The 446,351-nt window shown below is 69.8% G+C and carries 423 protein-coding genes, 3 tRNA genes, 6 pseudogenes and 1 riboswitch (2 of these 433 only partly in view); of the genes and pseudogenes, 153 read left to right on the forward strand and 279 right to left on the reverse strand.

Going from position 1 to position 446,351, the window contains the following annotated elements:
* The 7 genes from PE066_RS06875 to PE066_RS06905 form a co-directional block, all read left to right on the forward strand.
* On the forward strand, positions 1-947 hold the final stretch of the coding sequence (locus PE066_RS06875; protein WP_271235813.1) for an ATP-binding protein. It extends 1,696 nt beyond the left edge of the window; 947 of the gene's 2,643 nt are visible here — the last part of the coding sequence; its start codon lies beyond the left edge, outside the window; its stop codon occupies positions 945-947.
* Between the two features lie 115 nt (positions 948-1,062).
* Entirely contained in the window at positions 1,063-2,475 is a 1,413-nt protein-coding gene (locus tag PE066_RS06880; protein ID WP_271235814.1) for a sigma-54-dependent transcriptional regulator, read from the forward strand.
* A gap of 64 nt (positions 2,476-2,539) precedes the next feature.
* Positions 2,540-2,773: a KGG domain-containing protein gene (locus PE066_RS06885; protein WP_271235815.1), complete on the forward strand. Its 234-nt coding sequence runs from the start codon at positions 2,540-2,542 to the stop codon at positions 2,771-2,773.
* Between the two features lie 118 nt (positions 2,774-2,891).
* Entirely contained in the window at positions 2,892-3,191 is a 300-nt protein-coding gene (locus PE066_RS06890; protein WP_271235816.1) for a hypothetical protein, read from the forward strand.
* Positions 3,192-3,275: 84 nt separating this feature from the next.
* On the forward strand, positions 3,276-4,313 hold the full coding sequence (gene ku, locus PE066_RS06895; RefSeq protein WP_271235817.1) for a non-homologous end joining protein Ku: 1,038 nt from the start codon (positions 3,276-3,278) through the stop codon (positions 4,311-4,313).
* Positions 4,314-4,317: 4 nt separating this feature from the next.
* Positions 4,318-4,803 (forward strand): hypothetical protein, encoded by a 486-nt coding sequence (locus PE066_RS06900; protein WP_271235818.1) that lies wholly within the window; start codon positions 4,318-4,320, stop codon positions 4,801-4,803.
* Between the two features lie 59 nt (positions 4,804-4,862).
* Positions 4,863-5,639, forward strand: coding sequence for a hypothetical protein (locus PE066_RS06905; RefSeq protein ID WP_271235819.1), 777 nt, complete (start codon positions 4,863-4,865; stop codon positions 5,637-5,639).
* 186 nt (positions 5,640-5,825) lie between these two features.
* Here the strand turns inward: PE066_RS06905 and PE066_RS06910 are convergent, their stop codons facing one another.
* From PE066_RS06910 to arsC, 3 genes are all read right to left on the reverse strand, one after another.
* A complete protein-coding gene (locus PE066_RS06910; protein WP_271235820.1) occupies positions 5,826-6,053 on the reverse strand; it encodes a hypothetical protein in 228 nt (75 codons plus the stop codon).
* 113 nt (positions 6,054-6,166) lie between these two features.
* On the reverse strand, positions 6,167-6,565 hold the full coding sequence (locus tag PE066_RS06915; RefSeq protein ID WP_271235821.1) for a TraR/DksA family transcriptional regulator: 399 nt from the start codon (positions 6,563-6,565) through the stop codon (positions 6,167-6,169).
* A 53-nt stretch (positions 6,566-6,618) separates the two neighbouring features.
* On the reverse strand, positions 6,619-6,993 hold the full coding sequence (gene arsC / locus PE066_RS06920; protein WP_271235822.1) for an arsenate reductase (glutaredoxin): 375 nt from the start codon (positions 6,991-6,993) through the stop codon (positions 6,619-6,621).
* A gap of 182 nt (positions 6,994-7,175) precedes the next feature.
* On the opposite strand from arsC, the gene PE066_RS06925 reads away from it, so the two are divergent.
* Positions 7,176-7,334 (forward strand): hypothetical protein, encoded by a 159-nt coding sequence (locus tag PE066_RS06925; protein ID WP_271235823.1) that lies wholly within the window; start codon positions 7,176-7,178, stop codon positions 7,332-7,334.
* Positions 7,335-7,564: 230 nt separating this feature from the next.
* On the opposite strand, the gene PE066_RS06930 is transcribed toward PE066_RS06925, so the two are convergent.
* Positions 7,565-8,236: a transglutaminase-like domain-containing protein gene (locus PE066_RS06930; protein WP_271235824.1), complete on the reverse strand. Its 672-nt coding sequence runs from the start codon at positions 8,234-8,236 to the stop codon at positions 7,565-7,567.
* A 94-nt stretch (positions 8,237-8,330) separates the two neighbouring features.
* Positions 8,331-8,924, reverse strand: a complete 594-nt coding sequence (locus PE066_RS06935; protein WP_271235825.1) for a thioredoxin fold domain-containing protein — start codon at positions 8,922-8,924, stop codon at positions 8,331-8,333.
* 292 nt (positions 8,925-9,216) lie between these two features.
* Here PE066_RS06935 and minC point away from each other — a divergent pair, with 292 nt between their 5' ends.
* Genes minC through PE066_RS06955 form a run of 4 tightly spaced genes read left to right on the forward strand, consistent with a single transcriptional unit; the run spans position 9,217 to position 12,050 of the window.
* On the forward strand, positions 9,217-10,038 hold the full coding sequence (gene minC / locus PE066_RS06940) for a septum site-determining protein MinC (RefSeq protein ID WP_271235826.1): 822 nt from the start codon (positions 9,217-9,219) through the stop codon (positions 10,036-10,038).
* Between the two features lie 16 nt (positions 10,039-10,054).
* Positions 10,055-10,870 carry a septum site-determining protein MinD gene (minD, locus tag PE066_RS06945; RefSeq protein WP_271235827.1) on the forward strand — a complete coding sequence of 272 codons (816 nt, stop codon included), beginning with the start codon at positions 10,055-10,057 and terminating at the stop codon, positions 10,868-10,870.
* Between the two features lie 3 nt (positions 10,871-10,873).
* On the forward strand, positions 10,874-11,137 hold the full coding sequence (minE, locus tag PE066_RS06950; protein ID WP_271235828.1) for a cell division topological specificity factor MinE: 264 nt from the start codon (positions 10,874-10,876) through the stop codon (positions 11,135-11,137).
* A 1-nt stretch (position 11,138) separates the two neighbouring features.
* The gene (locus PE066_RS06955; protein WP_271235829.1) at positions 11,139-12,050 is read left to right on the forward strand and encodes a recombination-associated protein RdgC; all 912 of its coding nucleotides are present in this window, start codon (positions 11,139-11,141) and stop codon (positions 12,048-12,050) included.
* Positions 12,051-12,065: 15 nt separating this feature from the next.
* Here the strand turns inward: PE066_RS06955 and PE066_RS06960 are convergent, their stop codons facing one another.
* A complete protein-coding gene (locus PE066_RS06960; protein WP_271235830.1) occupies positions 12,066-12,395 on the reverse strand; it encodes a hypothetical protein in 330 nt (109 codons plus the stop codon).
* A 60-nt stretch (positions 12,396-12,455) separates the two neighbouring features.
* Positions 12,456-13,391, reverse strand: a complete 936-nt coding sequence (locus PE066_RS06965; protein WP_271235831.1) for a LysR family transcriptional regulator — start codon at positions 13,389-13,391, stop codon at positions 12,456-12,458.
* A 93-nt stretch (positions 13,392-13,484) separates the two neighbouring features.
* On the opposite strand from PE066_RS06965, the gene PE066_RS06970 reads away from it, so the two are divergent.
* Both PE066_RS06970 and PE066_RS06975 read left to right on the forward strand, forming a co-directional pair.
* The gene (locus PE066_RS06970; RefSeq protein ID WP_271235832.1) at positions 13,485-14,558 is read left to right on the forward strand and encodes a tartrate dehydrogenase; all 1,074 of its coding nucleotides are present in this window, start codon (positions 13,485-13,487) and stop codon (positions 14,556-14,558) included.
* 49 nt (positions 14,559-14,607) lie between these two features.
* A complete protein-coding gene (locus tag PE066_RS06975; protein ID WP_271235833.1) occupies positions 14,608-15,564 on the forward strand; it encodes a tripartite tricarboxylate transporter substrate binding protein in 957 nt (318 codons plus the stop codon).
* Between the two features lie 85 nt (positions 15,565-15,649).
* Here PE066_RS06975 and PE066_RS06980 read toward each other — a convergent pair whose 3' ends face one another.
* The 3 genes from PE066_RS06980 to PE066_RS06990 all read right to left on the reverse strand — a co-directional run bounded on the left by PE066_RS06980 (position 15,650) and on the right by PE066_RS06990 (position 17,501).
* On the reverse strand, positions 15,650-15,847 hold the full coding sequence (locus tag PE066_RS06980; protein WP_271235834.1) for a hypothetical protein: 198 nt from the start codon (positions 15,845-15,847) through the stop codon (positions 15,650-15,652).
* A 110-nt stretch (positions 15,848-15,957) separates the two neighbouring features.
* Positions 15,958-17,199 (reverse strand): MFS transporter, encoded by a 1,242-nt coding sequence (locus PE066_RS06985; protein ID WP_271235835.1) that lies wholly within the window; start codon positions 17,197-17,199, stop codon positions 15,958-15,960.
* A 2-nt stretch (positions 17,200-17,201) separates the two neighbouring features.
* Positions 17,202-17,501, reverse strand: a complete 300-nt coding sequence (locus PE066_RS06990) for an antibiotic biosynthesis monooxygenase family protein (RefSeq protein ID WP_271235836.1) — start codon at positions 17,499-17,501, stop codon at positions 17,202-17,204.
* 108 nt (positions 17,502-17,609) lie between these two features.
* Here PE066_RS06990 and PE066_RS06995 point away from each other — a divergent pair, with 108 nt between their 5' ends.
* Together PE066_RS06995 and PE066_RS07000 are read left to right on the forward strand one after the other, a co-directional pair.
* Positions 17,610-18,746, forward strand: a complete 1,137-nt coding sequence (locus PE066_RS06995) for a 3-deoxy-7-phosphoheptulonate synthase (protein WP_271235837.1) — start codon at positions 17,610-17,612, stop codon at positions 18,744-18,746.
* Between the two features lie 64 nt (positions 18,747-18,810).
* Complete coding sequence (locus PE066_RS07000) at positions 18,811-19,092, forward strand: DUF4148 domain-containing protein (protein ID WP_271235838.1); 282 nt, start codon at positions 18,811-18,813, stop codon at positions 19,090-19,092.
* 91 nt (positions 19,093-19,183) lie between these two features.
* Here the strand turns inward: PE066_RS07000 and PE066_RS07005 are convergent, their stop codons facing one another.
* The 3 genes from PE066_RS07005 to PE066_RS07015 form a co-directional block, all read right to left on the reverse strand.
* Positions 19,184-20,350, reverse strand: coding sequence for an SGNH/GDSL hydrolase family protein (locus PE066_RS07005; protein WP_271235839.1), 1,167 nt, complete (start codon positions 20,348-20,350; stop codon positions 19,184-19,186).
* A gap of 124 nt (positions 20,351-20,474) precedes the next feature.
* The gene (gene fghA / locus PE066_RS07010; protein WP_271235840.1) at positions 20,475-21,320 is read right to left on the reverse strand and encodes an S-formylglutathione hydrolase; all 846 of its coding nucleotides are present in this window, start codon (positions 21,318-21,320) and stop codon (positions 20,475-20,477) included.
* Positions 21,321-21,322: 2 nt separating this feature from the next.
* Complete coding sequence (locus PE066_RS07015; protein ID WP_271235841.1) at positions 21,323-22,429, reverse strand: S-(hydroxymethyl)glutathione dehydrogenase/class III alcohol dehydrogenase; 1,107 nt, start codon at positions 22,427-22,429, stop codon at positions 21,323-21,325.
* A gap of 189 nt (positions 22,430-22,618) precedes the next feature.
* Here PE066_RS07015 and PE066_RS07020 point away from each other — a divergent pair, with 189 nt between their 5' ends.
* Positions 22,619-26,470 (forward strand): hypothetical protein, encoded by a 3,852-nt coding sequence (locus tag PE066_RS07020; protein WP_271235842.1) that lies wholly within the window; start codon positions 22,619-22,621, stop codon positions 26,468-26,470.
* Between the two features lie 40 nt (positions 26,471-26,510).
* On the opposite strand, the gene PE066_RS07025 is transcribed toward PE066_RS07020, so the two are convergent.
* The 3 genes from PE066_RS07025 to PE066_RS07035 all read right to left on the reverse strand — a co-directional run bounded on the left by PE066_RS07025 (position 26,511) and on the right by PE066_RS07035 (position 32,645).
* Positions 26,511-28,088 (reverse strand): glycoside hydrolase domain-containing protein, encoded by a 1,578-nt coding sequence (locus PE066_RS07025; RefSeq protein WP_271235843.1) that lies wholly within the window; start codon positions 28,086-28,088, stop codon positions 26,511-26,513.
* 248 nt (positions 28,089-28,336) lie between these two features.
* On the reverse strand, positions 28,337-31,537 hold the full coding sequence (locus tag PE066_RS07030) for a PAS domain-containing hybrid sensor histidine kinase/response regulator (protein WP_271235844.1): 3,201 nt from the start codon (positions 31,535-31,537) through the stop codon (positions 28,337-28,339).
* Positions 31,538-31,691: 154 nt separating this feature from the next.
* Entirely contained in the window at positions 31,692-32,645 is a 954-nt protein-coding gene (locus PE066_RS07035; protein WP_271235845.1) for a LysR substrate-binding domain-containing protein, read from the reverse strand.
* Positions 32,646-32,759: 114 nt separating this feature from the next.
* On the opposite strand from PE066_RS07035, the gene PE066_RS07040 reads away from it, so the two are divergent.
* From PE066_RS07040 to PE066_RS07080, 9 genes are read left to right on the forward strand one after another with little or no spacing between them, the layout of a single operon-like run.
* Positions 32,760-33,647: a dioxygenase family protein gene (locus PE066_RS07040; protein WP_271235846.1), complete on the forward strand. Its 888-nt coding sequence runs from the start codon at positions 32,760-32,762 to the stop codon at positions 33,645-33,647.
* A gap of 3 nt (positions 33,648-33,650) precedes the next feature.
* Positions 33,651-34,463 (forward strand): citryl-CoA lyase, encoded by an 813-nt coding sequence (locus PE066_RS07045; protein ID WP_271235847.1) that lies wholly within the window; start codon positions 33,651-33,653, stop codon positions 34,461-34,463.
* The gene (locus PE066_RS07050; RefSeq protein WP_271235848.1) at positions 34,460-35,605 is read left to right on the forward strand and encodes a CaiB/BaiF CoA transferase family protein; all 1,146 of its coding nucleotides are present in this window, start codon (positions 34,460-34,462) and stop codon (positions 35,603-35,605) included. Before PE066_RS07045 ends, PE066_RS07050 begins: the two co-directional genes overlap by 4 nt.
* Complete coding sequence (locus PE066_RS07055; protein ID WP_271235849.1) at positions 35,602-36,165, forward strand: NADPH-dependent FMN reductase; 564 nt, start codon at positions 35,602-35,604, stop codon at positions 36,163-36,165. Before PE066_RS07050 ends, PE066_RS07055 begins: the two co-directional genes overlap by 4 nt.
* Before the next feature lie 21 nt (positions 36,166-36,186).
* The gene (locus tag PE066_RS07060; RefSeq protein ID WP_271235850.1) at positions 36,187-37,392 is read left to right on the forward strand and encodes an amino acid ABC transporter substrate-binding protein; all 1,206 of its coding nucleotides are present in this window, start codon (positions 36,187-36,189) and stop codon (positions 37,390-37,392) included.
* Positions 37,393-37,396: 4 nt separating this feature from the next.
* Positions 37,397-38,257 (forward strand): branched-chain amino acid ABC transporter permease, encoded by an 861-nt coding sequence (locus PE066_RS07065; RefSeq protein WP_271235851.1) that lies wholly within the window; start codon positions 37,397-37,399, stop codon positions 38,255-38,257.
* The gene (locus tag PE066_RS07070; protein ID WP_271235852.1) at positions 38,254-40,020 is read left to right on the forward strand and encodes a branched-chain amino acid ABC transporter ATP-binding protein/permease; all 1,767 of its coding nucleotides are present in this window, start codon (positions 38,254-38,256) and stop codon (positions 40,018-40,020) included. The genes PE066_RS07065 and PE066_RS07070 overlap by 4 nt, the downstream gene beginning before the upstream one ends.
* The gene (locus PE066_RS07075; RefSeq protein ID WP_271235853.1) at positions 40,013-40,717 is read left to right on the forward strand and encodes an ABC transporter ATP-binding protein; all 705 of its coding nucleotides are present in this window, start codon (positions 40,013-40,015) and stop codon (positions 40,715-40,717) included. Before PE066_RS07070 ends, PE066_RS07075 begins: the two co-directional genes overlap by 8 nt.
* Positions 40,718-40,733: 16 nt before the next feature.
* Complete coding sequence (locus tag PE066_RS07080) at positions 40,734-41,768, forward strand: uroporphyrinogen decarboxylase family protein (RefSeq protein ID WP_271235854.1); 1,035 nt, start codon at positions 40,734-40,736, stop codon at positions 41,766-41,768.
* Positions 41,769-42,175: 407 nt separating this feature from the next.
* On the opposite strand, the gene PE066_RS07085 is transcribed toward PE066_RS07080, so the two are convergent.
* Genes PE066_RS07085 through PE066_RS07095 form a run of 3 tightly spaced genes read right to left on the reverse strand, consistent with a single transcriptional unit; the run spans position 42,176 to position 44,278 of the window.
* Positions 42,176-42,775 (reverse strand): 7-cyano-7-deazaguanine synthase, encoded by a 600-nt coding sequence (locus PE066_RS07085; RefSeq protein WP_271235855.1) that lies wholly within the window; start codon positions 42,773-42,775, stop codon positions 42,176-42,178.
* Complete coding sequence (locus PE066_RS07090; protein WP_271235856.1) at positions 42,772-43,992, reverse strand: PfkB family carbohydrate kinase; 1,221 nt, start codon at positions 43,990-43,992, stop codon at positions 42,772-42,774. The genes PE066_RS07085 and PE066_RS07090 overlap by 4 nt, the downstream gene beginning before the upstream one ends.
* A gap of 1 nt (position 43,993) precedes the next feature.
* Positions 43,994-44,278, reverse strand: coding sequence for a hypothetical protein (locus PE066_RS07095; protein WP_271235857.1), 285 nt, complete (start codon positions 44,276-44,278; stop codon positions 43,994-43,996).
* Positions 44,279-44,624: 346 nt separating this feature from the next.
* On the opposite strand from PE066_RS07095, the pseudogene PE066_RS07100 reads away from it, so the two are divergent.
* Positions 44,625-44,747, forward strand: a pseudogene (locus PE066_RS07100) (helix-turn-helix domain-containing protein); the annotation flags it as partial.
* A 132-nt stretch (positions 44,748-44,879) separates the two neighbouring features.
* On the opposite strand, the gene PE066_RS07105 reads toward PE066_RS07100, so the two are convergent.
* From PE066_RS07105 to PE066_RS07125, 5 genes are all read right to left on the reverse strand, one after another.
* Positions 44,880-45,455 (reverse strand): hypothetical protein, encoded by a 576-nt coding sequence (locus PE066_RS07105; protein WP_271236651.1) that lies wholly within the window; start codon positions 45,453-45,455, stop codon positions 44,880-44,882.
* 31 nt (positions 45,456-45,486) lie between these two features.
* Positions 45,487-46,638 carry a DUF262 domain-containing protein gene (locus PE066_RS07110; protein ID WP_271235858.1) on the reverse strand — a complete coding sequence of 384 codons (1,152 nt, stop codon included), beginning with the start codon at positions 46,636-46,638 and terminating at the stop codon, positions 45,487-45,489.
* A gap of 146 nt (positions 46,639-46,784) precedes the next feature.
* A tRNA-Ser gene (locus PE066_RS07115) sits at positions 46,785-46,875 on the reverse strand.
* Between the two features lie 57 nt (positions 46,876-46,932).
* A complete protein-coding gene (serS, locus tag PE066_RS07120; protein ID WP_271235859.1) occupies positions 46,933-48,249 on the reverse strand; it encodes a serine--tRNA ligase in 1,317 nt (438 codons plus the stop codon).
* 140 nt (positions 48,250-48,389) lie between these two features.
* A complete protein-coding gene (locus PE066_RS07125) occupies positions 48,390-50,294 on the reverse strand; it encodes an ABCB family ABC transporter ATP-binding protein/permease (protein WP_271235860.1) in 1,905 nt (634 codons plus the stop codon).
* 65 nt (positions 50,295-50,359) lie between these two features.
* On the opposite strand from PE066_RS07125, the gene PE066_RS07130 reads away from it, so the two are divergent.
* Complete coding sequence (locus PE066_RS07130) at positions 50,360-50,773, forward strand: acyl-CoA thioesterase (protein WP_271235861.1); 414 nt, start codon at positions 50,360-50,362, stop codon at positions 50,771-50,773.
* Positions 50,770-51,954 carry an AI-2E family transporter gene (locus PE066_RS07135; protein ID WP_271235862.1) on the forward strand — a complete coding sequence of 395 codons (1,185 nt, stop codon included), beginning with the start codon at positions 50,770-50,772 and terminating at the stop codon, positions 51,952-51,954. The genes PE066_RS07130 and PE066_RS07135 overlap by 4 nt, the downstream gene beginning before the upstream one ends.
* Here the strand turns inward: PE066_RS07135 and aroD are convergent.
* Together aroD and PE066_RS07145 are read right to left on the reverse strand one after the other, a co-directional pair.
* Positions 51,907-52,677, reverse strand: coding sequence for a type I 3-dehydroquinate dehydratase (aroD, locus tag PE066_RS07140; RefSeq protein ID WP_271235863.1), 771 nt, complete (start codon positions 52,675-52,677; stop codon positions 51,907-51,909). The two genes, PE066_RS07135 and aroD, sit on opposite strands and share 48 nt — an antisense overlap.
* Positions 52,678-52,682: 5 nt before the next feature.
* On the reverse strand, positions 52,683-53,168 hold the full coding sequence (locus tag PE066_RS07145) for a thioesterase family protein (RefSeq protein ID WP_271235864.1): 486 nt from the start codon (positions 53,166-53,168) through the stop codon (positions 52,683-52,685).
* 122 nt (positions 53,169-53,290) lie between these two features.
* Here PE066_RS07145 and PE066_RS07150 point away from each other — a divergent pair, with 122 nt between their 5' ends.
* Positions 53,291-53,551 (forward strand): H-NS family nucleoid-associated regulatory protein, encoded by a 261-nt coding sequence (locus PE066_RS07150; RefSeq protein WP_271235865.1) that lies wholly within the window; start codon positions 53,291-53,293, stop codon positions 53,549-53,551.
* A 49-nt stretch (positions 53,552-53,600) separates the two neighbouring features.
* Here the strand turns inward: PE066_RS07150 and PE066_RS07155 are convergent, their stop codons facing one another.
* The 6 genes from PE066_RS07155 to PE066_RS07180 all read right to left on the reverse strand — a co-directional run bounded on the left by PE066_RS07155 (position 53,601) and on the right by PE066_RS07180 (position 57,375).
* Entirely contained in the window at positions 53,601-54,872 is a 1,272-nt protein-coding gene (locus PE066_RS07155; protein WP_271235866.1) for an RNA polymerase sigma factor, read from the reverse strand.
* A 21-nt stretch (positions 54,873-54,893) separates the two neighbouring features.
* The gene (locus PE066_RS07160) at positions 54,894-55,307 is read right to left on the reverse strand and encodes a VOC family protein (RefSeq protein WP_271235867.1); all 414 of its coding nucleotides are present in this window, start codon (positions 55,305-55,307) and stop codon (positions 54,894-54,896) included.
* An 11-nt stretch (positions 55,308-55,318) separates the two neighbouring features.
* Positions 55,319-55,741, reverse strand: a complete 423-nt coding sequence (locus PE066_RS07165; protein WP_271235868.1) for a YciI family protein — start codon at positions 55,739-55,741, stop codon at positions 55,319-55,321.
* 17 nt (positions 55,742-55,758) lie between these two features.
* Entirely contained in the window at positions 55,759-56,154 is a 396-nt protein-coding gene (locus tag PE066_RS07170; RefSeq protein ID WP_271235869.1) for a VOC family protein, read from the reverse strand.
* Between the two features lie 122 nt (positions 56,155-56,276).
* Positions 56,277-56,633: a YciI family protein gene (locus PE066_RS07175; protein WP_271235870.1), complete on the reverse strand. Its 357-nt coding sequence runs from the start codon at positions 56,631-56,633 to the stop codon at positions 56,277-56,279.
* Positions 56,634-56,694: 61 nt separating this feature from the next.
* Positions 56,695-57,375, reverse strand: coding sequence for a dienelactone hydrolase family protein (locus PE066_RS07180; RefSeq protein WP_271235871.1), 681 nt, complete (start codon positions 57,373-57,375; stop codon positions 56,695-56,697).
* A 158-nt stretch (positions 57,376-57,533) separates the two neighbouring features.
* Here PE066_RS07180 and PE066_RS07185 point away from each other — a divergent pair, with 158 nt between their 5' ends.
* On the forward strand, positions 57,534-58,517 hold the full coding sequence (locus PE066_RS07185; protein ID WP_271235872.1) for an LLM class flavin-dependent oxidoreductase: 984 nt from the start codon (positions 57,534-57,536) through the stop codon (positions 58,515-58,517).
* 19 nt (positions 58,518-58,536) lie between these two features.
* Entirely contained in the window at positions 58,537-59,475 is a 939-nt protein-coding gene (locus tag PE066_RS07190) for a glutathione S-transferase family protein (RefSeq protein WP_271235873.1), read from the forward strand.
* A 57-nt stretch (positions 59,476-59,532) separates the two neighbouring features.
* On the opposite strand, the gene PE066_RS07195 is transcribed toward PE066_RS07190, so the two are convergent.
* Together PE066_RS07195 and PE066_RS07200 are read right to left on the reverse strand one after the other, a co-directional pair.
* On the reverse strand, positions 59,533-59,871 hold the full coding sequence (locus PE066_RS07195) for a DUF4148 domain-containing protein (protein WP_271235874.1): 339 nt from the start codon (positions 59,869-59,871) through the stop codon (positions 59,533-59,535).
* A 5-nt stretch (positions 59,872-59,876) separates the two neighbouring features.
* The gene (locus tag PE066_RS07200) at positions 59,877-60,104 is read right to left on the reverse strand and encodes a hypothetical protein (protein WP_271235875.1); all 228 of its coding nucleotides are present in this window, start codon (positions 60,102-60,104) and stop codon (positions 59,877-59,879) included.
* On the opposite strand from PE066_RS07200, the gene PE066_RS07205 reads away from it, so the two are divergent.
* Positions 60,085-61,032: a LysR family transcriptional regulator gene (locus PE066_RS07205; RefSeq protein ID WP_271235876.1), complete on the forward strand. Its 948-nt coding sequence runs from the start codon at positions 60,085-60,087 to the stop codon at positions 61,030-61,032. The genes PE066_RS07200 and PE066_RS07205 overlap by 20 nt on opposite strands.
* Positions 61,029-62,873 (forward strand): AMP-binding protein, encoded by a 1,845-nt coding sequence (locus PE066_RS07210; RefSeq protein ID WP_271235877.1) that lies wholly within the window; start codon positions 61,029-61,031, stop codon positions 62,871-62,873. The genes PE066_RS07205 and PE066_RS07210 overlap by 4 nt, the downstream gene beginning before the upstream one ends.
* Positions 62,874-62,924: 51 nt before the next feature.
* Here the strand turns inward: PE066_RS07210 and PE066_RS07215 are convergent, their stop codons facing one another.
* Positions 62,925-63,278 (reverse strand): winged helix-turn-helix domain-containing protein, encoded by a 354-nt coding sequence (locus tag PE066_RS07215; RefSeq protein ID WP_271235878.1) that lies wholly within the window; start codon positions 63,276-63,278, stop codon positions 62,925-62,927.
* Between the two features lie 81 nt (positions 63,279-63,359).
* Here PE066_RS07215 and PE066_RS07220 point away from each other — a divergent pair, with 81 nt between their 5' ends.
* Together PE066_RS07220 and PE066_RS07225 are read left to right on the forward strand one after the other, a co-directional pair.
* Entirely contained in the window at positions 63,360-63,908 is a 549-nt protein-coding gene (locus PE066_RS07220) for a hypothetical protein (protein ID WP_271235879.1), read from the forward strand.
* Positions 63,909-64,033: 125 nt separating this feature from the next.
* Positions 64,034-64,318, forward strand: a complete 285-nt coding sequence (locus PE066_RS07225) for a hypothetical protein (protein WP_271235880.1) — start codon at positions 64,034-64,036, stop codon at positions 64,316-64,318.
* Between the two features lie 3 nt (positions 64,319-64,321).
* On the opposite strand, the gene PE066_RS07230 is transcribed toward PE066_RS07225, so the two are convergent.
* The 19 genes from PE066_RS07230 to PE066_RS07320 form a co-directional block, all read right to left on the reverse strand.
* Positions 64,322-65,149 carry an SDR family oxidoreductase gene (locus PE066_RS07230; protein WP_271235881.1) on the reverse strand — a complete coding sequence of 276 codons (828 nt, stop codon included), beginning with the start codon at positions 65,147-65,149 and terminating at the stop codon, positions 64,322-64,324.
* Positions 65,150-65,180: 31 nt separating this feature from the next.
* Positions 65,181-66,080 (reverse strand): c-type cytochrome, encoded by a 900-nt coding sequence (locus tag PE066_RS07235; RefSeq protein ID WP_271235882.1) that lies wholly within the window; start codon positions 66,078-66,080, stop codon positions 65,181-65,183.
* A gap of 247 nt (positions 66,081-66,327) precedes the next feature.
* Positions 66,328-67,092 carry an enoyl-CoA hydratase gene (locus PE066_RS07240; protein WP_271235883.1) on the reverse strand — a complete coding sequence of 255 codons (765 nt, stop codon included), beginning with the start codon at positions 67,090-67,092 and terminating at the stop codon, positions 66,328-66,330.
* Positions 67,089-67,679, reverse strand: coding sequence for a 2-hydroxychromene-2-carboxylate isomerase (locus tag PE066_RS07245; RefSeq protein WP_271235884.1), 591 nt, complete (start codon positions 67,677-67,679; stop codon positions 67,089-67,091). Before PE066_RS07245 ends, PE066_RS07240 begins: the two co-directional genes overlap by 4 nt.
* Positions 67,679-68,479, reverse strand: a complete 801-nt coding sequence (locus tag PE066_RS07250) for an SDR family oxidoreductase (protein WP_271235885.1) — start codon at positions 68,477-68,479, stop codon at positions 67,679-67,681. Before PE066_RS07250 ends, PE066_RS07245 begins: the two co-directional genes overlap by 1 nt.
* A gap of 2 nt (positions 68,480-68,481) precedes the next feature.
* Entirely contained in the window at positions 68,482-69,291 is an 810-nt protein-coding gene (locus PE066_RS07255; RefSeq protein ID WP_271235886.1) for an acyl-CoA thioesterase, read from the reverse strand.
* A complete protein-coding gene (locus PE066_RS07260; protein ID WP_271235887.1) occupies positions 69,288-70,163 on the reverse strand; it encodes an alpha/beta hydrolase family protein in 876 nt (291 codons plus the stop codon). Before PE066_RS07260 ends, PE066_RS07255 begins: the two co-directional genes overlap by 4 nt.
* A gap of 198 nt (positions 70,164-70,361) precedes the next feature.
* A complete protein-coding gene (locus PE066_RS07265; protein ID WP_271235888.1) occupies positions 70,362-71,567 on the reverse strand; it encodes an acetyl-CoA C-acyltransferase in 1,206 nt (401 codons plus the stop codon).
* Between the two features lie 8 nt (positions 71,568-71,575).
* The gene (locus PE066_RS07270; RefSeq protein WP_271236522.1) at positions 71,576-73,975 is read right to left on the reverse strand and encodes a 3-hydroxyacyl-CoA dehydrogenase/enoyl-CoA hydratase family protein; all 2,400 of its coding nucleotides are present in this window, start codon (positions 73,973-73,975) and stop codon (positions 71,576-71,578) included.
* A gap of 100 nt (positions 73,976-74,075) precedes the next feature.
* Positions 74,076-74,510 (reverse strand): DUF2147 domain-containing protein, encoded by a 435-nt coding sequence (locus PE066_RS07275; protein WP_271235889.1) that lies wholly within the window; start codon positions 74,508-74,510, stop codon positions 74,076-74,078.
* Positions 74,507-76,303 carry an acyl-CoA dehydrogenase C-terminal domain-containing protein gene (locus tag PE066_RS07280; protein WP_271235890.1) on the reverse strand — a complete coding sequence of 599 codons (1,797 nt, stop codon included), beginning with the start codon at positions 76,301-76,303 and terminating at the stop codon, positions 74,507-74,509. Before PE066_RS07280 ends, PE066_RS07275 begins: the two co-directional genes overlap by 4 nt.
* A gap of 4 nt (positions 76,304-76,307) precedes the next feature.
* Entirely contained in the window at positions 76,308-77,012 is a 705-nt protein-coding gene (locus PE066_RS07285; RefSeq protein WP_271235891.1) for a TetR/AcrR family transcriptional regulator, read from the reverse strand.
* 105 nt (positions 77,013-77,117) lie between these two features.
* A complete protein-coding gene (locus PE066_RS07290) occupies positions 77,118-77,438 on the reverse strand; it encodes a chaperone modulator CbpM (RefSeq protein WP_271235892.1) in 321 nt (106 codons plus the stop codon).
* Entirely contained in the window at positions 77,435-78,397 is a 963-nt protein-coding gene (locus PE066_RS07295) for a DnaJ C-terminal domain-containing protein (protein ID WP_271235893.1), read from the reverse strand. The genes PE066_RS07290 and PE066_RS07295 overlap by 4 nt, the downstream gene beginning before the upstream one ends.
* A gap of 171 nt (positions 78,398-78,568) precedes the next feature.
* On the reverse strand, positions 78,569-79,216 hold the full coding sequence (gene slmA / locus PE066_RS07300; protein ID WP_271235894.1) for a nucleoid occlusion factor SlmA: 648 nt from the start codon (positions 79,214-79,216) through the stop codon (positions 78,569-78,571).
* A gap of 101 nt (positions 79,217-79,317) precedes the next feature.
* On the reverse strand, positions 79,318-80,694 hold the full coding sequence (locus PE066_RS07305) for a sensor histidine kinase (protein WP_271236523.1): 1,377 nt from the start codon (positions 80,692-80,694) through the stop codon (positions 79,318-79,320).
* Positions 80,695-80,741: 47 nt separating this feature from the next.
* Positions 80,742-81,443 carry a response regulator transcription factor gene (locus PE066_RS07310; protein WP_271235895.1) on the reverse strand — a complete coding sequence of 234 codons (702 nt, stop codon included), beginning with the start codon at positions 81,441-81,443 and terminating at the stop codon, positions 80,742-80,744.
* 33 nt (positions 81,444-81,476) lie between these two features.
* A complete protein-coding gene (gene argB, locus PE066_RS07315) occupies positions 81,477-82,367 on the reverse strand; it encodes an acetylglutamate kinase (RefSeq protein WP_271235896.1) in 891 nt (296 codons plus the stop codon).
* A gap of 41 nt (positions 82,368-82,408) precedes the next feature.
* Positions 82,409-83,326, reverse strand: a complete 918-nt coding sequence (locus PE066_RS07320; RefSeq protein ID WP_271235897.1) for an NAD-dependent epimerase/dehydratase family protein — start codon at positions 83,324-83,326, stop codon at positions 82,409-82,411.
* A 46-nt stretch (positions 83,327-83,372) separates the two neighbouring features.
* Here PE066_RS07320 and PE066_RS07325 point away from each other — a divergent pair, with 46 nt between their 5' ends.
* Positions 83,373-84,434 (forward strand): CDP-6-deoxy-delta-3,4-glucoseen reductase, encoded by a 1,062-nt coding sequence (locus PE066_RS07325; protein WP_271235898.1) that lies wholly within the window; start codon positions 83,373-83,375, stop codon positions 84,432-84,434.
* Between the two features lie 26 nt (positions 84,435-84,460).
* Here the strand turns inward: PE066_RS07325 and PE066_RS07330 are convergent, their stop codons facing one another.
* Positions 84,461-85,429 (reverse strand): NAD(P)-dependent oxidoreductase, encoded by a 969-nt coding sequence (locus PE066_RS07330; protein WP_271235899.1) that lies wholly within the window; start codon positions 85,427-85,429, stop codon positions 84,461-84,463.
* A 108-nt stretch (positions 85,430-85,537) separates the two neighbouring features.
* Between PE066_RS07330 and galU the strand changes: the two genes are divergently transcribed.
* Positions 85,538-86,425 carry a UTP--glucose-1-phosphate uridylyltransferase GalU gene (gene galU / locus PE066_RS07335; protein ID WP_271235900.1) on the forward strand — a complete coding sequence of 296 codons (888 nt, stop codon included), beginning with the start codon at positions 85,538-85,540 and terminating at the stop codon, positions 86,423-86,425.
* Positions 86,426-86,503: 78 nt separating this feature from the next.
* Here galU and PE066_RS07340 read toward each other — a convergent pair whose 3' ends face one another.
* Positions 86,504-86,731, reverse strand: coding sequence for a sulfurtransferase TusA family protein (locus tag PE066_RS07340; protein ID WP_271235901.1), 228 nt, complete (start codon positions 86,729-86,731; stop codon positions 86,504-86,506).
* 104 nt (positions 86,732-86,835) lie between these two features.
* Here PE066_RS07340 and rfbB point away from each other — a divergent pair, with 104 nt between their 5' ends.
* From rfbB to rfbC, 4 genes are read left to right on the forward strand one after another with little or no spacing between them, the layout of a single operon-like run.
* Positions 86,836-87,897 carry a dTDP-glucose 4,6-dehydratase gene (gene rfbB, locus PE066_RS07345; protein ID WP_271235902.1) on the forward strand — a complete coding sequence of 354 codons (1,062 nt, stop codon included), beginning with the start codon at positions 86,836-86,838 and terminating at the stop codon, positions 87,895-87,897.
* Complete coding sequence (gene rfbD, locus PE066_RS07350; RefSeq protein ID WP_271235903.1) at positions 87,894-88,808, forward strand: dTDP-4-dehydrorhamnose reductase; 915 nt, start codon at positions 87,894-87,896, stop codon at positions 88,806-88,808. Before rfbB ends, rfbD begins: the two co-directional genes overlap by 4 nt.
* 6 nt (positions 88,809-88,814) lie before the next feature.
* Positions 88,815-89,699, forward strand: a complete 885-nt coding sequence (gene rfbA, locus PE066_RS07355) for a glucose-1-phosphate thymidylyltransferase RfbA (RefSeq protein ID WP_271235904.1) — start codon at positions 88,815-88,817, stop codon at positions 89,697-89,699.
* A gap of 5 nt (positions 89,700-89,704) precedes the next feature.
* Complete coding sequence (gene rfbC, locus PE066_RS07360; protein ID WP_271235905.1) at positions 89,705-90,262, forward strand: dTDP-4-dehydrorhamnose 3,5-epimerase; 558 nt, start codon at positions 89,705-89,707, stop codon at positions 90,260-90,262.
* Between the two features lie 49 nt (positions 90,263-90,311).
* Here the strand turns inward: rfbC and PE066_RS07365 are convergent, their stop codons facing one another.
* Positions 90,312-90,842: an NUDIX hydrolase gene (locus PE066_RS07365; protein WP_271235906.1), complete on the reverse strand. Its 531-nt coding sequence runs from the start codon at positions 90,840-90,842 to the stop codon at positions 90,312-90,314.
* Positions 90,843-90,863: 21 nt separating this feature from the next.
* Complete coding sequence (cysM, locus tag PE066_RS07370; protein ID WP_271235907.1) at positions 90,864-91,775, reverse strand: cysteine synthase CysM; 912 nt, start codon at positions 91,773-91,775, stop codon at positions 90,864-90,866.
* Between the two features lie 42 nt (positions 91,776-91,817).
* On the opposite strand from cysM, the gene PE066_RS07375 reads away from it, so the two are divergent.
* Positions 91,818-91,904: transfer RNA gene (locus tag PE066_RS07375), tRNA-Leu, on the forward strand.
* Between the two features lie 235 nt (positions 91,905-92,139).
* Here the strand turns inward: PE066_RS07375 and PE066_RS07380 are convergent.
* The 7 genes and pseudogenes from PE066_RS07380 to PE066_RS07400 all read right to left on the reverse strand — a co-directional run bounded on the left by PE066_RS07380 (position 92,140) and on the right by PE066_RS07400 (position 108,059).
* Entirely contained in the window at positions 92,140-93,672 is a 1,533-nt protein-coding gene (locus tag PE066_RS07380; RefSeq protein ID WP_271235908.1) for a class I SAM-dependent methyltransferase, read from the reverse strand.
* Between the two features lie 62 nt (positions 93,673-93,734).
* Positions 93,735-96,254: an ABC transporter permease gene (locus PE066_RS07385; RefSeq protein WP_271235909.1), complete on the reverse strand. Its 2,520-nt coding sequence runs from the start codon at positions 96,252-96,254 to the stop codon at positions 93,735-93,737.
* A gap of 43 nt (positions 96,255-96,297) precedes the next feature.
* Positions 96,298-97,278 carry a thioesterase domain-containing protein gene (locus tag PE066_RS21455; RefSeq protein ID WP_440480599.1) on the reverse strand — a complete coding sequence of 327 codons (981 nt, stop codon included), beginning with the start codon at positions 97,276-97,278 and terminating at the stop codon, positions 96,298-96,300.
* 57 nt (positions 97,279-97,335) lie between these two features.
* Positions 97,336-97,452, reverse strand: a pseudogene (locus tag PE066_RS21460) (phosphopantetheine-binding protein); the annotation flags it as partial.
* 285 nt (positions 97,453-97,737) lie between these two features.
* Positions 97,738-102,693: pseudogene (locus PE066_RS07390) on the reverse strand (type I polyketide synthase); the annotation flags it as partial.
* A gap of 28 nt (positions 102,694-102,721) precedes the next feature.
* Entirely contained in the window at positions 102,722-107,281 is a 4,560-nt protein-coding gene (locus tag PE066_RS07395; protein ID WP_271235911.1) for a MupA/Atu3671 family FMN-dependent luciferase-like monooxygenase, read from the reverse strand.
* A 16-nt stretch (positions 107,282-107,297) separates the two neighbouring features.
* Positions 107,298-108,059, reverse strand: a complete 762-nt coding sequence (locus PE066_RS07400) for a 4'-phosphopantetheinyl transferase family protein (RefSeq protein WP_271235912.1) — start codon at positions 108,057-108,059, stop codon at positions 107,298-107,300.
* A 158-nt stretch (positions 108,060-108,217) separates the two neighbouring features.
* Between PE066_RS07400 and PE066_RS07405 the strand changes: the two genes are divergently transcribed.
* The gene (locus tag PE066_RS07405; RefSeq protein ID WP_271235913.1) at positions 108,218-109,129 is read left to right on the forward strand and encodes a polysaccharide deacetylase family protein; all 912 of its coding nucleotides are present in this window, start codon (positions 108,218-108,220) and stop codon (positions 109,127-109,129) included.
* Between the two features lie 2 nt (positions 109,130-109,131).
* Here PE066_RS07405 and PE066_RS07410 read toward each other — a convergent pair whose 3' ends face one another.
* The 12 genes from PE066_RS07410 to apbC form a co-directional block, all read right to left on the reverse strand.
* Entirely contained in the window at positions 109,132-109,962 is an 831-nt protein-coding gene (locus PE066_RS07410) for a formate dehydrogenase accessory sulfurtransferase FdhD (protein ID WP_271235914.1), read from the reverse strand.
* An 86-nt stretch (positions 109,963-110,048) separates the two neighbouring features.
* Positions 110,049-110,513, reverse strand: coding sequence for a hypothetical protein (locus PE066_RS07415; RefSeq protein WP_271235915.1), 465 nt, complete (start codon positions 110,511-110,513; stop codon positions 110,049-110,051).
* A 9-nt stretch (positions 110,514-110,522) separates the two neighbouring features.
* Entirely contained in the window at positions 110,523-111,776 is a 1,254-nt protein-coding gene (locus PE066_RS07420) for a formate dehydrogenase subunit gamma (RefSeq protein ID WP_271235916.1), read from the reverse strand.
* Positions 111,760-111,984 carry a hypothetical protein gene (locus tag PE066_RS07425; protein WP_271235917.1) on the reverse strand — a complete coding sequence of 75 codons (225 nt, stop codon included), beginning with the start codon at positions 111,982-111,984 and terminating at the stop codon, positions 111,760-111,762. Before PE066_RS07425 ends, PE066_RS07420 begins: the two co-directional genes overlap by 17 nt.
* On the reverse strand, positions 111,981-112,598 hold the full coding sequence (gene fdh3B, locus PE066_RS07430) for a formate dehydrogenase FDH3 subunit beta (RefSeq protein WP_271235918.1): 618 nt from the start codon (positions 112,596-112,598) through the stop codon (positions 111,981-111,983). The genes PE066_RS07425 and fdh3B overlap by 4 nt, the downstream gene beginning before the upstream one ends.
* 24 nt (positions 112,599-112,622) lie before the next feature.
* A complete protein-coding gene (locus PE066_RS07435; protein ID WP_271235919.1) occupies positions 112,623-115,604 on the reverse strand; it encodes a formate dehydrogenase subunit alpha in 2,982 nt (993 codons plus the stop codon).
* A gap of 22 nt (positions 115,605-115,626) precedes the next feature.
* On the reverse strand, positions 115,627-115,833 hold the full coding sequence (locus tag PE066_RS07440; protein ID WP_271235920.1) for a formate dehydrogenase: 207 nt from the start codon (positions 115,831-115,833) through the stop codon (positions 115,627-115,629).
* Between the two features lie 183 nt (positions 115,834-116,016).
* A complete protein-coding gene (locus PE066_RS07445) occupies positions 116,017-116,634 on the reverse strand; it encodes a TorD/DmsD family molecular chaperone (protein WP_271235921.1) in 618 nt (205 codons plus the stop codon).
* Positions 116,627-118,717: a 4Fe-4S binding protein gene (locus tag PE066_RS07450; protein ID WP_271235922.1), complete on the reverse strand. Its 2,091-nt coding sequence runs from the start codon at positions 118,715-118,717 to the stop codon at positions 116,627-116,629. The genes PE066_RS07445 and PE066_RS07450 overlap by 8 nt, the downstream gene beginning before the upstream one ends.
* Positions 118,644-119,333, reverse strand: coding sequence for a DUF3306 domain-containing protein (locus PE066_RS07455; RefSeq protein WP_336298452.1), 690 nt, complete (start codon positions 119,331-119,333; stop codon positions 118,644-118,646). The genes PE066_RS07450 and PE066_RS07455 overlap by 74 nt, the downstream gene beginning before the upstream one ends.
* Positions 119,320-119,868: a DUF3305 domain-containing protein gene (locus tag PE066_RS07460; RefSeq protein WP_271235923.1), complete on the reverse strand. Its 549-nt coding sequence runs from the start codon at positions 119,866-119,868 to the stop codon at positions 119,320-119,322. Before PE066_RS07460 ends, PE066_RS07455 begins: the two co-directional genes overlap by 14 nt.
* Positions 119,869-119,931: 63 nt before the next feature.
* Positions 119,932-121,020: an iron-sulfur cluster carrier protein ApbC gene (gene apbC, locus PE066_RS07465; protein ID WP_271235924.1), complete on the reverse strand. Its 1,089-nt coding sequence runs from the start codon at positions 121,018-121,020 to the stop codon at positions 119,932-119,934.
* A gap of 140 nt (positions 121,021-121,160) precedes the next feature.
* Here apbC and metG point away from each other — a divergent pair, with 140 nt between their 5' ends.
* A complete protein-coding gene (gene metG, locus PE066_RS07470; protein WP_271235925.1) occupies positions 121,161-123,272 on the forward strand; it encodes a methionine--tRNA ligase in 2,112 nt (703 codons plus the stop codon).
* 243 nt (positions 123,273-123,515) lie between these two features.
* Here metG and PE066_RS07475 read toward each other — a convergent pair whose 3' ends face one another.
* Positions 123,516-124,415, reverse strand: coding sequence for a LysR substrate-binding domain-containing protein (locus PE066_RS07475; RefSeq protein ID WP_271235926.1), 900 nt, complete (start codon positions 124,413-124,415; stop codon positions 123,516-123,518).
* 103 nt (positions 124,416-124,518) lie between these two features.
* Between PE066_RS07475 and PE066_RS07480 the strand changes: the two genes are divergently transcribed.
* The 3 genes from PE066_RS07480 (at position 124,519) to PE066_RS07490 (ending at position 128,132) form a co-directional block, all read left to right on the forward strand.
* Positions 124,519-125,499: a tripartite tricarboxylate transporter substrate binding protein BugE gene (locus PE066_RS07480; protein ID WP_271235927.1), complete on the forward strand. Its 981-nt coding sequence runs from the start codon at positions 124,519-124,521 to the stop codon at positions 125,497-125,499.
* 7 nt (positions 125,500-125,506) lie between these two features.
* Positions 125,507-126,355: an N-formylglutamate amidohydrolase gene (locus PE066_RS07485; protein WP_271235928.1), complete on the forward strand. Its 849-nt coding sequence runs from the start codon at positions 125,507-125,509 to the stop codon at positions 126,353-126,355.
* Positions 126,356-126,503: 148 nt separating this feature from the next.
* Positions 126,504-128,132, forward strand: a complete 1,629-nt coding sequence (locus tag PE066_RS07490) for a SulP family inorganic anion transporter (RefSeq protein WP_271235929.1) — start codon at positions 126,504-126,506, stop codon at positions 128,130-128,132.
* On the opposite strand, the gene bamE is transcribed toward PE066_RS07490, so the two are convergent.
* Positions 128,129-128,635: an outer membrane protein assembly factor BamE domain-containing protein gene (gene bamE, locus PE066_RS07495; RefSeq protein ID WP_271236525.1), complete on the reverse strand. Its 507-nt coding sequence runs from the start codon at positions 128,633-128,635 to the stop codon at positions 128,129-128,131. The two genes, PE066_RS07490 and bamE, sit on opposite strands and share 4 nt — an antisense overlap.
* A 42-nt stretch (positions 128,636-128,677) precedes the next feature.
* Between bamE and PE066_RS07500 the strand changes: the two genes are divergently transcribed.
* Genes PE066_RS07500 through nadB form a run of 3 tightly spaced genes read left to right on the forward strand, consistent with a single transcriptional unit; the run spans position 128,678 to position 131,330 of the window.
* Positions 128,678-128,908 (forward strand): DUF3460 family protein, encoded by a 231-nt coding sequence (locus PE066_RS07500; RefSeq protein WP_271235930.1) that lies wholly within the window; start codon positions 128,678-128,680, stop codon positions 128,906-128,908.
* A 59-nt stretch (positions 128,909-128,967) separates the two neighbouring features.
* On the forward strand, positions 128,968-129,765 hold the full coding sequence (locus tag PE066_RS07505; protein ID WP_271236526.1) for a segregation and condensation protein A: 798 nt from the start codon (positions 128,968-128,970) through the stop codon (positions 129,763-129,765).
* Positions 129,762-131,330: an L-aspartate oxidase gene (nadB, locus tag PE066_RS07510; RefSeq protein WP_271235931.1), complete on the forward strand. Its 1,569-nt coding sequence runs from the start codon at positions 129,762-129,764 to the stop codon at positions 131,328-131,330. The genes PE066_RS07505 and nadB overlap by 4 nt, the downstream gene beginning before the upstream one ends.
* 129 nt (positions 131,331-131,459) lie before the next feature.
* On the opposite strand, the gene nadA is transcribed toward nadB, so the two are convergent.
* A complete protein-coding gene (nadA, locus tag PE066_RS07515) occupies positions 131,460-132,578 on the reverse strand; it encodes a quinolinate synthase NadA (RefSeq protein WP_271235932.1) in 1,119 nt (372 codons plus the stop codon).
* Positions 132,578-133,438 carry a carboxylating nicotinate-nucleotide diphosphorylase gene (gene nadC, locus PE066_RS07520; RefSeq protein WP_271235933.1) on the reverse strand — a complete coding sequence of 287 codons (861 nt, stop codon included), beginning with the start codon at positions 133,436-133,438 and terminating at the stop codon, positions 132,578-132,580. The genes nadA and nadC overlap by 1 nt, the downstream gene beginning before the upstream one ends.
* Positions 133,439-133,521: 83 nt before the next feature.
* Between nadC and PE066_RS07525 the strand changes: the two genes are divergently transcribed.
* Positions 133,522-133,839: a thioredoxin family protein gene (locus tag PE066_RS07525; RefSeq protein WP_271235934.1), complete on the forward strand. Its 318-nt coding sequence runs from the start codon at positions 133,522-133,524 to the stop codon at positions 133,837-133,839.
* A gap of 7 nt (positions 133,840-133,846) precedes the next feature.
* Here the strand turns inward: PE066_RS07525 and PE066_RS07530 are convergent, their stop codons facing one another.
* From PE066_RS07530 to PE066_RS07550, 5 genes are all read right to left on the reverse strand, one after another.
* Entirely contained in the window at positions 133,847-134,536 is a 690-nt protein-coding gene (locus tag PE066_RS07530) for a hypothetical protein (protein WP_271235935.1), read from the reverse strand.
* Positions 134,537-134,629: 93 nt separating this feature from the next.
* Positions 134,630-135,622 (reverse strand): NAD(P)H-dependent glycerol-3-phosphate dehydrogenase, encoded by a 993-nt coding sequence (locus PE066_RS07535; RefSeq protein WP_271235936.1) that lies wholly within the window; start codon positions 135,620-135,622, stop codon positions 134,630-134,632.
* A gap of 19 nt (positions 135,623-135,641) precedes the next feature.
* Positions 135,642-136,106, reverse strand: coding sequence for a protein-export chaperone SecB (gene secB / locus PE066_RS07540; protein WP_271235937.1), 465 nt, complete (start codon positions 136,104-136,106; stop codon positions 135,642-135,644).
* 84 nt (positions 136,107-136,190) lie between these two features.
* Complete coding sequence (gene grxC, locus PE066_RS07545) at positions 136,191-136,454, reverse strand: glutaredoxin 3 (protein WP_271235938.1); 264 nt, start codon at positions 136,452-136,454, stop codon at positions 136,191-136,193.
* Positions 136,455-136,481: 27 nt separating this feature from the next.
* The gene (locus PE066_RS07550) at positions 136,482-136,889 is read right to left on the reverse strand and encodes a rhodanese-like domain-containing protein (protein WP_271235939.1); all 408 of its coding nucleotides are present in this window, start codon (positions 136,887-136,889) and stop codon (positions 136,482-136,484) included.
* 81 nt (positions 136,890-136,970) lie between these two features.
* On the opposite strand from PE066_RS07550, the gene gpmA reads away from it, so the two are divergent.
* The 3 genes from gpmA to PE066_RS07565 all read left to right on the forward strand — a co-directional run bounded on the left by gpmA (position 136,971) and on the right by PE066_RS07565 (position 140,149).
* Positions 136,971-137,714, forward strand: coding sequence for a 2,3-diphosphoglycerate-dependent phosphoglycerate mutase (gene gpmA / locus PE066_RS07555; protein ID WP_271235940.1), 744 nt, complete (start codon positions 136,971-136,973; stop codon positions 137,712-137,714).
* 160 nt (positions 137,715-137,874) lie between these two features.
* Positions 137,875-139,317: a S41 family peptidase gene (locus PE066_RS07560; protein ID WP_271235941.1), complete on the forward strand. Its 1,443-nt coding sequence runs from the start codon at positions 137,875-137,877 to the stop codon at positions 139,315-139,317.
* Between the two features lie 67 nt (positions 139,318-139,384).
* Positions 139,385-140,149 (forward strand): HesA/MoeB/ThiF family protein, encoded by a 765-nt coding sequence (locus tag PE066_RS07565; RefSeq protein ID WP_271235942.1) that lies wholly within the window; start codon positions 139,385-139,387, stop codon positions 140,147-140,149.
* On the opposite strand, the gene PE066_RS07570 is transcribed toward PE066_RS07565, so the two are convergent.
* The gene (locus PE066_RS07570; protein WP_271235943.1) at positions 140,146-142,392 is read right to left on the reverse strand and encodes an AsmA family protein; all 2,247 of its coding nucleotides are present in this window, start codon (positions 142,390-142,392) and stop codon (positions 140,146-140,148) included. The two genes, PE066_RS07565 and PE066_RS07570, sit on opposite strands and share 4 nt — an antisense overlap.
* A gap of 16 nt (positions 142,393-142,408) precedes the next feature.
* Positions 142,409-142,549, reverse strand: coding sequence for a hypothetical protein (locus tag PE066_RS07575; RefSeq protein WP_271235944.1), 141 nt, complete (start codon positions 142,547-142,549; stop codon positions 142,409-142,411).
* A 219-nt stretch (positions 142,550-142,768) separates the two neighbouring features.
* Here PE066_RS07575 and PE066_RS07580 point away from each other — a divergent pair, with 219 nt between their 5' ends.
* A complete protein-coding gene (locus PE066_RS07580; protein ID WP_271235945.1) occupies positions 142,769-143,149 on the forward strand; it encodes a response regulator in 381 nt (126 codons plus the stop codon).
* A gap of 78 nt (positions 143,150-143,227) precedes the next feature.
* Here the strand turns inward: PE066_RS07580 and PE066_RS07585 are convergent, their stop codons facing one another.
* Complete coding sequence (locus PE066_RS07585) at positions 143,228-143,860, reverse strand: response regulator (RefSeq protein ID WP_013902425.1); 633 nt, start codon at positions 143,858-143,860, stop codon at positions 143,228-143,230.
* Between the two features lie 122 nt (positions 143,861-143,982).
* On the opposite strand from PE066_RS07585, the gene PE066_RS07590 reads away from it, so the two are divergent.
* The 5 genes from PE066_RS07590 (at position 143,983) to PE066_RS07610 (ending at position 147,079) form a co-directional block, all read left to right on the forward strand.
* Positions 143,983-145,335, forward strand: coding sequence for a CHASE3 domain-containing protein (locus PE066_RS07590; protein WP_271236527.1), 1,353 nt, complete (start codon positions 143,983-143,985; stop codon positions 145,333-145,335).
* A 189-nt stretch (positions 145,336-145,524) separates the two neighbouring features.
* Complete coding sequence (locus PE066_RS07595) at positions 145,525-145,827, forward strand: hypothetical protein (RefSeq protein ID WP_271235946.1); 303 nt, start codon at positions 145,525-145,527, stop codon at positions 145,825-145,827.
* Between the two features lie 21 nt (positions 145,828-145,848).
* Positions 145,849-146,220 (forward strand): hypothetical protein, encoded by a 372-nt coding sequence (locus tag PE066_RS07600; protein WP_440480585.1) that lies wholly within the window; start codon positions 145,849-145,851, stop codon positions 146,218-146,220.
* A complete protein-coding gene (locus PE066_RS07605; protein WP_271235948.1) occupies positions 146,217-146,672 on the forward strand; it encodes a hypothetical protein in 456 nt (151 codons plus the stop codon). Before PE066_RS07600 ends, PE066_RS07605 begins: the two co-directional genes overlap by 4 nt.
* Before the next feature lie 83 nt (positions 146,673-146,755).
* Entirely contained in the window at positions 146,756-147,079 is a 324-nt protein-coding gene (locus PE066_RS07610; RefSeq protein ID WP_271235949.1) for a BON domain-containing protein, read from the forward strand.
* A gap of 55 nt (positions 147,080-147,134) precedes the next feature.
* Here the strand turns inward: PE066_RS07610 and PE066_RS07615 are convergent, their stop codons facing one another.
* Entirely contained in the window at positions 147,135-147,629 is a 495-nt protein-coding gene (locus PE066_RS07615) for a BON domain-containing protein (RefSeq protein ID WP_271235950.1), read from the reverse strand.
* Between the two features lie 129 nt (positions 147,630-147,758).
* Positions 147,759-148,277, reverse strand: coding sequence for a MarR family winged helix-turn-helix transcriptional regulator (locus PE066_RS07620; protein ID WP_271235951.1), 519 nt, complete (start codon positions 148,275-148,277; stop codon positions 147,759-147,761).
* Between the two features lie 90 nt (positions 148,278-148,367).
* Here PE066_RS07620 and PE066_RS07625 point away from each other — a divergent pair, with 90 nt between their 5' ends.
* The 5 genes from PE066_RS07625 (at position 148,368) to PE066_RS07645 (ending at position 154,419) form a co-directional block, all read left to right on the forward strand.
* Positions 148,368-149,330, forward strand: a complete 963-nt coding sequence (locus PE066_RS07625; RefSeq protein ID WP_271235952.1) for a Bug family tripartite tricarboxylate transporter substrate binding protein — start codon at positions 148,368-148,370, stop codon at positions 149,328-149,330.
* A 39-nt stretch (positions 149,331-149,369) separates the two neighbouring features.
* Positions 149,370-150,359 (forward strand): Bug family tripartite tricarboxylate transporter substrate binding protein, encoded by a 990-nt coding sequence (locus PE066_RS07630; protein WP_271235953.1) that lies wholly within the window; start codon positions 149,370-149,372, stop codon positions 150,357-150,359.
* A gap of 73 nt (positions 150,360-150,432) precedes the next feature.
* Positions 150,433-151,398, forward strand: a complete 966-nt coding sequence (locus tag PE066_RS07635; protein WP_271235954.1) for a Bug family tripartite tricarboxylate transporter substrate binding protein — start codon at positions 150,433-150,435, stop codon at positions 151,396-151,398.
* Entirely contained in the window at positions 151,395-152,735 is a 1,341-nt protein-coding gene (locus PE066_RS07640) for a sulfatase family protein (protein ID WP_271235955.1), read from the forward strand. The genes PE066_RS07635 and PE066_RS07640 overlap by 4 nt, the downstream gene beginning before the upstream one ends.
* 31 nt (positions 152,736-152,766) lie before the next feature.
* Positions 152,767-154,419: a SulP family inorganic anion transporter gene (locus PE066_RS07645; RefSeq protein ID WP_271235956.1), complete on the forward strand. Its 1,653-nt coding sequence runs from the start codon at positions 152,767-152,769 to the stop codon at positions 154,417-154,419.
* Here PE066_RS07645 and PE066_RS07650 read toward each other — a convergent pair.
* The 24 genes from PE066_RS07650 to PE066_RS07765 form a co-directional block, all read right to left on the reverse strand.
* Positions 154,409-154,816: a GtrA family protein gene (locus PE066_RS07650; protein ID WP_271235957.1), complete on the reverse strand. Its 408-nt coding sequence runs from the start codon at positions 154,814-154,816 to the stop codon at positions 154,409-154,411. The genes PE066_RS07645 and PE066_RS07650 overlap by 11 nt on opposite strands.
* Positions 154,813-156,288, reverse strand: coding sequence for a hypothetical protein (locus PE066_RS07655; protein WP_271235958.1), 1,476 nt, complete (start codon positions 156,286-156,288; stop codon positions 154,813-154,815). The genes PE066_RS07650 and PE066_RS07655 overlap by 4 nt, the downstream gene beginning before the upstream one ends.
* Positions 156,289-156,298: 10 nt before the next feature.
* Positions 156,299-157,354, reverse strand: a complete 1,056-nt coding sequence (locus PE066_RS07660; RefSeq protein WP_271235959.1) for a glycosyltransferase family 2 protein — start codon at positions 157,352-157,354, stop codon at positions 156,299-156,301.
* 146 nt (positions 157,355-157,500) lie between these two features.
* Positions 157,501-158,331: a DUF429 domain-containing protein gene (locus PE066_RS07665; RefSeq protein ID WP_271235960.1), complete on the reverse strand. Its 831-nt coding sequence runs from the start codon at positions 158,329-158,331 to the stop codon at positions 157,501-157,503.
* Positions 158,328-158,759, reverse strand: a complete 432-nt coding sequence (locus PE066_RS07670; RefSeq protein WP_271235961.1) for an acyl-CoA thioesterase — start codon at positions 158,757-158,759, stop codon at positions 158,328-158,330. Before PE066_RS07670 ends, PE066_RS07665 begins: the two co-directional genes overlap by 4 nt.
* A gap of 14 nt (positions 158,760-158,773) precedes the next feature.
* Positions 158,774-159,196: a BLUF domain-containing protein gene (locus tag PE066_RS07675; RefSeq protein ID WP_271235962.1), complete on the reverse strand. Its 423-nt coding sequence runs from the start codon at positions 159,194-159,196 to the stop codon at positions 158,774-158,776.
* Positions 159,197-159,198: 2 nt separating this feature from the next.
* Positions 159,199-159,933: a GTP cyclohydrolase I gene (gene folE, locus PE066_RS07680; RefSeq protein ID WP_440480586.1), complete on the reverse strand. Its 735-nt coding sequence runs from the start codon at positions 159,931-159,933 to the stop codon at positions 159,199-159,201.
* Positions 159,934-159,999: 66 nt separating this feature from the next.
* Positions 160,000-161,718, reverse strand: coding sequence for an ATP-dependent DNA ligase (locus PE066_RS07685; protein WP_271235964.1), 1,719 nt, complete (start codon positions 161,716-161,718; stop codon positions 160,000-160,002).
* The gene (locus PE066_RS07690) at positions 161,715-162,743 is read right to left on the reverse strand and encodes a ligase-associated DNA damage response exonuclease (RefSeq protein WP_271235965.1); all 1,029 of its coding nucleotides are present in this window, start codon (positions 162,741-162,743) and stop codon (positions 161,715-161,717) included. The genes PE066_RS07685 and PE066_RS07690 overlap by 4 nt, the downstream gene beginning before the upstream one ends.
* A 3-nt stretch (positions 162,744-162,746) precedes the next feature.
* The gene (gene clsB, locus PE066_RS07695; RefSeq protein WP_271235966.1) at positions 162,747-163,961 is read right to left on the reverse strand and encodes a cardiolipin synthase ClsB; all 1,215 of its coding nucleotides are present in this window, start codon (positions 163,959-163,961) and stop codon (positions 162,747-162,749) included.
* Between the two features lie 5 nt (positions 163,962-163,966).
* A complete protein-coding gene (locus tag PE066_RS07700; protein ID WP_271235967.1) occupies positions 163,967-164,695 on the reverse strand; it encodes an endonuclease/exonuclease/phosphatase family protein in 729 nt (242 codons plus the stop codon).
* Positions 164,692-165,141, reverse strand: a complete 450-nt coding sequence (gene nudB / locus PE066_RS07705; protein ID WP_271235968.1) for a dihydroneopterin triphosphate diphosphatase — start codon at positions 165,139-165,141, stop codon at positions 164,692-164,694. Before nudB ends, PE066_RS07700 begins: the two co-directional genes overlap by 4 nt.
* A 156-nt stretch (positions 165,142-165,297) precedes the next feature.
* Positions 165,298-167,100, reverse strand: coding sequence for an aspartate--tRNA ligase (gene aspS, locus PE066_RS07710; protein WP_271235969.1), 1,803 nt, complete (start codon positions 167,098-167,100; stop codon positions 165,298-165,300).
* Positions 167,101-167,148: 48 nt separating this feature from the next.
* The gene (locus PE066_RS07715) at positions 167,149-167,802 is read right to left on the reverse strand and encodes a DUF502 domain-containing protein (RefSeq protein WP_271235970.1); all 654 of its coding nucleotides are present in this window, start codon (positions 167,800-167,802) and stop codon (positions 167,149-167,151) included.
* A gap of 23 nt (positions 167,803-167,825) precedes the next feature.
* Positions 167,826-168,179 (reverse strand): FmdB family zinc ribbon protein, encoded by a 354-nt coding sequence (locus PE066_RS07720; protein ID WP_271235971.1) that lies wholly within the window; start codon positions 168,177-168,179, stop codon positions 167,826-167,828.
* A 92-nt stretch (positions 168,180-168,271) separates the two neighbouring features.
* A complete protein-coding gene (locus tag PE066_RS07725; protein WP_271235972.1) occupies positions 168,272-169,729 on the reverse strand; it encodes a sodium:solute symporter family protein in 1,458 nt (485 codons plus the stop codon).
* Between the two features lie 121 nt (positions 169,730-169,850).
* Positions 169,851-171,416 (reverse strand): ubiquinone biosynthesis regulatory protein kinase UbiB, encoded by a 1,566-nt coding sequence (gene ubiB, locus PE066_RS07730; RefSeq protein ID WP_271235973.1) that lies wholly within the window; start codon positions 171,414-171,416, stop codon positions 169,851-169,853.
* Between the two features lie 5 nt (positions 171,417-171,421).
* Positions 171,422-172,036 carry a hypothetical protein gene (locus PE066_RS07735; RefSeq protein ID WP_271235974.1) on the reverse strand — a complete coding sequence of 205 codons (615 nt, stop codon included), beginning with the start codon at positions 172,034-172,036 and terminating at the stop codon, positions 171,422-171,424.
* A gap of 48 nt (positions 172,037-172,084) precedes the next feature.
* Positions 172,085-173,086, reverse strand: coding sequence for a Tim44 domain-containing protein (locus tag PE066_RS07740; protein ID WP_440480587.1), 1,002 nt, complete (start codon positions 173,084-173,086; stop codon positions 172,085-172,087).
* 46 nt (positions 173,087-173,132) lie between these two features.
* Complete coding sequence (gene ubiE / locus PE066_RS07745; RefSeq protein ID WP_271235975.1) at positions 173,133-173,864, reverse strand: bifunctional demethylmenaquinone methyltransferase/2-methoxy-6-polyprenyl-1,4-benzoquinol methylase UbiE; 732 nt, start codon at positions 173,862-173,864, stop codon at positions 173,133-173,135.
* 44 nt (positions 173,865-173,908) lie between these two features.
* The gene (locus PE066_RS07750) at positions 173,909-174,322 is read right to left on the reverse strand and encodes a DUF971 domain-containing protein (RefSeq protein ID WP_271235976.1); all 414 of its coding nucleotides are present in this window, start codon (positions 174,320-174,322) and stop codon (positions 173,909-173,911) included.
* Positions 174,323-174,333: 11 nt separating this feature from the next.
* Positions 174,334-175,965 (reverse strand): ShlB/FhaC/HecB family hemolysin secretion/activation protein, encoded by a 1,632-nt coding sequence (locus PE066_RS07755; protein ID WP_271235977.1) that lies wholly within the window; start codon positions 175,963-175,965, stop codon positions 174,334-174,336.
* 67 nt (positions 175,966-176,032) lie between these two features.
* Positions 176,033-177,412: a FecR family protein gene (locus PE066_RS07760; RefSeq protein ID WP_271235978.1), complete on the reverse strand. Its 1,380-nt coding sequence runs from the start codon at positions 177,410-177,412 to the stop codon at positions 176,033-176,035.
* A gap of 145 nt (positions 177,413-177,557) precedes the next feature.
* Positions 177,558-181,433 (reverse strand): FAD/FMN-binding oxidoreductase, encoded by a 3,876-nt coding sequence (locus PE066_RS07765; protein WP_271235979.1) that lies wholly within the window; start codon positions 181,431-181,433, stop codon positions 177,558-177,560.
* A gap of 233 nt (positions 181,434-181,666) precedes the next feature.
* On the opposite strand from PE066_RS07765, the gene ugpB reads away from it, so the two are divergent.
* The 5 genes from ugpB (at position 181,667) to ugpQ (ending at position 186,800) form a co-directional block, all read left to right on the forward strand.
* A complete protein-coding gene (ugpB, locus tag PE066_RS07770; protein WP_271235980.1) occupies positions 181,667-182,974 on the forward strand; it encodes a sn-glycerol-3-phosphate ABC transporter substrate-binding protein UgpB in 1,308 nt (435 codons plus the stop codon).
* Positions 182,975-183,219: 245 nt separating this feature from the next.
* Complete coding sequence (gene ugpA, locus PE066_RS07775) at positions 183,220-184,101, forward strand: sn-glycerol-3-phosphate ABC transporter permease UgpA (protein ID WP_271235981.1); 882 nt, start codon at positions 183,220-183,222, stop codon at positions 184,099-184,101.
* Between the two features lies 1 nt (position 184,102).
* Positions 184,103-184,957 (forward strand): sn-glycerol-3-phosphate ABC transporter permease UgpE, encoded by an 855-nt coding sequence (gene ugpE, locus PE066_RS07780; RefSeq protein WP_271235982.1) that lies wholly within the window; start codon positions 184,103-184,105, stop codon positions 184,955-184,957.
* Between the two features lie 98 nt (positions 184,958-185,055).
* Complete coding sequence (locus tag PE066_RS07785) at positions 185,056-186,066, forward strand: sn-glycerol-3-phosphate import ATP-binding protein UgpC (protein ID WP_271235983.1); 1,011 nt, start codon at positions 185,056-185,058, stop codon at positions 186,064-186,066.
* Positions 186,063-186,800, forward strand: coding sequence for a glycerophosphodiester phosphodiesterase (gene ugpQ, locus PE066_RS07790; protein WP_271235984.1), 738 nt, complete (start codon positions 186,063-186,065; stop codon positions 186,798-186,800). The genes PE066_RS07785 and ugpQ overlap by 4 nt, the downstream gene beginning before the upstream one ends.
* A gap of 47 nt (positions 186,801-186,847) precedes the next feature.
* Here ugpQ and PE066_RS07795 read toward each other — a convergent pair whose 3' ends face one another.
* The 3 genes from PE066_RS07795 to PE066_RS07805 all read right to left on the reverse strand — a co-directional run bounded on the left by PE066_RS07795 (position 186,848) and on the right by PE066_RS07805 (position 189,309).
* Positions 186,848-187,438: a DUF3501 family protein gene (locus PE066_RS07795; RefSeq protein WP_271235985.1), complete on the reverse strand. Its 591-nt coding sequence runs from the start codon at positions 187,436-187,438 to the stop codon at positions 186,848-186,850.
* Positions 187,439-187,443: 5 nt separating this feature from the next.
* Positions 187,444-188,790 carry a (Fe-S)-binding protein gene (locus PE066_RS07800; RefSeq protein WP_271235986.1) on the reverse strand — a complete coding sequence of 449 codons (1,347 nt, stop codon included), beginning with the start codon at positions 188,788-188,790 and terminating at the stop codon, positions 187,444-187,446.
* A 96-nt stretch (positions 188,791-188,886) separates the two neighbouring features.
* Positions 188,887-189,309, reverse strand: coding sequence for a rubrerythrin family protein (locus PE066_RS07805; RefSeq protein ID WP_271235987.1), 423 nt, complete (start codon positions 189,307-189,309; stop codon positions 188,887-188,889).
* Between the two features lie 235 nt (positions 189,310-189,544).
* On the opposite strand from PE066_RS07805, the gene PE066_RS07810 reads away from it, so the two are divergent.
* The 8 genes from PE066_RS07810 (at position 189,545) to PE066_RS07845 (ending at position 199,192) form a co-directional block, all read left to right on the forward strand.
* Positions 189,545-190,159 carry a VOC family protein gene (locus tag PE066_RS07810; protein ID WP_271235988.1) on the forward strand — a complete coding sequence of 205 codons (615 nt, stop codon included), beginning with the start codon at positions 189,545-189,547 and terminating at the stop codon, positions 190,157-190,159.
* Between the two features lie 140 nt (positions 190,160-190,299).
* A complete protein-coding gene (locus PE066_RS07815) occupies positions 190,300-192,024 on the forward strand; it encodes an FAD-dependent monooxygenase (RefSeq protein ID WP_271235989.1) in 1,725 nt (574 codons plus the stop codon).
* Positions 192,021-192,257 carry a DUF2783 domain-containing protein gene (locus PE066_RS07820; protein ID WP_440480588.1) on the forward strand — a complete coding sequence of 79 codons (237 nt, stop codon included), beginning with the start codon at positions 192,021-192,023 and terminating at the stop codon, positions 192,255-192,257. The genes PE066_RS07815 and PE066_RS07820 overlap by 4 nt, the downstream gene beginning before the upstream one ends.
* Before the next feature lie 79 nt (positions 192,258-192,336).
* Complete coding sequence (locus PE066_RS07825) at positions 192,337-195,204, forward strand: valine--tRNA ligase (protein ID WP_271235990.1); 2,868 nt, start codon at positions 192,337-192,339, stop codon at positions 195,202-195,204.
* A gap of 178 nt (positions 195,205-195,382) precedes the next feature.
* Positions 195,383-196,444: a GDP-mannose 4,6-dehydratase gene (gene gmd / locus PE066_RS07830; protein ID WP_271235991.1), complete on the forward strand. Its 1,062-nt coding sequence runs from the start codon at positions 195,383-195,385 to the stop codon at positions 196,442-196,444.
* Positions 196,445-196,449: 5 nt separating this feature from the next.
* Positions 196,450-197,346, forward strand: a complete 897-nt coding sequence (locus tag PE066_RS07835) for an NAD-dependent epimerase/dehydratase family protein (RefSeq protein ID WP_271235992.1) — start codon at positions 196,450-196,452, stop codon at positions 197,344-197,346.
* Positions 197,347-197,399: 53 nt separating this feature from the next.
* Entirely contained in the window at positions 197,400-198,365 is a 966-nt protein-coding gene (locus tag PE066_RS07840; protein WP_271235993.1) for a Bug family tripartite tricarboxylate transporter substrate binding protein, read from the forward strand.
* Between the two features lie 230 nt (positions 198,366-198,595).
* Complete coding sequence (locus tag PE066_RS07845) at positions 198,596-199,192, forward strand: outer membrane beta-barrel protein (RefSeq protein ID WP_271235994.1); 597 nt, start codon at positions 198,596-198,598, stop codon at positions 199,190-199,192.
* Between the two features lie 82 nt (positions 199,193-199,274).
* Here the strand turns inward: PE066_RS07845 and PE066_RS07850 are convergent, their stop codons facing one another.
* From PE066_RS07850 to PE066_RS07885, 8 genes are all read right to left on the reverse strand, one after another.
* Positions 199,275-199,994, reverse strand: a complete 720-nt coding sequence (locus PE066_RS07850) for an ABC transporter ATP-binding protein (RefSeq protein ID WP_271235995.1) — start codon at positions 199,992-199,994, stop codon at positions 199,275-199,277.
* 1 nt (position 199,995) lies between these two features.
* Positions 199,996-200,766: an ABC transporter ATP-binding protein gene (locus PE066_RS07855; protein WP_271235996.1), complete on the reverse strand. Its 771-nt coding sequence runs from the start codon at positions 200,764-200,766 to the stop codon at positions 199,996-199,998.
* 9 nt (positions 200,767-200,775) lie between these two features.
* Complete coding sequence (locus PE066_RS07860; RefSeq protein WP_271235997.1) at positions 200,776-201,891, reverse strand: branched-chain amino acid ABC transporter permease; 1,116 nt, start codon at positions 201,889-201,891, stop codon at positions 200,776-200,778.
* A 10-nt stretch (positions 201,892-201,901) separates the two neighbouring features.
* Positions 201,902-202,831, reverse strand: coding sequence for a branched-chain amino acid ABC transporter permease (locus PE066_RS07865; RefSeq protein ID WP_271235998.1), 930 nt, complete (start codon positions 202,829-202,831; stop codon positions 201,902-201,904).
* A 235-nt stretch (positions 202,832-203,066) separates the two neighbouring features.
* Positions 203,067-204,365: a replication-associated recombination protein A gene (locus tag PE066_RS07870; protein WP_271235999.1), complete on the reverse strand. Its 1,299-nt coding sequence runs from the start codon at positions 204,363-204,365 to the stop codon at positions 203,067-203,069.
* 59 nt (positions 204,366-204,424) lie between these two features.
* On the reverse strand, positions 204,425-205,057 hold the full coding sequence (lolA, locus tag PE066_RS07875) for an outer membrane lipoprotein chaperone LolA (RefSeq protein ID WP_271236000.1): 633 nt from the start codon (positions 205,055-205,057) through the stop codon (positions 204,425-204,427).
* Between the two features lie 75 nt (positions 205,058-205,132).
* Complete coding sequence (locus tag PE066_RS07880; RefSeq protein WP_271236001.1) at positions 205,133-207,451, reverse strand: DNA translocase FtsK; 2,319 nt, start codon at positions 207,449-207,451, stop codon at positions 205,133-205,135.
* An 85-nt stretch (positions 207,452-207,536) separates the two neighbouring features.
* Positions 207,537-208,211, reverse strand: coding sequence for a Crp/Fnr family transcriptional regulator (locus PE066_RS07885; RefSeq protein ID WP_271236002.1), 675 nt, complete (start codon positions 208,209-208,211; stop codon positions 207,537-207,539).
* A 155-nt stretch (positions 208,212-208,366) separates the two neighbouring features.
* Here PE066_RS07885 and trxB point away from each other — a divergent pair, with 155 nt between their 5' ends.
* The 3 genes from trxB to rpmG all read left to right on the forward strand — a co-directional run bounded on the left by trxB (position 208,367) and on the right by rpmG (position 209,998).
* Entirely contained in the window at positions 208,367-209,311 is a 945-nt protein-coding gene (trxB, locus tag PE066_RS07890; protein ID WP_271236003.1) for a thioredoxin-disulfide reductase, read from the forward strand.
* Positions 209,312-209,575: 264 nt separating this feature from the next.
* A complete protein-coding gene (gene rpmB, locus PE066_RS07895) occupies positions 209,576-209,809 on the forward strand; it encodes a 50S ribosomal protein L28 (protein WP_135250611.1) in 234 nt (77 codons plus the stop codon).
* An 18-nt stretch (positions 209,810-209,827) separates the two neighbouring features.
* Positions 209,828-209,998, forward strand: a complete 171-nt coding sequence (gene rpmG, locus PE066_RS07900) for a 50S ribosomal protein L33 (RefSeq protein ID WP_193778797.1) — start codon at positions 209,828-209,830, stop codon at positions 209,996-209,998.
* 206 nt (positions 209,999-210,204) lie between these two features.
* Here the strand turns inward: rpmG and PE066_RS07905 are convergent, their stop codons facing one another.
* The 3 genes from PE066_RS07905 to purN all read right to left on the reverse strand — a co-directional run bounded on the left by PE066_RS07905 (position 210,205) and on the right by purN (position 213,459).
* A complete protein-coding gene (locus tag PE066_RS07905) occupies positions 210,205-211,419 on the reverse strand; it encodes a DesA family fatty acid desaturase (RefSeq protein WP_271236004.1) in 1,215 nt (404 codons plus the stop codon).
* A gap of 183 nt (positions 211,420-211,602) precedes the next feature.
* On the reverse strand, positions 211,603-212,871 hold the full coding sequence (locus tag PE066_RS07910; RefSeq protein WP_271236005.1) for an RsmB/NOP family class I SAM-dependent RNA methyltransferase: 1,269 nt from the start codon (positions 212,869-212,871) through the stop codon (positions 211,603-211,605).
* A 3-nt stretch (positions 212,872-212,874) separates the two neighbouring features.
* A complete protein-coding gene (purN, locus tag PE066_RS07915) occupies positions 212,875-213,459 on the reverse strand; it encodes a phosphoribosylglycinamide formyltransferase (protein WP_271236006.1) in 585 nt (194 codons plus the stop codon).
* Between the two features lie 165 nt (positions 213,460-213,624).
* On the opposite strand from purN, the gene PE066_RS07920 reads away from it, so the two are divergent.
* Positions 213,625-214,806 carry an acyl-CoA dehydrogenase family protein gene (locus tag PE066_RS07920; RefSeq protein WP_271236007.1) on the forward strand — a complete coding sequence of 394 codons (1,182 nt, stop codon included), beginning with the start codon at positions 213,625-213,627 and terminating at the stop codon, positions 214,804-214,806.
* A gap of 10 nt (positions 214,807-214,816) precedes the next feature.
* The gene (locus PE066_RS07925) at positions 214,817-215,932 is read left to right on the forward strand and encodes an acyl-CoA dehydrogenase family protein (protein ID WP_271236008.1); all 1,116 of its coding nucleotides are present in this window, start codon (positions 214,817-214,819) and stop codon (positions 215,930-215,932) included.
* Positions 215,933-216,045: 113 nt separating this feature from the next.
* Here PE066_RS07925 and PE066_RS07930 read toward each other — a convergent pair whose 3' ends face one another.
* Entirely contained in the window at positions 216,046-216,603 is a 558-nt protein-coding gene (locus PE066_RS07930) for an HNH endonuclease (protein ID WP_271236009.1), read from the reverse strand.
* Positions 216,604-216,734: 131 nt separating this feature from the next.
* Between PE066_RS07930 and PE066_RS07935 the strand changes: the two genes are divergently transcribed.
* From PE066_RS07935 to PE066_RS07950, 4 genes are all read left to right on the forward strand, one after another.
* Positions 216,735-217,745, forward strand: a complete 1,011-nt coding sequence (locus tag PE066_RS07935) for a bifunctional riboflavin kinase/FAD synthetase (RefSeq protein WP_271236010.1) — start codon at positions 216,735-216,737, stop codon at positions 217,743-217,745.
* A gap of 132 nt (positions 217,746-217,877) precedes the next feature.
* Positions 217,878-220,724, forward strand: a complete 2,847-nt coding sequence (gene ileS, locus PE066_RS07940) for an isoleucine--tRNA ligase (RefSeq protein WP_271236011.1) — start codon at positions 217,878-217,880, stop codon at positions 220,722-220,724.
* The gene (lspA, locus tag PE066_RS07945) at positions 220,724-221,227 is read left to right on the forward strand and encodes a signal peptidase II (RefSeq protein ID WP_271236012.1); all 504 of its coding nucleotides are present in this window, start codon (positions 220,724-220,726) and stop codon (positions 221,225-221,227) included. The genes ileS and lspA overlap by 1 nt, the downstream gene beginning before the upstream one ends.
* A 49-nt stretch (positions 221,228-221,276) precedes the next feature.
* Entirely contained in the window at positions 221,277-222,947 is a 1,671-nt protein-coding gene (locus PE066_RS07950; RefSeq protein WP_271236013.1) for a Na/Pi cotransporter family protein, read from the forward strand.
* A 12-nt stretch (positions 222,948-222,959) separates the two neighbouring features.
* Here PE066_RS07950 and PE066_RS07955 read toward each other — a convergent pair whose 3' ends face one another.
* On the reverse strand, positions 222,960-223,817 hold the full coding sequence (locus PE066_RS07955) for an EamA family transporter (protein WP_271236014.1): 858 nt from the start codon (positions 223,815-223,817) through the stop codon (positions 222,960-222,962).
* Between the two features lie 133 nt (positions 223,818-223,950).
* On the opposite strand from PE066_RS07955, the gene PE066_RS07960 reads away from it, so the two are divergent.
* From PE066_RS07960 to PE066_RS07970, 3 genes are read left to right on the forward strand one after another with little or no spacing between them, the layout of a single operon-like run.
* Positions 223,951-225,312, forward strand: coding sequence for a glutamine synthetase family protein (locus PE066_RS07960; RefSeq protein WP_271236015.1), 1,362 nt, complete (start codon positions 223,951-223,953; stop codon positions 225,310-225,312).
* A 7-nt stretch (positions 225,313-225,319) separates the two neighbouring features.
* Complete coding sequence (locus PE066_RS07965) at positions 225,320-226,453, forward strand: iron-containing alcohol dehydrogenase (protein ID WP_271236016.1); 1,134 nt, start codon at positions 225,320-225,322, stop codon at positions 226,451-226,453.
* Positions 226,450-227,226 (forward strand): gamma-glutamyl-gamma-aminobutyrate hydrolase family protein, encoded by a 777-nt coding sequence (locus PE066_RS07970; RefSeq protein ID WP_271236017.1) that lies wholly within the window; start codon positions 226,450-226,452, stop codon positions 227,224-227,226. Before PE066_RS07965 ends, PE066_RS07970 begins: the two co-directional genes overlap by 4 nt.
* A gap of 21 nt (positions 227,227-227,247) precedes the next feature.
* On the opposite strand, the gene PE066_RS07975 is transcribed toward PE066_RS07970, so the two are convergent.
* The gene (locus PE066_RS07975) at positions 227,248-227,634 is read right to left on the reverse strand and encodes a response regulator (RefSeq protein WP_271236018.1); all 387 of its coding nucleotides are present in this window, start codon (positions 227,632-227,634) and stop codon (positions 227,248-227,250) included.
* Between the two features lie 202 nt (positions 227,635-227,836).
* Entirely contained in the window at positions 227,837-228,820 is a 984-nt protein-coding gene (locus tag PE066_RS07980; RefSeq protein ID WP_271236019.1) for a quinone oxidoreductase family protein, read from the reverse strand.
* Between the two features lie 94 nt (positions 228,821-228,914).
* On the opposite strand from PE066_RS07980, the gene PE066_RS07985 reads away from it, so the two are divergent.
* A complete protein-coding gene (locus PE066_RS07985; protein WP_271236020.1) occupies positions 228,915-229,814 on the forward strand; it encodes a DMT family transporter in 900 nt (299 codons plus the stop codon).
* Between the two features lie 10 nt (positions 229,815-229,824).
* On the opposite strand, the gene PE066_RS07990 is transcribed toward PE066_RS07985, so the two are convergent.
* From PE066_RS07990 to PE066_RS08020, 7 genes are all read right to left on the reverse strand, one after another.
* Positions 229,825-230,622 carry an SDR family oxidoreductase gene (locus PE066_RS07990; RefSeq protein ID WP_271236021.1) on the reverse strand — a complete coding sequence of 266 codons (798 nt, stop codon included), beginning with the start codon at positions 230,620-230,622 and terminating at the stop codon, positions 229,825-229,827.
* 54 nt (positions 230,623-230,676) lie between these two features.
* Positions 230,677-231,603: a DMT family transporter gene (locus PE066_RS07995; protein WP_271236022.1), complete on the reverse strand. Its 927-nt coding sequence runs from the start codon at positions 231,601-231,603 to the stop codon at positions 230,677-230,679.
* A 73-nt stretch (positions 231,604-231,676) separates the two neighbouring features.
* A complete protein-coding gene (locus tag PE066_RS08000) occupies positions 231,677-233,191 on the reverse strand; it encodes a tripartite tricarboxylate transporter permease (RefSeq protein WP_271236023.1) in 1,515 nt (504 codons plus the stop codon).
* Between the two features lie 16 nt (positions 233,192-233,207).
* Positions 233,208-233,696 carry a tripartite tricarboxylate transporter TctB family protein gene (locus PE066_RS08005; RefSeq protein ID WP_271236024.1) on the reverse strand — a complete coding sequence of 163 codons (489 nt, stop codon included), beginning with the start codon at positions 233,694-233,696 and terminating at the stop codon, positions 233,208-233,210.
* Positions 233,697-233,823: 127 nt separating this feature from the next.
* The gene (locus tag PE066_RS08010; RefSeq protein ID WP_271236025.1) at positions 233,824-235,614 is read right to left on the reverse strand and encodes a GspE/PulE family protein; all 1,791 of its coding nucleotides are present in this window, start codon (positions 235,612-235,614) and stop codon (positions 233,824-233,826) included.
* 7 nt (positions 235,615-235,621) lie between these two features.
* Positions 235,622-236,374, reverse strand: coding sequence for a spermidine synthase (locus tag PE066_RS08015; RefSeq protein ID WP_271236026.1), 753 nt, complete (start codon positions 236,372-236,374; stop codon positions 235,622-235,624).
* Between the two features lie 9 nt (positions 236,375-236,383).
* Positions 236,384-237,220, reverse strand: a complete 837-nt coding sequence (locus PE066_RS08020; protein WP_271236027.1) for a TatD family hydrolase — start codon at positions 237,218-237,220, stop codon at positions 236,384-236,386.
* Between the two features lie 125 nt (positions 237,221-237,345).
* Here PE066_RS08020 and PE066_RS08025 point away from each other — a divergent pair, with 125 nt between their 5' ends.
* From PE066_RS08025 to PE066_RS08040, 4 genes are all read left to right on the forward strand, one after another.
* On the forward strand, positions 237,346-238,338 hold the full coding sequence (locus tag PE066_RS08025) for a S1C family serine protease (protein WP_271236028.1): 993 nt from the start codon (positions 237,346-237,348) through the stop codon (positions 238,336-238,338).
* Between the two features lie 78 nt (positions 238,339-238,416).
* Complete coding sequence (locus tag PE066_RS08030) at positions 238,417-239,427, forward strand: AAA family ATPase (protein WP_271236029.1); 1,011 nt, start codon at positions 238,417-238,419, stop codon at positions 239,425-239,427.
* Positions 239,408-240,409, forward strand: a complete 1,002-nt coding sequence (locus tag PE066_RS08035) for a DUF58 domain-containing protein (RefSeq protein WP_271236030.1) — start codon at positions 239,408-239,410, stop codon at positions 240,407-240,409. The genes PE066_RS08030 and PE066_RS08035 overlap by 20 nt, the downstream gene beginning before the upstream one ends.
* 13 nt (positions 240,410-240,422) lie before the next feature.
* On the forward strand, positions 240,423-241,466 hold the full coding sequence (locus PE066_RS08040; protein ID WP_271236031.1) for a VWA domain-containing protein: 1,044 nt from the start codon (positions 240,423-240,425) through the stop codon (positions 241,464-241,466).
* Between the two features lie 4 nt (positions 241,467-241,470).
* Here the strand turns inward: PE066_RS08040 and lolD are convergent, their stop codons facing one another.
* Positions 241,471-242,145, reverse strand: coding sequence for a lipoprotein-releasing ABC transporter ATP-binding protein LolD (gene lolD / locus PE066_RS08045; protein WP_271236032.1), 675 nt, complete (start codon positions 242,143-242,145; stop codon positions 241,471-241,473).
* Complete coding sequence (locus tag PE066_RS08050) at positions 242,138-243,394, reverse strand: lipoprotein-releasing ABC transporter permease subunit (RefSeq protein WP_271236033.1); 1,257 nt, start codon at positions 243,392-243,394, stop codon at positions 242,138-242,140. Before PE066_RS08050 ends, lolD begins: the two co-directional genes overlap by 8 nt.
* A 50-nt stretch (positions 243,395-243,444) precedes the next feature.
* On the opposite strand from PE066_RS08050, the gene PE066_RS08055 reads away from it, so the two are divergent.
* Positions 243,445-244,398, forward strand: a complete 954-nt coding sequence (locus PE066_RS08055) for a phosphoglycerate mutase (RefSeq protein ID WP_271236034.1) — start codon at positions 243,445-243,447, stop codon at positions 244,396-244,398.
* On the forward strand, positions 244,395-246,191 hold the full coding sequence (gene recJ, locus PE066_RS08060; protein WP_271236035.1) for a single-stranded-DNA-specific exonuclease RecJ: 1,797 nt from the start codon (positions 244,395-244,397) through the stop codon (positions 246,189-246,191). Before PE066_RS08055 ends, recJ begins: the two co-directional genes overlap by 4 nt.
* Here the strand turns inward: recJ and PE066_RS08065 are convergent.
* Together PE066_RS08065 and PE066_RS08070 are read right to left on the reverse strand one after the other, a co-directional pair.
* Positions 246,188-246,484: a hypothetical protein gene (locus PE066_RS08065; RefSeq protein ID WP_271236036.1), complete on the reverse strand. Its 297-nt coding sequence runs from the start codon at positions 246,482-246,484 to the stop codon at positions 246,188-246,190. The genes recJ and PE066_RS08065 overlap by 4 nt on opposite strands.
* Before the next feature lie 16 nt (positions 246,485-246,500).
* The gene (locus PE066_RS08070; protein WP_271236037.1) at positions 246,501-246,767 is read right to left on the reverse strand and encodes a hypothetical protein; all 267 of its coding nucleotides are present in this window, start codon (positions 246,765-246,767) and stop codon (positions 246,501-246,503) included.
* A 100-nt stretch (positions 246,768-246,867) separates the two neighbouring features.
* Between PE066_RS08070 and PE066_RS08075 the strand changes: the two genes are divergently transcribed.
* On the forward strand, positions 246,868-247,770 hold the full coding sequence (locus PE066_RS08075) for a delta(1)-pyrroline-2-carboxylate reductase family protein (RefSeq protein ID WP_271236038.1): 903 nt from the start codon (positions 246,868-246,870) through the stop codon (positions 247,768-247,770).
* Between the two features lie 15 nt (positions 247,771-247,785).
* Here PE066_RS08075 and dcd read toward each other — a convergent pair whose 3' ends face one another.
* The 6 genes from dcd to PE066_RS08105 form a co-directional block, all read right to left on the reverse strand.
* Positions 247,786-248,352 carry a dCTP deaminase gene (gene dcd / locus PE066_RS08080; RefSeq protein WP_271236039.1) on the reverse strand — a complete coding sequence of 189 codons (567 nt, stop codon included), beginning with the start codon at positions 248,350-248,352 and terminating at the stop codon, positions 247,786-247,788.
* Positions 248,353-248,413: 61 nt separating this feature from the next.
* On the reverse strand, positions 248,414-249,703 hold the full coding sequence (guaD, locus tag PE066_RS08085; RefSeq protein ID WP_271236040.1) for a guanine deaminase: 1,290 nt from the start codon (positions 249,701-249,703) through the stop codon (positions 248,414-248,416).
* Positions 249,700-250,770, reverse strand: a complete 1,071-nt coding sequence (locus PE066_RS08090) for a BMP family ABC transporter substrate-binding protein (RefSeq protein ID WP_271236041.1) — start codon at positions 250,768-250,770, stop codon at positions 249,700-249,702. The genes guaD and PE066_RS08090 overlap by 4 nt, the downstream gene beginning before the upstream one ends.
* A gap of 207 nt (positions 250,771-250,977) precedes the next feature.
* The gene (locus PE066_RS08095; RefSeq protein WP_271236042.1) at positions 250,978-251,751 is read right to left on the reverse strand and encodes a type III pantothenate kinase; all 774 of its coding nucleotides are present in this window, start codon (positions 251,749-251,751) and stop codon (positions 250,978-250,980) included.
* A 10-nt stretch (positions 251,752-251,761) separates the two neighbouring features.
* The gene (locus PE066_RS08100; RefSeq protein ID WP_271236043.1) at positions 251,762-252,697 is read right to left on the reverse strand and encodes a hypothetical protein; all 936 of its coding nucleotides are present in this window, start codon (positions 252,695-252,697) and stop codon (positions 251,762-251,764) included.
* Between the two features lie 87 nt (positions 252,698-252,784).
* A complete protein-coding gene (locus PE066_RS08105) occupies positions 252,785-253,426 on the reverse strand; it encodes a helix-turn-helix transcriptional regulator (protein WP_336298453.1) in 642 nt (213 codons plus the stop codon).
* Positions 253,427-253,533: 107 nt separating this feature from the next.
* Here PE066_RS08105 and PE066_RS08110 point away from each other — a divergent pair, with 107 nt between their 5' ends.
* Positions 253,534-254,499 carry a response regulator gene (locus PE066_RS08110; RefSeq protein WP_271236045.1) on the forward strand — a complete coding sequence of 322 codons (966 nt, stop codon included), beginning with the start codon at positions 253,534-253,536 and terminating at the stop codon, positions 254,497-254,499.
* Positions 254,500-254,634: 135 nt separating this feature from the next.
* On the opposite strand, the gene secA is transcribed toward PE066_RS08110, so the two are convergent.
* Together secA and PE066_RS08120 are read right to left on the reverse strand one after the other, a co-directional pair.
* On the reverse strand, positions 254,635-257,433 hold the full coding sequence (secA, locus tag PE066_RS08115; RefSeq protein ID WP_271236046.1) for a preprotein translocase subunit SecA: 2,799 nt from the start codon (positions 257,431-257,433) through the stop codon (positions 254,635-254,637).
* 125 nt (positions 257,434-257,558) lie between these two features.
* Positions 257,559-258,521 carry a M23 family metallopeptidase gene (locus tag PE066_RS08120; protein WP_271236047.1) on the reverse strand — a complete coding sequence of 321 codons (963 nt, stop codon included), beginning with the start codon at positions 258,519-258,521 and terminating at the stop codon, positions 257,559-257,561.
* Between the two features lie 27 nt (positions 258,522-258,548).
* On the opposite strand from PE066_RS08120, the gene PE066_RS08125 reads away from it, so the two are divergent.
* Positions 258,549-258,857 (forward strand): hypothetical protein, encoded by a 309-nt coding sequence (locus tag PE066_RS08125; protein ID WP_271236048.1) that lies wholly within the window; start codon positions 258,549-258,551, stop codon positions 258,855-258,857.
* A 30-nt stretch (positions 258,858-258,887) separates the two neighbouring features.
* Here PE066_RS08125 and PE066_RS08130 read toward each other — a convergent pair.
* The 6 genes from PE066_RS08130 to petA all read right to left on the reverse strand — a co-directional run bounded on the left by PE066_RS08130 (position 258,888) and on the right by petA (position 263,078).
* Positions 258,888-258,962: transfer RNA gene (locus tag PE066_RS08130), tRNA-Thr, on the reverse strand.
* A gap of 41 nt (positions 258,963-259,003) precedes the next feature.
* Entirely contained in the window at positions 259,004-259,516 is a 513-nt protein-coding gene (locus tag PE066_RS08135) for a ClpXP protease specificity-enhancing factor (protein ID WP_271236049.1), read from the reverse strand.
* A 23-nt stretch (positions 259,517-259,539) separates the two neighbouring features.
* Complete coding sequence (locus PE066_RS08140; RefSeq protein WP_271236050.1) at positions 259,540-260,151, reverse strand: glutathione S-transferase N-terminal domain-containing protein; 612 nt, start codon at positions 260,149-260,151, stop codon at positions 259,540-259,542.
* A 131-nt stretch (positions 260,152-260,282) separates the two neighbouring features.
* The gene (locus PE066_RS08145; RefSeq protein WP_271236051.1) at positions 260,283-261,038 is read right to left on the reverse strand and encodes a cytochrome c1; all 756 of its coding nucleotides are present in this window, start codon (positions 261,036-261,038) and stop codon (positions 260,283-260,285) included.
* A gap of 17 nt (positions 261,039-261,055) precedes the next feature.
* Complete coding sequence (locus tag PE066_RS08150; protein WP_271236052.1) at positions 261,056-262,468, reverse strand: cytochrome b; 1,413 nt, start codon at positions 262,466-262,468, stop codon at positions 261,056-261,058.
* Between the two features lie 13 nt (positions 262,469-262,481).
* Positions 262,482-263,078 carry a ubiquinol-cytochrome c reductase iron-sulfur subunit gene (gene petA / locus PE066_RS08155; protein ID WP_271236053.1) on the reverse strand — a complete coding sequence of 199 codons (597 nt, stop codon included), beginning with the start codon at positions 263,076-263,078 and terminating at the stop codon, positions 262,482-262,484.
* A gap of 143 nt (positions 263,079-263,221) precedes the next feature.
* Between petA and mscL the strand changes: the two genes are divergently transcribed.
* A complete protein-coding gene (gene mscL / locus PE066_RS08160) occupies positions 263,222-263,653 on the forward strand; it encodes a large conductance mechanosensitive channel protein MscL (RefSeq protein WP_271236054.1) in 432 nt (143 codons plus the stop codon).
* On the opposite strand, the gene pdxA is transcribed toward mscL, so the two are convergent.
* Both pdxA and PE066_RS08170 read right to left on the reverse strand, forming a co-directional pair.
* Positions 263,654-264,709 carry a 4-hydroxythreonine-4-phosphate dehydrogenase PdxA gene (gene pdxA / locus PE066_RS08165; RefSeq protein WP_271236055.1) on the reverse strand — a complete coding sequence of 352 codons (1,056 nt, stop codon included), beginning with the start codon at positions 264,707-264,709 and terminating at the stop codon, positions 263,654-263,656.
* Positions 264,706-265,464 (reverse strand): Nif3-like dinuclear metal center hexameric protein, encoded by a 759-nt coding sequence (locus PE066_RS08170; protein ID WP_271236056.1) that lies wholly within the window; start codon positions 265,462-265,464, stop codon positions 264,706-264,708. The genes pdxA and PE066_RS08170 overlap by 4 nt, the downstream gene beginning before the upstream one ends.
* Before the next feature lie 131 nt (positions 265,465-265,595).
* Between PE066_RS08170 and PE066_RS08175 the strand changes: the two genes are divergently transcribed.
* Complete coding sequence (locus tag PE066_RS08175) at positions 265,596-266,738, forward strand: S1C family serine protease (RefSeq protein WP_271236057.1); 1,143 nt, start codon at positions 265,596-265,598, stop codon at positions 266,736-266,738.
* Positions 266,739-266,766: 28 nt separating this feature from the next.
* Here PE066_RS08175 and tatC read toward each other — a convergent pair whose 3' ends face one another.
* The 27 genes from tatC to PE066_RS08310 form a co-directional block, all read right to left on the reverse strand.
* On the reverse strand, positions 266,767-267,558 hold the full coding sequence (gene tatC, locus PE066_RS08180; RefSeq protein ID WP_271236058.1) for a twin-arginine translocase subunit TatC: 792 nt from the start codon (positions 267,556-267,558) through the stop codon (positions 266,767-266,769).
* Complete coding sequence (gene tatB / locus PE066_RS08185) at positions 267,558-268,013, reverse strand: Sec-independent protein translocase protein TatB (RefSeq protein WP_271236059.1); 456 nt, start codon at positions 268,011-268,013, stop codon at positions 267,558-267,560. Before tatB ends, tatC begins: the two co-directional genes overlap by 1 nt.
* A gap of 28 nt (positions 268,014-268,041) precedes the next feature.
* On the reverse strand, positions 268,042-268,287 hold the full coding sequence (gene tatA / locus PE066_RS08190) for a Sec-independent protein translocase subunit TatA (protein WP_271236060.1): 246 nt from the start codon (positions 268,285-268,287) through the stop codon (positions 268,042-268,044).
* 81 nt (positions 268,288-268,368) lie between these two features.
* Entirely contained in the window at positions 268,369-268,731 is a 363-nt protein-coding gene (locus tag PE066_RS08195; RefSeq protein WP_271236061.1) for a histidine triad nucleotide-binding protein, read from the reverse strand.
* Positions 268,732-268,735: 4 nt separating this feature from the next.
* Complete coding sequence (locus PE066_RS08200) at positions 268,736-269,092, reverse strand: DUF4870 family protein (RefSeq protein WP_271236062.1); 357 nt, start codon at positions 269,090-269,092, stop codon at positions 268,736-268,738.
* Positions 269,089-269,457 (reverse strand): phosphoribosyl-ATP diphosphatase, encoded by a 369-nt coding sequence (locus tag PE066_RS08205; RefSeq protein ID WP_271236063.1) that lies wholly within the window; start codon positions 269,455-269,457, stop codon positions 269,089-269,091. The genes PE066_RS08200 and PE066_RS08205 overlap by 4 nt, the downstream gene beginning before the upstream one ends.
* 4 nt (positions 269,458-269,461) lie before the next feature.
* Positions 269,462-269,851 carry a phosphoribosyl-AMP cyclohydrolase gene (hisI, locus tag PE066_RS08210; protein WP_271236064.1) on the reverse strand — a complete coding sequence of 130 codons (390 nt, stop codon included), beginning with the start codon at positions 269,849-269,851 and terminating at the stop codon, positions 269,462-269,464.
* Between the two features lie 32 nt (positions 269,852-269,883).
* The gene (gene hisF, locus PE066_RS08215; RefSeq protein ID WP_271236530.1) at positions 269,884-270,663 is read right to left on the reverse strand and encodes an imidazole glycerol phosphate synthase subunit HisF; all 780 of its coding nucleotides are present in this window, start codon (positions 270,661-270,663) and stop codon (positions 269,884-269,886) included.
* Between the two features lie 8 nt (positions 270,664-270,671).
* Positions 270,672-271,412 (reverse strand): 1-(5-phosphoribosyl)-5-[(5-phosphoribosylamino)methylideneamino]imidazole-4-carboxamide isomerase, encoded by a 741-nt coding sequence (hisA, locus tag PE066_RS08220; RefSeq protein WP_271236065.1) that lies wholly within the window; start codon positions 271,410-271,412, stop codon positions 270,672-270,674.
* A 55-nt stretch (positions 271,413-271,467) separates the two neighbouring features.
* Positions 271,468-272,112: an imidazole glycerol phosphate synthase subunit HisH gene (gene hisH, locus PE066_RS08225; protein ID WP_271236066.1), complete on the reverse strand. Its 645-nt coding sequence runs from the start codon at positions 272,110-272,112 to the stop codon at positions 271,468-271,470.
* A gap of 37 nt (positions 272,113-272,149) precedes the next feature.
* Entirely contained in the window at positions 272,150-272,746 is a 597-nt protein-coding gene (gene hisB / locus PE066_RS08230; RefSeq protein WP_271236067.1) for an imidazoleglycerol-phosphate dehydratase HisB, read from the reverse strand.
* On the reverse strand, positions 272,743-273,822 hold the full coding sequence (gene hisC, locus PE066_RS08235; protein ID WP_271236068.1) for a histidinol-phosphate transaminase: 1,080 nt from the start codon (positions 273,820-273,822) through the stop codon (positions 272,743-272,745). Before hisC ends, hisB begins: the two co-directional genes overlap by 4 nt.
* Positions 273,819-275,144 carry a histidinol dehydrogenase gene (gene hisD, locus PE066_RS08240; protein WP_271236069.1) on the reverse strand — a complete coding sequence of 442 codons (1,326 nt, stop codon included), beginning with the start codon at positions 275,142-275,144 and terminating at the stop codon, positions 273,819-273,821. Before hisD ends, hisC begins: the two co-directional genes overlap by 4 nt.
* A complete protein-coding gene (gene hisG, locus PE066_RS08245; RefSeq protein ID WP_271236070.1) occupies positions 275,141-275,788 on the reverse strand; it encodes an ATP phosphoribosyltransferase in 648 nt (215 codons plus the stop codon). The genes hisD and hisG overlap by 4 nt, the downstream gene beginning before the upstream one ends.
* A complete protein-coding gene (gene murA / locus PE066_RS08250) occupies positions 275,785-277,053 on the reverse strand; it encodes a UDP-N-acetylglucosamine 1-carboxyvinyltransferase (protein ID WP_271236071.1) in 1,269 nt (422 codons plus the stop codon). The genes hisG and murA overlap by 4 nt, the downstream gene beginning before the upstream one ends.
* Positions 277,054-277,080: 27 nt before the next feature.
* On the reverse strand, positions 277,081-277,326 hold the full coding sequence (locus PE066_RS08255) for a BolA family protein (RefSeq protein ID WP_271236072.1): 246 nt from the start codon (positions 277,324-277,326) through the stop codon (positions 277,081-277,083).
* A gap of 5 nt (positions 277,327-277,331) precedes the next feature.
* Complete coding sequence (locus tag PE066_RS08260; protein ID WP_271236531.1) at positions 277,332-278,087, reverse strand: ABC transporter permease; 756 nt, start codon at positions 278,085-278,087, stop codon at positions 277,332-277,334.
* Positions 278,088-278,146: 59 nt separating this feature from the next.
* The gene (locus PE066_RS08265; RefSeq protein WP_271236073.1) at positions 278,147-279,067 is read right to left on the reverse strand and encodes an ABC transporter ATP-binding protein; all 921 of its coding nucleotides are present in this window, start codon (positions 279,065-279,067) and stop codon (positions 278,147-278,149) included.
* A gap of 61 nt (positions 279,068-279,128) precedes the next feature.
* A complete protein-coding gene (locus PE066_RS08270; protein ID WP_271236074.1) occupies positions 279,129-279,422 on the reverse strand; it encodes an STAS domain-containing protein in 294 nt (97 codons plus the stop codon).
* A 15-nt stretch (positions 279,423-279,437) separates the two neighbouring features.
* Complete coding sequence (locus PE066_RS08275; protein ID WP_271236075.1) at positions 279,438-280,091, reverse strand: MlaC/ttg2D family ABC transporter substrate-binding protein; 654 nt, start codon at positions 280,089-280,091, stop codon at positions 279,438-279,440.
* Between the two features lie 115 nt (positions 280,092-280,206).
* On the reverse strand, positions 280,207-280,995 hold the full coding sequence (locus PE066_RS08280; protein ID WP_271236076.1) for an MlaA family lipoprotein: 789 nt from the start codon (positions 280,993-280,995) through the stop codon (positions 280,207-280,209).
* Between the two features lie 5 nt (positions 280,996-281,000).
* Positions 281,001-281,486 (reverse strand): outer membrane lipid asymmetry maintenance protein MlaD, encoded by a 486-nt coding sequence (mlaD, locus tag PE066_RS08285; RefSeq protein WP_271236077.1) that lies wholly within the window; start codon positions 281,484-281,486, stop codon positions 281,001-281,003.
* Positions 281,487-281,495: 9 nt separating this feature from the next.
* A complete protein-coding gene (gene mlaE / locus PE066_RS08290; RefSeq protein WP_271236078.1) occupies positions 281,496-282,278 on the reverse strand; it encodes a lipid asymmetry maintenance ABC transporter permease subunit MlaE in 783 nt (260 codons plus the stop codon).
* The gene (locus tag PE066_RS08295) at positions 282,275-283,093 is read right to left on the reverse strand and encodes an ABC transporter ATP-binding protein (RefSeq protein ID WP_271236079.1); all 819 of its coding nucleotides are present in this window, start codon (positions 283,091-283,093) and stop codon (positions 282,275-282,277) included. The genes mlaE and PE066_RS08295 overlap by 4 nt, the downstream gene beginning before the upstream one ends.
* A 96-nt stretch (positions 283,094-283,189) precedes the next feature.
* Entirely contained in the window at positions 283,190-284,656 is a 1,467-nt protein-coding gene (locus tag PE066_RS08300; RefSeq protein ID WP_271236080.1) for a glutamate synthase subunit beta, read from the reverse strand.
* Between the two features lie 112 nt (positions 284,657-284,768).
* A complete protein-coding gene (locus PE066_RS08305) occupies positions 284,769-289,496 on the reverse strand; it encodes a glutamate synthase-related protein (RefSeq protein ID WP_271236081.1) in 4,728 nt (1,575 codons plus the stop codon).
* Between the two features lie 86 nt (positions 289,497-289,582).
* Positions 289,583-290,323 carry a transposase gene (locus PE066_RS08310; protein WP_271236082.1) on the reverse strand — a complete coding sequence of 247 codons (741 nt, stop codon included), beginning with the start codon at positions 290,321-290,323 and terminating at the stop codon, positions 289,583-289,585.
* A 159-nt stretch (positions 290,324-290,482) separates the two neighbouring features.
* Between PE066_RS08310 and PE066_RS08315 the strand changes: the two genes are divergently transcribed.
* Positions 290,483-290,665 (forward strand): hypothetical protein, encoded by a 183-nt coding sequence (locus PE066_RS08315; protein ID WP_271236083.1) that lies wholly within the window; start codon positions 290,483-290,485, stop codon positions 290,663-290,665.
* Here PE066_RS08315 and PE066_RS08320 read toward each other — a convergent pair.
* From PE066_RS08320 to PE066_RS08370, 11 genes are read right to left on the reverse strand one after another with little or no spacing between them, the layout of a single operon-like run.
* Positions 290,662-291,507 (reverse strand): class I SAM-dependent methyltransferase, encoded by an 846-nt coding sequence (locus tag PE066_RS08320; RefSeq protein ID WP_271236084.1) that lies wholly within the window; start codon positions 291,505-291,507, stop codon positions 290,662-290,664. The two genes, PE066_RS08315 and PE066_RS08320, sit on opposite strands and share 4 nt — an antisense overlap.
* Positions 291,504-292,061, reverse strand: a complete 558-nt coding sequence (locus tag PE066_RS08325; RefSeq protein ID WP_271236085.1) for a DUF1415 domain-containing protein — start codon at positions 292,059-292,061, stop codon at positions 291,504-291,506. Before PE066_RS08325 ends, PE066_RS08320 begins: the two co-directional genes overlap by 4 nt.
* A 35-nt stretch (positions 292,062-292,096) precedes the next feature.
* Positions 292,097-293,296, reverse strand: a complete 1,200-nt coding sequence (locus tag PE066_RS08330) for an MFS transporter (protein ID WP_271236086.1) — start codon at positions 293,294-293,296, stop codon at positions 292,097-292,099.
* Complete coding sequence (locus tag PE066_RS08335) at positions 293,293-294,420, reverse strand: deoxyguanosinetriphosphate triphosphohydrolase (RefSeq protein WP_271236087.1); 1,128 nt, start codon at positions 294,418-294,420, stop codon at positions 293,293-293,295. Before PE066_RS08335 ends, PE066_RS08330 begins: the two co-directional genes overlap by 4 nt.
* Before the next feature lie 34 nt (positions 294,421-294,454).
* Entirely contained in the window at positions 294,455-295,564 is a 1,110-nt protein-coding gene (gene aroB / locus PE066_RS08340; RefSeq protein WP_271236088.1) for a 3-dehydroquinate synthase, read from the reverse strand.
* A 30-nt stretch (positions 295,565-295,594) separates the two neighbouring features.
* Positions 295,595-296,098, reverse strand: coding sequence for a shikimate kinase (locus PE066_RS08345; RefSeq protein ID WP_271236532.1), 504 nt, complete (start codon positions 296,096-296,098; stop codon positions 295,595-295,597).
* 36 nt (positions 296,099-296,134) lie between these two features.
* Positions 296,135-298,234 carry a type IV pilus secretin PilQ gene (gene pilQ, locus PE066_RS08350; RefSeq protein ID WP_271236089.1) on the reverse strand — a complete coding sequence of 700 codons (2,100 nt, stop codon included), beginning with the start codon at positions 298,232-298,234 and terminating at the stop codon, positions 296,135-296,137.
* Entirely contained in the window at positions 298,231-298,773 is a 543-nt protein-coding gene (locus PE066_RS08355; RefSeq protein WP_271236090.1) for a pilus assembly protein PilP, read from the reverse strand. The genes pilQ and PE066_RS08355 overlap by 4 nt, the downstream gene beginning before the upstream one ends.
* Positions 298,770-299,441, reverse strand: coding sequence for a type 4a pilus biogenesis protein PilO (locus PE066_RS08360; protein ID WP_271236091.1), 672 nt, complete (start codon positions 299,439-299,441; stop codon positions 298,770-298,772). Before PE066_RS08360 ends, PE066_RS08355 begins: the two co-directional genes overlap by 4 nt.
* A 5-nt stretch (positions 299,442-299,446) precedes the next feature.
* Complete coding sequence (locus tag PE066_RS08365; protein ID WP_271236092.1) at positions 299,447-300,067, reverse strand: PilN domain-containing protein; 621 nt, start codon at positions 300,065-300,067, stop codon at positions 299,447-299,449.
* The gene (locus PE066_RS08370) at positions 300,064-301,143 is read right to left on the reverse strand and encodes a pilus assembly protein PilM (protein ID WP_271236093.1); all 1,080 of its coding nucleotides are present in this window, start codon (positions 301,141-301,143) and stop codon (positions 300,064-300,066) included. The genes PE066_RS08365 and PE066_RS08370 overlap by 4 nt, the downstream gene beginning before the upstream one ends.
* A gap of 269 nt (positions 301,144-301,412) precedes the next feature.
* Between PE066_RS08370 and PE066_RS08375 the strand changes: the two genes are divergently transcribed.
* Positions 301,413-303,893 (forward strand): penicillin-binding protein 1A, encoded by a 2,481-nt coding sequence (locus PE066_RS08375; RefSeq protein ID WP_271236094.1) that lies wholly within the window; start codon positions 301,413-301,415, stop codon positions 303,891-303,893.
* Positions 303,894-303,903: 10 nt separating this feature from the next.
* Here the strand turns inward: PE066_RS08375 and cyaY are convergent, their stop codons facing one another.
* Positions 303,904-304,233, reverse strand: coding sequence for an iron donor protein CyaY (gene cyaY / locus PE066_RS08380; protein ID WP_271236095.1), 330 nt, complete (start codon positions 304,231-304,233; stop codon positions 303,904-303,906).
* Between the two features lie 12 nt (positions 304,234-304,245).
* Between cyaY and lptM the strand changes: the two genes are divergently transcribed.
* Positions 304,246-304,515 carry an LPS translocon maturation chaperone LptM gene (gene lptM / locus PE066_RS08385; protein ID WP_271236096.1) on the forward strand — a complete coding sequence of 90 codons (270 nt, stop codon included), beginning with the start codon at positions 304,246-304,248 and terminating at the stop codon, positions 304,513-304,515.
* Complete coding sequence (gene lysA, locus PE066_RS08390; protein WP_271236097.1) at positions 304,512-305,789, forward strand: diaminopimelate decarboxylase; 1,278 nt, start codon at positions 304,512-304,514, stop codon at positions 305,787-305,789. The genes lptM and lysA overlap by 4 nt, the downstream gene beginning before the upstream one ends.
* A gap of 3 nt (positions 305,790-305,792) precedes the next feature.
* Here lysA and PE066_RS08395 read toward each other — a convergent pair whose 3' ends face one another.
* From PE066_RS08395 to PE066_RS08415, 5 genes are all read right to left on the reverse strand, one after another.
* Positions 305,793-306,428, reverse strand: coding sequence for a sulfite oxidase heme-binding subunit YedZ (locus PE066_RS08395; protein WP_271236098.1), 636 nt, complete (start codon positions 306,426-306,428; stop codon positions 305,793-305,795).
* The gene (gene msrP / locus PE066_RS08400; RefSeq protein ID WP_271236099.1) at positions 306,428-307,423 is read right to left on the reverse strand and encodes a protein-methionine-sulfoxide reductase catalytic subunit MsrP; all 996 of its coding nucleotides are present in this window, start codon (positions 307,421-307,423) and stop codon (positions 306,428-306,430) included. Before msrP ends, PE066_RS08395 begins: the two co-directional genes overlap by 1 nt.
* Before the next feature lie 61 nt (positions 307,424-307,484).
* Positions 307,485-308,804, reverse strand: coding sequence for a c-type cytochrome biogenesis protein CcsB (gene ccsB / locus PE066_RS08405; RefSeq protein ID WP_271236100.1), 1,320 nt, complete (start codon positions 308,802-308,804; stop codon positions 307,485-307,487).
* Entirely contained in the window at positions 308,801-310,924 is a 2,124-nt protein-coding gene (locus PE066_RS08410) for a cytochrome c biogenesis protein ResB (protein ID WP_440480589.1), read from the reverse strand. The genes ccsB and PE066_RS08410 overlap by 4 nt, the downstream gene beginning before the upstream one ends.
* Before the next feature lie 102 nt (positions 310,925-311,026).
* Positions 311,027-311,695 carry a c-type cytochrome gene (locus tag PE066_RS08415; protein WP_271236101.1) on the reverse strand — a complete coding sequence of 223 codons (669 nt, stop codon included), beginning with the start codon at positions 311,693-311,695 and terminating at the stop codon, positions 311,027-311,029.
* An 86-nt stretch (positions 311,696-311,781) separates the two neighbouring features.
* Here PE066_RS08415 and yihA point away from each other — a divergent pair, with 86 nt between their 5' ends.
* Positions 311,782-312,465 carry a ribosome biogenesis GTP-binding protein YihA/YsxC gene (gene yihA, locus PE066_RS08420; RefSeq protein WP_271236102.1) on the forward strand — a complete coding sequence of 228 codons (684 nt, stop codon included), beginning with the start codon at positions 311,782-311,784 and terminating at the stop codon, positions 312,463-312,465.
* Positions 312,462-313,385, forward strand: coding sequence for an alpha/beta fold hydrolase (locus PE066_RS08425; protein ID WP_271236103.1), 924 nt, complete (start codon positions 312,462-312,464; stop codon positions 313,383-313,385). Before yihA ends, PE066_RS08425 begins: the two co-directional genes overlap by 4 nt.
* On the opposite strand, the gene PE066_RS08430 is transcribed toward PE066_RS08425, so the two are convergent.
* Positions 313,379-314,245 carry an LpxL/LpxP family acyltransferase gene (locus PE066_RS08430; RefSeq protein WP_271236104.1) on the reverse strand — a complete coding sequence of 289 codons (867 nt, stop codon included), beginning with the start codon at positions 314,243-314,245 and terminating at the stop codon, positions 313,379-313,381. The two genes, PE066_RS08425 and PE066_RS08430, sit on opposite strands and share 7 nt — an antisense overlap.
* A complete protein-coding gene (locus tag PE066_RS08435) occupies positions 314,245-315,063 on the reverse strand; it encodes a lysophospholipid acyltransferase family protein (RefSeq protein WP_271236105.1) in 819 nt (272 codons plus the stop codon). Before PE066_RS08435 ends, PE066_RS08430 begins: the two co-directional genes overlap by 1 nt.
* Positions 315,064-315,203: 140 nt before the next feature.
* Between PE066_RS08435 and metK the strand changes: the two genes are divergently transcribed.
* Positions 315,204-316,388: a methionine adenosyltransferase gene (gene metK, locus PE066_RS08440; RefSeq protein WP_271236106.1), complete on the forward strand. Its 1,185-nt coding sequence runs from the start codon at positions 315,204-315,206 to the stop codon at positions 316,386-316,388.
* 40 nt (positions 316,389-316,428) lie between these two features.
* Here the strand turns inward: metK and PE066_RS08445 are convergent, their stop codons facing one another.
* The 3 genes from PE066_RS08445 to PE066_RS08455 all read right to left on the reverse strand — a co-directional run bounded on the left by PE066_RS08445 (position 316,429) and on the right by PE066_RS08455 (position 319,523).
* Positions 316,429-317,031: a class I SAM-dependent methyltransferase gene (locus PE066_RS08445; protein WP_271236107.1), complete on the reverse strand. Its 603-nt coding sequence runs from the start codon at positions 317,029-317,031 to the stop codon at positions 316,429-316,431.
* Between the two features lie 32 nt (positions 317,032-317,063).
* The gene (locus PE066_RS08450; RefSeq protein ID WP_271236108.1) at positions 317,064-318,506 is read right to left on the reverse strand and encodes an APC family permease; all 1,443 of its coding nucleotides are present in this window, start codon (positions 318,504-318,506) and stop codon (positions 317,064-317,066) included.
* Positions 318,507-318,626: 120 nt separating this feature from the next.
* Complete coding sequence (locus tag PE066_RS08455; RefSeq protein WP_271236109.1) at positions 318,627-319,523, reverse strand: hypothetical protein; 897 nt, start codon at positions 319,521-319,523, stop codon at positions 318,627-318,629.
* 248 nt (positions 319,524-319,771) lie between these two features.
* Here PE066_RS08455 and PE066_RS08460 point away from each other — a divergent pair, with 248 nt between their 5' ends.
* The 6 genes from PE066_RS08460 to PE066_RS08485 all read left to right on the forward strand — a co-directional run bounded on the left by PE066_RS08460 (position 319,772) and on the right by PE066_RS08485 (position 326,076).
* The gene (locus PE066_RS08460) at positions 319,772-320,914 is read left to right on the forward strand and encodes a ferritin-like domain-containing protein (protein WP_271236110.1); all 1,143 of its coding nucleotides are present in this window, start codon (positions 319,772-319,774) and stop codon (positions 320,912-320,914) included.
* Between the two features lie 64 nt (positions 320,915-320,978).
* Positions 320,979-323,561 carry a DNA ligase D gene (gene ligD / locus PE066_RS08465; RefSeq protein ID WP_271236111.1) on the forward strand — a complete coding sequence of 861 codons (2,583 nt, stop codon included), beginning with the start codon at positions 320,979-320,981 and terminating at the stop codon, positions 323,559-323,561.
* A gap of 15 nt (positions 323,562-323,576) precedes the next feature.
* Positions 323,577-324,335, forward strand: coding sequence for a histidine phosphatase family protein (locus PE066_RS08470; RefSeq protein ID WP_271236112.1), 759 nt, complete (start codon positions 323,577-323,579; stop codon positions 324,333-324,335).
* Positions 324,336-324,363: 28 nt separating this feature from the next.
* Complete coding sequence (locus PE066_RS08475) at positions 324,364-325,272, forward strand: NAD(P)H-hydrate dehydratase (RefSeq protein ID WP_271236113.1); 909 nt, start codon at positions 324,364-324,366, stop codon at positions 325,270-325,272.
* 16 nt (positions 325,273-325,288) lie between these two features.
* Entirely contained in the window at positions 325,289-325,768 is a 480-nt protein-coding gene (locus PE066_RS08480; RefSeq protein WP_271236114.1) for a TlpA disulfide reductase family protein, read from the forward strand.
* A gap of 2 nt (positions 325,769-325,770) precedes the next feature.
* Entirely contained in the window at positions 325,771-326,076 is a 306-nt protein-coding gene (locus PE066_RS08485) for an acylphosphatase (RefSeq protein ID WP_271236115.1), read from the forward strand.
* A 19-nt stretch (positions 326,077-326,095) separates the two neighbouring features.
* Here PE066_RS08485 and PE066_RS08490 read toward each other — a convergent pair whose 3' ends face one another.
* From PE066_RS08490 to PE066_RS08530, 9 genes are read right to left on the reverse strand one after another with little or no spacing between them, the layout of a single operon-like run.
* Positions 326,096-326,467 (reverse strand): RidA family protein, encoded by a 372-nt coding sequence (locus PE066_RS08490; protein WP_271236116.1) that lies wholly within the window; start codon positions 326,465-326,467, stop codon positions 326,096-326,098.
* Complete coding sequence (locus PE066_RS08495) at positions 326,464-327,915, reverse strand: N-acyl-D-amino-acid deacylase family protein (RefSeq protein WP_271236117.1); 1,452 nt, start codon at positions 327,913-327,915, stop codon at positions 326,464-326,466. The genes PE066_RS08490 and PE066_RS08495 overlap by 4 nt, the downstream gene beginning before the upstream one ends.
* 16 nt (positions 327,916-327,931) lie before the next feature.
* The gene (locus PE066_RS08500) at positions 327,932-328,906 is read right to left on the reverse strand and encodes an ABC transporter ATP-binding protein (protein ID WP_271236118.1); all 975 of its coding nucleotides are present in this window, start codon (positions 328,904-328,906) and stop codon (positions 327,932-327,934) included.
* Positions 328,903-329,931, reverse strand: coding sequence for an ABC transporter ATP-binding protein (locus tag PE066_RS08505; protein ID WP_271236119.1), 1,029 nt, complete (start codon positions 329,929-329,931; stop codon positions 328,903-328,905). Before PE066_RS08505 ends, PE066_RS08500 begins: the two co-directional genes overlap by 4 nt.
* The gene (locus PE066_RS08510) at positions 329,928-330,812 is read right to left on the reverse strand and encodes an ABC transporter permease (RefSeq protein ID WP_271236120.1); all 885 of its coding nucleotides are present in this window, start codon (positions 330,810-330,812) and stop codon (positions 329,928-329,930) included. Before PE066_RS08510 ends, PE066_RS08505 begins: the two co-directional genes overlap by 4 nt.
* The gene (locus tag PE066_RS08515) at positions 330,813-331,748 is read right to left on the reverse strand and encodes an ABC transporter permease (RefSeq protein WP_271236121.1); all 936 of its coding nucleotides are present in this window, start codon (positions 331,746-331,748) and stop codon (positions 330,813-330,815) included.
* Positions 331,749-331,757: 9 nt separating this feature from the next.
* Positions 331,758-333,344 carry an ABC transporter substrate-binding protein gene (locus PE066_RS08520; RefSeq protein WP_271236122.1) on the reverse strand — a complete coding sequence of 529 codons (1,587 nt, stop codon included), beginning with the start codon at positions 333,342-333,344 and terminating at the stop codon, positions 331,758-331,760.
* Between the two features lie 35 nt (positions 333,345-333,379).
* The gene (locus PE066_RS08525) at positions 333,380-334,825 is read right to left on the reverse strand and encodes a M81 family metallopeptidase (RefSeq protein ID WP_271236123.1); all 1,446 of its coding nucleotides are present in this window, start codon (positions 334,823-334,825) and stop codon (positions 333,380-333,382) included.
* A 16-nt stretch (positions 334,826-334,841) separates the two neighbouring features.
* Complete coding sequence (locus PE066_RS08530) at positions 334,842-335,984, reverse strand: NAD(P)/FAD-dependent oxidoreductase (RefSeq protein ID WP_271236124.1); 1,143 nt, start codon at positions 335,982-335,984, stop codon at positions 334,842-334,844.
* Between the two features lie 119 nt (positions 335,985-336,103).
* On the opposite strand from PE066_RS08530, the gene PE066_RS08535 reads away from it, so the two are divergent.
* Together PE066_RS08535 and PE066_RS08540 are read left to right on the forward strand one after the other, a co-directional pair.
* A complete protein-coding gene (locus PE066_RS08535; protein WP_271236125.1) occupies positions 336,104-336,805 on the forward strand; it encodes a helix-turn-helix domain-containing protein in 702 nt (233 codons plus the stop codon).
* Between the two features lie 11 nt (positions 336,806-336,816).
* Complete coding sequence (locus PE066_RS08540) at positions 336,817-337,572, forward strand: enoyl-CoA hydratase/isomerase family protein (protein ID WP_271236126.1); 756 nt, start codon at positions 336,817-336,819, stop codon at positions 337,570-337,572.
* 99 nt (positions 337,573-337,671) lie between these two features.
* Here the strand turns inward: PE066_RS08540 and PE066_RS08545 are convergent, their stop codons facing one another.
* From PE066_RS08545 to PE066_RS08555, 3 genes are all read right to left on the reverse strand, one after another.
* Positions 337,672-338,532, reverse strand: a complete 861-nt coding sequence (locus tag PE066_RS08545) for a fumarylacetoacetate hydrolase family protein (protein ID WP_271236534.1) — start codon at positions 338,530-338,532, stop codon at positions 337,672-337,674.
* A gap of 160 nt (positions 338,533-338,692) precedes the next feature.
* On the reverse strand, positions 338,693-339,652 hold the full coding sequence (locus PE066_RS08550) for a Bug family tripartite tricarboxylate transporter substrate binding protein (RefSeq protein WP_271236127.1): 960 nt from the start codon (positions 339,650-339,652) through the stop codon (positions 338,693-338,695).
* Positions 339,653-339,678: 26 nt separating this feature from the next.
* Entirely contained in the window at positions 339,679-340,083 is a 405-nt protein-coding gene (locus tag PE066_RS08555; RefSeq protein ID WP_271236128.1) for a RidA family protein, read from the reverse strand.
* 93 nt (positions 340,084-340,176) lie between these two features.
* Here PE066_RS08555 and PE066_RS08560 point away from each other — a divergent pair, with 93 nt between their 5' ends.
* Positions 340,177-340,941, forward strand: a complete 765-nt coding sequence (locus PE066_RS08560) for a GntR family transcriptional regulator (protein ID WP_271236129.1) — start codon at positions 340,177-340,179, stop codon at positions 340,939-340,941.
* A 439-nt stretch (positions 340,942-341,380) separates the two neighbouring features.
* Here PE066_RS08560 and PE066_RS08565 read toward each other — a convergent pair.
* The 8 genes and pseudogenes from PE066_RS08565 to PE066_RS08600 all read right to left on the reverse strand — a co-directional run.
* Positions 341,381-341,584, reverse strand: a pseudogene (locus PE066_RS08565) (IS5/IS1182 family transposase); the annotation flags it as partial.
* A 206-nt stretch (positions 341,585-341,790) separates the two neighbouring features.
* Positions 341,791-341,967 carry a hypothetical protein gene (locus PE066_RS08570; RefSeq protein ID WP_271236130.1) on the reverse strand — a complete coding sequence of 59 codons (177 nt, stop codon included), beginning with the start codon at positions 341,965-341,967 and terminating at the stop codon, positions 341,791-341,793.
* Positions 341,964-342,746, reverse strand: coding sequence for a 2-ketocyclohexanecarboxyl-CoA hydrolase (gene badI, locus PE066_RS08575; protein ID WP_271236131.1), 783 nt, complete (start codon positions 342,744-342,746; stop codon positions 341,964-341,966). The genes PE066_RS08570 and badI overlap by 4 nt, the downstream gene beginning before the upstream one ends.
* 25 nt (positions 342,747-342,771) lie before the next feature.
* Entirely contained in the window at positions 342,772-344,535 is a 1,764-nt protein-coding gene (locus PE066_RS08580) for an FAD-dependent oxidoreductase (protein ID WP_271236132.1), read from the reverse strand.
* 10 nt (positions 344,536-344,545) lie between these two features.
* Positions 344,546-345,889, reverse strand: coding sequence for a TRAP transporter large permease (locus tag PE066_RS08585; RefSeq protein WP_271236133.1), 1,344 nt, complete (start codon positions 345,887-345,889; stop codon positions 344,546-344,548).
* Positions 345,889-346,320 carry a TRAP transporter small permease subunit gene (locus tag PE066_RS08590; protein WP_271236134.1) on the reverse strand — a complete coding sequence of 144 codons (432 nt, stop codon included), beginning with the start codon at positions 346,318-346,320 and terminating at the stop codon, positions 345,889-345,891. The genes PE066_RS08585 and PE066_RS08590 overlap by 1 nt, the downstream gene beginning before the upstream one ends.
* A 183-nt stretch (positions 346,321-346,503) precedes the next feature.
* Positions 346,504-347,562 carry a TRAP transporter substrate-binding protein gene (locus PE066_RS08595; protein WP_271236135.1) on the reverse strand — a complete coding sequence of 353 codons (1,059 nt, stop codon included), beginning with the start codon at positions 347,560-347,562 and terminating at the stop codon, positions 346,504-346,506.
* A 121-nt stretch (positions 347,563-347,683) separates the two neighbouring features.
* Positions 347,684-348,451 (reverse strand): enoyl-CoA hydratase/isomerase family protein, encoded by a 768-nt coding sequence (locus PE066_RS08600; protein WP_271236136.1) that lies wholly within the window; start codon positions 348,449-348,451, stop codon positions 347,684-347,686.
* 123 nt (positions 348,452-348,574) lie between these two features.
* Between PE066_RS08600 and PE066_RS08605 the strand changes: the two genes are divergently transcribed.
* The 5 genes from PE066_RS08605 to PE066_RS08625 are packed head-to-tail and all read left to right on the forward strand — an operon-like array spanning position 348,575 to position 356,027.
* On the forward strand, positions 348,575-349,927 hold the full coding sequence (locus PE066_RS08605) for a phenylacetate--CoA ligase family protein (RefSeq protein WP_271236137.1): 1,353 nt from the start codon (positions 348,575-348,577) through the stop codon (positions 349,925-349,927).
* Positions 349,924-351,507 (forward strand): acyl-CoA carboxylase subunit beta, encoded by a 1,584-nt coding sequence (locus PE066_RS08610; RefSeq protein WP_271236138.1) that lies wholly within the window; start codon positions 349,924-349,926, stop codon positions 351,505-351,507. The genes PE066_RS08605 and PE066_RS08610 overlap by 4 nt, the downstream gene beginning before the upstream one ends.
* Before the next feature lie 11 nt (positions 351,508-351,518).
* Positions 351,519-353,510 (forward strand): ATP-binding protein, encoded by a 1,992-nt coding sequence (locus PE066_RS08615; RefSeq protein WP_271236139.1) that lies wholly within the window; start codon positions 351,519-351,521, stop codon positions 353,508-353,510.
* A gap of 16 nt (positions 353,511-353,526) precedes the next feature.
* Positions 353,527-354,513, forward strand: coding sequence for a hydroxymethylglutaryl-CoA lyase (locus tag PE066_RS08620; protein WP_271236140.1), 987 nt, complete (start codon positions 353,527-353,529; stop codon positions 354,511-354,513).
* The gene (locus tag PE066_RS08625) at positions 354,510-356,027 is read left to right on the forward strand and encodes a class I adenylate-forming enzyme family protein (RefSeq protein WP_271236141.1); all 1,518 of its coding nucleotides are present in this window, start codon (positions 354,510-354,512) and stop codon (positions 356,025-356,027) included. Before PE066_RS08620 ends, PE066_RS08625 begins: the two co-directional genes overlap by 4 nt.
* Position 356,028: 1 nt before the next feature.
* Here PE066_RS08625 and PE066_RS08630 read toward each other — a convergent pair whose 3' ends face one another.
* From PE066_RS08630 to PE066_RS08655, 5 genes and pseudogenes are all read right to left on the reverse strand, one after another.
* A complete protein-coding gene (locus tag PE066_RS08630; protein WP_271236142.1) occupies positions 356,029-356,625 on the reverse strand; it encodes a TetR/AcrR family transcriptional regulator in 597 nt (198 codons plus the stop codon).
* A gap of 4 nt (positions 356,626-356,629) precedes the next feature.
* Positions 356,630-357,445, reverse strand: a complete 816-nt coding sequence (locus PE066_RS08635; RefSeq protein WP_271236143.1) for an enoyl-CoA hydratase-related protein — start codon at positions 357,443-357,445, stop codon at positions 356,630-356,632.
* 539 nt (positions 357,446-357,984) lie between these two features.
* Complete coding sequence (locus PE066_RS08645) at positions 357,985-358,338, reverse strand: hypothetical protein (protein ID WP_271236144.1); 354 nt, start codon at positions 358,336-358,338, stop codon at positions 357,985-357,987.
* Between the two features lie 114 nt (positions 358,339-358,452).
* Positions 358,453-358,833 carry a hypothetical protein gene (locus tag PE066_RS08650; protein ID WP_271236145.1) on the reverse strand — a complete coding sequence of 127 codons (381 nt, stop codon included), beginning with the start codon at positions 358,831-358,833 and terminating at the stop codon, positions 358,453-358,455.
* A gap of 253 nt (positions 358,834-359,086) precedes the next feature.
* Positions 359,087-360,198, reverse strand: a pseudogene (locus PE066_RS08655) (IS30 family transposase).
* A 721-nt stretch (positions 360,199-360,919) separates the two neighbouring features.
* Here PE066_RS08655 and PE066_RS08660 point away from each other — a divergent pair.
* Both PE066_RS08660 and PE066_RS08665 read left to right on the forward strand, forming a co-directional pair.
* Positions 360,920-362,977, forward strand: coding sequence for an ATP-dependent nuclease (locus tag PE066_RS08660; protein WP_271236146.1), 2,058 nt, complete (start codon positions 360,920-360,922; stop codon positions 362,975-362,977).
* A gap of 2 nt (positions 362,978-362,979) precedes the next feature.
* Entirely contained in the window at positions 362,980-364,998 is a 2,019-nt protein-coding gene (locus tag PE066_RS08665) for a UvrD-helicase domain-containing protein (protein WP_271236535.1), read from the forward strand.
* 232 nt (positions 364,999-365,230) lie between these two features.
* On the opposite strand, the gene PE066_RS08670 is transcribed toward PE066_RS08665, so the two are convergent.
* Genes PE066_RS08670 through PE066_RS08685 form a run of 4 tightly spaced genes read right to left on the reverse strand, consistent with a single transcriptional unit; the run spans position 365,231 to position 371,495 of the window.
* Complete coding sequence (locus tag PE066_RS08670; protein WP_271236147.1) at positions 365,231-367,537, reverse strand: hypothetical protein; 2,307 nt, start codon at positions 367,535-367,537, stop codon at positions 365,231-365,233.
* Positions 367,530-368,339 carry a hypothetical protein gene (locus PE066_RS08675; RefSeq protein ID WP_271236148.1) on the reverse strand — a complete coding sequence of 270 codons (810 nt, stop codon included), beginning with the start codon at positions 368,337-368,339 and terminating at the stop codon, positions 367,530-367,532. Before PE066_RS08675 ends, PE066_RS08670 begins: the two co-directional genes overlap by 8 nt.
* Entirely contained in the window at positions 368,336-369,928 is a 1,593-nt protein-coding gene (locus tag PE066_RS08680; RefSeq protein ID WP_271236149.1) for a TniQ family protein, read from the reverse strand. Before PE066_RS08680 ends, PE066_RS08675 begins: the two co-directional genes overlap by 4 nt.
* Positions 369,918-371,495 carry a TnsD family Tn7-like transposition protein gene (locus PE066_RS08685; protein ID WP_271236150.1) on the reverse strand — a complete coding sequence of 526 codons (1,578 nt, stop codon included), beginning with the start codon at positions 371,493-371,495 and terminating at the stop codon, positions 369,918-369,920. Before PE066_RS08685 ends, PE066_RS08680 begins: the two co-directional genes overlap by 11 nt.
* 167 nt (positions 371,496-371,662) lie before the next feature.
* On the opposite strand from PE066_RS08685, the gene PE066_RS08690 reads away from it, so the two are divergent.
* The 4 genes and pseudogenes from PE066_RS08690 to PE066_RS08705 all read left to right on the forward strand — a co-directional run bounded on the left by PE066_RS08690 (position 371,663) and on the right by PE066_RS08705 (position 376,394).
* A complete protein-coding gene (locus tag PE066_RS08690) occupies positions 371,663-372,082 on the forward strand; it encodes a hypothetical protein (RefSeq protein ID WP_271236151.1) in 420 nt (139 codons plus the stop codon).
* Between the two features lie 133 nt (positions 372,083-372,215).
* Positions 372,216-373,328: a site-specific integrase gene (locus PE066_RS08695; protein WP_271236152.1), complete on the forward strand. Its 1,113-nt coding sequence runs from the start codon at positions 372,216-372,218 to the stop codon at positions 373,326-373,328.
* A 959-nt stretch (positions 373,329-374,287) separates the two neighbouring features.
* Positions 374,288-375,478, forward strand: a pseudogene (locus tag PE066_RS21465) (SEC-C metal-binding domain-containing protein); the annotation flags it as partial.
* 331 nt (positions 375,479-375,809) lie between these two features.
* Entirely contained in the window at positions 375,810-376,394 is a 585-nt protein-coding gene (locus tag PE066_RS08705) for a hypothetical protein (protein WP_271236154.1), read from the forward strand.
* A gap of 831 nt (positions 376,395-377,225) precedes the next feature.
* Here the strand turns inward: PE066_RS08705 and PE066_RS08710 are convergent.
* From PE066_RS08710 to glmS, 9 genes are all read right to left on the reverse strand, one after another.
* Positions 377,226-378,227: a Wadjet anti-phage system protein JetD domain-containing protein gene (locus tag PE066_RS08710; RefSeq protein WP_271236155.1), complete on the reverse strand. Its 1,002-nt coding sequence runs from the start codon at positions 378,225-378,227 to the stop codon at positions 377,226-377,228.
* Positions 378,224-382,612: a hypothetical protein gene (locus PE066_RS08715; protein WP_271236156.1), complete on the reverse strand. Its 4,389-nt coding sequence runs from the start codon at positions 382,610-382,612 to the stop codon at positions 378,224-378,226. Before PE066_RS08715 ends, PE066_RS08710 begins: the two co-directional genes overlap by 4 nt.
* A gap of 9 nt (positions 382,613-382,621) precedes the next feature.
* A complete protein-coding gene (locus PE066_RS08720) occupies positions 382,622-383,350 on the reverse strand; it encodes a hypothetical protein (protein ID WP_271236157.1) in 729 nt (242 codons plus the stop codon).
* Positions 383,347-384,810: a hypothetical protein gene (locus PE066_RS08725; protein ID WP_271236158.1), complete on the reverse strand. Its 1,464-nt coding sequence runs from the start codon at positions 384,808-384,810 to the stop codon at positions 383,347-383,349. Before PE066_RS08725 ends, PE066_RS08720 begins: the two co-directional genes overlap by 4 nt.
* A 121-nt stretch (positions 384,811-384,931) precedes the next feature.
* Complete coding sequence (locus tag PE066_RS08730; RefSeq protein ID WP_271236159.1) at positions 384,932-386,188, reverse strand: hypothetical protein; 1,257 nt, start codon at positions 386,186-386,188, stop codon at positions 384,932-384,934.
* A 359-nt stretch (positions 386,189-386,547) separates the two neighbouring features.
* Positions 386,548-387,027 (reverse strand): hypothetical protein, encoded by a 480-nt coding sequence (locus tag PE066_RS08735; RefSeq protein WP_271236160.1) that lies wholly within the window; start codon positions 387,025-387,027, stop codon positions 386,548-386,550.
* A gap of 364 nt (positions 387,028-387,391) precedes the next feature.
* Positions 387,392-388,837: a hypothetical protein gene (locus PE066_RS08740; RefSeq protein ID WP_271236161.1), complete on the reverse strand. Its 1,446-nt coding sequence runs from the start codon at positions 388,835-388,837 to the stop codon at positions 387,392-387,394.
* Positions 388,834-393,225 (reverse strand): NACHT domain-containing protein, encoded by a 4,392-nt coding sequence (locus tag PE066_RS08745; RefSeq protein WP_271236162.1) that lies wholly within the window; start codon positions 393,223-393,225, stop codon positions 388,834-388,836. Before PE066_RS08745 ends, PE066_RS08740 begins: the two co-directional genes overlap by 4 nt.
* 735 nt (positions 393,226-393,960) lie before the next feature.
* Positions 393,961-395,811, reverse strand: coding sequence for a glutamine--fructose-6-phosphate transaminase (isomerizing) (glmS, locus tag PE066_RS08750; RefSeq protein WP_271236163.1), 1,851 nt, complete (start codon positions 395,809-395,811; stop codon positions 393,961-393,963).
* A 164-nt stretch (positions 395,812-395,975) separates the two neighbouring features.
* On the opposite strand from glmS, the gene PE066_RS08755 reads away from it, so the two are divergent.
* Positions 395,976-396,443, forward strand: a complete 468-nt coding sequence (locus PE066_RS08755; protein WP_271236164.1) for an Lrp/AsnC family transcriptional regulator — start codon at positions 395,976-395,978, stop codon at positions 396,441-396,443.
* Between the two features lie 4 nt (positions 396,444-396,447).
* Here PE066_RS08755 and glmU read toward each other — a convergent pair whose 3' ends face one another.
* Positions 396,448-397,833, reverse strand: coding sequence for a bifunctional UDP-N-acetylglucosamine diphosphorylase/glucosamine-1-phosphate N-acetyltransferase GlmU (glmU, locus tag PE066_RS08760; protein WP_271236165.1), 1,386 nt, complete (start codon positions 397,831-397,833; stop codon positions 396,448-396,450).
* A gap of 58 nt (positions 397,834-397,891) precedes the next feature.
* Between glmU and PE066_RS08765 the strand changes: the two genes are divergently transcribed.
* The gene (locus PE066_RS08765; RefSeq protein ID WP_271236166.1) at positions 397,892-398,722 is read left to right on the forward strand and encodes a DUF6279 family lipoprotein; all 831 of its coding nucleotides are present in this window, start codon (positions 397,892-397,894) and stop codon (positions 398,720-398,722) included.
* Positions 398,719-399,861 carry an MFS transporter gene (locus tag PE066_RS08770; protein ID WP_271236167.1) on the forward strand — a complete coding sequence of 381 codons (1,143 nt, stop codon included), beginning with the start codon at positions 398,719-398,721 and terminating at the stop codon, positions 399,859-399,861. Before PE066_RS08765 ends, PE066_RS08770 begins: the two co-directional genes overlap by 4 nt.
* A gap of 67 nt (positions 399,862-399,928) precedes the next feature.
* Here the strand turns inward: PE066_RS08770 and PE066_RS08775 are convergent, their stop codons facing one another.
* The 3 genes from PE066_RS08775 to PE066_RS08785 form a co-directional block, all read right to left on the reverse strand.
* Complete coding sequence (locus PE066_RS08775) at positions 399,929-400,372, reverse strand: hypothetical protein (protein ID WP_271236168.1); 444 nt, start codon at positions 400,370-400,372, stop codon at positions 399,929-399,931.
* A gap of 134 nt (positions 400,373-400,506) precedes the next feature.
* Positions 400,507-401,496 (reverse strand): MBL fold metallo-hydrolase, encoded by a 990-nt coding sequence (locus PE066_RS08780; protein WP_271236169.1) that lies wholly within the window; start codon positions 401,494-401,496, stop codon positions 400,507-400,509.
* 127 nt (positions 401,497-401,623) lie between these two features.
* Positions 401,624-402,094: a DUF2917 domain-containing protein gene (locus tag PE066_RS08785; protein ID WP_271236170.1), complete on the reverse strand. Its 471-nt coding sequence runs from the start codon at positions 402,092-402,094 to the stop codon at positions 401,624-401,626.
* 131 nt (positions 402,095-402,225) lie between these two features.
* Between PE066_RS08785 and PE066_RS08790 the strand changes: the two genes are divergently transcribed.
* On the forward strand, positions 402,226-403,206 hold the full coding sequence (locus PE066_RS08790; RefSeq protein WP_271236171.1) for a LysR substrate-binding domain-containing protein: 981 nt from the start codon (positions 402,226-402,228) through the stop codon (positions 403,204-403,206).
* A gap of 10 nt (positions 403,207-403,216) precedes the next feature.
* Here the strand turns inward: PE066_RS08790 and PE066_RS08795 are convergent, their stop codons facing one another.
* Both PE066_RS08795 and PE066_RS08800 read right to left on the reverse strand, forming a co-directional pair.
* Positions 403,217-404,383, reverse strand: coding sequence for a serine hydrolase domain-containing protein (locus PE066_RS08795; protein WP_271236172.1), 1,167 nt, complete (start codon positions 404,381-404,383; stop codon positions 403,217-403,219).
* A 19-nt stretch (positions 404,384-404,402) separates the two neighbouring features.
* Positions 404,403-404,987 (reverse strand): 5-formyltetrahydrofolate cyclo-ligase, encoded by a 585-nt coding sequence (locus tag PE066_RS08800; RefSeq protein ID WP_271236173.1) that lies wholly within the window; start codon positions 404,985-404,987, stop codon positions 404,403-404,405.
* 9 nt (positions 404,988-404,996) lie between these two features.
* Here PE066_RS08800 and PE066_RS08805 point away from each other — a divergent pair, with 9 nt between their 5' ends.
* The 4 genes from PE066_RS08805 (at position 404,997) to PE066_RS08820 (ending at position 409,736) form a co-directional block, all read left to right on the forward strand.
* Positions 404,997-406,988, forward strand: a complete 1,992-nt coding sequence (locus tag PE066_RS08805; protein ID WP_271236174.1) for a lytic transglycosylase domain-containing protein — start codon at positions 404,997-404,999, stop codon at positions 406,986-406,988.
* Positions 406,989-407,138: 150 nt separating this feature from the next.
* Entirely contained in the window at positions 407,139-407,666 is a 528-nt protein-coding gene (locus PE066_RS08810) for an MgtC/SapB family protein (protein WP_271236175.1), read from the forward strand.
* 92 nt (positions 407,667-407,758) lie between these two features.
* Positions 407,759-408,442: a glutathione S-transferase family protein gene (locus tag PE066_RS08815; protein ID WP_271236176.1), complete on the forward strand. Its 684-nt coding sequence runs from the start codon at positions 407,759-407,761 to the stop codon at positions 408,440-408,442.
* Positions 408,443-408,509: 67 nt separating this feature from the next.
* Positions 408,510-409,736, forward strand: coding sequence for a multifunctional CCA addition/repair protein (locus PE066_RS08820; protein ID WP_271236177.1), 1,227 nt, complete (start codon positions 408,510-408,512; stop codon positions 409,734-409,736).
* Between the two features lie 272 nt (positions 409,737-410,008).
* On the opposite strand, the gene PE066_RS08825 is transcribed toward PE066_RS08820, so the two are convergent.
* From PE066_RS08825 to PE066_RS08835, 3 genes are read right to left on the reverse strand one after another with little or no spacing between them, the layout of a single operon-like run.
* Positions 410,009-410,932: an ROK family protein gene (locus PE066_RS08825; protein WP_271236178.1), complete on the reverse strand. Its 924-nt coding sequence runs from the start codon at positions 410,930-410,932 to the stop codon at positions 410,009-410,011.
* A gap of 4 nt (positions 410,933-410,936) precedes the next feature.
* Positions 410,937-411,131 carry a DUF2905 domain-containing protein gene (locus tag PE066_RS08830; protein ID WP_271236179.1) on the reverse strand — a complete coding sequence of 65 codons (195 nt, stop codon included), beginning with the start codon at positions 411,129-411,131 and terminating at the stop codon, positions 410,937-410,939.
* A 40-nt stretch (positions 411,132-411,171) separates the two neighbouring features.
* Positions 411,172-412,275 (reverse strand): class I SAM-dependent methyltransferase, encoded by a 1,104-nt coding sequence (locus PE066_RS08835; protein ID WP_271236180.1) that lies wholly within the window; start codon positions 412,273-412,275, stop codon positions 411,172-411,174.
* 61 nt (positions 412,276-412,336) lie between these two features.
* Between PE066_RS08835 and PE066_RS08840 the strand changes: the two genes are divergently transcribed.
* Genes PE066_RS08840 through PE066_RS08855 form a run of 4 tightly spaced genes read left to right on the forward strand, consistent with a single transcriptional unit; the run spans position 412,337 to position 414,601 of the window.
* Complete coding sequence (locus PE066_RS08840) at positions 412,337-413,062, forward strand: hypothetical protein (RefSeq protein ID WP_271236181.1); 726 nt, start codon at positions 412,337-412,339, stop codon at positions 413,060-413,062.
* Positions 413,059-413,850: an SDR family oxidoreductase gene (locus PE066_RS08845; RefSeq protein ID WP_271236182.1), complete on the forward strand. Its 792-nt coding sequence runs from the start codon at positions 413,059-413,061 to the stop codon at positions 413,848-413,850. The genes PE066_RS08840 and PE066_RS08845 overlap by 4 nt, the downstream gene beginning before the upstream one ends.
* Complete coding sequence (locus PE066_RS08850; RefSeq protein WP_271236183.1) at positions 413,847-414,233, forward strand: dihydroneopterin aldolase; 387 nt, start codon at positions 413,847-413,849, stop codon at positions 414,231-414,233. The genes PE066_RS08845 and PE066_RS08850 overlap by 4 nt, the downstream gene beginning before the upstream one ends.
* Positions 414,230-414,601: a dihydroneopterin aldolase gene (locus tag PE066_RS08855; RefSeq protein ID WP_271236184.1), complete on the forward strand. Its 372-nt coding sequence runs from the start codon at positions 414,230-414,232 to the stop codon at positions 414,599-414,601. Before PE066_RS08850 ends, PE066_RS08855 begins: the two co-directional genes overlap by 4 nt.
* Before the next feature lie 32 nt (positions 414,602-414,633).
* On the opposite strand, the gene PE066_RS08860 is transcribed toward PE066_RS08855, so the two are convergent.
* Both PE066_RS08860 and PE066_RS08865 read right to left on the reverse strand, forming a co-directional pair.
* Positions 414,634-415,032: a hypothetical protein gene (locus PE066_RS08860; protein WP_271236185.1), complete on the reverse strand. Its 399-nt coding sequence runs from the start codon at positions 415,030-415,032 to the stop codon at positions 414,634-414,636.
* Positions 415,032-416,651: a multicopper oxidase domain-containing protein gene (locus PE066_RS08865; protein WP_271236186.1), complete on the reverse strand. Its 1,620-nt coding sequence runs from the start codon at positions 416,649-416,651 to the stop codon at positions 415,032-415,034. Before PE066_RS08865 ends, PE066_RS08860 begins: the two co-directional genes overlap by 1 nt.
* Positions 416,652-416,819: 168 nt before the next feature.
* On the opposite strand from PE066_RS08865, the gene ttcA reads away from it, so the two are divergent.
* The 5 genes from ttcA to PE066_RS08890 are packed head-to-tail and all read left to right on the forward strand — an operon-like array spanning position 416,820 to position 422,160.
* Entirely contained in the window at positions 416,820-417,740 is a 921-nt protein-coding gene (gene ttcA / locus PE066_RS08870; protein ID WP_271236187.1) for a tRNA 2-thiocytidine(32) synthetase TtcA, read from the forward strand.
* A gap of 25 nt (positions 417,741-417,765) precedes the next feature.
* A complete protein-coding gene (locus PE066_RS08875; RefSeq protein WP_271236188.1) occupies positions 417,766-418,467 on the forward strand; it encodes a DUF4136 domain-containing protein in 702 nt (233 codons plus the stop codon).
* Between the two features lie 55 nt (positions 418,468-418,522).
* Positions 418,523-419,179, forward strand: a complete 657-nt coding sequence (locus PE066_RS08880; protein ID WP_271236189.1) for a histidine phosphatase family protein — start codon at positions 418,523-418,525, stop codon at positions 419,177-419,179.
* Positions 419,151-420,344: a DSD1 family PLP-dependent enzyme gene (locus tag PE066_RS08885; protein ID WP_271236190.1), complete on the forward strand. Its 1,194-nt coding sequence runs from the start codon at positions 419,151-419,153 to the stop codon at positions 420,342-420,344. The genes PE066_RS08880 and PE066_RS08885 overlap by 29 nt, the downstream gene beginning before the upstream one ends.
* A 58-nt stretch (positions 420,345-420,402) precedes the next feature.
* Complete coding sequence (locus tag PE066_RS08890) at positions 420,403-422,160, forward strand: lysoplasmalogenase family protein (protein WP_271236191.1); 1,758 nt, start codon at positions 420,403-420,405, stop codon at positions 422,158-422,160.
* On the opposite strand, the gene PE066_RS08895 is transcribed toward PE066_RS08890, so the two are convergent.
* The 7 genes from PE066_RS08895 to PE066_RS08925 are packed head-to-tail and all read right to left on the reverse strand — an operon-like array spanning position 422,131 to position 429,571.
* On the reverse strand, positions 422,131-422,859 hold the full coding sequence (locus PE066_RS08895; RefSeq protein ID WP_271236192.1) for an ABC transporter ATP-binding protein: 729 nt from the start codon (positions 422,857-422,859) through the stop codon (positions 422,131-422,133). The genes PE066_RS08890 and PE066_RS08895 overlap by 30 nt on opposite strands.
* A 1-nt stretch (position 422,860) precedes the next feature.
* The gene (locus tag PE066_RS08900; RefSeq protein WP_271236193.1) at positions 422,861-424,093 is read right to left on the reverse strand and encodes an ABC transporter permease; all 1,233 of its coding nucleotides are present in this window, start codon (positions 424,091-424,093) and stop codon (positions 422,861-422,863) included.
* Complete coding sequence (locus tag PE066_RS08905) at positions 424,093-425,361, reverse strand: efflux RND transporter periplasmic adaptor subunit (RefSeq protein ID WP_271236194.1); 1,269 nt, start codon at positions 425,359-425,361, stop codon at positions 424,093-424,095. Before PE066_RS08905 ends, PE066_RS08900 begins: the two co-directional genes overlap by 1 nt.
* Before the next feature lie 50 nt (positions 425,362-425,411).
* Positions 425,412-426,476, reverse strand: a complete 1,065-nt coding sequence (gene ruvB / locus PE066_RS08910) for a Holliday junction branch migration DNA helicase RuvB (RefSeq protein WP_271236195.1) — start codon at positions 426,474-426,476, stop codon at positions 425,412-425,414.
* Positions 426,477-426,483: 7 nt separating this feature from the next.
* The gene (gene ruvA / locus PE066_RS08915) at positions 426,484-427,062 is read right to left on the reverse strand and encodes a Holliday junction branch migration protein RuvA (RefSeq protein WP_271236196.1); all 579 of its coding nucleotides are present in this window, start codon (positions 427,060-427,062) and stop codon (positions 426,484-426,486) included.
* A complete protein-coding gene (locus PE066_RS08920) occupies positions 427,059-427,718 on the reverse strand; it encodes a response regulator (RefSeq protein WP_271236197.1) in 660 nt (219 codons plus the stop codon). Before PE066_RS08920 ends, ruvA begins: the two co-directional genes overlap by 4 nt.
* Positions 427,715-429,571 (reverse strand): sensor histidine kinase, encoded by a 1,857-nt coding sequence (locus tag PE066_RS08925; RefSeq protein ID WP_271236198.1) that lies wholly within the window; start codon positions 429,569-429,571, stop codon positions 427,715-427,717. The genes PE066_RS08920 and PE066_RS08925 overlap by 4 nt, the downstream gene beginning before the upstream one ends.
* A gap of 3 nt (positions 429,572-429,574) precedes the next feature.
* Between PE066_RS08925 and PE066_RS08930 the strand changes: the two genes are divergently transcribed.
* Together PE066_RS08930 and ybeY are read left to right on the forward strand one after the other, a co-directional pair.
* Entirely contained in the window at positions 429,575-430,519 is a 945-nt protein-coding gene (locus PE066_RS08930; protein ID WP_271236199.1) for a PhoH family protein, read from the forward strand.
* Positions 430,509-430,958 (forward strand): rRNA maturation RNase YbeY, encoded by a 450-nt coding sequence (gene ybeY / locus PE066_RS08935; protein WP_271236200.1) that lies wholly within the window; start codon positions 430,509-430,511, stop codon positions 430,956-430,958. Before PE066_RS08930 ends, ybeY begins: the two co-directional genes overlap by 11 nt.
* 65 nt (positions 430,959-431,023) lie before the next feature.
* Here ybeY and PE066_RS08940 read toward each other — a convergent pair whose 3' ends face one another.
* The 4 genes from PE066_RS08940 to tyrS form a co-directional block, all read right to left on the reverse strand.
* Positions 431,024-431,479 carry a hypothetical protein gene (locus PE066_RS08940; protein ID WP_271236201.1) on the reverse strand — a complete coding sequence of 152 codons (456 nt, stop codon included), beginning with the start codon at positions 431,477-431,479 and terminating at the stop codon, positions 431,024-431,026.
* Between the two features lie 159 nt (positions 431,480-431,638).
* Complete coding sequence (dtd, locus tag PE066_RS08945; protein ID WP_271236202.1) at positions 431,639-432,103, reverse strand: D-aminoacyl-tRNA deacylase; 465 nt, start codon at positions 432,101-432,103, stop codon at positions 431,639-431,641.
* Positions 432,100-433,017 carry a cation diffusion facilitator family transporter gene (locus tag PE066_RS08950; RefSeq protein ID WP_271236203.1) on the reverse strand — a complete coding sequence of 306 codons (918 nt, stop codon included), beginning with the start codon at positions 433,015-433,017 and terminating at the stop codon, positions 432,100-432,102. The genes dtd and PE066_RS08950 overlap by 4 nt, the downstream gene beginning before the upstream one ends.
* A gap of 19 nt (positions 433,018-433,036) precedes the next feature.
* Positions 433,037-434,272 (reverse strand): tyrosine--tRNA ligase, encoded by a 1,236-nt coding sequence (gene tyrS, locus PE066_RS08955; RefSeq protein WP_271236204.1) that lies wholly within the window; start codon positions 434,270-434,272, stop codon positions 433,037-433,039.
* Between the two features lie 219 nt (positions 434,273-434,491).
* On the opposite strand from tyrS, the gene PE066_RS08960 reads away from it, so the two are divergent.
* Positions 434,492-435,793: a M23 family metallopeptidase gene (locus PE066_RS08960; protein WP_271236536.1), complete on the forward strand. Its 1,302-nt coding sequence runs from the start codon at positions 434,492-434,494 to the stop codon at positions 435,791-435,793.
* Between the two features lie 27 nt (positions 435,794-435,820).
* Positions 435,821-436,930, forward strand: a complete 1,110-nt coding sequence (locus PE066_RS08965) for an anhydro-N-acetylmuramic acid kinase (protein ID WP_271236205.1) — start codon at positions 435,821-435,823, stop codon at positions 436,928-436,930.
* Positions 436,931-436,943: 13 nt separating this feature from the next.
* On the opposite strand, the gene erpA is transcribed toward PE066_RS08965, so the two are convergent.
* The 5 genes from erpA to rplM all read right to left on the reverse strand — a co-directional run bounded on the left by erpA (position 436,944) and on the right by rplM (position 439,436).
* On the reverse strand, positions 436,944-437,306 hold the full coding sequence (gene erpA / locus PE066_RS08970) for an iron-sulfur cluster insertion protein ErpA (RefSeq protein ID WP_271236206.1): 363 nt from the start codon (positions 437,304-437,306) through the stop codon (positions 436,944-436,946).
* A 59-nt stretch (positions 437,307-437,365) separates the two neighbouring features.
* Positions 437,366-437,761 (reverse strand): bactofilin family protein, encoded by a 396-nt coding sequence (locus PE066_RS08975; RefSeq protein ID WP_271236207.1) that lies wholly within the window; start codon positions 437,759-437,761, stop codon positions 437,366-437,368.
* A gap of 51 nt (positions 437,762-437,812) precedes the next feature.
* Positions 437,813-438,523 carry a DUF6776 family protein gene (locus tag PE066_RS08980; protein WP_271236208.1) on the reverse strand — a complete coding sequence of 237 codons (711 nt, stop codon included), beginning with the start codon at positions 438,521-438,523 and terminating at the stop codon, positions 437,813-437,815.
* Between the two features lie 81 nt (positions 438,524-438,604).
* Entirely contained in the window at positions 438,605-438,997 is a 393-nt protein-coding gene (gene rpsI, locus PE066_RS08985) for a 30S ribosomal protein S9 (RefSeq protein WP_271236209.1), read from the reverse strand.
* Between the two features lie 10 nt (positions 438,998-439,007).
* Positions 439,008-439,436, reverse strand: coding sequence for a 50S ribosomal protein L13 (gene rplM, locus PE066_RS08990; protein WP_271236210.1), 429 nt, complete (start codon positions 439,434-439,436; stop codon positions 439,008-439,010).
* 207 nt (positions 439,437-439,643) lie between these two features.
* On the opposite strand from rplM, the gene PE066_RS08995 reads away from it, so the two are divergent.
* A complete protein-coding gene (locus tag PE066_RS08995) occupies positions 439,644-440,558 on the forward strand; it encodes a 23S rRNA (adenine(2030)-N(6))-methyltransferase RlmJ (RefSeq protein WP_271236211.1) in 915 nt (304 codons plus the stop codon).
* A gap of 42 nt (positions 440,559-440,600) precedes the next feature.
* Here PE066_RS08995 and PE066_RS09000 read toward each other — a convergent pair whose 3' ends face one another.
* The 5 genes from PE066_RS09000 to PE066_RS09020 all read right to left on the reverse strand — a co-directional run bounded on the left by PE066_RS09000 (position 440,601) and on the right by PE066_RS09020 (position 445,408).
* Positions 440,601-441,047: a septal ring lytic transglycosylase RlpA family protein gene (locus PE066_RS09000; RefSeq protein WP_440480590.1), complete on the reverse strand. Its 447-nt coding sequence runs from the start codon at positions 441,045-441,047 to the stop codon at positions 440,601-440,603.
* Positions 441,044-441,871: a methylenetetrahydrofolate reductase [NAD(P)H] gene (gene metF / locus PE066_RS09005; protein ID WP_271236212.1), complete on the reverse strand. Its 828-nt coding sequence runs from the start codon at positions 441,869-441,871 to the stop codon at positions 441,044-441,046. Before metF ends, PE066_RS09000 begins: the two co-directional genes overlap by 4 nt.
* Positions 441,868-442,626, reverse strand: coding sequence for a TlyA family RNA methyltransferase (locus tag PE066_RS09010; protein ID WP_271236213.1), 759 nt, complete (start codon positions 442,624-442,626; stop codon positions 441,868-441,870). The genes metF and PE066_RS09010 overlap by 4 nt, the downstream gene beginning before the upstream one ends.
* Positions 442,627-442,775: 149 nt before the next feature.
* Positions 442,776-444,212, reverse strand: a complete 1,437-nt coding sequence (gene ahcY, locus PE066_RS09015; protein WP_271236214.1) for an adenosylhomocysteinase — start codon at positions 444,210-444,212, stop codon at positions 442,776-442,778.
* 62 nt (positions 444,213-444,274) lie between these two features.
* Positions 444,275-444,345, reverse strand: a riboswitch (S-adenosyl-L-homocysteine riboswitch).
* Between the two features lie 82 nt (positions 444,346-444,427).
* Complete coding sequence (locus PE066_RS09020; RefSeq protein ID WP_271236215.1) at positions 444,428-445,408, reverse strand: bile acid:sodium symporter family protein; 981 nt, start codon at positions 445,406-445,408, stop codon at positions 444,428-444,430.
* 294 nt (positions 445,409-445,702) lie between these two features.
* On the opposite strand from PE066_RS09020, the gene PE066_RS09025 reads away from it, so the two are divergent.
* A protein-coding gene (locus PE066_RS09025) for an ATP-dependent DNA ligase (RefSeq protein WP_271236216.1) crosses the window boundary here: on the forward strand, positions 445,703-446,351 show its 5' portion. It continues 431 nt past the right edge of the window; the window shows 649 of its 1,080 coding nt (coding positions 1-649); the start codon lies at positions 445,703-445,705; the stop codon falls past the right edge of the window.

The following is a 446,351-nucleotide window of genomic DNA, read 5'->3' on the forward strand; positions in this document are numbered from 1 at the left end:
CGGCCGATGCGCGCTCGATCATCTCGCGCCAGACGCGCAACCTTGCGCACCTGATGAACGACCTGCTGGACGTCGGGCGGGTGGTGGCCGGCAAGATCCTGCTGGCGCGCCAGCCGGTGAACCTGGCGGCGCTGGGCGATCGCGTGCGGCGCACGCTGGCCCTGACCGGCGAGGCGGCGCGCCACGACCTGCGCATGCGGCTCGAGCCGGCCTGGGTCGATGGCGACAGCGTGCGGCTGGAACAGGTGATGACCAACCTGCTGACCAATGCCGTCAAGTACACCCCCGCCGGCGGCCGCATCGAGGTCACCACCGGGCTGCGCGACGACTGCGCGGTGTTCGAGGTGACCGACGCCGGCATCGGCATCGCGCCGGCGCTGCTGCCGCACGTGTTCGAGCTGTTCGTGCAGGGCGAGCGCTCGCTGGACCGCCGCGCCGGCGGGCTGGGCATCGGCCTGACGCTGGTGCGGCGGCTGGTGGAGCTGCACGGCGGGCGCATCGACGCGCACAGCTCGGAGGCGGGCAGCCGCTTCACCGTGCTGCTGCCCGCGATCGAGCCGCCCGCGCTGCCGCCCCCCGACGCGCTGCCGCCCTCGCGCCGCCGCCGGGTGCTGGTAATAGAGGACAACCGCGACGTGCTGGCGGCGCTGCGCGCCAAGCTCGAGCTCGAGGGCCACAGCGTCAGCACCGCGGCCGACGGCATCGAGGGGCTCAACCGCCTGCTGCGCCAGCAGCCCGAGGTGTCGATCGTCGACATCGGCCTGCCCGGCCTGACCGGCTACGAACTGGCGCGGCACGCGCGCGCAGCCGGTTACGCGGGCCGCATGATCGCGCTGTCGGGCTATGGGCTGGCGCGCGACGTCGACAGCGCCATGGTGGCCGGTTTCGACGGCTACCTGGTCAAGCCGGTCGACCGCGGGCAATTGCGCGCCAGCCTGGAGGACTAGGCCTGCCGGGCAGCGCAACCTTGCGATGCGTTACACCACGGCCGAACTTCGGCGGCCGAATAATCAGCCCGGCATTTGCGCAAACCGCGCGCGGTGCCAGGACAGCAGGGGACCGATGGGGCATGCACTGATCGTCGAGGACGACGCCGACGCCGCGCGCATGATGGCGCAGCTGGTGGCGGGCGAAGGCTTTTCGGCCGCCACGGCCCGGTCCCTGAACGAGGCGCGGCGGCAGATGGCGCTGCAGCAGCCGGACGTGGTGCTGCTCGACCTGCGCCTGCCCGACGGCAACGGCATGGCGCTGCTGGACGACCGCGACCTGATCGGCAACTGCGAGGTGGTGCTGATGACCGGCCACGCCAGCCTGGAGACCTCGATCCAGGCGCTGCGCGCCGGCGCCGCCGACTACCTCATCAAGCCGGTCAGCGCGCGCCAGCTGCAGAGCATCCTGTCGCGCGTGATGAAACCCTCGGTGCTGCAGGACGAGGTGCGCAGCCTGCACGCCGACCTGCGGCGCAGCGGCCGCTTCGGCCTGCTGGTGGGCACCTCGGCGCCGATGGCGCAGGTCTACGAGCAGATCGCGCGGGTGGCCGGCACCTCGGTGACGGTGTTCGTCACCGGCGAAAGCGGCACCGGCAAGGAACTGGTGGCGCGCACGGTGCACGACCTCAGCCGGCGCCGCGCCAAGCCGTTCCTGGCGGTGAACTGCGGGGCGATCTCGCCGCAGCTGATCGAGAGCGAGATCTTCGGCCACGAGAAGGGCAGCTTCACCGGCGCCGAGCGCCAGCACCCCGGCTTCTTCGAGCGCGCCCACGGCGGCACGCTGTTCCTCGACGAGATCACCGAGATGCCGCTGGAACTGCAGGTCAAGCTGCTGCGCGTGCTGGAGACCGGCACCTTCCTGCGCGTGGGCTCCACCACCCCGCTGGAGACCGACGTGCGGGTGGTCGCCGCCTCCAACCGCGACCCGGCCGAAGCGGTGGCCCAGGGGCGCTTTCGCGAGGACCTGCACTACCGGCTCAACGTCTTCCCGATCGAGTTGCCGCCGCTGCGCGACCGGCTGGACGACCTGCCGCTGCTGGTGGAGCGCTTCCTGCAGGAGATCGGCCGCAAGGAAGGCAGCGCCAAGCGCATCACGCCGGCGGCCCTGCAGCGGCTGGCGCAGTACCGCTGGCCGGGCAACGTGCGCGAACTGCGCAACGTGCTGCAGCGGGCCTGGGTCATGGCGCCGGGCGCGGAGATCACGCAGCAATGGCTGCCCCGCAACCCGGCCCAGGTGGCGGCGCTGGCGCTGGATGCCGACGAGGGTGACGCGGCGCCCGCGGCCGCCGCGCCCGCCGCTCCCGCGGCTGCCGGTCATCCCGCACCGACGCTGCAGATTGCGGTCGGCACGCCACTGGCCGCGGCCGAAAAGCAGCTGATCCTGGCCACCCTGGCGCACTTCGGCCAGCACAAGGAACGCACCGCCGCCGCCCTGGGCGTGAGCCTGAAGACGCTTTACAACCGCTTGAAGGAGTACGGGGCCTAGGGCCGGGCACGCCCGTTGCCCAGCATTCGGTCCCAACCCCTTCGAACGGAAAGGCAAGACACCCATGGCAACACAAGACACCGCTCCCCAGAAGATCGACGGCGCCAGCGCCGGCCCGCGGCGCAGCCTGCGCGGATTCGCCGCGATGGATCCGCAGCGCCAGCGCGAGATCGCCAGCCTCGGCGGCCGGGCCGCGCACCAGAGCGGCCACGCGCACGAATTCAACACCGAGGAAGCGCGCGCCGCCGGCAAGAAGCGGCACGCCGTGCGCGGCGGCGGCGAACCGTCCTCCCGCTGAGTGTCGGCGCCGGCCTGCGCGCCGACGCGGCTTCGGCGGTGCAGGCCTGCGCCCCCGCGCCGACAGCCCGGTGCGGTGCGCCTGCCTAGCATGGACCGAAGCTCGCGAGAACCATGCAATGACCGGCGCCTCACCTGCCCCGCCCTCGCTGCACGCAGCCAGCCGCGCCCTCTGGCTGGCGACGCTGTCGCTGATGGCGGCCTTCATGCAGACGCAGGCGCCGGCGCACCGGCTGCTGATGGCGCGCCGCATCGCCCGCAACTTCGACACGCTGCGCGAGCAGGACTGCTTCGATGCCGGCAGCCGCCGCAGCTTCGAGCGGCTGGGCGCGCGCTGGCACGCCCAGGCCGATCGGCTGCAGGGCAAGCCGCCGGCCTCGCCGCTGCGGCGCATGCTGCAGAGGTTGCGGCCGCAATAAGGCGCCGGCTGTACGCCCGCGCCTACACCAGCGCGTGCGCGGTGCCGACAGCGCCGCGCCGCGCGCGTTTGCAGACTGAAACACATGGCCGCCGCACACGACACCCCGCCCACCGAGGGCATGGCCCCGTCCTCCACCCGCACGCTGTGGAAGGGCGCCATCACCTTCGGCCTGGTGCACATCCCGATCGGGCTGTACTCGGCCACGGCCGAGAGCGGCATCGACTTCGACTGGCTCGACAAGCGCAGCATGGACCCGGTCGGCTACAAGCGCATCAACAAGAAGACCGGCGAGGACATCGACAAGGAGAACATCGTCAAGGGCGTCAAGTGGCACAGCGGCGAGTACGTCGTGCTCAGCCCCGACGAGATCGCCAAGGCCTATCCGCGCACCACGCAGACGATCGAGATCGAGGCCTTCGTCGATGCCGACGAGGTGCCGTTCGTCTACCTGGAGCGGCCCTACTACGTCGCGCCCATCAACAAGGGCGACAAGGTCTACGCGCTGCTGCGCGAGGCCCTGCGCCAGACCGGCAAGGTCGGCATCGCCAAGGTGGTGATCCAGACCAAGCAGCACCTGGCGGTGCTAATCCCCAGCGGGCCGGCGCTGGTCCTCAACCTGCTGCGCTGGGGCGACGAGATCCGCACCTGGGAGGACCTGAAGCTGCCGCCGGCCGAGGCCAAGGCGGCGGGCGTCAAGGAAACCGAGCTGAACATGGCCAGGCAGCTGATCGAGGGCATGAGCGGCCACTGGAGCGCCGCCCAGTACCGCGATTCGTTCAGCGAGGAAATCATGAAGCTGGTCGAGGCCAAGGCCCAGGCCGGCCAGCTCGAGGCCGTCACGCCGGTCGAGCCGGCGCCCAGCGGCAGTGCCGAGGTGATCGACCTGACCGAGCTGCTGCGCCGCAGCCTGCGCGGCAAGGCGGCCGAGCCGGCGCCCGCGCCGGCTCCGGCCCGCAGCCCCAGCCGCGCCAAGGCGCCGGCACCGGCGCGGGAACGAAAGGAAGCGGCCGAGGACAAGGCGGTGGCGCGCGATGGCGGGGACGAGGCCGAGTCGGCGCCGGCCAAGCGCAAGGGGGCGGCCAAGTCGGCCGCCAAGACCCGTCCGCGCCGTGCCGCCTGAGCGCATGTCCACCCTGCAATACCACGCGGTCTGGCTGGCGCTGGCGCTGGCCGGCAGCGCCGTGGCCAGCGGGGTGATCGCCCGGCGGGTCTCCCGCGACGACCGGCGCCGCCGGCAGGCCGAGCAGGCGCTGGAGGCGCTGGCGCGCTATTGCGAATGGCTGGCGGCGCAGCGCCGCACCGCCCGCTTCGCCGGCGACGGCTCGGCGCTGGTGCAGCTGCGCCAGGTGCAGCAGGCCGCCTTTCCCGAACTCGCGCTGGCCATGGTGGAGCTGCTGGCGGTCCATGCGCGCATGCTCGACTTCCTGTGGGCCCAGCAGCAGTTGCGCGCGGCCGACCCCGAGGCCTGGCTGGAATCGGACCACGACAGCGGCTTCCTGGCGCTGTGGGGCGAGCACCGGCTGGCGGTGCACCGGCTGGCGGAACAGTTGCGCGCGAGCGCCGGCGAACTGGCGGTGGATGCCGAGCCGGAGTCCGTCTTCCCGGTTTGAGCCCTCGGCCCCGAAGGCTGGCCACGGGGGCACGCAACGGGAGAACGGTGGAGAAACCGATGAGCATCCGGACCCTCCCCATCGAATCGCTCATGGACCTGTCGCAGGCCCTCGCGCAGCAGGAGCCCTGCAACCTGCAACTGCAGACGTCCGTGCTCAGCCCCTATGCCCTCACGCTGCCGCGCGGGTTTGCGCTCTCGGGCAAGGACAGGCGCAGCTGCATCCTGAGCTTCTGCAACGGGGACGGCGTCGGGTTGACCGCCGACAACCGCATCGAGAACCTGACGCTGATGGCGACGCCGGCGGCGCGCGCCATCTACACCCAGACGGGCCTGGAGGACATGGGGAGCATCACCCTGCGCGACCTGGCCGTCACCGGGCAGGTGTCCCTCATCGTGCGCAGCGGCACGCGCAGGCTGGATCTCGTCGTCGACAAGCTCCACATCGCGGCCTGCGATTGCCGCCGCTACAGCGAGCAGCCGCAGAAATACGGCGTGAACGTCTACCAGGGCGCCCTGACGGTCTACAACTTCAACGGCGATCCGGGCTCGGTGGTCCGGGCTTCGCTGACCGATGTCACGGCCGGAGAACGCCAGGCGCCGGTGATCGGTTCGGGCGTGTTCGTGAGCGGCTTCGGCGACAACGGCGGCTGGGTCGAGCTGGAGCAGCTCACCACCTCGAGGTCGGCGGCGACCTGGTCACCCATGGTGCGGATGTCACCACCTTTGCCATCGAAGGCGGCAAGGTCAACGCGATCGACATCCGGGGGCAGGTGCTGGCGCACGGCGAGCGTTCCGACGCGATCCTGGTCAGCCAGAATGGCTCCACACCCTTGACCCACGTGCGGGCGGTCGCGGCGGCCGGCAAGAACCTGGTGGTTGCGGGTGGCGCGGTCACGGACCACCGGGGCCTGTCGGCCTAGGGCGAGGGGCCGGCCCCGGTCGGCACGCCGCAGGCACTACGGCGTGCCAACGAAAAAGCCCCGGCGCGGAGGCCGGGGCTGGTCAGCGCAGGGGCGCGGATCAGGCGGCGGGGCCGTCATTGCCTGCGGCCGGCCGCGACTCGGCCGCACGCCGGGTGCGGACCTCGACGCTGCGGCGCGCTGCCGCACGGGCCTCCTCGCGGGAGAACTGGTGGGCCCGGCCGGCGGCATGGGCCGTGCGGCCGCCGAGCGCGGCCACCTGGCGCATCTTTTCCGGGTCGAGAAGGGCGAATCCGCGCTTGCGAGGGGTATCCGTGGGCTGGGTCATGTCGGCTCCTGGTGAAAAGGATGCCCATCCTTGGCCAAGCTCAGCGGCCGTGGTGTAGGACAGCGCCTCGCGTCCCCGTCGGCTCGCATCCAAACCCGTCGGGAAGGGGCCGTTCAGGGCCGCGCCGGCGCCCCGGCCGGGTGCGCCTTTTCCCGGGCCTGCTCGTGCTCGATGCACAGGCGCGCCTGCGGCAGCGCCTTGAGGCGGTCGTACGGGATCGGCCGGTCGCATTCCTCGCAGCGGCCGTACTCGCCGCGGTGCATGCGCTCGCGCGAGTGGCCGATGTCGAGCAACTCGTCCTCGTGACGGCGCAATTGCTCCAGGTCGACGCTGGCCATCATGCGGGCATCGCCCTCTTCCACCGAATCGAGCACGGCCGCGCCGCTGCCGGCATCCGGCCGGGCCAGCGACTGGCGCAGCGCGGCGACGATGTCCTGCAGCTCGCGCTCGCGGCGGTCCAGCAGGTCCTTCAGTTCGGCCCGCTGCGCATCGGTCAGCTCGTGTGCCCGCATGGTGCCCATTCTGCGGAGCTCCGCGACGCAGCGGGGCCCGGCGAACAGGGCTGTTACGTCCGTTGCCCTTGCGTGCCGGGCAGGATTTCCAGCACGGCTTCCGGCGGCCGGCCCAGGCGCGCCCCCAGCGGCGTGGCGACGATGGGTCGCTGGATCAGGATCGGGTGCTGCAGCATGAAGTCGAGCAGTTGCTCGTCGGTCCAGGCCGGATCGTCCAGCCCGAGTTCCTCGTAGGGCGTGCCCTTGCGGCGCAGCACGTCGCGCACCGCCAGGCCCATCTGCGCGATCAGGCGCTTGAGCTCGTCGCGGCTGGGCGGCGACTTGAGGTACTCGACCACGCGCGGCTCGGCGCCCCGTTCGCGCAGCAGCGCGAGCGTGTTGCGGGAGGTGCTGCAGGCGGGGTTGTGGTAGATCGTGACGTCGTTCATGGCAGTGGCTTGGCTCGGCATGGCCCGATCATGCCCCCGGCCGGCCCGGGCCGGGCAAGCGGGCGGGTTGCCACTTTCCGGCGCGAGGCTGCGCCTGCCACAGCCGCTCTGGCAAACCGCTGACCTTGCCCACCGGGCGAGTCCTACAGGCCGGGCGCACTGGCGTGGCGAGCATGGGCGCCATGACCACTCCCGTCCACGCACATTTCAGCGACAGCTGGTGGGCCGACACCGGCGTCGTCGAAGAGCAGCGCCGCGGCGGCCTCGGCCTGTGGCTGCTGATCGCGCTGCTGAGCACGGCGCCGGGCGTCGGCGTGCTGCTGACCGTGGTGCTGGATTGACGTGCGCGTCACCCGCGCGCAGGGGCTGATCAGCCAGATCGGGGCCGGCGATGCAAGCAGGCTGATGTGACCATTCGTTACTGAGTGCCGCCTGCCTCTTTATTGAGCAGTCCGTCCAAAGCGCGCAGCCACGCCGCTTCGGCATGGGTGCACAACGCTTTCCCACAGAGTTGTCCACCGCGGCTGTGGGTTGCGTCCTACGCCCCGCTGGCCGGCTGCCGGCGCGGCGGTCAGCGCGTCTCGCGCTCCACGTCCTTCTGGAACAGGTCCTCGCCGCCACCGGCGCCTTCGATCCAGTCCGGGTAGGTCCTGGCGAAGTCCTCCGCGATGCGCCGGCGCGGCACGTCGTCGAAGGTGCCGCGCTGGTTGACGTACTCCATGTGCTGTCGCCCGGCCCGGTCGAACGGGTGGTAGATCGAGTCGGCCGTGCCGTCCCATTCCAGCGGCAGCAGGCCGAAGCGCTCGCACAGCTCGATGTTGAAGGCCGGGGTGGACTTGAGCCAGCGGCCGTCGATCCACAGCTCGGTGTAGCCGTGCCAGATGTACAGGTCTGTCTTGAGCAGGTCGCGCAGGCGCTGGGTGGACAGGTGGTTGCGCACGTCCGCATAGCCGACCCGCGCCGGGATGCCGGCCGCACGCGCCACCGCGGCCAGCAGCGCCGCCTTGGGCACGCACCAGCCGTAGCCGTTCTCGATCACCGTGCTGGCTCGCATGCCGCGTTCGCTCAGGTCGATGCGGTACGGGTCGTAGCGGTAGCCGTCGCGCACCAGGTGGTACAGCGACACGGCGCGCTCGCGGTCGCTGCCGCCCTGTGCGCGCGCGGCCAGTTCCACTACGGCCGGGTGGGTGCTGTCGATGTGGACGGCCGCCGCGAGCGTGGCGGGCGAAGGGGTCGTATCCATGGCTTGCACTATAGCGAGCAGGTGGATGGCGTCCCTGTCGCGGCCGGCACGGCCCGACTGGAGCCGGCGCGATCTCGCGATCGCCGCCGCGGCCCTAGCCCGCGCCGAGCCCGAAGCGCTGCGCCACCACCTCGGTCGGCGCCGAACCTTCCAGGGTGACCAGTTCGCCGGTGACGCCGTGCTTGCCGACGGCGGTGGGCACGCTGCCGAACCCGAAGCTGTTCATCAACTGGGTGTTGCGCTGGATCACCGCCTTCTGCTCGTCGGTCACGCCCATCGCCGCGATGCCGCCCTGCTGCGAGCGCAACGAGGTTTCGTGCCGGTCCATGGCCGCGACCGGATCGGCGGCGTTGAGGATGGTCGCGCCCTGCGGGCCGCTCCTGTCGTTGAGCAGCGCCACGGGAATCCAGACGAAGCGGGCGCGGCCCCGCAGCGGGCGCACCGCTTCCCACAGGGCGGCGCAGTGCGGGCACTGCGGGTCGAAGAAGACGTAGATCACCCGCGCCGCCATCGCCGAGCCGAGGCTGAAGCCCTTGGCCTGCTGCTCGATCGCCTCGACCGAGACCGGGATGGGAGCGGCCTTGCCGCCGGCCGTGCCGGACGATTCACGGCCGCAGCCGGCCAGGGTGAGGGCGACGAGGGCGGGGATGGCGGCGAGCGTGCGCCGGCGGATGAGGCTGTGGTTCATGGGGCTGCCGGTTGGTTGCAGCCGCCATTGTGAGCGCGGCGCCCCCCGGACTGCCGGGCCAGGCCGCGATCAGGCCCGGCGCCGCCGCGGCACCACGCTCAGCCGCACCGTCGCCTGCAGGGGCCGCGCCCACTGTCACCTGCTGCGCCGGGCAGCTCGATGATCGGGTCGGCCTGCCAGACACGCAGCTTCACGCTGGCGAGCGGTGCGCGCCAAGGTTCGCGCAACACAATGTCATGCATCGACTGCTGAGCCACTGCTAAGATGCGCGCGCTGTTGCAGTACCCCCTCGATGACCGTTGCACTCGCAGGCCGCGCCCCTGCCACCTTCGAGATCAAGAGCGCGAACCTCCCGCTGGTCGCCCTGTTGCTGAAGTCGGCCGACTTGCAGGCCCTCGCGGCTGAGTTGCAGGCGCGCTTCGGCGACATCCCCGATTTCTTCGACAACGACCTGCTGGTGATCGACCTGGCGCCGCTGCCGGCCGATGCCACGGTCGATTTCGCCGCGCTGGTGCAATTGCTGCGCAGCCTGCGCGTGGTGCCGGTGGCGGTGCGCGGGGGCAGCGATGCGCAGCAGCAGGCGGCCCGCGCGGCCGGCCTGGCCAAGGCCGACGAGGCGCTGGTGGCAGCGCCCCGGAAAGCCGTGCGCGATCCGCAAGAGGACTCCGCGAGCACCTCCGCAACCGCTCCAAGCCGGCCCGCGCCGCGTCGCGGCGAGACCGCCGAGATGCCGCCCGAGCCGGTCGGCGCCCTCCTCATCGACAAGCCCCTGCGCTCCGGCCAGCAGGCCTATGCCCGCGGCCGCGACCTGGTGGTGATGGCGATGGTCAACCCCGGCGCCGAGGTCATCGCCGACGGCAACATCCACGTCTACGCGCCGCTGCGCGGCAAGGCGATCGCCGGGGCCCGCGGCAACACCGAGGCGCGCATCGTGACGCTGTGCCTCGAGCCGGAGCTGGTCTCCATCGCCGGCGTCTACCGCACCAGCGACCTCCCCCTGCCCGCCGAGGTGCTCGGCAAGCCGACGCAGGTGCGGCTGGACGGCGGCGTCGAGGGCCGGCTGGTGCTGGAGCCGCTGGCATTCAGTTCCTCCCCTGCGAAGGGGAGGCGTTAAGAACATCGGGGAAACCATGGCAAGAATCATCGTCGTCACTTCCGGCAAGGGCGGGGTCGGCAAGACCACCACCAGCGCCAGCTTCGCTTCCGGCCTGGCCCTGGCCGGCCACAAGACCGCCGTCATCGACTTCGACGTCGGCCTGCGCAACCTGGACCTGATCATGGGTTGCGAGCGGCGCGTGGTCTACGACTTCGTCAACGTGATCCAGGGCGAGGCCACGCTGAACCAGGCCCTGATCAAGGACAAGAACTGCGACAACCTGTCGGTGCTGGCCGCCTCGCAGACGCGCGACAAGGAAGCGCTGACCGCGGAGAAGGTCGAGCGCGTGCTCGACGAGCTGGCCGGCATGGGCTTCGAGTACATCGTGTGCGACTCGCCGGCCGGCATCGAGACCGGCGCGCTGATGGCCATGCACTTCGCCGACGAGGCGCTGGTGGTCACCAACCCCGAGGTGTCCTCGGTGCGCGACTCCGACCGCATCCTGGGCATGCTGTCGTCCAAGACCCGGCGCGCCGTCGAGGGCAAGGAGCCGGTCAAGGAACACCTGCTGATCACCCGCTACAACCCCAACCGGGTCGACCAGGGCCAGATGCTGTCGCTGGAGGACATCCAGGACATCCTGCGCATCCCGCTGATCGGCGTGATCCCGGAAAGCGAGACGGTGCTGCAGGCCAGCAACCAGGGCCTGCCCGCGGTGCACCTCAAGGGCAGCGACGCGAGCGAGGCCTACAAGGACGTGGTGGACCGCTTCCTCGGCCAGGACAGGCCGATGCGCTTCGTCGATGCGCAGAAGCAGGGCTTCCTCAAGCGCCTGTTCGGGGGCCGCTGAGCCATGGCGTCGTTCCTGTCCTTCCTGCTCGGCGAGAAGAAGAAGACGGCCACGGTCGCCAAGGAGCGGCTGCAGATCATCCTGGCCCACGAGCGCTCCGGCCGCGGCGGCGCCGAGCCCGACTACCTGCCGGCCCTGCAGCGCGACCTGGTGGCGGTGATCGGCAAGTACATCAAGATCAATCCCGACGACATCAAGGTCCAGCTGGAGCGCCAGGACAACCTGGAGGTGCTGGAAGTGAAGATCGAACTGCCGGAGGCCCGCTAGCGTGCCGCTGTTCAAGAACATCGTCGTCTACCGCATCGGCCCGGAGTGGACGCCCCCGCCGCTGGAGCAGCTCGAGGCCGACCTGCAGCGGCTGGCCTTCCAGCCCTGCGAGCCCACGCAGGAGCGCTCCGCCGGCTGGGTGCCGCCGCGCGGCGCCGAGCACGGCGCCATGGTGGAGAGCGTGGCCGGCCAGTGGATCCTCAAGCTGGCGGTCGAACGCAAGGCGGTGCCGGCCGGCGCCGTGCGCACCGAACTCGAGGCGCGCTGCAAGGCGATCGAGGCCGAGCGCGGCCGCAAGCCCGGGCGCAAGGAAAAGACCGAGCTGAAGGCCGAGATCGTCCACACCTTCCTGCCGCGCGCGTTCAGCAAGCGCTCGTCGCACATCCTCTGGCTGGACCTGGAGCGGCGTGCGCTGGTGATCGCCGCGGGCAGCGTGAAGGCGGCCGAACCGGTGGTCAAGCCCCTGGTCGACCTGATGGCCGAGCTGCGCCACGTGATGCCGCTGGTGCCCCTGTCCACCGCGCTGGCGCCGGCCACGGCCATGGCCGACTGGCTGGCCAGCAAGCAGGCGCCGGCGGGCTTCACGATCGATCGCGACCTGGAACTGAAGAACCCCGGCGAGGAGAAGTCGGTGGTGCGCTACTCGCGCCACAACCTGGAACTGGACGAGATCGGCCAGCACATCCAGGAGGGCAAGCTGCCGGCGCAGCTGGCGCTGACCTGGAACGACAAGGTGTCGTTCGTGCTGACCGACCAGCTCGCGATCCGCAAGATCGACATCCGCGGCGTCGAGGACGCGCCCAAGGGCGAGGACGGCTTCGACGCCGACGCGGCGATCGCGACGGCGGAGCTGTCGGGACTGCTGCCGGATTTGCTGGCGGCGCTCGGCGGCGAGCTGCTGCCGCAGGCCTGAGCGCCGCGCCGCCGGCTACTTGCGGCGGCGGATGTTGGGCAGCCGCTGCCGCTCGGGGAAGGTGCCCACCGACGGCGGCGCGAACGACAGCGTGCTCGATTCCGGCCCGTGAAACAGCTCGGGCCGGGCGCCGCGCTCGGCGCGCGTCGTGCGCACCACGCCCAGTGCCAGCAACAGCAGGCCGGCCACGACCGCCATGCCGGACAGCAGCAGGGCATCATCGTGGAACGGCTGGCGGGGGGATGCAGCCAGGGCTGCGACGGTCAGGGCTCCTGCGCCGATTCCCAGCAGGCACAGGGCCATGCCGAGGCGCACCAGAATGGAGCGGGTACTTCTAGGGTCCATTTGCTGCCGAGTCTAGTTCAGACGGCGCCCACCTGCCGCCCAGGGGCTGTGGCGCAAAAACTACCGCGCCGCGCCCGCCGGACCCGATGCCAGCTCCGCCGCGGAAAAGTGCGCCGCCAGGTGGTCCACGAACGCGCGCACGCGGGCCGACTGCTGGTGCCGCTCCGGGTACACGGCGTGGATGTCCGCGGGCGGCGCCTGCCAGCCCTCCAGCACCTCGCGCAGCCGGCCGCTGCGCAGGTAGCGCGCCACGTCCCATTCGGCGCGCAGCACGATGCCATGGCCGGCCAGCGCCCAGCTCACCGCGATCTCGCCGTCGTTGGTGCTCAGGCTGCCGCGCACCTTCACCGTCTCCAGCCGCTTGCCCGAACGCAGGCGCCACACGCCGTAGGCCTCGTTGCCCTGGCGGATGCCGATGATGCTGTGCTGCGCCAGTTCGTGCGGCTGGCGCGGCACGCCGCAGCGCGCCAGGTAGCCCGGCGACGCGCACAGCAGCCGCCGGTTGGGTGCCAGCCGGCGCGCCACCACCCGCGCATCGGGCGGCTCGCCGAAGCGCACGCAGACGTCGAACGCGTCCTCGGCCAGCGGCGGCGGGTTGACCGACAGCTGCAGTTGCGCCTCGACGCCCGGGTAGCGCTGCACGAAGGCGGCGATCAGCGGCGCCACGTGGCTGCGGCCGAAGCCCAGCGTGGCATTGACCCGCAGCAGGCCCTTGGGCTCGGCCCGCGTGCCGCGCACCTCGCCTTCGGCCGCCTCGATCTCCGCCAGGATGCGGCGCGCATGCTGCAGCCAGGTCTCGCCTTCGGCCGTCAGCGCGATCCGGCGCGTCGTCCGGTGCATCAGCGGCGCGCCCAGCCGCGCCTCCAGTTGCGCCAGCCGCTTGCTCACCGCCGGCGTGCTGACCTGCAGCTCGCGCGCGGCCGCCGACAGGCTGCCGGCACGCACCAGCGCCTGGAAGAACTGCATGTCGGCCGAGGTGGTGGCAGCGCCGGTCATTGTTGAAGCCGGGGTTAACAATGGCTTGAATTCTGCCGGATTCGGAAGGCGCCTGCCGGTCCTACATTGCACCGCAAAGGAGTCGTTTCGAACATGAGCAAGAGCTACCGCATCGCCTGCATCCCCGGCGACGGCATCGGCAAGGAAGTGATCCCCGCGGGCCAGCAGGTGCTGCAGGCGCTGGCGGCGGGCCAGGACGCTTTCCGTTTCGAATTCAGCAGCTTCGGCTGGGGCGGCGACTGGTACCGCGCACACGGCGAGATGATGCCGGCCGACGGGCTGGAGGCGCTGCGCGGCATGGACGCCATCCTGTTCGGCTCGGCCGGCGACCCGGACATCCCCGACCACGTCACGCTGTGGGGCCTGCGCCTGAAGATCTGCCAGGGCTTCGACCAGTACGCCAACGTGCGGCCGACGCGCATCCTGCCGGGCATCGACGCGCCGCTCAAGCGCTGCGCGCCCACCGACCTGGACTGGGTGATCGTGCGCGAGAACTCCGAGGGCGAGTACGCCGGTGTCGGCGGCCGCGCCCACCAGGGCCACCCGATCGAGGTGGCGACCGACGTCAGCATGATGACCCGCGCCGGCGTCGAGCGGATCATGCGCTTCGCCTTCCGGCTGGCGCAGTCGCGCCCGCGCAAGCTGCTGACGGTGGTGACCAAGTCCAACGCCCAGCGCCATGCGATGGTGATGTGGGACGAGATCGCGCTGCAGGTCAGCCGCGAGTTCCCCGACGTGAAGTGGGACAAGGAGCTGGTGGACGCCTGCACCGCGCGCATGGTCAACCGGCCGGCCTCGCTCGACACGCTGGTGGCGACCAACCTGCACGCCGACATCCTGAGCGACCTGGCGGCGGCGCTGGCCGGCAGCCTGGGCATCGCGCCGACCGGCAACATCGATCCCGAGCGCCGCTACCCCAGCATGTTCGAGCCGATCCACGGCTCGGCCTTCGACATCATGGGCCAGGGCCTGGCCAACCCGGTCGGCACCTTCTGGAGCTGCGTCATGTTGCTGGAGCACCTGGGCGAGCGCCAGGCCGCGGCGCGCCTGATGCGCGCCGTCGAGACCGTCACCGCCGATCCGTGCCTGCACACCCGCGACCTGGGCGGCACGGCCCGCACCGAGGACGTGACGGCCGCGGTCTGCCAGCGGCTGCGGCAGGCCTGAGAGCGCGACCCGAGACCCCATTCACGACGACCCTGAAGGAGACAAAGCCATGAACCGTTTGATTGCCGCGCTGCTGCTGGGGCTGGCGGCACCCCTTGCCTCGGCCCAGGGCGCCCTGCCCTGTCCCGACCGCAACGTGCAGTACTGGCAGGCCTTCCCGCCGGGCGGCGAGTCGGACCTGTCCGCGCGCCACCAGCAGCTGGTGCTGAAGAAGAAGTGCCCTGCCATCGAGACCATCGTCCAGTACAAGGCGGGCGCCGGCGGCGCGCTGATGTGGACGCAGATGAACCAGTTGCCGGCCGACGGCGTCAACGTGGTCGGCGTGAACCTGCCGCACATCGTGTTCCAGCCGCTGGAAGGCCAGGTGCAGTACAAGACCCAGGACGTCACCCCGGTGTTCTGGTTCCACTACACGCCCGACATCCTGGTGGTCAGCGACAAGAGCCCGATCAAGACCTTCGACGACTTCCTGAAGGCCGCCAAGGCCGAGCCCGGCAAGCTGAGCCTGGGCGGCTCGGGCTCCAACTCGGCCAACCATGCGGCGCACGAGCGCATGAACGCCGCCTTCGGCGTCAAGACCATCTACGTGCCGTTCAAGGGCACCGGCGACATGGCGACCTCGGTGCTGGGCGGCCAGGTCGACGGCGCGATGACCTACGTGCCGTTCGCCATCGCCAACAAGGCCCGGGTGCGCCCGCTGGCGGTGGCCATGGACAAGCGCCACCCGCTGATGCCCGACGTGCCCACCTTCAAGGAGCTGGGCGTGGACTGGGTGGACGGCGCCTACCGCGGCATCGGCGTGCCCAAGTCCACCCCGCCGGAGCAGCGCAAGCGCCTGTCCGACCTGTGGCGCGCGCTGAACAACGACCCCGAGATGAAGGAGCTCGCGGCCAAGAGCGGCTTCGAGCTGGTGAACGTGGGCGTGGAGGAGATGGACGCCTTCATGCAGTCCAAGGTCAAGCTCTACACCGAAGGCGCAGGCCGCCTGGGACTGGGCAAGAAGTAACGGGAAAGGCCGGCCGCGGCCCGGCCGGTCCACAGATCGCTTGCGGCTCCCCGGATCAGGTCCGGCGGAGCCGCAATGACGTTGGTCAGCGCCGCGACAGCGGGGCCGGGATCGTGGGCTCGAAGTGGGGCGACAGCGGCATCGGCTCGGTCGGGTCCCAGGCCGTGGTCAGCGGCATGGGTTCGGTCGGGGCATAGGCATGGCTGTCGGCGTGGGACGCGCACGGGCGGGCGCCCTGGCGCTCCGCGAACGCCGGGTAATGGTCGTCGTGCTTGGCAGACATCGGTGCACTCCTGCTATCGATGGGCCGAGCCTAGGGCTGCATCGCCACGGTCCAGTAGGGCGATTGACTAAGGTCGCAGAGGGAGATGGCGCAACGGCGCCGCCGGTCGCTCAGGACGCGGCTGCGGCCGGCGGCCCGCCGGTGCGCGTGCCGCGCCACAGCCGCCACGCGCAAGCGGCCACCGCGACGGCCAGCATCGCGAAGCCGGCCCGCTCGCTGTCGAACAGGGCCGACACCGCGCTGAACAGCAGGGGCCCGAGCACCACGCCGAAGAAGGTGATGGCCAGCGAGCCGCCGGTGGCGGTGCCGGCCATGCCGGGCGGCGCGCGCCGCGCCACTTCGGCCAGGTAGACCCCGTTCCAGCCGGTGGCCGAGGCGCCGAACGCCGCCAGCAGCACCAGCACCAGCGGCCGCGGCACCCCGGCCTGCAGCGCCGCCGTCGCCGCAGCGCACACCGCCATCAGCGCGGCCAGGGCGGCCAGCATGCGGCCGGTGCCCAGCCAGCGGTCGGCCACGTAGCCCCACGCCACCCGCCCGACGACGCCGCCGGCCTGGGCCACCGACAGGGCCGCACCGGCGGCCACCAGGCTGTAGCCCAGGTGCGCGTGCAGGTAGGTGACGAGGAAGGCCGCCAGGCACATCTGCATCGCCGAGAACGCAAACGAGTAGGCCGCCAGCGGCGCCAGCTGCGGATGGCCGAGCACCAGCCGGACCGGCCGCCACAGGCTGCCCGGGCTGACGGCGCGCGTCGGGTCGCGGTCGGCATCGAGCGCCGCGCGCGGCGGCTGCGCCAGCAACGCGCACACGATGCAGCCGGCCGCCACGCTCCACAGCGCCAGGTCCACGCCGCCGGCCAGCACCAGCGGCGGCACGATCGCGCCGGCCATCACGCCACCCAGCGGAACGCCGGTCTGCTTGATCGAGAACACCAGCGCGGCCCGCTCCGGCGGCGTCGTCCGGGCCAGCAGGTGCGAGCTGGCCGGCGTGATCGGCCCGTAGCCCAGGCCGACCAGCAGCGCGCCGGTGCAGATGCCGGCCAGCGTCGGCCACAGCGCCGACAGCGCCATGCCGGCCGCGCACGCCAGCAGGCCGAACTGGCTGACGCGCAGCGCGCCGTACCGCAGCACCAGCGGCCCGCCGATCGAACTGGCCACGGTGGCGCCCACGTACACCAGCCCGACGTAGGCGCCGACCAGCGAAGGCGAGACCTGCAGGGCCTGGGCCACCGCCGGGGCCATGGCCGGGATGGTGATGACGGTCATCGACATCAGCGCCTGGATGGCCAGCGTCACCGCCAGCACGCCCCACGGACTGGACAACGCGGCTGCGATGCCGCCGCGCGCGCCGAGCATCCTCAAAACGGCTGCAGCACCGTCTCGACGTGGGAGACCTGGGGTGGCGAAGCGAAGAAGGGCCCGGCCAGCGCGCGCCAGCGAGTGAAGGCGTCGGATCCGCGGAAGGCCACCGTGTGGTCCTCCAGCGTCTCCCAGGCCACGTACAGCCGGTAGACGTTGGGGCGCTCGACCTCACGTTGCAGCGCCATGCCCTTGCAGCCCTTGGCTGACTGGAACAGTCCGGCCGCCTGGCGCACGGCGGCCTCGAATCCGGCTTCCTGCCCCGGTGTGACTTCGATGACTGCGATCTCGTGGACCATGGAATGTTGCGCCTTTCGTTCGGATGATGGGACGGCAAGGGTTGCCGACGAGCAAGCTTAATTCAGGCCGGCGCCGGTACCGACAGCCAGCGCACGACAATACCGTCCATGGACATCCTGGACGATCCCCGGCACGACCGCGAGGCGGGCAGCCGCCGCAGCACCCGCGACACCACGCGCATCGACGACACCCGCATCGAGGCGGTGCGGCCGCTGATCACGCCGGCGCTGCTGCAGGAGCAGCTGCCCGTGTCGGACGCCACGCTGGCGCTGGTGGAGCACAGCCGCGCCCGCATCGCCGACGTGCTGCACGGGCGCGACGACCGGCTGCTGGCGGTGGTCGGCCCCTGCTCCATCCACGACCACGGCCAGGCCATCGAGTACGCGCAGCGGCTCGCGGCGCTGGCCCGTGAAGTCGCCGGCGAGCTGCTGGTGGTGATGCGCGTGTATTTCGAGAAGCCGCGCACCACCGTCGGCTGGAAGGGCTACATCAACGATCCGCACCTGGACGGCAGCTTCGCCATCAACGAGGGGCTGGAGCGCGCGCGCCGGCTGCTGCTGGAGATCATCGAGCTGGGGCTGCCGGCCGGCACCGAATTCCTGGACCTGCTGTCGCCGCAGTACATCGCCGAGCTGATCGCCTGGGGCGCGATCGGCGCGCGCACGACCGAAAGCCAGAGCCACCGGCAACTGGCCTCGGGGCTGTCGTGCCCGGTCGGCTTCAAGAACGGCACCGAAGGCAGCGTCAAGGTCGCGGCCGACGCCATCCTGGCCGCCCGTGCACCGCACGCCTTCATCGGCATGACCAAGATGGGCGTGGCGGCGGTGTTCGAGACACGCGGCAACGGCGACTGCCACATGATCCTGCGCGGCGGCAAGGGCCCGAACTACTCGGCGGCGGATGTCGATGCGGCCTGCCAGGCCTTGCGCACCGCGGGCTTGCCCGAAGCCGTGATGATCGACTGCTCGCATGCGAACAGCAGCAAGCAGCATCGCAGGCAGATCGAGGTGGCGGCCGACATCGGTTCGCGCATCGCGGCCGGCGAGCGGCGGATCGTCGGCGTGATGATCGAAAGCCACCTGGAGGAAGGACGGCAGGACCTGAAGCCGGGCGTGCCGCCGGCGCACGGCGTATCGATCACCGATGCGTGCATCGGTTGGGGACAGACGGAGGAAGTGCTGCGGCGGCTGGCGCGCGACGTTCGCAGCCGGCGGGCGGAACGGACCAGCAGCCAGGCCCGGTAACGCGCGTCACTTTCACTGCGCTCGCCTGTCTAACGGGCATCCCAACCCAGAAAGCGAGTGCATCATGACCAAGGCTCTTGTCACCCTCCTCCTGCTGACCTCCAGCATGGCCTTCGCGAACGAGGCCGCCGACGAGCTGGCCAATCGCGACACGTTCACCGGCGAGCGAACGCGCGCCGAAGTGCAGGCCGAGATGGCGCATGCGCGCGCCGCCGGCACCCTGAACGCCAACCTGTACGACGCCAACAAGAACAGCCAATCGGTCGAGAGCCATCGCAGCCGCAGCGAAGTGCAGGCGGAGGCGGTCAAGGCGAGCCACCAGCGGGTTGTCCACCAACTGATGTGAGCCACACGGCGCGCAGGAGCCGGTTGGCCGACCGCCCCGCCCCGGCAAGGTGGCGTGCGGTGGCATCGCCGGGCATCGTGACGCGCCGGCGTCAGCGCCAGCCCGCCCGCTCCAGCGCGCGCAGCACCGTGGCCGCGATCAGCTCGTGGCCGCGCGGCGAGGGATGGAACTCGTCGGAGAAGTACCAGGTCTTCCACCAGCCCACCGCCAGGCCCGCCGGGGGCGCTGCATCGAGGGCCGCGTCGGTGCAGGCCGGAAAGTCGCCGGCCGGCGGGCAGGACGCGTCGGTGGCGTTGGTCAGCCCGAAGGCCGCGGGGTCCGCCACGTTGGCCGTGAAGTCCTCGAAGTACGGCACCAGCGCCACCCGCGGCTCGCCGGCCGCCAGCCGGGCCAGCTCGGCGTTGAAGCCGGCGATCCATTGGCGCAGTGCGCCCTGGAAGGCGCTGGCCGCGGCGCTGCCCTCGGCACTCGCGAGGCCGGCCACGATGCCGCGAAAGCGCGGCGTCAGCGTGATGTCCGGCAGGTTGAGCAAGGCGACGCGCGTGGCGCCCCGGTCCAGCGTGTTCGCCTTGACGGTGCTCCACCAGGTCTGCGCCAGCCGCTGCAGGTAGAGGCCGGCAGCGACGGCGCGACCGTCCGGTTGCGCCAGCGCTTGCGTGATCGTGGATGCATCGAGCTGCTGGCCCAGCAGCGCCAGGTAGATCGCCTCCTCGGCGGTGCCGCCGGCACGGGCGTCCAGGTAGGCATCGGCCAGCGCCGCGGCATCGTTGCCGCCGGCGTCCAGCAGGATGAGGTCGCCCGCGCGCCAGGCGCCGCCGTTGGCCGCCAGCGCGGATTCGAGCTGGAACGCCAGCGACAGCGGCAGCGCGGACCCGCCGTGGGTGATGGGGTTGAGGATCTGCGCGCCGCCGACGGCGAAGTCGGTGCAGCCGGCGCGGGTCGAGTACACCAGGCGGTCGCTGCTGGAGAAGTGGTTGCACAGCGTGCCGGCACCGAGCTGCGTGGCGACCCGCTCCGGGTAGACCGGGTAACCGGCGGCCGGGTTGCTCGCGTTCTGCACGGTCGCCTTCAGCCCGAAGGTGCCGACGTCGGCCAGGCTGTCGCCGGCGACGACCAGGCGCACGGCCCCGCCTGCAGCGGCCGCCGGCGGGCCCGCCGGCGTTTCATCGCCACCGCCGCCGCCACAGGCCGCGGCCAGCGCCAGCGCAGTCGCGGCCAGCGCGGCCGCCAGGGCGCGGCGCGAGAACGGCGATGCCATCGAAGCGGTTCCTGGGCAGGTGGGACGCGGCCGCCACGCAGGGACGGCCGGACGAGCCGCCAGCTTGACGGCTCAGCGGACGCCCGCGCAATGGCTCCAATGGGCCGGCGGCCGTGCCACTCGCTCAGGCGCCGAGCCCTGCCGCGTGGTGGGCCAGGTGGTCGGCCACGAAGCTGCTGATGAAGAAGTAGCCGTGGTCGTAGCCCTCGTGGCGGCGCAGCTGCAGGGGCTGGCCCGCCGCCGCACAGGCCTGCTCCAGCCGCTCGGGCCGCAGCTGGCTGGCCAGGAACTGGTCTTCCAGCCCCTGGTCCACCAGCAGCGCGGGGACGCGGGCGCCGGCTTCGATCAGCCGCACGGCGTCGTGCCGGTCCCAGGCGCTGCGGTCCTCGCCCAGGTAGCCGGCAAAGGCCTTCTGCCCCCAGGGCACTTCGGTCGGCGCGCAGATCGGCGCGAACGCCGACACGCTCTGGAACCGCCCCGGATGCCGCAACGCCAGCGTGAGCGCGCCATGGCCGCCCATCGAGTGGCCCAGCACGCCCGTGCGGTCGCCGCGCACCGGGAAATGCCGCTGCAGCAGGTCCGGCAGCTCCTGCATCAGCCAGCTCTCCATGCGCCAGTGGCGCGCGTAGGGCTCGCGGGTCGCATCCAGGTAGAAGCCGGCAGCCGTGCCGAAGTCCCAGTCGGCGTCGGCGCCGGGAATGCCGCTGGTGCGCGGACTGGTGTCGGGCGTGACCAGCACCAGGCCGTGGCGGGCGGCGTGCTGCTGCGCGCCGGCCTTGATGGCGAAGGTCTGTTCGTTGCAGGTCAGCCCGGCCAGGCAGTACAGCACCGGCCGCGGCCCCTGCCGCGCCTGCGGCGGCACGTAGACGCCGAAGCGCATCGGCAGGCCGACGGCCTGCGACGCGTGCTCGTAGAAGCCCTGGGTGCCGTCGAAGCAGCGGTGCTGCTCCAGCGTGGTGATCGCGTCCATGGTCAGTACACCACCACCGAGCGGATCGACTCGCCGGACTTCATCAGGTCGAACCCCTTGTTGATGTCCTCCAGCTCGAGCGTGTGGGTGATCAGGTCGTCGATGTTGAGCTTGCCGTCCATGTACCAGTCGACGATCTTCGGCACGTCGGTGCGGCCGCGCGCGCCGCCGAAGGCCGAGCCCTTCCACTCGCGCCCGGTCACCAGCTGGAACGGCCGGGTGCTGATCTCGGCACCGGCCTCGGCCACGCCGATGATGATGCTCTGGCCCCAGCCCTTGTGGCAGCACTCCAGCGCCTGGCGCATGGTGGTGGTGTTGCCGATGCACTCGAAGCTGTAGTCGGCGCCGCCGTCGGTGAGCTGCACGATCGCATCGACGATGTTGGGGTGCTCCTTCGGGTTCAGGAAGTGCGTCATGCCGAACTGGCGCGCCAGCGCTTCGCGCTTCGGGTTGAGGTCGATGCCGACGATCTTGTCGGCGCCCACCATCTTGGCGCCCTGGATCACGTTCAGGCCGATGCCGCCCAGGCCGAACACCACCACGTTGGCACCCGCTTCCACCTTGGCCGTGAAGAGCACCGCGCCGACCCCGGTGGTGACGCCGCAGCCGATGTAGCAGACCTTGTCGAACGGCGCATCGGGCCGGATCTTCGCCATCGCGATCTCGGGCGCGACGATGTAGTTGCTGAAGGTCGAGGTGCCCATGTAGTGCAGGATGGGCTTGCCGTCCAGCGAGAAGCGCGAGGTGCCGTCGGGCATCAGGCCCTGGCCCTGGGTGCCGCGGATCAGCTGGCACAGGTTGGTCTTGCGCGACAGGCAGAACTTGCACTGGCGGCATTCGGGCGTGTAGAGCGGGATCACGTGGTCGCCGACCTTGAGCGAGGTGACGCCCGGGCCCACGTCCACCACCACGCCGGCGCCTTCGTGGCCCAGCACGGCCGGGAACAGCCCTTCGGGATCGGCGCCCGAGAGCGTGTAGTAGTCGGTGTGGCAGATGCCGGTCGCCTTGACCTCCACCAGCACCTCGCCGGCGCGCGGACCGTCGAGGTCCAGTTCTTCGATGGTGAGCGGCTGGCCGGCTTGCCAGGCCACGGCGGCGCGTGTCTTCATGAATTCGTCCTTTTCCTGATGGGCAGAGTGCTGGTGCAAGTGCACGACTTCCCATCGACCCGCATGAAGCGGTTGAGTTCCCCTGCGATGCGCAGCACGGCCATCGGCCCCTCACCAGGAGATAGGTTTTGCAACGGCCGAGCTTGCTGTCCATACTCCGGCGCGCAACGCAGCCCCAGGGAGGCAGGCATGACGGTCGAAACGAATCCAGGCCCCGTCGGCAACGATCCGCTGATCGACGCGTGGGTCGAGCAGCGGCGGCGATGTCTGGGCCCGGATCGCCCTGCCGAGGGCAGCCCGGCCTGGGGCCTCGCCCTCTCGGGCGGCGGCATCCGCAGCGCGACCTTCGCACTCGGCCTGGCCAGCGGCCTGGCCCAGCAGGGCCTGCTGCGCCGGTTCGACCTGCTGTCCACGGTCTCGGGCGGCGGCTACATCGGCTCGGCGCTCGGCCGGCTGTTCCGCAAGGGCGAGGACCCGCTGGCCGTCGAGAAGCGGCTGGCGCAGGCCGACGGCACCTGGTTCGTCTGGTGGCTGCGGGCGACCAGCCGCTACCTCACCCCGCGTGGCGCCAGCGACCTGCTGAACGCGGCCGCGGCCTACGCCCGCAACATGATCGCCGTGCACGTCGAACTGGCGCTCGCGGGCATCGTGCTCGGGGCCTTGCTGGCCTACTTCAACCTGTTCGTCTGGGGGGGCCTGTTCCATGCCTTCGCCGGACGCGAGGCCTTGCAGGACACGCTAGGTCCGCTGCTGCAGCCCTGGCTGTCCACGGTCTGGCTGCTGATCGCGCTGCCGGTCCTGGCCAGCATCCCGATCGCCGCCGCCTACTGGTCCATCGCCGCCCGGCGCGGCAAGCGGCTGGTGCTGACCGAGATCGTCTTCGCGCTGCTGCTGGCCGTTGTCGGTGCGCTGCTCGCCTGGATCACCTGGCAAGGGGTGTCGTTCTGGCGCGTGCTGGACGACGCGGCGCTGCGGATCTTCTGCGGAACGCTCGCCGCCATCTGCCTGCTGGCGGCGTGGGGCCCGCTGGTCGCACGGCTGGCGCGGCCGCGACACGAGCGGCCCTCGCGGGACGCGCGACCGTCGGCGGTACCGGCGCCGCCCGCCACCCACGAGGCGCCGCCCGGCCGCGAAGGCGCCGCGGCGGCACCAATGCAGCCGCCCATGTCCGACAGGCCCCTGCGCGAAAAGGCCATGAACATGGCCCGTCGCGTGCTCGGCACGACCGTGGACAGCGGCTCCTCGGCCATCCAGCGCAACCGGCTGACGCACTGGATGGCGGTCTGCCTGATGGCCGCCGTCGCGCTGTTCGTCGTCGGCGCGATCGAGCGCGCGGCCTGGTTCGTCGCCTTCGAGCGCCGGCACTACGCCTGGCTGCTGCCGCTGTTCATCGCCCTGGGCGTTGCCGTCGCACGCGCGCTCGCCACGCAGTTGCCGGCGCGCGACCCCTCCGTTCCCGTCAGCGGCCGGCTGCTGGCCCGCGTGGTGGAACTGGCGGGCTTGCTCCTGTTCGCGCTGCTGGCCGTGTTCTGGGTGGCGGTGGTCTACCGCGTCGGCCTGCGCAACCTCTTCGAATCCACACCGAACGGCGGCCTGCTGTTCGAGGAGGTCAAGCTGGTGCTGCTGCCGATCCTGCTGCTGCCTGCGCTCTACATCCTGCTGACCAGCAAGAAGGCGGACTTCAGCAACCTGTCGTCGCTGCACATGTTCTACCGCGCGCGGCTGACGCGCAGCTACCTGGGCGCCGCCAATGGCGGCCGCTTCGCCACCGGCCCGCAGGCACGGGTCTCCCCGCTGGAAGACGCCGCGCCCGATGCCATGGCCGTTCCGTCGGAACGCCGGGACGTCTTCCATGTGCATCCCGACGACAGCGTGGCAATGGCGGACTACGCGCCGCACGAAGCGGGCGGCCCGGTGCACATCCTCAACGCCACCATCAACCAGACGCGCAACGAGCTGGGCGGCCTGTTCAACCAGGACCGCAAGGGCCAGTACCTGTGCGTGACCTCCGGCGGGCACTACCGCGTCGGGCTGGAGGCCTGGACCGACGACGACGCGCTGGCCAAGTCGCAGCTGCCGGCCTGGATGGCGATCTCCGGCGCCGCCGTGGCGCCCGGCGTCGGCGGCCAGACCTCCACCGGCTTGTCGCTGCTGCTGTTCCTGTCGGGCGTGCGCCTGGGCTTCTGGTGGGAGATGGGCGAGCCGCCGGGCGCCGGCTGGCGGCAGCAGCTGCGCGAGTGGCTGTCGCCGCACAAGTACCGCCTCATGTACGGCGAGGCGCTCGCCCGGTTCGGCGGGCGCGAGGGGCGCTTCTGGTACCTGAGCGACGGCGGCCACTTCGAGAACACCGGGGCCTACACCCTGCTGCGCCAGCGGGCCAAGGTGATCGTGCTGTCCGACGCGGCAGCCGATCCGCGATACGAGTTCGGCGACCTCGAGAACCTGGTGCGCAAGGCCCGCATCGACCTGCGCGCCGAGATCACCTTTGTCGATCCGGCCAGCGGCGACGCGCCCGAGTTGCAGGGCTTCGGCACCCTCGACCAGTTGTCCGATCCCGCCAGCAATGCCTGCCTGGCGCTTGCACGCATCGACTACCACGATGGCGGGCCACCCGGCTGGCTGGTGTACGTCAAGCCCAACGTCTTTTCCGGTTTGCCGCTCGATGTGCTGAAGTACCGGCACGAGAACCTCGCGTTCCCGCAAGAGCCGACCGCCGACCAGTTCTTCAGCGAATCGCAATGGGAAAGCTATTTCCGGCTCGGCCGGGCGATCGGCGCGCAACTGACGCCCGGGCTGTTGCAGGCCCTGGCCGAGGACGCAGCCTGGACCGGCCGCCTGGAGGCCGCGCCGCGCGGTCAAACGCCCAGGGGCGATACCGCGGTGGCGCCCGACGGACTCAAGCGGCTTCCTTTCAGCGTCCGCTTTCCGCGGGTTGTGCCGCTGGCCAAGTCCGGCTTGGGCCTGACGGCGGTGGCCGGCGTGCTGGCCGCCGCCGGCCAGGCCTGGACGTCCTGGTCGGATGCACGCGAGGAGCGCGAGCAGGCCTACTGGTCGGAGCTGTACGGAGCCAGCGCGCTGCATGACCGGGTGCAGGCCGGCGATGCATCACTGCTGCCGGATCTGAAGGCCAGGCTGGCCACCTTGGCCCAGCGCTATTGCACCGGCCCCATCCATCAGGTTCCGAATGGCGACAAGGCCGCGGCGATCATCGATTACGTCGCTGCCCAATGCAAGGCCGAACAAGACGCCGGCGGCGACTCCCACGTGGCAACTCCCGCTTGCGCCGCGCTCGTCGACACGAACGCACGCAATTGCCTCGGCGGCAACGATCGCCTGGGACAACCTGCTTACTGGGGAGTGTCTTACTCCGATCCCGCCTGGGCGCGTGGCCGGGTGGCCCATGGCTGGGAGAGCCGAAACAAAGGGACACCCGGCGCGCTCGCCCACGGCATGACCGAGCTGTGGAGTCAATTCACCGCCAGCTGGGTGCCCTCCTGGCTGGTCGATGAGGTGGTCCCGACCAAGGTGGCGATGCCGACCCAGAGTTGGCAGACCCAGGTTGCCGGCATGTCCACGACGACAGCGGCAGCGCCACCGGCCCACGACCGGATGCCGGCTTCGACCGGCGCGCCTGCCTCAGCGCCAGCTGACCTGACCACCACGTCCGTCCCGGCCGCCTCACCCGCGCAGGCTGCGGCCTCGACCCCGGCCGCATCGCTTGACTGCCGGGGGAAGCTGGTCTACCTGCAAATCTATCGCCCGCAGGATCGCGCCGAGGCCATGCAACTGGCGCGGGCTCTTTCCGCCACGGGTGCACGAGCGCCTGGCGTGGAGGACGTGACGGCAACTGCCCAGCGGGCCCAGCGCCAGGCGCCCGCGCCGGTCCGGGTGCCCACGGTGATCTATCACACGGAAGGCGAACGAGACTGCGCAATGCAGGTACTAAAGCTGCTGCCGGCCGACAGCGAGACCCGCAAGCTCGGGCTCGGACTGAGGCCCACGCCGGGCGTTCTCGAGGTGTGGCTGCCGCCCGCGGCATAGGGCGAATGACCGATCCGCCGAGGCGCGGGCCTGACGCCTTCTACTCGTGCACGAAGAACCCGTCCGCGGCCGCGAACTTCGGGTCGTTCCACCAGGCCTTGCCGATCGTGCTGCGTGCCAGGTTGGTCTCGCCGGCCTGGCTCTGGAGCGGGTAGATGACGTTGCCGTCCGGGTCCCGGCGCGCCTGCTGCGCGCCGGTTTCGGGAACGACGACCGAGATGTGGCCCGAGCGGCCCGGCTGCAGCCGGTCGGCGACGATGACGCCGATGCCGCCCGCATCCGCTGCAGCCTGCAGGGCGGTGGTATCGAACACCCTGCGCCAGCCGAAGGCAGGACCGAAGCGGGCCAGCCAGTCGTACAGGTCGTCGGCCTGCATCTCGCGGACCGTGCCGTCGTAGATCACCGGCGGCGTCTCGCCGCGCCCGATGGCCACCAGCGCAGGGCCGGTCCACCAGGTGCGCGGCAGGTAGGCGCCGGCCAGGTAGCAGTAGTCGGCTGCGTACACGTTGCAGTAGGTGGCGCCGGAGGCCTCCTTGCGATAGCGCAGGCTGTTCTGCACGTCCAGCCAGTCGATGACCTGCTGCAGCTGCTGCGCCTTCTCCGGCGCCGAGGTGGCGGTGCAGCGCGGCATCTGGGGCTCGCCCAGCGGCTTCGCGCGTTGCCCGGCCGAATTGCGTCTCGACGCCGGGTCGCCGGGCCGGTAGTGGACCGGCGGGAGGCTCCCCGGTGCGGGAACCGCAGCCGCCAGGGCCGGGGCTGCGGCCGGCTCGGCCAGGTGGCTGCCGTGCACGTAGCCGATCACCTCCCCGCCGGCCACAGTGGCGCGCACCCGCACCCACGCGCCGCCGGCCGGACCGAGCAGCCGCACGACCTGGCCCTCGGGCAAGCGCGTGATCACCTCGCCGGCCGTGGTGGGCGCCCGCCGCAGGTTCAGTTGCGAGGCGGTGACGCTGCGGCGCACGCCCTCCTGCGCCGTCACCGCGAAGCCGATCGGCTGGAACTCGCCGAACGGGCCGGCCGACTCGCAGCTCTCCCAGCCGGTTGCGCCCAGGCCGCACAGGTCGCCCGCGGGATGGGACTGGCGCACGTCCCAGCCGGCGTACGTGCGGCTCTCGCGCCAGCCGGCGGCGACGGCGAGCCAGGCGAAGCGCGCGAGCGCCGCTTCGTCGCGCACGAGGCGGCAGGCCAGCCCGGACCCGTACACGCCCACGCCGTAGGGCGACGCGCCGCCGGCCGCCGCGGCCAATCCCCGGCGAACGCCCTCGAAGTAGGGCAGCACGAAGGAGCGGATCTGCGGTTCGCTGAAATCGGCGTCCACCGCGAAATAGATGGCGCTGTCGGGCGGCTGCCCGATGGCGGCTGCAGCGGCGTACGCGGAGCGGCCATCGAGCTCGCCCCGGTCCGCCCCGAAATCGGCGGGCAACCGGGCGTTGTCCTGGTAGACGGTGGCGATGGAAAGGCCGGCGCGGGCCAGCAGGGCCGCTTCCCGCGGCGAGATGCGCTTGCCGGGGTTGCGGGTCGTGCGCGAGTGATAGCGGATGACGAACTGCCGCCCCGCCAGCGCGAGACAGTCCGCGACCGGGTCGCAAGGCCTGTTGGTGGAGAGTCCCTGTGCCATGGTCGTCCTCCTCTGATGCCTCGCGGCGGCGGCCATCTTCGTGGCGGCCCTCGCCTGCCGGCTCGGTGTTTGTACCGAGCGGCCCGCTTCATCGCCCGGCGCGCCGGAGCGAACTCCTCTGAGAAGACGAGGCGCCGGGCAGTAGCTTTCTCCCATGTTCAGGGAGCGGGAAAGGGGTATCACCGCGCCAGGCCGCGGGCCTTGAACCGCATGCTGCATCGCGTGACGATCACCCGATAAGCCTGGCTTCAGGCCGGCTGCGCCGCGCCCTCTTCATGCAGTCTTTCGGCGACGGCCGCCACGAGCCGGGCCAGCACGCGCTCGAGCACCCGCAGGCGCTCCTGCACCACCGAGGGCGGCTCGTAGGTCCGCAGGGCGTCCTCCAGGCTGGCGGCCAGTTGCCGCACTTCCTCCGCGCCGATGTTGGCGCACACCCCCTTGAGCGTATGCGCCAGACGCTCGGCCACCGGCAGGTCGCCGGTGGCCAGGGCCTCGTGGATCCGGGCCGGCACATTGGACTGGCCTTTGACGAAGCGCGCCAGGATGGTTCGATAGAGCTTGTGGTTGCCGCTGGCGATCGCCAGGCCGCGCACGGCATCCAGGCCTGCGATGCCTCCGAAGGGCTCGCCTTGGCCATCTGGCAGCAGCGGCGCAGGGGGCTCGCTTCGGGCGGACTCCAGCGGCGGAATCCAGCGCAGCAGCGCCGCCCACATCGCCGCCGGTGCCACGGGCTTGGTCAGCGTGTCGTTCATGCCCGCGTCCAGGCAACGGCGGCGGTCCTGCTCCATCGCATTGGCCGTCATGGCCACGATCGGCAGACCGGCCAGGCGGCTGATCTCGCGGATCTCGCGGGTCGCCGTGAGGCCGTCCATCACCGGCATCTGCATGTCCATGAAGACCATGTCGTAGTAGCCGGCCTGAACCTTCTCGAGGGCCACCTGGCCGTTCTCGGCGATCTCGACCTGCATGCCGGCCTGGTGGAGCATCTCCTCGGCCACCATCTGGTTGATCTCGTTGTCCTCCACCACCAGCACCCGCGAGCCCCGGATGGCCCCCAGCAGCGCGGGCGGCGAATCGGCCTGCAGCGGCCGGCTGCGCGGCTCGGAAAGGCGGCCGGCCCGCGAGGACAGCAGCTGTACGGTCGCATCGAACAGGGCCGATGCGTGCACCGGCTTGGCCAGCACGGACTCGATCCCGGCGGACTCGGCCTGCTTCATCATCTCCTCGCGGCAATAGGCCGACACCATCATCAGCGTCGGCGGCAGCTCCAGCCCGAGTTCGCGGATGCGCCGCGCGGTCTCCAGCCCGTCCATCCCGGGCATGCGCCAGTCCAGGTACACCACCTGGAACGGCCGCCCCTGCACGGCGGCCTCGCGCACGGCGTCGATCGCCTGCGCGCCCGAGGAGGCTTCGGCGACCTCGAAGGTCATGTCCTGGAGCATGTCCACGATCGCCGCGCGGGCGTAGAAGCTGTCGTCCACGACCAGCGCCCGGCAGCCCTGCAGCTGCGGCAACAGCACCGGATCCGGCGGCGCCTGCAGGCCGATGCCCAACGGAACGCGGAACCAGAAGCGGCTGCCGCGGCCCGGGTCGCTGTCCAGGCCGAGCTCGCCGCCCATCAACTCCACCAGCTTCTTGCAGATGGCCAGCCCCAGCCCGGTGCCGCCGAAGCGCCGGGTGACCGACGTATCCGCCTGGGAGAAGCTCTGGAAGAGCCGCCCGATCTGCCCGGGGTTCAGCCCGACGCCGGTGTCGCGCACGGCGAACTCCACCTCCACCTGCTCGTCGTCCTTGTGCAGCGCCTTCACGCTGATGGCCACTTCGCCGCGCTCGGTGAACTTCACGGCGTTGTTGGTCAGGTTCAGCAGGATCTGGCCGAGCCGCAGCGAGTCGCCGATGAGTTGCCGGGGGACGCCCTGGTCGATGTCGAGCACGAGCTCGAGGTCCTTGGATTCGGCGGCGGTCGACACCAGGCTGCAGGTGCTCTCCAGGATGTGGTTCAGGTCGAACTGGGCCGTCTCCAGTTCCAGCTTGCCGGCCTCCACCTTGGAGAAGTCCAGGATGTCGTTGATCACCCGCAGCAGGTGCTGCCCGGCCCCCTGCACCTTCTCGATGTAGTCCCGCTGCTTGGGGGTCAGCTCGGTCTTCAGGGCCAGGTGCGACAGCCCGATGATGGCGTTCATCGGGGTGCGGATCTCGTGGCTCGTGTTCGCCAGGAACTCCGACTTGGCCCGCGTCGCCGCCTCGGCCGCCTCCTTGGCGGCGCGCAGGTCGTCTTCGGCCTGCTTGCGGCCGGTGACGTCGCGGCCGATCCCCAGCACCCCCATCGGGTGGCCGCCCTCGTCCCACAGCGGCGACACCACGCTCTCGAACAGCACGCGCCTGCCATCGGGATAGGTGACCCAGTGCTCGGCAAAATGAGGCTTGAGGGTCGCCAGCACCTTCCGATGGCGCGCCCCCACCCGCTCCACTTCTTCGGCCGGGAACACATGCGCCGGCGCCTTGCCTTTCATGTCCTCGACGCTCTTGCCCACGAGCTCGGCGTAAGCCTGGTTGCACCCGAGCAGCTGCCCCTCCAGGTCCTGGAAGAACAGGGGATCGGTCGTGGAGTCCATCACCGCCTTGAGCAGGCTCTCCTGCCGCTGCCACGCCCGTTGCACGGCCTTGTTCTCCGTCATGTCCCTGACGTTGACGACGAACACGGCCTTGCCCGCATGCTCGGTCAGGAAGATCGAGGCGGTCACGTCCCTGACCGTGCCGTCCTTGCGGGTGTGCTGCGAGTCGAAGGTGGCCGTGCGCCCCTTGGCCAGCTCGTCGAGGACGTACAGGCGCTGTTCCAGGGTGAAGCCGGGGTTGAAGTGGCTCACCCGCAGCCGGTGCATCTCCTGGCGCGAGTACCCCACGTGCTCGCAGAAGGCCGGGTTCGCGTAGACGATCGCGCCGGTATCCCGCTCGATCCAGAACATGGGCGCCGAGTTGTCCAGCACGCGGGCATTGAACGCCATCTCCCGCTCGCTCCTGACCTGCTCGGTCACGTCCCGGAAGGCGATCACGAAGCCCAGCTGCTTGCCATTGACGTACTGGGGGCGGGCCCGCCGTTCGATGAAGCGGCCGTCCTTGCAGGCCAGCACGCTCGACCACTCCTGGTGGAAAGGTTGGTCCAGCGCATCGACGAGATGCCAGAAGGCTTCCGGATCGCGCAGCTGGCTGGCGATCAGCGAGCGAAACGCCGCCCCGTCGACATTGCTGATCTGCTCCTCGGGCACCGACCAGATCTCGGCGGCGCGCACGTTCATGAAGATGCTGCCGTCCGGACGCATGGCGACGATGCCATCGCTCGTGCTGTCCAGGGTGGCATGCAGGGCCGCCAGGGCGTTCCTGCACGCTGCGAGCTCCAACTTCAGGCGCTCGACCTCGGCGCCCCTGCCCGCGACTTCTTCGGTGACCACAGCAACCCTCCGCCAACGTAACAAGATGTGTTTTTCACACACTTTAGTGGGCAGCTTCGCAACCGTTCTTAGGGAGTTTGCTTAAACCGGTTCGCGGGCCGCTGACGGCGCCAGCCACCGCCCACGATTCGGCGCGGACCCTGCGCGTGAATGCCTACGAGGCTCGCCTGCTACGCGGTTTCATCCTGGCGGTCGCGCCCGGCTCCGGAGGGTGCCAGCCCGCCAGGCTTCGCCCCAGCGCCAGCTTGCGGATGCACGCCGCGAACGAGCGCACCGCGGGCGGCTGCTTGGCGTCGCGCTTCCACAGCATGCCGGGCGTGCGCATCGGGGTCGGGCTCTCCAGCGGCAGGATGCGCACGTCCTCGCGCGGCGTGACCGCATGGCTCGAGACGATCGTGGCCAGCTGGGTGCGCGCCACGGTGCCGATCATCGGCGCGATGGCGTTCATCTCCGCGGCCACGACCGGTTCCGCGCCGCTGGCGCGGAAGCACTCCTCCAGCATCGTGCGGGTGGTGAAGTCCCTGGGCAGCAGGACCAGGCGCTGCCGGTGCAGCTCGACCATGCGCACCCGGCGGCGCTGGGCCAGCGGGTGGGTGGACGACACCACCAGCACCATCTCCTCGGTGTACAGCGGCTCGAACCACAGGTGCGTCGGGTCGGCCGGCTGGTAGGCGATGCCGACGTCGAGCGTGGCGTCGATCAGGCGCTGGCCGATGGCGTCGGCGGCGAGTTCCTCCACCGTCACCTTCACCGTCGGATTGCGCTGCAGGAACACGGCCAGGCACTCGGGCACGAAGCTGATGTTGAAGGTGCCGGTGGCGCCGATGCGCACCTCGCCCGACAGCTCGTCGCCCGCGCGCATCAGGTGCGACAGCCCGGCGTCCACTTCGCGCAGCGCCTTGGACGCGTAGCCCAGGAAGCTCTCGCCGGCCTCGGTCAGGACGACGCGCTTGCCGATCCGGTCGAACAGCGGCTGGCCGATCTCGTCCTCGAGCTGCCGGATCTGGTGCGACAGCGTCGACTGCGTCACGTGCACGCGCTCGGCCGCGCGGGTGAATGACAGGCATTCGGCCAGGGTGACGAAGTAACGCAGGTGCCGCAGCTCCATAGGGTTTACCAGGGCAAATGATCGACGGTGTCGATTCAAACCATCGAAATTCTTCACTACGTCAATGTGTTGTCAATCGATAGAGTCCCGGCCAAGCCCAACGGAGAGTTACGCATGGCTCAACTGGAATACGACACCCTCAGCATCACGGACGCAGTGATCGGCCGGCTCGCCGACTGCCAGGACCCGCGCTTCAAGGCCGTGATGACCTCCCTCATCCGCCACCTGCACGCCTTCGCCCGCGAGGTCGACTTGAAGGGCGACGAGTGGTTCAGGGCGATCGAGTTCCTCACCGCCTGCGGCAAGACCTGCGACGACAAGCGGCAGGAGTTCATCCTGCTGTCCGACACGCTCGGCCTGTCGATGCTGGTGGTCGCCCTGGAGCATGCGCGCGCGCTGCAGGGCCGCAGCGGCGCGACGCCGCCCACCGATGCCACGGTGCAGGGGCCGTTCTACTGGGAGGGCGCCCCGGAGCTGCCGCTGGGGGCCGACATCGCCGAAGGCGTGTCCGGCGAGCCGGCCCTGTACAGCGGCCGCGTGACCGACCTCGAAGGCCGGCCGCTGCAGGGCGCGCTGCTGGACATCTGGTCCGGCGACGGCGACGGCGTCTACGACATGCAGCGCGACGGCTCGCCGATGCGGGCGCGGGCCCGCATCCGCACCGACGGCCAGGGCCGCTACTGGTTCTGGTCGATCCGCCCGACCTACTACCCGGTGCCCGACGACGGCCCGGTGGGCGACATGCTGCGCAAGATGGGGCGGCATCCGAACCGCCCGGGCCACATCCACATGAAGGTCTCGGCTCCGGGGCACAAGGAAGTGACGACCCACCTGTTCGTCAAGGGCAGCCCCTACCTCGACTCCGACGCGGTGTTCGGCGTGCGCGAGAGCCTGGTCATCGACTTCGAGCCGAAGGAGCCGGGCACGGCCATGGACGGCCGCCGGATGACCCGGCCCTACCACGTGGCGCACTACGACTTCCGCCTGATTCCGCAGGCCTGAAGCATGAGCTCCTCGATCAACCGGATCGGCAAGTCCACCGTGCCGCGCACGGCGATCAGCACCTCGGACGAACACAGCATCACCGTGCGCGGCGAGGACCTGTGCCGCGACCTGATCGGACGCATCTCCTTCGGCGAGTACTTCAGCCTGCTGGTCACCGGGCAGCGCCCGTCCAAGGGTGACGCCCGGGTGCTGGAGGCGACGCTGGTCGCCATCGCCGAGCACGGCATGGTGCCCAGCGTGCAGGCCAGCCGCATGACCTACGCGGCGGCGCCGGACGCGCTGCAGGGGGCGGTGGCCGCCGGTGTCCTCGGCTGCGGCAGCGTGATCCTGGGCGCCTCCGAGACCGCGGGCCAGCTGTTCGCCGAGGTGGACGAGGCGGCGAAGGACGGCAAGCTGGCCGATGCCGCCCGGACCGTCGTGCACCGCTGGCGCGAAGCCGGCCGCGCCGTGCCGGGCTACGGCCATCCGCTGCACAAGGAGCGCGATCCGCGCGTGGCGCGCCTGTTCGAAGTGGCGCGGGAGGCGGGCACCCGCCTGCGCTTCGTCGAGATTGCCGAGGCGGTCGAGCAAGCGATCCCCGAGATCGTCGGCAAGGACCTGCGCCTGAACGTGTCGGCGGCGATCCCCGCCGTGCTGCTCGGCACCAACTTCCCGCTGCGCGCGCTGCGCGGCGTGCCCATCCTGGCGCGCACCGCCAGCCTGATCGCCCACCTGACCGAGGAGGCCGTCAACCCGAGCGGCTTCGCGCTGTCCTACCAGGCCACGCGCGAACTGGTCTTCGAGGGTCCGGCGGGCAACGGAGCCGCGACATGACCGGCGTGCTGAACGACGTGCGGGTGCTCGAGCAGGGCACCTTCATCACCGGCCCGGCCTGCGGCATGCTGCTGGGCGACCTGGGCGCGGACGTGATCAAGATCGAGCAGCCGGTCACGGGCGACCCGTTCCGCGCCTTCAAGGGCGGCCTGTACAGCCCGCACTTCCAGACCTACAACCGCAACAAGCGCAGCATCACCGTCGACACCCGGCAGCCGGCCGAGCGCGAGCGGCTGTACGAGCTGGTGAAGACGGCCGATGTCTACATCCAGAATTTCCGACCGGGCGTGGCGCAGGAGCTGGGCGTCGGCGAGCAGCAGCTGCGCGAGCTCAACCCGCGCCTGATCTACTGCTCGATCAGCGGCTTCGGGCCGGACGGCCCCTCGGCCAAGCGCCCCAGCTACGACACGGTGGCGCAGGCCGCCAGCGGCTACCTCAAGCTGCTGGTCAACCCCGCCAACCCGCGCGTGGTCGGCCCCGCCATCGCCGATGCGGTCACCGGGTTCTACGCGGCCTACGGCGTGCTCGGGGCCTTGCACGAGCGCGCCCGCACCGGCCGCGGCCGCACGGTCGAGGTCTCCATGCTGGAGGCGATGGCGCACTGGAACCTGGATGCGTTCACCCACTACTACTCGGCCGGCGAGGTGATGGGGCCGTTCAGCCGGCCGCGCGTGTCGCAGTCCTACGTGATGGAGTGCAGCGACCACAAGTGGGTCGCGCTGCACATGTCGTCGCCGGAGAAGTTCTGGCAGGGGCTGGCCCGGGCGATCGAGCGCCCCGGGATGCTGCAGGACCCGCGCTTCGCCACGCGCGCGGCGCGCATCGAGAACCAGGAAGCGATCATCGGCGTGCTGTCCGCAGTCTTCGCCACCCGCACCCGCACCGAATGGTGCAACCGCCTGCTGGCGCAGGACGTGCCCCACGCGCCGATGTACGACACCGACGAGGCCCTGCAGGATCCGCAGGCGCGCCACCTGCAGCTGCTGGTGCAGGCGACGCACCCGACCATGGGCGAGTTCCGGACGGTGCGCCCGCCGGTGAGCTTCGACGGCGAGCGGTCGCTGTCGGTGCGCCCGCCGCCCACGCTGGGCGAACACAACGGGCAGATCGAGGCCATGCTGCGCGAGCGGAGCGCCCCATGAGCCTGCAAGTCGGCCTGGTCGTGGGCAGCCTGCGGCGGGACTCGGTGAGTCGCCGGCTGGCGCAGGCGCTGCAGCCGCTCGCGCCCGCGGGCCTGGCGTTCCACGAACTCGAGATCGGGGCGCTGCCGCTCTACAACGGCGACCTGGAAGACGCGGCGCCGCCGGCCTGGGTGCGCCTGCGCGGCGCGGTACGGGAAAGCGATGCGTTGCTGTTCGTCGTTCCGGAATACAACCGGTCCATCCCCGGCGCGGTGAAGAACGCGATCGACGTCGCGTCCAAGCCGACCGGCCGCAACTGCTGGGTCGGCAAGCCGGCCTTCGTGATGTCCCAGAGCACCGGGCCGCTGGGCGGGCTGGCCGGCTCGTTCGCGCTGAAGCAGGCGCTGGCCGGCGCCGGGGCCGTCACCCTGCCGCACCCGGAGGTGTACCTCGGGCGCGTCGCCACCCTGTTCGACGGCGACGGGCGGCTGGTGCCGGACACGCAGGACTTCCTGCGCGGCGCGCTCGCGAGCTTCGAGACCTGGATCCACCGCTTCGCCCCGCGCGCCAGCGCCTCATAACGACCCACGAAGGAGACAGCCATGACCCACCCGCGTTCCGTGTCGCGCCGCACCCTCCTGGCTGCAGCCGCGCTCTCCGCCGCTGCGCCGATGGCGCTGGCGCAGCAGCAACCACCGATCCGCATCGGCAGCACCCTGGCCCTGACCGGGCCGCTGTCGGCCACGGCGCAGGTGCACAGGCTGGTCGGCGAGATCTACGTGGAGGACCTGAACCGCCGCGGCGGCCTGCTGGGCCGGCGCGTCGAGTGGGTGCTCAAGGACGACCAGTCCAAGGCGGACCTGGCGCGCACGCTGTACGAGCAGCTCATCACCTCCGACAAGGTGGACCTGCTGATGGGCCCCTACGCCACCGGCGGCATCCTGTCCGCGATGGGCGTGGCCCAGCGCTACAACAAGGTGCTGGTGCACCACACGCTGGGCGTGCCGTCGCTGGCCAAGTACGACATGCAGTTCCCGGCCTGGTCCCTCGGGTCGGACCCGGCCAACACGACGACCAACACCGTGTTCGAGGCACTGGCCAAGGGCCCGAAGCCGCCGAAGACGGTCGCCGTGGTGACGAGCAAGTTCCCGTCCATCCATTTCATGTCCCAGGGCGCGCGCGAGACGATCAAGAAGCGCGGCCTGCAGGAGGTGCTGTTCCTCGAGTGGGAGTTCGGCAACCGCGACTTCGGCCCGATCGCCAGCCGCGTGAAGGACGCCAAGCCCGACTTCGTCTGGGTGGGCGCGATCGGCCTGGACGGCAACCTGCTGCTCGACGCGATGAAGAAGATCGACTACGTGCCGCCCCAGCACTTCTACCTGTATCCCGCGCCCGGGCCGCTGGTCACGCTGCCCGAGGCGCAGGGCGCGCTGTCGGTCACCATCTTCGAGGAGCACCCGCCCTTCAGCACCCGCCCGAAGGCCGCGGAATTCATCAAGACCTACCACGAGCGCGCCGCCAAGGCCAACTTCCCGGACACCTCGGTGGAGGTGCAGGCCGCGGCTTCGTTCACGGCCTGGCAGATCCTGGAGGCCGCGGTCACGGCCACCAAGAGCCTGGACGACCGGCAGATCGCCGACTGGCTGAAGAAGAACCGGGTGGACACCATCCAGGGCAGCCTGCGCTTCGACGGGCCGTCCAACTACGGCGACGACCTGATGCGCATCAAGCAGGTGCAGAACGGCAAGTGGCTGGTGGTGTATCCGCCCGAGTACGCCGCGCCGGGCGCGAAGATGATCGCCCGCTGACCGCATGCAACTCCCCAGCTGGACGCTGCTCGCGCAGTCGGTGCTGTCGGGCGTGTTCGCGGGTGCCCTCTACGGACTGCTCGGCTTGGGCCTGGGCCTGTCGTGGGGGCTGCTGCGAACCATCAACCTCGCGCACTTCGCCTTCGCCTTCCTGTCGGCCTATATCTGCTACCAGCTGACGGTGGCGGCGCAGATGGACCCGCTGCTCACGCTGGCCGCCATCGTGCCGCTGATGTTCGCGCTGGGCGCCGGGCTGCACTGGCTGACCGACCGCTTCCGGCTGACGCCGTTCAGCTCGCTGCTGCTCACCTTCGGCTGCATGGGCATCGTCGAGTCGATCATGCAGCTCCTCTGGACGGCCGACCCGCGCAAGCTCGAGTCGCACTATGCGCAGGCGAAGCTGCGGCTCGGGCCGCTGTTCCTGCCAATCCCCGAGCTGCTGACGCTGATCCTCGCGGTCGGCATCTCGCTCGGGGTGTGGGCGCTGCTGCGCTACACGGATCTCGGCAAGGCCCTGCGCGCCTCGGCGGAGGATGCGCCGGTGGCGGCGGCCTTCGGCATCAACCAGCGCCGCAACGGCTTCCTGCTGGCCGGCGCCTGCGCGGCGCTGGCGGGGGTGGCGGGCGTGTGCATCGCGCTGTCCAGCAGCATCAGCCCGTCTCAGATGTACGCGTGGGTGGGCGTGGTGTTCGCGGCGGTGATGCTCGGCGGGCTGGGCAGCGCGCTCGGGCCGCTGGTGGCCGGCATCGTCATCGGCGTGAGCGAGGCGGTGACGATGGCCGTCACCTCGCCGTCGTGGGCGCCGCTGGTGTCGTTCACGCTGCTGATCCTCATCCTGCTGCTGCGGCCGGGACGGGTGCGATGAGGGTGCGCCCCGCTCCTGCGGCCGTGCTCGGTGCCGGCCTGCTGCTGGCTGCGCTGCCATTCCTGCGGCTGCCGGCCTTCTACGAGTCGTTCCTCTACCTGGCGCTGTTCTGGATCGTGCTGGCCACCTCCTGGAACATCCTGTCGGGCTACGCGGGCTACTTCTCGTTCGGGCATGGCGCCTTCTTCGGCGCCGGGGTGTACACCAGCGCCACGCTCGCGGCCAAGTTCGAGTGGCCGTTCCTGTGGACGCTGCCGGTGGCCGCGCTGGTCGCGGCGGCGATCGGCGTCGGCATCGGCGCCGTCGCCTTCCGCGTGCGCGGCGTCCGCGGCGAACTGTTCGCCCTGCTCACGCTGGCCGTCACCTTCGTGATCGCCACCATCATCGGCAACACGCCGATCGACGGCGGCCCCGGGGTCTACCTCAACGCGGTGCCGGTGCCCCGGATCGGCCCGACGCCGACTTCCAGCCTGTACCTGATGATGCTCGCCGCGGCGGTGGCGACCCTGCTGATCGCCTGGGCCATCCGCCACTCGCGCTTCGGCGCCGGGCTGTTCGCCATCCACGACGACGAGGAAGCAGCAGAGGTGATGGGCGTGCCGACCTACCGCTGGAAGCTGGTGGCGCTGGCGGTTTCGTGCGCGCTCGCCGGCTGGGCCGGCGGCATCCACGCGCTGTTCGTGTCCTACATCACGACGGCGGAGACCTTCAACCTGACGGTGCCGCTCACGGTGGTGCTCATGAGCATCCTGGGCGGCACGCGCCACTGGGCCGGTCCGGCGATCGGCGCGATCGCCATCACCTGCCTGCTGTTCGCCTTCACCGGCGGCGAGTACGCGGTGCTGGGCAAGGGGGTGATCGGCCTGATCCTGGTGATCGGCATCCTGTTCATGCCCGAAGGGGTGATGGGCCGGTTGCGGCGGTCGCGCCCAGCCCGCGAAGGCGGGAATCCGGCGCCTGCGCTTGCGCCGGCTCCCGTGAGAGCGCTGGACGCGCGCCCACGCGAGGGTGAAGGGGATGGCAACCGCCCGCCCCCGCCGCTGCTGACCGTCAGGAACCTCAGCAAGTCCTTCCGCGGCCTCAAGGCCTTGTCCAGCGTGAACCTGGAGGTGCGCCAGGGCGAGATCCTGGGCCTGCTGGGGCCGAACGGCTCGGGCAAGTCGACCTTCATCAATGTCGTCAGCGGCCACTTCCTGCCCGATGCCGGCCAGGTGCTGCTCGATGGGCGCGACATCGCCGGCCGGCCGGCGCACCGGATCGCCCGCGCCGGCATCGCGCGCACCTACCAGATCCCGCGTCCGTTCTCGCAGCTGAGCGTGCTGGACAACGTCGCCATCGCCGCCATGTACGCCGGCCAGGGGCTGGGCACGATCGAAGAGGGCCGGCGCGAGGCGCTGCAGTGGCTGGCGTTCACCCACCTGGACGGCAAGGCGCACATGCTGCCGGGCGAGCTGAACCTGCACCAGCGCAAGTTCCTGGAGCTGGCCCGCGCGCTGGCTTCGCGGCCCCGGCTGGTGCTGCTGGACGAAGTGCTGTGCGGGCTGACGCCGACCGAGATCCAGTCGGCGGTGACGCTGATCCGCCGCATCCGCGACCAGGGCACCACCATCGTCTTCGTCGAGCACGTGATGGACGCGGTCATGGCGCTGACCGACCGCATCGTCGTGTTCGACCAAGGCGCCATGCTGGCCGAAGGCGCGCCGCGCGAGGTGATGCAGAGCCCGGCGGTCATGAGCGCCTACCTGGGGGTCTCGCATGCTTGAGCTGGAGCAGGTCACCGTCGCCTATGGCGAGGCCCGGGCGTTGTGGGACATCTCGCTTCAGGTCAGGCCGGGCGAGCTGCTGTGCGTGGTGGGCCCCAACGGCGCCGGCAAGACCACCCTGGTCAACACGCTGGCCGGCATCCTGCGCCCGCTGTCGGGCCGCATCACCATGGCCGGCCGCGACATCACGCGCCTGCCGCCCCACCGCTTCTGCGAGGCCGGCATCGCGCTGGTGCCCGAAGGCCGGCGCCTCTTCGCCGGCATGACCGTCGCGGAGAACCTCGACATCGGCAGCTTCCTGCCGGCGGCCAAGGCGCAACGCCGCCAGACGCTGGACGAAGTGCTGCAGCTGTTCCCGGCCCTGAAGCCCAGGCTGTCGGCGTTGGCGGGCGAACTATCGGGCGGCCAGCAGCAGATGGTGGCGATCGGCCGCGCGCTGATGGCGCGTCCGCGCCTGCTGCTGCTGGACGAGCCGTCGCTCGGCCTGTCCCCGCTGGTGGTGGCCGACATGTTCAATGCGATCCGCAAGGTCAGCGCGGGCGGCATCACCATCGTGCTGGTCGAGCAGAACGTCTCGATGGCCATGCGGGTGTCGCACCGCGCCTGCGTCCTGGAGCTGGGCCGGATCGTGGCCGAGGGCGAACCCGACGAACTGATGAAGCGGCCGGAGATCCGCCAGGCCTACCTCGGTGTCTGACGCAAAGGAGAGATCCATGCTGTTTCCCACCACCATCGTTGGCAGCTACCCGCAGCCCGAGTGGCTGATCGATCGCGCCAAGCTGGCCGGGCGCTTCCCGCCGCGCGTGCGGGCCCGCGAGCTGTGGCGCCTGCCCGAGCCCTACCTGGCCCAGGCGCAGGACGACGCGACGCTGCTGGCCATCCGTTTCCAGGAAGAGGCCGGGCTGGACATCGTCTCGGACGGCGAGATCCGCCGCGAGAGCTACTCCAACCGCTTCGCCACGGCGCTCGAGGGCGTGGACCTGGACAACCCGGGCTCCGCGCTAGACCGCTCCGGGCACCCCAACCCGGTGCCGCGCATCGTCGGCAAGATCCGGCGCAAGCACGCCGTGGAGGTGGACGACCTCCGGTTCCTCAAGCGCCACACGACGCGCCGCACCAAGATCACCGTGCCCGGTCCGTTCACCATGCTGCAGCAGGCGCAGAACGACTTCTACAAGACCGAGGAGGAGGCCGCGGCCGACTACGCGGACGCCGTGAATGCCGAGATCAAGGACCTGTTCGCGGCCGGCGCCGACATCGTGCAGATCGACGAACCCTACATGCAGGCCCGGCCGGAGAAGGCGCGCCAGTACGGCCTGGCAGCGCTGAACCGCGCGCTGGACGGCGTGCAGGGAACGACCTGCGTGCACATCTGCTTCGGCTACGCAGCCATCATCCACGAGCGGCCGAGCGGCTACTCGTTCCTGCCCGAGCTGGCCGGCTGCCGCTGCCAGCAGGTGTCGATCGAGACCGCCCAATCGAAGCTCGACACCCGCGTGCTCGAACAACTGGGCGGCAAGCAGATCCTCGTGGGCTGCATCGACCTGTCGGACATGAACGTCGAGACGCCCGAGGTCATCGCCGCCCGCGTGCGCAAGGCGCTGCAGCACATCGCCCCCGAACAGGTGATCCTGGCGCCCGACTGCGGCATGAAGTACCTGCCGCGGGAGGTGGCGCAGGGGAAGCTGCGGGCGATGGTGGAGGCGGCGCGGATGCTGCGGCGGGAGTACGAGGGGGTGGACGCATGAATCGGGCCTGGAGTGGGCCCGAGCTCGCTCCCCAGTTGAAGCAGGTGGTCGTAGATTCAGGGAGGACAAACCTCGCTATCGACGTGGCGGGGGCCAAACAGTCTTGATCTGGCTGAGTGGTCAGCAGCAGGACTGGCTGCGCGCCCTACCGACGACAGTGTTCCGGCGATAGACGCACTTCAGTACCGCTGTCCCGAAGACTGATCTGGCCGAATCGGACCTCCGCCGTCGATGAGGTACATCTCACGCTCCTGCGTAGCCGCGCTTGACGGTAAGAGGCGTCTGTAGCGGACGGCCGCAACTGGCTCGATCGGTAGCTCCTTGAGCCAACTTAAGGCAAGGGCACTGATCGCCCGCCCCTTACCCGCGCTGAGTAGGCGATGAGGGTTGAGGGCACGCGCGCGGCGTCACGGCACGCACGCGTAGCCAAGCTCAAACATGCTCGCCTCGTACTTGTTGCAACCCCGACAATTCCCGCACGGTAAGTTGGCCTTGTGGCAGCTGTGCGCCCAGGCAATCAGCTCAGGTGGCACCGATACCGTGCGCGCGAGCTCCCACGTGCTCATCGCAATCGCGGGGGCCTCCACCTGCAGCCCGCCCTCCTGATACTGCAGCAGCTCGTTAATCAGCTCTACGAACCGCACCGTGCCGTCCCTGTGCAATTCGTCAGACCGCACGGTACCGATGTACAGTTTGACCGCACTCAGCGAGATCACCTTCATTGCCGCCAGCGTCACCAGCAGCTGATTGCGATATGGCCACCAGTCGCTCGCCGGCGCAGCGGCATCGGCCTCGCGCCCCGCCATGTCCCCTGAGCCGAGCTCGCGGCAGTCAACCCGAATGAGGTGATGCTCGATGCCGAGCTGCGCGCAGACCGCCCGCGCCGCCATTACCTCCGCCTGCGCCGCCGCTTGCCCATAGTCGATGGTGACCGCCAATTCCGGGCGCTTCCACCAGGCGACGCAGATTGAGTCCATGCCGCCGGACAAAAGAAGAGAGGTCTTCACGGCTGCACCGCAGTCCAAAGCGCTTCGTACAGCGACGTCGTGTAGTCGCTGCAAATCCTGCAGTCGCTGCCCTCCGCCATCTTCATGCTCTCCGGCGCCTCGCGCTCGCTGTAGATCACGACCGGCTTCCCCTGGGCCCGCGCATATCCGACCTCGAAGATCGTTCCAGGATCCGCCCCGCCCGCAATCGCGTACACCATGTCGGCCTCGTCCAGCGCCTTTAAGTCCTGCTCCACGACGTCCCCCGAGTGCCCGAAGCCGACATCGTGAAACGGAGAAAAGACGTCAAGCCCAAAGTCCTGAAGGTTGCGCTGGGCTTCATCGACTTGCCAGATCTGCGACAGGTCGAAGAACGGCCCCGCGAGGTACACCTTCGGAACGGCACCACCTTGATAGCGTGCGCTGACCTTCACAGGCGCCGGCTGAAATGCTTGCAGCTGAGTAGCAGCGGGGAGGGAACGGTATTGGCAGTAATACGCGACGGCGCGTGACGCTGTTGCCGCAGCCTCCAACGCGCTCGTTCCCTGCTCCATCCAGCACAGCGCAAAGTGCGCCACAAAGCAGTCTCCGGACCCGATCTTCCACACCGACTCCGTTCGGAACGCGGGCACTGAGCCGACCTGCCCCTTGTCCCACACAAGCGCCCCGCGCGGGCCCTGCTTGATTACCACGACCTCGGCACCTTCTTGCGCAGCGAGCCCACGCGCGCATTCCTCCGCGGTTCTGACCCCCGCGCCAAGCAATGCTTGCGCTTCTGCCAGATTCAGGACCAGTGCCAGCCGCTTCGCCGAAGAGCCATTGCGGCCGAACGAAACTGGCGAACCCGGGCTCTGAGGATCGTAAACAGCTAGGTCCGCGTCCACGACGGCGTCACCCTCCATCATGCCGAACCGCACAACCTTCGCCTCCTTCAGAGGGATGGGAGGCAGATTGGGCAGGATGGCAGGCGTGATGGTCGGTTCAGCGGAGTCGTGCACGTACTTGAAGCGTACAGCCCGCTCCGTTGGCGATGCATCGACGACAAGTCTGGTCCCATAGAGCGCGAAAGCGCCTCGAAACCGAGCAAGATCCTGCGCACCGAGGTACGTGTGGAGTTGGACCGAGCTCCCCATCTCGGCCAGCGCAACCGCTGCACGGCCGCCCGATCCGTAAAGCTCGTTCCACTCGGGATGCACGCAGTACTCGGAGTACGTACCACCCACAACATGAATGCTCATGTCAAATGGGCTCGACCTGCACCCGTACCTGCGGACCGTTGGACGCGAGAACGGTCGCCTTGAAGGTGTTCCCCTGCAGCAGGCACTCCCGCAGCCGATCGACCTTGCCGCCGACGAGTCCGCCGACAACCTGCCCGTTCTTCAGCACCGTGACGGCCTGAATCCCGTTAAGCGGCTGGATCGCAACGTCCAACACGTCACCAGGATTGACACTCAGAATCGCGGGATGCTGCGGTGACGAGATCTGCGTGATGAACTTGAGCTGATCGCAAGGGATATAGCTCACGTCATTTGGCCAACTGCCTCCACCACCACTTCCGGACATATCGCTGCTCCACATCGTTGTTTCTTGAATGATTACTGAAGAGCTCAAAAACGTCCAGCCTGTAAGTTTTGACAGGAGGCAGAAGATTGCCTAAAGGCCGGAAGAGCGAGCGCCCTTCGCTACGAGTCCAACTCCCGCTTCGGCGGCCAAGGGAACAGCTTCTGCAACTTGGAGTGCCATCGATCACGCAGACACCTCAGTGACCTCGGCCGTTATGGTATGTCACGATTAGTGCGACAACAATCAGTGCGTGGCCTATTGATGCACAAAGCCTCAGATTCGCCTCGTGCGAAAACAGACGCTACGTGTGCGCTTTGGGCTACGCCTCAGGGAACTTTGCGAGCAGGCTGGCCTGTCGCAGGAAGCCTTTGCAGATGCCTGCGGATATGCACGCTCTTATATGAGCCGCGTCGAACGCGGTATGGGCAACCCTTCACTCGATGCGATCGAGGTATTTGCGGGCGCGCTGCGGGTGGCCGAACAAGAACTGTTCGCGGAGCCAGACGGTCTGTCCGCTAAGTTGGGGCGGGCAGAAGACCTAACGTTCCGGCAGCGAAGTCAGCTAGGGCCCGTAGAAGAAGGCTTTGAGACCTTCGAGCACGCTCTTGACCTCGGCAGATTCGGCGGACGGGGCAAGGATCGTCGAGACCCGCGCCACGCTCTTGTGCGCAACGTCCCCCCGCGTCTTTCCGTAGCTCGTCAGAGATACAGAAAGAGACGGGAACTGGTCGATGGCCTTGCCTGCAAATCCCGCAAGCATGAAGAACGACTCCGACTTGATCCCGTTGTTCTTTGAAACCTCGTCCAGCGCCGCACCTATGCAAGCGTCCATGTTTGCCAGCAATTTCGCGCGATCGAAGGGGCTTCCAATCGTCAGCGAACGGCCCAGGATTACAGCGACAACGAAGATCTCTTGCAGTTCCCACAGGTTGCACCCGGGTGTCGCGATCTTCGCCCGGGCCGCATTGAGACTCTCCTTTGCCTTCAACTCCAAGAAGTCTTCGATCTCCGCGTGAACAAGCAGCCGAAACGCGGCGAGCTGGTCAAGATCTGGAACGAACGTTAGCGGTGCTGCCGTCTCGGCAGCGATTTGAGCGGCGAGAAACTTCGCGTCTAGCGCTTGCACGCGCTGTTCCATCGCGAGAAACAGCGGACACGGGGCAGCCATGTCACGCTATGCGGCGGATGGTTGAGTCGTACTTCAGCCGGAGGACATCTGCGAGCACCAAGCCCCAAATATCAATCCGCGTCTTCGTCGCTTCAAGGCTCTTGGTGGTCTTCTCGATCGCGTCCTTGAACTCAGTAGACAGGCACACCTTGTGGAATGCCTGGACGACTTGCGTCCTCTTTTGCACTGCTGCCTTGGCTACAGCAGGCTCCGCAAAGAATCTAACGACGCAATCAAACACCGCGCGGTTGATGACCCGCTCGTACTTGCCGCCTACCCACTTCTTGAAAGCATCTCTACCGAAAACCGCGTGAGCTGCGGTGAGCGCTCCGTCGAGACGCTTCATGGCCTCATCGGCGGCAGGTTTGCGCTGATTCCAATCAGCCTCAAAGAAACGCGTCGTTTGGTCGAGGAATTCTTTGAAGTCACCTCGATACTCTTCGAGCGCCCGATCGTAGGCGATGAAGCGCAGCACCAACTCAGAATCGCGCATGCGCTTGTCCAAGCCGTTGCCGAAAATGGATTGGAACGGCTTGCTAGCTTGCAGATATGCCTCGATCGCATCGAGAAGATTTCCGCCAATCAAGGCCTTCCGAAGCTCCTGGGGCGACAACGGGAGACTTCCACTGTTCAGACGAAAAAAGATCGCAAACAGGAAGTTGTCGTCCGCCCAATTCTTGATAAGAGACGAGCGGAGGGTACTGTTCTCGAGGAATTCGCGATCCTCACTTGGCAGCTGCGCGAAGGTTCGCTCATTCAGATCATCTCGAATGTCGAGACCGCGGAGCGAGAATTTTCCATTGAGAAAATCGTTGATCGCGAGTAGCCGTTGCTTCCCATCAATGACGATGAATCGGCCGCGATGCTTCTTGTTTTCGGCAAGCACGATGTTGGGAATCGGCATGCCGACAATGATCGATTCAACCAGCCGGCTCTTACGAGTGTCATCCCAAGCCGCTCGTCGCTGAAATCCCGGCTGCAGATCGATGTTGCCTTTGTTGATCTGCCCGTTAAGCGTCTCGATTGTCCAGTCCGCGTTCATCACGACCGCGTCTTTGGACGTTATCTCGCCGTGAATATCGTCCTCGTCCTCTTGCTGATCATCCGGGATCAGGGCGAAGTCTTCGGCCTCGGGTGTTAGTTTCGTCGCCATGCCAGCTGTGCTCATCACCAAGTTAGTCGGATGTTACAGGGTCCAGCGTGTGACGCTACCGCACCCGGCGCACGCGTCCGTACGATGGGTGGCGCGATGGGTCGAAATGGAAAAGGGCCCGAAGGCCCTTGTCTTGCATGAAGCGTTGGCGGAGCAGGAGGGATTCGAACCCTCGATACGGTGAAACCGTATACCGGATTTCGAGTCCGGCGCATTCGACCACTCTGCCACCGCTCCTGAATTCGGTTCGCGTGGTGCGAAGCCGCGCATTCTAGCGCAGCCCGCGGGAGTCGCTCAGGCGGCGGGTGACAACACCGCTTCTCCGCCCAGGTAGGGCCGCAGCACTTCGGGCACCTCGACCGTGCCATCCGCCCGCTGGTAGTTCTCCAGGACGGCCACCAGGGTGCGCCCTACGGCCAGCCCGGAGCCGTTGAGCGTATGCACGAGCTCGTTCTTGCCCTGCGCCGTCTTGAACCGCGCCTGCAGCCGGCGCGCCTGGAAGGCCTCGCAGTTGGAGACCGAGCTGATCTCGCGGTAGGTGTTCTGCGCGGGCAGCCAGACCTCGAGGTCGTAGGTCTTGGCGGCGCCGAAGCCCATGTCGCCGGTGCACAGCAGCATCACGCGGTACGGCAGGCCGAGCTTGCGCAGGATGGCCTCGGCATGGCCGGTCATCTGCTCCAGCGCCTCGTAGCTCTTCTCGGGGTGGACGACCTGGACCATCTCGACCTTGTCGAACTGGTGCTGGCGGATCATGCCGCGCGTGTCGCGGCCGGCGCTGCCGGCCTCGGAGCGGAAGCAGGGGGTGTGCGCGGTCAGCTTGATCGGCAGCTGCGCTTCGGCCAGCACCTCGTCGCGCACGAAGTTGGTCAGCGACACCTCGCTGGTCGGGATCAGGTACAGCGACTGCTGCTCGTCCGAGGCCAGCCCCTCCTGGCCGCCCTTGCTGACGGCGAACAGGTCGGCCTCGAACTTGGGCAGCTGGCCGGTGCCGCGCAGCGTGGCCTCGTTGACGATGTAGGGCGTGTAGCACTCCGTGTAGCCGTGCTCGCGCGTCTGCACGTCCAGCATGAACTGGGCCAGGGCGCGGTGCAGCCGGGCGATCGGGCCCTTCATCACCGAGAAGCGGGCGCCGCTGAGCTTGATGGCGGTGTCGAAATCCAGGCCCAGCCGCTCGCCGACGTCGACGTGATCCTTGGGCGCGAAGTCGAAGGTGCGCGGGGTGCCCCAGGCGCGCACCTGCACGTTGCCGTCCTCGCCCTCGCCCACCGGCACGCTCTCGTGCGGCAGGTTGGGGATGGCCAGCAGCAGCGCCTGCATTTCGGGCTGGATCTGGTCCAGCCGCTGTGCGGAGCGCTCGAGTTCGGTCTTGATGTCGGCGACCTCGGCCATCACGGCGTCGGCCGATTCACCCTTGGCCTTGAGCTGGCCGATCTGCTTGGACAGCTGGTTGCGCCGGGCCTGCAGCTCTTCGGTGCGGCTCTGGATGGTCTTGCGCTCGGCTTCGAGCGCCTTGAACGCGGGCACGTCCAGGAAGGTCTGGGGCTTCTTGCGCGCCTCCAGTCGGGCGACCACGGCATCCAGGTCTTTGCGCAGCAGGGTGATGTCGAGCATCGCGGGATTTTATGCGGGGGGCTCGGGGCGCCGACGGTGTGCGCCAGTGAGGGAGCGGGCGCCCGGTGGGGACGGCGAGGTCGGTTCGGCGGGCGGGGGCGCGTTGCGCTGGATCCCCCGCCTTCGCGGGGGATGACGGACTACTTCGCCATCTCCCGCACCGCCGTCTCCGGGTCCGGGATCTCGCCGCTTTGCTGCTGCAGCGACCACATCTGCGCATAGCGGCCGTTGCGCGCCAGCAGTTCGGCGTGGGTGCCGCGCTCGACGATGCGGCCAGTGTCCATCACCAGGATCTGGTGGGCGTCGATCACGGTGGACAGCCGGTGCGCGATCAGCAGCGTGGTCTTGTTGCGGGCGGCGCTGCGCAGTTCGGCCTGGATGGCGCGCTCGTTGGCGGAATCCAGCGCCGAGGTCGCCTCGTCGAAGATCAGGATCGGCGGGTCCTTCAGCAGGGTGCGGGCGATCGCCACGCGCTGCTTCTCGCCGCCGGAGAGCTTCAGGCCGCGCTCGCCCACCATGGTCTGGTAGCCGCGCGGCGTGCTGTCGATGAAGGCGTGGATGCGGGCGGCCCTCGCGGCGGCCTCCACCTCGGCCCGGCTGGCGCCGGGGCGGCCGTAGGCGATGTTGTATTCGACGGTGTCGTTGAAGAGCACGGTGTCCTGCGGCACGATGCCGATCGCCTGGCGCACGCTGGCCTGCGTGACGTCGCGGATGTCGTGGCCGGCAATGGTGATGCGGCCCTGCTGCACGTCGTAGAAGCGGTACAGCAGGCGGGCCAGGGTCGACTTGCCGGAGCCGGACGGGCCGACCACGGCGACGGTCTTGCCGGCGGGGATCTCGAAGCTGACGTCGTGCAGGATGATGCGCGCCGGTTCGTAGGCGAACCTGACATTCTCGAAGCGGATGGTGGAGTCGACGGCCGTCCCCTCGTCGCGGGCCGCCCCCGCGCGCGGCAGCGGCAGCAGGCTGGGTGCGCCGGGCTGGTCGGCGACCTCGCGCTCGCGGTCCATCAGGGTGAACATCTTGTCCAGGTCCGTCAGGCTCTGCTTGATCTCGCGGTACAGCACGCCCAGGAAGTTGAGCGGGATGTAGAGCTGGATCATGAAGGCGTTGATCATCACCAGGTCGCCCAGCGTCATGCGGCCGGCGACCACGCCCTCGGTGGCCAGCCACAGCATGGCGATCAGGCCGGTGGCGATCACCAGCTGCTGGCCGGTGTTGAGCAGCGACAGCGTGCTCTGCGCCTTCAGCCGCACCCGGCGCAGGCTCTCCAGGCTCTGGTCGTAGCGCCGCGCCTCGAAGTCCTCGTTGTTGAAGTACTTGACGGTCTCGTAGTTGAGCAGCGAGTCCACCGCCTTGGTGTGGGCGGCCGAATCGAACTCGTTGGCCTGGCGGCGGAACTTGGTGCGCCACTCGGTCACCACCACCGTCCAGCCGATGTAGACCACCAGCGCGCCCAGCGTGATCCAGGCGAACCAGGCGTCGAAGCGCACCGCCAGGATGCCCAGCACCAGCGCCATCTCGAACAGCGTGGGCACGATGCTGTAGAGCGAGAACGAGATCAGCGATTCGATGCCGCGCACGCCGCGCTCGATGTCGCGCGTCATGCCACCGGTCTGGCGCTCCAGGTGGAAGCGCAGCGACAGCGAATGCAGGTGCTCGAAGGTTTGCAGCGCGATGCTGCGCGCCGCGCCCTGGGTGGCCTTGGCGAACACCAGTTCGCGCAGCTCGGTGAACAGGGTGGTGGACAGCCGCAACGCGCCGTAGCCGATCAGCAGCCCGATCGGCACCACCAGCACGGCCGCGGCGTCGCCCGGCTTCAGGCTCAGCGAGTCGACCAGGTGCTTGAGCACGATTGGCACGCTGACGTTGGCCAGCTTGGCCCCCACCATGAAGGCGAGCGCGATCGCCACCCGCCACTTGTATTCCCACAGGTAGGGCAGCAGGCGCTTGAGCGTGGCCCAGTCGGCGCTCTTCGGCGGTGGGGAACCGGGGGCGGCGGCGGGCGGGATGTGGCGGAAGGAGGCGTCGCCGTACCGGCGCATTCGGGGACAATCCAGTTCAGGTGACTCTTGGAGAGATTGTGCCCGCCTCCCCGAATTCAAGCGCAGTGTCCGGTTCATCGCCGCTGGGCCCGGCCACGCCGCCGAGCGACAAGGAGCTGGTGCTCAAGGTCATCCCGCTGCCGGCCGACACCAACGGCAACGGCGACATCTTCGGCGGCTGGGTGATGGCGCAGGTCGACCTGGCCGGCTCGGTGATCCCGGCGCGCCACGTCAACGGGCGCATGGCCACGGTGGCGGTCAAGGAGTTCATCTTCAAGCAGCCGGTGCGGGTGGGCGACATCCTGTCGTTCTATGCCTGCGTCACGCACATCGGCCGCACCTCGATCACGGTGCAGGTGGAGGTGTTCGCCGAGCGCCACCGCGCGCAGGGCCAGTTCGTCAAGGTGACCGAAGCGACGGTGACCTACGTGGCGATCGACGACAACGGCCGGCCGCGTCCGATCGAGAAGCGCGCATGAGCGATTCCCGCGAACCACCCGACCCCCTGCTCTCCCCGGCGCTGGAGCACAAGACGCTGCTCTGGCTGGTGGCGGGCTTCACCTTCGCCTTCCTGGGGGTGCTGTGGCCGCTGGCGGGGGCGGTGCTGTGGGCGCTGTTCCTGGCCATCGTGTTCTTCCCCATGCACCAGTACGTCCGGCGGCTGGTAAAGCGGCGCTCGACACTGGCGGCTTCCCTGACACTGCTGTCGATCGTGCTGATGGTGATCCTGCCCTTGTCGCTGGTCAGCGCGTCGGTGGTGGAGCAGGCTTCGATGCTGTACCAGGGCGTCAAGTCCGGCCAGATCCAGCCCGGGCAGTTCCTGCAGCAAATGATGGATGCGCTGCCGGCCTGGGCCCAGTCGGTGCTGGCGCGCTTCGGGCTGTTCGACCTGCCGGCGGTGCTGCAGCGCGCCGGCGAACTGCTGTCGCGCAGCAGCCAGGCCATCACCAGCGGCCTGGTGGGCATCGGCCAGGTCACGCTGGAGTTCGTGGTGTCCTTCTTCATCATGCTGTACGTGCTGTTCTTCCTGCTGCGCGACGGCGGCGCCCTGGTCGGGCGCATCGAGCGGGCGGTGCCGCTGCGGCCGGAGCAGACCCGCAAGCTGCTGTCGCAGTTCGTCACCGTGGTGCGCGCCACCGTCAAGGGCAACGTGGTGGTCGCCGTGGTCCAGGGCGCGCTGGGTGCGCTGGCCTTCTGGTTCCTGGGCATCCCCGGCCCGGCGCTGTGGGGTTCGCTGATGGCGCTGCTGTCGCTGCTGCCCGCCGTCGGCGCGGCGATGGTGTGGGGGCCGGTGGCGATCTACCAGCTCTTCACCGGGATGGTGCTGGAAGGCCTCGGGTTGATCGCCTGGGGCGTGCTGGTGATCGGGCTGGTCGACAACGTGCTGCGCCCCATGCTGGTGGGGCGCGACACCCGCATGCCCGACTACCTGGTGCTGGTGGCCACCGTCGGCGGCATCAGCCTGTTCGGGCTCAACGGCTTCGTGATCGGGCCGGTGATTGCGGCCATGTTCCTGGTGTGCTGGAGCTTGCTGACCGACGTGCGCGAGGAGAACGCGGAATCGGCGCCCCTGGCCCCCGCGCCCGCTCCGAACGCCGGGACCGCTGCCGCCTCAGCTCCCGCTTCGGCTCCCGCGCAGGACAGAGAGCCCGCGGCGTAGGTCGGCCAGCGGCAGCTGGCCCGGCGCCGAGGCCTGCCGGCCCACGGCAAAGGTCAGCGCCGAGCCGAATTCGCCGCCGCACAGGCGGCTGACCGCGCCCAGGGCGCCCATCGCCATGCCGGCCACCGGAATGGGCAGCTCCTCGCTGGCCTGCAGCGTGGCCTGCAGCAGCGCCAGCACGTCGCTGCGCCGGCGCGGCATCACGGCCAGCTTGGCGATGTCGGCGCCGAGCTGCCCGGCCTGGCGGAAGCGCTGCAGCAGCTCGGCGACGGGCGGCGTCCGGTCGAAATCGTGGAACGACAGCAGCAGCGCGATGCCGTTCGCGCGCGCCGCTTCGCGCACGGCTGCGATGTGGTCGGGATCCGCCGCCATCTCGACATCGACGATGTCGGCGGCGCCCTGCATGCAGACGGCGCGGTACAGCTCGAGGACCTGCGGTTCGTTTAGCGCGATCGGCTGGCCGCCCTCGCGCTGCGAGCGGCGCGTGAACAGCAGCGGCACCCCGGCGGCCTGGCGGATGCGCACGGCGGTGTCAACGACGTGGGCGATGTCGCCGAGCGCGGCGAAGAAGTCGACCCGCCACTCCAGCAGGTCGGGCGGCTCGGCGGCGACCGCCGCCACCTCGGCCAGCAACGCCTCGGCGTCGCGGCCCACCAGCGGCACGCACACGGCGGGCAGCGCGCCGCCGGCCAGGGGTTTTCCGCGCAGCGTGATCGGCTTCATGGCGGTCAGGAAACGATGTAGGCGCCGGCGCCGGTGCACAGCAGCTTGCCGTCCGGGTCCAGGAATTCCATGCGCGTGGAACCGACGCGCGAGCCCAGGCGCAGCACCTCGGCGCGCAGCTCGAAGTGGCTGCCGATGGCGGGGCGCAGGTAGTCGACGCGCAGGTCGATGGTGCCAAGCTTGGCGAAGCGCTGCAGGCGCGTCGCCGGCGGCTCGGCCATGTGGCGCGCACCCATGGCGGCCAGGCAGGCCAGCCCGCCCATGGCGTCGAGCCCGGCCGACACCACGCCGCCGTGCAGGCGGTTGTAGGCGGGGTGGCCGACCAGTTCCTTGCGCATCTCGATGCGGCCGACGGCGCGGTCGGGCTTGAGGCTGGTGATCTTCAGGCCCAGCACCTGGTTGAACACGATGCTGTCCTCGAAGATGGCTTTCAGGCCGGCGATGAACTCCGGCTCGAACTCGGTGACGGCGGGCTGCGGGTTCCTGGTCATGGTCCCCCATTGTCCCGCAGCCGGCGACCGGCTCGGCAGTGGAAACCGTCCGACGGGCCGCCACCGTTGACAGCGCGATACTGGCCGGCGTGGGCCGCGGCGCCCCGGCGGAAAGGACGGACGTGAACAGGAAGACGTACAGCCAGATGCTGGAAGAGATCGAGCTGCTCAAGAAGCAGGCCGAGGAAGTGCGCCGGCGCGAGGTGGAGGTGGTGATCGCCCGCATCAAGGACGCGATCGCCTTCTACGGCCTGACGGAAGAGGACCTGGGCTTCCGCAAACCCGAGAAGGCGGCGCCCGCGCCTGCGCCGGAGCCAACCACGAAGAAGAAGCGCAAGTCGCGCTACACCGAGCGGCCACTGGCGGGGCCGGTGAAGGGGTGACCGGAAGCCAAGGCAAGGATTGCGCAGCGAGCCTTGCTGGCTCCGGGAATCAGCCCGACCCTTTCGCCCGCTCCAGCAGCAGGGCCTTCTCGCGCGCATTGCCGGCCAGCGCGGCGGCGCGTTCGAAGGCGGCCCGCGCCTCCTGCTTGCGTCCGAGCTTGTCCAGCAGGTCGCCCTGCACGCTGGGCAGCCAGGGGTACTGCCGCAGCGCCTTGTCCTCCAGCAGCCGCTCGACGATCGCCAGGCCGGCGGCCGGGCCCTGCGCCATGCCGACCGCAACCGCCCGGTTGAGTTCGACCACCGGCGACGCCGCCACGCGCGCCAGCTCGGCATACAGCGCCGCGATGGCCTGCCAGTCGGTTGCGCCCGCGGTGGCGGCGCGGGCGTGGCAGGCCGCGATCGCCGCCTGCAAGGTATAGGGCCCGCGCTGCTGCGCCGACAGCGCTTCGGCCCGGGCCAGCGCCGCCAGCCCGCGGCGGATCAGCAGCCGGTCCCAGCGCGAGCGGTCCTGGTCGGCCAGCAGGATCGGCCGGCCTTGCGCGTCGGTGCGCGCGTTCAGGCGCGAGGCCTGCAGTTCCAGCAAGGCCGCCAGCCCGTGCGCTTCGGCCGCACCGGGCGCCAACTCGGCCAGCATGCGCGCCAGCCGCAGGGCCTCTTGCGCCAGCGCCGGGCGCATCCAGTCGTCGCCCGCGGTGGCCGTGTAGCCCTCGTTGAACACCAGGTAGACCACCTCCAGCACCGAGTCCAGCCGGGATTGGAGTTGCTCGCCGCGCGGCGCCTCGAACGGCACCTTGGCGTCGCGCAGCTTCTGCTTGGCGCGCACGATGCGCTGGGCGACCGTCGGCTCGGGCACCAGGAAGGCGCGCGCGATCTCGTGCGTGGTCAGCCCGCCCAGCAGCTTGAGCGTGAGCGCGACCCGCGCCTCGGTCGGCAGCACCGGGTGGCAGGCCGTGAACATCAGCCGCAGCAGGTCGTCGCCGATCTCGTCCTGCCGCGCGGCATCCAGCGCATCGGTGAAGTCCGGCACGATCAGCGCCTCCCGCGCTTCCAGGTCATGCCCCAGCTCCTCGTGCTTGCGCTCCTGCATCTGCCGGTGCCGCAGGTGGTCGAGCGCGCGGTTCTTGGCGGTGGCCATGAGCCAGGCGCCGGGCTTGTCCGGCAGGCCGTCGCGCGGCCAGCGCTCCAGCGCCGCCACCAGCGCCTCCTGGGCCAGCTCCTCGGCGATGGCCACGTCGCGCACCATGCGCGCGACGGTGGCCACCACCTTGGCCGACTCGATGCGCCAGGCCGCGGCGATGGCGTCATGGGTGGACGAGTGCATGGCGCGCTGCGGCCCGGGCGGTCAGGCCTGCGGCGGCGCGGCCTTGGCGTCCATCCAGAACACCTCCCAGACATGGCCGTCGAGGTCCTCGAAGCCATGCTGGTACATGAAGCCGTGGTCCTGCGGCGCGTTGGGCGCGGTGCCGCCGGCGGCCAGCGCCTTGCGCACCATGTCGTCGACTTCCTCGCGGCTGTCGCACGACAGCGCGATGAGCACCTCGGTGGACTTGCGTGCGTCCGCGACCGGCTTCTTGGTGAAACCCTGGAAGAAGGGCTCGACCAGCAGCATGGCGTAGCTGCTGCCGTCGGCGATCACCATGCAGGCGCCCTGCTCGTTGGTGAACTGCAGGTTGAAGCCGAAGCCGAGCGCGTCGAAGAACGTTCTGGAGCGCGCCATGTCGCGGATCGGCAGGTTGACGAAGATCTGGCGGGCCATAGTGGTTCCTTTCATTCCAGGGTGCCGAGCTGACGGAAGCGCTCGGCACCCGGAATGCCCTTGCGCTCGAAGTCCTCCATCGCGTACAGCGGCCGCACCTCGATCTCGCCCACCCGGCCTTCGCCCATCGGGTTGGGAAAGCGCCGTGCCCAGGCCAGCGCTTCCTCGCGGTCGCGCACCTGGATCAGCGTGTAGCCGGCCACCAGCTCCTTGCTCTCGGCAAAGGGGCCGTCGATCACCCGCACGCGGCCGCCCTCGTGGCGGATGCGAAAACCCTGGCTGGACGGCTGCAGGCCGTTGGCGTCGAGCAGCACGCCGGCCTGCGCCATCTCCTCGTGGAAGGCGGCCATGTCGGCCATCAGCTGCTCGGTGTCGGGCGGGAATTCGCCCCGCTCGGTCATGTCGGTGGCGCGGACCAGGATCATGAATCGCATGGCGACTCTCCTCGTGTTCAGCCGGCCGTCCGCAGCGGCTGCAGCATGCTGGAGCGGTTGCCTTCGGTGTCGAGGAAGGCCACGTAGGGTCCCACGCCGGGGATGTCCATCGGCTCGCCCAGCACCTGGCCGCCGGCTTCGCCGACCTTGCGCATCGATGCGCGGATGTCCGCCACGCCGATCACGATGCCCGGCAGTTGCGCCGGCATCGAGGGGTCGATCGTGAAGAAGCCGCCGTTGATGGCGCCGCGCGGCGCGTCCGGGCGAGCGTCCGCCTCGGCCGTGGTGACGACCACGTAGTGGCCCATCTCGGGGCCCAGCATCTGGCATTTCCAGCCGAAGGCTTGCTCGAAGAAGCGGGCGATGCGCTCGCGGTCCTTGCAGGGCAACTCGAAGTGAACGACGGGGTCCATGGCGGCTCCTTGGGTGAGAGGGTGACATCTGCACGACGAACCAGCCCCGCCCCGATCGACAACAAGATCGGGGTCAGATACGAATTTCCGGCGAATGCCCGGGAATTCGTATCTGACCCCGATTACGAGTAGCAGGGGCCGAGCTTGCGGACCTCGACGGTGGCCCACTGGGCGGCAGGGCATTCCTGGGCGATCGCGAGGGCCTGCTCGCGCGTGTCGCAATCGAGCAGGAAGAAGCCGCCGACCATTTCCTTGGCTTCGGCGAAGGGACCGTCCAGCAGGCGGGCCTGGCCGTCGCGCACCTGCAGGCGGGCGGGCGAGCCGTCACGCCAGGCGAGCGACTCGCCGTCGCGCAGCACGCCCCGCTCGCGCAGGCCCGCGGCGAAGCGGGTCATCTGTTCGTAGACCTCCCGCCCTTGCGCGTCGGTACGGGTCGCGCGCTGGTCGGGCGGCTCGATGATCAGCAGCATGTAGGCCATGGCGCGCCATGCTAGCGCCTTCGACTGCCGCTCGCAGCTCATGGGAAGCTGGCGCCCGGCATCAGGCGTGCTGCGCGTGGTCGATCAGGTGCCCGGCAAACCATTGCGCGGCGGCGTCGCCGACCTGCTCCAGCGCGCCCGGCTCCTCGAACAGGTGGGTGGCGCCGGGCACCAGCCGCAGCTCATGCTCCACGCGCAGGTGCTGGCAGGCGTGCCGATTGAGTTGCAGGACCACCGGGTCGGCCGCGCCGACGATCAGCAGCGTCGGCGATTGCACCTCGCCCAGCACCACCGGTCCGGCCAGGTCCGGCCGCCCGCCGCGCAGGACCAGCGCGCCGATCCGGCGCCCCAGCCGGGCCGCCGCGATCAAGGCGGCGGCGGCGCCGGTGCTGGCGCCGAAATAGCCGATCGGCAAGCTGCGCAGGTCGGGTTCGGCCGCGGCCCACGCGGTCGCATCCTGCAGCCGCTGGGTCAGCAGGGGGATGTCGAAGCGGTGCTGGCGGGTGTGCAGGTCCACCTGCTCCTCCTCCGGCGTGAGCAGGTCGAACAGCAAGGTGGCGATGCCCGCATCCTGCAGCCGCCGCGCGACCTGGCGGTTGCGTGCGCTGTGGCGGCCGCTGCCGCTGCCGTGCGCGAACAGCACCAACCCGGTTGCCGCACCCGGCAAAACCAGGTCGCCGACCAGATGGTGCGGACCGGCCGGCATGCGCACCTCGCGCCAGGGTTCGGTTCGTGCTTGCATGGGCCGCAAGTTGCCCCTCGCGCCCGATGCCGTCGGTCAGCAGCAGCCACGAGTGCGCGTAGGAGCACAAGCGACACGCCTGCATCCGCGGCCGGTGTTGCAGGCTGCAATGGCCCCGCGCCGTGCCGGCCGCCAGCGGCGTGGCATGCTTGCCGGCCATGCAGTTCCCGCTTTCCGTCCTGGATTTGTCGCCCATCGTCGAGGGGGGCGATGCCGCGCAATCGTTCCGCCACTCGCTCTCGCTGGCCCAGCATGCCGAGCGGCTGGGCTATCGCCGCTTCTGGCTGGCCGAGCACCATGGCATGCCCGGCATCGCCAGTGCGGCGACCTCGATCCTGATCGCGCACGTGGCCGGCGGCACCGAGCGCATCCGGGTCGGCGCCGGCGGCATCATGCTGCCCAACCATTCGCCGCTGGTGATCGCCGAGCAGTTCGGCACGCTGGAGGCGCTGTTCCCGCGCCGCATCGACCTGGGCCTGGGCCGCGCGCCGGGGTCCGACCCGGCCACCGCGCGCGCCCTGCGCCGCAACCTGGACAGCGACCCCGACCAGTTCCCGCGCGACGTGGTGGAGCTGATGGATTTCATGGCCGACGAGCCGCAGCAGCGGGTGCGCGCCGTGCCCGGGCAGGGCGCCAAGGTGCCGGTGTGGATCCTCGGGTCCAGCCTGTACGGCGCCCAGGTCGCGGCCATGCTGGGGCTGCCCTACGCGTTCGCGTCGCACTTCGCGCCGCAGCAGATGATGCAGGCGGTGGAGCTGTACCGCTCGACCTTCCGGCCTTCGGCGCAACTGGCCAAGCCCTACGTCATGCTGGGCTTCAACGTGATCGCCGCCGATTCCGACGAGCAGGCCGCGGTGCTGGCCACCTCGCAGCAGCAGGCCTTCGTCAACCTGCGCAGCGGCCGGCCGACGCGGCTGCCGCCGCCGCGGCCGGGCTACCTGGATTCACTCGGCCCGGCCGAGCGCCGCCTGCTGGAAAGCATCCTGAGCTGCTCGGCCATCGGCTCGCCGCACACGGTGCGGCGGCAGGTGCGCGCCTTCCTCGATCGCACCGGCGCCGACGAGCTGATGGTGGCGTCGCAGATCCACGACCACGCGGCGCGCCTGCGCTCCTACGAGCTGCTCGCCGGCGACGACGACTGACGACACCCGGGCAGGCAGCATGAGCGGTTACCTCGAGAACGGCCAGTGGCACGACGGCTGGTACGACACGCGGGCCACCCAGGGCGAGTTCGTGCGCACCACGTCCGCGTACCGCCACCGGATCACGGCCGACGGCAGCAGCGGGTTCCCGGCCGAGCCCGGCCGCTACCACCTGTACGTGTCGCTGGCCTGCCCGTGGGCGCACCGCACGCTGATCGCCCGCGTGCTCAAGCGCCTGCAGGACGTGGTGTCGGTCTCGGTGGTCGAGCCCGTCATGACCCAGGGCTGGAGCTTCAGCCAGGCCCTGCCCGACCACCTGTACGGCGCGTCGCACCTGCACCAGCTCTACACCATGGCCGATCCGCAGTACACCGGCCGCGTGCTGGTGCCGGTGCTGTGGGACAAGCAGCGGCGCACCATCGTGAACAACGAGTCGAGCGAGATCCTGCGCATGTTCAACGACGCGTTCGCCGGCCAGGTGCCGGACGGCGCCGACCTGTACCCGCAGCCCTGGCGCGCCGAGATCGACCGGCTGAACGCGTTCGTGTACGGCGACATCAACAACGGGGTCTACCGCTGCGGCTTCGCCACCGAGCAGCGGGCCTACGAGCGCGCCTTCGGGCGGCTGTTCGGCGCGCTCGACCAGGTCGAGGCGCTGCTGCAGCAGCGCCAATGGCTGGCCGGCTCGCCCCAGCCGACCGAGGCCGACTGGCGCCTGTTCACCACGCTGGCGCGCTTCGACGCGGTGTACTTCGGGCACTTCAAGTGCAACCGCAACCGGATCGAGGACTTCGCGCGCCTGTCGGGCTACCTGCGCGAGCTGTACCGGGTGCCGGGCATCGCCGCCACGGTGGACATCGACCACATCAAGCGGCACTACTACATGAGCCACCCGCACATCAACCCGAGCCGCATCGTGCCGGCCGGGCCGCGCCTGAAGTTCTGCGAGCCCGTCTGACGCGCACGAAAAAGGGCTCCGTTGCCGGAGCCCTTGACGCATGCAGGCGGGGGTGAATCAGCGTGCAGCGATGCGGGTGGCCGCCGGCTGCCCGCCGTGGCGCGCCAGGTAGGCCGAGCCGCTGTCCTCGCGGGTCATGGCGGCCACGCGGTCGCGCGCCTGGATGTACTCGCCCACCACTTCGGCACGCGACTTGGTGCTGACGAAGCTGCGCAGCGGCGAGTAGGTGGTCGACCAGGGGTTCACGCCGGCCTTCTTGTAGGCCGCCAGTTCGGCCTGCACCTGCGCACGGGTGGCCGTGGACTGGAACGGCGTCGGATCGATGGTGATGTCGTCGGCGAAGGCGCTGCCGGCGGCAACGAAGGTGGCGAGAGCGAGGGCGATTTTGCGGTTCATGTTGTTCACTCCTGGTTGAAGACCGACAGATGGGTTCGGAAGCCGGCTTTTCCTTGCTGCCGGTGCATCGGATCGCGATCGCCGGCGGCATGGGAAGAATTGTGGGATCCGCAGCGCGAATGAAAAACCGCCTGGGCGTCCATGCGGCATTGCCAGAACGGCAACAATCGCCCCATGGCCGGCCCCGCCGGCGCTTCGCGATCGAAGGTGAAGATGGATCGGCTCCAGTCCATGCGCGTGTTCCAGCAGGTCGCCCTGGAAGGCGGTTTCGCCGCGGCCGCGCGCAAGCTCGACCTCTCCCCGGCGGTGGTCACGCGCCTGGTCAGCGACCTCGAGAAGCACCTGGGCGTGCGCCTGCTGCAAAGGACCACGCGCCGGCTGTCGCTCACGCAGGCCGGCGACGCCTACCTGGACCGGCTCAGGGGCATCCTGGCCGAGATCGACGAGGCCGATGCCATGGTGCAGGCGCACACGCGCGAGATGACCGGCACCGTGCGGGTGCTGGCGCCACCGGTGGCCGCCACCCACATGGTGGCTCCCGCGGTCGTCGCATTCCAGAAGCTGCATCCCGCGGTGCGGGTGGAACTGCACGTGGAGGATTCGCCCGACCCGGCGGTGCACGACTACGACCTCGCCGTGCTCAGCAGCGTGGCCGCGCTCGATTCGAGCGTGATCGCGCGGCCCATCATCGACAGCCAGACGGTGTTCTGCGCCTCGCCCGACTACCTGGCGCGCCATGGCGAGCCGCGCGTGCCCGAGGACCTGCTGCGGCACCGCTGCCTGCGCCTGCGGCTGACTGGTGCGCGGCTGGGCCCGCTGCGGCTGATCGATCCCACCGACGACGACCGGCAGCTCGAACTGGATCTGCCCGGCGCGCTGACGGCCAACCACACCGACACCCTGGTGCGCGCCACGCTGGATGGCGGCGGCATCAGCAGCCAGCCGATCGACCTGCTGGCGCCGCTGATCCAGGCCGGCCGGCTGCGCCGCGTGCTGGCGCCCTGGATCACGGCGCGGGTCTCGCTGGTGGCGGTGCTGCCCAGCCGCCAGTACATGCCGGCGCGCACCCGGGCCTTCGTCGATTGCCTGGTCGAGCACACCCGCCGACTCGTCGCCGGGTTGACACTGGAACCGCCGCAACTGCGGGGAGGCCGCCGATGACCCTGGCACCGCTCACGTCCCTCGCCGACATCCGGGCCCTGGAGCAGCGCCCGCTGCCGGAGTCGATGCCGGCGCGCTCGCCTTATGGCCTGATCGCCGCCGCGGCCCAACGCTTTCCCGGGCGCGACGCCTTCGTGTTCCTGACTTCGGGCGAGCCGGACGCGCCGCCGCAGCGCACCTCCTACGCCGGCTTGCTGGACCACATCCACCGGGCCGCCAACCTCTTTCGCAGCCTCGGCGTGGGCGCCGGCGATGCCGTGGCCCTCCTCGCCCCCAACCTGCCGCTGACGCACGCGGCCCTGTGGGGCGCGCAACTGGCGGGCCGCGCCTGCCCGATCAACTACCTGCTGCAGCCGGAGCACATCGCGGCCTTGCTGCAGGCGAGCGGCGCCCGTGTGATCGTGGCGCTCGCGCCGCATCCCGAGCTGGACATCGGCGCGACGGTGCGCCAGGTGCAGGCGCTGTCGGGGCTGCCGGTGCTGGCGATCCATGCACCGGGCTCGCCGCCGGACGACATGCCCGACTTCGAGGCCGCGCTGCGCGGGCAAGCCGCGCAGCTGCAGTTCGAGCCGGTGCTGCACCCCGACCAGGTGGCGGCCTGCTTCCACACCGGCGGCACCACCGGCGCGCCCAAGCTGGCGCTGCACACCCAGGGCAACGAAGCCCACACCGGCTGGTTCGCCCACGCCTTCTACGGCTTCGACGAGCACACCGTCGAGATCAACGGTTTCCCGCTGTTCCACGTGGCAGGCGCCTTCGTCTACGGCCTGGCGCTGCTGGCGATCGGCGCGACCCAGCTGCTGCCGACCGTGGCCGGCCTGCGCAACCCCGGCTTCATGCGCCACTACTGGCAGTTCTGCGAGCGCTACGGCGTCACCGCGCTGGCCTGCGTGCCCACCGTGCTGGCCACGCTGTCCAACCTGCCGGTGGATGCCGACATCTCCACCGTGCGCGTGGCCTACACCGGCGGCTCGCCGCTGCCGACCGAGCTGGCGCAGCAGTTCGAGCAGCGCACCGGCATCGCCGTGCGCAACATCCTGGGCATGACCGAATCGGCCGGCCTGATCTCGATCGAGCCGGCCGCGGGTCCGCGCGTGCCGGGCTCGGCCGGCCTGCCGCTGCCGTACACGCAGGTGCGGGTGCTGCCCTGGCGCGACGGCCGGGCGGTGCTGGACGAAGCGTGCCCGGCTGGCGCCACCGGGGTGATCGCCGTGCGCGGCCCCCACGTCAGCCCCGGCTACAGCGACCCGGCGCGCAACGGCGGCATGTTCGAGGGCGGCTGGCTGGTCTCGGGCGACCTCGGCCACGTGGACGCCGCCGGCTACCTGCACGTGACCGGCCGCGCCAAGGACGTGGTCATCCGCGGCAGCCACAACATCGACCCGGGGCTGGTCGAGGAAGCCTTCATGGCGCACCCGGCGGTGAGCCTGTGCGCGGTGGTCGGCGAGCCCGACGCCTACGCCGGCGAGCTGCCGGTGGCGTTCGTGGTGCTGCGCCCCGGCCACGAGGTCGACGCGGCCGGCTTGCTGCAGGCGGTGGCGCCCACGGTCTACGAGCGCCCGGCGGTGCCCAAGCGCGTGACCCTGGTCGAGGCGATGCCGATGACGGCCATCGGCAAGGTCTACAAGCCGGCCTTGCGGCTCATGGCGCTGCAGGACAAGCTGGGCGAGGTGCTGGCCGGCCTGGGCGCGGCGGCGCAGGTGCGGGCCGAAGACCGCGGCGGATCGCCGGTCGCCGTCGTGCAGGTGGCCGGCCCGCCCGACCCCGGCCTGAAGCAGCGCGTGCACGACGCGCTGGGTGCGATGGCGGTGACGCTGGAATTCCGCTTCGACGAATCCTGAGCCGGCACCCCCGGCTGCGGGAGTGGCCAGGCCCTCGCCGGACGGCAGCCCCTAGCCGCGCGCGGCCTTCACCATCACGCGCGACAGGCGGGCGAAATGGTCCATCGCCAGGTCGGTCAGCTCGATCTGCTTGCGGCGCGCGTCCTCGGTGTCGGCCAGGGTGATCCAGCCCTTGACGCGCATGGACTTCAGGCGCGAATGGATGGTGGCCGGCGCACCGAACTCGTCCCTGGACAGCATGTCGCGCACCGACAGCCGCGCGCCCTCCTGCGCGGTGCGCGCGATCCATGACAGGATGCGCTCTTCCAGCGGATCGAGCGGAGGCAGCGTGGGCAAGCCGCGGATCGCCTGCGACAGTTGCAGGAATCGCAGGTACACCTCGGCTCCCCTGTTGGCTCTGTTCAATCCGATCTCCGTGTCCGGTGGCTGTGCTAGAACGCGGCGGTGACCGCCATGCAGTCCCGCGATGCTAACGCGAAAGAAACGATGCCATCGACGACCCTCCGTCTGCAGTTCGTACAGGTGCTCGCCACCATGGCGCTGTTCCTGGTCATGCTGTGGATCAACGACTGGCTGTTCCGGCACCTCGAGTTCGCGCCCGGCATCAACTGGATCTACCTGCCCGCCGGCGTGCGCCTGCTGTGCACCCTGCTGTTCGCCGAAGCGGGCGCGATCGGGCTGCTGCTGGTGTCCTGGCTGGTCAGCTTCCTGTTCCTCTTTCCCCACGACCCCGAGCGCGCCTTCGCCGGCGGCATCCTGGCGGCGCTGGCCCCCTGGCTGGTGTGGCGCGGCGCCTCGCGCGCCTGGGGATTGCAGGCTTCGCTGGTCAACCTCACGCCGTTGCGACTGCTGGTACTGGCGCTGGTGTACTCGGTTGCCAGCCCGCTGCTGCACCACCTGTGGTTCGCCTGGCGCGGGCAGGACGACCTGCTGAGCGGCTTCTTCGCGATGTTCGTGGGCGACCTGGCCGGCACGCTGATCGTGCTCTACGGCATCAAGGGCCTGCTGGCCGTGCTGCACCGGCCATCGCGCTGATGGGCACCTCGATACCCCATTTGGGCGATTGAGCCGCCCGGTGCGATCCGTTAAGCTCCGATCGTTCTTGTTTTTGTCACAACACGACGGCGATCAGGGAGTCCATGCGGGCGAAGGAGGGGGCCATGACCGGCTGCGAGGCCTGTTCGGCGCTGGTCAACCAAGGCGATACGCACTGCGCCATCTGCGGCGCCGAGCTGCAGGGCGGCGCCGCCGGCGGGTCCCGCAAGCCGGCCCCGCCCCCCCGGGTTCACATCCCCGTGCGGCGCTACGGCAAGGCCCCGCCGCCGCCGCGCACCTGGCGCGTGGAACAGGCGGCTTGCGCCGGCAGGCCGGGCCCGGTCATCGCCGCGGCACTGGGGGTGGCCATCCTGGCGGGCTGCCTGGCCGCCTGGTGGCCCTTCGGGTGAACCTCAGTCCACGAAGAAGTCCGGGATGAACTGCTTCGTCCCCGGCGTCACCGAGTAGCGGTCGAGGTCACTGACGCCGTGGCCGGCCAGCACCTCGTCGTCGAGGTGGAAGTTGCCGGTGGCGTCCGCCGGCCCGGTGAGGATGAACCAGGCCGCATCGGCCAGGATCTCCGGCTTGCGGCACAGCTTCACGTCCACGCCCGGGATCATCTGCAACGCCGCGGTGGCGATGGCGGTGCGCGGCCACAGGCTGTTGACCGCGATGCCGTACTGGCGGAACTCACCGGCGTGGCCCAGCGTGCACATGCTCATGCCGTACTTGGCCATGGTGTAGGCGGTGTGCGGGGCGAACCAGTGCTCCTTCATCGACAGCGGCGGCGACATGTTCAGCACGTGCGGGTTGCGCCCGGCGGCCGCCGACTTCTTCAGCTCCGGCAGGCAGGCCTGGGTGCACAGGTAGGTGCCGCGCGCGTTGACTCCGTTCATCAGGTCGTAGCGCTTCATCGGCGTGTGCTCGGTGTCGGTGAGGCTGATCGCGCTGGCGTTGTTGACCAGGATGTCGATGCCGCCGAAGGCCTGCACGGCCTGCGCCACCGCATCGAGCACGGCCGCTTCGTCGCGGATGTCCACCGACAGAGGCAGCGCCTGGCCGCCTGCGGCGCGGATCTCGTCGGCCGCCGTGTAGATGGTGCCCGGCAGCCGGGGATCGGGCTCGGTGGTCTTGGCCGCGATCACCACGTTGGCGCCGTCGGCCGCGGCCCGCTTGCCGATGGCCAGCCCGATGCCGCGCGAGGCGCCGGTGATGAAGAGGGTCTTGCCCTGGAGGGTCATCGCGAAGTCTCCTTGCCGCGCCATTGTGCGCTCAGCCCCTGGCCGGCGCCGACAGGCTGCGCAGGTACAGGTGCAGCGCCCGCATGTCGGTGTCGTTGATCTCGCGCAGGGAGTCGAACGGCATCACCTTGACCGCCGAGCCATCGGCGCGCCGGCCGGTGCGGAACAGCCGGATCAGCGACTCGGCATCCGGGTAGCGGTCCATCACCGAGCCGTTGCCCGGGGCCAGCCGGGACGCCGGCGGCCAGTCGGGCGGCGAGCCGGGGATGCGGCCGCCGGCCAGCTGCGCGCCGTGGCAGCCCAGGCACATGTTGGCCACATAGGCGCCGTGCTGCACGGTGACGCCTTCGGCCACCGCTGTCGCCGGCGGCCGGGCATGGTCGATCTTGGCGGCGGCATCCTCGATGGCGCCGAACCCGTACAGCACGCGGGCCGGCAGCGGCAGCTCGACGATCGCGGCCCCGCCTGCGGCGGGCGGCAGCGAGCGGACGTAGGCCACCAGGGCGGCCAGGTCCGCATCCGTGAAACGGTTGTAGTCCTCGCTGGGCATGATCATCAGCGGCCGCCCCCCGGGCGCGACGCCGTGGCGAATCGCGCGCACCCAGTCTTCGGGCTGGTAGCGCGCGACCAGGCTGCCCGGGCCGGGGCTGATGTTCGGCCCCTTGATGCGCACCCCCGCTGCCGCGTCGTCGACGAAGGTGCGGCCGGCGCCGTTGGCTCCGTGGCAGTCCACGCAGCCGCGCGAGGCAAACAGGTAGCGTCCGCGCTCGAGGGCCTGCGGGTCGCTCACGTACGCGACTGGCAGTGCCTTCACCTCGACTTGCCGATGCATCCGCCGCTCGGCCAGTTGCAGGCCCGCCAGCACGCCACCGCCCGCGACCAGCAGCAGCGCCGCCGTGGCCCAGGCCGTCACCCTCACCCACTTGCGCATGCTCTTCTCCTCGAAGAATCCCGCCCGCAGGATGAGTTGAACCGGGTCGCTTGCAGGCGAGGATCGGATGGTCGGTCAAGAGGTTGACCGATGTCAACGCTCCCCGCCCCCCGCCCGCAAGGCGTGCCGCGGCGCCGTCGGCGGCACACCGACGGCTGCGTTCAGAGCTTCGAGAAATCCGGCTTGCGCTTTTGGCGAAAGCTGCCGCGCACCGGCTGCGCCGGCCCACGCTCGCGCGTGGCGGATTTCAGCACTTGCTGAAATCCGGCTTGCGCTTTTCCATGAACGCCGTGAAGGCCTCGCGCGCGGCCGGCTCGCGCAGCATGCGGCTGAAGCTGGCGCCTTCGTCCTGCATGCGCTGCAGCACCGCCTCCTGCTGGCCCTGCTTCATCAGGCGCTTGGTCTCGACCAGGCTGGCCAGCGGCTTGGCGGCGAGCTTGCGCGCCTGCGCCTGGGCATAGGCGTTGGCCTCGGTCGGCGGCAGCACGCGGTTGACCAGGCCCACCTCCAGCGCCGCCTCGGCGAAGAAGGGCTCGCCCAGCAGCAGCGCCTCGGCGGCGCGGTGGTGGCCGAACATGCGCGGCACCAGCAGGCTGGACGCCGCTTCCGGGCACAGGCCGAGGTTGACGAAGGGCAGCGAGAAGGCGGCGTTGTCGCCGGCGTACACCAGGTCGCAGTGCAGCAGCAGCGTCGTGCCCACGCCGACCGCCGGCCCGCAGACGGACGCCAGCAGCGGCTTGGGGAACTGGGCAATGCCGCGCAGGAAGCGGAACACCGGCGAGTCCTGGCCGGCCGGCGGCTGGTTCAGGAAGTCGCCGATGTCGTTGCCGGCGCAGAACACCGTCTCGTGGCCCTGGATCAGCGCGACGCGGACGGCCGGGTCGGCGCTGGCCGCCTCCAGCGCATCGGCCAGGGCCGCGTACATGGCCGTGGTGATCGAGTTCTTGCGGTCCAGCCGGTTGAAGGTGATGGTCATGACGCCGGCTTCGGCGTGGCTGAGGATGTCGGTCATTGCAGGTTCTCTTTCACGAAATCGAGTCGGTCCTGGCCCCAGAACATCTGGTCGCCGATGAAGAAGGTGGGCGCGCCGAACACGCCGCGGTCGATGGCCTCCTGCGTGGCGGCCTTGAGGCGCTCCTTGGTTTCCGGGGCCTGCGCCAGCGCCAGCAGCGCGGCCGGCTCGAAACCGGCCTGTTGCAGTACCGCGGCGACCTCGGCCGGCTCGTTCAGGTTGCGGCCATCGACCCAGATCGCGCGCATCACCGCGTCGACGTAGGGCCGGAACCGATCCGGCTGGCGCACCTGCAGCCCGAGCGCACCGCGCATCAGCGTCAGCGTGTGGATCGGGAAATGCGGGTTCAGCCGGAACGGCACGCCGTAGCGGGCGGCGTGCCGGTCCAGGTCCTGCTCCAGCCAGCGGCTCTTGGCCGGCACCTCCATCGGCGAGCGGTTGCCGGTGGCCTGGAACACGCCGCCCAGCAGCATGGGCTTGTGGTGCACGGTGGCGCCGGTCTCGGCGGCGATGCGCGGCATCTGGGTCCAGGCCAGGTAGGCCGCCGGACTGCCGACGTCGAAATAGAAATCCACGCTCTTGCTCATCAGAAGGTCTCCATCCAGGGACGCAGGTCCAGCTCGTGGGTCCAGGCATCGCGCGGCTGGCGGTGCAGCATCCAGTACTGGTCGGCGATGTGCTCGGGGTCCAGGATGCCGCCCTGGTCCTTGCGCGCATAGCGCTCGGGGAAATTCTCGCGGATGAAGGCGGTGTCGATGGCGCCGTCGATCACGGCGTGGGCCACGTGGATGCCGCGCGGGCCCAGCTCGCGCGCCATGCTCTGGGCCAGCGCGCGCAGCGCGTGCTTGGCGCCGGCGAAGGCGGCGAAGCCGGCGCTGCCGCGCATCGAGGCGGTGGCGCCGGTGAACAGGATGGTGCCGCGGCCGCGCGCCACCATCCGGCGCGCCACTTCACGGCCGTTGAGGAAGCCGGCGAAGCAGGCCATCTCCCAGACCTTGAAATAGCGCCGCGCGGTTTCGTCCAGGATGCTGGCGCGCACGTTGGCGCCGATGTTGAACGCCAGCACCTCGATCGGGCCGATCTGCGACTCGATGCGCTCGACCAGCGCCGCCACGTCCTCTTCCTTGCGCGCGTCGCTGCCGAAGCCGTGCGCCTGGCCGCCCTCGGCGCGGATGCGATCGACCAGCGGCTGCACCGCTTCGGCGCTGCGGCGCGTGACGCAGGCGATGTAGCCCTCGCGCGCGAAGCGCCGGGCAATCGCGCCGCCGGTTGCATCGCCGGCGCCGATGACGAGCGCGACCTTGTTCCCGGCCAGGTCGCCGCCCGGCCGCGTGGAGGGGCTTTCAGCAGGGACGGGCTGCGCGTCGGCGCCGGGCGTGGAGGCCATGGTCATTCCTTGTAGTAGACCACCTGGTGCGTGGTGGCCAGCAGGTCGCCGGCCTCGCTCCACAGCTGCGCGGTCTGGTCGAAGTAGCCGTCGCGGAAGGCCTGGGCCTGCGCCTGGCCGAGCAGGTAGCCCTCGCCCACCTGCGCCAGCTGGGCGGCGCCGGCATGGAAATAGACGGTCATGGTGACGGTGCCGATCGGCACGAACACCGGCCGGCGGCGCCAGATGCGCGGGAAGAACACGTCGGCCATCGCCGTGAGCGAAGCGAAGTCCAGCGGGCGCGGCGGGTGGTCGCGGATCCACAGGCGCGAAAGGCTCGTACCCGAGTCCTGCCCGTGCCAGTCGTCCGGCAGGGCCCCTTCGACGAAGCGCATTTCATAGCGCTTGACCCACTCGACGCGCTTGGGACCCTGGGCCAGAGGCACATCGGCCGGCCGCGCGACCGGCGGCACGGCGTGCTCGACCGCGCCCCAGGTGTCGCGCCGAAGCGCGGTGAACACGGTGCCGGTCAGCACGGGCTGGCCGTCCTGCAGCATCTGCACCGTCCAGTGCTGGGTGGAGCGGTTGGTGCGGGCCGGCGTGGCAACAAGCTCGAAGGGTCCGTCGGCGACGGCGGACGCGAAGTTCACCGTCATGGCTACCGGCTCACCCAGCAGTGCCGGATGGCGCAGCACCGCGCCCAGCGCCTGGGCCGCGGTGACGCCGCCGAAGGGACCGACCATGTTGGCGTAGGCGGAGCTGGTCTGCCCCTGCCAGCGGCCCTCGCCGGCTTCGGCCAGGGCGATCGCCGAATCGAACGGGTGTGGGCTCATGCGGCGCTCCCGGGCGATGGCGCCAGCCCGCGGAGCCACTGCGCCATGCGGGGCCACAACACCGTTTCCTGGCCCGCGCGGAAGGCGCCGAAATGGCCGATGCGCCGCAGCGACAGGTCGGCCGGCGCGATGCGCCAGACCCGGCTGGGCGCGTTCTCGTACAGGCCGACCAGGCTGTGCGTGCCGCGCAGGGTCATCAGCTCGTCGTCGTCCATCGACAGCGCCAGCACCGGGAAGCGCGCGTTGGCGTACCGGCGGCGCACCGGCTCGCCCTCGGCGCCGACGCTGTAGCGCGGGTTCAGGCACCACTTGCGCCACTGCAGGATCACGCCCTTGGGCAGGTCCCCGATCTTGCGCAGCCGGCGGCCGGGGAAGTAGCCGAACAGGCGCGTGGCCAGCGGCACCAGCACCCACCAGAAATACCAGACCGTGCGCTTCAGGCGCGGCGCGTTCTCGCGCCAGTAGCCGCTGCCGGCCGCCACGCTGAGCAGGCCGCTGACCTTGTCCTGGTTGCCCAGCAGGCCCGGCAGTTGCGCGCCGAGGCTGTGGCCGAGCAGGTAGAGCGGCGCGGCGGGCAGCGCCGCATGCGCGTGTTCGACCACGGCTTCGTAGTCCCGTGCCCAGTCGAACAGGTCGGCCCTGACCTCGCGCAGGCTCTGGCCCGGCGGCCGCGAGGCGCCGCTGCCGCGGTAGTCGAAGGTGGTGACGCGCCAGCCCTGGCCGGCCAGCCACTGCGCAAACGGCGCGTAGTAGTCCTGCCACACGCCCATCGCGCCGCCGATCACCACGTTGCCGTGCGGCGGTCCGGGCGGCTCCCAGGTGCGCAGCACGATGCTGGCGCCGTCGGGGGTGGTGAGTGTCTCCTGTCGCATGTTCTTCTCCCGTCTTCACATGCCGGCCGCTGGGCCAGTTCCAGTGCCACCGCGGAACCGGCTCGGCCGGGCCGCTGGTAGCGCCCCCTCGAGGGGCCGAGGGCCGCGGCTCCAGACCTGCCTGCGCCGGCCTGGACGGCCCGAAGAGCCGCTGCCGCAGGCAGCGGCACCGAGTACGGGCAGGCGCTTCGAGGGGGGTCAGACCCTCTCGAAGATCCCCGCCGCGCCCTGCCCCATGCCGACGCACATGGTGACCATGCCGTACTTCAGGTTCCTGCGGCGCAGCGCGTGCACGACGGTGGCGGCGCGGATCGCGCCGGTGGCGCCCAGCGGGTGGCCCAGCGCGATGGCGCCACCCATCGGGTTGACCTTGGCCGGGTCCAGACCGAGGGTGTTGATCACCGCCAGCGACTGCGCCGCGAAGGCCTCGTTCAGCTCGATCCAGCCCATGTCGTCCTGCTTCAGGCCGGCGGCCTTGAGCGCCGCCGGAATCGCCTCGACCGGACCGATCCCCATGATGTGCGGCGGCACGCCGCGGCTGGCGTAGCCGACGAAGCGCGCCAGCGGCGTGAGGTTGAAGCGCTTCAGGGCGGCTTCGCTCACCACGACCAGCGCACCGGCGCCGTCGGAGGTCTGCGAGCTGTTGCCGGCCGTCACGCTGCCGCGCGCGGCGAACACCGTCTTGAGCTTGGCCAGGCCTTCCAGGGTGGTGTCCGGCCGTGCGCCTTCGTCCAGGCTCACGGTGCGGGTCTTGACCTCGACTTCGGCCGATTCCAGGTCGACCGAGCGATCGGCCACTTCCACCGGCGCGATCTCGTCGGCGAACTCGCCCGCCTTCATCGCGGCCAGCGCCTTCATGTGCGAGTCGTAGGCGAACCGGTCCTGCGCCTCGCGCCCGACCTTCCACTGCTGCGCCACCTTCTCGGCGGTCAGCCCCATGCCGTAGGCGATGCCGTAGCTCTCGATGTCGTCCGGGTTGGAGAAGATGGCCGGCGACAGCGAGGGCGTGTTGCCCATCATCGGCACCATGCTCATGCTCTCGGTGCCGGCGGCGATCATCACGTCGGCCTCGCCGACGCGGATGCGGTCGGCCGCGATCTGCACCGCCGACAGGCCGGAGGCGCAGAAGCGGTTGACGGTCATGCCGCCCACCCCCTTGGGCAGGCCGGCCAGCACGGCGCCGATGCGCGCCACGTTCAGGCCCTGCTGGGCCTCCGGAATCGCGCAGCCGCAAACCACGTCCTCGATCGCCTGGGGATCGAGGCCGGGCACCTGCGCCAACGCCGCCCGCAACGCCGTCGCCAGCAGGTCGTCGGGCCGCGTGTTCCGGAAATAGCCGCGGTGCGAGCGCCCGATGGGCGTGCGGGTGGCGGCGACGATGTAGGCGTCTTGCACTTGCTTCATGTCTGTCCTCAGTTCCGCACCGGCTTGCCGGTGTTGAGCATGCCCAGGATGCGCTCCTGGGTCTTGGGGTGCTGGACCAGTTCGCAGAAGGCCTGGCGCTCCAGCGTCATGAGGTATTCCTCGCTGACCAGCGTGCCGGCATCGACGTCGCCGCCGGTGACCACATGGGCGATCAGCGAGGCGATGTGGAAGTCGTGCTGGCTGATGAAGCCGCCGTCGCGCATGTTCACCAGCTGCCCCTGGATGGTCGCCTTGCCGCTGCGGCCGGCCACCGGGAACAGGCGCTTGAGCGGCGCGCGCCAGCCCGCATTGAACATCGCCTTGGCCTCCTGGGTGGCCACGTACAGCAGCTCGTCCTTGTTCGGCACGATGATGTCGCTGTCCAGCAGGTAGCCGATCTTGCGCGACTCGATCGCGCTGGTGCCCACCTTGGCCATCGCGGCGGCGGTGAAGCCCTCGGTCAGGAACGGCAGCAGGTCCTTGAGCGTGGACTGGGCCTGCGCCTCGGCCGCGCGCCGCGCGATGTAGGCCAGCCCGCCGGCGCCGGGCACCAGGCCCACGCCCACTTCCACCAGGCCGATGTAGCTTTCCATGGCCGCGACCCGGCGCGCCGAGTACAGGCCCAGCTCGCAGCCGCCGCCCAGCGCCAGCCCGCGGATGGCCGACACCACCGGCACGCCGGCATAGCGCAGCCGCAGCATGGTCTGCTGCATGAAGCCTTCGGCATCCTCGATCGCGCCGATGCCCACCGCCAGGAAGGCCGGCAGCGTCGACTCCAGGTCGGCGCCGGCGCTGAACGGCTCGTCGCCCGACCAGATCACCAGGCCCTGGTAGTCCTTCTCGGCGGTCTCGATCGCCTGCTGCAGGCCCTCGCACACCTCGGGGCTGATGGTGTGCATCTTGGTCTTGAGGCTGGCGATCAGCACCTCGCCGTCCAGCGTCCAGAGGCGGATGTTCTTGTCCTCGTGCACCGTGGTACCGGCGGTCTCGAACTTCGCGCCGCCACCGCCCCGCACGGTCTCGGGGAAGTACTGGCGCTGGTACACCGGCAGCAAGCGGCGCGGCTCGAAGCGGCCGCGGGTCGGATTCCACGAGCCCTCGGGCGTGTGCACGCCGCCGGCGTCGGCGACCGGACCCTGGAACACCCACGCGGGCAGCGGCGCCTTGGACAGCGCCTTGCCGGCGTCGATGTCTTCCTGGATCCACTGCGCCACCTGCAGCCAGCCGGCCTCCTGCCACAGCTCGAACGGGCCCTGCTTCATGCCGAAGCCCCAGCGCATGGCGAAGTCCACGTCGCGCGCGGTGTCGGCGATCGAGGCCAGGTGGACCGCAGCGTAGTGGAAGCTGTTGCGCAGGATGGCCCACAGGAACTGGCCCTGCGGGCCTTCGCTGTGGCGCAGCAGCTTCAGCCGTTCGGCGGCCGGCTTCTTCAGCATGCGGCCGTAGACGTCGTCGGCCTTCTGGCCGCCCGGCACGTAGTCCCTCGACTCCAGCTCGAAGCGCAGCACGTCGCGGCCGACCTTCTTGTAGAAGCCGGCCTTGGTCTTCTGCCCCAGGTGGCCCATCTCCAGCAGCGCCTTGAGCACTTCCGGCGTGCCAAAGCTGTCGTAGAACGGGTCGGTGTCGGCGCTCAGGGTGTCCTGCAACGTCTTGATCACGTGGGCCATGGTGTCCAGGCCCACCACGTCGGCGGTGCGGAAGGTGCCGCTGGAAGCGCGGCCGAGCTTCTTGCCGGTGAGGTCGTCGACCACGTCGTAGGTCAGGCCGAACTTCTCCACCTCGCGCATGGTCGCCAGCATGCCGGCGATGCCGACCCGGTTGGCGATGAAGTTGGGCGTGTCCTTGGCCCGCACCACGCCCTTGCCGAGGCCGCTGGTGACGAAGGTCTCCAGGTCGTCCAGGATCTGCGGCTGCGTGGTCGGCGTGGCGATCAGCTCGACCAGGTACATGTACCGCGGCGGGTTGAAGAAGTGGATGCCGCAAAAGCGCGGCCGGATCGCATCGGGCAGCGCTTCCGACAGCTTGGTGATCGACAGGCCCGAGGTGTTGGACGCGACGATCGCGTGCGGAGCGACGTGGGGCGCGATCTTCTTGTAGAGATCGAGCTTCCAGTCCATGCGCTCGGCGATGGCCTCGATCACCAGGTCGCACTCGCCCAGCAGGGCCATGTGCTCCTCGTAGTTGGCCTGCTGGATCAGCACGGCGTCGTCGGCCACGCCCAGCGGCGAGGGCTTGAGCTTCTTCAGGCCCTCCACCGCTTTCGTGACGATGCCGTTCTTCGGGCCCTCCTTGGCCGGCAGGTCGAACAGCACCACCGGCACCTTCACGTTCACGAGGTGGGCGGCGATCTGCGCGCCCATCACGCCGGCGCCGAGCACGGCGACCTTTCTCACCTGGAAGCGGCTCATCGTCGCGGCCCTTTCGCTGCCTGCCGCGGCGGCGGCGTCCTGTTCCTTGTACATCTCACTCTCCGGTTCCCTCCCCGGTGCGGGAAGGGGAAAGACATTCCTACTCGACCCTGACCCAGGTCTGCGTGCGGCCGAACGGCCCGAACGAGCCGCGCACGTCCAGCCGCTTGCCGCCGTCCTGCGGCGTCAGGCGCAGCGCGTAGTCGCGGCCGTTCTCGGGGTCGAGGATCTTGCCGCCTTCCCACACGTCCTTGCCGTCGGCCTTGCGGGCGCCGCGGATGATCTCCAGCCCGTCCAGCCGCTGGCCCTTGCGGTCGTCGCTGCACTCGTCGCACACCGCATCGGGCTTGGCGCTCTTGGCCAGGCGCCGCACGATGCGGCCGTTGACCACGCCGTTGGCCTCGGCGATGCGGATCTCGGCCTTGACCTCGCCCGTCTTGTCGTCGATGTTGCGCCACAGGCCGACAGGCGACATCTGGGCCAAGGCGGTGCCGGCGGCCAGCAGGCCGCCCAGGAGGAGGACAACCGCCCTCATGCCAGGGCCTCGTCGGTGTCGAGCAGCACCTTGGCGCCCGAGCGCGCAGTGCGCATCAGCGTCGCGGTTTCCGGGAACAGCCGGGCGAAGTAGAAACGTGCCGTCTGCAGCTTGGCCTTGTAGAACGGGTCGGTGTTGCCGGCCGCGATCTCGCGCAGCGCGACCTGGGCCATGCGTGCCCACAGGTAGCCGAACACCAGGTGGCCGGCCACGCGCAGGTAGTCCACGGCCGCGGCGCCGACTTCGTCCGGGTTCTGGAAGCCCTTGAAGCCGATCTCGGTGGTGAACTTGGTCATCTGCTCGCCCAGCAACGCGATCGGGTTGATGAACTCGGCCATCTTCTCGTTCACGCCCTCTTCCTCGACCAGCTGGGCGACCAGCTTGCCGAACTTCTTGAGCGTGGCGCCCTGGTTGCCCAGCACCTTGCGGCCCAGCAGGTCGAGCGACTGGATCGTGTTGGTGCCCTCGTAGATCATGTTGATGCGGGCATCGCGCACGAACTGCTCCATGCCCCATTCCTTGATGTAGCCATGGCCGCCGAACACCTGCAGGCAGGCCGAGGTCGCGGTCCAGCCGTTGTCGGTGATGAAGGCCTTCACGATCGGGGTGAGCAGCGCCACGATCTCGGCGGCGTCCTTGCGCACCTTCTCGTCCGGGTGGTTCAGCTCGCGGTCGATCAGCTGCGCGCTCCACAGCGCCAGCGCGCGGCCGCCCTCGGCATAGGCCTTGGCCGTCAGCAGCATCTTGCGCACGTCGGGGTGCACGATGATCGGATCGGCCGGCTTGTCCTTGGCCTTGGGGCCGGACAGCGAGCGCATCTGCACGCGGTCCTTGGCATAGGCCAGCGCGTTCTGGTAGGCGACCTCGGTCAGCCCGAGCGACTGCATGCCCACGCCCACGCGCGCCGCGTTCATCATCACGAACATGGCCTGCAGGCCCTTGTTGGGCTCGCCGACCAGGGTGCCGACAGCGCCGTCCAGCACCATCTGCGCGGTGGCGTTGCCGTGGATGCCCATCTTGTGCTCCAGGCCGCCGCAGTAGATGCCGTTGCGCGCGCCGAGCGAGCCGTCCGGATTGACGTTGTACTTGGGCACGATGAACAGGCTGATGCCCTTGCTGCCCTTGGGCGCGTCGGGCAGGCGGGCCAGCACCAGGTGCACGATGTTGGGCACCAGGTCGTGCTCGCCGGCGGAGATGAAGATCTTGTTGCCGGTCAGCCGGTAGGTGCCGTCGCCCTGCGGCTCGGCCTTGGTGCGCAGCAGGCCCAGGTCGGTGCCGCAGTGCGGCTCGGTCAGGCACATGGTGCCGGTCCATTCGCCGCTCACCAGCTTGGGCAGGTAGGTCTTCTTCTGCTCGGGCGTGCCGTGCGCGCGCAGCGCGGCGTAGGCGCCGCTGGTCAGGCCGGGGTACATGGTCCAGGCCTGGTTGGCGGCATTGAGCATCTCGTAGAAGGCCTGGCTCACCACCACCGGCAGGCCCTGGCCGCCGAAGTCGGGGTCGCACGACAGCGCCGGCCAGCCGCCCTCGATGTACTTGGCGTAGGCCTGCTTGAAGCCCTGGGGCGTGGCGACCTCGTGCGTGTCCTGGTCGAGCCGGCAGCCTTCCTCGTCGCCGCTGATGTTGAGCGGGAAGATCACCTCGCTGGCGAACTTGCCGCCCTCCTCCAGCACGGCATTGATGGTGTCGGCGTCGACCTCCGCGTAGGTCGGCATGGCCTTGTAGTCGTCGGCCACCTTGAGCACCTCGTGCATGACGAACTGCATGTCGCGCAGGGGCGGGGTATAGCTGGGCATCGGGTCACTCCTTGGTTTCGGTCTTGTGGTGGCGTTGCAGCCGGGCGGGGCGGCCCTCGGCGTCACCTGCGCCGTAGCGGCGCAGGATGTTGTCGAAGCCGGCGTTGGCGCGCGCGATGGAGCCGGGGCTCTTCAGGAAGCGCGCCTCGTGATGCAGGGCCAGGATCAGGCCGTGGGTTTCGAACAGCATCTGCTCGATGTCGGTGTCGGCGCGCAGGTGGCCTGCGTCGCGGGCGCCGGCGATGGCCCGCTTCATGGCGGCGTGCCAGGTCATGACCGAGCTGGCCAGGGCGTCGCGCACCGGGCCCGGCCGGTCATCGAATTCGACGGCGCCGCTGATGTAGAGGCAGCCGGAATCCAGCTCCACCGAGGTGCGCTGCATCCAGTTGGCGAACAGCGCGCGCAGCCGCGGCAGGCCGCGCGGCTCCTTCATCGCCGGATAGAACACCTCGTCCTCGAAGCGCGCGTGGTACTCGCGGATCACCGAGATCTGCAGTTCCTCGCGCGAGCCGAAATGGGCGAACACGCCGGACTTGCTCATCTGCGTGACTTCCGCCAGCGCGCCGATCGACAGTCCTTCCAGACCGATCTGCGTGGCCAGCCCGAGGGCCGCGTCCACGATGGCGGCCTTGGTCTGCTGGCCCTTCTGCAGGGCGTGACGGTCGCGCGGAAAGCGCGAGCGCTTCAGGTGCAGCTCGGTGACGGGCATGGGGGATTCGATTCGAATAAAACGAACGGTCGTTCTATTTTGCAGGAAAACGGCGGACGCACCAAACCGGCCGGGACCTCTAGGGCCGCGGACCTAGAAAGCGGCTCAGTGACCGGCTTCGCCGTCCTCGAGCATCAGCAGGCGGCGGCGCAGCCGGGCCACCTCCTCCATGAGGTCTGCGGCCAGGGCGGCCAACTGCGGATCGGCCGCGAAGTCCGACTCCAGCCGCGCCACCCGGCGGGCCCTCACCAGCGTCGCGCTGTCGAAGCGCCACTCGCCGCCCTGGCCGGCGGTGCGCAGCACGCCGGCCAGGACGTGCTCGTGCACCCAGGCGACCTGCACGCCGCACAGGCGCGCGACGTCTTCCATGGACAAGGCGGCCTCGCCCAGCACTTCGCCCTCGTGGATCGTTTCGCGCATGGTCATGCTCCGCTGCCAGCCCGGCGCACGTCGAAACCGGGGTAACTGTCGCGCAGCGCCTCGTACGCGGCACGCTGCGCATCGGTGATCGGCGGCGGCACCACGACCTCCAGCTCCAGGTAGAGGTCGCCCGGCGGCGAGGACGGGATGCCGCGGCCCTTGAGCCGCAGCTTGCGGCCGGCGCCCGAGCGCGCCGGCACCTGCACCTCCACCGTGCCGGCCGGCGTGGCGACTTCCGCCGGACCGCCCAGGGCCGCTTCCCAGGCCGCCAGCGGCATGCGCTGGTACACGTCGCGCCCCTCGGCACGCCAGCGCGGGTCGGGCCGGAACACCACCTCCAGCAGCAGGTCGCCCGCCGGCCCGCCGTTCAGGCCCGGGTTGCCCTGCCCCGCCAGCCGGATGTGCTGGCCTTCGCGCACGCCCTTGGGGATGCGCACCTGCAGGTGCCGCTCCTCGCGCCGCAGATGGCCCTGCTCGTCGAGCCGGCCGCTCTGCAGGGCGATGGTGCGCTCGGCGCCGCGGTAGGCGTCGAGCAGGTCCAGCTCGACGCGAGCGTAGTGGTCCTCGCCCCGCAGCGGTCCGGCGCGTCCCTGCGCAGCGCGGGCGCCACCGGCACGATGGCGCGCGGCGCGGCCGAACAACTGCTCGAAGAAGTCGCTGTAGGCCTCCTCGGAGACACCCTCGCCGCTGAACTCCCAGCCGGCGTCCCAGTTGGGCGGCGGCTGGAAGCCGCCACCGGCGTGCGCCTGCGGCTGGCTGGCGAGCTGGTCATAGGCGGCGCGCTTCTCGGGATCGGACAGGACGGTGTTGGCCTCGTTCACTTCGGCCATGCGGGCCGCGGCGCCCGGCTCCTTGCTGACGTCGGGGTGGTACTTGCGGGCGAGCTGGCGGTACGCCTTGCGGATGTCGTCCTCGGTCGCGTCGGGGGCCACGCCGAGCACCTGGTAGTAGTCCTTGAAGTCCATGCAGCTGCCCTTCGCCGGCCATTGTGGGCAGGGCCGTGCTGCCGCGCTGGCGGCGGCAGCAAGTGCAAAAGCGTCTTGCCAAGTGTTTCGGCATCCCGGCGCGCAGGGGTCGCGCCGCCGGGCGTGTGCGCGCGGCGGCCGGGTGGCTGGCGGCAGGCGGAGGGCGGGAACTCAGCCCAGCATCAGGGCCAGGCTGGCGTCCAGGTGCTCCGACGGGCTGCGCCGAAAGCCCGAGCGGGCAAAGCGCTGCAGGCGGCCGACCACGAAGGCGGTGAGCATGGAGGCGCGCACCTGCGCGTCCACCGTGGGCGTGGCCGAGGCGTCGGCGCCGGCCTCGCGCAGGCACTGCTTGAGGGTCGACTCGATCTTGTCGAAGAACTGGTTCATGCGCTGCTGCAGGCGCTCGTTCTCGAACACCAGGGCATCGCCCACCATCACGCGCGTCATGCCCGGGTTCTTCTCGGCGAACTGCACCAGCATGGCGACGATGCGCGCCGCCTGGCGGCTGCCGGCTTCGGTGCCGGCGTCGCGCTCCTGGATCTGGTTGACCAGGGTGAACACGCTTTGCTCGATGAACTCGATCAGGCCCTCGAACATCTGGGCCTTGCTGGCGAAGTGCCGGTACAGGGCGGCTTCGCTGACCTCCAGCCGCGCCGCCAGCGCCGCGGTGGTGACGCGCTCGGCGCCGGGCTGCTCCAGCATCATGGCCAGCGCCTGCAGGATCTGCACCCGCCGCTCGCCCGGCTTGGGGCGCTTGCGGGCGGGCGCCGCGGCCTCGGCGGCAGGAAGGGCGGACGGGCTGAGCTCGGCTTCGGACATGGCGTTCCAATGGATCAGTTGGGGCCATTCTCGCATACCGATGGGGCGCCGCGGCCGATCGCCCGGCGTGCGGCAATGCGGCTGCGCGGCCAAGTGCGCGCTTACAACGAGAGCAGCAGGCAGGCGCGCAGGCCGCGCCCGCCGGCCCCCGGACCCAGCTCGAGCTGGCTGTGGTGCACCCGGGCGATCTCCTGGGCGATGGCCAGCCCGAGCCCGTTGCCTTCGCCCGCCGTGCCCTGCACCCGGTAGAAGCGCTCCAGCACCCGGCCGCGCTCGGCGTGCGGCACGCCCGGCCCGTCGTCCTCCACTTCCAGGAACGCCTGGCCGTCGCGCCGGCCGCAGCGCAGCGTGACGGTGCCGCCCTCGGGCGTGTACTTGACGGCGTTGTCGACCAGGTTGGACAGCAGCTCGCGCAGCAGCCAGTCGTGGCCCATCACCTGCACCGGCGCGGCCTCCAGGCCGAGGTCGATGCGGCGGGCGCTGGCGGCGTCCAGGTGGGCGCCCAGGATGTCCTCGCACAGCGACTTAAGATCCACCCGCTGCAGGGGCTGGGCGTGCATCGCCCGGGCATCGGCGCGCGACAGCGCGAGCAGCTGGTTGGCCAGCTGCGAGGTGCGGCGCGTCGCGCCGCGCAGCTTGTGCACCTGCTCGGCCGGCAGCTCGACCCGGCCCCCCGGTCCGGCGTGGGCCGCCGCCTGCGCCCAGGCCTCCACCTGCGCCTGCAGTGCCGCCAGCGGGGTGCGCAACTGGTGCGCGGCATCGGCGATGAAGCGGCGCTGGCTCTCGGCCTGCGCATCGAACAGGCCGAACAGCCGGTTCAGAGACCGCACCAGCGGCCGCACCTCCTCCGGCGACTTGCTCTCGTCCAGCGCGCTCAGGTCGCGCGGCGAGCGCCGCTCGACCGCGTCCCTCAGGGCCAGCAGCGGGCGCAACGCCCGCTCCACCGCCAGTCCCACCGCCACGGCCGCGGCCGCGATCAGCACCAGGTTGGGCAGCAGCACCTTCAGCAGGATGGAGCGGGCCCATTGCCGGTGCGGATCGGACCCGTCGGCCAGGGCCACCACCAGCTCGCCCACCACGGTCTGCTGGCGCTGGCGCACGATGCGCCAGGTGACGCCCTCGTACGCCTCGTTGTGGAACTCGAGCTGGGTGTCGGCCGGCGGCAGCGCCGCCAGCCAGGCGTCGCCGGCCAGCAGCATGCCGTCGACATCGGTGATGGCGAAGGTGGCGGGGCCGGGCCGCTCCTTCAGGAACTCCTGCACGCCGGGCGCCATCATCAGCACCAGCGACTCCTCGGCGCCGCTGCCCTGCCCGATCACGGAGTTGGCCAGCAGCGGCAGCAGTGCCTCCAGCCGGCGATCCTGCTGCAGCGCGACGTCGTCGGCCGAGCGCCAGGCGAACCAGGCATTGCCCACCGCCAGCAGCGCCAGCGGCACCAGCAGCATCACCGTCAGGCGCCGCTGCAGGCCGGAGAGCATGCGCTCGCCCGTGGCGCGCGGCGCCGGAGCGGGCGCGCGCCACTGCATCATCGCGCGGCCGGCTCCTGCAGCTCCAGCCGGTAGCCGAAGCCGCGGATGGAGCGCAGCGCCACCCCGTGCGGCTCGAGCTTGCCGCGCAGGCGCGAGATGTAGACCTCCACCGCGTTGGGCGTGATCTCCTTGTCCCAGCCGGTCAGCGCCTGCAGCAGCTTTTCCTTGCTGGCCGGCTTGGGCGCGTGCATCAGCAAGTACTCCAGCACGGTCCACTCGCGCGGGCCCAGCTCGATGGTGCTGCGCCGGCCCTCCTGCAGTGCGCTGGCGCGCCGGTTGGCGGTATCCAGTTCGACCGGGCCGAAGCTCAGGACGGCGCTGGTGGCCGCCTGCGAGCGGCGCAGCAGGGCGCGCAGGCGCGCCAGCAGCTCGGGCAGCTCGAACGGCTTGACCATGTAGTCGTCGGCGCCCAGGTCCAGCCCCTGCACCCGGTCCTGCAAGGCGTCGCGCGCGGTCAGGATCAGCACCGGCATCTGGCGGCTGGCCATCTCGGGCTTGCGCAGGCGTCGGGTCAGCTCCAGCCCGTCCATGTGGGGCAGGCCGATGTCGATCACCGCGACGTCGAACACCTCGGTGCGCAGCACCTCCTCGGCGCGCTCGCCGCTGCCGACCCAGTCGACCGCATAGCCCGCATCGGCCAGTCCCAGCTTGATGCCGCTGGCGACCATCACGTCGTCTTCCACGAGCAGCAGGCGCATGTCAGACTCGCAATCCGCCCTTCGCCCGCGCGTTCATTGCGATCGGATCATCGTGCCGTAGGCTTGCTCGGTCAGGATCTCCAGCAGCATCGAGTGCGGTACCCGGCCGTCGATGATGTGGACCGAATTCACGCCGTTGCGGGCGGCCTCGAGCGCGCCGCTGATCTTGGGCAGCATGCCGCCCGACAGCGTGCCGTCGGCGAACAGGCCGTCGATCTCGCGCGCGCTCAGGTCGGTCAGCAGCTGGCCGTTCTTGTCCAGCACGCCGGGGGTGTTGGTCAGCAGCACCAGCTTCTCGGCCTTGAGCACCGTGGCCAGCTTGCCGGCCACCACGTCGGCGTTGATGTTGTAGCTCTCGTTCTGCTCGCCGAAGCCGATCGGGCTGATCACCGGGATGAACTGGTCGTCCTGCAGCGCCTTCACCACCGAGGGGTCGATCGAGATGATGTCGCCGACCTGGCCGACGTCGTGCTCCTTGCTCGGGTCCTGGTTGTCGACCATCTTGAGCTTGCGCGCGCGGATCAGGCCGCCGTCGCGGCCGGTCAGGCCGACCGCCTTGCCGCCGGCCTGGTGGATCAGGCCGACGATGTCCTGCTGCACCTCGCCGGCCAGCACCCACTCGACCACCTCCATGGTCTCGGCGTCGGTCACGCGCATGCCCTGGATGAATTCGCCCTTCTTGCCCAGGCGCTTCAAAGCCTGCTCGATCTGCGGGCCGCCGCCGTGCACCACCACCGGGTTCATGCCCACCAGCTTGAGCAGCACCACGTCCTCGGCGAAGTCGGCCTGCAGCTCGGGGTCGGTCATCGCATTGCCGCCGTACTTGATCACCATGGTCTTGCCATGGAACTTGCGGATGTACGGCAGCGCCTGGGCCAGGATCTCGGCCTTGTCGCGGGGGGTGATCGAGGAGAGGTCGCTCATGGCCCGAAATTGTAGGGTCCGGCTCCCCGCCGTCTCCCGGGCTACAGCCCCTCGCGCACCGAGGGGTAGCGCAGGCGCAGCCGCAACTCGCGCTTGAGGCGCTGGTTGTCCAGCCGGCGCGACTCGCCCATGAAGCTCAGGAGCACCGGCGGCAGCTGCTCCTGCGCCTGCGCGCGCGCGATGCGCGGCGGCCGCGGCAGGCCGTAGCGGTCTGCGGCCAGGTCGAACCAGTCGCCCATCTTCAGCTCGGTGTCGTCAGCGACGTTGACCGCCCGCTGCGGCCGCCCGCGCCACAGCGCCGCCGCCAGCGCGCGCGCCAGGTCGTCGGCGTGGATGTGGCTGGTGAAGACATCGTCCTCGGCGCGCAGCACCGGGGTGCCCTTGAGCAGGCGCTCGCGCGGCGTGCCGCCTTCGCGGTCGGGCGCATAGATGCCGGGCACGCGCAGGATGGCGGCGCGCGCGCCGGTGGCGCGGCCGAAGTGGCGCACGGCGGCCTCGGCGTCGGCCCGGCGCTGCGCCCGCGGCGTGCCCGGCGCCAGGGGCCGCCACTCGGCAACCTTGTCGCCGCCGCAGTCGCCGTAGACCCCGGTGGTCGATGCGTACACCAGCATCGCCGGCGGCGTGCGCCGGCGCAGCGCCTGCAGCAGCGCGGACGTGCGCGGATCGCGCCAGGCCGGCTCGCGGCCGGACGGCGGCGGTGCCAGGTGCACCACGCGCGTGGCCAGGCCGGCCAGGCGCGCCAGGCTGCCGCGCCGATCGAGGTCACCGGCCAGCGGCGTGAGGCCCTGCCCGCGCAACGCCGCGATGCGATGCGGCGACGACGTCAGCGCCAGCAGCCGCACCCGCCCCTGCAACTGCCGCGCAAGCCGCAGGCCGATGTCGCCGCAGCCGACGATGAGGATGCGCTCGCGCCGGAAGCGCGCGGGAAGCGCCCCGAGGGGGCTCTGGTTCGAGGGCAAAATACCGGTTCCGTCGAGTGAAAACCAGCCACGAGGATAACCAGACATGACCAGCGCCGAGGCCGCCGCAGGCCCCTTCCAGGTGACCGTGCAGCCGAGTGGCCGGACTTTCAGCGCCGATGCCGGCGAGCCCCTGCTGACCGCCGCCATCCGCCAGGGCATCGGCATGCCGTACGGCTGCAAGGACGGCGCCTGCGGCTCGTGCAAGTGCAGGAAGCTGGAGGGCGAGGTGACGCACCGCGCGCACCAGAGCAAGGCCCTGAGCGCCGAGGAAGAGGCGGCCGGCTACGTGCTGACCTGCAGCGCCTTCGCGCTGACCGACGTGGTGCTGGAGTCGCGCCAGGTCACCGACGAAAGCGCGTTCCCGATCCGGAAGATGCCCTCGCGCGTGATCTCGCTGGAAAAGCGCTCGCACGACGTGATGGTCGTCAAGCTGCAGTTGCCGGCCAACGACGCCCTGCGCTACCACGCCGGCCAGTATGTCGAATTCATCCTGCGCGACGGCTCGCGCCGCAGCTACTCCATGGCCAACGCGCCGCACACCGGCCCGGGGGTGGAACTGCACATCCGCCACATGCCGGGCGGCAAGTTCACCGACCACGTGTTCGGCGCCATGAAGGAAAAGGAGATCCTGCGGGTGGAAGGCCCGTACGGCAGCTTCTTCCTGCGCGAGGACTCCGCCAAGCCCATGATCCTGCTGGCCTCGGGCACCGGCTTCGCGCCGATCAAGGCGGTGATCGAGCACATGCAGCACAAGGGCATCACGCGCCCGGCCACGCTGTACTGGGGCGGGCGCCGGCCGGACGACCTGTACCTGGACGACTGGGTGAAGGCGCGTTGCGCCGAAATGCCCAACCTGGCCTACGTGCCGGTGGTCTCCAACGCGCTGCCCGAGGACAACTGGACCGGCCGCACCGGCTTCGTGCACAAGGCGGTGATGGAGGACTTCCCCGACCTGTCGGGACACCAGGTCTACGCCTGCGGCGCGCCCATCGTGGTGGATTCGGCCCGCGCCGAATACAGCGCCGACTGCAGGCTGCCGCCGGAGGAGTTCTTCGCCGACGCCTTCACCACCGAGGCCGACAAGCACAAGGACGCCGGGAGCTGATCCGGCCGGTCTGAGCCGCCGCCGGCTCAGACCCCCAGGTCCATCATGCCGGTCGGCGTGGGTTCGAACACGCCGTCCCGGGGCATCGACAGCGTTTCATGGATGCGGTGCGCCACGTACCAGCTGGCGCGCTGGCGCGCTTCGCGGGTGTGCGAGCCCAGGCGCGGCGTCAGGAACAGGTTGCTGCACTCGTGCAGCGGCGAGCCGCGCGAGGCGAACCCCGACTCGGCCCCGTCCAGCAGCGCCGCTTCGATGCGGCCGTCGTTCAGCGCCCGGGCCAGCGCCTGCGCGTCGTACAGCTGCGAGCGGCTGATGCCCACCCACATCTGGCCCGGCTTGCAGTGGGCCAGCAGCTTGTCGTTGATGAAGCCCTGGTAACGCGAGGCGTACATCACCTGCACCGTGATCGAATCGGCGTTGGCGACCAGATCCTGCAGGCCGACCGGCTGGATCTTGAGCCGGCCCCAGATCGGCGCCGTGTGGTGGATGGCCGGGTCGTAGCCGATCAGGCGGGCACCCAGCGAATGCAGCATCAGCGCCAGCGTGTGGGCGGTCGGCGCCAGCCCGAGGATGCCGACCGTGCTGCCATTGAGTTCGCGGCCCAGGCGGATCTCGGCATGGCGGTCGCCGTTGAGGGCGGCCCCGATGCCGCGCCGGTAGAGCATCAGCAGCGCGGCGAGCAGGTACTCGGCGTTGGAGCGCACGTTGGCGGTGCTGGCCTGGATGACGCGGACCTTGCGGGCGCGGCAGGCCTCCAGGTCGGTGTTGTCGGTGCCCACGTGCATGCGCGCGACCGCCTTGAGCATGGGGGCGAAGTCGAGGAATTCCTGGGTCACCACCACCTTGCGCGGCAGCACCACGGCCCGCGCCTTGTACACGGCCTTGCGCAGCGCACTCGGGTCGGTGGCGAGGTCGCCGCGCGTCTCGACACCGTGGCGTTCCTGCAGCCAGCTCAGCGCCTCCGGAACCAGGCGTTCGACCAGTAAGATGTCCAAGGTGGGATTGCGTCGTTGTCCGACACGGATATCAGCCGCAAGCAATGGCTGAGACGGCCGGCGCGTGAAAAACTGCGCGGACTTTAACCAAGATCACCTTTCCAGGCTATGAAAAATGTCACAAGGATCGACAAGGCTGTCTTCCCGGTAGCGGGCCTGGGCACGCGCTTCCTGCCGGCCACCAAGGCCATGCCCAAGGAGATGCTGCCGGTGGTGGACAAGCCGCTGGTCCAGTACGCGGTGGAGGAGGCCTACGAGGCCGGCTTGCGCCACATGGTCTTCGTCACCGGCCGCAGCAAGCGCGCCATTGAGGACCACTTCGACACCTCGCCCGAGCTGGAGGCGGAGCTGGAAGCCGCCGGCAAGACCGAGCTGCTGGAGTTGGTGCGCTCGATCGCACCGGCGGACATGGCCTGCTCGTTCGTGCGCCAGCCGCGCGCGCTGGGGCTGGGCCATGCGGTGCTGTGCGCCGCCCCGATCGTCGGCCAGGAACCGTTCGCCGTGCTGCTGCCGGACGACCTGATGTCCGGGCCCCAGGGCGGCGCCGGCGTGCTGGCCCAGATGGTGCGGCAGTTCGAGCGCACGCCCACCTGCATCCTGGCGGTGCAGGAGGTCCCGCGCGAGCACGTGCGCCGTTACGGCATCGTCGCCGGCGAGCCGGCCGGCGAGCGCCTGACGCGCGTCAGCCGGATGGTGGAAAAGCCCGAGCCCGATGCCGCACCCTCGCGCATGGGCGTGGCCGGCCGCTATGTGCTGACGCCCGCGGTGTTCGAGATGATCCGCACCAACCCGCGCGGCGCGGGCGGCGAGATCCAGCTGACCGACGGCATCGCCCGCCTGATCGAGGCCGAGGGCGTGCATGCGTACCGGTATGAAGGCCGCCGCTACGACTGCGGCAGCAAGGAAGGCTTCCTGCAGGCCACGGTCGATTTCGCGCTGAAGGACCCGCAACTGGGCCCGGGCTTCCGCGACTACCTCAAGAACCTGGCTCTCTGAGGGTTGCCCGCCGGACGGCAGCGCAGCGGTCCTGGGTGGACTGTGCGGCTGCCACCTGCAGCGCCGGCCTCGCGTCCCTCAGCGGCGCTTGAGGACGTGGATGAATTCCTCGCCCTGCTGCTGCTGCTCGACCAGCTCGTTGCCCGTCTGGCGCGCAAACGCCTGGAAGTCGCGCAGCGACCCCGGATCGGTGGCCACCACCTTGAGCAACTGGCCCGACTGCATGTCCGTGAGCGCCTTCTTGGCGCGCAGGATGGGCAGCGGGCAGTTCAGGCCGCGCGTGTCGATTTCCTTGTCGATGTTCATCGGGCCACTCGTTGCAGGCAGGCTGTCGATTCTAGGCTCGGCGCGAGCGGCGGCCCGACGGGCAGGGCATTTGCTATCGTCGCAGATTCTCAGCCAGGGCTTGCATGATCCTCGTCACCGGCGGCTGCGGATTCATCGGATCCGCCTTCATCCTCGATTGGCTGGCCCAGGATCGTGAGCCGGTCCTCAACCTCGACCTGCTCACCTACGCCGGCCATCCCGGCAACCTGCAGGCCCTGCAGTCGCACTCCGGCTACCGCTTCGTGCGCGGCGACATCGGCGACCAGGCGCTGCTGGCGGCGCTGCTGCGCGAGCACCGGCCGCGCGCCATCGTCCACCTGGCCGCCGAAAGCCACGTGGACCGCTCCATCGCCGGCCCGGACCCCTTCATCCAGACCAACGTGGTGGGCACCACGCGCCTGCTGCAGGCGGCGCACGGGCACTGGAGCCGGCTGCCGCCGGCCGAGGCAGCGGCGTTCCGCTTCCTCAACGTGTCCACCGACGAGGTGTTCGGCTCGCTGGGCGCCGACGACCCGGCCTTCAGCGAGACGCATCCGTACCGGCCGAACAGCCCCTACTCGGCCTCCAAGGCCTCGGCCGACCACTTCGCCCGCGCCTGGTGCCACACCTTCGGGCTGCCCGTCATCACCACCAACTGCTCCAACAACTACGGCCCGCGCCAGTTCCCGGAAAAGCTGATCCCGCTGGTGATCCACCACGCGCTGGCGGGCCGGCCGCTGCCGGTCTATGGCGACGGGCTGCAGGTGCGCGACTGGCTGCACGTGAACGACCACTGCTCGGCGCTGCGCACGGTGCTGGACCAGGGGCGCCCCGGCGAGACCTACAACATCGGCGGACGTTCCGAGCGCACCAACCTGGAGGTGGTGCATGCCATCTGCCGCGTGCTCGACGAAGCGCGGCCGGGCCGCCGCCACGCCGAACTGATCCGCCACGTGGACGACCGCTGCGGCCACGACCGCCGCTATGCCATCGACGACCGCAAGATCGCCAGCCAGCTCGGCTGGAAGCCGGCCGTGGCCTTCGAGCAGGGCATCCGCGACACCGTGCAGTGGTACCTGGCGAACAGCGACTGGGTGGCATCCATCCACAGCGGCGCCTACCGGCAGGGGGCGCCGCAGTCGAATCCGGCGCGGCACTCGGCATGAAGATCCTGCTGTTCGGCGCGGCCGGGCAGGTCGGCTGGCAACTGCAGCGCAGCCTGGCGGTGCTGGGCGAGGTGGTCGCGCTGGAGCGGCGCAGCCAGCCCCTGTGCGGCGATCTTGGCAACCCCGCAGGCATCGCGGCCGCGGTCGAGGCGGTCGCGCCCCAGGTCGTCGTCAATGCCGCCGCCTACACCGCGGTGGACCGGGCCGAGGATGAGCCGGAGCGGGCCTTCGCCATCAACGCCCAGGCTTGCGAGACGCTGGCCCGCGCCGCGGCCCGCGTCGGGGCTTGGGTGGTCCATTACTCCAGCGACTATGTGTACGACGGCAGCGGCGACCGGCCCTGGCGCGAAGGCGATCCGACCGGCCCGCTGGGCACCTACGGCCGCAGCAAGCTGGCGGGCGACGAGGCGCTGGCGCGCGAGAACCCACGCCACCTCATCCTGCGCACCAGCTGGGTGTTCGACAGCTGGGGGCAGAACTTCGCCCGCAGCATCCTCCAGGCGGCCGCGGCCCGCGACGAGCTCTCGATCGTGGCCGACCAGTGGGGCGCGCCGACCCGCGCCGCCCTCATCGCCGACGTCACTGCGCATGTGCTGCGCACCCTGGCGGCACGGGCGGATGCGGCTGCGCTGGCCGGCGTCTATCACCTGGCCGCCGCCGGCTTCACCAACTGGCACGGGTATGCCCTGCTGCTGATCGAGGAAGCCCGGCGCCACGGCCTGCCGCTGCGGACCACGCCCGAGCGGGTGCGACCCATTCCCGCCGCGGACTACCCGGTGCGGGCCGCGCGGCCGAAGAATTCGCGGCTCGACACCGCCCGCCTGCGCCAGACCTTCGGCCTGTCCCTGCCGGCCTGGCAGGACGGCGTGCGTGCCGTCGTGGCCGAACTCGCGCAACAGCGCCCCGCCTGAAGAACCATGCAGAAGCCTCCCGCCCGCAAGGGCCTCCTCCTGGCCGGCGGCGCCGGCACCCGGCTGCACCCGGCCACGCTGGCCATCTCCAAGCAGCTGCTGCCGGTGTTCGACAAGCCGATGGTCTATTACCCGCTGGCCACGCTGATGCTGGCCGGCATCCGCGAGGTGCTGGTGATCAGCACGCCGCAGGACAGGCCGCACTTCGAACTGCTGCTGGGCGACGGCCGCCGCTGGGGCATGGCGATCTCGCATGCCGTGCAGCCGCAGCCCGAAGGGCTGGCACAGGCTTTCCTCATCGGCCGCGGGTTCCTGGCCGGCGGGCCCAGCGCCCTGGTGCTGGGCGACAACATCTTCTACGGCCACGACCTGGTCAAGCTGCTGCAGCAGGCCAACGGCACGACCGAGGGCGCCACCGTGTTCGCCTACCACGTGCGCGACCCGCAGCGCTACGGCGTGGTCGGGTTCGACGAGCAGGGCAATGCCACCTCGATCGAGGAGAAGCCCGCCCAGCCCAGGAGCAACTTCGCCGTCACCGGGCTGTACTTCTACGACGCCGAGGTGTGCGACATCGCCGCCGGCGTGCGGCCCTCGGCGCGCGGCGAGCTGGAGATCACCGACGTCAACCAGCACTACCTGGCGCGCGGCCGCCTGCGGGTGCAGACCATGGGCCGCGGCTTTGCCTGGCTCGACACCGGCACCCACGAAAGCCTGCTGGAGGCCGGCCAGTTCATCCACACGCTGGAGCAGCGCCAGGGCCTGAAGGTGGCGTGCCCGGAGGAGATCGCCTGGCGCAACGGCTGGATCGACGATGCCGCCCTCCTGGCGCTGGCCGAGCCGTTCGGCACGAGCAGCTATGGCGCCTACCTGCAGGCGCTGCTGAAGGACTGAAGACGATGCAGGTCACGCCCACCCGGCTGCCCGAAGTGCTGCTGATCGAGCCGCGCGTGTTCGGCGATGCCCGGGGCTTCTTCCTGGAAAGCTGGAACCAGCGCACGTTCGACCAGGCCGTCGGCCAGCCGGTGGCCTTCGTGCAGGACAACCATTCGCGCTCGGCCCAGGGCGTGCTGCGCGGCATCCATTACCAGCTCGGGCAGCCGCAGGGCAAGCTGGTGCGGGTGGCCAGCGGCCGGGTGTTCGACGTGGCCGTGGACCTGCGACGCCACTCGCCGCGCTGCGGCCAGTGGGTCGGCGTCGAGCTCAGCGCCGACAACCACCGCCAGCTCTGGATCCCGCCCGGTTTCGGCCACGGCTTCCTGGTGCTGTCGCAGGAGGCCGACGTTCTCTACAAGACGAGCGACTACCACGCGCCGCAGGACGATCGGGCGCTGGCCTGGAACGATCCGCACCTGGGCATCGAGTGGCCGCTGGCGCAGGCCGGCGGCAAACCCCTACTTTCGGCACGCGACCAGGCAGCGCCTGGTTGGGGCGAAGCCCAGCTGTATCCCTGGTGATCGGCTCCCGCCGTGGGCGCGTGCGCCGGCCACGGTGGAGCCGGTTGCGCTAGTCGGCGCGACGCTGCCACTCCACGAACTGCGGCTCGTAGCCCTTGCCGCGCAGCCAGTCGGCCAGCGCGTAGCCGGTGCCGGCCGGCCAGCACTTGACCTGGTCGTATGCGTAGAGCCGGTAGTCGACCAGCTCGGGCGACAGCCGCACTTCGCCTTGCGCCTGCACGTGGTAGGCGATGATGACCTGGTTCATGCGCTGGAAGTCGTAGACGCCGATCAGCTGCACGGCGCCGGCATCGAGGTTGGTCTCTTCCTTCAGCTCACGCCGGATGCCGTCCTGCGGTGTCTCGCCGGCTTCCATGAAGCCGGTGATCAGCGCGTACATCTTGCCCGGCCAGGCGGCGTTGCGCGCCAGCAGGATGCGGTCCTGGTACTCCACCACGGCGGCCAGCACCGGCGTCGGGTTGTTCCAGTGGGTCCAGCTGCAGGCCGGGCAACGCAAGCGCTCCCGGGGGCCGCCGTCCTCGTCCTGCACGATGGGCTGCAGGGCGGTGGCGCATTGGGGGCAGAACCGGTAGGCGCTCATGCTCCCTCCGTCCGCCCGCGCTTACGCCGGGAACACGCCGGTGGACAGGTAGCGGTCGCCGCGGTCGCAGACCACGAACACGATGGTCGCGTTCTCCACCCGCTCGGCGATCTGCTGCGCCACCCAGCAGGCGCCCGCCGCCGAGATGCCGCCGAAGATGCCTTCCTCGCGCGCCAGCCGGCGGCACATCTCCTCGGCATCGTCCTGGCTGACCAGCACCGTCTCATCGACGTGGGTCGGGTCGTAGATGCGCGGCATGTAGGCCTCGGGCCACTTGCGGATGCCGGGGATGCGCGAGCCCTCGGCCGGCTGCGCGCCGATCACGCGCACCTTCGGGTTCTTCTCCTTGAGGTAGCGCGAGACGCCGGTGATGGTGCCGGTGGTGCCCATGGCGCTGACGAAGTGGGTGATGCGCCCGCCGGTCTGCTGCCACAGCTCGGGCCCGGTGGCCTCGTAGTGGATGCGTGGGTTGTCGGGGTTGCCGAACTGGTCGAGCACCCGGCCCTTGCCCTCGCGCGCCATGTTGCCGGCCAGGTCGCGCGCGTACTCCATGCCGCCGCTCTTGGGCGTGAGCACCAGCTCGGCGCCGAAGGCCTTCATGGTCTGGGCCCGCTCGATCGACAGGTCCTCCGGCATGATCAGCACCATGCGGTAGCCGCGGATCGCCGCGGCCATGGCCAGCGCGATGCCGGTGTTGCCGGAGGTCGCCTCGATCAGCGTGTCGCCCGGCCGGATCTCGCCGCGCTCCTCGGCCCGGCGGATCATCGACAACGCCGGGCGGTCCTTCACCGAACCGGCCGGGTTGTTGCCCTCCAGCTTGCCCAGCACGACGTTGCCGCGCTGCCGGTTGCCGGGTTCGCCGATACGCTGCAGGGCGACGAGGGGGGTGTTTCCGATCGCGTCTTCGATGGTGGGATAGCTGCGCGGGTCCATCGCCTCACTGTGCCATAATTTTTTGCTGCGCTCTTCAACGCTGCCGGAGTGGCGAAATCGGTAGACGCAGCAGACTCAAAATCTGCCGGTGGCAACACCGTCCCGGTTCGATTCCGGGCTCCGGCACCAAGGCTCCCCGCACCCGAAAAAACGCCCGGCGCGCGGCCGGGCGAAGAACCTCCATGGCTGGGACCGTAACCAAGGACCGGCCCCACGGTCAGCATGGTCGAACCGCCGAGCCAGCGCCGTCAGGCTGAGCCTCGACTTGTGGCTCGGCCGCTTCCGACCGGCGTGTAGGCCGAAGCGCCGAGCCAGCCGCCGGGAACTCTTCGGCATGCCGGCACAGGGGCAGGTCGCGTGACCTTCAGGCGATGCCGAGCGCGCGCAGCACCGGCAGTTGCGACTCGACGAAGGTGCGGGCCTGGCTTTCCAGCTCGGCCACGTTGGCCGTTTCGCTCTCCAGCGCCTGGCCGTCCTTGACGATGCGCTGGTTCTGCGCGGCCAGCGTTCGCCAGACCTGCCGCGCGAGCTCGGCGGGAGCGGGGTTGCCGTCGCGCGCGGCCGCCAGGAACAGCTGCGAGAACCGCGGCACGTGCACGCCGCCGCCGGTGACCGGGCTGGCCAGGTACTGCACCTCGGCCGCGTTGCGGGCCCGGGAGCACAGCCAGGCATTGATGCGCTGCGCGGCCGGTCGCGCACGGGCGATGCCCGCTTCGTCCTGCGCCGGAAACAGCGACCCGTTGCCGACCAGCAGGATGACGGCTTCGGTGAGCTGGGCCAGCGTGATGCCGCCGCTGCCGAGCCGGTCGTGGATGTCGCCGAGCGTGTGCGGTGCCTGGTCGCCGAAGGCATCGAGGACCGGCGCGTACACGCTCTCCTGCATGGCGGCGGCTCCCAGGCTGCCTTGCACCTTGAGCGGCACGTCGGCGCGCGGCTGCGCCAGCACGAAGGACAGGGCCCGCAGCGCCTCGGCCTGCTCGCCGGGGCTCAGCCGGCGCGCGCCGCGGACCCAGTAGTCCTTGCGGAACTGCTGGTTCACGCAGAAATCGCGCACCGTCTGGCGGAAGGCCGGATCGGGGATGCCGCGCAGCAGCTCGCGCTGCTGCGCCGTCAGGTTGATCTGCTCGACGTGGTCCAGCAGGTTGGCGGAACAGGCAAAGCCCAGCTTGGCCGATTCCAGCCAGCCGGCCATCTGCTCGAACGACATCGGCGCCCAGTCGCGGTTGAAGTACTCGTGCGCCAGGTAGTTGCGGTTCTGCGCCTTGAGCTGCTTGAGGCGCTCGGCCACGCCGGGGTTGGCGAGCGCGTAGCCCGGCTTGGCCGCCAGCAGCCGGTCGGCGAATTCGAGCGCAGCCTCGATGCGCTGCACCCGGCCCATGCCCGGGGCGCCCATCTGCTCGCTGTGCGCGGTCAGCAGGCCGCGCAAGGGCGCCATGGCCGACCAGCCCGGCATGGTGTTGTAGCTGACGTAGACGACGCCGCCGACCTTGAGCTTGCGGCGGATGAAGTCGGCGATCACGCGCCGGTTGTCATCCGACACCCAGCTCCAGATCCCATGCAGGCCGATGTAGTCGAACTCGGGCAGGTCGGTGCGCGCGCAGAACTCGTCGAAGGCATGGTCGAACAGCGCCGGGTTGCCGCCATGGCTGCCCAGCTCGCGCGCGAACGCCGCCTGCGAAGGGTTGAAGTCGGTGCCCCACCACTGCGCGCCGCCCGCCGCGGCATGCAGGTTGATGCTCAGTCCCTGGCCGAACCCGAGCTCGCAGGCGTTGCGCAGGGCCGGCACGGCGAGCCCCGCGTTGAGGAAAGCCAGTGCCACCCGCTGCGGGTTCAGCTCCGAGTAGTAGCCGTGGGTGTACTCCAGGTCGGCCACGTAGCCGTCGGTCCAGTCATCCATGTCGCCCCCGTCGTTGGCGGGCGATTCTACGGATGGGCCTGGCGATGCGACCGCGGCAGCGGCTACTCCGCGGCGCTGCGCAGCGTCTCCACCACCGGCCGGCGCAGCACTTCGCGCAGGCCCCACCAGCCGGCGGCCAGCGCCAGCACGGCGCCCGCCAGCGCGCCGCCCAGCAGCACCAGCGGCGATGCGGTCCACTGGAACTCGAACACCCAGCGCGCCAGCCCCCAGCCCACCACGCCCGCCACGGCGCTGGCCAGCAGGCCGGCGAGCAGGCCGACGCCGGCCAGCTCGGCCCGCTGCACCTGCCGCAGCAGCGCGCCGCTGGCGCCGACCGCCCGCATGATGGCGAACTCGCGCGCCCGCTCCTCGCGGGTGGCGGTGACGGCGGCGAACAGCACCACCAGGCCGGCGGCCAGGGTGAAGCCGAACAGGAACTCGACCGCCCGCACCACCTTGTCCAGCACGCCCTGCACCTGGTCGATGGTGCTGCTCATGTCGACGTTGGTGATGTTGGGAAACTGGCGCACCAGCGCGCTGTCGAAGCCCTTGCGCTCGGGCGCGCGGAAGGCGGCCATGTAGGTGGACGGCACGTCGGCCATGCGGCTGACCGGGAACATGACGAAGAAGTTGGCGCGCATCGAGCCCCAGTCGACCTTGCGCAGCGAGGTGATGCGGGCCTGCACCGGCAGCCCGCCGATGTCGAAGCGCAGCTCGTCGCCCAGCTTCAGGCCCAGCGTATCGGCGATGCCCTGTTCCACGCTCGCCGCCCCGGCCTCCTCCGGCTGCCAGCGGCCGGCGACGATCTGGTTGTGCGGCGGCGCGGCGGCCGCGTGCGAGAGGTTGAATTCCCGGTCGACCAGGCGCTTGGCGCGGTCCTCGGTGTAGTCGCCCGGGCCCACCTCGCGGCCGTTCACCGCCACCAGCCGGCCGCGGATCATCGGGTACCAGTCGAAACGCTGGACGCCGGCGTGCTGCAGCGCCTGCAGGAAATCGTCGCCCTGCTCCGGCATCACGTTGATGACGAAGCGGTTGGGCGCATCCGGCGGCGTGGCCTGGCGCCAGCTCGACACCAGGTCGGTACGCAGCAGCACCAGCAGCACCAGCGCCAGCAGACCCACCGCCAGCGAGCTGACCTGCACCACGGCGTAGGCCGGCCGCGCCGACAGCTGGCGCGTCGCCAGCACCAGCCAGCGCGGCGCCGTGGCCTCGTTGACCGACAGCCGCAGCAGCTTCACCGCCGCCCAGCTCAGCACCGCGAACAGCAGCACCGCGCCGGCGAATCCGCCCACCGCGATGGCGCCCAGCCGCAGGTCGCTGCTGGCGGCCAGCAGCAGCGTGGCGAAGCCCAGCACGCCCAGGCCCAGCACCGCCAGCGAGGCCGGCTTGAGGGTGCCGACGTCGCGCCGGATCACGCGCAGCGGCGGCACCTGCGCCAGCTGCAGCACCGGCGGCAGGCCGAACGCGAACAGCAGCGTCAATCCCATGCCGAGCCCGAAGGCGACCGGCCAGCCGCCGGCCGCCGGTAGCGCGGTCTCCACCAGCCCCGACAGCAGCAGCACGAACACGAAGTGCACGGCATAGCCCAGCGCCACGCCCAGCACGCTGGCCGCCAGCCCGACCAGGCCGAACTCCACCGCGTAGCCCAGGGCGATGGTGCGCTGCGGCTGCCCCAGCACGCGCAGCATCGCGCAATCGTCCAGGTGGCGGGCCGCGAAGCCGCGCGCGGCCAGCGCCACCGCCACCGCGCTGAGCAGCGCCGACAGCAGCGCGACCAGGTTCAGGAATTTCTCGGCCCGGTCCAGCGTCTGCCGCATCTCGGGCCGGCCGCTGTCCAGCGACTCGACCCGCACGCCGCGCACGCCGGGCTGCTTCACCTGTTCGTCGGCGAACGCGGTGAAAGCCTTGACCGCCCGGTCCGGTCCGGCCACGGCATAGCGCCAGGTGATGCGGCTGGCCGGCTGCACCAGCCGGGTGGCGGCGAGGTCGGCCTGCCGGATCATCACGCGCGGCGCGAAGCTCGAGAAGCCGGTGCCGCGATCGGGCTCGAGCAGCAGCACGCGACCGATGCGCAGGCTGGCATCGCCCAGCAGCAGCGTGTCGCCCGGCGCCAGCGCCAGCGCCTCCAGCAGGGCGCGGTCGACCCAGGCTTCACCCGGCCCCGGCAGCTCGCGCGTCGGCGCGCCCGGCCGGTCGGCGCCGGCGGCCACCGTGAGCTGGCCGCGCAGCGGATAACCCGGCTCCACTGCCTTGAGCGCGACCAGCCGCGCCGCGCCGCCGCGCTCGTCTGGCGCGCGCGCCATGGTCGGGAACAGCACGCTGGTGGCCGCCTGCAGGCCGAGCGAACGGGCCCGGTCGAGGAAGGCCTGCGGGGTCGGGTTGTCGCTGGCGACGACGGCGTCGCCGCCCAGCAGCTGGCGCGCGTCGCGGGCCAGCCCGCCCTTGAGGCGGTCGGCGAAGAAGCCCACCGCGGTCAGCGCCGCCACGGCCAGCGTGACGGCCACGATCAGCAGCCGCAGTTCGCCGGCGCGCAGGTCGCGCCACAGGGTGCGCCAGCCCAGGCGCCAAAAGGAACTCCGCATGGCACGCACCTTAGCAAACCAGGCGCCGCGGCGTCGGCGCCGCTCAGGCCACCGGGCTCAGGCCGTGCGGCGACACCTCGCGTGGCCCGGTCCGCCCGGAACCCCTGGAGTGCCCGGTCGGCTCGTCGCCGTCGAGCCGCGCCAATTCACGCCGGAACGCCTCGATCACCTCCGAGATGCCGGGCTCGGACATCATGCTGAAGTGCGAGCCGGCGATCTCGGTCAGGCGGATCTCGCCGGTCACGTGCTCGTCCCAACCCAGCCGGGGGCCGGCGTACAGGTACAGGGTCTCGGCCTGCGCCGCCCGGAACAGCACCACCTCGCCGGCGTAGGGCTGGGGCCGGTACTGCGCCTGCGCATCGGTGAAGTTGCGGAACAGGTGGAAGTCGACCAGCTCCGGCGGTAGTGGCTCGCCGCGCGCCAGCTTCTCCAGCGCCAGCTGGTAGGAGCGCTGCATCACGCGCGCGCGCCGGCGCCGGCTGGGCCAGTCGAGCGCGAAGGCCAGCGTCCAGTGCCGCTTGAGCCAGAGCTTCTGCAGCAGCGGCACCTTGCGCAGGGCCGCGGTCGGCGCCAGCGTGTCGATCATCAGGATGGTCTCGACGCCCGCGCCGGCCTGCACCAGCTGCTGCGCCATCTCGTAGGCGATCACGCCGCCGCCCGAGTAGCCCGCCAGCCGGTACGGGCCCACCGGATCGACGCTGCGGATCGCCTCCACGTACTGGGCCGCCATCGCCTCCACGCTGGACAGGGGCGGCAGCCGCCCATCGACCCCCTGCGCCTGCAGCCCGTAGAAGGGCTGCTGCGGACCGAGCCGATCGGAGATGACCTTGAAGTTCAGCACGTTGCCGCCGGCGCCGTGCACGCAGAACAGCGGCCGGCGCGCGGCCGCGCCGCGGCAGATGGCCACCAGCGGCGACCAGCCGCGCGGCAGCTGGATCACGTTGGAGGCGGGTGCGGGCGCCGGCGACGGCGACGGCGCCGGCGCGCTGGGCAGGCGGGTGTCCAGGTCGCCGGCCTGCGCCACCAGCGCCGCCAGCCCGGCCAGCGTCGAGCCCTGGAACAGCGTGGCCAGCGGCAGGTCGACGTTCCACTGCTTGCGGATGCGCGCGAACAGCCGCACCGCCGCCAGCGAGTGGCCGCCGAGCGCGAAGAAGTCGTCGTCGCGGCCGACCTCCTCCACGCCCAGCAGCTCGCGCCAGGCGTCGGCAATCACCGACTCGACCGGGTTGAGCTGCGCCGCCGAGGCGGCCGGGGGGCGCGACGCAGCCACCGGCGGTAGCGGCCGCGGCGCGGCCTCGCTCATGGCCCGCTGGACGGCCGACAGCGGGATGGACGACACCACCAGCTCGCGGGCATCGGCGGCCAGCACGCGCTCGAACAGTTGCGGCGCCTCTTCGGTACGCAGGCCGCAGGCCAGCATGGCCTCGGCCAGGCTGGGTTCGCGTTGCGCGTGGCCGCTGGCCTGGCGCGACATCGCCTGCGGGTCGACCCCGCGCAGGCTGAAGCCCTCGAACGTGGCGACCGGCGCGCCCTCGGGCGTGTGCAGGCTGACGTCGAAGGCGGCAAAGCGCTCCTTGCCCGGCTGCTTCAGGCGCACCCGGCTGACGCTGCGCAGCGGCAGCGGCGCGACGATGCGGATGCGGTCCACCGACAGCGGCACGTACAGGTCGTCCGGGCGACGACCGGCATCGAGCAGGTGCAGGCCGAAGGTGGCGGCGACGTCGGTCAGTGCCGGGTGCAGCGCGAAGACCTTCAGGTCGTCGGCAAAGCGCCCGGGCAGCGCCATCTCGGCCGTGCCGGCGTCGCCCGCCAGCTGCATGCGCTCGATGTTCTGCCAGCGCGGGCCGAACGCCACGCCCTGCTGCGGCAGTTCGCCAGGGCGCCACTCGCCGCCCGGCGGCACCTGCGGGGCCGCGGGCAGCCTGCCCTGGAAGCGCGCCAGCCGCGCGCGCGCGTGCTCCTGCCAGCGGTCGCGCGCATCGGCGCGGCTGCGCACCACGAACTCGTAGCCGTCGGCGTTGCGGTGCAACTCGATGCGCACGTCGCGCCGGCCGGCGCCGTCGAACACCATGGCTTCCTCGAACGACAGCGAGCGGATCTCGACGCCGCAGCCGGGGTGCAGTTGCGCCATGGCGGCGCGGGCGATCTCGATGTAGGCGGTGCCGGGCAGCACCGGCCGCCCCGCCACGCCGTGCTCGCGCAGCACCCACAGGTCCTGGGCGTCGTACGTGGCCTCGAAGGCCGGACCATCCTCGCCCTCGGCGCGCAGGCCAAGCAGGGGATGGCCGGCGTGCGGTACCCCAGGCGGCGCCGTGCGGCCGTAGGCGCGCGCCGCCATCCCCTTGTCGGCCCAGATGCCCCAGTGGACCGACAGGCCGTCCGGCCGCGAGGCGGCGAGCGCGTCGAGGAAGGCGTTGGCGGCGACGTAATCGACCTGGCCGGGCGGACCCAGCCAGACGCTGGTGGACGAGAACACCGCGAACAGGTCGAGCGCGCCGGCCGGCAGCAGCTCGTGCAGCACCTGCGCCCCGCCGGCCTTGGGTGCCAGCACCTGGCGCAGGGCTTCCGGCGTCTTGGCGGCGATCGGCGCATCGTGCAGCGTGCCGGCCGCATGGAACACCCCGTGCACGGCGCCCCAGCGCCGCCGCACCTGCGCGACCACCTCGGCCATGGCGGCGCGGTCGCTCGCGTCGGCGCTGTAGCAGGCGACTTCGGCGCCGGCCGCCTCGAGCGCCAGCAGCTGGCGCAGCAGCCGCGCCGTCTCGCCCTGCTCGGCGCCCGCCGCCAGTGCCGGCCAGGCACTGCGCGCCGGCAGCTTGCGGCGGCTCACCAGCGCCAGCCGGGCGTGGCAGCGCCGCGCCAGGAAGGCGGCGAGCTCCAAGGCGATGTCGCCCAGGCCGCCGGTGACGAGATAGACGCCGCGCTCGCGCAGGCGGGGCTGGGACCGGCCAGGGTCCTGCCTCCGCGCGCCGGCACCGACGGGCTCCGCGGTGGCGCCCTGTGGCGCGCCCTCGCGCGCGACGGACGGAGCGGGAGGAAGCTTGACCAGTTGCGCCACCCAGCGCGCGCCGCCGCGCCAGGCCACCAGGTCGGGGCCGCCTTCGGCCCGGCTCTCGGCCAGTACGGCGCGACAGGCCGCGGCCGACGCGAGATCCTGCGGGTCCAGGTCGATCAGCACGGTGGAGAGATTCGGCACCTCGCGCGGGATCACGCGCACCGGGCCCAGCGCCAGGTTCCGCACCGGGTGCTCGACCGGACCGCCGTTGACGCGCTGGCTGCCGGAAGTCACGACGGCGAGCCGCACCGGCTGGCGCAGGTCCAGCGCCTGCACCGCCTTGGCGATGTTCACCAGGCTGTCGAAGGCCAGCGCCTGGTCCCTCGGCGCATCGCTGCCGTCCGCCTGCAGGCCCCACAGGTGCACGATGTGGTCCGGCAGCCGGGCGCTGCCTTCGAGCGCGCCGAACAGGCGCTCGACCTGCGCCGGGTCGCCGGGTTCGAGCGTGAAGCCGTCCGCCGCTTCGGCGAAGGCCGTGCCGGCGCGCACGCGCACGCAGCGCCCGACCTCGTCGGCGATCCGGCGCAGCACGCCCTGCGTGCAGGCGTCGTCGGCACCCATCACCAGCCATTGGCGGCCGGGCTCCGGCGCCGGCTGCTGCGGCAGCGGTGCGGGGCTCCACTGCGGCACGCCGAACCAGTCGTCCATCTGGGGCAGGCGGTGCACCCGCTGCGACGGCGGCTCGCCCGCGCCGGCGCGCGTGCCCGGCAGCGCATCGCCCGGCTCGATCCAGTGGCGCTGGTGGTCGAAGGCGTAGGTGGGCAGCGAGATGCGGCGCGGCGCGCCGCCGCCGCGCACCACCGGCCAGTCGGGCGTGATGCCGCGGGCCCACAGCGCACCGAGCGAGGCGAGCATCAGCGGCAGGTCGTCGCCCGCCTCCTGCGCCTTGGCGGTGGACGGCAGCACCGCGCGCGGCTGCCCCTGCAGGTTCTGCCGCGCCAGCGCGCACAGGCCCTGGCCCGGCCCGACTTCCAGCAGCACCGCATCGCCCATCGCCAGCACCGCGGCCAGCCCGTCGGCAAAGCGCACCGGCTCGCGCAGGTGGCGCACCCAGTAGTCGGCGCCGGACAGCAGCGCGGCATCGGCCCAGCCGCCGCTGAGGTTGGAGATGAAGGGAATGGCCGGCTCGGACAGCCGGATGCGCGCGACACCCTCGGCAAATCGCGCCAGGATGCCGTCGAGCCGCCGCGAGTGCGCGGCCACCTTGATGTGCAGGCGCCGCCCTTCGCGGCCCTGCCCGGCCAGCCGGCGGCCCAGTTCGTCGATCGAGGCCTGCGCGCCCGAGGCGATGCACAGGTCCGGCGCATTGACCACGGCCACGTCCAGTTCGAGGTCGGCCATCAGCTCACGCAGCTCGTCCTCGGCCAGGTCCACCGACAGCATGGCGCCGGCCGGTGCCTGCTCGAACAGCAGCCCGCGCAGCACCACGACGGCCAGCGCATCGGCCAGCCCCATGACGCCGGCGACCACCGCCGCGGCGTATTCGCCGGCGCTGTGGCCGATCACCGCCGCCGCGCGCACGCCCCAGCTTTCCCACAGGCGGGCCAGCGCGTACTCCAGCACGAACAGCGCGGGAATGTTGTAGCGCGGCTGCTCCAGCTGCCGCGCCGCCTCGGCATCGCCCGGCACGCGCTCGAACATGAGCGCGCGCAGGTCGGACGGTGCGTCGGGCGGCATCAGGCGGAAGCACTCGTCGATCGCCGCGCGGAACGCCGGCTGCACGAGCAGCCCGCGGCCGGCGCCGGGGTAGCTGGCGCCGCCGCCGGGGAACATCATCACCACCGCCGGCGCGACGCTGCCGGCCTTGCCGCTGGCCACCTGGGGCGACTGGCGCGCCTCCAGCGCGGCTGCCAGCTGTGGCAGGTCGCGCGCGACGATGGCGCAGCGGTGCGCGAACCCGCGCCGGCCTTCCTGGGTGGTGAAGGCGGCATCGTGCAGCTCGAAGCCGGCCGGCGGCCGCGCCAGGAAATCGCTCCAGCGCGCCTTCAGCCGCTCCAGCGAGGACGGCGTGCGCGCCGACAGCGTGATCACCTGCCAGGGCTGCTGCGGCGGCGCCTGCGAGACGATGGCGGGCGCCTCCTCCACGATCACGTGGGCGTTGGTGCCGCCCACCCCCAGCGAGTTGACGGCGGCCCGGCGCGGCTGTGCGCCGCGCGGCCAGGGGCGCGCGCGATCGACCACGCGGAACGGCGTGCGTTCCATCTCGAAGCGGCTGTTGGGCCGGCTGAAGTTCAGCGAGGGCGGGATCAGCCCATGGCGCAGCGCCAGCGCCACCTTGATCAGCGAGGCGGCGCCGGCCGCGGTATCCAGGTGGCCGATGTTGGTCTTGATCGACCCCAGGCCGCAGAAGCCCTGGCCGCCGGCGCCGTACGCCTGGGTCAGCGCGGCCACCTCGATCGGGTCGCCCACTGGCGTGCCGGTGCCGTGCGCCTCGATGTACTGCACGCTGCCGGGCTCGACGTTGGCCACCGCCAGCGCCTCCACCGCGCAGCGGGCCTGCCCGTCGACGCTGGGCGCCAGGTAGCCGGCCTTCTGCGAGCCGTCGTTGTTGACGGCCGAGCCACGGATCACGGCGTAGATGTTGTCGCGGTCCCGCACCGCGTCTTCCAGCCGGCGCAGGACCAGCACGGCGGCGCCGCTGCCGAACAGGGTGCCGCCGGCGTTCTCGTCGAACGCCCGGCAGTGACCGTCGGGCGACAGGATCTCGCCTTCGGCGAAGCGGTAGCCCTGGCGGTGCGGCAGCTCGATGCTGCTGGCCCCGGCCAGCGCCATGTCGCACTCGCCCGCCAGCAGGCTCTGGGCGGCCATGTGCACCGCCACCAGCGAGGTCGAGCAGGCGGTCTGGATGCCGATGCTGGGGCCCTTGAGGTCCAGCAGGTAGGACACGCGGGTGGACAGGAAGTCCTTGTCGTTGCCCGTGTGGCGCAGCAGGAACAGGCCGACCGACTGCTTCAGCTGCGCATTGGTCAGCAGGTTGCAGGCCATGTAGGCCTGCATGCCACAGCCGGCGAACACGCCGATGGCGCCGTCGAACGTCTCCGGCGGGTGGCCGGCGTCCTCGAGCGCCTCCCAGGCGCATTCGGTGAAGTGGCGGTGCTGCGGATCGAGGATGGCGGCGTCGCGCCTGGAAAAGCCGAAGAACTCGGCGTCGAACATCTCCAGGTCCGGCAGCACCAGGCTGGCGCGCACGTAGTTCGGGTCGGCCAGCTCGGCGTCGGCGACCCCGGCCGCGCGCAGTTCCTCGTCGGTCAGCCACTGCGTGGCTTCGCGGCCGGCGGCCAGCAACTGCCACAGCTCGCCGGGGGTGCGCGCCGCCGGGAAACGGCCGGCCATGCCGACGATGGCGATGCTGCCGGGTTCAATGGAAGACAGGGGTTCACTCATGGGCGAGGTCTGTCCCGGGTGGGTCCGTTCACTGGGTCTGGAGGTTGCGGTTGCGCAGCATCCGCCGCGCCTGGGCCCGGCTCTGGCCCTGCGCCACGGCGGTCGAGGCGGCCCCGCCGGCCAGGTGCGCCGCCAGCGCCTGGATGGTCGGCAGCCGGAACATGTCGGTGATCGCCACCTCCTGGCCGGTGGCCTCGCGCAGGCGACGCTGCACCTGCACCACCAGCAGCGAATGGCCGCCCAGGTCGAAGAAGTTCTCGGTGCTGCCCACCGAAGCCAGTCCCAGCACGTCCTGCCAGATGGCGGCGATGGTCTTCTCCATCGGGTTGCCCGGCGCCAGCGGCGCGGCGGCCGCGGGTGCGCCGCGCGAAGCGCCACCGCCGCGCGGGTCGGGCAGCAGCTTGCGATCGACCTTGCCGTTGGGTGTCATCGGCAGGGCCGGCAGCACCAGCACGGCCTGCGGCACCATGATCTCGGGCAGGGCCTGGGCCACCGCCTCGCGCAGCGCGCCCGCCTGCAGCACGGCGTCGGGGCGGGCCGAGACGTAGCCGGCCAGGAAGGGCTGGCCGGCGCTGTTGGTGCGCGCCACCACCACCGCCTGCTTCACCCCGTCCTGCCGCAGCAACACGCTTTCGATCTCGCCCAGCTCGATGCGATGGCCGCGGATCTTCACCTGGTGGTCCATCCGGCCGAGGAACTCGATCGTGCCGCCCGGCAGCCGCCGCACCAGGTCACCCGTGCGGTACCAGCGCCGATGCGGCTGCGCGGCATCCGGCACGAAGCGCTCGGCGGTCAGCTCGGGGCGGTGCAGGTAGCCGTCGGTCACGCCGTCGCCGCCGATGCACAGCTCGCCCGCCACCAGCGCCGGGCATTCGGCGCCGCCCGGCGTGCGGATCGACAGCTGCGTGTTGGCGATCGGCCGGCCCAGCGGCACCAGGCCTTCGACGCGATCGAGCTGGCAGGTGGTGGACCAGACCGTGGTCTCGGTCGGCCCGTACATGTTGACCAGCGCGCCGGGCACCTGGGCGCGCAGTTGCGCGGCCATCTCCAGCGGCAGCGCCTCGCCGCCGACCAGCAGCGCCTCCAGCCGGGCCAGCGCCGCGCGGCCGCCGGAATCGGCCAGCAACATGGCCGCCATCGAGGGCGTGCACTGCAGGTGGGTGATGCCGTGCTGCAACACCTGCTCGGCCACGGTGGCGCGGCGCGGCGCGGCGCGCGAGGCCTGCGCCGCCTCCATCACCGCCTTCAGGTGCGGCAGGCTGGCCAGCACCTCGTCCGGCGCGATGCCGAAGTCGATCAGGCAGGCAATCTCGTCCACCTCGGCGGCTTGCACCCGGGCGACCAGTTCCAGGCAGCGCTCGGGCGAGCCGATCAGCGAGCTGGTGCCGTAATAGCGCTCGAAGGCGTGGTCCAGCAGCGCATCCATCTCGGCCTCGGACAGCGGCGCCGATTCCATGATCTCCAGCGGGCTCTTGCCGCTGGCGGAGGCGCGCTCGACGAAGGTCGGGAACGACCAGGCGGCCAGCCGCACCAGGTCCACCGCGCTGCGCAGGTACTGCTTCATCGGGCCGCGGGCGATCTCGCGCGTGCGGGCCTCGTCGGGGCCGACGAAGGTGTGCAGCATCAGGGTGACGTGGCCGTCGCCGGGGTGGCCGGCCTTGCGCCAGGCGGCACGGTAGATCTGCAGCTTCTCGGCCACGTCCTCGACCTTCTGGCCGAGCAGGTGGGTCAGCAGGCGGCAGCCCAGGGTGCCGGCCTGCTCGAAGGTCCGCGGGTTGCCGGCGGCGGTGAGCCACACCGGCAGCTCCTTCTGGATCGGCCGCGGCAGGGTGCGGATCGACACCGGTGTCCCCTTGGGCCCCGGAAACTCCACGGCTTCGCCGCGCCACAGCCGGCGCACCACGTCGAGCCGCTCGACCATGACGTCCTGGCGCTTGTCGAAGGCCTGCGGCATCAGCACGAAGTCGTTCGGCTGCCAGCCGGAGGCGAACGACACGCCGATGCGTCCCTGCGAGATGTTGTCGACGAAGGCCCAGTCCTCGGCGATGCGGATCGGGTGGTGCAGCGGCGCGACGCAGCTGCCGGCACGGATCTGCACGCGCGAGGTGATGGCGGCGATGGCCGCGCTCGCCAGCGCCGCGTTGGGGAACAGCCCGCCGAAGGCATGGAAGTGGCGCTCGGGCGTCCAGACGGCGGCGAAGCCCTCGCGGTCGGCGAAGCGCGCCCCTTCCATCAGCAGCCGGTAGCGCTCGCCCGGGGCATTGGCCTCGTCGCTGGCGAAGTAGTACAGGCTGAACTCGATCGGCTTGGCAGATGCGGCGCTGTCGTCGCCGTGCAGCACCACGGTGACGCCGCGCGCCAGCGTCCAGCACAGCTCCAGCACCGAGATGTCGAACGACAGGCTCGTCACGGCCAGCCAGCGGGCTCCCTCGCGCAGCGGCACCCGCTGGTCCATGCCGGCGAAGAAGTTGACCACGTTGCGGTGCGTCACCACCACGCCCTTGGGCTTGCCGGTGGAGCCGGAGGTGTAGATCACGTAGGCGGCGCGGCGCGGGTCGGCGGCCGGCAGTTCGCGCAGCGCGGGCCCGGCATCCGTCTCCTGGTCGATGTGCAGCAGGCGGCGTGCGTCCAACGCCAGCGCGCCGGCGGTGGCGGCGCTCACCAGCACCAGCGGTGCGCGCGAGTCCTCGACCATGAACTGCAGGCGCTCGCGCGGGTACTCCGGATCCAGCGGCAGCCAGGCCGCACCGGCCTTGAGCACGCCCAGCACGGCCACCAGCAGTTGCGGCGTGCGTGGCAGGCACAGGCCGACGATGTCGCCCGGCTGCACGCCGCGCGCCAGCAGGCGCTGCGCCAGCGCGCTGGACTGCTCGTCGAGCTGGCCGCCGGTGAGGCTTTGGCCGGCGCCCTCGACCGCCACCTGGCCGGGCGCGCGTGCCAGTTGCGCGGCAATGGCGTGGTGCACCGTGGCGCCGGCATCGAAGTCCACCGCCGTGGCATTGAGTGAGTCCAGCTCGCGCTGCTCGTCCGGGCCGAACAGCGGCAACCGGGCCAGCGGGCCGGACGACGCGGCGAAGGCCGCGAGCCAGGCACCGAGCTGGCTGGCGATCGCCAGGCCGGTGTCCGCATCGAAGGCTGCGCCGTCGAGCACGAGTTCGAGCGAGGCGCCGCCGGCCGCCGGTCGCACCAGCAGCTCGCAGCCGGCAGGGGGGTCGCAGTGGCGCAGCGCGATCGCGACCCGGGCGATCGCGGGCAGCGGCGACTGCCGCTCGCCCAGGCGCCGCGGCAGGTCGCGGGTCATCGGTCCGGCGGCCCGAGCGCGGGCCACGGCGGCTTCGGCGGCGCCCACAGCCTGCAGCGTGGTCGCGCCGGGATCGGTGCGCAGGGCCAGCGGCACCCAGGCGCTCAGCCATGGCTGCAGCTCCCGCACCTGGTCGGCCAGCACGCCGTCGGTGTAGAGCAGCGTGCCTTCGGGGTGGCCGGTCAGCGTCGCCAGCCAGGCCTGGCAGGCGGCCACCGTGGTGGCGCCATGCGGCGCCACCCCCAGGTCGAGGCATCGCGCCGACGCATCGGCCTCGGCACCGCTGCGGCGCGGGTACGGCAGTTCCGTCGGCTTGGCCGCGTGCAGGACCTCGGTCCAGTGCTGCTCGCCGCGCGCGATGGCCTCGCTGCGTTCGGCCAGCTGCGCGGCGGCGCCAGCCGGCAGGCCCAGCACGTTGCCCGGCTTCAACCCGCAGGCCTCGCCTTCCAGCCCGGCGACGCCGGTGAGTAGCAGTTCGCCATCGACGGCAGCGATGCGAACCGCATCGCCTTGCACCGACAGCACGGTGCCCGGCGCGGCGGCGCCGGCGGCGCCGGTCGCCTCGGCACCGCGCACCAGCAGCAGCCGATCGCCCGCCAGCAGCTTGGCGCGGGCCAGCGGATTCGGGTAGCTGCCGAAATCCAGGGCGCGCACCAGCGCAGCGAGTTCGGCGGCGGGGCGGCCGAAGTCGAGCGTGCCGAGCGCGGCCGGGCGGCGGTGCCGGCCGAAGTACTGCCGCTCGCCCTGCTGGGCGGCCAGCCGCAGTTCGCCGCACCCGATGTCCTGCGCCAGCGCCGTGAAGCTGGCCAGCCCGGCCTCGTAGCACTTGGCGTTCAAACTGAGCGCGGTTTCCCGCGGCGAGACCTCGAACGAGGCCTGCCGCACGATGCGGCCGGCGTCGGCACGGGCCGTCATCTCGTGCCAGCTGACGCCGTGCAGGCGCTCCTGCGCCATCAGGGCCCAGCACGTCGCGTTGAGCCCGGCATAGCGCGGCAGCAGTGCATCGTGGAAGTTGATCGCCAGCCGGCCCGCGCGCGCCAGCACCGCGGCCGGCAGCATGCGCAGGTTGGCGATGCTGAAGAGGTAGTCGAAGGCGATGCCGTCGAGCGCGGCCTCCCAGCCCGCTTCCATCCGCACGGCTTCGATGCCCTGGCCGGCGGCCCACTCCAGGTTGGCCGCGCTGGCCGACACCACGGCCAGCGCCTGGTGACCGGCATCCCGCCAGGCCTGCACGCAGGGGACCAGCAGGCTGCCGTCTCCCACGAACACTGCGTTGATTTGATCCATCCCTGTCCCTCTTGATTCACGATGACGAAATGAGGATGCGGGGCGTCGCATCGACACCGCAGTCAGGACCCTCGCAGCCCGGCGGGGCCTGCTCCTGCTCCCGTTGCAGCGTCGGCGCGGGTGCGAGCGAGTCGAGCTCCACCATGCGCACCTGCGCCGCCGGCCGGCAAGCCAGGCTGAGCACGTGGGTAGCTGGCGCCGGCAGCCGCATCACCACCAGCCCGGTGGCGCTGCGCGCCTCGCCAAGCAGCACGTCGAAGCAGCCGTCGCCGGCGGGCTGCAGCGCGATGCGCGGCTGGCCGGCCGCGAGCCCGAGGCCGCGCGCCTTCCAGAATGCTTCCAGCGCCGTCCAGTGCTCGTGCAAGGCCTCGGCGTCCTGCGGCGGCTGGGCCCCGCTGTCCATGTAGGGGGCCAGCAGGCCCGCGTCCAGGCCTTCGCCCAAAGGCTCGGCATCGATGCCGACCGGCGCTCGCGGGTCCAGCGCGAAGGCCACCAGCGCGCGGCTGCGCGTCAGGCTGAAATGCAGGTCCTCGCCGCCGGGCGACAGCAGCAGCGGCTGGCCGTGCGGCCCGCTGCCGAAGCGCAGCTCCTGCGGATCGACCGCCAGTGCAAGGCCCAGCGCCATGCGCCGCATGGCGTGCGCGACCACGAAGGCGCGCCGGTCGCGGTCGAACTTGAACCGCGCGGCCCGCTCGCGCTCCTGCGGGTCCAGCAGGCGCACGAACGCCTGGCATGCCCCGCAGCCGAGCCCGTCCGGGCTCGCCGTCCAAACTTCCACCCCACCCAGCATGCGTTCTTCCCATCGGACTGCCGTTGCGCCCTGTTGCAGGGATGTTTGCATGGCCCCTTCACCTCGTGGGCGGTGATGCATGGCCCGTACGGACTACCCGAGGTGACGCCTACGCAGCGGCGGGGCGGCGTCCTACAGAGAACCTCGTGCATTGGTTGAACATTTGTCACACCAAACCCGAGCTGACGCACGCCATGCAGCACGACACCCGACCGCCCGCATCGGGCTCGCGCACGGCCCGGCGGCCGATCGCGATCCTGTCGTACCACCAGACTGCCCGGCCGCCGCGACGAGGTACGCCCGTGCGCTCGCTGGTGCTGCCGCCGAGCCGGTTTGCCCGGCAGTTGCGGGCGCTGCGTCTGCTGGGCTGGCGGGGCATGTCGATGCGCGACCTCGGGCCTTACCTGCAGGGCGAGAAGACCGGCAAGGTGTTCGGCATCACGCTGGACGACGGCTACCTGAACAACTACGAAGAGGCGCTGCCGGTGCTGCGGGCGCTCGGTTTCACTGCCACCGCCTTCATCGTCAGCGGCCAGGTCGGCGGCTCGAACGTGTGGGACCACCCCAAGGGCGCGCCGGCCGTGCCGCTGATGGGCCTGTTGCACCTGCGCGAATGGTTGGCCGCCGGCATGGAAATCGGCGGCCACACGCGCAACCACGTGAACCTGTGCGAGTGCGACGACGACACCGCGCGCGAGGAGATCGCCGGCTGCAAGCGCGACCTGGAGCAGTCGCTGGGCGTCGAGGTGCGCAGCTTCAGCTACCCGTACGGCGCGCACCGCGGCGAACATGCGCAGATGGTGCGCGAGGCGGGGTACGCGACGGCCACCACGATCGTCAGTTCGCGCGTGCGGCCGGAAGACGACGCACTGCGCCTGCCGCGCATCTCGGTCCACCTGCAGGACAAGCTGCCCCGCCTGCTGGCCCAGGTGACCACCGACTACGAGGACTGGCGCATGCGGCGTCCCAAGAACCGCCTGCAGCCGACTTCGCGCTGGTACCAGGCGGCGGCCGCTGCCGTGCAGCAGATGGGCTCTTCAGGTACGGCCAACCCCTGAGCTCAGCCGGGTTGCGGCTGCCAGCGCAGGCGGTCGGCGCCCGTGTAGCACAGGAAGCGCCGGTTGAGCGCACGGCCGACCGTGCACAGACCCAATTGCTGCGCCACTTCGTGCCCCATCTGGGTCATGCCGCTGCGCGACACGACGATGGCCACGCCCATCTGGGCCGACTTGATCACCATTTCACTGGTCAGCCGGCCCGTGGTGTAGAACACCAGCGGCTCGTCGGGGGCGGCGTCCTGCGAGACCAGCCCCTGCATCCACATCCATCCCGCGATGGTGTCGATCGCGTTGTGCCGGCCCACGTCCTCGACGAACAGCAGCATTTCGCTGCCGCGAAACAGCGCGCAGCCATGCACCGACCCGGCCGACTTGTAGGTGCTCTCCTGGTGGCGGATCGCCTCCAGGATGCCGTACAGGGCCTGCTGCCCGAGCACGGCCGGCGGCAGGCGCAGTGCGGTCACTTCGTCCATCAGCGCGCCGAACACGCTACCCTGGCCGCAGCCGGTGGTGACGATGCGCCGGGCCGTTCGCTCCTCGATGCGGTCGATGCCGGCGCGGGTCTTCACCGCGGCACTCGACACCTCCCAATCGACGGTGACCGATTCGACCTCGTCGACCGATCGCACCAGCCGCTGGTTGCGCAGGTAACCTAGCACCAGCCATTCGGGGTGCGCGCCCAGCGTCATCAGCGTGACGAGTTCGCGCTTGTCCACGTAAAGGGTGAGGTCGCGCTCGGCCGGGATGGCCACGCGCTGCGGCTGGCCGTGCTCGTCGAGCACGTCCACTTCCTGTGTCAGGGGCGCGCTCGCCCGGGTCAGTCGCGGCAACATCACCGCCAGTCTAAGGAACCCGGCCGGCCGCGCAGCCGGTGTTGGTGCCCGCGCTGGCTGTTGTGCGGGCCAGGCGCCGACCGGCTTCAGGGCTTCTGGGCCGGTGCCGCCTGGGGCTTGGCCGGCGCCATTTGGGCTGCCTCCGGCCGCCCGCTGGGCGGGCTGGAGGCGGTGCCGGGCGGGGAATGCGCACCGGAGGCCTCCAGCGGCTTCTGCTCCGCCGGGGTATAGGCGAAGGGTCCCGGGTCCGCGCACGGCTGCGGCGGCACCGAGGCGACCGGGGTGCCGGACGCGGCGGCGGCCGGGGCTGGGGCCTGCGCAGCCGCTGTCGCCACCGGCTTGACCGCACCGCCGGACTTGCCGCCGAACTTGGCCGCGACCCGGTCCTGTACTTTGCACAACTGCCAGGCGTCGACCTTGGCCTGCCAGGCCGCCTTGGCCTTGGCCTCGGCGGCCTTGGCCTGGGCCGCCTGGTCGGGCGGCGGCAGCTTGGCCAGCGATACGGTCGCGACGACCGGCAACAGCAGTGCAAGGGTGTGGTGCAGCTTCATCGATGCCCCTTAGACGGTGCGGACCTGCTCGGGCGGTTGGGCCGCAGCGCCGCCTTCGGGCTCACTGCGAACGGCCGGGATGCGGCCTTCCTGGATGGCATCGTGCCAGTACGCGTGGTGCTCCCTGGCCCAGGCCTCGTCGACCCAGCCGTGGCGCATGGCGTCGTACGCGCCGCGCATGCCGATGGTGCCCAGGTAGATGTGCAGCAACATCATGCACATCATCAGGATGGTGGCGGTGGCATGGATCATGTGCGCCTGCTGCATGGTGCCGCGCACGTAGTCGATGCCGGGGATCAGGTGATCCAGCACCAGGCCGGAGCCGACCGCGATCAGGCCCAGCAGCAGCACCGCGATCCAGAACAGCACCTTTTCGCCGGCATTGAAGCGGTGCGAGGGTGGCTCCTCGCCCTTCCTGCTGAAGGCGCCGCCGGCGCGGGCCAGCCAGCGCAGGTCGCCGCGCTGGGGGAACTCGTCCCGGATGAAGGTGATGATGATCACCACCAGCGAGACGGCAAACAGCGGGCCGGCGAAGTTGTGAACGTTCTTGAGCACGTAGGTCAGTCCGCCGAATAGCGTCTGGCCGATCAGCGGCAGCAGGAATTCCCGTCCGAACGCCATCACGATGCCCGACACCGCCAGCAGCACGAAGGCGATGGCATTGGCCCAGTGCGCCGCGCGCTCGAAGGGCGTGAAGCGCTCGATGCGCCGGCCGCCGCCGCCCACCGCCGGGCTGTGCCCCATCTGCCCCATCGTGAACCAGTAGATCGCCAGCGCCGCCACCGAGATCAGCAGCAGCGCGCCGCCGTAGGGGACCAGCCAGTTGTTGCGCACCTGCCGCCACGCCTCGCCGGCCGTGGTGTAGAGCGAGCCGGGGTACTTCACCTGTGCCTGGATCAGCACGCCGGCCTCGGGCGCCTCGTGCCGCGGCAGGCTGCTGTAGCCCGCAACCCCGTCCTTGACGCCGCGCCACATCGGCGAGTTGTTGCCCGGCTGCACGGCATTGCGCTGCGCATTGTTCTGCTGCATGTAGCCGTCGTCGCTCGAGGCATCGCGCTTGACCTCGGGCTTGACGTCGAAGATGTTCTGGCCCTGGATGCCGCCGGTGCCGGGCACGGCGTCGTCCATGGGCCGCGCCGGTGCCGGCTGGGTGGCTGCTGCGCCCTGCCCCTGCTGGGCCGGCGCCTGCGCCCAGGCCGGCACGGCAAGCGCGAAGCCCAGGGCCAGCAGCCAGCCGGCCAGGCGATCAGTTGACCTTGGCATAGTCGTTCTGCCCGCGCTGGGTGCGCGTCTTCAGTTGCTGCTCCCAGCTGGCCTGGTCGCCGGGCTTCCAGCCCGGGGCGACGAACGGCTTGCCGGTGCCCTGGAACAGCGCGGCGTCCCGCTTGCTGCCGCTGGCGGTCTGCGGTTTCTCGCCGCAGGCGGCCAGGCCGAACGCGGCCGCCGCGAGGATCAGGGTACGGACCATCATGACTTCTGCCCTCCCGGCTGGCCGGCCTGGCGCGAACCGTAGGCCGTGCCCCAGCCCCAGACTTCGGCACCCTTGCCGCGCTTGACCACCCGGTTGCGGAAGATGTCGGCGACCACGTCGCCGTCGCCGCCCAGCAGGGCCTTGGTGGAGCACATCTCGGCGCAGGCCGGCAGCTTGCCTTCGGCCAGCCGGTTGCGCCCGTACTTCTCGAACTCGGCCTGCGAGCCATGCTCTTCAGGGCCGCCGGCGCAGAAGGTGCACTTGTCCATCTTGCCGCGCACGCCGAAGCTGCCCGAGGCCGGGAACTGCGGCGCGCCGAACGGGCAGGCATAGCTGCAGTAGCCGCAGCCGATGCAGGTGTCCTTGTCGTGCAGGACCACGCCTTCCTCGGTGCGGTAGAAGCAGTTGACCGGGCACACCGCCATGCAGGGCGCGTCGGAGCAGTGCATGCAGGCCACCGAGATCGAGCGCTCGCCCGGCACGCCGTCGTTGAGCGTGACCACCCGGCGGCGGTTGACGCCCCAGGGAATCTCGTGCTCGTTCTTGCAGGCGGTCACGCAGCTGTTGCATTCGATGCAACGCTCCGAGTCGCAGATGAATTTCATTCGAGCCATGTCTGCCTCCAGTCAGCGCCTGCCTCAGGCCTTCTCCACGTTGCACAGCGTCGTCTTGCTTTCCTGCATCATGGTCACGCTGTCGTAGCCGTAGGTGGTGGCGGTGTTGACCGCCTCGCCGCGCACCACCGGGGCCGCGCCCTTGGGGTAGTACGCCAGCAGGTCCGCCCCCATCCAGCGCCCGGCGAAGTGGAACGGCATCCAGCAGGTGTCGGGGCCGACGCGCTCGGTCACCAGCGCCTGCACGTTGAGCTGGGCGCCGGTCGGCGTCTTGAGCCAGACCCGGTCGCCGTTGCGGATGTTCCGCGACGCCGCCGCCTTCGGGTTGATCTCGACGAAGGCCTCCTGCTGCAGCTCCGCCAGCCAGGGGTTGGAGCGGGTCTCGTCGCCGCCGCCTTCGTACTCGGTCAGCCGGCCGGAGCTGAGGATCAGCGGGTACTTCTCGTGCACCTTGTCGGCCAGGTTCTTCTGCTGCAGCGTCTTGTACAGCGTGGGCAGCCGCCAGAACGCCTTCTTGTCGTCGTGCGTCGGGTACTTGGCCACCAGGTCCGGCCGCGGGCTGTAGATCGGCTCGCGATGCTGCGGGATCGGATCGGGGAAGTTCCAGACGACGGCGCGCGCCTTGGCGTTGCCGAACGGGTGCACCCCGTGGTTCTTCATCGCCACCCGGATCAGCCCGCCGGACGGGTCGGTCTTCCAGTTCTTGCCTTCGGCCGCCGACTGCTCGGCCGGGGTGAGCTCGTTCCACCAGCCCAGCTTCTTCATGAAGACGTGGTCGACCTCCGGATAGCCGGTGGTGATCTCGCAGCCCTTGGGGAAGGAGCCGTCCTCGGCCAGCAGGTTGACGCCGTCGCGCTCGACGCCGAAGTTGGCGCGGAAGCAGCCGCCGCCGTCCATCACGTGCTTGCTGGTGTCGTACAGGTTCGACGATCCCGGGTGCTTGAGCTCCGGATTTCCGAAGCAGGGCCAGGGCAGTCCGAAGTAGTCGCCCTCGATGTCGTAACCGGTCTCGGGATCCTTGACGCTGCCCTTGGCCTTGAGCGTCTTGACGTCGAAGTGCGCCATCAGCCGCATGTGCGCCTTCAGCCGCTCGGGGCTCTGGCCGGTGTAGCCGATGGTCCAGACCGACTTGTTGACCTCGCGCAGGATCTCCTCCGGCATGGGTTCGTCCATGCCCTTGACCTTCTGCATCTTCATGTTCTTGACCAGCTCCTTGCCGAAGCCGAGCTTCTCGGCCAGCTGGTACATGATCATGTGGTCGCTGCGGCTCTCCCAGATCGGGTCGATCACCTTCTCGCGCCACTGCAGCGTGCGGTTGGAGGCCGTCGCCGAGCCGCTGGTCTCCAGTTGCGTGGCAGCCGGCAGCAGGTACACCGCGCGATTGGGGTTCAGGTCCTCCGGGCGCCCCGGCATGGCGGCCATGGCGGCCGTGGCGGACGGATACGGGTCGATTACCACCAGCAGGTCCAGCTTGTCCATGGCCCGCTTCATCTCGGCGCCCCGCGTCTGCGAGTTGGGGGCGTGGCCCCAGTAGATGACACCGCGCAGGTTGGGCCCCTGGTCGATCAGCTCGTTCTTCTCGAGCACGCCGTCGATCCAGCGCGACACCGTGATGCCCGGCTTGGTCATCATGGACGGATCGGCGAAGCGGCCCTTGATCCACTCGTAGTCGACACCCCAGACCTTGGCGAAGTGCCGCCAGGAGCCTTCCGCGATGCCGTAGTAGCCGGGCAGCGAATCCGGGTTGGGGCCGATGTCGGTGGCACCCTGCACGTTGTCGTGGCCGCGGAAGATGTTCGCGCCGCCGCCGGACACGCCCACGTTGCCGAGCGCAAGTTGCACGAGGCAGGAAGCGCGCACCATCGCATTGCCGATCGAGTGCTGGGTCTGGCCCATGCACCACACCAGCGTCGAGGGGCGGTTCTTGGCCATCATCTCGGCGGCCTTGTAGAGGTCGGCTTCGGGCACGCCGGAGGCCTCGAACACCTTGTCGGGCGTCCACTTGGCCAGCACGTCCTCGCGCACCTTGTCCATGCCGTAGACACGGTCGTTGATGTACTTCTTGTCTTCCCAGCCGTTCTTGAAGATGTGGTACAGCAGGCCGAACAGCACCGGGATGTCGGTGCCCGAGCGAAAGCGGATGTATTGGTCCGCCTTGGCCGCAGTGCGCGTGAAGCGCGGGTCGGCCACGATCATCTTGCAGCCGTTCTCCTTGGCATGCAGCATGTGCAGCATGGAGACGGGGTGCGCCTCGGCGGCGTTGGAGCCGATGTAGAACGCGCACTTGCTGTTCTGCATGTCGTTGTACGAGTTCGTCATCGCCCCATAGCCCCAGGTGTTGGCAACGCCGGACACCGTGGTGGAGTGGCAGATGCGGGCCTGGTGGTCGCAGTTGTTGCTGCCGAACAGGCTGACGAACTTGCGCAGCAGGTAGGACTGCTCGTTGCTGTGCTTGGACGATCCGATCCAGTACACCGAATCGGGGCCGCTGGCCTTGCGCAGCTCCAGGATCTTCGCGCTGACCTCGTTGAGCGCCTGGTCCCAGGAGATGCGCTGGTACTTGCCGTCCACCAGTTTCATCGGGTAGCGCAGGCGGAACTCGCCGTGGCCGTGCTCGCGGATGGCCGCGCCCTTGGCGCAGTGTGCGCCCAGGTTGATCGGCGAATCGAACACTGGCTCCTGCCGGACCCACACGCCGTTCTCGACCACCGCATCGATGGCGCAGCCCACCGAGCAGTGGGTGCACACGGTGCGCTTGACCTCGATGCGGCCGTTGCCCACGGCGGTCTCACGCCCGCCTTCGGCTGCGCGCGCCTTCTTCACCAGCGCCAGGCTGCCGGCGGCAACGCCGACGCCCACGCCCAGGCCCGATCGCCGCAGGAAGGCTCGCCGGTCCATGGTGGGCAGGGCATGCGACAGGCCGCGCTGCAGGCTGTGGACGAAAGGCGAGCGCTCATCGGAGCGCGCAGCCGCATGGCCGGCGCCCGTTCTCTTGGTCAGCAACATGGGAAGTCCCCTGGATGAAGGGTTAGAGACGGGTGGTCTCGTAATAGCGCTTGACGTGCTCGGTGAGCTGGTAGCCGCCGCCCCGCTCGGGCGCCTTCGGCTGGGCGGCCGTCGCTTCCAACTCCCGGCGGGCCCCGGGCAACAGGCTGCCTGCCACTGCCAGCGCACCAGTGGTGGCGGCACCTGCGAAAAGCGTTCTCCGGGAGAGCTTGCTCGAGGTCTTGCTCATGCTTTCTCCTTTGCACCGCGGCGGCCAGCGAAGCAGGCCTATGCAGTTGGCAGCATAGCCCTTTACGCTGGCTTTGACACAGGGTAATGCCTGATACCAGAGCCTTGCCGCCCTCCGTGCGGCGTTCGCGCGAAGAGTGACGCCTTCCCGTCTTGCAGGCTTGAGCTCGGGTAAACCCCGACTTCAGGCGAGCAGGTCGAAGCCTTGCTGTTCCACCTGGAAGAAAGCCTGGGAGAAGCCGGCCAGCGCGGCATAGAGCCTCGCTGACGGATGGGTTGCCACCGCATTGCACATCTCGCCGACCCAGGGCTGCAGGTGGGCGGCGAAGAACTCGCGCTGGCGCGTGAGGTTGGCGACCTCCACGTCCTCGCCAGCGATCAGATAGCGCATGACCTCGCACAGGTAGGCGACGTGGTCCTCGGTCTCGGGCATGGTGTCGTCGCGCGTGAGCCCCAGTGCCCGCAGGTCGTCGCGCAGGCGGGCCAGGGGACGCTCGTTGAGGAAGCCGGCCAGGTAATGCGAGCCGAACAGGTACACCTCGGGCTTGCCCACCCCGCCGAACAGCGCGTCGTATTCCGCGTGCGCCTGGTCGGTTGTGATGTCGCGCGCCACGCCCACGAAACCGCGCCAGGGCTCCTCCAGGAAAGCGCCGGCAGCGGGTGCTTCCGTCACGGCGACCTGCAGGCGCCCCAGCAGTTCGTCACCCGGGGGGGCGTACCAGAGTTGCGCAAGCAGGCCGTAGACCTCGGCACGTGCGGTCTCCTCGTCCAGGGCCGAGGACACGGGAATGGCATCAGACATCGGTGATCTTCAACTCGTCGCTGGCGGAGTACAGGTCAACCACACGGCAGTCGGCGCACATCTTCAGGCGCTCCAGTGCTGCACCCTGGAACATCGAATGCCCCGCCAGCCTGGCCAGCATCGATTCGATCGCCTTGCCGGTGCCGAACGGCTTGCCGCAACGCACGCAGGCATAGGGCTGCGCTTCATTCAGCACGCGCGGGTGCTTGCGTTCGGGCATGGGCAACAGCCTTGGCTGCAGGCTGATGGCCTGCTCGGGGCAGGTGCCTTCGCACAGCCCGCACTGCACGCAGTTCTTCTCGATGAAGCTCAGCTGCGGCTGCTGCGGGTTGTCCAGCAGCGCGCCCGCCGGACAGGCGCCCACGCAGCTCATGCACAGCGTGCACTTGTCGGCGTCGACGGACACCGCGCCGAGGGGCGAACCGGGCGGCAGGACGATGCTGTCCGGCCGCGCCGGCGACTGCTCGATCAGGTGGTCGAGCGCGAGATCCAGCGTCACGCGCTTGTCGGCGGCTGCGGCAAACCGCGCCCGCTCCTGCGGTACCGCCCCGCCCCGCCGGGTGAGCAGCTGCAGGTCCTGGTCCAGGTCGGTCGGACCGCGGCTTTGCAGCAGGCTGAAGTGGCTGCCGGCATAGCCCAGGCCTTCCAGGACCGTTTGCGCCACCTGCATCTGCAATTGCAGTGCCTCGAGGTACTGCGGCGCTTCCTCGCCGGCGGCCAGCACCGCGACGTGCGTCGCGCCTTGCGCGACCGCCGCCAGCCACAGTTCGATACCGGTGCTGGCGGCATGCCACAGCGCAAGCGGAATCACGCGGGCCGGGACGCCTTCGGCAGCGCCGACGCGCGCGGCACGCCCGAGTTCCTCCACCAGCGTGCGGCCTCGCTCCTGCGAGTGCAACAGCAGGATGGGGGCACGCCCGCCCGCCTTCTCGTAGGCGGACAGCAGCGTGCGGATCCTGGCTCCCTGGTCGCCGGGCTTCGGGTAGGCATATGTGAGCGCCCCGGTCGGGCACACCGTGGTGCAGGCGCCGCAACCCACGCACAGGTGGAAATTGACCTTGACCTGCTGGCGCGCCTTGTCGCCCGTGATCGCCTCGGCCGAACAGACGTCCACGCAGGCGTTGCAGCCGAGCCTGCCGTTGCGGCTGTGGGCGCAGAGCTTCTGCTTGTAGGCGACGAACCGCGGCTTGTCGAACTCGCCCACCAGCTCGCGCAAGCGCAGCACGGTCTCCAGGGCGGCAGCGCCCTGGGCCTTCGCCGGCGGGAGATGGAAATAACCCTGGGGAAGCGCGTGCTGCAGGAAGCCGGGCGGCTCGCGCAGGTCCAGCACCAGGTCGAAGCGGTCGGTATGCGCCACCGGCTCGCGCCCGAAGTCGATCGCACCGGCGGCCTCGCACACCTTCACGCAGGCGCGATGGCTCTTGCAGGCCTGCAGGTCGATCTGGTAGTCCAGCCCGATCGCGCTTTCCGGGCAGGCCGCGATGCAGGCATTGCAGCGCGTGCACAGGTCCAGGTCGATCGGGTTGTCCTGGGTCCACGCCAGCTCGAAGGCGCCGAGCCAGCCGCGCAGGCTGTCGACACGGCCGGCCAGCACCGGCCAGCGGCGCTCCTGCGAACTGCTGCCGCCGGTGGACAGGAGGGTCGCCTGGAAGCCCTCGCCGGCCAGGGCGGCGAAGCGCTCGGCCTCATCCAGCGGACCGATCACCAGCAGCCGCGCGGCACTGCTGTCGTAACCGACCGTGGGCACCGGTTCGGGCTCCGGCAGCCGCGCGACGGCCAGCAGGGCGGCGATCTTGGGACCTGCGGCCTTGGCATCGCGGCTCCAGCCGCCGGTCTCGCGGATGTTGACGAAGCGGACCGGCGAAACAGCCCCCTCGGTCTGGCGGCCGATCTCGCCGAACAGACGCTTTTCCTGCGTACAGGCGACCACCACTTCCTCGCCGCCGCGGATGGCCTGCTGGAAGGCAGCAGCCTCGCGCCGGCACAGGGTGGAATGAAGCGTCAGTTTCTCATCCAGGGTCCGGCCGAGGGCCTGGGGATCCAGGGGCATCGTCCGGTTGCAATCGCAGATCAGCGTGGCCATGGTCGGGTCCTGCTGGCGGCGGCGGCTCCCGGGACTCCTCGGCCGCCTCGCCATCGGCGCACTGTGCCACGGATGCTGCCGGCGGGTCCTCCGCAACATCCCTTGCTTCGGCGCGCAACTCGTCCTCGCGCTTTTTCTTCTCCTCCGCCTCCTCCTCGCGGAAAAGGCCGAGGAACTGCGCGCTGGCCAGCTGGCGGATGGCCGATTCGGGCAGCGGGTCGGGCTTGCCGTAGTCGTCGATGTAGACGTCCAGCCCGTCCATCACATTGAAATGGGGATCGGCGAAGAGCTTCTTCAGCGCCGCGTTCTTCACTTCGGCGGACACGTCCCTGCGCACGAAGCGGGTGAAGTCGGATTGCGGAGTGAGGGCATGAGTGTCCTCCAGGGTTGGAGGGGCTTCGTGCTCTTGATGCATTTGTGCCTCCGGCCCGCTGGCAGCCACCGGAGCGCCCTCACGCTGGCCTTCTTCCGGAAGGGAAGGAAAAGACTCAGCGTTCGATACGGGCCGGAACGGCGGCAGGTCCTCGATCGCAGGCTCTGCCTCGGGAGCCCGCCCCTCCTTGACATCCAGCTTCCGCCGCGACCAGCGGCCCAGGAATCCCTCAGCCACCTTCACCTCCGCCGAACTTCTTGACCGTGGTGACCGAAGCCGGGTTGCCAAAGCGGTCCTGCAGCGGTCGGAAGCTCTCGGGCCGCTTGCGGCGGCGCGGCTCGGGCACGTAGTGGGCATCGGCAAACGCGCGCATCCACTCGACCACTTCGGCCGGTGCCGGCACCTGTTCCACCGTTTCCTGCGCGTCCAGCCAACGGCCCGCATCGTGGTAGCTCAGGCTCACGACCACCGGCCGGGCAATCGGCTCCTCGGCGACGCTGGGTGTCTCTTCCATGCGCCACATCACGAACCAGCCCGGCGCCTCGGTGGTCGCATTCAGGTAATAGCCTTCGGCGTCGTCGCGGAACAACTCGACGGTGAAGCCGGGGTGCAGCCAGTACTCGCTGCGCTCGTCCGCATGAATGCGTCGAGCCTCGCTGCCGAACGCAACCTGCTGTGGCACCACCTCGTCCAGCACCCAACGCCAGGGCTGCCAGCGGTTGTCGAGCCGGTCGCGCCGCATGACGACGGCGACGTCGATGTAAGGCCTGCTGCTCATGATGGTTCCGTCACCTCGGGGGAGGTCCGGGCCATCTTAGCCCCGCGGGCCGCGCGCCGCTTCTCAGGTGCTCTTGGACACCGTGATGGTCGGGAACTTGGCCGAGAAGTCCTTGCTGCGGGCCGCGATCTTCACCGCCGCCCGGCGTGCCACGTCCTTGTAGATGCCGGCCAGTTGGCCATCGGGATCCGACACCACCGTGGGGCGGCCGCCGTCGGCCTGCTGGCGGATGCCGATGTCCAGCGGCAGCGCGCCCAGGAAGTCGATGCCGCGCTCGGCCGCGTAGCGCTGGCCGCCGCCCTCGCCGAAGATGTGCTCGACGTGGCCGCAGTTGCTGCACACGTGCATCGCCATGTTTTCCACCAGACCCAGGATGGGCACGCCCACCTTCTCGAACATGGTCACGGCCTTCTTGGCGTCGAGCAGCGCGATGTCCTGCGGGGTGGTGACGATCACGGCGCCGGTCATGGGCACCCGCTGCGACAGCGTGAGCTGGATGTCGCCGGTGCCGGGCGGCAGGTCCACCACCAGGTAGTCGAGTTCGCGCCAGTTGGTCTGGCGCAGCAGCTGCTCCAGCGCCTGGGTGGCCATCGGGCCGCGCCAGATCATGGCCTCGTCGGGGTTGACCAGGAAGCCGATCGACATGACCTGCACGCCGTAGTTCTCCAGCGGCTCCATGGTCTTGCCGTCCTCGCTGGACGGGCGCCCCTCGATGCCCATCATCATGGGCTGGCTGGGGCCGTAGATGTCGGCGTCCAGCAGGCCGACCGCGGCGCCCTCGGCGGCCAGCGCCAGCGCCAGATTGACTGCCGTGGTGCTCTTGCCGACACCGCCCTTGCCGGACGCCACCGCCACGATGTTCTTCACGCCCGGCAGCAACTGAACGCCGCGCTGCACCGCATGCGCCACGACCTTGGTGGCGATGTTGACCGACACGTTCGACACCCCGGGCACCGCCCGCGCCGCCGCGACCAGGGCCTGCCGCAGCGCCGGCACCTGGCTCTTGGCCGGGTAACCGAGCTCGACATCGAAAGCCACGTCGCCGCCTTCGACCTGCAGGTTCTTCACCGCCTTGGTCGAGACGAAATCGGAGCCCGTGTTCGGGTCCTTCACGGCCGCGAGCGCGGCCAGCACTTGATCGGGTGTCGCCATGGCCGCATTGTTACAGGCCGCGAAAACATCCGCCCGGCAGCCCTTTGGGGCGAGGGGACTAGGCAGCAGACGCCGGTCTCCCCCAAGCCCGCGCGGGGTGCGCCGCCTAGAATGCCCGGTTCCCCCTGTTCGACTTCCCCATGCGCCAGCGCAAGCTTTTCGTCACCACCGCCCTGCCCTACGCCAACGGCAAGTTCCACATCGGCCACATCATGGAGTACATCCAGGCCGACATCTGGGTGCGCCACCAGCGCATGGGCGGCCACATGGTGCAGTTCGTGGGTGCCGACGATGCGCACGGCGCGCCGATCATGATCGCGGCCGAGAAGGCCGGCCAGACGCCGCAGCAATTCGTCGCCGGCATCGCCGCCGGCCGCCAGGAATACCTGGACGGGTTCCACGTCCGCTTCGACAACTGGCACTCCACCGACAGCCCGGAGAACACCGAGCTGGCCCAGGGCATCTACCGCGCGCTCAAGGCCAACGGGATGGTGACCACGCGCACCATCGAGCAGTTCTACGACCCGGTCAAGGGCATGTTCCTGCCCGATCGCTACATCAAGGGCGAGTGCCCGACCTGCCACGCCAAGGACCAGTACGGCGACAGCTGCGAGGTCTGCAGCAGCGTCTATTCGCCCACCGACCTGATCGAGCCCTACTCCACCTTGAGCGGCGTGCGGCCCGAACTGCGCAGCTCGGAGCACTACTTCTTCCGGCTGTCCGACCCGCAGGTGGTCGACTTCCTCAAGGCCTGGACGCAGGACGGCAAGCTGCAGCCGGAAGTGGCGAAGAAGGCCAGCGAGTGGTTCGAGGCCGGCCTGGCCGACTGGGACATCAGCCGCGACGCGCCCTACTTCGGCATCGAGATCCCGGACGCGCCGGGCAAGTACTTCTATGTCTGGCTGGACGCGCCGATCGGCTATCTGGCCAGCCTGAAGAACCATTTCGACAAGGGCCAGGCGAAGAACCACTGGCATGCGCCGTCGCGCACCGAGGCCAGCTTCGAGCAGTACGTGGCCGACCCGGCGGTCGAGCAGGTGCACTTCATCGGCAAGGACATCGTGTACTTCCACACCCTGTTCTGGCCGGCCATGCTGCAGTTCTCCGGCCGCAAGACGCCCAGCCAGATCAACGTGCACGGCTTCATCACCGTCAGCGGCGAGAAGATGAGCAAGAGCCGCGGCACCGGCATCGATCCGCTGCGCTACCTGGGCATCGGCATGAACCCGGAGTGGCTGCGCTACTACATCGCCGCCAAGCTCAACGGCAAGGTCGAGGACGTCGACTTCAACCCCGACGACTTCATCGCCCGCGTCAACGCCGACCTGATCGGCAAGTACGTCAACATCGCCAGCCGGGCGGCCAAGTTCGTGCCCGGCGGCACGCTGGTGGGCTCCTTCGGCGGCGAGGAGACGCGGGCCACGCGGCTGGTCGACGAGGTGCGCAACCTCTACGAGGGGCGCGAGTACGGCAAGGCGGTGCGCGAGATCATGGCGTTCGCCGACGAAGTGAACCTGCGCTTCGACGCGGCGGCCCCGTGGAAGCTGGTGAAGGAAGGCAAGGCGGACGAAGCCGCGCTGGTGTGCTCGGAATGCCTGGAGTCGTTCAAGGTCATGACCGCGTGCCTGAAGCCGATCCTGCCGGCATTGGCGCAGCAGGCCGAAGCCTTCCTGCAGTGCGCGCCGCTCGATTGGTCGAATGCCGCCACGCCGCTGGGGGCCGGCCACAAGGTGGGCACCTACCAGCACCTGATGCAGCGGGTGGAGGGCAAGCAGGTGGATGCGCTGTTCGAGTTGCCCCAGGAGGCCAAGGCTGCCGCGCCGGCAGCGCAGCCCGCCGCCAAGGAGGCCAACCCCGCGAAGACCCCTGCCGTGGGCGGAGCGGCTGAACCGGGCGGCGAGGCACTCGCCGCCGAAATCACGATCGACGACTTCGCCAGGGTGGACCTGCGCATCGCGAAGATCGTCGACTGCCAGCCGGTGTCGGGCTCGACCAAGCTGCTGCAGCTGACGCTGGACGCGGGCGAAGGGCGCCTGCGCAACGTGTTCTCGGGCATTGCCTCGGCCTACAAGCCCGAGCAACTGGCCGGCAAGCTCACGGTGGTGGTGGCCAACCTGGCGCCGCGCAAGATGAAGTTCGGCGTCAGCGAGGGCATGGTGCTGGCCGCCAGCCATGCGGACGAGAAGGCCAACCCCGGCATCTTCGTGCTGGAGCCCTGGGCAGGCGCCCAGCCGGGCATGCGGGTGAGATAGACCCACCCCCGAAGCGCCTTCGGCGCCTCCCCCTCAAGGGGGCCGAGACCTGCGGCTCCACACCGACCTGCGTCGGTGTGGACAGGTCGAGGAAGGGCCGCGTCTCGCGGCCCTGCGGCCTGCAAGGCCCACCAGCGGCCCGGCGAAGCCGGTTCCGCGGTGGCACTGGACTGGCCCCGCGCGGATTCACGCGCAGAGCCGCCAACGATGCTTGAGATGGCGAGTCCGACACCGCCCTGGCGACTAGTTCTCGCTGCCCGCGGCCTGCTGCATCACCCATTCGGAGAACCGCTCCGCGGCCGGGTGCGCGCCCAGCGCGCGGCGCCGGCACAGGAAATAGCCGCGTCCGGTCGACGCGGTGCCGGCCACCGGCATCGCCAGCCGCCCGGCCGCCAGGTCTCCTTCCACCATGCACTTCTGCACCACCGCCACCCCCATGCCGCCGCGCGCCGCATCGATCAGGTTCATCACCAAGTCGAAGCCGGTGCCACGCCAGTCGAGCGGCAGTTGCACGCCCACGGCCTGGGCCCACAGCGCCCAGTTGTCGGGGTAGTTGGAGTGGTACAGCAGGGGCTGGCGCACCAGGTCGCCCGCCGAGCGGATGCGCTCGCCGATCGCCGGCGCGCAGACGGCCACGATCTCGCGTCCGACCAGGTACTGCGCCGCCACCTGCCGCGGCCAGGCCCGGCCGCGCCGGGGCTTGAGCGCGATCCACAGGTCCACGTCCTCGCGCTGGAAGTCCTCGTCGTGGTGGTACTGGCGGAACTCCAGCCCCACCTCGGGATGGCGGGCCCGGAAGTCCTCCAGCCGCGGCAGCAGCCACAGGTTGCCCAGGCTGGTCACCACCGACAGCCGCAGCCGCAGCCGGTCAGGCCGGCGCTGCAGTTCGGCCGCAGCCTGCTCCAGCGCAGCCAGCGGCTTCTCCACCCGCCGCAGCAGCTGGGCGCCGGCGTCGGTCAGGCGCACGCCGGCCCCCGAGCGGGTGAGCACGTCCACCCCCAGTTGCTCCTCCAACCGGAGCACCGCCCGGCTGACCGCCGCCTGGGTGACGTGCAGGCTGTCGGCCGCCTTGCGGAAGCTGCCGCTGCGCGCCACCGCGACGAAGGCGTGCAGTTCGACCAGCGAAGGGCTGCGGAGGGTCATGCGGCGATTACAACATGTCATCACCGAGGGCGCAAAAGTCGTTTGCCGCGGTGGGCCGTCGCGCCTACCCTGCCGCGCAGCTTCAACCCAGCCGGAACCGACCATGAAGACTCGCCACTTCCTCAAGACCCTGGCCTGTGCGGCCGCCCTCGTTGCCGCCGGTGGCGCGCACGCCCAGGCCAGCTATCCCAGCCAGACGATCAAGCTGATCGTGCCCTTCGCGCCGGGCGGCTCCACCGACCTGGCCGCGCGCCTGATCGCCGAGTTCGGCGGCCGCGAACTGGGCCAGAGCATCATCGTGGAGAACAAGGCCGGCGCCGGCGGCTCGGTGGGCATGGAATTCGTCGCCAAGGCCAAGGCCGACGGCTACACCCTGGGCATGGCCACGGTCAGCACCCACGGCAGCAACCCGGCGGTGTACGGCAGCAAGCTCAAGTACGACCCGGTGAAGGACTTCGCGCCCATCACCAACGTGGCCACCACGCCCAGCGTGTTCGCGGTCAACCCGAAGGTGCCGGCGCAGGACATGAAGCAGTTCATCGCCGCCGCCAAGGGCGAGCCGAACAAGTTCAGCTTCGCCTCGCCGGGCACCGGCTCGCTGGGCCACGCCAACATCGAGCACTTCATGGCGCTGGCGCAGATCAAGCTGCTGCACGTGCCGTACAAGGGCGCCGGCCTGGCGATGAACGACGCGCTCGGCGGCCAGGTCGACGCGATCACCGACAACCTGCCTTCGGCGCTGCCGCACATCAAGGGTGGCAAGCTGCGCGCGCTGGCCGTGCTGTCCGAGAAGCGCTCGCCCGCGCTGCCGGACGTGCCCACTTACGGCGAGCTGGGCTTCCCGCAGATGGGCGGCGGCGGCTGGTTCGGCGTGGTGGCGCCGGACGGCACCCCGCCGGAGGTCGTGGCCAAGCTGAACCAGGCCTTCCACAAGGCCATGAAGAACCCCGAATTCATCCGCAAGATGGACGAATCCGGCGCCACGCTGATCCCGAACACGCCCGAGCAGTTCGGCCAGCAGATCCGCCAGGCGCTGGAGCGCTACCAGCGCGTGGCACAGATGGCCAAGATCAGCGTCGATTGAGCCTGCCTTGACCCCTTTCACGCTGCTGCGGCCCACGGCCGCGGCGGTGCCGCTGGTGTGCGATTCGCCGCACAGCGGCACCTGGTACCCCGACGACTACCGCCCCGCGGTGCCGCTGCCCGTGCTGCGCGGCGGCGAGGACACGCACGTGGAGGCGCTGTGGGAGGCGGTGCCCGCGGTCGGCGGCACCCTGCTGCACGCCCACTTCCCGCGCACCTACATCGACCCCAACCGCAGCGAGGACGACCTCGACCCCGAGCTGCTGGACGCGCCCTGGCCCACTCCGCTGGCGCCCACCGAGAAGACCCGCCTCGGCTTCGGCCTGGTCTGGCGCAACGTGCGCGCCGGCGTGCCGATCTACGACCGCAAGCTCACGGTGGCCGAGGTGCAGGCGCGCATCGAGCGCTGCTGGCGGCCCTACCACCAGGCGCTGGCCGGCTGCATCGAGCAGGCCCGGCGCGACTTCGGCGCGGTCTGGCACCTGAACCTGCACTCGATGCCCAACGACGCCTACCAGCGCCTGCGCATCGACAGCCCGCGCCCGCTGGCCGACTTCGTGCTGGGCGACCGCGACGGCCGCACCTGCGAGCCGGCGTTCGTCGACCTGGTCGAGCGCGAGTTGCGCGCCTGCGGCTACTCGGTGGCGCGCAACGACCCCTACAAGGGCGTGCAGCTGATCGAGCGCATCGGCCAGCCGCAACACAACCGGCACAGCCTGCAGGTCGAGATCCGCCGGCCGCTGTACATGGACGAGGGCACGCGCGAGCGCAACGACGGCTTCGCGGCGATGCAGGCGGACCTCACGCGCCTGCTGCACACGCTGGCCGGCTACGTGCGCGGGCAGCTCGCCGGTTGAATGCCGTGGGCCGCCCCTAGAATGCGGCCATGGCGCTCCCGCCGCTCCTGCCCCTGACGCGCCGCAGGCGCTTCATCACCCGGCTGCGCCACTGCGGCCCTCCGGCAGCGAACTGAACCGCCCGTTCGTTCGACTTCCGGAGCCTGCCTTGCCCTTCACCTTCACTTTCCGGCCGCGCATCGCGGCCGCGCTGCGCGGCTACGACCGCGACCGTTTCGTGCGCGATCTCGGCGCCGGCGCCACCGTTGGCATCGTCGCCCTGCCGCTGGCCATGGCGTTCGCCATCGCCTCCGGCCTGAAGCCCGAGGCCGGGCTGTGGACGGCCATCCTCGCCGGCCTGCTGATCTCGCTGCTGGGCGGCTCGAACGTGCAGATCGGCGGCCCGGCCGGGGCCTTCATCGTGGTCGTCTACGGCATCGTCGAGCGCTACGGCGTGGCCAACCTGCTGATCGTCACCGCCGGCGCCGGCGTGCTGCTGTTCGCCATGGGCCTGCTGCGCCTGGGGCGGCTGGTGCGCTACGTGCCGGTCAGCATCGTGATCGGCTTCACCAACGGCATCGCGCTGCTGATCGCGGCCTCGCAGATCAAGGACTGGCTGGGGCTGGACATCGACAAGATGCCGGCCGACTTCTTCGCCCAGCTCAGGACCATCGCCGCGCACATCGGCAGCTTCAACCCCTACGCCTTCGGGCTGGGCACGGCCTGTTTCATCGGGTTGCTGATCTGGCCACGGCTGTGGTCCGCCCGCTCGCCCATGCAGCGGGCGCTGGACCTGCCGGGGCTCAAGCGCGCCAGCGAGGTCGGCGCGCGCATCCCGGGCCCGGTCGTGGCGCTGGTCACGCTGACGGCGCTGGCCTCGCTGCTGCAGCTGCCGGTGGAGACCATCGGCAGCCGCTTCGGCAGCATCCCGGGTGGGCTGCCGCCGTTCCAGTTGCCGGAGTTCAGCTGGGAGACGGTCAAGCTGCTGTTCTCGCCCATGCTGACCATCGCCGCGCTGGGCGCGATCGAGTCGCTGCTGTGTGCGCGCGTGGCCGACCAGGTGTCCAACCTGCCGCGGCACGACCCCAACCAGGAACTGATGGCGCAGGGCGTGGCCAACTTCGTCGTGCCCTTCTTCGGCGGCATGCCGGCCACCGGCACCATCGCCCGCACGGTCACCAACGTCCGTGCCGGCGGCACCACGCCGGTGGCGGGCATCGCGCACGCCGTCACGCTGGCGCTGATCGTGCTGCTGGCGGCGCCGCTGGCGCTGCAGGTGCCGCTGTCGGTGCTGGCCGGCATCCTGTTCTTCGTGGCCTGGAACATGGGCGAGTGGCGCGAGTTCGCCCACCTGCGCCGCTACGCCAACGACTACCGGCTCAAGTTGCTGGGCACCTTCGCGCTCACCGTGGTGTTCGACCTCACGGTGGCGGTGCAGGTGGGTCTGCTGGCGGCCTGCCTGCTGTTCATCCAGAAGATGGGTGCGCTGTTCAGCGTGGAGCGCACGGGGGACGGCACCGGCGAGCTGCGCTACAGCCTGTACGGCTCGCTGTTCTTCGGCGCCACCGCCAAGATCGATCCGATCCTGGACGCGGTGGAGAACGGCCCCGACCAGCCGCAGGTGGTGCTGGACGCCTTGCACCTGGTGCACCTGGACACCTCCGGCCTGGACACGCTGCGCCAGTTGCACAAGGCGGTGGTGCAGCGCGGCGGCACGCTGCGGCTGGAGAACCTGCACGAGCAGCCGCGCGAACTGATCGAGCAGGCGGGCTTCTCGCAGGAACTGGGCGTGGCCTAGCGGCTCGGCCCGCCGCGGTTCTCCGGCGCTTCCGGGTCGGGTTCCGTGGTGGTCCGCACCACGTGCCAATCCTTGTCGAACCACACGGTGAACACCATCGAGGTGCCGGGCGACTGCATCCAGCGCCAGTCCCAGGCTTCCTCGCCCTTGAGCGCATAGGGCGTCTTCTTCGCCGGCTTGCCCAGCAGGCGGCGCACCTGCTCCATGGCCATGCCGGGCTGCACCCGGGCGAAGGTCGTCGGGTTGAGCACCTGCCGCAGGGCGCTCATCCGGCCGTCCGGGCCGATGGTGATCATGTAGTTCTGGTGGCCGGCCGGGTTGCGGTTGTATTCCAGGGTACGGGCACCACCCGGCTCGTCCCAGACGTTCTCCGGGGCGCCGAACTGGGCGCGCACGTCGGCCTCGGTCGACACGCCTTCTTCCAGCTTCTCGATGCGGCGCTGGTCGCAACCGGCCAGCGGCAGCAGGGCGAGCAGGGCGAGCAGGGCAGCGAAGAATCCCATGAAGGCGCGCAGGTAAAATCGGGCGTTCACCGCGCACAGTCTATGTCCAAGTTGCTTCGCTTCTTCCGCCGGCCGGACTACCAGTCCGACGTCACCCAGTTCATCGAAGGGCTCAAGGAGCAGCGCCCCGACATCGAGGCCCAGCAGCGCGCCGGCCGCGCCTTGCTGTGGGACAAGCACATCGACCGCGAGGCCCTGGCCGAGTGGAAGCAGGCGCGCGTGCGGCCCAGCGCCTACGTCTATTACGGCATGGGCTCGGACAAGCGGTCCTAACCGTGGACGAGGGCAACGAGGCCACCCTGCCGCAGCCCGCGGCGCCGGAGGTGCCTGGCATGCCCGAAGTGGTGGACCAGGTCGCGCTGGCGCGCCTGTACGGCGAGCCGCTGTTCGCCCTGCCCACCGACCTGTACATCCCGCCCGATGCGCTGGAGGTCTTCCTCGAGGCCTTCGAGGGTCCGCTGGACCTGCTGCTGTACCTGATCCGCAAGCAGAACTTCAACATCCTCGACATCCCGATGGCGGGCGTCACCCGCCAGTACCTGCAGTACGTCGAGGAGATCCGCTCGCGCAACCTGGAGCTGGCCGCCGAGTACCTGCTGATGGCGGCCATGCTGATCGAGATCAAGTCGCGCATGCTGCTGCCGCCGCGCAAGACCGCGGAAGGCCAGGAACCGGAGGACCCGCGCGCCGAGCTGGTGCGACGCCTGCTGGAGTACGAGCAGATGAAGCTGGCCGCGGCCCGCCTGAACGAGGCGCCGCAGCTCGGCCGCGACGTGCTGCGCGCCCAGGTGTTCATCGAGCAGTCGCTGCAGCCGCGCTTTCCGGACGTGCACGTGGCCGACCTGCAGGAGGCCTGGCGCGACATCCTCAAGCGCGCCAGGCTGGTGCAGCACCACCGGATCACGCGCGAGGAGCTGTCGGTGCGCGAGCACATGAGCATCGTGCTGCGCAAGCTGCAGGGCCGCAAGTTCGTCGAATTCGAGCAGCTGTTCGACACCCGCCGCGGCGTGCCGGTGCTGGTGGTCACCTTCATCGCGATGCTGGAGCTGGCCAAGGAGACACTGATCGAAGTGACCCAGGCCGAGGCCTTTGCCCCGATCTACGTGCGACTCGCCTACCAGCCGGCATGAACTCGCTCGACTTCGACGTCGTCATCGTAGGCAGCGGGCTGGCCGGCCTGTCGGCTGCCCTGCACCTGGCGCCGACCCACCGGGTGGCGGTGCTCACCAAGCGGGCGCTGGGCGACGGCTCCAGCGGCTGGGCCCAGGGCGGCATCGCCGCGGTGCTGGCCGAGGGCGACAGCTTCGACTCGCACGTGGACGACACGCTGGTGGCCGGCGCCGGCCTGTCCGACCCGGACGCCACCCGCTTCGTGGTCGAGCACGCTCCCGACAGCATCGCCTGGCTGCGCCAGCTGGGGGTGCCGTTCTCGCAGGAGAACGGCCAGCTGCACCTGACGCGCGAGGGCGGCCACAGCGCCCGCCGCATCGTGCACGTGACCGATGCCACCGGCGCCGCCGTGCAGCAGACGTTGATCGAGCACGTGCGCCGCACGCCCAACATCGAGCTGTTCGAGCACCACACGCTGGTGGACCTGATCACCAGCCGCCGGATCGGCCAGGCGCCGCCGCGCTGCCTGGGCGCGTACGTGCTGGACGAGCGGGCCGACCGGGTGCTGACCTTCCGCGCGCCGCACACCGTCCTGGCCACCGGCGGCGCCGGCAAGGTCTACCTGTTCACCACCAACCCCGACACCGCCACCGGCGACGGCATCGCCGCCGCCTGGCGGGCCGGCTGCCGGGTGACGAACATGGAGTTCATCCAGTTCCACCCGACCTGCCTGTACCACCCGCTGGTCAAGAGCTTCCTGATCACCGAGGCGGTGCGCGGCGAGGGCGGCCGGCTGCTGCTGCCCGACGGCACCCGCTTCATGCCGCAGCACGACCCGCGCGCCGAACTGGCGCCGCGCGACATCGTGGCCCGTGCCATCGACTTCGAGATGAAGAAGCACGGCCTGGACTGCGTCTACCTGGACATCTCGCACCAGCCGCCGGAGTTCGTGCGCGAGCATTTCCCGAACATCCACGCGCGCTGCCTGGAGCTGGGCATCGACATCACGCGCGAGCCGATCCCGGTGGTGCCGGCCGCGCACTACACCTGCGGCGGCGTGCACACCGACCTGTGGGGCCGCACCGACCTGCCCGGCCTGCATGCCATCGGCGAGACCGCCTACACCGGCCTGCACGGCGCCAACCGGCTGGCCAGCAACTCGCTGGTCGAGTGCATGGTGTTCGCCCGCTCCGCCGCCGACGACGTGAAGGCCACGCCGCTGCCGCCGGTGCCCGCGCTGCCGGCCTGGGACGCGAGCCAGGTCACCGACCCCGACGAGTCGGTGGTGATCTCGCACAACTGGGACGAGCTGCGCCGATTCATGTGGGACTACGTCGGCATCGTGCGCACCAACAAGCGGCTGGAGCGCGCCGCCCACCGCATCCGGCTGCTGCAGGAAGAGATCCAGGAGTTCTACGCCAACTTCCACGTCAGCCGCGACCTGCTGGAGCTGCGCAACCTGGTCACCGTGGCCGACCTGATCGTGCGCTCGGCGCGTTCGCGCCATGAAAGCCGCGGCCTGCACTACAGCCGCGACTACCCGCAGCTGGCGCCGGTCGCAAAGCCGACGACGCTGGTGCCCTGAAGCCTGGTGCCGGCGGCCGCCGCGATCGCGCTGCGCTGGGGTGTGGACGCGGAGCGCAAGCCGCTGGAGGAAGTGGCGCCGCCGCTGGGGCTGGATCGGCGCCGGCCTCGGCCGTAGCGCGGGCGACCCTCAGGCTGCGCCGATCTCCGGCATTAGCGCCCCGGCCGGCTGGCCGTTCTTGAGCGCCGCGGTGAAGGTCAGCATCCGGTCGATCGGCAGCCGCGCCCGCACGCCGATCGCGGGGTCGACGAAGACCTCGTTGGCGCCGGTCTCCAGCACCTGCGCCAGCCCGGCCAGGCCGTTCATCGCCATCCAAGGGCAATGCGCGCAGCTCTTGCAGGTGGCGCTGTTGCCGGCGGTGGGCGCCTCCAGGAACACCTTGCCCGGGTTGAGCGTGCGCAGCTTGTGCATCATGCCCTTGTCGGTGGCGACGATGAACTCCCTGGCGTCCATCTCGCGCGCCGCCTTGAGGATGGCGGAGGTGGAGCCCACCGCGTCGGCCAGCGCCACCACGTCGGCCGGCGCCTCGGGGTGCACCAGCACCTTGGCGCCCGGGTGCTGCTTCATCAGGTCCTGCAGCTCGAAGGCCTTGAACTCGTCGTGCACGATGCACGAGCCGTTCCAGAACACCATGTCGGCGCCGGTCTGGCGCTGGATGTAGCCGCCCAGGTGGCGATCCGGCGCCCACAGGATCCTGTGGCCCTTGTCCTTGAGCGCCGAGACGATGTCCAGCGCGCAGCTCGAAGTGACCAGCCAGTCCGAGCGCGCCTTCACCGCCGCGCTGGTGTTGGCGTACACGACCACGGTGCGGTCCGGGTGCTGGTCGCAGAAGGCGCTGAACTCGTCGATCGGGCAGCCCAGGTCGAGCGAGCAGGTGGCGTCCAGGTCGGGCATCAGCACCCGCTTGTCGGGCGACAGGATCTTGGCCGTCTCGCCCATGAAGCGCACGCCCGACACCACCAGGGTCTGGGCCGGGTGGTCGCGGCCGAAACGCGCCATCTCCAGCGAGTCGCTGACGATGCCGCCGGTTTCCTCGGCCAGGTCCTGCAGGTCCGGGTGCACGTAGTAGTGCGACACCATCACCGCATTGCGCTCCTTCAGCAGCCGCTTGATGCGCGCCTTGAGCTCGGCGCGCTCGGCCGGGCTGGGCTCCGGCGGCACGCGCGCCCAGGCGTGGCGGGTGTCGCAGGTGTCGCCGACCGGCTGCTCGTACTCGACGTCCTTGATGGGAATCACGACCGCGTTCATCACAGTTCCTGCAGGCGCATCGAGTAGTCCGTGGCCTTCACATCCTTGGTCAGCGCCCCGATGGAGATGCGGTCGACGCCGGTTTCTGCAAGCTCGCGCACCCGGTCCAATGTCACGCCACCGGAGATTTCCAGCACCGCACGGCCGGCGTTCAGGCGCACGGCCTGGTGCAAGGTCGGCAGGTCCATGTTGTCCAGCAGGACCATCTTCGCGCCGGCAGCCAGCGCCTCTTCCAGCTGGGCCAGGGTCTCGACCTCGATCTCGATGAAGGCCGCGCTCGCGGCCACCTCCGCGGCCGCTTTCAGCACGGCGGTGACGCCCCCGGCCGCGGCAATGTGGTTTTCCTTGACCAGCACGGCGTCGAACAGGCCGATGCGGTGGTTGGTGCCGCCGCCGGTGCGCACGGCGTACTTCTGCGCCAGCCGCAGACCCGGCAGGGTCTTGCGGGTATCGACGATCCGCGCGCGGGTGCCGCGTACCGCCTCGGCGTACGTGGCCGTCCGGGTGGCGACGGCGCTGAGCAGTTGCAGGAAGTTCAGCGCCGTGCGCTCGGCCGTGAGCAGCGCCCGGGCACTGCCCTCGATCTCGGCCACGACCTGGTCGGCGCCGCAGCGCTGGCCTTCGCCGACGTGCCAGCGGATCGTGGCGCCGCCATCGAGTTGCCGCACGGCGGCGTCGGCCCAGGGGGCGCCGCAGACCACGGCCGCTTCGCGCGCCAGGATGCGGGCCCGGGCCTGGCGCGAAGCCGGCACCAGAGCGGCCGTCAAATCACCGGCGCCCACGTCCTCGGCGAGCGCGCGTGCCGCGTCAATCCGCGCCAGCTCGGCCACGGCGGCGGGACTGAAATCGAATCCAAGCATCCGTTGAGCATAGCCGCATCCCCATGGCCGCATCGGCGCCAAGGCTGACGGCGGCCGACGCCACTGCCGGGGAGAATCGGCGCATGGAAACGGCTTATCTCGACAAGGAACCGACGCGCGCCGAAGTGGACGCCTGGCCGGGCGCGACGCTGCTGGAATTCGGCACCGGCTGGTGCGGCTGGTGCCGGGGCGCGCAGCCGAAGATCGCGCAGGCGCTGCAGGCGCACCCCGGGATGCGCCACGTCAAGGTGGAAGACGGCAGCGGCCGGCCGCTCGGCCGTTCGTTCGGCGTCAAGCTCTGGCCCACGCTGGTGTTTCTGCGCGACGGGCAGGAGGTCACCCGGCTGGTGCGGCCGCAGGACGCCCAGCCGATCGCCGAGGCCCTGGGCCGCATCGCCTGAGCAGGGCTCAGTCGGCTGCGAAGCAGTACAGCAGCCCGCCACCGCCCGTGCTGTTCAGGGCGGGCAGGCTGCAACCCGGCGTGGCGTGCGAGGAGTTCCAGGACGCGTTCGCCACCGGATCGGGGTTGGTGCCCTTGCGATCGTGGTGGCCGACGATGGCCGAGCCGGCGTCGCCGCTGGTCCAGTTGCGGCAGGTGGTGTCGTTGGCCGCCGTCGAGGCGCGGCCGTCCGGCGTCGAGCCGGTCAGGATGTCATGGGTGTTGGGCCTGTCGCCGCTGCCGTTGACCACGGCGCCCTTCTCGGTCAGCGAGGTGTCCTTGCCCAGCCGGTTGTTGGCGCTGTGCAGGTCCTCCACGCTGCTGGCCACCTGCACCCCCTTGGCGTTGAACCAGGGACCACGGCCGATGCGATCGCGCGCATTCACCACCGCCCCGCCGCCGGCGGCGGTGGTGCTCAGGTAGGCGCGCCAGGTCCGCTGACCCGCCCCCGCCGCGGTCGCCAGCGCCTGGCAGTGCCGGTCGGCTCCGGCCAGTCCGCCGAAGTTCGCCCCCTGCCCGGGGTTGGCGCTGGTGATGAAGAAGCTCACCGGCGACGTCGCCGCGCGCGCGGGCGCGGCTTGGCCGGCAGGCATCGCGCAGGCCGACAGCAGGACGGCCGAAGCAGCGGCAAGCCCCAGGGTGGGAAGGAGGCGGGTCATGGGCGGTTCTCCTTGTTGGTGGAGCCCGCACGCTAGCTCCGGAGTTCCCGCCGCAGCAAGCGCGACCGCAGCCGGCGCGACTCCGTGCTTTCCCTAGAACCCCGGCATCTCGACGGCCGGGTCGCGCCCCATCAGCCGGGCCACAACTTGCGGCGGCGCCAGCCGGCCGTCGAGCAGTTCCAGCACGCCTTCGGCGATCGGCATCTCGACCTGCAAGCCGCGCGCGCGGGCCACCACCGTGCGCGCGCTGTAGACGCCTTCGGCCACATGGCCGAGCGAGTCCAGCGCCTGCTGCAGGCTGCGGCCGCGGGCCAGCAGCAGGCCGACCTGCCGGTTGCGGCTGAGGTCACCCGTGGCCGTGAGCACCAGGTCACCCAGCCCCGACAGTCCCATGAAGGTCTGCGCGCGCGCACCCAGCGCGATACCGAGGCGGGTCATCTCGGCCAGTCCGCGCGTGATCAGCGCCGCGCGCGCATTCTGGCCGAGGGACAGGCCATCGCACAGCCCGGTGGCGATCGCCAGCACGTTCTTGACGGCGCCGCCGACCTCGGCGCCCACGATGTCGTCGTTGCCATAGACCCGCAGCGCGGGGCCATGGAAAGCCTGTACCAGGGCGTCCCGCACTTGCGCATGCTGGCTGGCCGCCACCAGCGCGGTCGGCTGCCCGCGGGCGACTTCCAGTGCGAAGCTGGGGCCGGTCAGCACGCCGGCCGCAAGGCCCGGGGCGACCTCGGCCTGGATCTCGTGGGCGAGCTGGCCGCGGGCCGCTTCGAACCCCTTGCAGAGCCAGGCGACCGGCACCCGGCAGCCGGCGAGCGCCTGCAGCATCTCGCGCAGCCCGGCCATGGGCGTGGCCACGATCACCAGGTCCTGGTGGTCGGCCAGGCCGCCGAAGCCGGGGCCGCCCGCCAGCGCCAGGCTGGCCGGCAGCGGCACGCCCGGCAGGTAGCGCCGGTTCTCGCGCTGCTGGCGCAATGCCGCGGCCTGCGCGGCATCGCGCGCCCACAGGGTGACCTCGTGCCGCGCGCCGGCGCTCGCGGCCAGCGCCGTGCCCCAGGCGCCGGCGCCGAGCACGAGCAGCTTCATGGCGGGGCCCGCCGTGCGGTCAGGCGGAGGTGATGATGGACGGGCCCTGTTCCTGCTGCAGCTGGGCCTGCTGCTGCTCGTACATGGCCTGGAAGTTGATCTCGGCCAGGTGCACCGGCGGGAAGCCGGCGCGGTTGACGATGTCGGCCACGTTGCCGCGCAGGTAGGGGTACACGATCTGCGGGCAGGCGATGCCCAGGATGGCGCTCATCTGCTCGCCCGGCACGTTGCGGATCTCGAAGATGCCGCCCTGCTTGATCTCCACCAGGAACACCGTCTTGTCCTTGATCTTGGTGGTCACCGTGGCCGTCACGCACACCTCGTAGATGCCCTCCACCACCTGCGCAGCCTCCACCCCGAGCTGGATGTCCACCCCCGGCTGCTCCTGCTCCAGCAGGATGGCGGGCGAGTTGGGCTGCTCGAGCGAGGCCTCCTTCAAATAGACGCGCTGGATCTGGAAGACGGGGTCCTGGGAATCGGCCATGGTGTGTGCTTTCGTTTCGTGCAAAGGAAAGGCCCGCCGGGTGCAACCGAAGCGGGCCGATGCGGGTGACGTGCGCGGATTATCTCAGGTGGCACCGTTGAGCAGCGCGACGAGGCCGCCGCGGCTGTCGAGTGCCATCAGGTCGTCGCAGCCACCCACGTGGGTGTCGCCGATGAAGATCTGCGGCACCGTGCGCCGGCCCGTGATCTCCATCATCCGCAGCCGCTCGTGCGGCTGGGCATCGACCCGGATCTCGTTGATGCTCTCCACGCCGCGCGCCGTGAGGATCTGCTTGGCGCGGATGCAGTACGGGCAGACGGCGGTGGTGTACATGGTGACGGCTTGCATGCGGTATTCGGGCGCTTCGGCTTCGGCTCAGGCTTTCTCCAGCGGCAGGTTAGCGTCTTTCCACGACTTCAGCCCGCCGGCCAGCACTTGGGCCTTTTCGTAGCCGAGTTTTTTCGCCACCGCCAGCGCGCGGTTGGCGCGCGCGCCGCTGGCGCACACCAGCAGCACCGGCAGCGCCTTGTTCTTCACGACCTCGGGCAGGCGCTGCTCGAGCTGGTTCAGCGGGACGTTGCGGGCCCCGCCGATGTGGCCCTGGGCGAACTCCTCGGCCTCGCACACGTCCACCACCACCGCCTTCTCGCGGTTGATGAGCTGCACCGCCTGGGGCGCCGACAGCCCGCCGGCCACGCCGCCCTGCACCATCGGCCACAGCAACAGCGCGCCGGAGCCGATCGCCACCGCGAACAGCATCCAGTTGTTGATCACGAAATCCATGTCTTCCTTGCCAGCACGCCCCACGGGCGCAAACCCGTGATTCTAGAATCCCGCCTTTTGCCCGGCCTGCCGGATCCTGTCATGTACAAGCTCGTGCTGGTTCGCCACGGCGAATCGACCTGGAATCTCGAAAACCGCTTCACCGGCTGGACCGACGTCGATCTCACGCCCACCGGCGTCGAGCAGGCGAAGACCGCCGGCCGGCTGCTGCGCGCCGACGGCTACGAGTTCGACATCTGCCACACCAGCGTGCTCAAGCGCGCCATCCACACGCTGTGGCACTGCCTGGACGAGATGGACCGCCAGTGGCTGCCCACCGTCAAGTCCTGGCGCCTGAACGAGCGCCACTACGGCGCGCTGCAGGGCCTGAACAAGGCCGAGACGGCCAGGAAGTTCGGCGACGAGCAGGTGCTGGTCTGGCGCCGCAGCTACGACATCCCGCCGCCGGCGCTGGAGCCGGGCGACCCGCGCTGCGAGCGCAGCGACCCGCGCTACGCTCGCCTGGCGGCCGGCGAGGTGCCCCTGACCGAGTGCCTGAAGGACACGGTGGTCCGCGTGCTGCCGTTCTGGAACGAGTCGATGGCGCCGGCCATCCGCTCGGGCAAGCGGCTGCTGGTGTCGGCGCACGGCAACTCGATCCGGGCCCTGGTCAAGTACCTGGACGGCATCTCCGACGCCGACATCGTGGGCCTGAACATCCCCAACGGCATTCCGCTGGTGTACGAGCTCGACGCCGACCTGCGGCCGATCCGGCACTACTACCTGGGCGATGCCGAAGCCGCTGCCAAGGCCGCGGCGGCGGTCGCCAGCCAGGGCAAGGCCTGATCGGCGGGCCTCCGCCGGCAACTGGCGGAGGTGAGCGCTGGCTCAGCCGTCGGGGCTTTTTACACGCCGTGCCGCGCTCTTCCGGAACCCCCGGGTAACGGTAGCGTCATAGTGTCGTCTCAGGTGTATATTGAAAAATCGAGAGGACTACAGGTTTCGCATGGGCCACAAACTCAAGATTGCCGGCTGGGTTTCCGTCGGGGCGTTGGCCGGTGCCCTGACCACCGTCTCGCTGCAGACCGTCGCACGCGCTTCGTTGGCTCCGCTGCCGCTGGAAGAACTGCAGCAGCTGGCCGCCGTCTTCGGCATGGTCAAGAGCGACTACGTCGAGCCGGTCGACGACAAGAAGCTGATCACCGACGCCATCTCCGGCATGGTGGCCAGCCTCGACCCGCATTCGCAGTACTTCGACAAGAAGTCGTTCAAGGAATTCCGCGAGGGCACCTCCGGCCGCTTCGTCGGCGTCGGCATCGAGATCACCCAGGAAGACGGGCTGGTCAAGGTGGTGTCGCCGATCGAGGGTTCGCCCGCCTTCCGCGCCGGCCTCAAGACCAATGACCTGATCACCAAGGTCGACGACAGCATGGTCAAGGGGCTGACGCTGTCCGAGGCCGTCAAGAAGATGCGGGGCGAGCCCGGCACCAAGGTGACGCTGACCATCTTCCGCAAGGACGAGAACCGCAGCTTCCCCGTCACCATCACGCGCGAGGAGATCAAGACCGTCTCGGTCAAGGGCAAGGTGCTCGAGCCGGGCTACGGCTGGATCCGCCTGTCGCAGTTCCAGGAACGCACGGTCGAGGACTTCGTGCGCAAGGTCGACGAGATCTACAAGGCCGAGCCCAACCTCAAGGGGCTGGTGCTGGACCTGCGCAACGACCCGGGCGGCCTGCTCGACGCGGCGGTGGCGATCTCGGCGGCGTTCCTGCCCGAGAACGTGACCGTGGTGTCCACCAACGGCCAGCTGGCCGAGAGCAAGTTCGTCTACAAGGCCTCGCCCGAGTTCTACCAGCGCCGCGCCGGCCCCGACCCGCTGCGCCGGTTGCCGGCGGCGCTGAAGAACGTGCCGCTGGTGGTGCTGGTCAACGAAGGCTCGGCCTCGGCCAGCGAGATCGTCGCCGGCGCCCTGCAGGATCACAAGCGCGCCGCCATCCTGGGCAGCCAGACCTTCGGCAAGGGCTCGGTGCAGACCGTGCGTCCGCTCGGCCCCGACACCGGGCTGAAGCTGACCACGGCGCGCTACTACACGCCCAGCGGCAAGTCGATCCAGGCGCGCGGCATCGTGCCCGACGTGCTGATCGACGAAAGCGAGGAAGGCAACCTGTTCTCGCTGCTGCGCACGCGCGAGGCCGACCTCGAGAAGCACCTGGGCAATGGCCAGGGCCCGGAGGCGAAGGATCCCGCGCTGGAAAAGCGCCGCGAGGAAGCCCGCAAGCGGGCCGAGGAGGAAGCCCGCAAGCCGGCATCGGAGCGCAAGCTGCCCGAATACGGCGTGCTGGAAAAGGACTTCCAGCTGGTGCAGGCGCTCAACCAGCTCAAGGGCCGGCCGGTGCTCGTGAGCAAGACCCAGGTGATCGAGAACAAGAACGAGAAGAAGGAGCAGTGACGCGTCCTGCGCTCACCGAAGGGCCGGCCTCGCGCCGGCTTTTCTTTTGCGCCCACAATCGGCTGCCATGACCGATGAGGAATTGCTGCGCTACTCGCGCCACATCCTGCTGGAGGAAATCGGCGTCGAGGGGCAGGAGCGGCTGGCGGCCAGCCATGCGCTGGTGATCGGCGCCGGCGGGCTCGGCTCGCCGGTGGCGCTGTACCTGGGCACGGCGGGCGTCGGGCGCCTCACGCTGGTGGACCACGACCACGTGGACCTGACCAACCTGCAGCGGCAACTGGCGCACGCCCTGGACCGGGTCGGCCAGCCCAAGGCGCAGTCGGCGCGCGTCGCGGTGGCGGCGCTCAATCCGCACGTGCACGTCGAGCCGGTCGTCGCCCACGCCGACGCGGCCCTGCTCGACCGGCTGGTGCCGCAGGCCGACGTGGTGCTGGACTGCTGCGACAACTTCGCCACCCGCCAGGCCATCAACGCGGCCTGCGCGCGCCACCGCAAGCCGCTGGTGTCGGGCGCGGCGATCCGCTTCGACGGCCAGGTGGCGGTCTACGACACGCGCGATGCCGCGTCGCCCTGCTACGCCTGCCTGTTCCCGCCCGACAGCGCGCCCGAGGAAACGCGCTGTGCGACGCTGGGCGTGTTTGCACCGCTGGTGGGCATCATCGGCTCGATCCAGGCGGCCGAGGCCCTGAAGCTGCTGTGCGGCATCGGCCCCTCTCTGGCCGGCCAGCTGCTGATGCTCGATGCGCGCGGCATGGAGTGGAACCGCATGCGCACGCCGCGCCGGCCGCAGTGCCCGGTGTGCGGCGATCGCCAAGCAACCGTGCCCTAGGGAACGACCGGCTGGCCGGGCCGCCCGATGCCGCCGGCATCGGCCGCCTGCGCCGGCGTGCGCGCGGACGGCCGCTGGGCCTGCTGCGTACCGGCACCCGCACCGGCCGGCGGCTTGCCACGGCCCGCCGCCCCCGGCCCTGCCCCCATGCGCTTGGCGGGCTCGCCATCGCTGCCGGCGGCTGCCGGCCCCTTGTCCAGCCGGGCTTCGGCGCGCGGCGCCGCGGCCGACCGCAGCGTGGCCGCGCAGTCGGCATCGTGGCCGGGACCGGTCTCGATGGTGGCGGCCAGCGCCAGCAGCGGATTGATGGCACCCAGCGCGATCGCCAAAGCGCCGCGGCCGGCCAGCGCGCCCTTGTCGAGGCCGACCTGGGGTGCGCCGAAGGTGCCCGCCATGCGCAGCGGCGAACGCACGCTGAGGATGCTGGCGTCCTTCGGATAGGGCCGGATCAACAGGTCCATGGCCTCGCTCGCCAGGTTGATGGTGCCGCCGCCGTAGAACACGGTGTCGTCGGTGTCCAGCACCAGCGCGCGCGACGTCATCAGGCCGTTCTCGACATCGAAGGCGGTGGCCGCGCAGCGCAGTTGCACCCGGTTGTCGCCCTCGACGAGGAATTTCATGATCTCGCCGCCGTCCAGGCCGGCGAATTCGAGCAGCAGGTTGCTGATCTGCCCCTTGCCCATCAGCAGCGCCAAGTGGCCGTCGGCGCTGGCCAGCAACTGCGCCACCGAGCGGCCGCGTGCCGACAGGTCGATCTGGCCCTGGATCTTGCCGAAGCTGTTGCGCATCGATTCCGAGCGCGGCACCAGCCGGCCCAGTTCCAGCCCGCGTGCGTCGAGCCGGGTCTGCACCGCCGCCGGCTGCGCGTTCGCGTCGATGCGCACCATGCCGGCCAGGCGGCCGCCCGCCACCCCCAGGTCCAGCGGGTCGAGCAGCAGCACGCCGCCGTGCAGGCGCACGCGCACGCCCATGCGGTCCAGCGGCAGTCCCTTGGCGTTGATGACCCGGGCGGCGTCGACGCGCACGTCCGCGTCCATGGCTCGCAGCCGGCCGACGTCCAGCGGCGCCGCCGGCAACACCTTGCGGCCCGGGTCCTTGGGCGCCTTGGGTGCCTTGAGGTCTGCGGGCGGCGCGGCTTTCGCCGACACCGGAGCCTTGGCCGGGGTCGGCGCCGGCGGCTTCGCTCCGCGCCCTTCTTTTTCCAGGCCGATCACCGGCGCCAGGTCCTCGAAATCGAGCAGCCGCGACTGCAACCGCCCGGTCAACAGCGGACGCGGCCCCGAGCGCTCGTACGACAGCTCGCCCTTCAAGTCGGTGTCGCCGAGCCGGGCGTCGATGCCGCGCACCTGCCAGGCCTCGCCCTGCCTGGACAACTGGGCGGTGACCGCATAGCGCGGCGTGTCGGGCAGGGTCACGCCCACCAACCGGTACAACTCGGCCAGGTTGGGGCCTTGCAGGCGGAAATCGACGTTGGCGCCCTCGAGGCTGGCCAGGCTGGCCACGCTGCCGCTGGCGTGCAACTGCGTGCCGCCGATGCTCGCCTGCACCTGCGCCGGAAACGGCTGCTGCAACGGCGCGCTCAGGTACAGCACGTCGCCGGTGCGGCCTTCGGCGCGAAAAGGCTGGTCGCGCCAGCGGCCCTGCGCCTCGAAGCGCAGGGGCATGGGTGGCCCCCCGGCCTGTCCGCCACTGGCGCCCGCGCCGGGCTCGATGGCGAACCGGGTGCGGATATCGGCGCCGTTGTGCCGGGCGACGTAGTGCAGCGTGCCCTCGTCCACCCGCAGCGCGCCGATCGCCGGCACGTTCTTCTCGTCGGAGGTGTCGCCTCCCAGCGCCCAGGTGCGGCGGCCATCCGGCTCGACCTGCAGCCCGATCTGCGGCCGCGCCAGGTGCACCGAGGGCAACACGATCTGCCGGCGCAGCAGCAGCGGCAGCAGTCGCACCGCCACCTCGGCGCGTTCGGCCTTGACCAGGAAGGGATCCTGCGCCCAGCCGGGATTGGCGAACTCGACCCCGTCCATCAGCACGCGCGTGGTGCGCCCCAGCTTCACATCGAGCTGGCGCGTGATCGCGAAATGGCGGCCGGTCCTTTCGCTGACGTAGCGGTTCAGCGGGCCACGCAGCAAGTCCCAGGGGAACAGCGCGATGAGGAGGACCAGCGCGGCGCAGACCGCCGCCAGCACCAGCAACACCTTGAACCAGCGGCGCGTGCGCAGGGGCTGCGGGGCCGCGGCACTGCCCATGGGTTTCAGGCGCCGCTCATCGCGCGCCGCCCGCATGTGCCGCCGGCACCGGCGCAACCAGCGAGTGGCCGGCATCGCCCGGCTCGCCCAACGCGACGAGCGCGGCCGCGGCCAGGATGCCGAAGAAGATCATCAGGGTGTCGAGGACCAGTTTCATGGCCGAAGGCGTGCGGGGGCTGAACCGCGGCCAGTGTGGCGGCCGACGTTGCGCGACCCGGTCAGCACCCTGCGTGAGGTCCTGTCGTCCGCTGCCTACATCCCAACGCCGGTAGGAGCGCTCCTACGGCCGCGCTGCGCCGCCGGCCGCACAATGCAAGGGCCGGCGGGCAATGGCGCGGCGGCATTGCATGGTCGGTCGAGCCGACGACAGCCGCCTGTGGAACTGAAAGCCTTCATCGTCGAAGACAACGCAACGATCCGCGAGAACCTGATCGGCGCGCTGGAGGAACTGGCCTCGATCAAGGTGCTCGGGTGGGCCGAAACGGAAAGCGACGCCCGCGGCTGGCTGTCGCAGCCCGGCGCGGCCTGGGACCTGGCCATCGTGGACCTGTTCCTCAAGCAAGGCAGCGGGCTGGGCATCCTCGACGCGCTGCGCGGGCGGCGGCCCGGCCAGCGGGTGGTGGTGCTGTCCAATTACGCCACCACGGACATGCGCAAGCGCTGCTCGCAACTGGGCGCCGACGCGGTGTTCGACAAGTCCAACGAGATCGACGCGCTGATCGACTACTGCATGCAGCAGTCGCATGCGCGCGCATGAGGGTGGGCTGCCGGCGGCCTTCGCCCGACGCCCGCGGCGCAGCGGCCCTCGAGGTTCGGCCGAAAGGCCCGGCGCCTGTCAGTCGATCAGCTTGTTCTTCAGCGCGTAGTAGGTGAGGTCGCTGTTGGAAGCCAGGCTCATCTTCTCCATCAGCCGCGTGCGGTAGGTGCTGACGGTCTTGACGCTGAGCGACAGCGCCTTGGCGATGTCGCCCGCGGTCTCGCCCTTGGCGAGCTTGAGGAACACCTGGAATTCGCGTTCGGACAACTGCTCGTGCGGCGCCCCGCCTTCCTTGCGATTGAGCTGCTGCGCCAGCAGCTCGGCCACCGCTGGCGAGATGTAGCGCCGGCCCAAGGCGATGGTGCGGATCGCGTTGACGATCTCCATCGGCTCGCATTCCTTGTTCAGGTAGCCGCTGGCGCCCTGGCGTATCAGGTTCATCGCGTAATGCTCCTCCGGGTAGCCCGAGAGGATCAGGATGCCCACGTCGGGCGCCTTCGCGCGGATCATGCCGAGCGCATCGATGCCGCTCTGGCCCGGCATGGACAGGTCCATCACCAGCACGTCCAGCTCGGTGGTTCGCACCAGGTCGATGGCCTCGCGGCCGCTGGCGGCTTCGCCGACCACGCGCAGATCGACCTGCTCGGAGAAGAACTGCTTGAGGCCCGAGCGCACGATGGCATGGTCATCCACAATGCCGACTTTGATCATGTCTGTACTCTTTCCAGTGCCTGTTTCGCCATTGGCATTGTGGCCCAAGGCGAAACCGAAATGGCCTACCCTTGAGCCATGATTATTCCGGGTTTCATTGTCGTCCGGTGCCGCTGTCCGTGATGGTCGAGCACTCGAAAGGACTACCGGCGACGGCGATCAGCCTGCTGCTCGCGGTTCTGGCGGCCTGCGTACTGATCGGCATCAACGAGGCCGGCTACAACCGCTCGCGCGCCGAGCTCGACAGCATGGCGGGCGAAGTGCGGGCGCGCACCGCGATCAACCGCCTGCTGCAGCTGGTGGTCGACGCCGAGACCGGCTCGCGCGGCTTCCTGCTCACCGGCGATGCGCGCTACCTCGAGCCCTACAACGCCGCCGTGGCCGACATCGGCCAGGGCCTGGAGACGCTGCAGGTGGCGTACGCCGGCGCGCCCGAGGAGTCGGTGATCATCGGCCAGCTCACCCGCAACGTGCAGCGCAAGCTGGCCGAGATGGAACTGTCGGTGAACATGCGCAAGCAGGGCAAGGAGGACGCCTGGAAGTTCGTGCTGCTCAGCGACATCGGCAAGCAGCAGATGGACGCCATCCGCGAGCAGGCCGGCCGCCTGATCCAGTCGACGGCGCTGCGCATCGACGCCAGTCAGGCGCAGGTGCGCGCCTCGCTGCTGTATGCCCGCATAGGCATCGGCGTCGTCACGCTGGCGGCACTGCTCGCGTTCTGGCTGTACCTGCGACAGGGCGCCGCGCTGAAGGCGGCCGGCGAGCGCCAGCAGCAGGTGCTGCAGCAGGAGCGCGACCTGCTGGAGCGGCAGGTGCGCGAACGCACCGCCACCCTGGCCGAACTGGCCACGCACCTGCAGCAGGTGCGCGAGGACGAACGCGGCCACCTCGCGCGCGAACTGCACGACGAGCTGGGCGCGCTGCTCACCGCCGCCAAGCTCGATGTCGCGCGGCTGAAGTCGCGCCTGGGCGGCCAGCCGGCCGAGGTCGGCCAGCGGCTGCAGCACCTGACCGACACGCTCAACAGCGGCATCGCGCTGAAGCGCCGCATCATCGAGGACCTGCGGCCGTCGGCGCTGGCCAACCTGGGGCTGACGGCCTCGCTGGAGATCCTGGCGCGCGAGTTCTCCGAACGGTCCGGCATCGACGTGGCCGCCAGCCTGGAGCCGGTGGAACTCGATGCGTCCGACCAGCTCACGGTCTACCGGCTGGTGCAGGAGTCATTCACCAACATGGCCAAGTACGCGCACGCGAAGCACGCGCAGGTGAGCGTGCACGGCTACGACAACCACGTCGAAGTGGCGGTGCGGGACGACGGCCGCGGGTTCGATCCGGCGCAGGCGCGGCCGTCCAGCCACGGGCTGGCGGGCATGCGCCACCGGGTCGAGGCTGCCGGCGGCAAGCTCACGGTGAGCACCCGGCCCGGCAACGGCACCCGCGTGGTGGCCGTGCTGCCGCGCCGGGCCGGCGCCTGACAAGCACCCAAAAGGCTGTAGTCGCCCTCCTACAGGCCCCCGCCTAGCCTGCCGACAGACGGTCACGCTTGCGGCTGATCAGCCATGGCTGATGTCGCCGCTTACGCTCATTGCTCGCCCGCTTGCCGCAGCAGCGCACGCGACGCAGCCGCGCCCGCGGCAGACCACCACGAACGAGAGGACATTTCCATGGCTTACACCAGCAGATCGCTCCACGCCGGAGCCGGCCCGCAGTCGCTTGCCGACGGCGCGATGGACAAGATGCGCGACATGCGCCAGGGCGCGCAGGACCTCGCCAGCCGGAGCCTGTCGGCCGTCGGCGATACCGCCAGCGCCGCGCAGGAGCGCTTCGGCCGCTACGCCGGCGCCACCGGCCGCTACGTGACGGAGCAGCCGATCAAGTCGGCCCTGATCGCCGCCGCCATCGGCGCCGCGGTGGCCGCCATCGTGATGGTCGCTCGCAGCCGCCGCCACAGCCGCTACTACTACTGACCGCGGCCCCGAATGAGCCTGGTGCACCCCCTCTTCTCGGTGCTGGTGAGCCGGCCCGAACTGGTCATGGACCATGTGGCCGGCTACGCCGCGCTCGCGCAGGAGGAAGCAGCCTCCATGGGCGGCGCGGTGACCCGGCGCGCGATCGCCTGGGCCGCCTGCGGCGTCTGCGCCCTGCTGTTCGTGCTGCTGGCGGGGGTGGCGGTGATGCTGGGCGCGGTGACCGACGGCTTCCACTGGGCGCTGCTGCTGGTGCCGGCCGTGCCGCTGGCGGGAACCGGGGTCGCCTGGGGCATCGCGCGCAAGCAGCTGCCCTCGCGCGCGTTCGCCGAGCTGCGCGCGCAGCTCGACGCCGACGTGCAGGCGCTGCGCACGCTCGGGGGGCGCCCGTGAGCGCCGGCAGCGACCGCCTGGAACGCAGCCGGCTCGCGATACTCGAACACATCCACCGCAAGGAGCTGCGGCGCCAGGGCGGGCCCGGCGACGGCCATCCAGAGGCCGCGGGAACCGCGGGTGAAGCCCCGCGCCACCGCCACTCTGCCAGACCGGTCTGGTACGCCTCGGCCCAGGAAGTCGTGGAAGGCTGGTGGAAGCACCACCCGGCGCACATGGCGGTCGATCTGGCTCGGCCGACGCTGGCCTCCTATGCGCGCCGCAAGCCGATGCAGTACCTGGGCCTGGCGGCGCTGGCCGGCGCGGCCCTGTTCTTCATGCGACCGTGGAAGCTGATCTCGGTCACCGGGGTGTTGCTGGCGCTGGTGAAGTCGCCGCAGATGGCGTCGGTCGTGATGCAGGCGCTTTCGACCTCGCGCAACCCGGCGGGCGACGAGCCGCAACCCGGATGAACCACGCGCGGGCCGGAAGTGGTGCGGCCGGCCCGCGCGATCCAGCCAAGCACCGAACTGAAGCAGGACATCGGGAGAACAAGATGAAGCAGTACGCACGAGCCCTGGCCATCGCCGCGCTGGCGGGCGCGACCCTCGCCTCGACCGGCTGCGCCGTGATGCGCGGCCAGGAAACCGCCGGCTCCTACGTCGACGACGCCGCCACCACCACCGCCGTGAAAACGCGGTTCGTGGAAGACAAGACGGTGGATGCCGCCGCCATCAAGGTCGAGACCCTCCAGGGCACGGTGCAGCTCTCCGGCTTCGCCAAGTCCAATGCCGAGAAGGCCCAGGCCGAATACCTGGCGCGCAACACCAAGGGCGTGCGCGCGGTCAGGAACGACATCATCGTGCGGCCCGGCGGCTGAGCGGCCGCCGTTCCTGCGGACGCGGCGCCGGCAGGCCGATCAGCCGATCAGCCGATCAGCCGCTGGCCAGCGTGAGCTGGTCGTTCACGCGCCGCACGCCCCTGACGGCGTGCGCGATTTCGCCGGCGCGCGCCCGCATCGCGGCGGTCGGCACCGAGCCGCTGAGCGTGACGATGCCGTCGCGCGTGTCCACGTCGATGCGCACGGTGCGCAGTTCCGCGTCGGCCGCCAGCTGGGCCCTCACTCCGGCGGTGATCTGCGGATCGGGCGCCCGGCCGCCGGCCGGTGGCGGCAACGCCCCCGGCACGGCCGGCGGCAGCGCCGCCGAGGACGCCGCGCCCATGGTGCTGGTGCGCGGGTCGGCCTCGTCGCCATCGGCGCCGGCCGGCCGTTCGGCCTGGCGAGGCGCCGTGCCGGTCGAGGTGCGCTGCGCAACCGGTTCGGCCCGATCACGCGCATCGGGCCCATCGGACACGGGCTTGCAACCGCCCAGTGACAGCAGCAGGGCGGCCGCGCCAGCGGCCAGGGCCGGGTTCAGCAGAAAAGCCATGGTCTTGTTCTCCGTCGGTTCGGGCGGCTGGGCCGCACTGAGCCGAATCTAGGAAGCGCCGCCCGTCCTGTCCGGCCGCCAAGGCCGCGAGCGGCTGTAGGACCTCGCGCACGCGTGGCCAGCCGCCGCTCAACCCAGCAGGCGGGGCGGGCGGCCGCCGCGGCGCCGGTCGGCCTTGGGCAGGACCGCGGCCGCCACCATCGACTCCGCGCGTGCCTGCAGGGCGACCAGCGACGCGTCCAGTGCCTCCAGGTGCTCGGGGTCCAGCACGTCCAGCATCTCGCGATTGATGGCGGCCACCAGCGGGAACAGCTCGGCATACACCTGCTGGCCGCGCGCAGTCAGGGCCAGCCGGGCTTCGCGCCGGTCGGCCGGGCCGGGTTGCCGCAGCACCAGTTGCTTGGCCACCAGCGAGGTCACCGCCCGCGATGTGCGTGCGCGGTCGAGCTGGGCGCGCTCGGCAAGCTGCGAGGACATCAGCCCCGGCTGGCGGGCCAGAATGGCCAGCAGCCGCCATTCGCGCCGGGTGATGCCGAAGCGGCCTTCGCACAGCCGGATCACCATGCTGCCGGCCGTGGCCAGCAGCCGCGCGAGACGGTAGAGCAGCAGGTCGTCGAGCGCCGTTGGCTGGCCCAGGCGTTGCGCCACGGATTGGGGTTTCCGAGAGGGAAAGTTGATTAGATCAATCGATTGTGCGTCACCTAGAGTGGGCGCTGCCCGCGCTACCAAGGAGACGACATGGGCCTGAGACAACTGCTTGCGGGCCTGCTGCTGGCCGCCGTGGCCGCCTGGGTCCCTTCCGCCCGGGCCCAGGACAAGCCCCCGCTCAAGATCCTCGTGGGCTTCCCGCCCGGCGGGTCCGCCGACGTGATCGCCCGGCTGGTGGGCGATGCGATCCGCGACGACTTCGGCAGCGTCGTGGTGGAGAACCGGCCCGGCGCCGGCGGCCGCATCGCGCTCAACGCCGTCAAGGCGGCCAGGCCCGACGGGCACACCGTGATCATCCTGCCCAGCGGGCCGATGGTGCTGTTCCCCCACGTCTACCGCAAGCTCGATTACGACCCGGTGAAGGACTTCACCCCGGTGTCGCAGCTGGCGGTGTTCCAGTTCGGCGTGGTATCGGGGCCGGCCAGCGGCGCGAAGTCGGTGGCCGAGATGCTGGCCAAGGCCAAGGCCGACCCGAAAGGCGCGACCTACGGCTCGCCCGGCCTGGGCACGCTGCCGCACTTCATGGGCGTGCTGATGGAGCAGAGCACCGGCGTGCCCTTCACCCACGTGCCGTTCCAGGGCGGCGCGCCGGCCAACAACGCGCTGGTGGGCGGCCACATCGGCTACAAGTTCGACGTGGTGTCGGAGACCGCCGAGCTGCACCGCAGCGGCAAGGTCCGCATCGTCGCCGTCACCGGGCCCCAGCGCGATCCACAGGTACCCGAGGTGCCCACCCTGAAGGAATCGGGCGTGGACATGGTCGCCACCGCCTGGTTCGCCATGTATGCGCCGGCCGGCATTCCGCCCGAGGCGCTGGCCCACCTGGAGCGCTCGGTGGCCAAGGCAGTGAAGTCGCCGGCCCTGCGCGAGCGCTTCCTCAAGCTCGGCTACGAGCCGGTCGGCTCGACCTCGGCCGAACTCGCGGCGGCGCAGCGCGCCGACCTCGCCCGCTGGGAAAAGCCGATCAAGGCCACCGGCGTCGTGCTCGACTGATCCGCTTCTTTCCCTTGCCCTGCTACCCGGAGCCCCCGCATGCGCCACCCCCTTCCGTCCCGCCTGTCTGCCGCGCTGGCCGCGGCCGCTGCCGTTGCCACCCTCGCGGCGCCGGCCCTGGCACAAACCGCCGCCTGGCCGACCAAGCCGGTCAAGGTGCTGGTCGGCTCGCCCCCCGGCGGCCCGTCGGACCTCACCGCCCGCAGCTTTGCCGAGCAGCTGGGCAAGCGCACCAGCCAGCCGGTGGTGGTGGAGAACCGGCCGGGTGCCGGCAACAACCTGGCCGCCGGCCTCGCCGCCAAGGCCGAGCCGGATGGCCACACCCTGGTGCTCAGCCCCGACACCGTGCTGACCGTCAACCCGCTGGTCTATCGCAACACCGGGTTCGATGCGCGCACCGACCTGACCTCGGTGTCCGTGCTGGCCAGCTTCACCCAGATGCTGGTGTGCAACCCGGCCACCGGCGTCGGCACGGTGGCCGAGCTGGCCGGCAAGGCCAAGGCGGGCCCGCTCACCTATGCCTCGGGCGGACCCGGCGTGCCCGGCCACCTGGCCGCCGAGATGTTCGTGCAGGCCGCGGGCATCAGGATGCAGCACGTGCCCTACCGCGGCCCGGCGCCCGCCACCCTGGGTGTGCTGGCCGGCGAGGTGAACTGCGGTTTCCTGGCCACGCCGACCGTGATCCAGCACGTCAAGGCCGACAAGCTCAAGGCGCTGGCAGTTTCTTCCGCCACGCCGTCGCCGCTGGCGCCCGATGTGCCGACGCTGGCCAAGGCCCTGAACCAGCCCGAGCTGGACGCCAGCTTCCGGCTGGTGCTGCAGACCCCCAGCGGCACGCCGCCGGCCGTGGTCGCCGAGATCGAACGCGCCGCCATGGAGATCATGAAGGACCCGCAGGTGCGCGCGCGCCTGCAGCAGTCCGACGTGGTGGCGCAAGGCTCGTCCGCCTCCGAGGCGCAGAAGGTGATGAAGGCCGAGATGGCGCGCTGGGCGCCGGTGGTCAATCGCCTGGGGCTGAAGTCCGACTGAGCCCCCGTTCCCCCGCTTGAGCGCGCCGCCGCCGTGGCGGCGCTTTCCGTTTCCTTCCCGAAAGGCCCCTCCCATGAAACGCCGCACGGTCCTCAGCGCCACCCTCGTGCTGTCAGCCACTGCCGCCCTCCCCGCCCTGGCCCAGGACGCCTGGCCGTCCCGGGCGGTCAAGTTCGTCTGCAACTTCCCGGCGGGCGGCCCGCTGGACGTGCTGGCGCGCGCCGTGGCCGACGTGCTGCAGCGCGAACTGAAGCAGCCGTTCGTGGTGGAGAACAAGGCCGGCGCCGGCGGCAACATCGGCGCCGACGCGGTGGCCAAGGCCGACGCCGACGGCTACACGGTGCTGTTCGGCATCGATTCGACGTTCACCGTCAACCCGCACATCTACAAGTCGATGGCGTTCAAGCCGGCCGACCTGCGGCCGCTGGTGATCGTCAGCTCCTCGGGCCTGCTGCTCGGCGCCAACCCGGCCAGCGGCTTCAGGACCCTGGCCGACCTGGTGGCGGCCGGCAAGGACAAGGGCGTGACCTTCAGCAGCGCCGGCAGCGGCAGCCCCGGCCACCTGGCGGCCGCGATGGCCATCGACGCCACCGGCATGAAGATCACGCACGTGCCGTACAAGGGCAATGCGCCGGCGGTGACCGCGGTCCTGTCGGGCGAAGTCACCGGCGGCGTGCTGGCCACCCCCGGCATGCTGCCGCACGTGAAGGCCGGCAAGATCACGGCACTGGCCGTCACCAGCAGCAAGCGATCGCAACTGGCCCCCGACGTGCCGACGGTGGCCGAGGCCGGCCTGCCGCAACTGGAGCAGGAGGTGCTGTACCTGGCGATGCTGCCGGCGGGCACGCCCGAGCCGGTCGCCCAGGCGGTGCAGAAGGCCATCGCCGAGGCCGTGGTCCGGCCCGAGATCAAGACCCGCCTCGCCAGCCTGGACATGCACTACGAAGGGACGGCCGGCGCCGCCGCCGGCAAGCGCCTGGTGGCCCTGTCGGACCGCTACGGCTCGGTGATCCGCAAGACCGGCATGAGGGTCGAATGACAAGCGCCGCCACCGGCCGCGAGCGCCGGCCCAACGTCATCTTCATCGTCGCCGACGACCTCGGTTTTGCCGACCTCGGCTGCTACGGCGGGCGCGAGGCGGCGTTCGGCCCGGTCTCGCCGGTGCTGGACGGCCTGGCCGCCAACGGGCTGCGGCTGACCGAGGGCTATGCCAATTCGCCGGTCTGCTCGCCCACCCGCTTTGCGCTGATCACGGCGCGCTACCAGTACCGGCTGCGCGGCGCCGCCGAGGAGCCGATCAACAGCCGCAGCAGGGGCAGCACCACGCTGGGCCTGCCGCCGCAGGTGCCGACGCTGCCCTCGCTGCTGCGCGATGCCGGCTACCGCACCGCGCTGGTCGGCAAGTGGCACCTGGGCTATCCGCCCGCGTTCGGGCCGCTGCGATCGGGCTACGAGGAATACTTCGGCCCGATGTCGGGTGGGGTGGACTACTTCACCCACTGCAGCAGCAACGGCTCGCACGACCTGTTCTTCGGCGAGGAGGAGCGGCACGAGGAGGGCTACCTCACCGACCTGCTGTCGCAGCGCGCCGTGGACTACGTCGAGCGCATGGCCCGGCAGGACGCGCCCTTCTTCCTCAGCCTGCACTACACCGCGCCGCACTGGCCCTGGGAGACGCGCGACGACGCGGCGGTCGCGGCCGAGGTCAAGGACAACCTGTTCCACCTGCACGGCGGCAACATCCACACCTACCGCCGCATGATCCACCACATGGACGAAGGCATCGGCTGGGTGATGGACGCGCTGCGCCGCACCGGGCTGGCCGACGACACGCTGGTGGTCTTCACCAGCGACAACGGCGGCGAGCGCTTCTCCGACAACTGGCCGCTGGTGGGCGGCAAGATGGACCTGACCGAAGGCGGCATCCGCGTGCCCTGGATCGCGCACTGGCCGCGCGTGATCGCGCCCGGCCGCACCAGCGCCCAGCACTGCATGAGCATGGACTGGTCGGCGACCGTGCTCGATGCCGCCGGCGCCGCGGCGCACCCCGACTACCCGCTCGACGGCGTGTCGCTGCTGCCGGTGCTGCGCCAACCCGGCTGCGAGTTCGAGCGGCCGCTGTACTGGCGCATGAACCACCGCGGCCAGCGCGCGCTGCGCGCCGGCCGCTGGAAGTACCTGCGGGTGGACGGCCACGACTACCTGTTCGACATCCCGGCCGACGAACGCGAGCGCGCCAACCTGGCCGCGCGCGATCCGCAGCGCCTGGCCCGCCTGCGCGAGGACTGGGAAGCCTGGAACGCCGGCATGCCGCCGATCCCGGCCGACGCCACCATCAGCCTGGGCTACGGCTACGCCGACATGCCGCAGCGCTGAGCCGGCGCGGCGGCTCGCGTAAGCTCGGCGCATGCCCCGCTTGTCTCGCTGGTTTCCCTTCCTGAATTGGCCCCGGCCCACGCCGGCCCTGCTGCGCGGCGAGGTGGCCGCGGCGCTCACCGTGGCGGTGGTCATGGTCCCGCAGTCGGTGGCCTACGCCAACCTGGCCGGCATGCCGCTGGTCACCGGCCTTTACGCGACCTTCCTGCCGATGCTGGCGGCGGTGCTGTTCAGCGCCTCGACCCGGCTGTCGGTCGGCCCCTCGGCCCTGAGCAGCGTGCTGGTGGGCGCCTCGCTGATCGGCATGGCCGAGCCCGGCAGCGCCCAGTGGATCGCGCTGGCCGTGTGGCTGGCGCTGCTGGCCGGGGCCATGCAACTGGTGGTGGGCGGCACCGGCTCGGCCTGGGTGCTGAACCTGGTCAGCTCGCCGGTGCTGACCGGCTTCAGCCAGGCCGCCGCCGTGCTGATCATCGCCTCGCAACTGCCGGGCCTGCTGGGGCTGCAAGGGCCCCTGTCCTCGCTGCTGGAGGGACCTCGCTTCGAATGGGAGGGCATGGCCTATGGCCTGGTCAGCCTCGCCCTGTTCGAGCTGGGCAAGCGCAAGTTTCCGCGGCTGCCGATGGTGCTGCTGGTGCTGGCCGCGGCCGGCGCGCTGAGTGCGTACACCGGCTACGACGGCCGCGGCAGGGTGGTCGGCGAATTGCCGGCCGGGCTGCCATCGCTGTACTGGCCCGGCTGGCCGGGCTGGGAATCGCTGCGCGAGCTGCTGGCGCCGGCGCTGGTGCTGGCGCTGGTCAGTTCGCTGGAGATGGCGGCCAGCGCCAAGATCGAGAACCAGAAGGAAGGCCGGCGCTGGGACGCCAACCAGGACCTGGTCGGCCAGGGCGTGGGCAAGCTGGTCTCCGGCCTGTCGGGCAGCTTTCCCACCAGCACCTCGTTCTCGCGCTCGGCCATCACGCTCTACGCGGGGGCCAAGACGGGCTGGGCCACGGTGGCCGCCACGGCCATCGTGCTGGTGGTGCTGGTGGCGCTGACGCCCGCGCTCTACCACGTGCCGTCGGCGGCCCTGGCGGCCGTGGTGGTGGCCGCCGTCATGGGCATGATCAAGCCGCGCGTGTTCAAGGCGCTGTGGCAGGTCAACCGGGTCGAGGCGGTTACGGCCGCCGTCACCTTCGCCATCACGGTGCTGTCGGCGCCGCGCATCTACTGGGGCGTGCTGACCGGCGTGCTGCTGGGACTGGCGCACTTCCTGTACCTGCGCCTGCACCCGCGCATCATCGAAGTCGGCCTGCACCCGGACGGCAGCCTGCGCGACCGCCACCTGTGGGGCCTGGCTCCGCTGGCGGGGCAGGCCTACGCGCTGCGGATGGACGCGGAGCTCGACTTCGCCTCCGCCACCGCGCTGGAACGCGCCCTGGTCGAGCACCTCGCGGCCTACCCCGACACCCGCCACGTCTGCCTGTTCGCCCAGCCGATTAACCGCGTCGACGCCACCGGGGTCGAGGTGTTCGGCGCCCTGCGCAAGCTGCTGCAGGGCCGCGGCATCACCCTGCACATCAGCGGGATGAAGATGCCGGTGGAGCAGGTGCTGCGCCGGGCGGGCGAACTGCCCGAGGGCCCGCAGCTGCGCCTGTACCGCACCGACATCGAGGCGCTGCAGGCCTTCGGCCGCCTCAGCGCCTGAAGGCGAAGTGCTTGCTGCCCAGGTAGTTGACGGCCAGGGCCGCGATGGAGGCGATCGCGAACGGCACGATCGGCTGCGCCGCCATCCGGGCCGACGCCAGCACCAGGCCGGTGTAGATGCCGAAGTTGACGCCGGTGCCCAGCAGGCTCACGGCCAGGTACCGGCCCAGGCTGCGCAGCAGGCCGGCGCCGGGTTGCGGGAAGGTGAAGCCGCGGTGCAGCCACCAGGTCACCAGCACCGCCACCGGAAAGGAGACGGCGCGCGCGGCGATCGGGCCCCAGCCGAAGCCGGACACCAGGGCCTGCAGCAAGCCGCCATCCACCACGAAACCGACGCCACCGACCAGGCTGAAGCGCAGCCAGGCCGGCAGCGGCGCGCTGCGCCCGGGCCGCGTCACACCAGGCCCCGGAAATCGAGCAGTCGGGTGGCCACCCCCAGCGCCACCACCGCCAGGACGACGGCGGCACTGGCCAGCAGCGGCCGCGGGCGCCGCCGCAGCATCCCGCCCAGCAGCGGCAGCACGGCCAGCGTGGCCAGCATCACGGCCAGCAGCGACCAGTAGTGGTAGCGCATGTCGGTGGCGACCCCGATCAGCAGGTAGGCACCCGAATAGCTGAGGGCCGAGACCGCCAGCACGCGGGCGAAGGCCGCCGCACCGGCCGGCGGCTCGCCGCGCAGCAGCGCCAGCAGGCAGGCCGCCCAGGCCAGCCAGGTCACCGGCCAGATGCCCGGGTTCTTGCGCACGATGTCCAGCTTCACGTCGCGCGCCGTCACCACTTCCAGCGGCGGGTGGGCCGGATCGCCGGTGCGGTACTCCGGCGTCAGGCGGATGTGCTTGGGCGGCACCGCGAACAGCAGCGCCGAGTTGAAGTGCTTGAGCCGGTGCTGCAAGTAGGCGAGCGGGTGGGTCGCGATGCTGCGCAGCCATTGCGCCTCGAGGCCGTCGGGCAGCGTCGCCATCGGCGCACCGGCCGGCCGGTGCACCTGGGCGGCGCAGCGCCCCCAGGGGCTGAAGCTGTCCCACCAATAGGGCGAATAGCAGGCGCGCAACTGCTCGCGCGTGAAGGTGGCGCGCGGTTCCATCACGCGCGGGTCGCCGGCGTGGACGGCGATGCCCGCCAGGTCGTAGAGGAACAGCGATTGCGTTGCATGTTCGGCCTTGGGCTGGAACAGCCACTGGTTGGCGAACTGGCTGACCGGCAGGGCCAGCACCGCGACGACCACCGCTGCCGCCATCAGGCGCGCGTTGCGCAGCCAGTCCGCCGGCGCCAGCGCGTACAGCAGCAGCGGCCCCAGCCCGAACAGCGCGTTGGTGCGCACCATCGCCCCATAGAACACCAGCAGGGCCACCGCGGTGCCGATCGCCACCGGCATCCGCCGCTGCTGGGACCGATGCCAGTACAGCAGGCCGGCAGCCGCCAGCCAGGCGACCGCCATGCCCACGTCCTTGACCACCTGCGCGTTCACGTACAGGAACGGCGGGAAGGCGCCGGCCAGCAGCACCGCGCACGCCAGGCGCCGGTGGCCGCCGCGCCGCACCGCGTCGGCGACCAGGCCGAATCCGAGCCAGTACAGGGCCAGGTGCAGCAGCAGCAAAGGCGCCGGGCCGTCGCCGAACAGGCGCAACCAGGACCACAGCCAGGCCATGATGGGCGGGTGCCAGTCGCCGTATTCGCCGGAGATCGCCTGGCGGTACTGGCCGATCGAGTCGTTGTTCATCACGCCCGGGAAGTGCAGCGCCGCGTTGGCCAGGAACAAGCCGAATGCGAGCGCGGCAAGCCCCCAGCCGGCCGGCACTCCCGCAGCGGCGTGCTCGTCCGCCTCGCGCTGCCAGCCGGACAGCAGGAATCCCGGGTTCTTGGTCTGCATGGCCGGGCCGTCAGGACACAACCAGCGGGGCCGGCGGCAGGGTGGCGGCGTCGCCGCTGTCGGCCGGCGTGGCGCGGGGCGGACGCCGCCGCGTGCCCGCCGTGGCATGGACGTCGCGCAGCCCGCCGGGCCAGCGCGGCGCGGGGATGTCCAGATAGGCCAGCCGCTTGAGCTCGCGGCGCGAGTGCGTCACGGTGTCCAGGATCAGCCCGCACACCAGCGAGAGCGCCGCCATCAGCATGAGGCCGACCGACAGGATGGCGGTGGGAAAGCGCGGCACCAGGCCGGTGCGCAGCCACTCCAGCACGATTGGCACCGACAGGCCGACGGACAGCAAGGCCAGCAGGATGCAGGTGGTGCCGAAGAAGGCCAGCGGGCGTTCTTCCTTCACCAGCAGCGCGATCATGCGCAGGATGCGCAGGCCGTCGCGGATGGTGTTGAGCTTGGAGGCGGACCCCTCGGGCCGCTCCTTGTAGCGGGTCGGGACTTCCGCCGTCTTCATGCGCAACTCGAGCGCATGCACCGTCAGCTCGGTCTCGATCTCGAAGCCGCTGGAGGTGGCCGGGAACGACTTGACGAAGCGCCGCGAGAACACGCGATACCCCGACAGCATGTCCTCGAATTGCCGGCCGAAGATCAGCTGCACCAGGCCGGTGAGCAGGCGGTTGCCGAAGCGGTGGCCGAAACGGTAGGCCTCCTTGACCTCGGTAATGCGCGCGCCGTTGACCATGTCGAGCTGGTTGTCCAGCAGGGTGCGCACCAGCTTCGGCGCATCGGCCGCGCAATAGGTGTCGTCGCCGTCGACCAGCACGAACACGTCGGCATCGATGTCGCTGAACATGCGCCGCATCACGTTGCCCTTGCCGGCAAAGGGCTCGTGGCCGACGATGGCCCCGGCCTGCGCGGCGACGGCGGCAGTGCGGTCGCTGGAGGCGTTGTCGTACACGTGGATGCGCGCCGCGGGCAGGGCGCGGCGGAAGTCCGACACCACGCGGCCGATCGCCACCTCCTCGTTGTAGCAGGGGATCACGACAGCGATATCGACGGCGTTCAGGTCAAGGTCCATGCGGGGCACTCCAGGGTCCAGGGCGCGGCCGACTGGCGTGCGGCACGCGCTGATGTCGGGCCATGCTAGGACCGGACTGCCGGGCTGGGGGGCGCGCTGGCCCGTTCGGGCCATGGCTCGACCGGAAAGACCCGATCCGGCCGAGCTCAGGCGCTGACGATCCAGCCTTCGAGCGGATCGAGCTCTTCGGGCAGGCCGTAGCGCGGCGGCCCTTCGCGCTGGGCCCAGGCGGCCTGCAGCAGGCACAGCACGGCGTCGAGCGAATCGCCGCTGGCATCCTGGACCAGCGACTCGCGCTGCGCGTGGCTGACCTTCAGGTGCAGGCCCAGGCGCGTGGCGCCGGCCTCCAGCGCCGCGACGATGTCCTTGCGGGCGACCAGCCGCTCGGGGGTCTGCTTGCGACGCTCGTCGCTCTTGTAGCTGCGCCGGGCCACCAGCTCGCGGGCCAGCAGGCCGGGGTAGGCCTCCAGCGCCACCCGCGTGCGGTCGCCGTCGCGCAGGCCGGGGATGTGGACGCCGGCCTGGACCAGCCGCGGGACGCCCGCGTGCAGCATCCATGCCACCGGCGGGTTGACCCACTTCATCGACGGGCTGGAGCCGGCGCGCCGGTCGAAGGCCCGGTGCGCGAACTTGGCGCCGGCCGGCCGGGCCTCGCACCAGGCGGCGAAGATCTCGCGGATGCGCGGGCGTTCCAGGCTGGCGTAGTGGGCCATGCAGGCGTCCCACTGCAGCGGCCAGCCCAGGTCCTCGACCAGCGCGCGCGGCAGCCCGAAGGGCACATCGAAGCCGCCGACCCAGGGCCCGGGCGTGTGCAGCCAGCGGGCGAAGTTTTCCAGCGTGGGGATGTGCTGCAGCCGATCGAGCGTGACGCGCGCTCCGGCCGCATGGCCGAAGGCCAGCACGATCGGCTTGCGCGGGCTTGGGCTGCTGGAGAAGTCGCAGCCGACCAGCAGCGGGCCGGCGCCGGGCGCGGTCACGCCGGCGGCGCTTCGCCCAGGGCCGCGCGCAATTCCGCCGGCATCGGCAGGCTGCGCAGCGGCGAGCCCGGACCCGCCTGGTAGCGGCACCACACGCGCGATTCGCTGCCGCGCGCCAGCAGCTTGTCCTGGCCCTGCAGGAAGAACTCGTACTGCAGCCCGAAGGAGCTGCGGCCCAGCCGAGCCACCGAGACACGCACCTCGCAGGTGTCGCCGAAGGTCGGCGAGCTCACGAAGGCGCACTGCGAATCGACCAGCGGCATGGCCAGGTGCTCGTCGCGCATGCGCTGCGCCGGCCAGCCGCACCGGGCCAGAAGGGAGCCGGCCGCGGCGTCCATCCAGTGGTAGTAGGTCGGGTAGAAGATGATGCCGGCGGGGTCGCACTCGCCCCAGGCCACCACGCGGGACTCTTGAAAGATCCGTGCCATGCGGGGCAAAAGGTTCAGCTGCGGTTGCAGATGGAGGCCGAGGCCATCAGGTCCTCCAGCAGCGCCAGCGACACCTTGCCCGAGGCGGCATAGGGATCCAGCTCCGCCTGCTCGGAGTACTTGAGCAGGATGTTCTGGTTGACCTTGTCGAGGTTGACCATGCCCATGGTCCAGCCGCCGAAGCGGCGCTCGGTGATTTCCTCGTAGTGCAGCAGCGCGACGTCCTTGTGGCGCGGGTCCTTCTGGATCTCGCCGAACAGGTGCGACACCGGCATGCGACCACCCTCGATGCACTGCAGGAAGATGCCGCCGCCGTAGCACAGAATGCCGGTGATGCCGCAGGCGGGGTTCTGCCCCCGCGCCTGCGCCAGGATCGCCTCGACCGCGGCCGGCGAGGCGTCCACGGCCCGGCTGCAATACAGCAGGCGCACCAGCATGATCAGCCTCCGTTGCGCTTCGGAATCAGGGCCAGGAATTCGCGGCGCAGCGCGGGATCCTTCAGGAACACGCCGCGCATGACCGAATTGATCATCTTGCTGTCCATGTCCTTCACCCCGCGCCAGGCCATGCAGTAGTGGCTGGCCTCCATCACGATGGCCAGGCCGTCGGGCTGGGTCTTTTCCATGATCAGGTCGGCCAGCTGCACCACCGCCTCTTCCTGGATCTGCGGGCGGCCCATCACCCATTCGGCCAGCCGCGCGTACTTGGACAGCCCGATCACGTTGGTGTGCTCGTTCGGCATGATGCCGATCCACACCTTGCCGATCACCGGGCAGAAGTGGTGGCTGCAGGCCGAGCGCACGGTGATCGGGCCGACGATCATCAGCTCGTTCAGGTGCTCGGCGTTGGGAAACTCGGTGATGCTGGGGTTCTTGACGTAGCGGCCGCGGAACACCTCGCTGAGGTACATGCGGGCCACCCGCCGGGCGGTGCCCGCGGTGTTGTGGTCGCTCTCGGTGTCGATCACCATGCTGTCGAGCACGCCCTGCAGCTTGACCTCAACTTCCTTGAGCAACGCGTCCAGCTCGCCGGGTTCGATGAAGTCGGCGATGTTGTCGTTGGAATGGAAGCGCTTGCGCGCGGCCTGCAGCCGCTCGCGGATCTTCACCGACACGGGCGTGCCCTCGTCGGCGGCCGCGGGGACCAGCGAGCTCGGTTCGGCTTTCATGAGCATGGGCGATCCTAACACCGGGGGATTTTCCGCCCGACTGCTGCGGGCATGGGGGACCACCAGGCCGACTCAGCCCGGGGCGGCCAGCAGCGCCTCCAGGTCGGCCAGGGTATTGGCCTCGCGCAGCGGCTTGTCGTGCCGGATGCGCAGCATCCGGGGAAACCGGACCGCGATCCCGCTGCGGTGCCGGCTGCTGCGGTTGATGCCCTCGAAGCCCAGCTCGAACACGAGGGCTGGCCGCACGCTGCGCACCGGGCCGAACTTCTCGAGGGTGCTGCGGCGGATCAGGGCATCGACTTCGCGGAACTCGGCGTCCGTCAGGCCCGAGTAGGCCTTGGCGAACGGCACCAGCTGCAGGGCGCCGGGCCGGGGCGGCTCCTTGCGGGCGATGGCCTGCAGCAGGTCGTCGACCTCAACCTGGTCGCGCGGCTCGCGGCTCCAGACGGCGAACGTGTAGTCGGTGTAGACCGAGGCGCGCCGGCCGTGTCCGGCCTGGGCATAGACCAGCACGCAGTCCACGCTCATCGGATCGATCTTCCATTTCCACCACAGCCCGTCGGCCTTGGTGCGGCCGGTTCCGTACGCCGCATCCAGCCGCTTGAGCATGAAGCCTTCCACGCCGCGTTCGCGCGAGCGCTCGCGCAGTTGCGCAAAGGCCGCCCAGGACGACGCAGCCTCCACCGGCGACAGCTTGAAGCCGGTGCCGGCCAGCAGCGCTTCCAGCCGCCGGCGCCGCTCGCGTTGCGGCAGCGTGCGAATGTCCGTGCCGCCCTGCTCCAGCAGGTCGTAGGCCATGTAGGTGACGGGCGCCTCGGCCAGCACCTTGCGGGTGAGGTTCTTGCGCCCGATGCGCTGCTGCAGCAGGGAAAACGGCGCCGGCCGGCCCGGTCCGGCCCCCTCCGCCTGCCAGACCAGGATCTCGCCGTCCAGCACCGTGCCGTCGGGCAGCGCCTGCGCCAGGCTCACGATCTCGGGAAAGCGCTCGGTCACCAGTTCCTCGCCGCGCGACCACACCCAGACCTGCCCCTGCCGCTTGAGCAGCTGGCCGCGGATGCCGTCGTACTTCCACTCGACCTGCCAGTCGGCCACCGGCCCCAGCCGCGAGGCGAATACCTCCGCCGGAGCATCGAGTTGGTGCGCGAGGAAGAAGGGATAGGGCTGGCCGGCGTCGGCCGGCGCAGCCGCGCCGCCCTCCTCCGCCTGCGCCAGCAGCGCGGCAAAGCGTCCGGCCGAGGGCATCGCCTTGCCGTCGGTGTAGCCCATCATGCGCTGCGCGATCCGCTTGGGGTCGAGGCCGGCGTGCGCGGCCAGGGCGCGCTGCACCAGCAGCTTGCTGACGCCGACCCGGAAGCCGCCGCCCACCAGCTTGGTCAGCAGGAACCGGCCCGTGTCGTCCAGCTCGCGCCAGTAGCCGCGCAGGCGCTCGCCGATCTCCGCCGGCGGCAGCCCGCGCAGCGGCAGCAGGCGCTGCTCGACCCATTCGGCCAGGCCCACGTCCGAGCCGGCCCCGCGGTCCGGCAGCACATGGGCGATGGTCTCGGCCAGGTCGCCCACGGCCTGGTAGCACTCGTCGAACAGCCAGGGCGCGATCCCGGCCTCCTCGCAGGCCAGTTGCGCCAGCAGCGCCATCGGCACCACCTGGCGCGGCTTGCCGCCGGCCAGGAAATAGACCGCCCAGGCCGCGTCGGCGGCCGGAACCGCCGCGAAGTAGCGCTGCAACGCATCGACCTTGGCGTTGGTCGAGGTCGTGGCGTCCAGCTCGGAGAACAGCTGCGAGAAGCGCTTCACGGCCCCACCTGCGGCGTCTCGGACGCCTGGTCGGCCTCGATGCGGTCGTCGCCGTACTCGGTGTCGAAGGATTCGGCCGCCAGCCCCTGCTCGCTCAGGTAGCGCACCATGGCCGCCGAGCCGCCATGGGTGACGATCACGCGCGGCGCGCCGGTGGCCGCGATGGCCCCGAGCAGCCCGGGCCAGTCGGCATGGTCGGACAGCACGAAGCCGCGGTCGTAGCCGCCGCGCCGGCGGGCGCCGCGCAGCTGCATCCAGCCGCTGGCGAAGGCCGTGCCGGCATCGCCGAAGCGCCGCATCCAGGGGCTGGCCATGGCGCTGGGCGGGCACAGCACCAGCGCCCGCCGCAGTTCGCTGCGGTCCTGCACCTCGGTGGCGATGCGCGTGTCCGGCAGTGCCACGCCGGCTGCGCGATAGGCGTCGTTGAGCGGCTGCACCGCGCCGTGCACGAGGACCGGCCCGATGGTCGGATCGACGCCGGCCAGGATGCGCTGGGCCTTGCCGAAGCTGTAGCAGCCCAGCACGCTGGCACGGCCGGCGAGCACGTTGCGCGCCCACCAGTCGTTGACCGAGGCGAACAGCTCGGCATCCGGCCGCCAGCGGTAGATCGGCAGGCCGAAGGTGGACTCGGTGATGAAGACCTCGCAACGCACCGGCTCGAAGGGCGCGCAGGTAGGGTCCGGCGCCACCTTGTAGTCGCCGCTGGCGACCCACACGCGGCCGCCGTGCTCGAGCCGCACCTGGGCCGAGCCCAGCACGTGGCCGGCCGGATGCAGCGACAGGCGCACGCCGTGGTGCGTGATCGCTTCGCCGTAGCCCAGCAACTGCAGGTCGATGTCGCCCAGCCGGGCGCGCAGCACGCCTTCGGCCGCCGCCGCTGCCAGGTAGTGGCCGTTGCCGATGCGGGCGTGGTCGGCGTGCGCGTGCGTGATCACGGCGCGCGCCACCGGCCGCCACGGGTCGATGAAGAAGTCCCCTGGCGGGCAGTACAGCCCTTCGGGCCGCTGGACGACCAGGTCCTGCATGGCCTACCAGTAGGTGCGCTTGCCCTGGATCGCGAGCGCCAGCCGCATCAGCGCCAGCGCGATGCGCTCGAGCACCCGCTCGCGCAGCGGGCGCAGTGCGTACTGCGCCGGGTCCATGCGCTGGCCTTCGCGCGCCACCGCATCCAGCAGGCGCGTGCGCAGCAACTGGGCGAAGGCGCGGTCCTCGATCAGCACGTTGGCCTCGCGCGCCAGCAGCAGGCTGAGCGGGTCGATGTTGGACGAGCCGACGGTGGCCCAGCGCCCATCGACCACCGCCACCTTGGCGTGCAGGAAGCTGGGCGAGTACTCGTGGATGTCGATGCCGGCGCGCAGCAGCGTGCCGTAGACCGGCCGCGCCGCGTAGTACTGCATGAAGTATTCGTAGCGGCCCTGCAGCAGCAGGATCACCTTGACGCCGCGGCGCGCGGCGCTCACCAGCGCCTTGCGCATCTTCTGGCCCGGCACGAAGTAGGCATTGGCGATGATCACCTCGGAGCGCGCGCGGCCGATGGCGCGGCGGTAGGCGCGCTCGATGTCGGTGCGGTGCCGCAGGTTGTCGCGCAGCACCAGCGCGGCGCGGCTGCCCACGCGCAGCGCCGGCGGCTGCACCGGCAAGGGCGGCAATCGCCGGCCGCGCAGGGTCGTCAGCGCGCCGGCCAGGCCGCCGTGACGAAGCTCGTCGAACGCGCGCATGCGCTGCCACAGGTGCAGCATGGCCGAACGCGCCTGCTCCACCAGCGGTCCGGCGACCTGCACCGCGAAATCCAGCCGGGGCGCATCGAGTGCGCCGTGGTTGGGGTCGTGCAGGTCGTCCAGGATGTTGATGCCGCCGCAGAAGGCGACCTGCCCGTCGACCACGCACAGCTTGCGGTGCAGCCGCCGCCAGCTCGCCGGCCGCAGCACGCCCAGGCGGCCGGGCGGCGCGTAGATGCGCCAGTCCACGCCGGCGGCCAGCAGGCGCAGGCGCCAGGCCGGCGGCGGCTCGCCGCTGCCGAAGCCGTCGGCCACCACGCGCACGTGCACGCCCCGACGCGCCGCGCGCTCCAGCGCCCACGCCACCTCGGCGCTGTCGCCCTCGAAGTCGAAGATGTAGGTCTCCAGCCAGACCTCCTGCCGCGCCGCGTCGATGGCCGCCACCAGCGCCGGGAAATACTCGCCGCTGCCCTCCAGCAGGCGCAGCGTGTGGCCGGTGCGCAGCGGCGGAATCCGTTGCGCCATGACCGTCAGACCTTGAAAGTCGCGATCAGCGGCAGGTGGTCGGACATCTGCCCCCACACGCGCCCGCGCGGGATCTCCACGCCCTGGGGCTTGAGCCCGCGCGCGTAGACGTAGTCGAGCTGGGCCAGCGGCAGGCGCGAGGGATAAGTACGCGCCTTGTGGTCCATGAAGTCGCGCAAGCCGATCTCCTTCATGGCCGGGCGCAGCTTGCCGCCCCAGTCGTTGAGGTCGCCGCCGACCAGCAGCGGCGCCGTGCGCGGGACCTCGCGCTCGATGAACCGGGCCAGCTGCTCGACCTGCCGGCTGCGGCTGCCGGCGATCAGCCCCAGGTGCAGCACGATCACGTGCACGTCCAGCCGGTCGACCTTGACCTGCACGTGCAGCAGCCCGCGCTGCTCGAAGCGGTGGTCGGACATGTCCTCGTGGCCGTGCGACACCACCGGCCAGCGCGACAGCAGCGCATTGCCGTGCTCGCCGTGCCGGGTGGTGGCGTTGGTCTGGTACACCGCCGCATAGCCTTCGGGGCACAGGAATTCGGCCTGCGGCAGCTCCGGCCAGCGGTTGAAGTAACGCTGCTCGCGGCGGTGCAACTTGCGCACCTCCTGCAAGCACACGATGTCGGCGTCGAGCTGCTCGACCGCGTGGCCCAGGTTGTGGATCTCCAGCCGCCTCGTCGGACCGTACCCCTGGACGCCCTTGTGGATGTTGTAAGTGGCGATGCGCAACACCGTCATGCCACAAATTGTGGCAGCAGCAGGATGGCTTCGGCGTTGGACGGCGAAAAGCAGGCGTCGGCCGCTTCACGCCAGGACAGCCAGCGAAAGGCCGTGTGCTCGCGCGGTTCGAGCCTGACCTCGGTGCCGGCCGGCACCTGCAGGCCGAACACGTGCTCGGTGTTGTGCGTCACCCCGGGCGCGTAGCGGTGCCGCCAGCGCGGGTAGATCTCGTAGACGTTCTCCAGGCCCCAGTCGCGCAGCACGCCGGCGCGGGCATCGATGCCGGTTTCCTCGAACACCTCGCGCACGGCGGTCTGCTCAAGGGGTTCGTCGTCGGTCGCCCTGGAACCGGTGACCGACTGCCAGAACCCCGGCGCGTCCGCGCGGTTGATCAGCAACACCTCCAGGGCGGGGGTGTGGATCACGACGAGGACGGACCGGGGGATCTTGAAGGGACGGGGCACCCGCGCATTCTGCCCACGGAAGGCGGCGCCGCGGCGATCACCAACGCGTCGATCCCGGGAGCAGCGAAAGGCCACTCGGCGCCGCTCGCATGAGCGCAGCCGGCGCGTTGCACTGGATCCTCCGCCTTCGCGGAGGATGACCTTCGAGGCGAGGCTTTAGGCCGCTTGCGGATTGCGCAGCCGGATGTGCAGCTCGCGCAGCTGCTTCTCGTCCACCGGGCCCGGCGCCTGCGTCAGCAGGTCCTGCGCGCGCTGGGTCTTGGGGAAGGCGATCACATCGCGCAGGCTGTCGGCGCCGGTCATCAGCATGACGAAGCGGTCCAGGCCGATGGCGATGCCGCCGTGCGGTGGCGCGCCGTACTGCAGCGCATCGAGCAGGAAGCCGAACTTGGCCTGCGCCTCCTCCGGACCGATCTTGAGCGCGCGGAACACCTTGCTCTGCACGTCCTCGCGGTGGATCCGCACCGAGCCGCCGCCCAGCTCGATGCCGTTGAGCACGGCGTCGTAGGCCTTGGCCACGCAGCGGCCGGGGTCGCTCTCCAGCCAGTCCTCGTGGCCGTCCTTGGGCGAGGTGAAGGGGTGGTGCACCGCGTTCCAGCGCTGGGCGTCGTCGTCGAACTCGAACATCGGGAAGTCCACCACCCACAGCGGCTTCCACTCGCCCTCCAGCAGGCCGTGCGACTTGCCGAAATCGCTGTGGCCGATCTTCACGCGCAGCGCGCCGATCGCGTCGTTGACCACCTTGGCCTTGTCGGCGCCGAAGAAGACCAGGTCGCCGTCCTGCGCGCCGGTGCGCTTGATGATTTCGGCCAGCGCGGCGTCGTGCATGTTCTTCACGATGGGCGACTGCAGGCCGTCACGCCCCTTGGCGGCTTCGTTGACCTTGATCCAGGCCAACCCCTTGGCGCCGTAGATCTTGACGAACTCGGTGTAGCCGTCGATCTCGCCGCGGCTCATCTCGGCGCCGCCGGGGATGCGCAGGCCCACCACCCGGCCGTCGGCCGCGTTGGCCGGGCCCGAGAACACCTTGAAGTCGACGTCCTTCATCACGTCGGTCAGCTCGGTGAACTCGAGCTGCACGCGCAGGTCGGGCTTGTCGGAGCCGTACAGCCGCATGGCGTCGACGTGCTTCATCACCGGAAAGGCGCCGATGTCGATGCCCAGCACGTTCTGGAAGGTGCTGCGGATCATGCCCTCGAACATGGTGCGGATCTCCTCCTCCTTCAGGAAGGAGGTCTCCACGTCGATCTGGGTGAACTCGGGCTGGCGGTCGGCGCGCAGGTCCTCGTCGCGGAAGCACTTGGTGATCTGGTAGTAGCGGTCGAAACCCGACACCATCAGCAGCTGCTTGAACAGCTGGGGCGACTGCGGCAGCGCGAAGAACATGCCGTCGTGCACGCGGCTGGGCACCAGGTAGTCGCGCGCGCCCTCGGGCGTGCTCTTGGTGAGCATGGGCGTCTCGATGTCGATGAAGCCGTTGGCATCGAGGAACTTGCGCACCTCCATCGTCACCTTGTAGCGCAGCATCAGGTTCTTCTGCATGTACGGCCGGCGCAGGTCCAGCACGCGATGCTGCAGTCGGGTGGTCTCCGACAGGTTCTCGTCGTCGAGCTGGAACGGCGGCGTGACCGACGGGTTGAGCACCGTCAGTTCGTGGCACAGCACCTCGATCTTGCCGCTGCGCAGGCTGTCGTTGGTGGTGCCGGCCGGGCGCGCGCGCACCAGCCCCCGGACCTGCACGCAGAACTCGTTGCGCAGGCCCTCGGCGGCCTTGAACATCTCCGGCCGGTCGGGGTCGCAGACGACCTGGACGTAGCCTTCCCGGTCGCGCAGATCCACGAAGATCACCCCGCCGTGGTCGCGCCGGCGGTTCACCCAGCCGCACAGGGTCACGGTCTGGCCAAGCAGCGACTCGTCGACGAGGCCGCAATAGGTGGTGCGCATTTCTTGTGAAGACATGGGGAGCAAACCTGGAAAAAGGGGTGGGCCGGCCGCCGCAGACGGCCGCTAGCGTGCCTCGGGGAGCGCGGGCGGTGCGGCCGTGACCGCGGGCGCGCCCGCGGGGCCGGCGGGAACCACCACGCCCATGGAGATCACGTAGCGCAGCGCCTCGTCGACGCTCATCTTCAGCTCGATGCAGTCCTTGCGGGGCAGGAGCACGAAGTAGCCCCCCGTGGGGTTGGGCGTGGTCGGGACGTAGACGCTGACGAAATCGTCGTGCAGGTGGTTGGCCACGTCACCGGCGGGGCTGCCGGTGATCAGCGCGATGGTCCAGACGCCGGGGCGCGGCCACTCGACCAGCACCGCGGTGCGAAAGGCGTTGCCCGAAGGCGAGAACAGGGTGTCGGAGACCTGCTTGACGCTGGAATAGATCGACCGCACCACCGGGATGCGGTGCAGGACGGCATCGCTCCACTCCACCAGCTTGCGCCCGACGATGTTGCTGGTGACGGCGCCGACCGCCAGCAGGATGACCAGCGCGAGCAGCACGCCCAGTCCGGGAATGCGGTGTCCCAGCAGCCGGTCGGGCTGCCAGGCGTCGGGCAGGATCAGCAGGGTCTGGTCGAGCGTGCCGACGATCCACTGCAGCACCCACAAGGTGATGCCCAGCGGGGCCAGGACAAGCAGGCCGGCGAACAGCCAACGGCGGAGGGCGGCCATCGCGGTCCTGGTGCGTAAGGGGTTCAGTGGCAGCCGCAGGCGCTGCCGCAACCGCCGGCCGAGGCGGCGGGCGAGTCGGACTTGGCCGGCGCGGCGTCGGAGGACTTGGTGTCGGAAGAGGCCTTCTCGGCCGGCTTGGCATCGCCGCCGCCGCTGGCGCCCTCAGCGGCCGGCGCCTTGGCCGCGCCGCCACTGCCGTTGCGGAAGTCCGTCACGTACCAGCCGGAGCCCTTGAGCTGGAAGCCGGCGGCGGTGAGCTGCTTGGAAAAGGCGTCTGCCCCGCAGGCGGGGCAGGTGGTCAGCGGCGCATCGGACAGCTTCTGCAGGACGTCCTTGGCATGGCCGCAGGAGCCGCATTTGTAGGCATAGATGGGCATGGCAGGAAGGCGGATCGCCGGAGCGGCAAAGCCCTCAATTATAGGCGGGGGGCCGAAGCTCAAGCCCCCTCACCGGCACCCCGCCCTGGCCCTCAGGCCGCGACGTCGCCGGTCTCGAAGTGGTGCACGTGGCCCTTGTGGTTGGCGATCCACTGCGGCGCCAGCGATCCGCCCACCATGCCCGCGAAGGCCGCGATCAGGCCGGCCAGCTGCTGCGGGAACTGCTCGGCCAGCGGCGGGCTGACCACGAAGAACAGCCAGGTGCCCAGACCGCCGACCACCGAGAACAGGGCGCCCTGCGTGGTGGCACCGCGCCAGTAGAGCCCCATGACCAGCGGCACGAACGCGCCCACCAGCGGCACCTGGTAGGCGCCCGAGACGAGCTCGTAGATCGAGGTGCCCTGCATGACGATGGAATAGGTCAGCACGATCATGGTGAAGACCAGCACCGAGACGCGCATCGCCTTGAGCGTGGCCTTGTCGTCCATCGGCACGATGTTGCGCAGGATGTTCTCGACGAAGGTGGTCGACGGCGCCAGCAGCGTGGCCGACGCGGTGGACATGATTGCGGACAGCAGCGCGCCGAAGAACGCGATCTGCAGGATGGCCGGCATGCGCTGCATCACCAGGGTGGGCAGCACCTTCTGCGGATCGTCGGCCAGCAGGCGCGAGCCCTCGTCGCCCAGCACCATCACGGCGGCCGTGACGACGAACATCGGGATGAAGGCGAACAGCAGGTACAGCGTGCCGCCGATGATCGGGCCGCGCTGGGCGGTCTTGACGTCCTTGGCCGACATCACGCGCTGGAACACGTCCTGCTGCGGGATCGAGCCCAGCATCATGGTGATGGCGGCGGCGAAGAAGAAGGTCCAGGTCTTGGCGTCGCCGCCCTCGGGGAAGAACTGGAACTTGCCGTGGGTGGAGGCGTACTCGAACACCTTGCCGGCGCCGCCGGCCAGGTCGGCCGCGAACCACGCGATCGCCAGCAGGCCGGCGACGATCACGATCATCTGCATGAAGTCGGTCAGGGCCACCGACCACATGCCGCCGTACAGGGTGTAGACCAGCACGATGGCCGTGCCGATGACCATGCCGCCGGGCACCGACACCGCGTCGGGCATCAGCACGTGGAACACCAGGCCGAGCGCGGTGATCTGCGCCGCCACCCAGCCCAGGTAGCTGATGACGATCATGATCGAGCACAGGATCTCGACCACGCGGCCGTAGCGCTGGCGATAGTAGTCGGCCAGCGTCAGCAGGTTGCGCTGGTACAGCTTGTACGCGAAGAACATGCCGACCAGGATCAGGCACATGGAGGCGCCGAACGGGTCCTCCACCACTTCGCCCAGATTGCCCGACACGAAGCGGGCCGGCACGCCCAGCACCGTCTCGGAGCCGAACCAGGTGGCGAAGGTGGTGGCCACCACGATGGCCAGCGGCAGGCTGCGGCCGGCCAGGGCGTAGTCGGCGGTGTTGTGCACGCGCCGCGCGGCCAGCAGCCCGATGGCCACGGACAGCAGCAGGTAGAGCACGACGAAGGCGATCAGCATGGGGTGTTCTCCGGGGTGTCTTGCAGGTGCGGCCGTCTGGGCGGCCTGGGGCGCGATTATGGGCAACGAACCGGCCGGGACAATGCGGGCAAGCGCCAAGCCGGGGCGGCCCCTGGCTGGCCTAGAACAAGCGGCCGCGCACCAGCACCTGCATCGCCAGCAGGCCCAGGGTGAAGCCGATGCCGCCGTACAGGAAGGCCTGCAGCAGCCGGTTGGTGCGCCGCTGCTCCTCGAGCAGGGCCTCCCACTCGCGCCGGCCGCCGTCCGGGCGGCGCCGCAGGTAGTCGTACACCAGCCGCGGCAGTTCGGGGAACATCTTGGCGTAGCGCGGGGCCTGGTCGCGCAATTCGTCCAGCAGGCGCTGGGGGCCGACCTGCTCGAGCATCCAGCGCTCCAGGAACGGCTTGGCGGTGGCCCACAGGTCCAGCTCGGGGTCGAGCTGGCGGCCCAGCCCCTCGATGTTCAGCAGCGTCTTTTGCAGCAGCACCAGTTGCGGCTGGATCTCGACCTGGAAACGGCGCGAGGTCTGGAACAGCCGCATCAGCACCATGCCCAGCGAGATCTCCCTGAGGGGGCGGTCGAAGTACGGCTCGCAGACGGCCCGCACCGCCGCCTCCAGTTCATCGACGCGGGTTCCGGGCGGCACCCAGCCCGACTCGATGTGCAGCTCGGCCACCCGCTTGTAGTCGCGCCGGAAGAAGGCGTTGAAGTTCTGCGCCAGGTATTCCTTGTCGAACTCGGTGAGCGTGCCGATGATCCCGAAGTCCAGCGAGATGTAGCGCCCGAAGGTGGCCGGGTCCAGGCTGACCTGGATGTTGCCGGGGTGCATGTCGGCGTGGAAGAAGCCGTCGCGGAACACCTGGGTGAAGAAGATGGTGACGCCGTCGCGCGCCAGCTTGCGCAGGTCGACGCCGGCCTGCACCAGCTTCTCGGCCTGGCTGATCGGCACGCCGTACATGCGCTCCATCACGATCACCTCGGAGTGGCACCAGTCCCAGAACATCTCGGGGATCAGCACCAGGTCCAGGCCGTCCATGTTGCGGCGCAGTTGCGCCGCGTTGGCGGCCTCGCGCAGCAGGTCGAGCTCGTCGTGCAGGTACTTGTCGAACTCGGCGACCACCTCGCGCGGCTTCAGGCGCTTGGCGTCAGCCGACAGCCGCCCGATCCAGCCGGCCATCATCCGCATCAGCGCCAGGTCGTTCTCGATCACCGACAGCATGCCGGGACGCAGCACCTTGACCGCCACTTCGCGCGTGCGCCCTTCGCGGTCGCGCAGGGTGGCGAAGTGCACCTGGGCGATCGAGGCGCTGGCCACCGGCTCGCGCTCGAAGCTGGCGAAGATGCTTCCCACCGGGCGGCGAAACGCCCGCTCGATGGTGGCGATGGCCACGGCCGGATCGAACGGGGGCACCCGGTCCTGCAGCCGGGCCAGCTCGTCGGCGACGTCGCCCGGCAGCAGGTCGCGCCGGGTCGACAGGACCTGCCCGAACTTGACGAAGATGGGCCCCAGCCGCTCCAGCGCCTCGCGCAGGCGCTGGCCGCGCGGCGCATGCAAGCGGCGGCCGAAGCTGACGATGCGCGCCAGCCGGTGCAGCCAGGGCCGCTGGAAGCTGCTGAGGACGAGCTCGTCCAGCCCGTATCGCAGCGCCACCCAGAGGATGTAGGCGCCGCGCAGGTAGCGCGTCACGCCGGTCACTGGACCGCCGGGCCGGCGGGACCGGGCGCGCTGCCCGGCGCGCCGGTCGACGACGGCGCCCCGGAGGGCGCGGGCGACGGCGGCATGTTGCCGGGGCGGACGCCGACGAAGCGCCGCAGTGCATCGGCCATGGCGCGCGCGCCCTGCCCGATGGCATGGGCCGGCGCATCGCCGACCAGGCGCGACAGGTCCTCTTCCAGGTCCCAGCGCACGTGGTCGACCAGCCAGTTGACCTCGGCGGCGAATTGCACATCGCCTTCGATGCGCACCGGCGGCTTCTCGCCGCGCAACGCCGCCTGGGCCAGGCGCCAGGGCGAGTCATCGGTGACGGTCAGGGTCAGGTCGGGGGCGGCAGCGGCAGCCGCCAGGTCCAGCAGGCCGGCGCGGGTGGCAACCAGCCGGACCGTGAACATTCGCCAGCGGCCCTCGACGGTGCGGCCGGCCTGGCGGCGCAGCCGCTCCATGGCCTGCGGCTCCTGCATCAGCACGTGGTTGAGCAGCAGCACCAGGCGCCGCTGCGCCTCCTGCACCGCCCAGGGCGGCGGCGCCAGCCGCTGGCCTACTGCATCCAGCAGGCTGTCCACGAAGGGAAGAGGGGACCGTGTTGCCATGGTCCCGGATTATCACGGCAGTGCCGGGACGGCACGGCCGCCCGGCACTTACTGCAGCGCCTGCAGGCCCGCCACCAGCCAGCCGCTGGCCCCGTTCTTGGGCTTGGTCATGTTCCAGACCTCGCGGAACGGGCTGGGGCCGGCCGAGGGCTGCTCACGGATCATCCCGGAGAACTCGACGCTCGCCATGTAGGCGTCGCCCAGGTCCTCGATGCCCAGCATCTGCGCCTGCAGCATCAGCACCTCGGTCTTGTTCGGCTCGCCGCTGGCGTGCTTCTCGCGCTCGGCCAGCTGCTGGCGGATCTCGGCCAGCATCTCGTCGGTCATCATCGAGCGCAAAGTGCCGATGTCCGAGCGGTCCCAGGCGTCCTGCAGGGTGTGGAAGTTGCGCTTGGCGGCATTGACGAAGCCGTCCGTGTCGAACCCGGCCGGAACGCCCCAGTTCTGCGAGCCACCCAGCGCCGAGCCGATCTGCAGGCCGCTGCCGGCCGGCTTGCCGGCGTCGAAGGCCATGCTGCCGCTCTCCCAGGGCCGGGCCGATGCATCGTTGCCGACCTTGTCGGGGCTGTACTGGCGCGGCGCGGTGGCCAGCTCGGGGCCCCCCTGCCAGCCCATCGAACGGCCGGCCGAGGCCGGCGCACGGCGGCGCATCAGGAAGCCGACGGCGACCATGATCACCAGTGCCAGCAAGGCGAACAGCATGAACTGCGCGAGCGCCGGTCCGAAGCCCAGTGCGTTCGCCAGCCAGGCCAGTCCGAGGCCGGCCGCCAGCCCGCCGAGGATGCCGCCCCAGCGCGACCGCGCAGCCGGCGCGGCGGTGTTCGCGGCGCCCGGGCGGGCCTGGGCTGCCTGGGCCGGCTGCTGGCCGGCCTGCTGCTGGCCCGCGTTCTGCGCCGGCCCCTGTTGCGGCGGCGGTTTGGCGGCTTCGCGCTGCGTCACGTTGGGCGATTGGCGCCCGAACGAGCCGCCGCCGCCCATGCGGCGAGCGTCGGCTTCCAGGCTGGTGGACAGCGCGAGCACGCCCACGAGTACGGCAGTCGACAACTTCATGATCGATCCTTCCTGATCAGTTTGCAGTTCGGGGGCAGATGGGGGTTCAGCACTTGATTCCAACATGCAGGGCGACGACGCCCCCGGTCAGGTTGTGATAGTCCACATGCCCGAAGCCGGCTTTCTTCATCAGCTCCTTGAGTTCCTCCTGGCCCGGGTGCATGCGGATCGATTCGGCCAGGTAGCGGTAGCTGGCCGAGTCGCCCGCCACCAGTTGTCCCAGCCGCGGCAACACCTGGAACGAGTACCAGTCATAGGGTCGCGCCAGCGGCCGCGCCACCTTCGAGAACTCCAGCACCAGTAGCTTGCCGCCGGGCCTGAGCACGCGGGCCATCTCGGCCAGGGCGGCGTCCTTGCGCGTCATGTTGCGCAGGCCGAAGGCCACGCTGACCAGGTCGAAGCGGGCGTCAGCAAACGGCAGCTTCTCAGCGTCGCACACCAGCGTGGGCAGCACCACTCCTTCGTCCAGCAGGCGATCGCGGCCGGTGCGCAGCATGGCCTCGTTGATGTCGGTGTGGACCACGCGGCCGCCGGGGCCGACCTTGCGGGCGAAGGCCCGGGCCAGGTCGCCGGTGCCGCCGGCGATGTCGAGCACCTGCTGGCCCGGCTGCAGGTTGGCCACCAGCACGGTGTAGGCCTTCCAGGCGCGGTGCAGCCCGAGCGACATCAGGTCGTTCATCAGGTCGTAGCGCGGCGCGACCGAGTCGAATACGCCGCGCACCCGGCCCGCCTTGTCGCGCTCCTCGACCGATTCGAAACCGAAATGCGTGCTACCCATGCCCCGATGGTAGGGGCAATCCCGGCGAGCGGGCGCGGATGGCCTCAGTGATGGCCGCAGCCGTGGCCGCCGCGCGTCACCATCGGTGCGTCGCGGTCGGCGCCGGCCTGCTCGAGCCGGCGCTCGTAGTCGGCCCACAGCTGCTCCTGCTGCGAGCCGAGGAAGTAGAGGTACTCCCAGGAAAAGATGCCGCTGTCGTGGCCGTCTGAGAAGCTCGGCTGGACGGCATAGTTGCCGATCGGCTCCAGGCCCAGCAACTGCACCTCGCGCTTGCCGGTCTGCAGCACCTCCTGGCCGGGGCCATGGCCCTGCACCTCGGCCGAGGGCGAGTAGATGCGCATGAGCTCGAACGGAATGCGGAACACCGCGCCGTCGGAAAAACCGACTTCCAGCACGCGCGACTGCCCGTGCACCGTGATCGACTGGGGCGCCGGAGCGCCGGGGGTGAGGCCTGCCATGGAGAATTGGATCAGAAACGGACGCCGATGTTCACGTACAGCTTGTCGTCGCCATTTTGCGGCGAGGACGCGTTCAGCGCCAGCGGCACCCGGCTGCCGGCGACCAGGCGGCCGTACTCGACCGAGGCGACCAGCGGCCCCCGGGTATAGCGGGCGCCCAGCCCGATGCTGCCCAACCGGTCGCTGGCCGGCTTGGTGGTGCCGTTGGGGCTGTTGTTCCACAGCCAGCCGGCATCCGCGAAGCCGAACAGCCGCAGGCCCGGGCCCAGCTCGGGCGTACTGAGCTCGACCGAGCCGGCCAGACCCTTGTCGCCGGACAGCGGCCGCTCGATGGCGGTGCCCCGCACCGAGCCGGAGCCGCCCAGCCCGAACTGCTCGCCCGAGATCAGCACGTCCGGGCTGTACTGGTACTGGGCCCGGGCCGACAGCAGCCAGCTGCCGGCGAACGGGGCGGCGTAGTGCAGCGTGCCGCGCAGCGCCTTCCAGCGGGTGGTGGCGACGCGCGGGTCCTCGCTCTGGTAGGAGGCCAGGTCGTTGGCGCGGCCACTGCCGGTGTTGACCGCCAGGTAGGCGTCGTAGCCCCAGACGGCGGCATCGGTCTCGGTGCGCGCGTTGTAGCCCAGCACCAGGGGGCGGCTGCGGCGGTCGAGCGCGCCGGGCACGACGATGTCGTTGATGCGCGCCGCCTTGAACACCTTGTCTTCCAGCCCGAGCACAAGGTAGCTGCGCCGGCCCCCTTCGGGCGGCAGGTACCAGGTGTAGTTCAGCCCGAAGGTGTGGCCGGCACCGGTGCTGGTGAAGGCGCCGAAGTTGCCGACCACGTCCGAGCGCGTGTAGCTGGCGCCGACGACGCCGCCGAGCGCATACAGCGGCACCCGGTAGGCCAGGCCGACCTGCTGGACGTCGGACAGGCGCTCCAGCGAGGTGGTGTACGCGCCGGTGAACTGGTGGTCGCGGTCGAACAGGTTGGTGTGGCCACCCGAGACCGTCAGCCGGTCGCGGCCGGTGGAATCGGAGCCGGTGTTGGAGGCGTTGACCGCGAAGGTCCAGGGCCGGCTTTCCTTGACCGTGACGGTGGCGTCGATGCGGTCCGGCTCGTCGCCTTCGCGGATGCCGACCTGCACCTGCCTGTTGGGGTTTTCGTTGGCGATCGCGGTCTGCACGGCCAGCCGCTTGAAGTTGGGCGTGCGGCCCTCCTGCAGCTCCGGCAGCGCGCGGCGGACGTTGCCGGCGCCGTGGATCTGCGCGCCCTCGACGGCGACCTTGTGGACCGAGAAGGTGACGATCTCCAGCCGCACGGTGGCGCCCACCTCCTGCGGCGGCAGCGACACGCGGTGCAGGCCGTAGCCCCGAGCGCGCAGGGCCGCCTCCAGCGCGCCGGTGGCCTGCTGCAGGCTGCCCATGGTGGCATCGGCGCGAACGAAGGGCGCCAGGATGCGGCCGGTCTCGGCCGGACCCAGCGGGTTGTCGCCCGTGACCTGGAAGCCCTGGATCGCGAACACCGGCTCGGGCGCCGGGGCCAGCGGCGCTGCCGGGGCCTGACCCCAGGCGGCGCCGGCCACCGCCGACAGCGCCAGTGCCAGCACGGCCGGTGCGACCCGTCGGCGTTGCCCGTGCGCGGGCGCGCCATTGCGCTTGAACATGATCTCGCCCCTCATCCTTGTGCGGCCGCGGCCCGGCGACAGGGCGCCGCCACGGCCGGGTGACCCGTCAACTGCAGGTGTTCCTGCTTCTCACGTTGTTGTCCTGCAGCACCGACTGCAGCAGCGGGTTGCGGCTGGTGGGCAGCGGCACGCTGTCGAAGTCGATGAACTTCGGGATGTCCAGAGGCCGGGCCGTGTTGCCGTCCTGCCCGGCGAAGCCGGCCTCGCCCCGGCCCAGGTGCAGCACCTCGCCGGCGGTGGCCACCTCGATGTGGCCGTCGCGCACGAACACGAACAGGCCCTCCTGCGCGTCGGACACGTTCTCCTTGGCGAACAGCTTGGCCGGCACCGCCACGCCGTCGGGACGCGGCGCGTCGATGGCCGGTGGGTTGCTGATCGGCACGATGCCGGCGGTGGGCGAGATGAACAGGCCCTGGCCGGCCTGCAGCACCTGCAGCGCGGTCTGGCCGTCCGGCGTGACGACCACCGAGCCCAGCCAGTTGAAGACGGTCAGGCCGGCGTCGTTGCCGGCCGGCGGCTCGCCCGCGCAGGCGCCGGTGCAGCCGATGTCCAGGCCGGTGCCGCGCACGCCGATGGTGGCGGTGGCGGTGGCAAAGCCCACGTTGCGGTTGTTGGCCTTGGCGATCAGGCCGGTCAGCGCGCGCACGGTGCCGCGCAGCACCGAGACCAGGAAGCGGCCCTCGGCCGCGTTCTGCTCGTCATAGACGAAGTTGTCGACCCGGAAGCGAGTGGACGCGCCCAGCGTGATGCGGGTGTCGTCGCGGAAGGCGATCACGGCTCGGGTGCCGGCACCGGTCTCGACCACGTCGCCCGGATAGATGCTGCCGCCGTCGACCAGCCGGCGGCGCTGGTTGCCGGCGTCCACCGCGAACAACTCGCCTTGCGCCTGCACGACCTTGGCGCTGGCCAGCACGGCGTTCGGCCGGGACCGCTCGGCCACCTTGCCCGACTCGGCGGCGCAGTCGCGCGCGCACAGGCGGGCGTCGAAGTCGGTGCCCCGGATGCCGATGGTGGCGGTGCTGGTCTGCACCCGCGCCGCGTGGGGGGAGCCCTTGGCGATCAGGCCGGTGACCGCGCGAAAGCCGCCGCGGATCATCTGCAGCAGCATGCCGTTGTCGGGCGCGTTCTCCTTGAACTGGTACTGCGACAGCACCAGCTCGGAGTTGGGCCGCACCGTCATCCGGGTGCCGTCGGCCAGCCGCACGATGGCCGAGGCCCCGGCCGAGGTGGTAAGGCGGTCGCCCTGCTGCAGGGACAGGCCCTTGCCCAGCGTGCGCGGGGCCTGCCCCGGCGCCTGCGCGAAGCCGACGCCGCGCGCGAATTCCACCTCGCCGGCGGCCTGCGCCAGCACGGCCCCGCCGGCCAGCGCCAGCAGCGCGCCCGCCGCCAGCCTGGCCAGAGCCTGGTTGATGTCTTGCCCCCGCATGGCGCCCTCCGGATCCTCTGCTTGCCCGCAATCTGTATCCGGATGTTATACCCACCGCCGAGCTGCCGGCGGCAGCACCCGCGCCGGCAGCGGCCTGGCCGCCGTGCAGAAGTCACGGCCGGGTGGCGCGCGGCGCCCCCCGCCGTCAGACCAGGACGCGCTCGATGCCGCCCGCGTTGGCGGCCTGCACGTAGCCGGGCAGCCAGTCCTCGCCCAGGATCTGCCGCGCCATCTCGATCACGATGTAGTCGGCTTCCAGCAGGCCGTTCTGCAGGTCATGGCCGTAGCGGTTCAGCCCTTGCAGGCAGCTCGGGCAACTGGTGAGCACCTTGATGTTGTCCTGCGGCCCGACGGCGCCGGAAGCGCGCAGCGCCGCTTCGTCCATGCGCAGCTGCTCCTCCTTGCGGAATCGCACCTGGGTGGCGATGTCCGGCCGGGTGATGCCGAAGGTGCCCGATTCGCCGCAGCAGCGCTCGGTCTTGCGCACGTTGTCGCCGAGCAGCGCCTTGACGGTCTTCATCGGCTCCTGCTGCTTCATCGGCGTGTGGCAGGGGTCGTGGTACAGGTAGCCGCCGCCGCCGGGCAGGGTGATGCCCTTTTCCAGCAGGTACTCGTGGATGTCGACGATGCGGCTGCCCGGGAAGATCTTGTCGAATTCGTATCCCTGCAGCTGGTCGTAGCAGGTGCCGCAGCTCACCACCACCGTCTTGATGTCCAGGTAGTTCAGCGTGGTCGCCACGCGGTGGAACAGCACCCGGTTGTCGGTGATGATCTTCTCGGCCTTGTCGTACTGGCCGCTGCCGCGCTGCGGGTAGCCGCAGCACAGGTAGCCCGGCGGCAGCACGGTCTGCACGCCGGCGTGCCACAGCATGGCCTGGGTGGCCAGCCCCACCTGCGAGAACAGGCGCTCGGAGCCGCAGCCGGGGAAGTAGAACACGGCCTCGCTCTCCGCCGTGGTGCCCTTCGGATTGCGGATGATGGGGACGTAGTCCCTGTCCTCGATGTCCAGCAGCGCCCGCGCCGTCTTCTTCGGCAGCCCGCCGGGCAGCTTCTTGTTGACGAAGTGGATCACCTGCTCCTTGATCGGGGCCGGTTCGTGGGTCGAGGGCGGCAGCGCCACCTGCTTGCGGGCGAAGCCGCGCAGCAGGTCGTTGGCCAGGCGCTGGGCCTTGAAGCCGACGCCGACCATGCCGGCGCGCACCAGCTTGATGGTGTCCGGGTTGGTGGCGTTGAGCATGAACATGGCGGCCGCGTTGGCCGGGCGGAAGCTCTTCTGCCCCATCTTGCGCAGCAGGTTGCGCATGTTCATCGACACGTCGCCGAAGTCGATCTTCACCGGGCACGGATTGGCGCACTTGTGGCAGACCGTGCAGTGGTCCGACACGTCCTCGAACTCCTGCCAGTGCTTGATCGACACGCCGCGGCGGGTCTGCTCCTCGTACAGGAAGGCCTCCACCAGCAGCGAGGTCGCCAGGATCTTGTTGCGGGGGCTGTACAGCAGGTTGGCGCGCGGCACGTGGGTGGCGCACACCGGCTTGCACTTGCCGCAGCGCAGGCAGTCCTTGATGGAATCGGAGATCGCGCCGATGTCCGACTGCTGCATGATCAGCGACTCGTGCCCCATCAGTCCGAAGCTGGGCGTGTAGGCATTGGTCAGGTCGGAATAGACCGAGGTCTCGCCCTGCTGGGTGGACGGGCGCAGCAGCTTGCCCTTGTTGAAGCGCCCTTCGGGATCGACCTTGGCCTTGTAGTCGGCAAAGGGACCCAGCTCCTCGTCGGTCAGGAACTCCAGCTTGGTGATGCCGATGCCGTGCTCGCCCGAGATCACACCGCCCAGTGAGCGCGCCAGCGCCATGATGCGCTTCACCGCCGCGTGCGCCGCCTGCAGCATCTCGTAGTCGTCGCTGTTGACCGGGATGTTGGTGTGCACGTTGCCGTCGCCGGCGTGCATGTGCAGTGCCACCCAGACCCGGCCCTTGAGCACGCGCTTGTGGATCGCCTCCACCTCGTCGAGCAGCGGCCGGAACGGCTGGCCCGAGAAGACCTGCTGCAAGGGCGCCCGGATCTGGGTCTTCCAGCTGGCGCGCAGGCTGTGGTCCTGCAGTTGCGGAAACAGGGGCTCGATCTGGTCCAGCCAGCCCTGCCACTGCGCACGCACTTCGCCGATCAGGGCCAGCGCCTGTGCGACCCGGTCTTCCAGCAACTCCGCCGACGGGATCTCGTGCGCGTCGTCCAGCTTGCCCAGCGGCAGGCTGCCGCGCCGGAAGAAGCCCTCCAGCTCGTCGGCCAGGCGGATCTTGTTGCGCAGCGACAGCTCGATGTTGATGCGCTCGATGCCGTCGGTGTACTGCGCCATCCGCGGCAGCGGGATCACCACGTCCTCGTTGATCTTGAAGGCGTTGGTGTGGCGGCTGATGGCGGCGGTGCGCTTGCGGTCCAGCCAGAATTTCTTGCGCGCCTCCGGGCTGATCGCCACGAAGCCCTCGCCGCTGCGCGAGTTGGCGATGCGAACCACCTCGGAGGTGGCGCGCGCCACCGCGTCCGGATCGTCGCCCACGATGTCGCCCACCAGCACCATCTTGGGCAGGCTGCCGCGTTTGGACTTGGTGGTGTAGCCCACCGCGCGCAGGTAGCGGTCGTCCAGGTGCTCCAGCCCGGCCAGCAGGACGCCGCTGCGGTCCTTCTCGGCGAACATGAAGTCCTTGATCTCGACGATGCTGGGCACCGCATCCCGGGCGTTGCCGAAGAACTCCAGGCAGACGGTGCGGGTATGGGCCGGCATCCGGTGCACCACCCAGCGCGCGCTGGTGATCAGGCCGTCGCAGCCTTCCTTCTGGATGCCCGGCAGGCCGGAGAGGAACTTGTCGGTGACGTCCTTGCCCAGCCCTTCCTTGCGGAACGCGGCGCCGGGCACGGCCAGCGTCTCGTGGCGCAGCGGCGTCTTGCCATCGGCGGCGAACCAGCGCAGCTCGAAGGTGGCGACCGCCGCGTCGTGGATCTTGCCCAGGTTGTGGTCCAGCCGCGTGACTTCCAGCCACTCGGCCTGCGGCGTGACCATGCGCCACGACACCAGGTTGTCCAGCGCCGTGCCCCACAGCACCGCCTTCTTGCCGCCGGCGTTCATGGCGACGTTGCCGCCGATGCAGGAAGCCTCGGCCGAGGTCGGGTCCACCGCGAACACGAATCCGGCGCGCTCGGCGGCGTCGGCCACCCGCTGGGTGACCACGCCGGCCTCGGTCCACACCGTGGGCACCGGCTGCGCATGGCCGGGGATCATGACCGGCTCGACCTCGCTCATGGCCTCGAGCTTCTCGGTGTTGATCACCGCGCTTTTCCAGGTCAGCGGCACGGCGCCGCCGGTGTAGCCGGTGCCGCCCCCGCGCGGGATGATGGTCAGGTCCAGCTCGATGCAGGCCTTGACCAGGCCGGCCATCTCGGCCTCGGTGTCGGGCGTGAGCACCACGAACGGGTACTCGACGCGCCAGTCGGTCGCGTCGGTGACGTGCGACACGCGCGACAGGCCATCGAACCGGATGTTGTCGCGCGCGGTGTGCCGCCTGAGCTTGCGCTGCACCTGGCGGCGCAGGTCGGCGGTCTCGCGGAAGCCCTCGTCGAATGCGCGCACGGCCCGGCGCGCGGCATCCAGCAGCTCGCCCACCAGGGCGTCGCGGCCGGCGTCGTCGGCCGGCGTGCGGCGCTTGGCGACCTCGGCCAGCCGGTGCTCCAGCGCCTCCACCAGCAGGCGCCGCCGCCGGGGGTTGTCCAGCAGGTCGTCCTGCAGGTAGGGATTGCGCTGCACCACCCAGATGTCGCCCAGCACTTCGTAGAGCATGCGGGCCGAGCGGCCGGTGTGGCGCTCGTCGCGCAGCCGCTGCAGCAGCTCCCAGGCGCGCGATCCGAGCAGGCGGATGACGATCTCGCGGTCGGAGAACGAGGTGTAGTTGTAGGGGATCTCGCGCAGGCGCGGCGCTTCGCCGGAGGTGGCCGCCAGCAGCTGGTCGAGCTTGGTGGGTGCGTTCATCGTTGCGGGTCGTGCCCCGCGGCCAGCGGGGAGCAGGTCAGCCGGAACGATTGGAAGGCGGCTGAGGGCGGATGTTACCGCAGCGCAACAAGACCTTCGAGCCCGGCGGCCATGCCGCAGCTCGCTGCGCTCATGGAAAGTCCGGTACGCACCCCCCGCCCGAGCGGCTCTAATCTCTTGTCACAATTCGGCTGTAGAGTCACGCGCTCGTGACCAATTCCTCAGGAGTCCGCATGAAAAAACTGAAGCTTTGCGCCGTGGCCCTGGCCGCTGCCGTCACCCTGCCTGCCGCAGCGCAGACCGAGATCCAGTGGTGGCATTCGATGGGCGGTGCCCTCGGCGAGTGGGTCAACGACCTGGCCAAGGAATTCAACGACAGCCAAAAGGACTACCGAGTCGTGCCCACTTTCAAGGGCAGCTACTCGGAGTCCATGACCGCCGGCATCGCCGCCTACCGCGCCGGCAACGCCCCGCACATGATCCAGGTGTTCGAGGTCGGCACCGCCACCATGATGAACGCCAAGGGCGCCATCGTGCCGGTGGCCCAGGTGATGAACCAGGCCGGCCTGAAGTTCGACCCGAGCATCTACGTGCCGGCCGTGGCGGGCTACTACACCGCCCCCAACGGGCAGATGCTCAGCTACCCGTTCAACAGCTCGACGCCGGTGTTCCACTACAACAAGGACGCCTTCAAGGCGGCCGGCCTCGACCCCGAGAACCCGCCCAAGACCTGGCCCGAGGTGGCGCTGGCCGCCGCCAAGCTCAAGGCCAGCGGCCACAAGTGCCCGTTCACCACCAGCTGGATCAGCTGGACGCAGCTGGAGAGTTTCTCGGCCTGGCACAACGTGCTGTACGCGACCAAGAACAACGGCTTCGGCGGCCTCGACGCGCGGCTGGCGTTCAACAGCCCGCTGCACGTGCGCCACATCGAGAACCTGGCCAACATGGCCAAGAGCGGCCTGTTCGTCTACAAGGGCCGCGACAACAAGGCCGACGCCACCTTCGTGTCGGGCGAGTGCGCGATGGCCACCGGCTCCTCGGCGATGGCCGGCAGCGTCAAGCGCAACAGCAAGTTCGCCTACGGCATCGGCACCCTGCCCTACTACCCCGACGTGCCCGGCGCGCCGCAGAACACCGTGATTGGCGGCGCGAGCCTGTGGGTGATGGCCGGCAAGAAACCCGCCGAGTACAAGGGCGTGGCCCAGTTCCTGAACTACCTGTCCAAGCCCGAAGTGGCGGCCAAGAGCCACCAGCGCACCGGCTACCTGCCGGTCACCAAGGCCTCGTTCGAGCTGACCGACAAGTCCGGCTTCTACAAGCAGAACCCGGGCTACGACGTGTCGGTCAACCAGATGATCCGCAAGACCACCGACAAGTCGCGCGGCGTGCGCCTGGGCAACTTCGTGCAGATCCGCACCATCATCGACGAGGAACTCGAAGGCGTGTGGCAGGGCAGCAAGCAGCCCAAGGAAGCCCTGGACAACGCGGTGCGCCGCGGCAACGAGCAACTGGAGCGCTTCCAGAAAGCGAACAAGGCCTGAGGCCTTGCTCGCATTCCGTCGCGCTCCGCTGCTCGCGGTGAATTGACGGCACCCCTCCACCCTTCCCCGCCCAAGCGGGGAAGGGTGATCGCAGGCCGATCAGGGGGAGCGCCCAGGTTGGCCGGAAACCACTGCCAGGGACCGTGACCCGAAGCCCCGCGTAGCGGGGTTTTTTCATGCGCACCGCCATCTTCGGGCGGCGCGGAGCGACCCCAACCTCAACCGTTCAACGACAATACCGCCCCATGGAGAAGAGGGTCCTGTTCAAGTCGGCGTGGCTGCCGTGGGTGCTGATCGCACCCCAGATGGCCATCATCCTGGTGTTCTTCTTCTGGCCGGCCGGCCAGGCCCTCTACCAGAGCGTGCTGCAGGAAGACGCCTTCGGCTCGCACAGCGAGTTCGTCGGCATGGCCAACTTCCAGCGCCTGTTCGACGACCCGGGCTACCTCGACTCCTTCCGCACCACCGCCCTCTTCTCCGTGCTGGTGGCGGTGGGCGGGCTGGCCGTCTCGCTGCTGCTGGCCGTGATGGCCAACCGGGTCGTGCGCGCCTCCGGCATCTACAAGACCCTGCTGATCTGGCCCTACGCGGTGGCCCCCGTGGTGGCTGGCGTGATGTGGCTGATGATGTTCTCCTCGCCCTACGGCACCATCCGCTACGCGCTGATCGAGCTGGGCTTCGACTGGAACCACCTGCTCAACGGCCGGCACGCGATGGCGCTGATCGTGATGGCGGCGATTTGGAAGCACATCTCCTACAACTTCCTGTTCTTCCTGGCCGGGCTGCAGTCGATCCCGCAGTCGCTGATCGAGGCCGCCACCATCGACGGCGCCAGCCCCTGGAAGCGCTTCTGGAGCATCGTGTTCCCGCTGCTGTCGCCCACCACGTTCTTCCTGCTGGTGATCAACGTCGTGTATGCGTTCTTCGAGACGTTCGCCATCGTCGATGCCGCCACCAGCGGCGGCCCCGGCAAGGACACCTCGATCCTGGTCTACAAGGTCTACTACGACGGCTTCAAGGCGATGGACATCAACGGCTCAGCCGCGCAGTCCGTCGTGCTGATGGCCATCGTCATCGCGCTGACGGTGATCCAGTTCCGCTTCGTCGAGAAGAAGGTGCACTACTGAAATGATCGAGCGCCGCCCCGTCCTCGACTTCGTCGCCCATGCCATCCTGATCATCGGGGTGGTGGTGATCGGCTTTCCGATCTACATGACCTTCATCGGCTCGACCCAGACCGCCGAGCAGATCTCCAGCAGCAACCCGATCTCGCTGCTGCCCGGCAGCAACTTCTGGGAGAGCTACCGCTTCGCCCTGTTCGGCGGCAAGACCGAAGCCGGCGCCACCGTGGCGCCGGCGCTGCCGATGATGGGCATCAGCCTGGCCAGCGCGCTGATCATCGCCGTCGGCAAGATCGCGATCTCCCTCCTGTCGGCCTTCGCCATCGTCTACTTCCGCTTCCCGGCCAAGGGACTCGTGTTCTGGATGGTGTTCGTCACGCTGATGCTGCCGGTGGAGGTGCGCATCGGCCCGACCTACGAGGTGATCTCCGACCTGCGCATGCTCAACTCGATGGCGGGCCTGACGGTGCCGCTGATCGCCTCGGCCACCGCCACCTTCCTGTTCCGGCAGTTCTTCCTGACCGTCCCCGACGAACTGGTGGAAGCCGCCCGCATGGACGGCGCCGGGCCGATGCGCTTCTTCAAGGACGTGCTGCTGCCGCTGTCCAAGACCTCGATGGCGGCGCTGTTCGTGATCCAGTTCATCTACGGCTGGAACCAGTACCTGTGGCCGCTGCTGGTGACCACCGACGAACGGATGTACCCCATCGTCATGGGCATCAAGCGCCTGATCTCCGGCGAGGTCTACATCGAGTGGAACGTGGTGATGGCCACCGCCATCCTGGCCATGCTGCCGCCGGCGCTGGTGGTGATCCTGATGCAGAAGTGGTTCGTCAAGGGCCTGGTGGATACAGAAAAGTAAATGACCTTGCGTGACGGACCAAGAAAGTCGCGCAGCGACTTTTTGCTCTGTCACCAACTGACTAGCAGCGTGGCACTGGCCCGGTACTTGAAATTCTTATGGCATCCCTCTCCCTGAACAACGTCGTCAAGCAATACGGCAAGGGCAAGCACGCCCTGCAGGTGATCCATGGCGTCAGCGCCGAGATCGAGAAAGGCGAGTTCATCGTCATCGTCGGTCCCTCGGGCTGCGGCAAGTCCACGCTGCTGCGCATGGTGGCCGGGCTGGAGGAGATCTCCGGCGGCGAGATCCGCATCGGCGACCGGGTGGTCAACCGGCTGGAGCCGGCCGAGCGCGACATCGCCATGGTGTTCCAGAACTACGCGCTGTACCCGCACATGAGCGTGTTCGAGAACATGGCCTACGGCCTGAAGATCCGCAAGATGCCGCCGGCGGAGATCAAGGCGCGGGTGGACAAGGCCGCCGGCATCCTGGAGCTGGCCCACCTGCTGGACCGCAAGCCGCGCCAGCTCTCCGGCGGCCAGCGCCAGCGCGTGGCCATGGGCCGCGCCATCGTGCGCCAGCCGCAGGTGTTCCTGTTCGACGAGCCGCTGTCGAACCTGGACGCCAAGCTGCGCGCGCAGACCCGGCTGGAGATCCAGAAGCTGCACCGCGAACTGGGCATCACCTCGCTGTTCGTCACCCACGACCAGGTCGAGGCCATGACGCTGGCGCAGCGCATGATCGTGATGAACGCCGGCGTGATGGAGCAGTTCGGCACGCCGGAAGAGGTCTACCACCGCCCGGCCTCCACCTTCGTGGCCAGCTTCATCGGCTCGCCGCCCATGAACCTGCTCAAGGACGTCCCCGGCAGCCGCGGCGGCACGGTGCTGGGCATCCGGCCCGAACACCTGGACATCGGCAGCGATGGCTGGGAAGTGCGGGTCGAGACGGTGGAGCTGCTGGGCGCCGAGCGCCTGGTCTATGGGCGCATCGGCGGCGAGGCGGTGATCGTCCGCACCGATGAGTCCCAACCGGCCCCGGCCGCCGAGTCGATCATCCGGGTGCGCCCGCGCGAGGACCGGCTGCACTGGTTCGACGCCGGCTCGGGCAAGCGGGTGGCGGCATGAAGCACTGGCCTTACCCGCGCTGGGTCGCGCATCGCGGCGCCGGCAAGCTGGCGCCCGAGAACACGCTGGCGGCATTCCGCCTCGGCGCCGAGCACGGCTATCGCATGTTCGAGTGCGACGCCAAGCTGTCGGCCGACGGCGTGGTGTTCCTGATGCACGACGCCGAGCTGGACCGCACCACCAACGGCACGGGCATCGGCGGCGACAGGCCCTGGGGCGAGCTGGCGCGGCTGGATGCGGGCAGCTGGCATTCGCGCGCCTGGGCCGGCGAGCCGCTGCCCACGCTGGAGAACCTGGCGCGCTTGTGCCTCGGCAACGGCTACCACCTGAACATCGAGATCAAGCCGACCGACGTCGCGATCGCGCAGCGCACCGGCGAAGTGGTCGCGCGCGAGGCGGCCCGGCTGTGGACCGGTGCCGCCGTGCCGCCACTGCTGACCTCGTTCCGGCCGGAGTCGCTGGCCGGCGCGAAGGCGGTGGCGCCGCAGCTGCCGCGCGGCCTGCTGCTGGACAGCCTGTGGCAAGGCTGGCTGGAGATGGCGCTGCAGCTCGACTGCGTGGCACTGGTGTGCAGCCACGCGCTGTGGGACGCAGCCACCGTGGCGCAGGCGAAAAGCGCAGGGTTGCGCTGCCTGAGCTACACGGTGAACGACGAGTGGGCCGCCCAGCGCCTGTGGGACCTGGGCACCGACGCGATCATCACCGACCGCGTGGACCTCTTCGCGCCGGTCTGAGCACCGCCCCGGAGAGCCCGGGGACCTGGCGCCTCCTGGGCGCGCCCTTACTTCAGATCGCCCGCCAGCGACGCCAGCGCCTCGGCCGGGATGTTCATGTGGGCCGGGTAGTTGCGGTGGTCGCAGCCCAGCTTGACGGCGGCGCCGGCCTTCACGGCAGCGCGCATGGGCGGATCCAGTTCGAACCGCAGGAAGTGCACCGACGAGGTCTTCTCGTCGTTCTCGCGCTCCAGGTCCTCGTCGGCGATGGCATACACCCGGGCGTGGCCTTCGACCTCGACGAACATGCGGTCCTCCACCCCGATCAGGCGGGCCAGTTCGCGCCGGCGCTCGCTCTCGTCGGGATACTCGATCATCAGCGTGGCCTTCCAGTTGCCGCCGTCCGGCACCAGCGGCGCATAGGCCTCGATCTCGGACTGGATGCCCTCTTCCTCGAAGATCTTCTCGATGCGCAGCATCTCCTGGATCTGGTAGCGCATCGACAGCTCGCTTTCGAACTGCACGGTCATGTGCTCGCCGAGCTGCACGCTGCGCTGCTTGCGATGCGCGATGACGTCCCCCTTGTGGGCCTTGCGCCACTTGGCGTAGGCCTCCAGCGACATCAGGTTGTCGGGGGTGATCTTGCCGGTCGTTTGCATGGGGGTCACAGTCCGTAGGCCTTGCGCACCAGGCTCAGCGGGTGCTCCAGTTTCGGCGTGCCGAGCTGGTTGACCTCGAAGCCCTGCGCGATGTGGTGGCCGCCCAGCGGGCAGTCGGAGCTGATGTAGTCGGGCGCGCCGCCCGCCGGGTGCTCGGCCATCCGGCGGAACAGCGGCTTGCCGATCTTCATGGCCATGGCGTGGTACTGCTTCTTGACGCCGTAGGTGCCGGCATGGCCCGAGCAGCGCTCGTGCGTGGCGACCTCGGTGCCGGGCACCAGCTTGAGCACTTCCTCGGTGCGCTTGCCGATGTTCTGCACGCGGCCATGGCAGGGCGTGTGGTAGCTCACCTTGCCCAGCGGCTGGCTGAAATCGGTCTTGAGCAGCCCGTCGCGCCGGCGCGCCGACAGGTACTCGAAGGGGTCCCACATCGCTTCCTTGACGGCCTGCACGTCGGCATCGTCCGGATACATCAGCGGCAGCTCCTGCTTGTACATCAGCGTGCAGCTCGGCACCGCCGACAGGATGGCCCAGCCCTCGCGCGCATAGCGGGCCAGCACCGGGATGTTGGCCTGCTTGAGCTTGTCCACCCCCTCCAGGTCGCCCAGCTCGAGCTTGGGCATGCCGCAGCACTTTTCCTTGTCGACCAGCCGGTACGGGATCTCGTTGTGGGCCAGCACCTTGAGCAGGTCATGGCCGATGCCCGGCTCGTTGTAGTTGACGTAGCAGGTGGCGTAGATGGCCACCTTGCCCGGTGTCTTGGCGCCGTCCCGGACCGCGAACTCCTGCGACTTCGGCGCGCCGGAGCGGAACTTGCGCGTGGCCAGGTCGGGCAACCAGGCGTCGCGGTCCACGTTCAGCACCCTCTCCATGACGGCCCGCGCCGGCCTGGTGTGGTTCAGTGCGTTGGCCGCCTGCACCACGATCGGGATGCCGGCGAAACTGCCGTGCGTGTCGGTGGAGGCCAGGAAGCGCTCGCTGGCCGGAATGCCCTTCCTGAACTTGATCGCCTTGGCCCGCAGCATGGTGTGCGGGAAGTCCACGTTCCACTCGTGCGGCGGCACGTAGGGGCACTTGGTCATGTAGCACAGGTCGCACAGGTAGCACTGGTCCACGACCTTCCAGTAGTCGGACTTGTCGACGCCGTCCAACTCGCCGGTCTTGCCTTCGTCGACCAGGTCGAACAGCGTCGGGAACGCGCCGCACAGGCTGACGCAGCGCCGGCAGCCGTGGCAGATGTCGAAGATGCGTTCCAGCTCCTTGAACGCCGCCCCCTCGTCGTAGAAGGCGGGGTTGCGCCAGTCGATGGGGTGACGGGTGGGAGCTTCGAGGCTGCCTTCGCGCGGGAGCATGTCGGGGTCTTCTTCTCGTCCGGGTTCGGGTGAGGCGTGCGCGGCGCACCCCTCACCCCAACCCCCTCCCCGCGGGGAGGGAGCCGGCAGCACGGCTCAGTCGACCAGCTCGTTCAGCGCCCTGGTGTAGCGGTTGGCGTGCGAGCGCTCGGCCTTGGCCAGCGTCTCGAACCAGTCGGCCACTTCGTCGAAGCCCTCGTCGCGCGCCGTCTTGGCCATGCCCGGGTACATGTCGGTGTACTCGTGCGTCTCGCCGGCCACGGCGGCCTTGAGGTTGTCGCGGGTGCCGCCGATCGGCAGGCCGGTTGCGGGGTCGCCGCACTGCTCCAGCCACTCCAAATGGCCGTGCGCGTGGCCGGTCTCACCCTCGGCGGTCGAGCGAAACAGCGCTGCCACGTCGTTCTGGCCTTCCACGTCGGCCTTGTTGGCGAAATAGAGGTAGCGGCGGTTGGCCTGCGATTCGCCGGCGAAGGCAGCCTTGAGGTTTTCTTCCGTCTTGGAACCCTTGAGGGTGGCCATGGCAGTCTCCTTGAGTGGGTGGATCGGTTGAGCGGAACGCCTCGGGCCGGGGCCCAGGGACGAGAAGACTGTAGCGCCGCACCCCTGCGGGGTCTATTGGCGGCGTCAATCCGCAGCATTGAAGATGGCTAAGAACACCATAGGCTGCATCCATGGGCTGCTTCGTGGCCGCGCTGCCTCGCGACGCATTACGGTAAAGTAAACGCGTTACGCATTGTTGAATCCAGGAGATCCCATGGCCGCCGCCCCCCACACTGCCGCGCTGCCGGCGCCCGCGCCCATCCAGCAGCTGCACCACTACGCCTACCGCGCGCGCGACGCCGAGGAAACGCGCCGCTTCTACGAGGACATCCTGGGCCTGCCGCTCTACCACATCATCCAGAGCGACTACGTGCCCAGCACCGGCGAGTACTGCCCCTACACCCACTTCTTCTTCCGCCTGCAGGACGGCTCGTTCATCGCGTTCTTCGACCTCGGCGACGACCAGGCCTGCGAACCGTCGCCCAACACGCCCAAGTGGGTCAACCACATCTCGTTCCGGGTCGACTCGATCCAGGCGCTGGAGGACATGAAGGCGCGGCTGCAGGCGCATGGCGTGGATGTGCTGGGCGTGACCGACCACCACATCTTCCACAGCATCTACTTCTTCGACCCCAACGGCATCCGGCTGGAGCTCACGGCCCAGCTTGCCGACGAGTTCCAGATGCTGCAGGAGAGCAGGACCGCCCATGCGCGGCTGAACGAATGGACGGCCCGCAAGGAGCAGTGGCGCAAGGACCGCGCCCAAGGCAAGGCCGACCAGCCGCTCAAGCCGCAGCGCAACGACCGGCCGGAATTCGTGAAGAAGTAGGCGTCATCCTCCGCGAAGGCGGAGGACCCGGCGCCACGCGCCTGCGGCTCTCGCACCCGCGTTGCGGTGGATTCCCGCCTTCGCGGGAGTGACGAAGGGGATTGGCGCATGAAGATCCTGGCAACGAGGAGACTGAAACAATGGACGAGCTGAGGACGGGCTATGCGGAAACCGCCCTGACCAACGGCTACGAATTCACCTCGGGCAGCGGCTACCGGCTGCCCGAGTACCCGTTCGAGGTGCCGGCCGAGCTCGCGAGCGGCAAGGTCGGCGAGCACCCGGTCGTCATCGTCGGCGCCGGACTGGCCGGGCTCACAGCCGCCGCGGCGCTGGCCAGCTATGGCGTGCCGGCCGTGCTGCTGGACGAGGACAACACGGTCGGCGTCAAGGGCGCCTCCTCGCGCGGCATCTGCTACACGCAGAAGTCGCTGGAGATCTTCCATCGCCTGGGGATCTACGAGCGCATCGCGCGCAAGGGGATCCAGTGGAGCGTCGGCCGCACCTTCGCCGGCGAGGACGAGGTCTACTCGTTCGACCTGCGCCAGCAAAGCGGCTACAACCTGTCGATCCAGCCGCCCTTCATCAACATCCAGCAGTTCTACATCGAGGGCTACCTGGTCGAGCGCATCCGCGAGCTGGGTAGCGTGGAACTGCGCTGGAACAACCGCGTCACCGGGTTCGAGCAGGACGCGGCGGGCGCCACCCTGTCCGTCAGCACGCCGGCCGGCGACTACCGCCTGCGGGCCCGCCACGTGATCGACGCGACCGGCTGCCACAGCCCATTCCGCCAGTGGGTGGGCGCCAGCGTCACGGCGAAGAAGGGCGACGACCGCTGGTGCATCGCCGACGTTCGCTTCACCTGCCACCCGCCGGTGGAGCGCCATACCTGGATCGAGGCGCCGTTCAACGAGAACCGCGCGGTCTGGCAGCATTTGATGGGCGACGACGTCTGGCGCATCGACTACCAGATGGCGCCCAACGCCGATCCCGAGGAGGTCAGCCGCGAGGACGTGGTGCGCGAGCGCCTGCAGCGCCAGTTCGGCGCCGACTGCCAGGTCGAGATCGTCTGGGTCGGCCCCTACGCCTACCGCAGCGAATGCGTCGATGCGATGCGGCACGGCTGCGTGTTCTTCGTCGGCGACGCCGCCAAGGTGGTCAGCCCGTTCGGCGCGCGCGGCGGCAACACCGGCATCGCCGACGCCGACAACCTGGCCTGGAAACTGGCCGCCGTGCTCAAGGGCCGCGCGCCCGCCAGCCTGCTGGACAGCTACCACGAGGAGCGGCACGAGGCCGCCCGGCAGAACGTGCAGGTGACCAACCGCACGGCCCGCTTCCTGCGGCCGGCCGACGGCATCGAGCGCGTGTTCCGCACCGCCGCCGTGAGCCTGGCGCGCCAGCATCCCTTCGCCCGCCAGCTCGTGAACACCGGCCGCATGGCGGTGGCCAATCCCTACACCAGCTCGAGCGTGTGCGAGCGCACCGGCGGCCTGTCGGTGCAGAACGTGGCCTTCGAATGGGCCGACGGCTCCCGCGGCGTGGTCAACGACCTGCTGCGCTGGGCCGACGGCCGCCTGCTGCTGCTGGTGTTCGGCGATCCCGGCCGCGCCGGCCTGGCGCGCCTGCGCGAGCTGTCGCAAGCGGCGCCGCTGCGCTGCGTGCAGGTGCTGGGCCCCGGGCAGCGGCCCGGGGCGAGCGAATACGTGCGCGACCCGCTAGGCCACCTGCAGGGCGCCTGCCACGTGTTCGGCCATGCCTGGGCGCTGCTGCGGCCCGACAGCTACGTTGCCGCCACGGGCGAGAGCGTGGATGCCAGCCTGGTGCAGGCCATCGCCTGCGCGCTGGGCACGCGCGGAGCCGACGCATGAAGCTGCCCACCGCCATGAAGACCACCCTGAACTTCCAGGATGCCGACACCTTCTACGAACAGCTCCTGGACGCCCACCAGGGCCTGACACGGGAACAGTCGGAATTGCTCAATGCCCGCCTGATCCTGCTGCTGGCCAACCAGGTCGGCGATGCGCAAGTCCTGCGCGATTGCGTGCAGGCCGCGGCCGCCCTGCCGCAGCCCCCGGGCGCGACGGCGCCTGCGCCCGAATAAAATCGGGCCTTCCCCGCTCGCCGCATCCGCGGGTGCCGTGACCACGGTGCCCGCGGGCGCGGCATTTGATCGCCCAGCCATGTCCGACACTCCCGCCCAGCCCGGCCTGAACAGCCTGACCAAGTCCTTCGAACCCGCCGCGATCGAGGCGCGCTGGGGGCCGGCCTGGGAGCAGCGCGGCTACGGCCGGGCCGGCTGGCGCGGCACGGGCGAGCCCCGGGACGGCGAACCCGCCTTCGCCATCCAGCTGCCGCCGCCCAACGTGACCGGCACGCTGCACATGGGGCACGCGTTCAACCAGACCATCATGGACAGCCTCACGCGCTACCACCGGATGGGCGGGTTCAACACGCTGTGGGTGCCGGGCACCGACCACGCCGGCATCGCCACCCAGATCGTGGTGGAGCGCCAGCTGCAGCAGCAGGGCCAGAGCCGGCACGACCTGGGCCGCAAGAACTTCGTCGAGCGGGTCTGGGAGTGGAAGCGCCAGTCGGGCAACACCATCACCACGCAGATGCGCCGCCTGGGCGACAGTGTGGACTGGTCGCACGAGTACTTCACGATGGACGAGAACCTGTCGGCCATCGTCACCGAGACCTTCGTGCGCCTGTACGAGCAGGGCCTGATCTACCGCGGCAAGCGGCTGGTGAACTGGGACCCGGAACTCAAGACCGCGGTCAGCGACCTCGAGGTCGAGAGCCAGGAGGAGGACGGCTTCCTCTGGCACATCCAGTACCCGCTGGCGGACGGCAGCGGCTCGCTCACCGTGGCCACCACCCGGCCCGAGACCATGCTGGGCGACGTCGCCGTGATGGTCCATCCCGAGGACGAGCGCTACCGGCACCTGGTCGGCAAGGCTGTGAAGCTGCCGCTGTGCGGGCGCGACATCCCGGTCATCGCCGACGCCTACGTGGATCGCGAATTCGGCACCGGCGTGGTCAAGGTCACCCCGGCGCACGACACCAACGACTACGCGGTCGGCCAGCGCCATGGCCTGCCGATCATCGGCGTGCTGACGCTGGACGCAAAGATCAACGACAACGCGCCGGCCGCCTACCGCGGCCTGGACCGCTTCGAGGCGCGCAAGCGCGTGGTGGCCGACCTGGAAGCGCAAGGCCTGCTGGCCGAGACGAAGAAGCACAAGCTGATGGTGCCGCGCTGCGCCCGCACCGGCCAGGTGATCGAGCCGATGCTGACCGACCAGTGGTTCGTGGCCATGACCAAGGTCAGCGAGCAGGATCCCGCGGGCAAGTCCATCGCCCAGAAGGCGATCGACGCCGTGCGCTCCGGCCAGGTGCGCTTCGTGCCCGAGAACTGGATCAACACCTACAACCAGTGGATGGACAACATCCAGGACTGGTGCATCTCGCGCCAGCTCTGGTGGGGCCACCAGATTCCCGCCTGGTACGACGAGGCGGGCAACGTGTACGTGGCGCGCAGCGAGGCCGAGGCGCAACAGCAGGCGCCCGGCAAGGCGCTGCGGCGCGACGAGGACGTGCTGGACACGTGGTATTCGTCGGCGCTGGTGCCGTTCTCCACGCTGGGCTGGCCGGACAAGACGCGCGACCTCGAGCTGTACCTGCCCTCCAGCGTGCTGGTCACCGGCTACGACATCATCTTCTTCTGGGTCGCCCGGATGATCATGATGACCACCCACTTCACCGGGCAGGTGCCGTTCCGCGACGTGTACATCCACGGCCTGGTGCTGGACGCGCACGGCCGCAAGATGAGCAAGTCCGAGGGCAACGTGCTGGACCCGGTGGACCTGATCGACGGCATCGAGCTGGGGCCGCTGCTGGACAAGCGCACCACCGGCCTGCGCAAGCCCGAGACGGCGCCGCAGGTGCGCAGGAACACCGAAAAGGAGTTCCCCGAGGGCATCCCGGCCTACGGCGCCGACGCGCTGCGCTTCACCTTCGCGTCGATGGCCTCGCTCGGGCGCAGCATCAATTTCGATTCGAAGCGCTGCGAGGGCTACCGCAACTTCTGCAACAAGCTCTGGAACGCTTCGCTGTTCGTGCTGATGAACTGCGAAGGCCAGGACTGCGGCCTGAGGGAACACACCAAGGCCGACTGCCAGCCGGGCGGCCCGGCCCACGGCTATTTGCGCTTCAGCCAGGCCGACCGCTGGATCGCCTCGGCGCTGCAGAAGGTGGAGGCGGACGTCGCCCAGGGCTTTGCCGACTACCGCCTGGACAACGTCGCCAACGCGATCTACGACTTCGTCTGGAACCAGTACTGCGACTGGTACCTGGAGATCGCCAAGGTGCAACTGCGCACCGGCGACGAGGCGCAGCAGCGCGCCACCCGCCGCACCCTGATCCGCACGCTGGAAGCCATCCTGCGGCTGGCGCACCCGGTCATCCCCTTCATCACCGAGGAGCTGTGGCAGAAGGTCGCCCCGGTGGCCGGCATCGACGGCGCGTCGGTCAGCATCGCCCGCTATCCGCAGGCCCAGCCGGAAAAGATCGACGAGGCCGCGATCGCCTACATGGACCGCCTCAAGGCGCTGGTGGACACCTGCCGGCAACTGCGCGGCGAGTTGAACGTGTCACCCGGCACGCGCTTGCCGCTGTATGCGGTGGGCGATGCGGCCTTCCTCGGCGAGGTGGCGCCGGTGCTGCAGGCCCTGGCGCGCCTGAGCGAAGTGAAGGTGTTCGACGACGAGGCCGCCTGGGCCGCCGCCGCCAAGGCCGCGCCGGTGGCGGTGGCCGGCGAAGCGCGCCTGTGCCTGTTCATGGAAATCGACGTGGCCGCCGAGAAGGCGCGGCTGGCCAAGGAGGCGGCCCGCATCGAAGGCGAACTGGCCAAGGCCCAGGGCAAGCTGGCCAACGAAGCCTTCGTCGCCAAGGCGCCGCCGGCCGTGATCGAACAGGAACGCAAGCGCATCGCCGATTTCGGCGCCACGCTGGCGCGCTTGCGCGAGCAACTGGCGCGGTTGGGCTGAGACGGGGGGCCGGAATCCTCCGTTTGCTGCCGACCGGCGGGGTCGCTCCGAGCCTGCGCTTCGAGCGCCGGCTCGACGCCGAGTTGTCGTCGGCCTTTTCCTACACGGGCCGACGGTCGCCCTGGGCCATCATGGGTCCAGGCATCGGGCCCCCCGCTGCCTCGCACGAGGGCACTTCATGGGTTCGACACTTGGCGACACCGGACGGTCAGGGGCGATTATCACCGGCATCACCGGGCAGGACGGCGCCTACCTTGCCGAGTTGCTCCTGTCGAAGGGCTACCAGGTCTACGGCACTTATCGCCGCACCAGTTCAGTCAACTTCTGGCGCATCGAGGAACTGGGCCTCAGGCAACACCCCAACCTGCACCTGGTCGAGTACGACCTCACCGACCTGGGCGCGGGCATCCGCCTTCTGCAATCCACCGGCGCCGCCGAGGTTTACAACCTGGCCGCCCAGAGCTTCGTGGGCGTGTCATTCGAGCAACCGCTGACCACGGCCGCGATCACGGGCCTGGGCGCGGCCAACCTGCTGGAGGCCATCCGGATCGTCGACACGGGCATCCGCTTCTACCAGGCCAGCACCTCCGAGATGTTCGGCAAGGTGCAGGCGATCCCGCAGGTGGAGTCGACGCCGTTCTATCCGCGCAGCCCTTACGGCGTGGCCAAGCTGTACGCGCACTGGATGACGGTGAACTACCGCGAGAGCTACGGCATCTTCGGCGCCAGCGGGATCCTGTTCAACCACGAGAGCCCCTTGCGCGGCCGCGAGTTCGTCACCCGCAAGATCACCGACTCGTTCGCCAAGATCAGGCTTGGCCACCTGGACGTGCTGGAACTCGGCCATCTCGGCGCCAAGCGGGATTGGGGCTACGCCAAGGAATACGTGGAAGGCATGTGGCGCATGCTGCAGGCCGACAAGCCCGACACCTGGCTCCTGGCCACCAGCCGCAGCGAGACGGTTCGGGAGTTCGCGCGGCTGGCGGCACAGGCCGCCGGGTTCGACCTTGTTTTCGAAGGCCAGGCGGAGAAGGAAGTGGGCATTGACCGCCGGTCGGGCCGCACGCTGGTGCGCGTCGATCCGCGGTTCTATCGCCCGGCCGAGGTGGACCTGTTGATCGGCGATGCAGCCAAGGCCCGGCGCGAGTTGGGCTGGGAGCCCAGGACCCCGCTGGAGCAGTTGTGCCAGATGATGGTGGAAGCCGACATCCGTCGCAACCAGAACGGCGCTTCCTTCTGAGGGACATGCGCAAGGTCTTCGTGACCGGTGCCGGCGGCTTCACGGGCCGGCACATGGCCGTGGAACTGGCCGCGCACGATTACGAGCCGATCGGGTTCTTCGGTACTTCAGTCCGCCAGCCGGCGCCGGAATTCCGCGGCGCCTTAGTGGGCAACCTGCTCGATCCGGCCTGCATTGGCCGTGCGGTTGCTGCCGTGCAACCGGACCTGGTGGTGCACCTGGCCGGCCAGGCGTTCGTCGACCACGGCAACGCGGATGAGCTGTACCGCACCAACCTGCTGGGCACGCGCAACCTGCTGGAGGCACTCGCTGCCCTGGCCGTGCCACCGGCCATGACGCTGCTGGCGAGCAGTGCGAACGTGTACGGCAATGCGGAGGTGGAGTTGCTGGACGAGACCATCGCAGCAGCGCCCGCCAACGATTACGCCGTCAGCAAGCTGGCCATGGAGTACATGGCGGGTTTGTACCGGCATCGCCTGCCGCTGGTGGTCACCCGACCGTTCAATTACACCGGCGTGGGGCAAACGACCCGGTTCCTGATCCCGAAGATCGTCGACCACGCGCGGCGCAGGGCGAAGGTCATCGAACTGGGCAACCTCGACGTCGCGCGCGATTTTTCGGACGTCCGCGTGGTCGCGACGGCCTACCGGCGCCTGCTCGAGTGCCCCGGCGCCGCCGGCAGGGTCGTGAACGTCTGTTCCGGCCAAGCGTTGACCCTTCGTGAGATCTTGCAACTGGTGCAGGCGATCTCCGGGCACGAACTGCCGGTCCGGGTCAATCCGGCCCTTGTCCGCGCCAACGAGGTCCGCAAGCTGCGCGGCAGCCGCGCCCTGCTCGAGTCCCTGACGGGCCCGCTGGCGCCGATTGCCCTGCGCGACACGCTGGCCTGGATGCTGGAGTGAGCCGGCGTCCCGTTTCGGATGGCCCGTTCCCGGTGGCGGACAATAGGGACCCCATGAAACGCAGACACCTTCTCCTCTCCGGCGCCGCGGCGGTCGCGGCCTTTCCGAGCTTCGCGCAGCCGCAGCGCGTGATCCGGCTGATCGTCCCCTACGCCCCCGGCGGTCCGCTCGACATCACGGCCCGCGTGCTGGCCGACCGCGTAAAGGACACGCTGGGCACCGTGATCATCGAGAACAAGCCGGGCGCCGGCGGCAACATCGGCTCCGACATGATCGCCAAGGCCACGCCGGACGGCACCACCATCGGCATCGCGGCGGTCGCCACCCACGCGATCAACCCCTGGCTGTTCAGCAAGATGCCTTTCGATCCGGCCAAGGACTTCACCGCCATCACGCAGATGGTGCGGGTGCCCAACGTGCTGGTGATGAACGCCGAGGCGGCCGAGCGCCTGAAGATCAACTCGCTGGCCGACCTGATCCGCTATGCCAAGGCGAACCCGGGCAAGCTCAATTACGGCAGCGGCGGCAACGGCAGCGCCGGCCACCTGGCCGGCGAGATGTTCAAACGCGATGCCGGCATCTTCGCGGTGCACATCCCGTTCAATGGCGGCAACCCGGCGCAACTGGCGCTGCTGTCCGGCCAGGTCGACTTCAACTTCGACAACCTGGCCACGGCGGCGCCCAACATCCGCGCCGGCAAGCTCAAGGCGATGGCCGTCACCACGCTGCAGCCCTCGCCCAACCTGCCCGGCGTGCCGCCGGTCGCCGACACCCTGAAGGGCTTTGCGATCGACACCTGGTGGGGACTGGTGGCACCGGCAGGGACGCCGGCCGATGCCGTCCAGCGCCTGAACCAGGCCTTCGTCGCGGCGCTGCAATCGCCGGAGACCAAGACCCGATTCGCCGGGCTGATGGCCGAGCCGGTGCCGACCACGCCGGAGCAGTTCGCCGCCTTCATGAAGGCCGAACTGGCCCGCTACGAGAAGATCGTCAAGGCCTCCGGCGCCAAGGTCGATTGATTGATGCGCGCGGGCCACGGGTGAACCGGGCCAATCGTCTCCGGCGGTAACAGCCCGCCCCCGCCGTGCGCGGGGGCGAAGCCGGCCCGGCGGCAAACTGCGCGGCGCCCGCGCTATCGAAAGAGAAGCGGCCGTGTAACGGTCCTACGCTTCGTGTACGAATTTTCCGACAGCCGACCAGCTACATCCGACCTAGATTGTTCCAACGGGAAACATGGAGGAGCACGGTCATGCAAGCTGTCGGATACCTCGCCTCGGGCTCGGCGGTGCTGGGCCTCGTGCTGGCCCTGGCCGCGCCCGCACACGCCCAGCTGACGTCACCGACCGCCGATCCGTGGGCCTCGCGCGCCGCCGCCGGGGCGGATCGCATCGGGCTGCATCCGTCCGGCGCGCCCTTGACCATCGGCTGCGGCGCCTCGCTGTTGCCGTGCGGCAGCGAAGCTGCCGCCTTGCAGGCCCGGGAACCGTCGGCCTTCCGCTGGAACCTGGAGCTGTCGCAGCTGTACCTGGGTACGGCCGACCGCCTGGTGCCCGGCACCCCGCGCGAGGGCCTGAACCTGAGCCTGGTGGGCCGCAAGCCGCTGTTCGGCAGCCGCTTCTCGGTGTACGGCAAGGTCGGCACCACCTACGGCTACTCGGATGAAAACGCCGCCTTCAGCGGCGGGCCGGACAGCGCCCATGGCCTGTCGTTCGGCGCCGGCCTGAGCATGGCGGTGACACCGGGCCTGTCGGCGACGCTGGGCTGGGACAGCCACGACCTGCGCCTGGGCGGCGGCGGACGCGAGTCCGTGCGGGCGCTGGGCCTGGGCTTGCAGTACCGGTACTGAGCACGGCGCCGGTCGGCCTGGCCTCGTTCAGCAACGGGGAGGCAGACCGGACGGCCCTCTCCCCGCGGGGAGAGGGGGTGAATCACTCGCCCAGGTAGGCGGCGCGCACCTTCGGGTCGCTGAGCATCTCGCGCGCTCCGCCACTCATGGTGATGACGCCGGACTCCATCACGTAGGCACGGTCGGCCACCTGCAGCGCGCGGCTGGCGTTCTGCTCCACCAGCAGCATGGTGACGCCCTGGGCATAGACCTCGCGCACCACCTCGAAGATCTTGTCCACCATGATGGGCGACAGGCCCATCGAGGGCTCGTCGAGCAGCAGCAGCTTGGGCCGGCTCATCAGCGAGCGGCCCATTGCCAGCATCTGCTGCTCGCCGCCCGACATGGTGCCGGCGAGCTGGTCCTTGCGCTCCTTCAGCCGCGGAAAGATCGTGAAGACCTTGTCCAGGTCCTCGGCGATGCCGGCCTTGTCGTTGCGGATGTGCGCCCCCATCAGCAGGTTCTCGGTGATCGACATGCGCGTGAACACGCCGCGGCCTTCCGGCACCATGGCCAGGCCCTGCTTGACCAGATCCCAGGCACCGCGGCCGCGGACGCTCTGGCCCAGGTACTGGATGTCGCCGTCGCTGATCGGCTGCAGGCCGGTGATGGCCTTCATGGTCGTGGTCTTGCCGGCGCCATTGGATCCGATCAGCGTGACCAGCTCGCCTTGTCGGACCTCGAAATCCACGCCCTTGACGGCCTGGATGCCGCCGTACGCGACCCGCAGGCCGTTGACCTTCAGGAGCACTTCGCCAGCCATCTCAATGGCCTCCCGTTCCGAGGTAGGCCTCGATCACTTTTTCGTTCTTCTGCACATCGGCGGGCGTGCCTTCGGCGATCTGCTTGCCGTAGTCGAGCACGGTGACGCGGTCGCACAGGCCCATCACCAGCTTCACGTCGTGCTCGATCAGCAGGATGGTGCGGTCGTCCTTGCGGATGCGGTCGATCAGCTCGCGCAGCTGCACCTTCTCGGTGGCGTTCATGCCGGCGGCCGGCTCGTCCAGCGCGATCAGCTGCGGATCGGTGGCCAGCGCGCGCGCGATTTCCAGGCGCCGCTGATCGCCGTACGACAGGGTGCGCGCCTTGTAGTCGGCGTAGCGGCCGATGCCCACGTAGTCGAGCAGTTCCTGCGCGCGCTGGGCGATCTGGCGCTCTTCCTCCTTGAACTTGTGGGTGCGGAACACCGCCCCCCACAGTCCGGAGGCGGTGCGGGTGTGCCGGCCCACCATCACGTTCTCCAGCGCCGTCATGTCGGCGAACAGGCGGATGTTCTGGAAGGTGCGGGCAATGCCGGCCTTGGCCACCTCGTGCACCGCGGTCGGCTTGTACGGCTTACCCGCCAGCTCGAAGCTGCCGCTGTCGGGGCTGTACAGGCCGGTGATGACGTTGAAGAACGTGGTCTTGCCCGCGCCGTTGGGACCGATCAGGCCGTAGATCTCGCCGCGCCGGATGGTCAGGCCGACATCGGACAGGGCTTGCAGGCCACCGAAGCGCTTGGAGATGCCGGCGACGTTGAGGATGTTCTCTGCCATGGCCATTCCTCAGCGCTTGACCTGCTGCAGCGACTTGCCATGCTCCGGCGCCGGCCACAGGCCGCGCGGGCGCATCAGCATCACGACGATCATGGCCAGCGCGATCAGCAACTGGCGCAGGATGGCGGGGTCGAGCCGCCCGCCGGTGGCCGCCTGCAGGTCGAGCACGCCCGACACCCAGCGCAGCACCTCGGGCAGCGCCGATAACAGCACCGCGCCGAGGATCACGCCCGGCAGGTAGCCGATACCGCCCAGCACCACCATGGCGACGATCATGATCGACTCCATCAGGCTGAACGACTCGGGCGAGACGAAGCCCTGGAAGGCCGCGAACATGGCGCCCGACACGCCGCCGAAAGTGGCGCCCATGGCGAAGGCCAGCAGCTTCATGTTGCGGGTGTTGATGCCCATCGCCTTGGCGGCGATCTCGTCCTCGCGGATCGCCATCCAGGCGCGGCCGATGCGCGACAGCTCCAGCCGATGGCAGATGACCACGCTCAGCACCACCAGCGCCAGGAACAGGTAGTAGTACAGCGTGACGCTGCTGACGCGGAAGTCGCCGATGTCCAGGAAGCGGCCGAGGTTCAGGCCGGGGATGCCGAACGCGTCGAACTTGAGCAGCGTGATCGAGTCGATCTGGCCGAGTCCCTTGGGACCGTTGGTCAGGTTGACCGGGTGGTCCAGGTTGTTCAGGAACACCCGGATGATCTCGCCGAAGCCCAGGGTCACGATGGCCAGGTAGTCGCCGCGCAGCTTCAGGGTGGGCGCCCCCAGGATGGCGCCGAAGATCCCCGCGATCAACGCCCCGAGCGGCACCACCAGCCAGATCGACGTGTGCAAACCTTCCGGAAACGTCTGGGCGAACCAGGCGAAGGTGTTGGACAGGTGCGGCGACGCCATCAGCGCGTACATGTAGGCGCCGATGGCGAAGAAGGCGACGAAGCCCAGGTCCAGCAGCCCGGCGTAGCCGACGACGATGTTCAGCCCCAGCGCGAGCAGCACGTACAGCAGGGCGATGTCGGCGATGCGGACCCAGAAGTTCCCCATCCACTGCAGCCCCAACGGCAGCACCAGCAGCGCAACGGCCGCCACCACGATCAGCAGCGTCTTCTTGTGCTTTTCCATGGCAGCTCCTTCAGGCGCGGTCGGCCACGCGTTCGCCCAGCAGGCCGGAAGGCCGCAGGGTCAGCACCGCGATCAGCACGATGAACGCGAAGATGTCGGCGTAGTGGCTGCCCAGCACGCCGCCCGTGAGCACGCCGATGTAGCCGGAGCCGATCGCCTCGATCAGGCCGAGCAGGATGCCGCCGACCACGGCGCCGGCCAGGTTGCCGATGCCGCCGAACACCGCCGCGGTGAACGCCTTCAGGCCGGGCAGGAAGCCCATGGTGTGCTGCACCGTGCCGTAGTTGGACGCGTACATCACGCCGGCGATGGTGGCCAGCACGGCGCCAATGATGAAGGTGGCCGAGATCACCATGTCGGGCTTGACGCCCATCAGCGCGGCAACCTTCGGGTTCTCGGCCGTGGCACGCATCGCGCGGCCCAGGCGGGTGTAGTTCACCAGGTAGGTCAGGACGCCCAGCGAGATCGCCGTCAGCGCCAGGATCATGATCTGGGTGGTGGTGATCACCGCTCCGCCGACTTCGAAGGGCTTGACCGGCAGCAGGGTGGGGAAGGGCTTGTAGTTCGGCTTGAAAACGATCATCGCCAGCGTCTGCAGCAGCAGCGACATGCCGATGGCGGTGATCAGGGGCGCCAGCCTTGGGCTGTTGCGCAGTGGCCGATAGGCGATTTTCTCGATGGAGAAGTTCAGCGCCGCAGCGACCACGCAGGCGATGAGCGTGGCGAGCAGCAGTAGCAGCCAGCCGGGTAACCCGGGCATGGACTCCTGCATGGTCACGATGATGCTCCAGCTGGTGAGCGCGCCCACCATCAGGACCTCGCCGTGGGCAAAGTTGATCAGGTTGATGACGCCGTACACCATGGTGTAACCCAGGGCGATCAAGGCATACATGCTGCCGAGGACCAGACCGTTGATGATCTGCTGCAGCAGGATTTCCATAAGAGGTATCTCCGTTTCTATGCCGGGCGTCTTGCGCCGGTCGACCCGTTTTCCATCGGGCTTCAGGGTCGGCGGTGCGGCCTCGTGGGCACGTCCGCCATTTAGCAAAAAAAACCCGCATGCAGGCGGGTTTGAAGCACGGCAAATTCTAGCGAAGCACATCCGCTGCATCGGGCGGAGATCGCCCCGGGTTTTCCCGCGTTGATGCAACGCCGCTGCGACGACTCATGGGTGATCAGCGTTGCTGATCATTGAGCGCGCGCAACTCGCGCAGCTTGTCGGCGATACGAATTTCCAGCCCGCGCTCCACCGGACGGTAGAACTGCGGCGGCTCCATGCCGTCGGGAAAATAGTTCTCCCCGGCGGCGAAGCCGCCCGCTTCGTCATGCGCGTAGCGGTAGCCCTTGCCGTAGTCGAGGTCCTTCATCAGGCGCGTAGGCGCGTTGCGCAGGTGCAGCGGCACCGGGCGCGTGCCGTCCTGGCGCACGAAGGCGCTGGCCTGCTTGTAGGCGGTGTAGGCGGCGTTCGACTTGGGCGCCACCGCCAGGTACACGGCGCATTCGGCCAGTGCGAGTTCGCCTTCGGGCGAACCCAGGCGTTCGTAGGTCTCGGTCGCGTCCAGCGCCAGCCGCAGCGCGCGCGGATCGGCCAGGCCGATGTCCTCCACCGCCATGCGGATCAGGCGGCGCGCGAGGTAGCGCGGATCGGCGCCGCCGTCGAGCATGCGAACCAGCCAGTACAGCGCGGCATCGGGGTCGGAGCCGCGCACCGACTTGTGCAGCGCGCTGATGGTGTCGTAGAACTGTTCGCCACCCTTGTCGTAGCGCCGCATGCGCTCGCCCAGCACCCTGAGCAGCCAGGCGTCGCTGATCTCGGCCCGCTGCTCCTTGCCCGCCGCGACGGCCAGCGTCTCCAGCGTGTTGAGCAGGCGGCGCGCGTCGCCGTCGGCGTAGGCAATCAGGCGGTCGCGGGCAGCCTCTTCCAGCGCCGGGACCGCGCCGATCGCCTGCGACTTGCCGACGATCTGCTGCAGGTCGGCCTCCTGCAGCGGCTGCAGCACGTACACAGCGGCACGCGACAGCAAAGCAGAGTTCACCTCGAACGACGGGTTCTCGGTGGTGGCGCCGATGAAGGTGAACAGGCCCGACTCGACGTGCGGCAGGAAGGCGTCCTGCTGGCTCTTGTTGAAGCGGTGCACCTCGTCGACGAACACGATGGTGCGCTGCGGCTGCAGGCCGTCGCGCGCCTTCTGCGCCAGCTCCACCGCATCGCGGATGTCCTTCACGCCGCCCAGCACCGCGCTGATGCTGATGAACTGGGCGTCGAAGGCGTCCGCCATCAGGCGGGCAATGGTGGTCTTGCCGGTGCCCGGCGGGCCCCACAGGATGCAGCTGTGCGGCTGGCCCGATTCGAAGGCGATGCGCAGCGGCATGCCTTCGCCCAGCAGGTGCTGCTGGCCGACCACCTCGCCCAGCGATTTCGGGCGCAGTCGTTCGGCAAGCGGGATGTGGTCGGTGGCGCGGGGCTTGGGCACCGGGGGAGTGTAGGGCCGTGCATCCACGGCTCGTCTTTCACGAACGCCGCCGAGGGCCGCTATTGCCGCAGCACGTCGGCGCCCTTGGGCACCGTGAAGTTGAAGGTGCCGGCCGGGATCGGCACGTTGAGCTGGAGCTTGTCGAAGCTCATCACGGACTTCTGGCCGAAACTGTCCAGGATCTCCAGCACGGACAGTGCCTCACCGCGGAAGCCGACCCGCACGCTGGTGAGCTGGCCTTCCCTGCTGCGCGGCGTGGCCGTCACCCATTGCAGGCCATCGCGATCGGGCGCGGCCTTCAGCTCGAAGTCCTTGCGCAGGGCCTCCAGGTCCGGCGCCGCGGCGATCAGCGCGGCCGGCGTGCTGCCCAGCACCGACTGCTGCCTGCGCGCGGTCACCTGGTTGAGGTCCGCGTCGTACAGCCACAGCGTCGTTCCGTCGGCCACCAGGGTCTGCTGGAACGGCTTGCGGTAGTCGAAGCGGAAGCGGCTGGGTCGCGCGAACTCGAAGCTGCCGGTGGAGGTCTTGCTGCGCGCTGCCTGGCCCTCCCGGGGCGGGGAGGTCACGACCTGGGTGAAGTCGGCGCGCCCGGTGCGGGCGTTCTTGACGAATTGCTCCAGCGCCTGCAGGCCGTCGGCGTGGGCTGCGGCGGCGGCAAGGGCCAGGGCAAGGGGCACGAGCAGTTTCTTCATCAGGTCGTCAGTCGGCGGCAGAAGGTGCGATCCTGCTTGGTCCGGCCCGGCGGCGGGGAAGTTCGCAACCAGCCGTTACTCGGCGCGCGAGGGCACCACGATCTCGCGCTGGCCCTGGCCGTTCATGGCGCTGACCAGCCCGGCCTTCTCCATGTCCTCGACCAGCCGCGCCGCCCGGTTGTAGCCGATCTTCAGGTGGCGCTGGACCAGCGAGATGCTGGCCTTGCGGTTCTTCAGCACCACTTCCACCGCCTGGTCGTACATCGGGTCCTTCTCGCCGCCGCCTTCGCCCAGGTCGCCGGCGCCGCCCTCGTCATCGACCGTGCCGCCTTCCAGCACGCCCTCGATGTAGTTGGGTTCGCCGCCCTGCTCCTTCAGGTAGGCCACCACGCGGTGCACTTCGTCGTCGCTGACGAAGGCGCCGTGCACGCGCACCGGCAGCCCGGTGCCGCTGGCCATGTACAGCATGTCGCCCATGCCCAGCAGCGCCTCGGCGCCCATCTGGTCGAGGATGGTGCGGCTGTCGATCTTGCTGGACACCTGGAAGGCGATCCGGGTCGGGATGTTGGCCTTGATCAGGCCGGTGATCACGTCGACGCTGGGGCGCTGGGTGGCCAGGATCAGGTGGATGCCGGCGGCGCGCGCCTTCTGCGCGAGGCGGGCGATCAGCTCCTCGATCTTCTTGCCGACCACCATCATCAGGTCGGCCAGCTCGTCGATGACGACCACGATGTGCGGCAGGCGCTCCAGCGGCTCGGGGCTGTCGGGCGTCAGGCTGAACGGGTTGTAGATGAACTGTTCCTTGGCCTTGGCCTCGTCGATCTTGACGTTGTAGCCGCCGAGGTTGCGCACGCCGAGCTTGCTCATCAGCTTGTAGCGGCGCTCCATCTCGGCCACGCACCAGTTCAGGCCGTGCGCGGCCTGCCGCATGTCGGTGACGACCGGCGCCAGCAGGTGCGGGATGCCCTCGTAGACCGACATCTCCAGCATCTTGGGGTCGATCATCAGCAGGCGCACGTCGCGCGCCTCGGCCTTGTACAGCAGCGACAGGATCATCGCGTTGATGCCCACCGACTTGCCCGAACCGGTGGTGCCGGCCACCAGCACGTGCGGCATCTTGGCCAGGTCGGCCACCACGGGGTTGCCGACGATGTCCTTGCCCAGGCCGATGGTCAGCAGCGAACGGGCCTCGTTGTAGACCTGCGAGCCGAGGATCTCCGAAAGCCGGATCGACTGCCGCTTGGCGTTGGGCAGCTCCAGCGCCATGTAGTTCTTGCCGGGGATGGTCTCGATCACGCGGATGGAGACCAGCGACAGCGAGCGGGCCAGGTCCTTGGCCAGGTTGACCACCTGCGAGCCCTTCACCCCGGTGGCCGGCTCGATCTCGTAGCGCGTGATCACCGGGCCGGGCTGGGCCACCACCACCCGCACCTCGACGCCGAAGTCCTTGAGCTTCTTCTCGATCAGCCGCGAAGTCATCTCCAGCGTCTCGGGCGACACCGACTCCTGGCGGGCCTGCGCACCGTCGAGCAGGTCCACCTGCGGCAGCTTGCTGTCGGGCAACTCGGTGAACAGCGGCTTCTGGCGCTCCTTGGTCACGCGCTGGCTGCGCGGCACCTCCGCCAGCACCGGCTCGATCAGCACCGGGGTGGGGTGGTGCAGCTCGACCTCGATGCGCTCCTCCTGCACGGTCACCTGCCGTTCGCGCGCGGCCTGCTGGCCCAGCGCCAGGTCCTGGGCGATCTCGCGCTTCTCGCGGCGCGCGGCGATGAAGGTCTCGATGCGCGCGCCAATGCGTTCGGCCACGTGGGCCCAGGAGAAGCGGAACACCAGGGCAGCGCCCAGGACGCCGACGGCGACGAACACCAGGCCGGAACCGGCAAAGCCCAGCCACTGCACGCCGGCCGGGCCGACCAGGAACCCGAGTGCGCCGCCGGCGTGATCCGGCAGCAGCTCTTCCAGCCGGTACAGGCGTGACCATTCGAGCCCGGTGCTGGCGCACAGCAATGCAGCCAGCCCGATCCAGAACGCAAGGCGGCTGCCGAAGAAACCGGTGTGCACGTCGCCGCTGCCGCCCCGCATCCAGCGCGCCAGCGTGGCGAGCCAGGCGCGCAGGCCCGCGGCCAGGCACCACCAGACCGAGAAGCCGAGCAGGAAATAGCTGGCATCGGCCAGCCAGGCACCGAGGCGCCCGCCCCAGTTGGCCACTGGCGCGCCGGTGCCGGAGGTGGAGAACGCCGGGTCGGTCGGCGAATGGCTGGCCAGGGCCAGCAGCCAGAACAGCAGCGCGGCGCCGCCGATCACCAGGGCGATCTCGTGCGCGAAGCGGACGGCGGGACGGGGCGCGGCGGCGGTGCTGCCGCCTTCGGCGAGGGTATCGAGCGAATACGTCATCCGGCGCGAAGCTTACCGCCGGGCTCAACCGTGCGCCAACCGGCGTGACCGCTGCGCAACGCTGCCGCAGCGGATGCCGCTGCGCTCAGCCCAGCGTGCCGAGGCGCTCCTTGACCAGCATCGAGCCGTCCTCGCGGGTCTCGATGAAGCCGCGGTCCTCCAGGTCCTTCATCACGCGGCTGACCATCTCGCGCGAGGCGCCGACCATCTTGGCGATGTCCTGGCGCGAGATGCGCTCGCGGATCACGTTGTGGCCCTCGCGGTCGGGCACGGCGAACTCGAGCAAGGCGCGCGCCACCCGGCCGTACACGTCCATCAGCGCCAGCGATTCGATCTTGCGGTCGGCCTGGCGCAGCCGCTGCACCAGCCCCTTCATGATGGCGTAGGCCATCGAGCTGTTCTCGGGCAGGCAGCGCGCGAACTCGGAGCGGCCCAGCGCCAGCATGTCGGTCTGCACCTCGGCGCGCACCGTGGCGGAATGCGCCTCGTTGTCGATCAGGCTCATCTCGCCGATGTAGTCGCCCGGGCTGAGGGTGGCCAGGATCACTTCGCGGCCGCGCTTGTCGGAGGTGATCACGCGCACCCGGCCGGTGAGGATGATGAACAGCGTGTTGGACTTCTCGCCCTGCTCGACGATGGTCTCGCCGCGCTTGAAGCGGCGCTTGACGACGGCGTCGGCAACGGACTCGGCCTGGTTGGATGTGAGCAATGCGAACAACGGGACCCTGCGGATCAGCTCCAGGTTGGACAGCATCGACATCCGGTTCCCTCCATGAGCAGCCGCGCAAGCGGTTCTTACAATCGATGGGATAGGGGCCCGTGGGGCGCCCGAGTCGCGAGCGGCACTTGATACCGGTGCCGTTCGTCCCGAAATGTACATCGGCCTGTGACTTTCCACACAGGCCTGAAAGCACCATGAACACCCGTCACGCCCAAGTCCTGATCCTCGGCTCCGGCCCGGCCGGCTACACCGCCGCCGTCTATGCCGCGCGCGCCAACCTCAAGCCCCTGCTGATCACCGGCATCGCCCAGGGCGGCCAGCTGATGACCACCACCGAGGTCGACAACTGGCCGGCCGACGTCAATGGCGTGCAGGGCCCCGAGCTGATGCAGCGCTTCCTCGAGCACGCCGAGCGCTTCAAGACCGAGATCGTGTTCGACCACATCAACGAGGTCGACCTCGGGCAGCGGCCGTTCAGGCTCAAGGGCGACAGCGGCCAGTACACCTGCGACGCGCTGATCATCGCCACCGGCGCTTCGGCCAAGTACCTGGGGCTGCCATCGGAGCAGCACTTCATGGGCAAGGGCGTCAGTGCCTGCGCCACCTGCGACGGCTTCTTCTACCGCGAGCAGGTCACCAGCGTGATCGGCGGCGGCAACACGGCCGTGGAAGAGGCGCTGTACCTGTCCAACATCGCCAGCAAGGTGTACCTGATCCACCGACGCGACAAGTTCCGCGCCGAGCCCATCCTGGTCGACAAGCTGATGGAGAAGGTCGCCGCCGGCAAGATCGAGCTCAAGCTGTTCAAGACCGTGGAGGAGGTGCTGGGCGACGACAGCGGCGTCACCGGCGTGCGGCTGAAGGACACGCGCAGCGGCGAGACGGAGGACCTGAAGACCCAGGGCTTCTTCGTCGCCATCGGCCACTACCCCAACACCGACATCTTCAAGGGGCAGGTGGAGATGAAGGATGGCTACATCGTCACCCGCTCGGGCCTGAACGGTTTCGCCACCATGACCAGCGTGCCCGGCGTGTTCGCCGCCGGCGACGTGCAGGACCACGTGTACCGGCAGGCCATCACCAGCGCCGGCACCGGCTGCATGGCGGCGCTCGACGCCCAACGGTTCCTGGAGGGGTGACGGACGGGCCCCGCGAGGGGCCTGCCGGCCACTTCCCGTCACGGGGACCCCCACCACCAGCAGCCCGGCCCAAGCCGGTCAAAGCCGGCTCCGACGGGAAACTGGCGCCACGCTATAATTTCGGGCTTTGCTGGAGCCGGGCCTGGGAAGGCCGCGCCGGCGATGGGTTACCGCCACCCTACTGGCGAGGTGAGGCGGGTCGCGAGGCTGCAGCGCAAGCACAGCAGCCGCCAGTGACCGCCGTTGATGCGAATGGAGTGCTTCATGGCACGCGTCTGCGAGGTGACGGGCAAGGGCCCGATGGTGGGGAACAACGTCTCCCACGCCAACAACAAGACCAAGCGCCGGTTCGAAGTGAACCTGCAATACCGCCGTTTCTGGGTCGAGAGCGAGAACCGCTGGGTGCGCCTGCGCATTTCCAATGCCGGCCTGCGCCTGATCGACAAGAAGGGCATCGAAACCGTGCTGGCGGACCTGCGGGCCCGCGGCCAGGCTTAATCCCTAAGGAGCAGCATCATGGCCAGCAAAGGCGGACGCGAAAAGATCAAGCTGGAGTCCACGGCGGGCACCGGCCACTTCTACACCACCAGCAAGAACAAGAAGACGATGCCCGAGAAGATGTCGATCATGAAGTTCGACCCGAAGGCTCGCAAGCACGTCGAGTACAAGGAAATGAAGCTGAAGTGACGTCGCGCCGAAGGCGCAAGTCATTTCAACCCCGCGAAGGCGGGGATCCAGAGAAAGCCCCGCCACGCGGGGCTTTCTTGTCTCAGCGGCTGCAGAAATCCGTACCTGGGCCCAATTTCCCGCGAAAGCGAAGGTCCGAAAAGAAGCCCCGCGCTGCGGGGCTTCTTTTCATCTGGATCCCCCGCCTGCGGGGGATGACACAAGCCTCAGGCGTGCACCGCCCGCAGCTTCATCGAGAACTGGCGCAGCGCCTCGATGCCGCTGCCTTCGGCGCGGCGGCACCAGGCCTGCAGGTCGGCGGCCAGCTGCTCGCGCGAGTGCGAGGTGTTCAGCCAAAGCTGGCGCAGCTCCTCGCGCATGGTGACCATCTGGTCCAGCACCGGATGGGCGGCGCGGGCCTGGGCCAGCTTGGCCCGGGCAGCGGCGGGCACCCGCTCCTCGTCGCGGTGCAGCCATCGCTTGGCCGCCTTCAGCGGCGACAGGTCGGCCTTCTTTTCCTTGAGCAGCTCGATCTCGGCCTTGCAGGCGCGGCGCATCTCGCGCGCATAGCCGGCCATGACCTCGTAGCGGTGGGCGATCAGCGCCTCCAGCGTCTTCTCGTCGGCCACCGGCTTGACCGCACCCAGGCGCAGCTTGGGCGGCACCTTCTTGACCCGGGCCCAGCCCAGCTGCTGCATGGCGCGGATGTAGACCCAGCCGATGTCGAACTCGTACTTCTTCACCGAAAAGCGGGCCGAGGTCGGATAGGTGTGATGGTTGTTGTGCAGTTCCTCGCCGCCGATCAGGATGCCCCAGGGCGAGATGTTGGTGCTGGCGTCGGGCGCCTCGAAGTTGCGGTAGCCCCAGTAGTGGCCGATGCCGTTGACGATGCCGGCGGCGGTGATCGGGATCCAGAGCATCTGCACCGCCCACACGGTCAGGCCGATGGCACCGAACAACGCCACGTCCAGCAGCAGCATCAGCGTCACGCCGAGGGCGCTGAAGCGCGAATACAGGTTCCGCTCGATCCAGTCGTCGGGGGTTCCCAGCCCGTACTTGGCCATCGTCTCCTGGTTCTTCGCCTCCGCGCGATAGAGCTCGGCGCCGCGCCACAGCACGGTGTCGATGCCACGCGTCTGCGGGCTGTGCGGGTCGTCCGGCGTCTCGCACTTGGCGTGGTGCTTGCGATGGATGGCAACCCACTCCTTGGTCACCATGCCCGTGCCGATCCACAGCCAGAAGCGGAAGAAGTGCGAGGGAATCGGCCCCAGCTCCATGGCGCGGTGCGCCTGGGTGCGGTGCAGGAAGATGGTGACGGCGGCGATGGTGACGTGCGTGGTGGCGAGCGTGTACAGCACGATCTCCCACCACGACAGGTTCCACAGGCCGTGGGCCAGCCAGTCGATCGCCGTGTCCAGCACGGCCCACTCGGGAAGCAACATACGTTCGGGGGTCTTTCAGGCAAGGGGCGGCGGGGCGCCGCACCCATCAGATTGATTTTAGGCAACTCGGTTCCTGGTGGCACGCTATTTCCCTGCCAAGCGCCAGGGACCGCCCCGCAGAGCGACTTTGTGCCGCCGCTGCGCCGGCAGCCCGCTGCCCTGGCCCGGCCTTACGGCCGGGCTTCAGGCCCTCTGCCAAGCGGCGGCGAAGAAGCCGTCGGTGCCATGCCGGTGCGGCCACAGCCGCAGGTACTGGTCGCCGGCCGAACCGCCACTGGTCAGGCGATCGCCGGCAATGCCCAGGTGCTGCAGGATGCCGGCCACCGGCAAGGGGCTGAATCCCGGCATGTCGGCGCTGAACGCCTGCGCGATGGCTTCGTTCTCATCGGGCAGCAGGCTGCAGGTGGCATAGACCAGCCGGCCGCCCGGCTTGAGCAGGCGGGCTGCGCTGCGCAGGATGGCCGCCTGCAGCTGGGCCATTTCCTGCACGACCTGCGGCCCCTGGCGCCACTTCAGGTCGGGATTTCGGCGCAGGGTGCCCAGGCCGGAACAGGGCGCATCCACGATCACCCGGTCGATCTTGCCGGCCAGCCGCTTGATGCGGTCGTCGCGCTCGTGGGCGATCGCAGCCGGGTGCACGTTGCTCAGCCGGCTGCGCGCCAGCCGCGGCTTGAGCGCGTCGAGCCGGTGGGCCGAGGTGTCGAAGGCATAGAGCCGGCCGGTGTTGCGCATCGCCGCGCCGAGCGCCAGCGTCTTGCCGCCGGCGCCGGCGCAGAAGTCCACCACCATCTCGCCGCGCCGCGCCTCCAGCAGCAGGGACAGCAGTTGCGAGCCCTCGTCCTGGACTTCGATGGCGCCGCGGGCGAAGGCGTCCAGCCGCGCCAGCGCGGGCTTGCCGTCCAGGCGCAGGCCCCAGGGCGAATACGGCGTGGGCGCCGCCTGCAGCCCGGCCAGCTCCAGCTCATGCCGCACGTCCTCCCGCTTGTCAGTCAGGACGTTGACGCGCACGTCCAGCGGCGCCGGCTGGTTCAGGCTCTCGGCCAGTGCCTGGAACTCGTCGCCGAGCTGCTGGCGCAGCGGCTGGGCCAGCCACTCGGGCAGGTTGTGGCGGTGCGGCTCCAGCAGCTCGGCCGGCTGGACGGCGTCGCAGGCATCCAGCCAGCGCTTTTCCGCCTCGTCCAGCGCGGACTTGAGGAAGTCGCGATCGCCGTGGAAGCCCAGGATCGCCAGCCGCCGGGCCCGGGAGCCGGAGCCCGAGCGCGCCAGGTGCTCGAACAGCAGCTTGCGGCGCAGCACGGCATAGACGGTCTCGGTCAGCGTCGCGCGCTCGCGCGGCCCGAGGTTGCGGTGCTCGCGAAACCAGCGCGACACCACCGCATCGGCCGGGTGTTCGAACTTCAGGACCTGCTCCAGCAGGTCGCTGCAGGCTTGCAGCAGCGCCTTGGGGTGCATGGCTCAGGCTCCCGCGCGCAGCAGCGACTCGATCGCCCGCGGGTAGATCCGGTGTTCCTGCGTCAGCACGCGCGCTGCCAGCGACTGCTCGGTATCGCCGGGCAGCACCGGCACGACCGCCTGCTCGAGGATGGGGCCGAAGTCCAGCTCGGCCGTGACCTGGTGCACGCTGGCGCCGGCCACCCGGCAGCCCGCCTCCAGCGCCCGCCGGTGCGTGTGCAGACCCGGAAAGGCCGGCAGCAGCGAGGGATGGATGTTGATCAGCCGGCCCTGGTAGCGCGCCACGAAGCCGGGCGTCAGGATGCGCATGAAGCCGGCCAGCACGACCAGGCCGGGCTGGTGCCGGTCGATGGCGGCAGCCAGCTCGGCGTCGAAGGCCTCGCGGCTGTCGAACTGCTTGTGGTCGACCACCGCCGTGGCGATCCGCTGCTCGCGCGCGAAGGCCAGGCCGCCGGCGTCGGGCCGGTTGCTGATCACCGCCGCCACCCGCGCGCCGTAGCGCTGCTCCCAGTGCCCCTGCCGGGCTGCGCGCACGATGGCCGCCATGTTGGAGCCGCCGCCGGAGATCAGGATCACGATGTTCTTCATGCCGGCGGCGATTATCCCCAGCCGCCGTGGACGCACCGCGCTGGCGCGCTCCACGGACGCGCTGGCGCCCCGCCGCGCCATGCACTGGGCGGCGCACGGGCGACAGCCCGAAAAGCACGGGCGTGCTAGAAACGGGCGTTGCACGGATTGCCGGAGACGAGAACGATGGATTTGGCTTTCACCCCCGAGGAACAGCAGTTCCGCGAACAGGTCCGCGCCTGGGTGCGCGAAAACCTGCCGCAGGACATCTCGACCAAGGTGCACAACAGCCTGCACCTGAGCCGCGACGACATGCAGCGCTGGGCGAAGATCCTGGGCCAGAAGGGCTGGCTCGGCTATGGCTGGCCGAAGGCATTCGGCGGCCCCGGCTGGACGGCCGTGCAGAAGCACCTGTTCGAGGAAGAGTGCGCCCTGGCCGGCGCGCCGCGCATCGTGCCGTTCGGGCCGGTGATGGTGGCGCCGGTGATCATGGCCTTCGGCTCGCCCGAGCAGCACCGGCGCTTCCTGCCCGGCATCGCCAGCGGCGAGGTGTGGTGGAGCCAGGGCTACAGCGAGCCGGGCTCGGGCTCGGACCTGGCCTCGCTCAAGACCCGCGCCGAGCGCAAGGGCGACAAGTACATCGTCAATGGCCAGAAGACCTGGACCACCCTCGGCCAGTACGGCGAGTGGATCTTCTGCCTGGTGCGCACCAGCACCGAAGGCAAGCCGCAGACGGGCATCTCCTTCCTGCTGATCGACATGAAGTCGCCCGGCATCTCGGTGCGGCCGATCACCATGCTGGACGGCGGGCACGAGGTGAACGAGGTGTTCTTCGACAACGTCGAAGTGCCGGCGGAGAACCTGGTCGGCGAGGAGAACAAGGGCTGGACCTACGCCAAGCACCTGCTGTCGCACGAGCGCACCAACATCGCCGACGTCAACCGCGCCAAGCGCGAGCTGGAGCGCCTCAAGCGCATCGCCAGGTCCGAAGGCGTGTATGACGACCTGCGTTTCCGCGACGAGATCGCGAAGCTGGAAGTGGACGTCGTGGCGCTGGAGATGCTGGTGCTGCGCGTGCTGTCGGCCGAGAAATCGGGCAAGAACCCGCTGGATATCGCCGGCCTGCTGAAGATCAAGGGCAGCGAGATCCAGCAGCGCTACGCCGAGCTGATGATGCTGGCCGGCGGCCCCTACAGCCTGCCCTTCATCCGCGAGGCGATGGAAGCCGGCTGGCAAGGCGACTTTCCCGGCGGCGCCGCCGGCCTGGCGCCGCTGGCGGCCACCTACCTGAACATGCGCAAGACCACGATCTACGGCGGCAGCAACGAAGTCCAGCGGAACATCGTTGCCCAGACCGTGCTCGGCTGAGGAGGCAGGAATGGACTTCGATTTCTCCGACGACCAGGAACAACTGCGCGACGCCGTGCGCAAGTGGGTGGACCGCAGCTACGGCTTCGAGCGGCGCCGGGAAGCGGTGCGGGCCGGCGGCTTCGACCGCGCGACCTGGGACGAACTGGCCGGACTGGGCCTGGCCGGCCTGTACATCCCCGAGGAACACGGCGGCATGGGCATGGGCCCGGTCGAGGCCATGGTGGTGATGGAGGAACTGGGTCGCGGCATGGTGCTGGAGCCGCTGGCGCAGGCGCTGGTGGCCGGCGGCGTGCTGGCCGGCTACGCCACCGATGCGGTCAAGTCGGCCTGGCTGCCGAAAGTCGGATCGGGCGAAGCCTTGGTGGTGCTGGCGCACCAGGAGCGCAAGGCGCGCTACCGGTTGGACGTGTGCGACACCCGGGCCGTGCAACAGGGCGGCCAGTGGCGCGTGACCGGTGCCAAGAGCCTGGTGCCCGCGGGCGACCAGGCCGACGCGTACCTGGTGCCGGCGGTGGCCGGCGGCCGGATGGCGCTGTTCCTGGTCGAGCGCTCCGCCGCGGGCGTGAGCGCCAACGGCTACGTCACGGTCGATGGCAGCCGCGCGGCCGAGGTCCGCTTCGACCAGTCCGCGGCGACGCTGGTCACCGACGACGGCCTCGCCGCGCTGGAGCACGCCGCCGACATCGGCATTGCCGCCGCCTGTGCCGAGGGCGTCGGCGCCATCGACCAGACCATGGTCCTGACGGCCGACTACATGAACACGCGCAAGCAGTTCGGCGTGCCGATCGCCAGCTTCCAGGCGCTGCGGCACCGCATGGCCGACATGAAGATGCAGCAGGAGCTGGCGCGCTCGATGAGCTATTACGCCTCGCTCAAGCTGAATGCCCCGGCCGCCGAGCGCCGCCGCGCGCTGGCACGGGCCAAGTACCAGCTGAACGTGAGCATGCGCTTCATCGGCCAGAACTCGGTGCAGCTGCACGGCGGCATCGGCGTGACCGACGAGTACGTGGGCAGCCACTACTTCAAGAAACTGACCCAGCTGGAGATGACCTGGGGCGACACCCTGCACCAGCTGGGCGAGGTGTCGGCGCGCATGCAGGACACGGCTGGGGTCTTCGGATAACTCCCCCGAAGCGGCCTGCGGCCGCTCCCCCTCGTGGGCGCCACCGGCGGCCCGGCAAAGCCGGTTCCGCGGTGGCTCGCGACTGGGGCGGGTCTGCGCCCCTGGACACGGATTCAGGCGTGCAGGCGGGAGTTCTTGGGCAGGTGCGCCATCAGGAACTCCATCTGGTCCGCCAGGATGCGGCGGTTGCGCAGGATGAAGTCCTCCCACAGGCTGGGCACGTAGGGCGCATAAAGCAGCGGCATGTGCGCTTGCTCGGGCGTGCGGTTGCTCTTGCGATGGTTGCAGGCGCGGCAGGCGGTGACCACGTTCATCCAGTGGTCCTTGCCGTTCTGGGCGAACGGGATGATGTGCTCGCGCGTCAGCTCTTCCTCGCGGTGCCGGCTGCCGCAGTAGGCGCAGACGTTGCGGTCGCGCGCGAACAGCTTGGCGTTGGTCAGGCCCGGCTTGAGCTCGAACGGGTTGATATTGGGCACGCCCTTGGTGCCGATGATGCTGCTGACCGCGATCTGCGACTGCGCGCCGGTCAGCGCGTTGTGCCCGCCGCGGAACAGGGCGACCCGGGCACCGACTTCCCAGCGCACCTCATCGGCCGCGTAGTGCAGCACGGCCTGCTCCAGCGAGATCCAGGACTGGGGCAAGCCCTGGGCGGACAGCTTCAAGACCTTCAACAGTCACTCCTTCGGCAAGCAAGGCCAACGGGGAACCGGACAGCACGCACAATATACCCCGATTCACAGCAGCACTTCGAGCCACAGGCCTTCCCATGGGCGCCCGCTGCTATCGAAAAGATACCAAGCAGATGCAGATCTTCCGAGGCCTCCACCATCCGGGCATCGCACCGGCCTGTGCCGTGACGATCGGCAACTTCGACGGCGTGCACCGCGGCCACCAGGCCATGCTGGCGCTGCTGAACAACGAGGCGCGCCACCGCGGCGTGCCCAGCTGCGTGCTGACCTTCGAGCCGCACCCGCGCGACCACTTCGCCCGCGTGGCCCGCAGGCCGGAGCTGGCGCCGGCGCGCATCGCCACCCTGCGCGACAAGCTGTCCGAGCTGGCCGCCTGCGGCGTCGACCAGTGCGTGGTGCTGCGCTTCGACTCGCGCCTGGCCGGCCAGTCGGCCGAAGCCTTCATCCAGCAGGTGCTGGCCGAGGGCCTGGGCGCACGCTACGTGCTGGTGGGCGACGACTTCCGCTTCGGCGCCAAGCGCGCCGGCGACTACGCCATGCTGGACGCGGCCGGGCGGCGCGCCGGCTTCGACGTGGCGCGCATGAACAGCTACGAGGTGCACAACCTGCGCGTGTCCAGCTCGGCCGTGCGCGACGCGCTGGGGCGCGGCGACATGGATGCCGTGGCCGCCCTGCTGGGCCGCCCGTACAGCATCAGCGGCCACGTGGTGCACGGCCGCAAGCTCGGCCGCGAGCTGGGCTTTCCGACGGTGAACCTGCGCTTCTCGCACTGGAAGCCGGCCGCAAGCGGCATCTTCGCGGTGATGGTGGAGGGCCTGGCCGACCGCCCGCTGCCCGGCGTGGCCAACCTCGGGATCCGGCCCTCGCTCGATCCCGACGACGTCAACGGCGGGCGCGTGCTGCTGGAGACGCACTGCCTGGAGTGGCCCGCGCAGCTCGGCCAGGAGGGGGGCTACGGTAAAATCATCCGCGTGGACCTGCTGCACAAACTGCACGACGAGCTGAAGTACGACAGCCTGGATGCGCTGCAGGCCGGCATCGCGCGCGACCGCGAAGACGCCCGCGCGTACTTCGCTTCCACGCACGCCGAGACCCGGCGGCAGACCACGCGCGACCGAATTTAGCGCGGTGTCCTTGCGGGCTTGCCCCCGGATCGGGTCCGGGTCGAGCCCGCCCTCCATGCCCCCTGCCGCCGCCCGTGGCTGCCTGGCCAGGCCCGGCATGACATGTCCCCCGATGCACCGCCGAGGCTTCCCATGACCGACAAGACCGACTACCGCGCCACCCTGAACCTGCCGGACACGCCCTTTCCGATGCGCGGCGACCTGCCCAGGCGCGAGCCGGGCTGGGTGCAGGAGTGGCAGGACCAGGGCCTGTACAAGCGCCTGCGCGACGCCCGCAAGGGCCGCCAGAAGTTCATCCTGCACGACGGCCCGCCCTACGCCAACGGCCAGATCCACATGGGGCATGCGGTCAACAAGGTCCTGAAGGACATGATCGTCAAGGCGCGCCAGCTCAAGGGGCTGGACGCGATCTACATCCCGGGCTGGGACTGCCACGGCCTGCCGATCGAGAACGCGATCGAGAAGAAGCACGGCCGCAACCTGCCGCGCGACGAGATGCAGGCCCGCAGCCGCGCCTTCGCCACCGAGCAGATCGCCATCCAGATGGCCGACTTCAGGCGGCTGGGCGTGCTGGGCGACTGGGAGCACCCCTACCTGACCATGAATTTCAGCAACGAGGCCGACGAGATCCGCGCGTTCAAGCGCGTGATCGAGCGCGGCTTCGTCTACCGCGGCCTCAAACCGGTGTACTGGTGCTTCGACTGCGGCTCCTCGCTGGCGGAGTTCGAGATCGAGTACGCCGACAAGAAGAGCCAGACGCTGGACGTGGGCTTCGAGGCGGATGAACCAGCCAAGGTGTTCGCGGCCTTCGGGGCGCCGACGGCCGCGGGCAAGCCTGTTTTCGCCGTGATCTGGACCACCACCGCCTGGACCATCCCGGCCAACCAGGCGCTGAACCTGAACCCGGAGCTGGACTACTCGCTGGTGGACACCGAACGGGGCTTCCTGGTGCTGGCCAGCTCGCTGGTGGAGAAGTGCCTGGAGCGCTACCAGCTGCAGGGCGGCACCGTGGTCGCCACCGTCAAGGGCGAACAGCTGGCCAACCTGAACTTCCGCCACCCGCTCTATGAGGTGGATCCGGCCTACCGGCGCCTTTCGCCGGTGTACCTGGCCGACTACGCCACCGCGGAGGACGGCACCGGCCTCGTCCACTCCTCGCCGGCCTACGGCCTGGACGACTTCCACAGCTGCGTGGCGCACGGGCTGGCCTACGACGACATCCTCAACCCGGTCCAGGGCAACGGCAGCTACGCTACCGACTTCGCCCTGTTCGGCGGCCAGAACATCTGGAAGGCGGTGCCGAACATCCTGGACGCGCTCGACCAGGCCGGCCGCCTGTTCGCCACCGCGCCGCTCCAGCACAGCTACCCGCACTGCTGGCGCCACAAGTCGCCGGTGATCTACCGTGCCGCCGCCCAGTGGTTCGTGCGCATGGACGAGGGCGAGGGCGTCTTCACGAAAGACAAGGCGCCCGCCACCTTGCGCCAGATGGCGCTGGCCGCGATCGAGGAGACCAGCTTCTTCCCGGAGAACGGTAAGGCGCGGCTGCGCGACATGATCGCCGGCCGGCCCGACTGGTGCATCAGCCGCCAGCGCAGCTGGGGCGTGCCCCTGCCCTTCTTCCTGCACAAGGATTCGGGCGAGCTGCACCCCAAGACCATGGAGATCCTCGACATCGCCGCCGACATGGTCCAGGCCGGCGGCATCGAGGCCTGGAGCAAGTCCTCGCCCGAGGACGTGCTGGCCCAGGTGGGCGCCGCGGCCGACGCCACCAGCTACACCCGCAGCAGCGACATCCTGGAGGTCTGGTTCGACTCCGGCACCACCCACACCACGGTGCTCAAGGGCTCGCACGCCGGGGCCGGCCACGAGCACGGCCCCGAGGCCGACCTGTACCTGGAAGGCCATGACCAGCACCGCGGCTGGTTCCACTCCTCGCTGCTGACGGCCTGCGCCATGTACGGCCGCGCGCCCTACCGCGGCCTGCTCACCCACGGCTTCACGGTCGACGCCCAGGGCCGCAAGATGAGCAAGTCGCTCGGCAACGGCGTCGACCCGCAGGAGACCTGGAAGAAGCTGGGGGCCGAGATCATCCGCCTGTGGGTGGCCGCCTCCGACTACTCGGGCGACATCGCCGGCGACGACAAGATCCTGGCGCGGGTGGTCGATGCCTACCGGCGCATCCGCAACACCCTGCGCTTCCTGCTGGCCAACGTCAGCGACTTCGACCCGGCCAAGGACGCGGTGCCGCTGGCCGAGATGCTGGAGATCGACCGCTACGCCCTCAGCCGCGCCTCGCAGTTCCAGGCCGAGGTGCTGGCGCACTTCGAGGTCTACGAGTTCCACCCGGTGGTGGCCAAGCTGCAGGTCTATTGCTCGGAGGAGCTGGGCGCGTTCTACCTGGACGTGCTGAAGGACCGCCTGTACACCACGGCGCCGAAGTCGCACGCCCGCCGCAGCGCCCAGTCGGCCCTGTGGAACATCACCCACGCCATGCTGCGCTGGATGGCGCCCTTCCTCAGCTTCACGGCCGAGGAGGCCTGGAAGGTGTTCGGCCACTCCGAGTCGATCTTCATCGAGGAGTACGCCGAGATCGGCTCGCCCGACCTCGAGCTGCTGGCGCGCTGGGACCGCATCCGCGCGATCCGCGACCTGGCCAACAAGGAGATCGAGGCGGTGCGGGCCGACGGGCGGGTCGGCTCCTCGCTGCAGGCCAACCTGCGGGTCACGGCGCCGGCCGCCGAGCTGGCTCTGCTGCAAAGCCTGGGCGATGACCTGAAGTTCGTCTTCATCACCTCCGCCGTCACCCTGCAGCCGGGCGACGAGCTGGCAGTCGAGGCCACCCCCTCGGCGGACGCCAAGTGCGAGCGCTGCTGGCACTGGCGCGCCGACGTCGGCAGCGACCCGGCCCACCCGCAGATCTGCGGCCGCTGCGCCAGCAACCTGTTCGGCGCCGGCGAAGACCGGCGGCACGCCTGATGGCGCGCGCCCTCGCCCGCCCCGCCGCCGGCGGCGGCATGCTGCCCTGGCTGGGGCTGGCGCTGATCCTGTTCGTCGCCGATCAGCTCACCAAGGTGCTGATCCTGGGCTGGTACGGCCTGGGCGACAGCACCTACGTGGCGCCGTTCTTCAACATCGTGCGGGTGCACAACACCGGAGCCGCCTTCTCCTTCCTGGCGTCCGCCTCGGGCTGGCAGCGCTGGCTGTTCACCGGGATCGGGGTCGCGGCCACCCTGTTCATCCTCTGGATGCTGCGCACCCACCCCGGCCAGAAGCTGTTTTCCTTCGCCCTGGCCTGCATCCTGGGCGGGGCGGTGGGCAACGTGGTCGACCGGCTGCTGCACGGCTACGTGGTCGACTTCCTGCAGTTCCACTGGCGCGGCTGGTACTTCCCGGCCTTCAACATCGCCGACGCCGCCATCACGGTGGGTGCCGCCTGCCTGATCCTGGACGAAGTGCTGCGGGTGCGCCGCAGCCGCTGAGCCAGATCCCCGGAAAGGTTCCTGCGTCGTATCATCCGATGCTTCAGGCATGAAGCATCTGTTGAATCTGCTGGCAGCCATTGCGCTGCTGGTCTGGGGCACCTACCTCGTCCGAACCGGCATCCTGCGGGTGTTCGGCGCCAACCTCCGGCAGTTCCTCGCGCGCAGCATCGGCAACCGCTACACCGCTGCCCTGTCCGGCATCGGGGTCACGGCGCTGCTGCAGTCGAGCACCGCCACGGCGCTGATCGTCTCGTCGTTCGTCGGCCAGGGCCTGATCACCCTGCCGCTGGCGCTGGCCGTGATGCTGGGGGCGGACGTCGGCACCAGCCTGGTGACGGTGGTGTTCTCGTTCGACCTGTCCTGGCTGTCGCCGCTGCTGATCTTCCTGGGCGTGGTGCTGTTCATCTCGCGCACCGACACCAACGTGGGCCGCTTCGGGCGCGTGCTGATCGGCCTGGGCCTGATGCTGCTGGCGCTGCGGCTGGTGTCCGAATCGACCCAGATCATGGTGCAGTCGCCGATCGTCAAGGCGCTGCTGGAGTCGGTCCGCAGCGACCTGCTGCTGGAGATCACCGTCGGCGCCGTGCTGGCCGTGCTGTCCTACTCCAGCCTGGCCACCGTGCTGCTGGTGGCGGCGCTGGCTTCCACCGGCTTCGTGCCGGTCGACATGGCGCTCGGACTGGTGCTGGGCGCCAACCTGGGCAGCGGGCTGCTGGGCGTGCTCACGACCGCCCGTTCGCCGGTGCAGGTGCGGCACGTGCCGCTGGGCAACCTGATCTTCAAGTGCCTGGGGGTGCTGGTGGCGGCGCCGCTGATCGGCCTGTGGCTGCGCTACCTGCGGCCGTTCCTGGGCGACCTGGCCAGCACGGTGGTGCTGTTCCACCTGAGCTTCAACATCGTGATGGCGGTGCTGTTCATCGCCTTCGTCCACCCGATAGCCCGCGCCGTGCTGCGCCTGCTGCCGCAGCCGCAGCGGGCCGCCGGCAGGGACCGCCCGCACCACCTGGACCCCTCGGCGCTGGCCACGCCCTCGCTGGCCATCTCCTGTGCCGCGCGCGAGGCGCTGCACCAGGCCGACGTGGTCGAGACCATGCTGCAGGGCATGCTGCAGGTGGTGAAGACCGACGACCTGCGGCTGGCGCAGGACCTGCGCAAGCTCGACGACACGGTCGACGAGCTGTATTCGGCGATCAAGTACTACCTGACCAAGATCTCGCGCGAGGAGCTGGGCGAGGAGGAGAGCCGCCGCTGGACCGACATCGCCAGCTTCACCATCAACATGGAGCAGATCGGAGACACCGTCGAGCGCATCCTGATCGACATCGAGGACAAGAAGATTCGCAAGGGCCGCAGCTTCTCCGACGCCGGCATGGCCGAGATCTGCGAGCTGCACGCCCGCCTGATCGACAACCTGCGGCTGGGCATGAGCGTGTTCCTCAACGGCTCGGTGCGCGACGCCCAGAAGCTGCTGGAGGAAAAGGCGCGCTTCCGCGACCTGGAGCACGCCTTCGCCTCCACCCACCTGTCGCGTCTGGCGGACAACAGCGTGCAGAGCATCGAGACCAGCTCGCTGCACATCGACCTGATCAGCGACCTGAAGCGGATCAACTCGCACATCTGCTCGATCGCCTACCCGATCCTGGAGTCGGCCGGGGCCCTGGCCCCCAGCCGGCTGCGCAGCGACGTGCTGGCACCGCAGCGCGAAACCGCCGCCTGAGCCCCGCGCGGCTCAGCCGAGCCGCAGCGACAGCACGCCGGCCAGCACCAGCGCCGTGCCCAGGGCGCGGCGCGGCGTGAAGGCTTCCTTCAGCAGCCAGGTGCCCAGCAGGGCCGCGAACAGCACCGAGGTTTCGCGCAGGGCGGCGATCGTGGCCACCGGCGCCCGGGTCATCGCCCACAGCGCGATGCCGTACGAGCCCATCGAAGCGGCGGCGCCGATCGCTGCCAGCGGGGCACGGGCCCTCGCGTACGGCCAGGCCGCCGCCCAGCCGCGCCGCCGCAGCACCAGCAGGGTGTAGATCCAGCCGTCCAGCGCGAACAGGGCCGCCACGTACTGCAAGGCGTTGCCGCCCGCCTGCGTCGCGGCCCGCACGCCCAGCGCGTCCACCACCGTGTACAGGGCGATGATCACCGCGTTGGCCAGCGCGAAGCCGACCGCGCGCGGCCGTTGCAGCCCGGAAGCCGACAGCCCGAGCACCAGCACGCCGCCGCACACGCCCAGCACGCCGGTCCAGCCCGCCGGCGACAGCCGCTCGCCCAGCACCAGCGCCGACGACAGCGCCACCAGCACCGGGCCCGTGCCGCGCATCAGCGGGTAGGCCAGCCCCAGCTCGCCGTGCTCGTAGGCGCCGGTGAGCGCCACGTAGTAGCCGATGTGGATCGCCACCGAGGCCAGCAGCCAGGGCCAGGCCGCCCCCGGTGGCCAGCCGGCGGCGATCACCAGCGGAAAGCCGACCAGCGAGCCCAGCAGTTGCAGCAGCGCCATGTCGAGCGCCTTGTCGGTGCTGGACTTGATGAGCGCGTTCCAGCCGGCGTGCAGCAGCGCGCCGAACAGCACCGCAGCAGCGACGCCCCAGGTCAGGGCCATGGCAGGCGGGCGGGGCGGCGGCTGGGCATGGCCGCGATTAGATCAGCAGCGGCTGCACCGGCTCCGGGACCGGCGCAGCCCCACGCCGGCGTCAACCGTGACAGCATGGCGGGACACCGCATCGCGCAGCCCCATGCCGACCCGCACGCCCCCTCCCGCCCTGGCCGAGCTGAGGAAAAGCGGCGCGACCAAGGTCAAGGTGGCGGTCAGCGACATCGACGGCGTCCTGCGCGGCAAGTACCTGCACATCGACAAGTTCGCCGGCGCCTGCGAGGGCGGCTTCGGCTTTTGCGACGTGGTGTTCGGCTGGGACATGCTGGACAGCCCGTACGACAACACCACCGCCACCGGCTGGCAGCACGGCTTTCCCGACGCGCTGGCGCGCATCGACCTGGGCACCGCGCGCCGCGTGCCGTGGGACAACGGCGTGCCGTTCTTCCTCGGCGAGTTCGTCAATGCCGACGGCACGCCGCACCCGCTGTGCCCGCGCCAGGCGCTCAAGCGGGTGCTGGCCCGCGCCAGCAGGCTCGGCTACACGGTGATGGCCGGGATGGAGTTCGAGTGGTTCAACTTCCGCGAGACGCCGCAATCCTGGGCCGCCAAGCGCGGCCAGCCGCCGGAGCCGATCACGCCCGGCATGTTCGGCTACTCGATCCTGCGCATGGCCGACCACCCCGGCTTCTTCAACGCGCTGATGGACGAGATGCTGGCCTTCGGCGTGCCGGTCGAGGGCCTGCACACCGAGACCGGCCCCGGCGTGTACGAGGCGGCGCTGGTCTTCTGCGAGGCGCTGGAGCAGGCCGACCGCTCGATCCTGTTCAAGACCGGGGCGCGCGAGATCGGCAAGCGCTTCGGCATCATGCCCAGCTTCATGGCCAAGTGGAGCCAGCAGTACCCGGGCTGCAGCGGCCACATCCACCAGAGCCTGTCGGACGGCAAGTCCAACCTCTTCTACGACGCCGACTCGCCGCGGCGCATGAGCCGGCTGTTCGAGAGCTGGCTGGCCGGGCAGCTGAAGTGCCTGATGGAATTCGCGCCGCTGTTCTGGCCCACCATCAACAGCTACAAGCGGCTGGTCGACGGCTTCTGGGCGCCGGTCAAGCCGACCTGGGGCCTGGACAACCGTACCGCCAGCTTCCGGGTGATCGCCGGCTCGCCCAAGACCACGCGGCTGGAGACGCGCTGCCCGGGTGCCGACGTCAACCCCTACCTGGCGATGGCGGCGGTGATCGCGGCCGGGCTGCACGGCGTCGAGCAGGGGCTGGCGCTCACCACGCCGCCGATCACCAGCACCAACCAGGGCGCGGAGGACATCCCGCGGGCGCCGCGCTCGCTGATCGAGACCACGCGCATCCTGCGCGAGTCGAGGATCGCGCGCGACTGGCTCGGCGACACCTTCGTCGACCACTTCGCCGCCACCCGCGAATGGGAATGGCGCCAGTGGCAGGATGGCGTGACCGACTGGGAACTGAAGCGCTACTTCGAGATCATCTGAGGCCCGCATGGCGATCGCCGGCTTTTCCTTCCCCACGGCGATCCGCTTCGGCCCCGGCGTTCGCCGCGAGGTCGCCGAGCACCTGCGCCGGCGCCGGCTCGCGCGGCCGCTGCTGGTGACCGACGGCGCGCTGGCGGCGTTGCCGCTGCTGGCCGAGTTCCGCTCGCACCTGCGCGGGCTGGAAGTGGAGGTCTACGCCGGCGTGTCCGGCAACCCGACTGCGCAACAGGTGGCGAACGGCGCGGCGGCGTTCCGCGCGCACGGCGCCGACTGCGTGATCGGCTTCGGCGGCGGGGCGGCGCTGGACGTGGCCAAGGTCGTGGGCCTGGCCGCCACCCGCGACGGCGCCATCCTCGAGTACGCCTGGGACCACCCGCAGGCGCGCGCCATCGAGGGCGAGCTGCCCTGGTTCGTGGCCCTGCCCACCACCGCCGGCACCGGCTCGGAAGTGGGTCGCTCCGCCGTCATCAGCGAGGACGACACCCATCTCAAGCGGGTGGTGTTCAGCCCGGCGCTGCTGGCCAGGCAGGTGTTCGCCGATCCGCAACTGACGCTGGACCTGCCGCCCGCGGTGACCGCCGCCACCGGCATGGACGCGCTCACCCACAACCTCGAGAGCTACCTGTCGCCCGCCTACCATCCGCTGTGCGACGGCATCGCACTGGAGGGCGCGCGCCTGGCCGCCCGGGCGCTGGCGCAGGCGGTGCAGCAGCCGCACGACCTGCAGGCGCGCAGCGACATGCTGATGGCCGCGATGATGGGCGCCATCGCCTTCCAGAAGGACCTGGGCGCGGTGCATGCCTGTGCCCACGCGCTGGGCGCGGTCTGCGGCTTGCACCACGGGCTGGCCAATGCGCTGATGATCGACACGGTGCTGGACTGGAACCGGGCCGTCGTGCCGCAGAAGTTCGACGAGCTGGCGCATGCGTGCGCAGCGCCCGGCGGCGGCGCCGGCCTTGTCGCCTGGCTGCGCGACCTCAAGAGGCGCGTCGGGATCCAGGGTACGCTGGCCTCCCACGGCGTGCGGCGGGAGCAGATGCCACGGCTGGTCGAGATCGCCAGCCGCGACATCTGCCACCGCACCAACCCGCGGCCCTGCACGCCGGCCGATTTCGAGAGACTGTTCGAGGAGGCGTTTTGACGACCGAGCGGCTGAAGATCGCGATCAGTGCCTGTTTCTTCCATCCCGATCCCGCGCGCACGGCGGCGCCCAGCAAGACGCTCCAGTGGATCGAGCAGTCCACCGCGCACTGGCTGATGTCGCAGGGCGCGCTGCCGGTGATGGTGCCCTCGCCCTTCGGCGACACGGGCCGGGGTGACGTCCGCTTGCACGACTACGCGCGGTGGCTGGACGGCCTGGTGCTGCACGGCGGCGCCGACATCTGGCCCGGCAGCTACGGCGAGGAGCCGCTGCGGCCCGAATGGAGCGGAGACCGCCTGCGCGACGCCTACGACATCGCGCTGGTGCACGCTTTCGTCGCCGCCGGCAAGCCGGTGTTCGGCATCTGCCGCGGCCTGCAGCTGGTCAACGTGGCGCACGGCGGCACGCTGTACCAGGACATCGCCACGCAACGGCCGGGCGCCCTCGTCCACCGCGATGCGCAGGCGTACGACCTGCACTTCCACGACGTGGACGTGCTGCCCGGCACCCGGCTGGCGCAGCTGCTGGGGGCGCGGCGGCACCGCACCAACAGCGTCCACCACCAGGGCATCAAGGACCTGGCGCCCGGGTTCACGGTGGAGGCGCTGTCGCCGGACGACGGCGTCGTTGAAGCGATCCGCCACCGCGGCCCGGCATGGATCGCGGCGGTGCAGTGGCACCCCGAGCTGCACCGGGCCGACCTGGACGTGGTGGACGACACGCCGCTGCTGCGAGACTTCCTGCAAGCCGCCCTCACCGCCCGCGGCACCTGAGCCGGCCTGCCGCCGGCCGCGTCAGGCCGTTTCCAGCTCGCCGCGCGCCTTGATGCAGTAGTCGAGCAAGGCGTCGATCTCGGTGGACTTGTCGAACACCGCATCGGCGCCGAGCTGGGCGCAGCGCCGGCGCATGTCGGAGGTGGCGTGGTTGCTCAACACGATCACCTTCTGGCCGCGTCGGCGCTGCCGGCAGGCCTCGACCACGCGCAGTCCGCTGCCCTGACGCAGGAACAGGTCGACGACGGCCACATCCCAGGCGCCGGGGTTGCCGGTGAGCCAGCACTTGCCCTCGTTCTCGGTGTCGGCCAGGCCGACCGGCTCCACCTCGGCCAACTCCTGCAGCGTCTCGACCAGGTTCTCCCGGATCGTGGGGCTGTCCTCGACGATGTAGGCTCTCAAGGCCATTGGCTCATGCTCCGCCCGCGGCCCGGCGGGCAGCGGAAGGTACTTCGATTGACTTGGCAATCTACCCGGCCCCGGTAGCGGCCGGTGCAAGCACCGGGGCCGACCGCCTGTAGGCGCAGCGCCCGTCAGGAGCAAAGCTGCCGCGGCTGCGGCCGAGGCGCGGATGGGCAGCGCGCCGCGCGGCCCGGCGGCCGCTCACGGCTCAGAGCGTGAGGATGGTGCAGCCGGTGGTCTTGCGCGCCTCCAGGTCGCGGTGCGCCTGCTGCACCTGCTCCAGCGGGTAGCGCTGGTCGATGCGGATCTTCACCTTCCCGCTGGTCACCACCTCGAACAGCTCGTCGGCCATGGCCTGGGTCGCCTCCCGGCTGGCCATGTGGGCGAACAGCGTCTGGCGCGTCACGTAGATCGAGCCCTTGGGGCCCAGGATGCCGGGCGCGAACGGCGGCACCGGACCCGAGGCATTGCCGAAGCTGGCCATCAGGCCGAACGGCGCCAGGCAGTCGAGCGACTTGTCCCAGGTGTCCTTGCCGACCGAGTCGTAGACGACCTTGACGCCGCGGCCGCCCGTGATGGCCTTGACCCGCTCGCGGAAGTCTTCCTTGTTGTAGTTGATCACATAGGCGGCGCCGTGCGCCTGGGCCAGCGCGCACTTCTCGTCGGTGCCGGCCGTTCCGATCAACTGCAGGCCCAGCGCCCGGGCCCACTGGCAGGCGATCAGGCCGACGCCGCCGGCCGCGGCATGGAACAGCACGAAGTCGCCCGCCTGCAGCCCGCCCTGGGGCAGGGTGCGCTTGAGCAGGTATTGCGCGGTCAGGCCCTTGAGCATCATGGCCGCGCCAGTGTCGAAGTCGATCGCGTCGGGCAATTGGCAGACGTTCTGCGCCGGCATCACCCGCACTTCGCAATAGCTGCCGGGCGGATGGCTGGCGTAGGCGGCGCGGTCGCCCGCCTTCAGGTGGGTGACGCCCTCGCCCACCGCTTCCACCACGCCCGAGGCCTCCATGCCGATCTGCAGCGGCAGCGGCAGCGTGTACAGGCCGGTGCGGTGATAGACATCGATGAAGTTCAGGCCCACCGCCTTGTGGCGGATGCGGATCTGCCCCGGCCCCGGATCGCCGACCTCGACGTCGACGATCTTCAGTTGCTCGGGACCCCCGGTCTGGTCGATGCGGACGGCACGGCTCATGGCTCTTTCTTCCTCGGTTGCATTGGCTGGACGCGCGCCATCCTGCCACGAATCGTGCCGCGCCGCCGCATGTCCCCGACTACAGTTGCAATCCATGCACCAGCGCCTGACCCCTGCCACCGCCGGCCTGCTCGTCCTGCCCCCGCTGCTGTGGGCCGGCAACGCAGTGGTGGGTCGCATGATGGTGGGGCTGGTGCCGCCCATGACGCTCAACTTCCTGCGCTGGGCTCTGGCCTTCGTGCTGCTGCTGCCGCTGACGGCCTGGCTGCTGCGCCGCGGCAGCCCGCTGTGGCCGCACTGGCGGCGCTTCACGATCCTGGGCCTGCTGGGAGTGGGCTGCTACAACGCGCTGCAGTACCTGGCGCTGACGACGTCCACGCCCCTGAACGTCACGCTGGTGGCGTCCAGCACCCCGGCCTTCATGCTGGCCATCGGCGCCCTGTGGTTCGGCCAGCGGGTCACGTCGCGGCAAGTCCTGGGCGCCCTGCTGTCGATCGTCGGCGTGCTGGTGGTCCTCGGACGCGGCGACTGGGAGCTCTTGTCGAACGTGCGGCTGGTGCCGGGCGACTTCTTCATCCTGCTGGCCACCGCCGCCTGGGCCGTCTACAGCTGGCTGCTGCTGCGCCCGGGCGACCCGGCGCAGGTTCGCGCGGACTGGGCCGCTTTCCTGATGGCGCAGATCGTGTTCGGGCTGGGCTGGTCGGGCCTGTTCGCCGCAGGCGAGTGGGCCCTGGAGCCGCAGCCGGTCGCCTGGGGCTGGCCGGTGATCGCGGCCCTGGGCTATGTGGCGGTGGGGCCGGCGATCGTGGCCTACCGCAGCTGGGGACTGGGGGTGCAGCGCGTCGGCCCCACGATCCCGGCCTTCTTCTACAACCTCACGCCGCTGTTCGCCGGCGTCATGTCGGCCGCCCTGCTGGGCGAGGTGCCCCGCCTGTACCACGCCGCCGGCTTCGTGCTGATCGTCGGCGGCATCGTGGTGTCGTCGCGCCGCTGACGAAGCGCGCTCAGTGCGTGCCCGGGTAGGCCCCCCCGTCGATCAGCACGTTCTGGCCGGTGATGTAGCTGGCGTGCCGGCTGCACAGGAAGGCACAGGTGGCGCCGAACTCCTCGGGCGTGCCGAAGCGCTGCGACGGGATGGCGTTCAGCCGCGCCTGCGCCACCGCCTCCACCGGCTGGCCGGATTTCTTCGCCGATCCTTCCATGGTCCCGCGCAGCCGGTCGGTGTCGAACGCGCCCGGCAGCAGGTTGTTGATGGTCACGTTGGCCGCCGCCAGCTTGCGCGTGCGCGCCACGCCGGCGACGAAGCCGGTCAGGCCGCTGCGCGCGCCATTGGACAAGCCGAGGATGTCGATCGGCGCCTTCACCGCCGCCGAGGTGATGTTGACGATGCGGCCGAAGCCGCGCGCCGCCATGCCGTCGACGGTGGCCTTGATCAGCTCGATCGGCGTCAGCATGTTGGCATCGACCGCCTGGATCCAGGCCTCGCGGTCCCAGTCGCGGAAGTCGCCGGGCGGCGGGCCGCCGGCGTTGGTGACGACGATGTCGTAGTCGGCGCGCAGCGCGAACACCGCGGCGCGGCCCTCGGCCGTGGTGATGTCGGCCGCCACCTGCAGCACCTGCGCGTCCTTCGGCCGGGCCGGGTCGGCCTGCAGCCGGTCCACCGCCTGCTGCAGTGCCGGCGCGCCGCGCGCCACCAGCACCACGTTGGCGCCCTCGCGGCTGAGCGCCTGCGCGCAGCCGAAGCCCAGTCCCTTGCTGGCGCCGCACACCAGCGCCCACTTGCCTGCAATACCCAGATCCATGGATCCCAATCCTCTTCGATCGAATGCCCGGCATCATACGGACGCCGCTGCGGTTCAGCGCCGGGCGCGCGTGAACACCCAGATGCCGGCGATCACCAGCGCGGTGCCGGCGACGATCCAGCCGGTGAAGGGCTCGCCCAGGATCAGCGCGCCCATGGCGATGGTGGACAGCGGGCCGATCATGCCGGTCTGCGCCGTCAGCGCCGGGCCCATGCGCTCGATGGCCATCATCACCAGCAGCACCGGCACGGCCGTGCACAGCGTGGCGTTGAGCACCGACAGCCAGACCACCTCGGGCGCCACGCCGAACGCCACCTCCAGCGGCCGCAGCAGCAGGAACTGGACGATGCAGAACACGCAGGCCACCGAGGTTGCCAGCCCGACCAGGCGCAGCGAGCCGAGCCGCTGCACCAGCTGGCCGCTGTAGACCAGGTAGATCGCGTACGTGATGGTGCTGGCGAACACCAGCGTCGCGCCCCAGGCCACCTCCGGCCCCGCCATGCCCACTTCCTGGCCGAACACCAGCAGCACGCCGGCATAGCTGATCGCCATGCCGGCCAGCTGCACCCGCGAGAAGGGCTTGCGGTACAGCAGCCAGCCGAGCAGCAGCACCAGGGTGGGATTCAGGTACAGGATCAGCCGCTCGAGCGAGGCGGTGATGTACTGCAGCCCGGCGAAATCGAGAAAGCTCGAGAGGTAGTAGCCGCTGACGCCCAGCCCGATCACGCCCAGCCAGTCGCGCCGCGACAGCGGCGGCTTGCCGCGGCTGGCCCACCAGGCCATGCCGGCGAACAGGGGCAGCGCGAACAGCATGCGCAGCATGATCAGCGTGACCGCATCGACGCCGTAGCGGTAGGCCAGCTTGACGATGATGGCCTTGCCGCTGAAGGCGATGGCGCCGGCAACGGCCAGGGCCAGCCCTGGCAGCAGCCGCGCCGGGGCGGCATCGGCGGGGGTCTGGATGGGGCCGGTGGAGCTCATGGGTGCTGTCGATTGTGCCGGGCCCAAGAAAAACGGCGCCCGAAGGCGCCGTTGCGATGCGCAGCCGAAGCCGCTAGTCCTCTTCGTGGAACACGTCCTCGCGCTTGCTCTTGACGGCCGGCAGCAGCACGATGACCAGCAGCAGCAGCGCGGCGGCCAGCAGGCCGGCCGACAGCGGCCGCGAGACGAACACCGACCAGTCGCCGCGCGACAGCAGCAGCGCGCGGCGCAGGTTCTCCTCCATCATCGGGCCCAGGATCAGGCCCAGCAGCAGCGGCGCCGGCTCGGCCCCGAGCTTGAGGAAGAAGTAGCCGATCACGCCGAAGATCGCCACCATCCAGATGTCCCAGGTGTTGTTGTTCGTGGAGTACACGCCGATGGCGCAGAACAGCACGATGGCCGGGAACAGCCAGCGGTAGGGCACCGTCAGCAGCTTGATCCACATGCCGATCAGCGGCAGGTTCAGGATCACCAGCATGGCGTTGCCGATCCACATCGAGGCGACCAGGCCCCAGAACAGCTCGGGGTTGCTGGTCATCACCTGCGGGCCCGGCTGGATGTTGTGGATGGTCATGGCGCCGACCATCAGCGCCATCACGGCGTTGGGCGGGATGCCCAGCGTCAGCAGCGGGATGAAGGAGGTCTGCGAGCCGGCGTTGTTGGCCGACTCCGGCGCCGCGACGCCGCGGATGTTGCCCTTGCCGAACGGCACTTCACCCGGCCGCAGTTTGGTCTTCTTCTCGATGGTGTAGGCGGCGAAGGCCGACAGCAGGGCGCCGCCGCCGGGCAGGATGCCCAGGGCCGAACCCAGCGCGGTGCCGCGCAGCACGGCCGGCGCCATGGCCTTGAAGTCCTCCTTGGTCGGCATCAGCCCGGTGACCTTGGCGGTGAACACCTCGCGCTCGTCGGCGTGCTTGGACAGGTTCATGATGATCTCGCCATAGCCGAAGATGCCCATGGCGATCACGATGAAGCCGATGCCGTCGGTCAGCTCAGGGATGTCGAACGCATAGCGCGCCACGCCGGAGTTGACGTCGGTGCCGACCAACCCGAGCAGCAGGCCCAGGATGATCATGGCCACCGCCTTGACCAGCGAGCCGGACGCCAGCACCACGGCGCCGATCAAGCCCAGCACCATCAGCGAGAAGTACTCGGCCGGGCCGAACTTGAAGGCGACTTCGGTCAGCGGCCCGGCGAAGCCGGCCAGGATCAGGGTGCCGACGCAGCCGGCGAAGAACGAGCCCAGGGCAGCCGCGGCGAGCGCCGGCCCGGCGCGGCCGCGCCGCGCCATCTGGTAGCCGTCGATCACCGTGACGACCGAGGACGATTCGCCCGGCAGGTTGACCAGGATGGCGGTGGTCGAGCCACCGTACTGCGCGCCGTAGTAGATGCCCGCCAGCATGATCAGCGCCGACACCGGCGGCAGCGCATACGTGGCCGGCAGCAGCATGGCGATGGTGGCGACGGGGCCGACGCCGGGCAGCACGCCGATCATGGTGCCCAGCAGGCACCCGATGAAGGCGTACAGCAGGTTGATCGGCGTGAAGGCGACGCCGAAGCCGACCGAGAGGTGGTTGATCAGTTCCATGGTTGCGACCGCTCTTTCAGCCAACGAGGAAGGACGGCCACACCGGGAACTGCAGGCTCAGCAGCTTGACGAAGGCCAGGTAGCTCAGGACGGCCAGCACCGTGGCCAGCACGATCACTTCCTTGAACTTGAATTCGTCGCCGGCCAGCGCGGCGACGATGGTCAGCCCGTAGATCGCCGCGACCAGGCCGAACGCCGGGATGCCGAAGCGCGGCACGCCGGCCAGCAGGATGCCGAACAGCACGTTGGAGCCGATGATGAAGCCGAGCGGACGCCAGGCGATGCTGCCGATCTTCTCGCCGTCCTCAGTCTCCACCACCATCGCACCGAAGGTGATGACCAGGCCCAGGATGGCGAGCAGCACCCCGAGTGCGAGTGGGAAATAGCCGGGGCCCATGCGGGCCGCGTCGCCAATGGTGTAGCTGGTCGCGCCCCAGGCAAATCCGATGCCCACGATGGTGAACATCAGGCCGGCCGCGAAATCCTTCTGGCTCTTGATTCTCAAAATGAAGTCTCCTGCGAGAGGTGAACGGGCAAACGGGCAATTCTTGCGGTTGGGTTGGGCAATGCCGATGTGGATTTCCCGTATGCCCGCCTGACAGAGCGCTGACGCCCAGCTGACTTCCAGCCGATCAGCTCAGGGGTGGCGTGGCCGTCAGCACTTCCTCCAGCGTGGTCAGCCCTTCGGCCACGCGCAAGGCGCCGGCCAGCCGCAGCGGCCGCATGCCGTCGGCGATGCCCTGCTGGCGCAGCGCCTCGATCGAGGGCTCGCGGGCGGCACGCCCCTTGAAGGTTTCGGTGACGGTGAGCAGCTCGTACAGCCCCATGCGGCCCATGAAGCCGGTCATGCGGCAATCGACGCAGCCGACCGGCCGGTACGGTCGCCAGCCGCCGCTGAGCTTCCAGGGCCGCACCACCTCCTCCACCGCCTCGCGCGGGGTCGCCTCGTCGGGCTGGCGGCACTGCCGGCACAGGGTGCGCACCAGGCGCTGGGCCAGCACGCCGAGCACGGTGGCGTTGATCAGGTAGGCCGGCACCCCCAGCTCCAGCAGGCGGGTGACGGCCGAGGGCGCATCGTTGGTGTGCAGCGTGGAGAACACCAGGTGGCCGGTCAGCGCCGCCTGCACCGCCATCTCGGCCGTCTCCAGGTCGCGGATCTCGCCCACCATGATGATGTCGGGGTCCTGCCGCATCAGCGCGCGCAGGCCCTCGGCGAAGCCGAAGTCGAGTTGCGGCTGCACCTGGGTCTGGTTGAAGGCCGGCTCGATCATCTCGATCGGGTCCTCCACCGTGCTGACGTTGACCTCCTCGGTGGCCACCCGCTTGAGCGTGGAGTACAGCGTGGTGGTCTTGCCCGAGCCGGTGGGGCCGGTCACCAGCACGATGCCGTGCGGGCGCCGCACCAGCGCTTCCCAGCGCTGCGCGTCGTGGGCGGTGAAGCCCAGCGCGTCCAGGTCCTTGACCGCGGTGTCGGGGTCGAAGATGCGCATCACCATCTTCTCGCCGAAGGCGGTGGGCAGGGTCGACAAGCGCATCTCCACCTCGTCGCCGCGCGCGTTGCGGGTCTTGATGCGGCCGTCCTGCGGGCGGCGCTTCTCGACCACGTCCATGCGGCCGAGCAGCTTGACGCGGGCCGTCATGGCGTTGAGCACGCCCATCGGCATCTGGTAGACCGGGTGCAGCACGCCGTCGATGCGGAAGCGGATCACGCCCTGCTCGCGCCGCGGCTCCAGGTGGATGTCGCTGGCGCGCTGGTCGAAGGCGTAGGTCCACAGCCAGTCCACCACCTGCACCACGCCCTGGTCGTTGGCGTCGAGCTGGCGGTTGCTCTTGCCCAGCTCGACCAGCTGCTCGAAGCTGGCGGGGCCGCTGCCACCGCCGGCGCGCTGGGCGGCGCGCACCGACTTGGCCAAAGCGAAGAATTCGGCCGTGTAGCGCTGGATGTCCCTCGGATTGGCGACCACCCGCCGCACCGGGCGCTTGGCCTGGCGCTCGACCTCGGCCACCCAGTCGTCGACGAAGGGCTCGGCGGTGGCGACCACCACCTCGTTGGGGGCCACCTGCACCGGCAGCACGCGATGGCGCTCGGCATAGGCCGCACTCATGGCCTCGGCGACGCGGCCGACATCGACCTTCAGCGGGTCGATGCGCAGGTAGTCCAGCCCGGCGCGGCGCGCCAGGTACTGGGTCAGGGACTCGATGTCCATCGGCTTGCCGTCGGCGGCGCGCGTCATCGCCACCGCCGCCAGTCGCACCAGCGGGTGCTGCGCGCTCTGGGCCTGGGCGCAGCGGGCGATGGTGCGCTGCGCCTCCTCGGGCGAGATCACGCCGTCCTCGCTCAGCCACTCGACCAGCGGGCGCCAGTCCAGCGGGCCCTGCCAGGTGGCTCGTGTGGCGGAGCGGGGGCGCGCGGATGGACTCATGGACGGATCATTCCACAGGCTTGAGCACCCGCGGCCACCGGCTGGCCGGCAGGCCCCAGCGCTGCTGGATGGCGTCGGCGCGCCGCACCAGTTCGGCCCGCGTCGGTCGCTGCGGGGTGCGCAGGGCCAGCACGATGGTGTTGCCCTCGCGCGTGGGTCGGAACGACCACAGCGAACCGGCACCGAAGGCGCCCTGGATGCGGGCCAGGCTGCGCTCGAAACTGGAGGAGCGGCCGAACAGGTTGACCGTCATGCAGCCGTCGTCGGTGAGCAGCCGCCGGCAGTCGGCATAGAAGGCCTCGCTGTCCAGCACCGGCGCCGCCGCCTCGTCGTCGTACAGGTCCACCTGCAGCACATCCACCTGGCCGCGCCAGTGTTCGTGGGCCGCCACTTCGGCGGCGTCGCCCAGCACCACCGACAGCCGGCTGTCGTCGCGCGGCAGCTTGAACCACAGCCGGCAGGCCGCGATCACCTGCGGGTTCAGCTCGATGGCGGTGGTCTTCATCCGCAGCCGCTTGTGGCAGTACTTGGTCAGCGCCGCCGCGCCCAGGCCCAGCTGCATGGCATGGCGCTCGCGCACCGATTCCGGCGCCACGAACAGCAGCCACGCCATCATGCGCTGCACGTATTCGAGGTGGATGTCGAACGGCTCGTCCATCCGCATCGAGCCCTGCACCCACTCGGAGCCCAGGTGCAGGTAGCGGATGTCGCCGTGGTCGGAGAAGTTGACCTCGGGCAGCGGTGCGGGACGGGCGCTCACGGGCGGCGATTATCCGCTGCGCGCCGGCGCCAGCAGCGACCTCAGCCGCGGCAAGGCTTCGCAGGCATTGCCCGTCGTCGCTTCGGCCAGCGCGTCGGGCGGCAGGCCGCGCAGCCCGGCCACGACCTGCGCGATGCGCGGCAGTTCGGCCGGCTCGTTGCGCCCCTGCGCCAGCCCGGCGGCGCGATCGGCCGCCGTGCGGTAGAGCCAGTGCGGCGGGATGTCCGGCGCATCCGTCTCCAGCACCAGGGCCGACAGCGGCAGGTCGGCCGCCAGCCGGCGCAGCTGCAGCGCGCGCTCGAAGGTCACGGCGCCGCCGAAGCCCAGTTTGAAGCCGAGCTCGACAAAGGCCCGGGCCTGCTGCCCGCTGCCGTTGAAGGCGTGGGCGATGCCGCCGACCGGCAACTCGCGCAGGTGCTTGAGCAGGTGGTCGGCCGAGCGCCGCACGTGCAGGATCACCGGCAGCCGGTGCCGGCGTGCCAGCCGCAGTTGCTCGCGCAGGAAGAAGGCCTGGCGCTCGCGATCGAGGCCGGGCACGAAATGGTCGAGCCCGATCTCGCCGACCGCCACCAGGCGCGGGTCGCCCCGCAGCTCGCCGAGCCGACGGTCGAGCTCGGCCAGGTCCGCTTCGCGCGCCTCGCCGGTGCACAGCGGATGGATGCCCAGCGCATAGCTGTCGCCCCACCGGTGCGCCAGCGTGCGCACCGCGTCGAAGGCGCCCGCCTGCACCGCGGGAATCACGCAATGCGCCACGCCGGCCTGCGCGGCGCGCTCGCGCACCGCGGCCGCGTCGGCGCCGAATTCCGGCGCATCGAGGTGGCAGTGCGTATCGACGTAGGCGGGCATCGGTCGATCATGCCGGATAAGCCTGCGACGGCGCCGTCGCAACGTGCGCCGGTGCGCAAACCGTGGTACCGTGTCCGCTCGCTTTCTGGGTCGAAAAGACCGACCGCTGTCCGAGAGGTGATCCGATGCGCAGGCCAGCTTTGTACAGCTCCAGCCGCCCGGCTCCTGCGCAGCAGGCCACGGCGGCCGCGCAGCCCGCGCCCGAGACGGCGCAACCCTCCCCGCGCCGGCAGCGCTGGCGACTCGCCGCCCGCAGCCCGGCCATGATGTGGTCGGCCATCGCGCTGCTGGCAGCGCTGCTGGCCATGAGCCTGACGCTGCACATGGGCCCGGCGCCGCGCAAGATCACGCAGGCCGACATCAACGCGGCGGTACTCAAGACGCTGTCGAGCCAGCCGCTGCCCTCCGAGTACGCCCGCGCCTACGAGACCATCCGCCCATCGGTGGTGCGCGTGGTCAGCTACGTGAAGAAGGGCCGCCTCAAGGACGAGAAGACGGCGCGCCTGCATGCCGCCAAGCCCAAGCCGCTCGGGCCGGCGCAGGGCGCCGACCGCCAGGAAGCCGACGACGACGAGGAAGTCGAAGCCGGCGTCGGCACCGGCGTGGTGATCGTCGACAAGGGCGTGATCCTGACCAACCTGCACGTGGTGTCGGGCGCCGACAGCGTCAAGGTCACCTTCCACGACGGCCTGGAATCCAGCGCCACCATCACCGGCGCCCAGCCCGAGAACGACCTGGCGGTGTTGCAGGCCGCCAAGATCCCGGACGACATGATCGCCGCGACCATGCGCTCGACCGGCGACCTGGCCCCGGGCGACAAGGCATTGGTGGTGGGCTTTCCGTTCGGCATCGGGCCGTCGGCGTCCGGCGGCGTGATCTCCGGCCTGAACCGCTCGTTCCGCTCGCCCGAAGGCAAGCAGGAGATGACCAACCTGATCCAGTTCGACGCCGCCGCCAACCCTGGCAACTCGGGTGGCCCGCTGGTCACCATGGAAGGCGAGGTGGTGGGCATCGTCACGGCCATCCTCAACCCGACGCCGGCGCGCACGTTCCTGGGCATCGGCTTCGCTGTGCCGATCGAGAACGCCGCCCAGGCGGCCGGGCTCCCGCCCTTCTGAGCCGGCGCTGACGCAGGGCCGCGCCCCGGGCCATCCGCCAACGTCCTTCCGCCACCCTCCCCACCCGCAAAGGATCCCATGGACCAACCGAACACGCGGCAAGACAGCGCCACCGCCCGGCTGATGGAGCAGATCCTGTACGAGGTCAAGCGGGTGGTCGTGGGGCAGGACCGTTTCCTCGAGCGCGTGATGGTCGCCATGCTGGCCCAGGGGCACCTGCTGGTCGAGGGCGTGCCCGGGCTGGCCAAGACGCTGACCGTGAAGACGCTGGCCAACACCGTGCGCGGCCAGTTCAAGCGCATCCAGTTCACGCCCGACCTGGTGCCGGCCGACCTGGTGGGCACGCGCATCTACAACCAGAAGAGCGGCGAGTTCAGCACCTCGCTCGGGCCGGTGTTCACCAATTTGCTGCTGGCCGACGAGATCAACCGGGCGCCGGCCAAGGTGCAGAGCGCGCTGCTGGAAGTGATGCAGGAGCGCCAGGTCACCATCGCCGGCCAGACGCACAGGGTGCCCGAGCCCTTCCTGGTCATGGCCACCCAGAACCCGATCGAGACCGAGGGCACCTACCCGCTGCCCGAGGCCCAGGTCGACCGCTTCATGATGAAGGTGCTGGTCGACTACCCGAGCGACGAGGAGGAGTACGTCATCGTCGAGCGGGTCACCGGCCCCGCCGTGCACGTCTCGCCGGTGGCCACCACCGAGCAGCTCGCCGCCCTGCAGCACGAGTGCCGGCGGGTCTATGTCGATCCGTCGCTGGTGCAGTACGCGGTCAAGCTGGTGTCGGCCACGCGCAACCCGGAGCGCCACGGCCTGAAGGAGCTGGGCCGCTTCATCACCTTCGGCGCCAGCCCGCGCGGCACCATCAGCCTGACCGAAGGGGCCCGCGCGCTGGCCATGCTGCGCGGGCGCACCTACGCCCTGCCCGAGGACATGACCGACCTGGTCCCCGACGTCCTGCGGCATCGGCTGGTGCTGTCGTACGAGGCGCTGTCCGAAGGCAAGAACGCGGACGCCGTGATCGGCCAGATCATGGCCCGCATCCCGGCGCCGGCGCGCCCGCTGGAACATGAAAAGCTGGTGGCCTAAGGCCCCGCCCCGAAGCGCCGGCGAGGCCGCACCGGACGCCGCGCCCCCGGCACCGGCGACAGCCGATGCCGTGCTGCGCCGGCTGGAGTGGACCGTGATCCGCCGCCTCGACGGCCTGCTGCAGGGCGACTACCGCACCCTGCTGCGCGGCGCCGGGCTGGACCTGGCCGACCTGCGCGAGTACCAGCACCAGGACGACGTGCGCCACATCGACTGGAACGTCACCGCTCGCACCGACACGCCGCACGTGCGCGTGTTCACCGAAGACCGCGAGATGGCCGCCTGGTTCCTGCTGGACCTCAGCCCGTCGGTCGATTTCGGTTCGGGCGAGCAGCGCAAGCGCAACGTGTCGGCCGAATTCGTGGCGGTGCTGGCCCGCATGCTCACCCGCCACGGCAACCGGGTCGGCGCCTTGCTGTACGGCTCGGGGGTCGACACGGTGATCCCGACGCGCGGCGGGCGCCGCCACGTGCTGCACCTGCTGCACACCTTGCAGGCCCGCCCGGCCGGCCAGGAGGGCGGCCCGACCCGGCTGCGCGACCTGCTCGACTCCGCCGCCGGGCTGATCCAGCGGCGCTCCACCGTGTTCGTGGTGTCCGACTTCATCAGCGAGCCCGGCTGGGAACGCGCGCTGGCGCTGCTGGCACAGCGTCACGAAGTGGTGGCGGTGCGGGTGCTGGACCCGCTCGAGCTGCAGTTGCCCGACCTCGGCCTGCTCACCCTGCGCGACGCCGAAACCGGCGAGCAGCTGCTGGTGGACACGCACGACCCCGGCTTTCGCCGCCGCTTCGCCAGCGTGGCCGCGCAGCGCGAGGCCGAGCTGCGCGAGGCGCTGGCGCGCGCCGGCGTCGATGCGCTGGAGCTGTCCACCGATGCCGACCTGGTCGATGCCGTGATCCGGTTCACCGAGATGCGCAAGCGCCGCATCCGCCTGTCCGCCGGCGGCGGCATGCCGGCGCACCTGCAGCCGGCCGCCGCCTGAACGGGAGGACCCCATGCATTTCCTCTGGCCCGAGTTCCTTTGGCTGCTGCTGGCGGCGCCGCTGCTGGTCGTGCTGTACGTCTGGCTGCTGCGCCGCAAGAAGAAGCTGGCGCTGCGCTATGCGTCGCTGTCGATCGTCAAGGAGGCGATGGGGCCCGGGCAGACCGTCCGCCGGCACGTCCCGCCGGCGCTGCTCCTGCTGGCGCTGGTCGCCATGCTGCTGGCGGCGGCCCGCCCGACCGCCGTGGTCACGCTGCCGTCCAACCAGCAGACCATCATCCTGGCCATGGACGTGTCGGGCAGCATGCGCGCGGCCGACGTCCAGCCCAACCGGCTGGTGGCGGCGCAGAACGCCGCCAAGGCCTTCCTGGCCGAGTTGCCGCGCCACGTGAAGGTCGGCATCGTGGCCTTCGCCGGTTCGGCCCAGGTGGCGCAGCTGCCCACCGTCAACCGCGAGGACCTGGTCACCGCCATCGACCGCTTCCAGCTGCAGCGGGCCACCGCCACCGGCAACGCGATCGTGATCTCGCTGGCGACGCTGTTTCCCGACCAGGGAATCGAGCTGGCCGCGCTGCAGGGCGGGCGAGAGCGCCAGCGCGGCTTCGCCATCGACACGGACCCGACGAAGGAAAAGAAGCCCTTCACGCCGGTGGCGCCCGGCTCCTACAACTCGGCCGCCATCATCATGCTGACCGACGGCCAGCGCACCACCGGCGTCGATCCGCTGGATGCGGCCAAGATGGCGGCCGAGCGCGGCGTGCGCGTCTACACCGTGGGCATCGGCACCGTCGACGGCGAGACCATCGGCTTCGAGGGCTGGTCGATGCGGGTGCGGCTGGACGAGGAGACGCTCAAGGCCATCGCCCAGAAGACCGACGCCGAGTACTTCTATGCCGGCAGCGCGCACGACCTGCAGAAGGTCTACCAGGCGCTCAGCTCCAAGCTGACCGTGGAGAAGAAGGAAACCGAGATCTCCGCCCTGTTCGCCCTGGCCGCCGCCGGGCTGGCGCTGCTGTCGGGCGCGCTGTCGCTGCTCTGGTTCAACCGGATCCTCTGAGCCGTCAGGCCAGCTTTCCCTCCACCAGCCGCAACTGCCGCCCGCAGCGCGCCGCCAGGTGCTCGTCGTGCGTGACCAGCACGAACGCCGTGCCGCGCTCGCGCGACAGCTGCAGCATGAGGTCGAACACGGCACCGGCGGTGACCCGGTCGAGGTTGCCGGTGGGCTCGTCGGCCAGCACGCAGTCGGGGCGGGTGACCAGCGCCCGCGCCACCGCGACGCGCTGGCGCTCGCCGCCGGACAGCTCCGCCGGGCGGTGCTGCAGCCGGTGGCCGAGCCCGACCGCGGCCAGCGCCTGGCTGGCCGCGCTGGCCCAGGCCTCGGGCGCCTCGCGCCGGATGCGCAGCGGCATGCCGACGTTGTCGAGGGCGCTGAATTCCGGCAGCAGGTGGTGGAACTGGTAGACGAAACCCAGGTGCCGGTTGCGCAGCGCACCCTGCTGCGCCGGGTTGAGCGACGCCATCGGCTGGCCGGCCAGCTGCACGCTGCCGGCGGTCGGTGCGTCCAGCCCGCCCAGCAGGTGCAGCAGCGTGCTCTTGCCCGAACCCGACGCGCCGACGATGGCCACGGTCTCGCCGCGGTGCACCTCCAGGTCGATGCCGCGCAGCACCGGCACGTCCAGGCCGCCCTCGGTGAAGCGCTTGGCCAGGCCGCGCGCCTGCAGCACCGGCTCACTCATAGCGCAGCGCCTCCGCCGGGTTGACGCGGCTGGCGCGCCAGCTCGGGTACAGGGTGGCCAGGAAGGCCAGCACCAGCGAGATCAGCGCGATCGGCACGATGTCGTCGGCTTGCGGGTCGCTGGGCATGCGGCTGATCAGGTAGATGTCGCGCGGCAGGAAGCTGGCGTTCAGCGCCCGCTCGAGCGCCGGCACGATCACGTCGATGTTCAGCGCGATGCCCAGCCCGAGCAGCAGCCCGGCCAGCGTGCCGACGACGCCGACGGTGGCGCCCTGCACCACGAAGATGCCCATGATGCTGCGCGGGCTGGCGCCCAGCGTGCGCAGGATGGCGATGTCGGCCCGCTTGTCGGTCACGGTCATCACCAGCGTGCTCACCAGGTTGAAGGCGGCCACCGCCACGATCAGGGTGAGGATGATGAACATCATGCGTTTTTCCAGCTGCACCGCCGCGAACCAGGTGCGGTTCTGGCGGGTCCAGTCGCGCACCACCACCGGGCCGGTCAGCGTCTGCGACAGCTCGGCCGCCACCTCGCGCGCCTGGTGCAGGTCCTGCAGCTTCAGGCGCACGCCGGTCGGCCCCTCCAGCCGGAAGATGCGCGCGGCATCTTCCTCGTGCAGCAGCACCAGCCCGCTGTCGTACTCGAAATGGCCGGAATCGAAGGTGCCGACCACCGTCATCTGCTTCAGGCGCGGCACGATGCCGGCCGGCGTCACCTGGCCGCTGGGCGCGATCAGCGTCACCGGGTCGCCCTCGTGCACGCCCAGCGCGCGCGCCAGCTCGATGCCCAGCACCACGCCGAATTCGCCCGGCACCAGCCGCGCCAGCACGCGCGGCGTGGTGGCGCGGCCCAGGTCGGTCACCGCGGGCTCCAGCGCCGGCTCGATGCCCCGCACGATGGCGCCGCGCATGTCCTCGCCGCGCGCGATCAGCGCCTGCGCCGAGATGAAGGGGGCGGCGCCGGTCACCTGCGGATGGCTGCGCGCCTCGCGCATCGTGCGCTGCACGTCCGGCAGCACGCCGCCGCCGGGACCGTAGATCTCGATGTGCGAGACCACGCCCAGCATGCGGTCGCGCACTTCCTTCTGGAAGCCGTTCATCACCGACAGCACGATGATCAGCGCCGCCACGCCCAGCGCGATGCCGAGCATGGAGACGCCGGAGATGAAGGAGATGAAGCCGTTGCGGCGGGCGGCCCGGCCGGCCCGGGTGTAGCGCCAACCCAGTGCCAGCTCGTAGGGGATACGCATGCGGGGGTCCGGTTGTGGGCGCGATTGTGGCATCCACGACAATCGGGGCCATGTCGGACGCTGTCCACTTGTTGATCCCCTTTGCCGCGTGCAGTGCCGACGGCTGCCGCGAACGCCTGGCCTCGCTGCGCCTGCCGAACCTGGAGCGGCTGCTGGCCGCGATGGCGCCGGCCCAGCAGGTCGCCGGCGACGAGCACACGCTGTCGATGCCGCACGAGCGCGTGCTGGCGCGCGAATGCGGCCTGCAGGCGCCCGACGGCCTGCTGCCCTTCGCCGCCTGGGAAGCGATGCAGGCCGGCATCGATCCGGCCGGCCAGGCCTGGGCCTGGGTGACGCCCTGCCACTGGCGGGTGGGCACCGACCACGTCTTCATGCACCACCCGCAGGAACTCGCGCTCGATGCGCAGGAATCGCAGGCGCTGCTGGCCGCGCTGCGGCCCTACTTCGAGCAGGACGGGCTGCAGCTGGCGTACGAGGCGCCCACGCGCTGGCTGGCCAGCGGCCCGCTGTTCGCGCAGGTGCCCTGCGCTTCGCTCGACCGGGTGGTGGGCCGCGTGATCGACGCCTGGATGCCGCGCGGCGAAGCGGGCAAGCCGCTGCGCCGGCTGCAGCAGGAGATGCAGATGCTGCTGTACACCCACCCGGTCAACGAGGAGCGCAGCCGCGGCGGCCAGCTGCCGGTCAACTCGTTCTGGGTGAGCGGCAACGGCGTGCTGCCGCCCGGCCACGCGCCGGAGCCGCCACCCGAGCTGCGCATCACGCACTACCTGCGCGATGCCGCGCTGCGGCAGGACTGGGCCGCCTGGGCCGCCGGCTGGCAGCAGATCGACGAGGGCGAAGGGGCCTGGCTGCTGCAGGCGGCCGGCGCCGGCCAGTCCGTGGCGGTCAGCCTGTGCGGCGACCGGCAGGCGCGCACCTGGCGCAGCGCCGGCGGCGGCTGGCGCCGCCGGCTGGCCGCGGCCTTCTCGCGGCAGCGCGCTGTCGACTGGCTGGCCGAGCTGTGAAGATCGTTCCCCGCGATGTGCCCCCGCGCGCCGCCTGGGCGCTGGAGCAGGCCGGCATCCATCCGCTGCTGGCGCGCCTGTATGCGGCCCGCGGCGTCAGCGACCGCGAGGAACTCGACGACGGCCTGGGGCGCCTGTTGCCGCCGGCCGGCCTGAAGGGCGTGGCCGAAGCGGCCGTCCTGCTGGCCGATGCCATCGCCGCGCACCAGCGCCTGTGCGTGGTCGCCGACTACGACTGCGACGGTGCCACGGCCTGCGCGGTGGCCGTGCGCGGCCTGCGGCTGCTGGGCGCGCAGCACGTCGATTACCTCGTGCCGGACCGCGTGGCCGACGGCTACGGGCTCACGCCGCCGATCGCGCGGCGCGTCAAGGACAGCGGCGCCGACGTCCTGATCACGGTGGACAACGGCATCGCCAGCGTCGAAGGCGTGGCTGCCGCCCATGCGCTGGGGCTGCAGGTGCTGGTGACCGACCACCACCTGCCCGGCCCCGCGCTGCCGGCCGCGGCCGCCATCGTCAACCCCAACCAGCCCGGGTGCGATTTCGAGAGCAAGAGCATCGCCGGTGTCGGCGTGATGTTCTACGTGCTGCTGGCGCTGCGCGCCGAGCTGCGCGCGCGCGGCGTGTTCGATGCCCGGCCCGCCGCCGGGCCGCCCCAAGGCGGGCCGGCCCCCGCCGGGGGCAGCTCTCGCGAGGCCGAGGGCGTGGGGGTGCCAGTTCGGCAACCGAAGCTCGATGCCCTGCTGCCGCTGGTGGCACTGGGCACCGTGGCCGACGTGGTGCGGCTGGACGCCAACAACCGGCGGCTGGTGGCGCAGGGCCTGCGCCGCATCCGCGCCGGCGCCCTGCCCTGCGGGCTGGCCAGCCTGTTCGCGGCGGCCGGCCGCCGGCCGCAGGCCGCCACCACCTTCGATCTCGGCTTCGCGCTCGGCCCGCGCATCAACGCCGCCGGCCGCCTGTCCGACATGCGCCTGGGCATCGAATGCCTGCTGACCGACGACCCCGCGCGCGGTGCCGAGCTGGCCCAGCGCCTGGACGGCATCAACCGCGAGCGCAAGGACATCGAGGGCGAGATGCGCGAGCAGGCGCTGGAGCTGGCCGAGACGCTGATCGAGCCCGGCCAGGAGCCGCCGCCGGCGCTGTGCGTGTTCGACCCGGACTTCCACGAGGGCGTGGTCGGGATCGTGGCCTCGCGGCTGAAGGACCGGTTCCACCGCCCCAGCTTCGTCTTCGCCGCCAGCCAGGCGCCCGGGCGCGAGCACGAACTCAAGGGTTCGGGCCGCTCGATCCCCGGCTTCCACCTGCGCGATGCGCTCGACCTGGTGGCCAAGCGCCACCCCGGCGTGCTGCTGCGCTTCGGCGGCCACGCGATGGCGGCCGGATGCACCATCGCCGAAGAGCACCTGGACACCTTCGAGCAGGCGCTGGCGCAGGTCGCGCAGGAATGGCTGGATGCCGCCACCCTGCTGCGGCGCCTGGCCACCGACGGCCCGCTGGCGCCCGAGTACCGGCGGCCGGACCTGGTGGACACGCTGCACCAGCAGGTCTGGGGCCAGGGCTTCGCGCCCCCGGTGTTCAGCGAGGAGATGGACGTGCTGTCGCAGCGCATCGTCGGCGAGCGGCACCTGGCGGTGCGGCTGCGCCACCATGGCCAGCCGGTGGACGGCATCTGGTTCGGCCGCACCGATCCGCTGCCGGCGCGCGCCCGCATCGCCTACCGGCTCGAAGCCGATGAGTACCAGGGCGTGCGCCGGGTGCGTTTCCTGATCGAAGGCGTGGAGAGCGAAGCCTAGCGGGACTGCCGCGCCCCGGCCTCGTCGAGCCAGGCGAACAGGCGCCCGGCCACCGCCTGCAATTGCGCATCGGCCATGCCCTGGGCCCGCGCCAGTTGCCACAGCGCGTACTCGCGGTCGCCCAGCATCATGGCGGTGCTGACGCAGCGCCCGTGGCCGGCCATCAGCAGCGTGAACGTGCCCAGCAGCTCGGTCGGGCAGTAGCCCGCCGCCGCAGCCGGCGACTCGAACTCATCCGAGACCTCGAGCGAAGCCGGGAGCGGTTCGGCCAGGCCGGATCGGACGGCGGTCATGGCAGTCTGCACCCCCTCACCGGACGGCCAGCTCGACCGGGTGCCCGCCCGGGCCCGGGCCGTAGAACACGGCGCAGTCCTCGCCGGTGGGGATCTGGCACTGCAAGGCGGCCGGTTGCGCGGCCAGCACGACCGTGCCGCGGCGCTCATCGGCCTGGCGCACCTGGCTGCTGCACAAGGCGAACAGGGCCAGCAGCTGGGCGCCGGCAAGGGCGGCGGCGACCAGCCAGAACACCGGGTCGCGCGGGCGACCGTCGCGGGGATCGATCAAGCGGAACAGCATGGCTGGGCGGATCGGGCGGGGACAGCCTGATCTTGGGCCGGGCCGCGCAGCCCGGGCGCTGACACGGGCGCAAGCGGCGGTAGGACAAAATCGCCGACGCATGACCCCTTTCCTCGACGCCCGCGCGACCACCCGTGCCCTTGCACCGCTGGCGCTGGTGCGGTCCCTCGAAGCCCTGCTGGCCGACCCGGCCGTGCAGGTGCCCGAACGGCTGGTGCAGCCGCTGCCGGGCGGCGGCAGCCTGTTCGTGATGCCGGCGCTGGACGGCCGCATCGCCATCACCAAGCTGATCACCTTCACGCCGGCCAATGCCGGCACGCCGCGCCCGGCGATCCAGGGCGACGTGGTCGTGTTCGACGCCGCCACCGGGACGCGCACGCTGGTGCTGGACGGCCCCGCCGTCACCGCGCAACGCACCGCCGCCGTGTCCTTGCTGGCCGCGCAGCGGCTCGCCCCGGTGCCGGACGGGCCCCTGCTGATCGTGGGCGCGGGCGCACAAGGGCTGTCGCACCTGGAGGCCTTCCAGGCCGGACTGCCGGTCCGCGAGGTGCGGGTGGCGTCGCGCAGCCGCGCCAGCGCCGAGCGCCTGGCGCAGCGCGCCCGGGAACTCGGGCTGACGGCGCTCGTGGTGGACGACCCCGACCGCGCCCTGGCCGATTGCCCGCTGGTGGTGACCTGCACCCCGGCCAGCGGCGTGGTGCTGCGGTCGCGGCCGCGCGACGATGCCTTCATCGCCGCCGTCGGCGCGTTCACGCCCGCCATGGTCGAGTTGGGGCCCGAGCTGTGCCGCCACTGCGCGCAGCGGGGCCGCATCGTGCTCGACACGCCGGACGCGGTGCACGAAGCCGGCGACCTGATCCAGGCCGGCCTGGACCTGGCGGCGCTGGCCTCCTTGCGCGACGTGGTGCAGGGCCGCGTGCCGAGCGGCGGCGGCCCGGTCCTGTTCAAGAGCTGCGGCTGGGCCGGCTGGGACCTGGCGGCGGCGCGCTGCGCCACCGGCTGAGCGGGCGGTGCGCCTTCAGGCCTTGGGCAGCGTGACCCCGCGCTGGCCCTGGTACTTGCCGCCGCGGTCCTTGTAGCTGGTCTCGCAGGGCTCGTCGCTCTCGAAGAACAGCACCTGGGCGCAGCCCTCGCCAGCGTAGATCTTGGCGGGCAGCGGCGTGGTGTTGGAGAACTCCAGCGTCACGTAGCCTTCCCACTCGGGCTCGAACGGCGTGACGTTGACGATGATGCCGCAGCGCGCGTAGGTGCTCTTGCCCAGGCAGATGGTCAGCACGTTGCGCGGGATGCGGAAGTACTCCAGCGTGCGCGCCAGCGCGAAGCTGTTGGGCGGGATGATGCAGACGTCGTCGTGGAAATCGACGAAGCTCTTCTCGTCGAAATTCTTCGGGTCCACCACCGTGCTGTGGATGTTGGTGAAGACCTTGAATTCCGGGGCGCAGCGGATGTCGTAGCCGTAGCTCGAGGTGCCGTAGCTGATCACCCGGCGGCCGTCCACCTGGCGCACCTGGCCGGGCTCGAAGGGCTCGATCAGCCCGTGCTGCTCGGCCATGCGGCGGATCCACTTGTCGCTCTTGATCGTCATCGGCTGCTGCTCCTCGGGCGCGAATTGTAGGTGGGCGCTCGCCCCCGCCTCCTGGCCGATGTCAAGCGATCGGCGCGCCGCCGACGTACACCTGCTCGACCACCCGGTCGTCGCCCAGCACGATCAGCGAGAACAGCAGCTCGTCCAAGCTGCCGGCCTGCGCCACCTTGCGCGCCAGCAGCGGCAGGGCGCGCGGCTCCAGCAGCAGGAAATCGGCTTCGCAGCCGGGCTGCAGGTTGCCGATCACGCCCCCGAGGCCGAGCGCCTGCGCCGCCCCGGCGGTGTGCTGCCACCACAGGTTCTGCGGCGACAGGCTCACGCCCGGCTTGGTCTGGCCTTCGCGGCCCACGCAGTAGGCCGCCAGCATGGTGTGGAAGGGGTTGAAGCTGGTGCCGCCGCCGACGTCGCTGGCCAGGCCGTGGCGAAAGCCGATGCGCCGGGCGCCCTCGTAGTCGAAGAAGCCGCTGCCCAGGAACAGGTTGCTGGTGGGGCTCACGGCCGCCGCCGCGCCGGTGTCGCGCAGCAGCGCGCGGTCGGTGTCGTCGATGTGGATGCAGTGGGCATAGACGGCGCGCTCGCGCAGCAGGCCGAAGCCTTCGTACACCGCCAGGTAGCTGCGGGCGGCCGGGAACAGCTCGCGGGCCCAGCGGATCTCGTCGCGGTTCTCGGCCACGTGCGACTGGATCCAGACGTCCGGGTACCGGGCGGCCAGCTCGCCGGCGCCGCGCAGCTGGGCTTCGCTGCAACTGGGCGCGAAGCGGGGCGTGATCGCGTAGCCCAGCCGCTCGACGCCCTGCCAGCGGCGGATCAGCGCCTCGGTGTCGGCCAGGGATTGCGCCGTCTCGTCGCGCACGCCATCGGGCGAATGGCGGTCCTGCAGCACCTTGCCGGCGATCAGCCGCAGGCCGCGCGCGCGTGCAGCCGCCATCAGCGCATCCACCGAGGCCGGGTGCGAGCTGCAGAAGGCCAGCGGGGTGGTCACGCCGTGGCGCAGCAGCTCGTCCAGGAACACCTGCGCCACGAGGTCGGCGTGGTCGCGGTCGGCAAAGCGCGCCTCGTGCGGGAAGGTGTACTGCTCCAGCCACGGCAGCAGGCCCTCGGCCGGCGAGCCGATCACGTCGGTCTGCGGAAAATGCACGTGCAGGTCGATGAAGCCAGGCGCCAGCAGCTTGCCGGGGTGGTGCTCCACCGCCACGCCCGGGTAGTTGGGCGCGAGCGCCTGCCAGGAGCCGGCCGCCCGCACCACGGGCCGGCCGTCCGCGCCGGGGCCGATCAGCAGCAGGCCGTCATCCTCGTACAGGGCCGAGCCGTCATCGGCAAAGCGCAGCAGCGCGGCGCGGAAGGCTTTCATTTGCCCAGTGTGCCCTGCACGCCCTCGACCAGGAAGTCCATGCCCAGGATCCGTTCGTCCGACAGCGCCCGGCCGGGCGGCACCACCGGGTTCCCGCGGTTGTCCTGGATCGGCCCGGCAAAGGGGTTGAGCCTGCCGGCGGCGAGGTCGCGCTGGCGCGCCAGCACCTCGTCGCGCACGGCGGGCGGCACCCGGGGGCCGAAGTGCTCGACCTTGACCATGCCGTCGCGCACGCCGCCCCAGAACTGCTGCGGCTTCCAGGTGCCGTCCAGCACCTGCCGGGCGCGGCGGGTGTAGTAGTCGCCCCAGTGGTGGGTCACGGCCAGCAGCTGCGCATCGGGCGCGGCGAAACGCATGTCCGAGTGGTAGGCGATGGCCAGCTTGCCGCGCTCCTGCGCCGCCGCCATCACCGCCGTCGAGGCGCTGTGGAAGGCGACCACGTCGGCCTGCTGGTTGAACAGCGTCATCGCCGCTTCGCGCTCGCGCGGCGGGTCGAACCAGGTGTTCAGCCAGATCACCTTGACCTGGGCAGCCGGATCGACCGAGCGCATGCCCAGCGTGAACGCGTTCAGCCCCTGCAGCACCTCGGGGATGGGAAAGCCGGCGACGTAGCCGGCCACGTGGGTGCGCGTCATGCGGCCGGCCGCCACCCCGGCCAGATAGCGGCCTTCGTAGTAGCGCGCATTGGCGGTAGCGACGTTGGGCGCGGTCTTGTAGCCGGTGATGGACTCGAACTTCACCTGCGGGAAGTCGCGCGCCACCTTCAGGGTCGGCTCCATGTAGCCGAAGCTGGGCGTGAAGATCAGGCCGTAGCCCTGCTGCGCCAGGTCGCGGATCACGCGCTCGGCGTCCGCGCCTTCCGGCACGTTCTCGACCGAGCGGGTCTGCACGCGCTGGCCGAGCGCTGCCTGCACGGCCTCGCGGCCTTCCTCGTGCTGGCGCACCCAGCCGGCGGGGGTCAGGGGCGCCACGTGCACCCACGCGATCTTCAGCGGGGGTGGCGGCTGGGACGTGGCGGGAAGCGAAAGAAGGGCGGCCGCGAATGCGGCTGCGAGGTTTTTGTACATGGTGTTCCTCTACATGGCCAGAACAGGTTCCCCCCCGAAGCGGCCTTCGGCCGCCTCCCCCAGGGGGCGCCACCAGCGGCCCGGCAAAGCCGGTTCCGCGGTGGTCGCTGGAAGGGCCACCGCACGCGGAAGGTCTGAGCGACGGAGCCTGGCCTTGGAGCAGGAACTGCCGCTGTTGGCGCAGCGGCAGGGGGCAATTCTAGGCGCTCAGGCGGGCGCGAAGCGGCGCGCGGCGATCTCCAGCAGGCCGTCGAAGATCAGGCTGTCCACCAGTTCGAACGGCACCGACATGTGCGGCGCCATCTTCCAGCCGGCGCCGCCGGTCATGAAGCAGGCCGGTTCGGCGCCGCAGTGCCGGCGCACGTGCTGCACCATGCGCTCGACCGCGCCGGCGATGGCGTAGGTGCCGCCACTGGTCAGCGCGTCGCTGGTGTTGGTGGGAAATTCGCGCACTTCGCCGGTGGGCACGTGCAAGCCGGCGGTGCCGGATTCGAGGGCGCGCAGCATGATGCCGTGCCCCGGCAGGATGAAGCCGCCGAGGAAGCGGCCGTCCGTATCGATCGCCTCGACAGTGACGGCGGTGCCGACCATCACCACCACAATCGGCCGTTGCGGACCCCTGGCCAGCATCCGGTGGCGCGCGCCGACCATGGCCACCCAGCGGTCGGCGCCCAGCCGCGCCGGGTGGTCGTAACCGTTGGATAGCCCCGCCTCTTCGACGCTGGCATGAACCCACTGCGAGGAAATGCCCCAGGCCTCCTCCACCTGCTGCTCGGCGCGGCGCCGCACCGGATCGGCCGCCACCGCACAGCCGATCATCCTGTGCGGCGCGGGCAGTCCGGCCCAGGGGCCTTCGGCCAGCCGTTCGATGTGTTCCAGGAATTCGGCCCCCTGGGCCAGCAGCTGCGCCCCCGGCCGGGCCTGGTCGTACAGCGCCCATTTCAGGCGCGTGTTGCCGATGTCGATCGCGAGCAGGGACACGCCGGGCTTCTCAGGCGGCTGCCGCGAGCTGCTCGCCCATGGCGGCAAGCAGGCGCGCCAGCGCGTCCTCGTGCTGGCGCAACTGGTCGCACTCGGCCAGCAGGCGGTCGAGGCGCTTGCGCAGCTCCTCATGGATCTGCTGCGGGCCTTTCAGGTTCAGGCCGGCGACCTTGCCCTCGGCGGCGGCGCTGGCCAGCGTGCCCAGGCGCGAGCGCCACTCGCGGATTTCGGTGGCCGCCGCCCTGGGCATCTGCGCCATCAGCGCGGCGCGCCGCTCGGCGGTCGCGCGCACCTCCTGGTGCGCCTGCTGCGAGGCGGTGGCGGCGGCGCGCAACGCCTTCAGCCGCACGACCAGGGTCTCGCAGCGGGCCGCGTCCGCCCGCACCTGCTCCTGGGCAGCCGGGTCGGCGGCCGCCTGGCCCTGGCGCGACTTGAGCTGGTTGCGCATGTCCTGCAGCCAGCGCGCACCCTGGTCGATGATCTTGTCCAGCGCCCGGTACTCGACCTCCAGCTCGACCAGCGCGCGTTCGGCCGCCGCGGCGGGGGCCGTCTGCTGCTGCTGCACGGCGGCCGCCTCGCCGGCGAAGCCCTTGGCCACCCCCTCGATCTGCTCGATGCGCCCGGCGAATCCGGCCCCGGCGTCACGGCTCTTGCCGGTGACCTTCGCCCACAGGCCCTGGGGTTGCAGGACCGTGAAGTCCAGCGGGTCCAGCGCCTGCCGCAGCCGCTGCAGCACCGGCTGGACGCTCGCCGCCTGCGACGCGCGGGCATGGCCTTCCAGTTCCAGCGCCAGCTCCGCCAGCCGCTTGACGTGGGCATGGCCCACGTCCGCCGCCATCTGGTCGAGAAAGGCCGCCGGCGAGACCGGCGCGCGGGCGGTCGCGGCCACCTGGGCCAGCTTGGCCGGGGTCATCAGGGAAGCCGTGCGGTCGTGGGAGGGGTCCATGGCTCTGGAGGGCAGGACGGAGGGAGCGCCAATATACCCGCCTGCGGTTGTGCTCTGCGCCGGGCAGGGACAAGGCGCGCCGAGGCCTCAGATGGCGCCCAGCCAGCAGGCGCGCTGGATCGCGGCCAGCTTGCTGTCCACCCGCAGCTTGGCCATGGCATTGGCCAGGTGGTAGTTCACCGTGCGCTCGGCGCAGTGCAGGCGCTGCGCGCTCTCGCGCGCGGTCAGGCCCTGGAAGGCCAGCACCAGGCAGTCGCGCTCGCGCGGGCTGAGCCGGGAGCGCCCGGCGGCGATGCAGCGCCGCACGCGCGGCCAGATGTTCAGGGCCGACCACACCAGCGCCGCCGCTTCGCCGCGGTCGCCCAGCGCGCGCGGGCTGAACATGAAGCATTCGAAGGCGCGGCCGGCCGGCAGCGGGAACTCCACCCGCACCAGGGTCTGGTAGCCGTGCGCCGTCCACAGCAGCCGCCAGCGGCTGTCGTCCCGCTCTTCGGCACGGGCGATGTACTGCCAGGCGACCAGCGGTGCGTCGGAATCGCGCCAGGTGACCCCGAAGTCACCGCTGGCGGCCAGTGCCTGGGCCGCACCCGCCAGCGGCGGGGGATGCACCGCGACCACCTGGCGGTCCTCGGGCGTGCCGAAGGGGTCGGGCCCGAGCACGACGATCGCTTCGACCGAGAGATCGCGCAAGGCGCCCACCCAGTCGCTCAGGACCGAATCCAGGTCCAAACTGTCAAAGTTAGCAGGCTCGCCCATTCACCCGGCTGTCATTTGGCGCCGGGCTGTGACAATAGCAGCATCGTGCGACCGATCCCCAACCGTTCCGCCCCGCCCGCATGACTTTCCCTTTGTTCAGCCGACCGGGCGCCCTCGCCTTCCTCGACGACGACCCGGACTACCTGGAGATGCTGGCCCTGGTGGTGCCGCGCCGCTGGCACGCCCGGTTGTTCGTGCAACCGCGCGAGTGCATGACCCGGCTGCGCAAGGAGCTGCCGTTCTGGGAAGCCGACGCCTGGAGCCAGCAGGAGCTGGTCAACCAGTGGCGCGCCGGCCGCCCGCTGGTGCCCCAGGTGCTGGCCTACTGGGCCCGCAGCAGCGAACGCTTTTCGCTCACCCGCGTGTTCATGGTGGACTACTCGATGCCGGAGATGGACGGCCTGCAGGTGCTGGGGGAGATGGGCGAATGGCCGGGCGCGCGGGTGCTGCTCACCGGCCAGGCCGACGACCAGGTCGCCATCGACGCGTTCAACGGCGGGCTGATCGAGCAGTTCATTCCCAAGCAGACCGGCGACATCGGCCAGCGCCTGCAGGAGGTGGTCGAACGGCTGATGACGGCGCCCCACCCGGCCCATGCCCAGACCTGGCGCGCCACGCTCAAGCCCGAGCAGCTGGCGCTGCTGCGCGAGCCGGGCGTGGCCCGCGACCTCGCCTCGCTGGCGGCCGGGCGCTGGGTGGAGCACGTGGTGATCGGCGACCCGTTCGGCGTGCTGGGGCTGGACGCCGCTGGCCGGGCCGGCTGGCTGCAGCTGGAGACCACCGCCGCCCTGCCCGCGCTGGCCGAGATGGCGCAGCTCGAAGGGCTGGACGCCGCCACCGTGGCCGAGGTCCGTGCCGGACGCCGGCTGGCCAGCGTGGAAGTGAGCCAGTCGCTGCGCCAGCCCCCGCAGGTGGCGGACGCCATCCCGGTGGGCGACGACGGCAAGCTGCGGGCAGCCTGGTTTCCGCTGGACGCCTCCGGCCTGGGCGACGCCGGTTATGCCCACTGGCTGGCGCGCCAGCCCCAGCGCCGCGTGCGGGCCTGACCATCGGTCCGGCAACGGGGCTGGGCGGGTCGCGGCCATCGATCGATTCAAGGCGAACCCGGCCGGCGCCGGGGCGCCGCCCCTGTCAGATCTGACAGGCGCCGGCGGGGCGAGTGGCCCGCGCGCACGGCGGCCTCAGGCCAGCTTGCCGTGGCAATGCTTGTACTTCTTGCCGCTGCCGCACGGACAAGGGTCGTTGCGGCCCACGCGCGGCACCGCGCCGGCGGCCAGCGCTGCCGCCGCCGCGATCGGGCGCGAAGCGGCGGTACTCTCGTCGAGCCGGCTCTCGGCTTCGCCGGTCTCGGTGGGCGCGGTGTAGGTGACGTTGGCGATGCGCTCGGCACGCTCTTCCAGGTCCTCGGCGGCCTGCTCGAGCTGGGCGCCGGACTGCACCCGCACCGTCATGAGGACCCGGGTCACCTCGTTCTTGACCGAGTCCAGCAGCTGGCCGAACAGCTCGAAGGCCTCGCGCTTGTACTCCTGCTTCGGTTGCTTCTGCGCGTAGCCGCGCAGGTGGATGCCCTGGCGCAGGTAGTCGAGGGCGGCCAGGTGCTCGCGCCAGTGCGAGTCGATGCTCTGCAGCAGGACGACCCGCTCGAACTGCGTGAAGTTCTCGGCGCCGATCTCGGCCACCTTGCGCTCGAACGCCTGGTTGGCCGCCTCCAGCACTTTCTCGACCACGTCCTCGTCGGTGATGGCGCTCGCTTCCTCCACCTGGCTGGCCAGCGCCAGCTGGATGCCCCAGTCGTCGGCCAGCGCCTTCTCCAGCCCGGCGAGGTCCCACTGCTCCTCGACCGACTCGGCCGGCACGTACTGGCGCGCCAGGTCGGTGAAGCAGCCCTCGCGCAGGCCGGCGATCTGGGCCGACAGGTCGGCCGCGTCCATGATGTCGTTGCGCTGCTGGTAGATCACCTTGCGCTGGTCGTTGGCGACGTCGTCGTACTCCAGCAGTTGCTTGCGGATGTCGAAGTTGCGCGCCTCGACCTTGCGCTGCGCGCTCTCGATGCTGCGGGTGACGATGCCGGCCTCGATGGCTTCGCCGTCGGGCATCTTCAGCCGATCCATGATGGCCTTGACACGGTCGCCGGCGAAGATGCGCATCAGCGGGTCGTCCAGGCTCAGGTAGAAGCGCGAGGAGCCCGGGTCGCCCTGGCGGCCGGAGCGGCCGCGCAGCTGGTTGTCGATGCGGCGCGACTCGTGCCGCTCGGTGGCGATGATGCGCAGGCCGCCCTGCTGCACGACGAGCTCGTGGTCCTTCTGCCATTGCTCGCGCAGCGCCGCGATCTTGTGCTGCCGGGCGGCGGCGTCCAGCGACTCGTCGGCCTCCACCGCCTCGACCGCCTTTTCCACGTTGCCGCCCAGCACGATGTCGGTGCCTCGGCCGGCCATGTTGGTGGCGATGGTGATCGACTTCGGCGCGCCGGCCTGGGCCACGATGTCGGCCTCGCGCGCGTGCTGCTTGGCATTGAGCACCTGGCGCGGCAGGCCTTCCTTGGCCAGCAGCTCGTCGATGATTTCCGAGTTCTCGATCGAGCTGGTGCCCACCAGCACCGGCTGCCCGCGCTCGTGGCAGGCCCTGATGTCCTGGATCGCAGCGGCGTACTTCTCGCGCGTGGTCTTGTACACGCGGTCGAGCTGGTCGTCGCGCCGGCTCGGCCTGTTGGGCGGGATCACCACCGTCTCCAGGCCGTAGATCTCCTGGAATTCGTAGGCCTCGGTGTCGGCCGTGCCGGTCATGCCGGCCAGCTTGCCGTACAGGCGGAAGTAGTTCTGGAAGGTGATCGAGGCCAGCGTCTGGTTCTCGGCCTGGATCGGCACGCCTTCCTTGGCCTCCACCGCCTGGTGCAGGCCATCGCTCCAGCGCCGGCCCGCCATCAGGCGGCCGGTGAATTCGTCGACGATCACCACCTCGGGCTGGCCGTCCTCGCCGCGCTGCACCACGTAGTGCTGGTCGCGGTGGTACAGGTGCTTGGCGCGCAGCGCCGCGTACAGGTGATGCACCAGGGTGATGTTGGCCGGGTCGTACAGCGTCGCGCCGGGCGCGATCAGGCCGCGTTCGGCCAGGATGCGCTCGGCGTTCTCATGGCCCTGCTCGGTCAGGTAGACCTGGTGCGCCTTCTCGTCGACGGTGAAGTCGCCCGGCTTGATGACGCCCTCGCCGGTGCGCGGGTCGGCCTCGCCCTCCTGGCGGCTGAGCAGCGGCACGACCTTGTTCATGGCGATGTACAGGTCGGTGTGGTCCTCGGCCTGGCCGCTGATGATCAGCGGCGTGCGCGCCTCGTCGATCAGGATCGAGTCGACCTCGTCGACGATGGCGTAGTTCAGCTCCCGCTGCACGCGGTCGCCCGGCTCGTACACCATGTTGTCGCGCAGGTAGTCGAAGCCGTACTCGTTGTTGGTGCCGTAGGTGATGTCGGCGCCGTAGGCGGCCTGCTTGTCCTCGCGCGGCATCTGCGGCAGGTTGATGCCGACGCTCAGGCCGAGGAAGTTGTACAGCCGACCCATCCACTGGGCGTCGCGGCTGGCCAGGTAGTCGTTCACCGTCACCACGTGGACGCCCTTGCCGGCCAGCGCGTTCAGGTACACCGGCAGCGTGGCGGTGAGCGTCTTGCCCTCGCCGGTGCGCATTTCGGCGATCTTGCCCTGGTGCAGTGCGATGCCGCCCATTAGCTGCACGTCGAAGTGGCGCATCTTCATCACGCGCTTGGAGCCTTCGCGCACCACCGCGAAGGCCTCGGGCAGCAGCGCATCCAGGGTTTCGCCGTTGGCGACGCGGTCCTTGAACTCCTGCGTCTTGGCGCGAAGCTGCTCGTCGCTCAGCTTCTCCAACTGCGGCTCCAGCGCGCCGATCTGGCCCACGGTGCGCCGGTATTGCTTGAGCAGGCGGTCGTTGCGGGAGCCGAAAATCTGGGTGAGGAAGTTCTTGGTGGCCATGAACACGGTGCTGCCCTGCCGGCCCGCAAAGGCCTGGCAGGGCAGCTCAATCCTTCTTGTGCTGCAGCAGGTGGGGCTGCCGGGCGGCAAGGCAAGCGCCCGGCCGGTCGGCAAAGGGTGCGATTTTACCGCCGGGCCGCAGGCTGGCCGCGCACGCCGCCGCCGGCGGCCGGAGCGGCCGCCACTTCGGCGCCGGCCTTGAGGAACTTCTGCGGGTCCTGCGGCACGCCCTGCACCAGCACCTCGAAATGCAGGTGCGGCCCGGTGGAGCGGCCGGTGCTGCCGACCTCGGCGATCTTCTGCCCTCGCTTGACCAGGTCGCCCTTGCGCACCCACAGGCGCGAGGCATGGGCGTAGCGCGTTACCAGCCCGTTGCCGTGGTCGATCTCGATCATCTGGCCGTACGCCGGGTGCAGCTCCTGCGCCACCACCACGCCGCCCGATGCCGCCAGGATCGGCGTGCCGGGTTGCGCCTCGAAGTCCAGCCCGGTGTGCAGCGCCGAGCGGCCGGTGAAGGGGTCGATGCGCCAGCCGAAGGCCGAACCCAGCGATCCGTCGACCGGGTGCTGGGTGGGGATCATCATCCGGCGCACCTTCTGGTCGAACAGGCGCGACTCGACCACCGTCAGCAGGTCAACGCCGTGGTCGGCCATCGCGTCCAGCTCGGCCAGCGTCCCATTGAGCTCGTCCATCGACAGCGGCCGGCCCGACACCAGCGCGCCGCCGCGCCCCGGCGTGGCCTTGATCTCGGCCGGGTTCAGGCCGGCCAGGCCGGACACCCGCTCGCCGAGTGCCTCGAGCTGGACCAGCTTGGCCTGCATCTCGCCCAGCCGGCGCGCCAGGGCGTCGAGGTTTTCGCGCAGGTAGCGGTCGCGCTGCTCGAATTCGTCCTTGACGATCAGCCGCACCAGGGTGCCGACCACCGGCCAGCCTTCGCGCGCGCCCTTGAGGAATACCCAGTGGTAGAGCAGCGCCGCCGACAGCATCAGGGCCAGCGACAGGCCGGCCAGCGCCAGCAGCAGCCGCGGGCCGCTGAGATGGATGGCCCGGCTCCTGGCGAGCCAGGCGTCCGTGATAATGAAATGCACTCGCGTCCCCCTCGTCCCGCCGTCCCCGTGAACCGTCGTCAGCACTCCCTCACCCTGCTCCAGGCCGCCGATGCCTCGCCCACATTGGCGCGGCTGGCGGCGCTGGCGCGCGAGTCCGGCGAACGGCTCCGGGCGGTCGAATCGCTGATCCCCGCCCCGCTGCGCCCCCTGGTGAAGGCCGGGCCGATCGATGGACCGGCCTGGTGCCTGCTGGTGGAGGGCAACGCCGCGGCCGCCAAGCTGAGACAGCTGCTGCCTGCGCTGCAAGCTCATCTGTGCGGCCGGGGGTGGGAGGTTACCGCAATCCGGATCAAGGTCCAAGCGCGCGGCGGCTGAGGCCGGGCGGACGGCGGTGCGGCGATGGGCTGGTGCCGATTGTCGGGATCGAACTGACGACCTACCGCTTACAAGGCGGTTGCTCTACCACTGAGCTAAATCGGCGTGCGCGCGAATTCTAGAACGGGCCCGGGAAGGCCCGCCCTTCACTTGACTCGCTTGAGCGCGGGCCGCGGGCCGGCGGGCGGCTTGGGCGGCTCGCTTTCGGGGCCGGCTCCGTCGCCGGCGCTCTCGGGGGTGACCAGTTGCACCACCTTGCCGTCCGGCTCCGGCGCAGATCCAGTTCCGGCGGCGGCCACGCTGGTGAGCGGTGAAGGCCGGGGTGCCGGTGTTCCGGGAGCCGGCACCGGAAAGGCCATGCCCTGGCCGTTCTCTCGGGCGTAGATCGCGATCACCCGGTTGATGGGCACCATGATCTCGCGGGCGCTGCCGGCAAAACGGGCCTTGAACTCGATGAATTCGTTGCCCAGCTTGAGCGAGCTGGTCGCGTCGAAGCTGATGTTGAGGACGATCTCGCCGTTCTTGACGTACTCGCGCGGCACCTGGACGGTCTCGTCCACCTGCACGGCCACGTACGGCGTCAGGCCGTTGTCCGTGCACCAGTCGTACAGCGCCCGGATCAGGTACGGGCGCGTCGAGGTGGACTCCAGGGCATTCATCGTTCCGGCCTGCCGCCTTCTTTCTACTTGCGCATCACCTTCTCGGAAGGCGTCAGGGCTTCAATGTACGCCGGGCGCGAGAAGATCCGCTCGGCGTACTTGAGCAACGGAGCCGCATTCTTGGACAACTCGATGCCGTAGTAGTCCATGCGCCACAGCAGCGGTGCAATCGCCACGTCGAGCATGGAGAAGTTGTCGCCCAGCATGTACTTGTTCTTCAGGAACACCGGGGCCAGCTGGGTCAGCCGGTCGCGGATGTGCGAGCGGGCCTTCTCCAGCGCCTTCTCGTTGCCCTTGTTGCTGCGCGACTCGAGCGTGCTGACGTGGGTGAACAGCTCCTTCTCGAAGTTGAGCAGGAACAGCCGCACGCGCGCGCGGTCGACCGGGTCGCCCGGCATCAGTTGCGGGTGCGGGAAGCGCTCGTCGATGTACTCGTTGATGATGTTCGACTCGTACAGGATGAGGTCGCGCTCGACCAGGATGGGCACCTGGCCGTACGGGTTCATCACGTTGATGTCTTCCGGCTTGTTGTACAGGTCGACGTCGCGGATCTCGAAGTCCATGCCCTTTTCGAACAGCACGAACCGGCAGCGGTGGGAGAAGGGGCAGGTGGTCCCCGAGTACAGCACCATCATGGTCAATGGCTCCTAGCAAAAAAATCGAAACACGGTCGGCAAGCCGACCGTGTCCTTGATGGCACGGGCCCGCAGGCCGGGCCGCGTTCTTTCCTGAGCAGGCGCGCCCGGCACGGGCGCCGCTTCCTGCCCTATTTAACGTCTTTCCAGAATGCCGCGTTGAGGCGCCAGGCAATCACGGTGAAGGCCAGCAGGAACAGCAGCACCCAGACACCCACGCGCACCCGCGACTTCTGGGCCGGCTCGGCCATCCACTGCAGGTAGCCCACCAGGCTGGCCACCGCCGCGTCGTACTCGGTCGCGGACATGGTGCCGGGCGTGATCTGCTTCCAGCCCTTGAACACCTGCACCTCATGGCCATGCGCGCCGGTCTTCTCGAACACCGGCTCGCGTTCGCCCTGCAGCTCCCACAGGGCATGCGGCATGCCCACATTGGGGAACACCAGGTTGTTCCAGCCGGTGGCCTTGGTCGAGTCGCGGTAGAAGGTGCGCAGGAAGGTGTACAGGTAGTCGGCTCCCGTGCCGCCGTGGCCCGAGCGCGAGCGCGCGACCAGGGTCAGGTCGGGCGGGTTGGCGCCAAACCACTCCTTGGCCTGCTTCGGATCGATCGCGGCCTTCATGGTGTCGCCCACCTTGTCGGTGGTGAACAGCAGGTTGTCCTTGATCTGCTGCTCGCTCAGCCCGATGTCGGCCAGCCGGTTGTAGCGCATGTACGCCGCCGAATGGCAACCCAGGCAGTAGTTGACGAACAGCTTGGCGCCGGTCTGCAGCGCGGGCAATTCGTTGGTCTTGTCCGGCGCCTTGTCCCACGCGACGCCGTTGGTGGCAGCGTGGGCGGGCAGCAGCGCGGCCAGCGACAGTGCGAGGGAGAGGAGAAGCTTTTTCATTCTAATCGTCCCCGGTGTCAGTGCGCGGCGAAGGTGATGCGGTCGGGCACCGGCTTGAACTCGCCCAGCCGGCTCCACCACGGCATCAGCAGGAAGAAGCCGAAGTACAGCAGCGTGCCGACCTGCGCCACCCGCGTGAAGACCGGCGTCACCGGCTGCACGCCCAGGTAGCCGAGCACCAGGAAGATCACCACGAAGGCGGCGTACACCGCCTTGTGCCAGTCCGGACGGTAGCGGATCGACTTGACCGGGCTCTTGTCCAGCCAGGGCAGGAAGAACAGGATCATCACCGAGCCGCCCATCACCACCACGCCCCAGAACTTGGCGTCGATCGCCAGCATCAGGGCGATGGCGACGGCCGCGGCGACGCCGGTGGCGATCTTGCCGGCCATGCCCATGCGCGACTTCAGGAACGCGAAGGCAGTGGCAGCCACCACGCAGAGCACCAGCGCGTACATCATCTCGCTGGTGATGGCGCGCAGCATCGAGTAGAAGGGCGTGAAGTACCACACCGGCGCGATGTGCGCGGGCGTCTGCAGCGGGTCGGCCGGGATGAAGTTGTTGTACTCCAGGAAGTAGCCGCCGAACTCGGGCGCGAAGAAGATGACGGCCGAGAACAGCATCAGGAACACCGACACGCCCACGATGTCGTGCACCGTGTAGTAGGGGTGGAACGGGATGCCGTCCAGCGGCTTGCCGTTCTCGTCCTTCGGGGCATTGGGGCCCTTGATCTCGATGCCGTCCGGGTTGTTGGAGCCGACGTCGTGCAGCGCCAGCAGGTGCGCCACCACCAGCCCCAGCAGCACCAGCGGCACGGCGATCACGTGGAAGCTGAAGAAGCGGTTGAGGGTGGCGTCGCTCACCACGTAGTCGCCGCGGATCAGCAGCGCCAGGTCAGGGCCGATGAAGGGGATGGCGGAGAACAGGTTGACGATCACCTGGGCGCCCCAGTAGGACATCTGACCCCACGGCAGCAGGTACCCCATGAAGGCCTCGGCCATCAGCACCAGGAAGATGGCGCAGCCGAACAGCCAGACCAGCTCGCGCGGCTTGCGGTAGCTGCCGTACATCAGCCCGCGGAACATGTGCAGGTAGACGACGACGAAGAACGCCGATGCGCCGGTGGAGTGCATGTAGCGGATCAGCCAGCCCCACGGCACGTCGCGCATGATGTACTCGACCGAGGCGAACGCCAGGTTGGCGTCGGGCTTGTAGTGCATCACCAGGAAGATGCCGGTGACGATCTGGATCACCAGCACCAGCAGCGACAGCGAGCCGAAGAAGTACCACGCGTTGAAGTTCTTCGGCGCGTAGTAGCCCGACATGTGCTTCTCGTACTCCGAGAAGGCGGTCGGAAAGCGGTTCTCGAACCAGTTCGTGAGCTTGGCGCCCATGCTGGCGTTCGGGGAGATGTCCTTGAATTCAGCCATGGTGCTTTCCCGCTCAGGCCTTCTTGTCTTCGCCGATCAGCAGGCGGCTGTCGGACAGGTACATGTAGGGCGGCACCTCCAGGTTGTCGGGCGCGGGCTTGTTCTTGAAGACGCGGCCGGCCAGGTCGAAGGTCGAGCCGTGGCAGGGGCACAGGAAGCCGCCCTGCCAGTCATCGGGCAGCGAGGGCTGCGGGCCGGCCTGCAGCCTGTCGGTGGGCGAGCAGCCCAGGTGCGAGCAGATGCCGACGGCGACGAACACGTCGGGCTTGATCGAGCGGTACTGGTTCTTCGCGTACTCGGGCGTCGGATAGGCGGTGCGCTCCGAGTTCGGATCGGCCACTTCCGGCTGGGTCTTTTCCAGCGTCGCCAGCATCTCGGGCGTGCGCTTGAGGATCCACACCGGCTTGCCACGCCACTCCACCGTCACCTTCTCGCCCGGCTTCAGGGCGGCAATGTCCACTTCCACCGGGGCCCCAGCCGCCTTGGCGCGCTCCGACGGCTGGAAGCTGGCCACGAAAGGAACGGCGGTGAACGCAGCGCCTGCGGCGCCGGCGCAACCGGACGCGATCAGCCACGTCCGCTTGCTGGTGTCCAGTGGGGTGTCACTCATGGGGTCCTCGAAGGGAGATCGCTTGAAAGGTCAACCCGCGATTGTAGCGGAGCGTATCGACGCGACCCCGCAGCGGCGGCGGCCTGCGCTCAGCGGCGGATCCGGTGATACTCGCGCCGGGTCAACCTCTGGAGGAGGGGCAAATGGGAATGCTCAAGGAGTTCCGCGAATTCGCCGTCAAGGGCAGCGTGATCGACCTGGCGGTCGGCGTGATCATCGGGGCGGCGTTCAACAAGATCGTCGACTCGCTGGTCAAGGACATCATCATGCCGGTGGTCAGCCTGGTCGGGGGCGACCTCGACTTCTCCAACAAGTTCCTGGTGCTGGGGCGCATCCCCGAAGGGGTACCGCACACGCTGGCGGACCTGACCAAGGCCGGCGTGCCGGTGTTCGCCTGGGGCAGCTTCGTCACCGTGGTGGTGAACTTCGCCATCCTGGCGTTCATCATCTTCCTCATGGTCAAGCAGATCAACCGCCTCAAGCGCGCCGAGGCGGAGCCGGCCGCGGCCGCGCCCAGCGCGCCGGCGGAGGACATCGTCCTGCTGCGCGAGATCCGCGACAGCCTGCGCCGGTAATCAGCCCGCCGCCAGGCGCCGCGCCATCCGCACCGCCGCCCGCAGGCTGGCCGGGTCGGCCCGGCCGCTGCCGGCGATGTCGAAGGCCGTGCCATGGTCGGGGCTGGTGCGCACCAGCGGCAGGCCCAGCGTGACGTTCACGCCCTTGTCCACGCCCAGGTACTTGACCGGGATCAGCCCCTGGTCGTGGTACATGGCCAGCACCACGTCGAATTCGCCGGGCCGCTGCGGCGTGGCCCGGGCCCGCATGAAGACGGTGTCGGGCGGCCAGGGGCCGGAGGCGTCCATGCCCTCGGCCTTCGCCGCCGCGACGGCCGGCGCGATCGCCTCCAGCTCCTCGCGGCCGAACAGGCCGCCCTCGCCGGCGTGCGGATTGAGCCCGGCCACGGCGATGCGCGGTGCGCGCCCGAGCAGCCGCGAGAGCGAGGCGTGCGTGATGCGCAGCGACGCCAGCACGTTCTCGTGCGTGACCGCACCGATGGCGTCGCGAAGGGACACGTGGATGCTCACCAGCACCGTGCGCAACTCCTCGCTGGCCAGCATCATGCGCACCGGCAAGTCCCCGACCGCGCAGCCGGCATGCGCCGCCGCCCGCGCCTGCAGCAGCTCGGTGTGCCCCGGGAAAGGCACGCCGGCGGCGGCCAGCGCCTCCTTGTGCAGCGGCGCCGTGACCAGGCCGGCGATCTCGCCGCGCAGGGCGGCGTCGGCGGCCCAGGTGACGGCCTCGGCGGCGATGCGTCCGCCGGCCGCGTCGACCCGGCCCCAGGGCACCAGCGCCTCGGCGCGGCTGGTCGGCAGCAGCGGGATGCAGTGCGGCGGCATGTCGAAGGCCTGCGCCGGCGAGTCGATCACCGCCACCGGCAAGGGCAGCTCGCCGGCTCGCGCGCTGGCGGCACTGGCACGGCGCAGGTGCAGCAGTTCGCCGGCGACGAAACAGCCGGCCATCTCGTCCGGCGCGTCGCGGAACAGGCGGGCAATGATCTCGCCGCCGATGCCGGACGGGTCGCCCTGGGTGATCGCCAGCGGAAGGCCTCTTGTACCAGGCGCCATGCTCATGCCGGGTTGTCGATGTCGATGAAGTGGTGCTCCAGCCCGAGCTGCGCCGCCACGTGCGACGCCACCGCCGGCGCGCCATAGCGCTCGCTGGCGTGGTGCCCGCAGGCCAGGAAGCTCACGCCGCACTCGCGCGCGTAGTGCGCCTGCGGCTCGGAAATCTCGCCGGTGATGAAGGCCTGGGCGCCGGCGGCGATCGCCGCCTCGAACCAGCCCTGGGCGCCGCCGGTGCACCAGGCGATGCGCGCGAGGGGGCCGCCCTCGCCTTCGACCAGCGTCACCGCCCGGCCCAGTGCCTGCTGCACGTGGTCGGCCAGGGCGCGCGGCCCGGCGAACGGGGCTCCCGAGGACCGCCCGCCCAGAAATCCCAGTTCCTGATCGCCGAAGCGCGCATCCGCCTGCAGGCCCAGCACGCGGCCGAGCTGGGCGTTGTTGCCCAGCTCGGGGTGCGCATCGAGCGGCAGGTGGTAGGCGAACAGGTTGAGGTCGTGCTGAAGCAGCAGGGCCAGCCGCTGCTTCATCCAGCCGGTGACACGGCCGTCCTGGCCGCGCCAGAACAGGCCGTGGTGGACGAACAGCGCGTCGGCGCGGGCGGCAATGGCGGCTTCGATCAGCGCCCGGCTGGCGGTGACGCCGGAGACGATGCGCCGGACCTGCGCGCGTCCTTCCACCTGCAGCCCGTTCGGGCCGTAGTCCCTGAATCGCGCCGGCTCGAGCAGTGCGTCGAAGGCGTCCGCCAGTTGTTGTCGCGTGGTCATGGCTGCAGGCAAAGAACCGATTGTGGAACAGCCGCAGACGGTGCTGCTCATGCGCAGCCCGCCAGCCTCGCACGCGCGCGCCACGAAGCCGCCGTCATACACTGGCAGCTTCGCTGCTGCCCCCCGTCTCCATGCGCCGCTACTGGCTCCTCTTCTCGCAAGCCGTCACCGTCCTGCTGGCCGCCTGGTTCGTGGTCGCCACGCTGAAGCCGGACTGGCTGCGCAGCGCCGCCGTCACCACCGGCACCGGGGTGGCGCTGGTGGAGGCGCCCACACCGGCCAATGCGCCGCCGCCGGTGGGCAGCTTCCGCCAGGCCGCCCAGCGTGCTTCCGCGGCGGTCGTCAGCATCAACACCAGCAAGGCACCGCCGCGCCAGCAGCTGAACGACCCGTGGTTCCGCTTCTTCTTCGGCGACCAGGGCGAGCAGGCCCAGGTCGGCCTGGGCAGCGGCGTGATCATCAGCCCCGAGGGCTACATCCTCACCAACAACCACGTGGTCGAGGGCGCCGACGAGATCGAGGTCACCCTCAACGACTCGCGCAGCACCCAGGCCAAGGTGATCGGAACCGACCCCGAAACCGACCTGGCGGTGCTCAAGATCGAGCTCGACCGCCTCCCGGTGATCACGCTCGGCAATTCCGATGCGCTGCAGGTGGGCGACCAGGTGCTGGCCATCGGCAATCCGTTCGGCGTCGGGCAGACCGTCACCAGCGGCATCGTCAGCGCGCTCGGGCGCAACCAGCTGGGCATCAACACCTTCGAGAACTTCATCCAGACCGACGCCGCCATCAACCCCGGCAATTCCGGTGGCGCGCTGGTCGATGTGGGGGGCCAGTTGATGGGCATCAACACGGCCATCTATTCGCGCTCGGGTGGCAGCATGGGCATCGGCTTTGCGATCCCGACGTCCACCGCCAAGCAGGTGCTGGAGGGCATCGTCAAGGACGGCGTGGTGCGCCGCGGCTGGATCGGGGTCGAGCCGGCCGACCTGTCGCCCGACCTGATGGAGACCTTCGGCGTCAAGGCCCGGCATGGCGTGCTGGTCACGGGCGTGCTGCAGAACGGCCCGGCGGCGCAGGCCGGGCTGCGGCCCGGCGACGTGATCATCGACGTGGCCGGCAAGCCGATCGCCAACGTCTCGGAGCTGCTCACCACGGTGGCGGCCCTCAAGCCCGGCGCGGCGGCGCCGTTCAAGGTGCAGCGGCGCGACGCCTCGCTGGAGCTGAACGTGACGCCGGGTCAGCGGCCCCGGCCGCGCGCGCCGGTGCGCTGACCCGCCCCGCAGCCGCCGGCGGCGGCCCTCATGAGGCCTTCTCGGCCTCCGATTCGTCCTCGGGCGCGCGGCTGACCTTGACGAACCAGCGCGCCCCGATGATGCCCACCTCGTACAGGATGACCATCGGGATGGCCAGCGCCAGCTGCGAGATCACGTCCGGCGGCGTCACGATGGCAGCGATGACGAACGCGACCACGATGAAGTAGCCGCGGAATTCCTTCAGCTTCTCGATCGACACCATGTCGAAGCGGGCCAGCAGCATCACCACGATCGGCACCTGGAAGGCCAGCCCGAAGGCCAGGTACAGCGACAGGATGGCCTCGACATAGGACGCGATGTCCGGCGTGGCGTTGACGCTGGAGGGCGTGAAGCCCTGGATGAAGCTGAACATCCGGTCGAGCACGAAGAACTGCACGAACGCGATGCCGGCATAGGCCAGCAGGCTGCCGAAGATGATCAGCGGCAGCGCGAAACGCCGTTCGTGGCTGTACAGGCCCGGCGCCACGAAGGCCCAGGCCTGGTACATCAGCCACGGCAGCACCGCCAGCACGGCGACCATCATCAGCACCTTGAGCGGCACGAAGAAGGGCGAGAACACGCCCACCGCGATCAACTTGGCCTCCGGCGGCATGTGGGCACGGATCGGCTGGGCGATGAAGTCGATCAAGCCGTTCGGGCCGGGCCAGATCGCCAGGGCGACCACCGCCACGACAATGCCGTAGACGCAGTACAGGAGCCGGTCGCGCAGCTCCACGAGGTGGGCGACGAACGGCTGCTCGGAACCGGCGAGCTCGTCTTCCTTGTCAGGCTGGGACATCAGTCGAACTTCTTGGGGCGGTAGCGCGCGACGCGGGCCGCGCCCGAGAGCGCCCGGGTCCGGATGCCGTTGCGGGCCTTGTACCAGTGCGGGGTGGCACCCTGCTTGAGGCGCCACTTCTTGCGGGGATGGCGGTACTCCGGAAACGAGGGCGGCTCCTCGAGCGCCGAGGGTTCGCCGACCGCCTGCGACCACTCCTTCTCGAAATCAGCGGCGCCGGAGCGCACCGAGTTCTCGACGTCGCGGGCGGCGGTCTCCACGCTGTCCTTCATCTTGCGCAGCTCGTCCAGCTCCATGGAGCGGTTGACCTCCGCCTTGACGTCGTTGACGTAGCGCTGGGCCTTGCCCAGCAGCGTGCCGACCGTGCGGGCCACGCGCGGCAGCTTCTCGGGGCCGATGACGATCAGCGCGACCACGCCGATCAGCGCCATCTTGGACAGGCCGAGGTCGATCACCCCGCTGCGCCTCCGCGGTGTGCCAGGCTCACGACTTGTTGCGCGCCTCGACGTCGATGGTGGTCTTGTCGGCGCCGCCGGACGGCTTGTTGGCGACCTGGTTGGCCGGAGGCACCGGCTCGTCCGGGGCGGCCGAGCCGTCGCGCATGCCGTCCTTGAAGCCCTTGACGGCACCGCCGAGGTCGGACCCCATGTTCTTCAGCTTCTTGGTGCCGAACACCAGCACCACGATCAGCAGCACGATCAGCCAGTGCCAGATGGAAATGGAACCCATGGATCACTCCTGTATGTAATTGACCTGATTTTAGTCGGGGGCCCTCGAAGCGGCCCGCGGCGTGGAAGGCGAAAACCCCAATCAGCCCTTGAGCCAGGGCCGCGGGCCGCCGATCACGTGGATGTGCAGGTGGTGCACCTCCTGGCCGCCTTCGTCGCCGGTGTTGATCACCACCCGGTGGCCGCCCTGCGGGTAGGGCCTACAGCCCTCCTGCAGGGCCAGCCGGGGTGCCAGCGCGAGCATGCGGCCGAGCAACGCCGCGTGCTCGTCGCCCACGTGCGCCAGCGAGGCCAGGTGCTGCTTGGGGACCATCAGGAAGTGCACCGGCGCCCACGGATGGATGTCGTGGAAGGCCAGGATGTCCTCGTCCTCGTAGACCTTGCGCGACGGGATCCGACCCGCCACGATGTTGCAGAAGATGCAGCTGGTATCGGAAGCGCTCATGGTCTCATTGGGGAGGACGGCCGTCGGTGAAGCGCAGCCAGCCGCGGATGCAGCGATACAGGTACCACAGCCCCACCAGGCAGTGGGCGATGAAGCCGGGCAGGAACAGCAGCAGGTACAGCGGCGCCGTCAACACCAGCCACAGCACGCTCCACCAGAAGGTGGCGATCATGTAGTTGTGGTGGGCGGCATAGACCGCATCGAGCTCGTCGGCCCGGCGGATGTAGTTGACCACCATCGCGATCACCGCGAGCGTCCAGTAGGTGAAAGGCGCGAAGGTGTGCAGGCCATACAGCACGTGCATCACCGTTCGGTCGCCCGGCTCCTTGCGCTCGAAGGCGCCGAAGTCGGTCTCGCTCATCGTTGCGCTCCTTCGCGCTCGCGCGCCTTGCGCAGCGCTTTCTCCTCGATGCCGCTGGTTCCCTCGCGCCGCTCCAGCTCGGCGATCACGTCGGCCGGGGACAGGCCGTAGTGCGCCAGCGCGATCATGCTGTGGAACCACAGGTCGGCCACCTCGCCCACCAGCCGCGCCGGCTCGCCGCCGCGGTCGCAGTCCTTGGCGGCCATCACCACCTCGGTCGCCTCCTCGCCGATCTTCTTGAGGAAGGCATCGGGCCCCTTGTGCAGCAGCCGGGCGACGTAGCTGCTCTCGGGATCGCCCCCGCTCGCGGGCTTGCGGCTTTCGATCACGGCCGCCAGTCGGGCCAAGGAGTCGTTGGCGCTCATGGTCTCAGGTGTAGATCTCGGAGGGGTTCTTCAGGACCGGCTCGACGCTGACCCAGCGGCCCGCCTCCTGCCGCTGGAAGAAGCAGCTGTGGCGCCCGGTGTGGCAGGCGATGGACGGATCGTGCCCCTGCTGGGTGACCTTCAGCAGCAGCACGTCATTGTCGCAGTCCATGCGGATCTCGTGCACCTGCTGGACGTGGCCCGATTCCTCGCCCTTGAACCACAGGCGGCCGCGCGAGCGGCTGAAATACACGGCCCGGCCGAGTTCGGCGGTTTTCTGCAGGGCCTCGCGGTTCATCCAGGCGACCATCAGCACGTCGCCCGTGGCCTGTTCCTGCGCGATCACCGGCACCAGCCCGGCGGCGTCCCACTTGACCTGATCGAGCCAATCCATGGCCGCATTGTCGGCCATCCGCCGGCCGGCTTTCAGCTGCGCACCGCGATGCCGCGGCTGGCCATGTGGGCCTTGGCCTGCGCGACGGTGTATTCGCCGTAATGGAAGATGCTGGCCGCCAGCACGGCGTCAGCGCCGCCCTTCTGGATGCCGTCGGCCAGGTGGTCGAGGTTGCCGACGCCGCCCGAGGCGATCACCGGCACCGGCACGGCGTCGCTGACGGCCCGCGTCAGCGCCAGGTCGAAGCCGGACTTGGTGCCGTCGCGGTCCATGCTGGTCAGCAGGATCTCGCCGGCGCCGCGGCGCGCCATCTCCACCGCCCACTGCACCGCGTCCAGCCCGGTGTTGCGCCGGCCGCCGTGGCTGTAGACATCCCACCCGGGGCCGCGCGCGGCCTCGTCCTCGCCGCTGCGGCGCTTGGCGTCGATGGCGACCACGATGCACTGCGCCCCGTACTTGCCGGCGGCGGCGCTGATCACGTCGGGGTCGGCGATGGCCGCCGAGTTGAAGCTGGTCTTGTCGGCGCCGGCATTGAGCAGCCGGCGCACGTCTTCCACCGTGCGCACGCCGCCGCCCACGGTGAGCGGTATGAACACCTGCGAGGCCACGGCCTCGATGATCGGCAGGATCAGGTCGCGCCCGTCGCTGGTGGCGGTGATGTCCAGGAAGGTGAGTTCGTCGGCGCCCTGCTCGTTGTAGCGGGCGGCGATCTCCACCGGGTCGCCGGCGTCGCGCAGCTCGACGAAGTTGACGCCCTTGACGACACGGCCGCCGGTCACGTCCAGGCAGGGGATGATGCGCTTGGCGAGCATGGGCTGGGTCATCCCGCGAGTTCGTCGGCGCGGGCCTGGGCCTGGACGAAATCGAGGTCGCCCGAGTAGATGGCGCGGCCGCAGATCACGCCCTCGACGCCTTCGCCCTCGACCGCGCACAGCTGCTCGATGTCGGCCAGGCCGGCCAGCCCGCCGGAGGCAATGACGGGAATGGTCAGCGACTGCGCCAGCTTGACCGTGGCCTCGACGTTGATGCCGGTGAGCATGCCGTCGCGGCCGATGTCGGTGTAGATGATGGATTCGACGCCCCAGTCCTGGAACTTGCGCGCCAGGTCGACCACCTCGTGCCCGGTGAGCTTGCTCCAGCCGTCGGTGGCGACCTTGCCGTCCTTGGCGTCCAGCCCCACGATGATGTGGCCGCCGAAGGCGCTGCAGGCGTCCTTCAGGAAACCGGGGTTCTTGACGGCGGCGGTGCCGATGATCACGTAGCGCAGGCCACCGTCGATGTATTTCTCGATCGTGTCCAGGTCGCGGATGCCGCCGCCCAGCTGCACCGGGATGTCGTCGCCAACCGCCTTGAGGATGGCGCGGATGGCGGCGAAGTTCTGCGGCTTGCCGGCAAAGGCGCCGTTCAGGTCGACCAGGTGCAGGCGGCGCGCGCCCTTGGCCAGCCAGTGGCTGGCCATGGCGGCCGGGTCCTCGCTGAAGGTGGTGGCCTGGTCCATGTCGCCTTGCTTGAGGCGCACGCAATGCCCGTCCTTCAGGTCGATCGCGGGGATGAGAAGCATCGGGGAAAGTGTCGGCGTGGGGATGAGGGGGAGGCTGCGCGCCGCGGCTGCGGCGTCAGGGATTCCAGTGCAGGAAATTGCGGTAGAGGGCCAGGCCGGCGTCGGCGCTTTTCTCGGGGTGGAACTGGGTCGCAAAAATATTATCGCGGGCCAGTGCAACGGTAAAGCGGCCGCCGTAGTCGGCCTCGCCCGCGCTGTGGCGCACATCCGACGGGCAGGCGTAATAGCTGTGGACGAAATAGAACCAGGCGCCGTCGGCGATGCCCTCCCACAAAGGATGGGGCCGGGTCTGGCGGACCTGGTTCCAGCCCATTTGCGGCACCTTGAAGCGGCTGCCATCGGGCTGCAGCATGCCTTCCAGCCGGAAGCGGCGCACCTCGCCGGCGATCAGGCCCAGGCCCTCGCTGGGTCCCTCCTCGCTGCGATCGAGCAGCATCTGCATGCCCACGCAGGTGCCGAACAGCGGCTTGCTCGCGGCCGCCTCCAGCACCGCCGGCAGCAGCCCCGATTCGCGCAGCTCGCGCATGCAGTCGGGCATGGCGCCCTGGCCGGGCAGCACCACGCGCTCGGCGGCTCGCACCTCCTCCGGGCGCGAGGTGACCAGCGCCCGGAAACCCGAACCCTGGGCCACGCGGGTGACGGCCTGCGAGACGGACCGCAGGTTGCCCATGCCGTAATCGACGACCGCTACCGTTTTCATCTGGCTCGCAAGGCCCGGGCGCGCGCCCGGGCGGACATCACAGGGCGCCTTTGGTGGAAGGGATGGTGCCGGCCGCGCGAGGGTCGAATTCCACCGCCGCGCGCAACGCGCGGGCGAAGGCCTTGAACACGGTCTCGCACTGGTGGTGCGCGTTCTGGCCGCGCAGGTTGTCGATGTGCAGGGTCACGAAGGCGTGGTTGGCGAAGCCCTGGAAGAACTCGTGGGCGAGCTGGCTGTCGAAGGTGCCGATCATGGCGCTGCGGAACGGCACCTCCATCACCAGGCCCGGGCGGCCGGAGAAGTCGATCACCACGCGCGACAGCGCCTCGTCCAGCGGCACGTAGGCATGGCCGTAGCGGCGGATGCCCTTCTTGTCGCCGATCGCCCGAGCCACGGCCTGGCCCAGGGTGATGCCGACGTCCTCCACCGTGTGGTGGCCGTCGATGTGCAGGTCGCCCTCGGCCTGGATGTCCAGGTCGATCAGCCCGTGGCGGGCGATCTGGTCCAGCATGTGGTCGAAGAACCCGATGCCGGTGGCCAGGCGGGCCTGGCCGGTGCCGTCGAGGTTGATGCGCACGCTGATGCGCGTCTCGGCGGTGTGGCGGGTGATCTCGGCGGTACGGTCGGTAGTCATAGGCTGGCTTGCAGGGCCGCGAGCAGCTGCGTGTTCTCCTCGGCGGTGCCGACGGTCAGGCGCAGGCAATCGGCCAGCAATGGGTGCATTCTAGAAACGTTCTTGACGAGCACGCCGCGGGCCTTCAGGCCCTCGAACGTGCGGGCGGCGTCGGGCACGCGCACCAGGATCATGTTGGCGTCGCTGCGCCAGGCCCTGACCTGCGGCAGCGCGGCCAGACTCTCCAGCAGGCGGGCGCGTTCGCGGCGGATGTCGGCGGCCTGCTGCTCGAATACGTCGGCGTGCTCCAGGGCGAACAGCGCCGCCTCGCAGTTGAGTACGCTGATGTTGTAGGGCGGGCGCACCTTGTCGATCTCGGCCACCAGCGCGTGCGGCCCCACCAGGTAGCCGATGCGCACGCCGGCCAGGCCGAACTTGCTGAGGGTGCGCATCAGCAGCACGTGCGGGTGGCGCGCCACGCGGTCGATGTAGCTGCGGCTGGCAAACGGCTGGTAGGCCTCGTCGATCACCACCAGCCCCGGCGCGGCCTGGACGATGCGCTCGATCACGCCGTCATCCCACAGGTTGGCGGTCGGGTTGTTCGGGTAGGCCAGGTAGACGATGGACGGCCGCTGCTGCTCGATCGCCGCCAGCATGGCGCGCTCGTCCAGCTCGAAGTCGGCCGTCAGGTCCACCGGGATGAACTTCAGGCCCTGCAGCTGTGCGCTCATCGCGTACATCACGAAGCCCGGCGCCGGCGCCAGGATGGACGCGCCGGGCATGTCGCAGGCCATCGCCAGCAGCGAGATCAGCTCGTCCGATCCGTTGCCCAGCATCAGCCCGAAGCCCTCGGGGATCTGCGCATGGCGGGCCAGCGCCTGCCGCAGCACGTCGATGCGGTCGGCCGGGTAGCGATTCAGGGCCAGGGCACCCAGCCGCTCGCCCAGCTCGCGCTGCAATTGCGGCGGCAGCCGGTGCGGGTTCTCCATGGCGTCGAGCTTGACCATCCCGGCCGAGGGCTGGACGGCATAGGCGTGCATGCCCTGCACGTCCTGGCGGATCAGCCGGGCCAGGCGCGGCGGCAATTCAGTCGTCATGGTTTCTTGAGCCTCATCTCGGCAGCGCGGGCATGGGCCTGCAGGCCTTCGCCACGCGCCAGCTCGGCGGCGATGCGCCCGAGCCGCTGCGCGCCGGCCTCGCTGACCTCGATCAGGCTGCTGCGTTTCTGGAAGTCGTACACGCCCAGCGGGCTGGAAAAGCGCGCCGTGCTGCTGGTGGGCAGCACGTGGTTGGGGCCGGCGCAGTAGTCGCCCAGGCTCTCGCTGGTGTAGCCGCCCAGGAAGATGGCGCCGGCGTGGCGCAGCAGCGGCTCCCAGCGCTGCGGCTCGGCGCTGGCGATCTCCAGGTGCTCGGGCGCGATGCGGTTGCTGATGGCGCAGGCCTCGGCCATGTCGCGCGTCAGGATCAGCGCGCCGCGTCCGTTGAGCGACTTGGCAATGATCTCGCGCCGCGGCATTTCGGGCAGCAGCCGGTCGATCTCGGCCTGGACCCGATCGATGTAGGCGGCGTCCGGGCACAGCAGGATGCTCTGCGCCAGCTCGTCGTGCTCGGCCTGCGAGAACAGGTCCATCGCCACCCAGTCGGCCGGCGTGCTGCCGTCGGCCAGCACCAGGATCTCGCTGGGGCCGGCGATCATGTCGATGCCCACCTGCCCGAAGACGCGGCGCTTGGCGCTGGCGACGTAGGCATTGCCGGGGCCGGTGATCTTGTCCACTCGCGGCACGGTCGCCGTGCCGTAGGCCAGTGCGGCCACCGCCTGGGCGCCGCCGATGGTGAAGACCCGGCTGACGCCGGCCACGTGGGCCGCCGCCAGCACCAGCGGGTTCTTCTCGCCGCGCGGGGTCGGCACCACCATCACGATCTCGCCCACGCCGGCCACCTGCGCGGGAATGGCGTTCATCAGCACCGAGGACGGATAGGCCGCCTTGCCGCCCGGCACGTAGATGCCGACCCGGTCCAGCGGCGTGACCTTCTGGCCAAGCAGCGTGCCGTCGGGCTCGCGGTAGCTCCAGCTCTCGCCGCCGGCGCGTTTTTGCGCCTCGTGGTAGCTGCGGATGCGCGCGGCCGCCGCCTGCAGCGCCTCCCGGCGCGGCGCGGCCAGTGAATCGAAGGCAGCCTTCAGCTCGGCCGGCGCCAGTTGCAGCGCGGCCATGCTGTCGGCCTGCAGGGCGTCGAAGCGGCGGGTGTACTCCAGCACCGCCTCGTCGCCGCGCCGGCGCACCGCGTCCAGGATGCCGGTGACGGCCTGCTCCACCTGCGCATCGGTCTCCTCGGACCAGTGCAGGCGCGCTGCGAACGCGGCTTCGAAGCCGGCGTCGGCGGTGGACAGGCGCAGCGGACGGGCGGACGGGTCGGTCATGCGATGGCCGGCGCCGTGGCGCGCCGGAAAACGTCGATCAGGTCCCGGATCGGGGCCTGCTTGAGTTTGAGCGCAGCCTGGTTCACCACCAGCCGCGAGCTGATGTCCATGATCCGCTCCACTTCAATGAGCTGATTGGCCTTGAGCGTGCCGCCGGTGGAGACCAGGTCCACGATGGCATCGGCCAGCCCGGTGAGCGGCGCCAGTTCCATGCTGCCGTACAGCTTGATCAGGTCCACGTGCACGCCCTTGGTGGCGAAGAAGTCGCGTGCGATGGCCACGTACTTGGTGGCCACGCGCAGGCGCGAGCCCTGGCACACGGCGTTGGCGTAGTCGAAGTCGGAGCGCACCGCCACGCTGACCCGGCAGCGGGCAATGCCCAGATCCAGCGGCTGGTACAGGCCCTGGCTGCCGTGCTCGATCAGCGTGTCCAGCCCGGTCACCCCGAGGTCGGCGCCGCCGTATTGCACGTAGGTCGGCACGTCGGTGGCGCGCACCAGCACCACCCGCAGCCCGGGCTGGTTGGTCGGCAGGATCAGCTTGCGCGACTTCTCCGGGTCCTCCAGCACCTGGATGCCGGCGGCCTGCAGCAGCGGCAGGGTCTCGTCGAAGATGCGGCCCTTGGACAGCGCGAGGGTGATCATGCCTTGATTCTCTCGATGTCGGCGCCCAGGCCGCGCAGCTTGCTTTCCATCTGGTCGTAGCCGCGGTCCAGGTGGTAGATGCGGTCGACCAGCGTCTCGCCGTCGGCCACCAGGCCGGCGATCACCAGGCTGGCCGAGGCCCGCAGGTCGGTGGCCATCACGGTGGCGCCCGACAGCCGCGGTGTGCCTTCGACCAGCGCCACCTTGCCGTCGACCTGGATCTTCGCACCCAGCCGCAGCAGCTCGTTGACGTGCATGAAGCGGTTCTCGAAGATGGTCTCGGTCACGTGCGAGGCGCCCTCGGCGATGGCGTTCAGCGCCATGAACTGGGCCTGCATGTCGGTGGGAAACCCCGGGTATTCGGTGGTGCGGAAGCTCTGGGCCTTCAGGCGGCCCTGGCTGCGGATGCGGATGCCCTCGTCCACCGCAGCCACCTCGGCGCCGGCCAGGCGCAGCTTCTCGATCACCGCTTCCAGGTGGTCGGCGCGGCCATGGCGCAGCAGCGCCTCGCCGCCGGTCGCGGCCACGGCGCACAGGAAGGTGCCGGCCTCGATGCGGTCGGCCACCACCCGGTGGGTGCAGCCGGACAGGCGGGGCACGCCCTCGATGCGGATGCGGCGGGTGCCGTGGCCCTCGATCTTCGCGCCCATCGCGATCAGCATCTCGGCCAGGTCGGCGATCTCCGGCTCCTGGGCGGCGTTCTCCAGCACCGTCTCGCCCTCGGCGAGCGACGCCGCCATCAGGAAGTTCTCGGTGCCGGTGACCGTGACCATGTCGGTGGTGATGCTGGCGCCGTGCAGGCGCTCGCGCCCCTTGGGCAGCCGGGCAATGATGTAGCCGTGCTCCACCACGATCTCGGCGCCCATCTGCTGCAGGCCCTTGATGTGCTGGTCCACCGGGCGCGAGCCGATGGCGCAGCCACCCGGCAGCGACACCGTGGCTTCGCCGAACCGCGCCAGCAGCGGGCCCAGCGCCAGCACCGAGGCGCGCATGGTCTTGACCAGCTCGTAGGGCGCCTCGGGCGAACTGAGGGCACTGGCGTCGATGCGCACGCAGCCTGCGTCGTCGCGCTCGGCCTGAACCCCCATGTTGCGGACCAGCTTGAGCATGGTGGCCACGTCCTGCAGCCGCGGCACGTTCTGCAGCGTCACCGGCTCCGCCGTCAGCAGCGCGGCGCACAGCTCGGGCAGCGCCGCGTTCTTGGCGCCGGAAATGCGGACCTCGCCGCGCAAGGGGCGGCCGCCGCGGATCAGCAGCTTGTCCATGACGCCTCCGACCGGGGGGTCACCATGTCACTCGCCGCGGCGCGCGGCCCACTCGGCCGGCGTCAGGGTGGTCATGGACAGGGCATGCACCTCGTCCGTCTCCATCTTGCCGCCGAGCGAGGCATAGACCCGCTGGTGGCGCTGGATCGGCCGCTTGCCCTCGAACTCGGCCGAGACGATCAGCGCCGACCAGTGGCGGCCGTCGCCCTCGACTTGGAGGTGTTCGCAGGGCAGCCCGGAGGCGATGAGGTTGCGCAGGTCGTCGGCAGTCATGGCAGTCATCCGCGGATCTTGTAGCCGATGCGAAGCAGGTGCACGGCGATGGCGCTGACCGCCAGCATGGCACTGCCCACGACGGCCAGGCTCAGCCAGGGCGAGACGTCGCTGACGCCGAAGAACCCGTAGCGGAAGCCATCGATCATGTAGAAAAAGGGGTTGAGGCGGCTCACCGCCTGCCAGAACGGCGGCAGCGAGTGGATGGAATAAAACACGCCCGACAGGAAGGTCATGGGCATGATGATGAAGTTCTGGAAGGCCGCCATCTGGTCGAACTTCTCGGCCCACAGCCCGGCGATCAGGCCCAGCGCACCCAGCATCCCGGCTCCCAGCAGGGCGAACACCAGGATCCACAGCGGCGCCACGAAACCGGGTTGCACGAACCAGGCGGTGACCAGCAGCACCCCGCCGCCGACCGCCAGCCCGCGCGCCACCGAGGAGCCGACGTAGGCGACGAACCAGCTCCAGTGCGACAGCGGCGTCAGCAGCACGAACACCAGGTTGCCCATGATCTTGCTCTGGATCAGGGACGACGAGCTGTTGGCGAACGCGTTCTGCAGCACGCTCATCATCACCAGGCCGGGCACCAGGAAGGCGGTGTAGCCGATCCGGTCGTAGACCTTGACCTGGTCCTGCAGCACGTGACCGAAGATCAGCAGGTACAGCATGGCCGTCATGATGGGCGCGGCCACGGTCTGGAACCCCACTTTCCAGAAGCGCAGGATCTCCTTGTACAGCAGGGTCTGCCAGCCGCCCAGCGCCGGCACGCTGCCGCGCTGGACCGTGCGCTGCGCGCCCTCGGGCGGGGGAATGGTCTTCATGCCGGCACCTGCTCGCCGCGGGCGGCCATCACGTCGAGGAACACGTCCTCGAGGTCGGCCTTGCGGATCTCCACGTCCTCGACCCGCAGGCCAGCGCGCCGGATGGTGGCGAGGTAGTCCTCGATCTGGTTGGCGTCGTGCGCGGGCAACTGCACGATGCGGCCGGTGACACGCGCCTTCTGCGCGAACTCGGCCGGCAATGCGCTGTCCAGCTTGAAGCGCAGCACGTTGCTGGACGCCGAGCGCAGCAGGTCGCTGGTGCGCTCCAGCGCCACCACCCGCCCGGCCTTGAGCATGGCGATGCGCCCGCACAGGGCCTCGGCTTCCTCCAGGTAGTGCGTGGTCAGCAGCACGGTGTGGCCCTGCCGGTTCAGGCGGGCGATGAATTGCCACAGGGTCTGGCGCAGCTCCACGTCGACGCCGGCGGTCGGCTCGTCCAGCACGATCACCGGCGGCTTGTGCACCAGGGCCTGGGCCACCAGGACACGCCGCTTCATGCCGCCCGAGAGCTGGCGCATGTTGGCGTTGGCCTTGTCGGCCAGCCCCAGGCTGTCCAGCAGCTCGGAGATCCAGGCGTCGTTGTTGCGCACGCCGAAATAGCCCGACTGGATGCGCAGCGCCTCGCGCACCGTGAAGAACGGATCGAACACCAGCTCCTGCGGCACGATGCCGAGCTGGCGGCGCGCCTGCGCATAGTCGGCCTGGACGTCGAAGCCGCGCACCGCCACGTGGCCGGAACTGGCCCGCGACAGGCCGGCCAGGATGCTGATCAGGGTGGTTTTGCCGGCGCCGTTGGGGCCCAGCAGGCCGAAGAACTCGCCTTCCTCGATGTCGAATGCCACCCGGTCGAGGGCGGTGAAGCTGCCGCGCGGCGATGCAAAGATCTTGCTGACGGACTGGAACGAGATGGCGGGCATGGGAAGCCCGCCATTTTAGGCGGCGGGGCCCGGGGCTGCCGCCGGGCCGCCGGATGACCCGTCAGGCCGATGCCGCAGCGGGGGCCGGCGGCGCGGCCAGCAGCTCCGACACCCCGTACACGCCCGCCAGTTCCCGCAGCCGCGGGGGCATGTGGGCCACGCTGAAGCCCTTGCCCAGGGCCAGCGCCTCGCGCCGGCATTCCAGCAGCACCGCCAGCGCCGACGAATCGAACCGCTGCAGGGCCGCGGCGTCGGCCACCGCCTGCTGCTGCGGTTCGGCGCGCAGGGCCTGCGCCAGCATGCGCGAGCAGGCCGGCGCCTGGTCGTGGGTCAGTTCGACGGGCAGAACCAGCATGGGCGGACTTTCGTTTCAGCTCTTGCGTGCCGCGCCGCCCGCGTTGGCCTTGTTGCGGTCGGCCAAGGCGGCGATCAGGCCGTCGATGCCGTTGGCGCTGATCTCCTGGGCGAACTGGCTGCGGTAGGTATCGACCAGCCACACCCCCAGCACGTTCAGGTTGTAGATCTTCCAGCCGGCACCCTGGCCAGGCGTCTTCTCGAGCCGGTAGTCGAGCTGGATCGGGTCGCCGCGGCCGCGCACCTCGCTGCGCACCACCACCTCGCGGTCTTCAGGTGCGGCACGCAGCGGCTTGACCGTGATGGTCTGGTCGTTCACCTGGGACAGGGCCCCCGAGTAGGTGCGCACCAGCAGCGTCTTGAACTGCTCCTGCAGCTTCTGGCGCTGCTCGGGCGTGGCCTGGCGCCAGGCCGGGCCGACCGCCGAGGCGGTCATGCGCTGGAAGTTCACGTTCGGCATGATCTTGCTGTCGACCAGCGCCATGACCTTGTCGACGTCGCCCGCCTGAATCGACTTGTCGGACTTGATGGCGGCCAGGGTTTCGTCCGACAGCCGCTTGATCAGCGCATCGGGCGCCTCGTCGGCGGCGCGCGCCAGCGGCGCGAAGCCGCCCAGCAGGCCCGCCGCGGCCAGCGCAGCCGCTGCGCGGCCGAGAGAACGTCTTTGCATCTTTCCGGTTCCTTTCCTGGGTGCAGGGCGCCGGGGCCCCCTGCGGTTCGGGTTGGAACCCGGCCGCAAGAGGCGGGTTCCGGCGCCCAGCCTTCACATGAAACAGCCTGCAACTCTAGCGGCTGGGCGCAGCCGGCGGGTTGGCAGGGGGCGCCCCACCCTCTTCCTCGTATTCGTAGTCGTCGTCGCCCGCGTTACCCCGGCCGGGGCGGCCCGCCTCGATCAGCGAGCGGCGCCGCTGCAGATAGGCATCGCGGGTGAAGCTGTACTTGTCCAGCGCCGCGCTTTCCAGCACGTCGCCCACGCGCAGCAGGTTGGACCGGACGTCCACCGCGCGCAGCACGTACAGCGAATTGCGCTCGCCCGCGCCCTCGAACTGGCGCACCAGGTCGCCGCGATAGTCCAGCGGCAGCGCCAGCGTGTCGCGCAGGGTCGAGGGTCCGAGCAGCGGCAGCACCACGTAGGGGCCGGCGGGAACGCCCCAGTGGCCGAGCGTCTTGCCGAAGTCCTCGCGGTGGCGTTCGATGTTGGCATCGCTGGCGATGTCCAGCAGCCCGCCCAGGCCGAACACGGTATTGACCGAGAAGCGCATGGTGTTCTCGGCCGCATCGCCGAACTTCAGCTGCAACAGGCTGTTGACCGCCGACCAGGCGTCGCCCAGGTTGCCGAAGAAGTTGGACACGCCGGTGCGCACCAGCGGCGGCACGTTCTCCCGGTAGAAGGTCGCGGTGGGCTTGAGCACCACCGAGTCCACGCCCTCGTTGAACTTGCTGACCTCGCGGTTGAACGGCTCGAACGGGTCGTGCGGACTGGTGCGGGGGCCCGTCGCGCAGCCCTGCAGCGCCAGCAACGCGGCCAGTACCGCCCCCGCCAGCGCCACCCGGCGCCCTGGCGAAAGCGTCATGCAATTCATTTCTTCGTGCTTCCCCCTGACGGCTGCGCCTCGGCCGCCTTGTTGTACAGGAACTGCCCGATCAGGTTTTCCAGCACCACGGCCGACTGCGTGCTGGAGATGGTATCGCCGGCGGCCCATGTCTTGTCGTCGATGCCGGCCTCGATGCCGATGTACTGCTCACCCAGCAGGCCGCTGGTGAGGATCTTCAGCGAGCTGTCCTTGGGGAAGTGGTAGCGGGTCTCCAGCGCCAGCGTCACCCGCGCCTGGAAGTTCTTGTCGTCGAAGCTAATCGAATCGACCCGGCCCACCACCACGCCCGCGCTCTTGACCGCGGCCTGCGGCTTGAGCCCGCCGATGTTGTCGAACCTGGCGGTCACCGGGTAGGTGGACTGGAAGCTCAGGCTCAGCAGGTTGGCCGACTGCAGGGCCAGGAACAGGATGGCGGCCGCGCCCAGCAGCACGAACAGGCCCACCCAGACGTCGTTCTTGGATTTCTCCATGGTCGTTCCTCAAATACTGAACATCATTGTGGTGAGCACGAAATCCAGGCCCAGCACCGACAGCGAGCCGGCCACCACGGTGCGGGTGGTGGCGCGGGACACCCCCTCGGGCGTGGGGTGCGCCTCGAAGCCCTGCAGCAACGCGATGAAGGTGACCGTGATGCCGAACACGACGCTCTTGAGGACGCCGTTGCCGACGTCGGCCCAGACGTCCACGCCGCCCTGCATCTGGCTCCAGAAGGCGCCCGGGTCGACCCCGATCAGCAGCACGCCGACGACGTAGCCCCCGATGACGCCCACGGCGCTGAACACCGCCGCCAGCAGTGGCATGGCGATGATGCCCCCCAGGAAGCGCGGCGCCAGGATGCGGCGAATCGGGTCCACCGCCATCATCTCCATGGCCGACAACTGCTCGCCGGCCTTCATCAGGCCGATCTCGGCCGTCAGCGAGGTGCCGGCGCGCCCGGCGAACAGCAGCGCGGTGACCACCGGGCCGAGCTCGCGCACCAGCGACAGCGCCACCAGCAGGCCCAGCGCTTCCGAGGAGCCGTAGCGCTGCAGCGTGTAGTAGCCCTGCAGGCCCAGCACGAAGCCGACGAACAGGCCCGATACGGTGATGATGGCCAGCGAGTAGTTGCCCAGGAAGTGCACCTGGTCGCGCACCAGTCCGAAGCGCCGCAGCGCGGGCCCGGACAGGGCGAGCAGGCGCAGGAACAGGCGGGTGCCTTGCCCCAGGTCGGCCAGCAGGCCGCGGGTGGCGCGCCCGACGTCGGCAGGTCGCCACCAGCTCATGACGCGGTTCCTTCGCCGAAATCCTGGGCCACCGTCGGCCCCGGGTAGTGGAAATGCACGGGCCCTTCGGGCCGCGCCTGCACGAACTGCGCCACCAGCGGGTCCTTCGAGGCGCGCACCTCGGCCGGCGTGCCCTGGGCGGCCACGCGGCCGTTGGCCAGGATGATCACCTGGTCGGCGATGCGGAAGGTCTCGTCCAGGTCATGCGACACCACGATGCTGGTGATGCCCAGCGTGTCGTTCAGGCGCCGGATCAACTGCGCCGCCGTGCCCAGCGAGATCGGGTCCAGCCCGGCGAAGGGCTCGTCGTACATCACCAACTCCGGATCGAGCGCGATCGCGCGGGCCAGCGCGATGCGGCGCGCCATGCCGCCCGACAGGTTGGCCGGCATCAGGTCGCGCGCGCCGCGCAGGCCCACGGCATTGAGCTTCATGAGCACGATGTCGCGCACCAGGGACTCGGGCAGGCCGGTGTGCTCGCGCAGCGGAAAGGCGACATTGTCGAACACCGACATGTCGGTGAACAGCGCGCCGAACTGGAACAGCATGCCCATGCGCCGGCGGATCGCGTAGAGGCCGTCGCGGTCCAGGCCGCCGACCTCCTGGCCGTCGAAGCGCAGGCTGCCGGACTGGGCCCGCATCTGGCCGCCGATCAGGCGCAGCACGGTGGTCTTGCCGCCGCCGGACGCCCCCATCATGGCGGTGACCTTGCCGCGCGGGACCGTGAAGCTCAGGCCGTCGAGGATGCGGCGCTCGCCATAGCCGAAGCTGAGCTCGCGGCACTGGACGATGGCGCTGTCATCCGAATCGATCATGAAAATGAAGAAGCCGGGACGCGCCCGGCTGCTGGTGGCGAAGAACCGATGATAGCGGCGCCCCTCCCACGGGCCCGCGGCTTCGGCCGGCGGGCTTCAGCGGGGCAGGTCGGAAAATCCCATCAGGAACTCATCGACCGCGCGTGCCGCCTGCCGGCCCTCGCGGATCGCCCAGACCACCAGCGATTGGCCGCGCCGGATGTCGCCGGCGGCGAACACCCCGGGCACGCTGGTGGCGTAGCCGCCGCTGAAGTCGGTGCTCGCTCGCGCGTTGCCGCGCGCATCCTTGTCCACGCCGAAGGCGTCCAGCACGCTGCCGACCGGGCCGGTGAAGCCCATGGCCAGCAGCACCAGGTCGGCCTTGAGCGTCTGCTCGGTGCCCGGCACCTCGGCCATCTTGCCGTCCTTCCATTCCACCCGGACGGTCTTCAAACCGGTGACCTTGCCCTTCTCGCCGACGAAAGCCTTGGTGGCGATGGCGAACTCGCGCTCGCAGCCCTCCTCGTGGCTGGAACTGGTGCGCAGCTTGTAGGGCCAATAAGGCCAGGTCAACTCCTTGTTCTCGTGCTCGGGCGGCTGCGGCATCAGCTCGAACTGCACCACGCTGGCGGCGCCATGGCGGTTGCTGGTGCCCACGCAGTCGCTGCCGGTGTCGCCGCCGCCGATGACGATCACGTGCTTGCGGTCGGCGCGGATCTGGCCCTTGACCTTGTCGCCGGCGTTGACCTTGTTCTGCTGCGGCAGGAACTCCATGGCGAAGTGGATGCCGTCGAGGTCGCGGCCGGGCACCGGCAGGTCGCGCGACTGCTCGGCGCCGCCGGCCAGCAGCACGGCGTCGAATTCCTGCTGCAACTGCTCGGGCGACACCGTCTGCCTGGCCCAGTTGGTGACCCGGGAGCCCTGCGGCAGCTGACCCACCATCACGCCCGTGCGGAACGTGACCCCTTCGGCCGCCATCTGCTCGACGCGGCGGTCGATGTGGTGCTTCTCCATCTTGAAGTCGGGAATGCCGTAGCGCAGCAGCCCGCCGATGCGGTCGTTCTTCTCGAACAGGGTCACGTCGTGGCCGGCGCGCGCCAGTTGCTGCGCGGCGGCCATGCCGGCCGGGCCGGAGCCAACCACGGCCACCTTCTTGCCGGTCTTCACGCGCGCCACGCGCGGCCGGACCCAGCCGTTGTCCCAGGCGCGGTCGATGATCGCGTGCTCGATCGACTTGATGCCCACCGGCTCGTCGTTCACGTTCAGCGTGCAGGCCGCCTCGCAGGGGGCCGGGCAGATGCGGCCGGTGAACTCGGGGAAGTTGTTGGTGGAGTCCAGCACCGCGAAGGCGCCGGCCCAGTCCTGCCTGTACACCAGGTCGTTGAAGTCCGGAATGATGTTGTTGACCGGACAGCCCGAATTGCAGAACGGCGTGCCGCAGTCCATGCAGCGCGCCCCCTGCACCTTCGCCTGCGCGTCGTCCAGGCCGATGATGAATTCCCGGTGGTGCTTGACGCGCTCGGACACCGGCCGGTAGCCCTCCTCGATGCGCTCGTATTCCATGAAGCCCGTAACTTTTCCCATGGCCGTCCTTCGATTCAGATGTCTTGTTCGCGGGCCACCGCGGAACCGGCTTTGCCGGGCCGCTGGTGGCGCCCCCTCGAGGGGGAGGCGCCGAAGACGCTTCGGAAGTGGTTCATTTCGCCGGCGCCGGCTCGTGGATCGCCACGTGCGCGTTGTTGCCGGTGCTGGCTTCCTCGACCTCGCGTTCGTGCATCTCGGCCAGCGCCCGCTTGTATTCGTTGGGGAACACCTTGACGAACTTCTGCCGCGCGGCCGACCAGTTGTCCAGCAGCTCGCGCGCCCGCTTGCTGCCGGTCCAGCGGTTGTGATCCTCCAGCAGCTTCTTGAGCAAGGCTTCGTCGGTCTGGTCGCGGTGCAGCTTGCCGCGGCCGACGGCCTTCTGCTCCGCGCCGCTGCCCACCGGTTCCAGCGACACCATCGCGGTGTTGCAGCGGCTGGCGAACTGGCCGTCCTCGTCGTAGACGTAGGCGATGCCGCCGGACATGCCGGCCGCGAAATTGCGTCCGGTGCGGCCCAGCACCACGACCGTGCCGCCGGTCATGTACTCGCAGCCATGGTCGCCGGTGCCCTCGACCACCGCGGTCGCGCCCGACAGGCGCACCGCGAAGCGCTCGCCGGCCACCCCGGAGAAGTAGGCCTCGCCGGTGGTGGCGCCGTACAGCGCGGTGTTGCCGATGATGATGTTGCGGGTGGCGTCGCCGCGGAAGTCGATGCTGGGGCGCACCACGATGCGGCCGCCCGACAGGCCCTTGCCGGTGTAGTCGTTGGCGTCGCCGATCAGGTACAGGGTGATGCCGCGCGCCAGGAAGGCGCCGAACGACTGGCCGCCCGTGCCTTCGAGCTGGATGCGGATGGTGTCGTCCGGCAGCCCCTCGGGATGCACCTGGGTCAGCGCACCCGACAGCATGGCGCCGACCGAACGGTTGACGTTGCGCGCCACCTCGATGAACTGCACCTTCTCGCCGCGCTCGAGGGCCGGCTTGCAGCGCTCGATGAGGATGCGGTCCAGGCTCTTGTGCAGGCCATGGTCCTGCTCCTCGACCTGGTAGCGCGCCACTTGCGCCGGCACCTGCGGCTGGGCGAACAGCCGGCTGAAGTCCAGACCGCGCGCCTTCCAGTGCCCGATGCCCTTGCGCATGTCCAGCAGGTCGGCGCGGCCGATCAGTTCGTCGAACTTGCGGATGCCCAGCTGCGCCATGATCTGGCGCACTTCCTCGGCGACGAAGAAGAAGTAGTTGACGACGTGCTCGGGCTTGCCGGCGAACTTCCTGCGCAGCACCGGGTCCTGCGTGGCCACGCCCACCGGGCAGGTGTTCAGGTGGCACTTGCGCATCATGATGCAGCCCTCCACCACCAGTGGCGCAGTGGCGAAGCCGAATTCGTCGGCCCCGAGCAGCGCGCCGATGGCGACGTCGCGGCCGGTCTTCATCTGGCCGTCGGCCTGGACCCGGATGCGGCCCCGCAGCCGGTTGAGCACCAGCGTCTGCTGGGTCTCGGCCAGGCCGATCTCCCAGGGCGAGCCGGCGTGCTTGATCGACGACCACGGCGAGGCGCCGGTGCCGCCGTCGTGGCCGGCGATCACCACGTGGTCGGCCTTGCACTTGGCCACGCCGGCGGCAATCGTGCCGACGCCCACTTCGGACACCAGCTTGACGCTGATGTCGGCGTGCGGCGCCACGTTCTTCAGGTCGTGGATCAGCTGCGCCAAGTCCTCGATCGAATAGATGTCATGGTGCGGCGGCGGCGAGATCAGGCCGACGCCTGGCACCGAGTAGCGCAGCTTGCCGATGTACTTGGAGACCTTGCCGCCCGGCAGCTGGCCGCCCTCGCCCGGCTTGGCGCCCTGCGCCATCTTGATCTGGATCTGGTCGGCCGAGGCCAGGTATTCCGCGGTGACGCCGAAGCGGCCCGAGGCCACCTGCTTGATGCGCGAGCGCAGCGAGTCGCCTTCGGCCAGCGGCAGGTCGATCTCGACCACGTCCGGGCCGACGATCTCGGCCAGCGTCTGGCCCTGCCGGATCGGAATGCCCTTGAGCTCCTGCCGGTAGCGTGCCGGGTCCTCGCCGCCCTCGCCGGTGTTGCTCTTGCCGCCGATGCGGTTCATGGCAATCGCCAGCGTGGCGTGCGCCTCGGTGGAGATCGATCCGAGCGACATGGCGCCGGTGGCGAAGCGCTTGACGATCTCCCGGGCGGGCTCGACCTCGTCGACCGGGATCGCCTTGGCCGGATCGACCTTGAACTCGAACAAGCCGCGCAGCGTCATGTGGCGGCGGCTCTGGTCGTTGACCAGCTGGGCGTATTCCTTGTAGGTGCTCCAGTTGTTGGCGCGTGACGCATGCTGCAGCTTGGCGATGGCGTCGGGGGTCCACATGTGCTCCTCGCCGCGGGTGCGCCAGGCGTACTCGCCGCCGGCGTCCAGCATGTGGGCCAGCACCGGGTCGTCGCCGAAGGCAGCCTTGTGCATCCGGATCGCCTCCTCGGCGATCTCGAACACGCCGATGCCCTCGACCCGGCTGGCGGTGCCGGTGAAGTACTTCTCGACCGTGTCGCCATTCAGGCCGATGGCCTCGAACAGCTGGGCGCCGCAGTAGCTCATGTACGTGCTCACGCCCATCTTGGACATGATCTTGGACAGGCCCTTGCCGATCGCCTTGACGTAGTTGTAGATGGCGCGGTCGGCCGACAGCTCGCCGGGCAGGTCCTTGTGGATGGAAACCAGCGTCTCCATCGCCAGGTACGGGTGCACGGCCTCGGCGCCGTAGCCGGCCAGCACCGCGAAGTGGTGCACCTCGCGGGCAGTGCCGGTCTCCACCACCAGGCCGGCCGTGGTGCGCAGGCCCTCGCGCACCAGGTGCTGGTGGATCGACGACAGCGCCAGCAGCGCCGGGATGGCGACCTGCGCCGGGCCGACGCCGCGGTCGCTGATGATCAGGATGTTCTTGCCGCCGCGGATGGCGTCGACCGCCTCCGCATTGAGCGACGCCAGCTTGGCCTCGACCCCCTCCTTGCCCCAGGCCAGCGGGTAGGTGATGTCCAGGGTGTAGCTGCGGAACTTGCCGTGGGTGCGCGCGTCGATCCCGCGCAGCTTGCCCATGTCCTGGAAGTCCAGGATCGGCTGGCCCACTTCCAGCCGCATCGGCGGGTTGACCTGGTTGATGTCCAGCAGGTTGGGCTTGGGGCCGATGAAGGAGACCAGCGACATCACGATCGCCTCGCGGATCGGGTCGATCGGCGGGTTGGTCACCTGGGCGAACAGCTGCTTGAAGTAGTTGTACAGCGGCTTGTCCTTGCCCGACAGCACGGCCAGCGGGCTGTCGTTGCCCATCGAGCCGATGCCCTCTTCGCCGGCCACGGCCATCGGGGCCATCAGGAACTTGATGTCCTCCTGCGTGTAGCCGAACGCCTGCTGGCGATCCAGCAGGCTGGCCGGCTCGGACACCGGGATGTCGATCGCATTGGGCTCGACGTCGTCGAGCTTGATGCGCAGGTTCTCGATCCACTGCTTGTACGGCTTGCCGTTGGCCAGGCTGGCCTTGAGCTCCTCGTCGTCGATCAGCCGGCCCTGCTCCAGGTCGATCAGGAACATCTTGCCCGGCTGCAGGCGCCACTTGCGCACGATGCGGTTCTCGGGCACGGGCAGCACGCCGGACTCGGAGGCCATGATCACCAGGTCGTCGTCGGTGACGCAGTAGCGCGAAGGGCGCAGGCCGTTGCGGTCGAGCGTGGCGCCGATCTGGCGGCCGTCGGTGAAGACGATCGAGGCCGGGCCGTCCCAGGGCTCCAGCATGGCGGCGTGGTATTCGTAGAAGGCCTTGCGGCGCTCGTCCATCAGCGTGTGCTGCTCCCACGGCTCGGGGATCATCATCATCACCGCCTGGGCCAGCGGGTAGCCGGCCATGGTGAGCAGTTCCAGGCAGTTGTCGAAGGTGGCGGTGTCCGACTGGCTGGGGAAGCTGATCGGATACAGCTTCTTCAGGTCGGCGCCCAGCACCGGCGAGGTCATCACGCCCTCGCGGGCCCGCATCCAGTTGTAGTTGCCCTTGACCGTGTTGATCTCGCCGTTGTGGGCGACGTAGCGGTACGGGTGGGCCAGCGGCCACTCGGGGAAAGTATTGGTGGAAAAGCGCTGGTGCACCAGGGCGAGCGCGGAGACGCAGCGCGCGTCGTTCAGATCCAGGTAGTAGGTGCCCACCTGGCCGGCCAGCAGCAGGCCCTTGTAGACCACCGTGCGGCTGGACATCGACGGGACGTAGTACTCCTTGGAGTGCTTCAGGCGCAGGCTCTGGATGGCGGCGCTGGCGGTCTTGCGGATCACGTACAGCTTGCGCTCCAGCGCGTCCTGCACGATCACGTCCGTGCCGCGGCCGATGAAGACCTGGCGCAGGATCGGCTCCTTCTGCTTGACCGCCGGCGACATCGGCATGTCGCGGTCCACCGGCACGTCGCGCCAGCCCAGCAGGACCTGCCCCTCGGCCTTGATCGCGCGCTCCAGTTCCTGCTCGCAGGCCAGGCGCGAGGCGTGCTCCTTGGGCAGGAAGACCATGCCGACCCCGTATTCGCCGGGCGGCGGCAGCTCCACGCCCTGCTTGGCCATCTCTTCCCGGTACAGCGCGTCCGGCAGCTGGATCAGCACACCGGCGCCGTCGCCCATCAGCTTGTCGGCGCCCACCGCGCCGCGGTGGTCCAGGTTCTCCAGGATCTTCAAGCCCTGGGTGACGATGGCGTGGCTCTTCTCGCCCTTGATGTGGGCCACGAAGCCGACGCCGCAGGCGTCGTGCTCTTGCCCGGCCGCATACAGGCCGTGCTCTTGCAGATGGGAAATCTCGGCCGCCGTCGCCATGGCTCGCCCTCCAGTTCGCTCAGGGTTTGCGAGCATAGTGCGGCGCAGCACCGCCGCCAAGAAAAATAATTGGGGTCAGATACGAATTATTTTTGCGGCTCCGAGGGTGTTGGCTTAATTGGGGACAGATCAGGGAGATTCTTTACACGCCGCGGACGGCCCGCGGCCAGGGGCACAGCGCGGCGTTGGCTACGCCGCTGCAGCTCGGCGAGGTATGTCGCGTCACCTAGTGCCCAGCCACGGTGGGTCGCGTCGGCCAGCGACTGCTGGACATCCCGGTTGAGCCCGGCCGCGATCAGGTCAGCGTAGGCCTGTTCCCGGGCGAACGGTGTGTTGCCGAGCTCCCAGAAGATCGGATGGGGGGTGACCAGCCGGTCGGGCTCGATCCCGGCGTAGTGCCTGAAGCTCGACCAGGGATGCTGAGCCGGCTCCGACACCATCCCTGCGCGCACCGGGTTGAGATCGATATAGACCATGCAGGCGAGCAGGTAGCGCTCGGCCTGTACCAGCGTGGAGCGGTAACGCCCTTCCCACAACGTTCCGCTGCGGCCGTGTCGGCTGTTGAAGTAGCGCACGTAGCGGCGGCCGATTGCCTGCATCATGTCCGGCAGGCCCTTCTCGGTCTCGGGCGTGGCCAGCAGGTGGAAGTGATTGCCCATCAGTACATAGCTGTGGATCGCCACCTTGCAGTCGCGCGCGTACTGCTCCAGCAACTCGAGCAGCAGGCGGTAGTCGGCATCGCTGCCGAAGATCGGCTGGCGGTTGTTGCCGCGCTGGATCAGGTGGTGCGGATAGCCAGGGAGGGTCAGCCGGGGAAGTCGGGCCATGGCAACTCAGAGGAATTGGAATCTGACCCCAATTATCCTGACCCGGTCCCGCAGAAATTCGAATCTGACCCCAATTAACTGGCTGACGGCGGCGTGAGGGCTGGGCTGACAGCCAGGCAGGCGGTTTCGGCGAAAAATGCCAGTTGGCCGGAGGTACCGATGCCGTTTGCTGTTTACATGATCGGGTTCCTGCTGTTCATGGCCATCGTGGTCTGGGCGGCCGTGGTGGTGGGGGTGGCGCAGCTCTACATCACCATCGCCGCGCTGGTGCTGCTGGCGATCGGGGTGGTGGTCGGTTTGGCGCGCTCCCGCTCCAGGCCGCGCCGGCGCGGTCCGTACTAGGGCGCCTGCAGGGCCGGGAAGCGTTCGGCCTCGAGGCCTTCGAGGCCGAACTCGGACAGGATGGCGCGCAGGCGCTCGGCGGCGCTGCGCTTCTTCTGGCCGGTGTAGCGCGCCAGGATCAGTTCGTTCTTCAGGCTGTGCTCCCAGCCGACCAGCTCGGTCACCGTCACCTGGTAGCCACGGGCTTCCAGGTACAGGCAGCGCAGCACGTTGGTCAACTGGCTGCCCATTTCGCGGGTGTGCAGCGGGTGCCGCCATAGCTCGGCCAGCGGGGTTCGCGCCAGGGACAGCGCCTTGTTGCGGCGCAGCCGCGCCGCCACCTCGGCCTGGCAGCACGGCACCAGCACCATGGCCTGCGCCTGCTTGCGCAAGCCGAAGGCGATGGCGTCGTCGGTCGCGGTGTCGCAGGCATGCAGGGCCGTGACCAGGTCGATGCGCTCGGGCAGCGTCTGTTCGCCGGCGGCCTCCGCGGCGCTGATGTTCAGGAACGCCATGCGGTCGAACCCCAGGCGCGCCGCCAGTTCGCGCGACCGCGCCACCAGCTCGGGCCGCGTTTCGATGCCGAACACCCTGCCCTTGCCCATCGGCTTGAGCGACAGGTCGTAGAGGATGAAGCCGAGGTACGACTTTCCGGCGCCATGGTCGGCGATGGTGGGGCCGGCCTCGGAGGCCGGCAGTTGCGCCAGCAACGGCTCGATGAACTGGTGCAGGTGGTGCACCTGCTTGAGCTTGCGCCGCGAATCCTGGTTGAGCTTGCCGTCCCGCGTGAGGATGTGCAGTTCCTTGAGCAGCTCGGTCGACTGCCCCGGCCGGATCTCGGGCTCGCGTGCCTCCGCCGTCATGAGCGCCCCACCCCCAGCGCCAGCCAGCCCCGCGGACCGAGCCGCTCCAGCGTGCGAATGTTCGCCTCGTAGATCGCCTCGGCCTGCGGGAAGGCGGCCACCGCCCGGTCGATGCTGGCCTCGCGCAGCAGGTGCAGGGTCGGCCAGGGTGAGCGGTTGCTGCAGTTGGCGATGTCGTCCTCGCCCGCGCCGGCGAACACGAAGCGCGGATGGAAGCTGGCCAGCTGCAGCACGCCTTCCAGGCCCCTTCGTGCCAGCAGCCGCTCGCCGGCCCGCACCAGTTCGTTGAACAACAGGAAGTCCTCGAACCCCTGCGGCACCATGAGCAGCGTCGTATCGCGCTCCCCGGCGGGCAGGGCGAGCAGCGCATCGGCCTGCGCTTCCAGCTCGGTGAGCACCGGCGCGAAATCGTCGCCGGAACTCACCGCGAAATGCACCTGCCGCCGGGCATGGACCGCCTTCGCAAAGGGGCACAGGTTCAGGCCGATCACCGCGCGCTCCAGCCAAAGGCGCGTGTCCTCGATCACCGGGGCGGTTGGAAGTGCGGTCGTCATGGGAGGGACGCGATTCTAGGGGCGGCCCCAAGCCCCTAGTGGCCGCGCACCTGGGGAAGGCGCGAAGTCCAGCCGGCCAGCATCAGTCCGCCCAGCGCACAGCCGCCGGTGACCAGCCAGCTCCATTGCCAGCCGCCGCTGCGCGCGGCCACCCAGGCCACCAGCGGCGGCCCGAGGAACTGGCCCAGCGACGACCACTGCTGCATCCAGCCGACGGTGGTCGATACCGTGCGCTCGCTCGGCGCCAGCCGCACCGCCAGCGAGAACAGCGTGCCGGGGATCATGCCGCCGACGGCCGAGAACGCGAGCACCGCCAGGTAGCGCAGCAGCGCGCCGGATTCCGGCGGCCCCAGCAGCGGCGAGAACGCGATCACACTGGCGAATCCCATCGTGAGGAACCCGATCGACATCAGGCGCCGCGCCGTGAACCCGCGCTGCAGCAGGCGCCCGGACGCCAGGTTGCCCACCATGTTCACGGCCGCCGCCAGCGCCGTGCCCGCCGCCGCGCTGGCCGGTGCAATGCCGGCGGCCAGGTAGATCGAAGGCAGGAAGCCGATCACCGACAGCCATTGGGCCGAATAGACGCCGAATGCGGCCGCGACCAGCCAGGGGCCGCGCGCCGCCAGCGTCTGCCCGATGCGTCCGACCCAGTCGTGCGCGGCCGTCGGTGACTGCACCGGATCGGGCGGCAGCGCCTGCCCCAGCCACGCCGCCATCAGCAGCGAGAAGCCGCCCAGCAGCCACCACCAGCCCGGCCAGCCGGTCCACGCCATCCAGGCCGGCCCACACAGCAGCGCCAGCGCGGTGGCGAACGGCATGTAGGCGCCCCAGACGCCCAGCATCGTGCTCATGCGATCGGGCGGCACCAATCGGCGAATCAGTCCCGGCGCCGGCATCGAGGCCAGCAGGAAACCGAAGCCTTCAATGCCGCGCAGCACCAGCAACCCGGCCGCCCCGTCGGCCCAGCCGCCCACCACGCTGGCGCCGCCGACGATCCACAGGCCAGCCACCATGGTGCGCTTGAGGCCCAGGCTGTCGGCCGCCAGGCCGGCCAGCAAGCCCAGGGTCATGCCGGCGAATTGCACCAGCGACAGCAGGAAGCCGGCCTCGACCAGCGTCAGGCCGAGCGCGTCGCGCAACACCGGAATGGCCGGCGGCAGCTTGCCCACGTGCACGGCGGCAGCGACGCCGCCCAGCACCACCAGCCAGGCCCGCCCGGCGTGGGGGGCACTCACGGCAGCAGTCGGCGGCCGGTCAGCCGCTCGTGTTCCCGCGCCGCGAAGCGATCGGTCATGCCGGCGATGTAGTCGGCCACGGCGCGCTCGCGATCGGGCCGCTCGTCGAAGCCGCCGCCCATCTGCGTCGGATCGGCCACATAGGCGTCGAACAGCTCGCGCACGACCCGGCGCGCACCGTCCATGGTCTCCATCACCTGCGGATGACGGTACAGGTTGCGCAGCAAGAACTGCTTGAGCTCGGCCGATTGCGCCTGCATGGGTGCGCTGAAGCGCAGCATCGGCGCGGCCCGGCGCGCCGCGTCGGCGCTGTCGATCGCATGGTCGGCGAGCGCCTGCGCGGTGGCGTCGATCACGTCGTAGACCTGCGCGCTGAGCATGCGCCGGATCGATTCGTACAGCAGCCGCCGGCCGTGCAGGTGCGGGTGGCGGGCCAGCGCCTCGGCGCGAAAGCGCGCGAACAGCTCGACGGCGTCGAGCTGCTCCATCGCCAGCAGGCCGGATCGGACGCCATCGTCGATGTCGTGCGCGTTGTAGGCGATCTCGTCGGCCAGGTTGCACAGCTGTGCCTCCAGGCTGGGCTGGGTGCGATCGAGGAAACGCCGGCCCACCCCGCCCGGCTCGGCGGCCTCCAGCCGCTGCGCATTGGCGCGCGAACAGTGCTTGAGGATGCCCTCGCGCGTCTCGAAGCTGAGATTCAGCCCGTCGTACTCGGGGTAGCGCTCTTCCAGCCGATCGACCACCCGCAGGCTTTGCAGGTTGTGCTCGAAGCCGCCATGCGCCTGCATGCACTCGTTCAGCGCATCCTGGCCGGCATGGCCGAACGGCGTGTGGCCCAGGTCGTGCGCCAGCGCGATCGCCTCCACCAGGTCTTCGTCCAGCCCCAGTGGGCGGGCAATGGAGCGGCCGAGCTGCGCCACTTCCAGCGAGTGCGTCAGGCGCGTGCGGAACAGGTCGCCCTCGTGGTTGAGAAAGACCTGGGTCTTGTAGACCAGCCGCCGGAAGGCGGTGGAGTGCACGATGCGGTCGCGGTCGCGCTGGAACTCGCTGCGCGTGGGGGCCGGCGGCTCCGGGTACCGGCGACCGCGGGAGCGGTTCGGGTCCGAAGCGTAGGGTGCCGTCATGCGGGAATCGCCACCGGTCGCCATCGCGCCGGTCTCAGGCCGTGCAGCGTTCCAGCACCTGGCGCACCAGCGCCTCGGGCGCTGGGCGCACGCCGGCGCGGCCGGGCGCCTCGATCACGACGAAGCGGATGTCGCCGGCCTCGGCCTTCTTGTCCACCCGCATCAATTCCAGGTAGCGCTCGGCGCCCAGGCGCGGCCCTTGCACCGGCAAGCCGGCGGCGCGCACCAGGCGCGTGATGCGCTCCACCAGCGCATCGTCGACCAGCCCGAGCCCGCGCGACAGGTGCAGCGCCATCACCATGCCGCAGCCGACCGCCTCGCCGTGCAGCCACTGGCCATAGCCCAGCCCGGCCTCGATGGCATGGCCGAAGGTGTGGCCGAAATTGAGGATGGCGCGCAGGCCGGACTCGCGCTCGTCCTGCCCGACCACCGCGGCCTTGATCTCGCAACTGCGCCGCACTGCGTGCGCGAGCGCGGCGGTGTCGCGCCGCAGCAGGGCGTCGAGGTGCTCCTCGATCCAGGCGAGGAAGTCCATGTCGGCGATCGGGCCGTACTTGATCACCTCCGCCAGCCCGGCGCTCAGCTCACGCGCCGGCAGCGTGGCCAGCGTGTCGAGGTCGCACACCACGCGCGCCGGCTGGTGGAAGGCGCCGATCATGTTCTTGCCCAGCGGATGGTTGATCGCCGTCTTGCCGCCCACCGAGGAATCGACCTGGGCCAGCAACGTGGTGGGCACCTGCACGAAGGGAACGCCTCGCATGTAGCAGGCGGCGGCGAAGCCGGTCATGTCGCCGACCACCCCGCCGCCCAGCGCGAACAGCACGGTCTTGCGGTCGCAGCCGTGCGCCAGCAGCGCGTCGAAGATGCGGTTGAGCGTGGACCAGTCCTTGTGGGCTTCGCCGTCGGGCAGCACGACCTGGTGCACCTGGCGGAAGCGCCCCTGCAGGGCGCCGGCCAACTGCTGCAGGTAGAGCGGCGCGATGGTCTCGTTGCTGACGATCAGGGCTGCGGCGGCAGGCGGCACGCCCTGCCAGGTGGTGGCGGCGCCCAGCAGGCCGGAGCCGATGAGGATGGGATAACGGCGCTCGCCCAGCTCGATCGCCACTTCGTGCAGGACGGTCGGCTCGGATACGACGGAAGACATGGCCCGGCAAGTGTAAGGGCCCGCGCCGGGTCACCCTGCGGGCAGGATGCCGGCCAGCTCCAGTTGCATCAGGATCATGTTGACCAGGGTCGGCACGGACGGACGGCCCGTGTCGATGATGTAGTGCGCCGTCTCGCGGTACAGCGGGTCGCGCTCGGCGTGCAGCTGCCGCAGCTTGTCCTGGGGGTCGGCCACCTGCAGCAGGGGCCGCTGGGTATCCCGGCGCAGCCGGCGCCACAACTCCTCGGGGGTGGCCCGCAGGTAGATCACATGGCCGGCGGCCCGCAGCGTCTGGCGGTTGGCATCGCGCAGCACGGCGCCGCCGCCGGTGGCCAGCACGCAGGGCTCGCCCGCGGCCAGCTCGGCCAGGACCTGCTGCTCTAGGTCTCGGAACGCGCCTTCCCCTTCACGCGCGAAGAATTCGCGGATCGGGCAGCCGATGCGCTGCTCGATCAGCTGGTCCGAATCATGGAACGGCAGGTGCAGCCGCCGCGCCAGGCTGCGACCCACGGTCGACTTGCCGCTGCCGGGCATGCCGACCAGGACCAGGTTGCGCACCTCGCTTCCGACTCAGCGCGCCGCGCTGCGGTCGGCCACCATCTTGGGCGTGATGAAGACCAGCATCTCCTGCTTGTTGGCACTGCGCTGGCGGTTCTTGAACAAGTTGCCCGCCACCGGGATGTCGCCCAGCACCGGCACCTTGGTCTCTGTGTCCAGCTCGGTCAGCTCGAAGATGCCGCCGATCACCACGGTGCCGCCGTTCTCCACCAGCACCTGGGTGCGGATGTGCTTGGTGTTGATGGCGATGCCGGCCGCCGTGGTCTCGCCGCGGCTGTCCTTGCTGATGTCCAGGTCCAGGATGATGTTGCCCTCGGGTGTGATCTGCGGCGTCACCTCCAGCTTCAGGGTGGCGCGGCGGAACGCGACCGAGGTGGCACCGCTGGACGTGGCCTGCTGGTACGGGAACTCGGTGCCCTGCTCGATCAGCGCCTTGGTCTGGTCGGCCGTGACGATGCGCGGGCTGGACACCAGCTTGCCCTTGCCGTCGGCCTCGAGCGCGGAGATCTCCAGGTTCAGCAGGCGGGTCAGGTTGGACTCGAACAGCGAGACCGCGAAACTGGCCGCCGGGAAGCCGCCCACGCCTGACGAAGGCAAACTGACAAAGTCGCCCGCGGTGGTGCCGATGTTGCTGCCCAGCTGCGGCTGCGTGCCCGGTGGTACGTTCGGGGCGATGTAGGTCGCGCCGAACATGGTGTTGCGGCCGCCGTTGAAGGTGAACGGACGGCCGCCCAGGCGGGCACCGAGCGACTTGCCGAAGGTGTCAGACGCCTCGACGATGCGCGCCTCGATCAGCACCTGGCGCACCGCGATGTCCAGCTTGGTGATCAGGCTCTGCACCTGCTCCAGGCGCGACGGGATGTCGGTCACGAAGAGCTGGTTGGTGCGCGGCTCGGCGATCACGCTGCCGCGGGTGCTCAGGATGCGGGCGGCGCCGGTGCCCGAGCTGATCTGGGTGGCGATCTCGGCCGCCTTGGTGTAGTTCAGCTGGAACGACTGGGTGCGCAGCGGCTCCAGGTTCTGGATGGCGGCTTGCGACTCGAGCTCGAGCTTCTCCTTGGCCGCGATCTCGTCCTTGGGCGCGATCCACAGCACGTTGCCGGTCTTGCGCATGCCCAGGCCCTTGGCCTGCAGGATGATGTCGAGGGCCTGGTCCCAGGGCACGTCCTTCAGCCGCAGCGTCACGGCGCCGGCGACCGAGTCGGAAGTGATGATGTTGAAGTTGGTGAAGTCCGCGATCACCTGCAGCAGTGCGCGCACCTCGATGTTCTGGAAGTTCAGCGACAGCTTCTCGCCCGTGTAGCCCGGCCCCTGGCTGAGCTTGGAGGTATCGACCTTCTGCTGGCGCACCTCGACCACGAACTGGGTGTCGCTCTGGTAGGCGCTGTGCTCCCACTGCCCCTTGGGTTCGATGATCACGCGCACGCGGTCGCCGGCCTGGTGGGTGGTGATGGTCTGCACCGGGGTGCCGAAGTCGGACACGTCCAGGCGGCGGCGCAGCCCCTCGGGCAGCGACGACTTCAAGAACTCGACCACCAGTTGCTGGCCTTGTTGCTTGATATCGACCCCCACCTGGTTGCTGGGCAGTTCGACCATCACGCGGCCGGCGGCGTCCGGGCCGCGGCGGAAGTCCAAATCCTTGATCGGCTGGGTGTCGGCGTTGCGGCTTTCCGCGAAGGCCGTCTGCGCGGCCGGCGGGCCGCTGGCGGCCACCGCGACCGGGTCGAGCGAGACCAGCAGCGACTTGCCTTGCACCTGCGCCTTGTAGCTGGTGGGCGCCTTCAGGTTCAGCACCAGGCGCGTGCGGTCACCGGCAGTGACCACGTTGATCGAGCGCAGGTTGCCCTGGTTGAGCTCGACCGACGAGCGCCCCATGGCATTGGTGGCGCCGGGCACGTCGAGCGCGATGCGCGCCGGCGACTGGATGGTGAACCCGTTGGGCACCCCGGCCAGCGGTTGCGCGAAATCGATGCGCACGACTTCCACCCCACCCTGGACCGAGCTGGTCACGTTCTCGACCGCGTTCTGCGCGCGTGCGGACAGGCTGGCCAATGCCAGCAGGCATCCCGCGCCAGCAAGAAGCAGCCGCCACGCCATTGATTGTTGTTTCATTTCGACCTCTCTTGCAGTTGCAGCGTCGCGGTGCGCTCGATCCATTCGCCCGCGGCGTCCTGCACGATCTCGCGCAGCACGACCTCGCTTTCGCCGACCTTGACGATCTTTCCGTAGTTCTGGCCCAGGTACATGCCCGGGCGCACTTGGTACAGCAGGTTGTCGACCTTCAGCAGCGCCACCGGCTGGCCCTGCTTGAACAGGCTGCCGACCATGGACATGGTGTCCAGCGGGAAGCCTTCCAGCGCTTCCTTGCGGCGCGCCAGCTCGGGCGCCAGCAGCGCCGTGCTGGCGGTGGTCTGGGCCGACTCGCGCTTGAGCGCCTGGGTCAGTTTCTGGTTGCTGAACGGGTCGAAGGCATTGGCCTGGGTATAGGCCTGCGGGCTGAACTTCTTGGGCTCCGGGATCGGCTGCACCTTGGGGCGCGTCTGCGCGCGCTGCGAGGCCATCCACTGCTGGATCTCACCCTGGTCGGCCGAGCCGCAGGCGGCCAGCAGCAACGCGGCGGCCAGCGACATGACACTGCGCGGCGCGTTCATTTCTTGCCTCCCTTGGGTGCCGCCTTGCGCTGCTTGTCGATCTCGTCGGCGTCGAGGTAGCGGAAGGTCTTGGCCGTGGCCTCCATCACCAGCGTGCCTTCGCGCCCCGGTGTCACGCCGATGTTGTTCAGGGTCACGATGCGCGACAGATGGGCGATGTCGGCGGCGAACGCACCCACGTCGTGGTAGCGACCGGTCACCCGCAGGGCGATCGGCAACTCGGCGTAGTACTCCTTGACGTTCACCTGGCCGGGGCGAAACAGCTCGAAACTCAGGCTGCGGCCCAGGCCGGCCTGGTTGATGTCGGACAGCAGCGCGTCCATCTCGGCCTTGCTTGGAAGCTGCTTTTCAAGCTGCGTCACGTACTGCTGCACCTGCTCGCGCTGCTGCTTGAGCGCCTGCAGGTTGATCGCCTGCGCCAGCTTCTTGCTGTAGTCGGCCTTGAGCGTGGTCTCGCGGGCCAGTTCGGCTTGCAGCTCTTCATCGACGCTGGACAGCCACGCGAACCACAGCGCCGCGACGATCAGCGCCATCAGCGCCAGGCAGGCCAGCAGGCGCGGCAGCGCCGGCCAGGTGGCGGGATCGTTCGGGTTGAGTCCGCGGAACTGGGCGGTGACCTTCTGCTGCAAGGCAGCCAGGTCGAGCTTGGGGACGGCGACGGTAGCCATGCGGGTCAGGACTTGGTGGCGGGCGCCGACGCGGCGGAGGCGGCAGCCGCCGCTTTCTGCACTTCGCTCGAACGCAGCAGGCGCACGCGCATGTTGAAGTTGGCGACGCGACGCTGATCCCGGGGGCCCAGTGCGACGTTGCCGGCGACGATCTCGACCAGCTCCGGCTTGGTCAGGTAGGGGCTGTTGTTGCCAAGGTTGCGCAGCAACTCGGACACGCGTTCATTGGACTGCGCCACGCCGGAGATCGCGACCACCTGGTCGGCCTGCTTGACGCTGCTGATGAACACGCCGTCGGGCAGCTGGCCCACCAGCTCATTGAGCAGGTGCACCGGCATGTTGCGGTCGGCCTGCAGATCCTCCACCGCCTGCTGCCGGGCGCGCAAGGCGGCGATTTCCTGCTGCAGGGTGGAAATTTCCTTGATCTCGCCCTCGAGCCGCTTGATCTCGTTCTGCAGGACCATGTTCTTGGCCTGCTGGTCGGAGATCTGCGCCTGGTACCAGACGAAGACCGCCCCGGCGATCAGGCCGCCGAACAGGCCGGCCACCACCAGCGAGGCGAAGAAGGCCTCGCGCTTGCGCTTGCGCGCCGCCTCGCGGTGCGGCAACAGGTTGATCAGGATCACTGCAGGAACCTCCGCATGGCCAGGCCGCAGGAGGTCAGGTACGACGGCGCCTCGCGTCGCATCTTCTTCTCGCGCACGCCCTCGCCGATGTGCATGCCTTCGAACGGGTTGGCCAGCGCGCAGGCGAAGGAGGTCTGCGCGGTGACGGCTTCGTTGAGACCGGGCAGCGCCGCCGAGCCGCCGGCCAGCATGATCTGGTCGATCTTGTTGTGCGGCGTGCTGGTGAAGAAGAATTGGAGCGCCCGCGCCACCTCCTGCGCCATGCTGTCCACGAACGGCCGCAGCACCGCGGTCTCGTAGTCGTCGGGCAGGTCGCCGCTGCGCTTCTTGGCCTCCGCCTCCTCGGGCGAGAAGCCGTACTGGCGCACGATCAGCTGGGTGAGCTGGGCGCCGCCGAATGCCTGGTCGCGGTCATACAGGACCTCGTCGTTGCGGATCACCTGCATGCTGGTGGTGAAGGCCCCCACTTCGAACAGGGCCACCAGCGTGTCCAGCCCGCCGTTGGGCAGGCCCTGGATCAGGCGACCGGCGGCCAGGCGGGACGAATAGGACTCGACGTCGATGATCACCGGCTTGAGGCCGGCCGCCTCGGCCAGGCCCTGGCGGTCCTGCACCTTTTCCTTGCGCGAGGCGGCGATCAGCACCTCGATGTCGCCGGCCGAGGTTGGGCTGGGCCCCACCACGCAGAAGTCCAGGCTCACTTCGTCCAGCGAGAAGGGGATGTACTGGTTGGCTTCCGTCTCGACCTGGACTTCCAGTTCCTGCTCGCTCATGCCGCCCGGCAGAATGATCTTCTTGGTGATCACGGCCGAGGGTGGCAGGGCCATGGCCACGTTGCGGGTCCGGGTTCCGCTCTTCTTGACCAGCCGGCGCATCGCGTCGGCGACCTCGTCGAATTTCTCGACATTGCCGTCGCTGATCCAGCCGCGCTCGAGCGGCTCCATGGCGCAGCGCTCCAGCACCAGCGTGCCCGACTTGTCGCGACCGAGCTCGACCAGCTTGACGCTCGATGAGCTGATGTCCAGGCCCAGCAGCGGCGCCGGGCCCCGGCTGAACAAAGATCCCAGAGCGCTCAACTCAGTCTCCTGACACACCTTATTCAAGGCGTAAAAAACTTAAGATTCCACTTCAATGCTAGCAGTAACATCCTTGTCGCCCAAAGGATTTTTCCCCTCAGCCCACAGCTGAGCGTTGTCAAAAACCGACGCGGACGAGACCTCATCCCCAACCGGACAGCAACCCGGCTCCGCGCCTTGGGCGGGTTCGCCGGGCGCCCCGGTCCAGCCCGGCAAGACGCTCCGTAGCGCCTTCCTATACTCCGCGGACCCACGCCAGCCGACCCTCTATGCCCAAAGAGCCCACTGAACGACGCCCCGCGTCCCGATCCCGCGCCGCTACCCCGTCGTCCTGGAATCGCCGATTCCTGCAACTCGGGCTCTGGGTGCTGGGCCTGGGGGCGGCCGGCGTGCTGTCGCTGGTGATCGCCGTGGCGGTGGCGCTGGCCGTGGCCTACCCCAACCTGCCCGACATCTCCGAGCTGTCCGACTACCGGCCGAAGCTGCCGCTGCGGGTGTATTCGTCCGACGGCGTGCTGCTGGGCGAGTTCGGCGAGGAGCGGCGCAACCTGACGCCGATCGCCGAGATCCCGGCGGTGATGAAGAACGCGGTGCTGGCGATCGAGGACGCCCGCTTCTATTCGCACGGCGGGGTCGATTACCGCGGCCTGCTGCGCGCCGCGCTGGCCAACCTCGGCCGGGCCAAGAGCCAGGGCGCCTCCACCATCACCATGCAGGTGGCGCGCAACGTCTACCTCTCGTCCGAGAAGACCTTCACACGCAAGCTCTACGAAGTGCTGCTGACCTTCAAGCTGGAGCACCTGCTGAGCAAGGACCAGATCCTGGAGATCTACATGAACCAGATCTACCTGGGCAACCGCGCCTACGGGTTCGCGGCCGCCTCGGAGATCTACTACGGCAAGCCGATGAAGGAGCTGACCGTGGCCGAGGCCGCGATGCTCGCCGGCCTGCCGCAGGCACCCTCGGCCAACAACCCGATCAGCAACCCCAAGCGGGCCCGCGCGCGCCAGCTCTACATCATCGAGCGGATGGAAGAGAACGGCTTCATCACCGCCGCCCAGGCCGAAGCGGCCCAGCGGCAGGAGCTGAAGCTGCGCACCGGCGGCGCCGAGGCGGCCACCTATGCCGCCTGGGTGGCGGAGACGGCGCGCCAACTGGTGTTCGCGCAGTACGGCGCCGAGACCTACACCCGCGGCCTGAACGTGTTCACCACGATCAAGTCCGCGCAACAGGAGACTGCCTATCGCGCGCTGCGCAAGGGCATCATGGATTACGAGCGGCGCCAGTACTACCGCGGCCCCGAGCAGTTCATCGACCTGCCGCGCGACCCCAAGGAGCTGGAGGAAGCCATTGACGACGTGCTGGCCGACCACCCCGACAACGGCGACGTGATGGCCGCGGTGGTGCTGGAAGCCGGGCCGAAGAAGGTGGTGGCGGTGCGCGCCGTCGGCGACCCGTTCGAGATCACCGGCGACGGGCTGCGGCCCGCGCAGTCGGGCCTGTCGGACAAGGCAGCGCCCAAGATCAGGATCCGTCCGGGCGCGGTGATCCGGGTCGCCCGGACGCCGAAGAACAGCTGGGAGATCACCCAGCTGCCCGAGGTCGAAGGCGCGTTCGTCGCCCTCAACCCCAAGGATGGCGCCATCCAGGCGATGGTCGGCGGCTTCGACTTCAACAAGAACAAGTTCAACCACGCCACCCAGGCCTGGCGCCAGCCCGGCTCGGGCTTCAAGCCCTTCATCTACTCGGCGGCGCTGGAGAAGGGCTTCACGCCCAGCACCATCGTCAACGACGCGCCGTTGTTCTTCGACGCCGGCGTCACCGGCGGCCAGCCGTGGGAGCCGAAGAACTACGACGGCAAGTTCGAGGGCCCGATGCCGCTGCACGCGGCGCTGGCCCGGTCCAAGAACATGGTGTCGATCCGCATCCTGCAGGCGGTGGGAACGCAAAACGCGCAGGACTGGATCACCCGCTTCGGCTTCGACGCCGACAAGCACCCGGCCTACCTGACCATGGCGCTGGGCGCCGGCTCGGTCACGCCGATGCAGATGGCGGTGGGCTACTCGGTGTTCGCCAACGGCGGCTACCGCGTCAACCCCTGGCTGATCAGCAAGGTCACCGACCACCGCGGCAAGGTGCTGGTGGAGACGCAGCCGCCGCTGCCCACGGAGGCCATGCGCGCCATCGATGCGCGCAACGCCTTCATCATGGACCGGCTGCTGCAGGAAATCGCCAGCTCCGGCACCGCGGCGCGCGCCAAGCGCGAACTCAAGCGCTCCGACCTGTACGGCAAGACCGGCACCACCAACGACTCGATCGACACCTGGTTCGCCGGCTTCCATCCGTCGGTGGTGGCGGTGGTTTGGATGGGCTACGACAACCCGCGCCCGCTGGGCGACCGCGAGACCGGCGGCAGCCTCAGCCTGCCGGTGTGGATCCACTTCATGGAGACGGCACTCAGGGGCGTGCCCGAGGCCGTGCCGACGGCGCCGGCCGGCGTGGTGAACGTGGGCGGCGAGTGGTACTACGAAGAGTACGCGCGCGGTGCCGGCGTCGCCAGCCTGGGGTTGCCGGGCGGCGTGCCGGGCGAGCCCGCCCCGATCGGCGGCGATGCGCCCGTGCGCGGCAGCTCGGGGCAAGGCACGCCCTGGGTGCCGGGCGACAAGAGCCTGCTCAACGCCGACGGCCTGCCGCCGCAGCGCGGCGCGGCCGAGGAGCGGCGCAGCATCCTCGACCTGTTCCGCAACTAGCCGGCAGGCGTCAGGCGCCGAAGCGCAGCGGCAGGCCGGCCTGCTCGCTGGCCTGCCGCGCCAGCTCCTGGAAGAACTCGCCCTGCCCCTTGGTGTCGATCCAGCGAACGCCGTCGAAGCGGTAGTGGTAGCCGCCCGAGCGCGCCGCCAGCCAGACCTCGTGCAGGGGCTTTTGGAGGTTGACGACGATCTGGCTGCCGCTGCGGAAGGTGAGCGTCACCATGCCGCCGACCCGCTGGCTGTCGATGTCCGCATCGGTCTCGTCGTTGATGCGATCGCAGTCGCTCTCCACCTGCCGCAGCAGCGCCTCGGCCTGGTTCATGTACTCGGGGTCGGTCATTAGAATTTGGCAATGTCGAATCTGCAGCGAATTCTATGCAGCGCGTCGCGCGCGCAATGGCTGTGCGTGGCCGGCGCCGCGCTGGTGCTGGCGGGCTGCGGCCAGCGCGGGCCGCTCTACCTGCCCACCGAGCCCGCGGCCGCCAACCGCGCCACGCTACCCCAGGTGCTGACCCCGGGCGGGCCGCCCACGGCGCCGGCCCCGGCACCCACCCCGGGCGCCTCGCAAGCACGGCCGGGCGGCTACGGAACCGGCACCGCAGCGCCGGTGCGCCAGCCATGAGCACGACCACCACCCCCGGCCAGCCCTTCTTCGCCTGGCGCCAGGGCCAGCTCCACGCCGAGGACCTGCCGGTGGCGGACCTGGCACGCCGTTACGGCACCCCGCTGTTCGTCTATTCCAAGGCCTCCATGCTGGCGGCACTGGCGGCCTACCAGCGTGGCTTCGCCGGCCGCAAGTCGAAGATCTGCTACGCGATGAAGGCCAATTCCTCGCTCGGCGTGCTGCAGGTGTTCGCGCAGGCCGGCTGCGGCTTCGACATCGTCTCGGGCGGCGAGCTCGAGCGCGTGCTGGCCATCGGCGGCAAGGCGGCCGACGTCATCTTCTCCGGCGTCGGCAAGACGCGGGTGGAGATGGCGCGCGCGCTGGAGGCCGGCATCGGCTGCTTCAACGTCGAGAGCGAGTCCGAGCTGGAGGTGCTGGCTGAAGTCGCGGGCGCGCACGGCTGCACGGCGCCGGTGAGCATCCGCGTCAACCCGAACGTGGACCCGAAGACGCATCCGTACATCTCCACCGGCCTGAAGGGCAACAAGTTCGGCGTCGCGCACGAGCGCACGCTGGCCGCCTACCGGCGCGCGGCCGACCTGCGGGGCCTGCGCGTGGTGGGCATCGACTGCCACATCGGCTCGCAGATCACCGACAGCAGCCCCTACCTCGACGCGATGGATCGCGTGCTGGACCTGGTCGACGCGATCGAGGCGGCCGGCATCCCCCTGCAGCACATCGACTTCGGCGGCGGGCTGGGCATCGACTACCAGGGCGTGCAGCCGCCGGCGGCCGACCAGCTCTGGGCGCAGCTGCTGCGCAAGCTGGACGCGCGCGGCTATGGCGACCGCGAGCTGATGATCGAGCCGGGCCGCTCGCTGGTCGGCAATGCCGGCGTCTGCCTGACCGAGGTGCTGTACCTCAAGCCGGGCGAGCAGAAGAACTTCTGCATCGTCGATGCGGCCATGAACGACCTGCCGCGCCCGGCCATGTACGAGGCCTATCACGCGATCCTGCCGGTGGCGCCGCGCGACGCCGCCGAGGCCCGCTACGACGTGGTCGGTCCGGTGTGCGAAAGCGGCGACTGGCTGGGCCGCAACCGCGACCTGGCCGTGCAGCCGGGCGACCTGCTGGCGGTGATGTCGGCCGGTGCCTATTGCATGAGCATGGCCAGCAACTACAACACCCGGCCGCGCCCGGCCGAGGTGCTGGTCGACGGCGGCCACGCCCACCTGATCCGCGAGCGCGAGCAGCCGGCCGACCTGATGCGCGGCGAACGGCTGGTGGGCTGAGGGCTAGCCCGGCTGCAGCTGCGGCGCGCGCAGCCGGCGCCACAGCCGCCAGCCGAGCAGCCCGCCGAGGATGGCGGCGTAGACGAACACTTCGGCAAAGTCGTTCTTGCCGGCGCGCATCCAGAAGAAGTGCAGGATCGCCAGCCCGGCGACGAGGTACACGGCGCGGTGCAGCGCCTGCCAGCGCGCCGCGCCGAGCGCCCGGATCGCGCGGTTGAAGGAGGTGGTCGCCAGCGGCGCCATCAACAGGAAGGCGGAAAAGCCCACCAGGATGAACGGCCGCTTGGCGATGTCGGCCGCGATCTCGGCGAAGTCCAGGCCCATGTCGAAGCCGGCATAGGCGACCAGGTGCAGGCTGGCGTAAAAGAAGGTGAGCAGGCCCAGCATCCGGCGAAAGCGCGCCAGCGCCGGCTGCCCGGCCAGCACCCGCAGCGGCGTCACGGCCAGCGTCAGGCACAGCAAGCGCAGCGTCCAGTCGCCCAGCGAGCGGATCAGGTGCTCCTGCGGATTGGCGCCGAGCTGGTCGGTCGCGGCGGCGTAGAACAGCCAGGCGAACGGCAGCAACGCGGCGGCGAACAGCAGCGGCTTGGCGGCCGGATGCAGCCAGGGCGAGCGCCGCGCCCGGGGTGCGGCGGCCATCAGTAGTTCTTCTTCAGGTCCATCCCGGCGTAGAGCTGGCCGACCTGCGCCTCATAGCCGTTGAACAGCAGCGTCTTGCGCCGCTTGGCGAACAGGCCGCCCTCGCCGATGCGGCGCTCGGTCGCCTGCGACCAGCGTGGGTGGGCCACGTCCGGGTTGACGTTGGAATAGAAGCCGTACTCGTTGGCGGCGGCCTTGTTCCAGGCCGTCTTCGGCGCCTGCTCGGTAAAGCGGATGCGCACCAGGCTCTTGGCGCTCTTGAAGCCGTACTTCCACGGCACCACCATCCGCACCGGCGCGCCGTTCTGCTTGGGCAGCACCTCGCCGTACATGCCGAACGACAGCAGCGCCAACGGGTGCATCGCTTCGTCCATGCGCAGGCCTTCCACGTAGGGCCAGTCCAGCACGCTGGAGCGGATGCCCGGCATGGTGGCGCGGTCGGCCAGGGTGTGGAATTCCACGAACTTGGCCGAGCCGAGCGGCTCGACGCGCTCGACCAGCTTCGACAGCGAATACCCGACCCAGGGGATCACCATCGACCAGCCCTCGACGCAGCGCAGGCGGTAGATGCGCTCTTCCTGCGGCGCCAGCTTGAGCAGGTCGTCCAGTGCGTACTTCGCCGGCTTCTTCACCAGGCCGTCGACCTCCACCGTCCACGGCGCGGTGCGCAGGGTGTGCGCGTTCTGCGCGGGGTCCGACTTGTCGGTGCCGAATTCGTAGAAGTTGTTGTAGCTCGTCGCGTCCTCGTAGGAGGTGAGCTTCTCCATCGTGGCCGCGCCCGGCACGGTGGACGGCTGGCCCGGCAGCGGCGCCAGCTTGTTCGGCCGCGGGGCGCTGGCCAGCGCCTCTCGCGCGGCCCAGCCCGCCAGCGCCGCCCCGGCGGCACCGCCGGCCATCAGCTTGAGCAGTTCGCGGCGGCGCTGGTACACCGCCTGCGGCGTGATGTCGCCGGCGACCGGGTGGTGGAAGCCGTCGCGGCCGGTCCTGATCAGCATGGGGTTCCCTTTGCGGTGTGGCGGGCTGCCCGCCGTTAGGCGCTCAGACCCGGGGCCGGGTTCAGAGTTCGCCGTAGCTGTGCAGGCCCGACAGGAACATGTTGACGCCGAGGAAGGCGAAGGTCGTGACCGCCAGCCCGACCAGCGCCCACCACGCCGACATGGTGCCGCGCAGGCCCTTCATCAGCCGCATGTGCAGCCAGGCCGCGTAGTTGAGCCAGACGATCAGGGCCCAGGTCTCCTTGGGGTCCCAGCTCCAGTAGCCGCCCCAGGCCTCGGCCGCCCACAGGGCGCCCAGCACGGTGGCGATGGTGAAGAAGGCGAAGCCGACCGCGATCGACTTGTACATCACGTCGTCCAGCACCTCGAACGACGGCAGCCGCTCGGCGATGCGGCGGCGCCCCCACAGGATGGAGGCGACGATCAGCGCCGCGATGCCGAAATACACCACCCAGTAGCTGCCGCCCGGCTCCTGCGAGCGGCGGAACACCACGGGCTCGAAGCACAGCACCACGCCCAGCAGCCACAGCGGCGCCAGTTTCCACCAGCGGGTCTCGCTGGCCTGCTGCTTGATCAGGTAGGCAAAGGCCACCATCGCCGCCAGCGCGAAGGTGCCGTAGCCGATGAAGTTGGCAGGCACGTGCAGCTTCATCCACCAGCTCTTGAGGGCCGGCACCAGCGGCTGGATCTCGTGCGCCTCGCGCACCACCGTGTACCAGAGCAGGAAACCGACCGCCGCGCTGACCACCAGCATGACGAAGGCGCCCAGCGCCCGCGTGCCGTACTGCTCTTCGAAGTACAGGTAGAACAGCGCGGTCATCCAGCAGAACATCACGAACACTTCGTAGAGGTTGCTGACCGGGATGTGGCCGACGTCCGGGCCGATGAGGTAGCTTTCCCACCAGCGCACCATGGTGCCGACCAGCGCCAGCGTCACGGCCACCCAGGCCAGCCGCGTGCCGATGCGCTCCATCGCGCCGCTCCCGCCGCGGCCGACCATGCCCAGCCAGTAGAAAGCCGTGCTCATGAAGAACAGCATGCTCATCCACAGGATGGCCGACTGGCTGGACAGGAAGTACTTGAGCCAGAACACCTCGTCGGCACGGGTCAGCGAGCCTTGGTAGGAGCCGACCGCCAGCAGCGACAGGCCGGCCACCACGGCCATCAGGCCCTGCAGCGGCCGCCAGAACCAGCCCAGCCAGACGGCGGCGGGAATGCTGCCGAGCAGGATGCCCTTCTCGTACACGTCCATGTGCTCGGCGTAGCGGGTGAACGCGAACAGCCCGCCGGCCAGCACGGCCAGGGCGAACAACCAGTCGAGCGGACGCCGGCGCGCGAAGAAGCCTTCGTTGAGGGTCAGGGTCTGGGTGGCGGTGTTCATGGGGATCCGAGCAATTGGGTACGCAGGCGGTCGAACTCGCGGTCGGTCTCCAGCGTCTTGCGGCTGCTGGACAGCGCCATCGCGGCGTCACTGCCGCTGCCGGACGGGCTGAGCCACACCCACAGGCGGCGCTCGCGCACGTAGAGCATCGCAAAAATGCCGACGATCAGCAAAAGGCAGCCCAGGTAGACAACATTGCGGCCGGGGGATCGTGTCACCTGGAACACGCTGGCCTGCACCTGCTGGAAATCCTTGAGCTCGAAGGTCATCGGCGCCGGGTACAGGTGCACGTCGCCCAGGGCGAGCAGGGCCTGGGCCATGAAGGCCTGGGTCCGCTCGCCCGGCTCCAGCGGCTTGAGGCCGGCGCGTTCGCGGCCGAGTTCGACCAGCTCGAACAGTGCGCCGCCCAGGATGCGCACCACCACTTCACCGGCGCGGCTGCGCTCGGCCTCGGGCACCCGCGCCTCCAGGTATTCGGAGACGGCCGCCAGCCCGGCGCCCTTGCCGCCGGCGGCCGGGTCGCCGGCGAACAGCGCCAGCGCCTGGCCGGCCGAGGCGACCAGCTGCTGCGCGACCTCGGGCCGCGCCGGGTCGGTGGCGCTGCGCGCATAGCGCCGCACCGCTTCCTCGCGCTGGGCGGGATCGGCCAGGGCCGCGCGCAGCCGCAGGAAGCCTTCCAGCGTGCCTTCGGCATCGGCCGGCACGCGCAGGTAGCGGAATGCATCGGACGGGTTTTCGCGCATGCCCAGCAGGAACAGCGGCACGCCCTCGCCCAGGTCCACCGGCAGCATGTAGTTGTGGAACTCGCGCGCCTGGCCGGCGGCGTCGCGCAGCTTGTAGGTGATGGACGGGCCGACGTTGCGCAGCTCCTTCTTGGTCACCGTCTTGTCGGCCGCGCCCAGCCGGGCGGTGATCGAATTGCGCAGATCCACCTTGCGCGGATCGGCGCCGCTGCGGCTGCCATCGGCCATGTTCTCGACGTTGATCACGCGCAGGGCGGTGTACTCCAGCGTCAGCTTGTCGTCGCCGCCGGCCGCGGCGCCGCGCGCGAGCTGGGTGTTGCCGCCGATCACGCCTTCGACCTCGAAGCGCTTGCCGCTGCCATCCATCGGCACGGCGGCCAGCTTCACGCGCGAGCCGCCGTCGTCGAAGCTGGACTGGTAGATCTCGATGCCGCGCCAGCTCACCGGGTGGTTCACCTCCACCCGCGCCGGCACCGCCTGCCCGGTCTGGTGGTCGTGGATCACGATGTCGCTGGCGAACAGCTTGGGCATGCCGGTCGAGTAGTGCTCGACCACGAACTTCTTCAGCTCGATCGAGAACGGCAGCTCCTGCAGCAGGATGCCGTCGGATTGCGACAGGATGGCCGTGCCCGACGTCGTGCCCTCGGCCACCATCAGGTTGCCGCGGAAGGTCGGGTTGGTGGCGCCCAGCCGGTGCTGCGCCGGCACGTCGGCGATCATGCCGCCGCCGGTGTAGGGCGCCTTGCCGCCGAACCACATCTGGGCGCGCACGATCAGGTCGCCGTCCAGCAGCCCGCCCAGGCAGACCAGCACGATGGCGCTGTGGGCGGCGATGTAGCCGATCTTGTTGGCGGCGCCGGCCTTGGCGGCCACCATCCAGCCCTCGCCCTTGGGGGTGGCGCGCTGCTGCAGCCGCACCTTCCAGCCGGCGCCGGCCAGCGCCTGGCCGATGCGGCGCGCGGCATCGGCCGGCGCATCCGGCAGCACGCCCCGGCCGCGGTGATGGAAGGCCTGCAGGCTCTGCTCGCGGATGTTCTCCTTGTAGCTGCGCATGTCGGCGATGAAGCGCGGCGTGTTGCGGGCGATGCACAGCGAGGTGCTCACCACCAGGAAGGCCAGGATCAGCAGGAACCACCAGGCGCTGTAGACGGCATTGAGCTTGAGCGCCAGGAACAGCTGCGACCAGAACGGGCCGAACTGGTTGACGTAGTTGACCGCCGGTTCGTGCTGCTTGAGGATGGTGCCGATCACCGAGGCAATGCAGATCACCGTCAGCAGCGCGATGGCGAACCGCATGGACGACAGCAGCTCGTAGGCGCTGCGCAGGCGTTCGGAGGAGGTGGGTGCCAGGCGCGGGGCCTGGGCGGAAGCGGTCATCGGCTGCCTAAGGAAAAAAGGGCGGGCATCCGAAGATCCCCGCCCGTTGTAGGGTGCGCGCCGGGCTGCTTGGTTCCCGGCGCGGCCGTGTGTGCGTTTGTGCTAGCGCAAGCCGGCGATGTAGTCGGAGACGGCTCGGATTTCACGATCGTTGAGCTTGGCCGCCACATCCGTCATCTGCGGGCTGTTCTTGCGGGCGCCATCGCGGAAGGCGGCCAGCTGGGCCGCCGTGTAGTCGGCATGCTGGCCGGACAGGCGCGGGTACTGGGCCGGGATGCCGGCGCCATTGGGGCTGTGGCAGGAGGCGCAGGCGGCGATCTGCCTATCCGGGACGCCGCCGCGGTAGATGCGCTCGCCCAGGGTGACCAGTTCCTTGTCCTTGGCGAAGCCCGGCTTGGCCTTGGCGGCGCCCAGGAAGGCGGAGATGTTGCGCATGTCCTGATCCGCCAACTGGGCGGCGAAGCCCTGCATCACGGGGCTGGCGCGCTTGCCGTCCTTGAAGTCGTGCAGCTGCTTGACCAGGTACTCGGGATGCTGCTGCGCCAGCTTGGGGTTGGCGGCGATGGTCGAATTGCCGTCGGCCGCATGGCAGGCGGCGCAGACGGCGGCGTAGCGCTTCTCGCCCTCGGCTGCATCGATCTTGGCCGGCTGCGCGGCGGCCGCAGGTGCCGCGGCCGAAGCGGCGGGGGCGGCAGGCGTGGCCTGGGCGGAGGCGTCGAGCGCCACTGCGGCCAGGAGCGCGGCGGCGAACAGGCTAGCGTGCAACTTCATGTTCTCTTGGTTCGGGTTCTACGGGCGCAAAACCCAGGGATTCTACAATGGCGCTCCCCGCATCCGCGGCCATGACCCCCTTGCCCATGACCCCACCGCCTGCTCCCGGCGCCGACCCGGGATCCGCGGGCGCCAAGGCCCCGGCCGAGCGCGCCCTTGCCTGGCTGCACACGGCGCGCTTCCTGACCACCGCCCCGACACTGGAATTCCTGCCCGCGCACGACCACCCGGAGATCGCCTTCGTCGGCCGCTCCAACGCCGGCAAGTCGACCTGCATCAACACGCTCACGCAGCAAAAGCGCCTGGCCTTCGCGTCCAAGACGCCGGGCCGCACCCAGAGCATCAACCTGTTCGCCCTGGGCAAGCAGGGCACGGTCGACGCGGTGCTGGCCGACCTGCCCGGCTACGGCTATGCGGCCGTGCCGCGCCAGGACAAGCTGCGCTGGCAGCAGGTGATGGCCAACTACCTGGTCAGCCGCCCCAACCTGCGCGGCGTGGTGCTGCTGTGCGACCCGCGCCATGGCCTGACCGAACTCGACGAGATCCTGCTCGAGGTGATCCGCCCGCGGGTCGAGCAGGGGCTGAAGTTCCTGGTGCTCCTGACCAAGGCCGACAAGCTCAATCGCAGCGAGGGCACCAAGGCGCTGTCCATCATGCGGCTGCAGGCCGCCGGCGGCGAGGTCCGGCTGTTCTCCGCCCTGAAGCGGCAAGGCGTGGCCGAAGCGGCCCAGCTGCTGTGGCAATGGACGCACGAGGACGACCAGCCGTGATCGAACGGTTCCTGCAGCCGTTGCCCCACGGCATCACGCTCAGCTGCCGCGCCGCCGGCGAGCGCGGGCGACCGGTGCTGCTGTTCCTGCACGGCTTTCCCGAGGCGGCGTTCGTGTGGGACGGGCTGCTGGAACACTTCGCCCGGCCCGAGCACGGCGGCTTTCGCTGCGTCGCGCCGAACCTGCGCGGCTACGAGCAGTCCAGCGCGCCGGCGGACGTCGGCGCCTACCGGGCCCGGCACCTGGTGCAGGACATCGCGGCCCTGGTCGCCACCGAGGGCGGTCGGCTCGAATGCCTGGTCGCGCACGACTGGGGCGGCGCCGTGGCCTGGAGCCTGGCCAACCAGCAGCCGCAGCTGACCCGCCGGCTGGCCATCGTCAACTCGCCGCACCCCGGCACCTTCCTGCGCGAGCTGCAGCACAACCCCGCGCAGCAGCAAGCCAGCGCCTACATGAATTTCCTCATTCGCCCCGATGCCGAGGCGTTGCTGGCCGAGGATGACTACCGGCGGCTGTGGACCTTCTTCACGCAGTGGGGCGGCGCCGCCTGGCTGACCGACGCCGTGAAGGACCAGTACCGCGCCGTCTGGAACGGCCCGGCCGGGGCCCCGCCCGGCAGCGGCCTGGCGGGCGGGTGCAACTACTACCGCGCCTCGCCGCTGCGCCCGCCGCGGCCGCACGACCCGGCGGCCGCCGGCGTGACGCTGCCGCGCGAGATGCTGACCGTCGACCTGCCGACGCTGGTGCTGTGGGCGATGGAAGACGCGGCGCTGCCGCCGGCGCTGGTCGATGGCCTCGACGAGTACGTGAGCGACCTGACGCTGGAGCGGGTGCCCGGTGCCAGCCACTGGATCGTGCACGAGCGCCCGGGCTTCGTCGCCGAACGCCTGCAGGCCTTTCTGGCGCGCCCGCTTCAGTAGACCGGGCGGGCCCCGGCCGGGCGCGTCTTGAAGCGCTTGTGCACCCAGTAGTACTGCTCGGGCATGCCGTCGATGTAGTCCTGCAGCCGCTCGTTCATCAGCGCGGTGTCGGCCGCCAGGTCGTCCGACGGGAAGTCGTGCCAGGCCGGCAGCACCTGCACGTCGTAGCCGGTCGGCGTGATGCGCGTGAGCAGCGGCACCACCTTGGCCCGGCCCAGGCGCGCAAAGCGCGACAGCGAGGGCACGGTGGCCGCCGGCACGCCGTAGAAGGGCACGAAGATGGACTCCTCCGGCCCGAAGTTCATGTCGGGCAGCAGGCACAGGGGCACGCCCTCGCGCAAGGCGCTGATCACCGGCTTGACGCCATCGACGCGCCGGAACAGCCGCACGTTGCCGAAGCGCCGCCGGCCCGCCAGGATCCACTGGTCCACCACCCGGTTGGCCTGGTGGGTATAGATCGTCATGAACGGCCGCTCGGACTGCAGCGTCAGCGCCGTCCAGCCGGCGTCCATGCCGACGAAGTGCGGCCAGAACACCACGGTGGGATCGCTGCCCTCCAGTTCCGCCAGCGCGCCGGTCAGGCGCACCCGCTCGCGCACCCGTCGCGGATCGCCGTGCCACAGCCAGCTGCGGTCCAGCCAGGCCTGGGCGAAGGCGACGAACACGCGTGGCACCAGCGCGCGGCGCTGCTGCGGCGTCCACTGCGGAAAACACAGCTCCAGGTTGACGCGCACCACGTGCCGGCGCGCCGGCACCACCGCAAACAGCAGCCAGCCCAGCGCGGCGCCCAGGGCGCGCACCAGCGGCAGCGGCAGCGGCGCCAGCAGCCGCATCAGGCCCACGCCCATCCGGCTGAGCATCAGGCGGCCTCCCTCGGCGCCTTGTAGCGCGCATAGCCCCACAGGTACTGCGAGGGACATTCGCGGATCAGGGCCTCCATCTGGGCGTTGACCTGGCCGGCGGCGGCTTGCGGCTCGGTGGGCAGTTCGCCCTCCCAGGCCCGCAGGTGGATGCGGTAGCCGCGTCCCCAGCCCAGCCGCTCGCCCCAGGCCAGCAGCACCGCGGCGCCGGTCTGGCGCGCCAGCCGCGCCGACAGCGTCATGGTGTAGGCCGGCTTGCCGAAGAACGGCGCCCACACGCCCAGTCCGTTCGGCGGCACCTGGTCCGGCAGCAGCCCCACCGCCTGGCCGGCCTGCAGGGCCTTGAGCATCTGCTTGACCCCGGCCAGCGTGGTGGGCGCGGTCGCCAGGTTGGGGCGGGCGCGCGCGCCCTCCACCAGCGGGCGCAGCCAGGCCTTGCGCGCCGGCCGGTAAAGCACCGTGATCGGCCCGTAGCGGCCCGCATAACCCTGGGCCGTGACCTCGAAGCAACCCAGGTGCGGCGTCAGGAAGACGATGCCCCGGCCGCGCGCCAGCGCCGCGTCGATCAGCTCGGCGCCGGACCACAGCACGCGCGGGCTGCGGCCGAACCACAGCCGTGGCACCTCGGCCACCAGCCGGCCCGAGGCCGCCACCGCGCCGAGCACGTCGGCGACGCGGTAGCCGGCCTGGCGCGCATTGGCGGCGAAGCGGCGGCGGTAGGTGGGCGAGCCCAGGAACGCCAGCCAGCCCAGGGCCCAGCCGACGGCGTGGAGCAGCCCCAGCGGCAGTACGGCCAGCGCGCGAAAAAGGGAAATCACGTCGTTTAGAATCCGCCCGTCGCCGAGTTATTGAACTACTTGCAGGGCGACCCAAAGAAATTCTGCTAAAGCGTTCGCCTTCAAGCTCCGGCCCAGGGCAACGCGCCTTGAAACTCGAAAAACCGCTGGAGTTTATTCAAATGGCGAACGACTTCCTCTTCACCTCCGAATCCGTGTCCGAAGGCCATCCCGACAAGGTGGCCGACCAGGTCTCGGACGCGATCCTCGACGCGATCTTCGCGCAGGACCCGCGCAGCCGCGTGGCCGCCGAGACCCTGTGCAACACCGGCCTGGTGGTGCTGGCCGGCGAGATCACCACCAACGCCCACGTCGACTACATCCAGGTCGCGCGCGACACGATCAAGCGCATCGGCTACGACAACACCGAGTACGGCATCGACTACAAGGGCTGCGCGGTGCTGGTCGCCTACGACAAGCAGTCCAACGACATCGCCCAGGGCGTCGACCACGCCAGCGACGACCACCTGAACACCGGCGCGGGCGACCAGGGCCTGATGTTCGGCTATGCGTGCGACGAGACGCCGGCGCTGATGCCCGCGCCGATCCACTACGCGCACCGGCTGGTCGAGCGCCAGGCCCAGCTGCGCAAGGACGGCCGCCTGCCGTTCCTGCGGCCGGACGCCAAGAGCCAGGTGACCATGCGCTACGTCGACGGCAAGCCGCACAGCATCGACACCGTGGTGCTGTCTTCGCAGCACTCGCCCGAGATGAGCGACGGCCACAAGATGAAGCCGGCGTTCGTCGAGGCGGTGATCGAGGAGATCATCAAGCCGGTGCTGCCCAAGGAGTGGCTCAAGGAGACCAAGTACCTGATCAACCCGACCGGCCGCTTCGTGGTCGGCGGCCCGCAGGGCGACTGCGGCCTCACGGGCCGCAAGATCATCGTCGACACCTACGGCGGCGCCTGCCCGCACGGCGGCGGCGCGTTCTCGGGCAAGGACCCGTCCAAGGTGGACCGCTCGGCGGCCTACGCGGCGCGCTATGTCGCCAAGAACATCGTCGCGGCCGGGCTGGCGCGCCAGTGCCAGATCCAGGTGGCCTACGCGATTGGCGTGGCCAAGCCGATGAACATCACCGTCTACACCGAAGGCACCGGGGTCATTCCGGACGAGAAGATCGCGCAGCTGGTGCACGAGCACTTCGACTTGCGCCCCAAGGGCATCATCCAGATGCTGGACCTGCTGCGCCCGGTCTACGAGAAGACCGCCGCCTACGGCCACTTCGGCCGCGACGAGCCCGAGTTCACCTGGGAACGCACGGATCGGGCCGAGCTGCTGCGGAACGCAGCAGGCCTGAAAGGCTGAGCCGCGAAGCGGCGCCGCATCAAAGGCTGGGCCGAAACGCTCAGCCTTTTTGCTTGTGCTCCGCACGGATGGTCCAGAGATGGACCGTCTTGTTCTCCGCCCGTTCGGTGCGGTCGGGCGGCCAGGCATCGCCCATGTCGAAGTCGTGCGACACCACGCGGGTGCCCACCTTGAGCTGGCGCCACAGTTGCGGCCGCAGCCGCTGGTTGATGTCGGGCAGCAGGTAGAGCGTCACCACGCTGGCCGGCGAGAAGTCGGACTGGAACAGGTCCGCCTGCCGGAACTGGACGCGCTCTTCCACGCCCGCTTCCTTCGCGTTGGCGCGCGCCTCGGCGATGCGCCGCGGGTCGATGTCGATCCCCACCCCGCGCGCCCCGCGCTCCTTGGCGGCCTGGATCACGATGCGGCCGTCGCCGCAGCCCAGGTCGTAGACGACATCGCCCGCGCGCACGTTCGCCATCTGGAGCATCTTCTCGACCACCGGCATGGGCGTGGGCACGAAGGGCACGTCGGGCCGCCGCGTTCCCGTGTCCTGCGCCCCTGCCTGCGGCGCGGGCAGCAGCAGCCCGGAAAGGGCGCCGGGGACGGCCAGCGCCAGCGCGCGCCGCAGCGCGTCCGGCAAATCATGGCTGCGCTCTGTCATGTGCAAGTCTCCTGGTGGTTGGATCGAAACGGTCAGGGCGAAACGGCGACGCCCCGGGGGGCACGCCGCAGCAGCAGCAGCAGCAGCACTGCGCCGGCAGCGAGCACGGCGATGCCGACCCAGGCCGCGTTGAAGCCGCCGAGCCGCTGGCTGTAGACGTAGCCCAGGCTGGACCAGAGCATGTAGGCGCAGGTCGCGCAGAAGATCATCGGCAGCAGCGGATACAGCGGCACCCGGAACGGCCGCTCCGCCTGCGGCTCGCGCACCCTCAGCACGAACAGGGACAAGCCGGCCAGCAGGAAGAACAGCCAGAACACCGGCGCCGTGAACTCCACCATCGACTGGAAGCCGCCGCCCGACCAGGCGCCCAGGCCGACCAGCATCAGGGCGAGGCCGTTCTGCAGGTGCATCGCCGTGGACGGCGTTCCGCGCCGCCCGTCCCACAGCGCCAGCCGGCACAGCGCCGGCCAGTCCCGCCCGACCGCGTAGCTGGTGCGGGCCCCGACGATCATGGTGGCATTGATCGAGGTGATCGCGGCGACTGCCACCAGCACCGCCATCAGCTTCTCGCCCGTCGCGCCGAAGGCCAGCCGCATCAGGTCGGCCGCGACCGCCTCCGAGCGGGCCATCCCCTGCAGGCCGAGCCCGCGCCAGTAGGCCCAGATCACCAGCAGGTACAGCGTGGTGATGAGCAGGATCGAGGCGACCAGCGCCCGGACCATGTTGCGCCGGTTGTCCTTCAGCTCGGCGCTGATGTAGGCGGCCTCGTTCCAGCCGCCGAACGTGAGCAGCACGAACACCATCGCCATGCCGAACCCGGCCAGGCTCGGCCCGGCGGCCCCCGCGGCCGGCACCAGCGCGGCCGCCGACCCGGTGCCGGCCAGGGCCAGCGCACCGATGACGATCAGCAGCAGGCCGCCGACCTCGGCCACCGTCAGCCAGCGCTGGGCGCCGGCGCCCGCGCGGATGCCCCGCGCATTGACCCACCACAGCACCCCGATCACGGCCGCGGCGTACACGGCGGAACCGACCGGCCGGCCACCGACGGCGAGCGGCAGCACCTGCTGCACGTAATCACCGAACACGAACGCCAGCAGGGCGATGGAGCCGGTCGTGATCACGGCGAAGCGCGACCAGCCGAACAGGAACGACACCGGGCGGCCGTAGGCCCGGCGCAGGAAGTGGTAGTCGCCGCCGGCGCTCGGGTAGGCGGTCGCCAGCTCGGCATAGCAGAGCGCGCCCACCAGCGAAACGGCGCCGCCCAGCAGCCAGGCGGCGAACATCCAGCCGGCGCTGCCGGTCATGCCGGCCACCAGCGACGGCGCCTTGAAGATGCCGGCGCCGACGACCACGCCGACGATGAGCGTCACCGCATGGCCCAGCCCCAGCACCGGGGCGGGCTGGGCGGCCGGGCCGGGCTCGGGCAGGGGCGAAGCGCCGGCGCTTGCGGCAGCGCGCGAAGAGAGGGGGTCCATGGGTCGGGCGGCGCGCGGCCGTCGCTCAGGGCCGCGATCTTCTGTTGCCCCGCTCGCGCCAGCCTGTCGGCACCGGGCGGGGATTCGCGCCGGACCATTCCTGTGCCGAGCGGCGCGCCTCTACTGCAGCAGGGCCTGCTGCCGCTCGTACTCCTGGCGCTTCATCGCCGCATAGGTCTCGCGGTCGAGTTCGCGCAACTGGGGCCAGCGCTCGACAGCCGTGTACCAGGACTGGATCCGCCGCTCCCGCTGCTGCCCGGGCGCAGCCGACAGCGAGTCGAGATGGGCGTCGATCGCCAGGTAGTAGCGCATGGCGTTGCGTTCCACGGCCCCGCGCACGCCGCCGATGTAGTGCGGCCGCCCTTGCTCGTCGCGCCCGGTCTCGGTGAAGCCGACCTTGCCGGCACCGGCCGTGGCCAGGTACAGCTGCATGGCCATGCGGCCGGCCGCGCCGACCGCGTACGAGTAATCCAGCCGCAGGAACGTGCGCCCGCCGTCCAGCGGCACCGCCGCGACGGCGATGCGGTAGTCGCGGGTGCCCACCGGGCCCTCGGCCGCGTGCAGGCGGCTCTCGAAATAGTCGGGCCGGGCCGCCAGGTTGCGGTAGTCGAAGCGCAGGCGATAGGCCTGCTCCACCGGCTGGTCGTAGCGGCGCCCGATGCGCACCAGCAGTGCGCTGCCGGCCGGGCCCTCCAGCGCGTGGCAGTACTTGGTGTTGAACGGCAGGATCAGGATGTCGCACCAGCCCGCCGAGCTGCGCAGCGCGGCGCTCACCACCTCGAAGCGGTGCTCCAGCACCGCATGCACGACACCGGTTAGCCGGTTCTGCTGCTCGGCGGAGTCGATGTGCAGCGGCCGGCCGAAGCCGTTCTGGTGCAGTTGCTCGCGCAGTTCGCGGTACTGCGTGCGCAGGCCGTCGGCGTCGGCCGCTCGCGCCCCCGCTGCCAGGGCCGATGCCAGCCCCAGCAACGCAGCCGCGGCGACGCGCAACAGCAGCGTGGTTACGTTGGCTCGCATGGGTTCAATCCTGTGGCTCGCCAGCGTGCCCACGGCCGCGCCCACGGCCTGTAGGACGCCCCTGTGATCGCGTGTGCGGGGCGCCCCCCAAAGCCAAATCCGCGGCGCGGCGCGCCGACGCCCTTTTCCTACACCCGCACCTAGGCTTGGCTGACGGCCCAGTTCTGGCGTCATCGCAAAGATGACCGATGCAGCAGTGCGGCCGTTCGCCGTCATCGCTGGTGCAAGGAACAACCCAGGAGCATCACATGGCTGAAGACAAGGACCTCAACCGCGATCCCATCACCGATGAACCCGGCTCGCACCCGGTCGGCACCGGCGTCGGTGCCACCGGCGGCGCCGTGGCCGGCGCGGCCGCCGGCGCCATCGGCGGGCCGGTCGGCTCGATGGTGGGCGGCGTCATCGGCGCGGTGGTCGGCGGGCTGGCCGGCAAGGCTGCGGCCGAGGCCATCAACCCCACCGCCGAGGAAGCGCACTGGCGCGACAACTACACGCGCGAGCCCTACTACGAGCAAGGCCGCAGCTTCGACGACTACGGGCCGGCCTACATGCACGGCGTGCACGGCCGCATGCGGCACGAGACCGACTGGGACGCGGCCGAGCCACGGCTGGCGTCCGAATGGGACAACGCACGCGCCGGCTCCGGCCTGAGCTGGGAGCAGGCGCGGCCGGCCAGCCGCGCCGCGTGGGACCGCGCCGAGCTGCAGCGCGGGGGCAGCGGCGCCGGCATGGCGGGCAGCACCGGCAGCATGGCCAGCGACACGGCCGTGGTGCGCGCGGGCGACCTGGCCGGCGGTGAAGGCCGCAGCGCCATCGCCGGCGGCACCGACATGGCCGGCGCCGGCATCGGTACCGACACGCGCGGCAGCGGCACGGCGCAAGGCGGCGGGGCGGCAGCCCTGGTCGGCTCGGCCCAGAGCGCAGGCAACATGAGCGGCGACACCGGGGACGTGATCGACGCGCTGCAGGACCTGGTGGAGTGCTGCAAGGACGGCGAGTACGGCTTCCAGGCGTGCGCCGACCAAGCCCAGCGGGCCGACCTCAAGTCGGTGTTCCTGCAGCGCGCCGACGACTGCCGGCGCGGCGCCGAGGAACTCAACCAGCAGATCCGTCAGCTCGGCGGCTCGCCCGAGGACAGCGGCAGCGCGGCCGGCGCGCTGCACCGCGGCTGGGTGTCGGTGAAATCGACCCTGAGCACCTACGACGACAAGGCCGTGCTGGAGGAAGCCGAGCGTGGCGAGGACAACGCCCTGGCGCGCTACCGCAAGGCGCTCAAGCAGCCGCTGCCGGCCCAGGTCAAGCCGGTGGTCGAGCGCCAGTTCCAGCTGGTCCAGCGCAACCACGACCAGGTGAAGCTGCTGCGCGACCAGTTCCGCGCCGCCGCGCAATAAGGTGCCGCGCCCGGCCAAGCCACCGGGCGAGGCGCCGGCCGCCCGCGCCGGCACTCCCCGCCGCATGGCCGCCGAGCGCCCTGCCCCCACCGATGCGCTGAGGGCCTACCGGTCCAAACGCAGGTTCGAGGCCACGCCCGAGCCGGCCACAGGCGGCGTCGCCAACGAGGCCGAACGTGCCTTCGTGGTCCAGAAGCACTGGGCCACGCGGCTGCACTACGACTTCCGGCTGGAACTGGAAGGCACCATGAAAAGCTGGGCCGTGCCCAAGGGCCCGAGCTACGACCCGGCCGACAAGCGCATGGCGATGCCGACCGAGGACCACCCGATCGCCTACAACCGCTTCGAGGGGACCATTCCCAAGGGCAACTACGGCGCCGGCAAGGTCATCATCTGGGACAAGGGCACCTGGCACCCGCTGGAGGACCCGCACCAGGGCTGGCGCGACGGCAAGCTCAAGTTCGAGCTGCGCGGCCACAAGCTGCACGGCCACTGGACACTGGTGCGCATGAAAGGCCGCGGCAACGGCCGCGAGGATCCCTGGCTGCTGATCAAGGAGCGCGACGCGTTCGCGCGGCCGGCCGGCGAGTTCAGCGTGGCCGACGAGATGCCCGACAGCGTGCAGCACCTCGAGGACCGGCCGCCTGCGATTGCCGCCCCCGGGAGCGAATCGCGCGACGACCCCCCGGCCCGCCCGGGCCCGCCCGAGGCCGCCGTGTCAGCGCCACTGCCGGATGCGCTGCAACCCCAGCTGGCGGTGCTGGTGGACGCCGCGCCCCAGGACCCCGCGCAATGGATCTTCGAGATCAAGTTCGACGGCTACCGCATGCTGGCGCGCGCCGAGGCCGGGCAGGTGCGGCTGCTCACCCGCAACGGCAACGACTGGACCTCGCGCCTGCCGGCGCTGGTGCAGGCGCTGCGCGCCATGGACCTGCCCGACGGCTGGTACGACGGCGAGATCATCCTGCCCGGGCGCGACACGCCGGCCGACTTCCAGGCCTTGCAGGGCGCCTTCGACAGCCAGCGCACCGAGCAGATCGTGTACTACCTGTTCGACCTGCCCTACTGCGCCGGCCAGGACCTGCGCGACGTGCCGCTGCTGCAGCGGCGCGAGGTGCTGCAGCGCATCGTGGAGCGCCAGCCGCACCCCAACGTGCGCTTCAGCGCCGAGTTCGAGGCGCCGCCCGGGGCCATGCTCGATGCCGCCTGCAAGCTGGGGCTGGAAGGCGTCATCGCCAAGCGGCGCGACTCGGCCTACGCGGGCCGCCGCTCCAGCGACTGGATCAAGCTCAAGTGCGCGCACCGGCAGGAGTTCGTGATCGGCGGCTGGACCGACCCCAAGGGCTCGCGCACCGGCATCGGCTCGCTGCTGCTGGGCGTGCATGGCGAGGACGGCCGGCTGCACTACGCAGGCAACGTGGGCACCGGCTTCAACGAGCGCACGCTGCGCGACGTGCGCGAGCGGCTGGAGGCGGTGGCCGGGACGCGCAACCCGTTCGCGGCTGGCAGCGGCTGGCCGCGCGGCGCGCACTGGGTGCGTCCGGAGCTGGTGTGCGAAGTCTCCTTCGGCGAATGGACGCGCGACGGCAAGGTGCGGCACTCGGTGTTCCACGGCCTGCGCAGCGACAAGCCGGCGCAGGAGATCTCGATCGAGGCGCCGGTGCCCGCGACGGCCGACGCACCGGCTCCGGCCAAGGGCCGGCGCACGGCGAAGAAGCAGGCCGCATCCGTCCAGCCGCCGGCGAAGGCGCTTGCCGCCACGCTGCCGCCCACCCTGCGCATCAGCAACCCCGAGCGGGTGGTCGATGCCCGCAGCGGCCTGACCAAGATCGACCTGGTGCGCTACTACGCGCTGGTGGCGCCGCTGATGATGGAACACCTGCGCCGAAGGCCGCTGGCGCTGGTGCGCGCGCCCGACGGCGTCGATGGCCAGCTGTTCTTCCAGAAGCACCTGGAGCGCTACCGCATGGCCGGGGTCGAGCCCCTCGATCCGGCGATCTTCCCCGGGCATCCCCCGATGCTGGCGATCGCGAGCGCCGAAGGCCTGCTGTCGGCGGCGCAGATGAACGTGATCGAGTTCCACACCTGGAACGCGGTGGCCGACCGGGCCGACCAGCCCGATCGCATGACCTTCGACCTCGACCCCGGCGAAGGCGTGGGCTGGCCGCAGATGCAGGAAGCCGCGGCGCTGGTGCGCGCCTTCCTCGACGAGCTGGGCCTGCCTGGCTGGCTCAAGACCAGCGGCGGCAAGGGCCTGCACGTGGTGGTGCCGCTGCGGCCCGAGCACGGCTGGGACGCGGTCAAGGATTTCTCGCAGGCGGTGGTGCAACACCTGGCCAGGACGGTTCCGCAGCGCTTCGTCGCCAAGAGTGGACCGAAGAACCGCGTCGGCCGCATCTTCATCGACTACCTGCGCAACGGCTTCGGCGCGACGACGGTTGCCGCGTGGTCGGCGCGGGCGCGGCCGGGCCTGGGCATCTCGGTGCCGGTGCGCTGGGAGGAGCTGGGCAAGCTCAAGGGCGGCGACCACTGGACCGTGGCGACCGTGCACCAGCGGCTGGACCAAGGCAACGAGCCCTGGGATGGCTACCGCAGCAGCAGCGTCCGGCTGGGCGCGGCGATGCGCAAGCTGGGCTTCAAGCCCTGAAGGGACCGCCGCGAGATGCCGCAAGACTGGCCGCACACCCTGTGGATCGTCCGCCACGGCCAGAGCGCCGGCAACGTCGCCCGCGATGCGGCCGAGGCGGCCGGCCTGGCCATGATCGACATCGCCGAGCGCGACATCGACGTGCCGCTGTCGGCGCTCGGGCGCGAGCAGGCCGTGGCGCTGGGACACTGGTTCGGCGAGATGCCGGCGGCGCAGCGGCCGGAGGTGATCCTCACCTCGCCCTACGTGCGTGCGCGCGAGACCACCCGCCTGCTGATGCACGCGGCGCAGCTCGACCCGGCGGCCGTGCGCCTGCGCGTCGACGAGCGCCTGCGCGAGAAGGAGTTCGGCATCCTGGACCGGCTCACCGTGCTGGGCATCCGCGAACGCTACCCCGAGCTGTCGGCCCAGCGCAGCCACGTCGGCAAGTTCTATTTCCGCCCGCCCGGCGGCGAGAGCTGGTGCGACGTGATCCTGCGCCTGCGCAGCGTGCTGGAGATGCTCACGCGCGAGCACGCCGGCCAGCGGGTGCTGGTGGTCGGGCACCAGGTCATCGTCAACTGCATGCGCTACCTGGTCGATTGCCTGGAGGAGCACGAGATCCTGGACATGGACCGCAAGGGCGACGTGCCCAACTGCGGCGTGACCTCCTGGCGGCACGACCCGGCGCGCGACGCGCTGGCGGTCGACCTGGTGAACTTCGTCGCGCCGCTGCGCCGGGCCGGCGCGCCGGTGACGCTGGAGCCCGATGCGCTGGCCGCCCCGAAGCCATGAAGTTCCGGCGTTTGCTGAAGGCCCGCGGATGACAGGCGGCCGACCCCTCCGGATCGACAGCGACGCGCTGCGGGCCTGGCCCTTGCCGGCGCTGGCTCCCGACGCCGACAAGGAGGAGCGCGGCCGCATCCTGGTGATCGCCGGCAGCCGCGAGATGCCCGGCAGCGCGGTGCTCGCGGCCACCGCGGCGCTGCGCGTCGGGGCCGGCAAGCTGGCGATCGCGACGCCGCGCTCGATCGCCACCCAGATGGCCTTCACCATGCCCGAGGCCCGCGTGATCGCCCTGCCGGAAACCGCGGCCGGGGGCCTCGATCCGGCCGGCGTCGGGCAGCTGGCGCACGCCGCCACCGCCGCGCATGGCGTGCTGGCCGGCCCCGGCCTGCTGGACCGCGACGCGACCTGCGCCTTTCTGCAGCAGCTGCTGCCGCTGCTTTCGCAGGAGCAGGCGGTCGTGCTCGACGCCCTGGCGATGGACTGCACCCTGCGGCTCCGCCGGTTCGCGCGGCCGGTGCTGCTGACCCCGCACGCCGGCGAGATGGCGCACCTGACCGGCGCCGCCAAGGACGAGGTGCTGGCCGACCCGCTGGGTGCGGCGGCCCGGGCGGCGCAACGCTGGAACGCCGTGGTGGCAGTGAAGGGGCCGGCCACCGCCATCGCCGCGCCGGAGGGCCGCTGCTGGCTGCACGAGGGCGGCAATGCAGGCCTGGCCACCTCGGGCTCCGGCGATGCGCTGGCGGGCGCCATCGCCGGTCTGTGCGCGCGCGGCGCTTCGCTGGAGCAGGCGTGCGCCTGGGGCGTGGCGCTGCATGCCCAGGCGGGCGACCGGCTGGCCCGGCGGCTCGGGGCGGTCGGCTACCTGGCGCGCGAACTGCCGCTGGAAATGCTGGCCGCGCTGCGGGAAATGGAAGCGGGATACCCTTGCGCTCCGGCCGTTTGAGGAAGGACATCCCGCCATGCGAATGCTCGAAGCCGGCGCGCCGGCACCGGAGTGGGACGCCGGCGAGTGGCTCAACACCCGCGCGCCGCTGACGCTGGCCTCGTTCAGGGGCAAGGTGGTGGTACTGCACGCCTTCCAGATGCTGTGCCCGGCCTGCGTGCAGCTGGCCACGCCGCAGATGCAGAAGCTGCAGGCCCTGTTCGAAGGCGGCGAGGTGGCGGTGGTGGGCCTGCACACCGTGTTCGAGCACCACGAGGCCATGACGCCGCTGGCGCTCAAGGCCTTCGCCTACGAGAACCGCCTCACGTTCCCGATCGGCATCGACCGGCACGACGGCGATGCCATCCCGGTGACCATGCGCGCCTACGGTTTCCAGGGCACGCCCAGCCTGGTGCTGATCGACCGCCAGGGACTGATGCGCTTCCACGGCTTCGGCCACCAGCCCGATCTGCGCCTGGGCGTGCTGGTCGGCTCCCTGGTCGCCGAGGGGGACTGAGCATGGCGGCAGCCGCCGAACCGGACCTCGTCACCCGACGGGTGCGGGTGCGCGGCCTGGTGCAGGGCGTGGGCTACCGCTATGCCTGCGTGCAGCGGGCCGAGGCGCTGGGGCTGGCCGGCTGGGTGCGCAACCGGATCGACGGCTCCGTCGAAGCCCTGCTGCAGGGCCCGCCGGCCCAGGTGGACCGCATGTGCGAGTGGATGCGCACCGGCGTGCCCGGCGCGCGGGTCGACCGCCTGCTGGCGCAGGATGTGCCGCCGCCGGCCGGCCGCATCGACGGGTTCGCGCAGCAGCCCACGGCCTGAGGAGGCGGTGCGCCTGCGGCTAGCCGCGCCAGGCCTGGACTTCGATCTCGACCTTCGCGCCCCGGTACAGCTCGGCCTGCACGCACGAGCGCGCCGGCAGGTCGCCCGGGGCGAAGTGGCGCGCGTACTCCTGGTTGAAGGCCGCGAAGTCGGCCAGGTCGGCCAGCCAGATGGTGGCGCGCACCACGTCGCGCAGGCTGGCGCCGCACTCGGCCAGCGTCGCGGCGATGCGCTCCATCACGGCCCGCGTCTGCACCTGCACGTCGCCCTCGATGATGTTGGCGTTGGCATCCATCGCCAGCACGCCCGACAGGAACAGGAAGGGGCCGGCCTGCACCGCCTTGGAGAACGGCACCGGCAGCGGGGTGGGATGGCGGACGATGGGGCTCATGCGGTGGATTCCTCTCGGGTGATGACCTGGCCGGCGCGCGCGCCGGCATGCCGGCCCTGCTGCCACGTGACCTGGCCGTTGACGATGACGCTGTGGATGCCTTCGGCCGGTCGGGTCGGCTCGTCGTAGGTGGCGGCGTCGCGGATGGTGGCGGCGTCGAACACCACCAGGTCGGCGTGCTGGCCCTCGGCCACGGTGCCGCGGCCGGCCAGGCCGAAGTTGCGCGCCGTCAGCCCGGTCATCTTCCAGACCGCCGTCTCCAGCGGGAACAGCGACACCTCGCGGCTGTAGTGGCCCAGCACGCGCGGGAAGGTGCCCCACAGGCGCGGGTGCGGCTTGTCGCCCAGCGGGATGCCGTCGGAGCCGACCATGGTTTCGTCGAAGGCCAGGATGCGCTGCACGTCGCCCTCGTCCATCAGGAAGTAGATCGCCGTGCCGGGCTGCAGCCGGCGCGCGGCCTCCGGCTCCGGCACGCCCCATTCGGCGGCGATGTCGGCCAGGTCGCGGCCGGCGCACTCCGGATGCGGCTCGCTGCTGGCGATCAGCACCCGGCCATCGAGCATGCCGCGGTCGGTGCGGATCATGGTCGAGCCGGCGGTGTAGGGATAGCAGTCGAGGCAGACCTTCTGCTGGCCCATGGCCTCGCGGATGAACGGCAGGGTCTTCTCGCTCAGGCCGAAGTTGGCCCGGTTCTGCACCTTGTGGTGCGACACCACCACCGGCACGCCCAGTTCGCGGCCGATGCGGAAGGTCTCGTCCAGCGACTCCATCACGCGCGCGGCTTCGTCGCGCATATGGGTGACGTACAGCGCGCCGCGGGCGCTCAGCGGCCGGCCGACCTCGATGATCTCCTCGGTGCTGGCCTTCACGGCCGGCGGGTAGAAGGTGCCGGTGGACATCCCGATCGCGCCGGCTTCCAGCGAGGCCTCCAGCAGGTCCTGCATGGCACGCATCTCGGCCGGCGTGGCCTCGCGGTCGAGAGAATCCATGGTGACGGCACGCAGGGTGGAGTGGCCCACCAGCGCGGCGACGTTGACGCTGGCCGGCTGTCGGCGCAGCGCGTCGAAGTAGGCGCGGAAGCTGGTGAAGCGCTCGGCGCCGGGCGCGTCCAGCAGGTTCAGCGGCATCGGCAGGTCCATGCCGGCCTTGAGCGGCGCCGCGCTGATGCCGCAGTTGCCGGCCACCACCGTGGTCACGCCCTGCGACACCTTGAAGCCCATGTCGGGCTGCGACAGCAGCGCCTGGTCGTCATGGGTGTGCGAATCGATGAAGCCGGGCGCCACGATCAGGCCGCTGGCGTCGATCTCGCGCGCGGCACGGGCACCCGCCAGGTCGCCGATGGCGGCGATGCGGCCGCCCCGCACCGCCACGTCGGCTTCGAAGCGGGGCGCCTTGGTGCCGTCGATGACGGTGCCGCCACGCAGCAGCAGGTCGTAGGACTGGGTCATGGCTTTTCCTTCGGGATCAGCGGAAATGGCAGGCCACCTCGTGCGTGCCGCCGGCCGACTCGCGCGGCGTCAGCGCCGGGCGCTGCTCCTTGCACACGGCCTGCGCCAGCGGGCAGCGGGTGTGGAAGCGGCAGCCGGTGGGCGGGTTGGCCGGCGACGGCGGATCGCCCTGCAGCAGGATGCGGCGGGCCGGCGTGCGCGGGTTGGGCACCGGCACGGCCGACAACAGGATCTCGGTGTAGGGATGGCGCGGGCTGGCGAACAGGGTGTCGCGGTCGGCGATCTCGACGATGTGGCCGAGGTACATCACGGCCACCCGGTGGCTGATGTGGCGCACCACCGCCAGGTCGTGGGCGACGAACAGGTAGGCGATGCCGAACTCGGCCTGCAGGTCCATCAGCAGGTTGACCACCTGCGCCTGCACCGACACGTCGAGCGCCGACACCGGCTCGTCGCAGACGATCAGTCGTGGCTGCAGCGCCAGCGCCCGGGCGATGCCCAGCCGCTGGCGCTGGCCGCCGGAGAACTCGTGCGGGTACCTGGCGGCCGACTCCGGCCGCAGGCCGACCCGCGCGAACAGCCACTGCACGCGCTCGGCCCGCTCGCGCGCGCCCATGCCGCCGAAGTTGCGCAGCGGCTCGGCCACGATCTCGCCGGCCTTCAGGCGCGGGTTGAGCGAGGCGTAGGGGTCCTGGAAGATGATCTGCAGGTCGCGCCGGCGCTGGCGCATCTGCCCGGGCGACAGCGACAGCAGTTCCGCGCCGTCCAGCCGCACCGAGCCGGCGGTCGGCTCGATCAGCCGCAGCACCGACTTGGCGGTGGTGGTCTTGCCGCAGCCGGACTCGCCCACCAGCGACAGCGTCTCGCCGCGCTGCACCGTGAACGACACGTCGTCCACCGCCTGCACCGGCGGGCGCGCCGGGCGCAGCCACTGGCGCGGGGCCGTGTAGTGCTTGCGCAGGTTCTCCACCTGCAGCAGCGGGGCGTTCATGCGGTGGCCTCCTCGCGCACGGCGTCGATGCGGCCTTCCTCGACCGCGAAGCAGGCGACGGCATGGCCGGCGGCAGCGCCGGCATCGGCGGGGCGCAGCCCCGGCTGCTCGCTGCGGCAACGCTCACCCGCATGGGCGCAGCGCGGCGCGAAGGCGCAGCCGCGCGGCAGGTCGTGCAGCGCCGGCACCATGCCGGGGATTTCGGTCAGGCGCGCGGCCCGGGTGTTCATGGCCGGCATCGAGGCCATCAGCGCCCGGGTGTAGGGGTGCAGCGGACGGTCGAACAGCTCCTGCACCGGCGCCTCCTCGACCTTGCGGCCGGCGTACATCACGATCACGCGGTCGCAGCTCTCGGCCACCACGCCCAGGTCGTGGGTGATCATGATGACGCCCATGCCCAGCTCGCGCTGCAGGCGCTTGACCAGGTCGAGGATCTGGGCCTGGATGGTCACGTCCAGCGCGGTGGTCGGCTCGTCGGCGATCAGCAGCTCGGGCCGGCAGGCCAGGGCCAGCGCGATCATCACGCGCTGGCGCATGCCGCCCGAGAGCTGGTGCGGGTACTCGCCGGCGCGGCGCTCCGGCTCGGGGATCTGGACGAGCCGCAGCATCTCCACCGCCCGCTTCATCGCTTCGCTCCGGCTGGCGCCCTGGTGCTGGCGCACGCTCTCGGCGATCTGCGCGCCCACGGTCATCACCGGGTTGAGCGAGGTCATCGGCTCCTGGAAGATCATCGAGATGCGGTCGCCGCGGATGCGGCGCATCTCGCGCTCGGACAGCGCCAGCAGGTCGATGCCGCGGTAGCGGATCGCGCCCGCATGGCGGCCCGGCGGCGTCGGCACCAGCCGCAGGATGGACAGCGCGGTGACGCTCTTGCCGCAGCCCGATTCGCCGACCACGCCCAGCGTCTCGCCGGCCTGCACCGTGAAGGAGAGCCCGTCGACCGAGCGCACGCGCCCGGCCAGGGTGTCGAAGTGGGTGCGCAGCCCGTCGACCTCGAGCAGCGGGGCGGTGGGATCGGGCTTCATAGCTGCCGGGCCAGGCGCGGGTCCAGCGCGTCGCGCAGGCCGTCGCCCAGCATGTTGATCGCCAGCACCGTCAGCGCCAGCAGGACGCCCGGGTACAGGATGATGTGGAAGGCCACGGCCACGGTGTTGCGGCCCTCGGCCATCATGTTCCCCCAGCTCGGGATCTGCGCCGGCACGCCCACGCCCAGGAACGACAGCGAGGCCTCGATCAGCACGGCCGAGGCGGCCACGAAGGTGGCCTGCACCACCAGCGGTGCCACCATGTTGGGCAGCACGTGGCGCCACAGGATCACCGGCAGCCGGGTGCCGACCGCGTGCGCGGCCTCGACGAACAGCTGCTCGCGCAGCGTCAGCGCCAGCGAGCGCACCAGCCGCACCACGCGCGGCACCTCGGGGATGGTGATGGCCACGATCACCGTGGTCAGGCTGGCGCGGGTGACCGCCATCAGGGCGATCGCCAGCAGGATGCCGGGGATGGCCATCAGCCCGTCCATCACCCGCATGATCAACCCGTCGGCCCAGCGCACGAAGCCGGCCACCAGCCCCAGCACGATGCCAAGCACGGTCGCCAGCAGCGCCACCGACAGGCCGACGATCAGCGAGATGCGGCTGCCCCACACGGCGCGGCTGAACACGTCGCGGCCGAGCGCGTCGGTGCCGAACAGGTGCTCGGCCGAGCGCCCCTGCAGGCGCGCCAGCGGGTCGATGTCCTGCGGGTCGTGGGTGGCCAGCCAGGGCGCGGCCAGCGCCAGCACGGCCACCGCCAGCAGCATCAGCGCGCCCAGCACCAGCGTCGGGTGCTTGCGCAGCCAGCGCCAGCGCCGGCGCGCCAGCGGCGCTTCGGCCGGCGCGGTTTCGTCGGGGGAAAGGACGGCGCTCATTCAGTACCGGATGCGCGGATCGAACAGGCGGTAGCTCAGGTCGATCAGCAGGTTGATCAACACGTACACGCCGGCGGACAGCAGCAGCACGCTCTGGATGACGGGGTAGTCGTGGCGCTGGACCGAGTCGATCACCAGCCGCCCGACGCCGGGAATCGCGAACACGGTCTCGGTCACCACCACGCCGCCGATCAGCAGCGCGATGCCGACTCCCACCGTGGTGGCGATCGGGATCGCCGCGTTGCGCAGCGCATGGCCCAGCACCGCCAGCACGCCCAGCCCCTTGGCGCGGGCGGTGCGGATGTAGTCCTCCTGCAGCACCTCCAGCACGGTGGCGCGGGTCATGCGCGTGAGCAGGGCCATGTACAGCAGCGCCAGGTTGATGCAGGGCAGCGCCAGGCTGCGCAGCCAGGGCCCGACGCCCTCGGCCAGCGGCACGTAGCCCTGCACCGGAAACCAGCCCAGCTCGATGGCGAAGCCGTAGATCAGCAGGTAGCCGACCAGGAACACCGGGATGGAGAAGGCCAGCACGGCGAACAGCATCACCAGCCGATCGATCCAGCGCCCGGCCCGGTACGCCGCCAGGGTGCCGAGCGGAACCGACAGCAGCACCGCCAGCCCCATGGTCAGAACCGCGATCGACAGCGTCGGCTCGATCCGCTGGGCCAGCAGCTCGGTCACCGGCACCTGGGTGAAGATGGACGTGCCCAGGTCACCGGTGAGGATGCGGCCCAGCCAGCTGGCGAACTGCTGCGCCAGCGGCCGGTCCAGCCCCAGCGCGGCGCGCAGCTTGAGGATGTCCTCCTCGGTCGCGAAGTCGCCCGCGATCAGCGCCGCCGGATCGCCCGGCGACAGGTGGATCAGCAGGAAGACCACCACCGCCACCACCGCCATCACGGGCAGGGTGGCCAGCAGGCGCCGCAGGAGATAGCCCATGGCCGGTGCTTACTTGTCCAGGTTCCAGACCAGCGGCAGGCCGCCCCACAGCTTCTCGGCGCCCTTGACTTCGGCGCGCACCGCCATCGCCGGCGAGTACTGGCCGGCGCTGATGTAGGGCAGCGCCTCGAAGGCCCGGGCGTGGAACTGGTCGAGCAGCTGCTTGCGCTTGCCGGCGTCGGTTTCCTTCAGCCAGGCGGTGCGCAGCTCGTCCAGCGGCTTGTCGCAGGGCCAGCCGGGCAGGCTGGTGCCGCAGGCGGCGCTCAGGTAGGCATTGGTGACCGGCGAGTCGGCGTCGAAGCTGCCGGCGACCGTGACGTACATGTTCCAGCCGCCCTTGTCCGGGGCGTCGCGCTTGGCGCGGCGGGCGCCGATGGTGGCCCAGTCGGAGGTCTGCATGTCGACGTTCATGCCGATGTTGCGCATGGTCTGCGCCGCCATCAGCGCCTCGGCGTTCAGGTAGGTGATGTCGCTGGGCACCAGCAGCACCACCTTCTCGCCCTTGTAGCCGGCCTCGGCCAGCAGCTGCTTGGCCTTGGCCACGTCGGGCGTGCGCCAGGGCTCGGCGCCGGCGGTGGTCTCGTTGCGGCTGCCGCAGATGAAGAAGGTGGCGCAGTTCGTCACCCGCAGGTCCTTGGGGTAGCCCATGGCGGCCATGAACTTGTCCTGGTCCACCGCCTTGAGCACGGCCTGCCGCACCTTCGGGTTGTTGAACGGCGGGTGCAGCTGGTTCATCACGATGAAGCCCTGCCAGGAGCCGGAGGGCAGCAGCTTGACGTTGGGGTCGGCGCGCAGCGGGTTGATGAAGTCCGGCGGCACCTGCTCGATCAGGTCCACCTCGCCCTTGCGCAGGGCGGCGACGGCGCTGTTGGCATCGGGGATGTAGAGCCACTCGACGCGGTCGAAGCTGGGCTTCTTGCTGCCGGCCAGGCCGTTGGGGGCATCGGTGCGCGGCACGTAGTGCGGGTTGCGCACGAACACCACCTTGTTGCCCGGCACCCACTCGTCGCGCTTGAACATGAACGGGCCGGAGCCCATCACTTCCGCGATCGGCGTGGTGGTCGGCAGCTTGGCCATGCGCTCGGGCATGACCACCGGCGGGTAGCCCGAGGGCTTGGACATGGCTTCGAGCACCATGCCGAACGGCTCCTTCAGGCTCAGCGTGAAGGTCTTGTCGTCCACCGCCTTCCACTCAGCGGCCGACAGCGCGGTCATGGCGCGGCCCATGCTGTCCTTGGAGGTCCAGCGCTGCATCGAGGCCACCACGTCGGCGGCGCGCACCGGCGAGCCGTCGGCGAACTTCAGGTTGGGCCGCAGCGTGAAGGACCACTGCTTGCCGTCCTTGCTGCTGGTGTACTTGTCCACCATCTGCGGCTTCGGCTGCCCCTTGGCGTCCAGCCCGAAGGGCATGTCGTAGACCATGTAGCCGAAGTTGCGCGAGATGTAGGCCGTGGTGAAGCTCGGGTCGAGGATCTTCACGTCGGCGTGGGCGACCACGCGCAGGGTCTTGTTCTGCGCCAGGGCGGCGGGGCTGGCCAGCCCCAGGGTGGCGCCGAGCGCCAGCGCGGCCACGGCAGCCAGGGTTCGTCTTTGCATCAGCGTTCTCCGGTGGGTCGGGAAGGAAAAAAGGGTCAGGCGTCCAGCGGCCACTTGGGGCGGCGGATCTTGCGGTAGGGCAGCATCTTCAGGTCCAGCGTCACGGCGCCGGGCGCGCCGGCGTAGATCACGTGGCGGCCGATCTTCGAGTAGGAGGCGTAGAAATGCTGGGAGGACTTCACCACCACGACCTTCCTGGCGGCCAGGTCGCAGCCGATGCCGGTGAACAGGTCGCTGCCCATGGCCTGGTTGCGGATCGAGACCAGCAGGATCTCCACGCCGCGGCACTCGACCAGCGCGCAGTCGCCCATCGCGGTGGGGGTGTTCGACAGGCCGGTCTGCATGTGCTCGTGGCGCACGGCCTTGACCGTGCAGGGCAGGTCCAGCGGCGGGCCCGACAGCGGGCTGACCTTGCCGCCGATGCGCAGGTCCAGCTGCGCGCCCTCGCCCGCCTCGACCGCGATGCGCGCGGCCACCGGGTCCCAGAACGGGCCGATGGCGACGTTGGCGACGCCGCGCTCCAGGATGCGCTGCAAGATGAAAGTGGCGTCGCTGGCGGCGCCGCCGCCCGGGTTGTCGGCACCGTCGGAGATGATCACCGGCCCGCCGTCGAACGCCAGCGCCTCGTCCAGCGCCTCGTCGATCGAGGGATAGCGCACGGTGAGCGCCTCGCGCATCGCGATCAGCTCGTCGGCCAGCTGCCGCGCCAGCCGCTGCGCCTTGCCGGCGTCGCCATCGGCATAGACCAGCACCTTGGTGCCCATGTCCGGCACGTCGCCCCAGGCGAAGCCGTGCGCGATGGAGATCGACAGGATGCCGTCCTGGCCTTCCAGCGCCTGGATGCGGTCGACGAACGCCCGCGCCGGATCGCGCGAGGTGTGCATCGTGACGATCATGTCGCAGTCCACCATCGCCGCCACCGGCTGCCGCTCGCCGCGCACCTTGGCGGCGCACAGGTCGACCAGTTCCAGCGCGCGCTCCAGCACGTCGGTGTGCGGGTACTCCTTGAAGGCGACCAGCACGTCGGCGTTGTCCACCATCGCCGCGCTCAGGTGGCTGTGCGGGTCGAGCTCGGCGCCGACCACGACGTTGGGCCCGACGATCTCGCGCACGCGGCGCAGCAGGTCGCCCTCGCAGTCGTCGTAGCCGTCCGCCACCATCGCGCCGTGCAGGCCCAGCAGCACCATGTCGACCGGCAGCGCCCGCTTCAGGTCGGCCAGCAGCTCGTCGCGCAAGGCCTCGTAGGTGGCACGGGTGGTGATGCCGCTCGGCTGGGCGCCGGCCACCATGCCTTCCACCAGGTCCCAGCCGAATTCCTTGCCGCGCAGGCGCGCTGCCCACAGCGGCCCGGCGAAGAAGAACATGTGGTCGGGGTGCTGGCCGGCGGCGAAGTAGCCGCGGTCCTTGAACGAGGCCATGCCGGTGGGCATGGGCGCGAAGGTGTTGGTTTCGGTGGCGAGGCCGCCGCTGAAGACGCGCATGGGTGCAATGAAGGGGTTAGTGGCTGGCGGGCTGGCGCAGGCGGGCGGGCGAGAGCATGTCGGCCGTCAGGCCGGTGGCGGCGACGTGGGCCGGCAGCGCCTGCCCCAGCACCAGCGCGGCGCAAGCCTGGCCCATCGCGGGCGAGGTCTGGATGCCGTAGCCGCCCTGGGCCGCGCACCAGAAGAAACCGGGCGCCTGCTCGTCCCAGCCGCCCACCAGGTCGCCATCGGCGACGAAGGAGCGCAGGCCGGCCCAGGTGCGGGTGGGCCGCCGGATCTCCAGCGTGGTCATGGTCTGGATGCGGTCGATCGCGATGGCGATGTCCAGCTCCTCGGGCTGCACGTCGTGCGGCTCGACCGGGTCGGCATTGGCCGGCGAGCCCAGCAGCATGCCGGCGTCGGGCTTGATGTACCAGTCCTCCGACACGCCGGCCGTCATCGGCCAGTGCGAGGCGTCGCAACCGGCCGGCGGCGCGAAGATGAAGGCCGCGCGGCGGCACGGCTGCAGGCCGATCGGGCGGGCGCCGGCCATGCGGCCCAGCACGTCGCACCAGGCGCCCGCCGCGTTCACCACGACCGGCGCCTCCCAGGTCGCGTCGCCGGCGCGGACCTGCCAGACACCGCCGCTGCGCTGCAGCGAGCGGACCTCCGCGTCCGGCACCACGCTGCCGCCGGCGCGCCGGATGCCGCGCAGGAAGCCTTGGTGGATGGCGTGCACGTCCATGTCGGCCGCGTCGGGCTCGTACACGGCGCCGAGCAGCCGCTCCTGCCGCAGGGCGGGGGTGAGTTCGCACGCCTGCTGCGCGTCCAGCAGGCGGCCATGGGGCGACATGCCGTGCAGCACCTCCCAGTGGGCCTGCAGTTCGGCGTCCTGCCCGTGGGCGGCCACCATCATCGCGCCGCGCGGGCTGAGCAGGGGATGCTCGCTGAAGCCGGCCGGCGGCGCCTCCAGGAAGGCCCGGCTGGCCGTGGTGAGCAGGCGCACCTGCCGCGTGCCGTAGCTTTCCATGAACAGCGCCGCCGAGCGACCGGTGGTGTGGTAGCCGGGCTGCGCCTCGCGCTCCAGCAGCATCGCCTTGCCGTGCGGGGCCAGCCAGTAGCCGACGGAAGCGCCGGCGATGCCGGCGCCGATCACCAAGAAGTCAGCCGTGTTTGCCATCGGGCGGCATCCTAAGCCACTTTTGCGTATCTGCAAACGGCTTGCAACCTCAGGGATTACCTTTACTCGGAATGCGCGGCACGCGTTTTCGTTTGCGCAAATAATCGCGCCACTCCACGATGGCTGCACCCGCCCGAACCGCCCGAGCCCGAACCGCCGCCGGCCCGGCCGTCGGCGATCCCCGCACGCTGGACCGCGAGACCTTCGGCCAGCGGCTGCGCACGGCCCGGCGCAAGTACGGCTGGACGCTGGCCGAGGTGTCCGAGCGCTCGGGCGTGTCGGTGCCCACCATCTCGCGCGCCGAGCGCGGCCAGCTGGCCCTGAGCTACGAGAAGTTCTCGGCGCTGGCGCGGGCGCTGAACATGGACATCGGCGCGATGTTCGCCGAGGCCGGCGGCTCGCCCCGCTCGCTGGACCAGCCGGTGGTCACCCGCGCCAACCAGGGCGTGCGCTACCGCGGCCTGGCCTTCACCTACGAGTTCCTGGGCACGCAGGCCGCCGGCAAGCAGATGAGCCCGATCCTGGGCACCGTCCACGCGCGCGCCATCCAGGGCCCCGGCGACTTCGCGCGCCATGAAGGCGAGGAGTTCATGTACGTGCTGTCCGGCAAGGTGGAAGTGCACTTCGACACCGGCGAGGTGTTCCGCCTCGCCAAGGGCGACTCGCTGTATTTCGACAGCCGCATCGGCCACGCCTACATCAGCACCGGCCCGCGCCTGGCCCGCATCCTCGGTGCCACCACCGGCGAAAGCAGCCTGATGCGGCTCGCGCGCGAGCGGGAAAGCGGCACGGCGGGGCCCGCCCGCCGGAACGCGAAGTGAGGGTGATGGGCATGGAATACGTCTTGCTGCGCAACGAGGGGCCGGTGTCGATCGTCAGCCTGAACCGGCCCGAACGGCTCAACGCCATCGGGACCGGGCTGTTGCGCGACCTGCAGGTTGCCTTGGACCGGGCGCAGGCCGACCCGGCCACCCGCGTGATCGTGTTCACCGGCGAAGGGCGCGCGTTCTGCGCCGGCGACGACCTGAAGGAGTTCGACCAGCAGGCGGGTTCGCCCGAGTCGATCGCGCACCACGCCGACAGCGTCCAGCAGATCACCCGCACCCTCATGTTCGGCTCCAAGCTGGTGGTCGGCGCCGTCCGCGGCCATGCCGTGGGCGGCGGCTTCGAGTGGGTGCTGAACTGCGATCTGATCGTGGCCGGCGACGACCTGGTCGGCTTCTTCCCCGAAATGTCACTGGGCCATTTCGTCACCGGCGGCGTCACCCACCTGCTGCCACTGGCGGTGGGACACCAGAAGGCGATGGAGCTGCTGGTGCTGGGCGAGCGGCAAGGCGCGCAGGCGCTGCAGCGGCTGGGCATCGTCAAGGAGGTGGTGCCGCCCAGCGAAGTCCTGCCGCGTGCGCTCGAACTGGCGCGGCAGGTCGCCGAGCGCTCGCCGCACGCGCTGGCCCGTCTGAAGCGGGCCATGGCCGCCGACCCGGGCCGGCTGGCCGCGGCGCTGGAGACCGAGCGGCGCGCCTGCGTGGAGCTGTCGGCACTGGCGGACACGGCGGCGCGGATTGCGAAGGCGACCCAGGGGCTGTGACGCCCAGCGGCCGAGCGATCGCGCCGCCACCCGGCCGCTGGTCGAAGCCGGCAAGCTGCGCATGCCGTAGCGGCCAGGCGGCCAGCCGCGGGACGGATTTCAATCCGGCTGCGCCGGGGGAGCCTTGATTCGCTGCCGCTGGCTGCCCAGCCCGCTGATGCCAAGAGTGACGACGTCACCCGCTTGCAGATAGCGAGGCGGCTTCATCCCCATGCCGACGCCACTCGGCGTCCCTGTGATGATCAGATCGCCGGGCTCGAGGGTCATGAAGCGGCTGCAGTGGCTCACGATCTCGGCGCATCCGAAGATCATGTCGCTCGTGCTGGCGTTCTGCACCAGCTCGTCGTTGACCTTGAGCCACAGGTCCAGGGCTTGCGGATCCCCGACCTCGTCGGAGGTGACCAGGCAGGGGCCGATCGGACCGAACCCGTCGAAGCCTTTCCCTTTGCCCCACTGCCCTGCCCCACCGTTGAACTGGTAGTTGCGGTCCGACACGTCATTGGACAGGCAGTAGCCGGCGATATGCCGGGGCGCGTCGGCGACGCTGACCCGCTGCGCCCGGCTGCCGATGACGATGCACAGTTCGACTTCCCAGTCCAGCTGGCACCCCGCGTACGGGATCGTCACGTCGTCGTCCGGCCCGCTGATGCAGCTGGTCCACTTGGGAAACAGCACGGGCTGCTCGGGGATCGGCATCCCCGATTCGATCGCGTGCTTGCGGTAATTCAGGCCGATCGCCAGGAACTTCCCCACCCTCGACAGGGGGGGGCCGATGCGAACCGTGTCCGGTACGAGCGGCAGCCCGCCCAGGTCGATCCGGCGCAGCCTGGCGAGCGACTCGGGACACAACACCTCCGGCGTGATGTCGGCAACGTGACCGGAGAGGTCCCGGATCCTGCCCTCGCCGTCCAGGAGACCAGGGCGCTCGTGGCCAATCGGCCCGTATCTGAGTAGCTTCATCTTGACGCGTGGCATCGGGCAGCGTGGCAGCAGCCGGGATGCCATTCCATGTTTTCGTGTAGGCGGGGCGGCGCGGCCAATGCGCCGCGGAGATCCACCCTGTGAGGTTGCGTAGCCGTCGTCCAGCGAGCCCGCTGCGAGCGGGCTCGCTGGCGACTCGCTATTCCATGCGAACGTTCGCGAAGGCGATGGCGTCGGCGAAGCGCTTGCTCTCCTGCGCCATGAACTCGGCGAAGGCTTCCGACGTGGAAGGCGTCGGCTTGACGCCGAGATCCGTCAGCTTCTTGGCGATCTCGGGCTTCCTGAGGGCGCTGGTGATGGCGGTGTTCAGCGTACTGCGGATCGCTGCGGGCGTTTCCGCGCGCACCAGGATGCCGAACCAGGATTTCGACTGGAACGGCACTCCCGTCGCCTCTTCGAACGTGGGGACGTCAGGCAGGTTCGGGTCTCTCTTGTCGGTGGCGATGGCGAGCGCTCGGATCTTGCTGTCCTTGGCAAAGGGGATCACGACCGGCAGGTCATTGAGCATGCTGTCGAGGCGGCCGGCGATGATGTCCTGCAGGCCTTCGTTGCCCTTGTAGGGGATATGCGTCGCCGTGAAGCCGTAGAGCTTCTTCATGCGCTCGAATCCGAGATGGCCCGAGCTCGCGTTGCCGAACGATCCGTACGACATGTTGGCGCCATTGGCCTTGGAGTGGGCGATGAACTCCTTGGCGGTCTTGTGGGGCGATCCGATCGGGCTGATCAGCACATGCGCGGATTCGGCCAGGCCGGTGATGGGCACGAACGCCGTCTGCGGGTTGTACGGCAGCTTCGACATCAGCTGGGCCGAGATGAGGAAACTCGCGGCGTTCACGAACAGCGTGTGTCCATCCGCCGGAGCGGCAGCGGTGTAGGCCGCGCCGATGGTGGTGCTCGCGCCGGGCTTGTACTCGATGACCACCGGTTGCTTGAGCGTCTGGCTCATGTCGTCGCCGATGGCTCGGACGATGGGCTCCAGCGTGCTGCCCGGTGCGTAGGGCACGACGATGCGGATCGGCTTGGTCGGGAACTGGGCGGCAGCGATGCCGCTCACCAGGGCCAGGGCCACGCCAACCAGTTGCTTGGTGAATACCTTCATTGCTTTCCTTCCGGGGAGTTGGGCATTCACTTGGAAGTGCTGCCGCCGATGTAGCCGCAGCAGTTGATTTCCACCCGCATCGGGGGGTTCGCCTTCGGGCTGCCGACCCGCACCGCCTGGATCAGCGTGGAGCAGGGGAAGTCCCCGGAGAAGAACTCGCGCCGCGCACGCCAGATCTCCTGGTTGTCGTCGAGATCGATCACGAAGATCTGCATCGTCATGATGTCGTCCATGGCCCCGCCAGCCGCCTGGATGAGGGAGCGGATGTCCGCAAAGATCCCGCGCGCCTGGTCGTACGTCGTGGCGCCCTCCCGAACCATCCCCGAAATGTGGAAGTGCCCGCCCTGGGCCACCTTCATGTTCGACCACGTCTGGGGCGGCGGTGCGGGGACGTCCGATGCTTCGGGCACGTTGATCACGGTGTAGCTCATGCTGTCTCCTCTTGTAAAGATTCCAACTTTACAGGATTTTCCAACATCGGCAAATTTTCCTGGTCCGGGCGTTTGGGTGGCAAGATTCGCGGCATGACTTCTTCCGCAAGCCCCCTGGACGCCGGACGGCGCACGACCGCCACCTCCGCGGACGAGGTCGAGCAGCGCCTTTCGACCGACATCTGCTCCGGACGGCTGGAACCGGGGGCCAAACTCGCATTCGGAATGCTCAGGGAGCGCTACGGCGTGGGGATCAGCCCGTTGCGCGAGGCGCTGCAAAGGCTGGTGTCGCAGAACCTCGTCATCGCCGAGAGCCACATCGGCTTCCGGGTGGCCCCCCTCAGCCTGGACGAGCTGCAGGACGTCCACGGCCTGCGCAAGCAGCTGTGCTCGGACGCGCTGCGCAATTCGATCGCCAATGGCTCCATCGCCTGGGAGGCCCAGGTTCTCGCGGCCAGCCACGCCCTCGGACGAATGCCGATTCCAAACGACCCCTATGGCGAGGACGCGGACCGATGGGAAGAGTCGCACCGGCAGCTTCACTGGTCCCTGATTAGCGCGTGTCGCTCGAAATGGCTGCTGCAGTTTTGCCGGATGCTCGACGCCCAGTACATCCGCTACCGCCGCATCGTGCTCGCTCGGAACTGGCATTCGAAGAACTTCAGCGAGCGCATCCACAGGGAGCACACCGCGCTGATCGATGCCACCATCAACCGGCATGCCGACCTGGCGGTCAAGTTGCTTGTGGCTCACTTCGACGGCAACGCGCAGGACCTCCTGCGCCTGATGCAGGAGCAACTCAGCCCTGGACCTGCGCGGACGCCGAAGAAGGCCGGGCGGCTCGCAACAGCGAAGTGAAGCGGCCTGGAGGGCCTTGGAGGGCGCCGGTCACCGCCCGCTGCAGGAACTCCACGCGGCCGACGGCTTTCTCACCGGTTCAGCGCAAACGCTAGGCGCAGGCCTCTACTCGACGGCTGGCCCCCGGGGCACAGCTGTGCGCGTGAAACAGAGTCCTTAACTGAGGCGTCATGAAACCCGCGCCAGTTCTAGGTATGCCGTCGAACCGTCAGGTCAGGTCGCTTTACTGATGGAACTGAGGTCCCGCCAGCCAGTTGCGAAGGTGCGCTTTTTCCAGAACAGAGTCGTTAACAGCTGGAACTACGGCAAGAAAACGACGCAAATTAGTGTTCTGAGAGGACAAACGGCAGAGGGCATTCAGCCTTCCCTTGGGGCACCCGCAAGCGCCAGCGCACTCAACATCCTAACGCAGCTCTTATGCAGCCTCTGCCGAGGGGTTCTCATCGTCCAGTGCCTGCAGGTACTCGCGCACCGCGCGCGTGGGCGCCTCCCCTTCGGACCATCGTGCCGCTTCGCCAGCCGGTACTCCACGCGCCCGGCTCGCATCGACCTTGATGACGCTGGCGTCGATGGCAAACCCCTCGCCGCCGACCATCCCCTCCTTCATGCAGCGACGCAGCACCGACTCAAAGACGTGCCGGAACCCCTTTCTCTGTGCTCTGACTGGCGCGCTAGCTGCGGCATGCCCAAGCCGCCTCCCAGCCCCGGCGTCCCCACGCCGGGGGACATGCGCGTGAAGTTCGACGGGCGCGGCTTCGTCGTCGTATCCAGCACGCCGGACCAGCTCGCCCCAGCGCATCCGCGGCGACATCACCCGCTATATCAAGGTGGCCACGGACGCGAAGATCCCTACCGCTGCAGGTCCAGCCGCTGCTCGATCTTGCCTCGCATGTCCGCAGCCGCAGCTGTAGCTGCAGTTGCGCGGGTCCATGCGCTGGCGTCGAACTCGTCGGCGATCGCGAGCATGTAGCTCGACACGCACCGCTCACGCTGGGCGGTTTTTCCAGTTCCGGGGCCGGCCTTCACTTGGCGTATTTGCGGAACTGCGGCTTCCGCTTCTCCTGCAGCGCGCGCACGCCTTCGCGCGATTCCTCGGTGTCGTAGTACAGCTTCAGCGCGTACATGCCCATGCCGGCGATCCCCGCCTGGTGCGCGGTGTCCATGTTGAAGCTGCGCTTGGCGATGGCAATAGCCGAGGGGCTGCGCTCGCAGATCTCCTCCGCCCACTGCTGCACCGTGGCGTCCAACTCCTCGTGCGGCACGCAGATGTTGGCCAGACCCATCGCCATCGCTTCCCGGCCGCTGTAGCGGCGGCACAGGTACCAGATCTCGCGCGCCTTCTTCTCGCCCACAATGCGGGCGAGGAATGCCGTGCCGTAGCCAGGGTCCACTGAGCCCATCTTCGGCCCCACTTGGCCGAAGACCGCCTTCTCGGAGCAGATGGTCAGGTCGCAGAGCGTGGCCAGCACGTTGCCGCCGCCGATGGCATAGCCCTGCACCCGCGCGATGACGGGCTTGGGCACGTCGCGGATAGCCTGGTGCAATTCCTCCATCGGCAAGCCGATGGTGCCGCGGCCATCGTAATTGCCGTCGTGCGCCGACTGGTCGCCGCCGGTGCAGAAGGCCCGGTCGCCGGCGCCCGCCAGCACGATGGCGCCGATCTCCCGGTCGTAGCCGGCCTTGTGCAGCGCGCGGATCAGTTCGTTGCAGGTGGTGCCGCGGAAGGCATTCATCTTCTCCGGACGGTTAATCGTGATCCACGCAACGCCGTTGCGGATTTCGTAGAGGAGATCCTGGTAGGTCATGGGCACCTTGCTTGGAGATGGAGATCTAGGCGGATGGGAAGGGCTGCTCGTGTTGCGCTGCCGGCGCTGCAGTGGCTTCTGCGTCGAGCCGGCCGGCCAGCGCCAGGCCGGCAACGTAGCCGAAGGTGAGCGCGGGGCCGAGCGTGATGCCCGCGCCGGGGTAGTTGCCCCCCATAACGCTGGCGGCATCGTTGCCTACTGCGTACAGGCCCGGCACGGGCATCCCCTGGCGCGTGAGAACCCGGCACCGAGCATCGGTCTGCAGCCCGGCGAAGGTGCCAATGTCGCCAATGACCAGTTTCACCGCATAGAAGGGGCCGTGGGCGATGGGGGCCATGCACGGATTCGGCTGCACCAGCGCGTCGCCCTGGTAGCGGTTGTAGGCCGTGCTGCCCTTGCCGAAGCGACAGTCCACGCCCTGGCGCGCGTCTTCGTTGAATGCGGCGACTTCCTCGGTCAGTGCCTCGGGCGGCACGCCGATGGACTGGGCCAGCGCCGCAAGCGTGGCGCCCCGGCGCAGGTAGCCGTTGCGCAGGTACTTGCCGATTGGCAGCGGCGCCTTGGCCACCGTGCCCACCCCGTAGCCGCGCAGGTGCCGATGGTCGCAGACCAACCAGCAGCTCACCTCGCCCAGCCCGCGGGCGCGCGCCGCCTTCACCAGTTCCTGCACGAAGTCGTGGTACGAGTTGGCCTCGTTGGCGAAGCGCTTGCCATCCGCCAACACGGCGATCACCCCGGGCTTGGCCCGGTCGATGAAGTGCGGCATCACGCCCGTGCTGCCACCGGGACGGGCCACGATCGAGGTCGGACACCATGCCGCCGCATTCGGAATCGTCGGGTCCACCCAGCCGCCCGCCGATTCCCCCAGGCGCAGGCCATCGCCCGTGTTGTGAGGGGGCGAGGGGCTGAAGTGCTCGCGCCCGGTGGGCGCGTGCGGAAAGAGCTGACAACGTCGTTCGACATCGTGCGGGAAGCCGCCTGCCGCGAGCACCACCCCGCGGCGCGCGCGGACCTCCACTTCGCGCCCTTCGCGCAGCACCACCGCGCCGCCTACGATGCCGTCCTGCTGCAGCAGACGCTGCACAGGCGATGCCAGCCACACGGGAATTCCCAGGTCCATGCCGGCCTTGGCCAGCCGCCCGGCCAGCGCGTTGCCGTTGGTCAGAGTCATGCCGCGACCGTGGCGCAGCACTTCGAGGAAGTGGCGGCCGAAGCGGCGGGCCACGTAGAGGAGCGATTCCGCTGATTGAAACGCCCGCAGGAAATGCCAGAGCTCCTTGCCAGACCCCAGCATCATGCCGAAGACCGTGAGCTCCGGAATGGGCGGCGCCAGCGACTCGATGCGATGACCCAGCTCCCTGGCGTCGAAGGGCCGAGTCACCATCGAGCGACCGCCCTGCGCGCCCCCCGGTGCCTCGGCATGGTAGTCCGGGAAGACAGGGGGCATGTCGAACTGCAAGCATGTGCGCTGCGTGAAGAAGTCGATGGCCTCGGGTCCGTAGCGCAGGAACGCATCCACCCGCGCCGCATCGAAATGGGTGCCGGCCTCATGTCGCAAATAGCGGCGAGCGGCGCCCTCGGGCTCGTGCAAGCCCTGCTCGCGGGCGAGACGCGTGCCCGGGATCCAGAGCCAGCCGCCCGAGCGGGCGGTCGTGCCGCCATACAGCGGCGCCTTCTCGGCCACCAACACTTCCAGTCCATGGGCCGCGGCGGTGACCGCCGCGGACATGCCGGAAGCGCCACTTCCGACTACCAGCACGTCGACGTCAACGCTTCCATTCTCGGCCATCCCGATTCTCCTAGCCAAGCAGCAACTGCGGCAGCCAGAGCGCCAGCTGCGGAAACACGATGACCAGCACGAGCCCGACGATCTGCAGTGCGACGAAGGGCACGATGCCGGCGTAGATGGTCCGCGTGGGAAGGTCCGGGGGTGCCACGCCCCGGATATAGAAGAGCGCGTACCCGAAAGGCGGTGTGAGGAAGGAGGTCTGCAGGTTGACCGCGAATAGGATGGCGAACCACAGCAGCACCTGGTCGGAGGGAATGCCGAAGTCCAGACCCGCAATGATGGGCGCGATGATCGGCATCACGATGAACGTGATCTCCACCCAGTCGAGGAACATCCCCAACACGAAGAGGAAGACCATGACGACCGTCAGCACCCAGTAAGGCGAGGCGCTGCCGTCGGTCACCCCCAGGTAGTCGGCAATCATCGCGTCGCCCCCGAGCTTGCGGAAGATCACGCTGAACACCGTGGCCCCAATCATGACGAACATGATCATCGCCGTCGTGCGGGTGGTCTCCCGCAAGGTGTCCACGAACACCGCCCACGTCAACTCCCGGGAGATGAGCGCCAGCAGGAAGGCGCCCGCTGCACCCAGTCCCGCTGCCTCGGTGGGCGTGGCCACGCCCACGATGATGCTGCCCAGCACGAGCACGATTAGCACCGCAGGCGCCACCAGGTCGCGCAGCAGTTGCACCATGACCCGGCCTGGCCTCAGCCGTTCGCTGGGGGGCAGCGGCGGCATCGCATGCGGGTGGAACAGCGCCAGCCACGCGAGGTACAACAGGTACAGCACCCCGAGCAGCAGCCCCGGCACCAGCGCACCGGCGAACAGGTCGCCGACCGAGATGCGCATCTGGTCTCCCAGCACCACCAGCATGATGCTGGGGGGGATCAGGATGCCCAGCGTCCCGGTTGCGGCGATTACCCCCGTCGACAGGCGGGGGTCGTAACGGTTCTTCAGCATGGCCGGCAGGGCCAGCACCCCCATCAGCGTGACCGAGGCGCCGATGATGCCGGTGGAAGCGGCCATCACGATGCCGATAATCGTCACCGCGAAGGCGTAGCCGCCCGGCAAGGATCCCATCAGGCCTGCCATGGAACGCAGCAGGCGCTGGGCGATGCCGGACTTCTCCAGCATCAGCCCCATGAACACGAAGAGCGGCACGGCGATCAACAGCCAGTTGCTCAGGATGCCGGAGAAGGTCCGGGAGACGCCAGTGGAGAGGAAGACTAGGGGCACGTCGGCCACGAACGCCGTGAGCACGCCGATGCCGGCGAGCACGAAAGCCACGGGGTAGCCGGTGAAGATTCCCAGCAGCAGAACCCCGCACATGGCCAGGGGTGCGGCGTATTCCATCAAATCCTCCTGCCCGCCACCATGGCGGCGGCGATGCGCAGCGCCCGCGCCACACCATAGAGGGCCAGCAGCGCAAAGCCTAGGGGCATGACCGACTTGATGATCCAGAGGTCCACCAAGCCGCCGTAGCTGGAGCCCTCGCCGGTGTTCCACGCGTTCAGCGCAAACTTCCAGGAGAACCAGGTCATGACGATCGCGAACGGCACCAGCAGCAGCAAGTCACCGAACATGGTGATTAGCTCTCGCGTGCGCTCGGGCAGCCGCGCCGAGAGAAAGTCCACGCAGACGTGGCCTTTCTCGTGCAGCGTGTAGGCGCCGCCGAGCATCACCATGACGGCGAACAGGTGCCACTGCAGGTCGTTCAGCCCGCTCAGCGAGAGTTCCGTGTTGAACAGCGGGATCGGCTGCTCCCACTGCAGCAGAACGCTCATGCGCAGCTGCGCGAACGGCACGCCCAAGCACACGCTCACGACTAGGACGGGAACCGTCCAGCATGCGATGCGTCCGACCCAGGCGCAGAAGCGCTCCAAGCCCGCCAGTGTCTTGTCCATTGCGAATCCCCGGTTACCAAGCGGGCCGCCGCAGCGGCCCGCTTCGTCAGGCAGCACGTAGGGTTAGCTGCCGGCCTTCGGCAGCGCCTGCAACTCGATCCAGCGGCCGTTGCGCTTGATGTAGGCGGTGAGCGACTGGTAGGCCTCCTTGAACAGGGGATCCTTGGCGGCCTCGGCCTGCATCACCTCGTGCGAGGCCTTCTGCAGCGCCGCGAGCACCGAGTCCGGGAAGCGGCGGATCTTCACGCCCGCGGCCTCGATCTTCTCCAGCGCGTCCACCTGCGCGCCCATCTGGTCGGCCGCGTTGAAGGCGATGTTGGCGTAGCAGGCCTCGGTCATCGCCTGCTGCTGGCGCGGCGTGAACTTCTTCCACACGTCCATGTTGATGATGATGCTGTTCCAGCTGGCGGGCTGGTGCCATCCCGGGAAGTAGTAGAACTTGGCGATTTTCTGCAGCCCGAGGCCCAGGTCCAGCTGCGGCGCCGAGAACTCAGTCGCCTCGATGCGCCCCCGCTCCAGCGACACGTAGATTTCGCCTGACGGCACCAGCTGCACGCTTGCCCCCAACTTCTCCATTGCCTTGGCGCCCAGGCCTGCAATGCGCATCTTCAGTCCCTTGATGTCGTCAGGGCTGTTGATCTCCTTGTTGAACCAGCCCCCCGCCTCCGGCACTACCAGGTGGCAGGGCAGCACCTTCACGTTGTGCGGCGTGTAGGCCTTCTGTAGGATCTCCAGGCCGCCGCCATTGAACATCCAACCGAGGAACAGCTCCGGGTTGGCACCGAAGGGCATGGAGCCGATCAGGTTGGCCACGGGGATCTTGCTGGACCAATAGCCCACCCAGTCGTAGCCCATGGGCAACGCGCCGCTGGATACGGCGCCGAACAGCTCCAGCGGCGGCACGACCTCGCCGGCGCCCAAGACCTTGATGCGCACTTCGTTGTTGGTCATGAGCGCCACGCGCTCGGCCCATTTCACCGGGCTGGGGCCGATTGAAGGCACCTGCAGGCCGAACACGCTCTGCAGGTCGTAGGTCTTGGCTTGGGCCCAGGCACTGGAGGGCGCACCCACGGCAACTGCCAGGGCGGCAGCGGCTGCAACGCGCTTGAGGATCTGTTTCATGGTCGTCTCCATCGTTCGGTGGTCTTGCAGGGAAGGCATTGCGCCCGTTCCCTCATGTTAAATCGGACGGTTGTCCGTCTGCACGCGACATGCTCGGGGATTACCCTAGAGCACGTCCTCCTCAGCGAGCCTGGTACACCGGCGCGCGCTTCTGCGCGAAGGCGCGGATGCCCTCGTGAGCATCTTCGGACAGCAGCACGCGCGCGAAGGCGGCGCGCTCGGCGGCCAGTGCATCCTGCAGTTCCACGAAGCGCGGGCGTCGCAGCAGTTCCGTGCAGGCGCGCAGCGCCAGCGGGGCGCGTGTCGCGATTTGCTGCGCCAGCGCGAGCGCCCGCGGTAGCAGCGCCTCGAAGGCGATCACCTCGCTCACGAGGCCGGCCTGCAGCGCCCGCTGCGCGTCGATCGCCTGGCCGGTGAGGATCATCTCCGCCGCCAGGGCGGCCGGCACGGTGCGCGGCAGCCGCGTGCAGCCGCCGCCGCCCGCAAGGACGCCCACCGTGATCTCCGGCAGGCCGAAGCTCGCGTTGCTGGAGGCCAGCCGCAAGTCGCAGGCCAGCGCCAGTTCCAACCCGCCGCCCAGCGCGGCACCGTTGATCGCGGCGACGAGTGGCTTGGAAGTCTCGTGGCGGTGGGTGGCACCGCAGAACTGCGGATCGTCGCGGCCCTCGGCGATGTTGCGCCGCAGGTGCGGCAGCAGTTCGGGAATGTCGGCGCCAGCGCAGAACGCCTTGTCGCCCGCGCCGGTGAGGACGATGCAACGCACGTCGTCGTCCTGCTCGAGCGCGGCGAGCGCCTCGCCCATGGCGCGGTCGGTTGCCGGATCGATCGCGTTGGATTTGTGGGGCCGGTCGATGGTGACCAGCGCCACGCCGGGGACGGGGCGGGTCACGGCTACGCCTGTCGTCATGAAGAGGAGCCTCCGTTTCGCGGGCCGGCTTGTTGCAAGCCCTTGCGGCTATGATAGCATTAACCGGACGGACGACCGCTCGCTTATCGTCGCGACCAGGAGACCATGAACACCCCACCCACCTTCAGCGCGATCGAAACGCAGCCCTTGGACGCCATCCAGGCGCAGCAGCTCGAACTGCTGCACCGCCAGCTGGCGTACCTGGCGGCGCACTCCACGCTGTACCAGCGCAAGATGGCGCAGGCCGGAATCGACCTCGCGTCCATCCGCACGCTGGCCGACCTGGCGAGGGTGCCCTTCACGTCCAAGCAGGAGCTGCGCGACAGCCTGGCCGCGGCACCGCTGCTGGGGCTGCACCGCGCCGCGCCCGCGCAGGACATCGTGCAGGTGCAGGCCTCCTCCGGCACCACCGGCAGCCCTGCGTACGTGGGCCTCACGCGCGCTGACCGCGCATCGTGGGCCGAGGTGACGGGCCGCGGCCTGTACGCCTGCGGCGTGCGTCCGCACGACCTGGTGCTGCACGCCTTCTCGATGAGCAAAGGCTTCGTGGGCGGCGTGCCGATCTACCAGGGCGTGGAGCGCGTGGGCGCTGTGGACATCCCGATCGGCGCGGATGGCGGCGCCGACCGCCTGCTGCTGGCCGCACGCGATGCCCGCCCGCGCTGCATCGTGGGCACGCCCAACTTCCTGCTGTACCTGGCGAGCCTGGCACCGGATGTGACCGGCATGCCTGCCACCGCGCTGGGCGTCAAACGCCTCATCGTGGGCGGCGAGCCGGGCGGCGGCAACCCCGCCATCCGCCAGGCACTGCAGCAGGCCTGGGGCGCCACGTGCTGCGAGCTCATGGGCGGCACTGACCTGGGCTGCGTGTACTGGGCCGAGGCGGACGACCAGCGAGGGATGTACTTCGTGGGCCCCGACTACATCCTGGCCGAACTGATCGACCCCGCCAGCGGCGAGCCCGTCGCCTGGTCCGAGGGCGCGACCGGCGAGCTGGTCTACACCTCGCTGCAGCGCGAAGCGTCACCCGTACTGCGTTTCCGCTCGGGCGACCACGTCACCGTGACGGCCATGGGCGGCCCGGGCGGTCGCAGCACGCCGGCCATCCGCTGCTTCGGGCGCACCGACGACATGCTGATCGTGCGCGGCGTCAACATCTTCCCCTCCGCCGTTCAGGACGTCGTGTCCGCCATGGTGCCGCTGGTGGGCGGCGCGGTGCGCGTGCTGGCCGACTTCGAGGGCCACACCACGCAGGGCAACCTGAAGCTCCTGGTGGAACGCGCACCCGGCGCGGACGCCGCGCAGAATGCGGAAGTGGCCCGCCAGGTGGAGGCTCGTGTGCGCAACGCGCTGTCCGTGAAGCCGGAGGTGCGCATGGTGCGCCACGGCTTCTTCGCCGCCCCCGGGGCGCAGAAGGTCGCCCTGACCCTGCGCAAGATGCCGGACCTCGACGCATGAGCGCCATGAACGACACCGAAGCGAACCAACAGGCCTACGGGCAACTGCTGCAGGAACTGCTGGAGGCGCGACGCCAAGCGTGGCAGGGCGGCAGCGCCGAAGCGCGCGAGAAGCACCGCAAGCGCGGACGCCTGCTGGTGCGCGAACGCATCGAACTGCTGCTGGACGAAGGATCGCCCTTCCTGGAAATCGGCGAACTCGCCGGCGAAGGGCTCTACGAGGGCGTCGCCCCGGGTGCCGGGATCGTGACCGGCGTGGGCATGGTGCATGGCCGCGCCTGCATGGTGATTGCCAACGATCCCACGGTGAAAGGCGGCACCTACTTCGGCATGACCTGCCGCAAGCACGTGCGGGCCCAGCGCTTCGCCCTGCAGCACCGCCTGCCGTGCGTGACGCTGGTGGACAGCGGCGGGGCGTTCCTGCCCGACCAAGCCAACATCTTCCCCGACGAAGGGCTGTTCGGCAGCATCTTCCAGAACCAGGTGGACATGTCGGCCCAGGGCATTGCGCAGATTGCCGTGGTGCTCGGCGCGTGCACGGCCGGCGGCGCCTACATCCCGGCCCTGTGCGACGAGATCGTGATCGTGCGGGGCAAGGGGTTCCTATTCCTGGGCGGGCCGCAGCTGGTGCAGGCCGCCACCGGCGAGGTGGTAGACGCCGAGCGCCTGGGCGGCGCCGACATGCACAGCCGCCTGAGCGGCGTGGTCGACCACGTGGCCGAGGACGACGGCCATGCCATGGCCATTGCGCGGCGGCTGGTGGACGAGCTGCCGGCCATGCCGGCGCCAATGCGCGAGCGCGCTCCGGTGCAGGAACCCGCCCGCCCCGTCACCGACATCTACGGGCTCGTCAGCGCCAATCCGAAGAAGCCCACGCCCACGCGCGAGGTGCTGCGCTGCCTGCTCGATGCCGGGGAGCTGACCGAATTCAAGGCCGACTACGGCCCGACGCTCATCACCGGCTTCGCGCGCATCGGCGGCTGGCAGGTGGGCGTGCTGGCCAACGACGGCGTTCTGTTCACGGAAAGCGCCGCCAAGGCCACCCACTTCATCGATCTGTGCGTCAAGCGCGACGTGCCGCTGCTGTTCCTGGCGGACGTGGCGGGGTTCATGGTGGGGCTGGACGCCGAGCAGGGCGGCATCGCCAAGGCCGGTGCGCGCTTCATCACCGCTATGGCTTCGGCCCGGGTGCCAAAGTTCACGATCATTACGGGCGGCGCCTACGGTGCCGGCTATCTCGCGATGTGCGGGCGGGCCTTCCGGCCCAACGCCATGTTCATGTGGCCGAACGGCCGCGCGGCCATCATGGGTCCGGAACAGGCGGCCACCACCCTGGGGCTGGTGAAGCGGCAGAACCTGCAGGCGCAGGGCCGCGATTGGAGCGCCGACGAGGAGGAAGCATTCAAGGCGCCGATTCGGAGCCAGTACGAGAGCTTCGCCGCGGCCCGCAACTTCGCACGCCACCTGTGGGTGGACGGCATCCTCGACCCCGCCGAGACGCGGCAGGCTCTGGCGCTGCTGCTCGACCTCGCCGCCCGGGTGCCCAGCCCGCAGACGCAGTTCGGCGTCTTCCGCATGTAATGGAGACCGCCATGTACAAGAAGATCCTGGTCGCCAACCGCGGCGAGATCGCCTGCCGGATGGCACGCACCTTCCGCCGCCTGGGCGCGGGCGTGGCGACCGTGCACTCGAGCGCCGACGCCCAGGCGCTGCACGTGCGCGAGATCGGCGAATCGGTGCTGATCGGGGAAGGGCCGGCGCGCCAGAGTTACCTTGACATCGAGGCCGTGGTTCGCGCCGCGCAACGCGTGGGCGCGGATGCCATCCACCCGGGCTTCGGCTTCCTCTCGGAAAACCCCGAGCTCGCGCGCCGCTGTGCCGCCGCGGGCCTCGCCTTCATCGGTCCGGCGCCCGAGACCCTGGAGTTATTCGGCGACAAGGCCCGGGCCAAGGCGCTGGCGCAGCAGCTGGGCATCCCCACCGCCGGTGGCCTGCTCGAAGCGAGCGACGATCCCCAGACGGTCCTGCGTGCCATTGAGGCCCTGCCCCCGCCCTGCATCGTCAAGGCGGTAGCGGGCGGCGGCGGCAAGGGCATGCGCGTGTTGCGCAGCCGCGAGCATGCCGCCGAGGCCGTGGCCGCCGCCATCCGCGAAGGACGCTCCTCCTTCGGCGATGGCCGCGTGATCGTGGAGCGCTACCTGAGCCGTCCGCGCCACGTGGAGGTGCAGATCCTGGGCGACGGCCGCGGGGGCGTGATCCACTTGGGCGACCGCGAATGCTCGCTGCAGCGGCGTCACCAGAAGGTGGTGGAGGAAGCGCCCGCCGCCAGCGTGCCGCTGGCGCTTCGCGAGCGGCTGTGGGCCCATGCCGTGGCGCTCGGCGAGGCCACGCAGTACCTGGGCCTGGGGACGGTGGAATTCGCGGTGACGGACGAAGGCGCCGTGTTCCTGGAGGTCAACCCGCGGTTGCAGGTGGAGCACCCGGTCACCGAATGCGTGACTGGGCTGGACCTGGTGGAACTGCAGGTACGCACCGTCTGTGAACGCCGCCTGCCGCTGCGCCAGCCGGAGGTGCCGGCGCTGCGCGGTCACGCGGTGCAGGCCCGGCTCTATGCCGAAGACCCCGAGCAGGGCTTCCTGCCTTCCACCGGCACCATCCACGTCTTCGAGGCCGGACCGGGCGTGCGCGTCGATGCCGGCGTGGTGGCGGGCAACGAGATCAGCCCGCACTACGACCCGATGATCGCCAAGCTGATCGCGCACGGCACCACGCGGCAGGAAGCACTGGACGCGCTGCGCCATGCGCTGCAGGCCACCACGCTGCTGGGCGTGACCAGCAACCGCGGCTTCCTTCTAGAGCTGCTGGCCGAACCGCTGGTGCAGGCCAACGCCGTCCACACCGAGACCATCGACGAATGGCTGGCGGCGCGCGGCACCCCGGCGCCGGAGAGCCGGCACGTGGCGGCGGCCCTCGCGCTGTGGCGGCTGGCGAACCAGCCGCCGGCGCCGGCGGGCGCCTGGGGCGATCCCGACCTGGCTGGCTGGCGCATGCACCGTGGCCACGCCGACATCCCGGTGACGCTGCGCTACCAGGTTAGCACCCCCACCGCGTCGTGGCGCATCGGCTTCGGCGCGCCCGCTGAAGGCGGCGCCTGGCAGGTGCGGGTGGACGACCAGGTGCACCGCGTGAGCGTGCAGCCCCTCGCCGACGGGCACGCGCACCGGGTGGACGTGGATGGCTCTACCTGGATCGTGGCGGCGGTCTCCCTGCCGCGGCGGCTGTGGGCGCAACTGGGTGCGACGCAGCTGGCCTTGGACGTCGCGCCGCTGCATGCCTCCGGCTCCGCCGGCGGGCCATCCCGCGCGGGCGCCATCGTTGCGCCGATGATGGGCTTGGTGATCGCGGTGCATGCCGAGCCTGGGCAGGCGGTGGTGGCGGGACAGACGCTCGCCACCCTGGAATCCATGAAGATGGAAATGTCCATCGCCGCGCCGGCCGCGGGCGTCGTCGACTGGGTCGGCTGCGCGTCCGGCACCAAGGTGGAACGCAACCAGGAGGTGTTCCGCCTTGCACCTGCCGCCTGAAACAGAGACGAGCAGCATGACGAATTTCCCCCGACGCATAGAGATCCGCGAGGAAGGCCCGCGCGAAGGCTTCCAGATCGAGCCGCCCGGCTTCACCGTGGCGCAGCGCGCCGAGCTTGTGGAGGCGCTAGCCGGGACGGGGTTGCGGCAGATCCAGGTGGCATCGTTCGTCAATCCGGCGCGGGTGCCGCAGATGGCGGATGCGCCCGAGTTGTTCCGCGCCATCCGCAAGCGGCCGGGCGTGCGCTACACCGCGCTCTGGCTGAATGCGAACGGCTTCCAGCGCGCGGCCTCGGTACCCGAAGTGGACCTGGAAGGCTCGCTCTACTTCTACGCCACCGACGCCTTCTGCCGGATGAACAACAACGCCTCGGCCGAGGCGCACGCCGAGGCGCAGCGCGAATGGGTGCAGCGCTATCACGAACGCGGCCTGCCGGTGGAGACCGCCTACCTGATGACGGCCTTCGGCTGCAACTTCGAAGGCGAAGTGCCGCTGCCGCGCCTGCGGCAGGCGCTGCAGCAGATGGCGCGGGTGCAGGACGAGACTAGCGTGCGGCTGCAACGCGTGGTTCTCGCTGACACCGTGGGCTGGGCCAATCCCGAGTCGGTGCGGGAGCGCGTGGGCCTGGCACGCGAAATGTTTCCGGACGCACGCATCGGCCTGCACCTGCACGACACACGGGGGCTCGGCCTGGCCAACGCCTACGCAGCCCTGAAGGAAGGCGTCGACCTGTTCGATTCCTCAGTGGCGGGGCTGGGCGGCTGCCCGTTCTCGGGCCACGTGGACCACGCGGCCGCCGGCAACATCTGCACCGAGGACCTCGTGTTCCTGTGCCACGAGCTGAACATCGAAACCGGGGTCGACCTGGAGCGCCTGGTGGAGGCGGCGCGGCTGGCCCAGCGCATCATCGGACGCCGCCTCAACGGCCGCCTGATGCACAGTGGCAGCCTGGCCGCCCTGCGGGCGGCGAAGAACGGATCCCCCACGCAGGAGACACCATGAATGCCTTGCCGCCCGTCGCCCGGCTGGACCTGACCGACCTCTTCCTGAAACAGGTGCGCATACAGCCCGACGCACCGGCGGTGTGCGACGCCCGCCAAGTCGTCACCTACCGCGAGTTGGAAGCACGCGTGCAGCGCTGGCACACGCTGCTGGCACAGCGCGGCCTGCAGCGCGGGCAGCGGCTGGCGCTCTGGTCCGAGAACCGGAACGAGTACCTCGAGCTGCAGCTCGCCGCCGCGCGCATGGGACTGATCGTAGCGTGCCTGAACTGGCGGCTGCAGGGCGACGAGCAACTGCATTGCATTCGGCTGGTGCGGCCCGCCTTGGTGGTGGTGTCAGACCGCTACCGGCCGGCACTGCAGGCGCTGCCACTGGAGGACGTGCCGGTCCTGGCACTGGACGGAGCCAAGGAGGAACTGCAGGGACTGCCACCTACGCCGCCGCAGGGCACTGCCATTGACCCGGAGTCCGGTTTCCTGATCCTCTACACCAGCGGCACCACCGGCCTGCCCAAGGGCGCGCTGGTGAGTCAACGCGCCATGGTGGCCCGGGCGCAGGCCTTCATTGCCGAATACGGGTTGCGGCGCGAGGACGGCTTTATCGCCTGGTCCCCTTTCTTCCACATGGCCGCCACCGACCACGCGCTGGCCACCCTACTGCTCGGCGCGCAGGTCCACGTGCAGGACGGCTTTTCCGCCCCGGAGATATGCCGCACGCTGGAGGAGGCCCGCATCGGATGGCTGCTGGCCATGCCCGGCGTGATCGAACCGCTCATCGCGGAGTTGCGCAGCCGGCCGCACGCGCTGCAGGGCGTGCGCATGGTGGGCGCGATGGCCGACCTCGTGCCGCGCCAGCAGGTGGCGGAACTCACCACGCTGCTGCAGGCGCCCTACCTCAACACCTTCGGCTCCACGGAAACCGGCCTCGCGCCCGCTTCCGGGCACCTGCTGCCCGTAGGCGAGCCCCCGGCGACGCTGGCCAAGCGCGAGTTCGGCTGGTGCCGCATCCGGCTGGTGGACCTGGACGGCCGCGACGTGCCGGACGGCACGCCAGGCCACATGCTGGTGCGCGGCCCGAGCGTCTTCTCGGGCTACTGGGAGGGCGACGGCTACGACGCCAGCGAGCTCGCCGACGGCTGGTTCCACATGGGCGACACCTTCGTGCGCCGCCTGGACGGATCGCTCGATTTCGTGGACCGCAGCAAGTACCTGATCAAGACCGGCGGCGAGAACGTCTACCCGGCCGAGATCGAACGCGTGCTGCTGTCGCACCCCGACGTGGCCGAGGTGGCGGTGGTGCGGCGTCCGGACGCTCGCTGGGGCGAAGTTCCTGTCGCCTTTGTAGCGCTGAAGGAAGGCGAACCTTCCGCCGAAGCGCTGCAGGCCTGGTGCCGCGAGCGGCTGGCCGGCTACAAGGTCCCGCGGGAGGTGCGCTTCCTGGAGGCGGCGGCTTTCCCACGCAACAGCACGGGCAAGATCCAGAAGAACCAGATTGAAGCGCTGCTCGCGCGGTGAGTCATTCACCGGCGCGCAGCATGCGCGCCACCATCGCCTGGTAGAGGCGCACCAGCCGCTCCTGCGACAGGTCACCGTCCGGTCGGTACCAAACGCTCACGCCGGTCAGCAGTGCCAGCAGGGCCTTGGAAGTCACCGGCACCTTCTCCACCTTCCACAGGCCGCGCTTCTTGCCCTGGGAAAGAATGTCGCGCAGCTGCCTCTCGTACGTCTTGCGCAGCGCGGCCACCCGCGCATACTGCTCCGGCGAGAGGCTGCGCAGCTCCATGTTGCCGATGAACACCTCTTCCCGGCGCGCCGTGTGCCACGTGATGTGGAAGCGCACGAAGCGCTCCATGGCCTCCGCCGGCCCCTCCACGCCGGCCATGTACGCGGCGAAGTCCGCCAGCAGTTCCTGCATGATGCTTTCGAGCAGCACCGCCAGGAACTCCTGCTTCTGCGGGATGTAGTTGTAGAGCGAGCCCAGGCTCAGGCCCACGTCCGCGGCGAGGTCCCGCAGGTTCATGGCCTCGAAGCCGTGGCGGTAGATGCGCTGGATGGCCGCCGCGCGGATCGCGCGCATAGTGTCGGCGCCCTTGACGCCTACGGGCCTCGCCATGGAACTAACCCGCTGCAGCCGGATGCTGCTGTACCGGCGTCACGCGCCAGGGCGGCACGCTGCGCTCGAGGAAAGCGCGGAACCCTTCGGCGGCTTCCCCGCCGCTCCAGGCGGTCACCAACGCATCCACCGCGAGCGCTTCGCGATGAGCGTCGGGCGCCTGGGCCTCCACCGCGCGCAGCAGGGACTTGGTCTGGCGCTGAGCGCCACTCGCGGAGCCAAGGAGTTGGGCGAGCAGTCCGCGCACCTCCGCTTCCAGCGCACCCGGTGCAGCAACGTGGGTGACCAGGCCGATTTCTCGCGCCCGCTGGACGTCCACGGTTTCGCCCGCCAGCGCCAGCTGGACGGCCCGGCGTGCACCGAGGGCAGCCACCATGTAGGGCGAGATCGCCGCGGGAACGATCCCGAGCCGGTTCTCACTAAGTGCGAACCGGGCATCGGCTGCCGCCACTACGAAATCCGCGCAGCACACCAGCCCCATGCCGCCGCCCATCGCGGTGCCTTGCACCTGGGCCACTAGGGGCTGGGGGAGTGCATGGACCGCGCGGTACATGCCCGCGACCTGCATGGCGTGGACGCGCTTTTCCTCCGGCGAGGCGGCGAGCACCCGCTTCATCCATTCAATGTCGCCGCCGGCGCAGAAATGCGTGCCCGCACCGCCCAGGACGACGATCCGGACCGAGGCGTCCGCCGCCGCCTCCTCAAAAGCCAGCCGCAGCTCTTCGAGCAATGCGGCGTCGAAAGCGTTGCGAACCTGGGGCCGGTGGAGGGTGATGCGCAGAACGCCGTCGGAAGAGCGCGTGCGAAGGAGCGTCGACATGCGGCCATTATACGGACACCCGTACGTTTACTCGGCCGGCCAGCGACAGACTTAGGCCGAAGACACGACGTCGTCCAAGGCCCGAGCGGACAGGTGCAGGATGCGGCGGCTTCGCGCGCTCTGGAAAAAGTACCCTATTTGACGCGCCTTGCCGTACGACATCGGCCACGCTGGCGAAATGCTCACTCGCACACCCTCGCGCGAAGAAAGCCTGCAGAGACTTCCGCGCTCACAACGTCTGCTTCTGGCCGATAGTTTTGAAAAACTCGTCGGCGCCCAAGCGCGCGGGCTTGATGCGGGTGGACTGAGCCGGAGCTTTTTGTGCGCTTGCGGCGCGCCGTGCGCGCCGGGTCATTTCATACAGTTGCCGGCGTGAGCCAGCGGGCCATTCGTCGCAGGTTTTGAGCTGCCGCAGCCATCAGGAACTCATCGCGCGCGCCGCTTATGCCTCGTAACCGCAGTCGATCGAGCTTCAATATGCGTTTTACCCGCATGCGGGAGACGAAAATGCCTCTCCGGAGTGGGTAGCCCCGAGGGTCTCAAGGCTTGAACTCCTGCGCGATCGCGTCGAGCCAATATCGTTGCGACCGTACGTACGTCTCGGGGTCGCTCCGTGCGTCGATCTTGTGCTCGTCCCAAAGCCACCCGCTGTATGAGATCTGGCCGGTCTGGTTCACTCGGTGGACGATCAGCTGGTCGAGGTCGCCGATGATCCGGCGCTCGTGCGCGTCCCTGCAACGGTGGTCCCTGTACGCGCGGATCGCCGCCTGGAGCTCCAGGTCGGGCGTAATCATGCGCTGCAGCTCCCGAATGACCGTGGCTAACACGCGCCGGTCACCTGGCCCGTCGAACGCCGGGTTGCGGAATTTGAAGCCGATGAACTTCAGGCTCACTCGCGTCCTCCTCGCGCCGCTTGACACAACGAACTCCGTGCATCAGGCGCCGCCTGTTATGGGTCGGAAGCCCGGCCCGAGCCTGTGGGCGAAAATCAGGCGGGCGGCAAGCGCTCAGAAGCCGAAGCTCAGCATCTTGTAGAGAGCCCAGACCAGCAATCCGATAAAGCCCAGGCCCAAGACCGCAGCCGCCGCCGGCACGAGCAGTATTGCCGCGAACATCCCCGCCCAGGCACCGAGGATCGGCCCGACGACCACCCACGCGGATCCCATGTCATACCCGCGCCAAAAGCCCGCCGCGGCCCCTGCAACCCCGCCGAAGAAAATCAAGTAATCCATCTTGGACCATCTAGATCCGGTAAAGCCGAACTGCCGGGCGATGCGCCGCCGCGCTCGACGCGCCTCGATCGCACGCTGGATGCGCCAAACTAGGCCGCCACTCGTAAGCCGCCACAAAACGGCCACCAGGAGGAAGATCCCGACGGAGGTGCCCACGGCGTACTTCAGGGAGTCGATGCGCGGGAGGCTGAATGGATAACCCCCCACGCGCGTACTGCAGGTAGAGGAGGCCGTGCAATACCGCGAGGACGGCCAGCCAGAACAAGACGACAGCAACACGTGCAGGCATTAAGGAGTTCTCTAAGTTGCAGAAGTGCGATGGCGCCTACCGCCTTTTCGACGTTGGCCCTTTCATGCGTCGCTTTAGGACCGGTGCGGGGGCCATGTATGTCGGGTCTCTTTGGCGGATTCAACCGGTCGACGCAACACATTCGTCGAACATCTCGGCCGGTGTTCTGTAGCCCAGAGTCTTCCTCGGGCGTTCGTTCAACTTCCGCGCGATCGCATCCAGGCTGGCCTGTGAGTAGCCTGAGATGTCGAGGCCTTTGGGCAGGTACTGCCTGAGCAGCCCATTGGTGTTTTCGTTCGAGCCGCGCTGCCATGGGCTCTGAGGATCACAGAAGTACACCTTGATGTCCGTGGCCAAGTGAAGCGCTTGTGAGCTGCCAGTTCCTTGCCGCGGTCACACGTCAGTGATCGATAGAGTTCCTGTGGCAGTTTACGAGCGTGGCGCACGAGAGCATCCACCACAGTCTGCGTATCCTTGCCGGCCACCTTCACCAGCATCACGTAGCGAGTCTGTAGCTCCACCAAGGTCGCGATCTGACTGTTGGCGCTGCCAAAGAACAGATCGCCTTCCCAGTGGCCTGGCACTGCCCGATCCTCAACCGCAGCAGGGCGTTCGCTGATCGAGATGGCGTCGGAGATCTTGCCATGCACGTGAGTCTTCTGCGTGTGGTGACGTGAGCGACGCATTCCACGCGTTCGCCTCAGATGCTCAAGCAGCTCCTTCTTCAACGCACCTCGCGCCTGGATGAAGAGGCTTCGGTAGATGGCTTCGTGTGACACCTGCAGGCTCTCGTCGCCTGGGTAAGTATGCTTTAGCCAGCCTGCGATCTGCTCGGGGGACCACTGGCTCTGGAGCTTGCGCGTCACCAGGCGAGCCAGCGTGGCGCTCTGAGCCAGCTTGCACTGCTTAGGACGATGTGCTCGCTGCCAGGCGGCCTGGTCGGCCTGCGCTGCTCGATAGCACCAGGCGCCACCGTTACGGGCGATTTCCCGGCTGATGGTCGAGGGAGCCCGCGCGAGCCGAGCTGCTACAGCACGTATCGACTCTCCGGCCACCAAAGCACGGGAGACCTCCTCTCGCTCCGCGAGCGTCAGAGCCAACTTAGAGCGGCGGCGTTCCGGAGGGCGAATGCCACCTGATTCGACCAGGACCTGCCGGATCGAGGTATGCGGGCGATCGAAGCGGCGAGCAATCTGGTGGAGGGTTTCTCCCTTCTTCCAACGCTCCCACATCAAGGCCTTCTGAGTCTCCGTGTACTTGGTTCTTGGTTCTTGGTCTTCTTCTCCGCATCCACACTCCTTCTGCTTTCGCAGAGTAGCGTGTTGCACTGACCGGTTGAATCCGCCTCCGAAAGCGGACAGCAACCCCCGTTTCGTCCGAAAAGGGAGCTTCACCACCTCTTTCGACTCGCTGGACCTGGCGGTCGAGCGCCGACCTTTTGCTGCGAACAGGCCGTTGAGCATCCTGTTGGCCTAGCCACCCAGAGCCGACTGGCGCAGTTAGCAGCTCAATTTCTCAGGTCCTGGTACCCGGTAAGCAGCTGTGTTTACCGGTAAACGCCTCTGTTCTGAGTCAACGGCTATTTTTCTGACGCACAACATGCGGGGCTGCATTAGAAGGTGAAATCCGCACCCAAAGATGGTGAAACCGAGAACAGCACCCTTGCCTTAAGGCCATGATTTGGCGGGTATTTTTGGCACATGGCCGGAGCTAGCCGACCTCAGAATCAGTTTCCACCAAGGGCTGCCAGAACCGCATTTTTCCCGTCTTTGCTGCGGCTGGCGTGCACCCTCCGTCCGTGCAACGCCGAAGCTGACTCGACGTCGCCGTGCTGATCGCGTCGCAGCGCCGTGGACTCCCGAGGTACATCCGGATACACATCCCTCCTGTCGAGTTAGGATCGGACGGACCCAAAAACGACCCGGGGCCTCTCCAAGCCGAAACAGGTCGTCGATGTCTGCCAGTTCGACTCTGACCAAAGGGGGTGGGGTGTTTCTGTCACAGCTGACGATCAAGAACTTCCGCCAATTCGGGAGTGAGGGCCCATTCACGGTCTCTTTCAATGAGGGTGTCACGGCGCTGGTTGGCGAAAACGACGCCGGCAAGACCGCGGTAATGGACGCCATCCGGCATGTTCTGACGACCAGGGACATGGACTTCATGCGCCTGCAGCCTGAGGACTTCCACCTCAAGCCGGATGGCGACCAGGCCACGGAGATCACGATCAGGGCCAGGCTGACGCACCTGACCTCCGCCGAGAAGGGTGCGTTTGCGGAGTACCTCACCTACGACGGCCCCCACGCTTTCCTCTACGTTCACTGGTTTGCGCGCAGGCTTGCCGATTCGCCTGGCGGCAGGCGCTGGGTCGACGTCAGTGTCCGCAGCGGCCCGAACGGTGATGGCCCTACGTTCGAGTCCGCGACCCGGCAGCTCTTGGCGACGGCCTACCTGCGCCCGCTTCGAGATGCCGAACGCGAGATGTCCCCGGGGCGAGGCTCGCGCCTTTCCCAGATCCTGAACAACTTCCCGGAAATCAGATCAGGACAGCCGTTCGACGGGGCCGTCCCTCCGCTTGATGCGAAGCAGGCGGCGGCGCTGAGCTTGGCGGGGCTATCCGACTACATGCGACACCTGGTTGACCAGCACAAAGGCGTGCTGCAAGCCCAAGGGGCCATCAACACCGACTACCTAACCCAGCTTTCCCTGGCGGGCGAAGACCTTCAAGGACGCATCTCTTTTTCCGATGCGGGACCGGACGCAGCCAAGCTGCGGCAGATCCTGGAACGACTTGAACTGGACCTGCTCGCCGGTCCAGACGGACGTCCCAGGGGTACCTACGGGCTTGGCTCCAACAACCTCCTTTTCATGGCCTGCGAGCTTCTCCTGCTCGGCAAGGAGCCAGATGGGCTGCCTCTTCTGCTGATCGAAGAGCCTGAAGCCCACCTCCATCCCCAGCGGCAACTGCGGCTGATGGAGTTTCTTGCCGCCGCAACGCGGGCTGAACGAGGCCGCCGCCAAGTGCAGGTCATCCTCACTAGCCACAGCCCGAATCTCACGTCCAAGATCGCTCTCGAAAACATCGTGCTGCTGCATCGACAAGCTGCTTACTCGCTCTCCAAAGGTGAGACTCAGCTGAGCGAGAGTGATTACCGATTCCTCCAGCGCTTCTTGGATGTGACCAAGGCCAACTTGTTCTTCGCCCGCGGCCTAATCGTGGTGGAGGGGGACGGCGAGGCGATCCTGCTGCCGACGCTGGCTCGTCTGCTCGGCCGGGACCTGACTGCGCACGGTGTGTCGATCATCAACGTTGGTGGCACTGGCCTGCGCCGCTATGCCCGCATTCTTCAACGACGGGAACCATCAGGAGGAACGCTCGCCATCCCGACAGCATGCCTTGCGGATATGGACGTGATGCCCGACTGCGCACCTTGCATCTTGGGCTTGGTCTCGGGTGACGACGACCCGACGTGGGGCAGTCCGCGGCGAAAGTGGCGTGTCAAGCGTGAAGTCGCCGCGACTGCGGGCAGCTTGCAGGCTGGTCTCCGCGCAAAGCGCGAAAGACTCGCGAGCGGCGATGGGCAGAACGTGAAGACCTTCGTGGCCGATGAGTGGACGCTTGAGTACGACCTGGCATTCAGTGGCCTTGCGCGGGAGGTCTACACCGCCGCAGTACTCGCAGCAAACGACGATGCCCTGAATGAGGGAAAGAAAACGTCCGACGATGTCGTCAAGCTTGCCCTGGCCGACTACGAAGTACTCTGGGGTAATGCAGCTGGAGACATCGCCGTGCTGAGCTCCCACATCTACGAGATGTTCGCAAGTAAGCGCGCGTCCAAGTCGATCGCGGCGCAGTACCTTGCTGACCTGCTGACCGAGGGCAACGAGGCCGGCGCGTACGACGTCGCTTGGTTGTCAGCGAGGCTGCCGCGCTACATCAAAGATGCGGTCGACTTCGCCACCACGCCGCCGCCTCGTGCGGCCTCGCACGTCGGAACGGCAGAGTCGACGTGACGATGACCGCCACCGCCGACCTGACCGATCCGATCACCGATGAGGACCTCGATTGGGCGATCGCCCTCCTCAAGCTGCGCGGCATCGATGAATCCCGACGGGCATACCTCAAGTCTCTGACGACGGTGGACGTTTCGGCCTGTCCTGGCAGCGGAAAGACGACCCTCGTTGTCGCGAAGCTAGCCATCCTCGCGCGTAAGTGGAAGAGCGCGACGCGCGGCATCTGCGTGCTCTCGCACACGAACGTCGCGCGCGAGGAGATCTCCCGCCGCCTCGGCAATACCGAAGTCGGCCAGCGGCTGCTGATGTACCCGCATTTCATCGACACCATTCACGGCTTCGTGAACCGGTTCCTGGCCACACCATGGCTGATTTCGGCCGGCTACCGCCTCGCGGCAATCGACGACGAGATGACGACGAGGGTTCGCCGGCGAGCACTGGACTTGCGTGAGTATCGAACGCTGGAACGTTATCTCGAGAAGAGTCAAGTCATCACCTTCGAGAAACTGCGACTTGGCAGCGCCAACTTCGCGTCGCCCCTTAGCGGTACCTCCTTCCCGAGCGGTCCTCATACCAACATGTACAAGTACGCTTCGGCCGCGATGCAGTACGCAGCCGAGCAAGGCTACTTCTGCTACGACGAGATCTTCCTGCTAGGTGAATCGCTACTAGCACAGCGCCCAGACCTGCCCTCGACACTGCAAAGCCGCTTTCCCGTCATCCTGATCGATGAGATGCAGGACACATCGGAGCAGCAAAGCGCGTTCCTGCGCAAGCTGTTTCCGCGCGACGAGGTCGCCATCTGCGTACAGCGCGTCGGAGACCCGAACCAGACCATCTTCGAGGGCGCCAGCGGCCCGCTGGCTGACACGTTCCCCGATGCGATCCGGCGCGTTGACATCTCCGATTCCTTCCGTTTCGACGCTTCCATCGCCTCACTTGCGAACCCGCTCGCACACCGTGCCGTCCAGCCCGCGGGGCTGAAGGGGGCCAGATCGCACCAAGGCGCTCCGCAGGGCTATGCGCACACGGTGTTTGTCTTTCCTGACGACGACGCGTCCGGTGTCTTGGCAGCGTACGGGCGGCACGTGGTCGAAGCTTTGCCTGGCAGTGTGATTTCGTCAGGCTCGGTCACGGCGGTAGGAGCCGTACACAAGCCGGCCCCCGATGTCGGCCCCGGCCACGAGCACTTCCCCAAGTCGGTATCACACTACTGGCATGAGTACCAGCTGGGCGCAGAACGCCTGACGCATCGCCCAGCCACGCTTGCTGAAGCCTTTGTGGCCGCCCGAAAGCTTGCCTCGAGCGGCGGTCCGCTTCATCGAGGCGTTGACGGCGTCGCCGCCGCGATCTCTTATCTGGCCAACCTGCAGGCTGGGTCTTCCCAGATCAAGGCAAGCAGCCGGCAGCATCTACTGCTGGAGAAAAGACTTGCCGCGCGAGGCGACGCGCGCGCCATCTACCGCGACCTGCTGGCGCGCTACTTGATCGACAGGGAGCCTCTGAATCCGGCTCGGTGGAACGAGCTTCAGCCCCGGCTGAGGATGCTCGGCGCTGCAATTGGCAACGGCGATGCGCAGGCAATCGCTGCCACTGACTACTTGGCATGGCCGGACGCGCTTGCCCCCACAGCCATAGACGACAAGACCCCGACGCTTGCGGCGGCGGCAAACTGCTACCGATACGTTTCCACAGCGGGCTGCGTCGACATCCACCTGGGATCGATCCACAAGACCAAGGGCCAAACGCACCTTGCAACGCTATTGCTTGAGACCTTCAACCGTACGCACTTTCTCGACGCCCTGATGCCCTGGATGCTGGGCAATCATGCGAATGGTGCGAAATGCACCAGCCGGGCGGCAGTACAACGCCTGATGCAGGCCTACGTGGCGATGACGCGTCCCACCCATCTCCTGTGTCTCGCGATTCGAGCCAGCTCCCTTGATAGCGGCAAAGGCGCCGCCGCCAACACACAACGGTTAATCGAGCGAGGCTGGCACGTGCAGAACCTTGCACAGTGACTGGGGTCGTTGGGATCGGCTGGGGAAGCAGAGGGCTGCGCAAAGGGGACAGTCCGCTTCAGGCCAGCTAGGCGAAAAACAGGACGCACCGGGTGGGCGCTCGCGAGCCGCCAAAGCTCAGATGCAACGCGCCGGCTCCAGACTTCTGCGAGGGCGGCGAGCGCCGTTGCGGACGCACTGAGCTGGATACTGCAGCAAACTGCGCCGGCCGCCTGCCAGCCCGCGTTGAGGATCACTCCGGGTCGGAGCCACGTCGGCGCTGACGCCATAGTTCGGCCGTTGAAGCCCGGCCGGGCGCGACCGGCGGCGGGTGCGGCGCCGGCGCGGGGGCCGGCGAACTTGCCCGCGAAGGGCTCGCCGCGGCTTTGGCCGCCTGGGCCCCCCTTTGCCCGGGTGGCAGGTGCAGGTCCGGCTGGTCCAGCGGCCGCTCCTTCCTGTACCGGTGCGCCTGCACCTTTCTGACATGGTGCACGTTCTCGGTCGGCGCATTCCTCTGCTTGGTCAGCGGACTGGCGGCCTGCTTGAGGGCGATCCGGGCTTGCTCCTTGGTGACTGCCACCCCCTTCTTCCTCTTCTTCTTTCTCTCCGCGACGATGCCGGAAGCGAGAATCCTGGCGTTGTACAGCTCGATCTCCCGGGCCGACATGGTGCCGTTTGCCTCTTTCCCTCGCTTGTCCCGCTCGAGACTGTCGATCGCGCCGTCCAACGTCAGCCAGTAGGCTTCGTCCGGCCGCAGGGGGTGATAGAGAATAGCGACATAAAGTGGGCCGGGCATCGCCCGCCGGTACGCCCTGAGCCGGTCGGAGTTGTAGCGTACATTAAGCAGCCATATGCCGTCGTGCGTGACGCGCACCCGCGGCTTTTGGTTGAGCAGCGCCAGATAGACCTCGGCTTCGGAGAATCTTCTGTCCTCGACACCGCCCATCTTGTTCACGTACCAAGAGAAGATCGCGTTGGAGCTCGGCTCGATCCCGGCCTTCTTCATTTCGTGGTCAAGCAGATGCGCCTTGTTCCGGGCCCGGTTCTGCCTGATCAGGTCCTTGACCAGCTGCTGCTCGATGGCGTAGGGCGTTGCGGAGGCAAACAACTTGGCATTGCGTTTGGCCTGGCGATCCCGAGCGCGCGAGGTTCGCCGGTAGCCACCTGACAGGTGGGCCTGCGAGTGCTCCAGGATGCCGATGCCGCCTTCCACGTTCGGCTTCCAGTAGGGCGTCGCTGGGCCCCCGATGGCTCGATCGATGTTGAGGCGGCTCGAGGCAGCGTAGGCCGCATCCGATGAGCCCGGTCCACCATCGACGTAGATGAAGTGGGGCGCGATGTTCTCGTCATCCGGGAAAGCGTCCGGCTCGTGGATGCCGAGCCACTCGAGTTGCCGCGTCTTGGAAGTCAATGCGCAGAACAGCGCCAACCGATAGCCCTCGTCCCAGTTCTCGTTGCCCACGTACACGTGCCAGCCGACGAACTTGCCGCTCTTGCGATCGACCACCAAAACAAACGTGATCTTGCCAAGATTGGGCACCTCGCCGTCGATCTCGAAGGCGGCGACCGCTTGGCGGTTGAATTCGGTCGTGTCCGTGTCGTACACGTCAGCGGCCCGGGGTGCCAGGTCGGTCGAGTAGCCGCTGCGCTCGAGCATCTCCTTACGGTCGGCGGCCGCCTCCTTGGCCGCATCCAGGGCGAAAGCGGTGACCAGTTTCCGGGCGATCCGGTAGAACTGGTCAAAGGACATCACCTTTCCAAGACTGATCGGGTAGACGACCTCCTGTCCGTCGGGCGTGCGCGTGGCCTGCACGCAAAGGTGCTCGCGCATGTCGTCGTACGTGGCCCGGTAGTTGCGGTCGCGACCGACGAAGAACAGCCGCAGCGCCTGCTCCACCAAATGCACGTCGCGGGCCTTGGTGGGGCGACCCTCGTACTGCTCGCCGCGGCCGGCCTGCACAGCCGCATTCTTCGGCCCGCGTTTTTCCTGTGTGAAGACGAACAGTTCGCTCGTCTTGCCCTTGTCGGCCTCCAGGTTTAAGAGAGCATTGTCATTCAGCCCGAACCAGGCGTAGCGGTGCAACAGGCGCCGCAGCTGCTGCACGCGGGTGGCCGCCTCTTTTTCCGACAGCTGGCCCCAGAGCGACTCAACATGTGCGCGGATCACCTGCCAGCCGGTAGCAGGCGAGTAGGTTTGCGCCAGCCGATGGGGCGCCACGAGGGGCTCGATCGTCTTGAAGTCCGCGCGCGAGTCTTCGAACCATTGTGGATTTTCGGCCTGCAATCGTTCGTCGGTCAGGTACATGAACCAGCGTCGCACGCACTCGTCGACCTCTTCGAAGTGTCCGTGCTTGGCGCTGGCGAGCGCCTTGGCGCGATCAATCGCGATCGCGTTCTTGGCCGCCTTGTGCCACTTCTCGTCGACCTCCTTGAACAGCAGTTCGTCGCGCTCGCGATGCCAGGCGATAAAGCGCAGCAGCTGGCGCTTGCGCGAATGCCTCAAATACAGCTTGCCAGTGGAAAACCAGATGCCGCCCGCCTTGGCGCTGTCCTCAGGCACGGCGCTGTTCCTGCAAGACGACCGGCAGGTCCTCGTTCACTGCGGCAATCATGTCCAGCGACAGGTAGCCCAGGTAGAACGCGGCCGCATAGACGTGGTACCGCCGCGCCGGCGGGATGTCCAGGCGCCGGCCGAAGATCTCGAGCAGCTGGCGCAGGCTCTTGCGGCTGGTGGTGCGGCGGAACAGGTGAGCCAGCTCGGCCGCCTGATCGGCGACGGCATCCAGACCGCCGGTCTTCGCCCATCCGTGCAGCAGGCGCCAGTTCTCTACGGCCTGTGCCTCGGGACGTTTGAGGTAGCCCCAGGTCCAGCCAATGGCTTGCGCACACGCCTGCTCCCGGGGCCGACGGCGCCCTTCGCGCTCGGACTCCAGCAGGTGCCCCGGCTTGTAGGAGCCCACGTGGTAGCGCAGCGGACCCACGCCCGCGTGCGGCGCGAGTGTCAGCACCACATCGAAGGTGGGAATGCGGTTGCGCGCCACGCTCTTGCCAGCCAGCAGGTCTTCCAGAACTGCCTGGCTGACAACTGGATACTGCTCCCGGATGTCGATGATGTGGGGATTGGCTTCCAGCGCCAGGAAGATGTCGAACTCGGCCCAGGACGGCAACTGGTGGGTACGGCCGGTCCAGACACTGTGGAACTCATGCCGCAAGCTGTTGCGCACGCGGAAGGTCTTGCGGTTCAGGAATGGCTCGAAGGTTGGCCCGCCGGGCTGGCCATTGATGTCCACCGGTGGGTCGATCAGCCCGAACTGGAGCAGGCGCACCTGCGAGAAGGGGTTGCGCGGCGGCGGCAGCTTCACTTGCGCTCCTCGTGGATCAACGTGAAATGCAGGGCATCGACCTCATCGATGCGCAGCCCGGTTTTACGTGCGGCCAAGCCCACTCGATCCAGGCCCAGCGGGTCGGGCTGACGCAAGATCCACAGGGCGAAGCGACGCTGGAACTCGGGCCGACTCTCGACCCCGGCGGCGAGCGCTGCGCGCGTGAGCGGCAGGTTCGCGAGTAGGTCCCCGGCCAGCTCGTTGGCACGCGCGCAGCCCTTGAGCAGCACCGACTTGGTGATCTGCTTGGGCTGCCCCTTGCCCGCGAGCAGGTCGGCCTGGCGCTGGCGGCAGTGGGCCGCGGTGCGCTCGTCCCATTCGGCCCAGTAGCGCTGCCGCCCCTGGTCACCGAGTCGGTCGCCGCCGCGGCGCGCGCTCGGGAACGCCTGCTCGTACCACGGCGCGTCGTGCTCGCGGACCCACAAAACTGCCCCCGGATGCGCCTTGATCGCCGCCGCGCGCGTGGCTTGCGGGTGCGCGCGCCGGAATGCCTCGAGCACTGCGCGATTGCGCTGCCTGCGATCGGGCGAAGCGGGCGACACCTGCGGCCGGCGCGCCGCTTGGTGTGCCGCCAGCTCCTGCGCGTGCAACCGCGCGCGTTCGAACTCCGACTGCGCGGGGATGCGCTGGCCGAAAAAATCGAACAACAGCAGGTTGCGGCCCAGGACGTTGGGCGCCACCTTCTTGCCCAGGCACACCGCGGCCCAGTTCTGGCCCTTGTCGAGCGCCGCGTTCAGCCGGGACAGCACCTCCTGCGGATACGCGCGCCGCAGCTGCTCCACCAGCGCCGGCGACTTGACCCGGGTGCCATCGGCGAAGCCGCTCTCCTGGGCGCACAGGTGGTAGTAGGCGCCGATCTCGGTCGGGGTTCTGTTGGCCAGCGCGCCGGCCAGCAGCGCATCCGCGCTGCGCGCCAGCCGGGCCAGCAGCTTGCGGTGCGCTGGCGCCTGCGGCGGGTAAGCGCGCTGGTGTGGCTGGCCGCACCAGCAGTTGCGTTCCGGCAACTGCGGCTGTCGGCTGCCAGGCTGCGAGTAGTGGCACCGCCCGCAGCCGGCGACCAGTTCGACGTCATGGAATGGGCACACCCCGAAGCCGGCCAGCTGGTGCTGGCGTCGCCAGATCGGAAAACCGGCCAGCAGATCCTCGCGGACACAGATCGGACACAGCGCCATGCGCGGCTTGCTGGTGATGGCCCGGCCGGTCAGGCCGGCCACGGCCGCGATGCCTGGAGATCGCTCGCCCTTGAACACATGGTCGAGCAACGTCGCGCGCGCGTGCTCGGCCACAAATGGCAGGTGCGCCGGCAGCAAGGTGTGGCCGTCGAAGAGCTGCTGGGCCGATCCGAAGACCGGCGCCAGCCGCTCGCAGATTTGCTCCAGGTTGCAGGGGACGATCCAGGGCGGCTGGATCGCCTGCCGCCCGACCACGTGCTGCACCAGTCCTTTCATGCGCGACCGGCTGCTGTGAACGACACCGCGCCACAGATAGCCATCGATCGGCTCATTTCCTTCGATGGGTGGCCAGACCGTGGATCCGGCGCTCGAGAGCCGTTGTTGGCTACGCGCCATCGGCTAGCCGGTCCACCGCCTGGGCCCGGTAGATCTGGATGGCCACGCTCGCCTCAACACCGGAGGCCGCCAAACTGGAGCTACGCACGCCGGACAGCCGTTCCACTCGCCAAGGCTTGAGGGCCCAGCCGCCCGCTCGGGCGGTCGCCGCGCCCGCGACAAGCCGGCGCAGGAGGTACTGAGGCCGGCTCTCGATGGCGAGCGCGGCCGCGGCGGCGGCCTGCGGGGTGGCATCGGGACGCAACCGCAGCCCGGGGCGGCCGACGCCGACCATCAAGGCGGCAGCCGTCACGTGCGGGCGCGCGCTGGGCCCCGCCGGGCACCCCAAGGCAACAATCCGCGCAGCCAGCAGCTCGTCCGCGCCTTCGGGGGTCCGCATCGGCGCCGAAACCGGCCTGATGACCGCAGCGTCCGCCGCCGCGCCCTTCCGGGTGCTCTGTGACAGCCAGGCGCGGTCGTGGCGATACAGGTAGGCGTAGGTGGCGGGATGGCGCCGGCGCAACTGCGTGCAGGTCAGCTGGGGACACTGAGCCATCGCAGCGAGCCAGGCGGCGCGGCGCCGTTGCAACTGAGCATCCTGCAATGCCATCTTGCGCCGCCATTGCAGCATCGCGTCGCCACGCAGGATCCGGTACACGCTGCAAAGCGAGACCTGCGCCGTCCTGGCGATCTGCGCAATCGGCAGGCCCTGCTCGAGCAGTCCCCGCACGCGCTCGCGCACGGCAGGCAGCACGGTCTTGGGCCGCAGGCGCACCGGCTTGCCCAGCGCCAGCGCCTGGGTAACGGCGGTGGTCACGCTCACGCCCGCAGCCCGGGCTGCCTGTGTCGGCGTTCCGCCGCGCTCCAAGTGCACGCGCAGCTGCTCGAGGCGCTCGCGCCGGCCGCGCCCCACGGTGTCGGCCGGTGCCGCCGGCGGCCGCTTCGGCAGTTCCCGCAACGCCTGCAGCAGCAGCAGCCCCATCAGCGGATGCAGCGTGCCTCTGGAGGCAGCCACCGGCGCCAACGCTTTGGCAATCCTGTTCGGATCGGCAAAGAGCTTGGCGAGCTGGGGATGCTCGAAGTGATCCTCCCAGCGCCGCTGCATGAGCTCAGTCAGCCTCGAGCGGCGCAACTGGCCGCCGGCGGTCAGGAATCCCCTCTCGCGCAGCAGCTCGATCAGCGGCTCGAGCAGGCTGGAGACGCCTGGCTGCAAGAGCGCCACGCTCATGCGAGCCAGTTCGATCGCGGCTTGCCTGCGTCCGCGCAGATGCGCCGGCACCAGTGACCCGCCCGGATCGCGCGCGCTCCAGCCAGGGCAGTGGCGCAGCAGCTGCCCGTGCAGCGGGCAGCGGGTCAGGTAGGGCAACAGCCAAGCGCACTGAACGCAAACAAAGCCGTTGCTGCGCAGGCTGTCTTGGGCACAGCTGGGACAAACCACCGCACACGGACGGAACCACTCGTCGGCCGCCAGCGGCAGAAGGGGACGGTGCGGCCCCGATTGGACCTGGGCGAGCCTGCGCTCGAACTGGTCCCGGCGCTTGGGCGGGAGCGTTGCGCAGAAATAGCGGGCCACGGTGTGGTACTCCACCAGGCGGTCGATGAGCGAGGACTTGCCGATGCCGGAGGGGCCCGTGAGAAGCAGTCCCAGGCCGCCACCGCCGCCGGTGGTAGACAGGCGCGGCCGCGCCGACGAGTCGGACCCCCCGCGGCCACCAGCACATCAAACGCCAGCCCATCGGGCAAGTGGTGGGGGCCTTGCTGCAGCTGCAGGTCCGACAGCACGTGGATGCGCGGCGGCGGCTGCGCACTTACCAGCGGCCAATGGCTCTCGATCAGGGCGTCGGACCAGCAATCCATGCTTTCTCCCGTAACTGCGGCTTCGAGCTTCTCGTTCAAGGCGAGGCCGCGAACGTTTCTGCCGCGCAGAATGCGTTCGACCTCGAATGCGAGAGTTCTCACCTGATGCTCAAGGCTATAACCGCAGCTGTCAATCGATGTCGGACCGCATTTATTGGCAACTGGAAGAATGCTTTTCCATTCCACCAGTTTGGACCGGCTCCATACTGGCCGCATATTTTTCTGACGCCGTTTTCTCCGACCCCCTTCGCACCGCGCGCCAACACTCGACGCGGCGCTTCCTCTCTCATAAACCGGCAGAAATGTTTTGTCATCTAGCGTTCTCCAATGGGCGCCAGTACAACCTCGTTGCTCCCAGAAAACTGGCTACGATAATTTACAGTTATCGCAGCCAATCCAGCGCGACCCTTCCGGCGCTACACTGGGGCGCTCTCACCCAGCGCCCTGCACCATGCGCCCATCTCACGGTCGTGCATCGTCCGCCACCGAGGGTTCGCTGCCACCGGCCGTCCTCGCGCTGCCGCCGCCGCTGTCGCCGCACGCGCTGTCGCTCGCGGGCCTGCAAGCAGTGGGCGACCTGCTCGAGCAGGGTCAGTCGCCGCACACCCGCAGCAGCTACCAGTCGGGCATGGCCTACTGGAGCGCCTGGTACGCATTGCGTTACCGCCAGGCGCTCGCTTGGCCCGTGCCGGTGGCGGCCGTCACCCAGTTCATCGTCGACCACGTGCAACGCGACACGCCCCAGGGCCTGGCGCACGAGCTGCCGGGCGCAATCGACCAGGCGCTCGTGGCCAGCGGCCACAAGGGTAAGCCGGGCCCCCTGGCGCTGGCCACGGTGGCGCACCGCGTCTCGGTGCTGTCCCAGGCGCACGAGGAGCGCAAGCTCGCCAACCCCTGCCGCGATCCTGCCGTGAGCCACATGCTGGCCCGCGCGCGCCACGCCTACGCCCGGCGCGATGCGCTGCCGCAGCGCAGCACGCCGCTGGAGCGCGCCACCCTGGATGCGGTGCTGGCCACCTGCGGCCAGACCCTGCGTGATACGCGCGACCGCGCCCTGCTTCTGTTCGCCTGGGCCAGTGGCGGGCGGCGGCGCAGCGAGGTGGCACAAGCCGACATGCGCTGGCTCACCGAGCTGGGCCCGGCGCACTACCAGTACGAACTGCGCCACAGCAAGACCAATCCGGCCGGCACGCCCCAGCCCCAAAACTTCAAGCCCTTGGTGGACGAGGCCGCCGAAGCGCTGCGCGCGTGGCTGCAGGCCGCCAAAATTACCGAGGGGCCGACATTTCGCAGCGTGCGCAAGGGCGGCACCGTTGGCGGCGCCCTGTCGAGTGCGGCCGTGCGCGAGATCGTGCGTCGGCGCTGTGCCCTGGCCGGGTTGAGCGGTCACTTCACGGCGCACTCGCTTCGCAGCGGCTTTGTCACCTGGGCCAGCTCCGAGCGCATGCCCGACGCGGACATCATGGAGCTCTCCGGGCACCACAGTATCCAGGGACTGCGCGGCTACTGCCGCCCGACCACCGCCACCGGCACGCTGCGCCGGATGCTCGAGCGTCGGCCGTGAACGCACCGCGCCAGCCTCCCCGGCCCGAGAACGAGGTGTTCGCCGAGCTGGCGGCGCTCGCCCAGAGCCCCGGCTACCTCCACGCCCTGACCCACATCGTTTGGCGCGACCGCCTCGTGCGCTACCGCGGCGCGATGCAGGAGCGCGATCTCGACCGGATGTTCTCCGGCGAGCAGCTCATTCGCACCGAGATCACCACCTTGCTGGGGCTGATGGTGAAGGCACCCTGGAGCGATGAACTTCCTGGACCGCCCACCCTGCGCGGCTACATCGAGCGCACCGATCGCCTCATGGCCGAGTTGCACGACAGCATGCCGGGCAGCCTGGCCCAGCTCAAGCTCGGTCCCGACGGTCTGCCCGACTTCTCCGGCATGGGCAGTGGAGCAGCGATGCGCGAGCCGATCTTCTACGGAGGCGAGTCGGCCTACCTGTTCCAGTACCGCGATCTCGCACTCGAAAAGTACACGGCGGACGACCCCTGGCTGCGCCAGCACAAGGGATTCGGCATCGCCGCAGCACACGCAGTGGTGAAGGCCATGGCGAGCCTGCAGGACCAGAAAGCCACGCAGCTGTGGCGCGAGCGCGGCCACGAAGCCGACTGGTTGACGGTCGATCTGCTGGCCGCATTCAGCCTCACAGCACAGGAACTGGCGGGCGCCACCAACGTGCCGCTGCAGGAAGTCCAGGCAGTCCTCGACGCGTTGTGCCTGGCGCACCGCAACAGCGACTTTGGCTCACTGGCGGACTTCAACGCGGTCTATGCGGCCCCGCTGCTGCGGCTGCCGGACGGCTCGGTGTTGCAGTTGCTGCAGTACGGCACGGCCGAGGCGCTGTACGAAGCGCCCTTCTACTGGATGTGGGAGGACGAGCCCTATCGCCCAACCCTGGGGCAGCACCGGGGTGACTTCACCGAGGAGTTCACGGTGCGCCGCCTGGCCGATGTCTTTGGCGCCGCGCGCGTGCATCGCAACGTTACCCTGATGCGCAAGAAGGGCCAGCGCGCCGGCGAGATCGACGTGCTGGTGGTCTTTGGCGACCGGTTAATCGTCGTGCAGACCAAGTCCAAGCGACTGTCCGTGGAAGCGCGCAAGGGCAACGACCAGATGCTGCGGAAGGACTTCGGCCAAGCGATCCAGGCTGCCTACGACCAGGCGCAAAACTGCGCCGAGCTCCTGCTGCAAGGGTGTCCAGCGCTGGACGCCGGTGGCCAGCCGCTTGCACTAAAGCAGCAGCCAAAGGAAATCTTCGTCTTCACCGTCATCGCCGATCACTACCCAGCACTTGCCCACCAGGCCGACCAGTTCCTGCACAAGCGCGAGGTCGCCCATGTCCGCGAGCCGTTCGTGATGGACGTGTTTTTGCTGGATGTCATCTCGGAGATGCTGCACACGCCGCTGCGGTTTCTGAGCTATGTGGCGCTGCGCGCGCAGGTCGCCGGACGACTTGCCATCAACCACGAGCTCACTGCCCTCGGCCACCACCTGCGCCATAACCTCTGGCTGGACAGTGAAACGCACTTTGCCTGGCTGCACGATGACTTGGCCGCCGCCCTGGACGTGGCCATGACGGTGCGCCGCGAAGGCATCCCTGGGCCCCGCGTGCCAGAAGGCATCCTCACCCGCTTTGCCGGCACCTTCTTCGAGACCCTGATCGCGCAGCTGGAACACGCCGAAGAACCCGCGGCCCTGGAGCTCGGCTTCTTCCTGCTCACCCTGGGCGGCAACACCTGCCAGGAAATCAACGAGCGGGCAGCCATGGTCACCCGCATGGCGCGTGCCGACGGTGCCCCCCACAATTTCACCCTCGGGGTGGACTCGGCGCGCACTGGCATCACCTTCCATTGCAACCCCGTGGCAGACCAGGCGGCCCAGCACAGGCTGCAGGCGTACTGCCATGCGCGCAAGTACGCTCAGCAGGCCCAGCACTGGTTCGGGCTGTCCATCGACCCCCACGGGCAGTTGCAGTTCGCCCTGGTCGTGGACTACCCCTGGCAGCACTCCGCCGAAATGGACCGCATCACCGCAGGCATGTCGCGCGGTCAGCCCGCTGGAGGGCAGGCAGCGCGCGCCGGCCCGCCGAAACTGGGACGCAACGATCCCTGTCCGTGCGGCAGCGGCAGGAAGTACAAGAAGTGTTGCCTGCCACCCTAGTCGAAAGAGATCGCACCCTCGGACGTCCGCTCGGCAATGGCGCCGCCCACTGGCCCTGGCACGCGGAGCGTTTGGGAAAGGCCAAGAACTTAGGCTGCGGCGGTAGTTGCAATCCGCCGGATGTCCTCGGAAGGATTTGACGACCATTCATCTTCCGGCTCCGGCGAGTGCGCGGGCGGGGCCCAACATAAGCTTCAAGCCTGCGATCCACCGACGGTGAACTGCGATTCTGACTAAGCCTTAACCCGATCCACCCGCATCGTTTGCTTCACCGAGCGCTTGGCATTTCAGAAACTGCAGCCATACAAGCCTGCACGGACCGTTCGAGGAGTTGCTCGACCTCGTTCAACCGTTCGGCAAGAAGCATTCTCGCTTCGGTGCCGGGCTCAACAGGTTGATCGTCTTCGAACAAGGAATCCCGATTCGCCTGCCCGTACTCGGCGATCCATTCGCGGTGAATGGCCTCGGCGCGTGCCTCCTGCTGGGCCCCGGCCCAAGTCTCGCGCAGTCTGGCAAAAGCCCGCGGAAGAACAAGAACACGCACGGCGACCCTAGCATCAGCCATGTCTCGGAGTTCCATCTGAGCAAATCGTCGCGCAGCATCGTTCAGAAACTCGAGGTCGCCGGCGGCAGCGCCCTCAGGAAGATTCAACTTCACGTTCTGGAGCGCTGTGATGATCCCGCGCGCATTTGCCAACAGAGCCAAAACAAGTTCCAGTCGTTCGATCCTCTCTCGACGCCCACGTTCTACTTCCAGCTCACGGGCGTGCTTCTCGGACCGCGCGCTGACCCACACGGCAATGAGTACCGCTCCGATCGAGCCGACCGCCTGGACCCACGCTGGCGCCGCGCTTTCCAGAAATTTGGCGAACCAGCTCCAGCCTCCGGCCCCCACGAGGGCTATGCTGCCAAATAGCGCCAGCAATATCAGTCCGCCAATTACCTCCGCCCACGCGGGCGCTCTCTCTTGGTCCACCTTAGTCCCCTCGCCTTTTCGCGCATTCTGCCGGACCCTGTAAGGCGAGCGACGCCGGCGGTTCACCGTCGCCGACTCCTCCGAAGAGGCGACAGTCCGCCGATTACGCGCTTCGCGCAAGGCTTGCCTCGTGTACGTGCAGCACGCCCGCCACACAAGGCGCGCTGCATATTGCGCGAGTCCTGGACTTTGCATGGGAGCCGCCCTCCGCCCGGTTGGACCGTGTCACTTGAGCCATGCGGCGCAACAAGTCCCTCGGCCAGCAGCCGTCGCCGCGATCGGGAGGCGCCAAGCTGGACGCAACGATCCCTGTCCGTCTGGCAGCGGGCGGAAGTACAAGTAGTGCTTGCCGGTTAGTGCTCTCACCAAGCCCCGGACATGCGATCGAGCAACTCCGTCGCGAGCATGACCGGCGGCAGCTGCAACACCGCGCAGTGGACGAGGAAGCAGTTCGAAGAGTATCGCGTGCGTAGGAGCCTGCAACGCCTAAGGGAGACACCTCGAAGTGGCCCCGTTTCTTGGCGCCGCGACCGCGACGCATCGTGCGTGAGCGTCTTGGAGGGCGCTGCGCCTCGCCGGGCGCATACCTCGTAAACATTTCCGGCGGGGCTCTCCTCCAAACCTGGGAAACGTGCTGTAGTCGATGTACCCGATTTGCCGCCTGCAGATGCCGGGCGAGCATAGTCCTCGCAGAACAGCAGTCGCCTTACCGAATCGGCCTCATAGGTTGTCTACGCCGCGAACAACTAGATTGGGCTGTGTCGGTCGACCTCACCTGAGGCCTGCGCCTTGCTGTAGCTTCTCAAGCCCCAACGCCTCCTGGGGGAGCCACTGCCCTTTTCGCCAGATCTCTTGGATCGCTGACGCTAGCGGCTCGCCCAACCATGCGACCGCGAGATCGGGTGGCGCTTCAGTGCAATCGGGCTTCGCCCTGCGTACACCGTTCGAAATCAGCCAGGCGTAGAGCTCCAGAGCGGGGGCGACCTGTGGCTGGCCGGGTTCGGTCTTGCGGTTGAACTCCAGGGGAATGCGAATTCCTTTCGGGTCCAGGTCGCCAAAGTACAGGACGTGTTCTGCCCCGACTTCGCGGATCGTCTGCGCGAGGGCCAGCCCAGTGCTCTGGAATGCCTCGCCGGCGCCATAGACAATGGCCGAATACCGGAGGGCCGTGGCGTTCCACTCGCCGAAACTCCAGTAGGTGTCCTTGTTCTCGATGACCAGGACAGGCTGCCCTTGTGCGGCTGCCGGACGGTACGGCAGCGGAGCGGAGACCTGGAAGCAACCTAGAGCGGAAAGCGGCAGCTTACCCAAGAGCATCCCGCCGCTGCACATGCGGTCCAGTCGCTTTTCGTCGCCGAAGATCTCCAGCGACCGCTCTTTGACAGGAACCATCAGCAGCCTGCCGCGGCGCCGAAGGAGAAACTCGTTCACCGGCAGCAGGGAATCAAGCTGCGGAGCTTTCAACTGCGGCCAGAAATCGAGTTCCGGGGCCCAGGCCACGGCGCTATAGTCCCGGCGATCGGCTTCTCGTTGCGCACCGGCGAGGGTCACCCACAAGGGCAGGGGCGGCTGGCCGAAGCGCTCCCAACTCGCTCTAGCGGGCAGCTTGATGTGGCCGGCGTTTTCCAGCTCCTGCAAGCTTTTCAGGAGCTGGGCCCCGCGCTCGGGGCTGTCTTGCACCTCGGGGAAGGCGCCGTAGAAGTGCCGTCGCACCTCGTCGAGTTGGACACGCCGGCGCGAACAGGTCTGAAGATTCTTCAGGAAGGCGTTCACGCAGCAACTGCCTCTTCTTTCTTCGGCGTGAAGGTGTAGTTGGCCACTTCCAGGTGCCAGCGGCGCGTTCCGGTGTGGGGCCCAGCCTTGCGCAGACGCACGAAGCGGTTGAACTCGGCCAAGGCGTTGTAGTCCTCCACCGCGGTGGCAAAAATGAGCTGCACGTTCATGGACGCAGCCAGCAGGCGCTGCGCCTTCCACATGGCGCCCGAGGTGACCTTCGCGAACGGGTTGTCCAGCAGCAGCGGGCCGCCGGCGGACTTTTGCACGTCGGCGTAGTTCTCTGCGCGCAGCTGGTTGATCAGCAGGTACAGGAACATGGCCATCACGACGCCCTCGCCCCCGGAGTTGGAGATCCGATCGACGACGACGTACTGCTCCGTCTCTTCCACCGACATCTTGAGCACCTGCAGCCCCAGGGGACCGCCGTACACACGCATCACCGATTCGGCGATGAGGTCCGTGCCCGTCACCGGGATTGCCTTGCTGGCCGCGAGGATGTCCAGGTAGTCGCGCATCCGCTGCTTGCGCAGGTCCGTGCTGATGTTTCCGAAGTTCGCGCGCATGCGCAGGATCTGCTTGCCGCCGATGTAGGGGGCGCCGGCCGGCACGCGCTTGTCGGGACTGGACGCCTTGTTCAGGGTGGAGATGGCGATGCGTACGACTTCGCTCACCTCTTCGATGCACGCGTCAAAGTCCGCCTGCATGGTGTCCAGAGTGCTCTTGGTCGTGGAGATGCGGTCGTCCAGCGCTGTCAGGAGCTTCTCGGCCGCACGGCAGGTGTCTTCGAAGCTGTTGGTCTGCATCTGCTGGGCCACGGCTGCATCGGCCTTGGCGAAGTCCGGCGATCCAGCTGCCTGCTTCAGATCGTCGAACTCCTGGCGCGCTGTGTTTCCGAGCATTTTCGCAGCCGACCCTTTCTGGTTGTAGGCCTTGATCAATCCGGACACCTGCGCAGTGGCGGGCTGTTCGAGGACGATCGGCTCCCCTGCTTCCAGGATCACGCCCGTTTGCGCCTGGGTCTCGGCCACGAGCTGGGCGACGCTGGGCTGTTCCCCCAGCCCCAGCGCTCCGCGCAGCATGTCAGCGGCGTTCTTGTCCGTTTCCGCCTGCGATTTCTTCTCCTCGGCGCGCAGACGGGCCTGCCTGGCCGCCTCGATCGCGTTCTCTGAGCGCTGCGCCTCCGCGGCGTGGAGTCCGTCGACCCGGGCTGCTTCGATCTGCAGCTGCTCGATCCCCATGGCGGCGACAGCTGCACTGGGCGCGTCCACCAGGGCCTTGTTGGCGTCGTACCAGCGCTTGGCGTCTTGTTGCACTACGCGCTCGGTGGCGGTCTTGTCGGTCTGTGCACCCCGGGCCTGCTCCAGCTCGATTGCAGTCTCCCGCAGCACGGCGTCGTGGTCGACGTGAAGGTACGGCTTGATGTCGCTGGCCGTGACGCCTTTGCACTCCTTGGCGAACTGCGTGGTTTTCTCGGTCTTTTTGTCGCGCTCCGTCTGCAGCTTGTCGTGCAGCTTGCCCAGCACGTCTTCCTCCTTGGCCCGGTAGATGGAGGCAGCGTCGCGGTACTGACCGCGCAGGATGTCCAGTGCGCGCGGGTGCTCCCGCAGGTGCTTTTCAGCCTCGTAGGCGCGGTCGTAGTACTCGATCTGGCCGCGTTCGGTCGCCAGGCCGTCTCGCTTGACAGTTTCCTCCGCCCGTACGGTGGCATCAGTGCGTTCCTGGGCTATGAGTTCCTCCAGCTCGGCGTCCGCCGCGGCACGGTCTTCTTCGGCGACGGCGATCAGGGCGGGGAGCTCTCCAAGCCGGTGCAGCCGTTGGGGCCGACCAGCATCGTGATCGCGACTGAACTCCTCCAGCCGACGCACGGCTTCAAGGGCGGCGCGGCGCTGCTCGTCGCTGAGCCTTGCCTTTTCTGCACTTTCTTCGGCCGCGGCCTCCTGCCGGGATGCCTCTTCGTCCAGGCTGACGGCTCGCGCGCGGGTGGCTTGCGCGTCTTCCGTCGCGACCTGCTCCTTGGCGCTTGCGTCCGCCAGACGCCCGTCGCCATAGGTCTCCACGAAGGATTCCAGCTCCTGCTGGGCTTTCACGCAGCGCTCGTAGCGCTTTTCCAGGGTCTTGCGCTCTTGCTGGTCAGCATCCATAGCGGCCGCGAGCTTAGGCGCGAGCTGGGCAGCGGCCGCGGTGTTGAACGCGGAGTCGTCCTCCGCGACGACCACGCATCGATCGACCTGCGGCGCGGCGGGGTCGAGGCTCGCCACAGAGACCGTGACGGGCTTGCGCGGGGCCCGGTCGCCCCAGGACACCGTGGCTGCCTTTTCGAACTCGCTGCGGGCCACGCAGACGCCCAGGAAGCGCGCCGGATCGCTCTGGACCAAGGCCCGGGCGCGGTCGGCGTCCTTAACTGCTTCGGCCAGATACTCGTTGAATGGACGGGCGGATCGAACTCCAGCTTCCCGCAGCACCCGCACTACGTGGGCCACTTCGGCGCCGGCGCCCGCAACCCCAGTGCTCTCGATCGCGCTTTTGGTGAGGTTCAGCTCGGCGTAGCGCACATCGATGCTAGCGATCTGCCGGCTGTACGAGGCGATCAGGGTGGCCAGCCGCTGGTGCAGGACCGGGGAGAGCGGATCTGCGAGATCGGCTTCCGCCGCCTCGGTGAGCGCCGGGTGTTGCGCCAGGTATTCCCGCTGGTGTTCGCCTTTCGCGATGAATTCCTGCAGGCGGCGGGCGTCCTGCTCGAGTTGAGCGGCCCGCTCGATCTCGGCCTTGGAATCCTGGCGCAGTCGCTTGGCAGCGTCCAGCTGCTGCGTGCGAGTGGCTCGGTGCGTGTCTCGTTCGCGTTCATGCTGTGTGGCCACGTGCTGCCAGTTGGCGGCCGCGGCGCCGACTTCCGCCTCCACTGAGTCGATCAGTCCTTCGCGCACAAAGGTCTCGAGTCGCTGGGCCCGGCGGGTCTCGGCGTCTTTCAGGGCCGATTGCTCCCGGGACAGGGAACGCTCCCTCTGGTCGGCAGCCTCGCGCGATTTCTTGAGGTCGATGCGCCGGTTCTCCCGGGCCGTGTGCCGGTCGGCGAGTTCTTGCAGGAGCCCGCCCAGGCGCTTTTCTTCCATGAACAGCGCGGTGCGCAGCAGCGAACCCTGCACTTCAGCGTGGTCCTTGATCGGCTTCAGTCCTTCGGCTTGTGCCGCTGCCACCGTCTCGAGATCCTTGATCCGCTGTTCGCAGGTGAGGATGTCCTTTTGCAGGATGGCCGCGCGCACGAACCGTTCCTTGCCCTGCAGGTCCTTCACCCGACCGTCTGCCGCTTCGCGCTCAAGCTTGGCGATCTCCTGCTTTTTCTGGTGCAGCACGTGCATCGCAGTGGCGTGTTCTCGTGCCAGGCGCCCGCCCTCGGCGTCGGCCTGCTGTCGGATCTGCGAATGCAGTCTTTCGTCCTTGCGGTGTTCTTCCTCGGCGAGGGCGGCCGCGGCTTGGCGGTCCTGCAGTGCGAGGCTGGCGAGCGCCCCTTGCAGTTGCACGCGCCCCTGCTGGACCAGGGAGTCCAGGTAGGTTCGGGACGCGTCGGCGAACGTGGACATCCGGCCTCTGAAAACCGTGAGCTGGTTGAAGCGGGCTTGGTACTCGGGCTTGCGACTGTGCTTCTCGCAGACTTCGACTACGAGCTTGCGTGCCTCGTCCGTCCGGGTGGTGTCCAGCGTCAGTGAGAAGAAGCGGTGGATGAACTCCGACTCGTTCTTCAGGCGGATAAACGCATCGAAGCCACCCTCCTGCGCCGAAAACCCGACCTGCATCTGCAGCATTTCAAGATCGATGAGGCGCTCGACGCGCAGGTGCTTCTTCCACTCCGCTTGGTTTTTGACGAAGAAGACGTCGGGGTTGGCGGCCTTTTTCTCCTGCAGCCACCGCGACACCTCGGCGAGGTTGGCGGCCGGCACGGGGCCCAGCTTGGGCGCCGGCAGGTCTTCTAGCCTCAGGTCTGCCTGCTCTTGGAAGGAGAAGAAGATGCGGTCCACCTCTGCTGGCTCCACAGTGGCCTTGACGGACACGGCTTGGCCGACGACGAGGCGGTACGGCCTACCCTTGGCGGTGCGGGACGGCAGCACCCATTCGACAGCGATGAAGCCCGGGACGCCGGTCTGGTCGAAGTACTGGGAGAAGCGGTTGTTGGGTTCCTGCAGGTGCTTGAGGAACTTGTTCTGCTCGGTCTCGAAGCAGGAGAACAGCAAGCTCATCAAGGTCGTTTTGCCCCCTCCGTTCTCCAGGTGGAGGATGGTGTCGGTCGGCTCACCAGTGACCGGATCGGTCAGCGGCAGGATCTCGCCGTCGAACCAGGCCGTGCGATAGCCGCAGTGCCCCAGATAGATGCGACTCATTCGCTGCATTTGGTTCTCCTAGCGCCGCGTCGTGCAGAGTTGGGCCATCTCGAACAGGCGGCGCAGTGCGACCTCCCGCAACTGAACCCGAAGTCGATGCGTGGCGGTGTAGCTGGCCTGCGGGTCGTCTTCCGTGCCGCGGTCAAGCCGAACCAGGCCGCCATCCACCATTTGGTTCAAGGCGATCTTGACGATGCCCGCACCTGACGAAGGCGCTGCCCGAACGCTTTCCCGCAGGCTTTGCGGCAGCGCGCAGACCGCCTCCCAGCCCGGGGCCAGGTCCAGCGGCACGTCTGCGGGCAGCGGCTCGGCGTCCTTCAGACGCTGTGCCAGGCTGTAGAGCGTGTCGCGGCAGACCGCGATCGTGACCGGCGGCGGGATGAGGCTGTCGTCGTCCAGGGAGTCGCTGGTCGGAAAGAAGGCCGCGCAGATGGAGATGTGCGCCAGCACCAGGGCTGCCCTGTGGGGCTGCTCCATTCCGTGAGCGCGGATGTCGCCCAGCCGCACGGCGAAGCGGCTTTCCCGCGATTCGGGCACCAGCACCAAGCCTCGAAGCTCACTGGCGTCCAAGATCTGCAGGGTGAATCCGGTGGCGATGTCCTCGCACATGCGCCGGAAGCCGGCGTCCACGCGAAACAGCGCGGCCAGCTCCCGGTACTCCGTGTCGCCGGCGGTGGTCAGGTTGGTCTGCAGGGCCTTGTAGATCAAGGTCGCCGCATTAGTCACAGTCGGTTCGGGTCCGTTCACTGCCCCTCCTTCCTGAAGAACTCAATGTTGTCGCCGCGCACGAAGTCCAGCACGAATTCTTCCCCGACCTTGCGGGCCACCATGCCCTCGAAGGTGTTCTCGCTTTGGGCAAAGGACTGGTAGAGGATGAAGACCAGGCAGCGCTGGGCGGCCGCAGAAAGGCCCTCGTCCCGCGCGAGCTCCAGCAGGTAGTCGACCTGCCACGCCGGTGCGCCTTCGAACTTGCCGGCGAGCCAGTTGCGGGTCTCGTCCACCAGCGCCTTCGGGAATGGGTCCGGTACCGGCACGAACTCCTCGAGCTCCCCCTCCTCTTCGGCCGCTGGGGTGTCGTCCGTTCGGGTCTCCCGCAGGATGGTGAAGGCGGTGTTCAGGTCGAACAGCTTCAGGGGCTGGGGCGGGTACAGGGCGCTGAGAAAGTCGTCGGCCTCCTGCAGGAGCACCGGCACCTGCAGCTGCATGACGTTCGGGAAGATGGCGGATTCCAAGTCCGGCAGCCCCATTGGCCGGCGCGCCCGGAACGCCGCCTTCTGCGCCGTGATGAACAGTTCGTTAGAGGCCGAGATGTCCCGCACCAGCTTCATGCGAATGTCGCTGGCGCCCCGTAGGGTCTCGCGTAACTGCACAAGGTTCTCCCGGGTGCGCAGCTCCGTGGCCTCGTGCAGGGCGTCGCCCACAGCTTGCTCCATCCGAAAGTCCTCGGCTTGGCGCTGAGTCACGTGGTTGCGGGCCTCCTCAAGGCGGCCGTGCATTTCCTTGCTCCAGTTCACCGAAGAGGGCGCCCGGTAAGCCTGCTGCAGCTTGTCGCTGATAAGTTGGCGGAATTCAATTGAGAGCTTGCGAGCACGACGGGCGATGTCCAAGGCCGCTTCGAAGCGGCCGCGGCGCACTAGGAGGTCGAGCATCTTCTCCATCAGCTCCTGGGAGTCCTCCGGCGAGAGGTCCAACATCCCCAGGTACACGAGGTACCCCTCGGCTGTCGGGGTGTACCGGTAGACGTCCTGTGGGTCTGGCTGGAACTGCACCAGCCTGAATCGGAACGTCCGCATCCTTCCCGTGGGCGCGTCAAAGTACTCCGCTTCGAACTCGCGGTGCTTGTTTGCCTTGTTGTCCAGGACATCAAGGACCGTGGTGGCAATTCTCTGCGCCTGGGAAAGTTCCAGGCTGCTGCGCATGCGGGTGGCTGTCTCCGCCAGATGCTGCAGCACCTCGGTGGAGGTGCTGCCCATGGAGATCGTGGTTGCCTCCATCATGTGATCCAGGGCCGACAGCGCCAAGTAGTGGGTGTCGATTCCGTCGAACACGCTAGATCCGTCGGCTTCCTGCACCAATGCCTTGGAGCGCTCCAACTGGAAAATGGGGCGAAAGAGCAGGATGTTGCGCTGCTGGCGCGACAAGTCCAGCAGCCCGGAGCTGCTTCTGATGGATTCGAGGGAGCCTGCGGGAAGTGAAGGCTCTTTCACGGGTCTGGCGCCCCGCGGCTGTTCTGCATGATGCTCCTCGAGATTTCGGGACGTCTACAAGCGGCCAGTGCATCCGGCAAAAGCCCAGGCTGGGGGGCTACGCCGTGCAGCAAGGCCGCTTCTATCGCCACCGATCCGCCTCCAACACGAATTCACTGCCGCTGTCTTCCGAGACTTGCCAAAGCTCGCGATTGTTCTCGTTCCAGCGCGCCACCAGATGCTTGTGGGGATGGTGCGTGCGCCCGAGTGCAGCGCACGCGACCCCGCTGGCACCACGCACGCTGGCGATCACTTCGTCGTGCAGACTCGCGTTGCTGCCGTGGTGGGGCACAACGAAGACGCCCAGATCGGGCAGGAGGTCGCGATAGCGCTGCAACCACGCCTGCCGGCCGGTGGAAGTCCACAGGTCAGCGTCGCCGGTGCTGATCCAGCCAACACGCCTGCCTCCCGGGGACGGGGCGCCCAGATAAGGACGCATCGAAGGATCACGCCCGCGCCGCCAATGCGTTCCAGTGTGCTCGCGCACGCGCCAGAAATCGCTGCGTCTAGGCCCAGAATAGACGCTCAACGACGGCTTGTTGTTGTCCGAGGAGAGCTGGCGATAGCAACCTTTGAGCGTTTCGCGCGAATCCTCGTTCTGCAGAATTGCCAGCAATCGGCGCGTGAACCGAGCGGGAGCGAGTCCCCGGTCAATGGGGATCCGGAAGGTGCTCCACACAGCGCGCCGAAACGCGATCAGCTTGGCCGGCTTGAACGGATGATAGAAAGGGATGATTCGCCAGCTCTCGCTCACTCCCTTGACGTCCGGGCCCAGTTCGACCTCGAGCTCGCAAGCGACGGATAAAGTCTGGACTTCCACAAGCTCGCCAGCAGTGCGCGTCAGCTGCGGCGCGGCTCCGTTGGTGTGTACCCGGCATGCGATCCGCCGCCCCTCCTGGTCGTTGGGCAGCAGCGGCCGCCCCTCCCCCGGCGCGTCCTCCGGGCCGGCGGGGGGAACGTCGGGGCCATCGGCACGCTGGACGAACAGCACGCGGCGCACGCCCCTGCGGGCGAGCCACGCCACCGGGTCGGTCAGGAACTGACGAAATCCTTCTGTCAGCAGTCCAGCCTCCATCTCAGCGCAGGCGATGGCCGCGATGGTCAGTGCATCCAGACAGGGCAAGACCACCGCGCCGACGTGCGACTGGGCCAGCAGCTGGTCGATCCCGTTGACATGGTCGGCATCAAGATGGGAGATGAACAGGACGTCAATCGTGGGCTGACGCAGACTACCCAGTCCGTGCTGGAAATGTTCCCGGTTGATCGAGCCGCAATCGAAGACGAAGGAAAACTCGCTCGAACGACCTCCTGGCGGACCGCTCACGATTCGGGTCACCATCAGGCCGCCTTGACCCACGGGCACTTGGCGCGTGGTCACTCGCGTGAAGCAGGAAAAACTCATCGGATAAGCTGCGGCGACGCCGGCGTTTTGAATTGTTGTTGGCGGGGCGTGCCACGATGGTCGCGCCCTCGGGAAGGACCGTCGCTGGCCCCCTGGTCAAATGCGCGTCATTCGAGCACAGCAGAGCTGGTACGGCAAGCCGTGGAGTGCCTGATCGCCGCAACCGTTACGCGGATTGCACCGCTCGCGCCGACATCATGTCGCGCACACGATGGGCAGTTGCTGCTGCGCGCGGGGGCTTCAAAGTGCTCGCCACGCCCATGCCAGCTGCTAGGCCCGTCGGGCGCGCACCCCCATCAGGCGCGCCAGTCCACGATCTGGGGCACAACAAGCTCGGCGAGCCGGCGCGTGTCTGCCCTGCTTCCGGAACACCCGAACGATAGGGAGATCGTGACCAGGCAGGCCGATTCGATCAAAGGGCGACACGTCTGCAGGAAGGCATTCACCTCCTCGTCGCTCCAGAGATCGCTCTCGAAGTAGCCATCTGCCCGGTTGAAGAGGTCCAGGCACAGGTCGAAGATGAGCGGGTGGGCCGGCTGCAGACCAGCCAGCGACTGCGCGCTCTGATGCAGGACCTGTTGCGCCTGGCCGGCAGCCAACACAGCCGCATCGATGCCGGCGTCATCATCGTCGTCCTGCAGGCAGTAGAAGTGCAACACGTCGAAGCGGCCGCGCAAGACGGCCGGCGCAATGAACGAGTCGTAGCGGATCCACCTTCCCCTGGCAATCAGAGCGGTGAGCTCCTGGAGGTCGGCACTGGCGATGCGCGTCGCCACCGCCGGCGAGCCGTGTGCGTCAAAAACGCCATCCCAGTGGTAGTCGGCATGAGCCAGCGTGAACCGATCGACCCCGCTTACAGCTCGCTGATGCTCCTAAGCGAGCAGCGCCCAGCGATGATCGTCCATCAGCCAGACCCCGCCGCCCAGATCAGCGTGATAGCTCTTGCTCGGCTTGAGCTTGTTGAACAAGACGTCTGCCACTTGTGCACTGTCTCCTTGTACGGGCCACATAAGAGATCAGCCCAGAGGGTGATTCTTGCACCGCCTCCGCTTCCGACGAGCGCTCGCTAGGAAGGCAGCTGGACTTCTCTCGTTGCAGTGAACACTCGAGGGGCAAGTTCCCGCAACACGTCCGACGGTCTCAGTGGTGTGGGGGTCCACTCGAGAGAACGCCCACGTGTTTGGCCCGCGCCCATTCCCCGTACTCCGTCTGCCGCGTCCACGTCGTGAGCTTCCACACGTGCTGGATTCGACCGCCTAGATCCGCTTCGAGGCGATCAGCGGCTTCGCGCGTGAGCGTGGAGCAGCAGCCAATCGGACTGGGCCAGCCTCTTGGATGCGACGGCTGCCAGTTCCAGTACCAGCAGGCGAACTCTCCCACAGGCACCCCCTGGGAGGTCAGCTGGGCCCCGCCTACCCCAGGCGCCATCTCGAGCTGGGGCAGGGACGCCGACGCCAGCGGCACGTAAGGAATGCGCCCGACGAAGTCCGTCTGGAGGTAACCGACATTGGCTCCGATGAGCGGGAGAACGGTCGGGACGAAGCCCAGCTCCTCCGTCCCCTCCAGCCCAAGATCAGGGCAGACGAAGGCTCGCAGGCTGTCGCGCGCCGGAGTCAGATTCCCCAGCATGTGGTCGTAGAACCCTAGCGCATGCTTTGCGTTGGGAAGTCCTTCAGCACAGACGACAGCAAAGACAGTCAGTTCCACGTGGCACAAGGGCGCATCGCCGATCGCCGCCGAAAGGTGCATGACGCGGCGATTGCCGGCGACCTCCGCCAACTGCAGGCTGTCGCGCACCAACTCCTCTTTGACGTCGGACTCCTCGTAGGTGCGCTCGTGCAGGCTTCCCGCCCAAGGTGGCGCGTCGCCAGGCGCCAACTTCAGGAACAACGGCTCGGCGGGTAGCGCCAGCAGGGCGTAGTCCACCGCCAGATGCTGCGGCATGCCCCAACGCTCCACAGCGCATGCCAGCGTACGCAGGTACGAAGACCTTGCCAGGTGCCCTTGGCGGGCGACGAACTGTGCGACGTTTTCTCGCTGGCGCCCGAGGAAGTACTCGAAGTGTCCGTCCGTGGAGCTGCTGACGCGTTCGCGCAAGACGCTGAACTCGAACGCCCATTGCCGTACGAGCGGCCGGCCGGAGGATTCCTCTAGCCGCTCGAGCGCATGCGCGAAGGCAGGGGGGATGAACGTTCCAGCACGCAGCGCCTTTTCCTCGCCGCGCAAATCAAGCAACTGCGGCGCCGGCCCCGCGTGACATCCGGACCAGGAGGGTAGGACCGTGGGATTGCCGCTGGCCAGCGACACCAGTACATCCGATGCGAGGGAGGGCTGTGGAATCACGCGCCGAACGCGGGAGATCATTTCAGGCCGTACCTGCGCAAGCGCGAGCGCGCACAGCGCCTCCAGACACTCGGACTCCAGCTCGCGGGTGCCGATCCACTCCAGCACGGCCTCCTCGAACACGTACGCGGTCTGCGGATTCGCCAGCGCCTGTGCGAGAGCCTGAATCGTGACCAGCTTGCCCGTGGGGACCGGCAGGCCCAGGCGGGCCACTCCGATGTCGGCGATCTGTCGAGGCGTCATACGCCCGGCTCCTGCCACCACGCCGGCCGCTGCAGGGGCTGGCTGTCGAATTCCTCCAGCACGGTATCGACCATCGCGACCAGCACGCTCCTGGCGCGCGCGAGCTCTCCCACCTCCAGCAGCAGGCGCACCAAGCCCGCATCCGGGATAGCACGTCTTCGTTCGGGGTAGCGCGGCGGCGGCAGGGTAGATCGCGCCAGGAATTCGGCCCAGCGTTGGGGATAGAACCTTCCCACGAGGGCCAGACGCCTTTCCGAATCGGAATGGCCGTAGTAGTGCTCCGACCAGCCATAGCGCTGCTGATGTGCCCTTACCAGCCAGGCGAAAGCTTGGTCCGGCCCCTGCAGCCGGCGGGACAGATCAAACGCTGGATCGAACAGTTCGCTTGCACGCAAAGGCTCCCTGTCGCTTCTGGCCACGTCCTCTACGGCGCTCAGAAGGTCGATCCCGCAGCCCTGTCCCTCCCAGTATTCGAACCAACTGCGAATGGCCCTGGATTGGGATGTGTACTGCCCGGCAGCCTCCACAGCGGCGAGGAACTCTGTCAGGCGCGTTGGCGGAAAGTCCGCCACGCTCGGCATCGGCGGCTTCTCAGCTCCAGCACCTTTGGGCAGGCCGTCGATCTCCGTCACCTTGTGCGGCTCGTCTGCCGCATCGCCATCGGCCAAGTCCTGCCGATCCCACAAGCGGACCGGCGAGGCTTCGGCGGCCCCTTCGGGTGCACGCGCTCGAGCTCGCAGCGCTTGCACGCTGTGCTCGCCAGAGGCGAAGGCCAGTGCGACCGCAGCTTCAGGACAGTGCAACTCCACTTTCTCGGCAAAAGCGGCGAAGGTTCGATCGGCGTGGTACCACTCACCCCGTACCAGCCAGTGGCGGTAGTAGCGCACATACACGTCCGGAAGCAGCTTCAACAGCAAGGCTGCCAGGTCGGAGGGACGGGCCCCCGAATCCTCCGTCATCGTGTCGATCTGGTCGAAGACCGGGGCGAGCTTAGCAATCGCCTGGACGGCCGCCGACGCATCGCGTTCGGCGACGTCCTCCACAGCCTGCAGCAACCTGGCCAACCCGGGATCCTTGCGCCAGCCGAACCCGATTGCGTACCGGTAGGTACCCACCAACAGCTCACGAGCCAAGTCCGGCAAGTCGTACGCCGTCGCCCAGCTGCACAGATCCGCCAGGACCCCGGCCTTCTCATTGAAGGGCCCAACGGTGCTGCGGACATCCCTCGCCTGCTCTTGGATGTGCGCTCGTGCCGTCTGCGCATCCAGCAACTGGTACCTGCGCATGAGGAAAATCTCTTGCCAGTGCTCCAGAGCGAACAGCTCGGATTGTCGGCAGGCGGCCCACTCCGCGGCGCTCACGTGCGTTGCGCCGCTGCGCAAGCGCGCGAGCAGGAAGAGATCGGCGGTAATCAGCACCAGGGCCTTGCGCACGGCGCGCAGGTCGGCCCAGCTCTCATGGTCATTGGTGGCGGGCCGCTCTCCGCTGACGACCCGGTACACCAGCGACACCGGCGGCACGTCCCCCCTGGCCAGCACCGCCGCGGTGGTCTGGGCGGCGGCAGCAAGGCGGCGCAGCATCGCCGAAAGCCACTTCCTGCCGGTCTGAATGCCCAGGCCGCCGGGATCGGACGCGCCACGCAGCACTAGGCCGCGGGCCATGGCTGCGAAGAAGGCGCGGTGCAGGTAGCGCGCGAAGTCCGCATCGTCATCGCTGCCAGTGCGCGCCTGCAGGGCGGGGTGGACCGCCAGCGCGGGGATGAACGCAGTGCGCTGCCGGTCGTACAGCAGCGCCCAGCAGGCTGACAAGGGATGCTTGTCGAAACGCTGGAACTCCTTCCATTCGTGGAGTCCCGCGCGGGCCCAGCCGGCGACCCGCACTGCCTGCGTTTCCAGCACACGCCGCAGGCGAGCCGGCATCGGCAATCCGCTGAAAGCCATGATGCAAGCCAGATCGTCGCCGCCGCTTGCACTGGCCAGGAACTGGTCAAACAGTTCCTCAGCGCTTCGGTGCCTTCTGAGCTGCGTCAGCACGCGCTCGGGCTCGTACTTGCCGGTTCCGGCTGCCACTTGGAGGTAGCGCTCGATAGCTTCGTCATAGTCGCGCGGCTCCATGGTGCCGGCACGAATGCGGTCATTGATCCTGCCGCGCATGCGCTCCTGCACCTCGCCGGCACGCTCCACCTGGCCCAGTGACAGGTAGAGGGTAGCGAGCTGCTGCAACTCTGGGAGGCTGGACTGGCTCGCTCTGGAGGCCATGAGCAGCGCCGGATAGGGGTCCGCAGTCAGGCGCAGCGCGCAATCGTGGAGCATGTCTGCGTCATCGAGCTGATACGTCAGGCCGTTCTCCACCCGATGCTTGAGTGCCCGCTTTTGAATGGCCAGCTCGTAATTGCCCGCGCCAAACGCGACCTCTTCTGCAACCTCCAGGATGCGCACGATCTGGCCTACCTCGTAAGCACGCACCAGGGCATCCAACACCCATTGCCTGGTGGTGCCGGCCAGAAGATTGCCCTGCTCGCCGGCGCGCGACTCGTACAGCCACACCCAGGCCCAGCGCAGGTATTCCGGCGCTTGTGCAGCAAGCCACGCCTGCACGCGCGGCAGCAGCGCGCCCACACGCTGTGCATGGTCGGGTTGTTGAGCGATGAAGACGTACAAGCTGCCGTGAAAGGCGATCAGTCCCGCATCCACCGTGGCCAGCAGATGGCCAATTTCCGCTTCCAGGTTGAGGTCGCCGACGCCCAGGCACTCTTCCAGAGCTCCCGCTGGCCAGATGAAACTGTCCTCCGCGAGCAGGTGCAGGGCGTCCCGAGCGCCCCAGGAAAGCCGCTGCCAAAGTGCCTTGTAGTACGCGCGCGCATCCCCATGCGGAGCCGCATCCATCTGCTGCACCAAAGCAGGAGAAAGCACGCGATGCTCATGCGCGAGCTTCATGAACGTGTAGGTCAGTACCAGGGGATGGCCTTCGCTCGACGCTTGGAACGCTTCGGCCAAGGAGCCCAGTTGGCGATCGGCAGGCACCTCGGGCGGCAATTCGAAGATGCCCGCTTCGTGCTGGGCCTGCAGCCACGCGGCGACGGAGGGCAGCTGCATCCGCGGCAACTCCACCCAGTCCGGCGGGTCGACAAAGCGCGCCATGCGCCGGGGCAGTTGATCCTCTCCTACGCGCTGGGTGCCCAGCACCAATGTGGTACCGGCAGGAACGGGAAGAAGCTGTGCGAAGAGTTCGTTCATGGGCGAGATCTCCTCGTCGTTCTCGCGCCAAACATGATCCAGGCCATCGACGACCACGATTAGCCGCTTGCCTTGCGCGACACAGTCCTGCCCACAGGCAGCGATCCAGCTTCGCAGGTGCTCGGGCCGATCGTCCAGGTGCGCCACCGCGTGCGAAAACGCGGTCTCCATCTGCGCCATTAGGGACCGGCCAACGTTCTTGAGGCTGAAGCGATCCGACGCGTCCTGCAGATCGAGAAAATAGTGGTGTCGGATGGTGGCCACGCCGCGGGCCTGGAGCTGCGCGCAGACATAGCTCAAGAAGGTGCTCTTGCCTTGCCCAGGGGAGCCCCACAAGACCCGCAGCTCCCAGGCGCCGGCCTGAGCCTGATCAAGAAATTCTTGTGCGAATTCCGGATCCGGCGGCAGATAGCCTGCAGGAATTCGGAACTCCTGGTCCAGCGGCCGAGGCCGCCGCTCCGAGATCGTGCTGCGCAGGACCTGCAAGGTGATGCGCCCGTCAGGCGCGGGTGCGTTCTTGTGGATGCTCCATTCGATGGCACGGCGGAACAGGTTCAACCAACCCAGGTGATCCGTGTGTCGGCTCTCCAATGCCGCAGACACGACTCCCATCAGCGACTCGTAGCCGACGTAGCTATGCGAAAACTCGAACCTGTCGAAGAACAAGGCAGCTTGCTCGGCCCCTCCCACGTGCGGCTCGATGACCTTGCGCAAGTCCTCTGGCAGCGAGTGCCAGCGCACCTTCCCCGCAGCAAGGTGCGCCGCAAACGCCGCATCAGGCCGCCTGTTGGTGACCAGTCGCACCTCACCCAGTCGCTCCAAGCCGACGCGAAAGGCCGCACTCGACCACTTCTCGAGCAATGACGTGCCGCGCTGCCCCTTGCGCGCGGTCAGCCAGTCCCACGACAGAGCGTAGTCGGGCTCGAACTCGCCGACCGTGAACTTAACCTGCGTCAGTTCCATCCGGCCGTCTGCTCGCAGGGCCACGAGGTCGTCCAAGCCCCGTGCGTCCGGCTCGTCATCTGCTTCGAACTTTACCCAGGTGTACAACGTGGGCGTGTCCAGCCAGTCGCACAGGACCTTGACCCCGACCAGGGTCTGGTAGACGTAGCCACTGGCCGGTATCGCGCTGCGCTTGATGCCCCCTGTCACCGGGCCCCCTCTCGCAAAGCATCTCCTAATCCCATAGCTTGGATCTGACGCTTAGTGCATCTGCCGCAGCGCGCCGTCGGTGTCCTGTGGACAGACCCTCCGTTGTCAAAGCAACTGTGGATCGGTACCAGCTGGCTGCCATGAGCCAAGGTGCACGCCAGACGCCGTCGAAGTACCCCTAAAGGAAAAGGCCGGCCCGCGATGCGGGCCGGCAAGGAAAGGCAGGGCGTCGCGCGAGGTAGAGGCCACAAGCGACGTCACGGCAGTCAAAGCCGCCCCCCCACCGCCGAGCAGTGTAAATCAGCCCCCGCGCGCCGCTGCACCAACGCGGTCCGCACCGCCCCACGCTTGGAGACGCCAATGAAGATGCCGCGCGGGACTGTGACTTGCGCGTCGCCGTGAGTTCGCCGAGAAGGCGCAGCGCTGTCGCGCAGACTAGCTGCTGTAGTGCTTGCCCTGATGCTCCCTGGGCGGAGTCGATCGTCATCGCATCCGGGGGCGGCTGCATCGCCGACATCACGGCCTCACCGCGCTTGGGCTACAGCTCTGTTACAAAAACCGCGCGTTTCTTGAGGGGGCTGAGTACCGGCCAATGGGAGCGATTTTGCGGACTAGCCCGGAGCGGTTCCGTCAGAGGAGAAATTCGCCTTCCGACCGACTCGATTTCACCTTCTGGTCGTCCCGAATTTCACCTTCTAATGCAGTCTCGCAAACAGCAGCCGGGGGCCGCGCAGGTCACTCCACCGTGACCGACTTGGCGAGGTTTCTGGGCTTGTCCACGTCCGTTCCCCTCGCGCAGGCCGTGTGGTACGCCAGCAGCTGCAGCGGCACCACGTGCAGCAGCGGGCTGAGCGGCCCGTAGTGCTCGGGCATGCGGATGACATGGATGCCCTCCTCGCTCTCAATTCGGGTGTCGGCGTCGGCCAGCACGTACAGCACGCCGCCGCGGGCGCGCACTTCCTGCATGTTGCTCTTGAGCTTTTCCAGCAGGGCGTCGTTCGGGGCGACGGTGACCACCGGCATCTGGCTGGTCACCAGCGCCAGCGGGCCGTGCTTCAACTCGCCGGCGGCGTAGGCCTCGGCGTGGATGTAGGTGATCTCCTTGAGCTTGAGAGCACCCTCCAGCGCGATCGGGTAGTGCAGCCCGCGGCCCAGGAACAGCGCGTTCTCCTTGGCAGCGAAGTGCTCGGCCCAGCCGATGATCTGCGGCTCCAGCGCCAGCACCGCGGCCAGCGCCGCCGGCAGGTGGCGCATGGCCTTCAGGTGCGCCGCTTCCTGCGATTCGGTCATGCGCCCCTTGACGCCGGCGATCGCCAGCGTCAGCAGGAACAGCCCGGCCAGCTGGGTGGTGAAGGCCTTGGTCGACGCCACGCCGATCTCGGCGCCGGCGCGCGTGACGTAGGCCAGCTTGCACTCGCGCACCATGGCCGAGGTCGCGACGTTGCACACCGTCAGCGTGTGCGACATGCCCAGCTCGCGCGCGTGGCGCAGCGCCGCCAGCGTGTCGGCGGTCTCGCCCGACTGGCTGATGGTCACCACCAGCGTGCGCGGGTTCGGCACCGATTCGCGATAGCGGTACTCGCTGGCGATCTCCACCTGGGTCGGGATCTTCGCGATGCCCTCCAGCCAGTACTTGGCGGTGCAGCCGCTGTAGTAGCTGGTGCCGCAGGCCAGGATCAGCACCGAGTCGATCTCCTTGAAGACCGAGTAGGCGCCGTCGCCGAACAGCTCCGGCACCACGGCTTGCACACCCTCCAGCGTGTCGGCGATGGCGCGCGGCTGCTCGAAGATCTCCTTCTGCATGTAGTGGCGGTAGGGCCCGAGTTCGGCGGCGCCGCTGTGCGCCTGCACCGTGCGCACCGGGCGGCTGGCGGGCTTGCCGGCGGCGTCCTCCACCCAGTACTTGCCCAGTTGCATGTCGACCACGTCGCCTTCTTCCAGGTAGACGATCTGGTCGGTCACGCCGGCCAGCGCCATCGCGTCGCTGGCCAGGAAGTTCTCGCCGCCCTCCTTGCCCACGCCCAGGATCAGGGGCGAGCCGGCGCGCGCGCCGACCACCCGCAGCGGCTCGTCCTTGCAGAACACGGCAATCGCATAGGCGCCATGCAGTCGCCCGACCGCCGACTTCACCGCCTCGAACAGGTCGCCCTCGTACAGGCTGTCCACCAGGTGGCAGATCACCTCGGTGTCGGTCTGGCTGGAGAAGTGGTAGCCCTTGGCCTTGAGCGCCCGGCGCAGCTCGTCGTGGTTCTCGATGATCCCGTTGTGCACCAGCGCGATGCGGCCGGGCCGGTCGGCCGCGTGCTCGCCGGGTCCGTGGCTGAAGTGCGGGTGGGCGTTGTGCACCGCCGGCGCCCCGTGGGTGGCCCAGCGCGTGTGGGCGATGCCGGTCGTGCCCTCGATGCCCTCGCGGTCCACCTGCGTCAGCAGCTCGGCCACCCGCGCGGTGCTGCGTGCCCGGCGCAGGCCGTTGTCGTAGACGGCCACGCCGCAGGAGTCGTAACCGCGGTATTCCAGCCGCTGCAGGCCCTGCACGAGGACGGGGACGATGTTCCGGGTCGAGACGGCGCCGACGATGCCACACATGGTTGATTGCTCCTGAACGGTGCGCAACTGTATGAGGCCCATCAAGAAATCAATGGTCTCATTTCGAATCCTATTGAAAGTTTCTTTCTATGAGTTAGATTGGCGGAACTTCATTTCAAATTATCAGGCTGCTTGTGGATGATCTTTCACTCGATGCCATCGACATGGCTCTTTTGGACCAGTTGCAGCAGGACGCCTCCCTGACCAACCAGGCCCTGGCCGAACGGGTGCACGTCTCGCCGCCCACCTGCCTGCGGCGGGTCAAGCGGCTGGTCGACGCGGGACTGGTCGAGCGCCAGGTCGCGATCCTCGACCGCGACCGGCTCGCCCGGCTGGCCGGCTACGGCCTGGACGCCGTCGCCGAGATCACCCTGGACCGCCAGGACGACGCCGCCATGGCGGCGTTCGAAGCCAAGGTGGTGGCCGAGGCGGCCGTGCAGCAGTGCTACCGGGTGTCGCCGGGGCCGGACTTCATCCTGGTGGTGCATGCGCCCGACATGCCCGGCTACCTGGCGCTGGCGCAGCGGCTGTTCACGGCCGACGCCAACGTGCGCAACGTGAAGGCCTTCTTCGCCGTGAAGCGGGCCAAGTTCGACCCGCGCCTCGTGCTGCCCCGGCCCGCGCGCGGCTGAGGCCCTACTTCGGCGCCTTCTTCGGCCGCTGCCAGCCGGCGATGCTGGCCTGCTTGCCGCGCGCCACCGACAGCACGCCCGGCGCGGTGTCCTTGCTGATGGTGGAGCCGGCGCCCACGGTGCCGCCCTTGCCGATGGTCACCGGCGCCACCAGCACGCAGTTGCTGCCGATGTGCACATCGTCCTCGATCACGGTGCGGTGCTTGTTGGCGCCGTCGTAGTTGGCGGTGATGGAGCCGGCGCCGTAGTTGACGCGCTCGCCGACCACGGCGTCGCCCAGGTAGGCCAGGTGGTTGGCCTTGGCACCGCGCGCGAGGGTGGAGTTCTTCACCTCGACGAAGTTGCCGATGTGCACCTCGGGGCCCAGCTTGGCGCCGGGCCGCAGCCGTGCGAAAGGCCCGACCAGGGCGCCCTCGCCCACCTGCACCTCGCCCTTCTCGCCGTCGATGTAGCAAAAGGGGTGGATCACGGCGCCGGCGCCGATGGCGGCGTTGGCGATCACGCAGTTCGCGCCGATGCGCGCGCCCTCGCCGAGCACGACGCGGCCCTCGAACACGCAGCCGACGTCGATCTCCACGTCGGCGCCGCAGTCCAGCGTGCCACGCACGTCCAGCCGGGCCGGGTCGGCCAGCCGCACGCCCTGCTCCATCAGCGCGCGCGCCTGGCGCAACTGGAATGCACGCTCGAGCTCGGCCAGTTGCAGCGGGCTGTTGACACCCTCCACCTGCACCCGGTCGTCGCAGTCGATGGCGACCACCGCGACGCCGTCGGCCACCGCGTGCTTGACCACGTCGGTCAGGTAGTACTCGCCCTGGGCGTTGTCGTTGGTCAGGCGCGCCAGCCAGCGCTTGAGCAGCCGGTTGGGCACGGCCATGAAGCCGGTGTAGATCTCCCGGATGGCGCGCTGGCCCTCGTCGGCATCCTTGTGCTCGACGATGGCGCGCACGCCGTCGCCCTCGCGCACGATGCGGCCGTAGCCGGTGGGATCGGGCAGTTCCACCCCCAGCAGGGCCAGGCGTTCGCCGCCGCAGGCGTCCACCAGCGGCTGCAGCGTCTCCGGCTGGATCAGCGGCACGTCGCCGTTGAGGATGAGCGCGATGCCGTCGTCCGGCAGCTGCGGCAGCGCCTGCTGCACGGCGTGGCCGGTGCCCAGTTGCGGCTCCTGCCGCACGAACACGGCGGCCGGCGCCACCGGCCGCACCGCGTCCTCGACCTCCTGCGCGCCATGGCCGGTGACCAGGATGGTGCGGCGCGCGCCGAGCCGCGCGGCGCAGGCCAGCACGTGGTCCACCAGCGCACGGCCGGCCAAACGATGCAACACTTTGGGCCTGCGGCTCTTCATGCGCGTGCCCTTGCCGGCGGCCATGATGACCACGTCCACTGCTGTCATGTCAATCCCTTTGCTCCTGGCGCGCACGGCGCCCCGCATGGCGCGAATTATCGGCTTGATGAGTCTTGCGCTGGCGCTGGCCGCCTGCAGCACGCTCAAGCTCGGCTACAACGCGCTGCCGGAGGTGGCGTACTGGTGGCTGGCGCGCTACGTCGATTTCGAAGGCGAGCAGGGCCGCCACGTGCGCGAGGACCTGCACCGGCTGCTGGCCTGGCACCGCGGCGCCGAGTTGCCGCGCATCGCCGCGCTGCTGCAGCGCATCGAGCAGCAGGCCGGCGCCGACACCACGGCCGAACGGGTCTGTGCCTTCGAGGGCGACCTGCGCGAGCGCTTCCTGGCGCTGCGCAACCAGGCCGAACCCATGATCGCGGCGCACGCCCTGACCCTCTCGGCGGCCCAGCTGCAGCACCTGGAGCGCCGCTACGAGCGCATCAACCGCGACTACGAGCGCGACTGGCTGCACCTGTCGGCCGGCGAGCAGGTCGACAAGCGCCTGAAGCAGATGCGCGAGCGGGCCGAGCGGTTCTATGGCCACCTGGGCGAGCGCCAGCTGGCGGCCCTGCGCCAGCAGCTCGAGCGCTCTGCGTTCAGCCCAGCCCTGTTCCATGCCGAGCGCCAACGCCGCCAGCAGGACACGCTCGCGGTGCTGCGCCGGCTGACCGCGCAGCCGCCCGAGCAGGCACGGACCGCGGTGCACGGGCTGCTGGAGCGCTTCGGCGCCTCGCCCGATCCGGCCTGGCGCGCCTGGCAGCAAGTCGCAGCGCAGGAAACCTGCCGCCAGGTCGCGGCCTTGCACAACGCCACCACGCCCGAGCAGCGCGAGCACGCCGCGCGCCGCCTGCGCAGCTGGCAGCACGACCTGGCCGAGCTGGCGGCAGACCGCCCATGAGTGCGGCCGCGGGCAGCGGCCGCATGGCGGTGGTGTGGCGCTTCGCCGCGGCCACCTCGCTGATCATGCTGGCCTTCGCGATGACGGCGCCGGTGCTGGCCGTCAGCCTGCAGCAGGCCGGAGCCAGTCCGGCCGAAGTCGGGCTGTTCGCCATGGTCCCGTTCGCGATGGTGGGGCTGCTGATCCCGCTGGTGCCGCGGGTGATTGCCCGCTGGGGGGTGGTGCGCACCTACCGGGCCGGTTGCGCGCTGGACCTGGTCGGCGCCGCGCTGTATGCGCTCACCGACCACTGGCTGCCGTGGACGCTGGGCTCGGTGTTCATCGGCATCGGGGCGGCCGCGCTGTGGAACGCCACCGAGGCGCTGCTGGCGCGCGAAGCGCCGCCGCAGCAGCGCGGGCGGGTGATGGGGCTGTACCAGACGCTGCTGGGCGCCTCGCTGGCGATCGGGCCTTTCCTGCCGGGTTTGCTGGGATGGGGGGCGCGTCCGGTGCTGTGGGCCGGCGCCGTGCTGGTGGCGCTGTGCGGCCTGATCGCCGCAGCGATCCCGGCGCACGCGACCAGCGAGCCGCCGCCCGGCCAGGCGGGCACCTGGGAAGCCATCCGCCGGGTGCCGCTGCTGGTGCTGATCGCCTTCAGCGGCGGGGTGTTCGAGGCCGGCCTGGGCTCGATCAGTGCCGCCCATGCCTCGGCGATGGGACTGAGCCTGAGCGCCGCCGCGACCGTGGCCGGCGCCATCGGCATGGGCAGCTTCGCCTGCCAGTACCCGGCGGGGCTGGCCGCCGATCGGTTCGCGCTGCGCAGCGTGTTCACCGTGGCCGCGCTGCTGCTGCTGGCCTCCAGCGTTGCGCTGGCCTTCACGCCGCAGTGGCCCTGGCTGCTGTGGGGCGTGGGCGCGCTGTGGGGCGCGGTCGGGGGTGCGCTCTACACGCTGACCATGGTGGAGGTCGCCCATGTGTTCGCAGGGCGCGCCACGGCGGGCGGCGCGGCCGCGATGATCACCGGCTACACCGCCGGCGGCACGGCCGGCCCGGTGGCCGCCGGCGCCGCGCTGCAGTGGGGCGGCATCGGCGGCATGGCCGCCGCACTGGGCCTGCTTGCCGCCGCCACGGTGGTGGCGGCGCGCAGCGTGCGGGATTGAACGCGCGCCATCCGGCGCCCGCCTTGGCGGGGCGCCGGCGGAGGAAACAGCGCAAGGCGCCTGGCGGTCAGTGCTCGCCCTTGGAGTGCGAGCGGCCCTCGCGCTCGGCTTCCTTCATCTCGCGCGCTTCGCGTTCCGAGCCCGGCTGGGCCGCCTGGGCGTCGGCCTTGACGTCGTGCGACTGCAGGTACTGCTCGGTGCGCCGGTTGTACTCGCGCGTGCCTTCGTAGCTGCCCTCGCCCATCTGCTGCTGCGGCTTGCCGGCCGATTGCTGCTGCTGGGAGCCCGATCGCTGCTGCGGGGCCTGCTGGCCAGCGTGGCGCTGGGAGGAACGCTGGGACTGGCCCTGCTGCGGCTGCTGCTTTTGCTGGGGCTGCTGCTGCCCGTGTTGCTGCTGCTCTTGCTGTCCTTGCTGCTGCTGGCGCTGCTGCGAGCTTCGCTGCTGCTGGTCCTGCTGGCGTTGCGGTTGCTGCTGTTGCTGCTGCTGGGACGACTTCTTGCCTTGGTTCATGGCCATGCTCCTTGGGGGAAAACACCACCATAGGGAACACGGCAGCGCTGCGCAGTCGGCGCACAGCGCGCGATCCGTCGGAACACGCCGACAGTCGCGCAGCCCGGTCGGCCGCGCGACTGTTCAGCCGGGGCTCACTGCTGGAGCTGGGCCCACATTTCCTTGTCGCGCTCGGCGGTCCAGATGCGCGGGTTCTTGATGCCGCGCGCCTCGTCGTAGGCGCGGCTCACGTCGAACGGCAGGCAGTGCTCGTAGATGAACACATGGCCGAACACCGGGTCCATGCTCTTGCGGGTGTGCGCCATCGCGGCCTTGAGGTCCATGTTGGCGGCGGCAGCCTCTTTCGCCGCCGCGAACAGCGTCTCGACCCAGCGCTTGGTGTAGTCCAGCGCCTTGTTGACCTGCGCGTTGCCCCTCATCGCCTCGCCCCGGCCGGGAACCAGGGCCTCGGCCCCGAGGGCACGCAGCGCCTCCAGCGTGGCCGGCCATTCCTCCAGGTGGGCGTCGCCGGTATAGACGCCCGCTTCGTACTCCACCAGGTCGCCGGAGAACAGCACCTTTTCCTCTTCCACCCAGGCGATGGTGTCGCCGCGGGTGTGGCCCGGGCCGGGGTGCCAGACCTGCACCTTGACGCCGCCCAGGTCCAGCGTCAGCCGGCCGGACACCTCGCCCTTGGCCGGGTCGCCGCCGCCGATCACCAGCGTCGGCCAGGTCAGGCCCGGCACCGATTCGGCGTTGCGGAACAGGCGCGGGAAGCGCTCCATCTCCGACTGCATGTCCTCCTTGCCGCGCTCGACGATCAGCTCGTAGGTGCCCTGGCTGGCGATGATCTCGGTGGCGCCCTCGGCGGCGTAGGCGCTGGCGCCCAGCACGCGCACGGCGTGGTAGTGCGTCAGCAGCACGTACTTGATCGGCTTGTCGCTGACGGTGCGGATGCGGGCGATCAGGTCGCGCGCCATGGCCGGGGTGGCGGTGGCGTCGCTGACCAGGATGAACTGGTCGCCGATGATCACGCCCGAGTTGGGGTCGCCCTCGGCCGTGTAGGCCCAGCAATGCGGCGACAGTTGCTCGAAGGTGATCTGCTTGTCGGCCAGGTCGGCCTGGCTGGCGAAGGCTTTGGACACGGTGGGGCTCCTGCGATCCGGATGCAAAGCAGGCGATTCTACTTACCGTAATCCATTACGGAATGTTGAACGGCCGAATGCCCTCACCGCTCCTTCGGGGCGGGCTCACCCGGCCGTCCACCGCGGCTCACATCGCGCAGCAGCGATCGGGCTGCGGGCGCGACCGCGCACCGCCCAGCGCCAGGCCGGCGAGCGCCGCCAGCAGGCGCCAGCCGGCCTGCCCGGCCAGCACCAGCGCGCCGTGCAGCTCGCGCCAGGACTGCGCCACCGCCTGCCGGCGCGGCACACGGACCTCCTGCACCTGCGGCGCCAGGTCCCAGCTGAAGAACGCCGGCGCACGGCGCTGGTTCGACTCCAGCACCAGCCGCTGCCCCGCGCGCACCCGCACCTGCTGGCCCGCCGCCAGCACCCGGTCGCCCAGGTCGTTGAGCGGACCGGCATGGGGCCCGTCGAAGGTCAGCCAAATGCCGCCTCCGGCCACGCGCAGCAGGCTGTCCTCGCGCGGGCGCAGCGTCACGGCGCGGCCGGCATCGAGCCGCCAGGTGCCCGGCAGGGCGGCCGTCGATTGTTGCGATTGCGTCAGCGTGAGGGTGCTCATGGCGATCTCCTGGGAGGCGTTTCGGGGTGAGTGGATGATCGGGCGCGCGCGGTTGGCAGTCCAATGAAATGCAGCTAGGCTATTCATTCGCTTCCCGCATCAATCCCGAGCCCGCCGCCGCCAGCCCGTCCATGCTGCATTCCCAGACCCACCTGCGCAGCCGCCCGATCGCGGCCGGCCACCTGCGCGCCTTCGAGGCGGTGGCCCGCCACCTGAACTTCCGCGCCGCCGCCGAGGAGATGGCGCTGACGCAATCGGCGGTGAGCCGGCAGATCCAGTCGCTGGAAGACGAGGTCGGCGTGCCGCTGTTCCTGCGCCACACGCGGGCGGTCGAGCTCACCGGCGCCGGCGCCCAGCTGCTGGCGGCGGTGTCGCAGTCGCTGCCGCGCATCGACGCCGCCGTGCGCCAGATCCGCCACAACGCCGGCCGCAAGAGCGTGTCCATCACCACCTTCGCCTCGTTCGCCTCGATGTGGCTGATCCCGCGGCTGGAGCAGTTCCAGCGTGACCACCCGGAGATCGACATCCGCATCGACGCCACCGACGCCTCGCTCGACCTGGACCTGGCCGACGTCGACCTGGCGCTGCGCTACGGGCCGGCGGACCACATGCCGCCCAAGGCGATCCGCATGTTCGGCGAGCAGCTCACGCCGGTGGCCAGCCCCTGGCTGCTCAAGGCCACGCCGCTGAAGAAGCCGGCCGACCTCGCCCAGTTCGCGTTGATCGAGGCCGGCGACGCCCTCCCCTCGCACATGGAGTGGCTGAGCTGGCAGCGCTGGCTGGCGCAGCAGCACCTGACGCGCTTCCAGCCCAAGCGCTGGCTCTACTTCAACTACGCCTACCAGATGGTGCAGGCCGCGCTCACCGGCCAGGGCGTGGTGCTGGCGCGGCTGCCGATGGTGGCCGAGAGCCTGGCCAACGGCGACCTGGTCGAGCCGCTGCCGGGACTGCGCATCGACTCGCCGCTGTCCTACTGGCTGATCGTCGGCCAGCGCAGCCACCAGCGGCCGGAGATCGGCGCCTTCTGCGAGTGGCTGCAGGCCCAGGCCAAGGCCACGCGCCAGACCATCGGCGAGGTGCCGGACCCGGACACCATCGACAACATCGACTGAAAGGCCCGGCTCAGCGCCCCTCGGTCATCGCCAGCGCTTCCTGCACGTACAGGTAGACCTCCTCCGGGATGGAGGGATGGCGCTGGCGTTCCTTGGTGCGCCACTGGCCCAGGCGCACGATCACCAGCTCGCGCGAAGGCACCACGATGGCGTACTGCCCCAGGTGCCCCTGCATGAACCAGAAGGGCGGGCTGTGCTGCGGATCCATCCACAGGCCGTGGCCGTAGTGGGCCACCTTGCCGTTGGACGTGGTCATGCGCTGCACGAAATCCGCCGGCAGCACCGGCTGGCCGTTCCACTGGCCGCCCTGCAGCAGCAGCTGCGCCAGCCGCGCCATGTTGCGCGCCGAGGTGTGGAGGCAGCAGTAGGCCAGCTCCATGCCGCCGTCCTCGCGCGGGTGGTCCAGGCTCCAGCTCGCCTCGGCCAGCCCGAGCGGCTGCCACAGGCGCCGCGAGGCGTAAGCCGACAGCGTCGTGCCGGGCTCGCGCGCCTGGAGCGCGCGCTGCAGCGCGATGGCCAGCACCTGGGTCGAGGCGCTGCTGTACTCGTAGCCGCTGCCCGGCTCGCGCTCGAAGCCCTGGCGCAGCACCGTGCCCTGCGCGTCGCCGCCGAAGTACAGCTCGGTGGTCGGGTTGAGCGGCAGGTAGTAGTTCTCGTCCCAGGCGTGGCCCGAGGTCATGGCCGACAACTGCGCCAGCGTCGCCTGGCGACCCTGCGGATGGCCGGCGTACTCGGTGATCCAGGTGGCCAGCGGCGCGTCGAACGAGGACACGGTACCGTCGGCCACCGCGGCGCCGGCGAGCATCGTCACCAGCGTCTTGGCCATGGAAAAGACGTTGGTGCGGCTGTCCGGCCCGTATGGCGGGAAGTAGCTCTCGTGCACCAGCGCGCCGCGCTGCGCCACCAGGAAGGCCGCGCTGCGGTGCTGGCGCAGGTAGGCGGCCGTACCGTCCGACAGCGGTAGCGCCTGCGCCGCCGGCCAGGGCTGCGGCGTGCCGCCGGCGACGCGCGCCTGGGTGAAATTGCGCGCGTCGTCGATGTGCGCGGTGTTGTAGCCCTGCAGGTAGGTGAAGCGCAGGGCGTTCCAGATGTAGCCATGGCCGCTGGCCTGCAGCGCCGCCGCGGCCAGCGCCAGCAGGACCAGCAGCCCAAGCAGGCCGCGCTTGATGTATTTCATTTCCGCTCCCCCTTGGTGTTCAGACTGGCCAGACCACGCCGTTGTCGTTCAGGATGGCGTCCAGCGGCACGTCGTGCGGCTCGGGCGCCAGCTCGTCGAGGTAGCCGGTGGTGAAGCCCAGGCCGACCGTGAACGGCCGCGGCTGCAGCCGGGCCAGGGTGCGGTCGTAGAAGCCGCCGCCGTAGCCCAGTCGGAACCCGCCCGGCCCATAGCCGACGCAAGGCACGAACAGCAGGGTGGGCACCACCACCTCGGTGTCCTTCGGCTTCGGAATGCCGTAGGCGTCCTCCTCCATCGGGCAGCCGGGGTGCCAGGCGTGAAATTGGAGCGTCTTGTGCAGCTTGTCCACCACAGGCAGCGCGATGCGGCGCAACTGCGGTTCGTCCAGCAATTCGCCGTCTTCCTTCCAGCGGTGCAACGCCGGCAGCGGATCGAACTCGCCCTTGATCGGCCAATAGGCGCCGATCACGGTGTCGGGGCGGCCCACCAGCCAGATGCGCATCACCTGCTGCAGCAGCGCGGAGCGCCGCAGCCGGTCCGGCAGGTTCAGCCGCTCCTCGACCAGGCGCGCCCGCAGGGCTTTTTTCTCCTCCGGCGTGCTCATAATCCCCCGATGAAGTTCCGGCCGATTCTGACATCCCTGCTGCTGGCGATGGCCGGCGCCGCCTTGGCACAAACCCCCGGCGACGACACCGTGCTGGAGATGGCGCAGGCCTGGCGCAAGGGCGACAAGGTCCGGCTCGCCCAGCTGCTGCCGCAGGTGCGCGGCCATGCGCTGGAGCCGTGGGCCGCCTACTGGGAGCTGCGCGCACGCCTGGACACCGCCACGCCGGCCGAGGTGCAGGACTTCCTCGTTCGCTACGCCGGCACCTACCAGGAAGACCGCCTGCGCAACGACTGGCTGCGGCTGCTGGGCGAGCGGCGCGACTGGGCCAGCTTCGCCGACCTGCACGCGCACTACCGGATGCAGGACGACCCGCAGGTCAAGTGCTATGCCCTGCTGGTGCAGCACCTGAGCGAAGGCCCCGCCGCGCCGGCCACCCTGGGCGACGAGGTGCGGCGCCTCTGGTTCGCCCAGCGCAACGACGATGACGCCTGCAGCCACGCGGCCAGCCGCCTGATGGGCGAGGCCGGCGGGCGCAACCGGCTGGTGCAGGCCGATGCCTGGCGCAAGGCGCGGCTGGCGATCGAGGCCAATCGCCCCCGCGCGGCGGCCGCCGCGGTGGAGATGGTCGCACCCGAGGCCTTGCCGCTGCTGGCGCAGATCGAGGCCAGCCCGACCAGGTTCCTGGCCGCCCGGGTGAGCGCCGCGTCGCGCGTGCGCAAGGAGCTGATCGGGCTGGCCCTGCTCAAGCTGGCCACCGGCGACATCGACAACGCCGCGCGCCTGCTGGAGGACAAGTGGGGGCCCCAGATCTCGCCCGAAGAGCGCAACTGGATCTGGGGCACGATCGCCAAGCAGTCGGCCCAGCGCCAGTCGCCCGATGCGCTCGGCTACTACGCGCGCGTCTCGCGCGACAGCGACCTGAGCGACGACATGCTGGCCTGGAAGGCGCGCGCCGCGCTGCGCGCCGGCAACCGCCCGCTGTGGGACAGCGTGCGGACCGCCATCGACGCCATGAGCGATGCGGCGCAGCAGGATCCGGCCTGGCAGTACTGGAAGGCGCGCGCCCTGCTGGCGTCGGGCCGCGAGGCGCAGCGCGCCCAGGCCGCCCGGATGCTGGAGGCGCTGGCTTCCCCGCGCGGCTTCTATGAGCAGCTGGCGCTGGAGGAGCTGGGACGCCCGGTGACGGTGCCCGCGCCGCCGGCGCCGCTGACACCCGAAGAGCGCGAGGCGGCGCGGCTGAATCCCGCGCTCAACCGGGCGCTGTACGCCATCCTGATCGGGCTGCGCCCCGAGGGCAACCGCGAATGGGTCTATGCCACCGCGCTCGCCAGGCCCGGCGGCATGGGCGAGCGCGAGCTGCTGGCGGCCGCCCAGATGGCGTGCGAGCGCGAAGTCTGGGACCGCTGCATCAACACCAGCGAGCGCACCCGCGAGGCCTTCGACGCCCAGCAGCGCTTCCCGATGCCGCACCGCGACGCGGTGGTGCGCCGCAGCCAGGCGATCGGGCTCGATCCGGCCTACGTCTATGGCCTGATCCGCCAGGAAAGCCGCTTCATCATGGACGCCCGCTCGCACGTCGGCGCCAGCGGCCTGATGCAGGTGATGCCGGCGACGGCGCGCTGGACCGCGCGCAAGATCGGGCTGAACGGGTTCCGGCCGGAGCAGCTCACCGACCGCGAGACCAACATCACCATCGGCACCGCCTACCTGAAGCTGGCACTGGACGACCTGGACGGCTCCATGCCGCTGGCTGCCGCCGCCTACAACGCCGGCCCGCGCCGGCCGCGCGCCTGGCGCAACGGCCCGGTCATGGAAGCCGCCGCCTGGGCCGAGGGCATCCCGTTCGGCGAGACGCGCGACTACGTCAAGAAGGTGCTGGCCAACACCACGCTGTACGCCGCCATCCTGACCGGCCAGCCGCAATCGCTGAAGGCCCGCCTGGGGCTGGTCGGCCCGCGCGACGCCGCGCTCCCCGAGCCCATGCCCGACCTCCCCTGAAAGTGATCTCCCACCCCCGAAGCGCCTTCGGCGCCTCCCCCTCGAGGGGGCGCCACCAGCGGCCCGGCGAAGCCGGTTCCGCGGTCGCACTGGCATGGACCTACGCTTTCGGGGGCCACGTGGGGCCAATGACCGCCCGGGAGAGCTGACGTGGACGCGTGGAACCGGGTCCTTGCCACTGTGGCGGACGAGTTCTCGGACCTGCCGGACGTCGAGACCTTCACGCGGGTGGCGGTGCGGCTGGTGCTGGCGGCGCTGCTGGGCGCGCTGGTGGGGCTGGAGCGGGAACTGGCCGGCAAGCCGGCCGGCTTGCGCACCCACATGCTGGTGGCGCTGGGCGCGGCGCTGTTCGTGCTGATCCCGCTGCAGGGCGGCATGGACACGGACGGCATCAGCCGCGTGATCCAGGGTTTGCTGGCCGGCGTCGGCTTCTTGTGCGCCGGCGCCATCCTCAAGGGCGACACCGAGGACGAAGTGCAGGGCCTGACCACCGCCGCCAGCCTGTGGATGACCTCGGCCATCGGCATGGGCGTCGGCCTGGGCCGCGACACCACGGCCGCCCTCGCCACCGTGCTGGTGCTGGCCATCCTGCGGCTGGAAGGCCCGCTGCGGCGCTGGATCGAGGCGCGCCGCATCCGCCGGGTCGTGGTCCGGCCGGACGACGCCGCCGGCCCCTGACCCGCCCGACCGCATCAATGGTGCGGGCTTTCGGCATCAATGCCGGCGCGGGCCGGCGCTAGCATCCGCGGCACATCGGTTCCGGAGGCCCCATGCTCAAGCTCTACATCGGCAGCAAGAACTACTCGTCCTGGTCCATGCGGCCCTGGGTGCTGATGCGCCAGGCCGGCATCCCGTTCGAGGAGGTGAAGCTGCGCTTCGACTCGTTCGCCGCCGACTCGCAGTTCAAGCGCTCGCTCGCCGAGGTCAGCCCCGCCGGCAAGGTGCCGGTGCTGGTGGACGGGAACCTGACGGTGTGGGACAGCCTGGCCATCGCCGAATACCTGGCCGAGAAGTTCCCCGACAAGGCGCTGTGGCCGCGCGACCTGCAGGCACGCGCCCGCGCGCGCAGCGTCTGCGCCGAGATGCACTCGGGCTTCGCCGCCCTGCGCGGCCTGTGCCCGATGAACATCGAAGCCTCGCTGCCGGACGTCGGCCCGCTCGGCTACCGCGACAAGCCGGCGGTGCGCGCCGACGTCGATCGCATCGTGGCCATGTGGACCGAACTGCTGCAGCAGTCCGGCGGGCCGCTGCTGTTCGGCGACTTCAGCATCGCCGACGCGTTCTACGCACCGATCTGCATGCGCTTCCGGACCTATGGCATGCCCGTGCCGCCCGCCATCGCCGGCTACATGGATCGGCTCGGCGCCCAGCCCGGGGTGAAGGCCTGGATCGACGGCGCGCTGGCGGAGCAGGACTTCCGCGAGTTCGAGGAACCGTACCGGCTCTCGCGCTGACGGCGCCCCCCGGCCTCGCGCGGCCCCACGACCCGGCGGGCCAACGGCCGCGTCTTACACTGGCCCCATGCAGACGTACATGGTCGGTGGGGCGGTCCGCGATGCGCTGCTGGGACTGCCGGTGAACGACCACGACTGGGTGGTGGTCGGCGCCACCCCGCAGGAGATGGTGGCGGCCGGCTACCTGCCGGTCGGCCGCGATTTCCCGGTGTTCCTGCATCCCGAGACCCGCGAGGAGTACGCGCTTGCGCGCACCGAGCGCAAGACCGGCCGCGGCTACCACGGCTTCGCCTTCCATGCCGACCCCAGCGTCACGCTGGAAGACGACCTGGGCCGGCGCGACCTCACGATCAACGCCATGGCGCGCGACGAGCAGGGGCGCCTGGTCGATCCCTACGGCGGCCGGATGGACCTGCAGGCGCGCGTGCTGCGCCATGTCACCGAAGCGTTCCGCGAAGACCCGGTGCGCATCCTGCGGGTGGCGCGCTTCGCGGCCCGCTTCAGCGACTTCGGCATCGCCCCGGAAACCCTGGAGCTGATGCGCGGCATGGTCGCCGCCGGCGAAGCCGACGCGCTGGTGCCCGAGCGCGTCTGGCAGGAGCTGGCGCGCGGGCTGATGGAGCGCCGTCCCTCGCGGATGTTCGAGGTGCTGCGCGAGTGCGACGCGCTCGAGCGCCTGCTGCCGGAAGTCGATCGGCTGTGGGGCGTGCCGCAGCGTGCCGAATACCACCCGGAGGTCGATACCGGGGTGCACCTGTTGATGGTGCTGGACATGAGCGCGCGGCTGCAGGCCCGGTTGCCGGTGCGCTTCGCCTGCCTCACGCACGACCTGGGCAAGGGCACCACGCCGGCTTCGGTGCTGCCCCGGCACATCGGCCACGAGGAGCGCAGCGCCCGGCTGCTCAAGCAGCTGGCGCAGCGGCTGCGCGTGCCCACCGAGTGCAGCGAACTGGCCGACGTCGTCGCGCGCGAGCACGGCAACATCCACCGCAGCGGCGAATTCGGCCCGGCGGCGGTCGTGCGGCTGCTGGAGCGCTGCGACGCCTTCCGCAAGCCGCAGCGCTTCGCCGACGTGCTGCTGGCGTGCGAGTGCGATGCGCGCGGGCGGCTGGGGATGGAGGAAGACGCCTACCCGCAGCGCCCGCGCCTGTGGGGGGCGCTGCAGGCGGCCCAGGCGGTCGGCACCCGCGAGATCGCCGAGGCCGCGCAGGCACAGGGCGTCACCGGCCCGCAGGTCGGCGAGCGCATCCACAAGGCACGGGTGCAGGCGGTGGAGGTTCATCTGTCCGCCTGACGGTCCGGCCCCGGTCATCCGGCCTTGCCGCGCGGCCGTCACCAAGGAGCCGAAGTGCACGGCCGCAAGCGGCCGGTCCTAGTGGTGGTGGCGCCTGTTCCTAGGACACCTGGCGCTGCAAACACCTCTTCGAACCCGCACGCTGGTTCACGCGGCGGGCGGTGACTGTCGGGGCTGATTTGTGGGGCGCCGCGAAATTTCTCCGGCCTGGGGCCGCGCGCCGCCATCCACGCCTGCGTGATGCCGGGCCGAGCCCGGAATGAAATGGAGCCTCAGTCCAGCAGGGCCAGCGCCGCGTAGTCGCCCACGCGCTCGCCCAGGCCGGCCGGCACCAGCTCGCAGCCGCTGGTCAGCGGCTTCAGGTGGCGGCCGACTTCGGCCTGCAGCCGCGGCAGCAGCAGTTCGCGGTTGTGGCAGAACACGCTGCCGCCGATGCTGATGCGCTGCAGGTCCAGCGCCGCCACCAGGTTGTAAAGCCCGCGCCCCATCAGCCGGCACAGCGTATCGACGGCCGCCAGCGCCGGCGCGTCGCCGTCCCGTGCGTGCTGCATCAGCGCGGCCGCCTCGAGGCCGAAGCGGCTTTTCAGGAAGGTGCCGCCGACCAGCGCCTCCAGGTCGCCGACGTTGCCGCAACCGCACAGGGCGCGGTCGTCGTCGCTGACGAACATGTGGCCCGCGTGGCCGGCGTTGCCGTGCTTGCCGCGCAGCACGCGCCCGCCCACGCACAGGCCGGTGCCGACGCCGGTGCTCCAGGTGACGTAGGCGCAGTCGTCCACGCCCTGCAGCGCGCCCCAGCGGCGCTCGGCCTCCAGCGCCGCAATGCCGTCGTTCTCCAGCCGCAGCCGGGCGAAGCGGCGCGCCAGCGGCGCCTCGAGCACGGCGGTCGTCCAGTCGTTGGGCAGTCCGCGCGCCGGCCCGGCCAGGCCGCCGCAGATGTTGGGCGCGGCGATCTCGATGCGACCGTCGACCAGCACGAACGGGCCGCAGGACGCGACGCCCGCGGCCTGCACCGCGTCCGGCGCCACGCCGGCTTCGGCGCAGGCCTCGTCGACCATGCGCAAGACCTGGCGGGCCACCGCGTCGTTGGAGCCGGTCTTCGCGGTGGGCTCGCCGCGTTGCGCAATCAGTCCGAGGCCGCTGCCGTCGTTCAGGCTGACCGAGACCTTGGTGCCGCCGATGTCGATGCAGGCTCTCATCGGCTCAGATCAACCGGGACAGCCCCGCCGCGATCATGCTGAGCAGGAGGGTCGACGCGAGCGGCACGTTCCACTCGCGCCCGAACAGCCTGAAGCGCAGGTCGCCGGGCAGCTTGCCGAAGCCCAGCCGCTGCAGCGCCGGCGTGAGCCAGCTGATCAGCATCAGGGCGAGGAAGACGACGATGAACCAGCGGATCATGAGGGCCAGTGTAGGCGCAGCTCCGGCGCTGCGGGCACGCTCACAGGCGGCTGGTGCGGTCGCCGCGCGCGAAGCCCAGCGCGTCCCAGAAAGCGCCGGGCGCCAGGCCGACCACCTTGAACAGCTCGCCCATCTCGTGCTCGTTGACCAGCTTCTGCATCGCCGCGTGCTGGGCGGGACCGGCATCCGCCGCCAGCTCCAGCAGGCCGCAATTGAACAGGAAGTGCGCCTGCGAGGTGTAGCCCAGCACGGCCAGCCCCGCTTCCTGCGCCGCCAGCGCGATGCCGGTGAAATCCACGTGCGCCGTGATGTCCTTGCTGCCGACGTCGCCCAGCGGGTCGGCGTCGGCCAGGTGCCCGCGATGGCACATGAGCGTGCCCATGTGGCGCTGCGGGTGCCAGTACTCGCGCTCGGGAAAGCCGTAGTCGAGGAAGAAGGCCGCGCCCGCCTCGAGCCGGTCGGCCAGGGTGCGGATGAAGGCCTGCGCCTGCGGGTGGATCTCGGTCAGGTAGTCGTGCGCGCCCTCCACCTCGGCCGGCGGGCGCAATTCGGTCGGCCGGTCCTCGAAGCGAAAGCCCTCGCTGCCGCCGGCCACGCCCCGCTCGTGCCAGGCACCGCCGATGCGGTGCAGCAGCTTGACCGGCATCGCATCCAGCACCTCGTTGCCGACCACCACGCCACGCAGGCGTTGCGGCAGTTCGGACACCCAGCGCACCTTGCCGGCATGGTCCTTCAGCCTCTGCTGCTGCCGCTCGCGCAGGCTGCCCGACAGGTCGACGATGGTGTAGCGCGCCAGCGCCGGACCGAGTGCCTCCAGCAGTTGCTCCGCCAGCGCGCCCGACCCCGCGCCGAACTCCCAGATTTCGTCCGTGCCGGACACCTGCAAGGCCTGGCCGACCTGCCGCGCCAGCGCGCGGCCGAACAGCGGCGTGAGTTCCGGCGCCGTCACGAAATCGCTGCCCGACGACGGCAGGGCGCCGAACTTGCGCGAGGCGTTGGCGTAGTAGCCCAGGCCGGGCGCATACAACGCCAGCGCCATGAAGCGGTCGAAGGGGAGCCAGCCGCCATCGCGCGCGATGGCCCGGGCGATCAGCGCAGCGAGTGCGCTCGTTACACTTGCCTCCTTGTCACTCATCAGTGACATTTTCGTTGGACGATTGGCAGGAAGACCGAGGTAGGGGTTGGCTGCATCTGAGGAATCCGGCTTGGCTGCATCGAACGAGCTCATCCGATGGTTGCGCCTGTTGGCGCTGCCCGTGTGGGCCCGCGCGACCATTCTGCTCTTGGTGGTCATTGTCGTTCTTGGCGGCACCGCGCTTCTTTTCGGCAGCGCCCTGCGTCGCGACGCCGAGCAGGCCTCGTCGGCGATCGCGCTGCTGACCGTCTCGATGCCGGTGCTGCTGCTGGTTGTCGCCCTGGTCTTCGGACAGAACAGCGACAGTCGGCTGCGCCAGCTCACGGCGGGGGTCCTGAGCCGGGATGTTCCACGGGCGATGCGGGAAAACCTCGGCGCCATGGGCGCGCAGGACCCGGAGGTTCGCCTGCGTGGCTGCTGCGCCGACTACACGCTGCGATTGTCCGGAACCGATCCCGCCGAGGCGCTGCGCTTCAGCCTCGAGCTGAACGTCTTCAAGGTCAACGTCTGCTTCTGGCTCGATGGCGTTTCGCTACCGGGGAAGGCCGGCGTGGACAGCGCCGAGCTCGCCGCTTTCCGCCATGTGTTCCTGGGCGCTGTTGCAGAGGGATACCGGATGAACGAAGAGCCGGCCCACTATGCCGATTCGAACCATGGTATTGGTCTGATCTTCTTTCGGACCCTGGCCCCGGATTTCCTGTTGCACCCCGAGCAGCGCCTTTATTTCGTTCAGGACCTGTCGTTCTTCGTGCGCGGCGTGGTCGAGGCACAGCGTCGCGCGAGGCTTGCCCGATGACCCGGTGGACCATGATCACCGGTGGCTCCCGCCGCCTGGGGCGCGAGATCTGCATGGCCTTCGCACAACGGGGCTGGAACATCGTCTGCCACTACCGGGATTCGGCCGCGGAAGCGGGGGACGTGGTCGAACAGGCACGCACGCTCGGTGTGCAAGCCTTGGCCCTCCAGGGGTCGCTTGACAGCGAGGGCGATGCCGAGTCGCTGTTCCACCGGGCTTGCGCGGGCATCGGCGAGGCGCCCTCCTGCATCGTCAACAACGCCTCGACCTTTCTTCCCGACGCCGCCACCGATTTCGTCGCGCAGTCGTTCCTGCGGCAGTTGCAGACCAATCTCCTGGTGCCTCTGGTGCTGGGAAAGCTCCTTCATGCCAGCTGGTCGCAGGCATCTCACGCAAGCGGGGTGGCCAGCGTGGTCAACGTGCTCGACCAGAAGGTCTACAACCTGAACCCGGACTACTACTCGTACACCCTCACCAAGCTGGCCCTGGAGCGGGCCACGATCCAGCAAGCCCAGGCCCTGGCCCCCACGCTGCGCGTGAATTCGGTCGTTCCCGGGCTGATGTACCCGAGCGGCCCCCAGACCCTCGAGAACTTCCGGATGGCCGCCAGCGCGAACCTGCTGCGGCGCCCGGTCGAGCCGGCCCGGGTGGCGGAGGCCGTCTTCTTCATGGCTTCCAACGACGGCATCACCGGGACGAGCGTCTGCGTGGACAATGGCCAGCACCTCGTCCCCCTGCCACGCGACATCATGTTCGTCGTGGACGACCTGCTGCGAAAGAACGCATGAACCCCAGCGAACGGCTTCTGCACTGTCGTCGAATCTTCCTGCGCGGCCTGCAGGTCGAGGCGGTGATCGGCGTGCACGAGTTCGAGAAGGACCGGCCGCAGCGGGTACTCATCGACGTCGACCTGTACGTCTCCATGGCATCGCCGGCCCGGGACTCGATCGAAGAGGTCGTCGACTACGACTTCGTTCGCGACCTCGTGCTGGAGCGGGTTGCGAGGGGCCCGATCGCACTCCAGGAGACACTGTGCGATGACATCCTCCGGAGCGTGCTCGCGCATCCGGAGGTGGAAGCCGCCCGGGTCAGCACGCGCAAGCCGGACGTCTATCCGGATTGCGAGTCGGTCGGCGTGGAAGTGTTCCGGTTCAATCCGACAGCCAAATGAACCCAAACGGCGGCAAGGAAGTCCTGACGCTCACCGGGCTGCGCTTCGATGCCAACCTGGGCATCCTCGAGCACGAGAAGGCGAGTCCGCAGCCGATCCGCGTCGATGCCGAGCTGAACCTGGGCATCCAGCCGCTGCTGCCGCGCGACGACGACATCCTGCACGTGCTGGACTACCGCAAGGTGCGCAAGATCATCATCGACGAGTGCACCGCCGAGCACGTCAACCTGCTCGAGAGCCTGATCGGCAAGCTGGCGCTGCGGCTGATGCAGCTGCCCGGCGTGCTGGGCGTGCGGGTGAAGATCGCCAAGCTGGCGATCTTCGAGGACTGCGAGGTCGCGATCCGGGTCGAGACCGGGCTCTGGTAGCCGCAGCGGCCCGGGCCGGCGCCCCGGGTGCTTCAGCGCGAGCGCTGCGTCGCGGGCGCCGGCGTCCCCATGACCTGCACGACGCGCACGCGGGTGCCCGCTGCCGCCGCCTGCTGGATCGCCAGCGCGGCGCCCTGGGCCGACTGGCGCCGGGTGTCCAGCGCGAACGACATCGCCGACTGCTCGCGCGAGAAGCGCAGGCTGTCCGGATCGATGCCGCGCGTCCGGCGCGCCGCGGCCTGCAGGGCGGCCCTGTCCCAGGCGCCCGCCACCTCGCAGAACACCATCACCCGGCCCTGGCTGGCGGCGCGCTGCAGCAACGCGTGGTCGTAGGTGGCGGCGACTTTGTCCTCGGCGCAGGTGCCGCACGGCCAGGCCGCCGGCGCCGCCAGCAGCAGCGCGGTTGCGAACGGCAGGCCGGCGCGCCGCATCACTTGTGCCCCATGGCCGAGGAAGCGCCGGGCGCCGCCGCCGGTTGCGCCGGCATCGGGGTGGCCGAGCGCGTCTGCGACGGCGGCAGCGTGGCGCCGTCGGCCGCGGCCTGCGGCTGGCGCTTGCCGTCGGCCTTGACGTTGGCGTCGGCCCACTTGAAGTAGGCGATGTATTCCCTGACCTCGGCGTCGCTCAACCCCTGGTTGGGCATGGGCACCTTGTACTTGCCCATCATCTCCTTGGCGATCGGGTCGCTCTGGATCATCTGCTCGGGCGCCTTCATCCAGCGCGCCAGCCACGCTTCGTCGCGGCGCCGGGTGACGCCCAGCACATCGGGCCCCATGCGGTCGCCGCCGCCGATGGTGTGGCAGGCCAGGCACTTCTGCTCGAAAGCCAGCTTGCCGCGCTGCGCGACCGGGTCGGTCGGCGCGCCGGTGGCCGGGATGTTGTGGTGCTCGGGGTCGGTGCCCGGCGCGGTGCCGGCGTCGATGATGCCGACCGCGCCCTGTGAGGCGTTGGCGAAATGGTGATCGACCATGGCATAGCCGCCCGCCTCGGGCACGATGAACTCGACGATCGCGCCGCTGGACGAGCCGAGCAGCACGGTCTGCATGCCGCGGAACTGGTTGTCCGGGTTGCCGTCGATCCAGACCCGGTCGAAGATGGTGCCGACCACGTGGAAGCTGGAGGTGTTGGACGGCCCCACGTTCAGCACGAACAGGCGCACCTTCTCCAGCGGCTTGGCCGGCAGCGGCTTGTCGATCATGCCGTTGTAGCGGCCGTTGAACACGGTGTAGGTGGGCGCCTTGGCGCGCACCCGGTCGCCGTCCAGCACGTACAGCGGCGCGCCGTCGACCTTGCGCTTTTCCGGATCGGGCTTGGTGTAGAACTCGCTTTGCACCACCGCGTACTCGCGGTCCACCCGGGTCGGGTAGCCGCCCCGCGGCTCCACGATCATCATGCCGTACATGCCCGAGGCGATGTGCTCCAGCACCATCGGCGTGCCGCAGTGGTACATGAACACGCCGGGGTAGTTGGCGGTGAATTCGAACGAGATGGTCTGGCCCGGTGCGATCGAGCGGTACTTGTCGTTGGGCGCCACCATCGCCGAGTGGAAGTCCATCGAATGCATCATCGGCGCGGTGGTCACGCGCGGGCCCGGCATGGCCTCGTCGGAGCGGTTGCTCATGACGAAGCGGATGCGGTCGCCGACCTTGGCGCGCACCACCGGGCCCGGCACCATGTCGCCGAAGGTCCAGGCGCTGTACTTCACGCCCGGTGCGATCTCGATGATCTTGTGGGTGATGTCCAGCCGGATCTCCTTGACCGGCGCCGGGTCCAGCGGCCTGAGCGCCGCCTCCATGCTGAGCGCATTCCCGGCCGCGAACGGACCGGTGTGGCGCTCGCTGGTGACCACCGCCGCCGGCGAGCCGAAGGCCATGTGCTTGTGGTCGTACGGGTCGCCGCCGGGTCCCGGGCCGGCGGCCGTCGCGCGGCCCGGCGCCGAGGCGGCGCCGGCGCTGGAAGTCGTCGTCTGGCTGTCGCAGGCCGCCAGCGTGAAGGCCAGCAGGCCGCACAGGAGGGCTCCGGGCCAGGACTGGCTCGAATTGAAAGGCATCTCGCTCTTCTCCTCGTTAGGTTTGACTTGAGTCACGAGATTCGCATATTGGTGTGACAAAAGCCACAAGTTGCGGCCCACCCGTGCAGCTTGGCAACAGCCTGCCCGTGGCATCCGGTCGCGGCCCGGATGCCGCGCGCAGTCGCCGCGAATGAGAAAATCGCCGCCATGTCCGCCGTCTGGATCGAACCCGAAACCCCTCCCGGGCCCGCCCGCCTGAAGATCGAGCGCGAGGCGCACAAGCTGGAAAAGCGCCTGTGCCGCCAGGTCGGCCAGGCCATCGCCGACTACCGCATGATCGAAGCGGGCGACCGGGTGATGGTCTGCCTGTCCGGCGGCAAGGACAGCTACGGCCTGCTGGACATCCTGCTGAAGCTGCGCGCTCGCGCGCCGGTGGCGTTCGACATCGTGGCCGTCAACCTCGACCAGAAGCAGCCCGGCTTTCCGGCGCACGTGCTGCCCGACTACCTCGAGTCGCTGGGCATCCCGTTCCACATCGAGGAGCAGGACACCTATTCCATCGTCAAGGACAAGATTCCCGAGGGCAAGACGATGTGCAGCCTGTGCTCGCGGCTGCGCCGCGGCATCCTGTACCGGGTGGCCGGCGAGCTGGGTGCCACCAAGATCGCGCTGGGGCACCACCGCGACGACATGCTGCAGACCTTCTTCCTCAACATGTTCTTCGGCGGCAAGCTCAAGGGCATGCCGCCCAAGCTGGTGAGCGACGATGGCCGCCACGTCGTGATCCGTCCGCTGGCCTACGTGCCGGAACACGACCTGGTGCGCTGGGCCGAGCACCGGCAGTTCCCCATCATCCCCTGCACCCTGTGCGGCAGCCAGGAGAACCTGCAGCGCAAGCAGGTCGGCGCCATGCTGCGCGAGTGGGAGAAGCGCAACCCGGGCCGGCTGGAGAACATGGCCCATGCGTTACAGAATGTCGTGCCGTCCCACCTGGGCGATGGAACGCTCTACGATTTCAAGGGTCTGAAGGCCACCGGCGTGGCGAGCGCAGACGGCGACAAGGCCTTCGACCCCGAGGACTTCGGTGCGCCGCCCGCGCTGCCCGGCCTGTCGGTGATCCAGCTCTGATCCACCGTTCGCGAGGGTCCCTGCCATGAAGCGCTGGCCGCGCCCGTTGCTCCTGGCGCTGCTCGCAGCGCTGCTGCTGTCCGGCTGCGCCGCCGGCTACCGTCTGGACAACCAGGTCCAATCGTTCTCAGGCCTGCAGGGTGGCTTGCCGGCCAACCCCACCTACACCTTCGAGCGCCTGCCCTCGCAGGCCAACCAGCCGAGCCAGGCCCAGCTGGAGGCGCTGGCCGACCCCGCCCTGTTCGCCGCCGGCTTGCGCCGCGACGATGTCGCGCCGCGCTACAGCGTGCAGGTCACGGCCCGCGTGCAGCGCGTGCTTTCGCCCTGGGCCGACCCCTGGGACCCGTGGTGGGGCTGGGGCGGCTTCGGTTACGCCGGACCAGGGGCCGGCTTCGGCTGGGGCGGCCCGTACCCGCGGATGGACCAGGCCTGGTTCGAGCGCGAAGTCGGCATCCTGGTGCGCGAGCTGGCTGGCGGCCGCGTCGTCTATGAAACCCGCGCCAGCAGCGACGGTCCCTGGCTGGATCCGGAGGTCGTGCTGCCGGCCATGTTCCAGGCGGCCTTGCAGGGCTTCCCGACGCCGCCGGTCGGGCCGCGCCGCGTCGACATCCAGATCGGCGGGCAGACCAAGGCCGTTGCCGCACCGTCCAGTGATTCGCCCGCGCCACCCAGCCGATCGGTCACCAGCCCGCCACCGGCGCCGGCCGCGCCAGCTCGCGCACGGTGACAATTGGCTACGGTTGGGGTGCGGCCGCCTCAGGGGCGTGCCTAGAATCGCGCCCATGGAACCCACGCGCATCATCGCCGTGCGCCACGGCGAGACGTCCTGGAACGTGGATGCGAGGATCCAGGGCCAGACCGACGTCGGCCTGAACGACACCGGCCGCTGGCAGGCCCGCCGGCTGGGCCAGGCGCTGGCTGGCGAGCCGATCAGCGCGATCTACTCCAGCGACCTCGGCCGCGCCCAGGAGACCGCGCGCTCCATTGCCGAGACCGCCGGCGCCGCGGGCGCCGCCGTCATCCCGCACCAGGGCCTGCGCGAGCGCTGCTTCGGCATGTTCGAGGGCAAGACCTTCGACGAGATCCATCGGCAGTGGCCCGACCAGGCCCACAACTGGCGCAAGCGCATCCCCGACTGGCAGCCGCCCGAGGGCGGCGAATCGCTGCTGCAGCTGCGCGAGCGCGTCACCCGCACGCTGCACGAGCTGGCCTCGCGCCACCTCGGCGAGCTGATCGTGGTGGTCGCACACGGCGGCGTGCTGGATGCCATCTACCGGGTGGCGACCGGCCAGGAAGTCAATGCGCCGCGCACCTGGGAACTGCCCAACGGCGCCATCAACCGCCTGCTCTGGACCCCGCAAGGCTTCACCCTGGTGGGCTGGTCCGACACGCAGCACCTCGACGACGCCCATGCTCCGGCCGACGAAACGACCGCTTAGCGACACCCTCCGGCAACTGATCGGCCAGCCGGCCGACGCCATCGACACCCCGGCCCTGGTGGTCGATCTCGACGCCATGCAGCGCAACCTGAACCGCATGGCCGAGTTCGCGAAAAAGCACGACATCCGCTGGCGCCCGCACGCCAAGATGCACAAGAGCTCGGCCATCGCGCGGCTGCAGATGCACGCCGGCGCCGCCGGCATCTGCGTGCAGAAGACCGCCGAGGCCGAAGCGATGGCGGCCGGCGGGTTGAAGGACATCTTCATCAGCAACGAGGTGATCGCGCCGGCCAAGCTGGCGCGGGTGGCCAGGCTGGCCCACCGGCTGGCGGCCGAGGACGGCCAGCTGGCGATCGCGGTGGACAGCCGCGAGGGCATCAGCCGGCTGGGCCATGCCATGAACGAGGCCCGGCGCAGCAGCGGCAAGGCGGCGGTGATCGACGTGTTCGTCGAGATCGACGTCGGCTCGGGCCGATGCGGGGTGGCGCCCGGCCGCTCGGCCGTCGAGCTGGTGCACGAGATTCGGCGGCATCCGGCGCTGCGCTTCATGGGCCTGCAGGCCTACCACGGGCGCGCCCAGCATGTGCGCAGCGCGCAAGAGCGGCGCGACATCATCGCCCAGGCCGCGCGCGACGCCGCCTTCACCCGGAAGCTGATCCAGGACGAGGGCGTCGCGGTCAGCCTGGTCACCGGCGCCGGGACCGGCAGCATGGTGTGCGAGGCGGCCAGCGGCGTCTATGGCGAGCTGCAGGTCGGCTCGTTCCTGTTCATGGATGCCGACTACGCGCAGAACGAGCGCGACCCGGCGCAGCCGCAGTTCGAGCACGCGCTGTTCGTCAAGACCCAGGTGATCAGCAGCGGGCTGGCGCACGCCGTGTGCGATGCCGGCCACAAGAGCCATGCGATCGACTCCGGCCTGCCAAAGGTGCACCGGCCGGAAGGCGCCGCCGAACTGGAATACGCCAACGGCGGCGACGAGCACGGCATCCTGCGCCCGGTCGGCGGCGGCCCGGTGCCGGCGATCGGCGACATCCTGTGGCTGGTCCCCGGCCACTGCGACCCGACGGTCAACCTGCATGACCACATCCTGGGCGTCAAGGGCGGCCTGCAGCACGGCCACGTCGACCGGGTGATCCGGGTCGATGCGCGCGGCGCCCTGACCTGAGCCGCCTCAGGGTTCCCGCCGAAGCGGCGGCGCCGGGCGCCGCTGGACAATCCGCGCCATGTCTTCCAGCCAAGTCATCGTCCTGGCGACGCCGGTCTTCCTGCTGCTGATCGCGATCGAGTTCGCCTGGGGCCGGGCCCGGGGGCGCAACACCTACCGGCTCAACGACGCCATCAACAGCATCGGGCTGGGCATGCTCAGCCAGGTCACGGCGGTGTTTACCCGGCTGTTGCGGGTCGGCATCTACACCGCGGTGTACGGCTCCGTGGCGCTCTGGCGAAACGACGAATTCTGGATGTCGTGGTACGGCTGGCTGCTGGCGCTGCTGTTCTACGACCTCTGCTACTACTGGCTGCACCGGGCCGGCCACGAGAGCGCCGTGTTCTGGGCGGCGCACGTGGTGCACCACCAGAGCCAGGACTACAACCTGTCCACCGCGCTGCGCCAGACCTCCAGCGGCGCCCTGCTCGGCTGGATCTTCTACCTGCCGATGGCCCTGGCCGGCGTGCCGCCGCTGGTGTTCGGCGTGGTGGCCCTGATCGACCTGCTGTACCAGTTCTGGGTCCACACCGAGCACGTGCCCAAGCTGGGCTGGTTCGACCGCTGGTTCTGCTCGCCGTCCAACCACCGCGTGCACCACGCCGTGAACGACCGCTACCTCGACCGCAACTACGGCGGCATCCTGATCGTCTGGGACCGCCTGTTCGGCAGCTTCAGGGAGGAAGACGAGAAGTGCGTCTATGGCACCCGCAGCCCGCTGAACAGCTGGGACCCGCTCTGGTCCAACGGCGAGGTGTACTGGGCGCTGGCCAGGGACAGCTGGCATGCGAGGAGCTGGGCCGACAAGCTGCGCGTCTGGATCAAGCCGCCCGGCTGGCGGCCGGCCGACGTGGCGGCGCGCTTTCCCAGGCCGGTGTTCGACATCGCCCGGGTCGAGCGCTACCACCCGCCGATGACGCGGGCGGTGGCCGGCTTCGGCGCCGTGCAGTTCCTTGCGCTGCTGGGCGGCGTGTCGCTGTTCCTGTGGCACGCCGACCGCACGCCGCTGCCGGTCAGTGCCGTGTGGCTGGCGGTGCTGGCCGCCGTCCTGTGGTGCACCGGTGCCGTGATGCAGGGGCGCATCACCGTGCTGGCCGCCCTGATGATCGAGTCGGGTGCGCTGGCCACCGCCACCTCGGCGGTCGGACTGGTCGAACTGCACCGCTTGTTCAAGCCGTTGGCCATGGTGCTGGCCATCGCGCTGGTCGTGCTGCGGGCGCGCAGCCAGGGAGGGCTGCGCAAGTTCGACGGGCTGCTGGTGGCCGGACTGGCGTTCTCGCTGGCAGGCGACGTGCTGCTGATGCTGCCGGGCAACTTCATCGCCGGCCTGGTGGCCTTCCTGCTGGCGCACGTGGCCTACATCGCGCTGTTCCGCCTGGGCGTGGGCTGGCTGCCGCGGCCCTGGGCGCTGGCGGCCACGCTCGGTGTCGGGGCCGCCATGTACGCCGTGTTGTGGCCCGGCCTGGGCCCGGTGCTCAAGCCCGCCGTCGCCGCCTACGTGATCGTCATCGGCCTGATGGCGGCGCAGGCGATCGGCCGCGCCGCGGCGCTGAAGGACCGGGCCTCGCTGGCGGTCGCCCTCGGCAGCGTGTTCTTCATGCTCAGCGACTCGCTGCTGGCGCTGAATCGCTTCCACCAGCCGCTGCCGATGGCGCAATTCTGGGTGCTGTCCACCTACTACCTGGCGCAGGTGCTGATCGCGCTGAATGCGCGGCCGGCCCTGGTTGCGGGCGCCCGGGCGCCCGCTTCAGCCACCCTGCCCGCCGGCGCGGCCTGAGCCGCCGACGCGCTCGTCGCGCGCGATCCGCCCATCCACCAGCTCCACCCGCCGGTCGCAGCGCGCGGCCAGCCGCGGATCATGGGTCACCACGATGAACGAGGTGCCGCGCTCGGCGTGGATGCGCCGCAGCAGCGCGAACACCTCGTCGGAGGTGGCGGTGTCGAGGTTGCCGGTCGGTTCGTCTGCCAGCACCAGCGCCGGCTGCAGCACCAGCGCCCGGGCGATCGCCACCCGCTGCTGCATGCCGCCCGACAGCTGCGCCGGGCGCTTGTCCATCGCGGCGGCCAGGCCGACGGCAGCGAGCAGCTCCCGGGCCTGGGCCAGGCGCGAGCGTTCGACGCGGCCTTCGGCCATCAGCACCGGCAGCGTGACGTTCTCCAGTGCGCTGAAGGCCGGCAGCAGATGGTGGAACTGGAACACGAAGCCCAGCGTGCGGCGCCGCCGCAGCGTCAGCGCCGCATCGTCCAGGCCGCCGACCTCCTCGCCCTGCAGCCGGTAGCTGCCGGCCGTCATGCGCTCGAGCAGCCCAACGATGTTCAGCAGCGTGCTCTTGCCCGAGCCGGACGGCCCGACCAGCGCGACGAACTCGCCCGCATCGAGCCGCAGGTCGATGCCGTGCAGCACCTCGGCCTCGCTGGGCAGGCCGAGGTTGTAGCTCTTGCGCACCCCGGCCCATTGCAGCAGCGCGTCGGCCATGTCAGATGCGGATGGCCTGCGCCGGGTCCATCTGCGCGGCGCGGCGGGCCGGCCAGGCCGCGGCCAGCACGCCGCAGCCGATGGCGGTCAGGGCGATGCGCACGGCGGTGGCCGGCGCCAGCCCGATGTAGAACAGCGGCAGGCCGTCCGAACCACGCACGAAGCGGGTGAACAGGTAGACCATCACGAACGCCAGCGCGACCCCCAGCACCGAGCCGAGCGCCCCGACCACCGCGCCCTGCACCAGGAACAGCCGCAGCACCTGCCCGCGGGTCGCGCCCATGGCGCGCAGGATGCCGATCTCGCGGCGCTTCTGCACCACCGACACCACCAGCACGCTGGCGATGCCCAGCACCACCACCGCCAGCACCACGCCGCGGATCAGCGTGGTGCTGACGGTCTGCGCGTTCAGGGCCGACACCAGTTGCGCGTTGTTCTCCTGCCAGCTCTCGATCTTGTACGGGTACTGGCGCCGCAGCGCCTCGGCCACCGGCTGGGCGGCCCAGACGTCGTGCAGCGTCAGGTCCAGCCCGGTCGCGCCGCCCGGCAGGCCGAACAGGTTCTGGGCGGCGCGCAGCGGCACGATCACGGTGCGGCGGTTCAGGTCCTTGATGCCGAAGTCCACCAGCGCCGTGACCCGCATCGACTCGCCGGTGGCCACGCCGGTGCGCACCGTGAGCCGGTCGCCGACCCGGATGCCGAGGTCGGACGCCAGCTCGCGGCCGATGATGGCTTCCTCCGGACCGAGCCGCGCATAACCGCTGACCACCTTGCTGCGCACGCCGACCACCCGGTCGTAGCGGTCCAGGTCCACCCCCATCAGCGCGATCGCCTGGGCCGCCTCGCCGCGCAGGGCCAGGCCGCTGCCGGCCACCAGCGGCGACACCGCAGCGATGGCCGGGTCGTGCTCCAGCACCGGCACCAGCGCCTGCCAGTTGGCGACCGAGCGCGGGCGCTGGGCCCGCGGCTGGGTGTCCGACAGCGTGGTGGTGCCGTCCAGCGGCGGCAGCGCCGGCGTCACCACGTCATCCGGCGCGCGCAAGGTGATGTGGGCCTGCGCACCCAGCGTCTTGGCCAGCGTATTGCTCTGCAGGCCGTTGATCAGCGCCGAGATGTAGGCCACCACGGCGACCCCGGCGGCGACGCCGACCACGATCAGCAGGGTCTGCATGCGGCCCTCGCGCAGGAAGCGCAGCGCCACCTGCACTTCGAAACCGAGCCAGGCCAGCCGCATCACCGCCCCATCAGGTTGCCCAGGGTGCTTCCGGGATCGTCGCGGCTGCTGCCGCCGGCCCCGCTGCGGCGCGGCTTCCAGTCGGAGGCCTGCGCGCGCACGCGGCTTTCGGGCTTGACGTCCGGCCCGAGCAGCACCAGCTCGCCTTCCGCCAGCCCCTGCACCACTTCGGCGGCGTCCAGCGTGCGCAGCCCCAGCTGCACGGCCCGCTCGCGGGCGCGGTCGTCCTGGACCACCAGCACGGTGGCGCTGCCGTCGGCGCCGGCCTCGCCGCGCAGCGCCGCCAGCGGCAGCACCAGCGCCCGCTCGCGCCGGCCGGTCTCCACCTCGACCGACAGCGTCATGTCCTCGCGCAGGAACTCCGGGGCCGGCGGCACCAGGGCGAACTTCACCTCGAGTGCGCCGCGCTGCGGATCGACCGCCGGGGCCAGCGACAGCACCCGGGCGGCAAAGCGCTGCGACGGAAAGGCATCGGCCACCACCGCCGCCGGCTGGCCGACTGCGAGCTGGTCCAAAAAGCGCTCGTCCACCTGCGCCACCAGCTGCGTCGGCCCGGCCAGCGCCAGGCCCAGCAGCGCCTTGCCGGGCTGCACGATCTGGCCCGGTTCCACCTGGCGGCTCAGCACGCGCGCGTCGGCCGGGGCGACGATGTCGGCCTGTTCGAGCCGGGCGCGGGCGGCAGCGGTGGCGGCTCGAGCGACCGCCTGTTGCGCCTGCGCCTGCGCGACGTCGGTGCCGGCATCGGCATTGGCGCGCTGCTGCGCCTGCGCCGCCTGCTGCTGGGCCTGGGCGACCGCGACCGCGCGCTGCGCATCGTCCAGCCGCGAGGCGCTGATGAAGCCGTCGTCCACCAGCTTGCGCGCCCGCGCCAGCTCGGCCCGTGCATTGCTCAGCGTGGCCTCGGCCTGCGCCAGCGCGGCGTCGGCGCTGACCCGGCCGGTGCTGCGCAGCCCCGCCAGCCGGGCCTGGGCCTGGCGCTCGTTGGCCTCGGCCTGGGCCAGGGCGGCGCGCAGCTCTTCCGATTCCAGCCGCACCAGCACCTGGCCGCTCCGGACCGCGTCGCCCTCGCGCACCAGCACCTGCGCCACCCGGCCCGTGAGGGTGGCACCCACATCGACGCGCGACAGCGTGGCGACCCGGGCCGAGAACTGCAGCGTGCGCAGCAGCGGCGCGGCCTGCACCGGCACGGCCGGAGCCGCCGGCGCGCGCAGGCGCATCCAGGCGATGCCCGCGCCGAGCAGCAGGACCCCGAGGACCGCTGCACCCACCCAACGCCGATTCGAGAGGAAGGGCATGGGCGCTGTCGCAGCGGGTGCGTCTAGGAACGGGAGTCGAACAGGCCGCCGGCCGCTTGCGGCGGCGCCACCCCCAGGTGCCGGTAGGCCGCCAGCGTGGCGACCCGGCCGCGCGGGGTGCGCTGCAGGTAGCCCTGCTGGATCAGGTAGGGCTCGATCACGTCCTCGATGGTGTCGCGCTCCTCGCCGATCGAGGCGGCGATGTTGTCCAGTCCGACCGGCCCGCCGTCGAAGCGGTGGATCACGGCTTCCAGCAGCTTGCGGTCCATCACGTCGAAACCCTGCGGATCGACGTCCAGCATGGCCAGCGCCTTGTGCGCGATCTCCTGGTCGATGCGGCCGGACCCCTTGACATCGGCATAGTCGCGCACCCGGCGCAGCAGGCGGTTGGCGATGCGCGGGGTGCCGCGCGAGCGGCGCGCGATCTCGGCGGCACCGGCATCGTCGATCGGCGCTTCCAGCAGCGAGGCGCTGCGCCGCACGATGCGCGCCAGCTCGCCGGCGGTGTAGAACTCCAGCCGGGCGACGATGCCGAAGCGGTCGCGCAGCGGGTTGGTCAGCATGCCGGCGCGGGTGGTGGCGCCCACCAGGGTGAAGGGCTGCAGGTCCAGCTTGATCGAGCGCGCGGCCGGGCCTTCGCCGATCATGATGTCGATCTGGTAGTCCTCCAGCGCCGGGTAGAGGATCTCCTCGACCACCGGCGACAGGCGGTGGATCTCGTCGATGAACAGGACGTCGTTGCGTTCCAGGTTGGTCAGCAGCGCCGCCAGGTCCTTGGGCTTTTCCAGCACCGGACCCGAGGTCTGGCGCAGGTTCACCCCCAGCTCGTGGGCGATGATGTGCGACAGCGTGGTCTTGCCCAGCCCGGGCGGGCCGAACAGCAGCACGTGGTCGAGCGCCTCGCCGCGCATCTTGGCGGCGCCGATGAAGATCTCCAGCTGCTCGCGCGTCTTGGCCTGGCCGACGTACTCGGCCAGCAGCTTCGGCCGCAGGGCCCGCTCGATCGCCTCCTCGTTGGGCGAGGCCGGCGCGGCGGACACCACCCGCTGCGGGGGCGGCAGGCCGAAGTCGTCGGTCTTGATCGTCATCGCGCCTTCACTTCGCCAGCGACTTCAGCGCCAGCTTGATGCCTTCGCTCACGCCCACGTCTTTGGGCAGAGCCTTAAGCGAAGCCTGCGCTTCCTTGTCGCTGTAGCCGAGCGCGACCAGCGCCTGCAGGATGTCGGCCTGCGCGTCGCTGGTGGCCGCGCCGCCCCCGGCCAGCCCGATGTCGGCGCCGATCTTGCCCTTGAGCTCCAGCAGCAGGCGCTCGGCGGTCTTCTTGCCGATGCCGGGCACCTTGACCAGGCGCGAGGCGTCCTGCGCCGTCACGGCCTGCGCGATGTCGGCCACGCTCATGCCGCTGAGCACCGACAGTGCGGTGCGCGGCCCGACGCCGGAGATGCGGATCAGCTGGCGGAAGGCCTCGCGCTCCGAAGCCGTCGCAAAGCCGAACAGCACCTGCGCATCCTCGCGCACCACGAAATGGATCAGCAGCGTGACCGGCTCGCCCAGGCCCGGCAGGTTGTAGAAGGTGCTCATCGGAACGTCGACCTCGTAGCCGACCCCATGGCAGTCCACCAGCACCTGCGGCGGGTTCTTGTCCGCCAGCGTTCCTTGCAGCCGCCCGATCACGGCCGCACCAGCCCGCGCCGCGCGGCCTCGAGCGCCGCCTCGGCGCGCGAGGTGACGTTCAGCTTGCGATAGACGTTCTTGATGTGCGCCGCCACCGTGTTGCGGGTCACGCCCAGTTGCTGCGCGATCTCGGCCAGCGTGTAGCCCTTGGCCGCCCGCTGCAGCATCTCGGCTTCGCGTTCGGTCAGCCGCACCTCGTCGTCCAGCTGCTGCGCCAGCGCCGCCCTGCGGTTGGCCTCGCCGGCGAAATGCCCCAGCACGCGCCGGGCGATCGGCGGCGATAGCGGCGGCTCGCCGTGCGTGATGCGCAGCAGCTGCGCGACCAGCTGCTCGCGTGGCTGCTCCTTGAGCAGGTAGCCGAACGCGCCGGCCTGCAGGGCGGGAAACAGGTGCTCGTCGTCGTCATAGATGCTCACCACGACGGCCAGCGCCTCCGGCTGGCGATCCTGCAGCAGCCGGACCAGCTCGATGCCGCTGCCATCGGGCAGGCCCAGGTCCACCAGCGCCAGGTCGAACGGCTGCGTGGCCAGGGCCGTCACCGCCTCGCTGAAGCGGCTGGCCTGCACCAGCTGCAGCCCGGGAAAAGCCTCCTGCGCCACCTGCGCCAGCCAGGCCCGGATGTCCGGAATGTCCTCGACGATCAGCGCGCTCTTCATATCGCGTCGATGTTAGCGGATGGCGTCTCCAGCGGCAGCCAGGCCGCCAGCCGGGTGCCGCCGCCCGGTCCGGTGTCGAAGCGGTGCCAGCCCGCCAGCCCGCGCACGCGGCCCTCGATGCTGGCCAGGCCATGCCCGCGGCCCGCCGTCCCGGCGGGCGGCAGCTGCAGGCCGCGGCCGTTGTCGCCCACTTCCAGCAGCAAGCCGCCGTCCTGCAGGGCGATGCGCACGCGGCATTCGGTGGCGCCGCTGTGGCGGATGACGTTGCTGATCGCCTCGCGCAGCACGCGGGTGCACTGCACCTGCACGCGCGAGGGCAGCGCCTGGCCGGCCGGCGGCTCGGCGGCCGCCCAATGCACCTGCAGCCCCGCCGCCTGGAGCCGCGCCACGCACTCGGCGCGCCAGTCGGCGAACACGTCGGCGGCGCGCGCCGGCTCCGCGGTCATGCCGCGCACGGCCAGCCGCATCTCGTCCAGTGCCTGCCGCGCCAGGCTGGCGATGCGCTCGCCATCGAGGCCGCCGCCGGCATTCGCGCTGGCCTGGGTGATGCCCAGCAGGCGCGCCCCCAGGTCGTCGTGCAGGTCGGACGCGATGCGTCGCCGCTCGCCCTGGGCGGCCTCGGCCGCGCGCAGCTGCGCGAGCTGGCGCCAGGTCTGCTCGATCTCGCGCGACTTTTCCGCCACCCGCCGCTCCAGCTCGATGTTGGCCTGCTCCGTCGCCCGCAGTGCCCGCGCGAACTGGCGCATCAGGTGCAGGCCGATCATCGCGGCGGTGACCGGCACCATGAAGTGGGTCAGATGCAACCCGTGGAACGGCAACCAGCGGTTCTGCAGCGCGATCTCCAGCCCGACCATGGCGGCGATCGCGCCGATCGCCACCGCCATCACCCAGAAGTCCTCCCGGCGCTCGCGCCAAGCGGTGCGGAAGAAGAAGCCGGCGAAGACCAGGAACTCGAGCGCCATGAGGTTGTAGAAGGCGGCGAACGCCGGCAGCAGGTGCGCCGGCGACGCGGCCCACAGCAGCGCCGGCACCACCGCGCACTGCACCCACAGGGCGCGCTCGACGCGCGGCCAGCGCCGCTCGACCATGCGCAGCAGGAAGATGAAGGCGCTGCAGAAGGTCGGCCCCATCAGGCTGTACAGCAGGATGTCGTCCAGTGGCGACGGACCCGGGATCGGCGCGAACAGGCGCACCTCCAGCAGCGCCCAGCCGCTGGCATAGAGGCCGAAGTACAGCAGCCGGCCGCCCTGCCGCCGCAGCAGCGACAAGCCCAGCAGCCCCAGCCCGAGCGCGCCGAGCAGGGCACTGACCAGCCGGGCGACCGTGACGGTCCAGAAGCGCTGGCGCTCGTAGCGCGCCTGCAGCAGGTCCAGGGGACCGATGCGCAACTCGGACAGGCCGGCCGCGCGCTGGCGCGAGACCACGCCCGGTGCCGCCCGGCCGGGAACGTCCAGCCGCAGCTCGGTGCGCTCGCCACGCAGCAGAGCGCGCGGCAGCACGACCAGGTGCGGCTGGTAGCACCGGTGTGCCTGCGGTTCGAGCGCCGCGTCACCGCCGACCAGCTCACCCCCCAGCCACACCTGCAGGTTGCTGCAGGCCCGCTCCACGTACAACGCCAGCGGCCCCTGGCCCGGCGGCGGCGTGATGGCCACGGCGTAGCTGGCCACGCCGGCGTAGCCCGGCACCGTCGTTTCCCAGGCGTGCGGCAAGGCCACCGGCCGGCCCGGCCCGGGATCGCCAGCGATGCGGAACACCGCTTCGCGCAGCACCTGCTCCTGTGCTGCCGCCGGCTGGACCACCCCCAGCACCAGCACCGCCGAAACGGCGACAATCCTGCGCCACCAACGCCCCATCCGATGATTGTCCGCCACAGCTTCGCACCGCCCAACAACACCCGTCTCGCGCACCTGTGCGGCCCCATGGACGAACACCTGCGCACCATAGAGACGGCCCTCCAGGTCAGGATCAGCCGGCGGCAGGAGCAGTTCAAGGTCGAGGGCCCGAAGGCCAAGGCCGAGCGCGCGATGGACGTGCTGCAGGCGCTGTACGAGATCGCCCAGCGCCCGATCGCGGCCGACAAGGTGCAGCTGATGGTGGCCGGCGAGCAGGCGATGGACGAGGACGAGCAAGGCGCGCAGGTGCTGCACACGCGCCGCTCCGACCTGAAGGCGCGCACGCCCAACCAGAGCGTGTACCTGGACAACATCGCCAACCACGACATCACCTTCGGCATCGGCCCGGCCGGCACCGGCAAGACCTACCTGGCGGTGGCCTGCGCGGTCGATGCGCTGGAGCGCAGCGGCGTGCAGCGCATCGTGCTCACCCGCCCGGCGGTGGAGGCCGGCGAGAAGCTCGGCTTCCTGCCGGGCGACCTGACGCAGAAGGTCGACCCCTACCTGCGGCCCCTGTACGACGCGCTGTACGACCTGATGGGGTTCGATCGGGTGACCAAGGCGTTCGAGCGCAATGCACTGGAGATCGCGCCGCTGGCCTTCATGCGCGGGCGCACCCTGAACAACGCCTTCGTGATCCTGGACGAGGCGCAGAACACCACGCCCGAGCAGATGAAGATGTTCCTGACCCGGATCGGCTTCGGCAGCAAGTGCGTGGTCACCGGCGACATCAGCCAGATCGACTTGCCCAAGGGCCAGCTGTCCGGGCTGGTCGACGCCGAGCGCGTGCTCAAGCGGGTCAAGGGCATCGCCCACACCCGCTTCACCAGCGCCGACGTGGTGCGGCACCCGCTGGTGGCGCGCATCGTCGATGCGTACGACGCGGCCAGAAAGAGCGATGCCCGCTGATCTGTCGCTGGATCTGCAGTTCGGCGAGTTCGCAGGTGCCGCGGCGCACCGCGCGGTACTCAAGCCGGCCCGGGTCCGGCGCTGGATGGCGGCCGCGCTGCGCGGTCCCGCCGAGATCGCGGTGCGGATCGTCGGCGAGACCGAAGGCCGGGCACTGAACCGACAGTACCGCCGCAAGGACTACGCCACCAACGTGCTGACCTTCGACTACGCGCGCGAGCCGGTGGTCAGTGCCGACCTGGTGCTGTGCGCGCCGGTGGTCGCGCGCGAGGCGCGCGAGCTGGGCAAGCCGCTGGAGGCGCACTATGCGCACCTGCTGGTGCACGGCACCCTGCATGCGCAGGGCTACGACCACGAGACGAACGAGCAGGAGGCGCTGGAGATGGAGGCGCTGGAGATCCTGCTGCTCGGGTCGCTGGGGTACCCCAACCCCTATTGATCAGGGGCTGCGGCGGCGCGCCACCCGGCTTGGGGGAACGCGGGACGCTGCGCCAGCGCGCTGGCTCAGCCGGCGCTGGTGACCGGCGTCAGCGTGATCGTGGTGACGATGTGGCCGTTCAGGCTGAGGCTGCCGCCCGCCGTGACGCCGATCGTCACGGAGGCACCGGCGGACGCCGCCGCGCCGAGCAACAGGGCCACCGATCGGGACGTCGCCACGCCGTTGGCCACCGCACCCGCCGTGTTGACTCTGATGTTGCAGGGATTGACCGTGACCGTCTGGCCCAGTGCCAGCGGATGGCCCGGCGGGAAGGTGGAGGCCCGGACAGTGAAGATGCAGGAGCCGAAGGTCGTGGTGCCGCTGGCGGTGCTGCCATCGGCGCTGATCGCGAAGGCCGGTGTCGCCGCCGCGTCAGTGAAGACGAGGGTGGTCGCCCCGATGGTGCCGAGCGCCGGCACGCCGGCGTCAAAGACGAAAGGCTGGCTCACCACGGCCGCGGTGACCGTGGAATTGATCGCCACGGTCGTGTCCGACGCCGCCACCATGGCGCCCCCGCGCCGCTACCCGCCGCCGCAGCCTGCCAGGCTCAGCACCAAACCGGCCAACCATGGGTATTTCAATTTCCTGACTCCTGCGCTACGGCGTAGCCTGAAGAAACAAAAGATAGAAATTGTCAGCCGCTACGTCGTTGGCGTGCTCGAAGGATTGCGGATGCTCAGTGGGATTGTGACCGGCCCGTCGTTGACCAGCTGCACCTTCATGTCGGCCGCGAACTCGCCGGTCGCGATGACCGGGTGCGCCGCACGGGCACGCTCGACGAAGTAGTCGTACAGCCGCCGCCCCTCGTCGGGCGGCGCGGCGTTGCCGAAGCTGGGCCGGTTGCCGCCGGACAGGTCGGCCGCCAGCGTGAACTGGCTGACCACCAGCAGGCCGCCGCCGGTGTCCTGCACGCTGCGGTTCATCTTGCCGTCGGCGTCGCCGAAGATGCGCAGCTTCAGCAGCTTGGCCAGCAGCTTGTCGGCTTGGACCTCGCTGTCGCCGCGCTCGGCGCACAGCAGCAGCAACAGGCCGGCGCCGATCTCGCCGATGACGCGCCCGTCCACCACCACGCGGGCTTCGCTGACCCGCTGCACCAGGCCGATCAAATCAGGTCCTCCTGGTCGGCCGCGTGCGTTTCCACGTCGCTGGGCAGCAGCTCGATGGTGGCGCGCAGGCCCGGCACGGCGCTCATCAGCGCCTGCTCGACCGAGGCGCGCACGGCCGCCGCGCGGCGCAGCGTCCAGTCGCCCGGCATGTGCATGTGCAGGTCGACGTAGCGCCGCTGGCCGGAGCGGCGGGTGGTGATGTGGTCGAAGCGGATCGCCGGGTGCTCGAACGACTTGAGCACCTGGTCGATCTCGGCCTGCACCTCGCTCTCGACCCGCTTGTCCATCAGGCCCTGCGAGGAGCGCCACACCAGGTTGCCGCCTTCGCGCAGGATGTTCAGCGCCACGGCAATGGCGATCAGCGGGTCGAGCACCATCCAGCCGGTGGCGGCCACCAGCGCGATGCCGACCACCACCCCGGCCGAGGTCCAGACGTCGGTGAGCAGGTGGCGGGCATCGGCTTCCACCGCCATCGAGCGATGCCGCCGCGCCGACTGCAGCATGGCCCAGGCCAGCGCGCCGTTGAGGACCGAGGCGAGCACCGACACGACCAGCCCCAGGCCGAGCTGCTGCAAGCCCTGCGGGTGCAGCAGGCGGTCGACCGCAGCCCAGATGATCGCCGCCGCCGCCACCATGATGGCCAGGCCCTCGAAGGCCGAGGAGAAGTACTCCGCCTTGTGATGGCCGTAGGGGTGCTCGGCGTCCGGCGGCTGGCTGGCCACGTGCACCATCAGCAGGGCGAACGCCGCGCTGGCCAGGTTGACCAGCGACTCCATCGCGTCCGACAGCAGGCCGACCGAGCCGGTCAGCCACCAGGCCAGCGTCTTGAGGCCGATGGTCAGCACGGCCACCGCGATCGACACGCGCAGCCAGGCTTGCGGCGGCACGGCGCTGGCGCGGTCGGCGAGGGTCATGGACCGGGAGCTGGCGGCGTCAGCCCAGGGTCACCCGCGCAAACTTGCGCTTGCCCACCTGCACGACGTAGGTGCCGGCCGCGAGCTTGAGCCCCTTGTCGCTGACCACGGCCGAATCGACCCGCACGCCGCCGCCTTCGATCAGGCGGTTGGCCTCGCTGGTCGAAGGCGCCAGCCCGGCCTGCTTGAGCAGGGCGCCGATCTGCAGCGGCGCCCCCGACAGTGTCACCTCGGGAATCTCGTCCGGGATGCCGCCCTTGCTGCGGTTGACGAAATCCTGCTCGGCCGCATCGGCCGCGGCGGCATCGTGGAAGCGCGCGGCGATCTCCTTGGCCAGCAGCACCTTGGCGTCGCGCGGGTTACGCCCGCCGGCCACCTCGGCCTTCAGGCGCTCGATCTCGGCCTCGCTGCGGAAGCTCAGCAGCGTGTACCAGCGCCACATCAGCGGGTCGGAGATCGACATCACCTTGGCGAACATGGTGTTGGCGTCCTCGGTGATGCCGATGTAGTTGTTCTTGCTCTTGCTCATCTTCTCGATGCCGTCGAGGCCCTCGAGCAGGGGCATGGTCAGGATGCACTGCGGCTCCTGCCCGTATTCCTGCTGCAGGTGGCGGCCCATCAGCAGGTTGAACTTCTGGTCGGTGCCGCCGAGCTCCAGGTCGCTCTTGAGGGCAACCGAGTCGTAGCCCTGCATCAGCGGGTACAGGAATTCGTGGATCGAGATCGAGGCGCCGGCCTTGAAGCGCTCGTGGAAGTCGTTGCGCTCCATCATCCGCGCCACCGTGTACTTGGCGGCCAGCTGGATCATCCCGCGCGCGCCGAGCGGATCGCTCCACTCGCTGTTGTAGCGAAGCTCGGTCCTGCCCGGATCCAGGATCCTGTAGGCCTGCGCCCGGTAGGTCTCGGCATTGGCCTCGATCTGCTCGCGCGTCAGCGGCGGCCGGGTGGTGTTGCGGCCCGAGGGGTCGCCGATCATGGACGTGAAGTCGCCGATCAGGAAGATGACGGTGTGGCCCAGGTCCTGCAGCTGGCGCATCTTGTTCAGCACCACCGTGTGGCCGACGTGGATGTCCGGCGCCGTCGGGTCAAGGCCCAACTTGATGCGAAGCGGCACGCCGGTCGCCTCCGAACGGGCCAGCTTCTGCTGCCATTCGTCGCGCGGGATCAACTCGTCGCAGCCGCGAAGCGACACCGCCATGGCTTCCTGCACACGCTCGGTCACCGGGAAGTCTCTTGTAACAAGTGGTTGATTCATCACGCTTTTTTACTGATCCGACGGGATGTCACCGTCGCTATACTGGCGCCCGCAGAGGCGGGGTGATTCTAAAGAGATGCCCGTTCGAGGCATTCCCGCTGCCCATGACCCAGGGGCACACTGCCGGCGCAGTCGCCGGCAGATTGAACAAGGACCCGAGGATTGAACAAGAACGGCTGGATCTCCGCTGCAGAAGCTGCCCTGTCGGCGGCCGCGCGGATGATCGAACACCACCCGCGCAAGCTGACGGCGGTGCTGGCCGCCCTGCTTCTGGGCGGCGGCGGCGGCGCTTTCGCCGTGGCGTCCTTCGGCCCCGACCCCTCCGCGCTGCCGGTGCGCGAGGTGCTGGAGGCGGTCGAACCGCAAGGCCTGAGCGAACAGGCCGAGGCGCTGGATGCCCACGTCTTCAACCTGTATCGCAGCGACGCCGTGCGGGCCTCCGACACGGTCGAGTCGCTGCTCGGCCGGCTGGGCATCAGCGACCCGGCGGCCGCTGCCTACCTGCGCCAGGACGCCACTGTCCGTACCCAGATGCTGGGCCGGCCCGGCCGCGCGGTGCGCGCCGAAGCCACCGCCAGCCACAGCCTGGCGCGCCTGACGGCGCGCTGGGTGCCCGACGATTCCGGCAACTTCCGCCGGCTGGTGGTGGAACGCGGCGAAGACGGCCGCTTCGCCAGCCGGGTGGAGACCGCGCCGCTGTCGGCGGCCGTGCGGCTGGGCAGCGGCACCATCCGCAGCTCGCTGTACGCGGCGGTCGATGAATCGCACATCCCCGACGAAGTGGCCATGCAGGTGGCCGACATCTTCTCGGCCGAGATCGACTTCCATCGCGGCCTGCGCAAGGGGGACCGCTTCAGCGTGGTCTACGAGGCGCTGGAAGCCGACGGCGAGCCGCTGCGCACCGGCCGGGTGCTGTCGGTCGAATTCGTCAACTCCGGCAAGACCCACCATGCCCTCTGGTTCCAGGAGCCAGGCCAGAAGGGCGGCTACTTCAGCCTGGACGGCAAGAGCCTGACCAGTTCCTACCTGGCCTCGCCGATGGAATTCTCGCGCGTGACCAGCGGCTTCGCCATGCGCTTCCATCCCATCCTGCAGAAGTGGCGCGCCCACCTCGGGGTCGACTACGGCGCGCCGACCGGCACGCCGGTGCGCACGGTGGGGGACGGCATCGTGGAATTCGCCGGCTGGCAGAACGGCTTCGGCAACGTGGTGATCGTCAAGCACAACGCGGCCGACCAGACGGTGTACGCCCACCTCAGCCGCATCCTCGTCAAGCCGCGCCAGGCCGTGGAGCAGGGTCAGCGCATCGGCGCGGTGGGCTCCACCGGCTGGGCCACCGGGCCGCATCTGCACTTCGAGTTCCGCGTCAATGGCGCGCACCAGAACCCGATCCACGTCGCCAAACGCAGCCAGGCCTACACCCTGAGCGCCGCCGCGCGCCCGGCCTTCGACAAGCTGGCGCGCTCCATGCAGTCGCAGCTGGCGGCGGCGTCGCAGGCTCTGGTCGCCGGCGCGGAGTAAACGCCGCGCCGCGGCCGCCCCGCCGCCATGCCCGAGCTCTACATCGGTCTGATGTCCGGGACCTCGCTCGACGGGGTCGACGGCGTGCTGGCCGACTTCGAAGGCGGCGGCCTGCGCGTGCTGGCGCATGCGGGCGCGCCTTTCGACCCCCGACTGAAGGCCGAACTGCTGGCCCTCAACCGCGCCGGCCCCGACGAGATCCACCGCAGCCAGTTGGCGGCCAATGCGCTGATGCGGGTCTACGCCCAGGTGGTTCGCGAGCTGCTCGCGCGGGCCGGGCTGCAGGCTGGCGACGTGCGCGCCATCGGCGCCCACGGCCAGACCGTGCGGCACCGGCCGCAGGCCTTCGACGGCACCGGCTACACCGTGCAGCTGGCCCAGCCCGCGCTGCTGGCCGAGCTGGCCGGCATCGAGGTCGTGGCCGACTTCCGCAGCCGCGATGTCGCCGCCGGCGGCCAGGGCGCGCCGCTGGCCCCCTTCTTCCACCGGGCGCTGTTCGCGCGCGCGGGCGAGGCGGTCGGCGTGCTGAACATCGGCGGCATGTCCAACCTCACGGTGCTGCGGGCGGACGGCTCCCAGCTCGGCTTCGATTGCGGACCCGGCAACGCGCTGATGGATGGCTGGTGCCAGCGCCACACCGGCCAGGCCTACGACGACCAAGGCGCCTGGGCCGCCGGCGCGCCGCCCGATGCCGCCCTGCTGCAGGCCCTGCTGGCCGAGCCGTTCTTCGCGATGGCGCCCCCCAAGAGCACCGGACGCGACCTGTTCGATGCGCCGTGGCTGGACCGCCTGCTGCAGCCGTTCGGTGGACTGGCGCCGCAGCAGGTGCAGGCCACCCTGGCCGAGCTCACCGCCGCGTCCTGCGCGCAGGACGTGCAGCGCCACGCGCCCGACCTGCCGCGCCTGATCGTCTGCGGCGGCGGCGCGCTCAACGCCCACTTGATGCGCCGCCTGCAGGACCTGCTGCCCGCCACCCGCGTGCTGTCGAGCGATGACGCCGGCTTGCCGCCGCTGCAGGTGGAAGCCGCCGCCTTCGCCTGGCTGGCCCGCAAGGCCGTGCGGCGCGAACCGCTGGCCCTGGAAAGCACCACGGGCGCCCGAGGCGCCCGTGTGCTGGGAGGCATCTGGCCGGCCTGAGGCCGGCGGATGCTCAGGCGGAGAAACTGGAGCCGCAGCCGCAGGTGGTGCTGGCGTTCGGGTTCTTGATGACGAACTGGGCGCCCTGCAGGTCTTCCTTGTAGTCGATCTCGGCGCCGACCAGGTACTGATAGCTCATCGCATCGATCAGCAGCGAGACGCCGTTCTTGCTCATCACGGTGTCGTCGTCGTTGGCGACTTCGTCGAAGGTGAAGCCGTACTGGAAGCCCGAGCAGCCGCCGCCCTGCACGAACACGCGCAGCTTCAGGTCGGGGTTGCCCTCCTCGGCGATCAGGTCGGCCACCTTGGCCGCGGCGCTGTCGGTGAAGATCAGCGGGGCGGGCATCTCGGTCTGGATTTCGGCAGCGGCGCTCATGGTCATGTTCCGGTGGGGATCTCCTGAAATGCTACGACAGATCGCCTGAAGGTGCCTGGCTAGTGGTTGTTTGCCGCCAGCTTGAGCAAGGGCTTTTCCTCGCCCACCACCATCGGCTTCAACTGCCCGGAGATGACGGCGCCCTGGTGCATCTCAAGGGCCCGGTAGGACACGTCGCCTTCGATGTGGGCCTTGGGCTGCAGTTCCAGCAGTTCGCGCGCGTGGATCGGGCCGCGCACCGTGCCGTTGATGATGACGTGGTCGGCGTGGATCTCGCCCTGCACCACCGCCGCTTCGGAGATGACCAGCATGCTGGGCTCGTCGGTCATCGCGCGGATGTCGCCAACCACCTCGCCGTCGACCCGCAGGCCTTCGGTGAACTTCAGGTTGCCTTCGACCCGGCTGCCGTGGGCGATCAGGCTCTTGATGGGTGGCTGGGCTTTCTTGCCGAACATCCTTGACTCCTCGACGGTCGTGCTTCTGGTCGCACTTCTGATGGTCCTGGCTCAAACCCCCAGCCGGATGCTCTGCACCGCCCGGGTGGCTGAACCCTCCACCACGCGGGCGGAAACGTTTTGTACCACGGCCTGCTCAGGCAGGTCGACCATGCCTTCCAGGCGGCGGTACTGGCGGAACCGGAGGTCCTGCGCGCCGCCGGGAAGGTCCATGGACCAGGGTTTGCCGTCCAGCGTGCCAGCCATGGTGAGCTGGAGCTGGCCGCGAAATTCCGGCGCGTTCCTGACCGGCTGGATCACCAGCACCTGCCACTTGAGCTGGGCACCGCCCAGCACCTCGGCCTGCAGCGCCCGGATGGCCAGGGTGTTGCCGCTGGCCGGCATCAGCTTCTCGAAGAAGCCCAGGTCGTCGCGCAGCGCCCGGTTCTCGGCCTCCAGTTGCCGCACCTGGGCCGCCAGCCGCTCCTGCGCGGCGCGTTCGGTGGTGAGCAGGCTGCCCGAGGTGTTGAGCACGGACTGCGCCTTGGCGCGCTCCTGCCGCAGCTGGTCGACCTCGGCGCGCAGGCGGGACAGCTCTTCCTTGCTGCCGGTGTCCAGCCCGGCCAGGCTCTTGCCGAGCTCGAAGGCCCACAGGCTGATGGCCGCGCAGAAGCCCAGCACCACCGCCGCCAGCACCCAGCGCAGCGGCCAGGGCATGGCGTTGCGCACCGCCACCCGGGGGGCGCTGATGGTGAGACGACGGCGAAGCAGTTTCCAACGCATGAGCTAGGCGCGAAGGATGCCCTGAAACGACAAAGCCGCAGCAAGCGAACTTGTGCGGCTTTGTAACGGAGGGCAGCTCGATCAGCGCTTGCTGAACTGCTTGCGCCGGCGGGCGGAGTGCAGGCCGACCTTCTTGCGCTCGACTTCGCGGGCGTCACGCGTCACGAAGCCGGCTTGCGACAGCTGCGGCTTGAGGGCCGCGTCGTAGTCGATCAGCGCGCGGGTGATGCCGTGGCGCACCGCGCCGGCCTGGCCGGACTCGCCGCCGCCGTGCACGTTGACCTGGACGTCGAAGGTCTCGACGTTGCCGGTCAGCACCAGCGGCTGCTTGGCGATCATGATCGAGGTCTGGCGGCCGAAGAACTGCTCGATGTCCTTGCCGTTGACCGTGATCTTGCCGCTGCCCTTCTTGAGGAAGACACGGGCCACGCTGCTCTTGCGGCGGCCGGTGCCGTTGTTCCATTCACCAATCATCGAAGGCTCCTCAGATTTCCAGCGGCTTGGGTTGCTGGGCGGTGTGCGGATGCTCCGCGCCGCCGTACACCTTTAGCTTCTTGATCATGGCGTAGCCGAGCGGACCCTTGGGCAGCATGCCCTTGACGGCCTTCTCGAGCGCGCGGCCGGGGTGCTTGGCCTGCATGTCGCGGAAGTTGGTGGCGTAGATGCCGCCGGGGTGGCCCGAGTGGCGGTAGTACATCTTGTCCAGTTCCTTCGCGCCGGTGACGCGGAGCTTGCTGGCGTTGATGACGACGATGTAGTCGCCCGTGTCGACGTGAGGCGTGTAGATGGCCTTGTGCTTGCCGCGCAAACGGGCTGCTGCTTCGCTGGCAACACGCCCGAGCACCTTGTCGGTGGCGTCAATCACAAACCACTCGTGCACCACGTCAGCGGGTTTGGCGCTGAACGTTTTCATGTGAGCTTTCGAGAAAGTGGCTTGATGGGCCCTTTTCCACGGTCGGTGTTCCTCTGCCGGGAACCTCTTAGGTGGGTGCCGAACGCCCCTGCGGGGCCTTCGTTTCCGTCGCGGGGCCACGGTGGCGCTGCGGAAGAGCCTGAGATTCTATGCCAAATCAACCACTTACGGCAAGGCAGGACGGGTTGCGGCAGGTAGGATGCCGGGATGTTCAGTTACCGACATGGCTTCCACGCGGGCAACCACGCCGACGTGTTCAAGCACCTGGTGCTGGTCGCCACCCTGCGCCACCTGCTGGCCAAGGACGCGCCGCTGTGGGTGATCGACACGCATTCGGGCGCCGGCCTGTATCGGCTGGATGGCGACTACGCCGGCACCTCGGGCGAGGCGCAGGACGGCATCCTGAAGCTTGTCGACGCAGTGGGCGCTCACAACGAGATCGACGGCAAGGCCCTGGCGCCGGCGCTGGCCGACTACCTGCAGCAGGTGCGCGACTTCAACCGGCCGGGCGACTGGCGGGTCTACCCGGGCTCGCCCTTCATCGCCCAGAAGCTGCTGCGCAGCGAGGTGCGCGACAAGCTCAAGCTGTTCGAGCTGCATCCCAGCGACAGCAAGGCGCTGGCCGGCAACGTGGCCCAGCTTAACGCCGGGCGACAGGTCTCGGTGGCGCGCGAGGACGGCTTCGAGGCGCTCAGGGCGCTGCTGCCGCCGCCCTCGCGCCGGGCGCTGGTGCTGGTCGATCCCAGCTACGAAATCAAGAGCGACTACGGCAAGGTGCTGGCCACCCTGCGCGACAGCCTGCAGCGCTTCGCCACCGGCTGCTACGCGGTCTGGTACCCGGTCATCCCGCGGCCGGAGGCGCACGAGCTGCCGCGCAAGCTGCGCACCCTGGCCAACCAGTTGCACAAGCCCTGGCTGCACGCGACGTTCTCGATCGGCCAGCGGGCAGCCGCCGCGGGCGAGGCGGCCGGCGCCCGGCCGGGGCTCACCGCCAGCGGCATGTTCCTGGTCAATCCGCCGCACACGCTCAAGCCGGCGCTGGAGGCCGCGCTGCCGCAGCTGCTGCAGGTGCTCGGCCGTGGACGCGGCCAAGGGCAACTGATCGAAGCCGGCGGCGCCTGAGCGAAGCCGGCGGCGCCTGAGCCCGCAGCGCCATGCCCCGACTCAGCCCGGATCGGGCTCCGCCAGCGTCAGCGCAACCCGCTTGACGCCGGGGCCGAGCAGGCCGATCACCCGCGCGGCCGCATGGCTCAGGTCGATGATGCGTCCCGGCGCAAACGGCCCCCGGTCATTGATCCGCACCGTCACTTCGCGTCCGTTGACCAGGCTGCGCACCGTCACCCGCGTGCCGAACGGCAGGCTGGGGTGGGCGGCGGTCAGCGCGTTCATGTCGAAGCGTTCGCCGCTGGCGGTGCGCCGGCCATGGAAGCGCGGGCCGTACCAGGAGGCCACGCCGCGCTGGAACGGCTCAGCTTCGGCCGCAGGTGAAACTGCCTCCGACCCGGCTTCCGGCGCCGGCGCATCGGGCGCCGTGGCCGGCGAAATCGCGCAGCCCTGCAGCACGGCCAGCGCTGCCAGCAGCACGGCCGCCCATTGCCGCCGCGCCTTCACAGCCCCAGCCGCCGGCAGATCTCCAGCGTCGCGTTGGCCTGGTTCATGGTGTAGAAGTGCAGCCCCGGCACCCCTTCGCCGCGCAACCGGTCGCACAGCGCCGTCACCACGTCCAGCCCGAAGGCCTTGATCGAGGCGCTGTCGTCGCCGAAGCCCTGCAGCCGCAGGCGGATCCAGCGCGGGATCTCGGCGCCGCAGGCGTCGGAAAAGCGCAGCAGCTGCGTCGAGCTGGTGATCGGCATGATCCCCGGCACGATCGGCACCTCGACGCCGCGCTTGCGCAGCTCCTCGACGTAGCGCAGGTAGGCGTCCGCGTTGAAGAAGTACTGCGTGATGCCGGCGTCGGCCCCCGCCTCCACCTTGGCGACGAAGGCGGCCAGGTCGCCCTCCGGCGTGCGGGCCTGCGGGTGCACCTCCGGGTAGGCGGCGACCTCGAGGCGGAACTGGCGGCCGGTCTCGCCGCGGATGAAGGCGACCAGGTCGCTGGCGTAGCGGAACTCGCCGCCCAGCCCGTAACCGCTGGGCAGGTCGCCGCGCAGGGCGACGATGCGCCGGATGCCGGCCGCCGCGTAGGCCGACAGGCGCTCGCGGATGCTGTCGTGGGTCTGGCCGATGCACGACAGGTGCGGCGCCGCGGGGAAGCCCTCGGCCATGATCTCGCGCACCGACTGCAGCGTGCCCTCCTGGGTGGAGCCGCCGGCGCCGAAGGTGACCGAACAGAACTCGGGCTTCAGGGCATAGAGCTGCTGCCGCGCGGCGCGCAGCTTGGCCGCACCTTCGTCGGTCTTGGGCGGGAAGAATTCGAGGCTGATCGGAAGCGTCATGCTGTTTCCTTCCGGGCATGGATGAAGAACTCGCGGTTGCCGTCGCCGCCGCGGATCGGGCTGTCGAACCAGCCTTGCACGGCCAGGCCGGCGTCGGCACAGGCGGCGCGGATGCGCTGCTCGACGCCGGCGTAGAGCGCGGCATCGCGCACGATGCCGCCCTTGCCGAGCTGGCCGGGCTGCAGTTCGAACTGCGGCTTGACCAGCATCAGCAGCCGGCCGCCGGGCTCGAGCAGCGGCGCGAGGGCCGGCAGCACCAGCGTCTGCGAGATGAACGAGAGGTCGCCGACCACCAGGTCGAATGCCGGCTCGACGCCGGCGGCGCACAGCCGGGCGGCGTCCAGCTCACGGGCGTTGCACTTCTCGAGGCAGGTGACGCGCGGGTCGGCACGCAGCTGATCGTGCAACTGCCCATGGCCGACGTCGACGCCGACCACCTGCGCCGCGCCGTGCTGCAGCAGGCAGTCGGTGAAGCCGCCAGTGGACTGGCCGACGTCGAGGCAGCGCAGACCGCGCGGGTCGATGCCCGCCGACTGCAGCGCGCCTTCCAGCTTGAGGCCGCCGCGCGAGACGTAGCGCGCCTCGGCAGCGTCGGCCAGCTCGACCTCGGCCGCCTGCGGCACGTCCTCGCCGTTCTTGCCGACCGCGCGCCAGCCGCGCCCGTCGTGCCAGCGCATGCCCGAGGCGATCAGGCGCTGCGCCTGCGAGCGCGTGGCCGCAAGGCCGCGTTCGACGAGGAGCTGGTCGGCGCGCATGGGGTCGGTCTCGCTGCGGGCCGGGCCACGACGACTGTCATTGCGGGCTTGCCCCGCCATCCATCTCCCCGCGCCTGCATGCGGCTGGAGGTGGATGCCGGGTCAAGCCCGGCATGACATGTCGGTGGCCGGGCCCGGCATGGCACCTCTTAGTACCGGTACGTATCCGGCTTGTACGGCCCTTGCTTGGGCACGCCGATGTAGCCGGCCTGTTCCTCGCTCAGCTCGGTCAGCTGGGCGCCCAGCTTCCTGAGCTGCAGCCGCGCCACCTTCTCGTCCAGATGCTTGGGCAGCACGTAGACCTTGCCGACCTCGTAGTAGTCGCTGTGGGTGAACAGCTCGATCTGCGCGATGGTCTGGTTGGCGAAGGACGAGCTCATCACGTAGCTGGGGTGGCCGGTGCCGCAGCCCAGGTTCACCAGCCGGCCCTTGGCCAGCAGGATGATGCGCTTGCCGTCCTCGAAGATCACGTGGTCGACCTGCGGCTTGATCTCTTCCCACTGGCACTTGGCCTCGATCGACGCGACGTCGATCTCGTTGTCGAAGTGGCCGATGTTGCAGACGATCGCCTGGTCCTTCATCTTCGCCATGTGGGCGTAGGTGATGACCGACTTGTTGCCGGTGGCCGTCACGAAGATGTCGGCCTTGTCGGCGGCGTACTCCATGGTGACCACGCGGTAGCCTTCCATCGCCGCCTGCAGCGCGCAGATCGGGTCGATCTCGGTCACCCACACCTGGGCCGACAGCGCGCGCAGCGCCTGGGCCGAGCCCTTGCCGACGTCGCCGTAGCCGGCCACTACGGCGATCTTGCCGGCCACCATCACGTCGGTGGCGCGCTTGATGCCGTCCACCAGCGACTCGCGGCAGCCGTACAGGTTGTCGAACTTGCTCTTGGTGACCGAGTCGTTGACATTGATCGCGCGGAACATCAGCGAGCCCTTGGCCGACATTTCCTTCAGGCGGTGCACGCCGGTGGTGGTCTCCTCGGTCACGCCGATGATCTGGGCGCTCTTGCGGCTGTACCAGGTTCCATCCTGGGCCAGCTTGGTCTTGATGGCGGCGAACAGGATGCGCTCTTCTTCGCTGCCGGGGTTGGCCAGCACGGACGCGTCCTTCTCGGCGCGCTTGCCCAGGTGCATCAGCAGCGTGGCATCGCCGCCGTCGTCCAGGATCATGTTCGGGCCCTCGCCCTCGCTGCCCTTGGCGCCGAAGTCGAAGATGCGGTGGGTGTAGTCCCAGTACTCCTCCAGCGTCTCGCCCTTGACGGCGAACACCGGCGTGCCGGCCGCGGCGATGGCGGCGGCGGCGTGGTCCTGGGTCGAGAAGATGTTGCAGGAGGCCCAGCGCACCTGGGCGCCCAGCGCCTGCAGCGTCTCGATCAGCACCGCCGTCTGGATCGTCATGTGCAGCGAACCGGTGATGCGCGCGCCCTTGAGCGGCTGGGCCTTGGCGAACTCCTCGCGGATCGCCATCAGGCCGGGCATCTCGGTTTCGGCGATGCGGATTTCCTTGCGGCCCCACTCGGCCAGCGAGAGGTCGGCGATGACGCAGTCCTGCGTCGGCGTGGGCTTGAGAACGGCGTTCATGGGTGCTCCAAAAGCTTGTTTCGGTTCAACCACGGGCCTGGGGGGAACTCACCGCACAGACCAGTGGGTGAGCGTCGTTGCATGCAGGTTCCGAGCCTTCGCACCGGGCGGTGCTGCAACGCTCCTCGGATGGGGCGCGATTATACGGGCGGGGCCCGGCCGGGCGGCGCACGGCCGGGCTGCTGTGGGCGGGGCGGGGTGCCGCGCCCGCGAGCTCAGGCTTGCGCGCCCTGCACCGTCGCTGCCGGCGCAACCGCCTCGTCTTCCGGGCTGTTCGGCACCCGCTGGAACCAGGTCGCCACCAGCCCGCCGGAGATGTTGTGCCAGACGCTGAAGATCGCGCTGGGCACTGCCGCCAGCGGCGAGAAGTGCGCCGCCGCCAGCGCCGCGCCGAGGCCGGAGTTCTGCATGCCGACCTCGATCGCCAGCGTCTTGCGCTTGGCGATGCTGCGGCCGGTGAGCTTGCCCAGCCAGTAGCCCAGCAGCAGGCCCAGGCCGTTGTGCAGCACAACGACCGCGAAGATCAGTGCACCGCTGGTGGCGATCTTGGGCTGGTTGGCCGCCACCACGGCAGCGACGATGGCCACGATCGCGACCACCGACACCAGCGGCAGCACGCCGATCGCGACCTTCACCTTCTCGCGCAGCAGCGACTGCGCCACGATGCCCAGCACGATCGGCAGCACCACCACCTGCACGATGGACCAGAACATGGCCGTCGCGCTCACCTCCAGCCACTGGCTGGCCAGCAGGTAGATCAGGGCGGGCGTCACCACCGGGGCCAGCAGCGTCGTCACGGAGGTGATCGCCACCGACAGGGCGACGTCGCCGCGGCCGAGGAAGGTCATGACGTTGGACGCGGTGCCGCCGGGGCAGCAGCCGACCAGGATCACGCCGATCGCGATCTCCGGCGGCAGTTGCAGCGCCTGGCACAGCAGCCACGCCAGGCCCGGCATGATGATGAACTGGCCGAGCACGCCGATCAGCACGTCGACCGGGCGACGGAAGACCTCGCGGAAGTCGTCCTTGGACAGGGTCAGGCCCATGCCGAACATGATGATCCCCAGCAGCGGGACGATCCAGGCGGCGATCCAGCGGAACTGCGCGGGCGCGAAGAAGGCGAGCACTGCGAACAGCAGCACCCAGACGGCAAACGTCTTGCCGACGAACTGGCTCAGGCGAACGAGGGCCTGCATGGGCGGGATTCCTTGCGAAGTGGCGAAACGGCGATGGAGCCGGCGCCCCGCGCGGGCCGGGGTGCGGTCACGGCAGGTGGACGTCGGGCGGGCGCGCGGCGCGAGCCGCGGCCCTAAGCCGCCGGGTAGGCAGCCGACCCCGCCGTGTGGACGACGCGCCAAGGCAGGTGCGGCCTGGTGGGCCTGACCTAGGGTTTACCCTGATTCTAGAAAGAAGGCCATTTCCGGCGCCCTGGGGCGGTTATTCCTGGGCGCCCGATGCCCGGCGCCGGCCGTGAACCGCTACAAACGGGCATGGCTTCCGCAAGTTTCCCCTCTCCGCCCATCGAGCCCATGCTGGCCAAGGTGGCCGACGCGCTGCCGGCCGAGCCCGGTTTCCTGTTCGAACCCAAGTGGGACGGCTTCCGGGCGCTGGTGTTCCGCGACCCGGAGGGCGTCCACATCCAGAGCCGCGACCTCAAGCCGCTGAACCGCTACTTCCCCGAGCTGGAGAAGGTGCTGGCCGAGCAGTTGCCGCGCGGCTGCATCGTGGATGGCGAGATCGTGGTGGCTGGCCCGAACGGGCTGGACTTCGACGCCCTGCAGCAGCGCATCCATCCGGCGGCCTCGCGCATCGCCAGGCTGGCCAAGGAGACGCCGGCCGGCTTCGTCGCCTTCGACCTGCTCGCCGCCGGCGGCCGGTCGATCATGGATTTGCCGCAGCAGGAGCGGCGCACCCGGCTGGAGCGCCTGCTCGGCTCGGCCCGGCCACCGCTGTACCTGACGCCGGTGACCAGCGACCGCGAGCAGGCCCAGGACTGGCTGCAGCGGTTCGAGGGCGCGGGCCTGGACGGCGTGATCGCCAAGCCGGCGAACGCGCCCTACCAGCCGGCCAAGCGCGCGATGTTCAAGATCAAGCACGCGCGCACCGCCGACTGCGTGGTGGCGGGCTTCCGCTGGTACA

Origin of the sequence: Ramlibacter tataouinensis (assembly GCF_027941915.1) — a bacterium.
GTDB lineage: Bacteria > Pseudomonadota > Gammaproteobacteria > Burkholderiales > Burkholderiaceae_C > Ramlibacter > Ramlibacter tataouinensis_C.

Bases quoted from the DNA above. Each gene is read 5' to 3' on its own strand.
- badI (WP_271236131.1), bottom strand. From the start codon at position 342,746: ATGACCTACCAGGATCTCCTCTACGAAATCCGCAACGGCGTTGCGTGG.
- PE066_RS07285 (WP_271235891.1), bottom strand. From the start codon at position 77,012: ATGCCCGTCACCGAGCTGCACCTGAAGCGCTCGCGCTTTCCGCGCGAC.
- PE066_RS07025 (WP_271235843.1), bottom strand. From the start codon at position 28,088: ATGGCACAGGGACTCTCCACCAACAGGCCTTGCGACCCGGTCGCGGAC.
- secB (WP_271235937.1), bottom strand. From the start codon at position 136,106: ATGGCCGATTCCCAGGACCCCGTCTTCCAGATCCAGCGCGTCTATTTG.
- minC (WP_271235826.1), top strand. From the start codon at position 9,217: ATGACCGTTGCACTCGCAGGCCGCGCCCCTGCCACCTTCGAGATCAAG.
- PE066_RS07805 (WP_271235987.1), bottom strand. From the start codon at position 189,309: ATGGCCACCCTCAAGGGTTCCAAGACGGAAGAAAACCTCAAGGCTGCC.
- msrP (WP_271236099.1), bottom strand. From the start codon at position 307,423: ATGCTGATCAGGACCGGCCGCGACGGCTTCCACCACCCGGTCGCCGGC.
- hisH (WP_271236066.1), bottom strand. From the start codon at position 272,112: ATGAAAACGGTAGCGGTCGTCGATTACGGCATGGGCAACCTGCGGTCC.
- PE066_RS07275 (WP_271235889.1), bottom strand. From the start codon at position 74,510: ATGAGGGCGGTTGTCCTCCTCCTGGGCGGCCTGCTGGCCGCCGGCACC.
- PE066_RS07065 (WP_271235851.1), top strand. From the start codon at position 37,397: ATGCAACTCCCCAGCTGGACGCTGCTCGCGCAGTCGGTGCTGTCGGGC.
- PE066_RS07380 (WP_271235908.1), bottom strand. From the start codon at position 93,672: ATGGATGACTGGACCGACGGCTACGTGGCCGACCTGGAGTACACCCAC.
- PE066_RS07595 (WP_271235946.1), top strand. From the start codon at position 145,525: ATGGCTTACACCAGCAGATCGCTCCACGCCGGAGCCGGCCCGCAGTCG.
- PE066_RS07810 (WP_271235988.1), top strand. From the start codon at position 189,545: ATGGCCGCCGCCCCCCACACTGCCGCGCTGCCGGCGCCCGCGCCCATC.
- PE066_RS07365 (WP_271235906.1), bottom strand. From the start codon at position 90,842: ATGAGCGCCTACCGGTTCTGCCCCCAATGCGCCACCGCCCTGCAGCCC.
- PE066_RS08620 (WP_271236140.1), top strand. From the start codon at position 353,527: ATGACGAATTTCCCCCGACGCATAGAGATCCGCGAGGAAGGCCCGCGC.
- PE066_RS07860 (WP_271235997.1), bottom strand. From the start codon at position 201,891: ATGGAAAAGCACAAGAAGACGCTGCTGATCGTGGTGGCGGCCGTTGCG.
- apbC (WP_271235924.1), bottom strand. From the start codon at position 121,020: ATGGCGACACCCGATCAAGTGCTGGCCGCGCTCGCGGCCGTGAAGGAC.
- PE066_RS07755 (WP_271235977.1), bottom strand. From the start codon at position 175,965: ATGTTCAAGCGCAATGGCGCGCCCGCGCACGGGCAACGCCGACGGGTC.
- PE066_RS07185 (WP_271235872.1), top strand. From the start codon at position 57,534: ATGCAGTTCCCGCTTTCCGTCCTGGATTTGTCGCCCATCGTCGAGGGG.
- PE066_RS07975 (WP_271236018.1), bottom strand. From the start codon at position 227,634: ATGGCCTTGAGAGCCTACATCGTCGAGGACAGCCCCACGATCCGGGAG.
- PE066_RS08885 (WP_271236190.1), top strand. From the start codon at position 419,151: ATGCTCCGGCCGACGAAACGACCGCTTAGCGACACCCTCCGGCAACTG.
- ileS (WP_271236011.1), top strand. From the start codon at position 217,878: ATGACCGACAAGACCGACTACCGCGCCACCCTGAACCTGCCGGACACG.
- PE066_RS08135 (WP_271236049.1), bottom strand. From the start codon at position 259,516: ATGAATGCCCTGGAGTCCACCTCGACGCGCCCGTACCTGATCCGGGCG.
- PE066_RS06915 (WP_271235821.1), bottom strand. From the start codon at position 6,565: ATGCGGGCACACGAGCTGACCGATGCGCAGCGGGCCGAACTGAAGGAC.
- PE066_RS08445 (WP_271236107.1), bottom strand. From the start codon at position 317,031: ATGACAGAGCGCAGCCATGATTTGCCGGACGCGCTGCGGCGCGCGCTG.
- PE066_RS07715 (WP_271235970.1), bottom strand. From the start codon at position 167,802: ATGGCCGCCCTCCGCCGTTGGCTGTTCGCCGGCCTGCTTGTCCTGGCC.
- PE066_RS08930 (WP_271236199.1), top strand. From the start codon at position 429,575: ATGATTGTCCGCCACAGCTTCGCACCGCCCAACAACACCCGTCTCGCG.
- PE066_RS08430 (WP_271236104.1), bottom strand. From the start codon at position 314,245: ATGCTCAGCCGGATGGGCGTGGGCCTGATGCGGCTGCTGGCGCCGCTG.
- PE066_RS07995 (WP_271236022.1), bottom strand. From the start codon at position 231,603: ATGAGCTCCACCGGCCCCATCCAGACCCCCGCCGATGCCGCCCCGGCG.
- PE066_RS08065 (WP_271236036.1), bottom strand. From the start codon at position 246,484: ATGACCGCCGTCCGATCCGGCCTGGCCGAACCGCTCCCGGCTTCGCTC.
- PE066_RS08100 (WP_271236043.1), bottom strand. From the start codon at position 252,697: ATGGACCCCTCCCACGACCGCACGGCTTCCCTGATGACCCCGGCCAAG.
- nadC (WP_271235933.1), bottom strand. From the start codon at position 133,438: ATGCTTGGATTCGATTTCAGTCCCGCCGCCGTGGCCGAGCTGGCGCGG.
- rfbB (WP_271235902.1), top strand. From the start codon at position 86,836: ATGATCCTCGTCACCGGCGGCTGCGGATTCATCGGATCCGCCTTCATC.
- PE066_RS06930 (WP_271235824.1), bottom strand. From the start codon at position 8,236: ATGGATACGACCCCTTCGCCCGCCACGCTCGCGGCGGCCGTCCACATC.
- PE066_RS08075 (WP_271236038.1), top strand. From the start codon at position 246,868: ATGACCCCTTTCCTCGACGCCCGCGCGACCACCCGTGCCCTTGCACCG.
- PE066_RS08630 (WP_271236142.1), bottom strand. From the start codon at position 356,625: ATGGCGAGGCCCGTAGGCGTCAAGGGCGCCGACACTATGCGCGCGATC.
- PE066_RS06960 (WP_271235830.1), bottom strand. From the start codon at position 12,395: ATGGACCCTAGAAGTACCCGCTCCATTCTGGTGCGCCTCGGCATGGCC.
- erpA (WP_271236206.1), bottom strand. From the start codon at position 437,306: ATGAGCGCCGCTGCCGAAATCCAGACCGAGATGCCCGCCCCGCTGATC.
- PE066_RS07565 (WP_271235942.1), top strand. From the start codon at position 139,385: ATGACCGATGAGGAATTGCTGCGCTACTCGCGCCACATCCTGCTGGAG.
- PE066_RS07635 (WP_271235954.1), top strand. From the start codon at position 150,433: ATGAAACGCCGCACGGTCCTCAGCGCCACCCTCGTGCTGTCAGCCACT.
- PE066_RS07850 (WP_271235995.1), bottom strand. From the start codon at position 199,994: ATGGCTGGCGAAGTGCTCCTGAAGGTCAACGGCCTGCGGGTCGCGTAC.
- yihA (WP_271236102.1), top strand. From the start codon at position 311,782: ATGACCCCACCGCCTGCTCCCGGCGCCGACCCGGGATCCGCGGGCGCC.
- PE066_RS08070 (WP_271236037.1), bottom strand. From the start codon at position 246,767: ATGCTGTTCCGCTTGATCGATCCCCGCGACGGTCGCCCGCGCGACCCG.
- metG (WP_271235925.1), top strand. From the start codon at position 121,161: ATGCGCCAGCGCAAGCTTTTCGTCACCACCGCCCTGCCCTACGCCAAC.
- PE066_RS07765 (WP_271235979.1), bottom strand. From the start codon at position 181,433: ATGAACGCACCCACCAAGCTCGACCAGCTGCTGGCGGCCACCTCCGGC.
- PE066_RS08530 (WP_271236124.1), bottom strand. From the start codon at position 335,984: ATGGCAAACACGGCTGACTTCTTGGTGATCGGCGCCGGCATCGCCGGC.
- metF (WP_271236212.1), bottom strand. From the start codon at position 441,871: ATGACGCTTCCGATCAGCCTCGAATTCTTCCCGCCCAAGACCGACGAA.
- PE066_RS07170 (WP_271235869.1), bottom strand. From the start codon at position 56,154: ATGGACCCCGTCGTTCACTTCGAGTTGCCCTGCAAGGACCGCGAGCGC.
- PE066_RS07725 (WP_271235972.1), bottom strand. From the start codon at position 169,729: ATGCTGATCGCCTTCGTCGTGCTCTACCTGCTGCTGTCCGTGGCCATC.
- mlaD (WP_271236077.1), bottom strand. From the start codon at position 281,486: ATGGAGAAATCCAAGAACGACGTCTGGGTGGGCCTGTTCGTGCTGCTG.
- PE066_RS08200 (WP_271236062.1), bottom strand. From the start codon at position 269,092: ATGAGCGAGACCGACTTCGGCGCCTTCGAGCGCAAGGAGCCGGGCGAC.
- PE066_RS08755 (WP_271236164.1), top strand. From the start codon at position 395,976: ATGGCTCTTTTGGACCAGTTGCAGCAGGACGCCTCCCTGACCAACCAG.
- PE066_RS06975 (WP_271235833.1), top strand. From the start codon at position 14,608: ATGAACCGTTTGATTGCCGCGCTGCTGCTGGGGCTGGCGGCACCCCTT.
- pdxA (WP_271236055.1), bottom strand. From the start codon at position 264,709: ATGAGCATGGCGCCTGGTACAAGAGGCCTTCCGCTGGCGATCACCCAG.
- PE066_RS07950 (WP_271236013.1), top strand. From the start codon at position 221,277: ATGAAGCATCTGTTGAATCTGCTGGCAGCCATTGCGCTGCTGGTCTGG.
- fdh3B (WP_271235918.1), bottom strand. From the start codon at position 112,598: ATGGCTCGAATGAAATTCATCTGCGACTCGGAGCGTTGCATCGAATGC.
- PE066_RS06910 (WP_271235820.1), bottom strand. From the start codon at position 6,053: ATGACCCAGCCCACGGATACCCCTCGCAAGCGCGGATTCGCCCTTCTC.
- PE066_RS07925 (WP_271236008.1), top strand. From the start codon at position 214,817: ATGGACTTCGATTTCTCCGACGACCAGGAACAACTGCGCGACGCCGTG.
- PE066_RS08980 (WP_271236208.1), bottom strand. From the start codon at position 438,523: ATGCGTTGGAAACTGCTTCGCCGTCGTCTCACCATCAGCGCCCCCCGG.
- PE066_RS07210 (WP_271235877.1), top strand. From the start codon at position 61,029: ATGACCCTGGCACCGCTCACGTCCCTCGCCGACATCCGGGCCCTGGAG.
- PE066_RS08995 (WP_271236211.1), top strand. From the start codon at position 439,644: ATGTTCAGTTACCGACATGGCTTCCACGCGGGCAACCACGCCGACGTG.
- PE066_RS07640 (WP_271235955.1), top strand. From the start codon at position 151,395: ATGACAAGCGCCGCCACCGGCCGCGAGCGCCGGCCCAACGTCATCTTC.
- tyrS (WP_271236204.1), bottom strand. From the start codon at position 434,272: ATGAATCAACCACTTGTTACAAGAGACTTCCCGGTGACCGAGCGTGTG.
- PE066_RS08175 (WP_271236057.1), top strand. From the start codon at position 265,596: ATGCGCCGCTACTGGCTCCTCTTCTCGCAAGCCGTCACCGTCCTGCTG.
- PE066_RS07985 (WP_271236020.1), top strand. From the start codon at position 228,915: ATGCACCAGCGCCTGACCCCTGCCACCGCCGGCCTGCTCGTCCTGCCC.
- PE066_RS07835 (WP_271235992.1), top strand. From the start codon at position 196,450: ATGCGCAAGGTCTTCGTGACCGGTGCCGGCGGCTTCACGGGCCGGCAC.
- mlaE (WP_271236078.1), bottom strand. From the start codon at position 282,278: ATGAGCTGGTGGCGACCTGCCGACGTCGGGCGCGCCACCCGCGGCCTG.
- PE066_RS07720 (WP_271235971.1), bottom strand. From the start codon at position 168,179: ATGCCCATCTATGCCTACAAATGCGGCTCCTGCGGCCATGCCAAGGAC.
- PE066_RS08785 (WP_271236170.1), bottom strand. From the start codon at position 402,094: ATGAGCACCCTCACGCTGACGCAATCGCAACAATCGACGGCCGCCCTG.
- PE066_RS08805 (WP_271236174.1), top strand. From the start codon at position 404,997: ATGAAGTTCCGGCCGATTCTGACATCCCTGCTGCTGGCGATGGCCGGC.
- metK (WP_271236106.1), top strand. From the start codon at position 315,204: ATGGCGAACGACTTCCTCTTCACCTCCGAATCCGTGTCCGAAGGCCAT.
- hisA (WP_271236065.1), bottom strand. From the start codon at position 271,412: ATGCTTCTCATCCCCGCGATCGACCTGAAGGACGGGCATTGCGTGCGC.
- purN (WP_271236006.1), bottom strand. From the start codon at position 213,459: ATGAAGAACATCGTGATCCTGATCTCCGGCGGCGGCTCCAACATGGCG.
- PE066_RS07625 (WP_271235952.1), top strand. From the start codon at position 148,368: ATGGGCCTGAGACAACTGCTTGCGGGCCTGCTGCTGGCCGCCGTGGCC.
- PE066_RS07175 (WP_271235870.1), bottom strand. From the start codon at position 56,633: ATGGCCTACATGCTGCTGATCATCGAGCCGCCCGACCAGCGCGCGACC.
- hisD (WP_271236069.1), bottom strand. From the start codon at position 275,144: ATGACCGACCCGTCCGCCCGTCCGCTGCGCCTGTCCACCGCCGACGCC.
- PE066_RS08495 (WP_271236117.1), bottom strand. From the start codon at position 327,915: ATGACCCAGTCCTACGACCTGCTGCTGCGTGGCGGCACCGTCATCGAC.
- PE066_RS08865 (WP_271236186.1), bottom strand. From the start codon at position 416,651: ATGCCTTTCAATTCGAGCCAGTCCTGGCCCGGAGCCCTCCTGTGCGGC.
- PE066_RS07910 (WP_271236005.1), bottom strand. From the start codon at position 212,871: ATGCACCCCAAGGCGCTGCTGCAAGCCTGCAGCGACCTGCTGGAGCAG.
- PE066_RS07000 (WP_271235838.1), top strand. From the start codon at position 18,811: ATGACCAAGGCTCTTGTCACCCTCCTCCTGCTGACCTCCAGCATGGCC.
- PE066_RS07415 (WP_271235915.1), bottom strand. From the start codon at position 110,513: ATGAAGCTGCACCACACCCTTGCACTGCTGTTGCCGGTCGTCGCGACC.
- PE066_RS08795 (WP_271236172.1), bottom strand. From the start codon at position 404,383: ATGAAATACATCAAGCGCGGCCTGCTTGGGCTGCTGGTCCTGCTGGCG.
- PE066_RS07905 (WP_271236004.1), bottom strand. From the start codon at position 211,419: ATGTTGCTTCCCGAGTGGGCCGTGCTGGACACGGCGATCGACTGGCTG.
- PE066_RS07255 (WP_271235886.1), bottom strand. From the start codon at position 69,291: ATGAGCCCACACCCGTTCGATTCGGCGATCGCCCTGGCCGAAGCCGGC.
- PE066_RS08020 (WP_271236027.1), bottom strand. From the start codon at position 237,220: ATGCCCGCCTACGTCGATACGCACTGCCACCTCGATGCGCCGGAATTC.
- PE066_RS08025 (WP_271236028.1), top strand. From the start codon at position 237,346: ATGCGCAGGCCAGCTTTGTACAGCTCCAGCCGCCCGGCTCCTGCGCAG.
- PE066_RS07505 (WP_271236526.1), top strand. From the start codon at position 128,968: ATGCCCGAAGTGGTGGACCAGGTCGCGCTGGCGCGCCTGTACGGCGAG.
- PE066_RS07105 (WP_271236651.1), bottom strand. From the start codon at position 45,455: ATGGAACAGCGCGTGCAAGCGCTAGACGCGAAGTTTCTCGCCGCTCAA.
- PE066_RS08110 (WP_271236045.1), top strand. From the start codon at position 253,534: ATGACTTTCCCTTTGTTCAGCCGACCGGGCGCCCTCGCCTTCCTCGAC.
- PE066_RS06900 (WP_271235818.1), top strand. From the start codon at position 4,318: ATGTCCACCCTGCAATACCACGCGGTCTGGCTGGCGCTGGCGCTGGCC.
- PE066_RS07305 (WP_271236523.1), bottom strand. From the start codon at position 80,694: ATGCTCTCCGGCCTGCAGCGGCGCCTGACGGTGATGCTGCTGGTGCCG.
- PE066_RS08545 (WP_271236534.1), bottom strand. From the start codon at position 338,532: ATGAAGCTACTCAGATACGGGCCGATTGGCCACGAGCGCCCTGGTCTC.
- PE066_RS08170 (WP_271236056.1), bottom strand. From the start codon at position 265,464: ATGACCACGCGACAACAACTGGCGGACGCCTTCGACGCACTGCTCGAG.
- PE066_RS06890 (WP_271235816.1), top strand. From the start codon at position 2,892: ATGACCGGCGCCTCACCTGCCCCGCCCTCGCTGCACGCAGCCAGCCGC.
- PE066_RS07180 (WP_271235871.1), bottom strand. From the start codon at position 57,375: ATGCAAGCACGAACCGAACCCTGGCGCGAGGTGCGCATGCCGGCCGGT.
- PE066_RS07205 (WP_271235876.1), top strand. From the start codon at position 60,085: ATGGATCGGCTCCAGTCCATGCGCGTGTTCCAGCAGGTCGCCCTGGAA.
- PE066_RS08535 (WP_271236125.1), top strand. From the start codon at position 336,104: ATGGCTGCACCCGCCCGAACCGCCCGAGCCCGAACCGCCGCCGGCCCG.
- PE066_RS08585 (WP_271236133.1), bottom strand. From the start codon at position 345,889: ATGGAATACGCCGCACCCCTGGCCATGTGCGGGGTTCTGCTGCTGGGA.
- PE066_RS06980 (WP_271235834.1), bottom strand. From the start codon at position 15,847: ATGTCTGCCAAGCACGACGACCATTACCCGGCGTTCGCGGAGCGCCAG.
- PE066_RS07075 (WP_271235853.1), top strand. From the start codon at position 40,013: ATGCTTGAGCTGGAGCAGGTCACCGTCGCCTATGGCGAGGCCCGGGCG.
- PE066_RS08515 (WP_271236121.1), bottom strand. From the start codon at position 331,748: ATGGGCTATCTCCTGCGGCGCCTGCTGGCCACCCTGCCCGTGATGGCG.
- ubiE (WP_271235975.1), bottom strand. From the start codon at position 173,864: ATGGGTAGCACGCATTTCGGTTTCGAATCGGTCGAGGAGCGCGACAAG.
- PE066_RS07020 (WP_271235842.1), top strand. From the start codon at position 22,619: ATGACGGTCGAAACGAATCCAGGCCCCGTCGGCAACGATCCGCTGATC.
- PE066_RS08140 (WP_271236050.1), bottom strand. From the start codon at position 260,151: ATGATGGTGCTGTACTCGGGGACCACCTGCCCCTTCTCCCACCGCTGC.
- PE066_RS08150 (WP_271236052.1), bottom strand. From the start codon at position 262,468: ATGGCTGAATTCAAGGACATCTCCCCGAACGCCAGCATGGGCGCCAAG.
- PE066_RS07885 (WP_271236002.1), bottom strand. From the start codon at position 208,211: ATGTCGATGCTGTCCAACCTGGAGCTGATCCGCAGGGTCCCGTTGTTC.
- PE066_RS07980 (WP_271236019.1), bottom strand. From the start codon at position 228,820: ATGAGCCGTGCCGTCCGCATCGACCAGACCGGGGGTCCCGAGCAACTG.
- PE066_RS08875 (WP_271236188.1), top strand. From the start codon at position 417,766: ATGAAGCGCTGGCCGCGCCCGTTGCTCCTGGCGCTGCTCGCAGCGCTG.
- PE066_RS08335 (WP_271236087.1), bottom strand. From the start codon at position 294,420: ATGACGGCACCCTACGCTTCGGACCCGAACCGCTCCCGCGGTCGCCGG.
- ligD (WP_271236111.1), top strand. From the start codon at position 320,979: ATGGCCGCCGAGCGCCCTGCCCCCACCGATGCGCTGAGGGCCTACCGG.
- PE066_RS07310 (WP_271235895.1), bottom strand. From the start codon at position 81,443: ATGCGCCTGCTGCTCGTGGAAGACGACGTGATGGTCGCCAGCGGCATC.
- PE066_RS09020 (WP_271236215.1), bottom strand. From the start codon at position 445,408: ATGCAGGCCCTCGTTCGCCTGAGCCAGTTCGTCGGCAAGACGTTTGCC.
- PE066_RS07325 (WP_271235898.1), top strand. From the start codon at position 83,373: ATGACCAGCGCCGAGGCCGCCGCAGGCCCCTTCCAGGTGACCGTGCAG.
- PE066_RS08680 (WP_271236149.1), bottom strand. From the start codon at position 369,928: ATGGCGCGTAGCCAACAACGGCTCTCGAGCGCCGGATCCACGGTCTGG.
- PE066_RS07535 (WP_271235936.1), bottom strand. From the start codon at position 135,622: ATGAAGCTGCTCGTGCTCGGCGCCGGCGCCTGGGGCACGGCGCTGGCC.
- PE066_RS08450 (WP_271236108.1), bottom strand. From the start codon at position 318,506: ATGGACCCCCTCTCTTCGCGCGCTGCCGCAAGCGCCGGCGCTTCGCCC.
- PE066_RS07420 (WP_271235916.1), bottom strand. From the start codon at position 111,776: ATGCCAAGGTCAACTGATCGCCTGGCCGGCTGGCTGCTGGCCCTGGGC.
- serS (WP_271235859.1), bottom strand. From the start codon at position 48,249: ATGCTCGACATCACCCTGCTGCGCAAAGACCTGGATGCCGTGGTCGCC.
- PE066_RS07585 (WP_013902425.1), bottom strand. From the start codon at position 143,860: ATGATCAAAGTCGGCATTGTGGATGACCATGCCATCGTGCGCTCGGGC.
- PE066_RS07080 (WP_271235854.1), top strand. From the start codon at position 40,734: ATGCTGTTTCCCACCACCATCGTTGGCAGCTACCCGCAGCCCGAGTGG.
- PE066_RS07440 (WP_271235920.1), bottom strand. From the start codon at position 115,833: ATGAGCAAGACCTCGAGCAAGCTCTCCCGGAGAACGCTTTTCGCAGGT.
- PE066_RS08415 (WP_271236101.1), bottom strand. From the start codon at position 311,695: ATGAAGTTGCACGCTAGCCTGTTCGCCGCCGCGCTCCTGGCCGCAGTG.
- PE066_RS08375 (WP_271236094.1), top strand. From the start codon at position 301,413: ATGCCCAAAGAGCCCACTGAACGACGCCCCGCGTCCCGATCCCGCGCC.
- PE066_RS07820 (WP_440480588.1), top strand. From the start codon at position 192,021: ATGAAGCTGCCCACCGCCATGAAGACCACCCTGAACTTCCAGGATGCC.
- PE066_RS07615 (WP_271235950.1), bottom strand. From the start codon at position 147,629: ATGGCTTTTCTGCTGAACCCGGCCCTGGCCGCTGGCGCGGCCGCCCTG.
- rfbC (WP_271235905.1), top strand. From the start codon at position 89,705: ATGCAGGTCACGCCCACCCGGCTGCCCGAAGTGCTGCTGATCGAGCCG.
- PE066_RS08470 (WP_271236112.1), top strand. From the start codon at position 323,577: ATGCCGCAAGACTGGCCGCACACCCTGTGGATCGTCCGCCACGGCCAG.
- PE066_RS07220 (WP_271235879.1), top strand. From the start codon at position 63,360: ATGCCATCGACGACCCTCCGTCTGCAGTTCGTACAGGTGCTCGCCACC.
- PE066_RS08860 (WP_271236185.1), bottom strand. From the start codon at position 415,032: ATGCGGCGCGCCGGCCTGCCGTTCGCAACCGCGCTGCTGCTGGCGGCG.
- PE066_RS07090 (WP_271235856.1), bottom strand. From the start codon at position 43,992: ATGAGCATTCATGTTGTGGGTGGTACGTACTCCGAGTACTGCGTGCAT.
- PE066_RS07525 (WP_271235934.1), top strand. From the start codon at position 133,522: ATGGAAACGGCTTATCTCGACAAGGAACCGACGCGCGCCGAAGTGGAC.
- guaD (WP_271236040.1), bottom strand. From the start codon at position 249,703: ATGAAAGCCTTCCGCGCCGCGCTGCTGCGCTTTGCCGATGACGGCTCG.
- PE066_RS07825 (WP_271235990.1), top strand. From the start codon at position 192,337: ATGTCCGACACTCCCGCCCAGCCCGGCCTGAACAGCCTGACCAAGTCC.
- PE066_RS08500 (WP_271236118.1), bottom strand. From the start codon at position 328,906: ATGAACGCCCCGCTGCTGCAGGTGGAGAACCTGCGCAAGCACTACACG.
- PE066_RS07225 (WP_271235880.1), top strand. From the start codon at position 64,034: ATGACCGGCTGCGAGGCCTGTTCGGCGCTGGTCAACCAAGGCGATACG.
- PE066_RS08775 (WP_271236168.1), bottom strand. From the start codon at position 400,372: ATGAACCAAGGCAAGAAGTCGTCCCAGCAGCAGCAACAGCAGCAACCG.
- PE066_RS07290 (WP_271235892.1), bottom strand. From the start codon at position 77,438: ATGACCATGCGCGAAACGATCCACGAGGGCGAAGTGCTGGGCGAGGCC.
- PE066_RS08505 (WP_271236119.1), bottom strand. From the start codon at position 329,931: ATGAAGCCCGATCCCACCGCCCCGCTGCTCGAGGTCGACGGGCTGCGC.
- PE066_RS08950 (WP_271236203.1), bottom strand. From the start codon at position 433,017: ATGACCCTCGCCGACCGCGCCAGCGCCGTGCCGCCGCAAGCCTGGCTG.
- PE066_RS07960 (WP_271236015.1), top strand. From the start codon at position 223,951: ATGCCGACCCGCACGCCCCCTCCCGCCCTGGCCGAGCTGAGGAAAAGC.
- PE066_RS08035 (WP_271236030.1), top strand. From the start codon at position 239,408: ATGAAAAGCTGGTGGCCTAAGGCCCCGCCCCGAAGCGCCGGCGAGGCC.
- PE066_RS08895 (WP_271236192.1), bottom strand. From the start codon at position 422,859: ATGGCCGACGCGCTGCTGCAATGGGCCGGGGTGCGCAAGAGCTACAAC.
- murA (WP_271236071.1), bottom strand. From the start codon at position 277,053: ATGGACAAGCTGCTGATCCGCGGCGGCCGCCCCTTGCGCGGCGAGGTC.
- PE066_RS08540 (WP_271236126.1), top strand. From the start codon at position 336,817: ATGGAATACGTCTTGCTGCGCAACGAGGGGCCGGTGTCGATCGTCAGC.
- tatC (WP_271236058.1), bottom strand. From the start codon at position 267,558: ATGTCCCAGCCTGACAAGGAAGACGAGCTCGCCGGTTCCGAGCAGCCG.
- PE066_RS08000 (WP_271236023.1), bottom strand. From the start codon at position 233,191: ATGGAACTGATCAACCACCTCTCGGTCGGCTTCGGCGTCGCCTTCACG.
- PE066_RS07035 (WP_271235845.1), bottom strand. From the start codon at position 32,645: ATGGAGCTGCGGCACCTGCGTTACTTCGTCACCCTGGCCGAATGCCTG.
- rfbD (WP_271235903.1), top strand. From the start codon at position 87,894: ATGAAGATCCTGCTGTTCGGCGCGGCCGGGCAGGTCGGCTGGCAACTG.
- PE066_RS07920 (WP_271236007.1), top strand. From the start codon at position 213,625: ATGGATTTGGCTTTCACCCCCGAGGAACAGCAGTTCCGCGAACAGGTC.
- PE066_RS06970 (WP_271235832.1), top strand. From the start codon at position 13,485: ATGAGCAAGAGCTACCGCATCGCCTGCATCCCCGGCGACGGCATCGGC.
- PE066_RS07560 (WP_271235941.1), top strand. From the start codon at position 137,875: ATGGGCCACAAACTCAAGATTGCCGGCTGGGTTTCCGTCGGGGCGTTG.
- PE066_RS07840 (WP_271235993.1), top strand. From the start codon at position 197,400: ATGAAACGCAGACACCTTCTCCTCTCCGGCGCCGCGGCGGTCGCGGCC.
- folE (WP_440480586.1), bottom strand. From the start codon at position 159,933: ATGCTCATGAAAGCCGAACCGAGCTCGCTGGTCCCCGCGGCCGCCGAC.
- PE066_RS07055 (WP_271235849.1), top strand. From the start codon at position 35,602: ATGAGCCTGCAAGTCGGCCTGGTCGTGGGCAGCCTGCGGCGGGACTCG.
- PE066_RS07450 (WP_271235922.1), bottom strand. From the start codon at position 118,717: ATGGCCACGCTGATCTGCGATTGCAACCGGACGATGCCCCTGGATCCC.
- PE066_RS08665 (WP_271236535.1), top strand. From the start codon at position 362,980: ATGACCGCCACCGCCGACCTGACCGATCCGATCACCGATGAGGACCTC.
- PE066_RS07200 (WP_271235875.1), bottom strand. From the start codon at position 60,104: ATGGACTGGAGCCGATCCATCTTCACCTTCGATCGCGAAGCGCCGGCG.
- PE066_RS06885 (WP_271235815.1), top strand. From the start codon at position 2,540: ATGGCAACACAAGACACCGCTCCCCAGAAGATCGACGGCGCCAGCGCC.
- PE066_RS07550 (WP_271235939.1), bottom strand. From the start codon at position 136,889: ATGGATTTCGTGATCAACAACTGGATGCTGTTCGCGGTGGCGATCGGC.
- PE066_RS07530 (WP_271235935.1), bottom strand. From the start codon at position 134,536: ATGACCCGCCTCCTTCCCACCCTGGGGCTTGCCGCTGCTTCGGCCGTC.
- dcd (WP_271236039.1), bottom strand. From the start codon at position 248,352: ATGACGATCAAGAGCGACAAGTGGATCCGCCGCATGGCCGAGCAGCAC.
- PE066_RS07260 (WP_271235887.1), bottom strand. From the start codon at position 70,163: ATGCGACAGGAGACACTCACCACCCCCGACGGCGCCAGCATCGTGCTG.
- PE066_RS08835 (WP_271236180.1), bottom strand. From the start codon at position 412,275: ATGTCACTGATGAGTGACAAGGAGGCAAGTGTAACGAGCGCACTCGCT.
- minE (WP_271235828.1), top strand. From the start codon at position 10,874: ATGGCGTCGTTCCTGTCCTTCCTGCTCGGCGAGAAGAAGAAGACGGCC.
- PE066_RS08145 (WP_271236051.1), bottom strand. From the start codon at position 261,038: ATGAAAAAGCTTCTCCTCTCCCTCGCACTGTCGCTGGCCGCGCTGCTG.
- pilQ (WP_271236089.1), bottom strand. From the start codon at position 298,234: ATGAAACAACAATCAATGGCGTGGCGGCTGCTTCTTGCTGGCGCGGGA.
- PE066_RS07435 (WP_271235919.1), bottom strand. From the start codon at position 115,604: ATGTTGCTGACCAAGAGAACGGGCGCCGGCCATGCGGCTGCGCGCTCC.
- ugpA (WP_271235981.1), top strand. From the start codon at position 183,220: ATGGAGAAGAGGGTCCTGTTCAAGTCGGCGTGGCTGCCGTGGGTGCTG.
- glmU (WP_271236165.1), bottom strand. From the start codon at position 397,833: ATGACAGCAGTGGACGTGGTCATCATGGCCGCCGGCAAGGGCACGCGC.
- PE066_RS07675 (WP_271235962.1), bottom strand. From the start codon at position 159,196: ATGCTGGTGCGCCTGCTGTATTGCAGCCGGGCCGTGGACGCCTCGCCG.
- ku (WP_271235817.1), top strand. From the start codon at position 3,276: ATGGCCGCCGCACACGACACCCCGCCCACCGAGGGCATGGCCCCGTCC.
- minD (WP_271235827.1), top strand. From the start codon at position 10,055: ATGGCAAGAATCATCGTCGTCACTTCCGGCAAGGGCGGGGTCGGCAAG.
- PE066_RS07965 (WP_271236016.1), top strand. From the start codon at position 225,320: ATGGCGATCGCCGGCTTTTCCTTCCCCACGGCGATCCGCTTCGGCCCC.
- PE066_RS08855 (WP_271236184.1), top strand. From the start codon at position 414,230: ATGAACCCAAACGGCGGCAAGGAAGTCCTGACGCTCACCGGGCTGCGC.
- PE066_RS08300 (WP_271236080.1), bottom strand. From the start codon at position 284,656: ATGGGAAAAGTTACGGGCTTCATGGAATACGAGCGCATCGAGGAGGGC.
- PE066_RS08610 (WP_271236138.1), top strand. From the start codon at position 349,924: ATGAGCGCCATGAACGACACCGAAGCGAACCAACAGGCCTACGGGCAA.
- PE066_RS08510 (WP_271236120.1), bottom strand. From the start codon at position 330,812: ATGAGCGCCGTCCTTTCCCCCGACGAAACCGCGCCGGCCGAAGCGCCG.
- PE066_RS08890 (WP_271236191.1), top strand. From the start codon at position 420,403: ATGTCTTCCAGCCAAGTCATCGTCCTGGCGACGCCGGTCTTCCTGCTG.
- PE066_RS08270 (WP_271236074.1), bottom strand. From the start codon at position 279,422: ATGCTGGTTCTGCCCGTCGAACTGACCCACGACCAGGCGCCGGCCTGC.
- PE066_RS08605 (WP_271236137.1), top strand. From the start codon at position 348,575: ATGAACACCCCACCCACCTTCAGCGCGATCGAAACGCAGCCCTTGGAC.
- PE066_RS07500 (WP_271235930.1), top strand. From the start codon at position 128,678: ATGTCCAAGTTGCTTCGCTTCTTCCGCCGGCCGGACTACCAGTCCGAC.
- tatA (WP_271236060.1), bottom strand. From the start codon at position 268,287: ATGGGTTCCATTTCCATCTGGCACTGGCTGATCGTGCTGCTGATCGTG.
- trxB (WP_271236003.1), top strand. From the start codon at position 208,367: ATGAACACCCGTCACGCCCAAGTCCTGATCCTCGGCTCCGGCCCGGCC.
- PE066_RS07735 (WP_271235974.1), bottom strand. From the start codon at position 172,036: ATGGCAACACGGTCCCCTCTTCCCTTCGTGGACAGCCTGCTGGATGCA.
- PE066_RS07340 (WP_271235901.1), bottom strand. From the start codon at position 86,731: ATGAACATCGACAAGGAAATCGACACGCGCGGCCTGAACTGCCCGCTG.
- fghA (WP_271235840.1), bottom strand. From the start codon at position 21,320: ATGGACGCGATCACCACGCTGGAGCAGCACCGCTGCTTCGACGGCACC.
- nadA (WP_271235932.1), bottom strand. From the start codon at position 132,578: ATGAACGCGGTCGTGATTCCCATCAAGGACGTCGAGTACGAGCAGCCG.
- PE066_RS08525 (WP_271236123.1), bottom strand. From the start codon at position 334,825: ATGCGCGTCTTCAGCGGCGGCCTCGCCACCGAAACCAACACCTTCGCG.
- aspS (WP_271235969.1), bottom strand. From the start codon at position 167,100: ATGTCTTCACAAGAAATGCGCACCACCTATTGCGGCCTCGTCGACGAG.
- aroD (WP_271235863.1), bottom strand. From the start codon at position 52,677: ATGAAGCCGATCACGCTGCGCGGAAAACCCCTGGCCGGCGGCGCGCTG.
- PE066_RS08410 (WP_440480589.1), bottom strand. From the start codon at position 310,924: ATGACCGCTTCCGCCCAGGCCCCGCGCCTGGCACCCACCTCCTCCGAA.
- nadB (WP_271235931.1), top strand. From the start codon at position 129,762: ATGAACTCGCTCGACTTCGACGTCGTCATCGTAGGCAGCGGGCTGGCC.
- secA (WP_271236046.1), bottom strand. From the start codon at position 257,433: ATGGCCACCAAGAACTTCCTCACCCAGATTTTCGGCTCCCGCAACGAC.
- PE066_RS08715 (WP_271236156.1), bottom strand. From the start codon at position 382,612: ATGCAGCGAATGAGTCGCATCTATCTGGGGCACTGCGGCTATCGCACG.
- PE066_RS07645 (WP_271235956.1), top strand. From the start codon at position 152,767: ATGCCCCGCTTGTCTCGCTGGTTTCCCTTCCTGAATTGGCCCCGGCCC.
- PE066_RS07190 (WP_271235873.1), top strand. From the start codon at position 58,537: ATGAGCGGTTACCTCGAGAACGGCCAGTGGCACGACGGCTGGTACGAC.
- PE066_RS08615 (WP_271236139.1), top strand. From the start codon at position 351,519: ATGTACAAGAAGATCCTGGTCGCCAACCGCGGCGAGATCGCCTGCCGG.
- PE066_RS08320 (WP_271236084.1), bottom strand. From the start codon at position 291,507: ATGACGGCGGAGGCACGCGAGCCCGAGATCCGGCCGGGGCAGTCGACC.
- PE066_RS08825 (WP_271236178.1), bottom strand. From the start codon at position 410,932: ATGAGAGCCTGCATCGACATCGGCGGCACCAAGGTCTCGGTCAGCCTG.
- PE066_RS07265 (WP_271235888.1), bottom strand. From the start codon at position 71,567: ATGAAGCAAGTGCAAGACGCCTACATCGTCGCCGCCACCCGCACGCCC.
- PE066_RS08920 (WP_271236197.1), bottom strand. From the start codon at position 427,718: ATGAAGAGCGCGCTGATCGTCGAGGACATTCCGGACATCCGGGCCTGG.
- PE066_RS07015 (WP_271235841.1), bottom strand. From the start codon at position 22,429: ATGAAGACACGCGCCGCCGTGGCCTGGCAAGCCGGCCAGCCGCTCACC.
- PE066_RS08830 (WP_271236179.1), bottom strand. From the start codon at position 411,131: ATGATCCGCTGGTTCATCGTCGTCTTCCTCGCCCTGATGCTGATCAGC.
- PE066_RS08490 (WP_271236116.1), bottom strand. From the start codon at position 326,467: ATGAGCCCCATCGTCCGCCATCCCACCCCGCTGCCGGTGCCGTTCTCC.
- lspA (WP_271236012.1), top strand. From the start codon at position 220,724: ATGGCGCGCGCCCTCGCCCGCCCCGCCGCCGGCGGCGGCATGCTGCCC.
- PE066_RS07690 (WP_271235965.1), bottom strand. From the start codon at position 162,743: ATGCAGGACCTGGTCGTCCAGCGGCCCGAAGGGCTGTACTGCCCGCCA.
- PE066_RS07935 (WP_271236010.1), top strand. From the start codon at position 216,735: ATGCAGATCTTCCGAGGCCTCCACCATCCGGGCATCGCACCGGCCTGT.
- PE066_RS08325 (WP_271236085.1), bottom strand. From the start codon at position 292,061: ATGACGACCGCACTTCCAACCGCCCCGGTGATCGAGGACACGCGCCTT.
- argB (WP_271235896.1), bottom strand. From the start codon at position 82,367: ATGAGCGACCTCTCCTCGATCACCCCCCGCGACAAGGCCGAGATCCTG.
- PE066_RS08010 (WP_271236025.1), bottom strand. From the start codon at position 235,614: ATGAGTCCATCCGCGCGCCCCCGCTCCGCCACACGAGCCACCTGGCAG.
- PE066_RS07155 (WP_271235866.1), bottom strand. From the start codon at position 54,872: ATGCACTCGTCCACCCATGACGCCATCGCCGCGGCCTGGCGCATCGAG.
- PE066_RS06905 (WP_271235819.1), top strand. From the start codon at position 4,863: ATGAGCATCCGGACCCTCCCCATCGAATCGCTCATGGACCTGTCGCAG.
- PE066_RS07425 (WP_271235917.1), bottom strand. From the start codon at position 111,984: ATGATGGTCCGTACCCTGATCCTCGCGGCGGCCGCGTTCGGCCTGGCC.
- PE066_RS08790 (WP_271236171.1), top strand. From the start codon at position 402,226: ATGCTGCATTCCCAGACCCACCTGCGCAGCCGCCCGATCGCGGCCGGC.
- hisI (WP_271236064.1), bottom strand. From the start codon at position 269,851: ATGGATTGGCTCGATCAGGTCAAGTGGGACGCCGCCGGGCTGGTGCCG.
- PE066_RS08195 (WP_271236061.1), bottom strand. From the start codon at position 268,731: ATGAGCGCTTCCGATACCAGCTGCATCTTCTGCAACATCGTGGCGGGT.
- glmS (WP_271236163.1), bottom strand. From the start codon at position 395,811: ATGTGTGGCATCGTCGGCGCCGTCTCGACCCGGAACATCGTCCCCGTC.
- PE066_RS07165 (WP_271235868.1), bottom strand. From the start codon at position 55,741: ATGCGATTCATGATCCTGGTCCGCGCCACCGACATGACCGAGCGGGGC.
- galU (WP_271235900.1), top strand. From the start codon at position 85,538: ATGAAAAATGTCACAAGGATCGACAAGGCTGTCTTCCCGGTAGCGGGC.
- hisB (WP_271236067.1), bottom strand. From the start codon at position 272,746: ATGACTACCGACCGTACCGCCGAGATCACCCGCCACACCGCCGAGACG.
- PE066_RS07395 (WP_271235911.1), bottom strand. From the start codon at position 107,281: ATGGATCAAATCAACGCAGTGTTCGTGGGAGACGGCAGCCTGCTGGTC.
- PE066_RS07785 (WP_271235983.1), top strand. From the start codon at position 185,056: ATGGCATCCCTCTCCCTGAACAACGTCGTCAAGCAATACGGCAAGGGC.
- PE066_RS08485 (WP_271236115.1), top strand. From the start codon at position 325,771: ATGGCGGCAGCCGCCGAACCGGACCTCGTCACCCGACGGGTGCGGGTG.
- PE066_RS08265 (WP_271236073.1), bottom strand. From the start codon at position 279,067: ATGCCCGCCATCTCGTTCCAGTCCGTCAGCAAGATCTTTGCATCGCCG.
- PE066_RS07845 (WP_271235994.1), top strand. From the start codon at position 198,596: ATGCAAGCTGTCGGATACCTCGCCTCGGGCTCGGCGGTGCTGGGCCTC.
- PE066_RS07125 (WP_271235860.1), bottom strand. From the start codon at position 50,294: ATGCGCCGGTACGGCGACGCCTCCTTCCGCCACATCCCGCCCGCCGCC.
- PE066_RS07410 (WP_271235914.1), bottom strand. From the start codon at position 109,962: ATGTTGCCGCGACTGACCCGGGCGAGCGCGCCCCTGACACAGGAAGTG.
- PE066_RS08280 (WP_271236076.1), bottom strand. From the start codon at position 280,995: ATGACGCTTTCGCCAGGGCGCCGGGTGGCGCTGGCGGGGGCGGTACTG.
- PE066_RS08660 (WP_271236146.1), top strand. From the start codon at position 360,920: ATGTCTGCCAGTTCGACTCTGACCAAAGGGGGTGGGGTGTTTCTGTCA.
- slmA (WP_271235894.1), bottom strand. From the start codon at position 79,216: ATGTCCGAAGCCGAGCTCAGCCCGTCCGCCCTTCCTGCCGCCGAGGCC.
- lolA (WP_271236000.1), bottom strand. From the start codon at position 205,057: ATGAAGAAACTGCTCGTGCCCCTTGCCCTGGCCCTTGCCGCCGCCGCA.
- grxC (WP_271235938.1), bottom strand. From the start codon at position 136,454: ATGCAAGCCGTCACCATGTACACCACCGCCGTCTGCCCGTACTGCATC.
- PE066_RS08965 (WP_271236205.1), top strand. From the start codon at position 435,821: ATGCCCGAGCTCTACATCGGTCTGATGTCCGGGACCTCGCTCGACGGG.
- cyaY (WP_271236095.1), bottom strand. From the start codon at position 304,233: ATGACCGACCCCGAGTACATGAACCAGGCCGAGGCGCTGCTGCGGCAG.
- gmd (WP_271235991.1), top strand. From the start codon at position 195,383: ATGGGTTCGACACTTGGCGACACCGGACGGTCAGGGGCGATTATCACC.
- gpmA (WP_271235940.1), top strand. From the start codon at position 136,971: ATGTACAAGCTCGTGCTGGTTCGCCACGGCGAATCGACCTGGAATCTC.
- PE066_RS08455 (WP_271236109.1), bottom strand. From the start codon at position 319,523: ATGCGAGCCAACGTAACCACGCTGCTGTTGCGCGTCGCCGCGGCTGCG.
- PE066_RS07195 (WP_271235874.1), bottom strand. From the start codon at position 59,871: ATGAACCGCAAAATCGCCCTCGCTCTCGCCACCTTCGTTGCCGCCGGC.
- PE066_RS07245 (WP_271235884.1), bottom strand. From the start codon at position 67,679: ATGAGCAAGAGCGTGGATTTCTATTTCGACGTCGGCAGTCCGGCGGCC.
- ccsB (WP_271236100.1), bottom strand. From the start codon at position 308,804: ATGAACACCGCCACCCAGACCCTGACCCTCAACGAAGGCTTCTTCGCG.
- PE066_RS07740 (WP_440480587.1), bottom strand. From the start codon at position 173,086: ATGAAGTTGTCGACTGCCGTACTCGTGGGCGTGCTCGCGCTGTCCACC.
- PE066_RS07160 (WP_271235867.1), bottom strand. From the start codon at position 55,307: ATGGCCCGCCAGATCTTCGTCAACCTGCCGATCCGCGACATGGCGCGC.
- PE066_RS07270 (WP_271236522.1), bottom strand. From the start codon at position 73,975: ATGAGCCGCTTCCAGGTGAGAAAGGTCGCCGTGCTCGGCGCCGGCGTG.
- PE066_RS08765 (WP_271236166.1), top strand. From the start codon at position 397,892: ATGAGTCTTGCGCTGGCGCTGGCCGCCTGCAGCACGCTCAAGCTCGGC.
- PE066_RS07250 (WP_271235885.1), bottom strand. From the start codon at position 68,479: ATGGCCTCCACGCCCGGCGCCGACGCGCAGCCCGTCCCTGCTGAAAGC.
- PE066_RS08395 (WP_271236098.1), bottom strand. From the start codon at position 306,428: ATGGCCGCCGCACCCCGGGCGCGGCGCTCGCCCTGGCTGCATCCGGCC.
- PE066_RS08315 (WP_271236083.1), top strand. From the start codon at position 290,483: ATGCCGTTTGCTGTTTACATGATCGGGTTCCTGCTGTTCATGGCCATC.
- lptM (WP_271236096.1), top strand. From the start codon at position 304,246: ATGTCGAATCTGCAGCGAATTCTATGCAGCGCGTCGCGCGCGCAATGG.
- PE066_RS08475 (WP_271236113.1), top strand. From the start codon at position 324,364: ATGACAGGCGGCCGACCCCTCCGGATCGACAGCGACGCGCTGCGGGCC.
- ugpQ (WP_271235984.1), top strand. From the start codon at position 186,063: ATGAAGCACTGGCCTTACCCGCGCTGGGTCGCGCATCGCGGCGCCGGC.
- aroB (WP_271236088.1), bottom strand. From the start codon at position 295,564: ATGTCTTCCGTCGTATCCGAGCCGACCGTCCTGCACGAAGTGGCGATC.
- PE066_RS08205 (WP_271236063.1), bottom strand. From the start codon at position 269,457: ATGAGCGCCAACGACTCCTTGGCCCGACTGGCGGCCGTGATCGAAAGC.
- PE066_RS08055 (WP_271236034.1), top strand. From the start codon at position 243,445: ATGTCGGACGCTGTCCACTTGTTGATCCCCTTTGCCGCGTGCAGTGCC.
- PE066_RS08925 (WP_271236198.1), bottom strand. From the start codon at position 429,571: ATGGGGCGTTGGTGGCGCAGGATTGTCGCCGTTTCGGCGGTGCTGGTG.
- PE066_RS07135 (WP_271235862.1), top strand. From the start codon at position 50,770: ATGAGCGATTCCCGCGAACCACCCGACCCCCTGCTCTCCCCGGCGCTG.
- PE066_RS07570 (WP_271235943.1), bottom strand. From the start codon at position 142,392: ATGGGCAGTGCCGCGGCCCCGCAGCCCCTGCGCACGCGCCGCTGGTTC.
- PE066_RS08635 (WP_271236143.1), bottom strand. From the start codon at position 357,445: ATGTCGACGCTCCTTCGCACGCGCTCTTCCGACGGCGTTCTGCGCATC.
- PE066_RS07050 (WP_271235848.1), top strand. From the start codon at position 34,460: ATGACCGGCGTGCTGAACGACGTGCGGGTGCTCGAGCAGGGCACCTTC.
- PE066_RS08845 (WP_271236182.1), top strand. From the start codon at position 413,059: ATGACCCGGTGGACCATGATCACCGGTGGCTCCCGCCGCCTGGGGCGC.
- PE066_RS08360 (WP_271236091.1), bottom strand. From the start codon at position 299,441: ATGGCTACCGTCGCCGTCCCCAAGCTCGACCTGGCTGCCTTGCAGCAG.
- PE066_RS07005 (WP_271235839.1), bottom strand. From the start codon at position 20,350: ATGGCATCGCCGTTCTCGCGCCGCGCCCTGGCGGCCGCGCTGGCCGCG.
- PE066_RS06985 (WP_271235835.1), bottom strand. From the start codon at position 17,199: ATGCTCGGCGCGCGCGGCGGCATCGCAGCCGCGTTGTCCAGTCCGTGG.
- hisG (WP_271236070.1), bottom strand. From the start codon at position 275,788: ATGATCACCCTCGCGCTGTCCAAGGGCCGCATCTTCGACGAGACCCTG.
- PE066_RS07230 (WP_271235881.1), bottom strand. From the start codon at position 65,149: ATGACCCTCCAGGGCAAGACCCTCTTCATCACCGGCGCCTCGCGCGGC.
- PE066_RS08625 (WP_271236141.1), top strand. From the start codon at position 354,510: ATGAATGCCTTGCCGCCCGTCGCCCGGCTGGACCTGACCGACCTCTTC.
- PE066_RS08555 (WP_271236128.1), bottom strand. From the start codon at position 340,083: ATGAGCTACACCGTGATCAACGTGCCCGAAGCATCGGACGTCCCCGCA.
- mscL (WP_271236054.1), top strand. From the start codon at position 263,222: ATGGGAATGCTCAAGGAGTTCCGCGAATTCGCCGTCAAGGGCAGCGTG.
- PE066_RS08520 (WP_271236122.1), bottom strand. From the start codon at position 333,344: ATGCAAAGACGAACCCTGGCTGCCGTGGCCGCGCTGGCGCTCGGCGCC.
- clsB (WP_271235966.1), bottom strand. From the start codon at position 163,961: ATGGCGCAACGGATTCCGCCGCTGCGCACCGGCCACACGCTGCGCCTG.
- PE066_RS08310 (WP_271236082.1), bottom strand. From the start codon at position 290,323: ATGGCCCGACTTCCCCGGCTGACCCTCCCTGGCTATCCGCACCACCTG.
- PE066_RS08960 (WP_271236536.1), top strand. From the start codon at position 434,492: ATGATCGAACACCACCCGCGCAAGCTGACGGCGGTGCTGGCCGCCCTG.
- rplM (WP_271236210.1), bottom strand. From the start codon at position 439,436: ATGAAAACGTTCAGCGCCAAACCCGCTGACGTGGTGCACGAGTGGTTT.
- PE066_RS07295 (WP_271235893.1), bottom strand. From the start codon at position 78,397: ATGGACTTCAAGGACTACTACCAGGTGCTCGGCGTGGCCCCCGACGCG.
- lysA (WP_271236097.1), top strand. From the start codon at position 304,512: ATGAGCACGACCACCACCCCCGGCCAGCCCTTCTTCGCCTGGCGCCAG.
- arsC (WP_271235822.1), bottom strand. From the start codon at position 6,993: ATGAACGACGTCACGATCTACCACAACCCCGCCTGCAGCACCTCCCGC.
- PE066_RS07670 (WP_271235961.1), bottom strand. From the start codon at position 158,759: ATGGCACGGATCTTTCAAGAGTCCCGCGTGGTGGCCTGGGGCGAGTGC.
- hisF (WP_271236530.1), bottom strand. From the start codon at position 270,663: ATGCTCGCCAAGCGCATCATCCCCTGCCTGGACGTGACCGGCGGCCGT.
- PE066_RS08590 (WP_271236134.1), bottom strand. From the start codon at position 346,320: ATGAGCGTTCTGCTGCAGTGGGAGCAGCCGATCCCGCTGTTCAACACG.
- PE066_RS08695 (WP_271236152.1), top strand. From the start codon at position 372,216: ATGCGCCCATCTCACGGTCGTGCATCGTCCGCCACCGAGGGTTCGCTG.
- PE066_RS07630 (WP_271235953.1), top strand. From the start codon at position 149,370: ATGCGCCACCCCCTTCCGTCCCGCCTGTCTGCCGCGCTGGCCGCGGCC.
- rpmG (WP_193778797.1), top strand. From the start codon at position 209,828: ATGGCCAGCAAAGGCGGACGCGAAAAGATCAAGCTGGAGTCCACGGCG.
- PE066_RS08850 (WP_271236183.1), top strand. From the start codon at position 413,847: ATGAACCCCAGCGAACGGCTTCTGCACTGTCGTCGAATCTTCCTGCGC.
- PE066_RS08900 (WP_271236193.1), bottom strand. From the start codon at position 424,093: ATGCGGCTGGCCTGGCTCGGTTTCGAAGTGCAGGTGGCGCTGCGCTTC.
- ugpE (WP_271235982.1), top strand. From the start codon at position 184,103: ATGATCGAGCGCCGCCCCGTCCTCGACTTCGTCGCCCATGCCATCCTG.
- PE066_RS08820 (WP_271236177.1), top strand. From the start codon at position 408,510: ATGCAGACGTACATGGTCGGTGGGGCGGTCCGCGATGCGCTGCTGGGA.
- PE066_RS09010 (WP_271236213.1), bottom strand. From the start codon at position 442,626: ATGCGCGCCGACCAGCTCCTCGTCGAACGCGGCCTTGCGGCCACGCGC.
- cysM (WP_271235907.1), bottom strand. From the start codon at position 91,775: ATGGACCCGCGCAGCTATCCCACCATCGAAGACGCGATCGGAAACACC.
- lolD (WP_271236032.1), bottom strand. From the start codon at position 242,145: ATGAGTGAGCCGGTGCTGCAGGCGCGCGGCCTGGCCAAGCGCTTCACC.
- ugpB (WP_271235980.1), top strand. From the start codon at position 181,667: ATGAAAAAACTGAAGCTTTGCGCCGTGGCCCTGGCCGCTGCCGTCACC.
- PE066_RS06965 (WP_271235831.1), bottom strand. From the start codon at position 13,391: ATGACCGGCGCTGCCACCACCTCGGCCGACATGCAGTTCTTCCAGGCG.
- PE066_RS08480 (WP_271236114.1), top strand. From the start codon at position 325,289: ATGCGAATGCTCGAAGCCGGCGCGCCGGCACCGGAGTGGGACGCCGGC.
- PE066_RS08295 (WP_271236079.1), bottom strand. From the start codon at position 283,093: ATGATCGATTCGGATGACAGCGCCATCGTCCAGTGCCGCGAGCTCAGC.
- PE066_RS07795 (WP_271235985.1), bottom strand. From the start codon at position 187,438: ATGCAAACGACCGGCAAGATCACCCCCGACAACCTGATGTCGCTGGAG.
- PE066_RS07475 (WP_271235926.1), bottom strand. From the start codon at position 124,415: ATGACCCTCCGCAGCCCTTCGCTGGTCGAACTGCACGCCTTCGTCGCG.
- PE066_RS07865 (WP_271235998.1), bottom strand. From the start codon at position 202,831: ATGGAAATCCTGCTGCAGCAGATCATCAACGGTCTGGTCCTCGGCAGC.
- PE066_RS08050 (WP_271236033.1), bottom strand. From the start codon at position 243,394: ATGCGTATCCCCTACGAGCTGGCACTGGGTTGGCGCTACACCCGGGCC.
- rpsI (WP_271236209.1), bottom strand. From the start codon at position 438,997: ATGATTGGTGAATGGAACAACGGCACCGGCCGCCGCAAGAGCAGCGTG.
- PE066_RS07590 (WP_271236527.1), top strand. From the start codon at position 143,983: ATGGTCGAGCACTCGAAAGGACTACCGGCGACGGCGATCAGCCTGCTG.
- PE066_RS08815 (WP_271236176.1), top strand. From the start codon at position 407,759: ATGCTCAAGCTCTACATCGGCAGCAAGAACTACTCGTCCTGGTCCATG.
- PE066_RS08800 (WP_271236173.1), bottom strand. From the start codon at position 404,987: ATGAGCACGCCGGAGGAGAAAAAAGCCCTGCGGGCGCGCCTGGTCGAG.
- rpmB (WP_135250611.1), top strand. From the start codon at position 209,576: ATGGCACGCGTCTGCGAGGTGACGGGCAAGGGCCCGATGGTGGGGAAC.
- PE066_RS07480 (WP_271235927.1), top strand. From the start codon at position 124,519: ATGAAGACTCGCCACTTCCTCAAGACCCTGGCCTGTGCGGCCGCCCTC.
- bamE (WP_271236525.1), bottom strand. From the start codon at position 128,635: ATGGGATTCTTCGCTGCCCTGCTCGCCCTGCTCGCCCTGCTGCCGCTG.
- PE066_RS08560 (WP_271236129.1), top strand. From the start codon at position 340,177: ATGACTTCTTCCGCAAGCCCCCTGGACGCCGGACGGCGCACGACCGCC.
- PE066_RS06990 (WP_271235836.1), bottom strand. From the start codon at position 17,501: ATGGTCCACGAGATCGCAGTCATCGAAGTCACACCGGGGCAGGAAGCC.
- hisC (WP_271236068.1), bottom strand. From the start codon at position 273,822: ATGACGACTGAATTGCCGCCGCGCCTGGCCCGGCTGATCCGCCAGGAC.
- PE066_RS06935 (WP_271235825.1), bottom strand. From the start codon at position 8,924: ATGAACCACAGCCTCATCCGCCGGCGCACGCTCGCCGCCATCCCCGCC.
- PE066_RS06880 (WP_271235814.1), top strand. From the start codon at position 1,063: ATGGGGCATGCACTGATCGTCGAGGACGACGCCGACGCCGCGCGCATG.
- PE066_RS08040 (WP_271236031.1), top strand. From the start codon at position 240,423: ATGCATTTCCTCTGGCCCGAGTTCCTTTGGCTGCTGCTGGCGGCGCCG.
- PE066_RS08090 (WP_271236041.1), bottom strand. From the start codon at position 250,770: ATGTACAAAAACCTCGCAGCCGCATTCGCGGCCGCCCTTCTTTCGCTT.
- PE066_RS07800 (WP_271235986.1), bottom strand. From the start codon at position 188,790: ATGCTCCCGCGCGAAGGCAGCCTCGAAGCTCCCACCCGTCACCCCATC.
- PE066_RS08550 (WP_271236127.1), bottom strand. From the start codon at position 339,652: ATGAAGGTATTCACCAAGCAACTGGTTGGCGTGGCCCTGGCCCTGGTG.
- PE066_RS07990 (WP_271236021.1), bottom strand. From the start codon at position 230,622: ATGGATCTGGGTATTGCAGGCAAGTGGGCGCTGGTGTGCGGCGCCAGC.
- PE066_RS07045 (WP_271235847.1), top strand. From the start codon at position 33,651: ATGAGCTCCTCGATCAACCGGATCGGCAAGTCCACCGTGCCGCGCACG.
- rfbA (WP_271235904.1), top strand. From the start codon at position 88,815: ATGCAGAAGCCTCCCGCCCGCAAGGGCCTCCTCCTGGCCGGCGGCGCC.
- PE066_RS07445 (WP_271235921.1), bottom strand. From the start codon at position 116,634: ATGTCTGATGCCATTCCCGTGTCCTCGGCCCTGGACGAGGAGACCGCA.
- PE066_RS07955 (WP_271236014.1), bottom strand. From the start codon at position 223,817: ATGGCCCTGACCTGGGGCGTCGCTGCTGCGGTGCTGTTCGGCGCGCTG.
- PE066_RS07240 (WP_271235883.1), bottom strand. From the start codon at position 67,092: ATGACCGACATCCTCAGCCACGCCGAAGCCGGCGTCATGACCATCACC.
- PE066_RS07880 (WP_271236001.1), bottom strand. From the start codon at position 207,451: ATGACGTATTCGCTCGATACCCTCGCCGAAGGCGGCAGCACCGCCGCC.
- PE066_RS08030 (WP_271236029.1), top strand. From the start codon at position 238,417: ATGGACCAACCGAACACGCGGCAAGACAGCGCCACCGCCCGGCTGATG.
- ruvB (WP_271236195.1), bottom strand. From the start codon at position 426,476: ATGACGATCAAGACCGACGACTTCGGCCTGCCGCCCCCGCAGCGGGTG.
- PE066_RS08275 (WP_271236075.1), bottom strand. From the start codon at position 280,091: ATGCAAAGACGTTCTCTCGGCCGCGCAGCGGCTGCGCTGGCCGCGGCG.
- PE066_RS07460 (WP_271235923.1), bottom strand. From the start codon at position 119,868: ATGAGCAGCAGGCCTTACATCGACGTCGCCGTCGTCATGCGGCGCGAC.
- PE066_RS08730 (WP_271236159.1), bottom strand. From the start codon at position 386,188: ATGGTGACCCGAATCGTGAGCGGTCCGCCAGGAGGTCGTTCGAGCGAG.
- PE066_RS07040 (WP_271235846.1), top strand. From the start codon at position 32,760: ATGGCTCAACTGGAATACGACACCCTCAGCATCACGGACGCAGTGATC.
- PE066_RS07815 (WP_271235989.1), top strand. From the start codon at position 190,300: ATGGACGAGCTGAGGACGGGCTATGCGGAAACCGCCCTGACCAACGGC.
- petA (WP_271236053.1), bottom strand. From the start codon at position 263,078: ATGAGTGACACCCCACTGGACACCAGCAAGCGGACGTGGCTGATCGCG.
- PE066_RS07070 (WP_271235852.1), top strand. From the start codon at position 38,254: ATGAGGGTGCGCCCCGCTCCTGCGGCCGTGCTCGGTGCCGGCCTGCTG.
- PE066_RS07855 (WP_271235996.1), bottom strand. From the start codon at position 200,766: ATGGCAGAGAACATCCTCAACGTCGCCGGCATCTCCAAGCGCTTCGGT.
- PE066_RS07145 (WP_271235864.1), bottom strand. From the start codon at position 53,168: ATGACCAGGAACCCGCAGCCCGCCGTCACCGAGTTCGAGCCGGAGTTC.
- PE066_RS06925 (WP_271235823.1), top strand. From the start codon at position 7,176: ATGACCACTCCCGTCCACGCACATTTCAGCGACAGCTGGTGGGCCGAC.
- ybeY (WP_271236200.1), top strand. From the start codon at position 430,509: ATGCCCGCTGATCTGTCGCTGGATCTGCAGTTCGGCGAGTTCGCAGGT.
- PE066_RS08880 (WP_271236189.1), top strand. From the start codon at position 418,523: ATGGAACCCACGCGCATCATCGCCGTGCGCCACGGCGAGACGTCCTGG.
- PE066_RS07575 (WP_271235944.1), bottom strand. From the start codon at position 142,549: ATGAAACTGGTCCTCGACACCCTGATGATCTTCTTCGGCATCCTGGCC.
- PE066_RS08770 (WP_271236167.1), top strand. From the start codon at position 398,719: ATGAGTGCGGCCGCGGGCAGCGGCCGCATGGCGGTGGTGTGGCGCTTC.
- PE066_RS08580 (WP_271236132.1), bottom strand. From the start codon at position 344,535: ATGGCCGAGAATGGAAGCGTTGACGTCGACGTGCTGGTAGTCGGAAGT.
- PE066_RS07760 (WP_271235978.1), bottom strand. From the start codon at position 177,412: ATGCGGGGGCAAGACATCAACCAGGCTCTGGCCAGGCTGGCGGCGGGC.
- PE066_RS06995 (WP_271235837.1), top strand. From the start codon at position 17,610: ATGGACATCCTGGACGATCCCCGGCACGACCGCGAGGCGGGCAGCCGC.
- PE066_RS07610 (WP_271235949.1), top strand. From the start codon at position 146,756: ATGAAGCAGTACGCACGAGCCCTGGCCATCGCCGCGCTGGCGGGCGCG.
- PE066_RS07060 (WP_271235850.1), top strand. From the start codon at position 36,187: ATGACCCACCCGCGTTCCGTGTCGCGCCGCACCCTCCTGGCTGCAGCC.
- PE066_RS08740 (WP_271236161.1), bottom strand. From the start codon at position 388,837: ATGACGCCTCGACAGATCGCCGACATCGGAGTGGCCCGCCTGGGCCTG.
- PE066_RS07280 (WP_271235890.1), bottom strand. From the start codon at position 76,303: ATGCCCAGCTATACCCCGCCCCTGCGCGACATGCAGTTCGTCATGCAC.
- PE066_RS08595 (WP_271236135.1), bottom strand. From the start codon at position 347,562: ATGAAACAGATCCTCAAGCGCGTTGCAGCCGCTGCCGCCCTGGCAGTT.
- PE066_RS08305 (WP_271236081.1), bottom strand. From the start codon at position 289,496: ATGGCGACGGCGGCCGAGATTTCCCATCTGCAAGAGCACGGCCTGTAT.
- PE066_RS08345 (WP_271236532.1), bottom strand. From the start codon at position 296,098: ATGCCCGGCAGCGGCAAGTCGACCGTGGGTCGCAGCCTGGCGCGGCGG.
- PE066_RS07110 (WP_271235858.1), bottom strand. From the start codon at position 46,638: ATGGCGACGAAACTAACACCCGAGGCCGAAGACTTCGCCCTGATCCCG.
- PE066_RS07660 (WP_271235959.1), bottom strand. From the start codon at position 157,354: ATGGACCTTGACCTGAACGCCGTCGATATCGCTGTCGTGATCCCCTGC.
- ahcY (WP_271236214.1), bottom strand. From the start codon at position 444,212: ATGAACGCCGTTCTCAAGCCCACGCCGACGCAGGACTGCGTCATCGCC.
- ttcA (WP_271236187.1), top strand. From the start codon at position 416,820: ATGTCCGCCGTCTGGATCGAACCCGAAACCCCTCCCGGGCCCGCCCGC.
- PE066_RS08355 (WP_271236090.1), bottom strand. From the start codon at position 298,773: ATGAACGCGCCGCGCAGTGTCATGTCGCTGGCCGCCGCGTTGCTGCTG.
- PE066_RS07385 (WP_271235909.1), bottom strand. From the start codon at position 96,254: ATGCGGAGTTCCTTTTGGCGCCTGGGCTGGCGCACCCTGTGGCGCGAC.
- PE066_RS07235 (WP_271235882.1), bottom strand. From the start codon at position 66,080: ATGCGCAAGTGGGTGAGGGTGACGGCCTGGGCCACGGCGGCGCTGCTG.
- PE066_RS08460 (WP_271236110.1), top strand. From the start codon at position 319,772: ATGGCTGAAGACAAGGACCTCAACCGCGATCCCATCACCGATGAACCC.
- PE066_RS07655 (WP_271235958.1), bottom strand. From the start codon at position 156,288: ATGCAGACCAAGAACCCGGGATTCCTGCTGTCCGGCTGGCAGCGCGAG.
- PE066_RS07700 (WP_271235967.1), bottom strand. From the start codon at position 164,695: ATGACGGTGTTGCGCATCGCCACTTACAACATCCACAAGGGCGTCCAG.
- PE066_RS07750 (WP_271235976.1), bottom strand. From the start codon at position 174,322: ATGGCAGGCCTCACCCCCGGCGCTCCGGCGCCCCAGTCGATCACGGTG.
- PE066_RS08255 (WP_271236072.1), bottom strand. From the start codon at position 277,326: ATGACTGCCGACGACCTGCGCAACCTCATCGCCTCCGGGCTGCCCTGC.
- PE066_RS08975 (WP_271236207.1), bottom strand. From the start codon at position 437,761: ATGTTCGGCAAGAAAGCCCAGCCACCCATCAAGAGCCTGATCGCCCAC.